General features: G+C 73.2%; 417 protein-coding genes, 3 tRNA genes, 1 pseudogene and 1 riboswitch (1 of these 422 only partly in view). Of the genes and pseudogenes, 199 read left to right on the plus strand and 222 right to left on the minus strand.

Annotated elements, in window-relative coordinates; genetic code table 11:
* Together KLI87_RS09405 and KLI87_RS09410 are read left to right on the plus strand one after the other, a co-directional pair.
* Positions 1-834, plus strand: an 834-nt coding sequence (locus tag KLI87_RS09405) for an alpha-glucosidase C-terminal domain-containing protein (RefSeq protein ID WP_214616682.1), incomplete at its 5' end; no start/stop codon positions are given.
* Between the two features lie 2 nt (positions 835-836).
* Positions 837-2,258 carry a phosphotransferase gene (locus KLI87_RS09410; RefSeq protein WP_214616683.1) on the plus strand — a complete coding sequence of 474 codons (1,422 nt, stop codon included), beginning with the start codon at positions 837-839 and terminating at the stop codon, positions 2,256-2,258.
* A 16-nt stretch (positions 2,259-2,274) separates the two neighbouring features.
* On the opposite strand, the gene KLI87_RS09415 is transcribed toward KLI87_RS09410, so the two are convergent.
* Entirely contained in the window at positions 2,275-3,033 is a 759-nt protein-coding gene (locus tag KLI87_RS09415) for a GntR family transcriptional regulator (protein WP_214616684.1), read from the minus strand.
* 178 nt (positions 3,034-3,211) lie between these two features.
* On the opposite strand from KLI87_RS09415, the gene KLI87_RS09420 reads away from it, so the two are divergent.
* The 3 genes from KLI87_RS09420 (at position 3,212) to KLI87_RS09430 (ending at position 6,519) form a co-directional block, all read left to right on the plus strand.
* On the plus strand, positions 3,212-3,421 hold the full coding sequence (locus KLI87_RS09420) for a hypothetical protein (RefSeq protein ID WP_156222041.1): 210 nt from the start codon (positions 3,212-3,214) through the stop codon (positions 3,419-3,421).
* A gap of 475 nt (positions 3,422-3,896) precedes the next feature.
* Positions 3,897-6,143: a 1,4-alpha-glucan branching protein GlgB gene (gene glgB / locus KLI87_RS09425; RefSeq protein ID WP_214616685.1), complete on the plus strand. Its 2,247-nt coding sequence runs from the start codon at positions 3,897-3,899 to the stop codon at positions 6,141-6,143.
* 10 nt (positions 6,144-6,153) lie between these two features.
* Positions 6,154-6,519, plus strand: a complete 366-nt coding sequence (locus KLI87_RS09430; protein ID WP_156222037.1) for an ACT domain-containing protein — start codon at positions 6,154-6,156, stop codon at positions 6,517-6,519.
* Here the strand turns inward: KLI87_RS09430 and KLI87_RS09435 are convergent.
* The gene (locus KLI87_RS09435) at positions 6,516-7,400 is read right to left on the minus strand and encodes an NUDIX domain-containing protein (RefSeq protein WP_214616686.1); all 885 of its coding nucleotides are present in this window, start codon (positions 7,398-7,400) and stop codon (positions 6,516-6,518) included. The two genes, KLI87_RS09430 and KLI87_RS09435, sit on opposite strands and share 4 nt — an antisense overlap.
* Before the next feature lie 66 nt (positions 7,401-7,466).
* Here KLI87_RS09435 and sppA point away from each other — a divergent pair, with 66 nt between their 5' ends.
* The gene (gene sppA, locus KLI87_RS09440) at positions 7,467-9,170 is read left to right on the plus strand and encodes a signal peptide peptidase SppA (protein ID WP_156222033.1); all 1,704 of its coding nucleotides are present in this window, start codon (positions 7,467-7,469) and stop codon (positions 9,168-9,170) included.
* A gap of 53 nt (positions 9,171-9,223) precedes the next feature.
* Positions 9,224-9,655 (plus strand): flavin reductase family protein, encoded by a 432-nt coding sequence (locus KLI87_RS09445; RefSeq protein WP_308165920.1) that lies wholly within the window; start codon positions 9,224-9,226, stop codon positions 9,653-9,655.
* Here KLI87_RS09445 and hutI read toward each other — a convergent pair.
* The 5 genes from hutI to hutH are packed head-to-tail and all read right to left on the minus strand — an operon-like array spanning position 9,643 to position 16,658.
* On the minus strand, positions 9,643-10,845 hold the full coding sequence (gene hutI / locus KLI87_RS09450) for an imidazolonepropionase (RefSeq protein ID WP_156222031.1): 1,203 nt from the start codon (positions 10,843-10,845) through the stop codon (positions 9,643-9,645). The genes KLI87_RS09445 and hutI overlap by 13 nt on opposite strands.
* 35 nt (positions 10,846-10,880) lie before the next feature.
* Complete coding sequence (locus KLI87_RS09455) at positions 10,881-12,224, minus strand: formimidoylglutamate deiminase (protein ID WP_214616687.1); 1,344 nt, start codon at positions 12,222-12,224, stop codon at positions 10,881-10,883.
* A gap of 1 nt (position 12,225) precedes the next feature.
* Positions 12,226-13,434 (minus strand): allantoate amidohydrolase, encoded by a 1,209-nt coding sequence (locus KLI87_RS09460; RefSeq protein WP_308165921.1) that lies wholly within the window; start codon positions 13,432-13,434, stop codon positions 12,226-12,228.
* Positions 13,435-13,447: 13 nt separating this feature from the next.
* Positions 13,448-15,100 (minus strand): urocanate hydratase, encoded by a 1,653-nt coding sequence (gene hutU, locus KLI87_RS09465; RefSeq protein ID WP_156222027.1) that lies wholly within the window; start codon positions 15,098-15,100, stop codon positions 13,448-13,450.
* Positions 15,101-15,113: 13 nt separating this feature from the next.
* Positions 15,114-16,658: a histidine ammonia-lyase gene (hutH, locus tag KLI87_RS09470; protein ID WP_156222025.1), complete on the minus strand. Its 1,545-nt coding sequence runs from the start codon at positions 16,656-16,658 to the stop codon at positions 15,114-15,116.
* Positions 16,659-16,840: 182 nt separating this feature from the next.
* Between hutH and KLI87_RS09475 the strand changes: the two genes are divergently transcribed.
* From KLI87_RS09475 to KLI87_RS09510, 8 genes are all read left to right on the plus strand, one after another.
* Positions 16,841-17,605, plus strand: a complete 765-nt coding sequence (locus KLI87_RS09475; protein WP_156222023.1) for an IclR family transcriptional regulator — start codon at positions 16,841-16,843, stop codon at positions 17,603-17,605.
* A gap of 431 nt (positions 17,606-18,036) precedes the next feature.
* Complete coding sequence (locus KLI87_RS09480; protein WP_214616688.1) at positions 18,037-19,065, plus strand: TauD/TfdA family dioxygenase; 1,029 nt, start codon at positions 18,037-18,039, stop codon at positions 19,063-19,065.
* 10 nt (positions 19,066-19,075) lie between these two features.
* The gene (locus tag KLI87_RS09485; protein WP_214616689.1) at positions 19,076-20,866 is read left to right on the plus strand and encodes a non-ribosomal peptide synthetase; all 1,791 of its coding nucleotides are present in this window, start codon (positions 19,076-19,078) and stop codon (positions 20,864-20,866) included.
* A gap of 2 nt (positions 20,867-20,868) precedes the next feature.
* Positions 20,869-21,423, plus strand: coding sequence for a GNAT family N-acetyltransferase (locus tag KLI87_RS09490; protein WP_156222017.1), 555 nt, complete (start codon positions 20,869-20,871; stop codon positions 21,421-21,423).
* On the plus strand, positions 21,416-22,222 hold the full coding sequence (locus KLI87_RS09495) for an alpha/beta fold hydrolase (RefSeq protein ID WP_156222015.1): 807 nt from the start codon (positions 21,416-21,418) through the stop codon (positions 22,220-22,222). Before KLI87_RS09490 ends, KLI87_RS09495 begins: the two co-directional genes overlap by 8 nt.
* Positions 22,223-22,300: 78 nt before the next feature.
* Positions 22,301-22,963: a LysE family translocator gene (locus KLI87_RS09500; protein ID WP_214616690.1), complete on the plus strand. Its 663-nt coding sequence runs from the start codon at positions 22,301-22,303 to the stop codon at positions 22,961-22,963.
* A gap of 13 nt (positions 22,964-22,976) precedes the next feature.
* Positions 22,977-23,924, plus strand: a complete 948-nt coding sequence (sbnA, locus tag KLI87_RS09505; protein WP_214616691.1) for a 2,3-diaminopropionate biosynthesis protein SbnA — start codon at positions 22,977-22,979, stop codon at positions 23,922-23,924.
* A gap of 25 nt (positions 23,925-23,949) precedes the next feature.
* Positions 23,950-25,311 carry a cation:proton antiporter gene (locus KLI87_RS09510; protein WP_214616692.1) on the plus strand — a complete coding sequence of 454 codons (1,362 nt, stop codon included), beginning with the start codon at positions 23,950-23,952 and terminating at the stop codon, positions 25,309-25,311.
* A 69-nt stretch (positions 25,312-25,380) separates the two neighbouring features.
* On the opposite strand, the gene KLI87_RS09515 is transcribed toward KLI87_RS09510, so the two are convergent.
* From KLI87_RS09515 to KLI87_RS09540, 7 genes are all read right to left on the minus strand, one after another.
* Positions 25,381-26,304 carry an ABC transporter substrate-binding protein gene (locus tag KLI87_RS09515; RefSeq protein WP_214616693.1) on the minus strand — a complete coding sequence of 308 codons (924 nt, stop codon included), beginning with the start codon at positions 26,302-26,304 and terminating at the stop codon, positions 25,381-25,383.
* Between the two features lie 27 nt (positions 26,305-26,331).
* Positions 26,332-27,018, minus strand: a complete 687-nt coding sequence (locus KLI87_RS39910; protein ID WP_242885121.1) for an ABC transporter permease — start codon at positions 27,016-27,018, stop codon at positions 26,332-26,334.
* A complete protein-coding gene (locus KLI87_RS39915) occupies positions 27,015-27,665 on the minus strand; it encodes an ABC transporter permease (protein WP_242885122.1) in 651 nt (216 codons plus the stop codon). Before KLI87_RS39915 ends, KLI87_RS39910 begins: the two co-directional genes overlap by 4 nt.
* Entirely contained in the window at positions 27,665-28,828 is a 1,164-nt protein-coding gene (locus tag KLI87_RS09525) for an ABC transporter ATP-binding protein (protein WP_156222103.1), read from the minus strand. The genes KLI87_RS39915 and KLI87_RS09525 overlap by 1 nt, the downstream gene beginning before the upstream one ends.
* A gap of 319 nt (positions 28,829-29,147) precedes the next feature.
* Positions 29,148-30,152, minus strand: coding sequence for a LacI family DNA-binding transcriptional regulator (locus tag KLI87_RS09530; protein WP_214616694.1), 1,005 nt, complete (start codon positions 30,150-30,152; stop codon positions 29,148-29,150).
* 699 nt (positions 30,153-30,851) lie between these two features.
* The gene (locus KLI87_RS09535; protein WP_214616695.1) at positions 30,852-31,751 is read right to left on the minus strand and encodes a hypothetical protein; all 900 of its coding nucleotides are present in this window, start codon (positions 31,749-31,751) and stop codon (positions 30,852-30,854) included.
* Positions 31,752-31,925: 174 nt separating this feature from the next.
* A complete protein-coding gene (locus KLI87_RS09540) occupies positions 31,926-33,047 on the minus strand; it encodes an acyltransferase (RefSeq protein ID WP_173391008.1) in 1,122 nt (373 codons plus the stop codon).
* Between the two features lie 188 nt (positions 33,048-33,235).
* On the opposite strand from KLI87_RS09540, the gene KLI87_RS09545 reads away from it, so the two are divergent.
* Positions 33,236-33,982, plus strand: coding sequence for an SGNH/GDSL hydrolase family protein (locus KLI87_RS09545; RefSeq protein WP_156222005.1), 747 nt, complete (start codon positions 33,236-33,238; stop codon positions 33,980-33,982).
* Between the two features lie 21 nt (positions 33,983-34,003).
* Here KLI87_RS09545 and egtD read toward each other — a convergent pair whose 3' ends face one another.
* The 4 genes from egtD to egtA all read right to left on the minus strand — a co-directional run bounded on the left by egtD (position 34,004) and on the right by egtA (position 38,359).
* A complete protein-coding gene (gene egtD, locus KLI87_RS09550; protein ID WP_214616696.1) occupies positions 34,004-34,960 on the minus strand; it encodes an L-histidine N(alpha)-methyltransferase in 957 nt (318 codons plus the stop codon).
* A gap of 80 nt (positions 34,961-35,040) precedes the next feature.
* Positions 35,041-35,781: an ergothioneine biosynthesis protein EgtC gene (gene egtC, locus KLI87_RS09555; RefSeq protein WP_214616697.1), complete on the minus strand. Its 741-nt coding sequence runs from the start codon at positions 35,779-35,781 to the stop codon at positions 35,041-35,043.
* On the minus strand, positions 35,781-37,130 hold the full coding sequence (gene egtB / locus KLI87_RS09560) for an ergothioneine biosynthesis protein EgtB (protein WP_246251202.1): 1,350 nt from the start codon (positions 37,128-37,130) through the stop codon (positions 35,781-35,783). Before egtB ends, egtC begins: the two co-directional genes overlap by 1 nt.
* On the minus strand, positions 37,118-38,359 hold the full coding sequence (gene egtA, locus KLI87_RS09565) for an ergothioneine biosynthesis glutamate--cysteine ligase EgtA (RefSeq protein ID WP_214616698.1): 1,242 nt from the start codon (positions 38,357-38,359) through the stop codon (positions 37,118-37,120). Before egtA ends, egtB begins: the two co-directional genes overlap by 13 nt.
* A 285-nt stretch (positions 38,360-38,644) precedes the next feature.
* Here egtA and KLI87_RS09570 point away from each other — a divergent pair, with 285 nt between their 5' ends.
* Positions 38,645-39,865 (plus strand): RNA polymerase sigma factor, encoded by a 1,221-nt coding sequence (locus tag KLI87_RS09570; protein ID WP_214616699.1) that lies wholly within the window; start codon positions 38,645-38,647, stop codon positions 39,863-39,865.
* A gap of 2 nt (positions 39,866-39,867) precedes the next feature.
* Here KLI87_RS09570 and KLI87_RS09575 read toward each other — a convergent pair whose 3' ends face one another.
* Positions 39,868-40,665, minus strand: coding sequence for a helix-turn-helix domain-containing protein (locus KLI87_RS09575; protein ID WP_214616700.1), 798 nt, complete (start codon positions 40,663-40,665; stop codon positions 39,868-39,870).
* Positions 40,666-40,717: 52 nt separating this feature from the next.
* On the opposite strand from KLI87_RS09575, the gene KLI87_RS09580 reads away from it, so the two are divergent.
* Positions 40,718-41,284: a class I SAM-dependent methyltransferase gene (locus KLI87_RS09580; RefSeq protein WP_214616701.1), complete on the plus strand. Its 567-nt coding sequence runs from the start codon at positions 40,718-40,720 to the stop codon at positions 41,282-41,284.
* Between the two features lie 80 nt (positions 41,285-41,364).
* Here the strand turns inward: KLI87_RS09580 and KLI87_RS09585 are convergent, their stop codons facing one another.
* Positions 41,365-42,975, minus strand: a complete 1,611-nt coding sequence (locus KLI87_RS09585) for an MFS transporter (RefSeq protein ID WP_214616702.1) — start codon at positions 42,973-42,975, stop codon at positions 41,365-41,367.
* Positions 42,976-43,232: 257 nt separating this feature from the next.
* Between KLI87_RS09585 and KLI87_RS09590 the strand changes: the two genes are divergently transcribed.
* The 3 genes from KLI87_RS09590 to KLI87_RS09600 all read left to right on the plus strand — a co-directional run bounded on the left by KLI87_RS09590 (position 43,233) and on the right by KLI87_RS09600 (position 46,229).
* On the plus strand, positions 43,233-43,946 hold the full coding sequence (locus KLI87_RS09590) for a TetR family transcriptional regulator (protein ID WP_214616703.1): 714 nt from the start codon (positions 43,233-43,235) through the stop codon (positions 43,944-43,946).
* Between the two features lie 473 nt (positions 43,947-44,419).
* Entirely contained in the window at positions 44,420-45,865 is a 1,446-nt protein-coding gene (locus KLI87_RS09595; protein WP_156221993.1) for a S1 family peptidase, read from the plus strand.
* Between the two features lie 127 nt (positions 45,866-45,992).
* A complete protein-coding gene (locus tag KLI87_RS09600; protein ID WP_084264940.1) occupies positions 45,993-46,229 on the plus strand; it encodes a DUF397 domain-containing protein in 237 nt (78 codons plus the stop codon).
* 74 nt (positions 46,230-46,303) lie between these two features.
* Here the strand turns inward: KLI87_RS09600 and KLI87_RS09605 are convergent, their stop codons facing one another.
* The 11 genes from KLI87_RS09605 to uraD form a co-directional block, all read right to left on the minus strand.
* Entirely contained in the window at positions 46,304-46,549 is a 246-nt protein-coding gene (locus KLI87_RS09605; protein ID WP_214616704.1) for a hypothetical protein, read from the minus strand.
* Positions 46,546-46,806 (minus strand): hypothetical protein, encoded by a 261-nt coding sequence (locus KLI87_RS09610; RefSeq protein WP_214616705.1) that lies wholly within the window; start codon positions 46,804-46,806, stop codon positions 46,546-46,548. The genes KLI87_RS09605 and KLI87_RS09610 overlap by 4 nt, the downstream gene beginning before the upstream one ends.
* Before the next feature lie 69 nt (positions 46,807-46,875).
* Positions 46,876-47,871 carry an allantoicase gene (alc, locus tag KLI87_RS09615; protein ID WP_214616706.1) on the minus strand — a complete coding sequence of 332 codons (996 nt, stop codon included), beginning with the start codon at positions 47,869-47,871 and terminating at the stop codon, positions 46,876-46,878.
* Entirely contained in the window at positions 47,868-49,181 is a 1,314-nt protein-coding gene (gene allB, locus KLI87_RS09620) for an allantoinase AllB (RefSeq protein ID WP_214616707.1), read from the minus strand. Before allB ends, alc begins: the two co-directional genes overlap by 4 nt.
* Complete coding sequence (gene pucD / locus KLI87_RS09625; protein WP_214616708.1) at positions 49,178-51,475, minus strand: xanthine dehydrogenase subunit D; 2,298 nt, start codon at positions 51,473-51,475, stop codon at positions 49,178-49,180. The genes allB and pucD overlap by 4 nt, the downstream gene beginning before the upstream one ends.
* A complete protein-coding gene (locus KLI87_RS09630; protein WP_214616709.1) occupies positions 51,475-52,836 on the minus strand; it encodes an 8-oxoguanine deaminase in 1,362 nt (453 codons plus the stop codon). The genes pucD and KLI87_RS09630 overlap by 1 nt, the downstream gene beginning before the upstream one ends.
* A complete protein-coding gene (locus tag KLI87_RS09635) occupies positions 52,833-53,345 on the minus strand; it encodes a (2Fe-2S)-binding protein (RefSeq protein ID WP_156221979.1) in 513 nt (170 codons plus the stop codon). The genes KLI87_RS09630 and KLI87_RS09635 overlap by 4 nt, the downstream gene beginning before the upstream one ends.
* On the minus strand, positions 53,345-54,223 hold the full coding sequence (locus KLI87_RS09640; RefSeq protein WP_214616710.1) for a xanthine dehydrogenase family protein subunit M: 879 nt from the start codon (positions 54,221-54,223) through the stop codon (positions 53,345-53,347). The genes KLI87_RS09635 and KLI87_RS09640 overlap by 1 nt, the downstream gene beginning before the upstream one ends.
* A gap of 17 nt (positions 54,224-54,240) precedes the next feature.
* A complete protein-coding gene (pucL, locus tag KLI87_RS09645) occupies positions 54,241-55,107 on the minus strand; it encodes a factor-independent urate hydroxylase (RefSeq protein WP_214616711.1) in 867 nt (288 codons plus the stop codon).
* 5 nt (positions 55,108-55,112) lie between these two features.
* A complete protein-coding gene (uraH, locus tag KLI87_RS09650) occupies positions 55,113-55,427 on the minus strand; it encodes a hydroxyisourate hydrolase (protein ID WP_214616712.1) in 315 nt (104 codons plus the stop codon).
* Entirely contained in the window at positions 55,424-56,020 is a 597-nt protein-coding gene (uraD, locus tag KLI87_RS09655) for a 2-oxo-4-hydroxy-4-carboxy-5-ureidoimidazoline decarboxylase (RefSeq protein WP_308165923.1), read from the minus strand. Before uraD ends, uraH begins: the two co-directional genes overlap by 4 nt.
* 128 nt (positions 56,021-56,148) lie before the next feature.
* On the opposite strand from uraD, the gene KLI87_RS09660 reads away from it, so the two are divergent.
* Entirely contained in the window at positions 56,149-57,675 is a 1,527-nt protein-coding gene (locus KLI87_RS09660) for a PucR family transcriptional regulator ligand-binding domain-containing protein (RefSeq protein ID WP_214616713.1), read from the plus strand.
* On the opposite strand, the gene KLI87_RS09665 is transcribed toward KLI87_RS09660, so the two are convergent.
* From KLI87_RS09665 to KLI87_RS09700, 8 genes are read right to left on the minus strand one after another with little or no spacing between them, the layout of a single operon-like run.
* Positions 57,608-58,720, minus strand: coding sequence for a DUF4037 domain-containing protein (locus KLI87_RS09665; RefSeq protein ID WP_214616714.1), 1,113 nt, complete (start codon positions 58,718-58,720; stop codon positions 57,608-57,610). The genes KLI87_RS09660 and KLI87_RS09665 overlap by 68 nt on opposite strands.
* A gap of 60 nt (positions 58,721-58,780) precedes the next feature.
* Positions 58,781-59,662: an alpha/beta fold hydrolase gene (locus tag KLI87_RS09670; RefSeq protein WP_214616715.1), complete on the minus strand. Its 882-nt coding sequence runs from the start codon at positions 59,660-59,662 to the stop codon at positions 58,781-58,783.
* A 41-nt stretch (positions 59,663-59,703) separates the two neighbouring features.
* Positions 59,704-60,444 carry a Clp protease N-terminal domain-containing protein gene (locus tag KLI87_RS09675; protein WP_214616716.1) on the minus strand — a complete coding sequence of 247 codons (741 nt, stop codon included), beginning with the start codon at positions 60,442-60,444 and terminating at the stop codon, positions 59,704-59,706.
* 31 nt (positions 60,445-60,475) lie between these two features.
* The gene (locus KLI87_RS09680) at positions 60,476-61,426 is read right to left on the minus strand and encodes an NAD(P)-dependent oxidoreductase (protein WP_214616717.1); all 951 of its coding nucleotides are present in this window, start codon (positions 61,424-61,426) and stop codon (positions 60,476-60,478) included.
* Positions 61,423-62,976, minus strand: coding sequence for a class I adenylate-forming enzyme family protein (locus KLI87_RS09685; protein ID WP_214616718.1), 1,554 nt, complete (start codon positions 62,974-62,976; stop codon positions 61,423-61,425). Before KLI87_RS09685 ends, KLI87_RS09680 begins: the two co-directional genes overlap by 4 nt.
* Entirely contained in the window at positions 62,973-64,133 is a 1,161-nt protein-coding gene (locus tag KLI87_RS09690) for a cytochrome P450 (protein WP_214616719.1), read from the minus strand. Before KLI87_RS09690 ends, KLI87_RS09685 begins: the two co-directional genes overlap by 4 nt.
* Positions 64,130-64,900 (minus strand): glycosyltransferase family 2 protein, encoded by a 771-nt coding sequence (locus KLI87_RS09695; RefSeq protein ID WP_308165924.1) that lies wholly within the window; start codon positions 64,898-64,900, stop codon positions 64,130-64,132. Before KLI87_RS09695 ends, KLI87_RS09690 begins: the two co-directional genes overlap by 4 nt.
* Entirely contained in the window at positions 64,897-65,910 is a 1,014-nt protein-coding gene (locus KLI87_RS09700; protein WP_156221965.1) for a 3-oxoacyl-ACP synthase III family protein, read from the minus strand. The genes KLI87_RS09695 and KLI87_RS09700 overlap by 4 nt, the downstream gene beginning before the upstream one ends.
* Positions 65,911-66,144: 234 nt before the next feature.
* Between KLI87_RS09700 and KLI87_RS09705 the strand changes: the two genes are divergently transcribed.
* A complete protein-coding gene (locus KLI87_RS09705) occupies positions 66,145-67,371 on the plus strand; it encodes a cytochrome P450 (RefSeq protein WP_308165925.1) in 1,227 nt (408 codons plus the stop codon).
* On the opposite strand, the gene KLI87_RS09710 is transcribed toward KLI87_RS09705, so the two are convergent.
* Positions 67,358-68,458, minus strand: a complete 1,101-nt coding sequence (locus KLI87_RS09710; protein ID WP_156221963.1) for a hypothetical protein — start codon at positions 68,456-68,458, stop codon at positions 67,358-67,360. The two genes, KLI87_RS09705 and KLI87_RS09710, sit on opposite strands and share 14 nt — an antisense overlap.
* Before the next feature lie 211 nt (positions 68,459-68,669).
* Between KLI87_RS09710 and KLI87_RS09715 the strand changes: the two genes are divergently transcribed.
* The 3 genes from KLI87_RS09715 (at position 68,670) to KLI87_RS09725 (ending at position 73,021) form a co-directional block, all read left to right on the plus strand.
* A complete protein-coding gene (locus tag KLI87_RS09715; protein ID WP_214616720.1) occupies positions 68,670-69,497 on the plus strand; it encodes a metalloregulator ArsR/SmtB family transcription factor in 828 nt (275 codons plus the stop codon).
* A 41-nt stretch (positions 69,498-69,538) separates the two neighbouring features.
* A complete protein-coding gene (locus KLI87_RS09720) occupies positions 69,539-70,105 on the plus strand; it encodes a dihydrofolate reductase family protein (protein ID WP_214616721.1) in 567 nt (188 codons plus the stop codon).
* 105 nt (positions 70,106-70,210) lie between these two features.
* Positions 70,211-73,021, plus strand: coding sequence for a hypothetical protein (locus tag KLI87_RS09725; protein WP_214616722.1), 2,811 nt, complete (start codon positions 70,211-70,213; stop codon positions 73,019-73,021).
* Positions 73,022-73,111: 90 nt separating this feature from the next.
* Here the strand turns inward: KLI87_RS09725 and KLI87_RS09730 are convergent, their stop codons facing one another.
* The 3 genes from KLI87_RS09730 to KLI87_RS09740 all read right to left on the minus strand — a co-directional run bounded on the left by KLI87_RS09730 (position 73,112) and on the right by KLI87_RS09740 (position 76,864).
* Positions 73,112-74,194, minus strand: coding sequence for a hypothetical protein (locus tag KLI87_RS09730; protein WP_156221956.1), 1,083 nt, complete (start codon positions 74,192-74,194; stop codon positions 73,112-73,114).
* 148 nt (positions 74,195-74,342) lie between these two features.
* Positions 74,343-75,785, minus strand: coding sequence for a sugar porter family MFS transporter (locus tag KLI87_RS09735; RefSeq protein WP_214616723.1), 1,443 nt, complete (start codon positions 75,783-75,785; stop codon positions 74,343-74,345).
* 29 nt (positions 75,786-75,814) lie between these two features.
* Positions 75,815-76,864 carry a glucose 1-dehydrogenase gene (locus tag KLI87_RS09740; protein ID WP_214616724.1) on the minus strand — a complete coding sequence of 350 codons (1,050 nt, stop codon included), beginning with the start codon at positions 76,862-76,864 and terminating at the stop codon, positions 75,815-75,817.
* 274 nt (positions 76,865-77,138) lie between these two features.
* On the opposite strand from KLI87_RS09740, the gene KLI87_RS09745 reads away from it, so the two are divergent.
* From KLI87_RS09745 to KLI87_RS09755, 3 genes are all read left to right on the plus strand, one after another.
* Entirely contained in the window at positions 77,139-78,425 is a 1,287-nt protein-coding gene (locus tag KLI87_RS09745) for a glycosyltransferase family 4 protein (RefSeq protein ID WP_308165926.1), read from the plus strand.
* A gap of 89 nt (positions 78,426-78,514) precedes the next feature.
* A complete protein-coding gene (locus KLI87_RS09750) occupies positions 78,515-79,279 on the plus strand; it encodes a class I SAM-dependent methyltransferase (RefSeq protein ID WP_214617363.1) in 765 nt (254 codons plus the stop codon).
* The gene (locus KLI87_RS09755; protein ID WP_214616725.1) at positions 79,269-80,372 is read left to right on the plus strand and encodes a prenyltransferase; all 1,104 of its coding nucleotides are present in this window, start codon (positions 79,269-79,271) and stop codon (positions 80,370-80,372) included. The genes KLI87_RS09750 and KLI87_RS09755 overlap by 11 nt, the downstream gene beginning before the upstream one ends.
* A 31-nt stretch (positions 80,373-80,403) precedes the next feature.
* Here KLI87_RS09755 and KLI87_RS09760 read toward each other — a convergent pair whose 3' ends face one another.
* Positions 80,404-81,051, minus strand: coding sequence for a class I SAM-dependent methyltransferase (locus KLI87_RS09760; RefSeq protein WP_214617365.1), 648 nt, complete (start codon positions 81,049-81,051; stop codon positions 80,404-80,406).
* Positions 81,052-81,227: 176 nt separating this feature from the next.
* Here KLI87_RS09760 and KLI87_RS09765 point away from each other — a divergent pair, with 176 nt between their 5' ends.
* Both KLI87_RS09765 and KLI87_RS09770 read left to right on the plus strand, forming a co-directional pair.
* On the plus strand, positions 81,228-83,144 hold the full coding sequence (locus KLI87_RS09765; protein WP_250903733.1) for an endonuclease/exonuclease/phosphatase: 1,917 nt from the start codon (positions 81,228-81,230) through the stop codon (positions 83,142-83,144).
* 115 nt (positions 83,145-83,259) lie between these two features.
* Positions 83,260-83,445: a hypothetical protein gene (locus KLI87_RS09770; RefSeq protein WP_156221950.1), complete on the plus strand. Its 186-nt coding sequence runs from the start codon at positions 83,260-83,262 to the stop codon at positions 83,443-83,445.
* Between the two features lie 261 nt (positions 83,446-83,706).
* Here KLI87_RS09770 and KLI87_RS09775 read toward each other — a convergent pair whose 3' ends face one another.
* Positions 83,707-86,235 carry a hypothetical protein gene (locus KLI87_RS09775; RefSeq protein WP_214616726.1) on the minus strand — a complete coding sequence of 843 codons (2,529 nt, stop codon included), beginning with the start codon at positions 86,233-86,235 and terminating at the stop codon, positions 83,707-83,709.
* Between the two features lie 127 nt (positions 86,236-86,362).
* Positions 86,363-86,926, minus strand: coding sequence for a DUF1707 domain-containing protein (locus tag KLI87_RS09780; protein ID WP_156221946.1), 564 nt, complete (start codon positions 86,924-86,926; stop codon positions 86,363-86,365).
* A gap of 244 nt (positions 86,927-87,170) precedes the next feature.
* On the opposite strand from KLI87_RS09780, the gene KLI87_RS09785 reads away from it, so the two are divergent.
* Positions 87,171-87,743 (plus strand): Uma2 family endonuclease, encoded by a 573-nt coding sequence (locus KLI87_RS09785; protein WP_156221944.1) that lies wholly within the window; start codon positions 87,171-87,173, stop codon positions 87,741-87,743.
* Between the two features lie 50 nt (positions 87,744-87,793).
* Here KLI87_RS09785 and KLI87_RS09790 read toward each other — a convergent pair whose 3' ends face one another.
* Complete coding sequence (locus KLI87_RS09790) at positions 87,794-89,719, minus strand: translation factor GTPase family protein (RefSeq protein WP_214616727.1); 1,926 nt, start codon at positions 89,717-89,719, stop codon at positions 87,794-87,796.
* A gap of 163 nt (positions 89,720-89,882) precedes the next feature.
* Here KLI87_RS09790 and KLI87_RS09795 point away from each other — a divergent pair, with 163 nt between their 5' ends.
* Positions 89,883-90,602, plus strand: coding sequence for a cupin domain-containing protein (locus tag KLI87_RS09795; RefSeq protein WP_308165927.1), 720 nt, complete (start codon positions 89,883-89,885; stop codon positions 90,600-90,602).
* 28 nt (positions 90,603-90,630) lie between these two features.
* Here KLI87_RS09795 and KLI87_RS09800 read toward each other — a convergent pair whose 3' ends face one another.
* The 6 genes from KLI87_RS09800 to KLI87_RS09825 form a co-directional block, all read right to left on the minus strand.
* Positions 90,631-91,236 carry an ATP/GTP-binding protein gene (locus KLI87_RS09800; RefSeq protein WP_156221940.1) on the minus strand — a complete coding sequence of 202 codons (606 nt, stop codon included), beginning with the start codon at positions 91,234-91,236 and terminating at the stop codon, positions 90,631-90,633.
* Complete coding sequence (locus KLI87_RS09805) at positions 91,217-91,636, minus strand: DUF742 domain-containing protein (protein ID WP_214617369.1); 420 nt, start codon at positions 91,634-91,636, stop codon at positions 91,217-91,219. Before KLI87_RS09805 ends, KLI87_RS09800 begins: the two co-directional genes overlap by 20 nt.
* A gap of 124 nt (positions 91,637-91,760) precedes the next feature.
* Positions 91,761-92,207, minus strand: coding sequence for a roadblock/LC7 domain-containing protein (locus KLI87_RS09810; RefSeq protein ID WP_156221938.1), 447 nt, complete (start codon positions 92,205-92,207; stop codon positions 91,761-91,763).
* Entirely contained in the window at positions 92,204-94,753 is a 2,550-nt protein-coding gene (locus tag KLI87_RS09815) for a nitrate- and nitrite sensing domain-containing protein (RefSeq protein WP_214616728.1), read from the minus strand. Before KLI87_RS09815 ends, KLI87_RS09810 begins: the two co-directional genes overlap by 4 nt.
* A gap of 140 nt (positions 94,754-94,893) precedes the next feature.
* Positions 94,894-95,550 (minus strand): ATP/GTP-binding protein, encoded by a 657-nt coding sequence (locus KLI87_RS09820; protein ID WP_156221936.1) that lies wholly within the window; start codon positions 95,548-95,550, stop codon positions 94,894-94,896.
* A gap of 33 nt (positions 95,551-95,583) precedes the next feature.
* Entirely contained in the window at positions 95,584-95,997 is a 414-nt protein-coding gene (locus KLI87_RS09825) for a roadblock/LC7 domain-containing protein (protein WP_156221935.1), read from the minus strand.
* 548 nt (positions 95,998-96,545) lie between these two features.
* Here KLI87_RS09825 and KLI87_RS09830 point away from each other — a divergent pair.
* Positions 96,546-97,391: a sirohydrochlorin chelatase gene (locus KLI87_RS09830; RefSeq protein WP_214616729.1), complete on the plus strand. Its 846-nt coding sequence runs from the start codon at positions 96,546-96,548 to the stop codon at positions 97,389-97,391.
* 106 nt (positions 97,392-97,497) lie between these two features.
* Here the strand turns inward: KLI87_RS09830 and KLI87_RS09835 are convergent, their stop codons facing one another.
* Positions 97,498-98,403: an SDR family oxidoreductase gene (locus tag KLI87_RS09835; protein ID WP_214616730.1), complete on the minus strand. Its 906-nt coding sequence runs from the start codon at positions 98,401-98,403 to the stop codon at positions 97,498-97,500.
* 251 nt (positions 98,404-98,654) lie between these two features.
* On the opposite strand from KLI87_RS09835, the gene KLI87_RS09840 reads away from it, so the two are divergent.
* Positions 98,655-99,728: a dihydrodipicolinate reductase gene (locus tag KLI87_RS09840; protein WP_156221931.1), complete on the plus strand. Its 1,074-nt coding sequence runs from the start codon at positions 98,655-98,657 to the stop codon at positions 99,726-99,728.
* Positions 99,729-99,780: 52 nt separating this feature from the next.
* Here the strand turns inward: KLI87_RS09840 and KLI87_RS09845 are convergent, their stop codons facing one another.
* On the minus strand, positions 99,781-100,449 hold the full coding sequence (locus tag KLI87_RS09845; RefSeq protein WP_156221929.1) for a DedA family protein: 669 nt from the start codon (positions 100,447-100,449) through the stop codon (positions 99,781-99,783).
* A 159-nt stretch (positions 100,450-100,608) separates the two neighbouring features.
* Here KLI87_RS09845 and KLI87_RS09850 point away from each other — a divergent pair, with 159 nt between their 5' ends.
* From KLI87_RS09850 to KLI87_RS09875, 6 genes are all read left to right on the plus strand, one after another.
* On the plus strand, positions 100,609-101,529 hold the full coding sequence (locus tag KLI87_RS09850) for a glutathione S-transferase family protein (RefSeq protein WP_214616731.1): 921 nt from the start codon (positions 100,609-100,611) through the stop codon (positions 101,527-101,529).
* Positions 101,530-101,663: 134 nt separating this feature from the next.
* Complete coding sequence (locus tag KLI87_RS09855; protein ID WP_156221925.1) at positions 101,664-102,335, plus strand: AIM24 family protein; 672 nt, start codon at positions 101,664-101,666, stop codon at positions 102,333-102,335.
* A gap of 263 nt (positions 102,336-102,598) precedes the next feature.
* A complete protein-coding gene (locus KLI87_RS09860) occupies positions 102,599-106,315 on the plus strand; it encodes a multifunctional oxoglutarate decarboxylase/oxoglutarate dehydrogenase thiamine pyrophosphate-binding subunit/dihydrolipoyllysine-residue succinyltransferase subunit (RefSeq protein WP_214616732.1) in 3,717 nt (1,238 codons plus the stop codon).
* Positions 106,316-106,433: 118 nt separating this feature from the next.
* On the plus strand, positions 106,434-106,625 hold the full coding sequence (locus KLI87_RS09865; RefSeq protein ID WP_214616733.1) for a DUF6104 family protein: 192 nt from the start codon (positions 106,434-106,436) through the stop codon (positions 106,623-106,625).
* Between the two features lie 110 nt (positions 106,626-106,735).
* Positions 106,736-107,560, plus strand: a complete 825-nt coding sequence (locus tag KLI87_RS09870; RefSeq protein ID WP_156221920.1) for a DUF4097 family beta strand repeat-containing protein — start codon at positions 106,736-106,738, stop codon at positions 107,558-107,560.
* Between the two features lies 1 nt (position 107,561).
* Positions 107,562-108,281 (plus strand): helix-turn-helix transcriptional regulator, encoded by a 720-nt coding sequence (locus KLI87_RS09875; RefSeq protein ID WP_214616734.1) that lies wholly within the window; start codon positions 107,562-107,564, stop codon positions 108,279-108,281.
* A gap of 42 nt (positions 108,282-108,323) precedes the next feature.
* Here KLI87_RS09875 and KLI87_RS09880 read toward each other — a convergent pair whose 3' ends face one another.
* The 4 genes from KLI87_RS09880 to KLI87_RS09895 form a co-directional block, all read right to left on the minus strand.
* Entirely contained in the window at positions 108,324-109,292 is a 969-nt protein-coding gene (locus KLI87_RS09880; RefSeq protein ID WP_214616735.1) for a zinc-binding dehydrogenase, read from the minus strand.
* Positions 109,293-109,375: 83 nt separating this feature from the next.
* Positions 109,376-110,158, minus strand: coding sequence for an amino acid ABC transporter ATP-binding protein (locus KLI87_RS09885; RefSeq protein WP_281378241.1), 783 nt, complete (start codon positions 110,156-110,158; stop codon positions 109,376-109,378).
* Positions 110,155-111,141 (minus strand): amino acid ABC transporter permease, encoded by a 987-nt coding sequence (locus KLI87_RS09890; protein WP_214616736.1) that lies wholly within the window; start codon positions 111,139-111,141, stop codon positions 110,155-110,157. Before KLI87_RS09890 ends, KLI87_RS09885 begins: the two co-directional genes overlap by 4 nt.
* A gap of 4 nt (positions 111,142-111,145) precedes the next feature.
* Complete coding sequence (locus KLI87_RS09895; protein ID WP_214616737.1) at positions 111,146-112,054, minus strand: ABC transporter substrate-binding protein; 909 nt, start codon at positions 112,052-112,054, stop codon at positions 111,146-111,148.
* Between the two features lie 394 nt (positions 112,055-112,448).
* Between KLI87_RS09895 and KLI87_RS09900 the strand changes: the two genes are divergently transcribed.
* On the plus strand, positions 112,449-113,669 hold the full coding sequence (locus tag KLI87_RS09900) for an NADP-dependent malic enzyme (RefSeq protein WP_372492368.1): 1,221 nt from the start codon (positions 112,449-112,451) through the stop codon (positions 113,667-113,669).
* A gap of 153 nt (positions 113,670-113,822) precedes the next feature.
* Positions 113,823-114,392 carry an ABATE domain-containing protein gene (locus KLI87_RS09905; RefSeq protein ID WP_214616738.1) on the plus strand — a complete coding sequence of 190 codons (570 nt, stop codon included), beginning with the start codon at positions 113,823-113,825 and terminating at the stop codon, positions 114,390-114,392.
* Here KLI87_RS09905 and sodX read toward each other — a convergent pair.
* Positions 114,287-114,751, minus strand: a complete 465-nt coding sequence (sodX, locus tag KLI87_RS09910) for a nickel-type superoxide dismutase maturation protease (protein WP_308165929.1) — start codon at positions 114,749-114,751, stop codon at positions 114,287-114,289. The two genes, KLI87_RS09905 and sodX, sit on opposite strands and share 106 nt — an antisense overlap.
* 183 nt (positions 114,752-114,934) lie before the next feature.
* Here sodX and sodN point away from each other — a divergent pair, with 183 nt between their 5' ends.
* On the plus strand, positions 114,935-115,336 hold the full coding sequence (gene sodN, locus KLI87_RS09915; protein WP_214616739.1) for a superoxide dismutase, Ni: 402 nt from the start codon (positions 114,935-114,937) through the stop codon (positions 115,334-115,336).
* Between the two features lie 126 nt (positions 115,337-115,462).
* Positions 115,463-116,878 carry a M1 family metallopeptidase gene (locus tag KLI87_RS09920; RefSeq protein WP_214616740.1) on the plus strand — a complete coding sequence of 472 codons (1,416 nt, stop codon included), beginning with the start codon at positions 115,463-115,465 and terminating at the stop codon, positions 116,876-116,878.
* 30 nt (positions 116,879-116,908) lie between these two features.
* On the opposite strand, the gene KLI87_RS09925 is transcribed toward KLI87_RS09920, so the two are convergent.
* Positions 116,909-117,379: a GNAT family N-acetyltransferase gene (locus KLI87_RS09925; RefSeq protein ID WP_214616741.1), complete on the minus strand. Its 471-nt coding sequence runs from the start codon at positions 117,377-117,379 to the stop codon at positions 116,909-116,911.
* A gap of 736 nt (positions 117,380-118,115) precedes the next feature.
* Between KLI87_RS09925 and KLI87_RS09930 the strand changes: the two genes are divergently transcribed.
* Both KLI87_RS09930 and KLI87_RS09935 read left to right on the plus strand, forming a co-directional pair.
* Complete coding sequence (locus KLI87_RS09930) at positions 118,116-118,544, plus strand: anti-sigma factor (RefSeq protein WP_214616742.1); 429 nt, start codon at positions 118,116-118,118, stop codon at positions 118,542-118,544.
* Complete coding sequence (locus tag KLI87_RS09935) at positions 118,541-119,353, plus strand: RNA polymerase sigma factor SigF (protein WP_214616743.1); 813 nt, start codon at positions 118,541-118,543, stop codon at positions 119,351-119,353. Before KLI87_RS09930 ends, KLI87_RS09935 begins: the two co-directional genes overlap by 4 nt.
* 32 nt (positions 119,354-119,385) lie before the next feature.
* Here the strand turns inward: KLI87_RS09935 and KLI87_RS09940 are convergent, their stop codons facing one another.
* A complete protein-coding gene (locus tag KLI87_RS09940; RefSeq protein WP_214616744.1) occupies positions 119,386-119,853 on the minus strand; it encodes a hypothetical protein in 468 nt (155 codons plus the stop codon).
* 89 nt (positions 119,854-119,942) lie between these two features.
* Here KLI87_RS09940 and KLI87_RS09945 point away from each other — a divergent pair, with 89 nt between their 5' ends.
* Together KLI87_RS09945 and KLI87_RS09950 are read left to right on the plus strand one after the other, a co-directional pair.
* Positions 119,943-120,884, plus strand: a complete 942-nt coding sequence (locus KLI87_RS09945; protein WP_214616745.1) for a diacylglycerol kinase family protein — start codon at positions 119,943-119,945, stop codon at positions 120,882-120,884.
* A gap of 294 nt (positions 120,885-121,178) precedes the next feature.
* A complete protein-coding gene (locus KLI87_RS09950) occupies positions 121,179-121,433 on the plus strand; it encodes a WhiB family transcriptional regulator (RefSeq protein ID WP_156221904.1) in 255 nt (84 codons plus the stop codon).
* 9 nt (positions 121,434-121,442) lie between these two features.
* On the opposite strand, the gene KLI87_RS09955 is transcribed toward KLI87_RS09950, so the two are convergent.
* Positions 121,443-123,110, minus strand: a complete 1,668-nt coding sequence (locus KLI87_RS09955) for a sensor histidine kinase (RefSeq protein ID WP_214616746.1) — start codon at positions 123,108-123,110, stop codon at positions 121,443-121,445.
* A gap of 75 nt (positions 123,111-123,185) precedes the next feature.
* Here KLI87_RS09955 and KLI87_RS09960 point away from each other — a divergent pair, with 75 nt between their 5' ends.
* The 3 genes from KLI87_RS09960 (at position 123,186) to KLI87_RS09970 (ending at position 125,932) form a co-directional block, all read left to right on the plus strand.
* Complete coding sequence (locus KLI87_RS09960; protein ID WP_156221900.1) at positions 123,186-124,358, plus strand: 8-amino-7-oxononanoate synthase; 1,173 nt, start codon at positions 123,186-123,188, stop codon at positions 124,356-124,358.
* 112 nt (positions 124,359-124,470) lie between these two features.
* The gene (locus KLI87_RS09965; protein WP_214617373.1) at positions 124,471-125,199 is read left to right on the plus strand and encodes a GntR family transcriptional regulator; all 729 of its coding nucleotides are present in this window, start codon (positions 124,471-124,473) and stop codon (positions 125,197-125,199) included.
* Positions 125,200-125,305: 106 nt separating this feature from the next.
* Entirely contained in the window at positions 125,306-125,932 is a 627-nt protein-coding gene (locus tag KLI87_RS09970) for a Uma2 family endonuclease (RefSeq protein ID WP_214616747.1), read from the plus strand.
* A gap of 25 nt (positions 125,933-125,957) precedes the next feature.
* On the opposite strand, the gene bioD is transcribed toward KLI87_RS09970, so the two are convergent.
* Positions 125,958-126,683: a dethiobiotin synthase gene (gene bioD / locus KLI87_RS09975; protein ID WP_308165930.1), complete on the minus strand. Its 726-nt coding sequence runs from the start codon at positions 126,681-126,683 to the stop codon at positions 125,958-125,960.
* A 297-nt stretch (positions 126,684-126,980) separates the two neighbouring features.
* Between bioD and KLI87_RS09980 the strand changes: the two genes are divergently transcribed.
* Positions 126,981-127,622: a hypothetical protein gene (locus KLI87_RS09980; RefSeq protein ID WP_214616749.1), complete on the plus strand. Its 642-nt coding sequence runs from the start codon at positions 126,981-126,983 to the stop codon at positions 127,620-127,622.
* Between the two features lie 92 nt (positions 127,623-127,714).
* The gene (locus KLI87_RS09985) at positions 127,715-128,218 is read left to right on the plus strand and encodes a GNAT family N-acetyltransferase (protein WP_214616750.1); all 504 of its coding nucleotides are present in this window, start codon (positions 127,715-127,717) and stop codon (positions 128,216-128,218) included.
* A 1-nt stretch (position 128,219) separates the two neighbouring features.
* Here KLI87_RS09985 and KLI87_RS09990 read toward each other — a convergent pair whose 3' ends face one another.
* From KLI87_RS09990 to KLI87_RS10020, 7 genes are all read right to left on the minus strand, one after another.
* Positions 128,220-129,560 (minus strand): acetyl/propionyl/methylcrotonyl-CoA carboxylase subunit alpha, encoded by a 1,341-nt coding sequence (locus KLI87_RS09990; RefSeq protein ID WP_214616751.1) that lies wholly within the window; start codon positions 129,558-129,560, stop codon positions 128,220-128,222.
* Between the two features lie 348 nt (positions 129,561-129,908).
* Positions 129,909-131,258: an HD-GYP domain-containing protein gene (locus tag KLI87_RS09995; protein WP_156221890.1), complete on the minus strand. Its 1,350-nt coding sequence runs from the start codon at positions 131,256-131,258 to the stop codon at positions 129,909-129,911.
* Positions 131,259-131,269: 11 nt separating this feature from the next.
* The gene (locus tag KLI87_RS10000; RefSeq protein WP_156221888.1) at positions 131,270-132,616 is read right to left on the minus strand and encodes an HD-GYP domain-containing protein; all 1,347 of its coding nucleotides are present in this window, start codon (positions 132,614-132,616) and stop codon (positions 131,270-131,272) included.
* 63 nt (positions 132,617-132,679) lie between these two features.
* The gene (locus tag KLI87_RS10005; protein ID WP_156221886.1) at positions 132,680-132,886 is read right to left on the minus strand and encodes a hypothetical protein; all 207 of its coding nucleotides are present in this window, start codon (positions 132,884-132,886) and stop codon (positions 132,680-132,682) included.
* A gap of 274 nt (positions 132,887-133,160) precedes the next feature.
* Positions 133,161-134,090, minus strand: a complete 930-nt coding sequence (locus KLI87_RS10010; protein ID WP_214616752.1) for an NAD-dependent epimerase/dehydratase family protein — start codon at positions 134,088-134,090, stop codon at positions 133,161-133,163.
* Between the two features lie 345 nt (positions 134,091-134,435).
* Entirely contained in the window at positions 134,436-134,732 is a 297-nt protein-coding gene (rsrA, locus tag KLI87_RS10015) for a mycothiol system anti-sigma-R factor (protein ID WP_214616753.1), read from the minus strand.
* A gap of 110 nt (positions 134,733-134,842) precedes the next feature.
* Complete coding sequence (locus tag KLI87_RS10020) at positions 134,843-135,448, minus strand: sigma-70 family RNA polymerase sigma factor (protein WP_214616754.1); 606 nt, start codon at positions 135,446-135,448, stop codon at positions 134,843-134,845.
* A gap of 361 nt (positions 135,449-135,809) precedes the next feature.
* Between KLI87_RS10020 and KLI87_RS10025 the strand changes: the two genes are divergently transcribed.
* Entirely contained in the window at positions 135,810-136,643 is an 834-nt protein-coding gene (locus KLI87_RS10025; RefSeq protein ID WP_214616755.1) for a methyltransferase domain-containing protein, read from the plus strand.
* 3 nt (positions 136,644-136,646) lie between these two features.
* Here KLI87_RS10025 and KLI87_RS10030 read toward each other — a convergent pair whose 3' ends face one another.
* From KLI87_RS10030 to KLI87_RS10045, 4 genes are all read right to left on the minus strand, one after another.
* Positions 136,647-136,958, minus strand: coding sequence for a TraR/DksA C4-type zinc finger protein (locus KLI87_RS10030; protein ID WP_214616756.1), 312 nt, complete (start codon positions 136,956-136,958; stop codon positions 136,647-136,649).
* A 70-nt stretch (positions 136,959-137,028) separates the two neighbouring features.
* Positions 137,029-137,811: an SOS response-associated peptidase gene (locus tag KLI87_RS10035; protein WP_156221877.1), complete on the minus strand. Its 783-nt coding sequence runs from the start codon at positions 137,809-137,811 to the stop codon at positions 137,029-137,031.
* 41 nt (positions 137,812-137,852) lie between these two features.
* Entirely contained in the window at positions 137,853-138,161 is a 309-nt protein-coding gene (locus KLI87_RS10040; RefSeq protein ID WP_156221875.1) for a hypothetical protein, read from the minus strand.
* 56 nt (positions 138,162-138,217) lie between these two features.
* Positions 138,218-138,610: an ATP-binding protein gene (locus KLI87_RS10045; protein ID WP_214616757.1), complete on the minus strand. Its 393-nt coding sequence runs from the start codon at positions 138,608-138,610 to the stop codon at positions 138,218-138,220.
* 160 nt (positions 138,611-138,770) lie between these two features.
* Between KLI87_RS10045 and KLI87_RS10050 the strand changes: the two genes are divergently transcribed.
* The 3 genes from KLI87_RS10050 to KLI87_RS10060 all read left to right on the plus strand — a co-directional run bounded on the left by KLI87_RS10050 (position 138,771) and on the right by KLI87_RS10060 (position 140,034).
* The gene (locus tag KLI87_RS10050; protein WP_214616758.1) at positions 138,771-139,586 is read left to right on the plus strand and encodes a helix-turn-helix transcriptional regulator; all 816 of its coding nucleotides are present in this window, start codon (positions 138,771-138,773) and stop codon (positions 139,584-139,586) included.
* Positions 139,577-139,759 carry a DUF397 domain-containing protein gene (locus KLI87_RS10055; protein WP_214616759.1) on the plus strand — a complete coding sequence of 61 codons (183 nt, stop codon included), beginning with the start codon at positions 139,577-139,579 and terminating at the stop codon, positions 139,757-139,759. Before KLI87_RS10050 ends, KLI87_RS10055 begins: the two co-directional genes overlap by 10 nt.
* An 80-nt stretch (positions 139,760-139,839) precedes the next feature.
* On the plus strand, positions 139,840-140,034 hold the full coding sequence (locus KLI87_RS10060; protein WP_214616760.1) for a DUF397 domain-containing protein: 195 nt from the start codon (positions 139,840-139,842) through the stop codon (positions 140,032-140,034).
* Positions 140,035-140,038: 4 nt separating this feature from the next.
* On the opposite strand, the gene KLI87_RS10065 is transcribed toward KLI87_RS10060, so the two are convergent.
* Genes KLI87_RS10065 through KLI87_RS10075 form a run of 3 tightly spaced genes read right to left on the minus strand, consistent with a single transcriptional unit; the run spans position 140,039 to position 141,883 of the window.
* Entirely contained in the window at positions 140,039-140,296 is a 258-nt protein-coding gene (locus tag KLI87_RS10065; protein ID WP_156218867.1) for a hypothetical protein, read from the minus strand.
* A gap of 10 nt (positions 140,297-140,306) precedes the next feature.
* Entirely contained in the window at positions 140,307-141,407 is a 1,101-nt protein-coding gene (locus KLI87_RS10070; RefSeq protein WP_214616761.1) for a hypothetical protein, read from the minus strand.
* Between the two features lie 38 nt (positions 141,408-141,445).
* Positions 141,446-141,883 carry a YbaB/EbfC family nucleoid-associated protein gene (locus KLI87_RS10075; RefSeq protein ID WP_214616762.1) on the minus strand — a complete coding sequence of 146 codons (438 nt, stop codon included), beginning with the start codon at positions 141,881-141,883 and terminating at the stop codon, positions 141,446-141,448.
* Between the two features lie 453 nt (positions 141,884-142,336).
* On the opposite strand from KLI87_RS10075, the gene KLI87_RS10080 reads away from it, so the two are divergent.
* From KLI87_RS10080 to KLI87_RS10115, 8 genes are all read left to right on the plus strand, one after another.
* A complete protein-coding gene (locus tag KLI87_RS10080) occupies positions 142,337-143,005 on the plus strand; it encodes a DoxX family membrane protein (protein WP_156218870.1) in 669 nt (222 codons plus the stop codon).
* 107 nt (positions 143,006-143,112) lie between these two features.
* On the plus strand, positions 143,113-143,697 hold the full coding sequence (locus tag KLI87_RS10085) for a sigma-70 family RNA polymerase sigma factor (RefSeq protein WP_214616763.1): 585 nt from the start codon (positions 143,113-143,115) through the stop codon (positions 143,695-143,697).
* Positions 143,694-144,398, plus strand: coding sequence for a zf-HC2 domain-containing protein (locus KLI87_RS10090; RefSeq protein WP_156218872.1), 705 nt, complete (start codon positions 143,694-143,696; stop codon positions 144,396-144,398). The genes KLI87_RS10085 and KLI87_RS10090 overlap by 4 nt, the downstream gene beginning before the upstream one ends.
* 166 nt (positions 144,399-144,564) lie before the next feature.
* The gene (locus KLI87_RS10095; protein ID WP_214616764.1) at positions 144,565-145,908 is read left to right on the plus strand and encodes a CHRD domain-containing protein; all 1,344 of its coding nucleotides are present in this window, start codon (positions 144,565-144,567) and stop codon (positions 145,906-145,908) included.
* A 75-nt stretch (positions 145,909-145,983) separates the two neighbouring features.
* Positions 145,984-147,255, plus strand: coding sequence for a 3-phosphoshikimate 1-carboxyvinyltransferase (gene aroA / locus KLI87_RS10100; protein WP_214616765.1), 1,272 nt, complete (start codon positions 145,984-145,986; stop codon positions 147,253-147,255).
* Between the two features lie 71 nt (positions 147,256-147,326).
* Complete coding sequence (rsgA, locus tag KLI87_RS10105) at positions 147,327-148,313, plus strand: ribosome small subunit-dependent GTPase A (protein WP_308165931.1); 987 nt, start codon at positions 147,327-147,329, stop codon at positions 148,311-148,313.
* A gap of 220 nt (positions 148,314-148,533) precedes the next feature.
* The gene (locus KLI87_RS10110) at positions 148,534-150,084 is read left to right on the plus strand and encodes a serine/threonine-protein kinase (protein WP_214616766.1); all 1,551 of its coding nucleotides are present in this window, start codon (positions 148,534-148,536) and stop codon (positions 150,082-150,084) included.
* A complete protein-coding gene (locus tag KLI87_RS10115; RefSeq protein ID WP_214616767.1) occupies positions 150,084-151,586 on the plus strand; it encodes an FAD-binding oxidoreductase in 1,503 nt (500 codons plus the stop codon). The genes KLI87_RS10110 and KLI87_RS10115 overlap by 1 nt, the downstream gene beginning before the upstream one ends.
* A gap of 6 nt (positions 151,587-151,592) precedes the next feature.
* On the opposite strand, the gene KLI87_RS10120 is transcribed toward KLI87_RS10115, so the two are convergent.
* Positions 151,593-152,444 (minus strand): hypothetical protein, encoded by an 852-nt coding sequence (locus KLI87_RS10120; RefSeq protein WP_156218877.1) that lies wholly within the window; start codon positions 152,442-152,444, stop codon positions 151,593-151,595.
* 126 nt (positions 152,445-152,570) lie between these two features.
* Here KLI87_RS10120 and hisN point away from each other — a divergent pair, with 126 nt between their 5' ends.
* The 3 genes from hisN to lhgO all read left to right on the plus strand — a co-directional run bounded on the left by hisN (position 152,571) and on the right by lhgO (position 154,931).
* Positions 152,571-153,374 (plus strand): histidinol-phosphatase, encoded by an 804-nt coding sequence (gene hisN / locus KLI87_RS10125; protein ID WP_214616768.1) that lies wholly within the window; start codon positions 152,571-152,573, stop codon positions 153,372-153,374.
* A 124-nt stretch (positions 153,375-153,498) separates the two neighbouring features.
* The gene (locus KLI87_RS10130; protein ID WP_156218879.1) at positions 153,499-153,690 is read left to right on the plus strand and encodes a hypothetical protein; all 192 of its coding nucleotides are present in this window, start codon (positions 153,499-153,501) and stop codon (positions 153,688-153,690) included.
* A 32-nt stretch (positions 153,691-153,722) separates the two neighbouring features.
* Entirely contained in the window at positions 153,723-154,931 is a 1,209-nt protein-coding gene (gene lhgO, locus KLI87_RS10135; RefSeq protein WP_308165932.1) for an L-2-hydroxyglutarate oxidase, read from the plus strand.
* A 1-nt stretch (position 154,932) separates the two neighbouring features.
* Here lhgO and KLI87_RS10140 read toward each other — a convergent pair whose 3' ends face one another.
* From KLI87_RS10140 to KLI87_RS10150, 3 genes are read right to left on the minus strand one after another with little or no spacing between them, the layout of a single operon-like run.
* Positions 154,933-156,288, minus strand: coding sequence for a cytochrome P450 (locus KLI87_RS10140; protein ID WP_214616769.1), 1,356 nt, complete (start codon positions 156,286-156,288; stop codon positions 154,933-154,935).
* A gap of 39 nt (positions 156,289-156,327) precedes the next feature.
* Positions 156,328-159,264: an AMP-binding protein gene (locus KLI87_RS10145; protein ID WP_156218881.1), complete on the minus strand. Its 2,937-nt coding sequence runs from the start codon at positions 159,262-159,264 to the stop codon at positions 156,328-156,330.
* Positions 159,265-159,285: 21 nt separating this feature from the next.
* Complete coding sequence (locus KLI87_RS10150) at positions 159,286-159,642, minus strand: DUF3054 domain-containing protein (RefSeq protein ID WP_214616770.1); 357 nt, start codon at positions 159,640-159,642, stop codon at positions 159,286-159,288.
* 733 nt (positions 159,643-160,375) lie between these two features.
* Between KLI87_RS10150 and KLI87_RS10155 the strand changes: the two genes are divergently transcribed.
* Genes KLI87_RS10155 through KLI87_RS10165 form a run of 3 tightly spaced genes read left to right on the plus strand, consistent with a single transcriptional unit; the run spans position 160,376 to position 180,696 of the window.
* The gene (locus tag KLI87_RS10155; RefSeq protein WP_214616771.1) at positions 160,376-162,022 is read left to right on the plus strand and encodes a phospholipase D family protein; all 1,647 of its coding nucleotides are present in this window, start codon (positions 160,376-160,378) and stop codon (positions 162,020-162,022) included.
* A gap of 8 nt (positions 162,023-162,030) precedes the next feature.
* Positions 162,031-172,071: a hypothetical protein gene (locus tag KLI87_RS10160; protein ID WP_214616772.1), complete on the plus strand. Its 10,041-nt coding sequence runs from the start codon at positions 162,031-162,033 to the stop codon at positions 172,069-172,071.
* 27 nt (positions 172,072-172,098) lie between these two features.
* Complete coding sequence (locus KLI87_RS10165; protein WP_214616773.1) at positions 172,099-180,696, plus strand: LamG domain-containing protein; 8,598 nt, start codon at positions 172,099-172,101, stop codon at positions 180,694-180,696.
* A gap of 212 nt (positions 180,697-180,908) precedes the next feature.
* Here the strand turns inward: KLI87_RS10165 and KLI87_RS10170 are convergent.
* The 3 genes from KLI87_RS10170 to KLI87_RS10180 all read right to left on the minus strand — a co-directional run bounded on the left by KLI87_RS10170 (position 180,909) and on the right by KLI87_RS10180 (position 183,740).
* A tRNA-Met gene (locus tag KLI87_RS10170) sits at positions 180,909-180,982 on the minus strand.
* 194 nt (positions 180,983-181,176) lie between these two features.
* Complete coding sequence (gene pruA / locus KLI87_RS10175; protein WP_156218885.1) at positions 181,177-182,808, minus strand: L-glutamate gamma-semialdehyde dehydrogenase; 1,632 nt, start codon at positions 182,806-182,808, stop codon at positions 181,177-181,179.
* Positions 182,809-182,825: 17 nt separating this feature from the next.
* Entirely contained in the window at positions 182,826-183,740 is a 915-nt protein-coding gene (locus KLI87_RS10180; RefSeq protein WP_214616774.1) for a proline dehydrogenase family protein, read from the minus strand.
* A 112-nt stretch (positions 183,741-183,852) separates the two neighbouring features.
* Here KLI87_RS10180 and KLI87_RS10185 point away from each other — a divergent pair, with 112 nt between their 5' ends.
* Positions 183,853-184,965 (plus strand): CdaR family transcriptional regulator, encoded by a 1,113-nt coding sequence (locus KLI87_RS10185; RefSeq protein WP_214616775.1) that lies wholly within the window; start codon positions 183,853-183,855, stop codon positions 184,963-184,965.
* A 312-nt stretch (positions 184,966-185,277) separates the two neighbouring features.
* On the opposite strand, the gene KLI87_RS10190 is transcribed toward KLI87_RS10185, so the two are convergent.
* From KLI87_RS10190 to KLI87_RS10205, 4 genes are all read right to left on the minus strand, one after another.
* Positions 185,278-185,351, minus strand: a tRNA-Met gene (locus KLI87_RS10190).
* 45 nt (positions 185,352-185,396) lie between these two features.
* Complete coding sequence (locus tag KLI87_RS10195; protein WP_156218887.1) at positions 185,397-186,446, minus strand: PDZ domain-containing protein; 1,050 nt, start codon at positions 186,444-186,446, stop codon at positions 185,397-185,399.
* 28 nt (positions 186,447-186,474) lie between these two features.
* Positions 186,475-186,939, minus strand: coding sequence for a molybdenum cofactor biosynthesis protein MoaE (locus KLI87_RS10200; protein WP_374225432.1), 465 nt, complete (start codon positions 186,937-186,939; stop codon positions 186,475-186,477).
* A gap of 76 nt (positions 186,940-187,015) precedes the next feature.
* Positions 187,016-187,540 (minus strand): PPA1309 family protein, encoded by a 525-nt coding sequence (locus tag KLI87_RS10205; RefSeq protein ID WP_214616776.1) that lies wholly within the window; start codon positions 187,538-187,540, stop codon positions 187,016-187,018.
* Between the two features lie 117 nt (positions 187,541-187,657).
* Between KLI87_RS10205 and KLI87_RS10210 the strand changes: the two genes are divergently transcribed.
* Complete coding sequence (locus KLI87_RS10210) at positions 187,658-190,585, plus strand: UPF0182 family protein (RefSeq protein WP_214616777.1); 2,928 nt, start codon at positions 187,658-187,660, stop codon at positions 190,583-190,585.
* 41 nt (positions 190,586-190,626) lie between these two features.
* Here the strand turns inward: KLI87_RS10210 and KLI87_RS10215 are convergent, their stop codons facing one another.
* On the minus strand, positions 190,627-191,709 hold the full coding sequence (locus KLI87_RS10215) for an NAD-dependent epimerase/dehydratase family protein (protein ID WP_214616778.1): 1,083 nt from the start codon (positions 191,707-191,709) through the stop codon (positions 190,627-190,629).
* An 89-nt stretch (positions 191,710-191,798) separates the two neighbouring features.
* On the opposite strand from KLI87_RS10215, the gene KLI87_RS10220 reads away from it, so the two are divergent.
* The 3 genes from KLI87_RS10220 to KLI87_RS10230 are packed head-to-tail and all read left to right on the plus strand — an operon-like array spanning position 191,799 to position 193,920.
* Complete coding sequence (locus KLI87_RS10220; protein ID WP_156218889.1) at positions 191,799-193,190, plus strand: zinc-dependent metalloprotease; 1,392 nt, start codon at positions 191,799-191,801, stop codon at positions 193,188-193,190.
* A complete protein-coding gene (locus tag KLI87_RS10225; RefSeq protein WP_156218890.1) occupies positions 193,187-193,363 on the plus strand; it encodes a hypothetical protein in 177 nt (58 codons plus the stop codon). The genes KLI87_RS10220 and KLI87_RS10225 overlap by 4 nt, the downstream gene beginning before the upstream one ends.
* Positions 193,360-193,920, plus strand: a complete 561-nt coding sequence (locus tag KLI87_RS10230; RefSeq protein ID WP_308165933.1) for an NUDIX hydrolase — start codon at positions 193,360-193,362, stop codon at positions 193,918-193,920. The genes KLI87_RS10225 and KLI87_RS10230 overlap by 4 nt, the downstream gene beginning before the upstream one ends.
* On the opposite strand, the gene KLI87_RS10235 is transcribed toward KLI87_RS10230, so the two are convergent.
* The 3 genes from KLI87_RS10235 to KLI87_RS10245 all read right to left on the minus strand — a co-directional run bounded on the left by KLI87_RS10235 (position 193,910) and on the right by KLI87_RS10245 (position 196,107).
* Positions 193,910-194,545, minus strand: a complete 636-nt coding sequence (locus KLI87_RS10235; protein ID WP_214616779.1) for a hypothetical protein — start codon at positions 194,543-194,545, stop codon at positions 193,910-193,912. The genes KLI87_RS10230 and KLI87_RS10235 overlap by 11 nt on opposite strands.
* The gene (locus tag KLI87_RS10240) at positions 194,542-195,120 is read right to left on the minus strand and encodes a M48 family metallopeptidase (RefSeq protein WP_214617382.1); all 579 of its coding nucleotides are present in this window, start codon (positions 195,118-195,120) and stop codon (positions 194,542-194,544) included. The genes KLI87_RS10235 and KLI87_RS10240 overlap by 4 nt, the downstream gene beginning before the upstream one ends.
* A 186-nt stretch (positions 195,121-195,306) precedes the next feature.
* Positions 195,307-196,107: an enoyl-CoA hydratase/isomerase family protein gene (locus tag KLI87_RS10245; RefSeq protein WP_214616780.1), complete on the minus strand. Its 801-nt coding sequence runs from the start codon at positions 196,105-196,107 to the stop codon at positions 195,307-195,309.
* Positions 196,108-196,249: 142 nt separating this feature from the next.
* On the opposite strand from KLI87_RS10245, the gene KLI87_RS10250 reads away from it, so the two are divergent.
* Positions 196,250-197,614 carry an AarF/ABC1/UbiB kinase family protein gene (locus KLI87_RS10250; RefSeq protein ID WP_308165934.1) on the plus strand — a complete coding sequence of 455 codons (1,365 nt, stop codon included), beginning with the start codon at positions 196,250-196,252 and terminating at the stop codon, positions 197,612-197,614.
* Between the two features lie 232 nt (positions 197,615-197,846).
* Here the strand turns inward: KLI87_RS10250 and KLI87_RS10255 are convergent, their stop codons facing one another.
* The 3 genes from KLI87_RS10255 to KLI87_RS10265 form a co-directional block, all read right to left on the minus strand.
* Positions 197,847-198,044, minus strand: a complete 198-nt coding sequence (locus KLI87_RS10255; protein WP_156218893.1) for a hypothetical protein — start codon at positions 198,042-198,044, stop codon at positions 197,847-197,849.
* A gap of 97 nt (positions 198,045-198,141) precedes the next feature.
* On the minus strand, positions 198,142-198,420 hold the full coding sequence (locus KLI87_RS10260; RefSeq protein ID WP_156218894.1) for a WhiB family transcriptional regulator: 279 nt from the start codon (positions 198,418-198,420) through the stop codon (positions 198,142-198,144).
* A 121-nt stretch (positions 198,421-198,541) separates the two neighbouring features.
* Positions 198,542-198,700 (minus strand): hypothetical protein, encoded by a 159-nt coding sequence (locus KLI87_RS10265; RefSeq protein ID WP_214616782.1) that lies wholly within the window; start codon positions 198,698-198,700, stop codon positions 198,542-198,544.
* On the opposite strand from KLI87_RS10265, the gene KLI87_RS10270 reads away from it, so the two are divergent.
* On the plus strand, positions 198,699-199,007 hold the full coding sequence (locus tag KLI87_RS10270; RefSeq protein ID WP_214616783.1) for a hypothetical protein: 309 nt from the start codon (positions 198,699-198,701) through the stop codon (positions 199,005-199,007). The genes KLI87_RS10265 and KLI87_RS10270 overlap by 2 nt on opposite strands.
* 136 nt (positions 199,008-199,143) lie before the next feature.
* Here the strand turns inward: KLI87_RS10270 and KLI87_RS10275 are convergent, their stop codons facing one another.
* Together KLI87_RS10275 and KLI87_RS10280 are read right to left on the minus strand one after the other, a co-directional pair.
* Positions 199,144-200,007: an acyl-CoA thioesterase II gene (locus KLI87_RS10275; RefSeq protein ID WP_214616784.1), complete on the minus strand. Its 864-nt coding sequence runs from the start codon at positions 200,005-200,007 to the stop codon at positions 199,144-199,146.
* A 55-nt stretch (positions 200,008-200,062) separates the two neighbouring features.
* Positions 200,063-202,132 carry an ATP-dependent DNA helicase UvrD2 gene (locus tag KLI87_RS10280; RefSeq protein ID WP_214616785.1) on the minus strand — a complete coding sequence of 690 codons (2,070 nt, stop codon included), beginning with the start codon at positions 202,130-202,132 and terminating at the stop codon, positions 200,063-200,065.
* A gap of 147 nt (positions 202,133-202,279) precedes the next feature.
* Here KLI87_RS10280 and KLI87_RS10285 point away from each other — a divergent pair, with 147 nt between their 5' ends.
* A complete protein-coding gene (locus KLI87_RS10285) occupies positions 202,280-202,570 on the plus strand; it encodes a mycoredoxin (RefSeq protein ID WP_156218899.1) in 291 nt (96 codons plus the stop codon).
* A gap of 57 nt (positions 202,571-202,627) precedes the next feature.
* Here KLI87_RS10285 and nudC read toward each other — a convergent pair whose 3' ends face one another.
* The 3 genes from nudC to KLI87_RS10300 all read right to left on the minus strand — a co-directional run bounded on the left by nudC (position 202,628) and on the right by KLI87_RS10300 (position 205,896).
* Positions 202,628-203,536 (minus strand): NAD(+) diphosphatase, encoded by a 909-nt coding sequence (gene nudC, locus KLI87_RS10290; RefSeq protein WP_214617384.1) that lies wholly within the window; start codon positions 203,534-203,536, stop codon positions 202,628-202,630.
* A 52-nt stretch (positions 203,537-203,588) separates the two neighbouring features.
* Positions 203,589-204,974 carry a dipeptidase gene (locus KLI87_RS10295; RefSeq protein WP_308165935.1) on the minus strand — a complete coding sequence of 462 codons (1,386 nt, stop codon included), beginning with the start codon at positions 204,972-204,974 and terminating at the stop codon, positions 203,589-203,591.
* A gap of 292 nt (positions 204,975-205,266) precedes the next feature.
* Positions 205,267-205,896 carry a metal-dependent phosphohydrolase gene (locus KLI87_RS10300; protein ID WP_250903735.1) on the minus strand — a complete coding sequence of 210 codons (630 nt, stop codon included), beginning with the start codon at positions 205,894-205,896 and terminating at the stop codon, positions 205,267-205,269.
* 139 nt (positions 205,897-206,035) lie between these two features.
* Between KLI87_RS10300 and KLI87_RS10305 the strand changes: the two genes are divergently transcribed.
* Genes KLI87_RS10305 through KLI87_RS10320 form a run of 4 tightly spaced genes read left to right on the plus strand, consistent with a single transcriptional unit; the run spans position 206,036 to position 211,408 of the window.
* The gene (locus KLI87_RS10305; protein ID WP_214616786.1) at positions 206,036-207,184 is read left to right on the plus strand and encodes an acetyl-CoA carboxylase biotin carboxylase subunit family protein; all 1,149 of its coding nucleotides are present in this window, start codon (positions 206,036-206,038) and stop codon (positions 207,182-207,184) included.
* A complete protein-coding gene (locus KLI87_RS10310) occupies positions 207,181-208,752 on the plus strand; it encodes an IucA/IucC family protein (protein ID WP_214616787.1) in 1,572 nt (523 codons plus the stop codon). The genes KLI87_RS10305 and KLI87_RS10310 overlap by 4 nt, the downstream gene beginning before the upstream one ends.
* On the plus strand, positions 208,743-210,326 hold the full coding sequence (locus tag KLI87_RS10315; protein WP_214616788.1) for an IucA/IucC family siderophore biosynthesis protein: 1,584 nt from the start codon (positions 208,743-208,745) through the stop codon (positions 210,324-210,326). The genes KLI87_RS10310 and KLI87_RS10315 overlap by 10 nt, the downstream gene beginning before the upstream one ends.
* An 11-nt stretch (positions 210,327-210,337) precedes the next feature.
* The gene (locus KLI87_RS10320) at positions 210,338-211,408 is read left to right on the plus strand and encodes a type III PLP-dependent enzyme (RefSeq protein WP_308165936.1); all 1,071 of its coding nucleotides are present in this window, start codon (positions 210,338-210,340) and stop codon (positions 211,406-211,408) included.
* On the opposite strand, the gene KLI87_RS10325 is transcribed toward KLI87_RS10320, so the two are convergent.
* On the minus strand, positions 211,396-212,022 hold the full coding sequence (locus KLI87_RS10325) for a maleylpyruvate isomerase N-terminal domain-containing protein (RefSeq protein ID WP_214616790.1): 627 nt from the start codon (positions 212,020-212,022) through the stop codon (positions 211,396-211,398). The two genes, KLI87_RS10320 and KLI87_RS10325, sit on opposite strands and share 13 nt — an antisense overlap.
* 57 nt (positions 212,023-212,079) lie before the next feature.
* Between KLI87_RS10325 and KLI87_RS10330 the strand changes: the two genes are divergently transcribed.
* On the plus strand, positions 212,080-213,666 hold the full coding sequence (locus tag KLI87_RS10330) for an AMP-binding protein (protein ID WP_214616791.1): 1,587 nt from the start codon (positions 212,080-212,082) through the stop codon (positions 213,664-213,666).
* A gap of 127 nt (positions 213,667-213,793) precedes the next feature.
* On the opposite strand, the gene KLI87_RS10335 is transcribed toward KLI87_RS10330, so the two are convergent.
* From KLI87_RS10335 to KLI87_RS10370, 8 genes are all read right to left on the minus strand, one after another.
* Positions 213,794-214,102, minus strand: coding sequence for a hypothetical protein (locus KLI87_RS10335; protein ID WP_156218905.1), 309 nt, complete (start codon positions 214,100-214,102; stop codon positions 213,794-213,796).
* A 158-nt stretch (positions 214,103-214,260) separates the two neighbouring features.
* Positions 214,261-214,695, minus strand: a complete 435-nt coding sequence (locus KLI87_RS10340; protein WP_173390880.1) for an enediyne antibiotic chromoprotein — start codon at positions 214,693-214,695, stop codon at positions 214,261-214,263.
* Between the two features lie 149 nt (positions 214,696-214,844).
* Positions 214,845-215,624: a methyltransferase domain-containing protein gene (locus KLI87_RS10345; protein ID WP_214616792.1), complete on the minus strand. Its 780-nt coding sequence runs from the start codon at positions 215,622-215,624 to the stop codon at positions 214,845-214,847.
* 157 nt (positions 215,625-215,781) lie between these two features.
* Complete coding sequence (locus tag KLI87_RS10350) at positions 215,782-219,153, minus strand: ATP-dependent DNA helicase (protein WP_214616793.1); 3,372 nt, start codon at positions 219,151-219,153, stop codon at positions 215,782-215,784.
* A gap of 66 nt (positions 219,154-219,219) precedes the next feature.
* Positions 219,220-222,420, minus strand: coding sequence for an ATP-dependent DNA helicase (locus tag KLI87_RS10355; RefSeq protein ID WP_308165937.1), 3,201 nt, complete (start codon positions 222,418-222,420; stop codon positions 219,220-219,222).
* Between the two features lie 153 nt (positions 222,421-222,573).
* Positions 222,574-222,915, minus strand: a complete 342-nt coding sequence (locus tag KLI87_RS10360) for an MGMT family protein (protein WP_214616794.1) — start codon at positions 222,913-222,915, stop codon at positions 222,574-222,576.
* The gene (locus tag KLI87_RS10365) at positions 222,881-224,455 is read right to left on the minus strand and encodes a S8 family serine peptidase (RefSeq protein ID WP_308165939.1); all 1,575 of its coding nucleotides are present in this window, start codon (positions 224,453-224,455) and stop codon (positions 222,881-222,883) included. The genes KLI87_RS10360 and KLI87_RS10365 overlap by 35 nt, the downstream gene beginning before the upstream one ends.
* Positions 224,449-225,339 carry a hypothetical protein gene (locus tag KLI87_RS10370; RefSeq protein WP_156218909.1) on the minus strand — a complete coding sequence of 297 codons (891 nt, stop codon included), beginning with the start codon at positions 225,337-225,339 and terminating at the stop codon, positions 224,449-224,451. Before KLI87_RS10370 ends, KLI87_RS10365 begins: the two co-directional genes overlap by 7 nt.
* A gap of 211 nt (positions 225,340-225,550) precedes the next feature.
* On the opposite strand from KLI87_RS10370, the gene moeZ reads away from it, so the two are divergent.
* Positions 225,551-226,732, plus strand: a complete 1,182-nt coding sequence (moeZ, locus tag KLI87_RS10375; protein WP_214616795.1) for an adenylyltransferase/sulfurtransferase MoeZ — start codon at positions 225,551-225,553, stop codon at positions 226,730-226,732.
* 95 nt (positions 226,733-226,827) lie between these two features.
* Here the strand turns inward: moeZ and KLI87_RS10380 are convergent, their stop codons facing one another.
* The 3 genes from KLI87_RS10380 to KLI87_RS10390 all read right to left on the minus strand — a co-directional run bounded on the left by KLI87_RS10380 (position 226,828) and on the right by KLI87_RS10390 (position 229,612).
* Positions 226,828-227,484: a response regulator transcription factor gene (locus tag KLI87_RS10380; protein WP_214616796.1), complete on the minus strand. Its 657-nt coding sequence runs from the start codon at positions 227,482-227,484 to the stop codon at positions 226,828-226,830.
* Positions 227,481-228,701 (minus strand): sensor histidine kinase, encoded by a 1,221-nt coding sequence (locus KLI87_RS10385; protein ID WP_250903791.1) that lies wholly within the window; start codon positions 228,699-228,701, stop codon positions 227,481-227,483. The genes KLI87_RS10380 and KLI87_RS10385 overlap by 4 nt, the downstream gene beginning before the upstream one ends.
* Positions 228,702-228,886: 185 nt before the next feature.
* Positions 228,887-229,612, minus strand: a complete 726-nt coding sequence (locus tag KLI87_RS10390; RefSeq protein WP_214616798.1) for a TetR/AcrR family transcriptional regulator — start codon at positions 229,610-229,612, stop codon at positions 228,887-228,889.
* A gap of 152 nt (positions 229,613-229,764) precedes the next feature.
* Here KLI87_RS10390 and KLI87_RS10395 point away from each other — a divergent pair, with 152 nt between their 5' ends.
* The 3 genes from KLI87_RS10395 (at position 229,765) to KLI87_RS10405 (ending at position 233,142) form a co-directional block, all read left to right on the plus strand.
* Complete coding sequence (locus KLI87_RS10395) at positions 229,765-231,960, plus strand: MMPL family transporter (protein WP_214616799.1); 2,196 nt, start codon at positions 229,765-229,767, stop codon at positions 231,958-231,960.
* Positions 231,961-232,115: 155 nt separating this feature from the next.
* Positions 232,116-232,418 carry a hypothetical protein gene (locus KLI87_RS10400; RefSeq protein ID WP_214616800.1) on the plus strand — a complete coding sequence of 101 codons (303 nt, stop codon included), beginning with the start codon at positions 232,116-232,118 and terminating at the stop codon, positions 232,416-232,418.
* Between the two features lie 178 nt (positions 232,419-232,596).
* Positions 232,597-233,142 carry a superoxide dismutase family protein gene (locus KLI87_RS10405; RefSeq protein WP_214616801.1) on the plus strand — a complete coding sequence of 182 codons (546 nt, stop codon included), beginning with the start codon at positions 232,597-232,599 and terminating at the stop codon, positions 233,140-233,142.
* A gap of 54 nt (positions 233,143-233,196) precedes the next feature.
* Here the strand turns inward: KLI87_RS10405 and KLI87_RS10410 are convergent, their stop codons facing one another.
* Entirely contained in the window at positions 233,197-234,084 is an 888-nt protein-coding gene (locus KLI87_RS10410) for a Ku protein (RefSeq protein WP_214616802.1), read from the minus strand.
* Positions 234,085-234,197: 113 nt separating this feature from the next.
* Here KLI87_RS10410 and ligD (KLI87_RS10415) point away from each other — a divergent pair, with 113 nt between their 5' ends.
* The 8 genes from ligD (KLI87_RS10415) (at position 234,198) to KLI87_RS10450 (ending at position 241,480) form a co-directional block, all read left to right on the plus strand.
* Positions 234,198-235,172 (plus strand): non-homologous end-joining DNA ligase, encoded by a 975-nt coding sequence (gene ligD / locus KLI87_RS10415; protein ID WP_214616803.1) that lies wholly within the window; start codon positions 234,198-234,200, stop codon positions 235,170-235,172.
* Positions 235,162-236,055 (plus strand): non-homologous end-joining DNA ligase, encoded by an 894-nt coding sequence (ligD, locus tag KLI87_RS10420; protein WP_156218917.1) that lies wholly within the window; start codon positions 235,162-235,164, stop codon positions 236,053-236,055. Before ligD (KLI87_RS10415) ends, ligD (KLI87_RS10420) begins: the two co-directional genes overlap by 11 nt.
* 48 nt (positions 236,056-236,103) lie before the next feature.
* The gene (locus KLI87_RS10425) at positions 236,104-237,471 is read left to right on the plus strand and encodes an NAD(P)/FAD-dependent oxidoreductase (protein ID WP_156218918.1); all 1,368 of its coding nucleotides are present in this window, start codon (positions 236,104-236,106) and stop codon (positions 237,469-237,471) included.
* Positions 237,472-237,527: 56 nt separating this feature from the next.
* Positions 237,528-237,728, plus strand: coding sequence for a hypothetical protein (locus KLI87_RS10430; RefSeq protein ID WP_156218919.1), 201 nt, complete (start codon positions 237,528-237,530; stop codon positions 237,726-237,728).
* Positions 237,729-237,975: 247 nt separating this feature from the next.
* On the plus strand, positions 237,976-238,596 hold the full coding sequence (locus tag KLI87_RS10435) for a TetR/AcrR family transcriptional regulator (protein ID WP_214616804.1): 621 nt from the start codon (positions 237,976-237,978) through the stop codon (positions 238,594-238,596).
* Between the two features lie 181 nt (positions 238,597-238,777).
* Complete coding sequence (locus KLI87_RS10440) at positions 238,778-239,011, plus strand: DUF3107 domain-containing protein (protein ID WP_214616805.1); 234 nt, start codon at positions 238,778-238,780, stop codon at positions 239,009-239,011.
* A 134-nt stretch (positions 239,012-239,145) separates the two neighbouring features.
* A complete protein-coding gene (locus tag KLI87_RS10445) occupies positions 239,146-239,451 on the plus strand; it encodes a GlsB/YeaQ/YmgE family stress response membrane protein (protein WP_156218920.1) in 306 nt (101 codons plus the stop codon).
* A gap of 484 nt (positions 239,452-239,935) precedes the next feature.
* A complete protein-coding gene (locus KLI87_RS10450) occupies positions 239,936-241,480 on the plus strand; it encodes a DEAD/DEAH box helicase (RefSeq protein ID WP_308166007.1) in 1,545 nt (514 codons plus the stop codon).
* A 24-nt stretch (positions 241,481-241,504) separates the two neighbouring features.
* On the opposite strand, the gene KLI87_RS10455 is transcribed toward KLI87_RS10450, so the two are convergent.
* Positions 241,505-242,197: a glycerophosphodiester phosphodiesterase gene (locus tag KLI87_RS10455; protein ID WP_214616806.1), complete on the minus strand. Its 693-nt coding sequence runs from the start codon at positions 242,195-242,197 to the stop codon at positions 241,505-241,507.
* A 69-nt stretch (positions 242,198-242,266) separates the two neighbouring features.
* Here KLI87_RS10455 and KLI87_RS10460 point away from each other — a divergent pair, with 69 nt between their 5' ends.
* From KLI87_RS10460 to KLI87_RS10470, 3 genes are all read left to right on the plus strand, one after another.
* The gene (locus KLI87_RS10460) at positions 242,267-243,151 is read left to right on the plus strand and encodes an alpha/beta fold hydrolase (RefSeq protein ID WP_214616807.1); all 885 of its coding nucleotides are present in this window, start codon (positions 242,267-242,269) and stop codon (positions 243,149-243,151) included.
* 70 nt (positions 243,152-243,221) lie between these two features.
* On the plus strand, positions 243,222-244,454 hold the full coding sequence (locus tag KLI87_RS10465; protein ID WP_214616808.1) for a serine hydrolase: 1,233 nt from the start codon (positions 243,222-243,224) through the stop codon (positions 244,452-244,454).
* A gap of 109 nt (positions 244,455-244,563) precedes the next feature.
* Complete coding sequence (locus KLI87_RS10470) at positions 244,564-245,391, plus strand: alpha/beta fold hydrolase (protein WP_156218923.1); 828 nt, start codon at positions 244,564-244,566, stop codon at positions 245,389-245,391.
* 30 nt (positions 245,392-245,421) lie between these two features.
* Here KLI87_RS10470 and KLI87_RS10475 read toward each other — a convergent pair whose 3' ends face one another.
* The 6 genes from KLI87_RS10475 to KLI87_RS10500 form a co-directional block, all read right to left on the minus strand.
* Entirely contained in the window at positions 245,422-246,315 is an 894-nt protein-coding gene (locus KLI87_RS10475; protein WP_308165941.1) for a PD-(D/E)XK nuclease family protein, read from the minus strand.
* Between the two features lie 71 nt (positions 246,316-246,386).
* Positions 246,387-247,094, minus strand: coding sequence for an MBL fold metallo-hydrolase (locus KLI87_RS10480; protein WP_214616809.1), 708 nt, complete (start codon positions 247,092-247,094; stop codon positions 246,387-246,389).
* Between the two features lie 9 nt (positions 247,095-247,103).
* Entirely contained in the window at positions 247,104-247,949 is an 846-nt protein-coding gene (locus KLI87_RS10485; RefSeq protein WP_214616810.1) for a PHP domain-containing protein, read from the minus strand.
* Between the two features lie 37 nt (positions 247,950-247,986).
* Entirely contained in the window at positions 247,987-248,634 is a 648-nt protein-coding gene (locus KLI87_RS10490; RefSeq protein ID WP_214616811.1) for a DUF6758 family protein, read from the minus strand.
* Positions 248,635-248,753: 119 nt separating this feature from the next.
* On the minus strand, positions 248,754-250,043 hold the full coding sequence (locus KLI87_RS41460; RefSeq protein WP_214616812.1) for a CPBP family intramembrane glutamic endopeptidase: 1,290 nt from the start codon (positions 250,041-250,043) through the stop codon (positions 248,754-248,756).
* A gap of 108 nt (positions 250,044-250,151) precedes the next feature.
* Positions 250,152-251,093 (minus strand): CoA ester lyase, encoded by a 942-nt coding sequence (locus KLI87_RS10500; protein ID WP_156218926.1) that lies wholly within the window; start codon positions 251,091-251,093, stop codon positions 250,152-250,154.
* A gap of 54 nt (positions 251,094-251,147) precedes the next feature.
* Here KLI87_RS10500 and KLI87_RS10505 point away from each other — a divergent pair, with 54 nt between their 5' ends.
* The gene (locus KLI87_RS10505; RefSeq protein ID WP_308165942.1) at positions 251,148-251,639 is read left to right on the plus strand and encodes a hypothetical protein; all 492 of its coding nucleotides are present in this window, start codon (positions 251,148-251,150) and stop codon (positions 251,637-251,639) included.
* A 28-nt stretch (positions 251,640-251,667) separates the two neighbouring features.
* On the opposite strand, the gene KLI87_RS10510 is transcribed toward KLI87_RS10505, so the two are convergent.
* The gene (locus KLI87_RS10510) at positions 251,668-252,567 is read right to left on the minus strand and encodes an RNA polymerase sigma-70 factor (RefSeq protein WP_308165943.1); all 900 of its coding nucleotides are present in this window, start codon (positions 252,565-252,567) and stop codon (positions 251,668-251,670) included.
* 252 nt (positions 252,568-252,819) lie between these two features.
* Here KLI87_RS10510 and KLI87_RS10515 point away from each other — a divergent pair, with 252 nt between their 5' ends.
* Both KLI87_RS10515 and KLI87_RS10520 read left to right on the plus strand, forming a co-directional pair.
* Positions 252,820-254,139, plus strand: a complete 1,320-nt coding sequence (locus KLI87_RS10515; protein WP_246250315.1) for a magnesium transporter MgtE N-terminal domain-containing protein — start codon at positions 252,820-252,822, stop codon at positions 254,137-254,139.
* Positions 254,140-254,150: 11 nt separating this feature from the next.
* Positions 254,151-254,618 (plus strand): DUF1003 domain-containing protein, encoded by a 468-nt coding sequence (locus tag KLI87_RS10520; protein WP_214617392.1) that lies wholly within the window; start codon positions 254,151-254,153, stop codon positions 254,616-254,618.
* Here KLI87_RS10520 and KLI87_RS10525 read toward each other — a convergent pair.
* Positions 254,596-255,237: a MarR family winged helix-turn-helix transcriptional regulator gene (locus KLI87_RS10525; protein WP_308165944.1), complete on the minus strand. Its 642-nt coding sequence runs from the start codon at positions 255,235-255,237 to the stop codon at positions 254,596-254,598. The genes KLI87_RS10520 and KLI87_RS10525 overlap by 23 nt on opposite strands.
* Before the next feature lie 87 nt (positions 255,238-255,324).
* Here KLI87_RS10525 and KLI87_RS10530 point away from each other — a divergent pair, with 87 nt between their 5' ends.
* A complete protein-coding gene (locus KLI87_RS10530; RefSeq protein WP_156218931.1) occupies positions 255,325-256,464 on the plus strand; it encodes an Mrp/NBP35 family ATP-binding protein in 1,140 nt (379 codons plus the stop codon).
* A gap of 49 nt (positions 256,465-256,513) precedes the next feature.
* On the opposite strand, the gene KLI87_RS10535 is transcribed toward KLI87_RS10530, so the two are convergent.
* The 5 genes and pseudogenes from KLI87_RS10535 to sigE form a co-directional block, all read right to left on the minus strand.
* Entirely contained in the window at positions 256,514-256,870 is a 357-nt protein-coding gene (locus KLI87_RS10535) for a sec-independent translocase (protein WP_156218932.1), read from the minus strand.
* 144 nt (positions 256,871-257,014) lie between these two features.
* The gene (locus KLI87_RS40960; RefSeq protein ID WP_214616814.1) at positions 257,015-258,922 is read right to left on the minus strand and encodes a S1C family serine protease; all 1,908 of its coding nucleotides are present in this window, start codon (positions 258,920-258,922) and stop codon (positions 257,015-257,017) included.
* A gap of 110 nt (positions 258,923-259,032) precedes the next feature.
* Positions 259,033-260,136 (minus strand): MucB/RseB C-terminal domain-containing protein, encoded by a 1,104-nt coding sequence (locus KLI87_RS41465; RefSeq protein ID WP_156218934.1) that lies wholly within the window; start codon positions 260,134-260,136, stop codon positions 259,033-259,035.
* A complete protein-coding gene (locus KLI87_RS10550) occupies positions 260,133-260,759 on the minus strand; it encodes an anti-sigma factor (RefSeq protein WP_214616815.1) in 627 nt (208 codons plus the stop codon). The genes KLI87_RS41465 and KLI87_RS10550 overlap by 4 nt, the downstream gene beginning before the upstream one ends.
* A gap of 341 nt (positions 260,760-261,100) precedes the next feature.
* Positions 261,101-261,712 (minus strand): annotated as a pseudogene (gene sigE, locus KLI87_RS10555) (RNA polymerase sigma factor SigE); the annotation flags it as partial.
* Positions 261,713-261,963: 251 nt separating this feature from the next.
* Here sigE and KLI87_RS10560 point away from each other — a divergent pair.
* The gene (locus KLI87_RS10560; protein ID WP_214616816.1) at positions 261,964-262,566 is read left to right on the plus strand and encodes an O-methyltransferase; all 603 of its coding nucleotides are present in this window, start codon (positions 261,964-261,966) and stop codon (positions 262,564-262,566) included.
* A 20-nt stretch (positions 262,567-262,586) separates the two neighbouring features.
* Positions 262,587-263,153 carry a hypothetical protein gene (locus tag KLI87_RS10565; protein ID WP_156218936.1) on the plus strand — a complete coding sequence of 189 codons (567 nt, stop codon included), beginning with the start codon at positions 262,587-262,589 and terminating at the stop codon, positions 263,151-263,153.
* A 4-nt stretch (positions 263,154-263,157) separates the two neighbouring features.
* Here the strand turns inward: KLI87_RS10565 and KLI87_RS10570 are convergent, their stop codons facing one another.
* Positions 263,158-264,678, minus strand: coding sequence for a leucyl aminopeptidase (locus tag KLI87_RS10570; protein ID WP_214616817.1), 1,521 nt, complete (start codon positions 264,676-264,678; stop codon positions 263,158-263,160).
* 120 nt (positions 264,679-264,798) lie between these two features.
* The gene (locus KLI87_RS10575) at positions 264,799-264,966 is read right to left on the minus strand and encodes a DUF3117 domain-containing protein (protein ID WP_075022250.1); all 168 of its coding nucleotides are present in this window, start codon (positions 264,964-264,966) and stop codon (positions 264,799-264,801) included.
* A gap of 207 nt (positions 264,967-265,173) precedes the next feature.
* Here KLI87_RS10575 and KLI87_RS10580 point away from each other — a divergent pair, with 207 nt between their 5' ends.
* The 3 genes from KLI87_RS10580 to KLI87_RS10590 all read left to right on the plus strand — a co-directional run bounded on the left by KLI87_RS10580 (position 265,174) and on the right by KLI87_RS10590 (position 269,461).
* Positions 265,174-265,959, plus strand: a complete 786-nt coding sequence (locus KLI87_RS10580) for an enoyl-CoA hydratase-related protein (RefSeq protein WP_214616818.1) — start codon at positions 265,174-265,176, stop codon at positions 265,957-265,959.
* A gap of 86 nt (positions 265,960-266,045) precedes the next feature.
* Positions 266,046-266,810 carry an ABC transporter ATP-binding protein gene (locus tag KLI87_RS10585; protein WP_156218939.1) on the plus strand — a complete coding sequence of 255 codons (765 nt, stop codon included), beginning with the start codon at positions 266,046-266,048 and terminating at the stop codon, positions 266,808-266,810.
* A 5-nt stretch (positions 266,811-266,815) separates the two neighbouring features.
* On the plus strand, positions 266,816-269,461 hold the full coding sequence (locus KLI87_RS10590) for an FtsX-like permease family protein (RefSeq protein WP_214616819.1): 2,646 nt from the start codon (positions 266,816-266,818) through the stop codon (positions 269,459-269,461).
* Between the two features lie 15 nt (positions 269,462-269,476).
* Here KLI87_RS10590 and KLI87_RS10595 read toward each other — a convergent pair whose 3' ends face one another.
* Genes KLI87_RS10595 through KLI87_RS41475 form a run of 3 tightly spaced genes read right to left on the minus strand, consistent with a single transcriptional unit; the run spans position 269,477 to position 270,954 of the window.
* Positions 269,477-270,052: a DNA-3-methyladenine glycosylase I gene (locus tag KLI87_RS10595; RefSeq protein ID WP_214616820.1), complete on the minus strand. Its 576-nt coding sequence runs from the start codon at positions 270,050-270,052 to the stop codon at positions 269,477-269,479.
* A 48-nt stretch (positions 270,053-270,100) separates the two neighbouring features.
* Positions 270,101-270,529 (minus strand): SRPBCC family protein, encoded by a 429-nt coding sequence (locus KLI87_RS41470; protein WP_308165945.1) that lies wholly within the window; start codon positions 270,527-270,529, stop codon positions 270,101-270,103.
* On the minus strand, positions 270,526-270,954 hold the full coding sequence (locus tag KLI87_RS41475; protein WP_308165947.1) for a hypothetical protein: 429 nt from the start codon (positions 270,952-270,954) through the stop codon (positions 270,526-270,528). The genes KLI87_RS41470 and KLI87_RS41475 overlap by 4 nt, the downstream gene beginning before the upstream one ends.
* Positions 270,955-271,021: 67 nt before the next feature.
* Between KLI87_RS41475 and KLI87_RS10605 the strand changes: the two genes are divergently transcribed.
* Complete coding sequence (locus KLI87_RS10605; protein WP_156218942.1) at positions 271,022-271,339, plus strand: hypothetical protein; 318 nt, start codon at positions 271,022-271,024, stop codon at positions 271,337-271,339.
* A 54-nt stretch (positions 271,340-271,393) separates the two neighbouring features.
* On the opposite strand, the gene KLI87_RS10610 is transcribed toward KLI87_RS10605, so the two are convergent.
* From KLI87_RS10610 to KLI87_RS10625, 4 genes are all read right to left on the minus strand, one after another.
* Entirely contained in the window at positions 271,394-272,710 is a 1,317-nt protein-coding gene (locus KLI87_RS10610) for an alkaline phosphatase PhoX (RefSeq protein ID WP_156218943.1), read from the minus strand.
* A gap of 235 nt (positions 272,711-272,945) precedes the next feature.
* Entirely contained in the window at positions 272,946-273,536 is a 591-nt protein-coding gene (locus KLI87_RS10615; protein ID WP_156218944.1) for a TIGR00730 family Rossman fold protein, read from the minus strand.
* Positions 273,536-274,342 carry a TIGR00730 family Rossman fold protein gene (locus KLI87_RS10620; protein ID WP_214616821.1) on the minus strand — a complete coding sequence of 269 codons (807 nt, stop codon included), beginning with the start codon at positions 274,340-274,342 and terminating at the stop codon, positions 273,536-273,538. Before KLI87_RS10620 ends, KLI87_RS10615 begins: the two co-directional genes overlap by 1 nt.
* Positions 274,343-274,384: 42 nt before the next feature.
* The gene (locus tag KLI87_RS10625) at positions 274,385-275,836 is read right to left on the minus strand and encodes an MFS transporter (RefSeq protein ID WP_214616822.1); all 1,452 of its coding nucleotides are present in this window, start codon (positions 275,834-275,836) and stop codon (positions 274,385-274,387) included.
* 102 nt (positions 275,837-275,938) lie between these two features.
* Between KLI87_RS10625 and KLI87_RS10630 the strand changes: the two genes are divergently transcribed.
* Positions 275,939-276,499 (plus strand): TetR/AcrR family transcriptional regulator, encoded by a 561-nt coding sequence (locus KLI87_RS10630; RefSeq protein WP_156218946.1) that lies wholly within the window; start codon positions 275,939-275,941, stop codon positions 276,497-276,499.
* A 1-nt stretch (position 276,500) separates the two neighbouring features.
* On the opposite strand, the gene KLI87_RS10635 is transcribed toward KLI87_RS10630, so the two are convergent.
* Complete coding sequence (locus KLI87_RS10635) at positions 276,501-277,178, minus strand: 4'-phosphopantetheinyl transferase superfamily protein (protein WP_250903797.1); 678 nt, start codon at positions 277,176-277,178, stop codon at positions 276,501-276,503.
* 29 nt (positions 277,179-277,207) lie between these two features.
* Here KLI87_RS10635 and dapE point away from each other — a divergent pair, with 29 nt between their 5' ends.
* The gene (dapE, locus tag KLI87_RS10640; RefSeq protein ID WP_214616823.1) at positions 277,208-278,266 is read left to right on the plus strand and encodes a succinyl-diaminopimelate desuccinylase; all 1,059 of its coding nucleotides are present in this window, start codon (positions 277,208-277,210) and stop codon (positions 278,264-278,266) included.
* Positions 278,267-278,274: 8 nt separating this feature from the next.
* Here dapE and KLI87_RS10645 read toward each other — a convergent pair whose 3' ends face one another.
* Entirely contained in the window at positions 278,275-279,111 is an 837-nt protein-coding gene (locus KLI87_RS10645; protein WP_156218948.1) for a 2,3,4,5-tetrahydropyridine-2,6-dicarboxylate N-succinyltransferase, read from the minus strand.
* Positions 279,112-279,155: 44 nt separating this feature from the next.
* Here KLI87_RS10645 and KLI87_RS10650 point away from each other — a divergent pair, with 44 nt between their 5' ends.
* Positions 279,156-280,049: a hypothetical protein gene (locus tag KLI87_RS10650; protein WP_308165948.1), complete on the plus strand. Its 894-nt coding sequence runs from the start codon at positions 279,156-279,158 to the stop codon at positions 280,047-280,049.
* Between the two features lie 24 nt (positions 280,050-280,073).
* Here KLI87_RS10650 and KLI87_RS10655 read toward each other — a convergent pair whose 3' ends face one another.
* On the minus strand, positions 280,074-281,537 hold the full coding sequence (locus KLI87_RS10655) for an MFS transporter (RefSeq protein ID WP_214616824.1): 1,464 nt from the start codon (positions 281,535-281,537) through the stop codon (positions 280,074-280,076).
* A gap of 13 nt (positions 281,538-281,550) precedes the next feature.
* On the minus strand, positions 281,551-282,159 hold the full coding sequence (locus KLI87_RS10660; protein ID WP_214616825.1) for a hemerythrin domain-containing protein: 609 nt from the start codon (positions 282,157-282,159) through the stop codon (positions 281,551-281,553).
* A gap of 164 nt (positions 282,160-282,323) precedes the next feature.
* Between KLI87_RS10660 and sigJ the strand changes: the two genes are divergently transcribed.
* Entirely contained in the window at positions 282,324-283,196 is an 873-nt protein-coding gene (sigJ, locus tag KLI87_RS10665) for an RNA polymerase sigma factor SigJ (RefSeq protein ID WP_214616826.1), read from the plus strand.
* On the opposite strand, the gene KLI87_RS10670 is transcribed toward sigJ, so the two are convergent.
* The 6 genes from KLI87_RS10670 to KLI87_RS10695 all read right to left on the minus strand — a co-directional run bounded on the left by KLI87_RS10670 (position 283,176) and on the right by KLI87_RS10695 (position 287,500).
* Positions 283,176-284,372 (minus strand): DUF1731 domain-containing protein, encoded by a 1,197-nt coding sequence (locus KLI87_RS10670; RefSeq protein WP_308165949.1) that lies wholly within the window; start codon positions 284,370-284,372, stop codon positions 283,176-283,178. The genes sigJ and KLI87_RS10670 overlap by 21 nt on opposite strands.
* Positions 284,373-284,388: 16 nt before the next feature.
* Positions 284,389-285,219 carry a phytanoyl-CoA dioxygenase family protein gene (locus KLI87_RS10675; RefSeq protein WP_214616828.1) on the minus strand — a complete coding sequence of 277 codons (831 nt, stop codon included), beginning with the start codon at positions 285,217-285,219 and terminating at the stop codon, positions 284,389-284,391.
* A 28-nt stretch (positions 285,220-285,247) separates the two neighbouring features.
* A complete protein-coding gene (locus KLI87_RS10680; protein WP_214616829.1) occupies positions 285,248-285,781 on the minus strand; it encodes a DUF6879 family protein in 534 nt (177 codons plus the stop codon).
* A gap of 57 nt (positions 285,782-285,838) precedes the next feature.
* Positions 285,839-285,979 (minus strand): hypothetical protein, encoded by a 141-nt coding sequence (locus KLI87_RS10685; RefSeq protein WP_250903737.1) that lies wholly within the window; start codon positions 285,977-285,979, stop codon positions 285,839-285,841.
* Positions 285,980-286,481: 502 nt separating this feature from the next.
* Positions 286,482-286,688, minus strand: coding sequence for a DUF397 domain-containing protein (locus KLI87_RS10690; RefSeq protein WP_214616831.1), 207 nt, complete (start codon positions 286,686-286,688; stop codon positions 286,482-286,484).
* The gene (locus KLI87_RS10695; protein ID WP_214616832.1) at positions 286,685-287,500 is read right to left on the minus strand and encodes a helix-turn-helix transcriptional regulator; all 816 of its coding nucleotides are present in this window, start codon (positions 287,498-287,500) and stop codon (positions 286,685-286,687) included. Before KLI87_RS10695 ends, KLI87_RS10690 begins: the two co-directional genes overlap by 4 nt.
* Before the next feature lie 134 nt (positions 287,501-287,634).
* On the opposite strand from KLI87_RS10695, the gene KLI87_RS10700 reads away from it, so the two are divergent.
* The 5 genes from KLI87_RS10700 (at position 287,635) to KLI87_RS10720 (ending at position 289,550) form a co-directional block, all read left to right on the plus strand.
* Entirely contained in the window at positions 287,635-287,850 is a 216-nt protein-coding gene (locus KLI87_RS10700; RefSeq protein WP_156218958.1) for a hypothetical protein, read from the plus strand.
* A complete protein-coding gene (locus tag KLI87_RS10705) occupies positions 287,847-288,098 on the plus strand; it encodes a hypothetical protein (RefSeq protein ID WP_214616833.1) in 252 nt (83 codons plus the stop codon). The genes KLI87_RS10700 and KLI87_RS10705 overlap by 4 nt, the downstream gene beginning before the upstream one ends.
* 168 nt (positions 288,099-288,266) lie before the next feature.
* The gene (locus KLI87_RS10710; RefSeq protein WP_214616834.1) at positions 288,267-288,770 is read left to right on the plus strand and encodes a DUF6232 family protein; all 504 of its coding nucleotides are present in this window, start codon (positions 288,267-288,269) and stop codon (positions 288,768-288,770) included.
* On the plus strand, positions 288,763-289,095 hold the full coding sequence (locus KLI87_RS10715) for a hypothetical protein (protein WP_156218961.1): 333 nt from the start codon (positions 288,763-288,765) through the stop codon (positions 289,093-289,095). Before KLI87_RS10710 ends, KLI87_RS10715 begins: the two co-directional genes overlap by 8 nt.
* Before the next feature lie 101 nt (positions 289,096-289,196).
* Complete coding sequence (locus KLI87_RS10720) at positions 289,197-289,550, plus strand: glyoxalase superfamily protein (RefSeq protein ID WP_374225434.1); 354 nt, start codon at positions 289,197-289,199, stop codon at positions 289,548-289,550.
* Positions 289,551-289,573: 23 nt separating this feature from the next.
* Here KLI87_RS10720 and KLI87_RS10725 read toward each other — a convergent pair whose 3' ends face one another.
* Positions 289,574-290,716, minus strand: a complete 1,143-nt coding sequence (locus KLI87_RS10725; protein ID WP_214616836.1) for an acyl-CoA dehydrogenase family protein — start codon at positions 290,714-290,716, stop codon at positions 289,574-289,576.
* 78 nt (positions 290,717-290,794) lie between these two features.
* Here KLI87_RS10725 and KLI87_RS10730 point away from each other — a divergent pair, with 78 nt between their 5' ends.
* The gene (locus KLI87_RS10730; RefSeq protein WP_214616837.1) at positions 290,795-291,499 is read left to right on the plus strand and encodes a MerR family transcriptional regulator; all 705 of its coding nucleotides are present in this window, start codon (positions 290,795-290,797) and stop codon (positions 291,497-291,499) included.
* Between the two features lies 1 nt (position 291,500).
* Here KLI87_RS10730 and KLI87_RS10735 read toward each other — a convergent pair whose 3' ends face one another.
* The 7 genes from KLI87_RS10735 to fdxA all read right to left on the minus strand — a co-directional run bounded on the left by KLI87_RS10735 (position 291,501) and on the right by fdxA (position 296,825).
* Entirely contained in the window at positions 291,501-293,072 is a 1,572-nt protein-coding gene (locus KLI87_RS10735) for a polyamine aminopropyltransferase (protein ID WP_214617403.1), read from the minus strand.
* Positions 293,069-293,494, minus strand: coding sequence for a DUF350 domain-containing protein (locus KLI87_RS10740; RefSeq protein ID WP_156218966.1), 426 nt, complete (start codon positions 293,492-293,494; stop codon positions 293,069-293,071). The genes KLI87_RS10735 and KLI87_RS10740 overlap by 4 nt, the downstream gene beginning before the upstream one ends.
* Before the next feature lie 28 nt (positions 293,495-293,522).
* On the minus strand, positions 293,523-293,969 hold the full coding sequence (locus tag KLI87_RS10745) for a DUF4247 domain-containing protein (RefSeq protein WP_308165952.1): 447 nt from the start codon (positions 293,967-293,969) through the stop codon (positions 293,523-293,525).
* A complete protein-coding gene (locus KLI87_RS10750) occupies positions 293,966-294,484 on the minus strand; it encodes a DUF2617 family protein (protein WP_156218967.1) in 519 nt (172 codons plus the stop codon). Before KLI87_RS10750 ends, KLI87_RS10745 begins: the two co-directional genes overlap by 4 nt.
* On the minus strand, positions 294,484-295,080 hold the full coding sequence (locus KLI87_RS10755; protein WP_308166008.1) for a DUF4178 domain-containing protein: 597 nt from the start codon (positions 295,078-295,080) through the stop codon (positions 294,484-294,486). Before KLI87_RS10755 ends, KLI87_RS10750 begins: the two co-directional genes overlap by 1 nt.
* A 188-nt stretch (positions 295,081-295,268) precedes the next feature.
* Positions 295,269-296,354, minus strand: coding sequence for a succinyldiaminopimelate transaminase (gene dapC / locus KLI87_RS10760; protein WP_214616839.1), 1,086 nt, complete (start codon positions 296,352-296,354; stop codon positions 295,269-295,271).
* Between the two features lie 144 nt (positions 296,355-296,498).
* Positions 296,499-296,825, minus strand: coding sequence for a ferredoxin (gene fdxA, locus KLI87_RS10765; protein WP_214616840.1), 327 nt, complete (start codon positions 296,823-296,825; stop codon positions 296,499-296,501).
* 113 nt (positions 296,826-296,938) lie between these two features.
* On the opposite strand from fdxA, the gene KLI87_RS10770 reads away from it, so the two are divergent.
* Entirely contained in the window at positions 296,939-297,202 is a 264-nt protein-coding gene (locus KLI87_RS10770) for a hypothetical protein (protein ID WP_214616841.1), read from the plus strand.
* Between the two features lie 229 nt (positions 297,203-297,431).
* Here KLI87_RS10770 and KLI87_RS10775 read toward each other — a convergent pair whose 3' ends face one another.
* Positions 297,432-298,427: a polysaccharide deacetylase family protein gene (locus KLI87_RS10775; protein ID WP_308165953.1), complete on the minus strand. Its 996-nt coding sequence runs from the start codon at positions 298,425-298,427 to the stop codon at positions 297,432-297,434.
* A 268-nt stretch (positions 298,428-298,695) separates the two neighbouring features.
* The gene (locus KLI87_RS10780) at positions 298,696-299,037 is read right to left on the minus strand and encodes a hypothetical protein (RefSeq protein ID WP_214616842.1); all 342 of its coding nucleotides are present in this window, start codon (positions 299,035-299,037) and stop codon (positions 298,696-298,698) included.
* Between the two features lie 46 nt (positions 299,038-299,083).
* Here KLI87_RS10780 and KLI87_RS10785 point away from each other — a divergent pair, with 46 nt between their 5' ends.
* Together KLI87_RS10785 and KLI87_RS10790 are read left to right on the plus strand one after the other, a co-directional pair.
* Positions 299,084-299,935 (plus strand): class I SAM-dependent methyltransferase, encoded by an 852-nt coding sequence (locus tag KLI87_RS10785; RefSeq protein WP_308165954.1) that lies wholly within the window; start codon positions 299,084-299,086, stop codon positions 299,933-299,935.
* 15 nt (positions 299,936-299,950) lie between these two features.
* Positions 299,951-300,607: a hypothetical protein gene (locus KLI87_RS10790; RefSeq protein ID WP_214616844.1), complete on the plus strand. Its 657-nt coding sequence runs from the start codon at positions 299,951-299,953 to the stop codon at positions 300,605-300,607.
* 25 nt (positions 300,608-300,632) lie between these two features.
* Here the strand turns inward: KLI87_RS10790 and KLI87_RS10795 are convergent, their stop codons facing one another.
* The gene (locus tag KLI87_RS10795) at positions 300,633-302,582 is read right to left on the minus strand and encodes a TNT domain-containing protein (protein WP_214616845.1); all 1,950 of its coding nucleotides are present in this window, start codon (positions 302,580-302,582) and stop codon (positions 300,633-300,635) included.
* Positions 302,583-302,686: 104 nt separating this feature from the next.
* On the opposite strand from KLI87_RS10795, the gene KLI87_RS41480 reads away from it, so the two are divergent.
* On the plus strand, positions 302,687-303,862 hold the full coding sequence (locus tag KLI87_RS41480) for a S9 family peptidase (protein ID WP_214616846.1): 1,176 nt from the start codon (positions 302,687-302,689) through the stop codon (positions 303,860-303,862).
* Here the strand turns inward: KLI87_RS41480 and KLI87_RS10805 are convergent.
* Positions 303,859-304,737: an LLM class flavin-dependent oxidoreductase gene (locus tag KLI87_RS10805; protein WP_214616847.1), complete on the minus strand. Its 879-nt coding sequence runs from the start codon at positions 304,735-304,737 to the stop codon at positions 303,859-303,861. The two genes, KLI87_RS41480 and KLI87_RS10805, sit on opposite strands and share 4 nt — an antisense overlap.
* Positions 304,734-305,681: a zinc-binding dehydrogenase gene (locus tag KLI87_RS10810; protein ID WP_214616848.1), complete on the minus strand. Its 948-nt coding sequence runs from the start codon at positions 305,679-305,681 to the stop codon at positions 304,734-304,736. Before KLI87_RS10810 ends, KLI87_RS10805 begins: the two co-directional genes overlap by 4 nt.
* Positions 305,682-305,828: 147 nt before the next feature.
* On the opposite strand from KLI87_RS10810, the gene KLI87_RS10815 reads away from it, so the two are divergent.
* The 5 genes from KLI87_RS10815 to KLI87_RS10835 all read left to right on the plus strand — a co-directional run bounded on the left by KLI87_RS10815 (position 305,829) and on the right by KLI87_RS10835 (position 311,080).
* Entirely contained in the window at positions 305,829-306,425 is a 597-nt protein-coding gene (locus tag KLI87_RS10815) for a hypothetical protein (RefSeq protein WP_156218976.1), read from the plus strand.
* A 23-nt stretch (positions 306,426-306,448) separates the two neighbouring features.
* Entirely contained in the window at positions 306,449-307,204 is a 756-nt protein-coding gene (locus KLI87_RS10820; protein ID WP_214616849.1) for a hypothetical protein, read from the plus strand.
* Entirely contained in the window at positions 307,205-308,902 is a 1,698-nt protein-coding gene (locus tag KLI87_RS10825) for a serine/threonine-protein kinase (protein WP_214616850.1), read from the plus strand.
* 245 nt (positions 308,903-309,147) lie between these two features.
* A complete protein-coding gene (locus tag KLI87_RS10830) occupies positions 309,148-310,638 on the plus strand; it encodes a hypothetical protein (protein WP_214616851.1) in 1,491 nt (496 codons plus the stop codon).
* A 61-nt stretch (positions 310,639-310,699) separates the two neighbouring features.
* Positions 310,700-311,080 (plus strand): hypothetical protein, encoded by a 381-nt coding sequence (locus tag KLI87_RS10835; RefSeq protein ID WP_214616852.1) that lies wholly within the window; start codon positions 310,700-310,702, stop codon positions 311,078-311,080.
* Here KLI87_RS10835 and KLI87_RS10840 read toward each other — a convergent pair.
* The gene (locus tag KLI87_RS10840) at positions 311,077-311,421 is read right to left on the minus strand and encodes an MmcQ/YjbR family DNA-binding protein (RefSeq protein ID WP_214616853.1); all 345 of its coding nucleotides are present in this window, start codon (positions 311,419-311,421) and stop codon (positions 311,077-311,079) included. The genes KLI87_RS10835 and KLI87_RS10840 overlap by 4 nt on opposite strands.
* An 88-nt stretch (positions 311,422-311,509) precedes the next feature.
* Here KLI87_RS10840 and KLI87_RS10845 point away from each other — a divergent pair, with 88 nt between their 5' ends.
* The 6 genes from KLI87_RS10845 (at position 311,510) to KLI87_RS10870 (ending at position 319,698) form a co-directional block, all read left to right on the plus strand.
* On the plus strand, positions 311,510-311,857 hold the full coding sequence (locus KLI87_RS10845) for a CU044_2847 family protein (protein ID WP_308165955.1): 348 nt from the start codon (positions 311,510-311,512) through the stop codon (positions 311,855-311,857).
* 7 nt (positions 311,858-311,864) lie between these two features.
* On the plus strand, positions 311,865-313,526 hold the full coding sequence (locus KLI87_RS10850) for a trypsin-like peptidase domain-containing protein (protein ID WP_214616854.1): 1,662 nt from the start codon (positions 311,865-311,867) through the stop codon (positions 313,524-313,526).
* Positions 313,527-314,492 (plus strand): MoxR family ATPase, encoded by a 966-nt coding sequence (locus KLI87_RS10855; RefSeq protein WP_214616855.1) that lies wholly within the window; start codon positions 313,527-313,529, stop codon positions 314,490-314,492.
* Positions 314,482-317,808, plus strand: a complete 3,327-nt coding sequence (locus KLI87_RS10860; RefSeq protein ID WP_214616856.1) for an SAV_2336 N-terminal domain-related protein — start codon at positions 314,482-314,484, stop codon at positions 317,806-317,808. Before KLI87_RS10855 ends, KLI87_RS10860 begins: the two co-directional genes overlap by 11 nt.
* A gap of 43 nt (positions 317,809-317,851) precedes the next feature.
* Positions 317,852-318,424, plus strand: a complete 573-nt coding sequence (locus tag KLI87_RS10865) for a TetR/AcrR family transcriptional regulator (protein WP_214616857.1) — start codon at positions 317,852-317,854, stop codon at positions 318,422-318,424.
* A gap of 80 nt (positions 318,425-318,504) precedes the next feature.
* Positions 318,505-319,698 (plus strand): Cmx/CmrA family chloramphenicol efflux MFS transporter, encoded by a 1,194-nt coding sequence (locus KLI87_RS10870; protein ID WP_214616858.1) that lies wholly within the window; start codon positions 318,505-318,507, stop codon positions 319,696-319,698.
* 70 nt (positions 319,699-319,768) lie between these two features.
* Here the strand turns inward: KLI87_RS10870 and KLI87_RS10875 are convergent, their stop codons facing one another.
* The 3 genes from KLI87_RS10875 to rraA all read right to left on the minus strand — a co-directional run bounded on the left by KLI87_RS10875 (position 319,769) and on the right by rraA (position 323,887).
* The gene (locus tag KLI87_RS10875) at positions 319,769-321,007 is read right to left on the minus strand and encodes a hypothetical protein (protein WP_214616859.1); all 1,239 of its coding nucleotides are present in this window, start codon (positions 321,005-321,007) and stop codon (positions 319,769-319,771) included.
* Positions 321,008-321,187: 180 nt separating this feature from the next.
* The gene (locus KLI87_RS10880; RefSeq protein WP_250903739.1) at positions 321,188-323,260 is read right to left on the minus strand and encodes a M6 family metalloprotease domain-containing protein; all 2,073 of its coding nucleotides are present in this window, start codon (positions 323,258-323,260) and stop codon (positions 321,188-321,190) included.
* Positions 323,261-323,407: 147 nt separating this feature from the next.
* The gene (gene rraA, locus KLI87_RS10885; RefSeq protein ID WP_156218989.1) at positions 323,408-323,887 is read right to left on the minus strand and encodes a ribonuclease E activity regulator RraA; all 480 of its coding nucleotides are present in this window, start codon (positions 323,885-323,887) and stop codon (positions 323,408-323,410) included.
* A 116-nt stretch (positions 323,888-324,003) separates the two neighbouring features.
* Here rraA and KLI87_RS10890 point away from each other — a divergent pair, with 116 nt between their 5' ends.
* Positions 324,004-324,909, plus strand: coding sequence for a hypothetical protein (locus KLI87_RS10890; RefSeq protein ID WP_214616860.1), 906 nt, complete (start codon positions 324,004-324,006; stop codon positions 324,907-324,909).
* A gap of 3 nt (positions 324,910-324,912) precedes the next feature.
* On the opposite strand, the gene KLI87_RS10895 is transcribed toward KLI87_RS10890, so the two are convergent.
* Positions 324,913-325,368 carry an Lrp/AsnC family transcriptional regulator gene (locus tag KLI87_RS10895; RefSeq protein WP_214616861.1) on the minus strand — a complete coding sequence of 152 codons (456 nt, stop codon included), beginning with the start codon at positions 325,366-325,368 and terminating at the stop codon, positions 324,913-324,915.
* A gap of 210 nt (positions 325,369-325,578) precedes the next feature.
* Here KLI87_RS10895 and rocD point away from each other — a divergent pair, with 210 nt between their 5' ends.
* The 4 genes from rocD (at position 325,579) to KLI87_RS10915 (ending at position 330,215) form a co-directional block, all read left to right on the plus strand.
* Positions 325,579-326,745, plus strand: a complete 1,167-nt coding sequence (gene rocD / locus KLI87_RS10900; protein ID WP_214617411.1) for an ornithine--oxo-acid transaminase — start codon at positions 325,579-325,581, stop codon at positions 326,743-326,745.
* A 143-nt stretch (positions 326,746-326,888) separates the two neighbouring features.
* Positions 326,889-327,854 carry an LCP family protein gene (locus tag KLI87_RS10905; RefSeq protein ID WP_214616862.1) on the plus strand — a complete coding sequence of 322 codons (966 nt, stop codon included), beginning with the start codon at positions 326,889-326,891 and terminating at the stop codon, positions 327,852-327,854.
* Positions 327,855-327,993: 139 nt separating this feature from the next.
* Entirely contained in the window at positions 327,994-328,605 is a 612-nt protein-coding gene (locus KLI87_RS10910; RefSeq protein ID WP_284734122.1) for a PadR family transcriptional regulator, read from the plus strand.
* Positions 328,602-330,215, plus strand: a complete 1,614-nt coding sequence (locus KLI87_RS10915; protein ID WP_214616864.1) for a DHA2 family efflux MFS transporter permease subunit — start codon at positions 328,602-328,604, stop codon at positions 330,213-330,215. Before KLI87_RS10910 ends, KLI87_RS10915 begins: the two co-directional genes overlap by 4 nt.
* Positions 330,216-330,289: 74 nt before the next feature.
* On the opposite strand, the gene KLI87_RS10920 is transcribed toward KLI87_RS10915, so the two are convergent.
* From KLI87_RS10920 to KLI87_RS10935, 4 genes are all read right to left on the minus strand, one after another.
* Positions 330,290-330,805: a flavin reductase family protein gene (locus KLI87_RS10920; protein ID WP_214616865.1), complete on the minus strand. Its 516-nt coding sequence runs from the start codon at positions 330,803-330,805 to the stop codon at positions 330,290-330,292.
* A 24-nt stretch (positions 330,806-330,829) separates the two neighbouring features.
* Positions 330,830-331,345 (minus strand): DUF6113 family protein, encoded by a 516-nt coding sequence (locus KLI87_RS39940; protein ID WP_156218995.1) that lies wholly within the window; start codon positions 331,343-331,345, stop codon positions 330,830-330,832.
* Between the two features lie 22 nt (positions 331,346-331,367).
* On the minus strand, positions 331,368-332,267 hold the full coding sequence (mshB, locus tag KLI87_RS10930; RefSeq protein ID WP_156218996.1) for an N-acetyl-1-D-myo-inositol-2-amino-2-deoxy-alpha-D-glucopyranoside deacetylase: 900 nt from the start codon (positions 332,265-332,267) through the stop codon (positions 331,368-331,370).
* A 70-nt stretch (positions 332,268-332,337) separates the two neighbouring features.
* Complete coding sequence (locus tag KLI87_RS10935) at positions 332,338-333,780, minus strand: serine/threonine-protein kinase (protein ID WP_214616866.1); 1,443 nt, start codon at positions 333,778-333,780, stop codon at positions 332,338-332,340.
* A gap of 182 nt (positions 333,781-333,962) precedes the next feature.
* Here KLI87_RS10935 and KLI87_RS10940 point away from each other — a divergent pair, with 182 nt between their 5' ends.
* Positions 333,963-336,044, plus strand: coding sequence for a prolyl oligopeptidase family serine peptidase (locus KLI87_RS10940; protein ID WP_156218998.1), 2,082 nt, complete (start codon positions 333,963-333,965; stop codon positions 336,042-336,044).
* A 36-nt stretch (positions 336,045-336,080) separates the two neighbouring features.
* Here KLI87_RS10940 and KLI87_RS10945 read toward each other — a convergent pair whose 3' ends face one another.
* Together KLI87_RS10945 and KLI87_RS10950 are read right to left on the minus strand one after the other, a co-directional pair.
* On the minus strand, positions 336,081-337,826 hold the full coding sequence (locus KLI87_RS10945; RefSeq protein WP_156218999.1) for an ABC transporter ATP-binding protein: 1,746 nt from the start codon (positions 337,824-337,826) through the stop codon (positions 336,081-336,083).
* A complete protein-coding gene (locus KLI87_RS10950) occupies positions 337,823-339,550 on the minus strand; it encodes an ABC transporter ATP-binding protein (protein ID WP_214616867.1) in 1,728 nt (575 codons plus the stop codon). The genes KLI87_RS10945 and KLI87_RS10950 overlap by 4 nt, the downstream gene beginning before the upstream one ends.
* A 352-nt stretch (positions 339,551-339,902) precedes the next feature.
* On the opposite strand from KLI87_RS10950, the gene KLI87_RS10955 reads away from it, so the two are divergent.
* The 4 genes from KLI87_RS10955 (at position 339,903) to KLI87_RS10970 (ending at position 344,709) form a co-directional block, all read left to right on the plus strand.
* Positions 339,903-341,120 carry a SpoIIE family protein phosphatase gene (locus KLI87_RS10955; RefSeq protein ID WP_308165956.1) on the plus strand — a complete coding sequence of 406 codons (1,218 nt, stop codon included), beginning with the start codon at positions 339,903-339,905 and terminating at the stop codon, positions 341,118-341,120.
* 204 nt (positions 341,121-341,324) lie between these two features.
* Positions 341,325-342,014 (plus strand): succinate dehydrogenase cytochrome b subunit, encoded by a 690-nt coding sequence (locus tag KLI87_RS10960; RefSeq protein WP_308165957.1) that lies wholly within the window; start codon positions 341,325-341,327, stop codon positions 342,012-342,014.
* 2 nt (positions 342,015-342,016) lie between these two features.
* Entirely contained in the window at positions 342,017-343,954 is a 1,938-nt protein-coding gene (locus KLI87_RS10965; RefSeq protein WP_156219156.1) for a fumarate reductase/succinate dehydrogenase flavoprotein subunit, read from the plus strand.
* A 2-nt stretch (positions 343,955-343,956) separates the two neighbouring features.
* Positions 343,957-344,709: a succinate dehydrogenase/fumarate reductase iron-sulfur subunit gene (locus tag KLI87_RS10970; protein WP_156219002.1), complete on the plus strand. Its 753-nt coding sequence runs from the start codon at positions 343,957-343,959 to the stop codon at positions 344,707-344,709.
* A 56-nt stretch (positions 344,710-344,765) separates the two neighbouring features.
* On the opposite strand, the gene secY is transcribed toward KLI87_RS10970, so the two are convergent.
* Entirely contained in the window at positions 344,766-346,052 is a 1,287-nt protein-coding gene (gene secY, locus KLI87_RS10975) for a preprotein translocase subunit SecY (RefSeq protein WP_214616869.1), read from the minus strand.
* A 138-nt stretch (positions 346,053-346,190) separates the two neighbouring features.
* Positions 346,191-346,646 (minus strand): hypothetical protein, encoded by a 456-nt coding sequence (locus tag KLI87_RS10980; protein WP_156219004.1) that lies wholly within the window; start codon positions 346,644-346,646, stop codon positions 346,191-346,193.
* Positions 346,647-346,815: 169 nt separating this feature from the next.
* On the opposite strand from KLI87_RS10980, the gene KLI87_RS10985 reads away from it, so the two are divergent.
* Positions 346,816-348,075 (plus strand): MFS transporter, encoded by a 1,260-nt coding sequence (locus KLI87_RS10985; protein WP_156219157.1) that lies wholly within the window; start codon positions 346,816-346,818, stop codon positions 348,073-348,075.
* A gap of 34 nt (positions 348,076-348,109) precedes the next feature.
* Here the strand turns inward: KLI87_RS10985 and KLI87_RS10990 are convergent, their stop codons facing one another.
* The 6 genes from KLI87_RS10990 to KLI87_RS11015 all read right to left on the minus strand — a co-directional run bounded on the left by KLI87_RS10990 (position 348,110) and on the right by KLI87_RS11015 (position 355,013).
* Complete coding sequence (locus KLI87_RS10990; RefSeq protein ID WP_156219005.1) at positions 348,110-349,111, minus strand: LysR family transcriptional regulator; 1,002 nt, start codon at positions 349,109-349,111, stop codon at positions 348,110-348,112.
* A 77-nt stretch (positions 349,112-349,188) separates the two neighbouring features.
* Positions 349,189-349,899, minus strand: coding sequence for a Crp/Fnr family transcriptional regulator (locus tag KLI87_RS10995; protein ID WP_156219006.1), 711 nt, complete (start codon positions 349,897-349,899; stop codon positions 349,189-349,191).
* Between the two features lie 365 nt (positions 349,900-350,264).
* Positions 350,265-351,185 carry a VOC family protein gene (locus KLI87_RS41485; RefSeq protein WP_308165959.1) on the minus strand — a complete coding sequence of 307 codons (921 nt, stop codon included), beginning with the start codon at positions 351,183-351,185 and terminating at the stop codon, positions 350,265-350,267.
* 125 nt (positions 351,186-351,310) lie between these two features.
* Complete coding sequence (locus KLI87_RS11005; protein ID WP_156219007.1) at positions 351,311-352,081, minus strand: succinate dehydrogenase/fumarate reductase iron-sulfur subunit; 771 nt, start codon at positions 352,079-352,081, stop codon at positions 351,311-351,313.
* Positions 352,078-354,171 carry a fumarate reductase/succinate dehydrogenase flavoprotein subunit gene (locus KLI87_RS11010; RefSeq protein WP_214616870.1) on the minus strand — a complete coding sequence of 698 codons (2,094 nt, stop codon included), beginning with the start codon at positions 354,169-354,171 and terminating at the stop codon, positions 352,078-352,080. The genes KLI87_RS11005 and KLI87_RS11010 overlap by 4 nt, the downstream gene beginning before the upstream one ends.
* 11 nt (positions 354,172-354,182) lie before the next feature.
* Positions 354,183-355,013, minus strand: a complete 831-nt coding sequence (locus tag KLI87_RS11015; protein WP_214616871.1) for a hypothetical protein — start codon at positions 355,011-355,013, stop codon at positions 354,183-354,185.
* A gap of 522 nt (positions 355,014-355,535) precedes the next feature.
* On the opposite strand from KLI87_RS11015, the gene KLI87_RS11020 reads away from it, so the two are divergent.
* The 7 genes from KLI87_RS11020 to KLI87_RS11050 all read left to right on the plus strand — a co-directional run bounded on the left by KLI87_RS11020 (position 355,536) and on the right by KLI87_RS11050 (position 365,447).
* Positions 355,536-357,029: an LCP family protein gene (locus KLI87_RS11020; RefSeq protein ID WP_214616872.1), complete on the plus strand. Its 1,494-nt coding sequence runs from the start codon at positions 355,536-355,538 to the stop codon at positions 357,027-357,029.
* A gap of 408 nt (positions 357,030-357,437) precedes the next feature.
* Positions 357,438-357,722 carry a DUF4282 domain-containing protein gene (locus KLI87_RS11025; protein WP_250903811.1) on the plus strand — a complete coding sequence of 95 codons (285 nt, stop codon included), beginning with the start codon at positions 357,438-357,440 and terminating at the stop codon, positions 357,720-357,722.
* 12 nt (positions 357,723-357,734) lie between these two features.
* The gene (locus KLI87_RS11030) at positions 357,735-360,221 is read left to right on the plus strand and encodes a protein kinase (protein WP_214616873.1); all 2,487 of its coding nucleotides are present in this window, start codon (positions 357,735-357,737) and stop codon (positions 360,219-360,221) included.
* Complete coding sequence (locus tag KLI87_RS11035; RefSeq protein ID WP_214616874.1) at positions 360,218-361,366, plus strand: response regulator receiver protein; 1,149 nt, start codon at positions 360,218-360,220, stop codon at positions 361,364-361,366. The genes KLI87_RS11030 and KLI87_RS11035 overlap by 4 nt, the downstream gene beginning before the upstream one ends.
* A gap of 51 nt (positions 361,367-361,417) precedes the next feature.
* On the plus strand, positions 361,418-363,334 hold the full coding sequence (locus tag KLI87_RS11040; RefSeq protein ID WP_214616875.1) for an AAA family ATPase: 1,917 nt from the start codon (positions 361,418-361,420) through the stop codon (positions 363,332-363,334).
* Complete coding sequence (locus tag KLI87_RS11045; RefSeq protein ID WP_308165960.1) at positions 363,331-364,077, plus strand: 4Fe-4S single cluster domain-containing protein; 747 nt, start codon at positions 363,331-363,333, stop codon at positions 364,075-364,077. Before KLI87_RS11040 ends, KLI87_RS11045 begins: the two co-directional genes overlap by 4 nt.
* The gene (locus KLI87_RS11050; RefSeq protein ID WP_214616876.1) at positions 364,065-365,447 is read left to right on the plus strand and encodes an FHA domain-containing protein; all 1,383 of its coding nucleotides are present in this window, start codon (positions 364,065-364,067) and stop codon (positions 365,445-365,447) included. The genes KLI87_RS11045 and KLI87_RS11050 overlap by 13 nt, the downstream gene beginning before the upstream one ends.
* Before the next feature lie 144 nt (positions 365,448-365,591).
* Here KLI87_RS11050 and ettA read toward each other — a convergent pair whose 3' ends face one another.
* From ettA to KLI87_RS11140, 18 genes are all read right to left on the minus strand, one after another.
* A complete protein-coding gene (gene ettA, locus KLI87_RS11055) occupies positions 365,592-367,256 on the minus strand; it encodes an energy-dependent translational throttle protein EttA (protein WP_156217917.1) in 1,665 nt (554 codons plus the stop codon).
* A gap of 312 nt (positions 367,257-367,568) precedes the next feature.
* On the minus strand, positions 367,569-368,222 hold the full coding sequence (locus KLI87_RS11060; RefSeq protein WP_214616877.1) for a maleylpyruvate isomerase N-terminal domain-containing protein: 654 nt from the start codon (positions 368,220-368,222) through the stop codon (positions 367,569-367,571).
* 1,505 nt (positions 368,223-369,727) lie between these two features.
* Entirely contained in the window at positions 369,728-370,924 is a 1,197-nt protein-coding gene (locus tag KLI87_RS11065; protein ID WP_246249974.1) for a GGDEF domain-containing protein, read from the minus strand.
* Between the two features lie 1,731 nt (positions 370,925-372,655).
* Positions 372,656-373,120 carry a single-stranded DNA-binding protein gene (locus tag KLI87_RS11070; RefSeq protein ID WP_214616878.1) on the minus strand — a complete coding sequence of 155 codons (465 nt, stop codon included), beginning with the start codon at positions 373,118-373,120 and terminating at the stop codon, positions 372,656-372,658.
* Positions 373,121-373,297: 177 nt separating this feature from the next.
* Positions 373,298-374,977 (minus strand): GTPase family protein, encoded by a 1,680-nt coding sequence (locus KLI87_RS11075; RefSeq protein ID WP_156217915.1) that lies wholly within the window; start codon positions 374,975-374,977, stop codon positions 373,298-373,300.
* Positions 374,974-377,121: an AAA family ATPase gene (locus KLI87_RS11080; protein WP_308165961.1), complete on the minus strand. Its 2,148-nt coding sequence runs from the start codon at positions 377,119-377,121 to the stop codon at positions 374,974-374,976. Before KLI87_RS11080 ends, KLI87_RS11075 begins: the two co-directional genes overlap by 4 nt.
* A complete protein-coding gene (cobA, locus tag KLI87_RS11085) occupies positions 377,118-378,356 on the minus strand; it encodes a uroporphyrinogen-III C-methyltransferase (protein ID WP_214616879.1) in 1,239 nt (412 codons plus the stop codon). Before cobA ends, KLI87_RS11080 begins: the two co-directional genes overlap by 4 nt.
* 138 nt (positions 378,357-378,494) lie before the next feature.
* The gene (gene cobT, locus KLI87_RS11090) at positions 378,495-380,294 is read right to left on the minus strand and encodes a nicotinate-nucleotide--dimethylbenzimidazole phosphoribosyltransferase (RefSeq protein WP_308165962.1); all 1,800 of its coding nucleotides are present in this window, start codon (positions 380,292-380,294) and stop codon (positions 378,495-378,497) included.
* Positions 380,278-381,330, minus strand: coding sequence for an Rv2231c family pyridoxal phosphate-dependent protein CobC (gene cobC / locus KLI87_RS11095; RefSeq protein WP_308165963.1), 1,053 nt, complete (start codon positions 381,328-381,330; stop codon positions 380,278-380,280). Before cobC ends, cobT begins: the two co-directional genes overlap by 17 nt.
* Before the next feature lie 74 nt (positions 381,331-381,404).
* Entirely contained in the window at positions 381,405-382,001 is a 597-nt protein-coding gene (locus KLI87_RS11100) for a precorrin-8X methylmutase (RefSeq protein WP_214616881.1), read from the minus strand.
* Between the two features lie 58 nt (positions 382,002-382,059).
* Entirely contained in the window at positions 382,060-382,536 is a 477-nt protein-coding gene (locus tag KLI87_RS11105) for a cobalamin biosynthesis protein (protein WP_214616882.1), read from the minus strand.
* Entirely contained in the window at positions 382,533-383,474 is a 942-nt protein-coding gene (locus tag KLI87_RS11110) for a cobalamin biosynthesis bifunctional protein CbiET (RefSeq protein ID WP_156217912.1), read from the minus strand. The genes KLI87_RS11105 and KLI87_RS11110 overlap by 4 nt, the downstream gene beginning before the upstream one ends.
* A complete protein-coding gene (locus KLI87_RS11115; protein WP_214616883.1) occupies positions 383,471-383,962 on the minus strand; it encodes a hypothetical protein in 492 nt (163 codons plus the stop codon). Before KLI87_RS11115 ends, KLI87_RS11110 begins: the two co-directional genes overlap by 4 nt.
* Positions 383,959-384,561, minus strand: a complete 603-nt coding sequence (locus KLI87_RS11120; protein WP_214616884.1) for a GNAT family N-acetyltransferase — start codon at positions 384,559-384,561, stop codon at positions 383,959-383,961. The genes KLI87_RS11115 and KLI87_RS11120 overlap by 4 nt, the downstream gene beginning before the upstream one ends.
* On the minus strand, positions 384,558-385,967 hold the full coding sequence (locus tag KLI87_RS11125; protein ID WP_308165964.1) for a cobyrinate a,c-diamide synthase: 1,410 nt from the start codon (positions 385,965-385,967) through the stop codon (positions 384,558-384,560). The genes KLI87_RS11120 and KLI87_RS11125 overlap by 4 nt, the downstream gene beginning before the upstream one ends.
* Positions 385,968-385,974: 7 nt before the next feature.
* Positions 385,975-386,589: a cob(I)yrinic acid a,c-diamide adenosyltransferase gene (gene cobO / locus KLI87_RS11130; protein ID WP_214616885.1), complete on the minus strand. Its 615-nt coding sequence runs from the start codon at positions 386,587-386,589 to the stop codon at positions 385,975-385,977.
* 47 nt (positions 386,590-386,636) lie between these two features.
* On the minus strand, positions 386,637-388,664 hold the full coding sequence (locus KLI87_RS11135; protein WP_214616886.1) for a putative cobaltochelatase: 2,028 nt from the start codon (positions 388,662-388,664) through the stop codon (positions 386,637-386,639).
* Positions 388,665-388,721: 57 nt separating this feature from the next.
* Positions 388,722-388,853: riboswitch (cobalamin riboswitch) on the minus strand.
* 69 nt (positions 388,854-388,922) lie between these two features.
* Positions 388,923-389,492 (minus strand): ATP-binding protein, encoded by a 570-nt coding sequence (locus tag KLI87_RS11140; RefSeq protein WP_308165965.1) that lies wholly within the window; start codon positions 389,490-389,492, stop codon positions 388,923-388,925.
* Positions 389,493-389,686: 194 nt separating this feature from the next.
* Between KLI87_RS11140 and KLI87_RS11145 the strand changes: the two genes are divergently transcribed.
* From KLI87_RS11145 to KLI87_RS11160, 4 genes are all read left to right on the plus strand, one after another.
* A complete protein-coding gene (locus KLI87_RS11145) occupies positions 389,687-390,532 on the plus strand; it encodes a helix-turn-helix transcriptional regulator (protein ID WP_156217908.1) in 846 nt (281 codons plus the stop codon).
* Entirely contained in the window at positions 390,529-390,729 is a 201-nt protein-coding gene (locus KLI87_RS11150; RefSeq protein ID WP_214616887.1) for a DUF397 domain-containing protein, read from the plus strand. Before KLI87_RS11145 ends, KLI87_RS11150 begins: the two co-directional genes overlap by 4 nt.
* A gap of 201 nt (positions 390,730-390,930) precedes the next feature.
* Positions 390,931-392,691, plus strand: coding sequence for an acetolactate synthase large subunit (locus tag KLI87_RS11155; protein ID WP_156217907.1), 1,761 nt, complete (start codon positions 390,931-390,933; stop codon positions 392,689-392,691).
* A gap of 70 nt (positions 392,692-392,761) precedes the next feature.
* Positions 392,762-393,562: an SDR family oxidoreductase gene (locus tag KLI87_RS11160; protein WP_156217906.1), complete on the plus strand. Its 801-nt coding sequence runs from the start codon at positions 392,762-392,764 to the stop codon at positions 393,560-393,562.
* Between the two features lie 22 nt (positions 393,563-393,584).
* On the opposite strand, the gene KLI87_RS11165 is transcribed toward KLI87_RS11160, so the two are convergent.
* The 4 genes from KLI87_RS11165 to KLI87_RS11180 all read right to left on the minus strand — a co-directional run bounded on the left by KLI87_RS11165 (position 393,585) and on the right by KLI87_RS11180 (position 397,697).
* The gene (locus KLI87_RS11165) at positions 393,585-394,385 is read right to left on the minus strand and encodes a methyltransferase domain-containing protein (protein WP_156217905.1); all 801 of its coding nucleotides are present in this window, start codon (positions 394,383-394,385) and stop codon (positions 393,585-393,587) included.
* A gap of 174 nt (positions 394,386-394,559) precedes the next feature.
* Positions 394,560-394,787 carry a hypothetical protein gene (locus KLI87_RS11170; protein WP_214616888.1) on the minus strand — a complete coding sequence of 76 codons (228 nt, stop codon included), beginning with the start codon at positions 394,785-394,787 and terminating at the stop codon, positions 394,560-394,562.
* Between the two features lie 220 nt (positions 394,788-395,007).
* Positions 395,008-397,017, minus strand: a complete 2,010-nt coding sequence (locus tag KLI87_RS11175; RefSeq protein WP_214616889.1) for an FtsX-like permease family protein — start codon at positions 397,015-397,017, stop codon at positions 395,008-395,010.
* Positions 397,017-397,697, minus strand: a complete 681-nt coding sequence (locus tag KLI87_RS11180) for an ABC transporter ATP-binding protein (protein WP_214617423.1) — start codon at positions 397,695-397,697, stop codon at positions 397,017-397,019. The genes KLI87_RS11175 and KLI87_RS11180 overlap by 1 nt, the downstream gene beginning before the upstream one ends.
* 235 nt (positions 397,698-397,932) lie before the next feature.
* Here KLI87_RS11180 and KLI87_RS11185 point away from each other — a divergent pair, with 235 nt between their 5' ends.
* The 4 genes from KLI87_RS11185 to KLI87_RS11200 all read left to right on the plus strand — a co-directional run bounded on the left by KLI87_RS11185 (position 397,933) and on the right by KLI87_RS11200 (position 401,105).
* Positions 397,933-399,207 carry a sensor histidine kinase gene (locus tag KLI87_RS11185; protein ID WP_214616890.1) on the plus strand — a complete coding sequence of 425 codons (1,275 nt, stop codon included), beginning with the start codon at positions 397,933-397,935 and terminating at the stop codon, positions 399,205-399,207.
* A 13-nt stretch (positions 399,208-399,220) separates the two neighbouring features.
* Positions 399,221-399,868, plus strand: a complete 648-nt coding sequence (locus tag KLI87_RS11190; protein ID WP_214616891.1) for a response regulator transcription factor — start codon at positions 399,221-399,223, stop codon at positions 399,866-399,868.
* 66 nt (positions 399,869-399,934) lie between these two features.
* A complete protein-coding gene (locus KLI87_RS11195) occupies positions 399,935-400,276 on the plus strand; it encodes a hypothetical protein (protein WP_250903740.1) in 342 nt (113 codons plus the stop codon).
* A gap of 148 nt (positions 400,277-400,424) precedes the next feature.
* A complete protein-coding gene (locus KLI87_RS11200) occupies positions 400,425-401,105 on the plus strand; it encodes a DUF4328 domain-containing protein (RefSeq protein WP_214616892.1) in 681 nt (226 codons plus the stop codon).
* A 30-nt stretch (positions 401,106-401,135) separates the two neighbouring features.
* On the opposite strand, the gene KLI87_RS11205 is transcribed toward KLI87_RS11200, so the two are convergent.
* The 3 genes from KLI87_RS11205 to KLI87_RS11215 all read right to left on the minus strand — a co-directional run bounded on the left by KLI87_RS11205 (position 401,136) and on the right by KLI87_RS11215 (position 405,146).
* Positions 401,136-404,474 (minus strand): DNA polymerase III subunit alpha, encoded by a 3,339-nt coding sequence (locus tag KLI87_RS11205; protein WP_214616893.1) that lies wholly within the window; start codon positions 404,472-404,474, stop codon positions 401,136-401,138.
* A complete protein-coding gene (locus KLI87_RS11210; RefSeq protein WP_156217898.1) occupies positions 404,465-404,737 on the minus strand; it encodes a DUF6504 family protein in 273 nt (90 codons plus the stop codon). The genes KLI87_RS11205 and KLI87_RS11210 overlap by 10 nt, the downstream gene beginning before the upstream one ends.
* Positions 404,738-404,873: 136 nt before the next feature.
* Entirely contained in the window at positions 404,874-405,146 is a 273-nt protein-coding gene (locus tag KLI87_RS11215) for a hypothetical protein (protein ID WP_308165967.1), read from the minus strand.
* Positions 405,147-405,565: 419 nt separating this feature from the next.
* Between KLI87_RS11215 and KLI87_RS11220 the strand changes: the two genes are divergently transcribed.
* The 4 genes from KLI87_RS11220 (at position 405,566) to KLI87_RS11235 (ending at position 410,610) form a co-directional block, all read left to right on the plus strand.
* Positions 405,566-406,267, plus strand: coding sequence for a TetR family transcriptional regulator (locus KLI87_RS11220; RefSeq protein ID WP_214616894.1), 702 nt, complete (start codon positions 405,566-405,568; stop codon positions 406,265-406,267).
* A 113-nt stretch (positions 406,268-406,380) separates the two neighbouring features.
* Positions 406,381-407,343, plus strand: coding sequence for a quinone oxidoreductase (locus KLI87_RS11225; protein WP_156217896.1), 963 nt, complete (start codon positions 406,381-406,383; stop codon positions 407,341-407,343).
* A gap of 121 nt (positions 407,344-407,464) precedes the next feature.
* Complete coding sequence (locus KLI87_RS11230) at positions 407,465-408,802, plus strand: DUF4389 domain-containing protein (protein ID WP_156217895.1); 1,338 nt, start codon at positions 407,465-407,467, stop codon at positions 408,800-408,802.
* 80 nt (positions 408,803-408,882) lie between these two features.
* Positions 408,883-410,610 (plus strand): serine/threonine-protein kinase, encoded by a 1,728-nt coding sequence (locus KLI87_RS11235; protein WP_214616895.1) that lies wholly within the window; start codon positions 408,883-408,885, stop codon positions 410,608-410,610.
* Positions 410,611-410,617: 7 nt separating this feature from the next.
* On the opposite strand, the gene KLI87_RS11240 is transcribed toward KLI87_RS11235, so the two are convergent.
* From KLI87_RS11240 to KLI87_RS11250, 3 genes are all read right to left on the minus strand, one after another.
* Entirely contained in the window at positions 410,618-411,580 is a 963-nt protein-coding gene (locus KLI87_RS11240) for an alpha/beta hydrolase (RefSeq protein ID WP_214616896.1), read from the minus strand.
* A 45-nt stretch (positions 411,581-411,625) separates the two neighbouring features.
* Positions 411,626-412,267, minus strand: a complete 642-nt coding sequence (locus tag KLI87_RS11245) for a LysE family translocator (RefSeq protein ID WP_156217893.1) — start codon at positions 412,265-412,267, stop codon at positions 411,626-411,628.
* Between the two features lie 72 nt (positions 412,268-412,339).
* Complete coding sequence (locus tag KLI87_RS11250; RefSeq protein ID WP_214616897.1) at positions 412,340-413,011, minus strand: DUF1444 domain-containing protein; 672 nt, start codon at positions 413,009-413,011, stop codon at positions 412,340-412,342.
* Positions 413,012-413,233: 222 nt separating this feature from the next.
* Here KLI87_RS11250 and KLI87_RS11255 point away from each other — a divergent pair, with 222 nt between their 5' ends.
* The 4 genes from KLI87_RS11255 to KLI87_RS11270 are packed head-to-tail and all read left to right on the plus strand — an operon-like array spanning position 413,234 to position 416,880.
* Complete coding sequence (locus KLI87_RS11255) at positions 413,234-413,881, plus strand: ABC transporter permease (RefSeq protein ID WP_214616898.1); 648 nt, start codon at positions 413,234-413,236, stop codon at positions 413,879-413,881.
* A complete protein-coding gene (locus tag KLI87_RS11260; RefSeq protein WP_308165968.1) occupies positions 413,874-415,094 on the plus strand; it encodes an ATP-binding cassette domain-containing protein in 1,221 nt (406 codons plus the stop codon). The genes KLI87_RS11255 and KLI87_RS11260 overlap by 8 nt, the downstream gene beginning before the upstream one ends.
* Positions 415,091-415,891 (plus strand): ABC transporter permease, encoded by an 801-nt coding sequence (locus KLI87_RS11265; RefSeq protein WP_308165969.1) that lies wholly within the window; start codon positions 415,091-415,093, stop codon positions 415,889-415,891. The genes KLI87_RS11260 and KLI87_RS11265 overlap by 4 nt, the downstream gene beginning before the upstream one ends.
* The gene (locus KLI87_RS11270) at positions 415,891-416,880 is read left to right on the plus strand and encodes a glycine betaine ABC transporter substrate-binding protein (protein WP_214616899.1); all 990 of its coding nucleotides are present in this window, start codon (positions 415,891-415,893) and stop codon (positions 416,878-416,880) included. The genes KLI87_RS11265 and KLI87_RS11270 overlap by 1 nt, the downstream gene beginning before the upstream one ends.
* Here KLI87_RS11270 and KLI87_RS11275 read toward each other — a convergent pair.
* Genes KLI87_RS11275 through KLI87_RS11285 form a run of 3 tightly spaced genes read right to left on the minus strand, consistent with a single transcriptional unit; the run spans position 416,873 to position 420,055 of the window.
* Entirely contained in the window at positions 416,873-418,375 is a 1,503-nt protein-coding gene (locus KLI87_RS11275; RefSeq protein ID WP_214616900.1) for a cobyric acid synthase, read from the minus strand. The genes KLI87_RS11270 and KLI87_RS11275 overlap by 8 nt on opposite strands.
* On the minus strand, positions 418,372-419,292 hold the full coding sequence (locus KLI87_RS11280; RefSeq protein ID WP_214616901.1) for a cobalamin biosynthesis protein: 921 nt from the start codon (positions 419,290-419,292) through the stop codon (positions 418,372-418,374). The genes KLI87_RS11275 and KLI87_RS11280 overlap by 4 nt, the downstream gene beginning before the upstream one ends.
* A complete protein-coding gene (locus KLI87_RS11285) occupies positions 419,267-420,055 on the minus strand; it encodes an aminoglycoside phosphotransferase family protein (RefSeq protein WP_308165971.1) in 789 nt (262 codons plus the stop codon). Before KLI87_RS11285 ends, KLI87_RS11280 begins: the two co-directional genes overlap by 26 nt.
* A 116-nt stretch (positions 420,056-420,171) precedes the next feature.
* On the opposite strand from KLI87_RS11285, the gene KLI87_RS11290 reads away from it, so the two are divergent.
* Positions 420,172-420,248: transfer RNA gene (locus KLI87_RS11290), tRNA-Arg, on the plus strand.
* A 1,106-nt stretch (positions 420,249-421,354) separates the two neighbouring features.
* Here KLI87_RS11290 and KLI87_RS11295 read toward each other — a convergent pair.
* Entirely contained in the window at positions 421,355-421,582 is a 228-nt protein-coding gene (locus tag KLI87_RS11295; RefSeq protein ID WP_214616902.1) for a hypothetical protein, read from the minus strand.
* Between the two features lie 648 nt (positions 421,583-422,230).
* Between KLI87_RS11295 and KLI87_RS11300 the strand changes: the two genes are divergently transcribed.
* Both KLI87_RS11300 and KLI87_RS11305 read left to right on the plus strand, forming a co-directional pair.
* Positions 422,231-423,073, plus strand: a complete 843-nt coding sequence (locus KLI87_RS11300; protein ID WP_214616903.1) for a serine/threonine-protein kinase — start codon at positions 422,231-422,233, stop codon at positions 423,071-423,073.
* Between the two features lie 179 nt (positions 423,074-423,252).
* On the plus strand, positions 423,253-424,248 hold the full coding sequence (locus tag KLI87_RS11305; protein WP_214616904.1) for a hypothetical protein: 996 nt from the start codon (positions 423,253-423,255) through the stop codon (positions 424,246-424,248).
* Between the two features lie 1,173 nt (positions 424,249-425,421).
* Here the strand turns inward: KLI87_RS11305 and KLI87_RS11310 are convergent.
* The 6 genes from KLI87_RS11310 to KLI87_RS11335 all read right to left on the minus strand — a co-directional run bounded on the left by KLI87_RS11310 (position 425,422) and on the right by KLI87_RS11335 (position 429,358).
* Positions 425,422-426,063 (minus strand): hypothetical protein, encoded by a 642-nt coding sequence (locus KLI87_RS11310; RefSeq protein ID WP_214616905.1) that lies wholly within the window; start codon positions 426,061-426,063, stop codon positions 425,422-425,424.
* Between the two features lie 107 nt (positions 426,064-426,170).
* A complete protein-coding gene (locus tag KLI87_RS11315; RefSeq protein ID WP_214616906.1) occupies positions 426,171-426,398 on the minus strand; it encodes a hypothetical protein in 228 nt (75 codons plus the stop codon).
* 2 nt (positions 426,399-426,400) lie between these two features.
* Complete coding sequence (locus tag KLI87_RS11320) at positions 426,401-427,237, minus strand: phosphoribosylaminoimidazolesuccinocarboxamide synthase (protein WP_214616907.1); 837 nt, start codon at positions 427,235-427,237, stop codon at positions 426,401-426,403.
* Between the two features lie 39 nt (positions 427,238-427,276).
* Positions 427,277-427,711, minus strand: coding sequence for an NUDIX hydrolase (locus KLI87_RS11325; RefSeq protein WP_214616908.1), 435 nt, complete (start codon positions 427,709-427,711; stop codon positions 427,277-427,279).
* Entirely contained in the window at positions 427,708-428,463 is a 756-nt protein-coding gene (locus KLI87_RS11330; protein ID WP_214616909.1) for a protein phosphatase 2C domain-containing protein, read from the minus strand. Before KLI87_RS11330 ends, KLI87_RS11325 begins: the two co-directional genes overlap by 4 nt.
* A 130-nt stretch (positions 428,464-428,593) precedes the next feature.
* Positions 428,594-429,358, minus strand: coding sequence for a GntR family transcriptional regulator (locus KLI87_RS11335; RefSeq protein ID WP_156217882.1), 765 nt, complete (start codon positions 429,356-429,358; stop codon positions 428,594-428,596).
* A 154-nt stretch (positions 429,359-429,512) separates the two neighbouring features.
* Here KLI87_RS11335 and KLI87_RS11340 point away from each other — a divergent pair, with 154 nt between their 5' ends.
* The 18 genes from KLI87_RS11340 to KLI87_RS11425 all read left to right on the plus strand — a co-directional run bounded on the left by KLI87_RS11340 (position 429,513) and on the right by KLI87_RS11425 (position 441,724).
* Positions 429,513-429,893: a hypothetical protein gene (locus tag KLI87_RS11340; protein ID WP_214616910.1), complete on the plus strand. Its 381-nt coding sequence runs from the start codon at positions 429,513-429,515 to the stop codon at positions 429,891-429,893.
* An 88-nt stretch (positions 429,894-429,981) separates the two neighbouring features.
* Positions 429,982-430,197, plus strand: a complete 216-nt coding sequence (locus tag KLI87_RS11345) for a BldC family transcriptional regulator (RefSeq protein WP_156217880.1) — start codon at positions 429,982-429,984, stop codon at positions 430,195-430,197.
* A complete protein-coding gene (locus tag KLI87_RS11350; protein WP_214616911.1) occupies positions 430,197-430,817 on the plus strand; it encodes a hypothetical protein in 621 nt (206 codons plus the stop codon). Before KLI87_RS11345 ends, KLI87_RS11350 begins: the two co-directional genes overlap by 1 nt.
* Positions 430,814-431,923, plus strand: coding sequence for a hypothetical protein (locus KLI87_RS11355; protein WP_214616912.1), 1,110 nt, complete (start codon positions 430,814-430,816; stop codon positions 431,921-431,923). The genes KLI87_RS11350 and KLI87_RS11355 overlap by 4 nt, the downstream gene beginning before the upstream one ends.
* Positions 431,923-432,192: a hypothetical protein gene (locus KLI87_RS11360; RefSeq protein ID WP_156217877.1), complete on the plus strand. Its 270-nt coding sequence runs from the start codon at positions 431,923-431,925 to the stop codon at positions 432,190-432,192. Before KLI87_RS11355 ends, KLI87_RS11360 begins: the two co-directional genes overlap by 1 nt.
* Positions 432,189-432,638: a hypothetical protein gene (locus KLI87_RS11365; protein WP_214616913.1), complete on the plus strand. Its 450-nt coding sequence runs from the start codon at positions 432,189-432,191 to the stop codon at positions 432,636-432,638. Before KLI87_RS11360 ends, KLI87_RS11365 begins: the two co-directional genes overlap by 4 nt.
* A complete protein-coding gene (locus tag KLI87_RS11370) occupies positions 432,635-433,081 on the plus strand; it encodes an ATP-binding protein (RefSeq protein ID WP_214616914.1) in 447 nt (148 codons plus the stop codon). The genes KLI87_RS11365 and KLI87_RS11370 overlap by 4 nt, the downstream gene beginning before the upstream one ends.
* Before the next feature lie 254 nt (positions 433,082-433,335).
* Positions 433,336-434,100 (plus strand): hypothetical protein, encoded by a 765-nt coding sequence (locus tag KLI87_RS11375; RefSeq protein WP_214616915.1) that lies wholly within the window; start codon positions 433,336-433,338, stop codon positions 434,098-434,100.
* Positions 434,097-434,300, plus strand: coding sequence for a hypothetical protein (locus KLI87_RS11380; RefSeq protein WP_214616916.1), 204 nt, complete (start codon positions 434,097-434,099; stop codon positions 434,298-434,300). The genes KLI87_RS11375 and KLI87_RS11380 overlap by 4 nt, the downstream gene beginning before the upstream one ends.
* Positions 434,297-434,623, plus strand: coding sequence for a hypothetical protein (locus KLI87_RS11385; protein ID WP_156217872.1), 327 nt, complete (start codon positions 434,297-434,299; stop codon positions 434,621-434,623). The genes KLI87_RS11380 and KLI87_RS11385 overlap by 4 nt, the downstream gene beginning before the upstream one ends.
* Complete coding sequence (locus KLI87_RS11390) at positions 434,623-435,003, plus strand: hypothetical protein (RefSeq protein WP_214616917.1); 381 nt, start codon at positions 434,623-434,625, stop codon at positions 435,001-435,003. Before KLI87_RS11385 ends, KLI87_RS11390 begins: the two co-directional genes overlap by 1 nt.
* A gap of 72 nt (positions 435,004-435,075) precedes the next feature.
* Positions 435,076-435,453 carry a hypothetical protein gene (locus KLI87_RS11395; RefSeq protein ID WP_214616918.1) on the plus strand — a complete coding sequence of 126 codons (378 nt, stop codon included), beginning with the start codon at positions 435,076-435,078 and terminating at the stop codon, positions 435,451-435,453.
* Positions 435,453-437,834 (plus strand): DNA translocase FtsK, encoded by a 2,382-nt coding sequence (locus KLI87_RS11400; protein WP_214616919.1) that lies wholly within the window; start codon positions 435,453-435,455, stop codon positions 437,832-437,834. Before KLI87_RS11395 ends, KLI87_RS11400 begins: the two co-directional genes overlap by 1 nt.
* A gap of 273 nt (positions 437,835-438,107) precedes the next feature.
* Complete coding sequence (locus tag KLI87_RS11405) at positions 438,108-439,292, plus strand: hypothetical protein (RefSeq protein WP_214616920.1); 1,185 nt, start codon at positions 438,108-438,110, stop codon at positions 439,290-439,292.
* The gene (locus KLI87_RS11410; protein ID WP_214616921.1) at positions 439,289-439,438 is read left to right on the plus strand and encodes a DUF3970 family protein; all 150 of its coding nucleotides are present in this window, start codon (positions 439,289-439,291) and stop codon (positions 439,436-439,438) included. Before KLI87_RS11405 ends, KLI87_RS11410 begins: the two co-directional genes overlap by 4 nt.
* A 76-nt stretch (positions 439,439-439,514) precedes the next feature.
* Positions 439,515-439,712 carry an AlpA family transcriptional regulator gene (locus KLI87_RS11415; RefSeq protein WP_214616922.1) on the plus strand — a complete coding sequence of 66 codons (198 nt, stop codon included), beginning with the start codon at positions 439,515-439,517 and terminating at the stop codon, positions 439,710-439,712.
* The gene (locus KLI87_RS11420) at positions 439,709-441,067 is read left to right on the plus strand and encodes a site-specific integrase (protein WP_214616923.1); all 1,359 of its coding nucleotides are present in this window, start codon (positions 439,709-439,711) and stop codon (positions 441,065-441,067) included. The genes KLI87_RS11415 and KLI87_RS11420 overlap by 4 nt, the downstream gene beginning before the upstream one ends.
* A gap of 417 nt (positions 441,068-441,484) precedes the next feature.
* The gene (locus KLI87_RS11425) at positions 441,485-441,724 is read left to right on the plus strand and encodes a hypothetical protein (RefSeq protein WP_156217866.1); all 240 of its coding nucleotides are present in this window, start codon (positions 441,485-441,487) and stop codon (positions 441,722-441,724) included.
* 192 nt (positions 441,725-441,916) lie between these two features.
* Here KLI87_RS11425 and KLI87_RS11430 read toward each other — a convergent pair whose 3' ends face one another.
* On the minus strand, positions 441,917-443,338 hold the full coding sequence (locus tag KLI87_RS11430) for an MFS transporter (RefSeq protein WP_214616924.1): 1,422 nt from the start codon (positions 443,336-443,338) through the stop codon (positions 441,917-441,919).
* Between the two features lie 111 nt (positions 443,339-443,449).
* On the minus strand, positions 443,450-444,403 hold the full coding sequence (locus tag KLI87_RS11435; protein ID WP_214616925.1) for a superoxide dismutase: 954 nt from the start codon (positions 444,401-444,403) through the stop codon (positions 443,450-443,452).
* A gap of 93 nt (positions 444,404-444,496) precedes the next feature.
* Here KLI87_RS11435 and KLI87_RS11440 point away from each other — a divergent pair, with 93 nt between their 5' ends.
* Positions 444,497-445,021, plus strand: a complete 525-nt coding sequence (locus tag KLI87_RS11440; protein WP_308165972.1) for a MarR family transcriptional regulator — start codon at positions 444,497-444,499, stop codon at positions 445,019-445,021.
* A 49-nt stretch (positions 445,022-445,070) separates the two neighbouring features.
* Here the strand turns inward: KLI87_RS11440 and KLI87_RS11445 are convergent, their stop codons facing one another.
* Together KLI87_RS11445 and KLI87_RS11450 are read right to left on the minus strand one after the other, a co-directional pair.
* Positions 445,071-445,577 (minus strand): DUF3558 domain-containing protein, encoded by a 507-nt coding sequence (locus KLI87_RS11445; protein ID WP_214616926.1) that lies wholly within the window; start codon positions 445,575-445,577, stop codon positions 445,071-445,073.
* 170 nt (positions 445,578-445,747) lie between these two features.
* Entirely contained in the window at positions 445,748-446,626 is an 879-nt protein-coding gene (locus KLI87_RS11450; protein WP_214616927.1) for a LysR family transcriptional regulator, read from the minus strand.
* 60 nt (positions 446,627-446,686) lie between these two features.
* On the opposite strand from KLI87_RS11450, the gene KLI87_RS11455 reads away from it, so the two are divergent.
* The 5 genes from KLI87_RS11455 (at position 446,687) to KLI87_RS11475 (ending at position 452,743) form a co-directional block, all read left to right on the plus strand.
* Entirely contained in the window at positions 446,687-447,142 is a 456-nt protein-coding gene (locus KLI87_RS11455) for a nuclear transport factor 2 family protein (RefSeq protein WP_156217860.1), read from the plus strand.
* On the plus strand, positions 447,139-447,819 hold the full coding sequence (locus KLI87_RS11460) for an SDR family NAD(P)-dependent oxidoreductase (protein WP_308165973.1): 681 nt from the start codon (positions 447,139-447,141) through the stop codon (positions 447,817-447,819). The genes KLI87_RS11455 and KLI87_RS11460 overlap by 4 nt, the downstream gene beginning before the upstream one ends.
* 19 nt (positions 447,820-447,838) lie before the next feature.
* The gene (locus KLI87_RS11465) at positions 447,839-448,669 is read left to right on the plus strand and encodes an NAD(P)H-binding protein (protein ID WP_214616928.1); all 831 of its coding nucleotides are present in this window, start codon (positions 447,839-447,841) and stop codon (positions 448,667-448,669) included.
* 815 nt (positions 448,670-449,484) lie between these two features.
* Positions 449,485-451,824: a helix-turn-helix domain-containing protein gene (locus KLI87_RS11470; RefSeq protein WP_214616929.1), complete on the plus strand. Its 2,340-nt coding sequence runs from the start codon at positions 449,485-449,487 to the stop codon at positions 451,822-451,824.
* Positions 451,808-452,743: a hypothetical protein gene (locus KLI87_RS11475; RefSeq protein ID WP_214616930.1), complete on the plus strand. Its 936-nt coding sequence runs from the start codon at positions 451,808-451,810 to the stop codon at positions 452,741-452,743. The genes KLI87_RS11470 and KLI87_RS11475 overlap by 17 nt, the downstream gene beginning before the upstream one ends.
* On the opposite strand, the gene KLI87_RS11480 is transcribed toward KLI87_RS11475, so the two are convergent.
* Complete coding sequence (locus KLI87_RS11480) at positions 452,740-455,838, minus strand: DEAD/DEAH box helicase (RefSeq protein ID WP_214616931.1); 3,099 nt, start codon at positions 455,836-455,838, stop codon at positions 452,740-452,742. The genes KLI87_RS11475 and KLI87_RS11480 overlap by 4 nt on opposite strands.
* Positions 455,839-455,997: 159 nt before the next feature.
* Here KLI87_RS11480 and KLI87_RS41490 point away from each other — a divergent pair, with 159 nt between their 5' ends.
* The 3 genes in view from KLI87_RS41490 to KLI87_RS11495 are tightly spaced (each overlapping or abutting the next) and all read left to right on the plus strand, a layout consistent with a single transcriptional unit that may run on beyond the window.
* Positions 455,998-457,596, plus strand: a complete 1,599-nt coding sequence (locus KLI87_RS41490) for a PD-(D/E)XK nuclease family protein (protein WP_214616932.1) — start codon at positions 455,998-456,000, stop codon at positions 457,594-457,596.
* Entirely contained in the window at positions 457,593-458,795 is a 1,203-nt protein-coding gene (locus KLI87_RS11490; protein ID WP_214616933.1) for a hypothetical protein, read from the plus strand. Before KLI87_RS41490 ends, KLI87_RS11490 begins: the two co-directional genes overlap by 4 nt.
* Positions 458,792-461,373 carry the 5' portion of a hypothetical protein gene (locus KLI87_RS11495; protein WP_214616934.1) on the plus strand. Its footprint extends 658 nt past the window's final position, so the window shows 2,582 of its 3,240 coding nt (coding positions 1-2,582); the start codon lies at positions 458,792-458,794; its stop codon lies beyond the right edge, outside the window. Before KLI87_RS11490 ends, KLI87_RS11495 begins: the two co-directional genes overlap by 4 nt.

Consider the following 461,373-nt stretch of genomic DNA (forward strand, 5'->3'; position numbering starts at 1 on the left):
ACCATCCCCACCAACTGCCAATGGGGCATCTTCCTCCGCAACCACGACGAACTCACCCTGGAGATGGTCACCGACGACGAACGCGACTACATGTACACCGAATACGCCAAAGACCCCCGCATGAAAGCCAACATCGGCATCCGCCGACGCCTGGCCCCCCTCCTGGACAACGACCGCAACCAACTCGAACTGTTCACCGCCCTCCTGCTCTCCCTCCCCGGCTCCCCCGTCCTGTACTACGGCGACGAGATCGGCATGGGCGACAACATCTGGCTCGGCGACCGCGACGCCGTCCGCACCCCCATGCAATGGACCCCCGACCGCAACGCCGGCTTCTCCCGCGCCGACCCCGCCCGCCTCTACCTCCCCGTCATCATGGACCCCATCTACGGCTACCAGGCCGTCAACGTCGAAGCCCAGGCCGACAACCCCGGATCCCTCCTGCACTGGACCCGCACCATGATCGAAATCCGCCAACGCCACCCCGTCTTCGGCGTCGGCACCTACAACGAACTCTCCGCCTCCAACCCCTCCGTCCTCGCCTTCACCCGCGAGATCGACGGCGGGGACAGCAACCAGTGGGGCGGCGCCGACACCGTCCTCTGCGTGAACAACCTCTCGCGTTTTCCGCAGCCGGTGGAACTGGATCTCCGACGCTTCCGGAACTCCACTCCGATCGAATGCATGGGCGGGGTGCAGTTCCCCGCGATCGGTGAGCTCCCGTATCTGCTGACCCTTCCGGGCCACGGCTTCTACTGGTTCGTCCTGCCCCCGCCGCCAGGCGACGCGGACGGCCCGGAATTCCCCTACTCCCCGAACGGAAAGGCGGTGTAGCCGTGCAGCCGCCCGGCCACTCCGTGGTACGGCTCCTGGAGGGATGGCTGCCCCGGCAGCGCTGGTTCGGTGGCAAGCACATCCCCATCGACGGCATCACGATCGGCACGGCCACCGAACTCCACCCCGGCGACCCGGCCCTGCACCACCTCGTGCTCGACGTCCGCCAGCAGACCTCCACCGACCACTACCAACTCCTCCTCGGCACCCGCCGGAACCTGCCCGACCGGCTGCGGCCCCACGCGATCGGACGGCTGCCCGGTCTCGGCCACCTCTACGACGCCGCGCACGACCCGGAGCTGACCCGTCCGCTGCTGGAGCACCTCGCCGGGCAGACCACGATCGGCCCGCTGCGGTTCCGCGCCGCGCCCGGCGTCGAGATCCAGGCGGACCTGGACGGCGTCCCGGTGTCGGCCGAGCAGAGCAACACCTCCCTCATCTACGGCGGTACCTACATCTGCAAGCTGTTCCGCCGCCTGTCCCCCGGCGTGAACCCCGACCTGGAGGTCAACCTCGCGCTGACGCGCGCGGGCTGCGTCCACGTCCCGGCGGTGCGCGGCTGGATCGAGCTGGAGCCCGACCACGGCGTGAACGCGGACGGCGAGCCGGCCACGCTCGCGCTGCTGTCGGAGTTCATGCCCACCGCGACCGACGGCTGGAGCCTCGCGCTCACCAGCGTCCGCGACTGGTACGCCCAGCCCGCCGGCGCGTCCGAGCCGGTGCCCGGCGCCGCCGGGGGCGACTTCGCCGGGGAGGCGGAGCGGCTCGGCGCCGCCACCGCGCAGGTGCACCGCGACCTGGCGGCGGCGTTCGGCGTGACGCCCGCGCCCGCCGGGCAGATGCGGGCGCTCGTCCAGGGGATGGCGGAGCAGCTCGACCAGGTCGGCGCCGCCGTCCCCGCGCTGCGCCCGCACGCCCCGGCGATCCGCGCGGCGTTCGAGCGGGCCGGTGCCGCCGCGACCGGTGCGGCGGACGCGCCGCCGCTGCCCCTCCAGCGCGTCCACGGCGACTACCACCTCGGCCAGGTGCTGCGCACCGGGGCGGGCTGGGTGGTGCTGGACTTCGAGGGCGAACCGGCCCGTCCCCCGGCCGAGCGGCGCGCCCTCGCCCACCCCCTCCGCGACGTCGCCGGGATGCTGCGCTCCTTCGACTACGCGGCGCGGTTCCTGCTCGCGGGCGAGGACGCGGGGCCTCCCGAGGCGGCGGACGCGCTGGAGCGGCGCGCTCAGGCGTGGGCGGAGCGCAACCGGGACGCGTTCTGCGCCGGCTACGTCGGGAACGGCGGCGCCGACCCCGCGGCCCACGCCGCGCTGCTGCGGGCGTTCGAGCTGGACAAGGCCGTCTACGAGGTCCGCTACGAGGCGCGCAACCGGCCGTCGTGGGTGAGCGTGCCGCTCCGGTCGCTGGCCTACCTCGCGGGCTGACCCGCCCCGGGTCCGGTCACAGGTCGATGGAGTAGTCGAGGACGACGCGGTCGGCGGGCAGCACGATGTCGCGGCACACCTCCATGACCGAGGCGCGCGACAGCATCCGCCGGGTGATCGCCAGGACCGGGACGCCGCCGGTCAGCCGCAGCGTCTCGGCCTCCTCCGGCGTCGGCATCCGGGACCGCACCGACTCCTCCACCCGCGTCGGCGGATGCCCCAGATACGCCAGCTGCGCCAGCGTCCCGCCCGGCCACGGCTCCCGCTCCGGATCACTGACCGGCGTGTCCCCCACCAGGTCCCACGGCAGGAAGTTCACCGAGATCTGCTGCGGCTCACCGCGGGCGTGGAACACGAACCGGCGCCGCAGCAGCTCGGTCCCCGGCGGCAGCTCGAACAGCGCGCCCAACTCCTCGTCCGCGCGCACCCGCGTGAACTCCTTGTCGAGCCGGTACTCCTCCCACGAGATCCGCTGATCCCGGGTGAACGTCGTCTCCGGCACCGCCAGCGGCCGGGTGAACGCCCGGTACCGGTCCATGGCCACCCGGCGCGCCGGCGGGACGACCCGCACGACGGTGCCGCCGCCGCGCCGGGTCTCGACGAGCCCCTCCTGGCGCAGCAGCGCGACGGCCTGCCGCACGACGATCTCCGAGACCCCGTGGGACGAGCACAGCTCCGCCATGGTCGGCAGCCGCGTTCCTTGCGGAAGGCTGCCGTCGCGGATGCCCTCGCGCAGCATGTCGGCGATGCGCAGGTAGGCGGGACGGTCCGACACCGGCGTCACCTCCCCTTCGTTCGACGCGGCGTTCGATCCTGACCGGCCTCCCACACTCATCCATACCTTCCTCGCGCTATCTCGGGGGAGACGGTCCGCTTACGGACAGCTTGACACCTCTTTAACCGAGTAAGACTTTTGTATACAGAAGAGCCACCTCGGGGAAAGGACGACCTTGATGGGCGACTTCGAGGATCGGAAGGCGGCCATCGAGAGCGACTTCCCCGGCTGGCAGGTCTGGCGCAGCGACGCCGGGCGCTGGTACGCCACCCGAAGCACCGACCTGACGGACGCCCAACTCCAGGCGGGATACGCGATGACCGTGGCCGCCGACGACGCGGCGGGGCTGCGCGAGCTCCTGCTCGACCAGAAGCGCGGGGAGGGATGAGTCCTCCGCGGACGACCGCGGCGACCGTGGAGGACCGGTCCGGCCCGGCCTGCGAGCGGGAGCGGGCCGGGCCGGGACGAACCGGCACGGAAGGTACCTATGGCGCTGAGGTGACACCGGAACCGATGACCGGGGCGGTGGGGTCGATGTCACCGCCGGGCCCGACAGACGTGGCCGCACGGACGGCACATTCGGCGCGACCCCAAAACAATGAGTGGTGGCGCCCGTGCGGCCGCAATATTCTCCGCTGAGATTCTCATCCGCCCGCAAGGGTTGCGCCCGCCGCCCCGGCCGGGCCGCTCCCGTCCCCGGCCGTGACCGGGGATGTTCCGTCCGTCATGCGGTGCCGGTGCTCCGCGCCCGCCGGCCGGACCGCAATCTCCTGGAAACAGGTCGCCGCGCCGCGTGAGAGAGGCCGATCTACGGGCACCCCCTACTGAGGACATCAGCATCAGTGACGGGAGGCCATGACGCCATGGCACGGGTGACGCGCGCGGAGATCGAGCGGCTCGTCGGAGGCGACCACCATGATCCGCACGGCGTCCTCGGGGCGCATCCCGGGCGCGACGGGGTCACCGTCCGGGCGCTGCGGCCGCTCGCCGAGCGCGTCGAGGCCGTGCTGCCGAACGGCGACCGGCATCCGCTCCGGCACGTCCACGAGGGCGTCTTCGCCGGGACGCTGCCGGAGAGCGCCTCGCTCGCGGGCGACGACCCCGGCCGCGCGCCGCTCGCGGTCCCCGACTACCGGCTCGCGGTCACCTACCGGGACGGCGCCGAGACCCTCCAGGACGACCCGTACCGGCACGCGCCCACGCTCGGCGAACTCGACCTGCACCTGATCGGCGAGGGACGGCACGAGGAGCTGTGGCGGGCGCTCGGCGCGCGGGTGCGCGGCTACGCCTCCGCGTTCGGGCCGGTCGAGGGCACCGGGTTCGCGGTGTGGGCGCCGACCGCGCGCGGTGTCCGCGTCGTCGGCGACTTCAACCACTGGGACGGCCGCGCGCACCCGATGCGCTCGCTCGGCGCCACCGGCGTCTGGGAGCTGTTCGTGCCCGGCGTCGGCGACGGTGACCGCTACAAGTTCGAGATCCTCGGCGCGGACGGCGTCTGGCGCGCCAAGGCCGACCCGATGGCGCGCTCCACCGAGCAGCCCCCGGCGACCGCGTCCCGCGTGTTCACCTCGTCCTACGAGTGGCGCGACGCGGAGTGGATGGACGCCCGCAAGGAGCGCGACTGGCTGCACGAGCCGATGAGCGTGTACGAGGTGCACCTGGGCTCGTGGCGGCCCGGCCTCGGCTACCGCGACCTCGCCGTGGAGCTGACCGCCTACGTGCGGGACATGGGCTTCACGCACGTGGAGCTGCTGCCCGTCGCGGAGCACCCCTACGGGCCGTCCTGGGGCTACCAGGTGACGTCCTACTACGCGCCGACCTCGCGGTTCGGCTCACCGGACGACTTCCGCCACCTGGTCGACGAGCTGCACCGCGCCGGCATCGGCGTCATCGTCGACTGGGTGCCCGCGCACTTCCCCAAGGACGAGTGGGCCCTGGCGCGCTTCGACGGCACCGCCCTGTACGAGCACGACGACCCGAAGCGGGGCGAACACCCCGACTGGGGCACGCTCGTGTTCAACTACGGCCGCGCCGAGGTCCGCAACTTCCTGGTGGCCAACGCCTCGTACTGGCTGGAGGAGTTCCACGTCGACGGCCTGCGCGTGGACGCCGTCGCCTCCATGCTCTACCTCGACTACTCGCGCGAGGACGGCCAGTGGACGCCGAACGTCTACGGCGGCCGCGAGAACCTGGAGGCCATCTCGTTCCTCCAGGAGATGAACGCGACGGTCTACAAGCGCGACCCGGGCGTGATGACGATCGCCGAGGAGTCGACGGCGTGGCCGGGCGTGACCCGCCCCACCCACCTGGGCGGGCTCGGGTTCGGGTTCAAGTGGAACATGGGCTGGATGCACGACACCCTCGAATACCTGCGGCGCGAGCCGGTGTTCCGCTCCTACCACCACAACGAGATCACGTTCTCGCTGGTGTACGCGTTCTCGGAGAACTACGTCCTGCCGCTGTCGCACGACGAGGTCGTCCACGGCAAGGGGTCGCTGCTGGGCAAGGCGCCGGGCGACACCTGGCAGCGGTTCGCCGGGCTGCGCGCCCTCCTCGCCTACATGTGGTCGCACCCCGGCAAGCAGTTGCTGTTCATGGGCCAGGAGTTCGGCCAGGGCTCGGAGTGGGCCGAGGAGCGCCCGCTGGACTGGTGGCTGCTCGACAACGCCGCCGAGGGCGCCCACCACCTCGGGCTGCAGCGGTTCGTCCGCGCGCTGAACAGCGTCTACCGGGCCGAGCCCGCGCTGTGGACGAGCGACAGCGACCACGAGGGCTTCCGCTGGATCGACGGCAACGACGCGGACGGCAACACCTTGTCCTTCCTGCGGTACGGGACGTCCGGGAGCGACGGGCCGCCGGTGCTCGCCTGCGTCGTCAACTTCGCGGGCAGCCCGCACGAGGGCTACCGGCTGGGCCTGCCCCGCGAGGGCGGCTGGCGCGAGGTCCTCAACACCGACGCCTACGAGTACGGCGGCAGCGGCGTCGGCAACCTCGGCCGCGTCGAGGCGGAGGCGGTGCCCTGGCACGGGCTGCCCGCCTCGGCCGTCCTGCGCGTCCCGCCGCTCGGCGCGGTCTGGCTCGCCCCGGAGGACGGCCCGACCGGCCGCTAGGGTGATCCGCATGACCCTCGCGCAGCGCCTCCATGCCGTCCCGTCCCAGTTCCTGGTGGAGCACCTGCCGAACGCGACGCTGCCCGAGGACGACGAGTGGATCGCGCTGGTGCGCGCCCCCGAGGGCCTCACCGTGATCCGGGACGCCTCGCCGTACGCGGAGGCGGAGCGCTGGGTCGGCTTCTACAGCGGCGCCGACCCGCACGGCGTCGACGTCCCGGGCATGCTGGCGGCGCTCGTCGGGCCGCTGGCCGAGGCGGGCGTCCCGGTCTTCGTCGCCTCCACCTTCCACGCCGACCTGGTGCTGGTGCCCGAGCACCGCCGGAAGGACGCCGTCGAGGCCCTCACCGCGGCCGGGCACCGCGTCGACCCCTAGCGCAGGCGGTCGAGGAGCCAGCGGGGGCCGACGACGGAGGCGCCCGCGGCCTCGCAGCGGGCGCGCAGCCCGCGGTCGGCGGTCACGACCAGATGCACGGTGTCCGGACGCGGGTCCGCGAGCAGCCCCACGATGTGGTCGTCGCCGCTGCCCGGCGCCGCCACCACCCGCACGCCGCCGGGCCCGGCCGGCTCGCCCGCGACCCCGCGCGCCGCGCCCTCGACCACCAGCACGACCTCCGGGAACGTCCGGTCGAACGGGACGCCCGGCACGCCCTCCACGCCCCGCTCCAGCACCGCCAGGTCGTCGCGGAGGCGGGCGTTGGCGCCCGCGCGGTCCTTCCACCAGCCGTCCGCGCGGGCGCCGACGACGTTCGCCGCGTCCACGATCAGGACGAGGCCCTTCATCGCGTCCCGCAGCCACGACCAGGAGCGCTCGAACGGGGCGAACAGCTCGCGGTCCCCGACCTCCTCGGCGCGCACCCACTCCGCGCCCTGCGTCTCCCGCGACGCGGGACGCACCTCCACCCGCTCCGGCACGGCGGCGATCACCGAGGTGAACGCCCACCCGCCGTGGTCCTCGACGCTGGTGCCCCGCACGACCACGTCGTCGGGCGAGAGCGTGCTCTCCTCGGACGTCTCGCGGAGCGCGCCGCCCACGGGGTCCTCGTGGCTGTGCAGGGCTCCGCCGAACATGCCCCACGTCCCGCCGCCGAGACCCCACAGGGCGCGGTGCTGCAACAGCACCCAGACCTGCCCGCCGGGGTCGCGGTGGTAGGCGAGCAGCCCGGAGGCGCCGAACCTGCCCCAGTGCGTATGCCCCTGCCCGCATTCCGCCCAGCCGTCCCCGTCGCCGCCGCCGACTTCCCTAGGGCCTCCCATACGGCGACGATAGCGGGGGCGCCGACCCGGACCGGGCCGCCGCCCCCCAGCGCATAGGCTGGTGCCATGGTGGATCCCGGTACGGTCGTCAACGTCATCAAGCAGGCCCGGGACCGGCGGACGGCCCCGCTGATCCTGGAGCTGGACCTCACCGAGGGGGTCGTGGAGCACGCGCCCGCGGACCCGATCTCGGCGATCATGTCCATGCGCCGCACCGGCCTGCGCGACGTCCTGGACGGGCTGCGCCGCGCCCGCTCCGACACCCGGGTGCGCGCGCTCGTCGTGAAGGTGACCGGCGGGGTCGGGCTGGCGCTCGCGCAGGAGCTGCGGGAGGCCGTCCAGGCGTTCCGCGAGGCGGGCAAGCTGACCGTGGCGTGGGCGGAGACGTTCGGCGAGAGCGGGCGCGGCACCGTCCCGTACTACCTGGCGACCGGGTTCGAGAAGGTGTACCTCCAGCCCACCGGCGAGGTCGGGCTGACCGGCGTCGCGCTGGAGGAGCCGTTCTTCGCGGGCGCGCTGGACAAGCTCGGCGTCCAGCCCCGGTTCGCCAAGCGGCACGAGTACAAGACGATGGCCAACACCTTCGTGGAGCGCGCCTACACGCCCGAGCACGAGGAGTCCTCCAGGCGGCTCGTCGCCTCGATCGGCGAGCAGATCACCGCGGGCGTCGCCGCCGCGCGGAACCTGCCCGAGGAGCGCGTCCGCGAGCTGACCGACCGGGGCCCGCTGCTGGCCGACGAGGCGCTGGAGGAGGGCCTGGTCGACCGGCTCGGCTACCGCGACGAGGTCTACGCCGACCTGCGCGAGGAGTTCGGCGAGTCGGCGCAGCTCCGCTACGTGGCGCGCTACGGCCGCTCGCACGGCCTCGCCCGCCGCATCCCGCAGCCGGGCAAGCAGGACGTCGTCGCGCTCATCAACGGGCACGGCCCGATCCGGCTCGGCCGCAGCGGGCGCGGCGGGCCGCTGCCGAACTCCGGCCCCGCGATGGGCTCGGACACGGTCGGCGCCGCGTTCCGCGCCGCCGCCAAGGACGACCGGGTCAAGGCGATCGTGTTCCGCGTCAACAGCCCCGGCGGCTCCGCCGTCGCCTCCGACGCGATCTGGCGCGAGGTGACGCTGGCCCGCCGCGCGGGCAAGCCGGTGGTCGTCTCGATGGGCGACGTCGCCGCGTCCGGCGGGTACTACGTCGCGATGGGCGCCGACGCGATCGTCGCGCAGCCCGGCACGATCACCGGCTCGATCGGCGTGGTCGTCGGCAAGGCGGTCGTGAACGACCTGCTCGGCCGGGTCGGCGTCGGGCTCGGCTCGGTCGCCGTCGGCGAGCACGCCCGGATCTTCAGCGCGACCAAGGACTTCAGCGAATCGGAGTGGGAGCGGATCAACGCCTCGCTCGACCGGATCTACGACGACTTCACCCGGAAGGTCGCCGAGGGGCGCGACCTGTCCCGCGAGCGCGTGCACGAGCTGGCGCGGGGCCGCGTCTGGACCGGCGCCGACGCCCGCGACCACGGCCTGGTGGACGAGCTCGGCGGCCTCGACCTCGCGCTCGGACTGGCCCGCAAGCGGGCGGGGCTGCCCGCCGACGCGCCCGTCCGCTCCTACCCGCACACCTCGCCGCTGGAGCGGCTCCGCCCTCCCGAGTCCAGCGAGGACCGCACCGCCGCGTCGGCGCGGCTGGACGGCTGGGGGTCGCTGGGCGGCCTCGCGGCGCGGCTCGGGCTGCCCTCGGCCGGCCCGCTGACGCTGCCGGGGTCCTGGGAGATCCGCTGAGCGGCGAGGCCGGCGCGGACTTCGTCGAGGCCGTCGCGGGGTTCGCGACGGGCGTGGTCGTGCTGACCGTCCGGGACGGCCGCGACGACCTCGGCACGACCGTCACCTCGTTCATGTCGGTGTCGCTGGAGCCGCCGATGGTGGTGGCGGGCGTCGCGTCCGCGTCCTACCTCGCCGAGGTGCTGCGCCGCCGCGACCGCTGGGCGGCGACCGTGCTGGCGGCGGGGCAGCGCGCGCTGGCGGGGCGGTTCGCCGCCGAGGGCCGCCCGAGCGCGCGGCTGCTGCTGGCCGCCGCCCCGCACCATCGCGGCCCGCGTTCGGACGCGCTGATCCCGGGCGGCGGCCTCGCCGCGCTCGAATGCGAGACCCGCCGGAGCGTCGAGGCGGGCGACCACACGCTGTTCGTCGCCGAGGTCCTCGCGGCCGACTACGTCGCGCGCGGCGAGCGTCCCCTGATCAGGGTCAACCGCCGCTACGCGACCTGAACACCCGCCACCTGGACACCGGCCTTCCAGACCGCGGCGACCTGCGGGACGCCGGGCCGGTAGGCGAGGTGGATGTGGGACGCGGCGTCCAGCGCGAGCACGTCGGCGCGCGCCCCGACCGCCAGGTGGCCGACGTCGGTGCGGCGCAGCGCGCGGGCGCCGCCCGCCGTCGCCGACCACACCGCCTCGGCCGGGGTCATGCCCATGTCGCGGACCGCCACCGCGATGCAGAACGCCATGCTGGAGCTGTAGCAGGAGCCCGGGTTGCAGTCGCAGGCGAGCGCGACGGTGGCGCCCGCGTCCAGGAGGCGGCGGGCGTCGGGGTAGGGCTGGCGGGTGGAGAACTCGACCCCGGGCAGCAGCGTCGCGACCGTCCGGGACGAGGCGAGCGCGTCCACGTCGGCGTCGCTGAGGAACGTGCAGTGGTCGGCGGACGCGGCGTCCAGCTCCACCGCGAGCCGCACCCCCGGCCCCTCGGTGAGCTGGTTGGCGTGCACGCGCGGCGCGAGCCCGGCCGCGATCCCGGCCTCCAGCACCTCGCGGGCCTGGTCGGCGTCGAACGCGCCCCGCTCGCAGAACACGTCGATCCAGCGGGCGTGCGGGGCGCAGGCGGCGAGCATGTCGGTCGCGACGTGGCGCGCGTAGCCGGAGGCGTCGCCGTCGTACTCGACGGGGACGACGTGGGCGCCGAGGAAGGTGACCTCGTCGGCCTGCTCGGCGGCGAGGCGCAGCGCGCGCTCCTCCTGCTCGACCGTGAGCCCGTACCCGGACTTGCACTCCACCGTCGTCGTGCCCTGCCGCGCCATCTCCCCCAGCAGGCGGCGCAGGTTCGCGCGCAGGTCGTCGTCGGAGGCCCCCCGCGTGCGCTCCACCGTGGTGCGGATGCCGCCGCCGGTGTACTTCTGGCCGCTCATGCGCGCGGCGAACTCCTCGGCCCGCTCCCCGGCGAACACCAGGTGCGCGTGCGAGTCGACGAAACCGGGCAGGACGGCGCGTCCGGCGGCGTCGAACGCCGCGTCGGCGGCGGGGGCCTCGGACGCGGGACCGGTCCACGCGACCACGCCGTCCTCGATCACCAGCGCGGCGCCGCGGCGGACGCCCAGCGGCCCCTCGCCCGCGCCGGGCTCGTTGGTGACCAGTTCCCCGATGTTGGTGATCACCGTGCTGGTACCGGTGGTGGAGGTGCTCATCCGCGAAAGCATGTCACGCGCCGATCCGTCGTCCTTCACCCGGTCACCGCCGCGATCGACTCGGCGAGCGCGGCGGGCACGTCGTCGACCAGCAGGTGCCGGCCGTCCTCCACGACCTGGCGGCCGGAGACCACCACGTGCCGGACGTCGGCGGCGGTCGCGGCGAACACGGCCGCCTCGGCGGCGTGCGCGGGCCCGGCGCCCGCCGTCCGGACCGAGCCGAGGTCCACGGTGACGAGGTCGGCGTAGGCGCCGGGCTCCAGCCGTCCCGCCTCGGGCCAGCCGAGCGCGGAGTGCCCGGCGGACGTGGCGGTGGTGATCAGCTCCCCCGCCGTCCAGTGGCCCCGGGCGCGGGTGCGCAGCCGCTCGTCCAGCTCGACGGCGCGTGCCTCCTCGAACAGGTCGATCACCGCGTGCTGGTCGGAGCCGAGGCAGATCGGGGACCCGGCGCCCGCGAGCGCGCGGGCCGGGCCGATGCCGTCGGCGAGGTCGCGCTCGGTGGTCGGGCACATGCACACGCCGGTCATCGTGGCGCCGAGCAGGCCGATGTCGTCCTCGGTGAGGTGGGTGGCGTGGACGGCGGTGGTCAGCGCGCCGAGCGCGCCCGCCTCGGCGAGGAGCCGGGTGGGCGTCATGCCGTAGGCGTCCAGGCACGCGCTGTTCTCGGCGGGCTGCTCGGACAGGTGGACGTGCAGCGGCGCCCGGCGCTCGGCGGCCCACGCCGCGACGGCGCGGAGCTGCTCGCGCGGCACCGCGCGGACCGAGTGGATCGCGGCGCCGACCCGGGCGTGCCGGCGGCCCTCCTTGCCGACCTGGTCGTGCAGGCTGCCGACCCGGCGCGCCCAGTTGCCCGCCGTGCCGTCGCCGAACCGCAGCTGCGGGCCCGTGAGCGGCTCCCCGATGCCGCCCGCCAGGTAGCAGGTGTCCAGCAGCGTGATGCGGACGCCCGCGTCGGCGGCGGCGGCGATCAGCGCCTCGCCCATCGCGTTGGGGTCGCCGTAGGGGGCGCCGCCCGGCCGGTGGTGCAGGTAGTGGAACTCGCCGACGCAGCTGATCCCCGCGAGCGCCATCTCGGCGAACGCGGCGGTGGCGAGCGCGCGGTAGGACTCGGGGGTCAGCCGGTCGGCGATCCGGTACATCTGGTCGCGCCACGTCCAGAACGTCCCCCGGTCCGCCTGGACGCGGGAGCGCAGCGCGCGGTGGAAGGCGTGGGAGTGGGCGTTCGCCAGGCCGGGCAGCGTGAGCCCCGGCAGGCGGCGGGCGCCCTCCGGCGGCGGGACGTCGCGGGTGACGCCGGTGATCCGCTCCCCGTCGGTCTCGATGAGCACGTCGGAGGCGACGCCGTCACCGAGCCAGGCGAGCTGCGCATGCCATCGCATATCAGGACCCATACCCGCCCGCCAGGTCGGCCAGTACGGTCGCGAGCGCCTCGACGCCCGCCAGGCAGTCGCCGGTCTCGGCGGACTCGGCCGGGGCGTGCGAGATCCCGGTCGGGTTCCGCACGAACAGCATCGCCGCCGGGATCCGCGCCGACAGGACGCCCGCGTCGTGCCCGGCCCCCGTCGGCAGGACGGGCACGCCGCCGAGCGCCTTGCCGAGCCGGTCGCGCAGCGCGTGGTCGAAGTCGACGACCGCGCTGTAGGACTCCTCGGCGAGGTCCACGCCCACCCGGTGCGCGACGGCGGCGGCGCGGGCGGCCGCGTCGATCTCGGCGACCGTCCGGCGGACGTCGGCGTCGGAGGGGCCGCGCGCGTCCAGCCACGCGGTGACCGCCGAGGCGATCGCGTTCACCCCGCCGGGCTCGACCCTGACCTTGCCGACCGTCGCGACCGTGCCGTTGCGCTGGGCGGCCTCGCGCGCGGCGAGGACCATGCCCGCGAACGGCAGCATCGGGTCGCGGCGGTCGGTGAGCAGCGTCGTCCCCGCGTGGTTGCCCTCGCCCGCGAAGTCGAACCGCCACCGCCCGTGCGGGACGATCGCGCTCGCCACCCCGACGGGCTCGTGGAGCGCGCGTCCCTGCTCGACGTGCAGCTCGACGTAGCAGCCGATGCGGGCGAGCAGGCCCTCGTCCGGGCCGATCGCCTGCGGGTCGAGCCCCGCCGCGTGCATGACCTCGGCGAACGTGCGCCCCTCCGCGTCGGTGAGGCCGCGCGCCCGCTCCGGGTCGATCGCCCCGGCCAGCAGCCGCGAGCCGAGGCAGGCCACCCCGAACCGGGCGCCCTCCTCCTCCACGAACACGCCGATCCCGATCGGCCGCGCGGGCGTGACGCCCCGCCGGCGCAGCAGGTCGACGGCCGCGAACGCCGACACGACGCCGAGCGGCCCGTCGAACGCGCCGCCGCCGGGCACCGAGTCGAGGTGGCTCCCGGTCAGCACGGCCTCGCGGCCCTCCGTGCCGTCCGGGCGCCACCAGGCGATCATGTTGCCGTTGGGGTCGTGCTCGACGGCGAGGGCGCGGCGGCGCGCCTCGTCCAGGAACCAGGCACGGCACTCCAGCTCGGGCGGCGTCCACGCGAACCGGTGGTAGCCGCCGGTCGCCGCGTCCCGCCCCACGGGCAGCAGGTCCGCCCACATCGACTCGAAGCTCACTGGCGCGCGTCCCCTATCGGTCCAGCATCGGGATGCGGACGCCACGCTCGGCGGCGACCTCGGCGGCGCGGTCGTAGCCCGCGTCGACGTGCCGCATGACGCCGGTGCCCGGGTCGTTGGTCAGGACGCGGCGGAGCTTCTCCCCCGCGAGCTCCGTCCCGTCGGCGACGCAGACCTGCCCGGCGTGGATCGAGCGCCCGATGCCGACGCCGCCGCCGTGGTGGATCGACACCCACGTCGCGCCGGAGGCGGTGTTGAGCATGGCGTTCAGCAGCGGCCAGTCGGCGATCGCGTCCGAGCCGTCGAGCATGCCCTCGGTCTCGCGGTAGGGGCTCGCGACCGAACCGCAGTCGAGGTGGTCGCGGCCGAGGACGAGCGGCGCGCTGATCTCACCGCGCGCCACGAGGTCGTTGAACAGCTCCCCGGCCCGGTCGCGCTCGCCGTAGCCGAGCCAGCAGATCCGGGACGGCAGCCCCTGGAAGTGGACGCGCTCGCCCGCCATCCTGATCCAGCGGTTCAGCGGCTCGTTGTCGGGGAACAGGTCGAGGATCGCCTGGTCGGTGCGGGCGATGTCCTTCGGGTCGCCCGACAGCGCCGCCCACCGGAACGGGCCCTTGCCCTCGGCGAACAGCGGACGGATGTAGGCGGGCACGAACCCCGGGAAGTCGAACGCCCGCTCGTACCCGTGGAGCTGCGCCTCGCCGCGGATCGAGTTGCCGTAGTCGAACACCTCGGCGCCCGCGTCCTGGAAGCCGACCATCGCCTCCACGTGCGCGGCCATCGACGCGCGCGCCCGGTCGGTGAACGCGGCGGGGTCCTTCTCGCGCTCGGCGGCCATGTCGTCGAACTCGACGCCGGTCGGCAGGTACATCAGCGGGTCGTGCGCGCTGGTCTGGTCGGTGACGATGTCGATCGGCGCGCCGCGCCGCAGCAGTTCGGGGACGATGTCGGCGGCGTTCCCGAGCAGCCCGATCGACAGCGGCCGCCGCGCCGCCTTGGCCTCCTCCGCCAGGCGGAGCGCCTCGTCCAGCGAGTCGGCCCGCACGTCGCAGTACCGGTGCTCGACGCGCCGGTCGATCCGGGACGGGTCGCACTCGACGCAGATCGCGACGCCGCCGTTCATCGTGACCGCGAGGGGCTGCGCGCCGCCCATCCCGCCGAGCCCGGCGGTCAGCGTGATCGTCCCGGCGAGCGAGCCGCCGAACCGCTTCTCGGCGACGGCCGCGAACGTCTCGTAGGTGCCCTGGAGGATGCCCTGCGTCCCGATGTAGATCCACGAGCCGGCGGTCATCTGCCCGAACATCGTCAGGCCGAGCGACTCCAGGCGGCGGAACTCCTCCCAGGTCGCCCACTGCGGAACCAGGTTGGAGTTGGCGATCAGGACGCGCGGCGCCCACTCGTGCGTCCGGAAGATCCCGACCGGCTTGCCCGACTGGACGAGCAGGGTCTCGTCCCCCTCAAGGTCGGTCAGGGAGCGGATGATGCCGTCGTAGGACTCCCAGTTCCGGGCGGCCTTCCCCGACCCGCCGTAGACGACCAGCTCCTCGGGGTGCTCGGCCACCTCCGGGTCGAGGTTGTTCTGGATCATGCGGAGCGCGGCCTCCTGCGGCCAGCCCTTCGCGGCGGTCAGCGACGTGCCGCGCGGCGCGCGGACGGTACGGGACATGTGCGGTGCTCCTTCAGGAGAGGGGGCCGGTGACGGCCTCGGCGGCGGCGACGAGCGAGCCGTCCCGGACGAGCCGGGTGGCGGCGGCGATCTCGGGCGCGAGGTAGCGGTCGGGGCCGGGCGGCGGGACGGCCTCGCGCAGCCGGGCCACGACCGCGCCGGTGGCGGGGCCGGGACGCAGCGGGCTGCGCAGGTCGAGGGCCCGCGCGGCGGTGAGGATCTCGATCGCGACGACCTGGGTGAGGCCGTCCACGGCCTTGCGCAGCTTGCGCGCCGCGCTCCAGCCCATCGAGACGTGGTCCTCCTGCATCGCCGAGCTCGGGATCGAGTCGGCGCTCGACGGCACGGCGAGCCGCTTGAGGTCCGAGACGATCGCGGCCTGGGTGTACTGGGCGATCATGTGGCCGGAGTCCACGCCCGGGTCGTCGGCGAGGAAGGCGGGCAGCCCGTCGGAGCGGGCCCGGTCGAGCATCCGGTCGGTGCGGCGCTCGGACATCGAGGCGACGTCGGCGGCGGGCACGGCGAGGAAGTCCAGCACGTACGCGACGGGCGCGCCGTGGAAGTTGCCGTTGGACTCGACCCGCCCGTCCGGCAGGACGACGGGGTTGTCGACGGCGGAGACCAGCTCCCGCCCGGCGACCATCTCGGCGTGGGCGAGGGTGTCGCGCGCGGCGCCGTTCACCTGGGGGGCGCAGCGCAGGGAGTAGGCGTCCTGGACGCGGGTGCAGTCGGGCCCCCGGTGCGACTCCATGATCTCCGACTCGGCCAGCAGCGCCCGCAGGTTCGCGGCGGACGTGGCCTGCCCCGGGTGCGGCCGCAGCTCCTGCAGGTCGGCGGCGAACACGCGGTCGGTGCCGAGCAGCGCCTCCACGCTCATCGCCGCCGCCACGTCGGCGGCGGTCAGCAGCCGGTGCAGGTCGCGGATGGCGAGGACGAGCATGCCGAGCATGCCGTCCGTCCCGTTCAGCAGGGCGAGGCCCTCCTTGGCGCCGAGCGTCACCGGCTCGATCCCGGCCTCGGCGAGCGCCTCGGCGGCCGGGCGCAGCTCGCCCCCGGCGTCGCGCACCGAGCCCTCGCCGATCAGCGCCAGCGCCACGTGCGCGAGCGGGGCGAGGTCGCCGGAGCAGCCGAGGCTGCCGTGCTCGAACACCTGCGGGGTGATGCCCGCGTTGAGCAGCGCGGCGAGCGTCCGCGCGGTCACCGGCTGGACGCCCGTCCGGCCGGTGGCGAGCGTCCGCAGCCGCAGCAGCATCAGTGCCCGCACGACCTCCCGCTCGACCTCGGGCCCCGACCCGGCCGCGTGCGACCGGACGATGTTGAGCTGGAGCCGCGCCCGCAGTTCGGGGGCGATGTGCCGGGTGGCGAGCGCCCCGAAGCCGGTCGAGACGCCGTAGACGGGCGTGGGCCTGGCCGACAGCTCCTCGATGTGCTCCCGGGCCGCCGCGACGAGCGCGAGCGACTCCTCGGTCAGCGCGACCCGCGCGCCGTCCCGGGCCACGGCCTCGACCTGCGCGAAGCTCAGCGGCTCCGGCCCGACCCGGACATCAACGTCCCCCATAGCGAATCCCTACCCGGCGGGCCCGCGCCCGCCTAATGCCGTGCCCGGCGGGCTCGCGCCCGCCGATCCAAACCGGGCGGGCAGACGCCCGCCGATCCCATGTCCACCATTGGAACGCCCCGACCGCCGCCACAGGCAGACCCGGACCGCCCCATCTGTCTCACATACGAGACTATGGGACGATGAGCCAGGTCCCCGCCGCCCGACGGGCCCTCGCCGTGCTGCGCCTGCTCGCGGGCGCGCCCGGCCCGCTGCCCGCCTCCGCGATCGCCCGCGCCCTCGAACTGCCGCGCTCCAGCGCCTACCACCTGCTGACCGCGATGGCCGAGGACGGCTTCGTCTCCTACCTGCCCGAGGAGCGCCGCTGGGGCCTCGGCGTCGGCGCGTTCGAGGTCGGCTCCGCCTACCTGCGCCACGAGCCCCTCGAACGCCTCGCCCGCCCCCTGCTGCGCCGCCTGGTGGACCGGCTCGGCGAGATCGCGCAGCTCGGCGTCCTGCACGGGGCCGAGACCCTCTACCTGCTCAAGGAGCAGCCGCCCCGGCACGCGACGCTGGTCACCGACGTCGGCGTCCGGATGCCCGCCCAGCTCACCGCGAGCGGCCTCTCGCTGCTCGCCCACCTCCCCCCGGCGCAGGTCAGGGCCCTGTTCCCGCACCCCTTCATCGACCGGACGGGACGCGGCCCGGCCACCCTGCGCGAGCTGCGCCAGGTCCTGGCGCGCGACGCCCAGCGCGGCTGGTCGGCCGAAGACGGCCACATCACCGAGGGCTTCGCCAGCATCGCCGCCTGCTCCTTCGACCACACCGGCCACCCCACCGCCGCGATCACGGTCACCTTCCGCCGGGAGGGGCACCCGCCGGAGACCTGGCCCGCGCTCGCGGGCGTCGTCCGGGCGACCGCGACGTCCCTCACCACGCGCCTTACCGGCCGTCCGCCCGGCCGCTGACCGCCCGGCCACCTTCCCGCGCCCGCTTTATTGGTCCGGCGATAACGGGGCATAAGCAGCGGGGAAAATCACCGCCCGCCCCGCCGCCGGTAAATCACACGAGCCCCACCGGCACCAATTCGAAGGTTTTCTATCCCCTTTCGGATAGCGCGCCGACCGTTGACACGCCTCCGGGGCGGTCTTACGCTCGATCCGTTCCCCTGATCTGCTTGAGAACGGCTGGCGATACGCGGGTCTTTTCGCCTTTAGGCGCCGAGACCGTACGCGATAGCTCCTTTTGCTCGCATCGTTCACAGCACTGCCCGCCACTCCGCCCGCCGGCGGAGAACCCGCGATTCCCGCGTCCCTTACGCATTTCCATGGCCGGTGCCCGGTAGGCCGACGGGTGCTCCGGCTGGACCGCTCCCGCGCCCACAACGGAAGGGAAAGCAATGACGACCGAACTGCCCGACGTCGACGTCGCCCGGGTCTTCGAGGACTCGGCGCTGCCCGCCCTGGTCACCCCCCGCGACCCCGGCACCGACCTCGTGGCCTGGGCCGCCGCGAACAACGAGGCGGTGCGCGACCTGGTCCTGAGCGCCGGCGGGGTGCTGTTCCGCGGCTTCGAGGGGACCGCCGACGTCGAGGTCTTCCGCAAGTTCTGCGCGAGCTTCCCGCACCCGCTGCTGGACTACACCGAGCAGTCCTCCCCGCGCGACCCGCTGGGCGACCAAGTCTACACCTCCACGACCTACCCCGCCGACCAGTACATCCCGTTCCACAACGCGAACTCCTTCGGGCACGAGTTCCCGCTCAACATCTGGTTCTCCTGCATCCGGACCGCGACCAAGGGCGGCCGCACCCCGATCGCCGACACCCGGCGCGTGCTGGCCGCGCTCAGCGACGACACCAGGGAGCAATTCGAGAGCAAGGGAATCCTGTACGTCCGCAACTACTACGACGGAATGGGGGTGCCCTGGCAGGAGACGTTCGACACCGACTCGCGCGAGGAGGCCGAGAAGTTCATGCGGGACGGGCGCATCGCGTTCCGCTGGCATTCGGAAGGCCCGCTGATCCTGGAGACCCGCCAGGTCAGGCACGCGATCCTGGAGCACCCGAAGACCGGGGACAAGGTGTGGTTCAACCAGGGCCACCTGTTCCACAAGGCGTCGCTCGACGAGCGCATCAGGCCGCTCACCCGCCAGTTCAACGACTGGCAGCTCCCCCGCAACGCCTTCTTCGGCGACGGCACCCCGATCCCGGACGAGACCGTCCAGGAGATCTTCGACGCCTACACCGAGGCCGAGCTCAGCTTCGACTGGCAGGCGGGCGACTACCTGATGCTGGACAACCTCCTGACCTCGCACGCCAGGACCCCCTTCGAGGGGAGCCAGCGGCTGATCTCGGTGGCGTTCTCGGAGATGTTCACCGACTACGAACCGCAGTTCGCCAAGTACGGCGTCGCCTCCCTGACCGCCTAGGCCGCCCCCGATGGCAGCAACCGCCACGGTCGCGGCCCTGGTCGAGGGCCGGTGCGCGGCCCGGCCCTCGGCCGTCGCGGTCGAGTCGCCGGACGGCGCCACCGCCACCTACGCCGACCTGCGCGACCGGATCGCCCGCATCGCCGCCGCGCTCGGGCCGCCGCCCGCCGCGTCCCCGGACGGGCCCTTCCCGCACGGGACGGTCGCGGTCGACCTTCCGAGCGGCCTGGACTTCTGCGCCGCCGTGATCGCGGTCCTCGCGCGCGGCGCCGCGCTGTTCGCCGTCGACCGGACCCAGCCGCGGGCCCGCCTCGCCGCCATGCTGGGCATCGTCGCGCCGGAGATCGTGATCACCGGCGGCCCCGGCGGGACGGCGGCGGACCTGGCGCCCGGCGCGCGGACGGTCGACGTCGCGGCGCTCCCCGACGCCCCGCCGGGGCCCGGTCCGTCCTTCGCAACGCCCGCCCCCGGCGGCGACGCCCCCGCTTACGTGGTCTTCACGTCCGGGAGCACCGGGGTGCCCAAGGCCACGGTCAACACCCACGCGGGCCTGCTGAACCACCTGGTCTTCATGGGGGTCGTCTGCCCCCTGCCGGAGGACGGCCGCGTCCTGCTGAAGTCGGCGCGCTCCTTCGACGCGTGGCTGCTGGAGTTCTTCTGGGCCCTCACCCAGGGGCGCACGCTGGTGCTGGCCGACGAGGAACGCGCCACCGACGCCCAATACCTCGCCGACGCGCTCGCCACGAGGTCGATCCACGGCTTCGTGTGCGTGCCGTCGCTGCTCCGGCGGGTGTTCTCGGTGCTGGAGCGGACGGCGGGGCGCACCGACCTGCGCGTGGTCGTCTCGGCGGGCGAGGCGCTGCGGGCCGACCTCGCCACCACGGTCCTGACGGCCACGAACGCGCGGCTGTTCAACTTCTACGGCCCGGCGGAGGCGGCGATCGACGTCGCCTTCCACGAGGTCACCGGCCCGCCGGTGGACGATCCCGTCCCGGTCGGGCGGCCGATCCCGGGCAACCGGCTGACGGTCCGGGACGCCGCCGGCGCCGACGTCACCGGCTCCGGGCGGACCGGCGAGCTGGTGGTGACCGGCGACCACGTCGGCCTCGGCTACGCCGGCGACGCGGCCGCCACGTCCGCCGCGTTCACCACGGGCCCGGACGGCGTCCGGAGCTACGCCACCGGCGACCTCGCCTTCCTGGGCCCCGACAGGAACTTCTACCTCGGAGGAAGAATGGACACCCAGGTCAAGATCAACGGAGTGCGGATCGAGACGGCCGAGATCGAGGCGTGCCTGCTGCGGCACAAGACCGTCGCGGACTGCACGGTCCAGGTCACCACGTCCGGCGACGTGCCGGTGCTGGTCGCGTTCATCAAGCCCGAAGGCGACGCCGAGCCGCTGAGCGAGTACATCAACTACCTGCGCGAGAAGCTGCCGCCGGTGATGGTGCCGCCCGCGTATGTGTTCCTGAACGAGTTCGAGTACCTGCCGAGCGGCAAGAAGGACACCTCCAAGCTGGTCTTCCCGCGCGGCCTGCCGACCGTCACCGCCGCCGACTTCGAGGAGCCGGCCGAGGGGACCGAGCGCGCGCTCGCGGACATCTGGGAGGCGGTGCTCGGCGTGGCGCCGGTCGGCGCCACCGACGAGTTCGCGCTGATCGGCGGCGACTCGCTGAAGCTCATCGACACGCTCGTGAAGGTGTCGGACTCCCTGTACCCCGACGTCTTCGCCCTCGGCATCACCCGGCTGTCGACGGTGCGCGACCTGGCGCGGAAGATCGAGCAGGCCCAGGGGCGCTAGCGGTGGCCGCCGTCTCCCTGCGCGCCCACGAGGACGTGGACGCGGCGCGCCTGGCCGACCTGCTGCGCGAGGCGGGCCGGGCCGAGCACGACCACCTGCCCGAGGAGCGGGTCGCCGGCTACCTGGCCCGGCTGCGCGGCGGCGAGCTGCGCTGCATCGCGGCCGTCGACGGCGAGGTGGTCGGCGCCGCGGTGCTCTACTCGCGGTTCGGGCCGCTCCATCCGATCCCCGGCGGGTTCCTCCGCCTGGAGGGACTGTACGTGGACGAGGTCGTGGTGACCGGGGCGTGGCGGCGGCACGGCTGGTCGCGGACGCTACTGGCCGGGATCCGGGAGGTCGAGGGGCATGGGCCCGACATCTACATCGACTGCGACGCGGCGAACCTCGCCTCGGTCGCCATGATGGGCTCCGCGGGGTTCGGGCACCTCGCCGACTACGACGACCCGGCCCGCGCCGCGTCGCCGTCCCGGCCCCGGACGACCAGCCTGTTCCGGCACCCCGGCCGCCCGGTGGGCGCGTCCGGGGCCCCGGCGAAGGGGGCGGTGGGCGTTGAGTAGCGCGCACCTGGACGTCCGGGCGGACGCGGCCCCCGGCCTGCCCTGGGTCGTGGTCTGCAACACCGTCGGCGTCCCGCACACCGTGTTCGACCGGCTGGCCGCGACGCTCGCGGGGCGGTTCTCGGTGCTGCGCTGGTCCACCGGCCTCACCGAGCGGGACGCGCCCCACGGGCGGCCCCTCGACCTGACGGTGGACGCCCATGCCGAGGAGGCCGCGCGGCTCCTGCGCAAGCACGGCGTGACGGAGTTCGTGGGGGTGTCGTGGTGTTCGGGGACGGAGATCCTGCATCGCCTGTCACGCGGCGGCGACGCCGCGGTGCGCGGGTTCTGCTGCGTCAACGGGGCGTTCGACCTCGGCCCGGACGGCCCGTCCTCGGGCTGGGAGGGCACCGTGGAGCCGCTGTTCCAGGTGATCCGCTCCCGGCCGGAGTCGGTCGAGGGCGTCTCGGCGCTGCTGCGGACCGCCGCCGACACCGCCGCCGAGGGCGGGGACCCGGCCCTGCGCTTCCCCTACTCCACCCCCGAACGGCTGATCGGATACGCGGGCCAATGCCTGGAGATGAAGCGCTCGCGCACCGCCATGGGATTCGTCCGGTCCCTCGCCCCCGGGCTGTACCTGTCCGGTTCGGCGGACGGCGTGCAGCCGCCCGCCGTCACCGAGGCGGCGGCGCGGCTGTCGGGGTCCCCGTTCGAGCTGGTGGAGGGCGGCGGGCATGCCATGATGGCCGGCAGCCAGGCGGTGTGCGACCGGATCCGCGCGTACTGCGAGACCGTGCCGCCCGGTCCGGGCGCGTCCTGAGTCCCCGGGAGGTGGACAGCGATCGCGGACGGGAACCCCTACCTGGTCTTCGCCGGGCTGGCCCTCACCGTCGTGCTGATGCCCGGCGCCGACACCATCCTCGTCTTCCGCACGAGCCGCGCCTACGGCGTCCGCACGGGCCTGACGACGGCGGTCGGCGTGGTGACCGGGCCCGTCATCTGGGGCGCGCTGTCGGGGATCGGCGTGGCGCTGCTGATCGCCCGCAACCACGCCGTGTACACGCTGCTGGCGCTGGCCGGGGCGGCCTACCTGCTGTACCTGGCGGCGGGCTGCTTCCGGGCGGCGGTGACGGGCTCCACCGCGCTGGCCGACGCGCAGCCGGCGGGCACGGACCCGGCCGGCACGGACCCGGTCGGCACGGACGGCGCGCCGCCGGAACGCGCCGGGGCGGGGCCGTCCAGCCCCTACGTCACCGGCCTGCTGACCAACCTGCTCAACCCGAAGATCGGCGTCTTCTACGTGTCGGTCATGCCGGGGCTGTTCCAGAAGCGGCCCGACCTCTGGGTGGGCGGCTCGCTCGGCCTGATCCAGTCGTCGATGGGTCTGCTGTTCCTCGGCGGCGTCGCGCTGGCGGCCGGCCGGGCCCGCCGCTACCTCGCCAGCCGCAGGGCGAGCCGGGTGGTGGAGGTCCTCGCCGGAGGATGCCTGCTGGTCTTCGCGCTCTACGTCGTCTGGTCGGTCCTGCACTCGACGCCCGCGGTGGACGCCACGGGGCCGTGACACACCCACGGGGGTGACCGTGATTTTCGAAAAGGGCTCCGAACTGATCCTCGACGACGTCTTCCTCACGCTGCCGGACCTGGCGCCGGGACGGGAGGTCCTGCTGAAGATCGAGTGCATGAACCCGGCCGGCTCCATCAAGATGAAGACGGCGCTGGCCCTGATCGAGGACGTGGAGGCCGCGGGCGCCCTCGGCCCCGGAAAGCGGGTCATCGAGTCCTCCTCGGGCAACCTCGGCATCGCGCTCGCCGCGGTCTGCACCGAGCGGGGCTACGACCTCACGATCGTGACCGACCCCAACGCCACCTCCGACGCCGTCGCGATGATGCGGGCGTTCGGCGCGGACGTGCGGACCGTGACCGCCACCGACGCCAACGGCGGCTACCTCGGCTCCCGCCTGGAGTACATCAGGGCGGCGCTGGCCGCCGACCCCGCCCTCGTCTGGCCGAACCAGTACGCCAACCCGGCGAACGCGCGGGCGCACGAGCGGACGACCGCGCCCGCCATCCTCAAGGAGCTGGGGCACCTCGACGCGCTGTTCGTCGGCGTCGGCACCGCGGGCACGCTGCGCGGCTGCCTCGACCACCTCCGGGCGATGAACGCCAGGACGCGGGTCTTCGCGGTCGACACCGTCGGCTCGGTCACCTTCGGCGGCGAGGCGCGGCCCCGGTTCGTCCCGGGGATCGGCTCCAGCCGCCGCCCCGAGCTGTTCGAGGACACCGGGGAATTCGACAAGGTGCTGGTGCACGAGCGGGACGCCGTCCGCGAGTGCCGCCTCATGGCCCGCCGGCACGGCCTGCTCGTCGGGGGCTCCACGGGCTCGGTGCTCGCCGCCGCGCGGCGGCTGTGCGGGGGCCTCGCGGAGGGCGCGCGGTGCGTCGTCATCTCCCCGGACTCGGGCGCGAAGTACCTGAAGAGCGTCTTCTCCGACCCGTGGGTGGCCGAGCGCCACCTCGGCTAGCGACCGTCCGGAACCCGGGGGAACCTTGACACCGCACGCCCAGTCCGCCGCGCCCGCCGTCGTACGGGCCACCGCAGAGGCCACCGCGGAGGGCATCGCGCGGGCCACCGCCGCGCACGCCGCCGAGAGCACCGTCGGAACCGTCCTCATCGACCTCGCGCTGATCCTGCTCGCCGCGTCCGTGTTCGCCGCGCTCGCCGGGCGGGTGCGGCAGCCCGCGGTGATGGGCGAGATCGTCGCGGGCGTCGCGCTCGGGCCGAGCGTCCTCGGGGCCTTCCCCGGCGACCCGGTCGGCGCGCTGTTCCCCGCCTCGGCCCGCCCCCACCTGAACGTCCTCGCCCAGTTGAGCCTCGTCCTGTTCATGTTCGGCGTCGGCTACCGGTTCAGCCCCTCGCACCTGCGGGGCGGCGCCGGGCGGCTGACGGCGGTGTCGCTGAGCTCGGTGGCCCTCCCGTTCGCGCTCGGCGCGGGGCTCGCGGTGCTGCTGCGCCCGTGGTTCGACACCTCCCAGTTACGGGACGGCGGGACGCTCGGGCCCGTGCTGTTCCTCGGCGCCGCCATGTCGATCACCGCCTTCCCCGTCCTCGCGCGGATCATCGACGAGCGGGACATGCGCCGCGACCCGCTCGGGACCATGGCGCTGGCCAGCGCGGCGCTCCAGGACTTCCTCGCGTGGTGCGTGCTCGCCGTGGTCGTCGCGGTGGTCACCTCGGGCGACCCCTGGGACGTCGGCCGGACGGTCGTCGGCGGCCTGGGGTTCGCCGCCGTCCTGGTCGGCGTCGTGCGTCCCCTGCTCTCCTGGCTGCTGGCGCCGGGCCGCCTCGCGGGCGACGGCGCCCGGGTCATCCACGCCGTGCTCGGCATCGGCCTGCTCGTCTCGGCGTGGACCACGCAGGAGATCGGCCTGCACGCGGTCTTCGGCGCGTTCCTGTTCGGCGCGGTGGTGCCCGGGGACCACATCGACGCGCGGGCCCCGGCCGTGCCCGAGCGCATCGAGCAGACGAGCCTGCTGCTGCTCCCGGTGTTCTTCACCGTGACCGGCCTGTCGGTGGACCTCGGCGGCCTCGGCCGGCAGGGGCTCGTGATGGTGCTCGCGGTCGTCGCGGTGGCCTGCGCCGGGAAGATCGGCGGCGGCGCGGGCGCGGCCCGGCTCACCGGCGCGAGCGGCCACGACTCGCTCGTCCTCGGGATCCTGCTCAACACCCGGGGGCTCACCGAGCTGGTGATCTTGAACGTGGGCCTCAGCCTCGGCGTCCTGGACTCGCGGCTGTTCACCGCGATGGTGGTGATGGCCCTGGTCAGCACGCTCATGACCGGCCCGCTGCTGGACCGCCTCCACGAGCGGACCCGAGCCGCCAGCCCCGCGCCCGACCCGCTGCACCAGTAGCACCCGCCCCCGACGGAACGGGCCCCGCTCCGGATGCGGAGCGGGGCCCGTGGACGTCCGGGACGCGGGTCAGGCCAGGCCGGCCTTCTTCAGCCAGTCCTTGGCGACCTTCTCCTGGTCCTCCTTGTCGATGGCGACGCGCTTCATCATGTCCAGGAGGTCCTGGGTGGTGAGCTTGGCCGAGACGGCGTTGAGCGCGGCCCTGGCCTCGGCGTTCACCGCGGACTTGTTCACCAGCGGCGTCACGTTCTGCGCGGTGAAGACGTGCTCGGGGTCCTCCAGGACCACCAGCTTCTTCTGCGGGATCGTGGGGTCGGTGGTGAACAGGTCGGCGGCCTGGATCTTGTCCTCGGTGAGCAGCTTGACCAGCGTGGCCTGGGCGCCCGCGTCGAACGGCTGGAACTTCTTGAACTCCAGGCCGTACTTGGCCTTGAGGCCGACGAGGCCCTGCTGGCGGGTCTTGAACTCCGACGGCCCCGCGATCACGAGCTGCTTCGCCACCGGCTTGAGGTCGGTGATGCTCTTCAGCTTGTACTTCGCGGCGGTCTGCGGGTTGACGGTGACCGAGTCCTTGTCCTCCGCCTTGGCCGAGTCGAGGATCTCCACGCTCGCCGGCAGCTTGGCCTTGAGCGCCGCGTTGACCTCCTCGGTGGTGGTCGCGGTGCTGGACTTGTCGACCGAGGTGGACAGCAGCGCGCCGTTGTACTCGGGCATCACGCTGATGCCGCCCTTGACGACCTGGTCGTAGTAGATCTCGCGGGCGCCGATGTTGAGCTTGCGCTCGACCTTGAGGCCCTTGGCCTCCAGCGCCTGCGCGTAGAGCTCGCCGATGAGGCCGCTCTCGGGGAAGTTGGCGCCGCCGACCGTGATCGTGCCCTTCTTGCCGCCCCCGGCCAGCGGGTTGCCGTCGTCGCCGTCGTCACCACCACCGCAGGCCGACAGCGCGAGTGCGGCCACCAGGCCGACGGCGGCGGCGCGGATCATATTCTTCATTGTCGGTTTTCCTTCTCTTCTGACCGTTCAGGAGGAACGGGCGGTGCCGAGCAGGCCCGGCGAGACGACGATGCGGCGCAGTGCCGCGAAGATCAGCTGGACGATCACCGCGAGCGCCACGACCAGCACGGTCCCGCCGACGACGAGCTGGTAGTCGTTGCGGGCCAGGCCGTCGATGATGTAGCGGCCGAGCCCGCCGAAGCCGGGGTAGGCGGCGATCGTCGCGGTCGCCACGACCTGGATCGCGGACGTGCGGAGCCCGAGCAGGATCAGCGGCAGCGCCATCGGCACCTCGGCCCGCCACAGTACGCCCCACTCCGACATGCCCATGCCGCGCGCCGCGTCCTTGGCCTCGGGATCGACGCCGCGCAGGCCCTCGTAGGTGTTCACCAGGATCGGCGGGACGGCGAGGGCGACGAGCGCGATCAGCACCGGGACGATGCTGTACTCGATGACGACGACGAACAGCACCAGGCCGAACGTCGGGATCGCGCGGGCGATGTTGGCGACGCTGATCGCGAGGAAGCCGCCGCGCCCGGTGTGCCCGACCAGCAGCCCGAGCGCCAGCCCGATCAGCGCCGCGAACAGCAGCGACACCCCGCTGTAGTACAGGTGCTGGACGAGCCGGTGCGGGATGCCGTCCTCACCGTGCCACTGCGCGGACGCGGTCAGCCACGACCAGGACAGGTCGATCTGGTTCCACAGGTCGTTCACGACGCCCTCCCGCGCGCTCGCGCCCACGGGGTGAGCAGCCGCTGGACGATCACCAGGACCGCGTCGGTGACCAGGGCCAGCACGATGATCAGCACCGAGGCGGCGATGATCTGGGTTTGGAACTGCAGCTGGTAGCCGCGGATGATGTCGTAGCCGAGCCCGCCCTGCCCGACGAGCTGGCCGATCGCGACGAGGCTGATCGAGGACACCGCCGCGACCCTGACCCCGGCGATCACGATGGGCACCGCGATCGGCAGCTCGACCCGCAGCAGGCGGCGCAGCGTCCCGAAGCCCATCGCGGTCGCCGCCTGCCGGACCGGCTCGGAGACCGAGGCGAGGCCGTCCACCACGTTCGGGACGAGCACCGACAGGCTGTAGAGGGTCAGCGGGATCATGACCGTCGCGGGCTCCAGCCCGGTGTACTGGATGAAGACCATGAACAGCGCGAGCGAGGGGATCGCGTAGAGGATGTTCGAGGCCGTCAGCACCGGCGGGTACAGCCAGCCCCAGCGGCGGCACAGCACGCCGAGCGGCAGCGAGATCAGCAGCCCGAACAGCACCGGCAGCAGCGCGAGGCGCAGGTGGATGAGGGCGTGATCGGTGAGCGTGTCGGTGTGGTCGCCGATCCAGCCCCAGTCGATGTCCATCAGTCGGAGGCACCGTCCCGCACGGCGGACGCGGAGTCGGCGCCGGCCGTGTCGACGGGATGCTCCTTGCCGGGGCGCCGGTGGTGTTCGCCATGGGTGGGGACGGCGAGCAGCTCCGCGCCGCCGGTCACGCCGACCACGGCGCCGCCGCCGTCGACGCCGACCGCGAGCCCGGCCGGGGACAGCACGGCCGCGTCCAGCGCGCCGCGCACCGAGTCGGCGCCGACCTGGAACGTCCCGCCGACCGGGGCGAGCGCCGCGTCGGCGAGCGGGCCGGTGACCTCCGGGCCGCGGACCCAGCCGAGCGGGTGCCGGGCCTCGTCGACCACCAGCACCCAGTCGAGCCCCGCGGTGTCGGCGGGCGCGGCGGTCACCGGGCGGACCAGGTCGTCGCGCAGGCTCAGCTCGGCGGTGTCGGCGAAGGACAGGCTGCGGATGCCGCGGTTCTGGCCGACGAAGCCCGCCACGAAGTCGTCGGCGGGGTGGGCCAGCAGGTCCTCGGGGGCGGCGACCTGGACCAGCTCGCCGCCGGTGCGGAACACCGCGATCCGGTCGCCGAGCTTGATCGCCTCGTCGATGTCGTGGGTGACGAACACGATGGTCTTGTGCAGCTCGTCCTGGAGGCGGAGGAACTCGTCCTGCAGTTCGGCGCGGACGACCGGGTCGACGGCGCTGAACGGCTCGTCCATCAGCATGATCGGCGGGTCGGCGGCCAGGGCGCGGGCGACGCCGACGCGCTGCTGCTGGCCGCCCGAGAGCTGGAAGGGGTAGCGCTTGGCCATCCCGGCGTCGAGCCCGACGCGCTCCATCAACTGGCGGGCGGTGTCGCGGGCCTTCTTCTTGTTCCAGCGCAGCAGGTAGGGGACGGTGGCGATGTTGTCCTCGATCGTGCGGTGCGGGAACAGCCCGGCGTGCTGGATGACGTAGCCGATGCCGCGCCGCAGCTCGGCGGGTTTGCGCTCGCGGACGTCCTGCCCGTCGATCAGCACCCGCCCGCCGGTCGGCTCCACCATCCGGTTGATGGTGCGCAGCGCCGTCGTCTTGCCCCCGCCGGACGTGCCGACGAACACCGTGATCTGCCCGGTGGGGCACTCCAGGCTCACATCGTCCAAGGCGACGGTGCCGTCGGGGTAGCGCTTGGTCACGCCCTCAAAGGTGATCAAACGGTTCACGTCCTCGTCGGGCGCCGCAACGCCGGTCATCGATTTCGGCCTTCTACCCAACCGTAGCCAATGGGTACCGTCGACCCCGTGCCCCGGTATGTCCGGAACCACGCATGTTAAGCGTATCTACCGGAAATCAGGGGAAAGTAGCGTAGCACCGTGGAACACCGCCGAATCGTTATCAACCCCTTCATCCCCGCCCGCTCCCGGCCGACACGGAAGGACGCGGAAGGGCGCATAAAGAAGTGACGATCGCCATACCGCCGCGAGGTCGCGAGAGCGCGGACACGCGAAGGCGCGGCACGGGCCGCGACGTGACCTAATCGACACGGCCGGTCGAGGCCCGCACCCGCAGCGACGGTTCGCGGACGACGCGGCGTTTGCGCGGCTTTCCGTCGATGACGTCGACGACCAGGCGGACGGCGGCGTGCACGATTCCCTCGATGTCCCAGTCGACGCTGGTGAGCGGCGGCGTCAGCAGCGCCGACATCGGGTGGTTGTCATAGCCGCAGACCGCGACGTCGCCGGGGACGTCCAGGCCCAGCTCGCGCGTCGCCGCGTACACGCCGTAGGCGATCGAGTCGGCGAAGCAGAAGACCGCCGAAGGACGGTTCGGGCCGCCGAGCACCCGGATGGCGACGTCGGTGGCCTCGGCGAGCGACTGCGGGACGACCACGACGTCCACGCGCAGGCCGAGCCGCTCGGCCTCGGCGTCGACGTGGACGTCGGCCGGCCGGTCGGGGGTGCTCGCCAGCGTCGAGGTGAACACGGTGAGCCGCTGGTGGCCGAGGTCGCGCAGGTGCTCCAGCGCGAGCGTGACGCCGCGCCGGTTGTCGAACACGACCTCGCCCTGCGCCCGGCCGCCGCGCAGCGCGTCGCCGATGGACACCACCGGGATCGTGTCGGCCAGTTCCGGCCAGAGCGCGGCGGACGGGTCGAGCGGCTGCACGATCAGCCCGTCGACCCGCTGGTCGCGCAGCCGCCGGGCGAGGGCGAGCTCGCGCTCGGGGTCGCCGCCCGCGTCCACGATGAGGGCGTAGCGGTCGCGGGCGAGCAGCGCCCGGCCGATGCCCACCGCCAGGGACTGCTGCCAGTAGTCCTCCAGGGAACCGCAGAGCAGGCCAACCTGGCCGGTGCGTCCGCTGGCCAGGGCGCGGGCGATCGGGTGCGCCTCGTAGCCGAGCGCCTCCGCCGCCGCGCGGACCCGCTCCTGGGTCTCCTCCGACGTCTGGATGCCCCGCAGCGCGTAGGACACGGCCGCAGGCGACAACCCCGTCGCCTGCGCCACCTCGCGTATGGTCGCGCGCTTGCGCCTGTCTGGCACGCCTCAACCCTAGATGCCCGCACCGACGAAAACCGCGACCGGAGTTGGCGACCGGTCTGCTGAATCGGTTCACTGAAACGGTTAACTGATGCGGTTCAGGGTGGCCGCGAGCAGGAGAATTCCACGGTGGCCGCCATTTCGGCACGTGACGAAACACACGTCGGCGCCCATATCAGCGGCCCTATCCAGGTGCGCGAACAGCTCTGGTCCGCCTCCCTGATCGGAGCGCTCCGGCGCCGGGACATGCCGCCTTACCCGAAGGGTTGGAAACTCCATCCGGTAGGAGAGCCGCCCTCCGGCGTCACCCGGCACGGGAACCAACAGGCGGGTTCCGAAGCGGCCTCGGCCACCGCGCGGGCGCGTAACTGAGCGGCGGGGCCGACGCCGGAGGCGAGGCCCCGCCGGGAAGATCGCGAAGCGATGCCGCGCCCGCCAAGGCGCGGTCACGCCCCGAGCCGCCAGGCGAGGGGCGTGGGCCGGGACTTCACGAGCACAGCCGCCAGGCGAGGGGCGTGGGCCGGGACTTCATGAACACAGCCGCCAGGCGAGGGGCGTGGGCCGGGTCTTATCAGACAGTCCTCCGGCGGGTCCGACCGGGGGAGGCGGACCCGCCGGAGGCGAGTGGCAGTCCGGCGCCCGCTCACACCGGTCGACCACCCTCACCTCGTTCAGCGCGCCCCCGCGCGAAAACGTCACACCTCAGGTGTCGATCCAGGTGCGCGCCCACTCGCGCAGCTCGGCGAACGCCTCGACGGGGTCGTCGCGGTAGGCGTCCCAGGGGCGCTCGGTGACGCGGTCGCCGATCACCTCGAACTGCTTGGCGGCCCAGCGGACCTCGCCCGCCATCACGAAGGCGAACGCGAACGCGTTGTGGATCGCGGGCCAGCCGGGGCGGGCCTCGTAGGCGGAGCTGCGGATCGAGTCCCCGGCGGCGGCGACCAGGTCGGCGCGGACGGCGTCACCCGACATGTAGGCGCCGCGCCGCGCCGTCGGCAGCGACCGCCAGCGCCCGATGTGGGCCTCGGCGACGAGGACGCCCAGCGGGCTCCCCTTGGGCGCCGTGGCCACGGCCTCGTGCGCGAACGCGAGCGCGTCGTCGTGGGCGTCCCGCGCCTGGAGGTAGGCGAGCATCTGGGTGTGCGCGTGCAGGTGCCCCGGGTGGACGCGGACCGCCTCGTCGAACCGCTCCCTCGCCTCCGCCTCGTCGAGATCCCCCGCGATCGCGGCGGCGACGAGTAGAGCCCGGGCGGGGGCGTCCTTCTCGTCGCGGGCGACGACCTCGGCCAGGCACTCCTCGGCCAGCGCCGCGGCGTCGCGGGTGAGCGCGTGCGCGGCGCGGATCGTCAGCGGCAGCGTCGCCTTCGGCTGCGTCCGGCACCACTCGGTGATCCAGTCCTGGACGCCGGGCGCGCCCGCGCAGACGCCGATGTAGAACGACCGGTCGTCGGGGTCCTCGATCCCGGCGAAGAAGCCCCGCACCGCCCTCCAGTCGTGGCGGCGCATGGACTCGCGCAACCGCCGCGCCCCGTCGTCGTCCATACAAGGGTCGACCGCCGACGGCGTGACCATCTCCGACCCGTGCCGGCTGAACGACCGCATCTGTCCCATCCTCGCCCCGAAACCCCCGGGACGGCAGAGCCCGGGTCATCAGAATCAACGACGATGATCGAGGAAGTGTTACCGGGTTCGCCCAGGTACCGGCCCCGGCGTCCCGATCCGGCCACCACCGTACCGTTCCGCCGGTGCCGAGATCGGCGCCGGATCAGTGCCGGATCAGTGCCGGATCAGCTCCGCGTCGGCCGGACGCGCCGCCGGCACGGCGGCCGCGCCGGCACCTCCCGGCGCCGCCTCCGCCGCCGGGCGCATCGGCGCCAGCGAGGCGAGCAGCTTCGCCCGCAGCCAGGCCGCGCCGGGCCGCTCGACCAGCCGGTGCACCGCGTAGGCCAGCACCAGCGACGCCGCGGTCACGGCCGCGAGCGCCGCCCACCGGTTCAGCTCGGGGTAGGCCGCGTCCAGCAGCGGCAGCGCGAGCTGCGAGTGGACGAGGTACAGCGGGTAGGTGAGCGCGCCGAGCAGGGTGAGGCCGCTCCAGCGGATCCGGCCGAGCCTCCCGGTCGCGACGAGGATCATCACCGCGAAGATCGCGGTCACGACCACGCCGACCACCGTGTCGTCGGCGCCCTTGAAGGCGGTCCCGGCGCGCCAGGTGCCCCAGTGCAGCGCCAGCAGCCACGACACCGCCACATAGCCCCACAGCAGCAGCGTCGGCCCGAACCGGTGGATCATGAACAGCGCCATGCCCGCGATGAAGTACGGGCTCCACGTCGGCACCAGCATGATCTGGAGCAGCTCGTTGCCCGCCTCGTCCGCGAAGACGCCGCCGAACATCCACGCCGCCATGAAGATCAGGCACGACCGGTAGGTGATGCCGACGGCCGCGAGGATCGCGGCGAGGACGTAGAAGTGCATCTCGACCCAGAGCGTCCAGTACACGGCGTCCACGTTGCGGATGCCGAGCCCGCCCTGGAGCATCGTCATGTTCGGGACGACCAGCCCGGGGACGCCGTTGCCCTCCCGGAACAGCGCGTAGACGACCGCGCCGAGCAGCACGCTCGCCCAGTACGCGGGCATCAGCCTGACCAGCCGCGAGATCCCGAACTCGCCGGGGCCGCGCCCCCACGCGCTCATCAGGATCACGAACCCGCTGATGACGAAGAACAGGTCGACGCCGAGGTAGCCGTACCTGGTGACCCCCGCCAGCTCGGGGAAGACCTCCCGCGCGGGTTCCGGCCACGCGCCGTCCCCGCCGAAGCCGGTGAAGTGGTACAGCACCACCGCCATGGCCGCCAGGAAGCGGAGCAGGTCGAGTTCGCGCAGCCGCGCACGCCGGGTCACCGCGGAACCCTCTCGGTGCCCGGTTGCGGGGGACGAGCCTGCGGGTGAGGACGCGGTAAACGGCGGGTGTAGGAAACGATGAGGTCTCGATCGGCGGTCGCCACGGCGAGTCGGCGCGGACCGGCCCGGCCGCGGTGCGGGGATCAGTAAGATGCGGTGCGATTCCCCGGAACATTTGGTGGTCCTCCATGACATCTCGCCGCGCCCGCCGCGGCGCGGCGATCCTCGCGCTGTGCCTCGGCCTGGGCCTGCCGTCGGTGGCGGGCTGCGGGGGGTCGGCGCACCGCTCCGCCGCGGCGGACGAGCCGTCCAAGCGCCCGGCGCCGCCCGTGGTGATGTTCCTCGGCGACAGCTACACGGTCGGCGAGCGGGGCGCGCTGCCCGAGACGACGTACGCGCCCGCGACCGCGCGGCTGCTGGGCTGGCAGGTCATCGTCGGCGGCCGGGCGGGCACCGGCTTCGTCGCGCACAGCGCGGTCGGCGACGCCTACCTCAACCTGTTCGAGGGCCAGCTCGGCTGGCGGCCCGCGCCCGACCTGCTCATCGTGTCCGGCGGGCACAACGACTGGCGGTTCCCGCCCGCGCAGGTCGCGGCCGCGGCGAACGCGGTGCTGGAGCGCGCCCGCCAGCGCTGGCCGGGCACCCGCGTCGTGCTGATGGGCCCGCTGTGGGGCAGCGCGCCGCCGCCGCAGAAGGCGGTCGACATCCGCGACGCGCTGAAGCCGCTCGCCGCGCGGCTCCAGATCCCGTTCATCGACCCGATCGCCGAGCAGTGGATCACCGGGAACCGGCGGAACGGCACCGGCAACGCCACCCTCTACATCCGCAAGGACGGCACGCACCCGAACCCGGCGGGCCACCGCTACGTGGCGGCCCGCCTGGCCGAGGACATCAAGCGCCTCGGCCTCGCGCACCCCGTACGAGGCCAGGGCTGATCCCGTCTCCTCCCGGGATGCTCAGTCGAGCGCGGGGCGGGCGAGGACCAGGCAGAAGTCGTCCGCCGCGTCCGTCCAGAACGCGGCGGTCTCCAGCCCGGCCGCGCCGAGTTCGGCCTCCATGCGCTCGCGGCGGAACTTCGAGGAGATCTCGGTGCGCATCTCCTCCCCCTCCGCGAACGACACCGCGAGGTCGAGGCCGGGGACGCTGACGTCCTGGTCGCGGGTCGAGCGCAGCCGCATCTCGATCCACTCCTCGGCCGCGTCCCAGCGCGCGACGTGCTCGAACGCGTCCGGGTCGAAGTCGGCGCCGAGCTCGCGGTTGATGACGCGCAGGACGTTGCGGTTGAAGTCGGCGGTCACGCCCGCCGCGTCGTCGTAGGCGCGGACGAGGCGCCCGGTGTCCTTGACGAGGTCGGCGCCGAGCAGCAGGAAGTCGCCCTCGCCCATGGTGGCGCGCAGGCCGCCGAGGAAGCCGACGCGGGTCGCGGGCGGCATGTTGCCGATCGTGCCGCCGAGGAAGGCGACCAGCCGACGCTCGCCGGTGGGCAGCAGGTGCAGGTGCTGCTCGTAGTCGGCGACGACGGCGTGGACGGTGAGGTCCGGGTGGTCGGCCGCGATCCCGGCGGCGGCCTCTTCGAGGAAGTCCCCGCTCACGTCCACCGGGACGTAGGAGCGGAGCGTGCCGTTCAGCGCGTCCAGCAGCACGCGGGTCTTCTCGCCGGAGCCCGCGCCGAGTTCGAGCAGCGTGCGGGCGCCGGTGGCGGCGGCGATGTCGGGCGCGCGGGTGACCAGGATCTCCCGCTCGCGCCGGGTCGGGTAGTACTCCTCCAGTTTCGTGATCTCCTCGAAGAGCGCGCTGCCGCGCTCGTCGTAGAACCACTTGGACGGCAGTGTCTTGGGGGTGCCGGCGAGCCCCTCCCTGACGTCCAGGCGGAGCGTCTTGGCGAGGTCGTCGGCGGTCAGGAACCTGTCCACGTGGTTCTCCTTCGGAAGGACCCGGCCCGGAGCTGGCCCGGGCTGGGAGCGGCACGGCTTGAACGTGTCGGAACGGGGAATCAGAGCGGGTCGACGCGGACGCCGGACGTGAGCCCGGCGGTGACGAGCGACCGGTCGGGGACGGGCCGCCAGGCGGGATCGCCGTCCAGCGGCTCGGAGGCGAGCTGGATCTCCTCCTCCCCCTCGCGGACGAACAGCGAGTCGCCCCAGGTGGTGGCGGCGAGGGACGTGCCGTCCGAGGCGAGCAGGTTGTAGCGGCCGTGGGCGAGCGCGGCGACGGCCTCGACGGCGCCGGCGAGGCCCGCGCCGAGCGGCGCGCCCTCCCGCCACAGCCGCGCGGCCAGCGCGAACAGCGGCGCGGAGTCGAGTGGCGCGCGGGCGTCGGGGACCTCCGCGATGTCCCCCGCCAGCTCGCGGAGCTTGCCCTCCACCCCCGCGTAGCCCTCGATCTTGCCGTTGTGGCTGAACAGCCGGGTCCCGGCGCGGAGCGGCTGGGCGCACGACTCGTCCACGGGGAACCCGGTGGTCGCCGAGCGGACCGCCGCGACCGCGCACGGCGTGCGGACGGCGCCGGCGATCTCGCGGAAGGAGGCGTCGGTCCAGATCGGCTGCGCGCGCCGGAACCGGACGGGCGCCGCGTCGCCCGGCCCGTACCAGCCGATGCCGTACCCGTCGGCGTTGAGCAGGTTGCCCTGCGTCATGCGCGGCGCGTACGCCTGGTGCTCCAGCGAGTGCTCGCCGTCGTAGACGAGCGAGTGCAGGGTCCGGCCGGGACCCAGGTATCCGAGGTGGCGGCACATCAGGCGGCCTCCCCTGCCGAGCGCGCGCAGCGGAACCCGGAGAAGATCTGGCGCCTGATGGGGTAGTCCCAGTTGCGGAACGATCCGCGGACCGCGAGCGGGTGCGTCGCCCACGAGCCGCCCCGCAGCACCTTGTACTCGGGGCCGAAGAACACCTCGGAGTACTCCTTGTAGGGGAAGGAGCGGAAGCCGGGGTAGCCGTGGAAGTCCGACGACGTCCACTCCCACACGTCGCCGATGAGCCTCCGCACGCCGTAGGCCGACGCGCCGGACGCGTAGTCCCCCGCCTCGGACGGGCGCAGCGAGCGCTGCCCGAGGTTCGCGCGGCCCTCCTCGTAGACCTCGCCCCAGGGGTAGCGGCGCGAGTGCTGGACGGCGGGGTCCCAGCGGGCGGCCTTCTCCCACTCGGCCTCGGTCGGCAGGCGCTTCCCCGCCCAGCGGGCGTAGGCGTCCGCCTCGTACCAGCACACGTGCTGGACGGCCTCGCCCGGCGGCACCGGCTCCGTCCGCCCGAACCGGCGCCGCAGCCACCGGCCGTCCTCGCGCGTCCAGAAGGCGGGGGCCCGCTTCCCGGACGAGTTGCGCCACTCCCACCCCGCCGGGGTCCACCAGCGCGGCTCGTCGTACCCGCCCGCCTCGATGAACGCGGTGTAGGCGGCGTTGGTCACGGGCTCGACGTCGATGTAGTACGCGGGGACGTCCACCAGGTGCACCGGGCGCTCGTTGTCGTAGGCCCAGGGGTCGTCGGACGTGCCCATCTGGAACGGGCCCGCCTCGATGAGCACCTCGTCCGCGCCGGAGGGACGGCTCGCGACGGGCTCGGGCGGCGGGTCGAGCAGGGCGGGCGCGCCCTTGCGGAGCTGGTGGGTGGCCAGCATCGTCTCGTCGTGCATGTGCTCGTGCTGGACGACCATCCCGTACACGAACCCGCCGGACGTGAGCGGGTTCCCCGGGTCGAACCGGACGGACGACAGCGAGTCGAGCACCTTGGCGCGGACGGTGGCGATGTAGGACCGCGCCTCGTCCGGCGGCAGCAGCGGCAGGGACGGGCGCTCCGCGCGCGGGTGCTCGAAGGCGTCGTACAGCCCGTCGATCTCCGGGCGCATCGGCTCGATCCCGGCCGCCCCGCGCAGCAGCCACAGCTCCTCGTAGTTGCCGATGTGGGCGAGGTCCCACACGAACGGCGACATCAGCGGCGAGACCTGCGCGGTGAGGTCGGCATCGGCGAGGGCGTCGGTGGTCAGGCCGAAGCTGCGGTTCCGGGCGGCGCCGAGCTCGCCGGCGATCAGCTCCTTCAGCGCCTCCTCGTCGTACTCGGCGGTCGAGCCCGGGGGGCTCATCGGTGCCATGTCTGATCCTCCAGGGACGGGAAGGCGGTCGGGGTCGGGGCCTGGGGCGGTGCGGCCGGCTCGTCGTCGGCGGGGCTGCGCCCCCGCTCGACGTAGCGCTCGGCGTACTCCGCCACCAGCGGGACGAGGCCGGATCCGCCGAGCCGGGGCAGCGCGTCCAGCGCCGCGCGGAAGCAGGCCCGCGCGGCGTCGGCGAGCGCTGCGTCGGCGAGGGCGCAGCGCGCGGCCCGCTCCCACCGGCCCGCGACCGGTTCGGTCGCGGCCTCGGCGGCGCGGGCGGCGGCCGGGTCGTCCAGCAGCGCGGCGGCGACGGCGACCGGCACCGGCCAGTACCGCTCGGGCAGCGCGTCGATCATCCGCAGCTCCAGCCAGCCGCGCGGGCGGACGGGCGGGAACAGCGTGGACAGGTGGTACTCCAGGTCCTCGGCGCACGGCTCGCCCTCGGCCAGCCACTCGCCGAACGACAGTCCGGGCGCGGACACCCACTCGCCCTTCGCGGTGTGGACGAGCATGACCCGCGCGTCGAGCGCGTACCGCGTCCACGCCTCGGCGGGGTCGGCGTCCGCGCCGTCGCGCAGGACGGGCCGGGTGCGGCACGGGTCGAGCCGCGTCCAGATGCCCTGCCGGGACGAGCGGAACCCGGTGCGGCGGCCGGCGTGCCGCGGCGAGTTCGCGAACGCGGCGACGAGCACCGGGCCGAGCGCGTGCGCGAGCCGCCAGCGCCGGGCCGCGTCGGCGGCGTCGGCGCCGATGTCCAGGCACACCTGGACGGACGCGGTCGAGCACATCATCGCGAGGCCCACGTCCGCGAACCCGCCCGAGTCGAAGTAGTCGCGCATGCACTGGTAGCGCGGATGGTCGGCCTGGAAGCGCGGGCGCCTGACCGGGTCGACGCCGTGCCCGGCGAGCGTGAGGCCCGCGGGCTCCAGCGCGTCCCGGATGTGCGCGATGTCACCGGTGAGCGCCGCGTGCAGTGGGGCGAGGCCGGGGAAGGGCGCCGAGCTGAGCTCCAGCTGGCCGCCGGGCTCGTAGGTGACGCTGCTCCCGCCGCCCGGCGCGCCCGCCGCCGAGACCAGCTCGCGCACCCGGGGGGCGGGGACGTGCGCGGCCGGATCGGCGGCGTCGACGACGAACCACTCGGTCTCGGCGCCGACCGTCCCGGGCGGGCCCGTCTTGAAACAGACACCGCGAATGTACTGGTAGACGTCGTCCACGGTCAGCCGGGTCACCCGGTCCCCCTCCGAAATTCGATAACGGGTTCGAATCCTTCCCTGCTGAACCGCATCAGGTATCCGGTGATTTTCGGGAACTTCCTTAAATCTCCATGAACGTCACTCTCCGCCGACCTCCCCGATACCTTGCGTGCCTTCCGGGCCGGCCCGTTCGCGTCGCGTTCCGTCCCTGGTTTCTCACGCGTCGGCAGGAGCCGCTAGAGTCCCGATACCCGCCGGTTTGTCCCTGTTGCTCCGACGTCGTGACGACCGGCACCGGCAGAGCCCCCACCGGGAGGTCACATGCGCGGGGACCTGGGTTCCCTCTACGACGCGCACGCCGCCCGCCTCTACGCCTACTGCTGGTCGCTGGTCGGCGACGAGCGGGCGGCGGCAGCGGTCCGCGACACCTTCGTCGCGGCGGTGCACCAGCCGCCGCGCGGCGACACCGTCCTCTGGCTGTACTCGCTCGCGCGCACCACGTGCACCGGCCCCGGCGCCGTGCCCGCCGGACGGGCCGCGCCCCTGTTCAGCGGGTCCGACCCGCTGCTGCGGGCCGCCGCCGGGCTGCGCTCGGACCACCGCGAGGTGCTGCTGCTGTGGGCGGGCGAGTGGCTCGAACCGCACGACATCGCGCGCGTGCTCGGCATCGCGCCCGACACGCTCGCGCAGCTGCTGGACGTCGCGCGGGCGCGGCTGGAGCGCGCCGTCCTCGACACGCTCATGCGCGGGACGGCCTATCTCGACCTCATCACCGCGTTCGAGAAGGGCAGGCTGCCGCGGCTGCTCGCGGGGCGCGCACCCGAACGGGCCCCGGCGTGGCTGCGCGAGCAGGTCCTCGCCGCGTGCGAGGACGAGGCCGTCCGCGCGCTGCCGACCGTCGCCGCGCCCACGCCGCTGGTCGTCATCGCCCCGGGCCGGACGGAGCGACCGCCGCGGCGCCGCGGCGTCTCCAGGGGCGCGGGCGCCGTCGCGGGCCTGGCGGCCTCGGCGGCCGCCGTCGTCGGGCTGCTGGCGTCCTGGCCGTCGGCGAAGGGCGGCGACGCCGCGTCGCTGGTGCCGACCTCCAGCACCGGGCACACCGAGCCCGCCTCCACCCTGACCGGTGACGGGCAGGGGCACCCGCCGGGCGTCACCGGCTCCGAGCGCGGCACGCACACCCCGGTCACGACCGCCTACGGCGACCCGCCGCGTCCCGTGGAGGCGAGCCCGGGAGGCGGCACCTCGCCGGGCTCTCCGGGCTCGCCTGGGGCCCACCGGGCGCCCGCCCGTTCGGCGCCCGCGCCGAGGGCCTCCCACGATCCGTCCACGGCGGCGCCGTCGAAGCCGGGCACCCCTCCGGCCACGCCGCCGAAGCCGCCGACCACTCCCCCGGGCGGCTCCCCGGACCCCACGACCCCGCCGGGCGGCGGCACGGACCCGACCACGCCGCCGCAGACCCCGACCGACCCGCCAGGCGAGGAACCGGGCACGCCCGGCCCGAGCCCCACGTCCAACCCGGCCCCGAGCCCCGGCCAAGGCTGAGGTCACCCCGCCGTGAAGTACCGGGCCGGCGACACCCCGAACGCGCGGCGGAAGACCGCGACGAACGCGCTCGGCGTCCCGTAGCCGACCCGTCCGGCGACGGCGGCCACCGGCAGGCCCTCGGCGAGCAGGCGCAGCGCCGCGCGCAGCCGCGCCTGCGTCCGCCACCGCCCGAAGCTCATCCCGGTCTCGGCGAGGAACAGGCGCGCCAGCGTGCGGCCGCTGGCCCCGGCGGCGCGTCCCCACGCGTCGAGCGTCCGGCCGTCGGAGGGGTCGGCCAGCAGCACCTCGGCGACGCGCCTGGCCCGCCCGTCGGACGGCAGCGGCAGCAGCACCGGCCCGGCGTCCACCGGCTCGACCAGGTCGCAGAGCACGGCCTCCGCGCGGACCCGGGCGTCCCCGGACGCGCGGGACCCGGCCAGATGCACGATCAGCTCGCGCAGCAGCGGCGGGACGTGCACGACCGTCGGCGCGCTCCAGCGCACCGGGCAGGCGTCCGGCCGCAGGTAGGGGCTGCGCATGACCGACGACCGGTGCGCGGCCGTCGCGTGCGGCACCCCCGCCGGGATCCACAGCGCGCGGACGGGCGGGAGCACCCACAGACCCTCGCCCGTCTCGACGGTCAGCACCCCCTCGGCCGCCCAGGCGAGCTGGTGCCAGGGATGGGTGTGCGTGCCGAACCGCCACCGCGACGGCATCGCGAAGCTCCCGACCATGAGCGAGGCGTCGGACGTGCTCGGGAAGCGCGGGCCGGCGTCCCGGCCGGGCGCGGCGGCCGCCTGTCCGGATCGCGACATCATCCGTCCTGCCACCTCGTTCCCGGCACGGGGACCCCGATCCTAGTGTCCTGCCATGCCGATGAATCGCTTCCATCAGTGGTGCTGCCGGTCCGCCTCCTGGGCGCGGAAGGTCGAGCGCGAACTGCTGCCCTGGGCCCTCGACGGCGTCGACCTCGGGCCGGACGTGCTGGAGATCGGCCCGGGGTACGGGGCCACGACGCGGGTGCTGCGGCGGCGCGTCCCCGGCCTGACCGCGCTGGAGATCGACCCCGCCCTCGCGGGACGGCTGCGCGGACTGGCCGGGTCCTCGGCCCGGATCGTCGACGGCGACGGAACCGCGATGCCGTTCGAGGAGGCGGGGTTCAGCGGGGCGGTCTGCTTCACGATGCTGCACCACGTCCCGTCCCCGCGGGAGCAGGACCGGCTGTTCGCCGAGGCGTGCCGGGTGCTGCGCCCCGGCGGCGTGTTCGCCGGGAGCGACGGCCTGGACGGCCGCGCGTTCCGCCTCATCCACCTCTTCGACACCTGCGTGATCGTCGACCCGGACACGCTGCCCGGCCGCCTGGAGGCGGCCGGGTTCACCGATGTGGCGATCGAGCTCGGCACGGGCTCGTTCCGCTTCTCCGCCCGCAAGCCCTGACCCTCACGGCGGCGGGCTCCGGGCCCGTCCCCCCTCTGGAGCGCGGGCCCGGAGCCCGCGCTCCGGGGGTCATGCGGGGCTCAGGCGACGGCGGCGCCCTCGACCGGGGACGCGCCGCGCCGGACCAGCAGCGCCGCGAGGATCGCGACCAGCGCGACGAACCCGGCGACGGTCAGCGACGTCTGGAAGCCGTCCATGAACGCGAGGTGGCTCCCGTCGGTGATGGCCTGGGCCGCCGGTGCCGGGGTGCCGGGCGGGACGGGCGCGACGCCCTGCGAGACCAGGCCCTCCTGCCCCGACAGCCGCTGCGCGGCGGCGCCGGGCACGCCCGCGCCCGTCAGCCGCTCGACCAGCACGTCCCCGACCTTGGTCGACATCAGCACACCGAGGACGGACGTGCCGAGCACGCCGCCGACCTGCGACGCGGTCTGCTGGAGCCCGCCCGCGACGCCCGCGAGGTGCGCGGGCGCGTTGCCGACGATCGCCTCGGTGCCCGCGACGATCACCATGCCGAACGCCAGGCCCACGAGCACGAACCACGGCCAGAGCTGGACGTAGGGCGCGTCCACCCCGATGCGCGAGAGGCCGAACATCGCGGCGGCGGTGAAGCCCATGCCGAGCGCGAGCGGCAGCCGCGGCCCGAACCGGTTGGTCAGCACGCCCGCGATCGGCGAGGCGACGATGAAGATCCCGGTCATCGGCAGCATCCGGACGCCCGCGTCCACCGGGCTCATCCCGTGCACCTGCTGGAGGTACAGGGTGATGAAGAAGATCGTCCCGAACATCCCGAAGAAGCCGAGGACGATCAGCCCGGTCGCGGCCGACAGCGACACCGACCGGAACAGCCCGAGCGGCAGCAGCGGCCGCTCGACCCGCAGCTCGTTCCACACGAACGCGGCGAACAGCGCGACCGAGGCGGCGAAGGACACCAGCGGGACCGCGTCCCCGAACCCGTGCTCACCGGCCTTGATCAGGCCCCAGACCAGCGCGAACAGCGCGCCGGTCAGCAACGCGACGCCGGGCAGGTCGAACGAGCCCGCCGACTCCTCGTCCTTGGACTCGCGGATCACCCACAGCCCCATGGCCAGCGCGATCACGCCGAGCGGCGCGTTCAGGAAGAAGACCGACTCCCAGTTGACGTTCTCGACCAGCAGCCCGGCGACGATCGGGCCCCCGGCGATCGAGATGCCGACCGTGGAGCCCCAGACGCCGATGGCCGCGTTGAGCTTGTCGGCGGGGAAGGTGTTGCGCAGGATGGCGAGGCTGGCGGGCTGCAGGAGCGCCCCCGCGAACCCCTGCACGACCCGCCAGAAGATGACCATGCCGAGGCCGCCGGACAACCCGATCAGCAGCGAGGAGACGGCGAAGCCGACCACCCCGGCGAGGAACGTGCGCTTGCGCCCGAACCGGTCGGCGATCTTCCCGGCGGGGATCAGCGTCACCGCCAGGGCGAGCAGGTAGGCGTTGGTGACCCACTGGAGGCCGGACAGGCTGGCCCCGAGGTCCTTGGCGATCGCGGGGTTGGCGATGGACACCACGGTGGCGTCCAGCCCGACCATCATCACGCCGAGCGCCACGGCGACGAGCGTGAGCCAGGGATGCCCGTGCCCGGCCCTCGCCCGCCGTTCGGGCGGAGCGGCGGATCTGGGGGCGCCCGGGTGGAGCACCTCGGCGCCCTGTGACTGAGTCATCTTCGGCCTCCATGCGAATATTTACTGGTCATGCGTGGTTTCAGGGATGTCGGCAAGCTGTGCGGCGCTCGCGGGCGGTGCCGCTCGGGCGGTGCGGGCCCGCTCGGGCGAGGGCCCGTGAACCCCGCGACGTAAAACTGTCATAGAGCGACACTTGTCGTCAAATGCCCGTCGTCTCAGCACGACATGATTCATATCACGACAAGCGTCAGCCCCTGCCGCTTGGCTGGACGTTCCCCGCTGGTTACACTTCGCCCATGACCGCGACCGCCCCCGAAGCCCGTCCCGAGGGTCCGGACCCCCAGCCCCCGGGCAGGCGCGAACGCAAGAAGCGGCTCACCCGGGAGGCGCTCGTCAACGCCGCGTTCACGCTCTTCGCCGAGAAGGGGTTCGACGCGACCACCGTCGAGGAGATCGCCGACGCGGTGGACGTCTCGTCCCGGACGTTCTTCCGCTACTTCGCCTCCAAGGAGGACGTCGCCCTGACGTTCCAGGAGGAGCAGACCCGCGCCATCATGGCGATGCTGGCCAGCCGTCCGGCCGAGGAACCGATCATGACCGCGCTGCGCAACACGGTGGTGGAGGTCGCGCGCGCCTGCGAGCGCGGCGAACTGGGGTTCGACCCCGAGCGGTTCAGCTGCCTGCTGACGATGATGGCCGAGAGCCCCACGCTGATGGCGGGCAGCCTGGAGCACGCGCAGAAGAAGCAGCTGCTGCTGACCCAGATCATCAGCGAGCGGATGCGGTCCGACCCCGAGACCGACCTGCGCCCGCACGTCATCGCCGCCGCCGCGACCTGCGGCTTCCAGGCGGCGGCCGACGTCGCGCGCCGGCACCCCGGCGCGTTCGGCTCGCTCTCGGAGATCGTCGACCAGGCGTTCGGGATCCTGGAGGGCGACCTCAACCGCCCCGCGGAACCGTCCATCTGCCTCGGCCGCGCCGGCGAGAGCGCCTGCGGAGGCGCCGGCTAGCGCCCGGCCGTACCCCTGGGCGTGACCGCGCCCCGGCGGGCGGCACCTCGCTTCGCGGTCTTCCCGGTGGGGCCGCCTCAGGCATCACCCCACCGGTCGGCGCCGCCGTCCACGCGTCCTAGGCGCGCGCCTTCACCGCGTGAATGCGCGCCTTACCCAGCTGACCCCGGTCGGGGCCGACGGAGAATATGCCGTCCAGCTCATGCCACCATCCCTGACGAAAGTCCACGGCCGCGCCCGCCGCGCGAGTTCGCGCCGCGGAACGAGGTGATCGTAGAGGATCGCGGCCCGGACGTCACCAGGTGGCGGACCGGACCACCCCCTGCCCCGCCGCGCCGCCCGGCGTTCGACCACAACGCAATCAACAGTGAAAAAACACTTCAATGCGATGAATTGTGGCCCTTTACGGATTCGCCCTACAGTCCGGGCAGGGCGCCCCTTTCTCTCCCCACCCCCACCACCTGGAGAGTGACATGTCCCGCAAACACCGTGTGCTGGGCATCGCGGTGGCGGCCGGACTCGTCGCGGCGCTGGCGACCCCAGCGCACGCGCAGGAACCGGCCTCCCCCGCCCCCCGTCCCCCCGCCGGCGCCGCGCCGCTCGCCCCGGCGCACTCCGGCGACCGTGCCGCCCACGTCCAGAAGCGGCTCCGGCTCGCCCTCGGCAAGAGGTTCGGCGGCGCCTGGGTCGCCCCGGGCTCGAAGGTCGTCGTCGCGACCACCGACGCCTCCGCCGCCAAGGCGATCGAGGCAGCCGGCGCCCAACCCAAGATCGTCAAGTTCGGCGCGGCCGCGCTGGACTCCGTCCAGACGAAGCTGAACCGGCACGCCGCGTCGGCCGCCAAGTCCGTGACCTCGTGGTACGTCGACAACCAGAGCAACCGGGTCGTCGTCGCCACCTCCTCCCCCGCAGCCGCGCAGAGGTTCGTCGCCGCGAGCGGCGTGGACGCGGGGGCCGTGCGGATCGTCCGCTCCACCGCCAGGCCCCACCTCGTCTACGACATCGTCGGCGGCGAGCGCTACTGGACGACCCAGTACGGCTGCTCCGTCGCCTTCGCCGTGACCGGCGGCTTCATCTCCGCGGGCCACTGCGGCGGCGTGGGCGAGGCCACCAAGGGCTCCAACCAGGTCGCCCAGGGGACCTTCGGAGGCTCCTCCTTCCCCGGTGACGACTACTCCTGGATCGACACCAACAGCCAGTGGACGCCGACGCCCAAGGTCACCAAGTGGAACGGCTCGTACGAGAGCGTCCTCGGCGCGACCGAGTCCCCCGTCGGCGCCCGCGCCTGCCGCTCCGGCGGCACCACGAACTCGCGGCTGTGGTGCGGCCCGATCCAGGCCCGCAACGTCACCGTCAACTACCAGGAGGGCTCGGTCAGCGGGCTCATCCAGGCCAACATCTGCGCCGACCCCGGTGACTCCGGCGGCGCGCTGATCTCCGAGACCGGCGGCCAGGCGCAGGGCATCACCTCCGGCACCTCGGGCTCCTGCAACAACGGCCAGGACTCCCAGGACACCACCTACTTCCAGCCGGTCAACGAGGTCCTGCAGATCCTCGCCCGCGACGGCCGCCAACTCGTCACCGAGGGCGGCGGCCCCGGCAACCCCGGCCCCTGCGACGGCTACCAGACCAAGGCCGAGGCGTCCGTGACCGCCGGCGCCAGCAACTACCAGCCGAGCGGCGACTACACGACCACCGCGTCCGGCGCGCACACCGCCTGCCTGGACGGCCCCGACGGCGTCGACTTCGACCTCTACCTCCAGAAGCTGAACGGAGGCACCTGGACCAACGTCGCCGCCTCCACCAGCCCCGACCCCGACGAGCGCGTCAGCTACGACGGCGGCCCCGGCACCTACCGGTACCGCGTGCACGCCTACAACGGCTCCGGCGACTTCACGCTGGGCTTCAACAAGCCCTGACCACCCCCCTGATCGTCCCCGGTCGTCCCTCCCCACACCGGACGGCCGGGGACTGCTTTTCCTGTGGCGGCGCCCCGGCCCCCACTAGCCTTGGACCCGACAGAGCCGGGACGAGGAAGGTGCGCCAGTGACCGAGCAGGAACCGATCCTCAGCGACGGGGTCATCATCGAGTTCGTCGATGGCAAGGACGTACCCGTCCAGCACAAGGACTTCGGTGAGAGGGCCGTCGTCATGCGCGACGCGAAGAACCCCGAGGGGCCGATCCTCTACTTCACCGAGGCCGAGTGGGACGCCTTCATCGCGGGCGTCAAGGACGGCGAGTTCGACGACCTCCTGGAGGAGGAACCGGCCGAGGGCGCCTGACCGCCCCCACCCCCAAGCCCACCCGAAAAGGCGCCCCGGAACCCCGGGGCGCCTTTCACGTCGTCAGAGCGACGTCACTTGAAGAGCGCTTCCGCCGAGTCGACCGTCATGGCGCGGTTCACCCAGACCTCCAGCGTGTCCAGGTCCTGGCAGGACATGATCCGCTCACGCGCCTCGTCCGACACCGTCACCTCCCGCGCGGCGAGGATCATCAGCACCGACTTCGCCTCGCCGATGGCGATTCCTTCGGCCCTGCCGCGCTCCTGGTTGCGGAGGGCGAAGTCGCTGGTGAACTTGTAGTCGGCTGTGCCTGTGGTCACGGCTTCTTCGGGTCGACGGCGCGCTGGGTCTCGGCGACGACGCCGATCCTGCGTTCGGGGGAGCCTCTCTCGCAGATCTCGACGACGTTGTCGGCGCGGTAGGCGGTGGGGGCGATCTGGGTGAAGTCCTCGGAGGCCGTCCGCACGTCGATGTCGTCGGAGATCTCGATGTCGAAGGCCGCGCGCAGTAACTGGGCGATGACGGCCGGGCTGTCGCGGATGATCTGGATGGGGGATTCGTGTTCGGTTGAGACCATGCACGGAACGTTACTGTGCGATCACTATTGGATAGTGGCACTATTGAATGACCGTCTGTGTGTACTGCGTCACATTCTGTTGCGAAGGGTTTGCCAGCGCGTGGTGAGGGCGTGGTCGGCCGCCGGGGTCAGGTCGCCGTAGAGGCGGAGGCGGGCCAGGCCGCCGTCCGGGTGGATGTCCACGCGGACATGGGTCACCTCGGGGGACGTCACGCGGAAGTGGTGGCGGGTGTCGGGCTGCACGCGGGTGCGCGGGAGGACGACGGCGGGGGTTCCGTGCTCGTCCAGGCCGGTGAGGGCGACCTCGGCGGGGGCGTTGAACTTGAGGTGTGTGGTGTCGATCTCGGCGAGCCGGACGACGCCGGGGGCGGCCAGGGCGATGAGGGCCCAGTCGTTGCCGTCGTCGCGGCGGCGGGCGGTCTCCCAGCCGTCGGCCTGGGTGCGGGCGAGGCCGGGGAACAGCATGTTGTCCGGGGAGGAGTAGAAGGCGTCGGAGCACTCGACCACGCGGGCGCCGTTCTCCAGGGCGGCCAGGTCGACGGTGAGGCCGGTGAGGCGGTCGGGGTCGGGGACGACCTCGCCGTGGACGCGCAGGCGGGCGATGCCGCCGTCGGGGAACATCCTCAGGCGGACGTGGGTGGCGAGACCTCCCGGGGCGACGGGGAAGGCGTGCGCGGTGTCGCCCTGGAGGGGGCTCCTCGGGACGAGTTCGGTCCAGTCGGCGGCGGCGAGTTCGGCGGGCGAGGGGTGGCCGTCCATGGCCGTGGCCTCCACGGACGCGTGCGGCGGGTAGTTACCCTTGAACCACGCCGTGTCGATGACGACGCCGTGGACGACGCCCGGGAGGCCGAGGCGGACGAGGGCCCAGTCGTGGCCGGGGGCGCGGCGGCGGGCGGTCTCCCAGCCGTCGTACCGCTGGCCTTTCGGGCCGAACGTCGCGGGCGCGAAGGCCGGCGCCCACGGGTTGAGCAGGTTCTCCTTCTCGGCGAAGGACTCGTCGCTGGCCGCGAGGACGGAGCCGCCGAGGGTCCGGACGGCGAGGTCCGGGAGCGCGGTGAAGGTCATCGGGTCTCCGTTCGGGCGAGCGGGCGTCCGGTGGGGGCGTCGCCGGCGCGGGTTCCGCGCAGCCAGGTCGCCTGGACGACGCCCGACAGCGTGCGTCCCTCATAGGGCGTGACGGGGTGGCGGTGGTGCAGGGACGCGGCGTCCACGGTGAAGTCCGCGTCGGGGTCGAAGGCGACGAGGTCGGCGTCGCGGCCGACGGCGATGCGGCCCTTGGGGAGGGCGGCGAGGGCGGCGGGCCCCTCGGCCATCCAGCGGACGACCGAGGCCAGCGAGCGGCCTCGGGACCGGGCCTCCGTCCAGACGGCGGGCAGCCCGAGCTGGAGGGACGAGACGCCTCCCCACGCGGTGGCGAAGTCGCCGCGTTTCAGTTCGGGGACGCAGGGCGAGTGGTCGGTGACGACGCAGGAGACGACGCCGGTTTCGAGGCCGCGCCACAGGGCGTCGCGGTTGGCGGCGTCGCGGATGGGCGGGCAGCACTTGTAGGACGTCGCGGACGGCCCCGGCACGTCGTCCGCGCAGAGCGTCAGGTAGTGCGGGCAGGTCTCGGCGCTGACGGGGAGCCCGTCGGCCTGGGCGCGGGCCAGCGGGTCCAGGCAGTCGGCGGCGGACAGGTGCAGGATGTGGGCGCGCACGCCGGTCTCCGCCGCGAGCGCGACGACCCGTTCGACCGCCCGCCGCTCGGCCGAGGGCGGACGGGACGCGAGGAACTCGCCGTAGGAGCCCCCGGACGGCGCGCGGAGATCGGCCGGATCCTCGGCGTGCACGATGACCAGGCCGCCGAACGAGGCGATCTCCTGGAACGCCTCCCGCATCCGCGCGGCGCCGAGCGGCGGGAACTCGGGGACGCCGGAGTCGGAGGTGAAGCACTTGAACCCGAACACGCCCGCGTCGTGGAGGGCGCGCAGGTAGAGGCGGTTGCCGGGGACCGCGCCGCCCCAGAACCCGACGTCCACGAAGAGCGCGCCCTCGGCGGCGGCGCGCTTGAGCGCGAGCGCGGACGGCGTGACCGTGGGCGGCAGCGAGTTCAGCGGCATGTCGACCAGCGTGGTGACGCCGCCGGACGCGGCGGCGCGGGTCGCGGTGGCGAAGCCCTCCCATTCGGTGCGGCCCGGTTCGTTGATGTGGACGTGGGTGTCCACGAGCCCCGGCAGCAGCGCCGTGTCGCCGAGGCGGGTCTCGGCGGACGCGGGAAGCGGGGCGTCGTACGGGGTGATCGCGGCGACGCGCCCGTCCCGGACGGCGACCGCGGCGGGGCGCTCGCCGTCCGGCAGCACGGCCCGCCGCGAGCGGATCACCAGGTCGTACCTCATATGACGTGCTCCGGTCGCACCGGCACCCGGGTGAGGGGCCGTCCGGTGGCGTCGCGGATGGCGGCGACGATCGCGGGCGTGGACGACAGCGTGGGCGGCTCCCCCGCGCCGCGCAGGCCGTAGGGGGCCTCGGGGTCGGGGTACTCCAGGATGTCGAGCCGCATCGGCGGCATGTCGAGGATCGTCGGGATGAGGTAGTCGGTGAAGGAGGGGTTGCGGACGCGGCCGTCCGTCACGAGGATCTCCTCCATCACGGCGAGCCCGAGGCCCTGCGCGGAGCCGCCGTGGATCTGGCCCTCCAGCGCCTGCCGGTTGAGGATCCTCCCGACGTCCTGGACGGCGGCCAGCTCGACGACCTTGACGAGCCCGAGGTCGACGTCCACGTCCACGACGGCGCGGTGGACGCAGAGCGCGAGCTGTGTGTGGCTGCGGCCCTGCCCGGTGACGGGGTCCATGCGCTCGGTGGCGCGGTGGTGGTACTCGCGGGTGTGCTCGATGACCGTGTCGCCGAGGACGTCCTCGACCGCGGCGAGGACGGCGCCCGACGCGGCGACGATCTTGCCTCCGGCGACGTGCGCGGCCTCGGGGAGCGAGCGCCGGGCGAGGTCGAGGAGGTCGGCGCGGACCGCCTCGCAGGCCGCCTTCACGGCGCCGCCCGACATGTAGGACTGGCGGGACGCGCTGGAGGACCCGGCGTCGCCGACGCCGGTGTCGGCCGGGGCGATCGTGACCCTCTGGACGCCCAGCTCGGTGCGGGCGATCTGCGCCTGGATCGTGACGAGCCCCTGCCCGACCTCCGCCGCCGCCGTGTGGACGAGCGCGGTCGCCTCCCCGCCGATGACCTCCAGCCGGACCCGCGCGGTGGCGAGGTCGTCGAAGCCCTCGGAGAAGCAGATGTTCTTGAGCCCGACGCCGTAGCCGACGCCGCGCACGACGCCCTCGCCGCGCGTGGCCTGGGAGACGCCGCCGGGCAGGTTGCGCGGGTCGGAGGCGTCCAGCTCCGGCGGCATCGGCATCGCCTCCAGCCGCGACAGCATCGGCGCGAGCGGCGCGGGCGACTCGATGACCTGCCCGGTCGCGAGCCGGGAGCCCTGCGAGACGGCGTTGCGGCGGCGGATCTCGACCGGGCCGAGGCCGCACGCCTCGCCGAGCCTGTCCATCATCGACTCGTAGGCGAAGCACGCCTGCACGGCGCCGAAGCCGCGCATCGCCCCGCACGGCGGGTTGTTGGTGTAGACGCCGTACGCGTCGATCCTGATGTTGGGGATCTCGTAGGGGCCGACGCCGAGCGAGGCGGCGTTCCCGACGACGTTCAGCGAGGACGAGGTGTAGGCGCCGCCGTCCAGCACGATCTCGACGTCGGCGTACAGCAGCCGCCCGTCGGACGCGGCGCCGTACTCGTAGCGCATCAGCGCGGGATGCCGGTGGACGTGCCCGAAGAACGACTCGTACCGGTTGTAGGACATCTTCACCGGCCTGCCGGTGCGCAGCGCGAGCATGGCGGCGTGGATCTGCATCGACAGGTCCTCGCGGCCGCCGAACGCGCCGCCGACGCCCGCGAGCGTCATGTGGATCTTCTCCTCGGGCAGGCCGAGGCAGGGCGCGATCTGCTTGAGGTCGTTGTGGATCCACTGCGTGGAGACGTACAGGTCGACGCCGCCGTCCTCGGACGGGATCGCGAGGCCCGCCTCGGGCCCGAGGAACGCCTGGTCCTGGATGCCGACCTCGAACTCCGAGGAGACGACGACGTCGGCGCGTTCGCGGGCGGCGTCCACGTCCCCGACCCGGACCGGCTGGTACCGGGTGACGCCGCCCCGGTCCTGCACCTTCAGCCGCTCGGGGTCGGCGATGACGGCGCGCGCGTCGGTGATCGGCTCCAGCACCTCGTACCGGACGCCGATCAGCTCCAGCGCGCGCCGCGCGGTCTCGGGGTGGTCGGCGGCGACGATCGCGACGGGCTCGCCCTGGTGCCGGACCTGGCCGGAGGCGAGGACGGGCTGGTCCTCGACGCCGTCCACGCCGAACGCGGCGCGGCCGGGCACGTCCTCGTGGGTGAGGACGGCGCGGACGCCGGGCAGCGCCAGCGCGGGCCCGACGTCGATCGCGCGGATGAGCGCGCGGGGGTGCGGGCTGCGGAGCGTCGCGCCCCACAGCATCCCGTCGATCCACAGGTCCGACGCGTAGGCGAACTCGCCCGCGACCTTGAGCGTCCCGTCGGGACGGGCCGCGCTCTCCCCCACCCCGCCGATGCCGGGGGCCGCCACATGGCCGGGGGACTTCACCGGGGCCACCATCAGAGGACCTCCTGCGCGAGCGTCATGAGACGGCGGTGGGCGGCGGCTCCGCGCCGTCCGACCTCGTCCTGGGGGACGGAGACGAGCGCGTCGTCGCGGACGATCGTCCGCCCGCCGACCAGCAGCCGCTCCAGCGGCGGCGTCTGCCCGAAGGCGAGGGCGACGACCGGGTCGTCGATCGCGGCGTGGAAGCCGTCGATCCGCCACAGCGCGATGTCGGCGAGCCTGCCGGGCTCCAGCGTGCCGAGGTCGGCCTCGCGGCCGAGGCAGCGGGCGCCGCCGAGCGTCGCCATCTCCAGGGCCTGCCGGGCGGTCAGCGCGGCGGGCCCGTACCGGGCGCGCTGCATGTAGATCGCCTGCCGCATCTCCCCGGCGAGCGGGACCATCTCGGCCGACGCCGGGCCGTCCACGCCGAGCCCGACCGGCGCGCCCGCCTCCAGCAGGTGCGAGACGCGGGCGATGCCGGAGCCGAGGCGGGCGTTGGAGCTCGGGCAGTGCGCGGTGCCGGTGCCGGTCTCGGCGAGCCGCTTCACGTCGGAGTCGTGCAGGTGGACGCAGTGCGCGAGCCACACGTCCGCGCCGAGCCAGCCGAGCGAGTCCATGTACTCGACCGGCGTCATGCCGAACCGCTCGGTCGTGTGCTCCTCCTCGTCGCGGGTCTCGGCGAGGTGGGTGTGCAGCCGGACGCCCCGGGAGCGCGCCAGCTCCGCCGACCTGACCAGCAGGTCGCGGGTGACGGAGAACGGCGAGCAGGGCGCGACCGCGACGCGGAGCATGGAGCCGGGCGAGGGGTCGTGGTAGCGGTCGAGCGCGGTCTCGGTCTCGGCCAGGATCGTGTCGATGTCCTCGACGGCCTCGTCGGGCGGGAGCCCGCCGTCGGACCGCCCCAGGTCCATCGACCCCCGGCACGGGTGGAAGCGCACGCCGAGTTCGCGCGCGGCCTCGATCCCGGCGGCGAACAGGTCGCCGCGCCCCTTCGGGAACAGGTAGTGGTGGTCGGTGGAGGTGGTGCAGCCCGACTTGGCGAGCCAGCCGAGCCCGGCGCTCGCGGCGCCGCCCGCGACCTCCGCGTCCATCTTCGACCAGGGCTCGTACAGGGTGGTCAGCCACTCGAACAGGGTGGCGCCGGTGGCGATGCCCTGGCTCGCCCACTGGTAGAGGTGGTGGTGGGCGTTGACCAGGCCGGGCGTGGCGAGGCAGCCGCGCCCCTCGATCCGCTCCACCGCCCCGCCTTCCGGGGCGGCCGGCGCCGGGCCCGCGCCGACCGAGGCGATCCTCTCGCCGTCGACGACGATGTGGCCGCCGGGGTACTCCTCGCCGGAGACGGTCACGATGTGGGCGTTCTCGATGACGGTCCTCATGACCGCACCGCCTTCCCCCCGGCCGTCCGCTTACGCGCGGCGGCGAGGCGGACCGCGTCCAGGATCTTCTCGTAGCCGGTGCAGCGGCACAGGTTCCCGGCGAGGGCCTCGCGGATCTCGGCGTCGGACGGCTCGGGGTTGCGCTCGACCAGGTCGTGGGACGCGACGATGAGCCCCGGCGTGCAGAACCCGCACTGCACGGCGCCCGCGTCCACGAACGCCTGCTGCACGGGATCGAGCCGCGCCTCCCCCGCGTCGCCGGGCGGCCCCTCGGTCAGCCCCTCGACGGTGCGGACGTCGCGCCCCTGCGCCTGGCCCACGGCGACCAGGCACGAGCAGACCGGCACGCCGTCCAGATAGACGGTGCAGGACCCGCATTCGCCCTGCTCGCAGGCGTTCTTGGAGCCGGGCAGGCCCATCCGCTCCCGCAGCGCGTAGAGCAGGCTCTCGCCCTCCCACACGTCGTCGACGGTCTCGGCCGAGCCGTTCACGGTGATGGTCACGCGCATCAGGACACCCTCCTTTCCGGGGTGGCGGCGCGGTGGTCGTTCCAGGCCCAGGCGAGGGTGCGGCGCGCCATCACCGCGAGGGCGTGCCTGCGGTACCCGGCGGTCCCCCGGACGTCGTCGATCGGCGCCGCCGCGTCCGCGACCAGCTCCCCGAACCGGCGGGACGCGGCGTCCGGCAGCGGGCCGCGCCCCTCCCAGTCCAGCTCGGCGGACGCGAACGCCTCGGCGGCGGGCGCGCGGCGCGGGGTCGGGGCGGCCGAGCCGACACCGGTGCCGACCCGGCGCTCCTCCGGGTGCAGCGCGAGCGCGAACGAGCACACCGCGATGACCATCGCGTTCCGGGTGCCGATCTTCGAGAAGTACTGCGGGCCGGACGCAGGGGCGCTCCAGAACGCGCGGATCAGCTCGTCCGGCTCCAGCGCGCTGCGCTTCACGCCGAGGTAGAACTCCGCCGCCGGGATCATCCGGACGCCGCGCGCCGCCGACTCGGCCTCGACCACCGCGTCCCCGGCGAGCAGCGGCGGATGGGAGTCCCCGGCGGGCGAGGCGGCGCCGAGGTTCCCGCCGACCGAGCCCCGGTTGCGGATCTGCGGGGAGCCGACGGTCCGGGCCGCCTGCGCGAGGCCGGGCAGCCGGTCCCCCAGCTCCCTGATCAGCCGCGCGTACGGGACGCCCGCGCCGACGCGCAGCCGCCCGCCGGAGGTGTCCCACTCGGTCAGCTCGGCGACGCGGTTCAGGTCCAGCAGCGCCTCGGGGCGCCGCACGTCGAAGTTGATCTCGACCATGACGTCGGTGCCGCCCTGGATGGGCAGCGCCCCGGGGTGCTCCGCCTTGGCCGCCAGCGCGTCCGCCCAGGTGGCCGGTCGCATGAACTCCATCTCTTCCCCCGTACCCGTCATACCCACGCGGATGGGGCGTCCGGGGCGTCGTCGATGAGCACCGAGCCCTCGATCAGCCCGTACGGACGGTCCGCCGCGAAGTAGACCTCGTTGTCGTTGTCCAGGCCGAACGGCTTCAGATCGACCAGGAAGTGGTGCTTGTTGGGCATCGCCATCCGCACCTCGCAGATCTCGGGCCGCTCGCCGAGCACGCGGCGCCCCATCTGGTACAGCGTCTGCTGGAGGGACAGGCTGTGCGTCCCGGCGAACGCGCCCAGCAGCGCCGCGCGGGCCGCGCGGTAGGACTCGCCCCAGGGAGCCCCGAGCGCGCGGTACCGCCACCGCGCGGTCACGGCCGTGGCGAGGATCCGGTCGCCGGTGGGCGCGAGCGTCGTGTAGGCGTCCTCGGCGAAGCCGTGGAACTCGCTGCCCGTGGACTTGAGGACGACCAGGTCGGTCAGCCCCGACACCACCGACTCGGCGCCGCCCGTCCCGTCGCTGTGGACGAGCGCGGTCCGCACCTCGCCGCCGTCGCGGACGAACGAGTGCGGCCCGGCGATCCGGTCCCAGCCGTACTCGTGGATCTCCACCCGGGCGTGGGCGACCGCGCGCTGGGAGTCGACGAAGTGCCGGGCGAGCAGCAGCGCGAAGTCCTCGATCTCCCCGATACCGTGCTGGCGGGCGAACGCGAACACCGTGTTCTTCTGCGAGTCGGTCGGCAGGACGGCGGAGTTGTCGCCGCTCAGGTGCACCTCGTCCATGTCGCCGGACAGCGACACGCTCACGCTCAGGTCCTTGATCCGGTGGGCGTCGCCGTCCCTGCTGACGCGTACGACGCGCGTCTCCGCCTTCCCGTAGCGGTTGGGGCCGAGCACGATGGCCATGGGGGCTAGCTCCCTCGGTAGGTGGAGTAGGCGAACGGGCTCAGCAGCAGCGGCACGTGCAGGTGCCGCTCCGGGTCGGTGACGGTGAACGCGACCGTGACCTCGGGATAGAACTCCGACAGCCCCCCTGTGTCGAAGGTCAGCCGGTGCACGCCCGGCCCGGGGAGCACGCCCCACTCGCCGATCCGGCCGTCGGCGTCGGTGCGGGCCTCGGCGAGCGTCGTCCAGCCCCCGTCCGGGTCCCGCCGGTCGAGCCGGACGGCCACGCCCCGCGCGGGCAGGCCGCGCGCCGCGTCCAGCACATGCGTCGAAAGGCTCACGCGTTCCTCCCGTTCGCCTCGCCGATCACGTCGAGGAGCTTCGCCAGCCGCAGGTCGACGATCCTGGTCAGCTCGTAGCGGACGACCGCCTGCTCGGTCCCGGTGTCGTTGCCCAGGCGGGCGCGCAGCGCGGCGAGCATCTCGGCCGCGCCCAGCCCGGTCGCGCAGAGCAGGAACACGTGCCCGAAGCGCTCCTCGTAGGCCCGGTTGCCCGCCGCGAGGGCCGCGCGGACCTCCGCCGCCGCGCCGTCCGCGCCCGACTGCTCGCCGCGCGACCACGCGGCCTCCCGGTCGCCGCCCTGAGGCCGTTCGCCTTGGGACCGCTCGCCTTGGGGCCGCTCGTGGTGGGGCCGGTCGCCGAGGCGGGGGTGGGCGGCGAGCGCCTCCCTGATCCCGGCCCAGTCCCGCGCGGCGAGCGCGACCGCCGAGGCGGAGCGCAGCGCGGGAAGGCCCGGGTAGGGGCGTCCGGCGGCGACCTCGTCCGCCCAGCGGCGGGACGCGCAGCAGGTCAGCAGCTCCGCGCGGGCGGCCCGCGCGGGCAGGGAGTTCAGCACCTCCAGCCCGGCCACCCCGACCGGTCGTTCGATGGTCACCCGCGCCTCCTCGATCCGCTCCCTGAAGTACACACAGGGGCCCCTACCGGGGTCGAGGGACAGGAGATCCGAACCGCGCCGCCCCGCCGAGGCGGGGTTTTGTACGTTCCTCCAGTTAACTAGGGCATATGAAGCTGCGCGCGCTGCTCGACCTGCCCGAGTCGCGGCTGGAGCTGGTCACCGGGCAGGACGAACTGGACCGGGCGGTCCGCTGGGTCGTCACCACCGACCTGCTGGAGCCCGGCCGGTACCTGCGGGGCGGGGAGCTGGTGCTGACGGGCCTGGTCTGGCGGTCGGGCCCCGCCGACTCGGAGACGTTCGTGCGGGCGCTGGCGGCGGCGGGCGCGTCCGCGCTCGCCGGGGGCCTGGCGCGCGGCGCGCTCCCCGACGATCTCGTGGCGGCCTGCCGCGCCCACCGGATGCCGCTGTTCGCGGTGGCGGAGGACGTGGCGTTCGCGACGATCACCGAGGAGGTCGTCCGGCACCTGTCGGGCGCCCGCGCCGCCGACCTGACCGCCGTGCTCGACCGGCACCGGCGGCTCGTCGCCGACGCGGGCGGGGGCGGCACCGGGCTGGGCGCCGTGCTGGAGCTGGTGTCCGGCGATCTCGGCATGCGGTGCTGGGTGCTGGCGCCCACCGGGCGGCTGGTCGCGGGCCCGGAGCCGGTGCCCGACGGCGCGGACCTGGCCCGCGCGTTCCTGACCGCGCGCCGGCTGCCGCGCCCGCACGCCGGCGTGTCGGTCTTCCCCGTCGCCGGGCAGGCGACGCCGCGGGTCGCGGACTGGTTCCTGGCCTGCGAGGGCGACGTGGACGACTGGTCCGCCGAGCGCCGCGCGCTCGCCACCGAGCTGGCCTCGATCGTCGCGCTGGAGCGGGCCCGGCTGGACGACCGGCTCAGCGTCGGGGGCCGTCTCGCGCAGGAGCTGGTGCGGCTGGTCGCCGCGGCGGCGAGCGCGGAGGAGATCGCGCCGCGGTTGGAGCTGTCTGGGCTGGACGCGGCCGCCCGGTTCGCCGCGGTCGCCGCGTCCGGGGGCGGGGCGCTGCGGCCGGGCGAGCTGCGGGCGGTGCTGGGCGAGGTGCTGGGCGAGGCGCCGGCCGCCCCGCGCCCGGTCCTCGGGCTGCTGGACGAGGAGGCCGTCGCGCTCGTCCAGGTGGAGGGCGCCGGACGCGACCTCGCCGGGGAGATCCAGCCGGCCCTGGACGCGCTCGCCCCCGGCCTCGCCGACGGCGGCGGCCTCGCCGTCGGGGTCAGCGACGTCGTCCCCGCCGGGGAGCTGCGCGGCGCCGTGGAGGAGGCCCGGTACGCGCGGCGGCTGGCGGCGGGGCGCGCCGCCCCGGTGTGCGTGGTGCGGCACGACGAGCTGGCGACGCACGTGCTGCTGCTGGCGAGCGTGCCCGACGACGTCCGGCACATGTTCAGGGTCAGGCTGCTGGACCCGCTGCGCACCTACGACGACGTCCACAAGGCCGATCTCGTCCGGACGCTGGAGACGTTCCTCCAGAACTCCGGGTCGTGGGCGCGGTGCGCCGAGCAGCTCCACCTGCACGTGAACTCGGTCCGCTACCGCATCCAGCGGATCGAGGACCTCACCGGTCGCGACCTGTCGCGTCTTGAGGACCGGGTCGACTTCTTCCTGGCGCTGCGGCTGGGCTGATCCACGCCCGGTACGCGGCGCGCAGGGCGGCCCTGCGGTCGCCGGAGGTCAGGACGTCCACGCCGTCGGCCCACTGCTCGACGGACCCGACGCCGGGCGGCAGCGCCGCCACCTCCGGGTCGCGGACGTCGGCGAGCAGACCCGCCCAGACGGCCTCGTCGATGGTGCGGAACGGCCGGTCCCAGAAGGGGGTCACGACCGAGTCCGGGGTGGGGAGGCCGCGCTCGCGTTGCAGGGCGCCGAGCAGCTCGGCGGCCTCCGCGAGCGCCGCCTCGCGGTCCTCCCAGCGCGCCGCCGAGACCGCCGCCGCGAGCGGGCCCTCCAGGGAGGGCGCGACGTCCAGCCGCGCGAACGCGGTGCCGCGCCACTTCGCGTAGGGGATCCACGCGCGGGAGAGCGCGAACGCCAGGCGGCACAGGTCCTCGGCGACGCGGGCGCCGAGCAGCCGCGAGCCGGTCTCATCGCCGCGCCGCGCGGTGCGTCCGACGACCGGCATCCACTGGGACACGCGCCGCCACCACGCGGCGAGCACGTACCGCTCGATGTCCGGCGGGTAGTGGCGCAGGGTCGCGCGGGCGGGCGCCAGCGTCGCGGTCGTGTCCTCGAAGACCGGCCCGGCCGTCACCTCCAGCACGGCCTGCCCGGTCAGGCAGAGCCAGTCCGCGACCGCCGGCGGGCGCGTCGGGTCGACGCCGAGGCGGGAGCGGCAGAAGTCCGCGACGGTCGCGACCTCCACGTTGTGGGTGTCGGCCGCGTCCCAGGTCACCGGGAACCGGACGGGATGCCCGCCGTAGCGGGCGGGCAGGTCGCGTTCGAGGAGCCGGTCGATGCCGGGCACCGCGTCCGGGTCGTCGACCAGCAGCGTGAGGCGGCAGCCCCAGTCGTGGTCGCGGCTCATCGCGTCGTCGAGCCCGAGCACGTCCGACCCGGAGCCGAGCCGCGCCGCCGCGTACCGCAGCCCCGGCATCGCCCGCGCCAGCAGCGGCCGGACGACGTCGGCGTGGAAGGCCCCGGCGAGCGCAGCGCCACCCTGTCGATCATTCACGGGCCCACTCCACCAGAGGACGCGCCGCTCGGGCGACCGGTTATCGGGCCGCTCGCGCGATCAGGTTCCGGAGGTGTGCCGGAGGATCGCGGGGACGATCACGTCCCAGGCCCGCCGGGGCAGCTCCTGGCCCATGCCCGGGACGGTGACCAGCCGCGCGTCCGGGATCTCGGCGGCCAGCGCGCGCCCGTTGCCGAGGGGGAAGAACGGGTCGTCCTCGCCGTGGACCACGAGGGTGGGCGCCGTGATCTCGCCGAGGCGCTCGCGCCAGCGGTCGCCGGAGTCGAGCGCGGCGAACGTGCTCCCCATCAGGTTCGCCCGGTACGCGCGGCCCTGCCCGTCGGCCGGGGCGGCGATCCGGTCGAGGACCGCCTCGACCGCGGCGCGGGCCTCCGCCTCGTCGAACCCGCCGCCGCCGAAACGGCGCGCGTTCTCGACCGCGGCCGCGGCGACGGACGCGCGGTCGGTCCAGTCGACGGGCGGCGGGTTCGTGAAATGGGCCATGATCTCCGGCGCGTGCTCGGGCAGGTCGGCGTCGGCCGGGCCGGGCGCGGTCGGCCGCGTCGCGATCAGCGTGAGCGTGGCGACGCGGTCCGGGTGGTCGAGCGCGAGGAGCTGCGCGATCCAGCCGCCGACCCCGAAGCCCGCGACGTGCGCGGCGGGCAGGCCGAGGGCCTCCAGCAGGGCGGCCGCGTCGGCGACCAGGTCGCGCAGCGTGTAGCCGGGGGCCTCGGGGGTGACGGTCGTCGAGCGTCCGGTGTCGCGCAGGTCGTAGCGGATCACGAACCCGGCCGGGCCGCCGCCCTTCCCGGCCAGCGCCTCGCACAGCCCACCGGGCCAGGTGAGCATCGTGTTGCCGATGAGCAGGAGCGGCGGCGCGTCCCGGTCCCCGAACGTCTCGGCGCACAGGTCCACGCCGTTGGCCTTGATGAGGGTCTCCATACCGGGTACGACCGCCGCCGCACCCGGAACTCATCGGCGTCTCACTCCTCTTCGTCCGGGACGTTGTCCATCAGCGGCTTGAGGGCGGCGAGGATGTTCGCCTCGGCCGTCCCCTTGTCGACGCCGAGGTCGCTGAGCAGGCCCGCCCCGTCCTCGAACTCCAGCAGGGCCAGCAGGATGTGCTCGGTCCCGATGTAGTTGTGGCCGAGGCGGAGCGCCTCGCGGAAGGTCAGCTCCAGGACCTTCTTCGCCTCCGCGTCGTAGGGGACCAGCGCGGGGACCTCCTCGGCGCGCGGCGGGAGCACCGCCGTGGCGGTCTCGCGGACCGTGTCCAGCGACACGCCCTGCGCCGTGATCGCCTTGCCCGCGAGCGCCTCGGGCTCGGCGAGCAGGCCGAGCACGACGTGCGCGACGCCGATCCCGGTGTTGCCCGCCGCCTTCGCCTCGTTCTGCGACGACACGACGACGTTGCGGGCGCGGGTCGTGTAGCGGGAGAAGCCCTGCGACATGTCGAGGTCGGGCGTCGCCCCCTTCGGCACGAACCGCTTCTGCGCGGCCTGCTTGCTGACGCCCATGCTCTTGCCGATCTCGGTCCAGGACGCGCCGGACCGGCGCGCCTGGTCCACGAAGTGGCCGATGAGGTGGTCGGCGACCTCGCCGAGGTGCTCGGCGGCGAGCACGGCGCTGGTGAGCTGTTCGAGGGCGTCGGGGTGCACCTTCTTGATCGTGCTGATGAGTTCGTCGAGGCGGACCTGGCCGCCCGCCGGAGTGGGTTCCGTCATGCGTCAACCATAGGTTGACGCTCCTTGGCCGTCAACCCGTGGTTGACGTTTCCCAGGAGGCGGCGCCCGCGAACGTCGTCGGGTGCGGCCGGTAGCCGAGGACGGCGCGGGCGGCGGTGATGTCGAGCGTCCGCTCGACCGCGAGATGGCCGACGGCGTAGCGGGTGAGGCGCGGCGGCTCGCGGCGGCGGGCCAGCAGGAACGCGCCCTCGACGGCGGCCGCGAGGGGCCCGGCGAGCCGCGCGGGCGCGTAGACCGGCCGCGCGCGGACGCCGCGCTCGCGCAGGATCTCCCGGAAGGCGTCGTCGATCGCGACCGGGAACGCGTCCGTGATGTTGAAGACGCCCGAGGCCACCGGGCCGGTCGCGGCCAGCACGCAGGCCCGCGCGAGGTTGCCGACCGAGGTGAGGCTGACACGCTGGCGGCCCGTCCCGACGGCGGGCAGCACCGGGCCGCGCACGGCGGACAGGACGCGCGGCAGCAGCGCCCGGTCCCCCGGGCCGTAGACGGCGTGCGGGCGCAGCACGACCGCGCCGTGGCCCCGGGCCAGGACGGCGCGCTCGGCGGCGGCCTTGGACGCGCCGTAGGCGTTGAGGTAGCGGGCCACCGGCGCCTCGTCCTCGGTGACCATGACGCTCGGCCGGAACGGGTCGTACACGCTGGCCGTGCTGACGTGCACGAACCGTGCCCCGGGGAAGGCGGCCATGGCGGCGCGCGTCCCGGTGAGGTTCCCGGCGAAGATCTCGGCGGCGGGTCCCCAGTCGGTGACGCTCCCCGCGCAGTGGACGACGGCGTCGACGGGCGGCGCGTCCCGGAGCGGGCCCCGGGTGAGGTCCCACGCGCGGTAGGAGGCGCCGCCGAGATGGGCGGCCGGGACGTCCCCGCGGCGGCCGAAGCCGTGGACGGTGGCGCCCTCCGCGGTCAGCGCCCGGCACACCGCGCCGCCCACGAACCCGGACGCGCCGGTCACCGCGACCCTCACCGCGCCGTACCCGCCGGGCCCGCCGTACCCGCCGTACCCGCGGTGACCAGGTCGCGCAGCCGGGCCCGGTCGAGCTTGCGCCCGCGCCCCGAGCGCGGCAGCTCGGCCAGGACGACGACGCGGTCGGGGAGGGCGTCGTGGTCGATGACGCCGGGGAGGACGCGGCGCAGCCGCCCCGGCAGGTCGCCGGGGCCGACGACGGCGAGCACGACCTCCTCGTCGCCGGTGCCCGGGTCGGGGACGCCGACGATCGCGGCGTCCGCCACGTCCGGGAGCGCGGCGATCGCCGGTTCGTACAGGCCGGGGTAGAGGTTGAACTTGCCGCGGATCAGCATGTCCTTCTTGCGGCCGGTCAGGACGAGCGACCCCCCGTCCAGCCGGACGAGGTCGCCGGTGGGGAGTTCGGTGAGCGGCTCCGCGCCGAGGTAGCCGCGGCACAGGTTGGGCCCGGACAGCAGCAGTTCGCCGTCGTCCGCCGGACGCGCGCCGACCCCGGGCAGCGGCGCGCCGAGCAGGTCTCCCCCGGCGCCGGAGGCGACGTGCGCGAGCTTCTCCTCCGCCGACGCGATCGCGACCGGCAGGATCTCCGTCATCGCGTACACCGACAGCACCTCGGCCGACGGCGCCGCGGCGACCGCGCGCCGCAGGATCCCGGCGGGCGCGGGGGCCGCGCCGAGCAGCACGTACCGCAGCGTGTCCGGCAGCGCGGGCGCCGCGTCGAGGACCTCGGCGAGGTGCGCGGGGACGCAGAACGTGTGCGTCGCGCCGCGCTCGCGCATCAGCCGCGCGAACTCGGCGGGCGCGCAGGGCGGCGGCGGCATCGACCAGCGCGCCCCCGAGACCAGCGTGGGCAGCCCGAGCATGAGCTGGTCGGTGTGGACGACATCGCCGGGCCCGAGCGGCATCCGCTCCCGGAACAGGTCGAGCGCCGCCGCGAGCGACCCCTGCGTGTGGACGACCGCGCGCGGGTCCTCGGTCGTCCCGGAGGTGAAGATCACGGCGGCGGGCGCGCCGGGGTCGCCGTCGCCGTCCGGCTCCGGGGCGTCGCCCCGGACGAGGTCCGCGAACGGCAGCGCGCCGCGCGGGACACCCGGCAGCCGCCGCCCCACATGGACATGCCGCATCGGCCCCTCGCCGGGGATCCGCAGGTCGGCGAGGTTCGGCAGGAGCAGCCCGCGACGCCGCGCATACGCCCGCACCGGCCGCAGCCTGCTCCCCGCATACAGCACCGACTCGGCCGCCGACCAGCGCGGGCGCGCCAGCCGGAGCCGCGCGGTGAACATCTCGGGACCGGCGCCCGGGTCGGCGAACACGACCACGCCGCCCGCCGCGACGACCCCGAGCGCGAGGACGAGCGACTCCGGCGAGGGCCGCACGGAGAACAGCACGCCGTCCCCCGCCGCGAGCCCGGCCGACAGCAGCCCGTGCCGCACGGCCAGCACCCGCCGCCGCAGCTCGCCGTAGGTGAGTTCCGCTCCGTCCCCGGCGACGAGGGCGACGGCCCCGGGTGTGCGGGCGGCCTGGTCGGCCAACCGGCGGATCAGCGTCATGCGGGAGCCCTCTCGGTGCGGACGGCCAGGCGGCGGTAGGTGGGGATGAGGACGCCGCGCGCCGCCGCCCGGCGGGTGATCCGCAGCGGCGCGGCGGCGAGGAGCGTCCGGGCGACCAGCCGGACCTCGGCCATCGCCAGCGGGTACCCGATGCAGAAGTGCGGGCCCGCGCCGAACCACAGCCTCCGCAGCTCCGGCGGATGGGAGCGGTCGAGATCGAACGCCCCATCGGCCTGGCAGCAGTTGTGGGTGGCGATCAGGATCCGGTCGCCGGGGCGGACCGCCACCCCGCCGACCTCGGCGGCGCGGTGGACGCTGCGCAGCATCACCGGCGTCGGCGTCGCCACCCGCATAGCCTCCTCGATCGCGCGGTCCAGCAGGCCGCCGGGGTCGGCGGCGACGCGGCCGAGGGTCCCGGAGTCGGCGAGCAGGGCGACCAGGCGGGGGATCAGCGTCGCGACCGTCTCGGTCCCGGTGAGGAAGAACGCGGCGGCCGCGCCGCGCGCCTCGTCCGGCGCGAGGCCGAGGGCGCGCATCCGGCCCATCACGGTCGACTCGTCCCCGGCGGCGTAGGAGCGGGCGGCGATGCCGCCGAGCGGGTCCAGCACCTCCCGGGCCCGCGCGACCTGGGACGGGGAGAGCCGCCGCGTCCGCAGCGACACCGTCGCCGCGATCCGCTCGCCGCGCTCGAACAGGGCGCGGACGTCCGCCTCGTCCCGCACGTCCAGGCCGATGACCTCGCCGATCACCGTGCCCGCGACGACGCGGGAGAAGGCGACCAGGTCCACGGTCGCGCCGCGCGCGAGCCGGTCGCGCAGCCGGGCGAGCGGCTCGGCCAGCACCCGCGCGCACAGCTCCTCGGTGGAGGACGGTGTGAACAGCTCGGTCAGGCGCCGGCGCAGCGCGCGGTGCGCCTCCCCCTCCATGTTCAGCAGGACGGACGGCCCGAGCACCGGCGTCCACAGGTCACCGGGCGAACCGGGGCCGTCCTTGCGGAACGTCTCGCCGTCCATGAGGACGGCGCGGGCCGCGGACGCGTCGTTCACCACCACGCCGACCCCGGGCACGCGCACGGCCGGGCCGCGCCGGGCGGCGCCGCGCAGCAGCGGGTAGGCCAGCGGGTGCGCCGCCAGGTAGAGGCGCCGTTCCCAGTTCACCGGATGTCCACGACGGGGGGCCGGTAGCGGTGGTCGGCGTACCAGCCGAGGGTTCTGAGCAGGCCGAACGCGCGCAGCCGCCGCACCGACCCGTACACGGCGACGTCCCGGCGCAGGCCGTAGGCGGCGGTCAGCCGGCGGACGCGGTTGACCAGCGCGCGGTCCTCGTGGACGTCCTCGATGCGGGTGCGCGGGAAGCCGCCCGCCCGCTCGTACAGGTCCGCGGTGATCGCGATGTTGCAGCCGGGCATCATCACGTAGGGGCCGAGGTAGCAGGGGTCCTGGTTGCCAGGACGGAACCGTCCGAACAGCGCGGCGGCACCGATGACGGCGGGCAGCAGCCGCCGCTCCCACAGTTTGAGCGGGAACTCGTCGGTGCGGGGTCGCAGCGGGCCCGACACCATCTCCAGCCCGTCGGCGAACGCCCGCTTCACCGCCGCGACCCACCCGGGGTCGGGCAGGCAGTCGGCGTCGGTGCGGGCGAGGTGCGTCGCCCCGGCGGCGATGGCGTGCCGGAAGCCGGTGTCGGCGGCGGCGCCGGTCCCCTTCTCCGGCTCCGGGACGATCCGGACGTCCAGCCCCGGGTGCCGTGCGGCGAACTCCCGCACCACGGCCGCCGTGCCGTCGGCGCTGCCGTTGTCGACGACCACGAGCGTGAAGCCGGTGTCGCTCTGCCCGGCGAGGCTCCGCAGCGTCGCGCCGATGGAGCGTTCCTCGTCGTAGGCGGGGACGACGACCCACACGTTCACCGTTCTGCCCCCGCTCACAGCTCGGCGAAGACGACGCCGAGGCTGATGCCGCCGGCGAGCCCGACCAGCGCGACCCGGTCGCCGGGGCGGCAGCGCCCCCGCTCCAGCGCCGTCGCGAGTTGGAGCGGCAGGCTCGCAGAGGCGAGGTTGCCGTGCTCGGGCAGCGTCACCACCAGCCGGTCGGCGGGGATGCCGAGCGCCGCCCGCGTCGCCTCCAGGTAGGGGACCGTGACCTGGTGGACGGCGACCACCGCGAAGTCGTCCCAGCCCAGCCCGGTCTTCTCCAGCGCCGTGTCGAACAGCTCGGGGCCGCCCGCGGCGAACGCGTCCTTCAGGCGCCGGCCGTCGCCGCTGAAGTAGGTGCGCTCGGGGTCGCGCGGGTGCATCGAGCCGCCGCCCGGCAGCGTCCCGACCCGCCACGCGCTGGAGACGGCCGCGAAGTCGCGGTAGAAGATCCCGCCGTCCGGGGCGGCCTCGACCAGCGCCGCCGCGCCGCCGTCCGACAGCGTGTAGCCGGCGAACGCGTCCGCGAACTGGGCCCGGTCGCGGACGCTCCAGCGGATGGCGCGCGAGGGGCTCTCCCCCGTGCACACGAGCACGCGCTCGTGCTGCCCGGTGCGGACCAGCGCGTCCGCCACCTGGAGGCCGTTGAGGAAGCTGTTGCAGGCGTTCTTCACATCGAACACCGGGCAGCGGGCGCCGAGCTTGGCGGCGACGATGTGCGCGGTCGCGGGCTCGACCAGGTCCTGCGACGCCGAGCCGAAGACCAGCAGGTCCACCGCCTCGGGGGCCAGGCCCCGCCCGGCGAGGACGCGGCGCGCCGCCGCCGCGGCCAGGTCGGACGCCTGCTCGTCGTCGCGCATGACGTGCCGGACGCGGATCCCGGTCATCCGCTCGACGATCGTCGGACGCGGCCGGTAGGGGTGTCCGGCGGCGCCGCTCTCGGCCGCGACGCGCTCCTCGACCTCGGCGCTGGTGACCGTGCGCGCGGGCAGATGCGCCGCGACGGCGGTGATACGGGCTCTCATGGGCAGGGTTCCTCGCGCTCTCCGTGGACGGCGAGCCCCGGGGTCCCCCACGGGCCGGCGCCGCTTCGTGCCTGGTCGGGCTCAGATTCTCGGACCAGGACCGGTCCCGGACACCGCGACCCTACGGAACATCGCCTGGGCGTTGTAACCCGGTTCGCCGTGAGTACTACCACTCATCCCGTTACGTGGGGATACGGATGCCGGCGCGCGGGCGGCACCCGGCACAATCACCGGGTGACCAGCACAAAGATCAGGAACACGGCGGGCGGCGGCGCGGCGGCCGCGAACGCCGCGCGGCACGAGGCGCGGCTGCTGTGGGAGGGCAACCGCGGCCTGTACGCGCTGCTCCAGGCGGCCCGCCACGCCGGGCCCCTCGTCCGCGTCCCCCGGCTCGGCTGGGTCGTGACCGACCCGGTGCTCGCGCGCCGCGTCCTGAACGACCACGGCTCGTTCGCGATGAACGGCGAGGGCGGCGTCGGGCACCTGTGGACGCAGCTGTTCGGCGAGGAGATGGGGCGGTTCTTCGGCGGCGCCCGGCACGCCGAGGTGCGCACCCGCGCCCGCGACCTGTTCACCGAGGACGCCGCCCGCGCGCTGGTCGAGCGCTCCCAGGGGGCGCACCACGCGGACCTCGCCCGGCGCCTGACCGCCGGCGCGGTCGTGGACGTCGCCGACACCGCCCGCGTCCTGTCCGGGCGGATGGTCGCCGACCTGCTCGGGCTCCCCGCGGACCGCCCGGACGCCGCCTACCGCGACCTGTTCGCGGCGGGCGAGCGGCTCGCCTCGCTGGCCGTCGGCACCACGTCCTCGACCGACCTCGACCCGGCGACGGTCGCGCGGGCCCGCGTGATCGTCGCGGAGATCACCGCCGCGGTCCCGGCCGCCTACGCGGGCGCGGGGCCGGGCACGCTCCTCGGCCGCTGCCGCGAGATGGGCTTCGGCCTGCCGCTGAGCCGGGGGCTCGCGACGCTGCTGGTCATCGCGGGCACCGAGACCGGGGCGTCCGGGACCGTCCGGACGGTGGCGCTGCTGCACGACACCGGGCAGCAGCGCGCCCTGCTCGCCGACCCCTCGCTGACCGGCAACGCCGTGCGCGAGGGCCTGCGCGTCGCCGCCCCCGCCCCGGTGATCGGACGGCACGTCGCCCGCGACGCCGTGGTCGCCGGACGGAGGCTGCGCGCCGGGGAGCGCGTCCTGGTGCTGACCTACCTCGCCACCAACGGCGCGGGGCCGTTCGACGTGCGCCGCCCCTATGTGCCCGAGACCCGGCAGCTGTGGTTCGGCGGCGGCCGCCACCTTTGCCTCGGCGCCGCCGTCGCCCGCGAGCAGGTCGCCCGCATGCTGGGGACGCTGCACGCCGCCGGGCACCCGTACCGGATCACCTCCCGCCGCGCCGCGCGCCGCGTCCTGGTGCCCTCCTACGCGAGCCTGGAGGTGTCCCTGGACCTCAGACGTGGGTGACCTGCTGGCAGGGCTGGGCGGCCTGGATCGGCGCGGACAGGTCGTAGGGGTCCACCGGCTTCCCGGGGGGCGCCGCGCCCGGCGTCCCCGGGAAGGTGGGGTGGACGAAGGCGTCCCCGAAGTCGCAGGCCATCGGCGCGGTGGAGCTGTCGGTGCGGACGATCCGCAGCCGCACCCTCCCGCCTTCGCGGTGGACGAAGACCTCCGTCGCGCGCCGCACGATGACGCGCATCGTCGTCGAGGGCGACCCGGGGCGCCGCACCGCGTACACGAACAGGTGGTCGGTCGTGACCTTCGCGCCGTCGGCGCCCTGGTCGCGCTGCTTCCGCGCGGTCACCGTGCCGCGCACCTTGACCACGTCGGCGGCCCGCTCGGCGCTGCCCGCCGCGAAACTCGTCACCCACGCCCGGCTGTTCTTCGGCCCCTTGCGGTCGAGGGAGCGCTCGAACTCGCGGCGCTGCCGCGGCTCCAGCAGCCTGGCGAAGGCGTCGGGCCTGCGCTCGAACACCACGGTGGGATCGAGGTTCGCCGCGACGAGCAGCTTGCGGACCTGGACGTAGGCGAGCGCCATGTCGGCCTCGGAGAGCCCGTTCACCGCCTTCGGGTCGGGCATCTGGAGCCCGGCCTCGCCGTCGGCGTAGTCCGCCGCCGGCGACCCCGCGAACGGGTCGGCCGGGCCGCCCCCCGGGCTCGGCGCGGGCAGCGGCAGCAGCGCCGCGCCGCCGGCGGCGCCGCCCGCGTCGCCGGGCCGGTTCCACCACCACAGCGCGGTGGAGATCAGCAGCAGCACCATCACGCCGCTGATCACCTGGACGACGGCCTTGCGGTGGCTCGGGTCCCGGTACCCCGCGTGCCGCGAGCCCCGGAAGAGCGCCCACCGGGGACGGCGTCCGCCCCACTCCCGGCCGAGTCCTCCCCCGAACGGCGCGGATCTTCGCTCCTCCCGCCGGGCGCGCCACCGCTCGCGCCTCCCGGGCACGTGGGCGCGCTCACGAGCGGACGGCTCGGTGAACGCCGCACTCCTGACGAAATCGTCGTCGAACACGGGTCCGTCGTCGAACGCGTGCTCGTCGGCATCTGCGGGCATCTGCGAACTCTCTCCGGCGCGGGCGAGGTGAGCCCAGGCTAACCGACCCCTCCCCCACTGGAATCCCCCGCACGGGCCGTCCCGCCCTCACCAGAAGGGGGAGCGGAACGGGCGGTGGCGCACGCACTCGACCACCGTGACCGGCGCCCGGTTCATCCGACCTCGAATTATTCCTTGACAAGAATATTCACTGTGGAGAATACTTCGGGCCATGGACACGACACTCCTCGCCGCGCTGGCGGATCCGGCCCGCTGGCGGCTGGTGAGCCTGCTGGCCGAGCGGCCCCGGCCGGTCGGCGTCCTGGCCCGGCTCGCCGACGCGCGCCAGCCGCAGACCACCAAGCACCTCCAGACGCTGGAGCGCGCCGGCGTGGTCTCCTCCCGGCGGGTCGGCCAGCGCCGCCTCTACGCCCTCCGGCCCGGCCCGCTGCGGGACCTGGCGACCGCCCTCAACCGGCTCGCCGACACCGCGGACCGGCCCGGCGGGCCGGGCGAGGTCCACGACCGCCACGCGGCCGGCCTCGACGCGGAGCGGCGGGCCGCCGAGGCGCCTGGGTGGGCCGACGGACGCTCGTTCGGGTTCCGCCGGTCGCTGGCGGGCAGCCCCGCGCGGGTCTGGCGGCACCTGACCGAGCCGTCGCTGCTGACCCGCTGGTGGACGCCCGACGACCTGCGCGTCTCCGAGCTCGTCTTCGAGGCGCGGCCCGGCGGGCGGATCGTCCTGGAATACCGCGACCTCGACGACACCGACGGCACGGACGTGGTCGCCGGACGCGCCGAGGGCGCCGTCGAGGAGGCGCGCCTCCGGGAGCGCCTCGCCTACCGGATGTCCTCGCTGCTGCCCGACGGCGGCCCGGCCTTCACCGCCCACGTCTCCCTCGACCTGGCCCCGGCCGGCACCGGCACACGGCTCGACGCGCACTGGCGGATCACCGGCAGCACCGTCGAGTCCGCCGACTTCGTCGCCGGGATCGAGATCGGCTTCGGCCAGAGCCTCGACAAGCTCGCCGCGGACCTCGCCGCCGGCGACGACCTGTAAGACACCGACCCCAGCACAGACACAGGAACCAGGAGCCTCTCATGGGACGACTGATCATCAATCTGGCCATGACCGTCAACGGCGCCTTCGAGGCCCCCTCCGCCGAACCGCAGGGCGGCTGGCTGGTCACCGACCCCGACAGCGTGCGGGACGGGCTGGAGATGTGGCAGGCGGCCGACGCCATGGTGCTCGGACGCAAGACCTACGAGGGCCTGGCGGCCGTGTGGCCGAGCCTGGCGGCCGTGCCCGGCTTCGAGGCGTACGCGGCCCGGATGAACGGGATGCCGAAGTACGTCGCGTCCCGGTCGCTGACCGGTCCGCTGGAGTGGAAGGCCACCCTGCTCGACGGCGACCTCGCCACCGCCGTGAGCCGCCTCAAGGAGGAGCACGACGGCAACCTGGTCTCCCCCTCCGGCGGGGAGTTCGCCCGCGCGCTCATCGCCCACGACCTCGTCGACGAGTACCGGTTCAACGTCAGCCCCTACCTGTGGGCGGCCGGGCCGCGCGTCTTCGACGACATCGGCCCCGGCCGGCTGGAGCTCATCAACACCACGACCTTCCCCTCGGGCGTGGTCCGGCTCTGCTACCGGCCCGCGCCGAAGGAGTAGGCGCGTCCGGCGGCTTCGCGGGGGTTTCGGTGGGTGTGCGGAAAGGGACGGCGAGTGTCGGTGGGGGTGGCTAGGCTCGCGGCGCGGTGATCGGGAGGGGTGAGGGTGGACGTTTCGGATGTTTCGGATGCGGTGGCGCTGGGGGCGGACGATCCGCGCGAGGCGCGGGCGCGCACGCTGCGGATCGCGGGTGGCCGGGCCGCGGCGGACGTGCCCGCGTTCCTCGACGGCGCGGCGCTCCGGTTCGCGGAGGCGGGGCAGGTCGAGCAGGCGGCGTTCCTGTTCGGCCGGGCCCGCGAGGTGGAGGACGCCCACCACCGCCTGTTCGACCTCGACATCGACACGGCCCGGGTGCAGCGGACGCTGGTGGAGTTCGTCCCGCACGGGGTGATCACCGCGACGCTGCTGCACGATCACCTGCGGCGGCTGGCGATGCACCCCGAGCCCGCGGTCGCGCACGAATGGGCGCGCGCCGCGCTGGGCGCGTTCCTCGACGCGGGCGTCGTCCCGTATCCGAACGTGGTCGCCGACCTGCTGCCGGTCGCGCGGGCCGCCGGGGTGGAGGAGGCCGAGGAGACCGGCCACATCGCCGCGCGGCTGCTGCGCGGCGGGCTGCTGGCCAGGGCGCCGCTGCCGGTGTGGGAGGCGGTCGAGGGGGCGCTGCGGCGGCTCGCCGGCGACCCCGAGTTCCTCGACCTGCTGATCGCGGCCCGGCCCGACCTCTACGACGACCCCGAGACCCGGGCCGAGCACCACCGGAGGTGGCTGCTGCTGCTCGGGCTGGTCGACGCGGGGCGGCGGCTGTCCAGGCGGTGGCTCGTCGAGCTGGGCGCGCAGCCCGCCGCCGAGCTGATGCGGCTGGCGGGGTCCGCCGGCGACCGGGTGTTCCCCTCGCTCGGGCGCTGGTTCGACCCGGACGCCGACCCCCTCACCGGACGGCGGAAGGCGCCCCTCAAGGCGGACGCGCCGCACTGGACGTCCGACGCCGCGGACTTCACCGCGTTCGCCGCGAAGGTGGAGACCGACCGCTCGGCGCGGGCCCAGCTCGCCGCCTACGCCGAGCAGGTGGGCAGGTACGACAATGTCGACTACCCCGCGGTGCTCACGGCGCTGTGGGCGCGGCCGCCGATCCGGCGCGTGCTGACCGAGCTGACCGACGGGTGGAAGGCCGAATGCGCGGCCGGCGACCTGCTCGGGCTGGAGCGGTCGCTGCCGTGGCTGACCCCGCTGGCCGCGACCGCGTCGCCGGTCAGGGACGCGCTCGCCGACGTGGAGGTCACCGACCCGGTCGACGCGCTGTGGCGGGCGCTGCGCGCCGGCGTCCCGGAGGAGCTGCGCTTCCCGAACGTCGGCGCGTCGCCGGTCACGGTCGTCCTGCACGAGGACCATCTGACGCTCGGCATCGCGGGCAAGCGCGTCGAGGTGCACGGCCCCGGCGGCACCGTGCGGCGCCGCGACGGGGAGTTCCCCGGCGCGACGTTCCCGTGGCACGACGGCGAGGAGTTCTGGCTGTCGCGGCTGAACGGGCGGCGCCCCGAGACCTACCGGCTGGTGGACGGCGGCCTGGAGGTGCCGGACGGCGCGGCGGCGGCCGAGACCCGGTGGCCGCGCAGCCCCGCCGCCGTCGAGGTCACGTTCCCCGGCGCCGACTCGCCCGTGCTGGTCACGCTCGACCGCGGACTCCTCAGCCTGGTCGCCGACGGGCGGCCGACCGTCCGGGTGCACTACGACCCGGTGCAGGGCGAAGAGGTCATGCCGCCGCCCGGCTTCTGGCCGCACCTCTCCCCCACCGACCCGGCCGGGTCGGCGGCACTGCGCCGCGTCGACCGCGCGGACGTCGCCCGGCTGGTCGACGCGGCGCTCGTCCACCCGAAGGAGCTGGAGGAGGAGCTGCCCCGCGTCCTCCCCGACGTCACCGACCCCCGGCTGCTGAACGGGGTGGCCGAGCTGGCGCGGCGCGCCGCCGCCTGCCTGTTCCGGGTGCTGCGCCTGCACGACGCCCTCGGCACCGACCATCCGGCCGTGCTGCCCGCGCGCCTGCGTACGCGGCCCGACCTGCGGCCGGGGCGGTCGGTCGGGCAGGTCGTGGCCGTCCGGTACCTCGCGGAGGTGCTGGAGGAGGCGGCCGGCACGGGCCCCGCCTACGACACCCCGCACCCGGTCGGGCGCGTCGAGCTGCCCGAGACCGCCCCCGGCGTGTACTTCCCGTTCGGGGCGCTCGGCGGCAAGGCGCTGCTCGCGGCCATGCCGTGGACGGCCGAGTACGCCCGTGCCAGGCTGCTCGACACGCTCGCCGCCTGGGGGAACACGCCCTGGGGCGACGGGAGCGGCCGGTGGCGGCGGCTGTGGTTCGCGGCCCAGGCCACCCAGGACCCGGTCGGCCGCGTCTGGCGGACCCCCGGCGGCGCGATGATCGTCCTGTCGTTCCAGAACCACCCGCACAAGGACTCCGTCGCCGTCGAGTACTCCCCGGACGGCACGTTCCGCGACTTCACCTTCCCCGGCTGGCACGAGAGGTACCGGCCCAAGCCGCAGGGGTGGGGCGGGGCCGACCGCATCGCCCGCCTCCTGCGGCTGATCGCCGAGCGGGGGCCCGCGCCCTACGACGTGGCGGCGATCCGGTCGCTGGCCGAGCGCACGGGGCTGCCGGTGCCCACCGCCGCGTCCGCCGCGTGCGGGTACCCGTTCACGGTGGGCCGCGACCACGAGCGCTCGCTGCTGCCGCCCGATGTCGAGGCGCTGTTCCAGGACCCGGAGACCGGCGGGCACGCGGCCAAGACCGGCTCCTGGCAGCTCGACGACGCGCTCCGCGAGGTGCTGATGCCCGACGACCCGGAGGACCTCTGGGTCACCGGCATCGCCGTCGACAAGGCCGTCGCGTGGTGGAACGGCGGAGGCCGCGACGAGGGCCACTGAACCGGCGGCCGGTATCCGGCCCGGACGAGCCCGCCCCGGCCGCGCTGGTCCCGGCGGTGCGCGTCCGGCCGCCGTCGTCCGAGGGGAGCGTCAGGGGTTGTTCGCGGGCGCGATCCTGGCCGTCCAGCCCGCGGCCTCGTCCGGCGTCAGCACGTGGTCGAGGGTGATCGTGGGCCGCATCAGCGGGTAGAGGCGGCCGGTGTCCCACGCGCGGGGGTAGGCCGGCGGGTCGAGGACGATCACGCGGTGGCCGTCCAGGAGGGGGATGTCGGCGGGTCGGCCCTCGTTCCAGATCCACTCGCCGTGGCCGTCGACGAGGTTGAAGCGGCCCTCGATGCCGCCCACCGGCCGCGGTTGGCCGTCGGTCGCGGCGGTCACCCACTCCGGGTCGGGCGGGGTGCCCTCGATGTGGCCGCCGCCGATCAGGGTCGCGGCGAGCAGCGTGTGGAGCTGGAAGTTGTCGCCGATGCCCCCGATCGTGAGCCGGTAGCCGCTGCCGGTCGGGCGGTGCAGGACGATCAGCGTCTCATCGTCCAGCACCCGGAGCAGGCCGTTCACCCAGGACGCGGCGGGCAGCAGCCCCGACGCCGTCTCGGCCGCCGCGGTGAGCCGCTCGCGGTTCGGCAGCGAGTCCCGCACCTCGCGGTGCTGCAGCGGGACGAGGAGGCTCTGCGCCCACGTCGCGGCGGTGAACCACGCCTCGGTGGCGTGCCCGGCCTCGACGGGTGGGAGCGCGAGGCCGTCGGGGTCGGCGTTCAGCCGGTCCAGCACCACCGGGACCTGCGCGTTGTCCTCGGGGGAGGGAAGCTCGGTGCCCCCCGCGCTGTCCCACAGCGCCGGGAAGCGCGCGGCCAGCTCCAGGCACTCGGCGACGCGGGCGGTCAACGCTTCGAGGGCCGCGCCGGGGTCGGCACCGAGGTCCATGAGGCCGCCGGCCAGGATCGCCAGGTCCGGCCCCTCGCCCAGCGCGACGTCGGCGAGCACCGGCGCGAGGACGGCCAGGGCCTGCGTCCGCTCGGCGGTGTCCGCCTCCTGCGCACGGAAGATCGCGGCGTCGTGCGCGAGCCCGGCCGCGTCCCAGTCGTGGCGCCGGGTGGTCTCGATGAAGTCGGCGCAAAGGTCTGGAAGCGTCCGTGAATTCTCTGCCGTATTCCCAACCATGTTGCTCAGCATCGGCGAATCGTAGCGACCGTTTCGGCGGGTATTCCGATATCGGTCACGGACTGCCGATGATCCGGCACTAATCAACAACCCGGCCGTCCGGTGCCGCCCCGGTGGCCGCGGGGCCGAAGGCCAGGTCAGCGCTTGTTTCCGGCGGGTATCAGCCGGCGATCCGGCGGCCGGGGCGTCCCGCGCCGAAGCGGGCCTGCAAATCCCGGTCCACCTCGGTGAAGTCGCGCGCCTTCGTCTCCGGGACGAACCGCGCGGTGAACAGCAGCCCGGCCAGCGAGATCACCGCGAAGATCCAGAAGGTCTCGCCCTCGCCGATCAGCGAGACCACCGGCAGGAAGACCAGGCTGACGGTGAAGTTGGACGCCCAGTTCGCCGCCGTGCACGCGCTGGAGCCCGTCGCGCTCGCCGAGGGCGGGAAGAGCTCGCCGATCAGCGTCCAGAACACCGGCCCGACCCCGCCCGCGTACGCGGCGATGTAGAGGACCATGAACAGCAGCGACACGCCGGACGTCCAGCCCGCGACGAACGCCAGGCCGAGCAGCCCCATCGTCGCCGCCATCGCCGCGAACGAGGCGAGCAGCAGGTCGCGGCGCCCGAGCCGGTCGATCAGCCGGATCGCGACCAGCGTCATCACGAGGTTGATGGCGCCGATCGCGATCGAGTAGACGATGGCGTTCGAGGCGGTCAGCCCGGACTCCTCGATGATCGTCGGCGCGTAGTAGATGATCGTGTTGATGCCGCCGAACTGCTGCCCGGCGGCCAGCGCGAGCCCGACGACGAGCGCGGGGCGCACCCGCCGCGCCCGCAGCGCGCGCCACCCGGTGGCGTCCCGGTCGGCGGGGTCGGCCTGCTCGCGGGCCCGCCGGAGCCGCTCCTCGCGCCGCCGGATCAGCCGGTCGGCGGTCTCGCCGTCGCTCACCGACGCGACCAGCGCCCGCGCCTGCGCCCGCCGCCCGTGGGCGAGCAGCCACTCCGGCGACTCCGGGAGCACCCGCACCGCCGACACGACCATGACCAGGGCGGGGACCGCGCCGACGCCGATCATCGCCCGCCACGTCCCGCCGCCGGAGAAGACCAGGTTGACCAGGTAGGCGATGAGGATCCCGATCGTGATCATGAGCTGGTTCAGGGTGAGCAGCCGGCCGCGGATCTCCTTCGGCGAGATCTCCGCCAGGTAGGGCGGGACCGTCGCCGACGCGGCGCCCACCGCGAGGCCGAGCACCAGCCGCCCCGCCACGAGCATCCCGTAGCCGGTCGACAGGACGGCGATCGCGGTCCCGACGAGGAACACGACGCCCTCCAGGCAGAAGATCCACCGGCGGCCGATCCGGTCGGCGATCCGGCCCGAGCCGAGCGCCCCCGCCATCGCGCCGAGGACCAGCACGCTCACGACGCTGCCCTGCTCGAACGAGTTCAGATGGAAGTCGGTCTTGATGAACAGCAGCGCCCCGGAGATGACGCCGGTGTCGAAGCCGAACAGGAAGCCGCCCACCGCGATCAGGACGGCGTGGAACCAGATCCGCCGCCGCCCCTCGGCCGAGATCCCCCCGACCGGCCCTTCCGCGACCGGCGCGCCGGAATATCCCTGCACGTCAGCCCCCCTCCCCCGGTACGCCGGTCTCAGGCCCGCAGGTCGACCACGACCTTGATGTCGTCCCCGTGCTCGCGCAGGCCCTCGGCGAAGCCCTCCATCGGGACGCGCCGGGTGATCAGCCGGTCCAGCCAGCCGGGATCGGCCTTGGCCAGCGCGTCCGCGCCCTGCCGGAAGTTGCGCCGCGCGGCGTTGACGGAGCCGACCAGCACGGTGTTCTCCAGCACCAGCTCCCGGTTGACCGCGTCCGCCGCGACGGGCACGGCGCGGGTGCCCGAGGAGATGCCGGTCAGGCAGATCACCGCGTCCGGCGCGACGACCTCGGTGAGCCGGAACACCAGCGGGCCGTTCCCGGTGCACTCGATCACCGCGTCCGGCGTCACGCCGAGGCCGCCGGCGTCGCCGGTGTGGAAGGCGGCGCCGAGGTCCTCGACCAGCGCGCGCTTGGCCGGGCTGTCCCGGATGTCGAGGACGTGCGTCTCCAGGCCGCGCCGGACGGCCAGGAGCGCCGCGAGCAGCCCGATGGGCCCCGCGCCCGTCACCAGCGCCACCCGGGGCCGCCACGACGAGCGGGTGAACATCAGGTCGGTCTGCTCCCACGCCTTGGCGAGCACCGCCGCGGGCTCCAGCAGGACGCCGCGGTCGCCGAGCGCGGGATCGAGCTTGACCGCGTAGTCCGCCTCCGTGGTCCAGCGCCGCGCGCCGAACCCGTCCAGCTCCTTGATGCCGCGCTCGGTGTAGCGGCCGTTGCGGCAGAAGTCCGGCTCGCCGTTCGCGCAGGGCGCGCAGGGGACGGGGTCGGGGCGCCGCACGAGGCCGACGACCAGGTCGCCCTCCGCGAACCCGCTGCCCGGCGGCGCCGACAGCACCGTCCCGAGCGACTCGTGCCCGATCACGAGGCGGTCGCGTCCGGGCGGCGGCCAGCCGTAGCCGTCGCCCTCGACGATGTCGCGGTCGGTGCCGCAGATCCCGAGCAGCCGCCCCTCGACCAGCAGCTCGCCCGGCCCCGGGACGGGGTCGGGCCGCTCCTCCACCCGCACCTGGTCGGGCCGGCCGGGAACCACCGTGATCGCCTTCATCCCGGTGTGACTGCCCGCTGTGACGCCCCCGACACACCGGGCGATCAGTCCGTGGGATCATCCGGGGCGAATGATGGACGTCCCGGCGGGCCCGACCCGCGCGGCGGCGGTCCGGCACTCTGCCGCTGATGTGCTCTTCGGAACACTTTTGGACGCCATGCCCAATATTGAACTCAGCCGTAACGTGCGGAGGCTAAGGTCTAGTTTCATCGGCGGTGTCCTGGGGACGCCGGTGCGTGTGCGACCGGGGTCCCGCGACTGACGGGAGTGGTGCGTGGGCGAGGACTGGCGTGGCGGCGACGCGGACGGGCCGTTGCGGGTGGCCCTGCTGTCGTACCGGAGCAAGCCGCACTGCGGCGGCCAGGGCGTCTACCTGCGGCACCTGAGCCGCGAGCTGGCCGGCCTCGGGCACGCCGTGGAGATCCTGTCCGGGCAGCCCTACCCCGAGCTCGACCGCGACGACATCGCGCTCACCAAGATCCCCAGCCTCGACCTGTACCGCGACGAGGACCCGTTCCGCACCCCCGCGCGCGCCGAGTTCCGCGACTGGGTCGACGTGCTGGAGTTCGCCCACATGCGCACCGGCGGCTTCCCCGAGCCGCTGACGTTCAGCATCCGCGTCCTGCGCGAGCTGAGGAGGCGCCGCCGCGACTTCGACGTCGCGCACGACAACCAGGTCCTCGGCCTCGGCAACCTCGGCATCGCCCGGCTCGGGCTGCCGCTGGTCACCAGCATCCACCACCCGATCAGCGTGGACCGGCGGATCGAGCTGGAGGCGGCGGGCGGCGTCCTGGAGCGGCTCGGCAAGCGCCGCTGGTACGGGTTCGTCGCGATGCAGTCGCAGGTCTCGCGGCGGATCGGCACGGTGCTGACGGTCTCGGAGTCCTCCAAGGTCGACATCGTCAAGGACTTCAAGGTCGACCCGCGCGACATCGAGATCCTGCCGCTCGGCGTCGACACCCGGATCTTCCACCCGCGCGGCGCGCGGGTCCCCGGCCGGATCGTCGCGATGGCCAGCGCGGACGCGCCGATCAAGGGCGTGGACGTGCTGCTGCGCGCGGTCGCCAAACTCGCCACCGAGCGCGACGTCCACGTGGTCGTCGTGAGCCGCCCGCAGAAGGACGGCCCGACCGAGCGGCTCGTCCGCGAACTCGCGCTCGGCGAGCGCGTGCGGTTCGTCCACGGGATCAGCGACGGCGAGCTGGGCGAGCTGACGGCCTCGGCGGAGATCGCGGTCGTCCCGTCCCGGTACGAGGGGTTCTCGCTGCCCGCCGTCGAGCACATGGCGTCCGGGACGCCGCTGGTCGCCAGCCGCGCCGGGGCGCTGCCCGAGGTCGTCGGCGACGCGGGCGTGCTGGTCGAGCCCGGCGACGCCGAGGAGCTGGCCGCCGCCCTGCGCCGCCTGCACGACTCCGCCGAGGAGCGCGAGCGCGCCGGCGCCGCCGGTCTCGCCCGCGTCCAGGAGCGCTTCGCCTGGCCCGCCGTGGCGCAGGCGACCGTCGGGCACTACCGGGCCGCCATCGAGCAGCAGCGCTACCGGCGGCTGGCCGCGCGCCGCTGACCCCGGCGGGCCGCGCCGGGCACCACGCCGGGCACCGCGCCGGCCACCAGGGGGCCGTTCGCGGCGCCCCGTACGGAAGGAGCACGACCCTGCTGACCGTGGATTTCGAGCGGTTCCGCGTCACCCCCGGCGAGCGCGTCCTCGACCTGGGCTGCGGCGCCGGACGGCACGCCTTCGAGCTGTACCGCCGCGGCGCGCGCGTCGTCGCCTTCGACCAGGACGCCGACGAGCTGGCGGGCGTGGAGGCGATGTTCGGGGCGATGCGCCTGGAAGGCGAGGTGCCCGACGGCGCGTCGGCCGAGACCGTGCGCGGCGACGCGCTCGACCTGCCCTTCCCCGACGACCACTTCGACGGGATCGTCGCGGCCGAGGTGCTGGAGCACATCCCGGACGACATGCGCGCGATGCGGGAGCTGCTGCGCGTCCTGCGGCCGGGCGGGAGGCTCGCGGTGACGGTGCCGAGCTGGCTGCCCGAGCGGGTCTGCTGGGCGCTGTCGGAGGACTACCACACCGCGCCCGGCGGGCACGTCCGGATCTACACCCGCGCCGAGCTGGAGGCCAAGCTGAAGGCGGTCGGCTTCCGGGTCGGCGGGCACCACCACGCGCACGGCCTGCACGCCCCGTACTGGTGGATCAAGTGCGCCGTCGGGGTGGACAACGACGCGAACCCCCTCGCGAAGGCCTACCACAGGGTCCTCGTCTGGGACATCATGAAGCGCCCGCTCGCGACCCGGCTGGCCGAGCGCGCCCTCAACCCCGTGATCGGCAAGAGCGTCGTCGTCTACCTCGGCAAGCCCGCCGCGCCGGGCGGCGCGCCGTCCGCCCCGGCCAGGGAGACGGCGGATGCCCTCTGACCTCCCGTCGGTCCCGGGCGTGGTCGGCGCGGACGACGTCCTCGCGACGGCTCGGAGCATCGCCGCGCAGCAGGAGGCGTCCGGCGCGATCCCCTGGTTCTCCCCCACCGGAGGCGTGCCCGGGCACGTGGACGCCTGGAACCACGTCGAGGCCGCGATGGCGCTCACCGTGGCGGGGCTGCGCGCGGAGTCGCGGCGCGCGTACGAGTGGCTGCGCGGCGTCCAGCGGCCGGACGGGTCGTGGCCCGCGAAGTGGATCCTCGGCGAGGTGACCGAGCCGGGCGGCGAGTCCAACCACGCCGCCTACGTCGCGGTGGGCGTCTGGCACGAGCTGCTGATGACCGGGGACGAGGGGTTCGCGCGGCGCATGTGGCCGGCGGTCCGCCGGGCGGTCGACTTCGCGCTCGGGCTCCAGACCCGGCGCGGCGAGATCATCTGGATCCGGGGCGAGGACGGCGCCGCCTCCGACCACGCGCTGCTGACCGGCTGCTCGTCCATCTACCAGTCGCTGCGCTGCGCGGTCGCGCTCGGCGAGCGGCTCGGCGAGCACCGGCCCGACTGGGAGCTGGCCGCCGACCAGCTCGGCCATGTGGTCGCCGCGCACCCCGAGGCGTTCGCCGACAAGAGCCGCTGGTCGATGGACTGGTACTACCCGGTGCTCGGCGGGCCCGTCCGGGGCACGGACGCGGCGCGGCGGCTCGCCGCCGGGTGGGACACCTTCGTCGTGCCGGGGCTCGGCTGCCGCTGCGTGTCCGACCAGCCGTGGGTGACGGCGGCCGAGAGCTGCGAGCTGGTCATGGCGCTGGACGCGGCGGGCGACCGAGACGGGGCGCTGGAGCTGTTCGCGAGCATCCAGCACCTCCGGCACGAGGACGGCTCCTACTGGACGGGCTGGCAGTTCGAGCACCGCCGCCACTTCCCCGGCGACCGCTCGACCTACACGGCGGCGGCGGTCGTGCTCGCGGCGGACGCGCTGGACGGCGCGTCCCCCGGCGCGCGCCTGTTCAAGGAGGTCGCTGGCCGCCCGCTGGGGCCCTGCGACGCCTCCGACCCGGCCGCCTGCGGCTGCGCCCTCCTGCCCGTCCCCCGCTGACCTCCGCTGACCTCCGCCGGCCTCCGCCGGCCTACAGGGCGAGCGGGGCGCCGGTCCGCTCCAGGATGCGGAGGGAGCCCTCGGCGCGGCGCTCCTCGAAGGCCCCGCCGGACAGGGCGCGGAGGTAGACGTCGTAGGGAGGGCGGCCGCCGTCCCTCGGGTCGGGGAAGACGTCGTGGATCACCAGGGCGCCGCCGGCCGCGATGTGCGGCGCCCACCCCTCGTAGTCGCCGTGCGCGTGCTCCGCGGCGTGGCCGCCGTCGATGAACAGCAGCGACAGCGGCGTCCGCCAGAGGGAGGCGACGGTCCGGGACCGGCCGACGACCGCGACGACGTGGTCCTCCAGCCCGGCGGCGGCGATGGTCCTGCGGAAGGTGGGGAGGGTGTCCATGCGCCCGGTGCTGGGGTCGACCAGGGACGGGTCGTGGTGCTCCCAGCCCGCCTGGTTCTCCTCCGAGCCGTGGTGGTGGTCGACGGTGACGACGACGGTCCCGGCCCGGCGCGCCGCCGTGCCGAGGTAGACGGCCGACTTGCCGCAGTAGCTGCCGACCTCCAGCATCGGGCCGGCCTCGGCCAGCCGCGCGCCGTAGCGCAGGGCCGTCTCGTACAGGGCGAGGCCCTCGGCGTCGGGCATGAAGCCCTTGGCGGCGCGGGCCGCGCGCAGCAGGGCGGCGGGCATCGGGGCGGGCGTCTCCGCCGGTGGGGTGCCGGTCGTCCCCGTCGCGGCGGACGCCTGTTCGTGGGTCATCGCTCTCCTTCGTCGCGCACCCTATCCGAGGGCGTTGGTCAGCGTTCGCCCGGCATGCGATCCTTCTGCCTGTCCGGTCGGGACACCTAGTCGATCATGGAGTGCGGGTGGCGGGCGCAGGTTCGGTGGGACGGCTCACGACGCGCGGGCGGCGCGCGGTCCTCGCGGGGGTCGTGGCGGCGGTGGTCGCGGTTCCGGCCCCGTTCGGCGTGGCCCCCTCGGCGGCGCGGGCGGCCGGGGCCGTGCGCATCCACGACATCCAGGGCGCCGCGCACCTGTCGCCGCTGAACCGCCATGTCGTGGCGGGCGTTCCGGGGGTCGTCACCGCGCTGACCGGCAACGGCTTCTGGATGCAGGACCCCCGTCCCGACAAGGACGACGCCACCTCCGAGGGCGTGTTCGTCTTCACCCGGACCCGGCCGCGCGCCGTGGTCGGGGACGGCGTCGAGGTGGACGGGAGGGTCAGCGAGTTCCGTCCGGGCGGCGCCGCGTCCAAGGGGCTGACGCGGACGGAGATCGACGCCACGGCCGCCGGCGTCGTCGCGCACGGCGTGCCGCTGCCCGCGCCGACCGCGCTCGGGCCCGGCGGGCGCACGGCCCCGACGAGCCGCGTCAAGGACGGGCCCGGCGACGTGGAGGGGCGCGGCGGCTTCGACCCTCGGGCGAACGGGCTCGATTTCTACGAGTCGCTGGAGGGCATGCGGGTCCGCGTCCAGGACGCCGTGGCGGTCGGCCCGTCCCGCGACGGCGAGTTGCCCGTGCTGCCCGCCGGGGGTGCCGGGGCGGGGACGCGGACGGCGCGCGGCGGGATCCTGCTGCGGGACGGCGACGCCAACCCCGAGCGGGTCCTCCTCGACGACGCGCTCGCGCCGCTGCCCGCGATGAACGTGGGCGACCGGCTGCCGGGGGCGTGCGACGGCGTCCTCGACTACGCCTACGGCGACTTCAAGCTGCTGCCCACCGCCACGCCCCGGCGGGCGGGCGGCGGGCTGGCGCCCGAGGCGACGCGTCCGGCCCTGGCGGGCGAGTTGGCCGTCGCGACCGCCGGGCTGGAGGGGCTCGACCCCGACTCGCCGCCCGAGCGATTCCAGGCGCTCGCCGGTGACATCGTGCGGGGGCTGCGGTCCCCCGACCTCATCGCGGTGAGCGGGATCGGGGACAACAGCGGCGAGGCCGACGACGGCACGGTCGCCGCCGACCAGACGGTCGCGGAGCTGATCACGGCGATCAGCGCGGCGGGCGGGCCCGGGTACGACTGGCGGTCGGTGAACCCGCGCGACAACGCCGACGGCGGCGAGCGCGGCGCCAACTCCCGGGTCGGGTTCCTGTTCCGCACCGACCGCGGGCTCGTGTTCGGCGACCGCCCGGCCCCGGCGGAGCCGATGCAGGACGAGCCGTCCCCCGGCCGCCTCGACCCGGCGGTCACGGCGGTCGCGGTCGTGCGGCGCGACGGGGCGGCCGGGCTGACGCTCAGCCCCGGCCGGATCGCCCCCGGCGACGCCGCCTGGGCCGACTCGCGCAAGCCGCTCGCCGCCGAGATCACCTGGCGGGGGCGGCGCGTCATCGTCGTCGCCGGGCAGTGGTTCGGCCGCTCCGGCGACGACCAGCCGCTGTTCGGGCGGTTCCAGCCGCCCACCCGCCCGAGCTCGTGGCGCCGGGACGCGCAGGCGAAGGTGGTCGCGGGGTTCGTCCGCTCCGTCCGGAAGGTGGACGGCGACGCCGCCGTGATCGTCGCGGGCGACCTCGGGGAGCGGGAGACCGGCGCGCCCGTGCGGCGGCTGGTCAGGGAGGGCGGGCTGGCCGACCTGCCCGAGCGGCTCCCGGCGCCCGAGCGCTACACCGCCGTGACCGGCGGGAACGCGCAGACGCTCGACCACATCCTGCTCAGCCCGGCGCTGCGGCGCCGCCGCCACGAGTTCGACGTGGTGCACCGGGCCGCCGAGTTCGCCGACCGGGCGGGCGACCGCGATCCGGCCGTGGTGCGGATCGACCTCGCGGAGAAGCGGGCCGGGCCGCCGCATTAACGGTCCGGGTCAAGGGTGGAATTAGCACTGTCCTTTTCGGGGGGCGAGGTTATCGGCGCGTCGAGCCGGGCACCGGAGGGTGCGTCCAGACCCCTCCGAGGAGGAGACCACCCCCATGGCATATCGATATCGGCCGCACATCGGCCTGTTCGGACTCCTCTACATCATCGTGGGCCTGTTCATCGCCTGGGACCACGATTACCTCACCGCGAGCCTGCTACGGCGCATCGTCAGCGCACTGCTGGCCATCTTCCTGTGGTTCCTCGTCCTGCTCGGCGTGGACCTCAACATCCATACCTGAGCCCAAGAGCGACACGGGCCGTTCCGCCGACCCCCGCCCCGGAACGGCCCGTGTCGAACCACCCCGGCGACAGCCCGACCTCCCGTCCAGGTCAGGGACGGTGGTGCGGTCAGGTCATAGACCGCGCGGCGCGCGGCGCATTACGTTCCGTTTCATGACGAAAAAGGGATGTAGTTGCGGACACAGCAGTGGATGTTCCTGCGCGAAGGGCTGCTCCTGCGGCTGCAACGGCTGAGGAGCCTCCGCCCCCCGCGCAAGCCCTCAGGGTGACGCGGCGCGCCACAGGAGGGTGGCCGTACCGCGGTAGTCCGCGCGGGTGCCAAGGGCCAGCAGGTCGCCGCCCAGGGACGCCATGACGGTGAGCCGCGCGTCGCCCGCGCCGTCCAGCCCGGCGGCGGGGACCCGGCGCCAGGCCGCGCCGTCCCGGGACGCCCAGATCCCGGCCGCCCGGCCGAGCGAGCCGGCGACGACCCAGCCCTTCGGCGTCGCCGCCACGGCGGTGGTCGCCGGTGCCGGCGCGGCGGGCGCGCCGGCGAGGGGCCGGGGCGCCCAGGTCGCCCCGGCGTCGGTGGACACCAGCGGCGTCGGGCCCGCGCCGATCGCGACCAGCGCGTCGCCGCGCGCCACCACCTTGGTGAGCGGGCCGGGCACGAGGGCGGCGGGGAGTCTGACCGGCGTCCAGGCCAGGCCGTCCGGCGAGGTCCAGACGGCGGGCGCCGTGTCGCGGGCGCCGACCGCGACGTACCCGCGCGCGGTCGCGGTGACGTCGGTGAGCCTGCCCTCGACGCCGGTGCGCCTCCAGACCTTGCGGTCGGTGGTCCGCCACGCCGCGCCCGTCCCGACGGCGACGTAGCCGGCGGGGCCGGTGGTCACGGCGGAGGGCCCCTCGCCCACCGCCGGGAACGGCACCTGCGTCCAGGACGCGCCGTCCGGTGAGACGAACGCGAGCGGGCCGGGGGACGCGCCGGACGCGCGGCCCACGGCGAGCCATCCGCCCGTCCCGTGGGCGACGTCGGACAGCCGGCCGCGGGTCGCGGGAAGCGGGGCGCGGGTCCACCGGCGGCCGTCCGGCGAACTCCAGACGGCGGCGGCGCCGTTCGTGCCGCCGACCGCGACGACCCGCCCGGGGCCCGGGGCGGCGGCTCTGATCGTCCGCTCGGTGTTGACGGCGCCGGGCACGGAGGCCAGGTCCACGCCGGACAGGTAGGCGTCCTCGCCCCGGTGCCCGGTGAGCGCGACCGTGCCGTCCGCGGCGACCGTCAGCCCGCTGACCTCGGTCGCGGGCCCGTCGCCCGCTCCGGCGACCGTGCCCGTCGGCTGCCAGGCGCGGCCGTCGGCGCTGCGCAGGACCGTGCGGCCGTCCCTGCCCTCGACACGGTCGGTGATGAGGGCGGCCAGGCCCGCCGCGCTCCCGCCGAAGCGCTCGACGCCGGTGTACGCGGCGCCGCCGAACGTTCCCGCCGCGCGCCAGCCCCGCCCGTCCCGCGAGGTGAACAGGACCGCGAAGCGCGTCGTCCTGCGGTGCTTCCCGCGCCCGGTCGTGCGGCGGCCCTCCCGAACGGTGGCGAACCCGCCCGGCCCCGCCGCCAGGCCCTTCGTCGCCCCGTAGGAGCCCTGGCCCTGCGGGACGTCGGCGGCCGTCCAGGTCCGCCCGCCGTCCGCCGAGCGCCAGACGCCCTCGCCGCGCACCGTCCGCGTGGCCTTCCGGCGGCCCTTCTTGCGGGTGACCTTCTTCTCGTACGTCCCGTGCGTGACCAGGACGTCCCCGGCCGCGGCGAGCCGGTCGAGCCGGGTGATCCCGGCGGCCCGCAGCCCGTCGAGGCGCTGCCAGGCGCGCCCGTCGGCCGAGCTCCACACCACGGCCCGGCCGGACGCGGCGCCCGCCGCCACGAACCCGCGCGGGGTGCGGGCCAGCGCGTTGACCTCGTCGGACGGCCGGAACGCGGGGCCGAGCGCGGGTTGGCGTGTCCAGGTCGCGGCGTCCCCGCCCGTCCAGGCGACGACGGCGCCCGCGGCGTCGCGGCCGAGCGCCACCCAGCTCCCCTGGCCGCCCGACACCAGGCGGGGGCGGTCGCCGAGCGGCGGCTCCGAGCCGTCGGCCGCGCGGACGCGGGCCGCCCGCCAGGCGCGCCCCGCACCGCCCGGGCCGCCGGAGTACAGGAACTCGGCGCGTTCGCGGCCCTGCGCGCCGGGCCCCTCCGTGCCCGCCGCGACGAGCGTCGCGCCGTCCGAGCCGAGGGCGGCGAGGTCCTGGACGAGGCCGTCCGCCATCGCCGCCGGGTCGGCCGCGAACAGCCGGTCGGCGGGGACGGCCGCCGGGACGCGCGGACGGTCGGGCCCGCCCCCGTCCCGGCCGAGGAGGACGATCGCCCCGCCCGCCACCAGCACGAGCCCGGCCGCGACCGCGACGCCCGCCCGCAGCCCGCGCGTCCGGCCGGGGACGCGGCGCGGCCGCGGCGGGGAGTAGACCTTCTCGTCGACCGGTGTCCTGGTCGGCTTCCGCGCGGGCGGCGCCTCGTCCGCCCGGACGGGCGCGAGCGCGGGCCCGGCGGGCCTGGGGGCGGTGACGAGCGGTTCGGACGGCACGCCCGGCGCGGGGCCGTGCCCCCACGGCAGGCCCGCGGACCGCCACGCCTCGTAGGCGCGCTGCCAGGGCGACAGCGACGCGGGCAGCCCGGCGAGGTCGCCGGCGACGCCGAAGGTCAGGCGCCGCCGGATCCGGCGGGAGTCGACCGGCTCGTCCTCGATCGCGAGCCGCGCCTCGTCCTGCCCGGGGGTCCTCGCCGTCACACGCGCTCCATTCACCGGCCGCAGCCCGAGTTCGCGATGGATCACCATCAAACCGCGCCACATCCGCCCGTGCCCGGACATCGACGTGAACGGCGGCCGATCCTAGCCGTGGGAGCGTTCTATCACCTCAGGCCCGGCGAAACCGATCTTTCGCCTCGATCTCCCCCTTGTACGCGAATCCCCGGACATGGATCACCGGCGCGTCCACCGGCGGCACGCCGCCGACCTCGGACGACACCCCCACGCCCTCCGCCTCGACCCGCACGCCCGCCGGGGCGACGATCTCGACCGTGGACTTGTAGGCGAGCACGCGGATCGTGGTGACCGGCCCCTCCAGCTCCACCTCGCGCAGGTCGAGCAGCGAGTGCCCCTTGTAGATGACGGTCGTGAACCGCTCCGGCAGCCGCCACCGGCCGCTGCGCCTGACCGCGCTCTTGTAGGCCATCTGGAACCGCCCGGCCGGGCGTCCGGCCGGGACGGCCGTCGGGGCCTTGGCGGCGGGCAGGTCGTCCGACACCCGGCCGAGCTCCGCGCGGGTGCGGGCGGCGAGCGCCAGGTCGATGCGCTCGTCCAGCTCGGTGTCGGTCAGGCGCCCCTCGGCGTAGGCGGTGTGCAACCGCACGAGGGTCTCGTCGCGGTCGCCGTCCGAGGCGCGCAGGGCGGCCCCGGCCTTCCGCTGCTCGGCGCTCATCGCATCTCTCCTCCACGCCGCCGCCTCCCGACGATGGGGCGCCGACTCGCGATGTATCGTAACTCACCATCGCTCGCCTTTCGAGAGATTCGCCCGGATCCGGCCGACGCGCGATCTTGGTTCCGGACCGCCGGACGTCCGTCCACTAGATTCGGGAACGGCCCGGTCTCTTGTGGGGGACGTCCCCCGCACCCCCCCGGAACGGCCCACGGCACGGCTCGGAAGACGAGGGGGGAGAAGGTCCATGGGCGCGACGTACGGCCCGTACACGCTCTACGACCTGGACGCGCTGCCCGAGGAGGGCCGCCGCTACGAGCTCGCCGACGGCTGGCTGCACGAGCTGCCGGGCGACCTGTGGCACGACCACGCCGCCCAGCAGCTGCGGGGCATCCTCAAGGAGGCCGCGCGGCAGGCCGACGCCGACGTCCACGTCGCGGGCGCCCCGCAGGACGTCACGACCCCCGCCGGGATCCGCAAGCCGGACGTGTTCGCCGTCAGCCGCGACGTCGCGCGCGCCGCCCTGGAGCGCCGCACCCGCACCTACTACGGCCCCGACCTGATCCTCGTCGCCGAGGTCGTCACCCCCCGCACGGTGAACGAGCAGATCGACCGCGTCCGCAAGGTCGAGGAGTACGCGGCCACCGGCATCCCGCACTACTGGCTCATCGACCTGGAGCCGCGCCCCACCGTCACGATGCTCGACCTCGCGGACGGCGGCTACCGGGTCGCCGGCCGGGCCCGCGCCGGCGAGACCCTGGCCCTGGAGCGCCCCTTCACTATCTCCTTCGACCCCGCCCGCCTCTCCGAGATGGACTGACCGGTGCGCCAAGGCCGCGGCCCAGGTTCGGAACGCGCCCCGGTCGCGCCTCACCGGGCCAGGTGCCGCAGGTAGGCCTCGCGGTCGAGGGGGTTGCCGTCGGTGCGGTCGCGCGCGGGCGGGCGGCCGGTGACCGGCCGGTCACCGGACGGCCGGGACCACCACGTCCCCTCGCCCCGGGTCAGCGCGGGCAGCGACCGCTCGGCGTCGCGGATCCGGGAGGCGGGGATGCCGCCCCGCACCGTCCATCCCCCGCCCGCGGACGGCTCGGGCTCCAGCCCGTCCGCGCCGAGGGCGCCGAGCCGGGCGAGGACGGGGCTCAGCGCGTCCGCCGGGATCTCCGCCTCGAACGCGTGGACCGGCTCGTACACGCGCGTCCCGGCGGCCGCCAGCGCCGCCATCAGCACCAGCGGCGTGAGGCCGCGGAAGTCGGCGGCGGTGCTGACCGGCGAGGCGTAGCCCGACCGGGTCAGCACGACGGCGCAGTCGGTCACCGGCCAGCCGTGCAGGCCCTGGTCGAGGGTCCGGCGGACGGTCTCCTCGATCGCCCGGTCGAGCGCGTGCGGCAGCGCGCCCAACTCGACCTCGCGGCGGAAGGTGACGCCGCGCCCCGGCTCGACGCGCAGCCCGACCGTGGCCCAGAAGTCGGGGGTGCGGCGCCGCCAGTCCATGTCCTCCTCGGCCTCGCCGACGCCCACCGGGCGCTCGGCGTAGACGGTGCGGCTCTCCTCGAACACCGCCTCGACCCCGGCGTCGGCGAGCAGCCGCGCGCCGATGATCTCCTTCTGCACCTCCCCGTACAGCAGGACGGACGTCGCGCCGCCCGGCGCCGGGCGCGCCCGGATCAGCGGGTCCTCGTCGGCGAGGGCGAGCAGCGCCGCGCGCAGCCGCGCCGACTCCGCGGGACGCCGCGCCGAGACGACCGTCTCCAGGGTCGGCGGCGGGAACGCGGGCACGGCGCGCTCCGGCTCCCCCAGGCGGTCGCCGACCCGCACCCTGGACAGGCCGCGGATCCGGGCGATGTTCCCGGCCGTGAGTCCGGCGCGCGTCCCGGACGCGCCGACGACGTCGAGGCCGGTGATCTGGCCGGTGTGCGCGCCGTCCCGCCCCTGGAGGGTGATCCGCTGCCGGGGCCGCAGCTCCCCCGCGAACAGCCGCAGGTAGGCGACCTTCTCGCCGGTCGGCCCCCGCTCGACGGCGAACACCGACCCGCGCGGCTCCCCCCGGCCGCCGGTGGGAGCCGGGGGCAGCAGGGCGGCGATCCCGTCCAGCAGGTCCGCGACGCCCGAGCCGGTCATCGCCGACCCGAAGTACAGCGGCTGGGCGGTCCCGGCGGCCGTCTGCGCGCGCAGCGCCGCCCGCACCGCGCCGGGCCCCGGGTCGCGCCCGTCCACGAGCGCTTCGAGGAGGACGTCGTCGGCCTCGGCCAGGATCTCGGGATCGGGCGGGCACGGCACCGTGCGCGCGGCGGGGGTGCCCACGTCGAGCACGTCGTTCAGCGGGACGGCGCGCCCCGGCAGCCCGCGCCGGATCGCGGCGAGCGTCCCGTCCCGCCGCGCCCCCATACGGTCGATCTTGTTGACGAACACGAGCGTGGGCAGCGACAGCTCGCGCAGCGTCCGCATCAGCACGCGGGTCTGCGCCTGCACGCCCTCGACGGCCGACAGCACGAGGACGGCGCCGTCCAGCACGCCGAGGGCGCGCTCGACCTCGGCGATGAAGTCGGCGTGGCCCGGTGTGTCGATCAGGTTGACCCGCAGCGCGCCCAACCCGAACGACGCGACGGCGGAGCGGATCGTGATGCCGCGGCTGCGCTCCAGCTCGCCGCGGTCGGTCTGGGTGTCGCCGGTGTCGACACCGCCGAGGCGCGCGATCGCGCCGGTGTCGAACAGCAGCCGCTCGGTCAGGCTGGTCTTGCCCGCGTCAACGTGCGCGAGGATGCCGAGGTTCAGGGTGGAACGGGTGGAGTCGGTCATGGGCGGTGAAGTCCTCGAAGGCTCTCGTCCTGGCAGGGAACGTGGAGTGTTCGAAGACCTGGCGCATCTCGCCCCCATCACTCGGCCGCATGACCCGCCCATGCTGCCAGCGGGGCCCTCCAAAGGGAAACGCTTATCGCCCGGCTCGCCTAGGCTCGGGGGCGTGCTGCTGATCACGACGCTGGAAGCGTGGAAGACCCGGCCCGGACCCCGGTTCGCCCTGGCGGACGCGGGCGCCGTCTGGGCCCCCGACGACACCGCCGCCCTCGCGATCGCCGACGACGCCTTCGCCGCGGGCCAGGTCGTCGCGGTGGGCCTCGACCCCGGCCTGTCCCCGCCGCCCGACGAGATCGACCTGTCGGCCGCGGCCGTGACCGGGATCCGGTACGCCAGGCGCGGGCCCGACGGCCGCCACGTGGCGTTCCTGGCGCGTCCCGCCACGGCGGAGGCCCTGGACCTGCTGCCGCACCCCGAGGGCGGCTGGTTCCGTGAGACATGGCGGACCGCCGCGCGCCTCACCCCGGACGGCTACCCGGGCGAGCGCAGTTCCGCGACCGGCATCTACTTCCTGCTGCCGCCCGGCGAGGAGTCGATGTGGCACGCCGTCCGCTCCGACGAGGTGTGGCTGTGGCACTCGGGCGGACCGCTGGCGCTCCTGCTCGGCGGCGACGGCGACACGCCCGGCGACACGCCGCGGACCATCACGCTCGGGCCCGACCTCGCGGCGGGCGAGATCCCGCAGGCGGTCATCCCCGGCGGGGTGTGGCAGGCCGCCCGTCCCGCGGGGGGGCGGGAGGTCCTCGTCAGCTGCGTGGTCTCCCCCGGCTTCGACTTCGCCGACTTCCGCCCCCCGCCGGGCCTCGCCCAGGGCCCGGTGGGGTGACGGGTCGGGTGACGGTACGGGCGGCCGGCTAGTACGTGACGGACTGCCGGCCGCTCATCGTGCGCATGATGTGCTCGACGAGCGTGATCAGCACCTGCTTGGCGTCCTCGCGGTCGCGGACGTCGCAGTCGACCACCGGCACGTCCGCGGGCAGGTCGAGCGCGTCGCGGACCTGGTCGGGCGAGTGCCGCCCGGCGCCGTCGAACCGGTTGACGCCGATGATGAACGGGACGCCGCGCCGCTCGAAGTAGTCGACCGAGGCGAAGCAGTCGGCCAGCCGCCGCGTGTCGACCAGCACGACCGCGCCGAGCGCGCCCTTGGCGAGCTCGTCCCACATGAACCAGAAGCGGTCCTGGCCGGGCGTGCCGAACACGAACAGCACGAGGCCGTTCGGCAGCGTGATCCGGCCGAAGTCCATCGCGACCGTCGTGGTCGTCTTGTTCGCGACCGCCGACGTGTCGTCGATGCCGACGCTCTTCTCGGTGAGGGCCTCCTCGGTCTGCAGCGGGCGGATCTCGCTCACCGCGCTCACCAGGGTGGTCTTGCCGACGCCGAAGCCGCCGGCCACAAGGATCTTGACGGTCAGCGCGGACTCGCCGGGTGCGGCGGCCGCGTCAGAGCGCACGGATTCCATCGATCACTTCCTTGAGTACGCGCTCGCTGGGGAACTGCGCCACCGGCGCGGGGGGACGGACCTGGATCAGCGAGTGATCGAGAAGATCGCCGAGCAGGACGCGGACCACCCCGAGGGGGAGTTCCAGATCCGACGCTATCTCGGCCACCGACAGCGGTGTGCGGCAAAGCTCCAAGATCAATTCATGTTCCGGCTCCCGCGCCCAGGGGGGCGCGGACGCCGGTGGCGGATCATCGGCGGGCTCCGCCGGGACGACGGTGGTGACCAGGGACACGAGGTCGAACTCGACGCCGTCGTAGTGCGTCCGGCCGCCGGTGAGCGCGTAGGGGCGCACGACCGGGCCGGCCGCGTCGTCGAACCACGCCGTCCCCGCCGCGCCGTGCCTGGCGCTGTGCCCCAGAGCACCGGGCCCCAGAGCGCCGGGCCCCAGAGCACCGGGCTCCGAAGCACCGGGTCCGGGGTCGCCGGGTCCGGTCTCGCCGTTCCCGGGGAGCGGCGGCCCGGGAGACTGTCCGCCGTCCACCTCACACGCCGCCCGGCTCGGACGCGGCGGACCGCGGGTTCGCCGACAGGTGCTGGCCGACCCGGGTCACCAGCATCGCCATCTCGTAGGCGATGATCCCGAGGTCGGCGTCCCCGGCGGCGAGGACGGCCAGGCACGCGCCCTGCCCGGCGGCGGTGACGAACAGGAACGACGACTCCATCTCGACGATCGTCTGCCGGACGGGCCCGCCGCCGAACGACTCCCCCGCGCTGCGCGCGAGGCTCTGGAAGCTCGCGGCGACCGCCGCCAGATGGTCGGACTCCTCGCGCGCGAGGCCGCGCGAGGCGGCGATGCGCAGGCCGTCACTCGACAGCACCACCGCGTTCCGCACCGGCGCGACCCGCTGCACGAGGCTGTCGAGCAGCCAGTTCAGCTCACCGCCGCCTCCGCCCGGAACCTCCGTGCCGGAGTGCTGGGCATCTGTCATCGGGTGTCGTCCTCCTGGTCGCCTCGGTTCCGCCCGGTGCCGGGCTCGTCCGCCGTCCCGGCGGACTCGTCCCGGCCGCGCCGCCACCCGTCCTGCATGGCGGACATCATCGAGCGCAGCGCCTCGGGCGAGCGGGGGTCGTCCGCCTCCGGCGCGTCCTGTGGGGCGGCCTCGCCTCCCGGCCCCGCGCCTCCCGGCCCCGCGCCGCCCGGCACCGGCCGGGCGTCCGCCGGTACGGGGGCGGAGAGCGGCATCGTGCCGGACGGCTCGGGCCGCCGCCGGTCCTGCTCGGCGAGATGCGCGTCCACCCGCTGCTTGAGCTGCGGGGCGAGATGCGACTGCCGCCGCCGCTTGGGCAGCTCGCCGTCCTTGAGGGGGGCCGCGGGCGGCTCGTCCGCGGCGGGCTCGGGCACGGGTTCGGGTTCGGGGCGCGCCGACGGCACCGGCGCGGCCGGCGCCGGGGCGGCCGAGTCGGTGCCCGCCACCAGCCGGACGACGCCGCTCTGGTCCGCCCTCGGCCGCGCCGACGCCGACAGCGCCGGGGCCGTGACGGCCTCGATCGGGCCGGTGGCGCGGCGGGCGACCTCGGGCTGGGCGGCCTCGACGACGAGCGAGGCGGGGATCAGCACGATCGCGGTGGTGCCGCCGTAGGGCGACTGGCGCAGCGTGACCTGGATGTCGTGCCGCTCGGCGAGCCGCCCGACGACGAACAGCCCGAGCTGCGCGCTGTCGGAGGGGTCGAACTCCGGCGGCTCGGCCAGCCGCGCGTTCGCGGCGCGCAGCGCCTCGTCGGTCATCCCGAGCCCGCGGTCCTCGACCTCGATCGCGAAGCCGCTCGCGACGGGGTGCCCGCTGACCCGCACCGGCGACTGCGGCGGCGAGAACGTCGTGGCGTTCTCCACGACCTCGGCGAGCAGGTGGATGGCGTCGGCGACCGCGGAGCCGAGCAGCGCGACCCGGGGCAGCGGCTGGACGCGGACGCGCGGGTAGTCCTCGACCTCGGCGACCGCGCCGCGCACCACGTCCACCAGCGGGACGGGGCGGCGCCAGCCGCGCCCGGCGGTCTTGCCCGCGAGGATGACCAGGCCCTCGGCGTGCCGGCGCATGCGGGTCGCGAGGTGGTCGAGGCGGAACAGGTCCGACAGCTCGGCGGGGTCCTCGGTGCGCCGCTCCATCGTGTCGAGCAGGCTGAGCTGGCGGTGCAGCAGCGCCTGGTTGCGGCGGGCGAGGTTGACGAACACCTCGCTGATCCCGCGCCGGGCCGCGACCTCGCCCGCGGCGGCGCGCAGCACGGCCTCGCGGGCGCGGTCGAAGGACTCGGCGATCTGCCGGATCTCGCCGATCCGGTACTCGACCTCGGGCTGCGGCTCGGGCTCGGCGGTCTTGCCCGCGCGCACCTGCGCCGCGATGAGCGGCAGCCGCTGCCGGGTGAAGTCGACGACGCCGCCCGCGAGCGTCCGGCACTCGCGCAGCAGCCGCCGCGCGACGCGCACCGCGATGTAGGTGGACAGCACCACCGCGAGCAGGCCGAGGCCCCCGGCGAGCGCCAGCCGCAGGACGAGGCCCACCGCGATACCGTGCGCGCGGTCGATGACGTCGTCCAGCGCCTGGTTCTCGAAGTCGTAGAGGCGGCCGTTGACGGTGTCGGCGACCGACCGCCACACCGGCGCGTCGACCGGCTGCGCCCGCTCGGCGCCCCGGTTCGGCTGCGCGCCCCGGCCGCCCGCGCGCGCCCCGCGCGTCTTCGCGGGGGCCGGTTCGTCGCCGCGGATGACCTGGTCCTCCAGCGTCCGCAGCCGGACGGCGAGCGGCGAGGTCGCGATGGCCTCGTAGCGGGCCCGGCCGGCGGCCGGGAGGTTCGGCGCCGTGTCGGCGTAGAGCATCCGCTGCGCGCCGACGAGCTGCGCGAACTCCCCGCGCTCGGCGGGCGTGAGGCTCCCGGCCGCGAGCGCGCCGGTGAGCAGCGCGTCCTCGCGCGCGAGGAACTCGCGGGCGCGGCCGATCGCGGTCAGCGTGCGCGCGTCGGCGGTGATGGCGCCGTTGCCCGCCGTCGTCGCGGAGTAGACGCCGAATCCCGCGTCGATGAGGTCGGAGTACTCGCGCAGCGCCCGGTCCCGGCCGACGACCCGCTCGTCCACCGCGCGGCGGGTCGCCTCCAGCGAGCCGATCCGCGCGACGAACGCGTCGATCCGCCGGACGATCGCGGGCTGGATCGCCCCGCGCATGCTCCCGTCCCGGCTGCCCCGCCGCACCTCTTCCCGCGCCTCGTCCGTCGACTGCCGCTGCATGCGCATCTGGCCCCGGTCGGAGGTCCGCGCGCCGCCGAGCTCGGCCAGCGACAGCCGCCGCTCCTTCTGCAGCGCGTCGATGAGCCGCTGCGTGGGCAGCACCGACTTGTTCTGGAACTCCCGGGCCTGCAGAAGCTCCCGCGCGTCCCCGTAGGTGATGCTCGTGACGAACACCCACAGCGAGGCCAGCGCGAGCAGCGGCACGAGGACCAGAAGCGTGATCCTCGACCGGATGGAGGAGAAGCGGAGCGCCCTCACGGCGCGTGGACCCTGCTCACGTGGACGGCCTTCGGCGTTGCCATGATTGGGACATACTGTGAAACCTCCCGATGCGGGGTGTACGGGGGTCTGCCGGAGCCTACTACGTCGAAGGTTCACGGGGACCGCACTGATGATCGTCAGCCCGCGGGCGCCACCCCGGCCCCGCCGGCCCCTCCACCGTCCTCCTGTTCCGCGCCCCCGCCCGCCCGCCCCGACTCCGCCCAGGTGAGCACGTGCTCCATCAGCGCGATGAGCACCCGCTTCGAGGACTCGCGGCGGCGGACGTCGCACAGCACCACCGGGACGCCGGGGTCGAGGTCCAGCGCGTCCGCGACGTCGGCGGGGCGGTGCCGCTCCGCGCCGTCGAAGCAGTTGACCGCGACGACGAACGGCAGCGACCGCCGCTCGAAGTAGTCGACGGCGGGGAAGCACGCGGGCAGCCGCCGGGTGTCGGCGAGCACGACGGCGCCGATCGCGCCGGTCGCCAACTCGTCCCACATGAACCAGAACCGGTCCTGGCCCGGCGTGCCGAACAGGTAGAGCAGCAGCCGCTCCGACAGCGTGATGCGGCCGAAGTCCATCGCGACCGTCGTGGTCGTCTTGCCGCCGACGCCGGTCGTGTCGTCCACGAGCACGCCGCGCTCGGTCAGCGGCTCCTCGGTGTGCAGCGGCCTGATCTCGCTGACCGAGCCCACCATCGTCGTCTTCCCCACGCCGAACCCGCCGGCGATGAGGATCTTCGTGCTGACCGGCCCGTCAGGCCGCTCGGGGTCCACCCGGACCGTGGAGACCATGGGGCACCTCCTCCGGCACGCCGCGGCGTCCGGTCAGTAGCGGTCGGCGGTGCCGAAGCGCGGGTTGGCCTGGAGGTGCTGGCCGACGCGCTTGACCAGCACCGCCATCTCGTAGGCGACCAGGCCCGCGTCGGCCTCGGCCTCGGCGAGCACGGCGAGGCAGGTGCCGTCGCCCGCGGCGGTCACGAACAGCAGCAGCGCGTCCATCTCGATGATGGTCTGGCGGACGTTGCCGCCCGCGAAGTGCCGCCCGGCGCCCCGCGCGAGGCTCTGCACGCCGGAGGCCAGCGCGGAAAGGTGCTCGGCGTCCTCGCGGCCCAACTCGCTGGACGCGGCGACCGCCAGCCCGTCGCGGGACAGGATCACCGCCTGCCGGACGGTCGTCACGCGGTCGGCGAAGTCGTTCAGCAGCCAGTTGAGCTCACCGGACACGGTGTTGTGCGTCATCGCGTTCCCTCATCCCCGTAGCCGGACGTCACCCCCGAGGCCGGACACCACCCCCGGAGCCTCCCGGAACCGGGCACCGTCCCCTGGCGGTCCCTCGGGCCGGCGCGCGGGGTGCTGCGATCATAAAGGCGCCCCTTGTCGGCACCGCAACCCCTTCGGTCCCATTCACGTGTATTGCCGCTATTGAGCGTTCGTGGGATGAACGCCGTACCACCGGAGGGACGCTCGCACCGGGCCGGCGGGGCGGTGTTCGGAATGAGATAACGGCAAATCCGAACAAGATAGTTCATTTCCCCCTGTCGCCGGGAGCGGAATGCGCCATACTCTGCTGCTTCGCTCAACGTTCGGCGGAGTCCCCGGAACGACCGCCGGCGACGACCGTCGGCACGGCCATCCAGCGAAGCGGGCGCGACGACACGGGAAGGAGATCGACGATCTATACAGGCAGTGACAGGGGCGGGAACGACGGCGCCCCGGACGCGCCACGAAGCAGGCCCGGCCAGGGCGGAAGGCCGACTCCCGGGCCCGGGGGCGTTACGATTCCCGCCGTGAGTCCCGAAAGCCAGGCATCCGAGGCACTCCCGTCGCGACGCCGCCGCACACCGCGCGGCGGGCGACATCGCGGCGACGAGTCCTTCCTGCTGCCCCCCGGATCCCCCACACTCGTCCTCGCCGTCCCCGGCGCCGCGCGGCGGGCCGGCACCGAGATCGCCGCGGAGCTGGCCCGGCTCGTCGAGATCGAGCACACCGGCCAGCCCGCCCACGTCGGCTACGTCGAAGGCGACGAGGCGGGCCTGCCCGCCGTGCTCGCCGGCCTGACCCAGGGCGACCCCGACGAGCCCGCCGCCGTCGTCGTCCCCATGTCCACCGGGCCCGACCCGGCGCTGGAGTCGGCCGTCCGCGCCGCCGTCGCCGCCGCGCCCGCGCCCGCGGTCGCCGCCGAGCCGCTCGGCCCGCACCCGCTCATCGCCGAGGCGCTGCACGACCGCCTCGCCGACGCCGGCCTCGCCCGCGCCGACCGGATCAGGATGATGACGATGGTGACCGGCGCGTCCGGCTTCGTCGTCGCCACCCCGGGCGGCCCCTCGGCCGTCCGGCAGGCCGAGGTCACCAGCGTCCTGCTGGCCTCCCGGCTCGCGGCGCCGGTCTTCACCGCCTCGCTCGGCGACGAGATGGCCGTCCGCGGCGCCGCCGACCAGCTCCGCGCGTCCGGCGCCGCCTCGGTGGCCCTCGCGCCCCACCTCATCGGCCTTGAGCCCGAGTGGGAGTACGTCGCGGCCGCGGCGGCCGCGATCGGCGCCGCCCACTCCGGCCCCCTCGGCGCGCACCCGGCGCTGGCCCGCCTCGCCGCCCTCCGCTACGTGGAGGCCCTGGCGACCGCGCTGGCCGGCTAGTCCCGCCGGTTCGGACCCCGGCCCGCGGGACGGGCGGCGTGGACCGGTCCGCCCCCGTCCCGCCCGGCCGGCGGGCCGCTCGGGCTCCCCTCCGGTCAGCCGCCGGTCAACCGCCGGTCAGCTGCCGGATCAGCGGCCCCATCTGCTCGCCCATGCTCCGGTGGGCGGTGCTGGGCTCGGCCGCGTTGATCGCGGCCCAGTTGTCGCGGACGTCCTCGGCCGACAGCGTGCCCGCCTGGGCGTAGCCGGGGCCCTCCGCCACGAAGACCTTCGCGACCCGTCCGCCGCCGACCGTGTAGACCTCGCCGGTCTCGGCGTTGTCCTCGTGGACGAGGTAGGCGACCAGCGGCGCGACCTGCTCGGCGCCGAGCCGGTCCGCGAACTCGGCGGGCAGCAGGTCCTCGGTCATCCGCGTCCAGGCGATCGGCGCGATCGCGTTGACCCTGATCCCGTACTTGGCGCCCTCCTGCGCGAGGGTCCTGGTGAACCCGACGAGGCCCATCTTGGCCGCCGCGTAGTTGGCCTGGCCGAAGTTGCCGAACAGGCCCGCCGGGGACGAGGTGTTGACGACCCGGCCGTAGCCCCGCTCGCGCAGGTGCGGCCACGCGGCGCTGGTGACCAGGAACGATCCGCGCAGGTGGACGGCGATGACCGCGTCGAACTCCGCCGCCGTCATGTTCTTGAACGAGCGGTCGCGCAGGATGCCCGCGTTGTTGACGACGATGTCGACCCGTCCGAAGGCGTCCAGCGCGGTCTGGACGATCGCCCCCGCGCCCTCGGGCGTCGCGACGTCGCCGGGGTCGGCGACGGCCTCGCCGCCGGCCGCGGTGACCTCGTCCGCGACCGCCTGCGCGGGCCCGGCGGACGCGCCCGCGCCGGACCGGTCGCCGCCGAGGTCGTTGACGACCACCCGGGCGCCGCGCGCGGCCAACTCCAGCGCGTGCCCGCGGCCGAGGCCCTGCCCCGCCCCCGTCACGACCGCGACCCGGCCGTCGAAGCGCAGTTCCGCCATCCCTGTCTCCTCACGCTCGCCCATCACCGCCACCCCGGTCGCACCGCCGGAAGCGGTGCGACCGGGGGGCACCAGCTAACCGAATCCGGCTCGGCCGCGCACCCCGCGCACGTGCGGGCGGCATCCCCGGCGCACGCTGCGGCTTCCCAGAAAGTTGCGACGATTGCCGCATTTCGCCGTCCTTTCCGCGTAGTCTCCACACCCATCGCGGTACCCCGCCGCCGCGACGGAGCACCGGAGGTCATTCCTCGATGAGTTCCGCCGACGCACGCCCCCGCCCGCTCCGCGTGGTGCAGTGGGCGACCGGAGCGCTCGGATGCCGGGTGCTGCGGGGGGTGCTGGACCATCACCGCCTGGAGCTGGCCGGGGTCTGGGTGCACAGCCCCGCCAAGGAGGGCGTGGACGCCGGGGTGCTCGCCGGGCGCGAGGCCACCGGGATCACCGCGACCCGCGAGCTGGCCGACATCCTCGACCTGGACGCCGACTGCGTCGTCTACGCGCCGGGCCCCACCGGGGACCCCTACGCCGACCTCGACACGGTGTGCGCGCTGCTGTCCTCCGGCAAGAACGTCATCTCGATGAACGGGCTCGTCTACCCGGCGGCGCACGGGCCGTTCCTGGTGAACGAGCTGGAGCAGGCGTGCAAGCGCGGCCGGACGTCGCTGCACGGCTGCGGGATCAACCGGGGCTTCATGGCGGACGTCCTGCCGCTGATGCTGTCGCGGATGTCGTGCGGGATCTCCCACGTGTACGCGCGCGAGTGCAACGACCTCGCCCGGCACCCGTCCTGGCCGATGGTCCACCACATGATCGGGTTCGGCCGGGACGAGGAGTCCTACCTGCGCGCGCTCCGGCCCGCCCGCACCGCGATGCGGTCGCTGTACTCCGAGAGCCTGCACCTGATGGCGGCCGGGCTGCACATCGACCTCGACGAGATCGACGTCGACGTGGACCACCGCCTCGCGGGCGCCGACCTGCGCGTCGCGTCCGGGCTGATCCCGCGCGGCACGGTCGCGGCGGCCCGCTGGACGTTCAACGGCATCGCGGCGGGGCGCCCCGTGCTCACGATCGAGGCGATCCACAAGGCGGACGCCGCGCGGCAGCCGCTCTGGGGACCGCCCGGTTACGCGGTGCGGGTGCACGGGCTGCCGTCGGTCACACTGACGACCGGCGACGACTGGATCACCGACCCGCTGTCGGCGGCCGCGTGCCACGCGCTCAACGCGATCCCGGTGGTGTGCGCCGCCCCGCCCGGCATCCGCACCTTCCTGGACTTACCGCACGTCGGCGGCCGGATGCGCCTCGACCCCTCGGGCGGCTTCTAGCCCGCCGGCCTCCCACCCGCCGGCCTTCCGCCCGCGCGGGCCTCAGCGGGCCTCAGGGGTGGGTCTGCTCCAGGGTGTGCTCCGACTCCTCCGCCTCGACCTCGGCCTCCTCGTGGGCCTCCCGGCGGTGCTTGCGGACGCTCCACACCACGATCGCGACGACGGCGGCGACCGCGAGCCCGATCGCCAGGCCGCGCCCGGCGAGCTTGGCGGCGTGGTCGAACGCCTCGCCCGCGAAGTAGCCGCCGAGCGTGAACGTCAGCACCCAGGTGACGCCGCCGATGAAGTTGAACAGCAGGAACTTCGGATACGGCAGCCGCGAGCTGCCGACCAGCGCGGGCATCAGCGCCCGCAGCAGCGCCGTGAACCGGCCGATGAACACCGCGAACGCGCCCCGGCGGCGGATCAGGTCCTGCGCCTTGGCGACCTTGGCGCGGTGCTTGCTCATCGCCCTGGTCTCCAGCAGCCGCGGCCCGAACTTGCGGCCGATCTCATAGCCCACCGAGTCGCCCGCGACGGCGGCGACCACCGCGACGACCAGCAGCACCGGCAGCGAGAGCTTGTCCTGGCTGGCGAGGACGCCGCCGACCACGATCGCGGTCTCGCCCGGGAAGACGAACCCGAAGAACAGGGCCGCCTCGGCGAACACCAGGCCCGCGATGAGCAGGAGCACCAGCCACGGGGGAAGCCCGTCGGCCAGAGCGTTGAAGTTCTCGAGCATGTGCTCCCCTGCCACCTGCTGGTTCCAGCCGCTCCGCGACCAGTCCGACTAGTTCGACAAAGCTACTGACGGTTATCGTAGCCGTGGGGTTCCCGGGCGCGGATCCCCCGCGGGGACGACCGTCCGGGGCCGTGACGTCGACCTGGGGAGGAGCCCGTCATGACCGCGCAGGAGGTCGAGGGCGGACGGTTCGTCCGGCAGCGCAACCGCTTCACCGAAACGATCACGGCGGACGGCGGGAGCGGGTACCCCGCCGAACCCGGCCGCTACCGGCTCTTCGTTTCCTACGCCTGCCCGTGGGCGCACCGGACGCTGATCGTCCGGCGGCTCCTCGGCCTGGAGGAGGTCATCGGCGTCGGCGTCGTCGACCCGATCCGCGACGAGCGGGGCTGGCGGTTCCCCGACCACGACCCCGTCACCGGGACGGTGTTCCTGTCCGAGCTGTACCTGTCGTCCGACCCCGGGTTCACGGGCCGGTACACGGTCCCCTGCGTCTGGGACACCGAGACGGGCCGTCTCGTCACCAACGACTTCCCCGACATCACCACGATGCTGGAGACCGAGTTCACCGCCTTCCACCGGCCCGGCGCGCCCGACCTGTACCCGGTGGAGCTGCGCCCGGAGATCGACGAGCTGAACGACCTCGTCTACCGGACCGTCAACAACGGCGTCTACCGGGCCGGTTTCGCCACCGCGCAGGACGCCTACGAGGAGGCGTTCGACGCGCTGTTCGCCACCCTCGACGGCCTTGAGGAGCGCCTGGCCGGCCGCCGGTACCTGCTCGGGGACGCCGTCACCGAGGCCGACGTCCGCCTCTACCCGACGCTCGCCCGCTTCGACGCCGTCTACTACTCGCACTTCAAGTGCAACCTGCGCCGCCTCGCCGACTACCCGAACCTGTGGGGCTACGCCCGCGACCTGTACTCGATCCCCGCGTTCGGCGAGACGACGGACTTCGACCACATCAAGCGCCACTACTACGTGACGCACCCCACAATCAACCCGACCCGCATCGTCCCCAAGGGCCCCCTCCTCGACTGGACGGCGCCGCACGGCCGCGAACGGCTCGCCTCCGGCTGACCGGCTCGGCCGGCCACGTCCGCCGCGGTCGGGGCGCCACCTGCCGGGAAAGTTCATGACCTGGCGCATCCCGTCGTTATGCTGACGGATCTCCAGATAGATCCCCACGACAGGACACGAGAGGCCAGCCGACCATGCGCAGCCAGTTCTTCGGCAACATCGACCAGGGCCAGCAGTTGCCCGGCCACTTCGCACTCCAGAACTCCAAGATGCTCCGGGTGCACCTGAACGGCGACGTCCTCGCCCGGCAGGGCTCCATGGTCGCCTTCCAGGGCCAGATGGAGTTCGACTACGAGGGCGCCGGCGGCATCGGCAAGTTCATGAAGAAGGCGCTGACCGGCGAGGGCGTGCCCCTCATGCGCGTCAAGGGCCAGGGGCTGCTGTTCGTCGCCAACGACGCCGACGACATCCACCTGTTCTACCTGGAGAACGAGGGGATCACGGTCAACGGCAAGAACATCCTCGCCTACGACTCCCACCTCCAGTCCGACATCCAGCGCGTCCAGGGCGCGGGCATCGCCGCCGGCGGCCTGTTCAACACCACCCTCCAGGGCACCGGCTGGGTCGCGCTCACGACCCACGGCACCCCGGTCATGCTGGACTGCGGCCGCGCCCCGACCTTCGCCGACGGCCAGTCCGCCGTGGCGTGGAGCACCAGCCTCCAGGTCGGCGTGAACCGCACGTTCAAGGCGTCCGCCCTGATCGGGCGCGGCAGCGGCGAGGCGATGCAGCTGGCCTACCAGGGCCAGGGCTTCGTGCTCATCCAGGCCAGCGAGGGCCCGACCGTCGCGCCGCACACGCACTGATCCTCCGTCTGATCCTCCGTCGGGGCCACCCCCGGCGGTCCCCTCGGCGCACGGCACGGGCCCCCTCGCACCCGTCGCCGGCATACCCCGCGCCGTGGGGGACGCGGCGCGCCGCACACGCCCGTCCGTTCACCGCGCGGCCCCCGGTGAACGGCCACGGGAGGTGGGCGGCACCCCGGGTGGACACCGCGAGGTGCAAGTGCGAGTAGCCTTATTGGGTCTTATAACTCACCTGCGAGCTGCGGAAGAGGGCGATCTCCGCCGTGTCGACAGAGTCGTCGCAAACTAGTGCCGACCCCAAGAACACAGACTTCGGTGCCAACGAGTGGCTGGTCGACGAGCTGTACCAGAAGTACCTCGAGGATCCGAACTCGGTTGACGAGGCCTGGTGGAACTTCTTCGCGGACTACCAGCCGGACACCCGGCCCGCGTCCGCGACCACCCCGGCCACCGATGGAGCGGCCCCCCGGGCCGCGAACGGCACAGCGGCCGCTCCGCCGACATCCAAGCAGCCGGTAGCCAAGCCCGCCTCGCCGCCGGCGCCGGCGGCCAAGCCCCAGGCCGAGGCCCAGGCCAAGGCGGCCCCCAAGGCCGCGCCGCCGCCGGTTCCCGCGGGCGCCGAGGAGGTCAGGCTGCGCGGCGTCGCCGCGCGGACGGCCGCCAACATGGAGTCCAGCCTCGGGGTGCCCACCGCGACGAGCGTCCGCGCCGTCCCGGCGAAGCTGCTGATCGACAACCGCATCGTCATCAACAACCACCTCAAGCGCGGCCGCGGCGGCAAGGTCTCCTTCACCCACCTGATCGGGTACGCGATCGTCAAGGCGCTCGCGGCGATGCCGGAGATGAACGCCGCCTTCACCGAGGTGGACGGCAAGCCGGTGCTGATCCGGCCCGAGCACGTCAACTTCGGCCTGGCGATCGACCTGCAGAAGCCCGACGGCCAGCGCCAGCTGGTGGTGCCGAGCGTGAAGGCCGCCGAGACGCTGGACTTCCGCCAGTTCTGGGCCGCCTACGAGGAGATCGTCCGCAAGGCGCGCGGCAACAAGCTGACGCTGGACGACTTCCAGGGCACGACGATCAGCCTGACCAACCCCGGGACGATCGGCACGGTGCACTCCGTCCCGCGGCTGATGCCGGGCCAGGGCACGATCATCGGCGTGGGCGCGATGGAGTACCCGGCCGAGTTCGCGGGCGCCTCCAGCGACACGCTGTCGCGCATGGGGATCAGCAAGGTCATGACGCTGACCTCCACCTACGACCACCGGATCATCCAGGGCGCGCAGTCCGGCGACTTCCTGCGCCGCATCCACCAGCTCCTCCTCGGCGAGGACGGCTTCTACGACGAGATCTTCGAGGCGCTGCGCATCCCGTACGAGCCGGTGCGCTGGGTCAAGGACATCTCCGCCTCCCACGAGGAGGACGTCGCCAAGGTCGCCCGCGTCCACGAGCTGATCCACGCCTACCGGGTCCGGGGCCACCTGATGGCCGACACCGACCCGCTGGAGTACAAGCAGCGCCGCCACCCCGACCTCGACATCCTCAAGCACGGCCTCACCCTGTGGGACCTGGAGCGCGAGTTCGCGACCGGCGGGTTCGGCGGCAAGCCGACGATGAAGCTGCGCGACATCCTCGGCGTGCTGCGGATGGCCTACTGCCGCACGGTCGGCATCGAGTACATGCACATCCAGGACCCGGAGGAGCGCGCCTGGATCCAGGAGCGCGTCGAGGTCCCGCACGACAAGCCCTCGCGCGAGGAGCAGCTGCACGTCCTGCGGCGGCTGAACAGCGCCGAGGCGTTCGAGACGTTCCTGCAGACCAAGTTCGTCGGGCAGAAGCGGTTCTCGCTGGAGGGCGGCGAGTCCGTCATCCCGCTGCTGGACTCGGTGATCTCCGCGGCGGCGGGCGCCAGCCTCGACGAGGTCGTCATCGGCATGGCGCACCGCGGGCGGCTGAACGTCCTGGCGAACATCGTCGGCAAGTCCTACGGGCAGATCTTCGGGGAGTTCGAGGGCAACCTCGACCCGCGCAGCGCCCAGGGCTCGGGCGATGTGAAGTACCACCTCGGCGCGTCCGGCGACTTCGTCGCCGCCGACGGCTCCAAGATCCACACCGAGCTGGTCGCGAACCCCTCCCACCTGGAGACGGTCGACCCGGTGCTGGAGGGCGTCGTCCGCGCCAAGCAGGACCTCCTGGACGTCGGCGAGGCCGGGTTCAGCGTGCTGCCCGTGCTGATCCACGGCGACGCCGCGTTCGCCGGGCAGGGCGTGGTCGCCGAGACGCTCAACCTGTCGCAGCTGCGCGGCTACCGCACCGGCGGCACCGTGCACGTGGTGATCAACAACCAGGTCGGCTTCACCACCGCGCCCGAGTACTCGCGCTCCAGCGTCTACTCCACCGACGTCGCGCGGATGATCCAGGCGCCGATCTTCCACGTCAACGGCGACGACCCGGAGGCGTGCGCGCGGGTCGCGCGGCTGGCCTTCGAGTACCGGCAGACGTTCAAGAAGGACGTCGTCATCGACATGGTCTGCTACCGGCGGCGGGGCCACAACGAGACCGACAACCCCTCGTTCACCCAGCCGCTGATGTACGACCTGATCGACGCCAAGCGGTCGGTGCGCAAGCTCTACACCGAGGCGCTGATCGGCCGCGGCGACATCACGGTCGAGGAGGCCGAGCAGGCGCTGCGCGACTACCAGGAGCAGCTGGAGCGGGCGTTCATCGAGACCCGCGAGGCCGTGAAGAAGCCGCTGGAGCCGGGCTCGGTCGTCAAGCCCGACGTCGAGGAGCGCATCCCGATCGACCACGGCAGGGCCGGGTCGGCGATCACGCAGGAGACCGTCAAGCGGATCATCGAGTCCCAGGTCAGCCTGCCGGAGGGCTTCAACGTCCACCCGCGCCTCCAGCCGATCCTGCAGCGCCGCGCCCAGATGATCGAGGACGACGCGATCGACTGGGCGACCGGCGAGCTGCTCGCGCTGGGCTCGCTGCTGATCGACGGCCACCCCGTGCGGCTCGTCGGCCAGGACACCCGGCGCGGGACGTTCGGCCAGCGGCACTCGGTGCTGTTCGACCGCAAGACCGGCGAGGAGTACGCGCCGCTCAAGCAGTTCGGCCAGGGCGTGTCGAAGTTCTACGTGCACGACTCGCTGCTGAGCGAGTACGCGGCGATGGGCTTCGAGTACGGCTACTCCATGACCCGTCCCGACGCGCTGGTCGCGTGGGAGGCGCAGTTCGGCGACTTCGCCAACGGCGCCCAGTCGATCATGGACGAGTACATCTCCTCGGGCGAGCAGAAGTGGGGCCAGCACTCCAGCGTCGTGCTGCTGCTGCCGCACGGCTACGAGGGGCAGGGGCCCGACCACTCCTCCGCGCGGATCGAGCGCTACCTGCAGCTGTGCGCGCAGGACAACATGACCGTGGTCTACCCGACCACCCCGGCGAACTACTTCCACCTGCTGCGCTGGCAGGTGCTGTCGGGGCGGGGCAAGCCGCTGATCGTATTCACGCCGAAGTACCTGCTGCGGCTGAAGGCGGCGACCTCGACGGTCGCGCAGATCACCGGCGGCGCGTTCCAGCCGGTCATCCCCGACGAGAACCCGGCGGTCGAGGCGGCGGGCGTGCGGCGGGTGCTGCTCACCACCGGCAAGATCTACTACGACGTGGTGAAGGCCAGGGACGCGGCGGGCGCCAACGACACCGCGGTGATCCGGGTCGAGCGGCTCTACCCGCCGCCGGTCGACGAGATCCGCGCCGAGCTGGCGAAGTACCCGGCGCACACCGAGGTGGTGTGGGTGCAGGACGAGCCCGCGAACATGGGCGCGTGGCCGTTCATGGCGCTGAAGCTGCCGCACCACATCGAGGGCCTGCGGCTGTCGCGGGTGTCGCGTCCGGCGTCCTCGTCCCCGGCGGTCGGCTCGGCGAAGCTGCACCAGGCCGAGCAGGAGGCCCTGCTGACCCGGTTGTTCGGCGAGAAGTAGGCACGCGGGAAGGACCGGGGGCTCCGGCGCGGCACGCCCGCGCCGGGGCCCTCGGCGTACGGGGGCCTCGGTGCGAGGCCCGGGAACGGCCCCGGAGGGGGCCTGGAGAGAGAACGCCATGTACTTCACCGATCGGGGGATCGAGGAGCTCACCGACCGCCGGGGGGCCGAGGAGGTCAGCCTGACCTGGCTCGCCGAGCGGCTCCGCGAGTTCGTCGACCTCAACCCCGAGTTCGAGACGCCGGTGGACCGGCTGGCGACCTGGCTGGCCCGCCTCGACGACGAGGACGAGGACGAGGACGGGGATTAGGGCGGCGAGGGCCGACGCCCGCCCGGCGGCGGAGACACGATACATCTTGACTTCCGAGGAACGCGACATATCGTGTCTACTGGCAGGGCGTCTGACGAAGGGCTACCGCGATGTCGCGCTGGACGATCGACGAACCGACCACCCTCGGCTTCGACGGGGTGGTGGCGCTGCGGACGACGCTGATCGCCGGAAGCGTGTCGGTGCTCGCCTCCGACGAGCGGCCCTCGGTCATCGTCGGCGAGGTGGCGGGCCCGCCGCTGCTGGTCGGGCACGAGGCGGGGATGCTCACGATCACGCACGAGCGGATCTGGGAGGGCGTGCTGTCGTGGCTGCGCACCCAGCGGGTGCACGCCTCGATCACCGTCACGGTCCCGCGCGACTGCCCCGTCTCCCTCACGCTGGTGTCGGCGGACGCGCTGATCACGGGCGTGGCGGCCCGCACGTCGATCAAGAGCGCCTCCGGCGGGGTGACGCTGGACGGGGTGCGCGGCGCGGTCGACGCGAACACCGTGTCCGGAGCGATCGAGGCGCAGGGGCTGGACGGTACGGTGTCGTTCACCTCGGTGTCCGGTGACCTGTCGCTGGCGGGCGGGTCGGTCGAGCGCCTCGCCGCCCGCACGGTCAGCGGCCGCGTCGCCGCCGACATGGACCTCGTCGGCGCGAGCCGGGTCGAGGTCAACACGGTCTCCGGCGAGGTCGCGCTGCGCGTCCCGGAGTCCGCCGGCGCCGAGGTCGCGCTGACCTCGGCCACCGGCCGCATCGAGACCTCGTTCGCCGGGCTCGGCGAGCGGGAGCGGGCCGTCATGCGCGGCGTCGCCGGCACCATCGGCGACGGCGCGGGACGGCTCACGGTCAACACGGTGTCGGGCCCCGTCACCCTCCTCGGCCGGGAGGACGACGAGCCGGAGATCGCCGAACCCCGAATGGAGAAGTGACGTGAGCCCCGTATTCGGCCACGGTCGCCTGCGGCTGTACCTGCTGAAGCTGCTGGAGGAGAGCCCGCGGCACGGCTACGAGGTGATCCGGCTGCTCCAGGACCGCTTCCTCGGGGTGTACTCGCCCTCGCCCGGAACGATCTACCCGAGGCTGGCCCGGCTGGAGTCCGAGGGCCTGGTCACCCACGAGGTGGTCAAGGGCAAGAAGGTGTACTCGCTGACCGACAAGGGCCGCGACGAGCTCGAACGGCGGATGGACGAGCTGGCCGAGCTGGAGGAGGAGATCACCGCCTCGGCGCAGGAGTTCGCGCGCGGCGTCCAGCAGGACGTCCGGCAGACGGTCCGGTCGCTGCGCGAGGAGCTGACCCAGGCGGCGCGCGACATGCGCGACCAGGGCAAGACCACCTCCAAGGACGCTTGGAAGGAGTCGACCGAGCGCCAGAAGGACGAGTGGAGGCGGCAGAGGGAGCACTGGCGCGAGCAGAGGCAGGCGTGGAAGGAGGAGTGGCGGCAGAACTGGGAGGACGCCTGGCGGACGGCGACCGGCACCAGCGAGGACGTCGCGCGCCTCAAGCTGGAGCGCCTGCTCCGCAAGTTCGTCGAGGACGTCCGCAAGGGCGCCAAGAGGTCCGGTCTGGACGAGGACGGCCTCGCCGCCTGCCAGCGGCTCCTGGAGGAGACCCGCGAGCGGATGCGGAACGAGGTCTTCCGCGACCGCTGACGCCCGCGGGCCGTGCCGCCGGCCCGCGGGCGCGGGCCGTACTCAGGTCGTGAAAACGATCTTGCCGAAGAGGTCGCCCTCCGCCATCGCGGCGAAGCCCTCCCGGGCCCGGTCGAGCGGCAGCGCCCGGTCGATCGGCGGGCGGACGCCCGACTTGACCAGGAAGCCCGCCAGCCGCTCCAGCTGCCCCCGGGTCCCCATCGTGGAGCCGACCACCTGGAGCTGGAGGAAGAACACCCGGTTCAGGTCGGCGGGCGGCACCGCGCCGCTGGTGGCGCCCGACACCACGACCCGTCCGCCGGGGCGCAGCGCCTTCAGCGAGTGCGACCAGGTCGCCTGGCCGACCGTCTCGATCACCGCGTCCACGCGCTCGGGCAGCCGCGCGCCGGACTCCAGCGCCGCGTCCGCGCCGAGTTCCAGCGCCCGCGCGCGCTTGGCCTCGCTGCGGCTGGTCGCGTAGACGCGCAGGCCCGCCGCCGACGCCAGCGCGATCGCGGCCGTGGCGACGCCGCCGCCCGCGCCCTGGACCAGCACGGACCCGCCCGGCTCCACCCCGGCCTTGTCGAACAGCATCCGGTAGGCGGTGAGCCACGCCGTGGGCAGGCAGGCCGCCTCCTCGAACGACAGCTCCGCGGGCTTGCGGACGAGGTTGCGGCGCGGCACCGCCACCTTCTCCGCGAGCGTGCCCGGGTGCGACTCCGACAGCAGCGACCGCTTCGGGTCGAGGGTCTCGTCCCCGCCGCCCCGGTCGGGGTCGCCGACCACCGCGTGCACGATGACCTCGTTGCCGTCCTCGTCCACCCCGGACGCGTCGCATCCGAGGATCATCGGGAGCCGCTCGGCGGGCAGCCCGACGCCCCGCAGCGACCAGAGGTCGTGGTGGTTGAGCGCGGCGGCCTTCACCGTGACGGTCGTCCAGCCGTCCGGTACCTCGGGGTCGGGCCGCTCGCCGAGCGTCAGCCCGTTCAGTGGATCGTCTGCGTCGATGCGCGTGGCTGTGACAGCGAACATGCACGGCACACTAACCCGCCGCGCGCACGCCGGACGGCCCGCCCCCGCTCCGGGCGGAGAGGGCGGGCCGTCCGCCGTCCGGGTCAGAGGACCCTGGAGAGGAAGTCCTGCGTGCGGCGGTTGCGGGGGTTGGAGATGACCTCCTCGGGCGTGCCCTTCTCCACCACGACACCTCCGTCCAGGAAGACGAGGGTGTCGCCGACCTCCCGCGCGAACCCGATCTCGTGCGTCACGACGATCATGGTCATGCCGTCCAGCGCGAGCTGCTTCATGACCTCCAGGACCTCGCCGACCAGCTCGGGGTCCAGTGCGGAGGTCGGCTCGTCGAACAGCATCAGCTTGGGTTCCATCGCGAGCGCGCGGGCGATCGCGACCCGCTGCTGCTGGCCGCCCGAGAGCTGCGAGGGGTAGCTGTCGGTCTTGTCGGAGAGCCCGACCCGCTCCAGCAGCGCCGCGCCGCGCTCGCGCGCCTCGGCCTTGCTCCTGCGCCGGACGTGGACCGGCGCCTCGCACACGTTCTCCATCGCGGTCATGTGCGGGAACAGGTTGAAGCGCTGGAACACCATGCCGATCTCGCGGCGCTGCTCGGAGACCTCGCGGTCGCGCAGCTCGTAGAGCCGGTCGCCCTTCTGCCGGTAGCCCATCAGGTGGCCGTTCACCCACAGCCGCCCGGCGTCGATCTTCTCCAGGTGGTTGACGCACCGCAGGAACGTCGACTTGCCCGACCCGGAGGGGCCGAGCACGCACATCACCTCGCCGGGCGCGACCTCCAGGTCGATGCCCTTGAGCACCTCCAGCCGGCCGAAGTGCTTGTGCACCGCCTCGGCCTTGACCATCAGGCCCTCCGCGCCGTCCGGCCCGCTCATGCCCCTCCTCCGCCGCTGCCGAAGCCGAGCGCGCGCAGCCCGGCGCGCCTGTTCTCGGGAATCCCGCTGCCGCGGGCGAAGTACCGCTCCAGGTAGTACTGCGCGACCAGCAGGAAGCTGGACAGGAGCAGATACCACATGCAGGCCGCCACCAGCATCGGGAAGACGTTGAACGACTTGTCGCCGACCGCCTTGAGCTGGAAGAACAGCTCGTTGTTGACGGGGACGAAGGCCACCAGCGCGGTGTCCTTGAGCATCGCGATCGTCTCGTTGCCGGTCGGCGGCACGATCACCCGCATGGCCTGCGGCAGGACGATCCGCCGCATCGCCAGCATCCGGGACATGCCGAGCGCGCCGGCCGCCTCGTTCTGCCCGGGGTCCACCGACAGCATGCCGGCCCGGACGATCTCGGCCATGTAGGCGCCCTCCGACAGCGCGAGCGCGAGGAGGCCGGCCATGAACCCGGTCAGGATCGTGTTGGCGTCGACGGTGAACAGGGTGGCGTCCATGTCCACGCCGAGCGCGTCGCCGAGCTGGCCCGCGAACGGGACGCCGCCGACGTGGTACTTGGCGTACAGGATCCCCATGTTGCCGAACATGACCGCGAGGACCAGCCGGGGCACGGCGCGGAAGAACCACGTGTAGACCCACGCGACCCCGCTGAGGACGGGGTTGCCCGACAGCCGCATGACCGCCAGCACGATGCCCAGCAGCACGCCGATGATCATCGAGAGCACCGTCAGCAGGACGGTGGTCCGCACGCCCTCGATGACGTTCGGGCGGAAGGCGTTGTCGATGATGAACGACCACTGGAACTGCTTGTTCGTGACCAGCATGTGCACGAACATCGCGGCCAGGACCGCGAGCACGGCCACCGCGATCCAGCGCCCGGGGTGCCGGACGGGCACGGCCTTGATGGCCTCGGGCCGCGCCCCGTCCGGCTTCACGAGGTCGGGCGCCTCGGGCTTCTCTTCGTCCGACATGCGGTCAGGAGACCTTCGGGTTCACGGCCGGGTCGGTGATCGCGCCCTTGCCGACCTTCCACTTGTCCAGGACGCGCTGGTAGGTCCCGTCGGTGATGATCGCCTTGTAGGCGCCCGCGATCGCCTGGGCGAACTGCGTCTGGCCCTTCTTCAGCGCGACGCCGTAGGGCGCCTGCCCGTAGGGGTCGCCGAGCAGTTCGAGCTGGCCCCTGGACTTGTCGACGGCGTCGACGAAGACCGGGTAGTCGGCGGTGCCCGCGTCGTCCTTGCCGGAGGCGACCGCGGCGGTCGCGGTGCTCTGGTCCTGGAACTGGTCGATCTTGATCTCGGGCTTGCCCGCGGCCTTGCAGTCCTTCGACCGCTTCTGGAGGTCGGGGACCTCGACGGTGCCGGTCTGCACCGCCACCTTCTTCCCGCACGGGTTCTCCACCTGGATGCCCAGCGGGTTGCCCTTCTTCACCACCCACTGGATGGGCGCGTTGAAGTAGCTCACCATCTCGGTGTCCTTGAGCCGCTCCGGGTTGATCGTGAGCGAGGAGATCCCCGCCTCGTACTTCCCGGACTTCACGCCGGTGATCACTCCCGTGAACGGCGTGGTGTTCCACTGGGTCTTCAGCCCGAGCTTGGCGGCGGCCGCGTCGAACAGGTCGACGTCGAAGCCGACCACCTTGTTGTTGTCGAGGAACTCGGCGGGGGCGTAGGTGGTGTCGGAGCCGATTTTGATGACCCCGTCGGCCTTGATCTCGGCCGGGACCAAAGCCGCGAGCTTGCTGTCCGGGCCGCCCTTCGGCGTGATCGACGCCGTCGGCTCGGTGGACTCCTTCTTCTCGCCGCACGCCGACAGCGCGAGGGCGCCCGTCAGCACGAGCGCGGACGCGGCGACGGCGCGGCGGCGCAGAGAACCGGTGGTCACGGGTCCCCCTCCAGTGGTGATTCCCCCGGATCCGGACGGGCCCGGGGGGCAGGTGCACATTTTTGCGTACAACATCCCTGATCTGGATAAAGGCTCCGAAACAATCACGCAACGACGAAGCCTGCCCGTACGTCACTCCCGTCCCTGCCCACTCACAGCGCCCGCGCAACTACTTCAAGCGACCATCGCGCCCCGACCTCGCAACGGCCGGGGCACGCGCTCCGGGTGACCTCCGCCACCGCGCATTCCCCGGAGAAGGCGGAGGGGGATATGACACAATCGGGCAACGGGTGACCCCCGTGCGTCGCGAGATGTCCACCAGGTGACCGGCCACCAGTCCGCCACCACCGCGGCGGCATCGCCCGAAAGCCAACATTCACAGACAGGGGTCGCTGTGGCTGCTGAGGCCATTCCCACGCAGAAAAATCACACGCGGAACCATTCCACCCAGGAACGAAATCTTGACGATGATCCGGCCTTCCCGCTGCACCGCGGCGGGAAGCTGGAGATGCGCTCGACCATACCCGTCCGCAACGCCGACGACCTCTCGCTCGCCTACACGCCGGGCGTCGCCCGGGTGTGCACGGCGATCGCCGACAACCCGGAACTGGCCTACGACTACACCTGGACCTCCAGGGTCGTCGCGGTCGTGACCGACGGCACCGCCGTGCTCGGGCTCGGCGACATCGGCCCGGCCGCCTCCATGCCGGTGATGGAGGGCAAGTCCCTGCTGTTCAAGGAGTTCGCCGGGCTCGACTCGGTGCCGATCGCGCTGAACTGCACGGACGTCGAGGAGATCGTCGACACCGTGGCCGCGATGGCGCCGAGCTTCGGCGGCATCAACCTGGAGGACATCAGCGCCCCCCGGTGCTTCGAGATCGAGGACCGGCTGCGCGCCGCCCTCGACATCCCGGTCTTCCACGACGACCAGCACGGCACCGCGATCGTGGCGCTCGCCGCGCTGACCAACGCGGCCCGGCTCGTCGGCAAGCCGCTCTCGGAGCTGCGCGCGGTCGTGGCCGGGGCGGGCGCGTCCGGCATCGCGGTGTCGCGGATCCTGGTCGAGGCCGGTATCGGCGACCTCGCGCTGTCGGACAGCAAGGGCCTGGTCTACCAGGGGCGGGACGGGCTGAACCCCGCCAAGGAGAAGATCGCCGCGATCACCAACAAGGCGGGGCTGACCGGCTCCACCGAGGAGGCGCTGCGCGGCGCCGACGTGTTCGTCGGGCTGTCGGGCAGCACCGTCCAGGAGTCGTGCGTCGCGACGATGGCGGAGGACGCGATCGTGTTCGCGCTGTCCAACCCGACGCCCGAGGTGCCGCCGGAGGTGGCGCGGCGGCACGCCAGGGTCGTGGCGACCGGCCGCAGCGACTTCCCGAACCAGATCAACAACGTGCTGGCCTTCCCCGGCATCTTCCGGGGCGCGCTGGACGTGCGGGCGCACTCGATCACCGAGGGCATGAAGCTGGCCGCCGCGACCGCGCTCGCCGGCATCGTCGGCGACGACCTGACGGCCGACTACGTGATCCCCGGCCCGTTCGACGCGCGGGTCGCCCCCGCCGTGGCGGACGCCGTCGCCGCCCAGGCCCGCGCGGAGGGGGTCAACCGGGTCTGATCCGCAGGACCAATTCCGCTGTCCTTTTCCGGACTGCCCGCGTCCCACCTGGGGCGCGGGTAGTCCGGCCTAAAAGTGACGGTGTAATTCTCACCACGGGGGAATGAATCCTGGGGATTCGACGATCAGGTTTGACCCCCGTCGGGAGCGAATGTGGACCTCGCCTCTTACGCGGACCTGGCGGTCGATCTCGTGAACACGTGCCGCCCCCACCGGGACGAGCTGCGTGATCTCGAAGGGCTGCGCGCCCTGCTGCTGCGCCGGCCGTACCTCGCGGGTCGGACGGCGCGCCGCGATCTGGACGCCATGCGCGAACTGCGCGCCGAACTGCGCGCCGTCTTCGTCTCCGCCGCGCGCGGCGACGAACTGGACGCGATCGAGCGCCTCAACACCCTGCTCATCCGCTACCCCGTGCATCCGATCGTGACCCGGCACGACGGCCAGGGCTGGCACCTGCACCTCAACGAGGACGGCTCGGTCCCCGACCGGTGCGCCGCCCGCGCCGCGATGGGCCTGGCCGCCCGGATCAGCTCGCGGGGCATCGACGCGCTCGGCGTGTGCCGCGCCGAGGGCTGCGAACGCGCCTACCTCACCCCCGCGACGGAGCGGGCGCCGCGCTACCGCTGCGAGCGCTGCGCGGGACGGCCGGGCATGCCCGCGGGCTGCCCGCCGAGCGTGCCGCTGGTGTCGATCCGCCGTCGGGCGCGGGACGGCGGCCAGTAGCGGGCGACGACGCGTCCGACGACCAGCGTGTCGGGGACGGCGCCGAAGTCCCAGCTGTCGCTGCGGCCTGGGGCGCGCTGGTTGTCGCTCTCCAGCCACCATCCGGTGTCCGCGCGGTACGCCGCCCGTTTCACCACGAGCAGGCCGGGACGCTCCGGATGCCGGGCGACGACGACGTCGCCGGCGGCGACGCGCCCCCCGACGCGCACGAGGAGCCAGTCGCCGGGCCGCAGCGCGGGCAGCATCGAGTCGCCCTCCACGGCGACCGCGCGCAGCCTCCCGCGCCCCCGGAGCAGCACGAACGGCACCGCGCCCAGCAGCGCCCAGAGCGCGGCGGAACGGCGCGTGAGGATCGGCACGGCTCCCCTCCCGTCCGCATACTCCGGCACTCTCCGGTGATGACGCTACCGGAAGGGTTCCGGACGGCTCCGGCGTCCGGGTCCTAGGCCGAATTACCGAGCGCCCTGCCCGGACGGGCTCTGGGCCGCGAGGGTAATGTCGGTGACCTGAGCATGATCCGAAACGAGGGAAGGGAATCGCAGGTGTTGCTCAAGCTTCTGCGCCCGAAGACCACGGTCTCCGCGCACTGCGACCTGCCGTGCGGCGTCTACGACCCGGCGCAGGCCAGGATCGAGGCCGAGTCGGTCAAGGCGATCGCCGAGAAGTACGCGGCCAACGAGGACCCGGAGTTCCGCGCCCGCGCGATCCTGATCAAGGAGCAGCGGTCGCAGCTGGTCAAGGAGCACCTGTGGGTGCTGTGGACCGACTACTTCAAGCCGCCGCACTTCGAGAAGTACCCGCAGCTCCACCAGCTGTTCAACGAGGCGACCAAGCTCGCCGGCGCGTCCGGCACCAAGGGGAGCATGGACGTCAAGGCGGCCGAGGAGCTGCTGGGCAAGATCGCGGAGATCGACAAGATCTTCTGGGAGACCAAGCAGGCGTGACGCGGTTCGCGTCGGGTCGTGGGGGCCGTCCGTTTCGGACGGCCCCCACGGCATATTCGGGATAAGACTGACATTTCACGACACGGCGTGATCTTCTATGGCGCACAGTCAGAGAGAGGACGAATCATGCCCATCAGACCCGTCCGATCGACGGTGGTGGTCACGCTCGCCATCGCCTGCCTCGTGGCGCCCACGACCCCCGCCACCGCCGCGTCCCACGGTCACCGCTTCACCCCCGGCGCCCCCGGAGCGGGCGACCCGTACTTCCCCCAGGAGGGGAACGGCGGGTACGACGTCGCCCACTACGACCTGTCGCTCGACTACACCCCCGCCTCCAACGCGCTGGTCGCGACCGCGCGCATCAAGGCCCGCGCGACCCAGGACCTGTCGCGCCTCGACCTCGACCTGAAGCAGCTCACCGTCAGCAGCGTGCAGGTGGACGGCAGGGACGCGCGGTTCACCCGTAAGGGCCAGGAACTCGTCGTCACCCCGCGCGCGGGCCTGCGGAAGGGCACCCGCTTCACGGTCACCGTCGCCTACGCGGGCACGCCGAAGTCGGTGAGGCGCCCCGACCTCGGCGAGTTCGGCTGGATCAGGACCCCCGACGGCGCGTACGTCGTGAGCGAGCCCGACGGCGCGTCCACCTGGTTCCCCAGCAACGACCACCCGACCGACAAGGCGACCTACACCTACCGCGTGACGGTCCCGAAGGGCACGCAGGTGCTGTCCAACGGCGAGCCCGGCGGCGAGTGGACGCGCGGCGGCAGGTCCACGTTCGTGTGGAACGAGCGCTCCCCCATGGCGAGCTACCTCGCGATGCTGGCCATCGGCAAGTTCACCGTGCGGAAGGGCCGCACCGAGGGCGGCATCCCGGTCATCACCGCCGTCGCGCCGAACCGCGCGGACGAGCTGAAGACGATCCACGAGGGCACGATCAAGGCGATCGACTGGGAGGAGAAGGTCCTCGGCCGCTACCCCTTCGCCTCGACCGGCGGCATCCGGGTCGGCGTGGACGTGGCGTTCTCGCTGGAGACGCAGAGCCGCCCGATCTACGGCTACCGGCCCGACACCCCGACGATCGTCCACGAGCTGGCCCACCAGTGGTTCGGCGACAGCGTCAGCGTCCGGCGGTGGAAGGACATCTGGCTGAACGAGGGCTTCGCGACCTACGCCGAGTGGCTGTGGGACGAGCAGCATGGCGGCCCGTCCGCGAAGCAGACTTTCGACAACCTCTACGGCAAGACCGAGGACTGGCCGTACTACAACGAGCTCTGGCGCGACCGCGAGGCGGGCGACCCCGGCACGGACGAGCTGTTCACCCTCACCCCCTACTGGCGCGGCGGCATGACGCTCCAGGCGCTGCGCGACCGCGTCGGCGACCGGGCCTTCTTCGCCCTCCTGAAGGCGTGGACGAGCGCGCACCGCGACGGCAACGTGACGACCGAGCAGTTCATCGACCTCGCCGAGCGGATCTCCCACAAGCGGTTGGACGGCCTGTTCGACGCCTGGCTCTACACCAAGGACAAGCCCACCACGTGGTGACACGCGCGAGGCCCGTCCCCGGGGCGGGCCTCAGGCGCGGGCGAGCTTGGCGAGCGCGTCCCCGGTGAGCCGGTACACGCTCCACTCGTCCTGCGGACGGGCGCCGAGCGACTCGTAGAAGCCGATGGCGGGGGTGTTCCACTTCAGCACGGCCCACTCGACCCGCGCGTACCCGTTCTCGTCGGCGACGCGCGCCAGCTCGGTGAGCAGCGCCTTCCCGTACCCGTGCCCCCGGACGCCGGGATCGACGTAGAGGTCCTCCAGGTAGATCCCGTGGACGCCCTCCCACGTCGAGAAGGTGAGGAACCACAGGGCGAACCCGACGACCCGCCCGTCATGCTCGGCGACGTGCGCGAACACGCGCGGCTCGTCCCCGAAGAGGCCGGCCCGCAACTGCTCCTCGGTGACCTTCACCTCATGCAGGGACCGCTCGTACTCCGCCAGGTCGCGGATCAGCCGCCGGATCGCGGGAACGTCATCGGCCGTCGCAGTTCGAATCACACGTTCCAGACTATTGGAGCAGCCCGGATGGCCGGGACGCCCGAAGGGCGCGCCCCCGGACGGGGGACATCCGGGGGCGCGCGAGGAGCGGCTCCGCCGTGGACGGAAGGGACGGGCCGCTGGCCGGAGCGTCCTAAACGATCACACCAACACAGACGAACCACCCCCACCAAAACGTGACATCCCCAGCCCCACCGCCGGTCACCGCAGCGGCCGGGCGAGCCAAGGCGTACCAGGGGCAGACAGCACCACGCGCCGACCCGTGGCAACCCCGCCTTCCACCCACCGGAAAGGTTGCGATCGCGTCCGAAGGCAGGCACGAGCGAAGCGAGGGCCTGATCGCGGAGCGAGCCGCTAGGCGAGTTCGGAGCGATGCCAGCGATCGCCGCGATGCCCGCCGAAGGAGGCGCCCCAGCGCCGACGCCAAGGGCAACGCAATGAACACCGCGAGGGCCTGATCGCGGAGCGAGCCGCAAGCCGAGTTCGGAGCGATGCCAGCGATCGCCGCGATACCCGCCGAAGGAGGCGCCCCAGCGCCGACGCCAAGGGCAACGCAATGAACACCGCGTTCGAAGCGATGCCGGCGATCGCCGCAGGGGCCGCCGGAGGAAGGCGTCCAGCGCCTGACGCCCAGGTCCCTGCAATAAAGACCTCAAACACGCGGACGCGGAGTCTCGCAGCACGGCCGGAAGGCGGTAGTTTCGGAAGCAGCAGGACCATCCTGCGAGGGAGTGACGTGACCGAGGAAACCGCTGCAATGCCCGCCAGTACACAGTTGTCCGTCCGCGATGTGGTGACGGTGAAGCTGCCCGCCGCGAGTGCCTACCTCTCGGTTCTGAGAACCGCGACGGCCGGTCTCGCGGCCAGGCTCGACTTCACGCTGGACGAGATCGAGGACCTGCGCATCGCGGTCGATGAGGCCTGTGCGATGTTGCTCGCGCAGGCCGTCCCCGGAACCGACCTGACCTGCGAGTTCGAGCTGACCGGCGATGCGGTGCGCATCTCGGTGGCGGTGCTGACGGTGGACGGCCAGGAACCGAGCCGCGACACCTTCGCCTGGACGGTCCTGTCGTCGCTGGCGGGCGAGGTCGACGCCCAGGTCGGCTCCGACGACCGGGTCACCGTGACGCTGCAGAAGCGCCGGGGTGCGGCGGGGGCCCCGTGACGGAGAAGACGACCATCGCGGGCTCCGGCAACGAGCGGTCCGAGAGCGCGGTCCCCGACCGCGCGCGGGCCCGCGCGTTGTTCGAGCGTCTGGCGGAGTTGCCGGAGGGCGACCCGGAGCGGCAGCGGATCCGTGACCAGCTCGTCGAGCTGCACCTTCCGCTGGTGGAGTATCTGGCCCGCCGCTTCCGCAACCGGGGCGAGTGGCTGGACGACCTGATCCAGGTCGCGACGATCGGGCTGATCAAGTCGATCGACCGGTTCGATCTCGGGCGCGGGGTGGAGTTCTCGACCTACGCGACGCCGACGATCGTCGGCGAGATCAAGCGGCACTTCCGCGACAAGGGCTGGGCGGTCCGCGTCCCGCGGCGGCTCCAGGAGCTGAAGCTGTCGCTGACGAAGGCGATCAGCGACCTGGCGCAGCGGGAGGGGCGTGCCCCGACCGTCAGCGAGCTGGCGGCGCACCTGCAGATGAGCGAGGAGGAGGTGCTGGAGGGCCTGGAGTCGGCGAACGCCTACTCCACGGTGTCCCTCGACGCCCCCGACTCCGGCGACGAGGACGCCCCCGCGGTCGCGGACTCGCTCGGCATGGTGGACGAGTCGCTGGAGGGCGTGGAGTACCGCGAGTCCCTCAAGCCGCTGCTGGAGAAGCTGCCCGCCCGCGAGAAGAAGATCCTGCTGCTGCGGTTCTTCGGCAACATGACGCAGTCGCAGATCGCGGCGGAGCTGGGGATCTCGCAGATGCACGTGTCGCGGCTGCTGGCCCGGACGCTCGCCCAGCTGCGGGAGGGCCTGACGGCCGACGAGTGACCAGTGGCCGGGGGCGGCGGCCGGACCGAGGATCAGCGGCCGGTACGCGGCGACCGGCCACCGGAACGCGGGGCGGCGTCCGCGCCGTCCGCGTCCTCCTCCTCGTCCGGGCCCTGCTCCTGCGGGTCCTCGACGAGCCAGGCGGTGCTCGGCGGGCTGAGCACCATGATCAGCGCGAGGACGGCGGCGGCGCCCATCGGGATCGCGATCTCGGGGCGCTCGCTCTGCCACAGCGACCACGCGACGGGCAGCGCGAACAGCTGGGTGAGCACCGTGGGGGCGCGGCTCCACTGGTCGGCGCGCAGCAGCCCGCGGGCGCAGCCGAGCATGGCGACGCCGCCGACGAGGGCGAGCACGGTGACCCCGACCGCGCTGACGGGGTCGACGGCGGAGCCGGCCACCGTCTCGATGCCGGTGAACACCCCGAAACCGACGGCGGCGAGGCCCTCCGCGGCCTCCAGGGCGGCGGCTGCCTGCACGGTGAACGGACGCTTCGTCACAACCTGAAACCCTACTCGCCCCCTCCCGGCGGCACGTCCCGGGACCGCCACGTGGAAAAGCGCGTCGGAACGGTCGATACGCTGGCGCCGTGCGCGCCATGCTGATCGCCAACCCCAAGGCGACCTCGACCTCCCGGCGGGCCCGCGACCTCCTCGTGCGGGCCTTCTCCGGGGACCTCGACCTCGTCATCGCCGACACGGCCCACCGCGGCCACGCGACGGAGATCGCGCGGCGGGCCGCGCTGGAGGGCTATGACGCGGTCATCGCGCTCGGCGGGGACGGGACCGTGAACGAGGCGGTGAACGGGCTGCTCGCGGAGGGCCCCTCGCCCGACCTCCCGGCGCTGGCCGTCCTGCCGATCGGCAGCGCCAACGTGTTCGCCCGCGCGCTGGGGCTTCCAGGCGACCCGATCGGCGCGACCCGGGTCGTCCTGGACGCGCTGCGCGCGGGCCGGTACCGCACGGTCGGGCTCGGGACGGCCTGCCACCCCGGCGGGACCGAGCGCTACTTCACCTTCTGCGGCGGCGTCGGGTTCGACGCGGAGGTCGTCCGGGAGGTGGAGCGGCGGCGCGGCGCGGGAGCGAAGGCCGACCCGTCGCTCTATGTGCGGACCGCCATCCGCCATTTCTTCTCCGGGACCGATCGGCGGCGTCCCGCCCTAACGATGGAAGTGCCGGGGCGCCCAACGAAATCGGGGGTCTTCATGGCGTTCATCTCCAATACCGCGCCGTGGACTTTCATGGGCCCGGTGCCGGTGAATCCGAGCCCCAAGGCGAACTTCTCGCGCGGCCTCGACGTGTTCGCGACGCGCACGCTGGACGCGGCGCCGACGCTGGCCGCGCTGGCCCGGATGATGACCCCCCGCACCCGTCCCGTCCAGGGACGTCACGTGGTGAACGTGCACGACGCGGCGGAGATCACACTGCGCGCGGAGCGGCCCGTGGCCTTTCAGCTCGACGGCGACTACCTTGGCGAGCAGGAGCTCATCACCTTCCGATCGGTACCGAAGGCCATCCGCATCGTCATATGAGGCCGTCCGGCCCATCTGTTAACGACAAAGCAACAGGGCCGACCCACCGATGTGACACATGCGACACCCATACTTTGAGAATCCTTTCTCAAGGGTCTTGCGTCTGCCCGCGCCCTGCTGACACGCTCAAAGTGCGCCGGCCGACAGGGGCCCAACGTCGTCAGCCACCTGCTCGCACCGCCGCCGAACAACGACCCCTGGACCTGGCCACCACCGCCGCTCCGGGTGTTCGCGACATGTGAAACCGTTCACAAAAGTGGAGTGATTCCACCACCTGACGAAGGAGTGGACCGCATGGACTGGCGCCACCGCGCAGCCTGCCGTGACGTGGACCCCGAGCTGTTCTTCCCGATCGGCAACACCGGGCCCGCGATCCTGCAGATCGAGGAGGCCAAGCAGGTGTGCAAGCGCTGCGACGTCACCGACGCCTGCCTGCGCTGGGCCCTGGAGTCCGGCCAGGACTCCGGCGTCTGGGGCGGCATGGGCGAAGACGAGCGCCGCGCCCTCAAGCGCCGTGTCAACAGGCGCGCCCTCGGCGCGGCACGCTAGGGCGCTGCTCTAAGAACGCGGGCCCGGCCTGTGGTGCTGTTCCACCGGGACGTCGACCACCACTTCCGTGCCGCCGCCCTGGCGGGGGCGGAAGTCCAGGCGGCCGCCCAGTTCGCCCACGATCAGGGTTCGGACGATCTGTAGGCCCAGGCTGTCGCTGCTCTCCACGTCGAAGTCGGGCGGCAGGCCCTTCCCGTCGTCGGCGACGACCACCACGAGGCGGCGTCCGTCGGCGGGGGTCTCCTTCTGCGGCGCGTGCTCGCCCGCGGTGGGCCACTCGCCCCAGAGGGAGACGTCGTTCGGGTCCGGGGCGGGGGACGGCCCCCCGGCGCCGTAGCGGCGGGCGGCCACCTCCAGGGTTCCGAACCGGTTCGCCAGGCCGTGCTCCAGGGCGTTCTGGAGGAGTTCGGTCAGCGCCATCGCGAGCGGCGTCGCGACCTCGGCGGGCAGGACGCCGAAGTTGCCGGTGCGCTTCGGGGTGACCTTGGTCTCGGGGGTGGAGACCTCCCCCGCCATCGTGATCACGCGGTCCGCGATGTCGTCGAAGTCGATCAGCTCGTCGGGGGTGTGCGAGAGGGTCTCGTGGACGATCGCGATCGACCCGACCCGGCGGACGGCCTCGTCCAGCGCGGCCCTGCCCTCGGGGATCTGGAGCCGCCGCGCCTGGAGCCGCAGCAGCGCCGCGACCGTCTGGAGGTTGTTCTTCACGCGGTGGTGGATCTCGCGGATCGTGGCGTCCTTGGTCATCAGCTCCCGGTCGCGCCAGCGCAGCTCGGTGACGTCCCGGCAGAGCACGATCGCGCCGATCCGCGTCCCGCCGACGACCAGCGGGATCGTCCGCAACTGCATGACCGACCCGTGCGCCTCGACCTCCACCTCGCGGGGCGCCCGGCCGCTGAGGACGACGCTCAGGGCCTCCTCCAGCGGCTCCCCCGTGTCGCACCGGTCGGCGGTGACCTGGCCGAGCGACTCCCCGACGAGGTCGGCGGGGAAGCCGAGGCGGCGGTAGGCCGACTGGGCGTTCGGGCTGGCGTAGCTGACCCTGCCCGAGCGGTCCAGCCGCATCAGGCCGTCGCCGACCCGGGGCGAGCGGACGAGGTTCGGCTCCTCGCCCGGCACCGGGAACCGGCCCTCGGAGATCATCTTGGCGAGGTCGCTGGCGCTCTGGAGGTAGGTCAGCTCCAGGCGGCTCGGGGTGCGCGCCGAGCTGAGGTTCGTGCTGCGCTGGATCACCCCGAGGATCTTCGCGCCGCGCCTTACCGGGATCGACTCCTCCCGGACGGGGATGCCGCTCCCCCACTCCGGATCGCCCTCCCGGACGATCCGCCGCTCCCGCCAGGCCACGTCGATCAGCCCGCGCCGCCCCGTCCGGACGACCTTGCCGACGAGGTCCTCGGGGTAGGCGGTCGGGCCGGTCGTCGGGCGCATCTGCGCGATCGCCACCCAGCCGGGGACGGCGGCGCCGGTGTCCAGCGCGACGGGCTGGCGGCGGGACGGGCCGCCGGACCCGGTCTCGGCGGGCAGCACGTCCGCCGACCGGAGCGGCACCCACAGCAGCAGGTCGGCGAACGACAGGTCCGCGAGCAGCTGCCAGTCCGACACCAGCGCGTGCAGCCACTCCACATCGGTCTCGGTGAGGTCGGTGTGGTCGCGCACCAGATCGGTCAAGGTAGGCACCCGACCATCATCGCCCATGGGTTTTTGGACGGGTACGGCGTCCCCCTCCGCGCGCGGCCTGGGAGGATTTCCGGTATGTCCGCAACGGGAGACCCGCTGGCCCGGCTCCGCGACGCCGCCGCGCGCCGCGCGGAGGCGGGGCTGCGCCGCGCGCTGCGCCCCCGCACACCTGATCACGACGGGCTGGTGGACCTCGCGTCCAACGACTACCTCGGGCTCGCCGGTGATCCGCGGCTGACCGCGGGCGCGGTCGCGGCGGCGCGCGAGTGGGGCACCGGATCGTCCGGGTCGCGCCTGGTCACCGGGACGACCGAGCTGCACGCCGAGCTCGACCGGCGGCTCGCCGCGTTCGGCGGCGCCCCCGCGGGGCTGGTGTTCTCCTCGGGCTTCCTCGCCAACCTCGGCGCCGTCACCGCCCTCGCCGGGCCCGGCACGCTGGTGGTGTCCGACCAGGTCAACCACGCCTCGATCGTGGACGCCTGCCGGCTCTCGCGGGCCCGCGTCGCGATCGCCCCGCACCGGGACGCCGCCGCCGTCGAACGCGCCCTCGCCGAGCGCGAGGAGGAGCACGCCGTCGTCGTCACCGACGCCGTGTTCTCCGTGGACGGCGACCTCGCGCCCCTCACCGGCCTGCACCGGGCCGTCCGCGCGCACGGCGCCCTCCTCGTGGTGGACGAGGCGCACGCGCTCGGCGTCGTCGGCGAGCACGGACGCGGCGCCGTCCACGCCGCCGGCCTCGCCGCCGAACCGGACGTGATCCGCACGCTGACGCTGTCGAAGTCCCTGGCGTCCCAGGGCGGCGCGGTCCTCGGCGCGCCCGAGGTGATCGACACGCTCGTCGACACCGCCCGCGCGTTCATCTTCGACACCGGCCTGAACCCGCCCGCCATCGGCGCCGCGCTCGCCGCGCTCGACGTCCTGGAGACCGAGCCCGACCTGCCCGCCCGCGCGCGCGACCGGGCCCGCGCGCTCGCAAACCTCGCGGCCGGTTCCGGCCTTGAGACCGCCGATCCGGCCGCCGCCGTCGTCCCGGTCTTCCTGGGCGAGCCGCACGCCGCGCTGCGGGCGGCCGAAACCTGCGCGGCGCACGGCGTCCGCGTAGGCTGCTTCCGGCCTCCCTCGGTCCCCAAGGGGCGCGCCTGCCTGCGGCTCACCGCCCGCGCCACGCTGAGCGAGCCGGACCTCACACGCCTCGCGGCGGCCCTGGCGGAGATCGCGGGCTCTACCGCCCGTAGTCTTCACGCATAACATCGGGGAAAACCGATGATGAACGTGAGGAGATGCCGTGACGGAGGTCAGGGGCGGGCCCCGGCACGGGGGCGGATTCGACCACGGATTCGACAGGGCCACGCTGGGGGACATCGCCAAGCACCACGCCAACCAGGCGCCGCGCATACCGAAGTACTACAAGCTGAAAGAGCTGCTCGTCGAGCTGATCCAGTCGCTGCCGCCGGGCAGCCCGCTGCCGCCTGAGCGGGCGCTCGCCGAGAAGTACGAGACGTCCCGGACGACCGTCCGGCAGGCCCTCGCCGAGCTGGTCGTCGAGGGCCGGCTCCAGCGGATCCAGGGCAAGGGCACCTTCGTCGCCAAGCCGAAGGTCTCCCAGGAGCTACAACTGGTCAGCTACACCGAGGACATGCGGCACCACGGGCTGCGGCCCGAGACCCGCATCCTGGAGGCCGGCTACGTCAGCGCCGACGAGCGCCTCGCCTCGCTGCTCCGCATCCGTCCGGGGGGACGGGTGCTGCGCGTCCACCGGCTCCGCCTCGCCGACGGCGAGCCGATGTCCATCGACACCTCCCACCTCCCGGCCCGCCGCTTCCCCGGCCTGCGCCGCGAGCTGTCCCGGCACCACTCCCTCTACGAGACCCTCGCCACCGCCTACGAGGTCCACCTGACCGAGGCCGATGAGACCATCGAGACCGTCCTCGCCACCCCCCACGACGCGCAGCTCCTCGGCGTGGACGTGGGCCTGCCCATGCTCCTGCTCTCCCGGCACGCCTTCGACACGACCGGGCAGCCCGTCGAGTGGGCCCAGTCCCTCTACCGGGGAGACCGGTACAAGTTCGTCACCAGACTCCGCCGCTGACCTGTGACGTTCCGCATACACTCCGAGCACGCGTTCCCTACGATGACCGGAGCAGAACGTGAGGAAGGAGTCGCCCAAAGTGACGATGGTCGATCATGTGGGTCGTATGTCCCTCCCGGACACGGCCTACAACATGTGGACCCGCGGTGAACTCGACGACTTCGTCCACGCCCCCGAGGGGCATCGCGTCGAGGTCATCGAAGGAAGGGTCGTCGTGTCACCGCCACCGGCGTTCGAGCACAACGCCATCATCGGCGATATCTCATATGCCATGGCCCACGCCCATGGGGCCCGCGCCGGCTTCCCGTGGCGGACCGATCAGGGGACCGGCCTGTCGCTCGTCGGCATCGGCGCGGGATTCGTTCCGGACCTGGTCGTCCTGGACGAAGCCGTATACCTGGCCGCCCGGCGCTCCCGGGTGCGCACCCTGGTGCCCGACCAGGTCGAACTCGTCGTGGAGGTCACCTCCCCCGGGAACGCCGGCAACGACCGGCGGCCCGGCGAGCGGGGGCGGAACAACAAGTGGAACGGCTACGCGACGGCGGAGGTCCCCTACTACCTGCTGATCGACCGCTCCCCGAAAATCGCCCGCTCCGTCCTGTTCTCCATCCCCGACCAGGGCTCCGCCGCGTACCTGCACGAGGACTCGTGGGACTTCGGCGAGACCATCCGGCTCCCCGAACCGTTCGACGTGGACATCGACACCGCCGAATGGAAGCCCTGGAGCGACTGACCGGTCGCGACGTCGTTCCCGCCGGTCAGCCGCCTTCGGGCTGGACGGAGGCGCGGAAGGCGGCGGGGTCGAAGGAGCCGCCGAGGGACGGTGCCAGGCCGCGGTGGGCGGTGACGAGGAACTCGGCCGGGTCCAGGGCGGCGGCGCCGGAGGGCAGGACGCCGGCCAGCGGGCGGGCGGCGATGGTCTCCAGGTCGCGGACGTTGCTGCGCATGGCGAGGTCGGGCTCGTCCGGCCAGGCGCCGATGACGACGCCCGCGAGCTGGACGCCGCGGTGCGCCATCGCCTCCAGGGTGAGCGCGGTGTGGTTGAGCGTGCCGAGGTCCGGGCGGGCGACGACGACGACGGCCGCGCCGAGCCAGCGGGCGAGGTCGGCGATCGTGGTGCCCTCCTCGTCGTAGCGGACGAGGAGCCCGCCCGCCCCCTCGACCAGCACGAGCCGGCTCCCGCTCGACAGCTCCTGGACGCGCTTGGCCACATCCGGCAACCGGACGGGCGGGACGCCCGCGCGCCGCGCGGCGGCGGCGGGTGACAGCGGGTCGGGGAACCGGGCGAACTCGTGCAGGTCGCAGACGCGGGCGAGCCGCGCCACCTCGTCGAGGTCGCCGGTCTCACCGTCCACGACGCCGGTCTGCCCCGGCTTCACGACGGCGACCGGCGCGCCCCGGGCGGCCGCCACGGCGGCCAGCGCGGCGGTGACGACGGTCTTGCCGACCCCCGTACAGGTACCGGAAACCACGATGACGCTCACGAGCCGCACACTAGCGGGCATGCGCGGCCGAGGTCCCGCACTGGAATCCACAGTCTTCGGGCCCTGTTTTTGTCACGGGCCTCTCGGCGCGGGGAACCCGGGGACGGCTTCGCTCGTCCAACGCTCATGGCTGGCCCGTACGCACGTTATAGCTGGGTGCTGACGCTCGCCTGCGCGAGCGCGCTCACCGCCTGTGACGGGGACTCCGGCAAGCCCCCGCATTCACTCGGTTCTCCCGGCTCGCCTTCCGGCTCGTCCGCGAGCACTCCGGCGGTGCCCGCGCCGTCGCCCACGAGCGTGTCCCCCGCCACGGACCCCGCCGCCGAACGCCTCGTGCTCCGCTGGCGCGAGACCGGGGGCTTCGCCGGCAAGGGCGGCCCCGGGACGCTCCCCGAATTCTCGCTGTACTCGACGGGTCGCGCCGTGGTCGCGTCCGAGGGGAAGGCGACGGAGTACCGCCTGAAACCCGAGGCGCTCCAGCGCCTGCTGGACGGGGCGCGCGCGGCGGGGCTCGCCCGCTCCCACACGAGCGGCCCCGGCCGCGTCATGGACGCCATCGTGCTGGAGTTCACGATGGGGCGGGCCACCACCAAGATCATCCAACCGGAGGCGCAGTCGGACCCGGCGGTGCGGTTCCGCGAGCGGCTCGACCCGCGGCGCTGGCCGCCGGGCGACCTCGTTTCCCCCGGCCGGCCGTACGCGCCCGCGAAGGTCGCGGTCCTCTCGGTCGAGAACCCCGGCGCCGGGACGGTCAAGAAGTGGCCCCTGGCCCCGCTCGGCGAGGGCGAGCGGGTGCCGGGCGGCGTCTGCACGCTGGCCCCCGCGAGCAGGGTGCCCGCCGCGCGTCCGGACGTCGGCTGGCGCAGCCAGGGCAGGACCTACACGGTCCGCGTGCGCCCGCTTCTCCCCGGCGAGTCCTCCTGCCGCGACATCCCCTGACCGGTTGCCCGCCGGGCCCCCGCGCGTTTCGGACGGACACCCGGGCTATCGTGACGCCGTGGACCGTGAGGAACAGCAGCGTGGATCGAGGGATGTCGCGGGTGGGTGAGCGGGTGACCGTGCGGGCGGCGCGGGCGGAGGAGTACGGGCGGATCGGTGAGCTGATCGTCGAGGTGTACGTGGGCAGCGGGCTCATGGCGGCGGAGTCGCCGTATGTGAGCAGGCTCCGCGACACCGCCGACTGGGCCGCGAAGACGGAGCTGCTGGTCGCCGAGGTCGACGGGGAGCTGGCGGGGTCGGTCGCCTACTGCCCGCCCGGCAGCCCCTACGCCGAGCTGGCCGGGCCGGACGAGGGGGAGTTCCGGATCCTCGCCGTCCAGGAGTGGGCGCGCGGCAGGGGCGTGGGCGCGGCGCTGGTGCGCGCCTGCGCCGACCGGGCGCGCGCGGCCGGGCTCGTGGGCATGCGGTTGTCGACGCAGTCGAACATGCGCGACGCGCACCGCATGTACGAGCGGATGGGGTTCGTCCGGACGCCCGACCGCGACTGGGCGCCGAAGCCGGGCCTCGACCTGGTGACCTACGCCCTGGCGTTCTGAGCTAGCGGGCGCGCATGCGCGGCACGATCCCGGTGTCGTACACGCCGCCGGTGAACTCGGCGTGGTCGAGCAGCTCGGCCAGGAACGGCAGGTTGGTCCGGACGCCCTCGATGTGGAAGGCGGCCACGGCCGCGCGTGCGCGGCGCAGCGCGTGGTCGCGGTCGTCGCCGTGGACGCACAGCTTGGCGAGCAGCGGGCCGTAGTAGGGGGTGACGGTGTTGCCCTCGGCGTAGCCCGCGTCGATGCGGATGCCGTCGCCGACCGGCTCCTCCCACACCTTGATCTCGCCGCCGCCCGGCTGGAAGTGCAGCGGGTCCTCGGCCTGGACGCGGAGTTCGACCGCGTGGCCGCGCGGGGCGGCGGCGGTGAACGAGACGGGCTCGCCCGCCGCGATCCGCAGCTGCTGCTCGACGAGGTCGATGCCGGTCACCAGCTCGGTGACGGGATGCTCGACCTGGAGGCGGGTGTGCATCTCCAGGAAGTAGAACTCCTGGGCGACGGGGTCCACGAGGCATTCGACGGTGCCCGCGCCGCGGTACCCGACCGCCTCCCCCGCGCGGACGGCGGCGGCCAGCATCCGCTCGCGCAGCGCGGGTGAGACGCCCGGCGACGGCGTCTCCTCGACGACCTTCTGGTACCGGCGCTGGACGGAGCAGTCCCGCTCGCCGAGCGCGAGCACGGTGCCGTCGGCCAGCCCGAGGATCTGCACCTCGACGTGCCGGGCGCCCTCCACGTAGCGCTCCAGCAGGACGTCGGCGTCGCCGAACACGCGCGCCGCGTGGGCGCGCACCGCCTCGTAGGCGTCGCGGAGCGCGGCCTCGTCGTAGGCGGCGGCGAGCCCGACGCCGCCGGCGCCCGCGGCGGGCTTGACCATGACGGGGTAGCCGATGCGCTCGGCCTCCTCCACCGCCGTCGCCGCGTCCGGGACGGGCTCCCACACGCCGGGCGCGACGGGGACCCCCGCCTCCTTCATCAGGTTCCGGGCGTTGATCTTGTCGGCCATCCGGGCGATGACGAGCGGCGGCGGACCGATCCAGCCGAGGTCGCGCTCGGCGACCCGGCGCGCGAACGCGGCGCTCTCGGACAGGAACCCGTACCCGGGGTGGACGGCGCGCGCGTTGGTCCGGCGGGCGGCCTCCAGCACGGCCTCCGCGTCGAGGTAGCCGCGGGACGGGTCGGCGGGGCCGCCGATGAGGATCGCCTCGTCCGCCTCGGCGACGAACGGGAGCTGCGCGTCGGCCTCGGAGTACACGGCGATGGCCTTGAGCCCCATCGAGCGGACGGTGTGGATGATCCGGCTGGCGATCTCACCGCGGTTCGCCACGAGGACGGACTCATACACCCGCTGGCCTCCTTCGGCGGGTCGGGGGCGGGCCGATCCGCCGACCCTAGCGTCCGCCGCGCCTCCGCGTCCGGTCACACGCCCGACAAATACCCGACCGAAGATTTGTGCGCCCCGGTTCGGAGGGCCCGAGGGCTTTTTCGAATTGCTCTCAGCCGTCGGTCGAGGACGTCCGCGCCGGGGTGGGCACAGCGTCCGCACAAGGCGCCCGCACTTGCACAAGCACGTTCGGTATGCACGGCACGGGCAGTCGGTATACGTAGGCCGCCGTGGGCACCGTATGCGCAGGCGAGCGCCTTGGGCCCGGCTTGAATGGAACGCACCACGGAATTGGCGCCGCCCCGCCCGCTACAAGCGGGTGCGGCGGTCCACGACGCGGCTCAACGCCTCGACGACGGTCGGGTCGTACTCGGCGGCGGAGTCGAGCCGGAGCCGCTCCAGCACGGCGACGCCCCGGTCGCGGTCGGCGGAGTCGCCGACGAGGTCGTCGTAGGCGTTGGCGACCTTGATGATCCGGCCCGCGAGCGGCGGCGGGACGGGGCGCGGCACCAGCGCGTCGGCCTCGCCCCCGGGGGCGGCGGCCTCGTGCCCCGTCCGGTAGGGGTGGGAGGAGAGCTGGACGATGTGGGCGACGCGGTCCAGCACGCCGGTCTGCTTGATCACCTCGGCGCCCAGCTCGGCGATGCGGCGCTGCTCGGCGGGTGAGGCGAGCACGGTCGCGCCGCCGGGGATCGGGTCGCCGAGGGAGAGCTGCCCGATGTCGTGCATGAGCGCCGCGTACTCCAGTTCGAGCAGCTCCTCCTCGGACATGCCGAGCTCGCGGCCCATCGACACCGCGAGCTTGGACACCCGGTGCGAGTGCCCGGCCTCCACGTACCCGCCGACCTCGGTGACCCGCGACAGCGCGCGGACGGTCTGGAGGTAGGTCGCGCGGATCCCGGCGTAGCGGCGGAACGCGAACTGGGTGACGAGGATCGGCACCGTGAAGATCAGCAGCGCGGCCTCGCCCATCGCGGTGGTCGCGACCGCGATGAGCATCGCGGTGGCGCTGGTGGCCGCGCACAGCGCCATCTTCGCGTCGACCTCGTCGCGCAGCGCGATGCCGAACCTGACCCGGACGGCCTCCGCCCGGATCATCGCGGCGATCACCACGTCCGTGCAGCAGGAGAGCACGACGACGACGCCCATGAGCAGCAGCAGGAGCTGCCACGGCAGGTGCAGGGAGACCAGCGGGCGGAAGCACAGCGCGACCACGGCGACGGTGAACAGCCGCCGTGCCATCGCGTCCGGCCGCGGCGAGCGCCCGACCGCGATGTGCGGCAGCGAGCCGACGACCATGCCGGCGGCGGTCACCGCGACGACCTGGAGCGGCGAGTGCGTCGCGGCCTCGACGCCGAGCGGCGCGTGCGGCGGGGCGTTCTCCGGCCCGACGCCGACCAGCATCGCGTAGCCGATCGCGCCCGCGCTGGCGATGGGCGCGACCTCCCGGTTGCCGGGCATCACCATCCGGAACAGCTCGCCGAGCGCGATCAGCACCCCGAAGATGATCGCGATGTCGGGCTGGACGAGCCGGACGGCGGCCACCTGCGTGATCGCCACGATCACGAACAGGCCGGCGGTGGCGATCAGCAGCAGCTGACCGGAGTCGATGGTCTGCCACGCCGCCCGCTCGCGGGGGCGCATCTCGGTGCCGCTCATGGGGGGCCGGGTCACCGCCGTGCTTCGTCGCCGGCGACCTTGAGCGGCGCGCTCGGGTCGTCGTGGTCCTGCTGGGTGGTCTCGACGACGTCGTCGTCGGGCAGGACGACCGGGTCGGGCGGCTCCCAGCCGTCCCGGTCCAGCGCCCGCAGGAACGCCTCGACCATCGCCGGGTCGAAGTGGTCGCCCATGCCCCGGCGCAGCTCCTGCACGGCCGCCTCGACGCTGCGGGCCGGACGGTAGGAGCGGGTCGAGGTCATGGAGTCGAACGCGTCGGCGACGGAGATGACCCGGGCGAACTCGGGGATCTCGTCCCCGGCCAGGCCCATCGGGTAGCCGCGGCCGTTCATCTTCTCGTGGTGGTGCATGATCCCGGCGAGCGCCTCGTCCAGGAACCCGATCTCGCGGACGATCTCCAGCCCGCGCATCGGGTGCAGCTGGATCGCGGCGAACTCCTCCTCGGTCATCGGGCCGTTCTTCTGGAGCACCTTCGTGGGGACGCCGAGCTTGCCGACGTCGTGCAGCATCCCGGCGTAGCGGATGGCCTCGACCCGGTCGGCGCGCATGCCGATCTCCTGCGCGATCATCACCGAGCCCCGGGACACGCGCTCGGAGTGGCCGCGGGTGTAGAAGTCCTTGGTCTCGACGGCCTGGCACAGCGCGGCGAGGGTCGCGGCGTGCGCCTGCTGCTGCGCGTGCGCCTGCTCCAGCGCCCAGCGGGCGATGAACAGCGGCAGCAGCACCAGGACGGCGGCGAGCGGGCCGACGCGCGGCCACAGCCCGGCGATCAGCAGCCCGACCATGCCGTAGCCGAGGCAGCCGATGGCGAGCTGGCCGCTCTCGTGCAGCAGCTCGCGCGGCGCGGCCTGCCGGCTGAGCAGCAGCACCCCGGCCATCAGCGACAGGTTGACCAGGACGAAGGTGACGAGCGCGCCGAGGAACGGCCCGGTGACGTGCTCGACCCAGCGCGCCTCGCCCCGCCGGAACTCGTGCCCGCCGAGCAGCTCGAACACCGTCCCGGCGATGTAGCCGCTCAGCGCGAACTGCGCGCCGTTGAAGATCCGCTTGACCGGGGCGAAGAACCGCTGCCCGGTGACCAGGGCGCAGAGCCCGAGGAGGGCGGCCCCGGCGGGGCCGAGCAGCACCACCGAGGCCAGGCTGGCGGCGAAGCTCAGCGACACCCTCGCGCGCTCGACGTTCAGGCGCGCGGGCGCCGAGTCACAGATCAGGAAGAGCAAGGCCAGCACGGCCAGCTTGGTCCAGTCCAGCCTCGCGAAGGACGACGTCCCGATGAGGCCGGCCGCGAGGGCGGCCACACCGCAGACGTACGCCCAGGCAGCAGGAGGAAGTCCACGCATTGCCGCCCCCTCGGGAGTGACGAATGAGCGGGCCGCCGCCGGGATCGGTCGTGCCAGACGGCACTAGACCCAGGACACGCCCTTGGGCATCATCAGCGACGACGACGCCGAGGCGCTCGGGTACCGGCCGTGGCCGACCGGCGTTGAACGCTTGAGCATGGTTGCTTGCCTCCCCCCGTGGTCATCGGGCAGGCCGGCCGCGCGGCCGACCTCCGGGACCGTCCGGTCCCGGTGCTCCCGGGCGAGCACATACCCCGATTTCACGAGCATGCACGTGCTCCCGTCGCTGATTTCCGCCCAAGCGTAACGCGCCCGACCCGGCCCACACAGGCATGCGGAGAATCGTGAGCAAAGCGTGAACCAATCGTCACCTGACGTGATCAATTGTCCATCCCGAAAGGTAGCACTCGTTTGCAGGCGAACGTTTTTGCGAGCACCGAATGCACGTGCATCGTCACGGGCAGTCACAATCGCAGTCAGAATCCGCGGGAGAGGCCGGGGAAAGCGCGCGCGGAAGCGGTCGGCGAGCGGTGGAGGGGAGCCGTCAGGCGCGTGCGGCGGCGGAACGTTCCCGCGCCCACGCCACCGTGTCGGCGAGGCCGTCGCGCAGGGCGGTCGCCGGCGTCCAGCCGAGGACCTCGCGCGTGCGGCCCGGGTCCACCGCCATCGCGGGCAGGTCACCGGGGCGCGGCGGCGCGAACGCGGGGTCGTCGGGGGCGCCGACGGCGGCGGCGACGAGCGTGTGCAGGTCCCGGTCGGTGGTCTGCCGCCCGGTGCCGACGTTGAGGCGCTCGCCGCCGCCGACGTCGCCGGTGGCGCGGGCGAAGGCGTCCACCACGTCCAGGACGTGGACGTAGTCGCGGGTCTGCTTGCCGTCCCCGAACACCCTCGTCGGACGCCCGGCCAGTAGCGCGTCGGTGAAGATCGAGACGACGCCCGCCTCGCCCTCGGGCGTCTGCCGGGGCCCGTAGACGTTGGCGAGCGTCAGCGTGGTGACGTCGAGGCCGTGCAGCACCCGGTAGGTCCGCGCGTAGATCTCCCCGGACACCTTGGACGCCGCGTAGGGCGAGGCCGGCCGCAGCTCGGCATGGGGCGGCACCGGCAGCGCGTCCGGCACCCCGTACACCGCGCAGCTGGAGGTGAACACGGCCTTGCGCGCCCCGCCCGCCCGCGCCGCCTCCAGGACGTTGGCGGTGCCGACCACGTTCACCCGGGCGTCGTTGAGCGGGTCCGCGACGCTGTGCCGCACGCTGACCTGCGCCGCCAGATGGCACACGACCTCGGGACGGCGCGCGGCGGCCCGCTCGGGCAGCGCCGGGTCGGCCACGTCCATCCGCCACAGCTCCATACCGGGGTTGGCGTTGGAGCCCGAGGACAGGTCGTCCACCCCGATGACCTCGTGACCGTCGGCCAGGAGCCGGTCGACGAGATGGGACCCGATGAATCCGGCCGCGCCGGTGACGAGTGCGAGCACCCCAGCCACGATACCGATCAGCACCCGGCCCGCCGCACGCCCGCGGCGGCGCCCCGTCCCACACCTGCCACGCCGCTCTCAGAAGCCCTCAGACGGCCCTGCCCGGACGCGGTCGACACGTTGCAGGGCCCAGGATTCGGATGCGTTCAGGGGTCTTCTGGGCACGCTCAGGCATCACGTGTGTGGTTCGTGGGAGTGCTGGACGGCCCACGGTCGGCGGGACCCACAGCGCATGATCCGAGAAGTGCGGGCGGGCCGGGTGGCCCAAGATGGATGTGCGGCCGGAACACGCGTCCGGGCCGGGACGCGCGCACGGGGCCTCAGGACGCGCGCGGGCGGGCGCGGTCAGGCGGTGCCGGACGTGCCCGCTTCGGACGCGGTCTTGATCTCGCCGCAGATCTCCTCGATGCGGCCGAGGACCTTGGTGCGCAGGTCGTCGGGGGCCTGCTCGCAGGCGCACGACTTGTTCACCAGCTTCTTGACGGCCTCTTCCAACCCGTACTCGCGCAGGCAGGGCCCGCACTCGTCGAGGTGCTCGCGGACCTCGCCGCAGCCACCCTGGTCGAGTTCGCCGTCAAGATAGGTGTACACCCGCGCGAGTACCTCGTCGCACGGGGTCTCGTGGTGGTTGCCACAGCTCATGGCTCACTCACCCTCCTCATGCACCGCGCGGGCGGCCGCGGTGTCGAGCGTGTCGCTGGAGCCGGTCTGGCGGCCGGCGGGGTGCCCGGCGCGGCGGGCGGCGGGCGGGGTCATGCCGACCCCCCGCTCGTGCGCGTGAGGCCGCGGTCCCGGGCGTAGTCCTCAAGCATGCCGCGCAGCTGCCGGCGTCCCCGGTGCAGCCGCGACATCACGGTGCCGATGGGCGTGCCCATTATGTCGGCGATCTCCTTGTAGGCGAAGCCCTCGACGTCGGCGAGGTAGACCGCGATGCGGAACTCCTCGGGCAACTCCTGCAGCGCCCGCTTGACGTCGGAGTCGGGCAGGTGCTCAAGCGCCTCGGCCTCGGCGGACTTCAGCCCGCTGGAGGTGTGCGACTCGGCGCGCGCGAGCTGCCAGTCCTCGATCTCCTCGGTGGCGGCCTGCTGGGGCTGGCGCTGCCTCTTGCGGTAGGAGTTGATGAAGGTGTTGGTCAGGATGCGGTAGAGCCACGCCTTGAGGTTGGTGCCTTCCTTGAACTGGTGGAAGGACGCGAACGCCTTCGCGAAGGTCTCCTGGACGAGATCCTCGGCGTCCGCCGGGTTGCGCGTCATGCGCAGCGCGGCCGAATACAGCTGGTCCAAGAACGGGAGCACGTCGCGCTGGAACCGCTCCTGGCGCTGCTCCACGGTCTCCGTGGTGCCCGGTACCTGACCCACCCCCTTGGCTGTGGCGACGCCGGCGGCGTCGTACCCCACAGACGATATCGGTCCGCGGGGCCTGCTCACGCGGACGGGGGCCCTCGCGTCGCCGGGCGGCGCCGCGGCCCCGGCTCTCCGCCTGTGCTCGGCAACGGCTGTGGTCATGAGTTGCACCTCCGCTGTACTGGGTTGTGAGACGGTGCAACGCCGGAGGGTGCCCGCCGATTCCCCGACCCGGGGTGAGGCACGGAACAGATTCCGGAAGTTCTCCCAGCAGGATGGGATCACCTACCCCGTCCTGTACGGAGGGTGATGCCGGGGCCGGGACGGGGAAAGAAGTGACATACACGGCGAGAACAGGAGCAAACCGTTGCTACCGGTGCCGGCGCGACCTCCCGAGCCCACCATCGCGAGCCTGCGCGACGCCCCCGCCGAGGGGGCGGGGGACTCATTGGCGCGCTACTGGACGTTCTACTGGGCGGTCGCGGACGCCCAGCTCACGCGGTGGTTGCCCCGCCGCGCGTCCCGCGTGCTCGACCTGTCGGGCGGCGGCGGGCGCAGCGCGGGGCGGGCCGCGGCGGCGGGCCACTCCGTCCTGGAGGTGCACGACCCCCTCCTGGACCGCCGGCCACCCGCCCGACCTGCCGCACCGGGTAACGGGCGACATGATCGGAATAACGGGCGGTCCGCAACCAGGGGCGCCACGGCCGTCCCGGTGATCGGCGACTCCGGCGGCCTCCGCTTCGTCGGCGACGCCTCCATGGACGCGGTCATCGCCGAGAACCGCGTCCTGTCCCGCCATCTCGCCACCGAGACGACGGTCGCGGAGATCGCGCGGGTCCTGCGTCCCGGGGGCCGCGTCCTGCTGTGCGTGGACTCGCTGACGCTCGGCATGGCGCTGCTGGCCGAGCAGAACTACTGGGCGCACCTGTCGGACGTCCCGTCCGCCGAGGTCGTCCTCGTCCCCTGGCCGGACGGGACGATCACCCGCTGCTTCTGGGCCGACCAGCTCCGCGAGCTGCTCACCGAGGTCGGCCTGGAGGTCGAGTGGATCAGGCCGCGCACCGCGCTGTCGCCCTCGACCGTCGAGCACGTCCTGAGCGCCTCCCCCGACGCGCTCCCCCGCCTCGTCCGCTCGGAGCTGAACGCGCCGCCGCCCGACGACTCCCTCGGCATCCACCTCCTGGCCAGCGCGAGGAGGCGCTCCGGGTAGCCGTCACGAGGCGCAGGCGATGCACCGGGTGGCGTCCGGACGCGCCTCCAGGCGCCCCTCGGCTATCGGACGCCCGCACCCGGCGCAACGGCCGTAGGTGCCGGACGCGACCCGCTCCAGCGCCGCGACCACCGCGCCCCGGTGGGCCTCCAGCGACTCCAGCGCGGCCTCGACCCGGTCGCCGTCGGTCAGCCCGGCCCCCGCGTCGGCCGGGCAGTTCTCGCGGGCGGAGTGCTCGCCGCGCAGGATCGCGATCGAGCGGTCGAGGTCGTCCAGCATGGATTCCAGGCGGGACCGGGCGGTGGCGGTGTCCACGGTGCTCCGAACTCCTCCCGGGATTCCCGGGCGGGGGGATTCTCGCTTCCGGCCGCCGCCTGCGCGGCGGTCAGAACAGGGCGTCGGAATGGTCGTCGGAACTATCCCCGTTCGCCGCCGGTTCTATGAGTTGCGGTCCGTTGTTTCTCACGTTGTTGACCATCTTGGACACGGGATAGGCGTCCATCGTCCCGGCCATCGCGGGGACCAGCAGGCCGCGCACCTCCTCGACGTCGGTGAGCTCCGGGTCGAGCCACGCCTCCCAGCGGCCCGGCTCGACCACCATCGGCATCCGGTCGTGGATTCGGCCGAGGTCGTCGGGCGCGTTGGTGGTGATCACCGTGCACGTCCAGATCCACTCGTCCTCGGGGCTTTTCCACAGTTCATAGAGCCCGGCGATCGCCATCACCGCCTCGTCCTTGGGACGGATGAAGAACGGCTGCTTCTGCGGCTTCTTGCTCTTCTTCTCCCCCTCCGCCGGGTCGTCCTTACCCTGGAGCGTGTACCACTCGAAGTAGCCGTCGGCGGGCAGCAGGCACCGCCGCTTGGCGAACGCGCGCCGGTAGGACGGCTTCTCGTGCGCCGTCTCCACCCGCGCGTTGATCATGCGGGACCCGATCGCGAGGTCCTTCGCCCACGAGGGCACGAGGCCCCAGCGCAGCGTCCGCAGCGTCCGGACGGCGTCCTCCTCCTCGGGCGCGTCCTTGGGCCGCCGGGTGAGGATCGCGGGCACCTGCTTGGTGGGCGCGACGTTGTAGTCGGGCTCGATCTCCCCGTCCACGGCGTCGAACTGGACCTGGAACTCGTCCAGCAACTCCTGCCGCGCCCGGCTGGTGGCATACCGACCGCACATAACCCTGGGCCTCCTCGCGTCGATGCCGGAACACTCGCAGATTAGGCCCTCTGCTCGGCACACCGCCCGCGAAGGAACCGGTCGATCCCCTTCGCCGCGTCCTTGATGTCGCCCTCGCAGGGGAACAGGAACCCGCTCCACCCGTACGCCGCCTCGTGGAATCCCCACCGCCCGCCGGGAACGGCCATCACGTTCACCATCGTGACCGCCCCGTGCTCGCCGTAGACGCGCAACAACGGCTGCCGCACCAGGATCACCTCCGGCCGATACGTCGGCACGCACCGCCATCCGTACACCTCAAGTTCCGGCGCCAACGCGTCCAGGTACCCGATCACAAGTTCTCGGTGCATTTCCGTCCGCCACTTCAGATAGCGAACACGGAGCCTGCGCCGCACCTCATAACCGGTCAGCGAAGCTTGACCCATACGATCTTTCCTCCCTCGTTCAGCGGACGCACTCCCCACGTCCACGCCATCTCGACCACCAGCGCCAAGCCACGCCCCGAGGTAGCGGTGAGATTCTCAGAAACAACCTCCGGACGCCCCTCACCGCCGTCCCACACCTCGATGACCAGGCGCCCATCCCGCTCGTCCCGCAGAACGCGCACCACGATCGGCCCCTCACCATGCAGATAGGAATTGGTAACCAACTCACACACCACAAGCCGCCCCACGTAGTCATCGGCGACCCCCCACTCCGCGAACACATCCGCCACAAACCCCCGCGCAACACCCGCCGCCCTATCGGCGGATTCAAGGACGAGCGTGGGAATTTCGGGCGCCTTGACCGGAGCGGACATAAGGGATCACCTCGGAGAAATTCGCGTTCTTCCTGTGCCCGAGCCTGACGCACGAAAGAGCGGCGGCGTCACGAAGCGGAGATGGGTGCCTGACAATTAACCTCGACCAAATTCGCCGACTTGGTGGCCGGTTGGCTCAGGCTTGGGCGACCATGCCCCCATGGCACCACGACGGTCGAAAGCGAAGATCAGCCCGAGCCTGGTCGCGTTCGGGCGCAGGTTCCGCAGATATCGCGACGCGAAAGGATGGAGTCAGGAGAACGTCGCCCGCAGAGCCCATGACGGCGGAGGCGTCACCCCGCAGTACATCGGCCAGATCGAGACCGGCCGCACGCGCTGCACCCGTGAGTTCGCAGAGGAGATGGACCGCGAGCTTGAGGCCGGCGGCGAACTCATCGAACTGTGGGAGGACTTCGTCAAGGGCGCCACGTTCCCGACCTGGTACGAGTGGCTGCCGGTCGAGGAGACGGCGGCCGAGCTCACGTGCTACAGCCTCTCGCTGGTGCACGGCCTGCTCCAGACCCCCGCCTACGCCGAGGTCCTGCTCTACGGCGACAAGGAGAAGACGGACGAGCGCATGGCGCGCCAGGGCATCCTGACCCGGCAGAACCCCGCACCCCCGGGCTGCACGTTCCTGATCGACGAGGGAGTGCTCCTGCGCGAGGTCGGCAACCCGGAGATCGTGCAGGAACAGTTCCGCCACCTCATCGAAGCGCCACGCGCGCTCGGGGTGGCCGTGCACGTCGTGCGAATGCGCGGCGACCATCTCGGCAACGCGAGTTCGTTTACGATCGCCACCATGGAGGACATGGCGGAGGTGGCATACATCGAAAGCCCGGCGCGCGGGTACACACTGGAGGAGTACAACGAGATCACCGCTCTCCACCGCGCGCTCCGAGAGGTTCGGGCGCTGGCCCTCCCGGTAGACCAATCGCTCGACTTCATCCGAAAGGTGCAGGCAGAACGATGGAGCTGAACACGGCCACCTGGCGCAAGAGCACCCACAGCGCTGGCACCGGAGGCGAGTGCGTCGAGATGGCGTCCGTCCCCGGCCTCGTCGCCATCCGCGACTCCAAGGACCCCCACGGACCGAAGCTGGTCATCCCCCGCGACACCTTCGCCTCCCTGGTCACCGTCCTCAAGCGATAGCCCTCCAACAACACGAGCCCCGACCCTGACAGGGCCGGGGCTCACGCTTGATACGCGGCGGCCTCGGGCATCTACCGGACATGCAATCCATCACAAGCACGGAACGACCCGCCTGGCGCAAGAGCACCCACAGCGGCGGCACCGGAGGCGAGTGCGTCGAGATGGCATCCGCCCCCGGTCTCGTCGCCATCCGCGACTCCAAGGATCCGGACGGGCCGACGTTGGTCGTCAGTCGTGACGACTTCGCCTCACTGGTGTCCAGCCTGAAGCAGTAGCCCATCAGGTCCGCCAGGGGGACTTTCGCCAACGCCACCAGGCCCGGCCGACCGCAAACGCGCTCACCGGCAGGAGAACCGGCACCACGAGCACTGTCATCATGCGGTTGATAAAACCGAACTTCGTGGAAGTGTCAAAGAAAACGCTGAGCACGACCATTGCGAGGCACAGCGCGAACACCAGTACAAAAGTGATCGATTCTCGTCGGAGTTCTTTTCGCAACACCTCTGGTTCTTTATATACCTTGCGATAGTGCCCCACGTCGCACCACCTACCCTTGAGGGAGTTCGCTCGGTTCGTCCCAGGTAATCTGCTTCGTGTCGACGAAAACGCCGCCCTGCGGGCTGACTTTGAGACTGGCCCAGTCAAGCGAGCCCGAGATCATCAGGGCAGACCCTCCGGCCGCGACAGAAGCCAGGATGGCGAGCGTCCGAGCCACCGTAGCCCCTGTTCCGACTCCCAGAATAATGCCTTGAATCATGGTGAGTACTTTGAAGATGGGCCCTACGAACGGAAGGAACGAGGCGACATAGTAGGCGATGATCATGGCGAGGTTCGCGATCGCGAATCCGAAGGCGACGAGCTGCATGGTCAGCACCGCCTTGGTGAGCGTGTCGAGCGTCTCCTTATTCTTCGCCGCAGCGTCCTGGAGCTTCTTCGCGGCGGATTCGAACTTCGTCACCCATGCGTCGAATGCATCTTTCGAGCTTCCGCTCCAGCTCTTCTCTTCCTTGAAGGTGTCTTTGGTGTCCTCGCCGATACTGACCTTCTCCAGATGTCCGTGGGCAGCGTCCCACGCGTTGACCGACTTGATGAGCGCTTCGTCATCAGCCTCGGTCAGCAGCCAGATCACAATGGCGAGGATGGCCGTGGGCGCCATCGCCCTCGCGGAGGTCAGCGCGGTGAGCGTAGCGTAATGCCTGGGCTTCAGGGCCGGCAGCACAGGGAGGCTCCGGCTGAGAGGGACCGCCGCACCGATGCCGCCGACCGCCATCGCCTTGGCCTGAAGGCCGGAAAGCCCGGAGAGGGAGCCGGAAGGAGTCTGATAGGAGAGCGCGGAGCTGGGAAACTTCGTGACCGAGCTCTTGTCGTCCGCACCGGCGAAGTTCTTGGCGACTGCGAGAAGGCCGTCGGAAGCGGCCTGTACGATGCTCGCCGCCTGCTTGGTATTGCTCGACACCGCGCTGCGCGAAGATTCGTAGGGGCCCGAGACCACGGCACCGAATGCCAGACCGAAGGCGTGGAACGGAAGCGGACAGTCCTGGTCGATATACTTCAACGCGGCATCCACGTTGGGCTTTGATCCGGCAAGAATCCTTCCACCTCCTTCCAGAATCTTGTCGCGATCCCCTTTGAACTGCCCTTCGCCCATTTACTCGTTCACCTTCCTGATCGACTCTAGGGGACCACCTAGAAGCGGTAGTTCGACTTCAGGTATTTGAGAGCGTCCTGGAGCGGGTCTCCGGACTGGCTGAGGTCGGGGACGGCGGATTGCATATCCGCGGAGACGCCCGGGAGGTTGCCGGTCATCATCTGGGCCAGATCCTCCCCGGCCAGAAGCGGCTCGGTCAGCTCATTGATCTTTTCCACGGCGTTCGCGGTCGCCGACCGCGTGGCATCGAGAATGGCTTCCGTCAGGGCCTCGGCCCCCAGCCGCATGGCCTTCGGCTCAATGGCCAGTGACATCAGGTTGCCGGTCGGCCCCACGGTGGCCCTGACCTGTTCATCAGCCGCCGCCCCCTCCCCGGTGAGCTCCGCGAGCTGAGACTGGACATCCGTCGCATGCTGCAACTGCTCCTGCATGACCTTCATGTAGCGGTCGATTTCGGGGTTGCCCGTAGGTTCCATCGGAGCTCCAGAACATGACATCGCCGGAGGGTTCCAGCTCCGGTGGCGGCGGCAATTTCAGAGAAGGAGTACTCTCACAGGCCGTTCCGAGTCGGAATCCCGACCTGCGCCGGCCCGCCTATCGAATAGTGAGCCGGATTGGGAATCAAGTTAGCATATTGGTTTGGGTCAAGTGGGCGTCAACCGATCTGAGGAGCGACGCATGTACCGTCCCACCTGGGGCGACGGACCGGAGGACGATATCTGAGGTCGATTTCGGTCTTTAGGAAGACCGATAGAGGGCCGCAGGTCGGAGGATATAAACCATGGCACACCGCGCCATTCTTGGATTTTGGCCGTTATGTCGGAATGATCCATGGCGCGGGACGCCCACGGGGGCTGCCGGGGCGGTGGTCTTGGACGGGGTGGGGGTTGGTTTGCTTGAGGTGCGGTGCGGTGGGCATGTAGCGGAGCATGCGACCCATCACGACGTTGGCCCGTCCGTTCGTGGCGGCGCCCTTCATCATGTCCGGGCTGGACGCGCTGCGGGATCCGCGGGAGCGGGCCGAGCGGGTGGGCCCGGCGGTGAAGCCGCTCGCCGACCGGATCGAGTGGCTCCCGAAGGACCCCGAGGCGCTCGTCCGGCTGGAGGGGGCGGTGAGCCTCGGGACCGGCGCGCTGCTCGTGACCGGCAGGTTCCGGCGGCTGACGACGCTGCTGCTCGCCGCGCAGCTGCTGCCCGCGCTGGCGACCGAGCACCGGTACTGGACCGAGGACGACCCGGAGCGCCGCGCGAACGAGCGGTCCCACCTGCTGAAGAACGCGGGGCTGTTCGGGGCGCTGCTGATGGTGGCGGGCGAGCCGCGCCGGGCGCCCCGGCTCGCCGAGCTGCGGCGGCACGCGAGGGAGACCCAGATCAAGAGCAGCGCGGAGGCGAAGGCGCTGCGGCGGGAGGCCGCCGCGACGCTGAAGGACGCGCGGCGGGAGGCGGCGCGGCAGGTGCGGCAGGCCCGCGTGGAGGGGGCGCGCAAGGCGTCGAGGTCGGGCACCAAGGTGGCGAAGGGCGCGAAGGCGGCGCGGGCGGGCGCCACGGGGAGGGCCGCCAAGGCCGCCGCCAAGGGCAAGGCACTGGCGGGGCGCTGACTTCCCGAAGAAAACCTTAAAAGAACCTCAAATCCGTTGAACCGCGCGTCGGTGTGGTCCCGTACTGCCCCCTGACCACACCATCGACGCGACGGAGACGCCCGGCCATGGCAGCACCCGGATCGACCGGACGCCGGATTGGCGGCCTGCGGAGCCTGATCCGCGGGCCCGTGACACCGGTGGACGACCACGACGCGGTCGTCGGCGCCTTGTACCGCGAGTACCAGCGGCCGCTGCTCACGTTCGTCTTACGGCTGACCGGCGACCGCCAGTGGGCCGAGGACGTCGTCCAGGAGACGATGATCCGCGCGTGGCGGAGCGCCGACCAGCTGGACGAGCGGGTGTCCCTGATGCCCTGGCTCGCCACGGTCGCGCGGCGCATCGTCATCGACAACCGGCGGCACCGGGAGGCCCGGCCGGTCGAGGTCGGCGACGGCCCGCTGGAGAACCTCCCCACGACGAGCGGGACGGACGGCATGGACGGTCTCCTGCGCAAGGTCGTCATCGCGGAGGCGCTCGCCTCGCTCTCGGACGCGCACCGCGAGGCGCTGACGGAGACGGTCCTGCGCGACCGGACGGTGAACCAGGCCGCCGAGGCGCTCGGAATCCCGGTGGGGACGGTCAAGTCCCGGGTGTACTACGCGCTGCGCGCCTTGCGCGTCGCAATGGAGGAAAGGGGCGTGACGGCATGAGCTCTCAGGTCGAGCACACCGATGTCGGCGCCTATGCGCTGGGCCTTCTGGAGGAGGCCGATCGCCGGGCCTTCGAGGAGCATCTCGGGGAATGCGAGGCGTGCGCGGCGGAACTCGGGCAGATGACGGGAATGGCCGACGCGCTGACCGGGATCGGTCCTTTCGTCGAGGCGGCCGAGGAGGGGCCGCCGGCGCCGGTCGTCGATCTGCGCCGGCGGCGGGCGGAGCGCCGGTTCCGGCGGGGGACCTACCTCATCGGCGTCGCGGCGGCGGGCGTGCTGCTGGCGACCGGGGTGACCATCGGGTCGGCGCTCGGGGGCGAGAGCCCGGGGGGCGATCAGCATTCCGCCCATTCTCCGGCGAGGGCCCTGGTCATCTGGGGTGAGCGCCATCAGGCGGCGAACCCGGGGACGGGCGCGTCGGGTGTCGTCGGGCTGGAGAGCAAGGGGTGGGGCACGCACGTCGGGCTGGAGTTGAAGGGCGTGAAGGGGCCGCTGAACTGCCACCTGGAGGCGGTGTCGCGCACCGGTGCGCGGAGCGTGGTCACCGGCTGGCGCGTTCCCGTCAAGGGGTACGGGGTGCCCGGTGCGCCCGATCCGCTGATCACCCACGGCGGCACCGGCATCGTGCGGGGCGATCTCAGCCGGTTCGAGGTGGTGGTGGACGGCGGTGGCCCGACTCTTCTCACCATTCCCGTATGACCTTTCAAGCGACCCGTTTCCCGGCATGGCGCCCGCCATGCCGGGTCCTTTTTTGCTGCGCTCCAGGAAATGCGCGAAAAATGTTCTGGATCGGCTGAACCGTGCAGGGGCCCGCCGTCGTGCGACTGGGTGAAAGCACGATAAGAGCCGAGAATCGGAGCAGGACATGACCATTCGCAGAATCGCGATCCCGGCGGTCTCCGCCACCGCTCTCGTCGCCGCGGGGGCGACCGTGGCCGCCGCGGCGATGACCGGGGGCGCCCACGCGAAGGCGCCCGCGAAGCAGACGATCTTCCTGGCCGCGAGCCTGAACGGCGCCAACGAGGTGCCGGTCAACGGCGGGCCCGCCGCGGGCGACCGGGACGGGCGGGCCGTGGCGGTGCTGCGCGTCCAGGGCGACCGGCTCTGGTACGCGCTGCGCTGGCAGGACGTCGCGGCGCCGACCGCCGGGCACCTCCACCTGGGCGCCGCCGGGACGAACGGCGCCGTCAAGGTGCCGCTCTTCGCCGGGACGCTGCCCGGAACGGCGAGGGCCGTGACGGGCACCGTCCGGATCACCGACAGGGCCACGCTGGACCGGCTCCGCGACGACCCGGGCGGCCTCTACGCCAACCTGCACACCGGTGAGTTCCCCGGAGGAGCCGTCCGGGGGCAGTTGCACAGGCTGAGCCGCCCCGTGGACCTGAACGGGGTGCTGAACGGGTCGGCGTCCCCGGAGCTGCGGTCGCTCGCGGACGGCGCGCAGGAGGTCCCGGCGGCGGACGGCAAGGCGACCGGCGACCCCGACGGCCAGGCGACCGGGTTCGCCCGCACCCGCGACGGGCTGCTGGCGTGGGGGTTCACGTGGTCGTCGATCGCGCCGCCGACGCTCGGTCACATCCACGAGGGCGCGCGGGGAAGCAACGGCGCGGTGGTCGCGGACCTGTTCGCGGCGCCGTCCGGGCTCCCCGCGCCGGTCACCGGCCTCGCCGGGGTGTCGCATGTCGAGCCCGGCGTCGCGGAGCGGATCGCGCGGCGGCCCGGCGGCTTCTACACCAACCTGCACACCGGCGAGTTCCCCGGAGGCGCGGTGCGCGGGCAGCTCGCCCCGGCCTCGGACCGTCCGGCCCGCGCGTTCGTCCGGCGGGTCGTCGCGGGCGCGCAGGTCTACCGCTGCACACCGCAGCCGTCCGGCGGCTACGCGTTCACCCAGGAGAACGTGGACGCGGTGCTGGAGGGCGGCATCCGGCACACGTTCGCGCGGCCGGGACCGGCCGGGCCGCCGCGCTGGGCCGCGGGCGACGGCAGCGCCGTGACCGGCACGGCCGTGGCGAAGACGCCGAACGGCGCGGGCAACATCCCCGAACTCGTCCTGGACGCGACCCCGACCGGCGACGGGCTGCTGTCGGGCACCACGCAGATCCTCCGGCTGAACACCGCCGGCGGGGTCGCGCCGTCCGGGGCGTGCGACCCGTCCGCCACGCCTCTGGCCAAGGTTCCTTACAGGGCCGACTACGTGTTCCTGGGGTAGGCGTCACCGGGCCGGCGCGCCACGGGGTCACGCGCCGGCCCCGGCGTCCGGGGCGGGCCCGATAACCTTGTGAGCATGTCCTCACCGCACTGGCCGGCCCCGGTCGCGCACGGCCCCGTCGACGCCACGGTGCCGCTGCCCGGATCCAAGTCGATGACCAACCGGGCACTGATCCTGGCCGCGCTGGCCGAGGCGCCCGCGACCATCACGCGCCCGCTGCGCAGCCGCGACACCGAGCTGATGGCGGGCGCGTTGCGCGCGCTCGGCACCGGCGTCGGCGGGGACTCCGGAGACTGGCAGGTCGCCCCGGGCGAGCTGCGGGGCCCGGCGCGGGTGGACGTGGGGCTCGCCGGGACCGTCATGCGGTTCCTGCCGCCGGTCGCGGCCCTCGCGTCCGGCGAGATCGCGATCGACGGCGACCCGCGCGCCCGCGAACGGCCGATGGGCCCGATCGTCACCGCGCTGCGGGCGCTGGGCGCCGAGGTCGAGGACGCCGGACGCGGCGCGCTTCCCTTCACGGTGCGCGGGACGGGCGCGGTGCCGGGCGGGGTGGTGACGGTCGACGCGTCCGGGTCGTCCCAGTTCGTCTCGGGACTGCTGCTGGCCGCGCCGCGCTTCGAGAAGGGCGTGGAGGTCCGGCACGAGGGGGCGCCGGTGCCCTCCGCGCCGCACCTGGCGATGACGGTCCGGATGCTGCGGGACGCGGGCGCCACGGTCGAGACCGGCGAGAACGTGTGGCATGTCGCGCCCGGCGCCGTCCGGGCGCGGGAGTGGCCGATCGAACCGGACCTGTCGAACGCGGCGCAGTTCCTCGGCGCGGCGCTGGTGACCGGCGGCCGGGTGACCGTGCCGGGCTGGCCGCCCGAGACGACGCAGCCGGGCGACGCGCTGCGCGGGCTGCTCGGCGCGATGGGCGCCGAGGTGGCGCTCGGCCCGGACGGGCTGACCCTGCGCGGCCCCGGCGGGTTCGCCGGGCTGGAGGCCGACCTGCACGAGGTCGGCGAGCTGACCCCGGTGCTGGCGGCGCTGGCCGCGCTGGCGGACTCCCCGTCCCGGCTGACCGGCATCGCGCACCTGCGCGGCCACGAGACCGACCGGCTCGCGGCGCTGGTCACCGAGATCAACGGGCTCGGCGGGGACGTGCGGGAGCTGCCGGACGGCCTGGAGATCCGCCCGCGCCCGCTGCACGGCGGCGTGTTCCACACCTACGACGACCACCGCATGGTCATGGCCGCGGCCGTGCTGGGCCTCGCCGTGGACGGCGTCGAGGTGGAGAACCCGGCCACGGTGGGCAAGACTCTTCCGGGTTTCACCGATCTCTGGACGTCGATGCTGGCGAGCGGCTGACGCTCCACGACACAGACGGGACTGGACCACTGGCACGACGAACGCGCGACTACGACGAGGACGACGTCCGGGTGCGGCCCGGCCGCCGGGGGACCCGGCCGCGGACCCGGCGGCGCCCCGCGCACGAGGACGCCTCCACCGGGTTCGTCACCGCCGTGGACCGGGGCCGCTACCGCTGCCTGGTCGGCGCCGGGACGTCCGGCGAGCGCGCCGTCACCGCCATGCGGGCCCGGGAGCTCGGCCGCAAGGGCGTCGTCGTCGGGGACCGGGTCGCGCTGGTCGGGGACGTCTCGGGCGACGCCGACACGCTCGCGCGGATCGTCCGGGTCGAGCCGCGGACCTCCTCGCTGCGCCGCACCGCCGACGACACCGACCCGTTCGAGCGGATCATCGTCGCGAACGCCGACCGGCTGGTCATCGTGACCGCGCTCGCCGACCCCGAGCCGCGCCCCCGCATGATCGACCGGCAGCTCGTCGCCGCCTACGACGCGGGGATGGAGCCGCTGCTCTGCCTCACCAAGGCCGACCTCGCCGACCCCGCCGCGCTGGTCGCCGAGTACGCGCCGATCGGCGTCCCGTGGGTGGTGACGCGGCGCGGCGACGACCCGGCCGAGCTGCGCGAGCGCCTCGCCGGACGCACGAGCGTACTGGTCGGCCACTCCGGCGTCGGGAAGTCGACGCTGGTGAACGCGCTGGTCCCGGACGCCGAGCGCGCGGTCAGCCACGTCAACGCGGTCACCGGGCGGGGGCGGCACACCTCCTCGTCGGCGATCGCGCTGGAGCTGCCCGGCGGGGACGGCTGGATCATCGACACCCCGGGCGTGCGGAGCTTCGGCCTCGCGCACGTCGAGCCGGAGCACGTGGTCAACGCGTTCGACGACCTCGCCGAGGGCGCCGCCGAGCGCTGCCCGCCGCACTGCGACCACCGGCAGGACGACTGCGGCCTGGACGGCTGGGTCGAGGACGGCCACGCCAGCCGCGCCCGCCTGGACTCCCTGCGGCGCCTGCTCGCCAGCCGCGACCCCGAGCAGCCCGGCACCCGCGCCGAGGGCGGCTAGCCGGCGCGTCAAGGCCCCGGCCCACCGCCCTCGCCTGGCGGCTTGTGCGGTGGAGGTGCCCAGGCGGGCGCGGCATTGTTTCGCGATCTTCCCGCCGCGGCCCGCCCCGCCGGTCGGCCACGCGCCCGCGTGACCGGTGAGGCCACTTCGACACACGCTTTGAGCCGCCGAACCGCCGGTACGCCCCGATCGCAGGCGGGACGTCGGTATCGTCCCTTGCATGGCCCAGGTGATCGCGACGCGTTACGAGCTGGTGGAGGTGCTCGGCCGCGGCGGGATGGGCGCGGTGTGGCGGGCCCATGACCGCACGCTCGACCGCGAGGTGGCGATCAAGGAGGTGGCGCTGCCGTCCGGGCTGGACGAGGCGCAGGTCGAGCGGTCCCATGCGCGCACGCTCCGCGAGGCGAGGTCGGCGGCGCGGCTCGACCATCCCGGGATCGTCACGGTCTACGACGTCGTGGAGGAGGACGGGCGGCCCTGGATCGTCATGCAGCTCGTCCGGGCGGAGGCGCTGGACGCCGTCATCGCGCGGGAGGGCCCGCTGCCTCCCCGGCGGGTCGCGGCGATCGGCCTGGACCTGCTGGACGCGTTGCGCGCCGCGCACGCCGCCGGGGTCGTGCACCGCGACGTCAAGCCGGGGAACGTGCTGCTGCCGCGCGGCCGGGCCGTCCTCACCGACTTCGGCATCGCGACGCTCGCGGGCGACGAGACGCTCACCCAGGCCGGGGCGATCGTCGGCTCCCCCGCCTATCTCGCGCCCGAGCAGGCCCGCCACCAGAAGGCGACCCCGGCGTCGGACCTGTGGTCGCTGGGCGGCACGCTCTACGCCGCCGTCGAGGGGCGCCCTCCCTACCGGCGCCCGGACATGTGGGGCCTGATGGCGGCGCTGCTGTCGGACGACCCCGACCCGCTGGAGCGTGCCGGGCCGCTCACGCCCGTCCTGCACGGCCTGCTCCACCGGAACCCGGACGAGCGGCTGCGGCCGGACGAGGCCGAGCGGCTGCTCCGCCAGGTCATCGACGCGCCCCCGGCTCCCCTCCCTTATGCGCCGCACGTTCCGCGTGATGTGACGCTCCCTCGGCCCGTCCCGCAGCCGACCCCACCGCCCGGTCCGGGCCCGCGGGGGGCGCCGCCGCCGAGGCCCGCGCGCTGGGCGCTGATCATCCCGGCCGGGGTGTTCTCGGTGGCGCTGCTCGCCGCCGTCGTCGCGATCGTGGTCTTCGTCAACGGCGGGGGTGAGAGCGGGGACGGTCCGGGCGGGAGCCGCGCGTCCGGCGGTCCGCGAACCGGCTCGGCGGCGAGCGGAAACGGCGTGCCCACCGGATACGAGCGGTTCCGCGGCTCGGAGTTCGTCGTCGCCAAGCCCAAGGGCTGGACGACCGACGGGTCCGGCGACGACGTCACCTTCAAGGACCCCTCACCCTCGGTGATCCGCGGCATCGCGATCCAGCGCCCGTCACTGGGCCTCGGCCAGAACAGCGACCCCGGGGACGCGCTGGCGACGACGGCGACCCAGTTCAAGAACGACTCCAGCAGCTACCCCGAGTACAGGCAGGAGAGCTTCACCCGGCACATCCCCTACCTGGGCGACCGGGCCGCCGAACTCCAGTTCGCCTTCACCAGGAACGGGAAGCCGGCACGCGCCCGGGTGCGGCTGTTCCGCCTCGACGGCGCGCTCTACCTGGCGCTGCTGGTGACCGAGCAGAAGAACTGGGACGCGAGCCTGCCCTATTTCGAGACGTTCCTGAGCACGCTGCGAAAGGCGTCCTGATGCGGAGGCGGACGGTCCTCAAGGCGGCGGTCCTGGCCCCCCTCGCCGCGTCGGGATGCGCGGACGGAGACAAGCCCGAGCCGAGAAGAAGGCCCACGCGGGCGGCCCGCCCCGCCGCCACGGCGACCCCCGCCGACTGGAACGCGCTGCCCAAGGACCTGGAGGGACGGCTCGTCCGCCCCTCCGACGACGACTACGACGAGGCGCGCCGCCTCTACATCCCCCGCTACGACTCCCGGCGGCCCCAGGGGATCGCCTACTGCGAGACGCCCGCCGACGTGAGCACCTGCCTGGCGTTCGCCGCCGCGCGGAGGGTCCCGGTCGCGCTGCGGTGCGGCGGCCACAGCTACGCGGGCTGGTCCACGGGCCCGGGGCTGGTCGTCGACGTCTCGCCGATGAACGCGGTGACGGTCGGCGGCGGGCGCGCGACCGTCGGCGCGGGCACCCGGCTGATCGACCTCTACGACCGGCTCGCCGCGCGGGGCGCGGGCGTCCCGGCGGGGAGCTGCCCGACGGTGGGGGTGGCGGGGCTGACGCTGGGCGGCGGCATCGGGTCGATGTCGCGCGCGTACGGGCTGACCTGCGACGTGCTGGAGTCGGTCGGCATCGTCACCGCGGACGGCCGCGTCCGGACCTGCGACGCGCACCGCGACCCCGACCTGTTCTGGGCGTGCCGGGGCGGGGGCGGCGGGAACTTCGGCGCGGCGGTCTCGTTCACGTTCCGCACGCACGAGGTGCACGAGGTCACGCCGTTCTTCCTGAGCTGGCCGTGGTCGCGCGCCGCCGAGGTGGTCCGGGGCTGGCAGGGGTGGACGCGGACCGCGCCCGACGAGGTCTGGACCTCGCTCCAGCTCCAGAGCGAGCCGGACGGGCCGGCCCCGACCGTCGAGATCGCGGGGCTCGCGCTGGCGGACGCCGAACGCCACATCGGACGGCTGACCGCCGCGATCGGCGCCGACCCCGTCTCCTCCACCGCGCGGACCCGCCCCTACATGGACGCGGTGCGGCTCTTGGGCGGCTGCTCCGGGCAGAGCATCGAGCAGTGCCACGGCCAGGGCACGCTCCCGGGGCTGCGCCCCGGCGGCGCCTTCCCCCGGACGGACTACGGCGGCAGGTCGCACGTGGCGTACCGGCCGCTACCGGACACGGCGGTCGCCGTCCTGCTGCGGCGGATGGAACTGGGCAACGGCGTCGCCGACCGGTCGGTGCTGATGGACGCGCTGGGCGGGGCGGCCGGGCGGGTCCGTCCGGGCGACACCGCGTTCCCGCACCGGGCCGCGCTGTTCTGCGTGCAGTACCTCGCGCCCGACCCCGCCTGGCTGGACGGGACGCACGGCGCGATGGAGCCCCACCTCGGCGGCACCGCCTACGTGAACTACATCGACAGCGGCCTGAAGGGCTGGGCGCGCGCCTACTACGGGCCCAACCTCGAACGGCTCGCCAAGGTGAAGGCGGCCTACGACCCGGACCGGCTGTTCGGTTTCCCGCAGGCGGTCGGCTGAGGCGGGCTAGTCCGAGGACGGCTCGCCGAACAGGGTCCGCGCCCTGGCCTCGGCCTCGTTCAGCGCCTTCACGTGCTCGGGCGCCAGCTCCTCGACGCAGCGGGTCATCTCCTCGGTGACCTGGCTGAACGCGCTCTCCTCCGCGCCGCGCAGCGCGGCCCGGACGCTGGCCGAGCGGGCGCCGAGCGCGGCCCACTCCAGCTCCAGCCGGGCGACGGCCTCGTCGAAGGCCCGCGCGGTCTCGGCGCCCGCGCCCTTCAGCTCGTCCGGAATCGGCCCCCGGCCCGCCTTGCGCGCGTGGCTGGACAGCGTCGAGATGCGGCTGGCCAGCGACAGCCCCTCGCGGGCCAGCGGCAGCACCTCGTGGATCAGGTCGGTCACCGCCTTGGCCAGCTCCTCGACCCGGGTCAGCAGCGTCTGCGTGGCCTCCTCCAGCGCCCCGGAGGTGCGCGCCGCGACCCGCTCGGCCACGTCCCGCTGCTGCTTGGACAGCACCGGCACGATGTCGTGGTCGAGGCGCCGCCGCAGCTCGCGCTCGCGTTCGGCGCGGTCGCCGGGGCCCGCGCGCTCGGTCCAGTCGGCCCAGACCCGCTCCATGCGCTCCTCCCCGGAGGCGGCGATCTCCGCCGTGATCTCCTCCAGGGCCTCCCCGGCGCGGGCCTTCAGCCGCTCCACCCGCCCGTACAGGGCCTCCCGTTTGAACGGGTCGTTCAGCTCGTTGAGCTGCGCCTGCAACCGGCGGGACACGTCGATGGCGTGCTCGGCGAGGGGGACGAGGCGGTCGGCGAGCTCGTCGAGCGTCTGGGCCCGGCGTGGGTCGGTCAGCTCGGCCACCCACCCGGGAAGGTCGTGCGCCATGGCCCCATGCTCCCATCCCGGCGCCCGCCGGACCGGTCGCGGCGCGCCCACCGGGACGACCGAAAAGCCGGAACCGCATGGGTACGTGTGTCGGCGCGCGGCGCGCTCAGGGTAGCGTTGCACGCCGTGGCGGGCTATTCCGATGACCTGCGTCTCGCGCATGTGCTGGCGGACGGGGCCGACGACATCACGACCAAGCGCTTCCGGGCGCTCGATCTGGAGATCGAGACCAAGCCCGACCTGACGCCGGTCAGCGACGCCGACCGCAGCGTCGAGGAGCAGATCCGCGGCACGCTGAAGCGCGCCCGCCCCCGGGACGCGGTGGTCGGCGAGGAGTTCGGCAGCACCGGCTACGGCAACCGCTGCTGGATCGTCGACCCGATCGACGCCACGAAGAACTTCGTCCGCGGCGTCCCGGTGTGGGCGACGCTGATCGCGCTGCGCGAGAACGACGAGATCGTCGTCGGGGTCGTGTCGGCGCCCGCGCTGAACCGGCGCTGGTGGGCGGCCCGGGGCGGCGGCGCCTGGACGGGCCGCAGCCTCACCCGCGCCACCCGCATGAACGTCTCGGCGGTGACCGAGCTGTCGGACGCGTCGCTGTCGTTCTCCAGCCTGAGCGGCTGGGAGGACCAGGGCCGCCTCGACCGGTTCCTCGACCTGACCCGCGAGGTGTGGCGGACGCGCGCGTTCGGCGACTTCTGGTCGCACATGATGGTCGCCGAGGGCTCGGCCGACATCTCCGCCGAACCCGAGGTGTCGCTGTGGGACCTCGCGGCGCTCCAGGTCATCGTGGAGGAGGCGGGCGGCATGTTCACCGACCTGTCCGGCGTCCCGGGGTGCGACGGCGGCAGCGTCGTGTGCACCAACGGCAAGCTCCACGCGGACGTCCTGCGCACCCTGGGCGGCGGCCAGCTCTCCCTCCGTATCTGAGAACCCCCTGCTCCCAGCGCTGTCATCCGCTTGCATACGAGATATATCGTGGATTGACGGCCGGACGCGGAACGACCGCGGAGCGGTGGCCGTTTCCTCGTTGAGAGCCCTCGGAGGTGCAGGGATGGGAAAGAAAGTCGTCTACGTCATCGGCGGAGTGGTGGTCTCGCTCATCGCCCTCAAGATCCTCGGCCCGCTGATCGCGCTGCTGATCGTGCTGGGCGTGGTCGCGCTGCCGGTCGTCGCGTACATGATGCTCGACCCGTCCCAGCGCAGGCGGGTGCGCGCCCAGGGCCGCAAGCGGCTCGGGAGCTGACCTCCGCGCACCGCCCCGCATAGGGTGCGGGTGTGGCGGAGACAGGAGCGGCGGCGGGGACGCGGACGGTCGGCGTGGTGGGCGCGGGGATCCTCGGGCTCGCCGTCGCGCGCCGGATCATCGAGACGCGCCCGGACGTGAAGGTGACGGTCCTGGAGAAGGAGGACCGGGTCGCCGCGCACCAGACCGGCCACAACAGCGGCGTCGCGCACGCGGGCCTGTACTACGCGCCGGGGTCGCTCAAGGCGACGCTGTGCCGGCGCGGGGCCCTGCTCCTCCGCGACTACTGCGCCGACCGCGACCTGCCCTACGAGGAGTGCGGCAAGGTCGTCGTCGCCCGCGACACCCGCGAGCTGGCCGCGCTGGAGGAGATCGAGCGCCGCGCGACGGCCAACGGCGTCCCGGGCCTGCGCAGGCTCAGCGGCGCCGGGCTGCGCGATGTCGAGCCGCACGCGGCGGGCGTCGCCGCGCTGCACTCCCCCACCACGGCGATCGTCGACTTCACCGCCGTCGCCCGCGCGTTCGCCGACGACGTGCGCAAGGGCGGCGGCGAGATCAGGCTCGGCTTCGAGGTCGTCCGGCTCCGCCCCGCGGGCGAGCGGGTCAGGGTCCTCTCCCGCGCCGGCGACCTGGTCGTCGACCGGCTGGTGGTCTGCGCCGGGCTCCAGTCCGACCGGGTGGCGCGGCTGGCGGGCGACTCCCCCGCGCCCGCGATCATCCCGTTCCGCGGCGAGTACCTCCGGCTCGTCCCGTCCAGGACGGACCTGGTCCGCGGCCTCATCTACCCGGTGCCCGACCCCCGCTACCCGTTCCTCGGCGTGCACTTCACACGCCGCGTGGACGGCGGCGTGGACGTGGGCCCGAACGCCGTCCTGGCGCTGGCCCGGGAGGGGTACCGGCGCCGCGACGTCCGCCCGGCGGACGTGTGGGAGACGCTCCGCTGGCCGGGTTTCCGCCGCCTGGCCCGCGCGCACTGGCGCACCGGCGTCCGGGAGATGTACGGGTCGGCGGTGCGGCGCGCGTTCGTGGCGGAGGCGCGGGCGTTCGTCCCTGAGCTGGCGGTGGAGGACGTGGTCCCCGCTCCCGCCGGGGTCCGCGCGCAGGCCGTGGACGCCGACGGCTCCCTGGTCGACGACTTCCGCATCGGCCGCCGCGGCCCGGTCACGACGATCCGCAACGCCCCGTCCCCGGCGGCGACGTCCTCGCTGGCGATCGCCGAGCACATCGTCGAGCGGCTTTGAGTCAGCGGTCTTCCAGCCGGTGCAGCCGGACGGGCAGGCCGTCCCTCGGCGAGGGCAGCGACGAGGTGTCCAGCGGCCATTCGTAGCGGCCTGGCACGCTCCAGCGGTAGCGCAGCAGAACCTGGTGCAGGATCGTCTTGACCTGCATGCCCGCGAAGTACAGGCCGATGCACTTGTGCGCGCCGCCGCCGAACGGCGACCAGGCGTACTTGTGGATCCGGTCCTCCCGCCGGTCGGGCGCGAACCGCTCGGGGTCGAACCGCTCGGGGTCGGGCCACCAGTCGGCCATGTGGTGGTTGGTCAGCATCGGCACGACCACGGTCGTGCCCGCCGGGATGTGGAAGCCGAGGATCGAGGTGTCCTTGACGACCCTGCGCGGCAGCGCCGGGACGGGCGCCACCATCCGCAGCGACTCCCGCATGACCATGTCGATGCCGGTCAGCGCGTCCAGATCCCCGTGACCGGGACGGGACGTGCCGAGGGCGAACGACTCCTCGCGCAGGCGCTCCTGCCACTCCGGGAACTTCGCCAGGTGGTAGGCCATCGTCGACAGCGTGATCGTGGTGGTGTCGTGCGCCGCCATCAGCACGAAGATCATGTGGTTCACGACGTCGTCGTCGGTGAACCGGTGGCCGTCGTCGGTCTCGGCGGCGCACAGCGCGGCGAACAGGTCGTCGCCGCCGTCGCGGCGCTTGGCGGGCAGGTGGCGGCGGAAGAAATCCTCCAGCACACGGCGGGCCTGGAGGCCCCGGTGCCAGCGCAGCCCCGGGACGGGGAAGCGCACGTAGGCCGTCCCGGCCCGGACGGCGGCGATGAACGCGCCGTTGACCCGCGCGCGCTCGGCCGGGTCCAGTTCGACGCCCATGAAGGTGTCCACCGCGAGGTCGAGGGTGAGGCGCTTGACGTGGTCGTAGACCTTGAACGCGGGGTCGGGCTCCCAGGCGTCCACGCCCCGGGCGATGCCGGGGGCCATCACGTCCATATAGCTGCGGAGCCGCTCCGGGGTGAACGCCTGCTGCATGATCCGGCGGTGGTGCAGGTGCTCCTCGAAGTCCAGCAGCATCATGCCGCGCGCGAAGAACGGGCCGATGAAGTAGCTCCAGGCGGGGCCGTTCGCGAACGCCTTGTCCCGGTTGACCAGCACGACCTCGGCGGCCTCCGGGCCCTGCACCGTGACCGTCCGCTGGCCGAGCAGCCACCCCCACGCGACGGGCCCGAACTCCTCGTACCGGCGGCGCGCGTGGTGGAAGGGGCGGCGCATCACCTGGAACGTGTTGCCGATGTAGGGGATGCCCGGCACGCCGGGGACCGCCTTCAGGCCGCTGCCCTCCGGCGGCGGCGCGAGCACGCTCGTCATGGACCCTCCGGGGGGCGGCGTCGCTGAGTAAGTCCTAATTTACCGGGTGCCCCCCGGTCGAAGATCACCGGTCGGCGGACGGTACGCGCCGCCCCGCTCCCGGACGAAGGTGCGGCCGTCCCCGCCCGCGGGAACGCCCTGATCGCGGAGCGGCGCCGTGCGCGGCCTTCCCTCGGCGGTGACGGGGATCTCCTCCACCACGCGGACGATCGCGGGCCGCGCCGCCGGCTCCACCCGCAGCAGCGCCTCCGCCAGGTCGGTCGCCTTCAGCTCGGCGCCCTCGCGCAGCGTCACGGCGGCCGCGACCAGCTCGACCCCGCCGTCCGGGACGCCGTAGACCGCGACCGCGTCGATGGCGGGCAGGTCGCCGAGCGCGTCCCTGACCGGGCCGGGCGGGACGATGCCGTCCGCCGTGCGGATCAGTTCGGCGTCGCGTCCGGCGAGCCAGAAGTCGCCGTCGGCGTCGCGGCGGAACAGGTCGCCGGTGGCGGTCCAGGCGTCGTCGGGCGCGAACACGCCGCGCAGGACGCCGCGCGCAGCGCCCAGCGCCGACAGCCGGACGCGCGCCAGCAGCATCCCGGTCTCGCCGGGCCCGCACTCGACCGCGAACCCGTCCGGGCCCTCGGCGAGGCGGCCGCGCTCCAGGTCGTAGCGGGCCAGCCGGACGGCGCCGCCGCCCGGCATCGGGCGGCCCACCGAGCCCGGCTTGCGCCCGCTGAGGTTCACCAGGATCGTCTCGCCCTCGGTGGCGGCGTAGAACTCCAGGACCCGCGCCGGGGCGAACCGCTCCTCCACCCGCCGCCACAGCCCGCGCGGCATGCCCGACCCGATGAACAGCCGGACGGCGTGGTGCCGCTCCCCCGGGTGCGGGGGCGCGTTCACGAGGTCGCCCAGCAGCGTCCAGGTGTAGGACGCGACGGTCACCCCGTAGCGGCGCGCCTCGTCCCAGAACGTCTCGGGGTCGTAGGCGCTCGCGAGCGCGAGCCGGGCGCCGCCCGCGACCGCGCCGCCGAGGCTCATCAGCAGCGCGGACGGATGCTGGATCGGGGTGATGCTGAACACCGTGTCCGCCGGGGACAGCGCGGCGGAGGAGGCGGTCCCGAACGCCGACAGCGCCCACCGCCGGTTGGTGATCCGGTTCGCGCGCAGCGTGTCGCCCTCGCCGCCGAACACCACGAACGCGAGGTCACCCGCGCACCCCGGATTGGGCCGGTACCACCCCGGCACCTCGACCTCGCCGGGGTCGATCAGCTCCATGTCGGGCAGGCCGCACTCCGCGCGCCCCTCGGAGCCGCGCCCGCCCAGCAGATGCGCCTGGACGCCCTCCAGGCGCGCGGCCTCCGCGGCGTGCTCGGGGTCGGCGATCACCCGGGCGACCCCGGCGAGCCGCGCCTCCGCCGCCGGGTCGCCGCCCGGACGCAGCAGCACCGCGACCGCGCCGAGCCTGCTGAGCGCGGCGACCAGCGCGAGCGCGGTCGGGCGGGTGCCCATCAGCACCCCGACGGCCTCGCCGGGCCGGACACCGATGTGGATCAGCCCGCGGACGACCGCGTCGATGCGGGACCTGGCCGCCTCGTGCCGGTGGGCGCGCCCCCGGTACAGGAAGAACACCTCGCCGGGCATGCGCTCGGCCTGCTCGTCCAGCAGGAGGCCGAGGGACATGCGGGTGTCGGCGTGGATGCGCTCCAGCCTCGCGAGCCGGGGCATGTTCCGCGCCGCCTCGTCCGCGAACCGGCGGGTGCCGCGCACCGCCCGCGCCGCCGCCCCGGCCACCGACCGGGCGGCGCCTGTCCCGACGCCCATCGCGAGCTGGAGGCCGTAGCCCGCCGGCCCCCCGGGCAGGCCCGCGGGCGGGGCCTCCTCGTCGCCGGTGACGGGCCGGACGATCTCGGGGAGGTCGCCCTCGCCCTCCCGCCAGCGCGCCCAGGCGGCGACGGCGGGCCACGTCCGGCCGACCGCGAGGCTCCCGACGACCAGCCCGAAGTGCCCGGCGCGCAGCGACGCCTCGTACACCGGCGCGCGCGGCGCGGCCCGCCGGATGCCCCGGACCATCGGCGGCGCCGCGATCTCGTCCACCTCGCCGACGAACGCGAGCACCGGGCAGGTGATGTCGGCGAGCGTCACGAGCCGGTCGCCGATCACGAACCCGCCCGTGAGCATCCGGTTGTGCTGGACGAACTGCCGGACGAACTCCGCGAGCGCCGGACCCGGCCACGACACCCAGCCCTCCCGTTCGAGGAAGCGCCGCTGCCGCTCGCGCTGGGCGAGCCGCTCCCGGTCGTGCAGTTGCAGGACGAACTCGACCCGCGACCGCACCGACTTCACCGGGCTGAGCATCTGGAACCCGATCCGGGTCACCCACCCGGGCACCGCGAACGCGCCGAGGAGCCGGTCGGGGATCCGCCCGGCGCCCTCGGTCGCGATCCAGCCCGGCAGCCCGAACGGCAGGCCCACGCTGGTGTCGGCGGGGCTGCCGAACGTCACGACCGACCCGATGCCCTCCCCGCGCCGGTACGCGGCGGCCTGGTAGACGAACATGCCGCCCTGGGAGTATCCGGCGAGGTGGACGTCCCGTCCGGTGATCGCGCGGATCCGGTCGACCGCGTCGCTGATCGCGAGGACGTGGTCGGTGATCGTCCGCTCCAGCCCGCCGGGCTCGCGCTCGGGCGCGCCGAAGTCCACCACCCAGGGGTCGGTGCCGAGCCGCCGCAGCACCGCGACCGCGCTGACCCGCGAGGAGATGTCGTAGACCTCCGCGGTGATCATCAGCGGCGGCACGAGCAGCACGACGGGCCCGGCGGCCGACTCGGGGAAGTAGTGCCGCAGCCGGTACACCCGCTGCTCGGTCACGACCTCGCTGGGCGAGGCGTCCTCGTCGGTGTCGAGCCCGCCGAACCGGGCGACCTCCAGGGCGTTCTGGGCGGTGGAGCCCAACCGGGCCCCCAGCCGGATCAGCGAGCGGGCAGGAGACGGCATCCTCGACCTCTCAGGGGGGCGTCACGTCCGTTGCGGTGCGAGCCGGGTGCCCACGGCCCGCCAGCCGAGCAGCACCAGCGCGAGGAAGGCCAGCGCGACCAGGACGAACGCGAACGCCGTCCCCTGCCCGGACACCACCCGCAGCACCATGCCCACCACGACCGTCGTCATCCACACCCCGACGCCGACGGGCGCCAGCCCGCCCGGCCGCCGCCAGGCGCGGACGATCCCCCACCCCGCCGCGAGCCCCACCAGGAACGGCCACGCGGTACCGGCGAACCCCGCCACGCTCCCGGCCTCCTCGTGGGAGGCGCGTCCGATGGCGACGAAGACGAGGACGCCGCACACGTCCAGCAGCCCGGCCACAAGATTCCGCACACGACAACAGTAGGCCCGCCCCGCGCCGGGACGCCCACCGGGCCGAGACCAGAGCGTTCGATGGCGGAAGCGGAATTCAACGAACGCGCGACCATCGGCATTCGGCCGCGATCACCGGTGAAGGGACCCGTGCGAGTCGACGATCACCCGGCGCACGGCGCCACATCGCTCGCCCGCGACCGCCTGGGCTCGGCCGCGCTGGTGTTCGTCGTCGGGCCACGGCGACGAGCCCCCATGCCACTTCGGCGGGTGCGATCTACACCTCCGTGTCCCGAGGTTTCGGAGGAGAATGACGATGCCTGACTCCCCCGGCCCTGAGCGAGGCGAAACCCCAAAAGCCCGGGGTGTTGACGCTCCCCCCAAGAACACCAAACAGGATAAATCATCACTAACTAGCCCAAGAAAGTAAAAAGTAGATCATCAACCGGCGACATCCGAGGCGTCCCCGATGATCAACAGAGCTCGGCGGATCCGCGAAACCGGCAACCGCCGGAGCCCGCCGCCGGTCAGAAAATCACGGCGGCCCAGCACCGGAAGCCGCGCTGACCGGATTGGGCCTCGCAGTTGTCGGCGCGGCCTTCCCGGTGAGAGCATCGCTATGCCACACTCTTCAATGACGAGCCATTCACTCCTGAGCCCGATCGTCGTTCACAACCGGCGCTCGCCCGCTGTTCCACCAAGCGGAACGCTGAATTCCGTCATTTAGGTATATTTACCTTACGGGGGCCGACTGTTGGCCGATATCGACGCTCTGATAAAGAAGTACTTCGTCCAGCCCGACGACACCGTGCCCCCATCGGAGCCGATGCCGGCGACCTTCTCCGGCTGCCAGATCACCCCGCTGATCGACGGCACCACCTACTTCGACGAGCTCAAGACGCAGTTCGCCGGCGTGGGCACGGGGATGCCGAGCGAGAACGCCAACCAGTTCATCTACATCGCCGGCTGGCACCTGCACCTGATGGGCGGCAAGATCCTCCCCGCGCCCGGTTCGTCCGGCACGTACCTGCCGACGGTCGACCTGGAGAAACCGTTCTCACTCGACGGGCCGGGGGCCGCGGCCACGCTGATCGACCTGCTCAAGAAGAAGGCGAAGGCCGGAGTCGATGTCCGGGTACTGGGCTGGGCCTCGTTCGCCGTGATGGCCGACAATTTCGTCCAGACCAAGGCGGTGCAGAACGGGCTGGGCTCGATCCGCGATGTCAACCTCGCCACCTTGGCGTCCATCCTGGAGTTGCGCACCGAACCCGCGCTCGCCGAGAAGGCCTGGGTGAACATCCTGACCCACTCCGCGGGCGCCGCGCATACCAAGCTGGTGATCGTCGGTAAGGGCGACAGCGCCGTCGGCTATACCGGCGGGCTCGACTTCGCGGGCGACCGCCACGGCTCCCAGCCGCACCCCGCCGGGCAGTGGCACGACGTGCAGGCGAAGGTCGAGGGCCCGGTGGTGCAGGCGATGCACGACTTCTTCCGCGACATGTGGAACGAGGTCAGGGGCCGCAACGTGCGGACGCTGCGCATGGGCTTCACGAACATCGCCAGTCACACGCCCGGCTCCCCCGCCCTGGGCCCGCGCCCCCTGTCGACCACGACGGTGGCCAAACATCGCGTCCAGTCGCTGCGCACCCTGCCCCAGTTCAACTACACGAGCACCAACCGGTTGCCCGAGAACGACAAGATCTCGTTCGCCCCGGCCGGCCTGTTCGAGATACGCACCGCCTGGATCAACGCGATCAAGGCCGCCGAGCGCTACATCTACATCGAGGACCAGCAATTCTGGTCGATCGAGCTGATGAAGGCACTGCGGGAAGGCGTCACGACCAAGCCCGAACTCAAGGTGCTCCTCGTCACCGGGCTCCGCGACCCGGCCGATCCGAAGTATCCGCCGTACACGTTGGTCGCGCTGACCCAGGGGCTGCTGAAGGGGCTGACTCCCCCGCAGCGCGCCCAGGTGGCGATGTTCTCCCGCAACGTGGTGGTCCACTCGAAGACCACCATCGTGGACGACCACTGGGCGATCATCGGGTCGGCCAATTTCGCCCGGCGGAGTCTCTACACCGACATCGAGCACTCGGTGGCCTTCCTCGACGAGGACGACGAGAAGGACACGGCGCTGGTGCGGCAGTACCGGGTGAAGCTCTGGAGCGACGCCTTCCGCCTCGACCCGGCCGACCAGCAGAAGATCATCGACATCAACAAGGCGCTCAACGTCTGGAACACCTCCTGGGGCACGCCGGGCAGCGGTGTCACCCTCCCGTCCAGCGTCACCCCCGTGGCCCTGCCCACCGCGGAGAAGAAGCTCTCTGACAAGGAGCAGGAGACGTACGACCTCTTCTCAGACGTCGACTCGAAAACGCCGTGGGGGGCTTGCTCGGTATGACGATATTCGTGTCCCTGAAGGACTACCTCGGCGAGAAGTGGCCGCCCTTCCTGCCCAGGCCGGCCGACCCCGCGGTCCTCGCGCACATCTGGATCGAGCCGCCGCAGACGACGGTCCAGCCCGACAAGGTCAATCTGGTGAGCCGCCTGCTCCTGGAGGAGGATCTCGTCCTGCCGCTGCCCGGGCTGGACGCGGTGAGCGTGGTGCTGAAGCGCGACAGCGGCGGAACCGACGATCCCCAGGGGCTGGGCCTGGAGATCGATTTCGTCCCGCACACGGTGCTGCGCGTGTCCGACGCTCCCGTGGCGCTGCGGTTCGGCCCGAAGCTGCTGCGCGCCATGCGCAAGGTGAGCGGCGGCGGCGACGCCCGCTACGAGCCCGACCCCGGACGCCCGTTCGTCGAGCTCGCGGTGCCGAAGCTCAGCGGGAGCGCCAGCAAGGACGGCATCGTCTCCGACACGCCGTTCAGCGCCCAGCTCCCCTACCCGGTGATGATCGGCGACACCGGGGTCGTGATCGACGGCGCCGCGGTCGGCTTCCACCAGTCGGGCGGCAAGGCGTGCCTGGTCCTGCAATGGAAGGAGGGCGCGCTCAACCGGCTGCTCGGCCGGTTCGTCCCGAACCTGGGCGACCGCAGCCCGGCGGGCGAGCAGCAGGTCACGCTGCGCATGATCGTCGGCGCCGGGATCGAGGAGGTGCGGCTCGACTGGCAGGCGGCCGCGCCCGGCGCCGCGTTCGCGCTCCCCGGGCTCAGCGTGAACCTGCCGGCGAACAGCCGCTTCTCGCTGCTGCTGATGCGCCAGGGCGCGGGGCTCGGCCGCGCCGCGTTCGTCGTCACGCTGCCGGGCACCGATCCGGTGACGGCGGGTAGCACGTTCGCCTGGGGCCGCGACGGCGACCGCGAGCTGCACAACGACGAACCGCCGCAGCCTCCCGGCAAGCCGCTGTTCGCCGTCACGCTCAAGCCGGCGGACGGCCCGCGCAGCCTCGTCCTGCTGGACGTCGCGCTCGGCGCGCCCAAGCTGCCCGGCTTCTTCCGCCAGCTCACCACCCCGATCCCCCCGCTCGACCTGAACGACCCCGCCGCGCTCTGCAAGCCCGTCGTCTTCGACCCGGCCGACCTCCACGACGGCTGGACCGCCACGCTGAGCGTCAACCTCGACGCGGGGGGCGGCGCGTTCACGCTGCCCTTCCTCAAGCAGGGCCAGGGCGCGGACTCCCAGTTCCTCCAGCTCTACCTCCGCACGCCGCTCGACGGGCTGCCGATCACGCTGCCGCAGGGCGAGGTCGGTTTCGACATCGGGATGCGGCTGCGCGTCCTCAGCCTCAGCTTCGACCTGCTGTGCCGCCTGACCTTCAGCCTCAGCACCTTCGCCCTGAAGGTCGACCACGACCAGGGGATCGAGCTGCGCTCCCCGGAGGCCGAGCGCGAGTTCCCCGACCTGTTCGGGATGCGCTGGCGGTTCAAGGGCAGGCCGCTGGAGGACAGGACCTTCCACTACTTCACGATCGCGACGAAGGACTACCACTACCAGATCCAGCAGCCCGAGGGCGCCGTGCTGGAACTGGACTTCACGCGGGCCAGCGAGGAGCCGATCACCTTCAGCGTGCGGGACTTCGCCCTCACGCCCAAGGGCGTCAACCTCGCCGCGACCGTCACCGACCGCCCGGCCCGGCTCAACGGGCTGCGCACCCGCTTCCGCTTCACCGACAGCGGCTTCACGATCCGCGAGAACCGCATCGCCGACTTCACGATCGCGGGCTCGGGCCCGCTGCCGCCCGACCTCGTGGGCGACGCGACGGCCGACATCGCGCTGCAGTTCGCCCAGCGCGACGGCGGCAACCTGACGCTCGTGCAGGGCGCCGCGAACCTGCGCGGCGTCAAGCTGCTCGACTGCAAGGGCACGCGCTTCCAGTTCTCGGTGGACGCCCTCGGCCTGCGGTTCGTCGACGACGGCGCCTTCCACCTGTACTTCACCGTCACCGGCTCGGCCCAGTTCGTCCTCGCGCCCGGCGACGACGCCGACGGGCCGCTGGCGCTGCTCGGCAGGACCCGCATCGACCTCGTCCAGTGCCCGCTCACCGGCGACGCCCGGGTGATCGGCAAGCACGTCAAGTTCCTGATCGAGCTGCCCAAGCCCAAGTCGTTCAACTTCCTCGGCTGCTTCGAGATGGAGCTGCGCGCGATCGGCTTCGTCCCGCAGTGCGAGTTCTTCGACGGCGACGGCGCCATGCAGGTGACCGGCCAGCTCAAGTTCGCGCAGGGCCCCGGCGACACCCCGGACTCGCGTCCCGACTACCACGAGCTGTTCATCGGCCTGCCCGCGCCGGGCGAGTTCGTGCCGCGCATCCACTTCACGCGCCTGGCGGTGAACCTGGCCATCGGCTCGGCGTTCCGGCTCCACGGCGCCGTCGACTTCGTCGACGAGCCCGACCAGACCGGGCTGATCGGCGAGGGCCTGGTCGAGATCCACGGCCTGCCCACCCTCGCGGCCAGCTTCGGCTTCCTGCGCGTGCGGCGCGGCGCGGGCTCGCCCTGGCTGCGGGCCTGGTTCCTGTACCTGGAGATCCGCCAGGTCAGCTTCATGATCCCGGTCATCCAGATCTACCTGCGCGAGATCGGGATGGGCTTCGGCTACCGCTTCACGATCGCCTCCATCAAGGCCGCCGACGCCGAGCACGACGTCAAGAAGCTCCTCAAGACGCTGGAGGGGCTCTCGCGCACCCAGGGCGACCTGTCCAAGCGCGACCGCTGGGCGGTGGACCTGGAGGAGGCCGGCCAGGACCCGCGCTGGACGATCGTGCTGCGCGCGATGATCTCGCAGACCTCCGCCTCGGCCTCGCCGCTGCGCTACGAGGCCGCCGCCGAGGCCGACCTCGCCTGCATCTTCCTGGTCGACGCGATCATCGCGTTCCGCAGCGACCTGACGTTCTTCATGGCGGTGCGCGGCTGGTTCAACACCAACTACGCCGACTACGTCAACAATGTCGACGGCGCCCGCGAGAACCCGATCCTGAGCGGCTTCGTGCTGCTCTCGCCACGCCAGAAGCGCTTCCTCGCGCACATCTCCAAGCCCGAGGGCGGCAAGCCGGGCAAGCACCCGCCGCTGCCCGACTTCGTCCGCGACGCGATCGGCAACAGCCGCTTCTCGGCGACGCTGCTGATCGAGCCGGGCCTGTTCCACTACGAGCTGGGCTGGCCCAACATGCTGCGCTGGCACACAAAGCTCGGCCCGCTGGCGGTGGAGATCGAGGGCGGGTTCATCTTCCGCGTCTCGACCACGGAGATGGTGCTCGGCACGAGCTTCCTCGCCCGCGGCCGGCTCGAACTGAGCGCCGGTGTCGACCTCGGGCTGGTCGGCATGCGGATCAGCGCCACCGCGCGGGTCGCGTTCGGGGCGCGCTACATCGGTGTGATCGACTTCCGCGACCCCACGGGCGAATCGGCCGTCTACGGCGCGATCGGGCTGGAGGTGCAGGTCACCTTCGCGATCGAGTTCTGGATCAAGATCCCGCTGGTCTTCACCACGATCAGGCTCACGTTCCGCTTCAGCCTGGAGATCAGCTTCAGCGCCGGGCTGGAGATCGGGGTCAAGGGGCTGAGCATCCCCGGCGTACGCGGCCACGGCACCGTCGGGATCTCCTGCTGCGGCCACAGCCTCCAGGCCAACGTCAAGGTCGCCTTCCAGGAGGACAACGTCCAGGCGGCCCTCGACCGGACCAAGCAGTTCCTGTCGCTGGGGCTGGAGGCCACCGAGGTCGATCCGGTGCCGGGCACCGAGGGCGCCCTGGGCGCCGCGCCGGACATCGCGCGCATGCTGCCCACGCCCCAGCACGTCCTGCCGCCGCGCGCGCTCGCGCCGCTGCTCGGCATGGCGCCCTCCGCCGAAGCCGATGTGTTCCACGTGCCCGGCTACGTCGTCTTCGTACTTCGGGACGCACCGGCCTGGGACACCGAGCACAAGACCTACTTCGCGCTGCTGCCGCAGGGCGAGCGGCTGCACCGGGACGCGCAGGGACGGCTCGTCCTCGACGAGGAGGGCTTCCCGGTGGCCGAGCCCGAGCCGGGCTTCCTGCCGCCGCCCCCGGCCCAGAACACCGTGCCGACGAAGGACTTCGCGCTGCGCGTGCCGAGGCCGGCGGCGGGCGAGACCTACACGCTCCTGCACTACGAGCCCCTGCCCACCCCGCAGTTCGTGGACGTGAGCGGCGCGGTCACCGCCGGCCAGCCGATCAGCTGGGCGGTGGACTGGGCCGCGCGCCTGTACGCCGGCTCCACCGAGCGGCGCGTCGTGAACCCGGCCACGGGCGAACCGGGCGCCCCCGATCCGCTGGGGGACGGGCTCAGCCTGGCGCAGCACGTCGCCAACGCCTTCAAGCAGCGCTACACCGGCAGCGGGGACACCGCGGTCGGCCATCCGGTCGGCGACCCCGGCGCGCTGCCCGGCTACCGGCCGCCGGTCAGCGACCCGAGGGTGCGCACCCCCTCCGACAGCTCGTTCGAGGCGGCCGTGCGCGGGGCGTTCGAGCAGTTCAGCGGCTCGCCCTTCCTCAAGCACGACACCCAGGAACTCTACGAGCAACTGCTGGAGTCGGCCTTCAGCACGGGCACGACGATCTACGCTCCGAACGGCACCGCGCAGGACGACGGCGACCCCGGCACGGTCGGCACGGCCCAGGCCGACCAGCAGGCCCACCAGATGCGCGGCGTGATCATCCACGACATCATCTCCGACCTGCGCGCCTTCCACGCCGAGAGCAGCCAGGCCGAGCGCGACAAGATCGCCGCCGGTTCGGCGGCCTTCAGGATGGGGCTGGTGTTCGCGGTGAGGTCCGCCGACGGCCGCCGCCCCTCCTGGCTCGACCAGGTCGCGACCGGGCCGGACGCCCAGCCGACGATCAGCCAGCGCGAGCGGCCCGAGGCGACCGACGTCGGCCCGAACAGCGAGGGCGTCCGCGCCTTCAACGTCGCCCAGGCCCAGTTCAGCCTGTTCCCGCCCGAGTTCGAGCAGGTGCGCCAGTACAGCGACGCGAGCACGATCGCCCTGTCCTGGGAGCTGGGCTGGCGGCGTCCGGCCGCGCCGGGGATGACCCGCGCGCAGAACGACCCCGACCACCACCTCGCCCACTACCTCGTGCGCAGGCGTGCCCTCGACGGCGGCGAGGCCGAGCGCACCACCACGGTCAAGCCGGTGAAGGTGCTGCACCGGCACACGACCGACGTCCCCGGTGTCGCGGGGCCGGACGAGGCGGCGGGCGCCGCCACGCCGACCGACACGCTCTCGCTGCTCCAGCCGCGCTTCCAGGTCGTCGACCACTTCCCCGACACGGCGGAGGACCGCGCCGCGCTGCCCCGCGAGGGACGCGGCTACGTCTACACGATCACCCCGGTCGACTTCGCGGGCGGCTCCGGGCGCCCGCTGACCCTCATCGCGACGCGCTACCCGAACACGCCGCCGGCGGTGCCGGTGGACGGCGACCTCACGGTGAGCTACAGCATCGCCCCGACCGACCTGGAACCGGCGGGGAGCGCGGCGGCCCCCCAGGTGCTGCCGCCCCGCCAGGTCTACGTCGAGTGGAGCGAGCCCGCCGTCCAGAACGGGCCGCCGGTGCCGGTCCGCACGTACCGGCTGGTCTTCCGCCGCGAGAGCACCGTGCCGATCGGCTCCTACGGCCTGGACAGCACGACCCAGCGCGGGCGCACCACCGGCCTGCCGACCTCCAACGCCCGCCCGCTGCCCACCGACATCAAGGTCGACCTCGACCACGTCTTCGGGCCGCCCGGGGCGCGCGCGGCGGTGATCCCGGTCGCCACCCTGCGCGAGCGGGGCGTGCTGCCGGACGGCGCGTGGCGCCCCGAGGCGTGGCGGGTGTTCTTCCAGACGGTCTCCGACCGCGACGTGCCCTCGGCGCTGGCACCGGTGCAGCTCCTGCTCGCCGCCGAGGCGGTGGCCGCGCCGCCCGCCTCCCCCGCGCCGACCGACCGGATCGAGCACACGGGCGCCCCGCGCGAGGAGCGCCGCCCGGCCGAGCTGGAGTGGCTGCCGCGGCCGACCTCGTTCGCCGTGGTGCGGCCCGAGGACGAGCGGGCCGAGCCCGGCCTCGCCCACACCCCGATGCCGCTCGCGACCACCGGCGGGCCCGGCGCGGACGCGGCCGGACCGGCCCCGTTCGTCTTCACCGGCGCGATCGGCGCGATCGTCGGGTTCCGGCCGCATCCCCTGGGGATCCGGGCGATCCGCTTCCGCTGGAACCAGGGCCCGAGCGGCGACGCGGGCTTCCCGCTCGAACTGAACGCGGGCTACCGGCTGTACGAGCTGAACATCGACGCGGCCACCACCGACACCTTCGCCAGCGCCGCCCGGCTCGCCGAGGAGCTGCGGCTCCGGCAGGAAGTCCAGATGCTCCCGGCCGACGACCTGCCGCTCGTGCCCGGCGACACGCTGAACACCAGCCAGTGGGAGGCGTGGTATCCGGGCGCGATCCAGCGCCGCCGCCGTCCCGATCCCACCGTCCAGGGCGTCCGGGACGAGCGCGGCCCCTGGTACTCCTGGCAGGACTCCTACCTGGAGTGGCCCGCGTGGGAGGGCGTCACCCAGCCCGGCGGGCGGCGGAAGGCGGCGCTGCACCCGCTGCTCGAACGGCTGGTGGAGCGGCTGCGCGCGCTGCGTCCCGGCAGCGTCACCGACCCGCAGGGCCGGATCTCCGACGGTTACGCCGCCGCGATCCAGGTCAGCCCGCCGACGCTGCCGAACGACCTGGCCGCCTTCCTGGCGAGCTGCCCGCCCGGCGCCGACCGCTACGGCTGGGGCGTGCTCCAGCGCCTCGGCCTGGCGGTGACCTTCAGCCTCCACGACCCCGGCACGGGCGCCCTGCGCGGCCCGAAGCTGCTGGAGCTGCTCCAGAAGCTGTTCGCGCTGCTCGGGACCGGCGGGGCCGCCGACCCCGACGCGGCGGCCTTCGCCGCCTTCCGCCGCCACCTCCACGTCGAGCTGCTGTTCCAGCCGGGGCGCAGCGTCCGGCTCGGCGAGCGGGCGGCCGAGGGCGACGACCTGCTGGCGCTGGTGCAGCTCAGCCTGCGGCCCACCGTCCGGCAGCGGCTCCGCTACCGCGCCGTCACGATCACCGGACGCTCGAACGCCGACGTCGAGGTGCGCTTCACGCTCACCGCGCCGTGCAGCCTGGTCGAGCGGCCCGACGGCGGCAGCGGCCAGAGCGAGCTCGAACCGCAGCCCGCCCCGATCACCCGCGCGCTCAGGCTGCCGCTCGACGGCGCGGCGGCGCTGCTGCTGCGCGGCGCGGCGCTCCCGGCGACGGTCGAGGTGCGCCCCTCGGTGCGGCTGACCGGGGACCCGGGGCCCTTCGACCCGGCGATCGCGGCGCTGCTGACCTACGACCAGATCCGCAAGCTGCTCACCGCCCGCACCATGCTCAGCGCCGACCAGATGAGGCTGCTGCGCCCCGCCCTCGCCCCGGCCGACCTCCAGGCCGCCGAGAACCTGGCCGGGACGGTGCGGACCGAGGACTTCGGCCCGACCGACGAGCGCACCCACCACTTCACGGTCGCGACCGGCGCGCTCGCCGCGCTGTTCGCCGCCCCCGACGACACCGTGCCCGAGCACGTCCAGTGGCTGCGGCTCAAGTACTACCTGGAGACGCTGAACAGCAACGACCCCAAGGTGCCCGACACCGGCAGGGTCACGCTGCCCACCGGGGAATCCGAGATCGCCAAGGTGCTGCCCGACGTGCTGGCCTGGACGGTGCGCTTCTTCGACGCGAGCGGCGCGGTGTCCGCCGGGCCGGACGGGCTGGGCGCGACGGGCACCGGCCCCTGGGCCGCCACGGCCTACCCCCGCGCGGGATCGCCGACGGTCGCCACGCCCGACGACGCCGGCCGCCTGACCTACACCCACCTGCTCGACGACCGCTGGGCCCACACACTGCGGTACTACTTCCAGCCCTACGGCCGCTACGACCTGCTGTGGCAGAGCCTGCGCCGCTCGCCGACGCTGTTCCCGGGCCGCGCCGCCGCCGAGGCCGGCGCCCCGGCCGTGAAGGTGGACCCCGCCGCCGGGGGCCTCGACGTGGTGATCGAGCGCACGCAGGCCGTGGACGCCCCGCTCATCCTCGGCTCGCGGCGGCTCGACGAGGCGGCCACCCCGGCGCGGCCGCCCGCGCCGGGCGCGATCTGGGAGGTGATCGTCGCCCGGCACCACGAGGAGGCCCTGGCCGAGCGCAACCAGACGCTCGCCCGCCAGCTCGCCTTCCGCCGGCTCGCCTTCACGCTGCTGCGCCGCTTCGGCTACACCGACTGGTACGACTGGGTGCTCGGCTTCGCCCACGACCACCAGCACGAGCTGCCCGTGCGCCTCGTCGAGGACGAGTACCCGGCGATCCCGAGCCACCTGCCGGACCGGCCCGACCACCTCGTCCTGGACGCCGCGGCCGACCGGGACGAGCTGCGCGGCCTCGACCTGCCCGAGCGCGTCGGCGACTTCTCGCGGGGCGTCCTCGCCCTCCAGTGGCGGGCGCTGCCGTTCTACTACGAGCACCGGCTGCTGCTGATCGCCCAGACCGACGGCACCGTCTCCCCGATCAACAGCGTCACCCAGCGGGACCTGACCTACCGCTCGCCCCTGCCGAACGCCACCGTGACCGGAGCGGACATCGTGTGGCACCGGCTGCCGCCCTTCCCCGCCGACGTCCCCGGCGGCGCCCAGCTCCAGGCCGACACGCGCGTGCGCAGCGTCACGATCCCGCTGCGCACGTTCTGGGACAGCCTGCCGGACGACGCCCAGGCGCGGTGGCCCGGCGAGAAGCCCGACCCCGCGACCGGCGCGGTGGGCGGCGCGGTGGGCGGTGCGGTGGGCGGTGCGGTGGCCGCGCGCAAGCTCGCCGCCCTGCCCGACCCCGAGGTCGTCTACCAGATCGTCGAGCTGTTCAGCGGCAACATCGAGGTGCAGGCCGAGTGCTTCTTCGACCCGGTCGCGGGCGCGTTCGCCCACCGCCAGCTCGGCAAGCGCTTCCTGGTGGCGCGGACGGCGCTGGCGCCCCCCGCGACCGCGCTCGGCGACTTCCCGCTGACGGTCGACCTCGTCCAGGTGAGCGAGGAGCAGCTCGGCCATGGCTACTCCACGGCGAACCTGCCGCCGGACACGCGCAACCGGGTCGCGATCGACGACCACGGCCGCCTGCTGTTCGCCGGGGTGATGACGCGGCAGGACCGCGCCGCCCTGCTCCAGCTGGTGAGCGACCAGGACGGGGAGAAGATCCGGCAACTGTTCGAAAGCTGGTACGTCACCGAGCCGGTGAGCACCCCGGCCGCGACCCTGCCCGCCAGGCTCGAACCGCTGATCGACTTCCTGGCCACCCAGACCCTGACCCTGGTCTGGCAGGGCCCCTCGGACGCCGCGGCGGCAGAGCTCCAGCGGCTCCCCGGCGACAGCGCCTTCACCGGGGCGATCGCGCGGATCGTCGCCCAGGCGGCGGGCGCGGGGCCGGACGCCGTCACCCGCGTGGAGATCCCCGTCGGGCCTGAGCAGATCCCCGAGGAGCTCCGGGGCAAGGTGGAGTTCGCGCGCAACGCGCCGGGCACGCGCTACACCACGATCGGGTGGACCGGCGCGATGACCGACGCGGACGCCGCCGCCCTCCGGCGCTGGGCCACGTTCCCCGAGTTCACCCAGGCCGTGGAGGCGCTGATCGCCGCGGTGCGCGGCGCGGGCGGCCCCGGCGCCGCGCCGGTCACGGTCCCCTTCGACGTGCCGGTGCGGCCCGTCCAGTCGGGGCTCACCGGTGCCGTCGCCGAGAAGCTGCTGCTCGGCGCCGTGCTGCTGCGCTACCACGGCATGATGCGCGCGGACGATCCGGTCGCGCTGCTGCCCTCCTACCCCGGACGGCCCGACCAGCTCGCGCTCAGGCGGTTGCACCGCACGAGCCAGGGCAGCGGCATGGCAGGACGGTCCCTGGTGGTCCGCGCCCGCCGCGGCAGTGCCACCCCGAGCGAGCAGCGGCCGATCGACCCCGCGGACGTGCGGGCGGACGCGTAGGACCCACGAGCGGACCAGGAGGAGCAGATGGCGGATCTCCCCGAGCTACCGAAGCTGAGGGTCGCGGGTCCCTTCTGGGCCGCCGAGACCGAGGTGATCCGGCTGGCCGACCCGGGCACCAACCTCGCGTTCCGCACACTGTTCGCGGACACGACACCGCGCGAGGCGGTCGGCGAGGACGACGTCCTGCTGCCGGGGACCCTGCTCGCGCTGGTCTACGTCACCAGCGTCACGATCAGCCCGACCAACGGCGGCACGCCGCAGTACGTGTGGAAGCGCGGCGGCGACAAGCCCGACGGCAGGCTCTCCCCGGCGGCGATCCGGGCGGCGATCAGCGCCGGGACCGTCAGCCTGCTCCTGCTCCAGGCCCCGGCCGACGGCTGGCCCGAGAACCCGGCGGGCAAGCTGCCCACCCTCACCTGCCTCGGCGGGGAGATCATCCTCGACCCGATGGCCGCCCAGCTCGGCGCGACCCAGAAGCTGTACACGGCGCTGGGGATCGAACCGGCGGCGATCACCCAGCGCACCGGCGCGGCCCGCCTGCTCGGCGCCCTCGCCGTCCACGCGGCCGGGCTGTCGGCCTTCGGCCAGGTCCGGCTGCTCTGGGACACCGCGCCGGTCAAGGCCGTGTTCCAGCTCGCCCGGGTCGTCCCCGACCCCCAACCGGCGCCGGGCGCGGGGGTGCGCGGCTTCCGGATGTCGATCGAGGCCGAGCGGCTGACGGACGCCGAGCGGGCGGCGCTCATCGCCTCCTGGCGCCGCCTCGGCCGCTATCTGAACCCGAACAGCCCGCTGAACGGCCTGGTCCAGCCGGTGCCCGCACCGGAGTGGGCCACGCTGGAGCCGGCCGATCCGCTGGCCGTCCCGCGCCTGTTCTGGGAGATCGCGCCTTGGCAGGAGCAGCCCGGCACGCGCCCGATCAGCTTCGCGGGCGACGACTTCGGCGTGCTGCTCAGCGACCGCCGGCCCTACGACCGGTCGGCCCAGCCGGACACGCTCGCCCGGATCACGCCCGCGTCCGCGCGGCTGACCGCCGACGGCACGAAACTGCGCGTGGACGTGCGGGCGGGCACCACGCCCACGGGCTCCCCGGGCACGCTCGGCTACCAGGCCGTCCGCGACGGCACCGGGTGGAGCGAGCGGATCACGCTCGCCGCCACCACGCTCGCGTTCGACCCGAACGAGGCCGCGCGCCGGCTCCGCGCGACGGCGGGAGAGCCCGAGCCGACCTGGAGCCCGGCCGCGGCGGGTGCCGCCGCCGAACCCGTCGCCCCGGCCGTGCTGTGGGGGTTCGCACCGCTGGACGACGGCTGGGCCCAGCTCCCGCTGCCCAACCTGTCCGAGCAGATCTACCTCGACGCGGGCGCGGCCCGGGCGGAGCCCGTCCCCGCTCCCCCCAACCTGCTCCAGGGCGCGGTCAGCTTCGGCAACGACGACCCGGCCGTGGCCGCCCAGGTCCCCGGCGAGCAGCCGTGGAGCCTCACGCTCGCGGCGACCCAGCGCATGACCGGCGCCTGGACGCTCGCGCCGAGCGGCCAGGAGTTCCAGCTCCAGTCGGCCGCGCTGACGCTGGAGGCGCCCGAGGTGTCGCTGGGCGGTATGTTCTGGCTGAGCACCGAGTCGCCGACCACGGCCGACGCCCTGCCCGGCCTGGACGACTGGATCGGCGGCCTGCGAACCCTGCCGCTGCACACCGTCACCGGCCGCGAACTGTTCCCGCCCCTCGTGCGGCTCGCGTTCGAGGCGATCAGCTTCGCGTGGCGGAGCAAGCCGGCGCCCTCGGCGGCACTCGGTGCCTGGGCCTTCCAGTACGGCGTCGACCCGGTGCTGCTGCGGGCCCTGGTGCAGCGCGGCGCCCTGCCGCCCGACCTGCTCGGCTTCGCGCTGCCGCTCGTCTGGCGCCGCCACCCGACGCTGCCGATGGTGCAGGCGCTCGCGCTCACCCAGAGCCTCACCCCGCCCAACGTGCCGATCGGCGGACGGCAGCTCGTCCCCTTCGAACTGCCGGTCACCCGCCAGGACGGCGTCGACCTGCCGGTGGGCTGGCGCTTCGCGGCGGACGGCGCCGCGGGCTGGCCGCGCTACGGCGGCGGTGCCCTCGCGCCCGCCCGCGAATGGCTCGGCGCGGACACCGCGAAGCTGTTCGACCTGCCCCTGCTGGCGCTCTCGCTGCCCGGCCTGGTGCTCGACCCGCGTCCCGACGGCGACCCGCCGCAGAGCGACGCCTCGCTCGGGCTGCCCGTCCAGTACCGCTACGACCTGCCCTACACCGACGAGGTCCAGGCACTGGCCCAGCTCCCGAGGATCCCCACGGACCCGCGCGAGAGCTCGCCGCTGCCCGACACGGCGGCGCCCGAGCCGCCGCGTCCGCTCACCCGCGTGGACTACGCCGCGCACTGGCGGCGCCTCGCCGAGCGCGCCAACCTCGCCGCCGCCGACGACGTGGCCGCCTTCGGCCGGCGGGACGGCCAGCCCGTGTTGGGCGACCTGGCGTCTGTCCACCCGTGGCCGGTCAAGACCGCCTTCGCCCTGGACGGCTACCCCGGCGAGCTTCGCCTGGACAACGCCGACCCCGCCGCCCCCGGCGCCCCGCTGGTGTTGAAGGGCGAGACCGCCCTCCAGGGGGTCGACGGCGACTTCGCCGACGGGACGAACGCCCTGCGCCGCCTGCCCGCGGGATCGCCCCCGGACGCGGCCCGGTACCGGGTGACGGCCGGGAGCATGGCCGCGGCGGCCGGGACCGGCGGCTACACCGACCAGCGCGGCCTGGTCCGCGGCGCGAGCGTGCCCGCGGCCAACCTGATCAGGACCCCGCTGAGCCACCCCACCGCGGGCGATGTCCAGCTGACGACCACCCGCCTGCCGCTCACGCTCGCCCACGGCACGGCGTCCTGGCGGCTCTGGTTCCGCGACCTGCCCGCCCAGGGCACGGCGTTCGGCAAGGCGTCCGCCCGCTCGCCCAAGGCCGTCGAACTCGACCTCGACGCCAACGACCCCGAAGCGCGCAGCAGCGACTACGAGCACCGCACCGGATACGAGTGGCGGCTGCGCCCGCTCGACGACGATCCCGACAAGCCCGTGCCCGGCCTCGACCTGTTCGGCCTGCGCTTCTTCCCGCTGGTGCTCGACCGCGTGGTCTTCGCGGGCGACGGCGTCGCCACGGTCGAGGTGATCGGGCGGCTGCAACTCCCGGTGGCGGGCGCGGGGAGCGAGCAGGCCGAGCTGAGCAACTGCGCGCGGCTGACCTTCACCGGGACCGGCACCGAACTGCGCCTCAGCGCCGTCGCCCTCGACGGCCCCCCGCTGGAGTGGCCGCTGGCCACCACCGCCGGTGAGGCGGGCGACGCGCCGCGCCTGCGGGTCGGCGGGATCGCGCTGGCCGCCGGCGGCACCGGCCTGACCGTCCAGCAGGTGCGGCTGTACTTCCACCTGTTCCAGGTGGAGTGGGCGGTCGGGCTGCCGCCGATCGGGTTCCCCAACCCCGCCACGCCGCCCTTGACGCTGCCCGGCGCGAACGGCCCGGCCCCGATCGTCCCGCAGCGGGTCGCCCTCGGCCTCGACACGGCCGGCGGCGAGCACACGCTGAAGCTCACCCTCGCCGTGCGGGTCGGCAGACCGCCCTCGGGGCTCCAGGCCCTCTACCGGTTCGACGAGGGCAGCGGCGCCACCGTCCACGACACCTCCGGGACGGGTGAGCCGCTGGACCTGAAGGCCGCCTCGTCGCAGGGCATGAGCTGGGGCGCCGACGGCCTGACCCTCACCCAGGCGCGGCTCATCCGCTCGGGCGCGCCGGCCAGGAAGCTGATCTCGGCGGTGAAGGCGAGCGACGAGATCAGCATCGAGGCGTGGGTGAAGCCCGTCAGCGGCGGCCTGCTGAACGCGCAGTACAACATCGTCACCGTCTCCGCCGACGTCCAGCACCGGAACGTGACCCTCCAGCAGCGCAAGGGGCTGCTGACCTCGTCCGCCGCGGACGCGTGGCTGCGCACCAGCACCACGACCGAGGAGGGCGTCCCCGACCTCGCCACCCCGACCGGCTCGCTCAGCACCGCCCTGACCCATCTGGCCTACACCCGCTCCGCCGACGGCCGTACCCGGATCTACATCAACGGGCGGCTCGCGGCCGAGCAGACCGTCGCCGGAAGCCTCGACACCTGGGACGACCGCTACGAGCTGGCCCTCGGCGACGAGATCACCGGCGGCCGGGCGTGGCTCGGCACCTACCGCATGCTCGCCCTCTACGACCGCGCGCTCAGCCCCGAGGAGGTGGCCGCGCGCTCCGCCGCCGGTCCGGCGACGGCACCGACCACGGCCCGGGGGCAGGCGATCTCGGCCGCGCTGACCTTCGACCTGATGGCGGCGGGGGCGGACCGCTTCACGCTCGACTCCGCGAACCTCTTCGGCGACCTCACGCTCGCGGTCACGCTGCCCGACGGATCGCCCGCCGCCCTGGCCGGCGACACGGCGCTCCAGTTCGGCTGGAACGGCTACGGCGCCCCGCAGCCCGACGGCCTCCAGTTCCTGCCCGGCATGCGCCTGGCCGACGCCCGGACGCCCGGCCTGGGCGAACGCGCCGCGCCGGGCTTCGCCACCGTCACCTTCCGCGCGACCGCCCGTCCGGACGACCTCCCCGAACTGCCGCTGACCGGCGCCTTCGTGGAGGCGCTGCTCATCGCGCACTGGGGCCGCTCGTTGCAGGACCCCCGTCCGGCCCGGAGCGCCGAGGCGGCGGAGCTGTACGGCTCCTCGTCCGGCGACGTCGTGATCGGCTACACCTCGCGCCTCCAGGGCAAGGACTGGCAGGAGGGCTTCCTGCTCAACGGGATGCTGACCGCGACCAACCTGGTCTCCTGGCCGCAGCGGCTCAGCTACGACGCGGCCAACGCGCGCATCACGCTCCCGGCGGCCCGCGTCGCCGGGCCCCCGCCGCTGACGCATCTGCGCCACACGATCCGCGTGCTGCTGAACCAGCACGAACTGCCCGGCTCCATGCTGACCGCCGCCGACGGGCCGCTGCTGTTCACGTTCGCGCAGGGCCAGAGCTGGCAGACGCCGGCCGTGGTCGAGCACCAGCTCGTCGAGGTGACCCCGGCGGCCAACGGCGGCGGAACCCTCGGCGAGGAGGCCCGCTGGACGACGCTCCAGGAGGTGCGCCTGCTCACGCCCCGGCGCGCCGCGCGGTTCCTGCGCTCCCTGGCCGCTCTGAAGGCCATCGACCCGGCCGACGACGTCGGCCCGCTCGGCACCGTGGGCGGCGGCTACCTGGGCGCCGGCCTGTCCGCCCTGCTGGCCGACCCGGGCGCGGCGCTGGACGCCCTCCCGCAGGACACGCTGCTCGTCGAGGCGAGCGCCCACCACATGATCGGGCTCACGCCCGTCGCGGAGGGCACGGCCACCACGCTCCAGTTCCTCCCGACCGGCAGCCAGGGCGCCCTGCTCGGCAGCCCGGCGGACTACGCGCCCACCGACCCGACCGACCCGCGCTGGCTGCTGCTGACCATGCCCTTCCTCGGCAGGCTCCAGGACACGGCCCGCGACCTGGCCACCCCGGCCGGGCAGCCCAGCCCGCTGCAAACGGACCCGGTGCTGCTGATCGGCCGGCTGCGCGCGTCGGCCCCCACCGCCGCCCTGCCCGCCCTGGCCCTCGCGCTCTGCGGCTGGGCCGACGGCGCCCCGCTGAACATCACCCTCGCCAGCCTCGACACCGTGGTCGGCCGCGCCTTCGCCCGGCTCGACCCGCTCGCGCTGGAGGAGAGCTGGTTCCGCGCCCAGAATCCGGCGCCCGAACCGGAGGGCGCGTCGCCGCAGAGCGTCCTCGCGTCCCTCCCCGAGACACCGGCGCGGCTCAGCCGCCCGACCGCGCTGCGCCAGGCCCTCGACCCGCGCCGCCCCTTCTACCCGCCGCGAACCGACGGCCTGCCCGCGCTACCCGAACCCTCGCCCTACGCCGACCCCGTCTGGCGCGAGGACGGCCTGCTGCTCACCCCGTCCGTGAGCACGCTGACCCCCGCCACCAAGCCGCCCTACGGCTGGACGCTCGCCGCCGCGCTCATCGCGAGCAGCGGCCTGCTCACCCGGCCGCCCACCGGCCAGGGCCCCCGCCGCTATCCCGCGGCCACCCTCATCCCCGCGCCGCTGACGCTCGACGGAGCCGCCAACCCGCGCCCGCTCAGCCTCGTCGTCAGCCCGTACCAGGGCCTCCAGTGGCGACCGGCCCCGGCGGTCCCGCAGGGCGCCCCCTCACCACTGCGAACCCGACTGCTGCTGGCCGAGCTGCTCTGCCTCTCCCCCAGCACCATGGAGCTCCAGCCGGTGGCGAGCCGCATGTGGAGCGTGCGCCCCGACACCCCCGACCTGGCCGACGAGGGCAGGCTGCGCGCCCAGGCCCAGGGGTGGGCCGTCCAGTCCCAGCGCCTGCTGGCCCCGGAGTCGCCGATCGCGGTGCTGCGCTACCGGATCATCAGCGACAACACCCGTCCCGACAACCTGGGCGAGGCGGCCCTGACCACCGGCTACGCCTTCGCCCTCGTCCGCGTCACGGTCGCGTCACCGCTCGCGAAGCGGCTGTTCCGCATCCGCCCGGAACTCACCGGCCTGCGCTACCGCGAGGGCCAGTGCAACATCGCGGCGATCCCCGCGAGCCCCCACGACTTCGAACTCGCGCCGCCGCAGACCGTCGGCGTCCAGCCGCTCCACCTCACCCGGCGCCCGGTGCGCACGGACCTGCCCGCGTGGCCCTGGGGCCTCAGCGCACTGCGCGTCAGCGTGCACTACACCGAGGGCCAGCAGGGCGCCGTCGGCGCGGCCTCCCCCGGCGCGGCGGGCCAGACGCTGTGGTGGCAGACCGTCCAGCGGACGGTGCAGTTCCGCTCGGCGCTGCACACCGACCGGCCGACCGGCGGCCTGCCCCGCCGCTTCCGCGCACCGGCGGTGAGCACGCTCCTCCCCGCGCCGCCCGACCCGCCGCTCCCCGTGCTGACGGGCGCGGTGTTCGACCAGCCCGCCCTCCCCGTGGCGGACGGACCGGCCCTGGAACGCTGGCAGCCGGTCCTGCCCGGCGGCCTGCGCTACCTGGTGACCGGCGCGCGTCCGGGAGTGTTCGTCACCGTGCGCCACCAGGTCCTGCGCCAGAGCGGCATCACGCTGACGGGCGAGCACGCGCGCCCGCGCGGCCTGGCGATGCTCTCCGGCGGGCTCCCGGTGGAGCACCGCACCCCGCGCCCGGTACCGCTGCCGCCCAACGACGACGGCCGGCAGGACGTCGCCCTGCGCACCTGGGCGAGCCACTTCGACCCGGAGGCCCTGGCCCTGGTCACGGCGTCCCCGACCGACGAAGCCTTCCGCGCCGCCCTCGACGACCCGAAGTACCGCCAGACGGCCCTGCGCCTACGGCTGCGGCTCGCCGCCGTCGAACGCTCCACCCTGGACGTGAGCTGGGACGGAGTCCTGACCTTCGTCTACCGCACGGACGGCAGCATCACGCTGGTCAACGGCCAGAAGCCGGAGACACCGGAGACCGGCATACGCGACTGGTCCCTGACCATGGACCTGGTGGACGCGGAACACGTCACCCCCCTGGAGGACATCACCACCCCCACCCTGGCGCTGACCCCGGCCCTCCGGGCCCAGCTGACCGCGGCCGGACTGACCCTGCCGGACGTCGACACGATCGACACGGCCGAGTTCGCGATCCGCCGCTTCGGACTCACCGGCGACCCGAAGACCCGCGCCGACCGGGCCCGCGTACTGATCGCCGCCCTGCCCCCCGGCGCGTCCCTCGACGCACGCGTGAAGGCGCGGTTCGTCCCGCACCAGCCCGGCGCGGAGCCCTACCACGACGGCTACGGCCACGTGCTGCGCTTCCCGCTGCGCGTGGCCGACCCGAACGCGTCCTACCTGCCGCTCGTCCCGCGCTACGTCCACTTCGAGGACCCCGAGTACAACCGGCGGCTGGCCTCCCCCTCCGCCCACGCCGGCGTCTCGGTGCAGTTCCCCAAGCAACCGTCGGACACCACGAGCCCGCAGCGCGCCGTCACCCTCTCCGCCGAGCGCCGCGAGTGCGACCCGACCAGCACGCTCGCCATCCGCTACGACTGGGACGAGCCGCCGCCCGGCGCCCCGGTGGCCACGCTGGCCCTCCAGAAGATCGACCTGGACCAGACCCCGCGCGACCTCCTGGACCCCGCCGGCGGCCCGCCGAGACTGGACCCGGGCAAGCTGCACGAACTCTCGCTGGCGTCGATCCAGAAACTGAACGGCCCCTTCGCCCCGGGCGAACGCCTACGCCTGACCCTGCACATCGACGGCGGCCCGGTGAAACCGACCGCGGTGCGCCTGGACATCACGATCGTCGAGAACCCGGTGATCCCCGCGACCGAAGCGGCCTACGCCCTGCTGCGCGAACGGACGGCAGGCGGCCACACCCAGGTCGAGTGCCGCCGCTTCGCCTGGGGCCCGCAAGCACAACGCGTAGAGCTGGTGAACCCCGCCGACCTGCGCACCGAGGTGGTCCGCCGCCGCGCGGTCTTCCAGTTCACGGATTCGACCCGTCCCGCCCAGCAAGAGACCTACACGATCCAGAAACTGGGCCAGACAGGCTCAACCCACATCCCCCTGACCGACTGACCCCACCCCAAACCACCACAGAAACCAAAGGGGGCCAAGGGGCGAAGCCCGGGGGGCAAGGGGCGAAGCCCCAAAAGCGCGCGCAGCGCGCGTCCGGGGGTGTGGGGGCGCAGCCCCCACACCGGGGGGTCCGGGGGGTCGCCCCCCGGGAATGGCGAAGGGGCCCGCGGGAAGTGCGCCAAAGGCGCACGACCAGCGGACCCCAGGATCCGTAGCGGGGGCAGGATTTGAACCTGCGACCTCTGGGTTATGAGCCCAGCGAGCTACCGAACTGCTCCACCCCGCGGTGATGTCTTAACTCTATGGGGATGGAGTTGCTTGCGCAAACCGATGAAGAACCAGGCGTGAACTCGCCCCCGGACGCGCCTCAGCCGTCGCGCGGGCGCGTGGCCGAGCGGTGGGGCCGACGCCGGAGGCGAGGCCCCACCGCGAAGATCGCGAAGCGATGCCGCGCCCGCCTAGGGACGTGGGCCGGGACTCTTAAGCCATGTGCGGGTAGTGGTAGTCGGTCGGGGGGACGAAGGTCTCCTTGATGGAGCGGGGCGACGTCCAACGCAGGAGGTTGAGGATCGAGCCGGCCTTGTCGTTGGTGCCGGACGCGCGGGCTCCGCCGAAGGGCTGCTGGCCGACGACGGCGCCGGTCGGCTTGTCGTTGATGTAGAAGTTCCCGGCGGCGTAGCGGAGGACCTCGGCGGTGCGCGCGACGGCCGCGCGGTCGTTGGCGACGATCGCGCCGGTGAGCGCGTAGGCCGAGACCGACTCCATCTGGGCGAGCATCTCCTCGTACCGATCGTCGTCGTAGACGTGGACGCCGAGGACGGGCCCGAAGTACTCGGTGCGGAAGATCTCGTTCTCCGGGTCGTCGGAGACCAGGACGGTGGGCCGGACGAAGTAGCCGACGGAGTCGTCGTAGGCGCCGCCGACGACGATCTCGACGGACGGGTCGTCCTGCGCCCGGTCGATGGCGGCCTTGTTCTTGGCGAACGCGCGCTCGTCGATGACCGCGCCCATGAAGTTGGACAGGTCGGTGACGTCGCCCACGGTCAGCCCGGAGACCTCGGCGACGAGGGCGTCGCGGAGCCCGCCGTCCCAGATCGAGCGGGGGATGTAGGCGCGGGACGCCGCCGAGCACTTCTGGCCCTGGTACTCGAACGCGCCGCGGACGAGGACGGTCTTCAGGATCGCGGGGTCGGCCGAGGGGTGCGCGACGACGAAGTCCTTGCCGCCGGTCTCGCCGACGAGCCGCGGGTAGCTCCGGAACTTCTCGATGTTGGCGCCGACGGTCTTCCACAGGTGCTGGAAGGTGGCGGTGGACCCGGTGAAGTGGATCCCGGCCAGGTCGGGGTGCGAGAGCGCGACGTCGGAGACCGCGAGCCCGTCACCGGTGACCAGGTTGATCACGCCCGGCGGCAGCCCGGCCTCCTCCAGCAGGCGCATGAGCAGGACGGCCGAGTAGGTCTGCGTCGGGGACGGCTTCCACACGACGACGTTGCCCATGAGCGCGGGCGCGGTCGGCAGGTTCGCGGCGATGGCCGTGAAGTTGAACGGGGTGATCGCGTAGACGAACCCCTCCAGCGGCCGGTGGTCGGACCGGTTCCACACACCCGGGCTGCTGATCGGCTGCTCGGCGACGATCCGCCGCGCGTAGTGGACGTTGAAGCGCCAGAAGTCGACCAGCTCGCAGGGGCTGTCGATCTCGGCCTGCTGGACGGTCTTGGACTGCCCCAGCATCGTGGCGGCCAGCAGCCTCTCCCGCCACGGCCCGGCCAGCAGGTCGGCGGCGCGCAGGAAGATCGCGGCGCGGTCGTCCAGCGACAGCGCGCGCCACGCGGGGGCGGCCTTCAGCGCGGCGGCGATGGCGTCGCGGGCGTCGTCCTCGGTGGCGGTCCCGAACGTCCCGAGCACGGAGGCGTGCCGGTGCGGCTGCACCACGGCGACCTTGGCCCCGGCGCCGAGCCGCCGTTCCCCGCCGATCGTCATCGGCAGGTCGACGGGCGCCTGCGCGGTCAGCTCGGCGAGTTCGGCCTCCAGCCGGGCCCGCTCGGCGCTGCCCGGGGCATAGCCGCGCACCGGCTCGTTCACCGGCGTCGGAACGTTGGTCACGGCGTCCATGAAAGGGACCCTCCTGGTCAGCGAGAGACGAACGAACGGAGAAAGAAGACGAGGTTGGCGGGGCGCTCGGCCAGTCGCCGCATGAAGTAGCCGTACCAGTCGACGCCGTAGGGGACGTACACACGCATACCATGCCGCTCCGCGAGGCGCCGCTGCTCGCCGGCGCGGATCCCGTAGAGCATCTGGAACTCATACGACCCGACCGGGCGCCCGGCGCGCACGGCCAGCGCCTTGGCGATCTCGATCATCCTCGGGTCGTGGGTGGCGACCATGGGGTGGCCGTCCCCGTCCATGAGGACGCGCAGGGCCCGCACGTAGGCGCGGTCCACCTCCGACTTCCCCTGGAACGCGACCGAGGCGGGCTCGGCGTAGGCGCCCTTGACCAGCCTGACCCGCGACCCCTCGTGGGCGAGGTCGCGCAGGTCGTCCTCGCTGCGCCGCAGCATCGCCTGGACGGCGACGCCGACCCACGGGAAGTCGGCGCGGAGCTTGCCGAGGATGTCGAGCGTGGAGTCGACCGTCGTGTGGTCCTCCATGTCGAGGGTGACGGTCATCCCGAGCCGCGCCGCCTCGGCGCAGACCGCGCGCGCGTTGTCGAGCGCCAGCCCACCGTCGAGCGCCTGCCCGAGGGCCGACAGCTTGAGCGACGCCTCGGACCCGCCGGTGAGGCCCTCCTCGTCCAGCGCGGCGAACAGCGCCAGGTAGGCGTCGCGGGTGGCGTCGGCCTGGCGGCGGTCGGTGGTGTCCTCGCCCAGGTGGTCGAGCGTGACCTTGAGTCCGGACTCCCGCAGCTCCCGGACGGCGCGGATCGCCTCCTCCAGCCGCTCCCCGGCCACGAACCGGTCGACGACGTTCCTGGTCAGGGGCACGGACGTCACCACACCGCGCATGCGGGCGCTGCGCCCGGCCGCGAGCAGAAGGGGATTGGGCATCGAGACCTCCAACCAGGGACGACACCCCGACGGTAGGAGCGACCGGCCACGCTCACGTATAGTCAAATGCCACTTTCAGGCAGCCAATCCTTCATACAAACGTAGGACGGTCATGGCACTCGACCTTCAGGAGATCGCCGAGCTCGCGGCCGACCTCCTGGGCGCCCCGGCGACCCTGGAGGACCGCGACTTCCACCTCGTCGCCTACGCGGCCCACGGCGACACGATCGACCCCGTCCGGATGGAGTCGATCCTGCACCGCCGCGCGACCGAGGCAGTCCGCACGCGCTTCGAACGCCACGGCATCGCCCGCGCGACGGGCCCGGTCCGCATCCCGGCCGACACCTCGGTCGGCCAGCTCGGGCGTCTGTGCCTCCCGGCCCGCTGGAACAACGTCACCTACGGCTACCTCTGGCTGCTGGACGACCAGGAGCGCATCACCCCCGCCCAGGCCGCGCAGGCCATGCCCCTCTGCGAACGCGCCGGCCTCGTCATGGCCCGCCAGGCCCGCGAGCGCGACGACCTCGGCTACAAGGTCGCCGACCTGCTCTCGGCCCAGCCCGACGTCCGCGCCCAGGCGGCCAACGAGCTGGCCGAGGCCGACCTGGGCACGCCCCTGGCGGTCGCCGTCCTGCGCACGCAGACCCCGGAGCCGCTCAACCCGTGGCTGCTCCCCCACTCCGTCCTGTCGACGGTCTGGCAGGGCGACCACGTCCTCGTGCTGCCCGCCGCGTCCCCCCGTCCCGCCGTGGACCGCGCCCGCCGCCTGCTGGAGGAGCGCAACACCCCCGTCCAGGCGGGCCTGCACACCCCGTGCCCGACCCTCGACCACGTCCACGAGGGCTGGCTGCGCGCCCGCGTCGCCGCCCGCACCGCCGCCCCCGGCGAGATCCGCGACTGGACGTCCCTGGGCGTCCTCCGCCTCCTGCGCTACGCGGGCGACGCGTCCCTGACCCAGGCCACGAGAACCCCCGGCATCGACCGCCTCCTGGAAAACCAGGCCCTCACAGAGACGGCCCGCACGTACCTAGACCATGCGGGCAACATCCAGCGGACCGCCAAATCCCTCAACATCCACCGCCAAACCCTCTACCACCGCCTACGAAGAATCGAAGAACTGACCGACCTCGCCCTGACCGACGGCCAATCCCGCCTGACCCTCCACCTGGCCCTGACCCTCACCCCCCACCTGGACCAGGACGCCCGCCAAGCGACCCCCACCTGAACGCCCGATTCTCGACCCCCGCCCCATCTCAAATAAGAAGCCGTTCAGCGAAGCTCAACGCGCAGAGGCCGGGAAGCGCGAAGCCCCGGGGGGCACAAGGGGCGAGGCCCCGGGGGGCAAGGGGCGAAGCCCCAAAACCGGGCGAAGCCCGGGGGGCAAGGGGCGAAGCCCCAAAAAGCGCGCGCAGCGCGCGCCCGGGGGCGTGGGGGCGCAGCCCCCACACCGGGGGGTCCGGGGGGTCGCCCCCCCGGGAATGGCGAAGGGGCCCACCGGAAGTGCGCAAAGCGCACGACCAGCGGACCCCAGAACCCGTAGCGGGGGCAGGATTTGAACCTGCGACCTCTGGGTTATGAGCCCAGCGAGCTACCGAACTGCTCCACCCCGCGGTGATGTCTTAACTGTATTGCATGCCGGGGGGTGGATCGAACGGTTTACTTCGTGCACGCGGGAACGGCGCCGTTTCCGCTGGTGAGGGCGTTGATGGATTCGACGGCGCCGTGCAGGGTGTCGGCGCGGACGAGGCGGAGGCCGTCGGGGCGGGCGGAGAGGGCGTCGGAGCAGTTGTCCTTGGGGGTGAGGAAGACGGTGGCGCCTGCGCGGCGGGCGGCGATCATCTTCTGCTGGATGCCGCCGATGGGGCCGACCTCACCCTCGGGGGTGATGGTGCCGGTGCCGGCGATGAACTTGCCGCCGGTGAGGGCGCCGGGGGTGAGCTTGTCGACGATGGCGAGGGAGAACATGAGGCCGGCGCTGGGGCCGCCGATGTCGCCGACGCTGATGTCGATCTTGAAGGGGAACTTGTAGCGGTCGCCGAGGACGATGCCGACGACGGGACGCTTGCCGGTGGGGTCGGCGACGGTGGTGAGCGTCTGCTTGCTCTCCTTGCCGCCGCGGACGATCGTGAGCGTGACGGGGTCGCCGATCCTGCGCTTGGCCATCGTGCCGGTGATCTGCGCGACGCTGGTGATCTTGGCGCCGTCCAGGGCGGTGACCTCGTCGCCGGGGCTGAGCTTGCCGTCGGCGGGCCTGCCCTTCTGGACGCCGTCGACGACGACCTGGGTGGTGATCGGGATCTTCAGCTCGTGCAGGGCGGCGGCCTCGGCGCTCTCCTGGGAGTCCTGCATCTGGCGGGTGTTCTCCTCGTCCACCTGCTTCTGCGACTCGTCCTTGGGGAAGACGGTCTCCTCGGGGACGATCGCGGTGTCGCCGTCGAGCCAGCCGCGCAGGGCGGTGAACAGGTCGATGCGCCCGCCGGGGCCGCCCCGGTAGGTGACGGTGGTGAAGTTCAGGTGGCCGGTGTCGTCGTAGGTCTGCCGGCCGTCGATCCTGATCAGCGGCTGGCCCTTGTCGTTGACACCGAGGGTGTTGCTCGTCGGGCCGGGCATCAGCGCGACGTACGGCACGGGCATGAGGGAGCCGACGAGGGCCAGCGCGAGGACGAGCACGCTCGCGACGGTGAGCGTGGCGGCACGACGAGACATGGCGGAAACTCTATGCGGCGCGGGGCCCTCAGCAGGCCCCGACCCACTCGTCGCCGCCGTCGGCGAAGGTCTGGTGCTTCCAGATCGGGACGGTCGCCTTGAGGTCGTCGATGAGCCTGCGGCAGGCGTCGAACGCCTCGCCCCGGTGCGGGCAGGACGCGGCGACGACGACGGCGATGTCGCCGATCTCCAGGTCACCGACGCGGTGGAGCGCGGCCAGGGCGCGGACGGGCAGGTCGGCGGCGACCGCCTCCATGACGGCGCGCAGCTCGCGTTCGACGGTGGGGTGGGCGCTGTAGGACAGCCGGCGGACGGCCCGCGCGTGGTCGTGGTCGCGGACGGTCCCGACGAAGACGGCGATGCCGCCGGCGGCGGGGTCGCCGACGGCGGCGTACACCTCGTCCACCGACAGGGGCGTCTCGCGGACGCCGATCAGGCGGATCACGTCCGGGGTTCCGGAGGCGACGCCGGTGGATGCGCTGACTTCGGTCACGTCCCGCAGGCTACCTCCGTTCACCCGGGGCCCCTTATGGGGGATCCCCCCGGAATCGGCACTCCGCAGGATGCCGCTAGTGGCCGGGTTCGTCCGGTTCGAACGTGGCGGCGAGGGCCTCGGCGAGGGCGGGGACGAGGTCGGGGCCGGTGAGCACCTCGTCGTCGGCCTCGTGGCGGCGCAGCCGGACCGCGGCGTGGCGGGCGCCGTCGCGCAGGACGCCGACGACCATGCGCACGTCCTCGCGTCCGGGATGGGAGGCGGCGTAGGCGGCGGCCTCGTCCTCGTCCTCGGGGATCTCCGCCTCGGCCTCGGGCGGCAGCACGACCCGCTCGATGACGAGCGCGCAGCCCTCGACCGCCTCCGGCCAGGCGATGGAGGCGAGGGCGTCCTCGACGGCGTCCTGGTCGGGCAGCTCGGGCTGTTCGAGCGCGGCGAGGGTCTCGGCGCCGGGCTGGAGGCCGAGTTGGTCGGCGAGGTCGGGTTCGGCCTTGCGCAGTTCCGTGCTGCGCACGAGCGCGTAAAGGCAGGGGGGCGCGTCCCACTCCTTTCCGGCCCAGTGACGTTCGAGGTCCAGTACGACTTCTTCCAGAAGACTCACGGGGCCATCTTTCCCTCAATCAGCTCGGGGAAGTGCGGGAACCCCCGTCCCAGTCGGTAAGTTGCTTAGACAGCACCGGCGGGCGGCCGGTGGGCACGATCTCGATCGGAGGGGCCCTTGACCTTCCGGACTCCCGGCTTCGGGCGCAGGCTCGGAAGCGGGCGGACCCGGCTGGTGCTACCGGTGCTGGTGGCGCTCGCCGCGCTGCTGGTCGCGTACCTGGTGTTCACCTCGGTCTACACCAACTGGCTGTGGTACGACTCGGTCGGCTTCGAGACCGTGTACACGACGCAGATGCGGGCCAAGCTCGAACTGTTCTTCGGCGCGGGGCTGTTCATGGCCCTGGTCGTCGGCGCGAACGTGTGGACGGCGTACCGGCTGCGGCCCGCCTACCGCCCGCTGTCGGTGGAGCAGCAGGGGCTGGAGCGGTACCGGACGGTGATCGACCCGCGCCGCCGGCTGATCTCGCTGACGCTGCTGACCCTGCTCGGGGTGCTGACGGGCTCGTCGGTGGCCGGGCGGTGGGCGGTGTGGCTGGCGTTCCTCAACCGCACGCCGTTCGATATCGAGGACCCCCAATTCCACAAGGACGTGTCGTTTTACGTCTTCACCTACCCGTTCCTGCGGCTGGTGCTGGGCGTGGTGTTCGCGGCCGTGATCCTGTCGATCCTCGCCGCGGTGATGGTGCACTACCTGTACGGCGGGCTGCGGTTGCAGGGGCCGGGCGACAAGGCGAGCCCGCCCGCCCGCGCGCACCTGTCGGTGCTGGTGGGGCTGTTCGTCCTGCTGAAGGCGTTCGCGTACTGGTTCGACCGGTACGGCCTGGTGCACTCGGAGCGGGGCGTGACGACCGGCGCGTCCTACACGGACGTGAACGCGCTGCTGCCCGCCAAGACAATCCTGGCGATCATCGCGCTGATCTGCGCGGTGATGTTCGTCAGCAACCTGCTGCGGCGCGGGATGATGCTGCCGGGCGTGGGCTTCACGCTGCTGGTGCTGTCGGCGATCCTGCTCGGCGGCGTGTACCCGCTGCTGATCCAGCAGTTCCAGGTGAAGCCCGACGAACTGGCCAAGGAGCGCGCGTTCATCCAGCGCAACATCGAGTTCACCCGCAGGGCCTACGGGGTGGACGGCGCGCGGGTCGTCCCGTACGGGTCGCAGCCGGTGACCGACCCCGCCAAGCTCAAGACCGAGCGGGAGAAGCTGGACGGGGTGCGGCTGCTCGACCCGAACGTCCTCGGCGACACGTTCCTGCGGCTCCAGCAGATCCGCCCGTTCTACCGCTTCCCCGACACCCTCGACGTGGACCGCTACACGATCGACGGCAAGACCATCGACACGGTCGTGGCGCTGCGCGAGACGACGGGGGCGCCGCCCGGCGAGCACAGCTGGGTCAAGGACCGCCTCTTCTACACGCACGGCTACGGGTTCGTGTCGGCCTACGGCGACCGGTTCACCCCGGCCAAGGTCCCGGAGTTCATCACCGGCTCGATGCCGGTCTCCGGGCAGCAGAAGATCAGGGTGGACCGGCCGGAGATCTACTTCGGCGAGCGGTCCTCGCGCTACTCGGTGGTCGGCGGGCGGGGCCAGCAGGAGCTGGACTACCCCGACGGGTCGGTGCAGAGCGGGCAGCGCACCAACACCTACGGCGGCCGGGGCGGCGTCAAGATCGACTCGCTGTTCCACAAGCTGCTGTTCTCGACGCGGTTCCAGGACAAGAACCTCCTGCTGTCGGGCGCGATCAAGAAGGACGCCCGGATCCTCTACAACCGCCAACCGCGCGAGATGGTGCACCGCGCCGCGCCCTGGCTGCGGCTGGACGGCGACCCCTACCCGGCGGTGGTGAACAACCGGATCGTGTGGATCGTGGACGGCTACACCTCCTCCAGCGGCTACCCGTACTCGGAGGAGATGAGCCTCGGCGAGGCCACCCGCGACACGATCACCGACACGCGGTCGGCGGTGGCGCGGCAGGCCAACGACCACATCAACTACATCCGCAACTCGGTGAAGGCGACGGTGGACGCCTACGACGGCACCGTCCACCTCTACCAGTGGGACGAGGACGACCCGATCACGAAGACGTGGATGAAGGTGTTCAAGGGCACCGTCCAGCCGCGCTCGTCGATCCCGCCGGAGCTGGAGGCCCACTTCCGCTACCCGCAGGACCTGTTCAAGGTGCAGCGCAAGATCCTGTCGAAGTACCACGTCACCGACCCGGCGGCGTTCTTCAGCGGCGAGGGCTTCTGGGAGGTGCCGGAGGACCCGGGCGCCAAGGGCAAGCGGCAGCCGCCCTACTACCAGAGCCTGCGCATGCCGGACGACCCGTCCCGCAACTTCGCGCTGACCACGGTGTTCAACCCGCGCGGGAACCAGCAGCTCGCCTCGTTCATGTCGATCGGGTCCACGCCGGGCAGCACCTACGGGCAGATCAAGATCCTGGAGATGCCGCGCAACGCGCAGCCGGACGGCCCGAGCCTCGTGCAGGGCTCGTTCGAGGCCGACGCCCAGGTGAAGGGCGAGCTGTACACGCTGAGACAGGGCGGCACCAAGACGGTGCCGGGCAACCTGCTGACGATCCCGTTCGCGGGCGGGCTGCTGTACGTCGAGCCGATGTACGCCGCCAAGGCGACGAACAGCGACAAGGAGCAGCAGTACTCCTTCCTCGGGAAGGTGCTGGTCCGCTACGGCGGGACGATCGCGGCGGCCGACACGCTCGACGAGGCGCTGCGGCAGGTCCTCGGCGGCGCGGCGGCGCCGGTCCCGGGCGGGGCGGGCGGCGCGCTGACCCCCGAGGCGCAGAAGGCGATCACCGAGCTGCGGCAGGCGGTGGACGCCTACGAGAAGGCGCAGAAGGCGGGCGACTACCCGGCGATGGGCCGCGCGTGGGAGGAGATCAAGAAGGCGCGGGACGCCCTGGAGGGGGCGCAGGCCAAGCCGAAGGGCGCGCCGGCCGCGACGCCGTCGCCGGGGACGGCTCCGGTGCCGGCGCCCGGGTCGTCATCGCCGCCGGCGCCGTCGGCCACGCCCACCTCGTCGGGCTGAGCCCCGGCGGGCCCGGGGGCGGGCCTCAGCGGCGGCGGGCCTCAGCGGCGGCGCTTGCGGGCGCGGCGGATCGCGGCCGCCGCGCCGATCGCGGCGACGGTGGCACCGGCGGCGGTCGCCATCGTGGCCTCCTTGCCGCCGACGCGGCGCCCGACGACGGCGTGCCGCCCGGCGGTCTCCTCCATCACCGTGCGCAGCGCGGAGGCGTTGTCGTGCAGCGGCTTCCATCCGGCGGCGCGCAGCCGCGCGCAGTCGACGACCCACGGGTAGGCGACGTAGTGCAGGTCGGTGGCGGGCGCCGGGGTCATCCCGAGCCGGTGCAGCCGCTGCGCCATCCCGAACGTGAGCGCGGCGGGCAGCTCGAAGCCGCGCTTGCCGGTGATCTCGCTCACCTCCTCGGGGCCGAGCCAGCCGTCGCCGCCGACCGCGAGGGGCCCGGCGACGTTCTGGACGACCACGACCTCCAGCGCGGACGCGAGGTCCTCGATGTGGCAGAACTGCCAGCCGGGGGTGCTGCCCTTGACCGACAGCAGCCGGGGCGCCTCGAAGTGCCGGGTGACGACGGTGTCGACGCCGGGCCCGACGAGCGCGGCCGGGCGGACGACGGTGACCTCCAGGCCGGGGTGGGTGAGCGGCGCGTTGGCGGCCAGCTCCTCCATCTCCAGGAAGTCGCCCGCGATCGAGGCGTTGGCCTCGGCGCCGAGCGGCGCGTCCTCGTGCAGGGGGACCTCGTTGCCGGGCTCCGCCCCGTACACCATGGCGCTGGTGACCAGGACGACGCGGCGGACGCGGGCCGCGGCGGCGGCGGTCACCACCGTCTGCGCGCCCCGGACGTTGTGGGTGCGGCGCTCCTTGGCGTCCGCCTCCGGGGAGTGCTCGACGTCGAGGTTGACGATCACGTCCACGTCCGAGAGCCGGTTGGACAGCAGCGGATCCCTGATGTCGACCACGCGCCAGGTGACGCCGGGGACGTCGCCCCGGTGCCCGTCGATGGCGACGACCTTGCGGATCTCTTCCCGTTCGGCGAGCCGGGCGGCCAGCAGCCGCCCCGCGCCGGAGGCCGCGCCGGTGACGGCGACGACCGGGCCCTTGCTACGCCGAGGGCGAACCTTGCCCGTTGCCACGGGGGTGCCCCCTTCCTTGTGTACGCGACCTGGCCTGGACCGGCTAACGTTGCGGATATGAGCCCATCATGCATCCCAGGGGCAAACCGATGAACGACACTCCGTTCGGCTTCAACCGTCCGGGCGACGGCGACGACGACCGGCCCCAGGATCCATTCAAGGGCATGGGCGGCGACATGGCGCAGTTCGCCGACATGCTGCACCGGTTCGCCGACATGATCGGCGCGCAGGGCGCGGGCGGCGCGGCCGGCGGTCCGCTGAACTGGGATCTGGCCAAGAACATCGCCCGGCACGCGGTGGTCGAGCAGGGCGACCCCTCGGTCGTGGACGCCGAGCGCCGCCAGGTCGAGGAGGCGCTCCGGCTGGCCGACCTGTGGCTCGACGAGGGCACGACGCTGCCCGCCGGCATCCGGACGCCGAAGGCGTGGAGCCGGTCGGAGTGGATCGAGCAGACGCTCCCCGTGTGGTCCACGGTGTGCGACCCGATCGCCGAGCGCATGGTGGAGTCGATGGGCGGCGCGCTCGGCGGGCCCGGGGAGATCCCCGCCGACATGCAGGCGATGGCGGGCCCGCTGATCGGGATGGTCAAGCAGATGGCCGGGGCGATGGTCGGCGGCCAGGCCGGGCAGGCGCTCGGCGCGCTGGCCCGCGAGGTGACCGGCTCCGCCGACGTGGGCCTGCCACTCGCGCCCGACGGCGTGGGCGCGCTGCTGCCCGCGGGGGTCGAGGCGTTCGGGGCCGGGCTTGAGGTCTCCGAGGACGAGGTCCGGCTGTACCTGGCACTGCGCGAGGCCGCCCACCAGCGGCTGTTCGCGCACGTCCCGTGGCTTCGGTCGCACCTGCTGGGCGCGGTCGAGGAGTACGCGCGCGGCATCACCGTCGACCTGTCGGGCATCGAGCAGGCCGTCCAGGGGCTCGACCTGAGCAACCCCGAGGCGCTCCAGGAGGCGCTCGGCGGCGAGATCGCGCTCCAGCCCGAGGAGACCCCCCGGCAGAAGGCGGCGCTGGCCCGGCTGGAGACCACGCTCGCGCTGGTCGAGGGCTGGGTCGACACGGTCGTCAACCAGGTCGCCGAGGGGCGGCTGCCCGGCTCGGTGAAGCTGGCCGAGGCGGTGCGGCGGCGCCGCGCCACCGGCGGCCCGGCCGAGCGGACGTTCGCGACGCTGGTCGGCCTGGAGCTGCGGCCCCGGCGGCTGCGCGAGGCGGCGGCACTGTGGCGGACGCTCACGCGGGAGCGCGGCAACGACGGCCGCGACGCGGTCTGGGGGCACCCCGACCTGCTGCCGAGCGCGTCCGACCTCGACGACCCCGAGGGCTTCGTCCACGGCCGCGACGAGATCGAGGGCCTGACCGACCTCGACATCTCCAAGCTGACCAGGGGCCACGACGACGAGAAGCCGGACGAGCCGCCCACCGGCGAGAACGGCGGCGAGAACGGTGGCGAGGGGCCGGGGGACGGCGGCGAGGGACCGCGCCCGTGAGCCGGACGCACCGGACGTGGGCGAGCGGCTGCCGGTACGAGCCCGGCTCGTCCACCAACGTGATCAGGCGGCGGATCGCGCGGGCCACGCTGTGCTGGCACCGCCCCCTCGACCAGGAGCGGCGGCGCCGCCACCCGGCCAACTCCCGCTACCCGCGCGTCGGCCGCGCGTGAGCCCCGGCTCCCCGGGCCGGAGCGCCCTGTACGGCGACGCCGTGCGCGTCCTGGAGTCGTGGCGGGCGCCCGACTCGGAGCAGGAGCGGGTGCGGGGCGATTTCCTGCGGCATCTGGAGCGGCATCCGGCGGACGGGATGTGGCGGGAGTGCGCGGCGGGACACATCACCGCGAGCACCGCCGTCCTGGACGCCGCGCGGTCGCGCGTCCTGCTGACCCTGCACGCCAAGATCAAGGCGTGGCTCCAGCTCGGCGGGCACTGCGAGCCGGGCGACGCGACGCTCGCGGCGGCCGCGCTGCGGGAGGCGGGCGAGGAGTCGGGCATCGCGGGGCTGCGGCTGCTGCCGGGCCCCGTCCGGCTCGACCGGCACGCGGTGCGCTGCCATCCCGGGGGAAGCTGGCACCTGGACGTCCAGTACGTCGCGATCGCCCCGGACGGCGCGCGCCACGCGGTCAGCGAGGAGTCCGACGACCTCCGCTGGTTCCCGGTGGACGCGCTGCCCGAGCCGACCGACGACGTCGTCCGCCGCCTGGTCGCCCGCGCGCTCAGAAGCTGAGCGGGTGCCCCTCCAGCAGCGCGCGGGTGTTCTCCCAGCCCTCCAGGCCGGGGTCGAGACGGCGCAGGTCGGCGGGGGTGCGCAGGCGGTGCCAGCCGGGTCCCTGCGGGACGAGGCCGGGGCGCGGGGCGGCGGCGCGCAGCCGGGCCAGCGCGTCCGGGGCGTCGAGGCCGGTCTCGGCCAGCGCGGCGGCGAGCCAGCCGGGCAGCGGGAGCCGGGCGGCGAGCGCGACCAGCCCGTTCCCGTCGGCGGCCTGGCAGGCGGCGGCGGGCGCGTCGCCGAGCGCGCGGAACAGCTTGCCGATCAGCAGCGGCGGCAGGTCGGGGGCGTCCGCCGCGACCAGCGCGGCCTCCGCGGAGCCGAGCCGGTGCAGGGCCGCGAACGCGCCGGGCAGGGTCGCCTCCCTGATGATCTCCGTCCCGGGCCAGGTCACGGCCTCGGCGTCCGGCTGCGCGGGCGGGTCCAGGACGAGCGCGGGCGTGACCAGTCGCAGCCCTGCGACCACCTCGTAGGTGTCCTCCAGCAGGGCGAGGCGGAACTCGCCCGGGTCGGTGCCCGGCGGGCCGTGCGGCGCGGAGGCGGGGAGCGACAGGACCGCGGCGTGGCGCGCCGCGGCCGGGCTCACCCTGCGGCCTCGCGGGCGAAGCCGCCCGGAACGTCGTTCCCCGGATGCATGCCGTCGATGCGGTGCAGGTCGTCGCCTCGGTGCAGGTCGTCGGCGGGCTCGACGCCCGGCGCGTCCGCCTCGATGGGCAGGTGCGCGGCGGCGGCGACGCCCTCCAGGTAGCCGCGGGCCCGGTCGGCCTTGGGGTAGTTGCCCACCAGCTGCCAGAAGTCGGCGCCGTGCCCGGGGATGAGGAGGTGCGCCAACTCGTGCACGAGGACGTAGTCGACGACCCAGCCGGGCATGCCGCGCAGCCGGGTCGACAGCCGGATCGTCCCGTCGTCGGGTGTGCACGATCCCCAGCGGCTGCGCTGGTTGGCGACCCAGCGGACACTGACCGGGTCGGCGCGTCCGGCCAGGTAGCGGCGGGACAGCTCGCGGGCGCGGGTCTGGAGGTCGGCGTCGGAGGGGCGCCGGCGCCGCTCCCGCTCCGCGAGCCGTTCCAGGATGGTGGCGATCCACTGCTCCTCTTCGGCCTTGCTGAGCCTGGACGGAACCATCACCACCACCTTGTCCCCGTCGCGGTAGGCGGACACGGTTCGCCGCCGTCGGCTGCTGCGGCGGACCTCAACGTTAGGGGGCACGCCAGAACCGTACCCAAAATTTTGCGTCCTCCACAGGGGGTGTTTGACGTTATCCCAGGTCAACCCGCGTGTTTTTCGCCGTCCCAGCGGGGTTTCCACAATCTTTGGACGCTCGCCCCCGGCCCCTGTGAGGCTGGTTCACTCCCCGGTGAATCGAGGGGCTCGGCCCTCCCGCCGCGCCGCGATGCCCTCGGCCATGTCCCGGGTGGTCATCGTGACCGGTTGGGCGAGCGACTCCCAGCGCAGCGCCGCGTCCATGTCGGGGTGGCCGCCGCCCGCCAGCGCGACCTTGGTGAGGCGGGTCGCGACGGGGGCCTGCGCGGCGACCCGCTCGGCCGCCGCGAGCGCCTCGGCGAGCAGCCGGTCGGCCGGGAACGCCTGGTTGACCAGGCCGTACGTCGCCGCCTCGGCGCCGGTGAGGACGCGTCCGGTCAGCAGCATCTCGCGGGCCAGCGGCAGCCCGGCCACCTCGGGCAGCAGCCAGGTCGCGGCCATGCCCGGGTGCAGGCCGAGCGCGGTGAAGGGGGCGAGGAGCTTCGCGCGCTCCGCCGCGTAGCGCAGGTCGCAGGCGAGGGCGAGGCACAGCCCGGCGCCGACGGCGGGCCCGTTGACGGCGGCGATCGTGGGCACTTCGAGATCGCGGATGGACAGCCACGTCCGGTAGAAGTCCAGCATCCGGTCGCGCAGCGCGGGCACGGTGTCGGCGTTGCCGCCCGCGAGCCAGGACAGGTCGCCGCCCGAGGTGAACGCGCTCCCGGCCCCGGTGACCACGACGCAGCGCAGGTCCCGGTCGGCGCGCAGGCCCGCGACGGCCGCCTTCCAGGCGGCGGTCATCTCACCGGACATCGCGTTGCGGCGCCCCGGGTCGTTCAGGGTCAGGACGGCGATCCCGGCGGCGCGGCGCTCGACCAGCAACGGCTCGGAGGGCTCCTCAGGCATGGCCCGCAACCTACCGCGTGGCGTGAGAAAGCGCACACTTACTCCATTATCGCAGGTCAACGAGACGCATCTCATCCGCTGTCCGGGATCGGCTCAGGGCGGTCGTAGCGCGAACGAGAGCCGATCACCGACAATGGACGTCGTGAGCGATCTTCCCCGCCGCGCGGTGACGCGGTCAGCAAAGCTGGCGTCCCTCCCCATCGGCTTCGCGGGGCGCACCGCGCTCGGGCTCGGCAAGCGCACGTTCGGCCGGCCCGCCGAGGCGGTCGCGATGGAGATCCAGGCCCGCACCGCCGAGCAGCTGTTCAAGGTGCTCGGCGAGCTCAAGGGCGGCGCGATGAAGCTCGGCCAGATGCTGTCGATCTTCGAGGCGGCGCTGCCGCCGGAGATCGCGGGCCCCTACCGCGCCACGCTCACCCGCTTGCAGGAGGCCGCTCCCCCGCTGCCCGCCGCCACCGTCCACACGGTGCTGGCCGAGGCGCTCGGCCCGGACTGGCGCGACCGCTTCGAGTCCTTCGACGACCGCCCCGCCGCGGCGGCCTCGATCGGCCAGGTGCACCGCGCGGTCTGGGCGGACGGCCGCGCCGTCGCCGTCAAGGTCCAGTACCCGGGCGCCGGGAAGGCCCTGGTCAGCGACTTCAACCAGCTCTCCCGCCTCGGCCGGCTGTTCGGCGTCCTGATGCCGGGGCTGGACGTGAAGTCGATGCTGGCCGAACTGCGCCAGCGGGTCGTCGAGGAGCTGGACTACACGATCGAGGCCGAGTCCCAGACGATCTTCCACGACGCCTACGCGGACGATCCCGACTTCGCGATCCCCGCGGTCATCGCCCAGTCGGGCGACGTCCTGGTCACCGAGTGGATGGACGGCACACCGCTCTCGCAGATCATCGGCTCCGGCGACCAGGAGACCCGCGACCACGCGGCGCTGCTGTACTGCCGGTTCCTGCTGTCGGGCCCCAAGCGCTCGGGCATGCTGCACGGCGACCCGCACCCCGGCAACTTCCGCCTCCTGGAGGACGGGCGGCTCGGCGTGCTGGACTTCGGCGCCGTCGACCGCATCCCCGGCGGCTTCCAGAAGCGGCTCGGCCTGCTCCTGCGCATCGGCACGATGGCCGACATCGGCGAGATCGAGGAGGCGCTGCGCCGGGAGGACTTCATCCGCGAGGGCGTCGAGATCGACGCCGAGTCCCTCCAGGGGTTCCTCGCCCCGATCACCGAGCCGTTCGTCACCGAGACCTTCGCGTTCAACCGCGAGTGGCTGCGCGACATGGCCGCCCGCGTCACCGACCTGCGGCCGACCAACGTCGTCCGGCAGCTGAACCTGCCGCCCGAGTACGTGATCATCCACCGCGTCCTGTCGGCGGGCACCGGCGTGCTGTGCCAGCTCGAATGCGAGATCCCCGCCCGCGCGGAGTCGCTGAGGTGGGTGCCGGGCTTCGCCGAGGCGGAGCCCGCCGCGGACACCGCGGACAGCGAGGACGAGGGCACCGAACTCGTCACCGGCTGACCGCGGCGGGCCGCGTTCCGGCGGAAGGCCGACGGGCCCCGCGCGTCCTGATGAGGGACGCGCGGGGCCCGTGAAGGCGCGGCCGGTGAAGTGGGCCACCGGCGCGCCGGGGCGCCCGTCGCGGGAGGCGGTGCCGGGCCCGCCAAACCATCCAAGAAGGACGGGCGGCGGCCTCGACCGGACGGGCCGGGATGGTCTTCAGGTCGGGAAGGTCCTCAGGTCGGGAAGGTCCTCAGTTTCTGTGGTCGTCGGGCAGGCGCGGGTGGAGGTCACCGCTCGCGGTCGGGGCGAGCAGGACGCGGCGCACGCGGGACGCCCTGGTCCTCGCGTCCCGGCGGGCGCGCCGCAGCGCGACCACCCGGGCGGCGAGCCCGTCCGGGACCGTGCCGGGTATTCGCTCCCGGGACAGGTCCTGGCTGAGCAAGGTCATCTCGTTCTCCCTGGCCGCCCGGAGGCGCGGTCCCCTCGCGGGGGCCGCGCCTCCGGGGTCGACTCGGCCGGATGCGGACATCGTCGGCATCAGGCGCTCACACGGTCACTTCGTCCGGGAGCGGGTGCTTCCGGGGACGGCCGCGCGGCCGCTTGCGCGGAACGATCACGCCGCGGACGAACAGCTCGCCGCCCCAGACGCCCCAGGGCTCCTTGCGCTCAAGCGCTCCGGCGAGGCACTCCTTGCGAAGCGGGCACTCCAGGCACAGGGCCTTGGCGAGCTCGACGTCGGCGGGAGCCTCGGCGAAGAACAGCTCCGGGTCGGTCCGGCACGGAAGCGTGAGGTCCTCTTCGCTCACTGCGAGAGCCCCCTGCATCACAGTCACCCTTGTTCCTCTCGTTGGATCTCAACGGGCGTGTCGGTGGGTTGTCTGGGCAAACAAGAAGGCCGCGGATCCAGTGTCTGGATCCGCGGCCTGGGGGCTTGCCGGTGTGGTGCTAGACCGGTCGCCTCCAGGGGTACGGACCCGACACGCCACCCTTGGTGGTGGCGGCCATGTGGGCCGGAGCCTGGGACTCGTCGTCGAGCAGTTCGAAGACGTCGCGCCCCAGCTCTTCCTGGACTCGCTGCTCGATGCGCAGATCACGCAGTCGCATGCCGAGCACACTGGTGCCGAGGACACCGGTGCCCGAGACGTCGACCCGCGCGCTCGCCGGGGTCGGCTCGCCGAACCGCGCATTCAGTCCGTCAGAGGCCGGCGGGCCACCGGGCTTGGCACCCGGCTCGGACCACACGGGCATGGCGGAATACGCGACGGCGCCACCAGGGCAGGTGGGAGTCCAGTTCGGCGTCGATTTGATCAACATTCTCATCACCGGACGTCACACCACCTTCCTGGCTGATCGGGCCGCGCCCGGCGGATTCAAGATCCACCCGGACCGGCCGGCTGATTGCTCGCAATGAGCGTACGGGGACTTCGGTAAATCAATCAAGGTATTTTTGACCTGCGAGTTTGTGGGTCACTTCACTCGCTGATCAAGGAACCGGGCCCACCCCGGACGCGTCTCGCGCCCCCGGCGGCCCGGCCGGAACGATCATCTCACGCGTCCGAGACGCGGATGAGCCCTTCCTGCATCACCGACACGACGAGTTCGCCCGCCCGGGTGAACACCTGGCCGCGCGCGAGGCCCCGCGCGCCGCCCGCGAACGGCGTGTCCTGCGCGTACAGCAGCCAGTCGTCGGCGCGGAACGGCCGGTGGAACCACATGGCGTGGTCGAGGCTGGCGCCCATCGTCCGCTTGTCGCCCCAGGCGAGGCCGTGGTTGAGCAGGACGGTGTCGAGCAGCGTCATGTCGGACGCGTAGGTCATCAGGCAGACGTGCAGCAGCGGGTCGTCGGGCAGTTCGCCGTCCACTTTCAGCCAGACCCTTGACTCGGGGGTGGCGAGCGAGGTGTCCTTCGCGGCCTCCCACGTGAGAGGCGTCGCGTGCCGCAGATCGAACGGGCGGCCCTCGGTGAACTCGCGGGCGCGGTCCTCCCCGAACAGGGGGGTGAGGCGCTCGCGGCCGGTCGGCAGCGTCTCGGGGTCGGGGGCGTCCGGCATCGGCGCGTGGTGCTCGGGGCCGCCCTCGACGATCTGGAACGACGCCGACAGCGTGAAGATGGCCTTGCCGTGCTGGATCGCGGTGACCCTGCGGGTGGTGAAGGACCGGCCGTCGCGGACGCGGTCGACCGTGTAGACGAGCGGGACCAGCGGGTCGCCCGGCCGGATGAAGTAGGCGTGCAGCGAGTGGACGGGGCGGTTCACCGGGACGGTGCGCCCGGCGGCGACCAGCGCCTGCCCGGCGACCTGGCCGCCGAAGACCCGCTGCTGGCGGTCCTCGGGGCTGCGCCCCCGGAAGATGTCGTTCTCGATCTGTTCGAGGTCGAGCAGGTCCAGCAGTGCCTTCAGTGACTCCTTCACACGGGCCAGTGTTCCGCATCGCCGCATGTGATCGGGGTCTCACCCCCCGGAAGGGTCACGCGCCGCACAGGGACAGGACGGTCTCCCCGTAGCGGTCGAGCTTGACCTTGCCGACGCCGGGGATGCGGGCCAGCTCCTCCATCGACTCGGGCGCGTGCTCGGCGATCGCCTGGAGCGTCGCGTCGGTGAACACGACGTAGGCGGGGATCTTCTGGTCGGCGGCGACCCCGGCGCGCCACTCACGCAGCGCGAGCAGCAGCTCCTCGTTGATCTCCGACGGGCAGTCCTCGCAGCGGCCGAGCTTGCGCTCGACGGCGGCGGTCAGCGGGCGCCCGCAGACCCGGCACGGCTGCGGGCCCTTGGCGGCGCGGCGCCTGGCGCGGTCGAGGGGGGCGGGGGTGTGGGTGGCGGTCTTGCCGGTGAGGCCGTCCAGGAACCGCGACGGGCGGCGGCGCCGCGCCCCGCCGGGCGAGCGCGACAGCGCCCACGACAGCGTCAGGTGGACGCGCGCCCGCGTGACGCCCACGTACAGCAGCCGGCGCTCCTCCTCGACCTGCTCGGGCGTCTCGGCGTAGACGATCGGCAGCGTGCCCTCGGCGAGCCCGACGAGGAACACCGCGTCCCACTCCAGGCCCTTGGCGGCGTGCAGCGAGGCCAGCGTGACGCCCTCCAGCGGCGGCGCGTGCTGGGCGGCGGCGCGCTCCTCCAGCTCCGCGACGAACTCGGCCAGGCCGGCCTTCGGATCGTCGGCCGCCATGTCCTCGGCGAGCTGGGCGAGCGCGGCGAGCGACTCCCAGCGGGCGCGCGCCGCGCCCGCGCCCTCGGGCGGCCGGTCGGAGAAGCCGGCCCCGGACAGGACGTGCCGGACGGTCAGTATCAACCCCGTGCCGTCGGTCTCCGCGTCGGCGCCCGCGCGCGCCGCGCCGCGCAGCCGCACCACCGCCTCGCGCACCTCGGGCCGCTCGAAGAACCGCTCCGCGCCGCGCAGGACGTAGGGGACGCCCGCCGCCGCGAGCGCCGCCTCGTAGGTCTGCGACTGGGCGTTGATCCGGAACAGGATCGCGATCTCCCGCGCGGGGACGCCCTCGTCGACGAGCTTGCGGGCCCGGCGCGCGGCGTCGTCGGCCTCGGCGACCTCGTCGTCGTACTCGTTGAACACCGGGTCGGGGCCGTCGGGCCGCTGCGCCACCAGCTCCAGCTTGTGCCGGGTACTTCCGCGCGCCGCGCCGATGACGCCGTTGGCGAGCCGCACGACCTGCGGCGTCGAGCGGTAGTCGCGGACGAGCCGCACCACCGTCGCGTCCGGGTGCTCGCGGGTGAAGTCGAGCAGGTGGGACGGGCTGGCGCCGGTGAAGGAGTAGATCGTCTGGTTGGGGTCGCCGACGACGCACAGGTCGTCGCGGTCGCCGAGCCAGGTGTCCAGAAGCATCTTCTGCAGCGGGTTGACGTCCTGGAACTCGTCCACGACGAAGTACCGGTACTGCTCGCGGACCTGGTTCGCGACCTCCCGGTGCTCGGTGAGCACGGCCGCCGTCAGCTCCAGCATGCCCTCGAAGTCGAGCAGGTTGCGCTCGCGCCTGAGCTGCTCGTACATCGCGTAGACGCGGGCGATGTCGACGACGTCGGCGGGCGCCCTGCGCCCGGCCCGCGCGAGCGCGGCGGCGTAGTCCTCGGGCCGGTGCTGGGTGACCTTCGCCCACTCGATCTCGCCCGCGACGTCGCGCAGCTCGGTGCGGCCGAACGACAACCGGCAGGCGCGCGCCGCGTCCGCGACCAGGCCGATCTTCGAGTCGATGATCTTCGGTGGCTCGCCGCCGACGACGCGCGGCCAGAAGTAGGTGAGCTGGCGCAGCGCCGCCGCGTGGAACGTGCGCGCCTGGACGCCGGGCGCGCCGAGCGCGCGCAGGCGGCCGCGCAGCTCCCCCGCCGCGCGCGTGGTGAACGTCACCGCGAGCACGCGCTGCGGCGTCACGACCCCGGTGAGCGTGGCGTAGGCGATGCGGTGCGTGATGGCGCGCGTCTTGCCCGTGCCCGCGCCCGCGAGCACGCAGACCGGGCCCTGCACCGCCTCGGCGACCGCCCGCTGCTCGGGGTCGAGCCCCGCCAGCACCGACTCAGCAGACATCCCCCCATCCTTGCAGCCCCGGCGCCGGCCGGGGCACCTCCCGGCACGCGGGCAGGAACGGGCAGGAATGGGAAGCGGTTCTCCGCTGTTCTCTGATAGGCGTGATCGAAACGGAACGTCCTGACGAGTGAGGGAGAAGACGCGCCGATGGCGACGCCCACCACCGAGCGGGCCAAGGGCCCGACCGGGCAGCTCACCATGTACACCACGTCCTGGTGCGGCTTCTGCCGCAGGCTCAAGAGCCAGCTCGCCCGCGAGGGCATCGAGATGGTCGAGGTCGACATCGAGCGCGACCCCGCCGCGGCCGACTTCGTGATGAGCGTCAACGGCGGGAACCAGACGGTCCCGACCGTCACGATCGGCGACAGGGTCGTCCTGACCAACCCCAGCGCCAAAGAGGTCAAGCGCCACCTCGCGGAACTCGCCGCCGAGGCGTAGCCTCCAGCGACCGACCCGGCGCCGGCCCCCGGAGGGATCTCCGGGGGCCGGCGCGCGTCAGAAGTGCGGCATCGAGGGCAGTTCGCCGCCGTACCAGCGCATGATGAGCTGCGCGGCGATGGACAGCGGGCCCGGCGCGACGATGTCGCCCGCGTCGATCGCGGCGCGCAGCTCCTCGCGGGTGTACCAGGCGGCGTCCAGGATCTCCTCCGGGTCGGGACGCAGCGGAACGGTCCCGTCGGCGGTGGCGGTGAAGCCCAGCATCAGGCTGCGCGGCAGCGGCCACGGCTGGCTTCCGGCGTACCGGACGTCGCGGACGGCGAGCCCGACCTCCTCCTCCACCTCGCGCGCGACGGCCTGCTCCAGCGACTCGCCCGGCTCGACGAACCCGGCGAGGATGGAGCGCCGGTCGGCGGCCCAGCGGGTGCCGCGCGCCAGCAGGATCCGGTCGGACGCGTCGGTCACCAGCATGATCACGGCGGGGTCGACGCGGGGGAAGTGCTGCGAGCCGTCCGCCGGGCAGACCCGGACGTGCCCGGCCGAGGCGACCCTCGTCCCGGTGCCGCAGCGCGGGCAGAACCGGTGCGTGGCGTGCCAGTGCTCCAGCGCGACGGCGTGCGTGAGCAGCCCGGAGTCGCGGTCGGCGAGGAGCGCGCCGACCTGGCGCAGGCCGGCGGGCTCGGCGCCCTCGACGGCGGGCAGCGGCGCGGTCACGCCGAAGTAGACGGTGCCCTCGGCGTCCTCCCCGAGGAGCCAGCGGTCGCCGTCCGGCGCCTGCGCCGGCGGGAGCAGGACGAGGGCCGGGTCGGGGTCGCCGGTGACCAGCGACCGCCCGTCCCGCACGACGAGCACGCGGGTGCGCGGGTCGGCCCACGCGGCCGCGAGCCAGTCGTCGTCGCGGCGCCTGAGCGCGGCCCTGTCCAGGGTGCCGCGCGCGAGCGCCAGCCATTCGAGCCCGCCCGTCACCGTCACGTCATGCCTCCCCGCGGAACCCGCCGAAGCGTCGGTCGTGTGGGGTTCAGCGTAGGGCCGTGGCGAGTTCTTCCCACAGGTAGGCCGCGGCCTCGGCGCCCTTGAGCAGCAGCGGGATCTCCACCTTCTCGTTCGGGGCGTGGATGTGGTCGTCGTTCAGGCCGACCGCGACGAAGATCAGCGGCGCGTCCAGGACGTCGGCGAGGTCGGCCTCGGGCCCGCTGCCGCCCTCGCGGGTGAACAGCACCTCGCCGCCGAACGCCCGCTCCATGGCGCGGCGCGCGGCGCGGACGCCCGCCGAGTCGATCGGCGAGAAGCACGGCCGGACGCCGCCGCCCGGGATCGCGACCTCCGCGACGACGCCGGGCGGGGTGTTCGCGGCGACCCAGGCGCGGAAGGCGTCCTGCACGGCGGCCGGGTCCTGCCCGGCGACGAGCCGGAAGGAGATCTTGGCGTGCGCCTCGCGCGGGACGATCGTCTTGCCGCCGGGCCCGGTGTGCCCGCCCCACATGCCGTTGATCTCGGCGGTCGGGCGCGCCCAGATCCGTTCGAGCGTGCTGTAGCCGGCCTCGCCGTGGGCGGCGCGGCTCTCGCCCGCCGTCCGCAGCCACGCCTCCTCGTCGAAGGGCAGCCGCGCGAACGCGTCCCGCTCCTCGGCGGTGAGCGGCACGACGCCGTCGTAGAAGCCGGGGATGTCCACCCTGCCCTCGGCGTCGTGCAGGCCCGCCAGCAGCGCGGCCATGGCGTGCAGCGGGTTCGGGACGGCGCCGCCGAACGACCCCGAGTGCAGGTCGGAGGCGGGCCCGCGCAGCGTCACCTCGGCCTCGGTGAGGCCGCGCATGCCGGTGCACATCGACGGGACGTCCGCCGCCCACATGGTCGTGTCGCTGATGACGACGGCGTCGCAGCCGAGCCGGTCGCGGCGCTCGCGCAGCAGCCCGGCGAAGTGCACCGAGCCGGACTCCTCCTCGCCCTCGACCAGGAACTTGATCGTGACGGGCGGGGCGGCGGCGCCGGACGCGGCGAGCAGCGCGCGGATCCCGAGCGTGTGGAAGAAGACCTGGCCCTTGTCGTCGGACGAGCCGCGCCCGATGAGCCGGTCGCCCTTCTCCACGGGCTTGAACGGATCGGTCGCCCACTCCGACAGCGGCTCCACGGGTTGGACGTCGTGGTGGCCGTAGATGAGCACGGTGGGCGCGTCCGGGTCGGCGGCGGGCCACTCCGCGAACACGGCGGGCAGCCCCGGGGTCTCCCAGATCTCCACCGTCGGGAAGCCCTCACCGGTCAGGTGCGCGGCCAGCCACTCGGCGGAGCGTCGTACGTCACCGGCGTGCGCGGGGTCCCCGGAGATGGAGGGGATCGCGAGCCAGTCCTTGAGATCGGTGATGAACCGCTCTCTGTTCGCCTGGATGTAGGCGACTACGTCGTTCACGTGCATGCCCCTTTGCATGTCGTACTGGAAGGCACTGTATGGGATTCTCAGTGAGATTCTCGCCGCACGTTTCCCGGCAGGTTCCTTGATCCACTTCCGTCCACCCCTCTGGCCTGCGCGGGAACGGGTTCGCCCGCGCGTGTGAACGGTGTGTCGGATGGGGAACAAGACGCGTTCGAGCCGGAATTGGGTAGGCTCTCGCGCGCATTTGAGCGCGACCGTATGACCGTACGCCCGAACGGCGACTGCCCGGTTCACCGGGAAATCCGGCGAGCGCCCCGGTTTGCACCTCTCAGGCGTTCAGGAGCATCAGTTCGGTCCGGACGTTGAGGCGGGCGCGGTCCTCGAAGCGCTCGCGCGCGGGCGGGGTGTGGAACAGCGCGGGCAGCGCGAGGAGCCCGGTGAGGATCTGGGCGCGCCCGGCGCGGTAGAGGTCCTCGGGGACGAACGCGTACTCCTCCCGGACGGACGCGGCGTAGGCGGCGTATCGTTCCGGGTCGGCGCCGAGGATCGCGAGGTCGGCGTCGCACAGCACCTGCCCGTCGCGGTCGCCGCCGTCGGGGGCGTGGGTGGCGGTCAGCTCGACCAGCCGGACGACCCGGTCGAGCGTCCCGGGGGCGAGGTCGGTGTCGGCGAGCATGCGGGCGGCGAGGCGGGCGCTGCGGTCCTCGTTGTCGGCGCGCTCGGGGTCGTAGACCGCGTCGTGGAACCAGGCCGCGAGCCGGACCGCGTCGGGGTCGGCGGCGTGCCCGGCCAGCTCGTCCACGAGGTCGAGGACGGCGGTGAGGTGCGCGCGGGTGTGGTAGCGGCGGTGCGGCTCGCCGTAGCGGGCGTCCAGCTCGGCGCCGATGTGCCGGGTGTGCGGCCCGGCCAGCGCGACCCACCGCTCGACGAGATCCATGCCCTCATCCTGGCGGATCATGGGGCGGGAGGGAACGGCGCGCGGGGACACGCGATGCCGCCGTTCTTGCCCCCGGCGCGCACCCCGGCCAGTATGGTGAGGGCCTCCAGTTAGGCAAGGCTAACCTCACTCCTGACCTCACGCACTGGAAAGGCCGACGTTGGCCTCCACTCTCTACCTGGTCGCCGGGAAGGCGACCACCTCGGTGACGCACGGCTTCCTGCCCGCCGCCGCCCGGCTGGGCCTGGACGTGGTCCTGCTCACCGACCGGCCGTCCGCCCACGGGCACCACGGCGCGGTCGCCGAGTGCGACGTCTCGGACTTCCGCGAGATCATCGCCCATGTCGGCGCGGCCGCACCGCCCGCCGCGATCTTCTCCAACAGCGACTTCCTCCAGGCGCAGACGGCGCTGGCCGCCGCCTACTTCGGGCTCCCGGGCAAGGACTGGCGGGCGGCGACGCGGGCGAAGAACAAGGCCCTGATGCGCCGCCACCTCGCCGCGCTCGACCCGGTGTTCTCGGCCGCGGCGGACGCGGTGCCGCCGGACGCGCCGTTCCCGCTCGTCCTCAAGCCGCGGGACGGCGTGGCCAGCGAGGACGTGTTCCTCGTCCGGGACGCGCGGGAGCTGGCGCTGCGCCGCGCCGAGATCGCGGCGCGGCGGCCGGACCCGCTGGTGGCCGAGGAGTACCTGCCGGGCGAGGTGCACACGCTGGAGACGCTGGGCGACGGGCACGGGCTGCGGGTGCTCGGCTCGTTCCGGACCCGGATGTCGCCGCCGCCGTTCTTCGTGGAGGAGCGCCTCGAATGGGCGCCGCCTCCCCCGCAGACCCCGGAGATCCTGGGGCGGCTCGCGGCGCTCGGCGTCGGCTTCGGCGCCTGCCACACCGAGTTCGTCGTCCACGAGGACCGCGCGCGGATCATCGAGGTGAACTACCGGCTGATCGGCGACCACTGCGACCTGCTGCTCGCCGACCTGCTGGGCGTCCCGCTGCACGAGCGGATCCTGCGCGTCCACCTGGGCGAGCGCCTGCCCGCCGACGCGGGCGCGGCGACCGGCGGGCACGCGGTCGCCGAGCCGGTCATCGCCGACCGCGCCGGGATGCTGACCGCCGCGCCCGAGCCCTGCGACATCGACGACGGCGCGGTGCGGCTCACCTACCGGCCGCAGCGGAAGATCGGCGACACCATCGCCCTCACCCGGACCAACCGGGACTACCTCGGCACCGTGCGCGCGATCGGCCCGGCGCCGGACGCGGTGGAGGCCGCGCTCGCCCGCTTCCGCGCGTCCCGCAGGTGGGTCATCACGTGACGGACATCGAGGGCCCGCTGGCGGCCCGGGTCCTGGACGCCCTGCTGCGCGAGGACTACGCGGGGCTGCGCCGCCGCGTCGACCCGGAGACCCGCACGCTGCGGCTGCCGGGCCGCGCCGTCGGGCTGGTGCGGGCGGACCCGCCGTTCCTGTCCGCGCTCGTCGTGGACGCCGCGCAGGACCTCCGCCTGCGGGACGTGTTCGCGGCCGTCCGCGCGCTGGCCGATCCGGAGGACGACGTCACGGCCTTCGAGCGCGAATGCAGGGACGCCCTCACCGCGATCCGCCTGCACGAGGAGGCGCGCCCGGCCGTCCACCGGCGCCTGGCGCGCCTACCGGACGAGCTGAGGACCGGCCCCGGCACGTTCTACGAGACGCTCGCCGCCTACAACGACCATCCCGTATACCCGACCGGCAAAGGGCGGACGGGACTCCGCACAGCCGATCTCAGCCGCTACGCCCCCGAGTTCGGCCCGTCGTTCGCGCTGCACTGGGCCGCCGTGCCCGGCGCGACGCTCGCGGGCGAGCGGCCGCCCTGGTGGCCCACCGCCGCGGACGTGGGGTTGCGGACGTCGGCCGAGCTCTTCCCCGTCCATCCCCTGGCGGTGCCCCGCGTGCGGCGCGAGCCCGGGGTGACGGTCGCTCCGGACCGCTACCTCCAGGTCGCCCCGACGCTGTCCATGCGGACGGTGGCGGCCGCCCCGCTCGACCACCTGAAGATGCCGCTGCCGACGAGCACGCTGGGGCTGCGCAACCGCCGCACCATCGTCCCCGGCACGCTGCCGGACGGCGCGCTCGTGGAGCGGATCCTGCGCCGCGTCCTGGAGCGGGAGGAGCTGCCCGTCCTGCTGGCCGACGAGCAGACCTACGGCCACGCGGTCTCGCCGCATCTCGGCTACCTCGTCCGGCGCTTCCCGGTGGAGACGGCACGCGCGCACGTCGTCCCCGTCGCGGCCTTACTCGCCGACGCCCCGGACGGCGGCCAGGTCATCGAACGCTGGGACGTCGCGTCCCTGTTCGGCGCCTACCTGTCGGCGCTGTTCTGCTGGAACGTCACCCTGTTCCGCTACGGGATCGCCCTGGAGGCGCACCAGCAGAACGTGGCGCTCGTCCTGGACGACGGCCCACCCCGCCTCCTGGTCAAGGACAACGACGGCGCGCTCGTCGACCCGGACGTGCTGCGCGGCCGCCTCGGCGTCGACCCGTCCGCCGACCCGCGCGACCTCGTGGACCGGCGGATGCGGACCCGCGACCCCGAGGCGCTCGCGCGCGTCTTCACCACGATCACCCTGCACCTGTGCGCCGCCGCGCCCGCCCTGGGCCTCGCCGCGCGGGGGCTGCTCCCCTGGCGCGCGGGCCGCGCGCTGATCCGCGACCGGCTCGACGCCGCGCTCGGGCCGGACGCGGCGTTCCTGCGCTCCCGCACGCTGGACGCGGCGTCGCTGCCGGGCAAGGCCATGGTCACCGCCGGGACCCTCGTCGACAAGGCCAGGACCGGCGCCGCCGACATCAACAAGCACTACGGCCCGCCGGGGCCGAACTACCTACGGGACGACACGTGCTGCTGACAGAACCGGTCCTGACGGCCGACGACGCGACCGCCACCGCGCTGCTGAACTGCCTCGTCCGCGAGGTGTGCGGGCCCGAGCAGCAGGTGTGGCCGGACGGGGGGCGGCTCGTCCTGCGGCTGCCCCGGGCGGGCGTCGTCCTGCGCACGGGCCTCGCCCGCCCCCCGGCCGGCCCCACCTACCGCCTCGCGGCGCCCTACGAGGAGCAGCGCGAGGACGCGTGGATCCCCGCCTCCTGGGACCGCCTGGCCGACCTGGTGGCGGGAGAGCTGGAGCTGGCGACGGGCCGCCCCAACCCCGAGTTCCTCACCCAGGTCGGCGACAGCCACGGCGCGCTGACCGCCATCCTCGGCGCGCGCGGGGAGCCCGCCGAGGACCCCTACATCGCCTCGGAGCAGTCCCTGGTGGCGGGCCACCGTTTTCATCCCTCGCCCAAATCCCGGCAGGGCGCACCTGATGAGTGGCTCAGGTACGCGCCGGAGACGCGCTCCCGGTTTCGTCCGCATTGGCTGGCGGTTCCGGACGAGCTGGTGGCCGAGGAGGGCGACCCGAACGCGTTCACCGCCCTTCAGGGCTACGGTCCGCCGCCTCCTGCGGGGCACAAGACGCTGCCCGTCCACCCTTGGCAGCTCTCGTTGCTCTCGCACCGCCCCGTCCTGCGGCGCGCCCTGGCCGAGGGCGTCGTCAGGGATCTCGGGCCGTCCGGAGCGGAGGCCGTGCCCACGTCATCGGTGCGCACGGTGTACCTCCCCGAGGCGGACGTGTTCTGCAAGTTCAGCCTGGACGTCCGCATCACCAACTGCGTCCGGAAGAACGCCTGGTACGAGCTTTCGGGGGCGATGGCGCTCAACCGCCTGCTTCCGCGTCCGTTCCTGGACGCCACGTTCCTCTCCGAACCCGCCTACCGCACCCTCGCCCTCGCCGACCTCCACCTCTACGAGGGCCTGGGCGTGATCCTCCGCGAGGGCGTGAGATCCCTTCCCGGCACTCCGCTTCTGGCCGGGGCCCTGGCGGACCCCTACAGCACCCTCCTGGCGGGCCTGCCCGCGATGGCCACCCCGGAAGGGGCCCACGCGTGGTGGAACGCCTATGTCGCCCACGTCGCGCCGCCCGTCCTGCACGCCTTCCTCGACCACGGCATCGTGCTGGAGCCGCATCTCCAGAACGTCCTGATCTGCGTCGACGCGGACGGGATGCCCGTCCACGCCGCGTTCCGCGACCTCGAAGGCACCAAGCTGACCGCCGGGCGCTGGGACCTCGCCCACCTCCCGCCCCGCGTCGCCGAGGCACTCACCTACGCCCCCGACCAGGGCTGGAACCGCGTCGTCTACTGCCTGCTCGTCAACCACCTCACCGAGACGGCGGCGGCGGTCGCCGACCTGCACCCGTCCCTGGAGCTGTGGCGGACGGCCCGCGATCACTTCGCCGCCCACGACGCGCACCCGCAGGTCAGGGCGCTGCTGGCCGGGGTCCCGCTGCCCGCGAAGGCCAACCTCCGCACCCGCTGGGCCCGCACCGCCGACCGCGCCGCCTCCTACGTGCCCGTCCCGAACCCGCTGGCGACGCCCCGGTGAAGAACGGCGCCGTGAACCTCGTCGACCTGCCCTTCCCGTCCTACGTGTACGACCTGGCCGGGCTGGCCGACCACGCCCGGGCGATCCGCTCCGCGCTGCGCGGCACCGAACTCCTCTACGCCGCCAAGGCGAACCCCGATCCGGAGGTCCTGCGCACGCTCGCCCCCCACCTCGACGGGGTCGAGGTCTCCTCGGGCGGCGAGCTGGCCCACGTCCGCAAAGCGCTCCCGGACATTCCGATCGCGTTCGGCGGTCCCGGAAAGACCGACGAGGAACTGGCGCGGGCCGTGGCCTTCAACGTCGAGCGCATCCATATCGAAAGCCCGCGCGAGCTGATCCGGCTTCAGCGACTGGGCCGGGCCGAGGTTCTCCTCAGGGCCAATCTCCCATTCGCGGTGCCCGGCGCCGTCCTGACGATGAGCGGGCCTTTCGGCATGGACGTGGACGCCCTGAACGAATGCGCCCGCCGCATAGCCGATTCCCCCGGCATCACGCTGAAAGGGATTCACGCGCACCTCGCGTCCGGCCTGGACGCCCCGGCGCTCCTCGACCTCGCGAAGCGGATGACCGCGTGGGCGGTCCCCTGGCTGCGCGGGCACGGGGTCGCCGAACCCGAGATCAATCTGGGCGGCGGAATGGCCGTCGACTACACCGACCCGGAGTCGCGGTTCGACTGGGACGCCTACGGCGCCGGGCTCCCCCGGGGGAGGCTCCGCGTCGAGCCGGGCCGCGCCGTGACCGCCTATCACGGCCGCTACGTCACCGACGTCCTGGATGTGAAGACGACCCGGGGCGAGACCTACGTGGTCCTGCGCGGCGGAACCCACCATCTGCGGACCCCGGCGGCCAAGGGCCACGACCAGCCCTTCGAGGTCCTCACCCGGAGGTCCGCGCCGACCGGGAGGGCGACGCTCGTGGGCCAACTCTGCACCCCGAAGGACGTCTTCGCCCGCGACGTCGCCGTGCCGCCCCTCGCACCGGGCGACGTCATCGCCTTCGCCATGGCGGGCGCCTACGCGTGGAACATCTCCCACCACGACTTCCTGATGCACCCGCACCCGGGCTTCCACTACATCCGCTGATCCCGCACGCTGCTGTCCCAGCGCCACGCGGTGACACGCGTGCGGCCCGGCAGGTCGCCGCGTCCCGTGGACCACAGCAGCACCTGCCAGGGGTCGCCCTCCGGCGCGCCCGGGAAGAGGCGCGTGAGGACGCCCGCGCACAGGTTGCCGGGCGGTTCCCAGGTCAGGCCGAGGCCCGCCGCCAGGTCATGGGTGTGGACGAGGACCTCCACGGCCCCCATGGCGGCGAACCCCGCCGGGTCCGACAGGCCGAAGCCGTGGTGCGACCGGACGTCCGGCGGCGTGCACCGGGCCATGGCGACCAGCAGCGCGCCGCACGACTCCAGCACGTCGAGCAGCCCCTCCGGGCCCGCGGAACGGTCGGCGTAGATGACGTTGGCGGGCCCGCCCGGACGGCGGCGCTCCCACAGGAACGGCACCTCGCGGTCCTGGGGCGGCCGGCGCGGGCCGAGCTGCGCGGCGTAGGCGAACAGGTCGTCGGCCAGGTGCTCGACGGTCTCCCAGCAGGTCCACTCCAGCGTGCCCGCCTTGCTGTCCCAGCCGTCCGGGGGTGCCGCGTCGAGCACCTCCAGCGACAGCCGGAGGGCCCGGTCGAGGTCGTCCGCAGTGATCATGGGAAGACGGTATCCGGAAGTGGGTACGTCCAGGAGCCCCCGAGAGAGGTGCACGTGATGGTGTTGGACAGGGTCCGCTCGTTCGCGAGCCTCGGAGCGCGGGCGGCGCACGCCGTCCGCGACACCGGGATGCTGGCGCCGGTGCGTCCGGACCGCGCGGCGCGGCTGCCGCTCCCCTACCTGCGGTTCGGCGCCGTCCCCGCCACGATCGGCGCGATGGCGGCGCTGCGGTTCCCCGGCCGGACGGCGCTGATCGACGAGCACGGCGCGCTCACCCACGAGGAGCTGGAGCACGCGGCCGCCGCGCTGGCGCGGGCCTTCCACGACCGCCTCGCCGACCCGGACGGCGGCAGGGTCGGGATCCTGTGCCGCAACCACCGGGGCTTCGTCGCGGCCCTGCTGGCGGCGTCCCGGCTCGGCAACGACGTCGTGCTCCTCAACACCGACTTCTCCGCCGCCCAGCTCGGACGGGTCGCCGAACGCGAGGGCATCGGGCTGCTCGTCCATGACCAGGAATTCGGCGCGCTGGTGGAGGAGTCCGCGTACGCCGGTGGGCGGGCGGCGGCCTGGACCGGCGGGCGCGTCGAGGCGGGCGGGTCCCGGCCGCACCGGGCGGGCCGGACCAGCCGCGTGATCGTCATGACCTCCGGCACCACCGGCACGCCGAAGGGCGCCCGGCACGAGGTGTCGCTGACCGCGCTGCTGCCGGTGGCGCTGAGCCATCTGATGCGCGTCCCGGTCCGCTCCGGGGCGCCGATCGTGATCGGGCCGCCGCTGTTCCACATCCTGGGGCTCGCCTACATGTCGGTGGGGCTGGGGATGGGGATGCCGCTCGTGCTGTCGCGGCGGTTCGACGCGTCCGAAACGCTGCGGGCGATCCGCGACCACCGCGCGGAGACGCTGGTCGCGGTGCCCGTCATGCTCCAGCGGCTCCTGGACGCCGGGCCCGACCCGGCCCCGCGCCTGCGGGCGGTCGTCTGCGGCGGGTCCGCGCTGCACCCGCACCTGTCGGAGGCGTTCATGGACGCGTTCGGCGACGTGCTCGTCAACGTCTACGGGGCGACCGAGACGGGCTGGGCCACGATCGCCACGCCCGCCGACCTGCGCGAGGCCCCGGGCACCGTCGGGCGGCCCTCGTTCCGCCTCACCGTCAAGATCCTCGGCGAGGACGGGCGGGAGCTGCCCCCGGGCGAGACCGGCGAGATCCACGTCGGCGGCGGGCTGCGGTTCGCGGGCTACACCGGGGGCGGCGGCAGGCGGGTGCGGGACGGGCTGACCGCCTCGGGCGACCTCGGGCACTTCGACGGCGCCGGACGCCTGTTCGTGGACGGCCGCACCGACGACATGATCGTCTCGGGGGGCGAGAACGTCTTCCCCGGCGAGGTCGAGCGGCTCCTGGACGGCCACCCGGGCGTCGCCGAGGTCGCGGTGACCGGCGTGGACGACGAGCGGTTCGGGCAGCGGCTCGCCGCCCACGTCGTCCGCGCCCCCGGGTCGGATCTCGGCGAGGACGATCTCAGGGCGTATGTGAGGAAGCACCTGGCCCGCTACAAGGTGCCCAGGGACGTGCGCTTCGTCGACCGGCTCCCGCGCACCAGCACGGGCAAGGTCAAGCCGAAGGACCTGCGCGAACAGGGCGGATAGCCGGACGGGACAGGGCTGGGCGGTGAAGGGCCGGACGGTGAAGGGCCGCGCGAGGAACGGCGCCCGGACCCGGGCCGCGGGGAGCTCGGGCGCCGTCCCGGCGGGGGCGGTCCGTCAGCACGGACGCTCAGGCGGCGCCGGCGCGCTCCTTGGCCGCCATGCAGATGCGGGCCAGGTCGTTGAGGGCGTCGGCGCGGCGCTCGTCCACCGACCGGCCATCGCCCGGGGCGGCCTCCGCGAGGGTGTCGATGACCAGGGAGAACACGGGCCATTCGGCGGGCCCGATGGCACCCTGGAAGTCGACGCCGTCCGCGAGGTCGTCCAGGTCGAGGTTGCGGGCGAAGGTGGCGAGGGCGGCCTCGGCCGCCACGACGCCGATGCGCATCGCCAGCGCGGCCGGCTCGCGGTCGAGGGAGCGCACGTTGCTGGAACCCATGGCGGACAACCTAGAACATACGAGCGAGCCACGTCGAACGTTTGCTCGAAAAACAGCCGTCCGAAAAAGCGGCCCCGGCGGAGTGCCCGCGCCGGAGTCGCCGATGAGGGCGGCCCGGCGCGGGCGGAGGGCGCGGAGGCGACGGGCGGCGCGCGGCGTCAGCGGAACGAGACGGGGACGCTTCCGGCGTCCTCGCCGTCCTCGTCGCCGACCCCGACCGTGCACCCGACCTGCGCGCAGTCGACCGCGACGCGCGGCCGGTCGCCGCTCGCCGCCTCGAACCTCCGGTGGACGGTCAGCGCCACCCTGAACGCGCCGTTCCCGTCCGGGGTGATCCGGACGCGGTTCCCCTGGTCGCAGGACGGCTCGCCCTCCTCGACGGCGCCGCACTGCTGGGCGTAGTAGGTGTCCTCGGGGTCCAGGCCGTCGCCCGACACCTCGACCCTCGCGGTCTCCGCCAGGGAGGTGGAGGGACGCACCGTGACGGCGACCTCCCGGCCGCGCGCGGCGGCGAGCGACGGGTACGGGGCGGCGAGGGCCACCGCGAGGCCGGCGGCGGTCGCCGCGCCCGTCCTGACCAGCAGAGAGTTCACGATATTGGGCTCCATTCCGGCCGACTTCAGATAATCACCAACCGTAATGAAGTAAATACGTGAAGCGACATAACCGGACAGTGAGCGCACCATGCCCACCAGGGACACCTTCCGTCCCGGTGGCCACGTTCGCGCCGCGCCGGCGGGCGTCAGCCCACGACGGCGTGCAGGTGGAGGTAGGAGTGCGTGAAGTGCAGCTCCCCGTCGACCAGGCTGGGGCGCATGCCGGTCGCGGGGCCGCCGGCCAGCTCGTCCTCCAGCTCCTGGCGGATCTGGGCGGCCACGTCGTCCGGCGTCCGGGACAGCTCCAGCCACGGGCGCAGCGGGCGGGTGAAGGTGAACTCCTCGCGCCGCTTCACCTCGGCGCCCGCCGCCGTGACGAGGTCGGTGATCTGGGCGGTGGTCAGCGCGGTGCCGTGGGACGGGTCGCGCAGCCGCTCGATGCGGTCCGGGTCGCCGGCGGCGCCCTCGGGCCGGACGAGGTCGGCGATGATCAGCGCGGCGCCGGGGCGGCTCACCCGGACCATCTCCCGCACGAGCGCCTCCGGCCCCGCGACCTGGTGGAGGGAGAACCGCGTCACCACGAGCGTGAACGACCGGTCGACGTAGGGGAGGTCGGTGGCGTCGCCGTGGGTGAAGGTGAGGTTGGTGAGGCCGTCGCGGTCGGCCTCGCGCTTGCCCTCGGCGAGCATCGCGGGCGTGAGGTCGAGCGCGGTGGCGTGCCGGACGCGGCGGGCGACGGCGCGGGAGACGAGCGCGGTTCCGGCGGCGACCTCCAGCACCACGTCCTCCGGGTCGAGTTCGGGCTCCATGAACCGGACGAGCCGGTCCAGGTGGCGGGTGAACGCGACGTTCAGCCGGGGATCGGCGAACCCCGCCGCCTGCTTTGAGAACTCCCGTACGACTTTGTCGTCATGCGTCACCGTCACGTCGCCTCCCTGAGGTAGTGCCCGGATCATCCCCGAAACCACGCACGGTGAACAGGGGGAAGTGAGAGTCATCACCCGGCGGCGTGACACGTCCCACGTCACGGCGAAAGGCGAGCTCACAACGCCGGAACCGGCCGGATCCAAACCCGAGCGGGGGTCAGGCCGACGGGACGGACTCCAGCAGCGCCGCCAGCCCGTCCGCGTCGAGGAGGTCGGCGGGCCGGACGGTGCGGTTCGCGCTGACGTAGTGGAAGGCCGCGCTGACCCGCCCGACCTCGACGCCCGCGAGCTCCGCCCAGGCCAGCCGGTACGCGGCGAGCTGCACGGAGGCGAACCCCGCCTCGTCGCCGGACGGCGGCGACCCGGTCTTCCAGTCGACGACCTCGTAGCCGCCGCCGCGCGAGCGGAACACGGCGTCCATGCGGCCCCTGACCAGCCGGTCGCCGATGATGGTCTCGAACGGGACCTCGATGTCGAGCGGCTCCCGCGCCGCCCACTCCGACTCCTCGAACCGCTCCCGCAGCCGCGCGAGGTGCGCGTCGTCGACGGCGCCCTCGTCGGCGGCGCCGGGCAGCTCGTCGGGGTCCAGGAGGCGCTGCTGGCCCCAGCGGCTCTCCAGCCAGGCGTGGAACGCGGTGCCGCGCCGCGCGTAGGGGGCGGGCGGCCGGGGCATCGGTCGGCGGATCTGCCGGGCCAGCGCCGCCGGGTCGCGCGCGAGCGACACCAGCGACGACACCGACAGGTTCTGGGGCAGCTCGACGAGCGTGCCGTCGCCGCCGCGCCCGCGGTCGCGCTCGGCGAGCAGCAGCTCGACGTCGCGCGCCCACGCGGTCATGCGGCCCCGGTCGGCCTCCGACAGGCCGTCGTTGCCGACCCAGTGGCGGGTGCGGCCCGAGATCGCGTCCTCGACCATGCGGGCGGCCTGCACGACGGCCTCGTACCGCTCGCGGGCGCCGGCGTCGGCGCGGCCCCGCTCGCCGGGCGCGAGCGGCCACTGCGCCTCGTCGGGGTCGGCGAGCAGCGGGTTGGCGGCGCCCTCCTCCGGCGGGTCGGCCCACAGCGCGACCGTCCCGGCGCCCGCCAGGCACACCGCGCGCACCTCCTCCAGGAACGGCGAGGGGCCGAGCGGGCGCCCGGAGGACCCCCACCAGTACCCGGTCGTGATGAGCAGGCTGGACGCGCGGGTCACCGCGACGTAGGCGAGCCGCCGCTCCTCCCGCAGGTCGCGCTCGGAGCACGCCTGGTCGAAGGCGGCGAGGTCGTCCTTGTCGAGGCCGCGCAGCGCGGGCAGGTCGGCGCGGTCGCCGCGCAGCATGAACGGCAGCACGCGCGGGTTCGCCGTCCAGCGGGTGGCGTTCTGCGGCGGCGAGGGGAAGATCGACCCCTTGGCGGGCCCGCCGTTCTTCTGCGGCACGTACGACAGCCCCGGGACGACGACGACCGGCCACTCCAGCCCCTTGGACGCGTGGACGGTGAGCAGCTTCACGCTGTCGGTCTCGCCGACCCGCCCGGCCTCCAGCCCGAACTCCTCGGTCTCGGCGGCCTTGAGGTAGGCGAGGAACGCGCCGAGCGTCGGGTCCTCGGCGTCGCCGGCGAAGGTGGCGGCGGCGTCGACGAACGCGTCCAGGTCGGCGCGGGCGGTCACCGGGTCCAGGCCCGACCGCGCGGCGACCTCGATGTCGAGCCCGAGCGTCCGCTCCACCTCGGTCACGAGGTCGGGCAGCGGGAGCCCGACCTGGCCGCGCAGCGCGCGCATCTCGTCGCGGAGCCGCCGCAGCCGCCCGTAGCCCTCCGGGGAGTAGGCGGCGGGGTCGCCGAGGTCGTCGAGCGCGTCCACGAGGCTGCCGGTCTCCTGGTTCAGCTCGCTGACGAGCTGCCGCAGCGGGTCCTCCGGCTCCCCCGCGGCCGCCTCCCCGGGCCCCGCCTCCTCGGCGGCCGGGCCCTCGGCGGAGGCCGGCGGGGTGACGTCGCGGGCGGAGTCCTGGGCGAGCGCGCGGGCGCGGCGGCCGAGCGCGACGAGGTCGCGCGGGCCGAGCCGCCAGCGGGGCCCGGTGAGCAGGCGGGCGAGCGACGCGCCGGCGGTCGGGTCGTGCACGGCGCGCAGGGTGGCGACGACGTCCTGCACCTCGGGGACGGTCAGCAGCCCGCCGAGCCCGACGACCTCGACGGGGACGCCGCGCGCCTCCAGCGCCCGCCGGATCAGCGGGAACTGCGACCGCTTCCGCGCGAGGACGGCGATGCCCGAGTAGCGGAGCGGCTCGCCGAGCGCGCCGCCGTCGGGCGCGGTCTCGACGCCCTCGGCCATCAGCCGGACGACCCGCGCGGCGATCCTGTCGGCCTCGTCCTCGACGGTCGCGAACAGCGCGCACTCGACGCGGCCGCGGTCCTCGCGCCCGGCGCCGGGGACGAGCCGGGGCACGGCGGCGGTCTCGGCGCGCAGCTCCTCCTGGATCGTGGCGGCGGCCTCCAGGACGCGCTCGCCGTTGCGGAAGGACCGGCTGAGCTGGACGACCGGCGCCGGCACCGGACGCCGCCCGGCGACGGCGGGCTGGGCGGGGAAGTCGTGGGCGAACCGCAGCAGGTTCCCGGCGCTGGCGCCGCGCCACCCGTAGATCGACTGGCACGGGTCGCCGACGGCCGTCACCGGGTGCCCGCCGGAGAACAGCGAGGTGAGCAGCACGAGCTGCGCCTGGCTCGTGTCCTGGTACTCGTCCAGCAGGACGACCGAGAACCGGGACCGCTCGATCATCCCGACCTCGGGGTGCCGGTAGGCGATCCGCGCCGACAGCGCCATCTGGTCGCCGTGGTCGATGACCTCCCGGTCGGCCTTGGCCCGCCCGTACGCCTCGACCAGCGGCATGAGCTGCTCGCGGACGGCGTGCTTGGCGAGGATGTCGCGCTGCGGCTTGAGCGGCTTGCGCAGCGCCGCGAACCGCTCGTCCAGCCAGGAGCCGACCTTGCGGACGTCCTCGGGGGTGCGCAGGTGCTCCGACAGGTCGCCCGCCAGCTCCATCACGGCCTTGGTGACGGTGTCGGGCTGCCACTCGACGCGGTCCATCGGGCCGTTGTAGGTGTCGACGACGCGGGAGCAGATCTGCCACGCGACGGCGGGCGAGATCAGCCGCATCGTCGGCTCCAGCGCCTCGCGCAGGGCGTGGTCGCCGAACAGCCGCGCGGCGTAGGAGTGATAGGTCGAGACCATCGGCTCGCCGTCGAACAGCGCCTCGCCGCCGAGCCGCTCCAGCTCGTCGGCGGGCAGCGCCTCGCGCAGCGTGTCGAGCCGCTTGCGGACGCGGACGCCCAGCTCGGCGGCGGCCTTGCGGGTGAAGGTCAGCCCGAGCACGCGCTCGGGCCGCACGAACCCGTTGGCGACCAGCCACACCACCCGCGCGGCCATCGTCTCGCTCTTGCCCGACCCGGCGCCCGCGATCACCGCCATCGGCGCGAGCGGCGCCTCGATCACCCGCGCCTGCTCGTCGGTCGGCGGCGGGATCTCCAGCAGCCGGGCCAGCTCCCCCGGCGTGATCACCTCGCCGCCCCCTCCACCGCCCCGACGACCGCACCGACCACCGCGCCGACCAGCGGGCGGGCCGGGTCAGTCGCCAACCTGACCGCCCTCGTCGTGCACCGGACAGCAGGACCGTACGGGACACGTCCGACACTTGTCGTTGGCCCGCGCCTGGAACACCTCGCCCGCCATCCCGGTCGCGACGATCTCGACGAGCTTCTTCGGCCACTCGGGGTCATCGTCCTGCGAGGGCGGCGGCTGCTCCTGCTCGCGGGCCCGCGCGGCGAAGGCGGCCTTGCCGACCTGGACGAGCTTGGCGCCGCCGGGCTCGATCAGGCCGTGCCGCTCGAACGCGCCGAGCATCACCGCGTACTGGTAGACGCCGAGCTGCGGGTGCCGCGCGAGGTCCTCCTTCGGGACGGCGCCGCTGGAGGTCTTGATGTCGATGATGACGGCGCGGCCCTGCTCGTCGCGTTCGGCGCGGTCGATACGGCCCTTGATGACGACGCGGCCGAGGTCGACCTTGAACGACTCCTCCAGCGCGACGACCTCGTTGGGGTTGTCGCGGTGCCAGGCGAGGAACCTGTCGACCATCGTCGCCGCCTGGTCGCGCTGCTTCTCCGAGTACCAGCCGCTGCGGAAGTCGAGGTCCTTCCAGATCTCGTCGAGCCGCTCCGCGACGTGGACCTCGCTGATCCCGTCGTCGGCGCCCGCCATCTCCGCGACCGCGTGGATGACCTTGCCCATCGTGCTGAACTCGTTGGGCCCGCCCTCCTGCGCGCCGACGGCGGAGGCGAGCAGCCAGCGCAGCCCGCAGGTGGTGAACGCCTCGACCTGGGACGGGGAGATCGTGATCCCCTCGTCCTCGGCGAACGCGGGCCCGGCGTCCGACAGCGCGGTGATCGCATACCAGTTCTCCGGCCTGGCGCCGCGCACCCCGGCGCGGGCGAGCCGCGCGAGGTGCCCGGCGGCGGCGCGGCGCAGCGGCTCGGGACGGGACGGGTCGGCGACCGCCGAGCGCAGGTCGGCGACCAGCGCCGACAGCGACAGCCAGCGGGTCTTCTCATCGAGCTGCGACTGCTCGATGGCGCCGGGCAGCAGCTCGTTCAGGAACCGGGACGGGCGCTCCTCGGTGTCGTCGCCGCCGACCGCCGTCACCACCAGCCGTCGGCGGGCGCGGGTGACGGCGACGTAGAACAGGCGGCGCTCCTCGTCCAGCATCTTGGCGGCCATCGACGCGCCCGCCGCGTCCTTCCCGTCGGGCTCGGCCCCGGCGGCGTGCTCGACCAGCTCCTCGACGCCGAGCAGCGACCCGCGCAGCCGGACGTCGGGCCACACGCCCTCCTGCACGCCCGCGACCACGACGACGTCCCACTCCAGGCCCTTGGCGCGGTGCGCGGTGAGGATCCGGACGGCCTCGCCCTCGGGCGCGTGCTCGGCGAGGGTGTCCCCGGCGATCTCCTGCGCGGCGATCGTGTCGACGAACAGCTCGGGGCCCGCCTGCGGGAGCCGGTCGACGAACCGCGCCGCGTGGTCGAACAGCGCGACGACGGCGTCGAGGTCGCGGTCGGCGGCGGCGCCGCGCGTCCCGCCCTTGGCGCTCTGCTCCAGCAGCACGTCGGCCCGGCCGCTCTCCCGCCACACCTCCCACAGCACGTCCTCGGCGGTGCCGCCGTCGTGGACGGTGCGCCGCGCCACCTCCACCAGGTGCGCGACGCGCTCGGCGGGCGCCCGCACCCTCTCGTGCACGGCGACCAGCTCGCGCGGATCGTTCACCGCGGCGATCAGCAGGTCGCCCAGCGGCCGCTGCCCGCCCGACAGCTCCTCCAGGTCGCGCAGCGCGCGCTTGAGGCGCCGCATGGCGAGGGCGTCGGCGCCGCCGAGCGGGCCGGTGAGCAGGTCCTCGGCGACGACCTCGTCCAGGAAGCCCTTCTGCAGCGCCGCGCGCAGCAGCAGCAGGAACGGGCGGACGGCGGGCTCGGCGACCAGCGGCACCTCGTCGCCCGCGACCACCACCGGCACCCCGGCCTGGGCGAGCGCGCGGCGCAGCACCGGGACCTGCCGGATCGCGCTGCGGACCAGCACCGCCATCCGCGACCACGGCACGCCGTCGAGCAGGTGCGCACGGCGCAGCTCGTCGGCGACGAGCGCGGACTCCTGGCTCTCGGAGTCGGCGATCACAGCACGCACTTCATCGGGGGGTCCAGGGGGGGCGCCCCCCCTGACAGACGCTGGGCGGACCTGGCCGTCTTCGAGGCCGTCCGGAAGGCGGAGCGCGCGGTGCTCGGCGGCGCCCGCCGACCCGGCGGGGAGCCGCCGCGCGATCCGGCGGGACGCCTCCAGGATCTCCGGGCCCATCCGGCGGCACGTCCGCAGCGCGACCACCGGCGCGGGCCGCCCGTCCAGCGTCGGGAAGCGGGTCGGGAACTCCTGGATGCCGCGCACGTCGGCGCCCCGGAACCCGTAGATCGACTGGTCGGGGTCGCCGACGACGACGAGGTCGCGGCCCTCCCCCGCCAGGTGCCGCAGCAGCGCCTCCTGCGCGGGGTCGGTGTCCTGGTACTCGTCGACGAACACCGCGTCGTAGGCGTCCTGCTCGCGGATCCGCGCGTCCTCGTCGACGAGCGTCCCGGCGGCGCGCTGGATCAGCTCGCCGTAGTCGTAGGTCTGGACGGGGTCGAGCGCGAAGCGCTGCTCGTACCGGTCCATGAACGAGCCGATGGCGGGCCAGTCGTCGCGCCCCCGGATCCGTCCGAGCGCGGCGAGGCCGTCGGAATAGTACTGGCGCTCCACCGCCCGCAGCGTGAAGTCGCGCAGCTCCTCGGCGAAGCCGCGGGTGGCCAGCGCGGCGCGCAGCCGCTCCGGCCAGTCGCGGGCGCCGTCGGCCAGCTCGCCCTCCAGCAGCCGCCGCACCTCCAGGAGCTGCTCGGGCCCCGACAGCAGCCTCGGCGCGTCCTCCCCGTTCAGGACGGCGTCGCGGCGCAGCAGCGCGAACGCGTAGCCGTGGAAGGTCAGCGCGAGCGGCGTCCGCGTCGTGCGGTGCAGCCGCCCGGTGATCCGCTGCCGCAGCTCGCCCGCCGCCTTGCGGCTGAACGTCAGGACGAGGACCCGCTCGGGGTCGGTGCCGCGGTTCTCGATCCGGTCGACGACCGCCTCGACGATCGTCGTCGTCTTGCCGGTGCCGGGCCCGGCGAGCACCAGCATCGGCCCGCCGGCGTGCTCGACCACCCGCCGCTGCTGCTCGTCGAGCAGGGGCGGGACGGCGCGCGCGGGACCCGCGCGACGCACGAGGCGATAGGAAGCTTGCGGCACAACATTTCATTGGAGCAGATCACCGGGGCCGCTCGGACCACATCGCACGCATGTCGCGCATGTGGCGAGGTCGCACGGCGGTGATGAACGGTGGGCGAGGCGGTCAGGGCGTGAGAAGCGTCACGGGGGTCAGGGCGCCTCTTCGACTTCGACGTCCATCCAGCGGGCGCGGGACATGTCGACGCGGCTCCCGTCCGGGCGCAGCGGCGTGCCCTCGGCGCGGTAGTGCTCGTGGGCGACGATCTCGTGGCCGCTCGGGGGTCTGCCGTCCGACCGGGTCACCCGCCACCACGGGACGGCGCCCCCGTACAGCGACATCACGCGCCCGACCTGCCGGGGCCCGCCCTTCCCGACGAGTTCGGCGAGGTCCCCGTAGGACATGACGCGACCGGGCGGGATCCGCTCGACCGCGTCCAGGACGGCCTCGGCGTACTCGTCAGGTTCCGACCACACCGTCCGATCCTCCCGCATCACCGGAGTCCTCGGGCTCGCCGGGCGGCCGCGCGCCGTTCGGCGGGGGCCCCGGCGGCGCGAACGACGGCGCGCCCGGCGGCGTGTTCGGTGGCGTGTTCGGTGGCGTGTTCGGTGGCGGCGGATACGCGGGGCCGGGCTGCCGCATGTACGAGGGCGGACGGTGCGGAGGGGCGCCGGGCGAGCGGCCCCCGAAGGACGGGGGCTGCCCGGGGCGTCCGCCGAACGGAGGCCCGGTCGGCCCGCCGAAGAAGCCGGCCGGGGCGGGCGCCAGGGCGGGGCGGGGGTGGCGGCGGTGGAAGGCCACCGAGATCGCCACGGCGGCCAGCGTCCCGCCGGCCCCCACGACGAGGATCGCCAGGATCAGCGGGTTGACCCAGCCGGGCCGGTCGATGATCGCCACCGGGCCCGGCTCGGCGTCGCCGAACCGGTCGCGGGCGGGCTTGCCCGCGGCGGCGCCGGGGCGGGCGGAGGTCAGCGTGTCCGCCGCCGCGAGCGCGCGCTGGGCGTTGACCTGGCCGAACCCGATCTCCGGGCCGTATTTGCCGCTCGGCCCGTAGCGGGTGCCGGCGATGAGCGCCTGGGAGACCAGCGCGGGCGGCAGCTTCGGATGCCGGGCGCGGATCAGCGCGGCGATGCCCGACACGAGCGCGCAGGCGTCGCTCGTGCCGCCGCTGCGGTAGTAGGCGCCGTCGGATCCGGCCACGGGGATGTCGATGCCGGGCGCCCCCAGCAGCACCGAGTAGTTGCGGTTGGAGAAGGGGACGCGGGCGTGCGCGCTGTCGGTGGCGGCGACCGCGATCACGCCCGGGTAGGACGCGGGGTAGGAGTAGGGCGCGAAGCCGTCCCCGTCGAGGAGGCCCCGCTTGTCGCCCTCGTTCCCGGCCGCCGCGACGACCACGATGCCCTTGCCGATGGCGTAGCCGACGGCCTCCCGCTCCTCCGCCGACTCCCGGCTCTCGCCGAGCGAGAGGTTGATCACGTCGGCGCCGTGGTCGGCGGCGTGGCGGATGCCGCGCGCGACCGCGCTCTCGGACCGCTCGTCGGTGCGGAACCGCCGGTAGCTGGGGTCGCCCTTCTGGCCGATGACGCGGATCGACAGCACCCTCGACTCGGGCGCGACCCCGATGACGCCGTCCTTCCCGCCGGGCCCGTGGCCGTGCCCGGCGATCAGCGAGGCCATGTTGGTGCCGTGCATCTGGAGCGGCTTGGTCCCCGCGTCGATCGGGGCGAGCATGTTCGGGCCGGTGGTCACCGACCCGGCGAGGTCGGGATGGCTCCCCACGACACCGGTGTCGACCACGGCGACGGTCACGCCCCGGCCCCGTGTGATCTTCCACGCGGCCGGGACGTCGAGGTCGTCCAGGATCGGCTGCTGCGCCGCGCGGATCTCGTCGGCGCGCGCGGCCGCGGCGGGCACGACCGGGACCCACGCCCCGCAGACCGGCGCGGCGACGGCCGCCGCCGCGAGCACCGCCGCGGCCCCGCGCACCCGGGCGCGGGTCCGGGCGCGCACCGGGGCGCGCATCCGGGTCAGCACCGCCACTCGCTGCGGTCGCAGTCCGGCAGGGACCGGACCGACAGCGACCGCGCCACCGCGCGGCCGAGCTGCGGCGCCACGATGAACGGCTCGCCGGGGCGCGGCTTCTTGACGGCGGCGGCGGGGCGCCCGTCGGTCTGGCCGGACGTGGTCAGCACGACATAGGGGCCGCCGCGGTCGAACGTCCGGTCCTGCCGGGCGGCGTCGGTGAAGCGGGCGGCGGCCGTCCCGGGGAACGCGGCGGCCTTCAGCGCGGGGGCGACGGTGCCGGTCCCGTCCGGGCCGTGCGAGTCGGGAAGCTCCTTGAACGCCCTGTCGGCCTGCCAGGGGTCGGGGAAGACCGCGACGCCGACGGTGACGACGACCCCTTCGAGCTGGTCGGTGTAGGTGGCGCGCAGCACCGCCTTGCAGCCGTGCTTGCGCAGCGTCGTCATCAGGCCGGGGTCCACGCCCTGCTCGCAGCCGGTGTCGGGGACGATGCCCATCCGCGTCGCGTACTCGCTGCGGCCCTCGTCGGGGGCGTAGCTGAGCCGCGCGGGGAAGACCCGGTCGGCGGGCCACGCCTCCCAGCGCCGCGCGACCTCGGCGTTGGCGGCGCGCTGCAGCTCGGCGTTGGTGGGGTCGCGGTGCAGGGTCGTCCAGGCCCCGGCGGCGCCGATGACGGTCATCGCGAGGTAGCAGCAGCCGACGACGGCGGCCACGAGCATCCACTGCCGGGCGCGCAGGCCGAGCACGGTCGGCGGACGGATCGCCGGCGGGCCCGCGAGGGGGACGGGCGGCGGGCCGGCGAGGCGGCCCGGGGGCGCGGCGCCGTGGTGGTGACCGGCGTCGGGCGGCCCGGGCGGTCTGGGCGGCTGCTGGGGGGAGGGGGGCAGGAATGCCACAACAGCCAAGATTAACTGGGCTTCACGACATTCCGCCCTGACATCGCGGTAAGGGCGCTTCACCCAGGCACGACATCACCACCTGACAGCCGGGTCAGGGCGCGCCGGAGGCGGACACCGCGCTCGGGGAATTCCGCTGGACATGGCAAGGTTGTGCCGTAAGGACATGACGTCCCCCGTACCAGCCGAGCGTCAGCACAGGAGCATCACCGTGTCGTTGCCACCTCTGGTCGAGCCCGCAGCCGAGCTCACCCGCGACGAGGTCAACCGCTACTCGCGGCACCTCATCATTCCCGACGTGGGGATGGCCGGGCAGAAGCGCCTCAAGAACGCCAAGGTCCTGGTCGTCGGCGCGGGCGGCCTCGGCTCCCCGGCCCTGATGTACCTGGCCGCCGCCGGCGTCGGGACGCTCGGCGTCGTCGACTTCGACATCGTGGACGAGTCGAACCTCCAGCGCCAGGTCATCCACCGGCAGTCCTCGCTCGGCAAGCCGAAGGTCGAGTCGGCCGCCGCGACCGTCTGTGAGATCAACCCGCTGATCGAGGTCGTGGTGCACAACACCGCGCTCGACCGCGACAACATCATGGACATCTTCGCCGAGTACGACCTGATCCTGGACGGCACCGACAACTTCGCCACCCGGTACATGGTCAACGACGCGGCCGTGCTGCTCGGCAAGCCGTACGTGTGGGGCTCGATCTACCGCTTCGACGGCCAGGCGTCGGTGTTCTGGGCCGAGCACGGCCCCTGCTACCGCTGCCTCTACCCCGAGCCGCCGCCGCCCGGCATGGTCCCCTCCTGCGCGGAGGGCGGGGTGCTCGGCGTGCTGTGCGCCTCGATCGGCTCGATCCAGGTGAACGAGGCCATCAAGCTCCTCGCGGGCATCGGCGAGCCGCTGGTCGGCCGCCTCATGATCTACGACGCCCTGGAGATGACCTACCGCTCGGTCAAGGTCCGCAAGGACCCGGAGTGCCCGCTGTGCGGGAAGAACCCGACGCAGACCGAGCTGATGGAGGACTACGAGGCGTTCTGCGGCGCGGTCTCCGAGGAGGCCGCCGAGGCCGCCGCGCAGTCCACGATCTCCGTCCACGACCTCAAGGGCATGCAGGACCGCGGCGAGGACATCTTCCTCGTGGACGTCCGCGAGCAGAACGAGTACGAGATCGTCTCGATCCCGGGCGCGACGCTGATCCCGAAGGGCGAGTTCCTGAACGGCTCGGCGCTGGAGCGCCTCCCGCAGGACCGCAAGATCGTCCTGCACTGCAAGTCGGGCGCGCGGTCGGCCGAGGCGCTGGCCGTGGTCAAGAACGCGGGCTTCGCGGACGCCGTGCACGTCGGCGGCGGCGTGCTGGCCTGGGTGAAGCAGATCGACCCGAGCCAGCCGTCCTACTGATCCGATACTGAGCCAACCCGCTGCCAGGCGGGTGTGCGGGACCCCCGGGACCGGTCACGGTTCCGGGGGTCTCTTGTGTCCGGTGCGGCTCGGTCTCAGTGCGGCGTGACGCCGGTCCGGACGGCGAGGACGGCGAGCCTGATCCGGTTGGGGCAGCCCGTCTTGCGCATCAGGTTCGCGACGTGGGTCTTCACGGTGGTGACGCCGAGGTGCAGCCGGTCGCCGATCTCCCGGTTCGACAGGCCCGCGCCGACCAGCGCCAGCACCTCCGCCTCGCGCGCGGTCAGCCCCGCCGGGGGCCGCGGCTCGTCCTCCTCCCGCGGCTCCGAACGGGCCCGCACCGCCCGGTCGACGAGCCGCCGCAGCACGTCGCCGCTGTAGGGGGACTCGCCGCCCGCCGCCATCCGCACGGCGCGCAGCAGCTCGGGCGGCGGCGCGTCCTTCACCATGAACCCGAACGCCCCGGCGGCGAGCGCGGGGTAGAGGTGGTCGTCGTCGTCGAAGGTGGTCAGCACCACGACCCGCACCGACGGCCAGGCCGCCGTGATCCGGCGGGTCGCGGCGATCCCGTCCACGCCGGGCATGCGCAGGTCCATCAGCACGACGTCCGGGCTCAGCTCCCCGACCAGGCGCGGCGCGTCGCGGCCGTCCCCGGCCTCGCCGACGACCTCCATGTCGGGCGCGGAGTCGCAGAGCATCCGCAGCCCCATCCGGACGAGGTGCTGGTCGTCCACCAGCAGGACGCGGATCACGCCGCCCTCCCCGACGGCTCGGCCCCCACGGGCGGGCCCTCGCCCGGGGGGAGGTCCGGGGCGGGGAACTCGGCGAGCAGCCGCCAGCCGCCGTGCTCGCGCGGCCCGGCGGCGAGCGTGCCGCCGAGCAGCTCGACGCGCTCGGTCATCCCGACGAGCCCGTGCCCCGAGGTCCCCGGCTCGCCCGCCGCGCGCGGCGCCCTGGCGGCGCGGGCGCCGTCGTCGGTGATCTCCAGCCGGACGGCCTGCCCGCCGACCCGCACCGACAGCGCGGCCGACGCGCCGGGGCCCGCGTGCCGGGCGACGTTCGCGAGCCCCTCCTGGACGATCCGCAGCACGGTCAGCCGCCGGACGGCGTCCAGCCCCGCGACGCCGGGGTCGATGTCGGCGGCAATCTCCAGCCCGTCGCCCCGGCCGCGCTCCAGCGCCGCCTCCAGCGCGGCGGGGAGCCCGGCGCGCTCGACCAGCGGCACGCCCGGCTCGGCGAGGCCCGGGTCGCGCAGCACGGCCACGAGGTGGCGCAGGTCGGCGAGCGCCGCCGCGCCGGAGGCGTGCAGGTCGTCCAGCACCTCGGTGACGCGCGGGTCGGCGGAGGGCAGGACGTGCCGGGCCACCCCCACCCGCAGCACCATCGAGGACACGTGGTGCGCGACGAGGTCGTGCAGCTCGCGGGCGATGGCGGCGCGCTCGCCCGCCCGCGCGGCGACCGTCTGCGAGCGGCGCGAGCGCTCCTGCTCCTCCATCCGCTCGCGGGTGAGCCGGATGTAGGCGCCGAGCAGCATCGGCAGCCCGACCAGGACCGCGACCCGGAACAGCGTCGGCGGGACGTCCTGGGCGGTGCCGACCGCGTGCACGCACACCAGCGCGGCGACCAGGCCCGCGACGGCGGCGAGCGCCCGGGCCCGGCACGGCCGCAGCGCCAGCTCGAACAGCGTGATCGCGATCATCCCCTTGAGCGTGACCGCGGCGTGCGCGTGCAGCATGTCGCCGAGCACCAGCAGCGCCGCGGCGGTGACCGGCGCCACCTGGGCGGCCCGGCTGGCGGAGGGCAGCAGGACGCCCGCGAAGGCGGCGGCGAACCCGGCGGACACGATCGCGCCGTCGGTGACGTCCTGCGGACGGTGCAGCAGCAGCAGGTCGCCGAGGCCGAGCACGGCCAGCACGACGAGCCGGGCGGGGCCCGAGCCTCCGTCGAACGCCCGCTCCATCCATCGCATCAGCACGTCCCGATCGTACGAGCCGGGCCCGCCGGCGCGGCTCCTGCGACCGGAGGAGGCGCCTCCTCCGGGAGGCCGCGGCGCCGTCCTCGCGGCGGACGCGCCGTCCCGCCCGCGGCGCCGAGAGTGGGGCGCGTCCCCTCCCGGAAGGACGCACCGTGGACCACCTGGCAGCCGCGCCGCCGCTACCCCTCGCCCTTCGGCGGGGTGTAGGTGAGGCCGAGGACGCCGGCGATCTCCGAGAGCATCAGCTCGAACATGGGCGCGGCGTCGTCCAGGGCGAAGTCCAGGTGCCCGAAGACCTCCAGGCTGACGCTCCCCTGGAGCCGGATCCAGCAGGCGAGGAACTGCTGGATCACCCCGATCGGCAGCTCGACGCGGAGGTCCTCCTCGCGGTACCGGACGAGCTGCGCGTACAGGGCCGGGTCGATCTCGTCGTCGGAGGGGACGGGGAAGGGCCGCTTGCGCCACAGCTCCATGAACAGCGCCATGAACGTCCAGCCGAACTTGCGGGCGCACTCCTCGGCGAAGTCGGAGTCCTCCTCCTCGTAGAGGGTGCCGCGCACGGGGGTGCCGAACAGCAGCGCGTACTCGCGCGGATGGGCGAAGGCCCACAGCCGGAACCGCCGGGACACCGCGAGGAACTTGCCGCTCAGGTCGCCGCCCTCGACGCCGTGCATCGCCTCGCGCAGGTCCTCGGTCAGCTCGGTGAAGATGTCGCCGACCAGGTGCCGGAGCAGCTCGCCGTGGCTGCCGAAGTACCGGTACAGCGCGGGCGCGGTCATCCCCATCGCGCGGGCGATCGCGCGCAGCGTGACCGCGTCGGCGCCCTCCTCGACGAGGATCCGCCGCGCGGTCTCGGAGATCTCCTTGACCGTCGCCGCGCGCAGCCGGTCCCGCCGTGTCGTCACCTTCCGCCGCCCCTCTGTTCCTCCGTGTCCCGGTCGCATGATCCCTCAAGAAACACCCTTGACGATAGTGAAGCTCGTATGCGAAGTTAACACCATTCACTCTAAACAGCGTTAACTCTCGTGATTGTTGATTACCCGCAGGAAGGACGACCATGTTCGATCAATGGGGCCGGTGGGTCCACCGGCGCCGCCGCGCGGTCCTCGCGGTCGCGGGTGCGCTGCTCGTCGTCGCCGCCGTCTGGGGCACGGGCGTCTTCGGCGCGCTGTCCTCGGGGGGCGGCTTCAACACCCCCGACAGCGAGAGCGCCCGCGCGGCGGCGACCGCCGAGCGCGACCTCGGCCGCGACCAGGCCGACGTCGTGATCCTCTACCGGGGCCGCCCCGGGATGACGGTCGACGACCCGGCCTACCGCGCCTCGGTCGAGCGGGCGCTCGCCGCGCTGCCGCGCGCCGAGGTCACCGCCGCCGTCACGTACTGGACGGCGAGATCGCCGCAGTTCGTCAGCAAGGACAGGACGGCCACCTACGCCGTGCTGCGCCTGGCCGGGTCCGACGACGGCGCCCGCGACGACTCCTACGACGCGGTCAAGGACCGGCTCACCGAGGTCGACGGCGGCCTCACCGCCAAGGTCGGCGGGCTCGTCGGCACCGGCACCGCGATCAACTCGCGGGTGGCCTCCGACATCGGCCGGGCCGAGGGCATGGCGATGCCGATCCTGCTGGTGCTGCTCGTGCTGATCTTCGGCGGGCTGGTGGCGGCGAGCCTGCCGCTGGCCGTCGGCGGCGTCGCGATCCTCGGCTCGTTCACCGCGCTGCACCTGCTCACCTACGTCACGGACGTGTCGATCTTCGCGGTGAACATCACCACGTTCCTCGGGCTCGGCCTCGCCATCGACTACGGGCTGTTCATGGTGAGCCGGTTCCGCGAGGAGATCGCCCGCGACCCGGACCGCGTCTCGATCGAGGACGCGCTCGCCACCACGATGGCCACCGCCGGGCGCACCGTCGCGGTGTCGGGGGTCACGGTCGCGGTGTCGCTGTCGGGGCTGCTGCTGTTCGACCAGAACTTCCTGCGCTCGATGGGCTACGGCGGCATCGCGACCGTGTTCGTCTGCATGGTCGGCGCGCTGACCGTCCTGCCCGCGCTGCTGGCCGTGCTCGGAACCCGGGTGAACGCGCTGTCGATCCGGCGGCGCAGGAAGGCGGCCGCCGCGCACGGCGCCGAGAGCCGGGCGAACGGCTGGTGGGGACGCCTCGCGCACAGCGTGATGCGCCGTCCCGTCGTCTACGTCGCGGCCACGGTCGTGCTGCTCGGCGTCCTCGGCGCGCCCGCCCTGCGGATCAACTGGGGCGGCGTCGACGCCAAGGCCCTGCCCGAGGGCGCCGACGCCCGCGTCGTCGCCGAGACGATGGAGACGCAGTTCCTGCGCAACGTGACCGACCCCATCGAGGCGGTCGTGACCGGCACGTCCGACCGGGCGGCGATCCAGGCGTACGGGGACCGCCTGGACGCGCTGGACGGCGTGACCGGCGCGGCCGTCACCGGCACCAACACCGCGAACGGCGGGACGACCACCCGTATCGCGCTGCGCTATGACGCCGACCCGAACTCCAGCGAGGCGCGGGCGCTGGTGGACAGGGTCCGGGACGTCCCGGCCCCGCCCGGCGCGAAGGTCGAGGTCGGCGGCTCGACCGCCGAGATCGTCGACCAGCTCTCCAGCATCGGCGCGACGCTGCCCTGGCTCGCGCTGCTCATCGGCGGCGCCACGTTCGTGCTGCTGTTCCTCGCGTTCGGCTCGGTGATCCTGCCGCTGAAGGCGATCGTGATGAACGTGCTGACGCTCGGGGCGACGTTCGGCGCGCTCGTGCTGGTCTTCCAGGAGGGCCACCTGTCCGGCCCGCTGGACTTCACCGCGACCGGCTCGGTGTCCCCCGCGATGCCGATCCTGATGCTGGCGATCCTGTTCGGGATCTCGATGGACTACGAGGTGTTCCTGCTGTCGCGGGTGCGCGAGCAGTACGACCTGACCGGCTCCACCACCGCCGCCGTCGGCGCCGGCGTGCAGCGCACCGGCGGGATCATCACGAGCGCGGCGCTGCTGTTCATCGTCGTGATCGGCGCGTTCGCGACGTCCGGGGTCACGTTCATCAAGATGGTCGGGGTCGGGATGGCGCTGGCGATCGTGCTGGACGCGACCGTCGTGCGGGCGCTGCTCGTGCCCGCCACGATGCGGCTGCTCGGGCGCGCGAACTGGTGGGCCCCCGGCCCGCTGGGCCGCCTGTACGCGCGGTACGGGATCCGGGAGGACGACCACCCGTCCCCGGCCGCGCTGGAGCCCGTGTCCTGACCGGTACCGGCCGGACGTGATACGACGAGGTGGGGCGACGGTGATCCTTCGCCCCACCTCGCCGTTTCCCGCCCCGGCCACATCGCCCGAACCGCTTGTGATCTCCCTCTCGGCGGCGCCAGACTGAACGGGATTCTTGTTGGGGGGAGAGCACGATGTCCGTGCAAGCCATCAGCGAGGCCGAGGCGGCGCTCGCGCACCTGGAACGGCTCACCGGGGTCCTGCGGTCCGGCGGCTGGATCGTCGAGGTCGCCGCGCACGCCGACCGGTGGCCGTCCGCCCTGGTCGCCAACCCCGAGATGCGGGGGCTGAACGAGAACGTCATCGCCGTCCTGGAGCAGCCCGGCGGCACATGGTCCTACTTCTACGGCTGGGGCGAGCGGATCTGCCCGTGCGCCGAGCCGGAGGCCGCCGCGTCCGCGCTCGCCCGCGTGCTGTCGGCGCGCCGCGACGGCTGACCCCGCCCCCGCCCCCGCCCGCGTTTCCGTCCCCGCCCCCCGGCCACAGGCGGACTTCCTCCCCGCCCGGCCTTCTTCTTGACCCGACACGGGAACTCCGCGCGCCCGTCCGACGACGGCGCGTAGGCATGATCGTGAGCCACCGGTCGCCGGCACCGGTCCCACGGAGAGGAAGATCATGCCATTGACCGTCCGCGCCGCCCTCACGCTGGCCACCGCCGGCGTCGCGCTGGCCTCGCTCCCGGTCCCCGCGATGGCCCGCGACGCGTCCGCGCGCGGCGAGCCGCCCCGGGAGGACCCGCACATCATCTCGGTGGGCCCGACCTACGTCTACGACCCCGCCTACTCGGGCGTCCGGACGGAGATCCTCGTCGCCGAGCAGGGGCGCCGCACGATCGTGAACCTCAAGGCCACCGGGTTCCCCGCCAAGACCGCGGGCCGCACGTTCGGCGCCCACGTCCACCGGAAGGCGTGCGGCAAGAACCCCGCCGACGCCGGCGAGCACTACCGCGACCCGAGGATCTCGTCGAAGGCCCCGCTCCGCGACAAGGAGATCTGGCTCGACCTCAAGGTCAGGAGGGACGGCACCGCCAAGGCGCGGACCGTCCACCGCGGGCTCGTCGCCCACCGGGCCGCGGGCTCGATCGTCATCCACGCCGAGCCGACCGACCCCAGGAGCGGGGGCGCCGGGACGCGGCTCCTGTGCACCAACGTGCCGTTCTGAATCCGCCGGTCTGAACACCACGGGCCGCCCGCCGCCGTCCCGTCGGCGGCGGGCTCAGGCCGACTTGCGGCTCCGGCTCCGCCCCTTGGCCGGCTCCTTCTTCGCCGGCTCCTTCTTCCCGCCCGACTTGGCCGAGGCCCCCTTGCCCCCGGCGGGCTTCCGCTCGCCGCGCCCCTTCTTCGCCGCCTCGACGCTCGCGCGCAGCGCGCTGAGCAGGTCCGCGGCGGGCTCCGCCGCCTCCTCCTCCGCCGGGCGGGTGACCTCCCGCCCCTCCACCTTCGCGTCGATCACCTGCTGGAGGGCCTCCCGGTAGGCGTCCTTGTACTCCCCGGGGTCGAACTCCCCCTCCATCGACTCGATCAGCGACGTCGCCATCGTCAACTCCTGCTTGCGGACCTCGACGTCCTCCTCCAGGAAGGGGAAGTCGGCCGCGCGGACCTCGTCGGGCCACAGCATGGTCTCCAGCACGAACACCCCGCCGCGCACCCGCAGCGTCGCCAGCGACTCGCGCTGCCGCAGCGCCACCTTGACGATCGCGACCTGCCCCGACTCCTCCAGCGCGTCGCGCAGCAGGACGTAGGGCTTGGCGCCCTGCGCGTCCGGCTCCAGGTAGTAGGACTTCGCGAAGTAGATCGGGTCGACCTCGTCGCGCTCCACGAACTGGAGGACGTCGATCCTGCGGCTGGAGGACAGCGGCAGGTCGGCGAAGTCCTCGTCGGTCAGGATCACCATCTCGCCGCTCGGCAGCTCGTACCCCTTGGCGATGTCGGAGTAGGACACCTCCTCGCCGTCGACCGTGCAGACCCGCTTGTACTTGATCCGGCCCCCGTCCTCGCGGTGTACCTGGTGGAAGGCGACGTCCCGCTGCTCGGTCGCCGAATAGAGCTTCACCGGTATCGTCACCAGCCCGAACGAGATCGCGCCCTTCCAGATACTGCGCATGATCTCTCCTTACCCAGCGCGTTCCTCCCCCTAGCGTCGCAACCTCGTTCGATTTGCTCCACAACGAGCCGTTGATCCTTTTCTCCGGCGCGGGCAACGGGTAGGACGCGGGTATGACCACGCCTTGGCCCGTCGAACCGATGATGGCCGTCACCGGGGACCTCCCGGGCGACGGCGACCGCTGGGGCCTGGAGCTCAAATGGGACGGCGTCCGCGTGCTGGCCCACGTCTCCGCCGCCGGAGTCCGCGCCTGCGGGCGGCGCGGCGGCGACGTGGCCGGACGCTACCCCGAGCTGTCCGGCCTGGCCGACCTCCTCCCCGACCGGGACGTGGTCCTGGACGGCGAGGTCGTCGCCTTCGAGGAGGGGCGCCCGAGCTTCGAGCGCCTCCAGCGCCGCATGCACGTGGGGCGCCCCGACCCGCGGCTGATCCGCGAGGTCCCCGTCCGGTACGTGGCGTTCGACCTGCTGCGCGTGGACGGCCGCGGGCTGTACGACGTCCCCTACGCCGAGCGCCGCGCGCTGCTCGCCGAGCTGGACCTCGCCGGCACCGGCCCCGTGGAGGTCCCCCCGTACCTGCACGGCGGCGACACCGGCCAGGTCAAGGAGCTGCTCGACTTCACCGTGGAGCAGCACTTGGAGGGGGTGCTCGCCAAGCGGCTCGACTCCCCCTACCGGCCCGGCCGCCGCGTCGACTTCTGGCGCAAGGTCAAGAACTTCATGACCCGCGAGGTCGTCGTCTGCGGCTGGAAGCCCGGCAAGGGGCGGCGCGAGGGCGGGGTCGGCTCGCTGCTGCTCGGCGAGTACGACGGGAAGGGCCGGCTGTGCTTCGTCGGGCATGTCGGCACCGGCTTCACCGATCGGGCGCTGGACGAGCTGTACGGCACGCTGTGGCCGCTGCGCCGCGCCGGGAGCCCCTACGACGAGGCCGTGCCGCGCGAGTTCACCCGCGACGCCCAGTGGGTTGAGCCCCGCCTCGTCGGGGAGGTCGCCTACGGCTCGCGCACCAGGGACGGGCGGCTGCGGCACCCGTCCTGGCGCGGGCTGCGCGACGACAAGGACCCCCTGGAGGTCAGCCTTGAGCAGTGAGCACGTGGAGGTCGAGGGGCGGCGGCTGAAGCTGTCCAACCTGGACAAGGAGCTCTACCCCGAGTTCACCAAGGGCGAGGTGATCGACTACTACGCGCGCGTCGCACCGGTCATGCTGCCGCACCTGAAGGACCGCGCCGCGACCCGCATCCGCTGGCCGGACGGGGTGCGCGCGGACAGGTTCTTCGAGAAGAACGCCCCGTCCCACACGCCCGACTGGGTGCGGACGGCGACGATCCCGACCCCCGGCAGCTCCACGGGCCGCGACACCCTCGACTTCGTCGTCGTCGACGACCTGCCCACGCTCGTGTGGTGCGCCAACCTCGCCGCGCTGGAGCTGCACGTGCCGCAGTGGAAGGTGGGGCCGCGCGGCGCCGTCCACGACGCGGACCTGGTCGTGTTCGACCTCGACCCGGGGCCGCCCGCCACGGTCGTGGAGGCGTGCGAGGTGGCCCACCTGCTGCGCGACCTGCTCGCCGAGGACGGCCTGGACTCCTACCCCAAGACCAGCGGCAAGAAGGGCCTGCACCTCTACGTCCCGATCAAGGAGTCGGCGCGGACGTCCGACTACGCCAGGGCGGCGGCGCGGCGGCTCGCGGAGGAGCATCCCGGGCTCGTGGTGGCGAAGATGGACAAGCGGCTCCGCAAGGGGAAGATCTTCGTCGACTGGAGCCAGAACAACCCCGCCAAGACCACCGTCGCGCCCTACTCGCTGCGCGCCGCCGACGAGCCCGCGGTGTCCACGCCCGTGACCTGGGACGAGCTCGGCGCCTGCGACGACGCCGCCGACCTGCGCTTCTCCCCCGCCGACGCGCTGGCGCGCGTCGACGAGCACGGCGACCTCCTCCAGCCGCTGCTGAGCGACCGGCAGCCGCTGCCCTGACGCCGTTTGTGTCCGAACCGGCACGCTCCGGCACCGGGATCCGCCACCATGGGGAACCACGGGGACATCCTGCGGGTGCTGGAGGATGAACAGTTGTCGAAGAACGAACACGGGGCCGTCGTGCTCGGCGGGGGGACGGCCGGGGAGCTGGTCGCGGCGGGTCTCGCCCGCGCCGGCCGCGACGTCGCACTCGTCGAGGACCACCTGGTCGGGGGGCTGTCGCCGTATCTGGCGTGCGTGCCGTCCACCTCGCTGCTGCTGTCGGCGCGGCGCGGCGAGACCTGGGAGCTGGCCGTCGCCCGCCGCGACGAGCTGGCCGCCCACCGCCACGACGACCGCGCGGTCGCCCGCCTCGCGCGGGACGGCGTCACGGTCCTGCGCGGCCGCGGGCGCGTCGTGCGCCCCGGCGCCGTCGAGGTCGGCGGCGTCGAGCACGCCTACGGCGACCTCGTCGTCTGCACCGGCAGCGAACCCGTCCTGCCCCCGGTGGACGGCCTCGCCGACGTGCCCGTCTGGACCAGCGACGAGGCGCTGTCGGTGCCCGACCTGCCGCGCCGGCTCGTCGTGCTCGGCGGCGGGCCCGTCGGCTGCGAGATGGCGCAGGTGTACGCGGCGTTCGGCTCGCAGGTGAGCGTGGTCGAGGCGGCCGGGCGGCTGCTGGACGCCGAGGCGCCCTTCGCCGGGGAGGCGCTGGCCGACGCGCTGCGCCGGATGGGCGTCGACCTGCGGCTCGGCGTCGCGCTCGGGCAGGTCGAGCGGAAGGAGTCGGGCGTGCGGCTGTGGCTGTCGGACGGCGGGACGCTGGACGCCGACCGCGTCCTCGTCGCCGCCGGGCGCCGCCCGCGCGTGGCGGGCCTCGGGCTGGAGTCCCTCGGCGTTGAGATCGTTCCGGGGCGGGGCGTCCCGGTGGAGGCGACGTGCGCCGTCCCGTCCGAGGCGGGGCGGGTCTGGGCCGCCGGGGACGTCACCGGCGTCGCCCGCACCACCCACGCCGCCCGCTACCAGGCCCGCGTGGTGCTCTCCAACCTGCTCGGGCGGCGCCGGGAGGCCGACTACCGGGCGATCCCCCGGGTCGTGCACACCACGCCGACCGTCTACGCCGTGGGGCTCTCCCCGGCGCGGGCGGGCGAACTCGGCATAGACCTGGTCGCCTCCGGGTACGACCTCGCGGCGACGGCGCGGGCGGCGGTGGACACCGACGACCGCGGCCGTGTCGAACTGTACGCCGACCGCTCACGGGGACTGCTGATCGGCGCCGCCGCGGCCGGGCTCTACGCTGAGGAGTGGATGAGCGAGATCGCGCTGGCCATCCGCGCGGAGACACCGCTGAGCCTGCTCACCGACGTCGTGCACGCGTTCCCGACGTACGGCGAGTCGCTGGAGCCGCCGCTGCGCGACCTGGCCGGACGCCTGTGACGCATGCGTCGAGGAGGAACGCCGCCACCCACCCGCGTACGAAGGCAGGACGTGTGATGAGCCAGACCGACGACCGTGAACAGCCCGTGCCCGACGAGGCGCCCGAGGCCGACACCGCCGAGCAGCGCGCCGACCTCGCCCCTGGCGAGGAGGAGCAGCCCCGCGAGTGGACGGCGCAGCTGCCCTTCGACGCCGACGAGGCCGACGCCGCCGACCAGCGCCGCGAGATCAGCCTGGACGAGGACGACTACCGCTGACCCGACACCCAACCCGACACCGACCCGGCGACGGCGCCGGACCGGGGCCGGGAGGGCCGCCGGGGGCGCCCGGCCGCGTTCCCGCGTTCGTCCCTGCGGGCGCTCCGTCGGAAATACACTGACCTGCGTGAAGGAGCCTCTCCCGGGACCGTTGGTGTCGCATGAGGTTACCCGCACGTAGGATGAAGAGATCGTATATAACGCGCCGGGCGATCGTCCCGCCGCGAATCGGTGATCGGAGACTGTGGTGACCGCGACCCCGGATGCCCGCCCCCGCGGCACGCGGCTGCCGCGGCTGGCGCGCCGCAGGCAACTGCTCGGCGCCGCGCAGGAGGTGTTCGTCGCGCAGGGCTACCACGCCGCCGCGATGGACGAGATCGCCGAGCGCGCGGGCGTCAGCAAGCCCGTGCTCTACCAGCACTTCCCGGGCAAGCTTGAGCTGTACCTGGCGCTGCTCGACGAGCACGCCGAGGCGCTGGTGAAGATCGTCCGCGAGGCGCTGGAGTCCACCACCGACAACAAGCTGCGCGTCCAGGCGTGCATGCAGGCGTTCTACGACTTCGTGGCTGGCGACGGCGAGGCGTACCGGCTCGTCTTCGAGTCCGACCTGCGCAACGTGGCGCCCGTCCGCGCCCGCGTCGACCGCGCCAACCAGCAGTGCGCCGAGATGATCGCCCAGGTCATCGCCGAGGACACCGACGCCCCGAGCGACGAGGCGCACCTGCTCGGCATGGGCCTGGTCGGCATGGCCGAGGTCAGCGCCCGCTACTGGCTGTCCCAGCACCGGGCGATCCCCAAGGACACCGCCGAGAAGATCATCGCCCGGCTGGCCTGGCGCGGGATCTCCGGCTTCCCCCGCACCGGCTGACCCCGCAGACCGCCGCCCGCAGACCGCCGACCGGCCGGTCGCGACTCGTTCGCGGCGGGGTGTGTTCCCGTCCGGTTTCACTCGGGGCGAAGCGGCGCGGCGGCGCGTCCGGCGGTCCGCGTGCCACCATCGAAGGCGTGTCCGCCGGTGGTCGGCGGGACGGGACGGACGGGAGCATCGAGTGCAGGTACGCATCGGCGTGCGGAACGTGCCCAGGGAACTCGTGGTCGACACCGCGCAGTCGGCCGACGACGTCCAGCATGCGCTGGCCGACGCGCTGGCCGCCGAGCGCGGGGTCTTCGTCCTGCAGGACCGCCGGGCCGGACGGATCGTCATCCCCGCCGCCCAGGTCGGCTACCTGGAGATCACCGAGGACGAGCAGCGCAACGTCGGCTTCGGCACACAGTACACCTGACCTGCCAAAACGCCGCGCCAGGGGCTCCGGCTTGACGGTCACCTGACCATCGCTTTGTTTGAACCGGACAGGACGGGCATATCGATCTCCGACCACGGGCCACCGGCCCCACGGAAACGGAATGGATGATCGACATGCTCACGACGATCCTCTGGTTCATCGTCGTCGGTGCCGTCATCGGAGCCCTGGCCCGGCTGCTGGTCCCGGGGCGCAACCCGATCGGCATCCTGGCGACCGTCCTCGTCGGCGTCGTCGGCGCCATCCTCGGCGGGGTGATCGCGAACGCGCTCGGCGCCGGCACGCTCATCGCGATCGTCTTCGCCGTCGTGATCGCCGCGCTCGGCGTGGCGGCGCTCACCTCGACGAACGGGCGGCGCGGGAGCGGCCGCGGGCGCGGCCGCGGCTGGCACGGCGGCCGGGCGAAGCGCGGCATCTTCTGACCCACCCCCGGGCGGGCCGTCCAGGCCCGCCCATCGAGACCTCCGGCCTCTCCGCCGGCGGCCCCGGCGGAAGCCCCGCTCCTCGCGAGCGGGGCTTCCCCATGTCCGGAAGTGGCCGTCCGGGACCGGTCCCGCCCACGCTCTCCACGGGACGAATCCGCCCTGATGGAATACAAGAAACCGGGCGAACGTTGGGACCTGTGATCGGCTATTGGTGTATGCAACTGACGGTCGGTACACTGCGTGGCGGAGTGTGACCGCACGCAGCCACAGTGAGTGACTGCTTTCAACCCCTGACTGCGGTCGCCGAGACATTTGATTGACGGCTGGTCCCTTCCGCGCGAGCGCGCGGCCACGAGGACGGCGGGCACGCCAGGACGGCGAGACCCCCGCCGACGGCCGCGCCGCACCCGGGAGCGAGGATCCCGCATATTGGAGGCTGAAAGCCCTGACTACCTTTCGTGAACTCGGGGTCGTCCCCGAGATAGCCGACGCCCTGCAAGCCGAGGGCATCGTCGAAGCGTTCCCCATCCAGGAGCTCGCCCTGCCGATCGCGCTGGGCGGCCACGACATCATCGGCCAGGCCCGCACGGGCACCGGCAAGACACTCGCGTTCGGCGCCGCGCTGCTGCAGCGCATCGAGCACGGCGGCCGCAAGCCGCAGGCGCTCGTCGTCGCGCCGACCCGCGAGCTGGCCCTCCAGGTCACCGACGACCTCCTGGTCGCCGGCGGCAAGCTCGGCACCCGCGTCCTGTCGGTATACGGGGGCCGGGCCTACGAGCCGCAGATCAGCGCGCTGCGCGAGGGCGTCGACGTCGTCGTCGGCACCCCGGGCCGCCTGCTCGACCTGGTCAAGCAGAAGCACCTGGACCTCTCGCAGGTCGGCGTGCTGGTGCTGGACGAGGCCGACCGCATGCTCGACCTCGGGTTCCTGCCCGACATCGAGCGGATCATCGACCGGATCCCGGCGCAGCGGCAGACGATGCTGTTCTCGGCGACGATGCCGGGCGAGATCGTCTCGCTGTCGCGCCGCTACCTGACCCGGCCCACCAACGTCCGCGCCGAGTCGCACGCCGAGTCCGACGCGACGCCGCAGGTCGTCCAGCACGTCTTCCAGGCCCACCAGATGGACAAGCCGGAGATGGTGGCCCGGCTGCTACAGGCGGAGGGCCGCGGCCTGACCATGGTCTTCTGCCAGACCAAGCGGGCCTGCGACCGGGTGGCCGCCGACCTCGCGCAGCGGGGCTTCGACGCCGCCGCCGTGCACGGCGACCTCGGCCAGAGCCAGCGCGAGCGCGCGCTCCGCGCGTTCCGCAACGGCAAGATCGACGTCCTGGTGGCCACCGACGTGGCGGCCCGCGGGCTCGACGTCGACGACGTCACCCACGTCGTCAACTTCGAGTGCCCCGACAGCGCCGAGACCTACGTGCACCGCATCGGCCGGACCGGCCGCGCGGGCAAGGAGGGCGTCGCCGTCACGCTGGTCGACTGGGCCGACCTCACCCGCTGGAAGCTGATCAACGGCACGCTCGACCTGCCGTTCGCGGCGCCGGAGGAGACCTACTCCACCTCGCCGCACTTCTTCGAGTCCCTCTCGATCCCCGCCGGCACCAAGGGCAAGCTCCCCAAGGAGCACCGCCACGAGCGCGCCGGCCTGGACGCCGAGGAGCTGGAGGACATCGGCGAGACCGGCAAGACCCGCAGCCAGTCCGGCGGACGCGACCGCGACCGTGACCGCGACCGGGAACGTCCCCGTCCGCGCCGCCGCAAGCGCGCCCGCACCCGTGCGGGCCAGCCGGTGGAGGGCCAGCAGGCCAAGGCCCGGTCCGTGCAGGGCCGGTCCGCGACGTCCCAGCCGGTCGCCGCCGAGCCGGGCACGGCCGAGCCGGGCGACAACGTCGTCGACGCGGTGGCCACCGAGCGCAAGCGCAGCCGGAGCCGCCGCCGCACCCGCGCCGGCAAGCCCGCCTCCGGGGTCGGCAACGGCGCCGGCAAGGCGAGCACGGACGAGGCGTCCCAGAGCGCCTGATCATCGCGGCCGCGAGACTTCCGCTCAGTCTCGCGGTTGCGCGTCCCTCAGCGTCAGAGCGGTCCCGGGGTGGTCGGTGATCAGCACGGCCACCCGCGGGTCGCGCAGGAAGCGGCGCATCAGCGGCACGGCGTTCACCGTCCAGATCATGGCGGGGACGCCCGCCCGCGCGCACTGCGCGAGCACCCCGACACGCGCGAACCGGTGGTTGAGCGCCACCATGTCGGCGCCCGCCCGGCGGACGAGCCGCAGCGGCGCGAAGTCGCGCGCGGCGCCCCGCTCCAGCAGCCCCCGCCCCACCGACAGCGCGGTCGGGACGCCGGGGAAGCGCGACTTGATCTCCGCGAGCGAGGCGACCTCCCGCGTCGTGACGACGAATCCCCCCGGCCCGAACGCCTCCAGCGCCAGCTCGACCACCTCGTGCTCGCAGCCGCGTTCCTTGAGGTCGAGATGCCCCCGGGCGCGTCCGGCGATGATCTGCATGGCGTCGGCGACGAGCGGCACGGGCCGCGCCGCGAGCTCCTCGATCCGCGCGTAGGGGAGCCGGTTCAGCGGCAGCCCCGCCAGGCGCGCGTCGTGGTGGACGACGAGCCTGCCGTCGCCCGTCCTGCGGATGTCGATCTCGACGTACTCGGCGCCGGACTCCACCGCGTCCTTGAGCCCGGTCAGGCCCGCCTCGTCGCGCCGGTGGGCCGAAACGGCCGGCTTGCGCTCCACCGTCGCGACGTTACCACCGCGTTTTCGCGGGCCCGGCCGGCGCACGCCCATTTAGTATGGTGGCCCTCTGTGAGCACGCCCCGGTTCCTGACCCTGCCCCCCGGTGTTAACCGGACGACCGTCGAGACCTCCCGCGGCGCCTTCGCCGCCCTGGAGGCCCTCCCGGGGTCGGGTGTGACCGAGCGGTACCCCGCCCTCCTGGTGCCCGGCTACACCGGCAGCAAGGAGGACTTCCTCGCCGTCCTGCAGACGCTCGCCGCGTCCGGCCGCCGCGTGCTGGCGATCGACCTGCGCGGCCAGTACGAGTCGGACGGGCCGGAGGACCCCTCCGCCTACGCCCGTGCCGCGCTCGGCGGCGACGTCGCCGCCATCGCCGCCACCCTCGGGCCCGACCCCGTCCACCTGGTCGGGCACTCCTTCGGCGGCCTGGTGGTGCGCGAGGCGATCCTGTCGGAGGAGGTCAGGCCCGCCTCGTCCACGCTGATGAGCTCCGGGCCCGCCGGGGTCACCGGGCAGGCCGCCGCCAAGGCCCGCGCGCTGCGCGACGCGCTCCCCGACCTCGGCATGCCGGCCATCTGGACGATCAGCCTGGAGCCGGAGTACCTGCGCCGCGGCGTCGCCCCCGAGGTCCTCGCGTTCCTCAAGGCCCGCACGCTCGGCAACTCCGAGACGGGCCTGGTCAGGATGGCCCACGAGATCCTCACCGCGCCCGACCGGGTCGACGAGCTCGCCAAGCACGCCGAGGACTCCGGCCTGCGCACGCTCGTCCTGTACGGGGAGGACGACGACGTCTGGGACCCCCGCGCCCAGGCCGCCATGGCCGAGCGGCTGGGCGCCGCGCGGGTCGTGATCCCGAGCGCCGCCCACTCCCCCGCCGTCGAGGCGCCCGAGACGACCGCCGGCGCGCTCCTGGCCTTCTGGGCCGAGGCCGAGCGCAACCACCGCGGCTCCTGACCCCGCGCGGCGGGCCGCCGGAGGGGCGCGAAACGGTGGGGAAACGGCGGGTGCCGTTGCATGCCGTCCCATGGATCACGACATCTCAGCAACACGGCCGGACGGGCCGTCCCGGCGGGGCGCGCTCCGGGTTCTGGGCGGTGCCGTCGCCGCCGGGAGCGCGGCCCTGCCGTTCACCGGTGCGGCGGCCCCGGCGAGCGCGGCGGGCGAGCCGGCGGAACAGGTCCCGAAGGGCCTGCGCCCCGGAGGCGAGCTGGACCGGTTCGTCGCCGGCATGGCGGCGAAGGACCAGTTCTCGGGATCGCTGCTGCTGACCCACCGGAGGCGGACGGTGCTGAGCCGCTCCCACGGGATGGCCGACAGGCGGGCCGGGGTCCGCAACGGGCCGGGCACGCGCTTCGCGCTCGCCTCGGTGAGCAAGCTGTTCACCGCGACCGCGATCCACCGGCTCGCGCAGCGGGGCGCACTGAACTACCACGACACGGTCGGCGCGCACCTCGACGGCTTCCCGGCCGAGATCGCCGACGCGGTGACCGTGCACCACCTGCTCACGCACTCCTCCGGTCTCGGCGACGTCTTCCAGATCCCCGGATTCCCCGAGGAGTCCAGGAAGTGGAACAGCACCGAAGAGGTGCTGGAGGGCGCCGTCGAATTCGTCCGGCGGACCAGGCCCACCTTCCCGCCCGGGGCCGGGGACCGGTACAGCAACGCCGCCTTCTGCCTGCTCGGGGCGATCGTCGCGGCGGCGTCGGGCCGGCCGTTCTACGACTACATGGCCGAGCACGTCTTCCGGGCGGCGGGCATGCGCGACAGCGCGTTCTTCACCAAGCCCGAATGGCGCGCCGACTCGCGCATGGCGCATCCCTACGCCAAGAAGCCGGGTGGTTCCGAGCGCACCGACAACCTTGAGGACCAGCTCTTCGTCGGGCTCCCGGCCGGTGACTCCTTCGCGACCTGCGCCGACATGGAGCGCTTCGCGCACGCCCTGCTGGACGGCGTCCTCCTGGACGCCGCCCACACCGAGCTGATGCTGGGCCCGAAGCTCCCCCGGCCGCCCCAGCCGAACCCGCCGCGCGGCGCGGCGCCGTCCTCCTCCAGCGTGTTCGCGGGATACGGGCCGGTCACGGCGCTGACGCAGGGGCAGTGGGTGCACGGGCACGGCGGCGGCAGCATGCTCGGCGCGTCCACGTCCCTTGAGTTCTTCCCCGGCAGCGGGTGGGTGGTCGTCGTCCTCAGCAACTACGACGCCGGGACGGTCGAGCCCATCGCCAGGCTCGCCCGGCGGCTCGTCCTCGCCGGGTAGCCGCCCTCCGGCGCGCGGCACCGGGGAACCCGGGCCGGCCCCGCCGATGATTTTCGGCGGGGCCGCTGGTCCACCTGGTCGAACACCCATTGACCGGGAGGAACCCGAGATGACGCTCGACTCGTCCGCGACCACCGTCCAGACCCTCCGCGTGGACGGCGCGCGCCTGCACTACGAGGTGCGGGGGCAGGGGCCGCTCGTGGCGCTCGTCGGCGCGCCCATGGCGGCCGCCGGCTTCGCGGCGCTGGCCGACCTGCTCGCCACCGACCACACCGTCCTGACCACGGACCCGCGCGGCATCGGCCGCAGCCCGGTGGACGACCCGGAGCAGGACTCGACGCCGCCGCTGCGGGCCGCCGACCTCTCCCGGCTGATCGCCGAACTGGACGCCGGGCCCGCCATCGTCCTCGGGTCCAGCGGCGGCGCCTGCACCGCGCTGGCGCTCGCGCAGACGCGTCCCGAGCAGGTCCGCCTGACCATCGCGCACGAGCCGCCGCTGGACGGGCTGCTCGACGACCGGGACGAGCTGCACCGGGCGACGGAGGAGATGATCGCCCGCTACCTGGCGGGGGACGTGATCGGCGCCTGGCGGCTGTTCATGGCCACCGCGGGCATCCGACTGCCCGAGGGGGCGCTGGAGCAGATGTTCGGCGGGGAGCGGGACCCGCAGGCGGTCGCCGACGAGCTGCGCTGGTTCGGGCACGAGCTGCGCGAGACCGTGCACTGGCGGCCCGACGTGGCCGCGCTGCGCGGCACCGAGGTCGTGGTCGGCATCGGCGAGGCCTCGGCGGGGCAGCTGTGCGACCGGACGTCCAGGGCGCTGGCGGAGGCGCTGGACGTCGAGCCCGTGGCGTTCCCCGGCGGCCACACCGGCTTCGCCGAGGATCCCGAGCCGTTCGCGATCCGGCTGCGCGCCGTTCTGGCCGGGATCCGCTGAGGTCCGCCGAGGTCGCCGAGGCCCGGCGGGTCAGTCGCCGCGGGCCGCCGCGTCCACGGCGGCCCAGGGCTCCTTCCGGGGCGCGGCCTCCCGGCCCTCCGGGCAGTGGCGGGCGAAGTCGCACCAGGAGCACAGCGTGCCCGGACGCGGCGGGAACAGCTCGTCGTGCGGCGCGTGGTCGACCGGGAGGGCCTCGCCCCGGCGGGGCTCGGGGACGCGCGCCCGGTACGCCTCGTCGGCGGCCGCGGCCTCCGCGGCGATCTGCTCGGCGCGGCGGATGTGGCGCTGGAGCGACTCGTCGGTGTGCTCCCAGACCGCGACCTCGCCGGAGGGGAGGTGGTGCAGCTCGACCCGGCGGCAGGGGCGGCGCAGCACCCGCGCCGCGGCGACCGCGTAGACGGCGAGGGCGAGCGAGCCGCGCGCGTCGTCGGAGGTGAGGACGTGGCGCCCGGTCTTGTAGTCGACGACGACGAGTTCGGCGCCGCGCGCGTCCAGCCGGTCGATGCGGCCCGACACGGCGATGCGGTCGGTGCGGGTCGCGACCGTGCGCTCGACGCCGAGCGGCTCGTCGGCCGGGTCGAGGGTCGCGGTGTAGCGCTCGGTCATCTCGCGGGCGCGCTCACGCCAGTAGGCGGACTGCTCCTCGTCCCGGAACCCCTCGGTCAGCCAGCCGCGCGCGAGCAGGGTGCCGGCGGCCTCGGGGGTCCGCTGGTGCTCGGGGAGCCGCCACCAGGCCGCCAGGGCGTTGTGGACGCTGGAGCCGAGGCTGTTGTGCGCCCACGGCGGGCCCTTCGGCGGCATCGGGCGGTCGAGGTAGGCCATCCGGTAGCGGCGCGGGCAGTCCAGCCAGGTGTTCAGCCGGGACGGCGTGCAGGAGTACAGGCGCCGGGGCATGCCCTCGAAACCCAGCTGCTCGGCCCCCACGCTCGACTTCCCTCAAGATCGGTTCGGAGACGGTCTCGTCGCGGCCCGTCCGCCGCCTCGCGGGCGGACCGTCAGTCGTCGTTCTCCTGCGCCAGCGCGCCCCAGGTCTCCCAGCGGGAGTCCTCCTCGCCGACCGTGGTCTCCTCGCCCTGGCCGGGCAGGACGCGCAGGTCCTTGGGGAGCGGGGTCAGCAGGGCGCCGATGGAGTTGAGCTGCTTGCGCAGGTCGTCGTACACGCCGCCGACCGAGCCCGGACGGCCGCGGTGCAGGGTGTCGCCCGCGAACAGCACGCCGAGCTGCTCGCTCATCACGCTGACGCTGCCCGGCGTGTGACCGGGGGTGTGCACGATCTCCAGCTGGGCGTCGCCGATCTCGAAGACGCCGCCGTCCTCCAGCCAGATGTCGGGTTCGAGGGCCCGCAGCGCCTTGGCGTCGTCCTCGTCCTCCTCGGCCTTGGCGAGGCGGCCGAAGTAGTCGCGCCACAGCAGCCGGTCGGCGCGGTGCAGGGCGATCGGGGCCCAGTTCTCCTCGTCCTCCTCGCCCGCGGCGGCGACCTCCAGCACCACTTCGAGGCGGTGCTCGTTGCCGTCGGTCAGCAGGACCGCCATGACCTCGCGCTCGCCGACCTCCTTGAGGATGGCCTCGGCGTCGAAGGCGGGGTCGATGACGATGACCTCGTCATCGTCGCCGACGAGGTAGGTGTTGCTTTCGACGTCGTACTCGGTGTCGTCCAGGGTCAGTTTGCCCGACGTCACCACCTGTTCGATGCGTGCGTCCACGCACGCACCCTACCGCGACTGGCGGACCCGGTCGGGCCCCACGGAGATCAGCTTTTCGTACTCCCCCGGCGCGGTCGTCTCGGCGCCGAGCCGGTCGCCGGTCGGCGCGCCGTGGTCGTCGCTGGAGCCGGTGGCGGCGAGCCCGAGGGACGCCGCGACCTCCCGCAGGTGGGCGCGGTCCTCGGGGGCCTGGTCGGGGTGGTCGACCTCGACGCCGCGCAGCCCGGCGGCGGCCAGCCGCTCGATCACCGCGTCGGCGAAGACGTAGCCGCCGCGTCCCGCGCGGGGGTGGGCGAGGACGCAGGCGCCGCCCGCCGCGCCGACGAGCCGGATCGCGCGCTCGGGGTCGAGCGCGTACCGCTCGGCGTAGGCGCGGCCGCCCTGGGCGATCCAGCGGGGGCCGAACGCCTCGTCGGCGGTCTTGATCGCGCCCGCGTCGAGCATGGCGCGGGCGATGTGGGGGCGCCCGACCGCCTCGCCGCGGGCGAGGGCGCGGACCTGCTCCCAGGTGACGTCCACGCCGAGCTCCTGGAGGCGGGCGACCATCGCCTTGGCCCTGACCACTCGGTCATCACGGATGCGGGCGAGTTCGGCGGCCAGTTCCGGCTCGGCCGGGTCGAACAGGTAGCCGAGCATGTGCAGGCTGCGCCCGCCCTCCTGGCAGGACAGCTCCACGCCGGGAACGAGGGCGAGACCGTCCGGCAGGGCGGCGGCGGCCTCGTCCCAGCCGCCGGTGGTGTCGTGGTCGGTCAGCGCGAGGACGTCCAGCCCCTTCGCGCGCGCCCGCCGGACGACCTCGGCGGGCGGGCGGGTGCCGTCGGACACGTCGCTGTGGCTGTGGAGATCGATGCGCATGCGCCCCTTTGTACTCGCCCGGGACGGGCGAGGGGGGCTATTCGTCCAGGCGGGGGGTGTGGGCGCCGTAGGGGAGGTCGATCTCCATGCCCGGCTCGCGGAGGTCGAGGAGGTGCTGGCGCTCCACCAGCAGGACGCCCGCCTCGGCCGGCCACAGGACGACCCACAGCCAGTCGCCCATCGCCTCGCCGACGAAGACGGCGCGGTCGGGCAGGTCCCCGACCGCCCACATGGGGACCACCCGCCCCGAGGTGGCCGTCGGGCCGCTGACGTCGAGTTTCACATGCGGGGGGTCGGCGTCGAACCCCTCGCCGGGGTCGCCGCCCTCCAGCCCCGCGTAGTGGGCGCCGAGCCCGATGCCCGGCTCCTCGGCGATCACGACCATGTCGGCCGGGCCGCTGAGCAGCCCGGGACCCGACACGGCGAGGGCGACGGCCCGCGCGCCGCTGCGCTCGTCCCCCACGGTGGTGAACCCGGTGACGAGCCATCCCAGCGGAAGAGGCCAGGGCGTCCAGACGGGGACCCGCGCGTCGCGGACGACGGCGGCGAGCCCGTCGGGGCCCGGACGTTTGGACGGCTGCCTGGGCAGCACCGCGCCGTCCGCGCCGCAGCTCCAGTCGCTCGACCAGAGGCCCGGCGCGTGCAGTGGGCCCGCGCACCGCGGACATGTGGGCTCCGCCCTCACGGTTACCCACCCTGCGCGGCTCTCCCCCGTTCCGTCAAGTTCCGCCGGGTACCCGTCCGGGAAAGGGGCGACAAAGCGGGCCGCACGAACCGGCAACGCGCCGCTTCGGCGCGGACGGGCTAGGCGGCGAACTCCGGGCCCGGCGAGCCGCCGACCCGCGCGGGCGCGGGCGGCGCGTCCGGGCCGGGCTCCTCCCGGGTCTCGGCGGTGAGCGTCTGGATCCGCATGCGCCGCGCCAGCCACACCACGGCCAGCGCGTACAGGACCATCGGGACGATGTCGGCCAGGACGTACTCCCAGCGCACGCCCCCCTGCTCGATGTCGAGCTTCCCGACCGCCGCCGGAAAGAGGAACGCCATCAGGTTGTTGAAGACGTGCAGCGCGATGCCCGACTCCAGCCCGCCCGTGCGCACCGCGAGCCAGGCCGCGAGCGCGCCGAAGAAGAAGATGTCGAGGACGCCCCAGCCGGTGTAGCCGTGCCCGGCGGTGAACAGGGCCGACCCGACGACGATCCCCGGCCAGGGGGTGCGCAGGACGGCGCTGCACGCCCGCCCGACGCGTCCGCGCAGGGTCTCCAGCGTGCAGGCGCCGACGGCCTGGAGCAGCCAGCCCCGGAAGACGTACTCCTCGGCCGCCGACTGGAACGGCACCAGCAGGATGATCACGATCGCGGGCGCGAGGAAGTCCCCCCAGCCGACCCAGTGCTCGTCGGAGCCCGAGTCGTCGCCCACCAGCGTGCTCGCGATCATCGACGACCCGTAGGACACCACGCAGAACAGCGCGGCCAGGCCGCAGCAGGCGAGCAGCCAGCGCCAGCGCAGCCGGCCGGCGACCGAGGACAGCGTGCCCGGCCGCCGCCGCTGCACCACCCACGCCGCGAGGAAACCCACCGGCAGGAACACCGCGAGCATGCCCAGGTCGAACGCGAGGTCCGCGGTCGCGTCCCCGAAGATCGAGTCGGACGCGGAGTCGTCCATGGCGTCGCCGGTCGCCGCCAGCCGGACGATCATGCCGATGATCATCAGGCCGATGGCCAGGCCGAAGCCGAGCCCGAGGATGCCGAGCGTGCCGGCCAGCGGCCGCCACCAGCGATGCGCCGCCGTCCGCGCCATCCGGTGGAAGGGGGTGCCGGGCGGCGGGTCCACCGCCCAGGGCGGCTTCGGCGCCGGAGCCGCCCCGTAGCCGGGATAGGCGTATCCGGGCTGCGGGTATCCAGGCTGTGGATACCCGGGCTGCGGGTATCCGGGGTGGCCGTACTGGCCCTGGTACTGGCCGGGCTGCGGCCACCCCTGGGGCGGCGGTGCTTGGGGCGGAGGCGGCGCGGGGGACGTGGCGGGTGGCAGGGGCCGCTCGCCCGTCGGTTCCGGGTCGAGCGGGGCCCAGCCGTGCGCGTCCCCGGATTCCGCCACGTGTAGTCCCCCTCCACGGTGTGTGGGACGAATCGTACGTGCCCGCGCGCCGTCCCCGTCCGTGACCGAGCCCGTGCTCAGGCCCGTGTCAGCAGGTGGCGGCCCGCGTCAGTCGGCGGGCGGCTCGAAGCGCTTGGTGCGGGGCAGCCCGGCCGCGCGCCCCTTCGCCGCGATGACCAGCGCCATCTTCCGGGACGCCTCGTCGATCATCTCGTCGCCGAGGGTGGCGGCGCCGCGTCCCTCGACCTTGGTGGCGTGCTCGTAGGCGTCCAGGATCAGCTCGGCGTGGTCGTAGTCGTCCTGGGACGGGGAGAACACCGCGTTCCCGGCCTCGATCTGGGACGGGTGCAGCACCCACTTCCCGTCGAAGCCGAGGGCGGCGGCGCGCTCGGCGACGCGGGTGAAGGCGTCCACGTCCCGGATGTTGAAGTACGGCCCGTCGATGGCCTGGAGGTCGTGCGCGCGGGCCGCCATCAGGATCCGCATGAAGATGTAGTGGTAGGCGTCGCCCTCGGTGTAGCCGGGGGGCTGCTCCCCGACCACCAGCGTCTTCATGTTGATCGAGGCCATCAGGTCGCCGGGGCCGAGCACCAGCGACTCCAGCCGGGGCGAGGCCGCGGCGATCGCGTCGATCCCGACCATGGCGCGCGCGTCCTCGATCTGCGCCTCGATGCCGATCCGGCCGACCTCGTAGCCCATCGCCCGCTCGATCTGGGTGAGCAGCCGGTCGAGCCACTGGACGTGGGACGCGTCGCTCGCCTTCGGCAGCATGATGGCGTCCAGCTCGGCGCCCGCGCCCTCGACGACCTCGATCACGTCCCGGTACGCCCAGGGCGTCTCCAGGTCGTTGATCCGCACCACGCGGACCTTGCCGCCCCAGCCGCCCTCGTTGAGCGCCGCGACGACCTGGGCGCGGGCCCCCTCCTTGGCGGACGCCGCCACCGCGTCCTCCAGATCGAGGAGGACCTCGTCCGCAGGGAGGTCGCGTGCCTTCTCGATGAATCGGGGGTTGCTGCTGGGTACGGCCAGGGTGGTTCGTCGCGAGCGCATGCGCCGGATGGTATCGACCGGGTGTGAGACGCTTTTCGCATGGGTGACCTCAACGTGGCTCTGGTAGAGGAGGCGGCCAAGAAATCGGGGCTGCTGTGGCTGGACCTTCCCGGCCTGCCGCAGCCCCGGGCCGCCTGGCACGTGTGGCACGAGGGCTCGGCCTACGTGCTGACGGGCGGGGACGGCGAGCAGCCCCTCCCCGGCCTCCCGGACGCGGGCCGGGTGACCGTGATCGTGCGCAGCAAGGACAAGGGCGGCCGGCTGGTCTCCTTCGTCGCCGCGTGCGCGCCGGTCGAGCCCGGGACGCCGCTGTGGGACGCCGTCGCCCCGCTGCTGGCCAAGGACCGGCTCAACGCGCCGAGCCACGAGGGCCAGGTGGAGCGCTGGGCGACCGAGTCGTGGATCGTCCGGCTGACCCCGGTCGAGGACGCGGCGGCCGAGGCGCCGGAGGCGTACGCGAGCGTCCGCCCGGTGCCGACGCCGGCGACGACGGCGGGCGCGCCGCCGCGCATGGTCGGCGGCAAGCGCCGCCGCGTCGACCGCTGAACCCCGCCTGGATCGGCCCTGGATCGCCCTAGATCGGCAGTTCGCGGCCCGCCGCGACCGCCTGGAGCTTGTCGGGGTTGGAGACGATGTGGATCGCCTCCACCCGGCCGTCCGCGCCGAGCGCGACGACGAACGCGGTGATCGGGCCGTCCGGGCCGTCGACGACGAGGCCGGGCTCGCCGTTGAGCCGGACGCGCCGCGGCCGCATGTCGTCCCACTCGACGCCCGCGTAGGGCACGCCCGAGACCGCCGTGAGCCAGCGCCCGACCTTGTCGGCGCCGTGGATGACGCGCCGCGCGGCCTGGACCTTGCCGCCGCCGTCCGTCCACAGCGCCACGTCGGGCGCGAGGACCTCCATCAGCCGGTTGATGTCGCCGCCGAGCACCGCGTCGAAGAACCGGTCGGTCGCGGCGCGCCGCTCGGCGCCGCCCGCCTCGAAGCGGGGGCGGCGCGCCTCGACGTGCTTGCGGGCGCGGGTGCCGAGTTGGCGCACCGAGGACTCCGACCGGTCGATCGCCTTCCCGATCTCGGCGTAGGGGTAGCCGAAGACCTCCTTGAGCACGAACACCGCCCGCTCCAGCGGGCTCAGCGTCTCCAGGACGACGAGCATCGCCATCGACACCGACTCCGACATCTCGGTGGCCTCGGCGATGTCCGGGGAGGTCAGGATCGGCTCGGGCAGCCACGGCCCGACGTAGGTCTCGCGCTGCGCCCGCGCCGAGCGCAGCCGGTCCAGCGCGATGTTGGTGGTGATCCGGACGAGGTAGGCCTTGGGGTCGGCGACGTCCCCGCGGTCCCCGGCCGACCAGCGCAGCCACGCGTCCTGGACGGCGTCCTCGGCGTCGGCCGCGGTGCCGAGCATCCGGTAGGCCACGGCGAACAGCAGGTTCCGGTGCTCCTCGAAAGGGTCCTGCGCCGACTCGCTCACAAAGCACGAGTCTGCCCGAGCGTCCGCGCCGTGCTCGAAGGGGGTGCGCGCCATGGGTGCCTCCGTCCGCACGGGGTCGCCCGCCCCGCGGCCCGTCCCGCCGCCGGCCCCGGGGCGCCCCCGCCCTGTCTCCGCCCGTCACCATGAGGACGAGGCGCGCCGCCGCGATGTGACACCGGCCCCGGCGAGGGGCCGCGCGCGGCGCGTCCGCCGCCTCGGATGAGCTGCAAGATCACGGGTAGTGTCCTGCCCATGAGCGGATCTCCGGGCCGGGTGTTCATCGCCCGCCTCGCCGGGATAGCGGTGTTCGACCCCGCCGGCGACCAGGTCGGCCGGGTCCGCGACGTGGTGGTCGCGCTGCGCCTCGCGCCCCGCCCGCCCCGCGTGCTCGGGCTGGTCGTGGAGGTGGGGCCGCGCCGCCCGGTGTTCCTGCCGATCACCCGGGTCACGGTGGTCGAGGCCGACGCGATCGTCTTCGACGGCAGGCTGAACATGCGCCGCTTCCACAAGCGCGAGTCCGAGACGCTCGTGATCGCCGAGATGCTGGACCGCACGGTCCGCTTCCGCGCCTCCGGCGAGCCCGTCTCCGTCGTGGACGTGGCGATGGAGCCGACCCGCACCCGGGACTGGCTGATCGGCAAGGTCGCCGTCAACCGGGGCCGCAGGGGCGGGCGCGGGCGCGGCCTGCGGCGCCGGGGCGAGAGCCTGGTCGTGGACTTCGACGCCGTCGAGGGCTTCTCCGCCGTCGAGCACGGCCAGGGCGCGGCCGGGCTGATCGCCGCGTTCGAGCGGATGAAGCCCGCCGACCTCGCGGGCATCGTCCACGAGCTGCCGGAGAAGCGCCGCACCGAGGTCGCGGTCGCGCTGGACGACGAGCGCCTCGCCGACGTCCTGGAGGAGCTGCCCGAGGACGACCAGGTCGAGATCCTCGGCAAGCTGGAGGACGACCGGGCCGCCGACGTCCTGGAGGCGATGGGCCCCGACGACGCCGCCGACCTGCTCGGCGAGCTGCCGACCGAGCAGCGCGAGCGGCTGCTGACGCTGATGGAGCCGCGCGACGCGGCGCCCGTCCGGCGGCTGCTGACCTACGCCGACGACTCGGCGGGCGGGCTGATGACCACCGACCCGGTGATCGTCGCGCCGGACGCGACCGTCGCCGAGGCGCTCGCGCAGATCCGCAACCCCGACCTGAACCCGGCGCTGGCCGCGCAGGTGTATGTGTGCCGGCCGCCGACCGCGACGCCGACCGGCCGCTACCTCGGCACCGTGCACTTCCAGCGGCTGCTGCGCGAGCCGCCGCCGACGCTGGTCAGCGGCATCGTCGACGCCGAGCTGGACCCGCTGCGCCCGACGATGTCGCTGGCGGCGGTCGCGATGTTCCTGGCCACCTACAACCTGGTCGCGGGCGCGGTCGTGGACGAGGACGGGCACCTGCTCGGCTCGGTGACGATCGACGACGTCCTCGACCACCTCCTGCCCGAGGACTGGCGGGAGACCGTGATGGACGCGAGCGCCGAGGCGCCCTCCGATCCGGAGGAGGAGGCCCTGCGGGGCGGCGAGGGGACGAGATGACCACACGCGAGATGAGCACCCGGCTGGACCAGCCCCGCGAGATCCGGCGGACGCTGCTGCCGCGGCCCCACTACGACCCGGAGTCGTTCGGGCGGCTGTCGGAGCGGATCGCCCGGTTCCTCGGCACCGCCCGGTTCCTGGTCTACATGACGGTGTTCGTGGCCGTGTGGATCGTCTGGAACCTGGTGGTGCCGCCCGCGCTGCGGTTCGACCCGTACCCGTTCATCTTCCTGACGCTGATGCTGTCGCTCCAGGCGTCCTACGCGGCGCCGCTGATCCTGCTGGCCCAGAACCGGCAGGACGACCGCGACCGCGTCCAGTACGAGCAGGACCGCGCCCGCAACGAGCGGACGATCGCCGACACCGAGTACCTCACCCGGGAGATCGCCGGGCTGCGGGTGGCGCTGAACGAGGTCGTGACCCGCGACTTCCTCCGGTCGGAGTTGCAGCAGATGCTCAAGGAGCGGGACGCGCGCTGACCCCCTCCCGGGGGAAGGAGGCCGCCGCGTCAACGGACTCGTCAACGGACTCGGCGGCGGACTCGGCGGCGGACCCGTCGACGGGCTCGTCGGCGAGCTTGCCGAGCAGGTGGCCGAACAGGCGCAGGTCGTCGTCGTCCAGGCGGCTGAGGACGTGGTCGCGGACGCCGCGCCGGTAGGTGGGGGCGGCCTCCTCCAGCCGCGCCCGGCCCGTCGGGGTCAGGGCCGCGTACAGGCCGCGCGCGTCGCTCGGGCACGTCTGCCGGGCGACCAGGCCCTCCCGCTCCAGCCGGTCGACCAGCCGGGTCAGCCCGCTGCGCGACAGCAGCACCCGGTCGGCGAGGTCGTTCATGCGCAGCCGCCCGCACGGCGCCTCACCGAGGTGGGTGAGCACGTCGTAGAAGGCCAGCGGCAGGTCGTGCTCGGCCAGCAGGTCGGCCTGGAGGCGGCGGGAGATCCGCACCTGGGCGCGCAGCATCGTCCGCCAGACCGCCGGCTCGGCGGCCGGGGCCGGGGCGGCGGCGTCGCCGGCCGCGTGCCCGGACGGACGGCCGGGGGCGGGCGCCCGTTCCTCGGCCTGGACGGGGATGTCCGCGACGGGGCTGTGCTGGGTGGTCACCCGACGATCGTACGGCGGGCGGGCGCGGGGTGAGAGACCCGGCACCCGGATTGGCGGGCACGGCCACCGAGTTCATACCATGGGGACATGGCCTCCCAGTTGACGACCGAGCGGGTGACCGAGGCTCTCGCCACGGTGAACGACCCCGAGATCCGCAAGCCGATCACCGAGCTCGACATGGTCAGGAACATCGACATCGACGCGGGCGGCGGCGTCCGCGTCGGGATCTACCTGACCGTGGCCGGATGTCCCATGCGGGACACCATCACCAAGAACGTCACCGAGGCCGTCTCCCGGCTGGAGGGCGTCGCCTCCGTCCAGGTGGAGCTGGACGTGATGAGCGAGGAGCAGCGCAAGGACCTCCAGACCAAGCTGCGCGGCGGGCAGCCCGCCAAGGAGATCCCCTTCGCCAAGCCGAACTCGCTGACCAAGGTGTACGCGGTCGCGAGCGGCAAGGGCGGCGTGGGCAAGTCGTCGGTCACCGTGAACCTGGCCGCGGCCCTCGCCGCGCAGGGCCGCAAGGTCGGCGTCGTGGACGCCGACATCTACGGCCACTCGGTGCCGCGCATGCTCGGCGTCGAGCACCCGCCGACCAAGGTCGAGGACATGATCATGCCGCCGACCGCGCATGACGTGAAGGTGATCTCGGTGGGCATGTTCACCGCCGGGAACCAGCCGGTGGTGTGGCGGGGCCCGATGCTGCACCGCGCGCTCCAGCAGTTCCTCACCGACGTCTACTGGGGCGACCTCGACATCCTGCTGATGGACCTGCCGCCCGGCACCGGCGACATCGCGATCTCGGTGGCGCAGCTGCTGCCCTCGGCCGAGATCCTGGTCGTCACCACCCCGCAGCAGGCCGCCGCCGAGGTCGCCGAGCGGGCCGGGGCGATCGCCGCGCAGACGCACCAGCAGGTCGTCGGTGTGATCGAGAACATGTCCTACCTGGCGTGCCCGCACTGCGGCGAGCGGCAGGACATCTTCGGCGTCGGCGGCGGCCAGACCGTCGCGGACGCGCTGACGGCGACGCTCGGCACCCGCGTCCCGCTGCTCGGCCAGGTCCAGATCGACCCGAGGCTGCGCGAGGGCGGCGACAGCGGTGTGCCGCTGGTGCTCGCCGACCCCGACGCGGGCGCCGCCAAGGAGCTGCGCACGATCGCCGAGCAGCTCTCCGGGCGCAGCCGGGGGCTGGCCGGCATGTCGCTGGGCATCTCCCCGAAGGGCCGCTGACCCCGGGCCCTCTACCCGGGCCGTCCACCCGGGGCCACCGGGGCCGCGGTCAGGTGGCCTCGGGGTCGAAGGGCGGCCGTTCGTCGTAGGCGAGGCCGCCCGCGGTCGCGTAGGACGGGTCCTCGCCGTTGACCAGGCCGCCGTTCGCGCTGGCGTAGGCGTCGTCGTCCTCGTCCTCCAGCAGGTGCTTGCGGACGAACGTCTTCGGGTTCAGGTCGTTGAGGTCGAAGTCCTTGAACTCCGGCCCGAGGCCCTCCTGGAGGTCCGCCTTCGCGGAGTTGGCCATCTGGCGGAACTGCCGCAGCATCCGTCCCGCCTGCCCGGCGGCCTGGGGCAGCTTGTCGCCGAAGATGACCAGCGCGAGCACGACGAGCACCGCCATCTCGCCGATACCGACGTCGAACAACCCGTCCTCCAGCAGCCAAAGGGACCGGCCCTGCGCGGACCGGTCCCCCCAGCGTATCCCGTATCGGATGAACCGGATCTGAACATCCGTGCCGCCTTCTGGGCGGCGCGTGCCCTGATCGACGCGGCCCGATCGGAGCGTGCCTCAGTCGGAACCGAGGGTGATCTCCACGGTGCTCTCCTTGCCCGTCCGCTGGAAGGTCACCTTCACCCGGTCGCCCGGCGCGCGGCTGCGGATCTGGGCGATCAGGTCGGTGGCGTCCTCGATGGGCTTGCCGTCCAGCGCGGTGATCACGTCGCCGGGCTTCAGGCCCGCCTTGTCGGCCGGGCCGTTCTTGGTGACCGGGGCCTGGCCGTTGACCGGCTGCGGCAGGATCCTGGCGCCGCCCTGCTGGTAGCGCGGGTCGGGCAGCACGCCCAGCTTGGCCTGCTTGACGGTGCCGGTCCGGATGATCTCCTCGGCGACCCGCTTGCCCTGGTTGATCGGGATCGCGAAGCCGAGGCCGATGCTGCCGCCCTGGCCCTCGCCGCCCATCGACTGGCCGCCGACGGTCGCGATCGCGGTGTTGATGCCGATCACGCGGCCCTTGGCGTCCACCAGCGGGCCGCCGGAGTTGCCGGGGTTGATCGCCGCGTCGGTCTGGATGGCGTTGAGGTAGGACGCGTCGGCGCCGCCCTCGCCCTGCGTGGGCACCGCGCGGTTCAGGGAGCTGACGATGCCGGTGGTGACCGAGCCCTGGAGGCCGAGCGGCGAGCCGATCGCGATCACCGGGTCGCCGACCGCGATCGCGGCGGAGTCGCCGACCTGGAGCGCGGGCAGCGAGTGCTGGCCCTCGGGCTTGAGCACCGCGACGTCCGAGCTCGGGTCGGCGCCCTTGACGGTCGCCGACAGCGTCTTCTTGTCGTTGAAGACGATCTGGATCTGGCCGCCGTTGCCGCCGCCCGCGACCACGTGGTTGTTGGTGACGACGTAGCCGCCGTTGACGATGAACCCGGTGCCGCCGACCTCGCCCTGCGAGGACTGCACGCGGATCATGACCACGCTCGGCAGCACCCGCTGCGCGACCCCGGCCACCGAGTCCGGCGGGCGGTTCTGCACCTTGGTGTCGCCACCGCCGCTGCCGCCGCCGAGGCTCACCGAGCCGCCGTCGTCGCCGTCGTCGGTCGCCATGACCCCGATCCCGGCGCCGACGGCACCGGCCACCAGGGCCACGATCAGCGCGACGACGGCCAGCAGCCCGAGGCCGGGGCCCCGCCCCGACGAGGACGGCATCGCCGGCACCGGCGCCCAGTTCGGGCCGGTGCCGGGCGGGCCGCCGAAGCCGCCCATCGGGCGCGGGCCGCCCGGAGGCGGCGGGCCCATCGGCGCGGGCGGCGGGCCCATCGGCGGGCCGCCCGGGGGCGGGCCGCCGACCGGCGGCGGGGGCCCCTGGTGGGACTGCCATCCCCCGTACGGCGGCGGGCCGCCCTGGGCGCGGGGGTCGTGGGCGCGCGGGTCCTGGTGGTGCGGGACGAACCCGGGCCGCGGACGGGACTCGGGGCCCTCCATCAGCGGCTTGTCGAGCGGGACGGGCGGCGGCTGCGGCATGTCGCGCGGCGGCGCGTCCTGGACCGGGACCTCTTGGAGGCCCAGCTCGCGCGGAGGCGTGTCGTGCAGCTCCCGCATCGGCATGTCCATCGGGGTGTCGCGCGCGGGCGAGGTCTCCCGCCCGCCGCCGAGCGGGGCGTCGGGCGGCACGAAGCCGCCCGCCACCAGCCGGTCGCCGTTGTCGTCCTGCGGACGGTCGTCCTGCGGGAGGTCGTCCTGCGGACGGTCGTCGTGGAGCCGGCCGCCCTCGGGCCGGTCGTCCTCGGGACCGGTGCTCCAGCGGCGGCCCTCGCCCGGCCCGGCGCCCTGCGGTGCGGCCCCGGCCGCCGACTGCCCCAGGGGGAGCTCCTGGTCGGCGACCGTCTCGGGGGGAGCGGGCGCCTCCTGCCGTTCAGGCTCGTCGCCGGGGACGGTGTCCTCGTCCTCCGGCCGCGCCTCGCCCGGCCCGCGGTTGTCTTCCGTCATCCCCATCTCCTACCGAGCATGGTTCTCTTCATCCGCGCTCATCGTGCCCCGCCGCGCATGTGGCGAGCATAAGACCTTCCGTGACCGCCGGGCGAACCGCGGCACCCCCCTCAGCCGAAGGGATTGGCGGCCGAACCGAGGCGCCGGGCGCCGCGCGCGAGCCGCGTCCAGAACGGGACGCCGCCGCGCGGCAGGTCGAGGGCGACGGCCTCGGCGGTGCTCTGCGGCACGTCCGTCAGCACCGTCGAGACATACCCGTTCCCCGAGGAGATCGCCCAGCGGCGCAGCGCCTCGCGGCGGTACACCGTCCGGCCCCGGCGCACGGTCTTCTGCCAGCCGGGCAGGCGCGCCTCGTCCAGGCTGCCGCGCTGGACGAAGACGGAGACGGCGGCGAGCCCGTCGGAGTAGCTGAGGTGGACGGTCGCGCCGTCGCTGCGCGCGTCGTAGAGCGTGAGCCTGCCCGGCAGGTCCTTCGGGATGGGCCAGCCCTCCGAGCGGAGCCGGGCGAGGCGCGCCCCGTCCAGCCGCTCCCCCCACGGGGCGAGCGCGGCCGCCTGGGCGTCCACCATGTCCGGGTCGGGGCGGTCGGCGCCCCGGGCGGGCGGCGCGGGGCGCAGCGTGATCCTCGGGCCCGCGGCGGGGACGTCCAGATCGATCTCGGTGAACCCGGTCGCGACGACGCGCCGCCCGGTGGCGTCGATCAGCTCCCGGTACAGCATCAGCCCGGTCTCGGAGTCGATCCAGAACCGCCCGGCGGTGCCGCCGCCGGGCCGGCGGGCCTCGACGACGTGGGCGGCGCGTCCGCAGGCGCGTGCGTCCGCCACGCGGGACACCGAGTAGTTGCGGGCCAGCAGCCCGAGCGTCGCGGCGACGATCCCGGCACTCTCGTCGGCGGCCGAGTCGGGGCGGTAGCCCTCCGCGCCCGAGGAGGCCCGGTACCGGACGCCCTCGCCCGGCCGGTGCGTCACCGCGACCTCCGCCGTCGCGGAGCGGCCGCGGTTCCAGGTGGTGAGGAAGCGCCGCCCCTCGTAGGGGACGCGGCGCGCGGCGTCGGCGGCGGCGCGCAGCAGGCCGACCGCGCCGGGGTCGCTGCGGACGCCGCGGGCGGGCCCGGCGTCACCGGTCACCGTGCCGGCGAACGCGAGCGCCCCCGCCAGCCCACCGGCCACCAGGGCGCGGCGTCGCGCCCGGCCGGTGCCGGTGTAGCGGGTCACGGCCCAGGCGAGGTCTGGATCTGGTTGACCGGGTCGGTGAGCGGGTCGGTCATCGGCGTGTCACCGGAGGTCAGCGCGTGCTCGACGGCGAACCGGTCGAAGGCGGGGGTGACGGCGGGCGCCTCCTGGCGTCCGCCGGCGGCGTAGGACGCGGCGCCGAGCCCGAGGAACAGGGTGGCGGCGCCCACGACCAGGTAGCGGCGCTGATGGCGGCGCAGGGCGCCGGAGCCCGCCGAGGCGACGGCGCGGCCCGCCGGGCGGTTGTCGCGCGGACGGCCCGGCCCGGCCCCGCGCACGGGCTGCCGCATCGGCCGCGTGGACTGGCCGCCGAGCGTCCCGGGGTGGCCGGGGCGCGTGCCGGACGCGTCGTCCGGCGCGGCGGGCGCGGCGGGTTCGGCCAGCGAGCGCAGCCGGGTCAGGAAGTCATCGGTGGGAAGGTCGTCGGCGCCGTCGGAGGCGGGCAGCCGGGACAGTCCCCGCAGGCGGCCCTTGATCTGCCGCAGTTCGTCGGCCTCGGCGCGGCACCGCGCGCAGCCCGCGAGGTGGGCGAGCGCCCTGTCGCGCTCCTCGTGCCCGAGCTCTCCGTCGACCAGAGCGGTCAGTCGCTCCCCCAGGCAGCTCACACGGCCTCCCCGCGTGAGGACGGCCCCCGCCCCCCGGCAAAGGCCGCGCTGATGCCCTCGCTCCGCTCCGTCATGACGCCTCTCGTGGTTTTCCGTGGATGCGCGCGCGGTTCCCCGCCCGCGCGCGGGTCGCCTGCTTACACGCCCTCCGGCCGCGGCAGGGCTTGCGCGCCCTCCGCCGCGAGCACCTGGTAGCCGCCCGCGTGTATCCCCGCGGCAGCGGCCTCCTCAGCCTTTCCCGCCTGGAACTCGTTCCTCGTCCCAGGGCTGTGCACCCCGGCCGCTACCGCAGCCTCCCCGGCCTTACCGGCCTGGAACTCGTTCCTCGTCCCAGGCCGGCGGCGCGTCGGGGCCCTGTGCTCCAGGGCGGCGCGCAGCTGGGCGCGGCCGCGGTGGATCCGGCTGCGGACGGTGCCGAGCTTGACGCCGAGCGTCGCCGAGATCTCCTCATACGAGAGGCCCTCGATGTCGCACAGCACCACGGCCGCCCGGTACTCGGGGGCCAGGGCGTCGAGCGCGGCCTGGACGTCGGCGTCGAAGTTGGTGTCGTCGAACGCCTGCGCCGGGGTTGGCTCGCGGCCCTGGAGGCGCTCGGCGGCGTCGTCGGCGAGTCCCTCGAAGCGGATGCGCTGGCGGCGCCGCGCCATGTCGAGGAAGAGGTTCGTGGTGATCCGGTGCAGCCACCCCTCGAACGTGCCCGGGGTGTAGTTCGACAAAGAGCGGAACACGCGGACGAAGACCTCCTGGGTGAGGTCCTCGGCGTCGTGCTGGTTTCCGGTGAGGCGGTAGGCGAGCCGGTAGACGCGCGCGGAATGCTCGCGCACGACCTCGTCCCAGGACGGCGGCGCCCATTCGGCCTCGGGGGCGTTCTCCCGTGTGCGCGCGGCGCTTCCCAACCCCTGCCTGGGGCCGACCCCCACAGCGCCTCTAAAACTCAGTGCTGCGACTCCCATGGTGCCGGGCTGTTCCTCTCTCGTGAGCCAAGGTCTCGCCTTGGAACGGCACGGTCTCGCCTGGGCTGGGGCGGTTCTGAACCGACTCGGTACTACGACTCGGCTCATCGGGGTGATGTGCTCCGTCGCTGGTTAGAACGCGCTGACACTCCAGATGGTTCCCTGTCAGCGATATGGTCTTTCCAGCATGAGCCAGGCGGGGGTCCCGCGAGGAGGCAGCCATCGACGCCATTCAGGCCACCCTGGCCTACGTGGAGGAATTCCTCCCCGAAGACGAGCCGCTCGTGGCCGCCCGGCGCCGCGGCGAGGAGATCGGCGCGACGCCGATCAGCCCGGCGGGCGGCGCCGCGCTGCGCTTCGTGGCGACCCTCATCGGCGCCCGGACGGTCGTGGAGGTCGGCTCCGGCTGCGGCGTCTCCGGCGTCTGGCTCCTGCGCGGCATGGCCAAGGACGCGGTGCTGACGAGCGTGGACGTCGAGCCCGAGCACCAGCGCCTGGCCAAGCTCGCCTACCGGGAGGCCGGGCTCGGCTCGTCCCGCACCCGGATGATCATCGGACGGGCGCTGGAGGTGCTGCCGAGGCTCACCGACGGCGCCTACGACATGGTGTTCTGCGACGCGGTGAAGCAGGAGTACCCCGAGTACCTGACGGCGGCGCTGCGGCTGCTGCGTCCCGGCGGCGTCGTCGCGTTCGACAACGCGCTGTGGGAGAACCAGGTCGCCGACCCCTCCCGCCGCGACCCCGAGACCGAGGCGATCCGCGAGGTGCACCGCTCGATCCGCGAGGACGAGCGGCTCGTCCCGCTGCTGATCCCGGTGGGCGACGGCCTGCTGTGCGCGGTGAAGACGGACTAGCGCCCCGCGAGGTGTTCGCGGTGCGGAACCGGGTCACCTGGGCGGGGGCGCGGCTGGCCATCGCATTGGTGATCTTGTTCCTGGCCTCGGCGGGGTTCGTGGCGGGCGCGGTGATGCGCGGCCTGACGGTGGGCAGCGCGGTGTTCCTGCTGCTCGGAGTGGCCGGGATCACGCTGTTCGGCGCGGGTCTGGCGGTGTCGGCCGGCGGGATGCTGGCGCGGCGCCCCGTCCTGGAGATGGACGCGGACGGGCTGCGGCGGCCGGCGCGGTGGCCGCTGCCCCGGCGCGGTGAGCGCGTACTGCCCTGGGCGGACGTGGCGGCGATCGCGGCGGTGCGGCGGGTGACCTCGCGGGGGCGCGAGCTGGACTACCTGGTGTTCCTGCCGACGGCGGAGCTGGCCGAGCTGGCGCGCACGGCGGAGCGGCCACGGCTGGTCGCGCTGACGCTGCGGGACGTCCCGGCGACGGCGGAGGCCGCCGCGTGGTGCTTCGCGGTCGAGCCGGGCTGGGACGTGCCGCTCCCGGGCGTCGTCGAGGAGGCGGGGCGGCGCCGTCCCGTGCCGCTGATCGACCGCAGGACCCGCTGACCCGTCAGGCCGCGGTCAGCCAGTCCAGCAGGAGGCGGGCGCCGAAGCCGGTGGCGCCCCGGGTGAGCTCGGCGTCCTCGGAGGTGGACCGGCCGGGGCCCGCGATGTCCAGGTGCGCCCAGGCGCGGTCGCCGACGAACTCGCGCAGGAACAGCGCCGCGGTGATCGCTCCCGCGCCGTAGCCGCCGCGCCCGATGTTGTTGATGTCGGCGACGTCGGAGTCGATCGCGACCCGGTAGTCCTCGACGAGCGGGAGCCGCCACAGCGGCTCGCCCGCCGCGGCGCCGGCCCCGGTGAGGGCGGCGGCCAGGGCGTCGTCGGCGGTGAACAGGGCGGCGGTGCGCAGGCCGAGGGCGACCTTGGCCGCGCCGGTGAGCGTCGCCACGTCGACGATGACGTCGGGGTCGAGTTCGGCGTCGGCGTAGGCGAGCGCGTCGGCGAGGACGAGGCGCCCCTCGGCGTCGGTGTTGAGCACCTCGGAGGTCTTCCCGCCGAAGTGGGTGATGACGTCGCTCGGCCGCATCGACGACCCGGAGGGCATGTTCTCGGCCGCCGCGACCAGCCCGGTGACCCGCGCGCGGACGCCGAGGCCGCGCAGGGCGGCCATGACGGCGATGACCACGCCGCCGCCCGCCATGTCGGTCTTCATCGTCTTCATGTTGTCGTTCGGCTTCAGCGACAGGCCGCCGCTGTCGAACGTGATGCCCTTGCCGACGAGGACGACGTGCCGCTCGGGGGTCCCGGCCGGCTCGTAGGACAGCTCGATCAGCCGGGGCGGCCGGACCGATCCGGAGCCGACGGCCAGCAGCCCGCCGAAGCCGCCCTCGACCAGCTCCTTCTCGCCGCGCACGCGGACGGTGAGCCCGGCGCCGGCGGCGACCCGCTCGGCCTGCGCGGCGAGCCAGGAGGGGTCCTTCTCGCCGGCCGGGGTGTTGGTGAGGTCGCGGGCGAGGGCGGTGGCGCCGGCGCGGGCGGACCCGCGCTCGACGGCGGCCTCGACGTCGGCGTCGGTGTCGGCGTCTGCGTCGGCGTCTGCGTCGGTGAGGACGGCCAGCGTGCCGAGGGGCGCCTTGGGCGGCGGCGCGCCGATCTTGAACTGGTAGCCGGCGAGCAGCGCGCCCTCGACGAAGGGGGCGGGGTCCGCGGCGGAGTCCCCGCCGGGGAGGGCGGCGACCAGCGCGCTCCGGCCCCTGCCGCGGCGGGCCAGCGCGGCGCCGGCCCGGCGCAGGTCGGCCGGGGTAGCGGCGCCCACCCCGTAGAGCAGCAGCTCACGGACCTGGCCGCCCACCCGCACGGGAGCGGAGACGATCTCGCCGGGCTCGCCCTTGCCGCCGTGCAGCGCGAGCAGCTCCTCCAGCGTGCAGGGCAGCGCGGCGGTGATCTCGGCTGCGGGCGCGGAGGCGGCGGAGGGGCCCTCGGAGCCTGGACGGACGGGCAGCGCCACCACCTCGGCCCCGAGCTCGACCGCCGTCTGGACGAGGGTGCCGCCGGCACCCCCGCGGTGGACGCGGGTCTCGATGGGCATGGGTGGGTCCTCCCCCTTCTGAAAACGCTGCCGAAACTCCGTGATCTTCACCCCCGGGAACGGCAAGGGCCCCGGCGGATCCGCCGGGACCGTCACCAAAGGACCGGGAGCGCCGGGCCGTCAGCCCACGACTTCCTTGAGGGCCTCGCCGAGCTCCTTGGCCTCGTCGGCGGAGAGCTCGACCACAAGGCGGCCGCCGCCCTCTAGCGGGACCCGCATGACGATTCCGCGCCCCTCCTTGGTCACTTCGAGCGGACCGTCTCCCGTCCGCGGCTTCATCGCCGCCATGCGTGCATCCCCTTCCTGCCTAGGGCCGCTGGGGGCCTCGGGCACCGTTGGCCGCGGGGCCGCCGGTCGCATTCGCGTCATCAGTAGTGGTCCATTATCTCGTCTTCCGGGCGCGAAGTGGTAACGATCAGCCTCCAGATCGGCAGAGCGACCCCCGGGGCGCCCGCGACGGCTGTGAAAGGATCCGCATCGGATGGGAGGGCGACGATGCCAGAGACCGTGCTGTACGACGTCACCGAGGGTGTGGCGACTATCACACTCAACCGTCCGGACGGGATGAACTCGCTGACGGAGGAGATGAAGGAGGCGCTGCTGGCGACCGCGCGCCGCGCCGCCGCCGACGAGGCCGCCCGCGCGGTGGTCATCACCGGCGCGGGGCGCGCCTTCTGCGCAGGTCAGGACCTGCGCGAGCACGCCGGCAACCTGGCCGCGGGCAAGGGCCTGGACGACACCGTCCGCCGCCACTACAACCCCATCGTGCTGACGCTCACCCGCATGCCCAAGCCGGTCGTCGCGGCGGTGAACGGCGTCGCGGCGGGCGCGGGCGCCTCGCTGGCGTTCGCCTCCGACCTGGTCGTCGCGTCGGAGACCGCCCGGTTCGCGACCGCGTTCACCGGGATCGGGCTGGCGCCCGACAGCGGCATGTCGTGGACGCTGCAGCGCCTCGTCGGCCGCGCCAAGGCGGCCGAGCTGCTGCTGCTCGGCGAGCCCGTGAAGGCCGCCGAGGCGCTGGAGATCGGGCTGGTCCACCGGGTCGTCCCGGCGGACGAGCTGGCCCCGGCGTCGGTGGAGCTGGCGCGGCGCCTGGCGGCCGGGCCGACCGCGTCCTACGCGGCGGTGAAGGAGGCGCTCGACCACGCGGCCTCCGCCGACCTCGCGTCCGCGCTGGAGCTGGAGGCCGACCTCCAGGACCGGTGCGAGCGGACCGCCGACCACCACAACGCGACCGAGGCGTTCCTGAACAAGCGGCGGCCGACCTTCGAAGGCCGCTGACCGGCCCCGGGGTGGGGTTGTCCCCACCCCGGACTCTGGAGTGCGCGCCAATGTGGCCGGGGGTGTCCGCGCGGTTGCCTTGAGGCATGACACAGACAACCGCCGCTCCCCACGCGGCGCAGCTCGGCGGTCCCGTGGCCGTCGCGACCGACCTCGTGAAGTCCTACGGGACGGGCGACGGCGCCGTGACCGCGCTGCGCGGCGTCTCGGCGGTGTTCGCCCGCGGCCAGTTCACCGCGATCATGGGCCCGTCCGGGTCGGGCAAGTCGACGTTCCTGCACTGCCTGGCCGGGCTCGACACGGTGACCTCCGGGTCGGTCCGGATCGGCGACGTGGAGATCACCGGGCTGTCCCGGACGCGGCTGACCAAGCTGCGCCGCGACCGGCTCGGGTTCGTGTTCCAGTCGTTCAACCTGCTGCCGATGCTGACGGCGGAGGAGAACATCCGGCTCACCGGGCGGCTCGGCAACCGCCGCGCGGACCGCCGGTGGTTCGACACGATCGTGGACGCGCTCGGGCTGCGGGGGCGGCTGTCGCACCGGCCGAGCGAGCTGTCGGGCGGCCAGCAGCAGCGGGTCGCGGTGGCGCGGGCGCTGCTCACCCGTCCCGAGGTGCTGTTCGCCGACGAGCCGACCGGCAACCTCGACTCCCGCTCGGGCGCGGAGGTGCTGGGCTTCCTGCGCACGGCCGTCGACGACTACCGGCAGACCGTGATCATGGTCACGCACGACCCGGGCGCCGCCGCGCACGCCGACCGGGTGCTGTTCCTCGCGGACGGGATGATCGTCCACGAGCTGGCCGCGCCCACCATCGACGGCGTGCACGCCGTGATGCGCCGGATGGAGGGCTGAGCGGCATGTGGCTCATCGCGCGGCGCTCCTTCGCCGACGGCTGGATGCGCCTGATCGCCACGCTGCTGGCGGCGATGTTCTCCGTCGGGCTGATCGCGGGCTCGCTCCAGTTCACGCTGCGCGCGCAGGAGGCGGTCGCGGGCAGCGACGCCAGCGAGTACGCGCGGGCGGACGTCCTGGTGCAGGGCGGCTCGGCCGACCCCGACGACGCCTACTCGGCCCCGGACGGCCGCGTCGACCTGGCGCGCGTCGCCGGGGTGCCGGGCGTCGCCGCGGTCTCCGGCGACGCGATGGTCGAGGCGCAGGCCGCGGGCCGGAGCGGCAGGCCGGTGGTCGCGCCCGCGGGCGGCCGGACACGGCTGCGGCCCTGGCCGTCCGACGGCCGGCTCAGCGCCTACCACCTGGAGTCGGGCCGGGCGCCCGCCGCGCCGGGTGAGGTCGTCGTCACCCGGCACATCGCCCGCGCGGGCAAGGTCGGCGCGGGCGACCCGGTCACGCTGGCGCTGCCGCGCGAGACGCGCCGGATGACGGTCGTCGGGGTGGCGACCGTCCAGGGGCACAGCGCCGTCGCGAGCGGCGACCTGGTGCTGGCCACGCCCGAGACCGTCCGGCAGGCGGCGGGGCTGCCCGCCGGCGCCTGGCAGAGCGTGTGGGTGAAGGCGGCGCCGGGCGTCGCGCCCGCCAAGCTGCGGGACGACCTGAACCGCGCCCTCACCGCCCACGGCCGGAGGGAGGCGCCTCCCTGTGGGGGGACGACCCCCCACACCCCCCGAGACTGCCCTGTCACCGTCCAGACTGCCGCGTCGGTCAGGCACGGGGAGTCGGCGAGCAACAAGTCCAGCGGCGTCTCGATCGGCGGCGCGATCGGCATGCTGTCGTCGGTCGCGGTGTTCGTCGGGCTGTTCGTGGTGGCGAACACCTTCGGCACGCTCGTCCGGCAGCGGACCCGGCGGCTCGCGCTGCTCGGCGCGATCGGCGCGACGCCGCGCCAGATCAAGCGGCTGATCAGGTTCGAGGCGCTGGTGCTCGGCGCGGTCGCCTCGGCGTTCGGGGTGCTGCTCGGCTACCCGGTGTCGGGCCTGCTCACCCACCTGTTCGCGCAGGACGGCTTCGACATCAGCGCCGCCGACGCCCAGTTCGGCTGGGTCGCGCTCGCCGTCCCGGCCGCCGCCGGGATCCTCGTCACGCAACTCGCCGCCTGGCGGGCCGCGCGCCGCGCCGCCGGGATCTCGCCGATGCAGGCGCTGCGCGCCACCGCCGCCGAGACCGGCGGCCGCCGCTGGCCCCGGCTCGTCGGCGCCTCCGTGATCCTCGCGCACGCCGCGATGTTCTACGGGCTGACGTTCGCGGTCAGGGCCGAGGAGCCGCCGGGCCCCGACCGCGCCGTCGGCGTCGCGATGATGATCCTGATGGGCTCGATGACCATGGTGATCGGGCTGGCCGTCCTCGCGCCGTTCTTCGTCGGCCCGCTCGGCGGGCTGGTCGGACGGCTCGGCCAGGCGGTCAGCGGCGAGTCCGGACGGCTCGCCCGCGCCACCATCACCCGCAGCCCGCGCCGCGTCTCCTCGGCCGCCTCCTCGCTCATGCTGGGCGTCGCGCTGGTCACCACGACCGCGCTCATGGTGCTGTCGGCCGACGCCCGCTTCGAGGAGGCGGGCAAGCAGGTCATGGTCGCCGGGCACGCGGTCGCCGCGACCGGCACGACCTCCGACGGCCCCGCCCCGCTCCCCCGGGACGTGGCGGCCCGCGCGGCCCGCGCCCCCGGCGTCACGCACGCCGTGCCGCTGACCGTGACCGACGCCAAGCTCGTCAGCCCGCCGCCCCGGCCGCCCTCCCCCGAGGAGGCGCCGGAGCCGGTCTACCTGACCGTGACCGGCGCGGACCAGGCGGCGCTGCCGTCCGTCCTCGACCTCGGCGGGCACCTGCGGGCGCTCGGCACCGGCGAGATCGGGGTGACCTCGGCCGTGCTGAAGGCGAACCAGCTCAGGAAGGGGCAGAGCATCACCGTGCGCGGCGCGCGGGGACGGGTGCGGCTGACGGTCGCGGGCGCCTACCACGACCCGTCCCACCTGTTCGCCGACCAGGCGCTGGTGTCCCCCGCGACCATGGACCGGCTCGACCCGGACGCGGCGACCCAGGCCGTCCTCGTCAGGGGCGGGACGGCCGCCTCCATCGGGCAGGCGGTCGCGGCCGTCCCCGGCGTGCAGGTCATGGACGAGGCCGGATACGTCAGGACCGCGTCGAAGTCCATGACCAAGGGCATGCGGGTGATCTACGGCTTCATCGGGATGGCGCTCGTCCTCGCCCTGTTCGGGATGGCGACGACGGTGTCGATGAGCGTGGCCGAGCGCACCCGCGAGTTCGGGCTGCTCGGCGCGGTCGGCGCGACGATGGCGCAGGTCCGCTCGATCGTCCGGTGGGAGGCCGCGACCGTCGTGCTGCTGGGCGGCCTGCTCGGCATCGGCACCGCGTTCGGGACCGTCGCGCTCATGCACGTGGCGACCCAGAGCTCGTTCCTGACGCCGTCCGCGCCGTGGTGGCTGTACCTGCTGATCATCGGCGCGGCCGCCGCGATCACGCTCGGCACCTCCGCGCTGCCCGCGCGCCGGGCCGCCGGGATCCCCGTCCTGGAGGCGACCAAGGCGGACTAGCGGGGACCGACCTCGCTAGGCGTAGGCCCCGCGCCGGTGGCAGCCGGCGAGGTGGTCGTCGACCAGCCCGCACGCCTCCATCAGGGCGTAGACGGTCGTGGGGCCGAGGAACCGGAAGCCGTGCCGCTTGAGCTCCTTGGCGAGGGCCTTGGAGCCCTCGGTGGAGGCGGGCACGTCGCCCATGTCGGCGTAGGCGGGCGCGCCGGGGTCGGCGTAGCGCCACACGGTCGCGGCGAGGCCGCCGGGCAGGTCGAGGGCGGCGCGGGCGTTGCCGATCGCCGCGTCGATCTTCGCGCGGTTGCGGACGATGCCGGCGTCGCCCATCAGGCGGGCGACGTCGGCGTCGTCGAACGCGGCGACCTTCTCCATGTCGAAACCGTGGAAGGCGGCGCGGAACGCCTCGCGCTTGCGCAGGATCGTCAGCCAGGACAGGCCCGACTGGAACGCCTCCAGGCACAGCCTCTCGTACAGGCCGGCGTCGTCGCGGACGGGGCGGCCCCACTCCTCGTCGTGGTAGGCGATGTAGTCGGGCGCCGACAGCCCCCACGGGCAGCGCGCCAGCCCGTCCTCGCCACGGATCGCTGTGCTCATCCGGACCGTTCTACCTCATTCCACCGACATCCGACCGGCCGGGCGGGGTCAGGAGGCCGCCAGCGCGGCCAGGCGGCGCAGCCCGAGCCCCATGAACGCGCGGACGACGGGCCCGGCCAGCAGCCAGCCCGCGCGCCCGGCGGGCCCGAGCGGCAGGTCGACGCGCTCGGCCCACACGACACGGCTGCCCGACCCGTAGGGGGTGACCTCGAACCACGCCTCGCCGCGCACGACCCGCCCGGTGTGCCGGACGGCCACCCGCCGCCCCGGCCGCCAGTCGGTGACCACCATCGTGTCGAGGAACCCGGCCCGGCCGACTCCCGTGAAGGCGCGCAGGTCGGCGCCGACCTCATGGCCCCCCTCGGCGCTGGTGAACGGCATCCACTCGGCGTGCCTCGGCCAGTCGGTGAGGACCTCGAAGAGGCGCTCGGGCGAGGCGTCCGAGACCGCCTCGGCGTGGACGGCGACGGCGCTCACGCGCCCTCCTCGCCGGCGGGCTCGTCGGCCGCGCCGTCCTCGGAGCCGCGCAGCGCGCCGTTGTTCGCGACGACCTGCTCCTGGATGCCGTGCAGCGCGCCGATCCGCTCCGGCCGCTCCTGCTCGCCGAGGCGGCGGCGCAGGTCGTCGAGCTGCCGCTCCAGGACGGCCAGCCGCAGGTCGCGCTCGGTCAGCGCGCCCCGCAGGCGGCGCAGCGCCTCGTCGGTGACGGTGACCTGGTAGCCCCAGGCGGCGTGCGGAAGCCGCAGGTGGGCCGCCTCCGACGCGGTGAGCTGGCGCCCCTCCGGCAGCGGGAGCGGCGGATGGTCGGCATGGGTCTCGGCCAGCTCGCCGCCCCGGCCCATGGCGAGGACGACGACGGCGCCCAGCACGGCGACGCCGACCAGGACGAAGACCACAACCACGTTCGCGCTCCGATCTGTCACCGTCTCCCAACGTCCACGCATGACCGATCGTGCCACGCTTGGGGGCATGGGGTTGCATGAGCGATGGGTTCTGACGTCCGGAGCGGACGTTCCGGAGGGCGCGGTCGACGCGGGAGCCGCGCCTCCGGCGGCGCGTGTGGCGGAACTGGCGGAGGCGGGCGGTGTGGTCCTGGTCACGCTGGAGTCGGACGAGCCGGAACCCGACCCGGGCCTCCTCGCGGCCGCGTCGGTCTACGCGTGGCTCGGGGCGCGGGCCTTCCTCGTCCCCGGGCCTCAGGCGGACGCCGTGCGCCAGGTCGTCGACATGGTCGCCTCCATCCAGGGCGTCCGCCCCCCGGCCGCCGCCCGCCGCGGCCTGGCCTGACGGAACCCCGGTTCTCCTGGGGAGCGGGCCCAGGAAACCGGGGTCACGGGCGACTCAGCCGCGCAGCTTGTGCCAGGGGCCCGTGATGGCGAAGGTGGCGCCCGGGTCGGACTGGCGGTTGGCGAACAGGACGCGGCCGTCGGGCGAGAACGTGACGCCGGTGAACTCGCTGCCGTTGAGGGCGTTGCGGGCCATCGCGAACGGCTTGTTCTTCTTGGTGGTGCCGACGAGGTACTGCTCGCCGTCGCCGTCCTCGGCGAGGATCACGCCGCCGCCGTAGGGCGAGACCGTGATGTTGTCCGGGCCGTCGAACCGGCCGCCCGGCTTGAAGATGAGCTGGAGCTCGATCTGGTTGCTCTTCGGGTCGTAGGTCCAGACCTGGCCGGCGTGCTCGGCGGCGGCGCCGTCGGACTTGTGCGAGAAGCTGCACACGAAGTACACCTTCCCGTGGCCCCACCACGCGCCCTCCAGCTTCTGGCTCCGCGTGATCGTGTCGAACTGCTTGCGGACGGAGGTCTCCTTCGCCGACGGGTCGGGGACCTTCACCCAGCGGGCGTGCAGCTTGGTGCCGGGCTCCTGCACGATCGACAGGTCCGGGACGCCCCGGACGTTCAGCGCCTCAAGCCGGCCGCCCTGCGCGTAGGCGTGGTAGTCGCCCCGGTGCGCGCGGGGGCGGAACCGGTAGAACAGGCCGAACGGGCCCGCCGCGTCCTCGGTGAGGTAGGCGGTGAGCGTGTGCGGGTCGACGGCGACGGCCTCGTGGGCGAACCGGCCGAGGCCGGTCAGCGGGACGGGCTTGGTGCGCTTGCCGTGCGGGTCGACCTCGAAGACCCAGCCGTGGGTCTTGGTCTGGGCCGAGAAGCCCTCGGTCTCCTCGCACGTGAGCCAGGTGCCCCAGGGGGTGCGGCCGCCGGCGCAGTTGGTGGAGGTGCCGGCGAGGCTCACGTACTGGGAGAGCAGCGTCCCCTCGCGGTCGACCTCCAGCGTGGTCGTGCCGCCCCAGGCCGCCGGGTCGTAGGTCCACTCGGGACGGGCGACGGCGCGGGTGCCGTTGGTGCTCTGCTCGTGGTTGCGGACGAGGCGGGTGCGGTCCGGCTTGCTGCCCGGGAAGGTCGCCGTCCCGTCGTGGTGGCCGGGGACGACGCCGCCGCCGGAGATGGACTCGCCCTCCACCGACAGCGTCTTGTACGAGAAGCCCTCGGGCAGGTCCAGGACGCCCTTCGGGTCGGGGATCAGCGGGCCGTAGCCGTAGGCCTCGCCGACATCGGCGCCCGCGGAGGTCTGGAAGATCGAGTCGAGGCTTCCGGCCAGGGCGATGGACAGCGCGCCGGCGGCGCCGCCCTTCACCACACCGCGACGGGACACGGACATGGGCACTCCTTCGGAACACGTGGTGGGATCACGCGGGAGCCTGGTCCGCGCCCCTGAACCGAAGGTGAACGAGTGCCCGACGAACGGCAAACCCCCAGGGCAATCTTGCATCGGGCCTGCTTTGGGCCTGCTTTCGGATGTCCCGAAGGCGGCTGCGGCGCCGTCCGGCGCGCACTCGCGCACGGACGGTCGCCGCGGGCGCACGGTCAGGATCCGCCCCGCCGGAGCGCCCCGGTCAGAGCTCGGCCTCGGCGTAGTCCTCGGGGGTGGCCTCGATGCGCGGCTGGGACCGCTCCAGCAGGTCGAACGCCTCGTCCACCGAGGCCGTCCAGCCGACGGCGTCGAAGACCTTCGCGCGCGCGAGGCCCTGGTCGACCAGACCGGTCATCAGCGCGCGCAGCGGCTCGTAGACGCCGGTCGGGTCGAGGATCACCAGGGGCTTGTCGTGCATGCCGAGGGTGCGGGCCGTCCAGATCTCGAACAGCTCCTCCAGCGTGCCGATCCCGCCGGGCAGGACGAGGAAGGCGTCGCTGCGGCGGTCCATCTCGCCCTTGCGGGAGCGCATGTCGGGGGTGACGACCAGCTCGTGGTTGTCCCCGTCGGAGATCTCCACGTCGACCAGGCCCTCGGGGATGACCCCGACGGTCGTGGCGCCGCCCGCCCGCGCGGCGCGGGCGACGGCGCCCATGCACGACACCTGGGCGCCGCCGCTGACCAGGCTGTGCCCGCGCCGGGCCAGCTCGGCGCCGACCCGCTCGGCCAGCTCCACGTGGATCTTGTCGATCTTGCTGCTGGACGCGCAGAACACGCAGACGGCGAGGGCCATCAGGTGCCGCTCACGCCCGTGGCGGCGGCCTCGGCCACCGCCGCCTCCTCCTGGATGCGCCGCTCGGCCTCCAGGTGCGCGTCGACGATGACCCGGACGACCTCGTCGGGGTCGTCGGTGAGGTGGATCAGGTCCATGTCCTCGGGGGAGATCTTCGCCGACGGCAGCATGGTCTGCTTGACCCAGTCGATCAGGCCGCCCCAGAACTCGGTGCCGACGAGCACGATCGGGAACCGGGTGATCTTCTTGGTCTGGACGAGCGTGATCGCCTCGAACAGCTCGTCCAGCGTCCCGAACCCGCCCGGGAGCACCACGAACGCCTGGCTGTACTTGACGAACATGGTCTTGCGGACGAAGAAGTAGCGGAATTCGAGCCCGATGTCGATGTGGTCGTTCAGCTTCTGCTCGAACGGCAGCTCGATCCCGAGCCCGACCGACAGCCCGCCGTTCTCGTCGCAGCCCTTGTTGGCGGCCTCCATGATCCCCGGCCCGCCGCCGGTGATCACCGCGTAGCCGGCCTCGTGCAGCCTGGCGCCGATGTCCACGGCCAGCTCGTACTCGGGCGTGCCGGGCTTGGTGCGGGCGCTGCCGAAGACGCTGACCGCCTTCGGCAGCTCCGCGAGCAGGCCGAACCCCTCGACGAACTCCGCCTGGATGCGCAGCACGCGCCAGGGGTCGGCGTGCACCCAGTCGGACTTGCCGCGGTCGTCGAGCAGCCGCTGGTCGGTGGTCGTCTGCGGGACGGCGCGTCCGCGCAGCATCGCCGGCCCCTGCCGGCGCGCTGGGGGGTTCACTTCGGATGTCATGCGCCTAACGGTAGCCAAGTGCCGGTTCCCCCAACCGCCGAATTACCTCAGCCCGGCCGCGTCCGGCTGCGGCGCGTCCGGCTCCGGCTCCACCGCGGCTCGGACCCGGCGTTCGGGCGGCAGGACCAGCGCGATGAGCACCGCGACCAGGGCGAGCGCGGCGCTGGTGAGCATGCCGTCCTGGAAGCCCTCGTTGAGCGCCGCGGCCTGGACCCGCTCCCCGGCGGCGAACGCGTCCTCGGTGGCGGCGGTGGACACCGCGACGGTGATCGCGAGGCCGAGCGCGCCGCCGACCTGCTGGGTGGTGTTGATGAGCCCGGAGGCGAGGCCCGACTCCCGCGCGGAGGCCCCGGCGGTGGCCGCGATCGTGACGGCGACGAACGCCGTCCCGCCGCCGAGCCCCATCACCAGGGACGGGCCGAGGACGTCCTGCCAGTAGTCGCCGGGCGCCGACAGCCGCGAGAACCACGCGAGGCCCGCCGCGGCGACCGCCAGCCCGGCGGCCGACGCGGCACGCGGGCCGAACCGCGTGACGAGCCCGGACCCCGCGCCCGCGCCCGCGGCCATCGCCACCGCGACCGGGAGCTGCCCGAGCCCCGCCCTGACCGGCCCGTAGTCCATGACCTGCTGGAGGTAGAGGGTCATCACGTAGAACATCGGGAAGACGGCCATCGTCATCAGGACGGCGGCGAGGTTGCCGCCGCTCAGCTCCCGGCTCCGGAAGGTCGACAGCGGCATGAGCGGGTTCCGGACGCGGGCCTCCACCAGCACGAACGCCGCGAGCAGCAGCAGCGCGGCCCCGCCGAGCCCGTAGGTCCGGGCGGAGGTCCAGCCGGCGTCGCCCGCGTCCACGAGCGTGTAGACGAGCAGCGCGAGGCCGCCGGTGACCGTCGCGGCGCCGAGCAGGTCGAAGCCGCGGACGGCGGTGTCGCGCGCCTCGGGCAGCAGGAGCGGCGCGAGCGCGAGCGCGGCGGCGCCGATCGGCACGTTGACGAACAGCACCGCCTCCCAGCCGAACCGGTCGGTGAGCAGCCCGCCGAGGATCGACCCGGTCGCGCCGCCCGCGCCCGCGACGGCGCCGAACAGCCCGAGCGCGCGGTTGCGCTCGGGCCCCGGCGCGTACAGCGTCATGATCAGCGACAGCGCGGCCGGGGCGGCCAGCGCGGCGCCGAGCCCCTGGACGGCGCGGGCGGCGACGAGCAGCCCCGCGCCGCCCGCGAGGCCGCCGCCGAGCGAGGCGAGCGTGAACAGGGCGAGCCCGGCGACGAACATCCGGCGGCGCCCGGCGAGGTCGGCGACCCGCCCGCCGAACAGCAGGAAACCGCCGAAGGCGAGCGTGTAGGCGTTGCCGACCCAGGACAGGTCGGCCTGGTCGAAGCGCAGCTCGCGGCCGATGGACGGCAGGGCGACGTTGACGATCGAGGCGTCCAGCACAAGGACGAACTGGACGGTGACGAGCAGGGCGAGGGCGAGCCCCCGGCGCCGTCCCGGCATGGGCGTCAACTCCTGAGTAGAAGAGGAATTCCGGTTCCGCTTGTGCTCGGGCACGATACGGAATCAGGATTCCGGTTGTCAATTCATGATTGACTGGAGGTGATGTCCGCCACCGACGAGCGCCCCATGCGCGCCGACGCCCGCCGCAACCGGCGCCGCGTCCTGGACGCCGCGCGCGCGGTCTTCGAGGAGCACGGCGACGCCGCCCAGATGGAGGACATCGCCCGGCGCGCGGGTGTCGGCATCGGAACGATCTACCGGCACTTCCCCACCAAGAAGGCGCTGATCGACGAGCTGACCTACCAGTGGATGGAGGACGGCGCGGTCAACGCGGCCAAGGCGCTCCTGCTGGAGGACCCGTGGGACGCGCTCGCCGCGTTCGTCCGGAGCAGCTCCGAGGTGATGGTCCGCAACCGGGGGCTGCGCAGGGTCTACGGCGACATGGTCAACGTGCTGGACTCGCCCGACAACGTCCACCACGAACTGCGCGCCAACGTCGGCGAGCTGATCGACCGCGCGCACGCGGCGGGCACGCTGCGCCCGGACGTCGGGTTCACCGAGTTCCAGTCGCTCATGTGCGGCCTGGCCATGGCCACCGCCCGCTCCGGCCCCGGCGGGCACCACATCTACGCCGAGGTGATCCTCAAGGGCATGCGCGCCTGAGTCAGGGCCCCAGCTCGGTGATCTTGAGCGGGCGGCCGGTCAGCGCGGCCAGCGACGCGGCGTAGCCGGGCCCGGCCGACAGGTCCGCGAGCCGGACGGGCGACACGGCGGCCTCGCCGTCCCAGGCCACCACCTCGGCGGGGGCGTCCGGGGGCGAGAGGCGGATCGCGCTCATCGACGCGGCGAGCCCGTGGCCGGTGGCCTTCAGGATCGCCTCCTTGCGGCTCCAGTAGGCGTGGAAGGCGCTCCGGCGCCGCTCGGGCGGCAGCGCGGCGAGGGCCTCGCGCTCGGCGGCGGCCAGCACCATCTCCGCGAGCCGCTCGATGTCGCGGTCGCTCTCCTGCTCCACGTCCACGCCGATGTCGGCGCCCTCGGTGACGGCGAGCACGACGCGGTCGCCGGAGTGGGACAGGGAGAAGTCCACCCCGTGGCCGGGCAGCCGGGGCTTGCCGTGGGACGCGCCGCAGTGCGGGCAGTGGGTGCTGAACCGGATGTCGCCCTCGGCGAGCCCGGTGACCTCGGCGAGGACGGTGCGCGCGAGGAACCGCCCGGTGACGAAGCGGGCCCGGTCGGCCGGGCGGCGGAACCGGTCGTAGCGCTCGCGCTCCGCCGCGTCCAGCAGGTCGCGCATCGCCGGATCGTCGCTGGGCGCCGCCCAGTGCACGGCGCATTCGAGCATCTCCACGACGGCGATGATAGGACTTGGGCATGGGGCTCGATCTGTACTCGGACGTGGCGGACCTGACGGCGGCGATCGTCGACATCGAATCGGTGAGCGGTGCGGAGAAGGCCCTCGCCGGCGCCGTCGAGGACGCGCTGCGCGCCCTCCCCCACCTCACGGTGCTGCGCGAGGGCAACAATGTTGTGGCGCGCACGGAACTCGGGCATGGCGAGCGGGTCGTTCTCGCAGGTCACCTCGACACCGTCCCGCTGAACGGCAACCTGCCCTCGCGCGTGGAGGGCGACCGGCTCTACGGCTGCGGGACCAGCGACATGAAGAGCGGCGTCGCGGTCGCGCTGAAGCTGGCCGCCGCGCTCACCGCGCCGACCCGCGACATCACCTACGTCTTCTACGAGTGCGAGGAGATCGAGGCCGAGCGCAACGGGCTGACGCGGCTGTCGGCGACGCGTCCCGAACTGCTCCGCGGCGACTTCGCGGTGCTGATGGAGCCGACCGGCGGGCTGATCGAGGGCGGCTGCCAGGGGACGCTGCGCGCCGAGGTCACCGCGCGCGGCGAGCGGGCGCACAGCGCGCGGCCCTGGATGGGCTCGAACGCGATCCACGCCGCCGGGGGGGTCCTCGACGTGCTGCGGGCCTACGAGCCGTCGCGTCCGGTGGTGGACGGGCTGGAGTACCGCGAGGCCATGAACGCGGTGTTCGTGCGCGGCGGCGTCGCCGGGAACGTCGTCCCGGACGAGTGCGTCGTCACCGTCAACTACCGGTTCGCGCCCGACAAGTCGCTCGCGGAGGCCGAGGAGGTCACGCGCGCGCTGTTCACCGGCTTCGAGGTGAAGATCATCGACGGCGCGGCGGCGGCGCGGCCGGGGCTGACCCACCCGGCGGCGGAGGCGTTCGTCGCGGCCACCGGGGCGCGGGTCCGCGCCAAGCTCGGCTGGACGGACGTGGCGCGCTTCTCCGAGCTCGGCGTCCCCGCGGTCAACTTCGGGCCGGGAGAGCCCACCCTCGCCCACACCAAGGACGAATACGTGGAGCTCCCCCTGATCACCGACTGCGAGACCCGCATGCGCGCCTGGCTGACCGCCTGAGGCGGGCGTCAGGCGTTGACGCCGTGGTCCCTCAGGATCTGGTTGAGGGCCGACTTGTCGTGCCGCCGGCCCTCTTCGAGCCGCTTGAGGATCAGGACGGCGGGCAGCCCGAACGTCCCGCCGGCGAACTCCTTGGTGCGGGTGCCGCCGACCGCGACGCACCAGTCGGGGATGCGGCCCCGGCTGATCTCCTCGCCCGTCTCCACGTCGATGACCGGCATGGACGCCGACAGGTTCGTGCCGGATCCGACCATCGCGCCGCGCCCGACCCGGGCCCCCTCGACGATCATCGAGCGGCTGCCGATCATCGCCTCGTCCTCGATGATCACGGGCTTGGCGTTCGGCGGCTCCAGCACGCCGCCGATGCCGACGCCGCCGGACAGGTGGACGTTCTTGCCGATCTGCGCGCACGACCCCACGGTCGCCCACGTGTCGACCATCGTGCCCGAGTCGACGTAGGCGCCGATGTTGGTGAACGAGGGCATCAGCACCACGCCGGGCGCCAGGTGGGAGCCCCAGCGGGCGATCGCGCCCGGGACGACGCGGACGCCGTCCAGCCGGCTCTTCAGCGGGATGCGGTCGTGGTAGCGGAAGTCGCCGACCTGGGAACGCACCATGCCGAGGACTTTGAAGCTCAGCAGGATCGCGCGCTTGGCCCGCTCGTCGACGACCACCTCGTCGGAGGCGGGGTCGACGACGGCGACGCGGGCCTCGCCGAGGTCGAGCTGGTCGACGGCGGCCACGATGGCCGCGCGCGCGTCGGCGTCATCGGGCGTCAGGTCGGCGCGCCGCTCCCACAGCTCGTCGATGACGCCGGAGATCGGGCTGGTGAACGTTTCGGTCATGGCCCTTGAGCTTACTGCCGCCCATCTCCCGGTACCGTCGTCGCGTGGCTGTTTGGGCGAGGTTGAAGGCGCGTTCCGCGGAGGGGCGGGGCCGTGGGGGCGGCCCCCCGTGGCGGTGGACGGTCGTCTCCGCGATCGCCGTGGTCGCCGTGGTCGTCGGCGGCTACGCGGCGTTCCAGCGCGCCCGCCCCTACCTGCACGGATCCGGCTGCGAGGTGCGCGCCGCCGCGGGCAAGATGCCGCTGGACCTCGACCAGGCCGCCAACGCCGCCACGATCGCGGCGGTGGCGTTCCGCAAACAGCTCCCCGAGCGCGCCACGGTGATCGCCTACGCGACCGCGATCCAGGAGTCGCACATCCGCAACCTGCCGGGCGGCGACCGCGATTCGGTCGGCATGTTCCAGCAGCGCCCCTCGCAGGGCTGGGGCAAGCCGGCGCAGCTCCGCGACCCCGTCCAGGCCACGAGCAAGTTCTTCGACGCCCTCGTGAAGGTCAAGGACTACCTCGACCGCGACCTGCACGACTCCGCGCAGCGGGTGCAGCGCAGCGCCGACGGCCGCGCCTACGCCCAGCACGAGCCCGACGGCAAGCTGCTCGCCCGCGTGTTCACCGGCCGCGAGCCCGGCTCGGCGCGCTGCTGGTACCCGCCGGACAAGAAGACCGCGCCGCGCCGCGCGGAGGCGATCCGCGAGATGCGCCGCGCGTTCGGCGGGCGCCTCCAGGTGGACGCGCCCAGGAGCGCCGCGCCCGAGTGGGACGGGGTCCGGGTGACCAACACCCGCGCGGGCTGGGCGGTCGCCGCGTGGACCGTGACGCACGCGCAGGTCTACGGGCTGGCCGAGGTCCGCTACGCGGGCAGGCACTGGCAGGCGGACGCGGGCCACGACGGCTGGACCAAGGACGAGGACGCCCCCACCGACCACGTCATCATCCAGTGATCGCCGGGGGCGCCCCGTACGCGCTCACTTGCTCGGGACCGCCTCGGGTACGGCGGCCGCGACCGGCGCGTCGTGCGCCTCGCCGCGCGAGTTGGCGGCGCGCAGGCCGACGAGCGCGGCGGCCACCAGGAAGATGCTGCTGGTCAGCAGCGCCCGGGAGAAGCCGCCGGTCAGCGCCTCCGGTGCCGGGCGGTGGTCGGCGAGCAGGTCGTTCGTCCGGCCCGTGGCGACCGCGGAGAAGATCGCCAGCCCGATCGCCCCGCCGATCTGCTGCGAGGCGTTGAGCAGCGCGGCGGCGAGGCCCGCCCGGTCCGGCGGGACGTTGGCGTTGGCGGCCGTGGTGAGCCCCACGAACACCAGGCCGAGCCCGATCGAGGCGATCAGCAGGCCGGGCAGCAGGTCCTTGACGTAGGACCCGTCCACCGGGATGCGCGACAGCAGGTAGACGCCCGCGCCGGAGACCAGCATCCCGCCGATGATCAGCGGCCGGGACCCGACCCTCGGGATCAGCTGCGACGCCGCCCCGGCGGCGACCGCCACCCCCGCGCACAGCGGCAGGTACGCCGAGCCGGTCTTCAGCGGCGAGTACCCGAGCACGTTCTCCATGTAGAGGCTCAGGTAGAAGAACATCGACGCGATGCCCGCCACCGCGACCAGCATCGCGACGTCGGCGGCGCCGAGCCCCCGGATCCGGAAGATCGACAGCGGCAGCAGCGGGTTGCTTCCCCGGTGCTCGTTGAACAGGAACGCCACCAGCATCACGGCCGTCCCGCCGAGCCCGCCGATGGTGCGCGTCTCGCCCCACCCGACATCGGGCGCCTTGACCAGCGTGAACACCAGCAGCAGCATCGCGCCCGTCACCAGGACGGTGCCCAGGAAGTCGAAGTTCGCGAGCCGCGCCTTCCGCCGGTCGCCCTCCACGAGCAGGAGCAGCCCGACGACCACCACCGCGCAGACGGGCACGTTGACGAGCATCACCCAGCGCCAGCCGGGGCCGTCGGTCAGCAGCCCGCCGAGCAGCACGCCCGCCGCCGACGCGCCGCCCGCGACGCCGCCCCACACGCCGAGCGCCGTGTTGCGGTCCTTGCCCTCCTTGAACATCGTCGTGAGGATCGACAGCGTCCCGGGCAGCATCAGCGCGGCGCCGACGCCCTGCGCGAGCCGCGAGCCGATCAGCATCGCCGGGTCCTGCGCGAACCCGCCGGACACCGACGACAGCGAGAACACCACGGTGCCGGTGAGCACGATCCGGCGGCGTCCGAGCAGGTCGGCGAGCCGCCCGCCGAGCAGCATGAACCCGCCGTAGGTGAGCAGGTACCCCGACGGCACCCATTGCAGGTCCTGGACGCTGAAGTCCAGATCGCTCCTGATCGCGGGCAGCGCCACGTTGACGATCGAGGCGTCGATGAAGTCGAGGAACGCGACCGCGCACAGCAAGGTCAGCGTGAGCTTGCCGCGGCCGGTCGCGAGGAAGGACGGTTCTGCCATCGTCGTTCTCCGATCAGGCGCTCAGGGGCGCGTGCCAGCGCGGCGCGCGACGGTAACGGGGGCTCCACACGAACCGGTGCAGCACGCGCACGGGCGGCGGCACCGCGTCGAAGACCTTGCGGCGCATGCCCGGGTCCGCGCCGTCCAGCAGCCAGGGGAAGAACATGGCGGCGCTCCCCACCTGGTGGCGCTGCTCGGCGCCGAACGCCTTCCACTCCTGCACCGTGAGCAGCTCCTTGACCAGCGGCAGCGCGTCCTGCTCCTCGTGCTCGCAGTGGTCGCCGAGCTCGTCGGCCAGCAGCCGCGCCGCATCGGCGAGCTGTTCCGCCGACCCGGCCGCGACCGCGCCGCCGACGGCGTCCAGCAGCGCCTCAAGCCCGGCGTGCTCGTCCTCCATCCGGTCCAGAACCGCCGGACTCGCCCCCTTCGCCCGCAGGACGGGCCACAGGTGCGTGTCCTCCGCCGTGTGATGGACGTGCAGGAACGCCTTGAAGCGCTCCCACCCCGCCTCGACCGCCGCGCCTGAGGCGTCCCCGCCCTCGGCCATCGCGGCGAGCCGCTCCAGATCGCGTTGGAACGCGTCATGGACGGCGTACATGAACGTGACGTCGATTTCGCTCATTCAGACCCCCTCCTCATGCCGTTTCGCACCTATGAGGGTCCGGACACCGCACATGTGACAGCGCGCCGGAGAATGAGTTTCACGTCACACGGCGCCGCCCCATGTCACACTCCCGGGCTCCCGGCCCCTCAGAAGGGGGAACAACGCACAGGAGGTCAACGCCCATGGAAGCCACCGCGACAGAGGTGTTCGCCGACCACCGCGAACTGCTGTTCTCGGTCGTCTACAACCTGCTCGGCAGCGTCGCCGACACCGAGGACGTCCTCCAGGACGCCTGGCTCGCATGGACGGCCCGCGACCGGCCCGAGGTCGAGAACCCGCGCGCCTACCTCGTCCGGATCGCCGTCAACACCGCCCTCGCCCGCCAGTCGGCCATCAGCCGCCGCCGCGAGACCTACGTCGGCCCCTGGCTCCCCGAACCCCTCGTCGCCGAACCGGGCGCCGAGGAGAGCGCCGAGCGCACCGAGGCCGTCTCGATGGCCCTGCTGGTCGTCCTGGAGACGCTGACGCCCCTCGAACGCGCCGTCTTCGTCCTGCACGAGGTCTTCGGCTACGCGCACACCGAGATCGCGGGCATCCTCGACCGCAGCCCGTCCGCGATCCGCCAACTCGCCCACCGCGCCCGCGAGCACGTCCACGCCCGCCGCCCCCGCTACCAGGCCGACCCGGACGTCCAGCGCCGCGTCACCGAGCAGTTCCTCCACGCCGCCCTCGGCGGCGACATGGAGGCCCTCCTCAAGCTCCTCGCCCCCGACGTCACCCTCTGGACCGACGGCGGCGGCAAGTCCAGGGCCGCCGCCCTCCGCCCGATGACCGGCCGCGAACGCGTCGCCCGCATCATCACCGGCACCGCCGTCCAGGCCCCCGGCGACCTGGAGATCCGCTACCGCACCGTCAACGGCGACCCGTCCGCCGTCCTCTTCGAGCACGACGCCCCCTTCGCCGTCATGGTCCTGGACCTGAGCCCCGAGGGCGACAAGGTCGCCGGCATCTACGCGGTGGCCAACCCCGAGAAGCTAACCCGCGTAGAGCCGTGACCTGCGGCGGGTGCGCACGCGCCGCACGAGGTCGTCCGCCGCGTCCGGCCACCGGGGGTGCTCGAAGGCGAAACCCGCCTCGACCAGGCGCCCCGGGACGACGCGGCGGCTCTTCAGCAGCAGCTCGGTGTCCGAGCGCAGCGCCAGCGCCCCGATCTCCGCCATGCCCCTCGTCGCGGGAAGGCCCAGCGGGACGCCCCACGCGGCCCGCAGCGCGCGCATGAACGCGCGCTGCGGCAGCGGCCCGGGAGCGGCGAGGTTCACCGGCCCCTCAAAAGCATCTCGACCGACCAGGAACTCCACGGCACGGACGAAATCACGATCGTGGATCCACGACACGTACTGCGCACCACCCGCGACCGGCCCGCCGAGCCCGAGCCGCGCGAGCCACAGCAGCACGTCGAAGACACCGCCGCGGTCGGGGCTCATCACCATGGCCGAGCGCAGGGCGACCTTGCGGGTGGAGGGCGTGTCGGCCAGCTCCTGCTCCCGCTCCCACGCCTTAGCGATCTCGACGCTGTAGGCCCAGTAGCGTGGGACGCCGGGCTCCGCACCCCCGATCACGCCGGTCCCCTCGTCGTTGGGCGCGTCGAACCGGTGGGCGTAGACGGTGGCGGTGCTCATCTGCAACCAGACCCGGGGAGGCCGCGCCGCCGCCGCGATCGCCTCCCCCACCACCCGCGTGGACCGGACACGCGAATCCATCATCTCCCGCAGGGTGACCGGCGAATAACGACAACTAACGCTCCGCCCGGCCAGGTTGACGACGACATCGGCCCCATCGACCTCCCCGGCCCACGCACCCAACGTCTCCCCGTCCCACCGCACCTCACCCTCACGCGCAGGACGCCGCGTAAGCACCACGACCTCGTGACCAGCGGCGGAGAGGGCCCGGTTCAAGACCCCGCCCACCTGCCCGGTCCCTCCAGGGATCACAACCTTCATAGGCCACCTCCCGGCATCCCCCGAGAGCCTAACCGAACTATTGAACACGTTCAAAAAATCGACACCGGGCAACACCGGCCCGGGAGGGTCGTCTCCACTCGGCGCTCCGCCGTGATCTTCCGCTGGGAGGGCGAACCGAGCCGCCAGGCCATGGCGACGGAACCGGGCGCGCCCGCGGTGCTCTCGCCTCGCCGAAGCGCTCCGAAGATCCGAAGCGCTGCGCGGCGGCATCAGCGACGGCTGAAGGTCACCATTCGAACTCGCCGAGGAGCTCCCTGGTCTCGGCGTCCGCGTCGCGCGCGAGTTCGGCCTTCAGGGGGCGTTCCGCGACCACCCCGCGGCCGATGTCCGACCGCACCCAGGACGGGACATAGCCGAGAAGCAGCAGGCGTCGATATCCGGCGTCAACGCTGGACGGGACCGTCCGATGCCAGAGATTGGCATGGATGAGCACCGCGTCGCCCGGCTCGAAGAACAATTCGACCTGTCCGGGACGCTCGTTCTGGTCACCGAGCGGAATCCGCAGATCGCGTGCAAGGTGCGAGCCCGGAAGGAGGCAGAGAGCCCCCTCCTTCTCGGTGATCCGGTCCAGGTAGACGAGGCAGTGGATCTGGTGCGGGTAGCTGAAGAGAACGGGAAGAGGGTCGGGAACCACTGGGAGGTGGGCGTGCCACGGCACCGCGACGCCCGGACGGCCCGCGTGGTTCAGCCGGGCCTCCAGGTCGACCCAGACCTGCGGGCCGAGCAGCGTCCGCGCGATCGACAGCGGCGGTTCGAGCCGGAGCAGGGGGTGGAACACCTCGTCCTTGTCCAGCAGGGCCCGCAGGTAGATGCTGTCGCCCGGCAGGCTCTCGGCCTCGGGACGGTCGGCCTCGGCTTCCGCCAGCCGGAGCACGGCCTGCGCGAGGACACCCGATATCGCACCGTCCAGCAGCCCCCTGAGGACCAGGTAACCCGACCGGACGAGGGTGTTGAGATCTTCCTGGCTCGCCGAGGTCTCGACCGTGCGGCGGGGGTAGCCGGCCCCCTGGTCGTTGATCACGAACTCGGTGCTGAGGCGCGTCCCGTCGGCGCGCATTCGTCCACCTCCACCCGTGAGGCACCGGTCAGCGGCGCGGCACCGCCAGCTCGTTGCCGCGGATCCTCGCCAGGAGGTCGGCGAGCGGGAACGACCGGTCGTAGAACTCCCGCCAAGCCGTCCGCGCCTGCTTCAGCCGCTCCGGGTCGTCGTTCTGGTTGACGTACAGCAGCTTTCCCGCGTCGTCATAGCTGAGGTCGACCACGATCTCGTCGTCGAACAGCCAGGTGTCGGTGTAGACGACGTCGGGAACCTCCTCGCGGAAGATGAAACGGATGTCCTCACCGGCGGCGCCGTTGACCGCGTAATACCAGTCGATCTCGAACTGGAGGTACGGCGTCAGCGTGTGCTCGATGATGTGCACACGACCCATGTACTTGCCCGCGGCGACGCTGTCACGGATGTTGCGCGCCCACTCCTCGTTCCGCCCAGGCGGGAGTAGCGAGCCGGAGAGGTAATGAGCGAAGTTGTCGCGCTCTTCCTGGACGGAGTAGGCAGCGAGGGTCTCGATGCGGGTCGCCGACGACTTGAACTCCGCGAAGAACCGCCCGAACTGCTCCATGTTCAGAATAATGAGAGATCTCCTGACCTGGATGAACGGGTACGTCGAACTCGGCGATCACTCGGCGGCGAGCGCGCGCTCCAGGATGTAGCGCGGGATCTCCACGGCGCTCTCACCTGGCGGAAGAGAAAGGTCCACCTTCTCCGGGTCGACCACGAAGCCCTGCACGACGATCGTGTTGTTCTCTGTCTCGTACACCGCGGGACACGGTCCGTTGCCGCAGCCGGACCCACCGATCAACCTGAGCGCCATGACGCGAGCCCCTCGCCTCGTGGATGCTTTCGCATGTTTTATATCCCGCATAATTCAATGGGTCAAGCAATCGCCCGATACGGACGCTAGGCACACTTGACCTCAAATCGGATTTTATGCATCCTTAATAAGTATCTTCCGGATCACCTGACTCGGCGCTGGTAAAGTGGATCCGATCTGCAAGATCAACCCCCATTACCTGGGCCTTCGCATCACCCCACCGGCCGGCACTCATGATCGGATGTTCCACTCACCCTGTCGCCTTCGTGAGGCGACAATTACCAAGCGCCACAGTTCGATCATTCATCAGCCACAGAGCACTCCACGACACCCCCACGACACCCCCGCAAGACCCGCCCCACTCACCGGACGCCCCGGGCCCGCCCGAACGCCGAGGGCCCCGCGACCGGACGTGGTCGCGGGGCCCTCGCTTGCCTCTGGGCTTTGCCTACCGGTCGTAGTGCCCGGCGCGGATCTCGCTCACCAGCACCCCGAAGGCCCGCCGCCCGAACTCCAACCTGGGCCCCTCGGGGTCTTTCGAGTCCCGCAGCGCGATGACGGACTCGCCCGTGGCCACCTCGACGCAGTTGCCGCCCTCAGGGTCACTGCGAGAACTTTTGCGCCAGAATACGGGTGAGAGATAGGCCGTGCTCAATTATCCTCCTGCATGATTCTGCGGATCAGGGAGGCCGACTCTCCGCCGGGCAGCGCCTCAGCCCTCGCCATGTTGAACAATGTGGAGAGCTTCCTGATGACGACCGGGTCCGTGAGCATCTGGCCGTTGCCTCCCGTTCCCTCCATGTAGGCGACAGCCGCCCCCTTGTCGAACCCGAGCACCTGGTAGCCCGCCGGGTGAAACACGAGCGCGTCCACCGGAAGCACCTGAATACAGATCGTAGGTTGGCTCATCAAATCCAACAAGTGCTTGCACTGCCCTGAGCGGACCTCCGAGGGAAGATCGCGGAGGACTGCTTCACGGATCAGGGAGAACACCACGGGACACTCGGAGCCCGCGAGGACCTTCTGACGCTCCATGCGGATCGCGACGAGCTCATCCACCTTGTCCGGCCGCAGACCCACGCTGAACAAGAGCCGTGCGTATTCGTCGGTCTGGAACAATCCGGGGATGAGTACCGGTTCGTAGACACTGATCTCGTCCGCGCGCTTCTCGGCGGCGATCAGCGGCTGAAAACCGCTGGGAATCAGCCCCAGCTTACGCGCCTCCTGGTGCTTCTCCCACAGGCGGCGGAACAGGCCGCCTGTCTGGAAGTAGGTGTCGAGGTCGTCGGCCAGGCCCTCGGACGGAGGCTTCTCGAAGGTCTCCACCTTGGCGAGCCACTGCGGAGTGCATCCGAGCGCCGCCGCGAGCCTGTTGCGGGAGAGGCCCGCCATGTCACGCCGTGCCCGCAACTCGGTGACGAACACTTCCTGGTAGGCGGAGGGGCTGGTGTCACGTTGGGGTGGCATCGGGTGTCTCCCGGGTGTCGGGCCGTCTGCTCGGGTGCTCGGTGGGGGGTGAGCGGTTCGTAGCTCAGGGTAACCGCGTGCTGTGAGGCTCGTCCGTGAAATGCCGGACACCGATCTCACAGGGAATCCCGTCCATGGACGATCAAGAACGCCTGCGGCTTCAGCAGGAGTACCCCATGTGGCACATCCGCCGGATCCCGGCGATGGACTGCTTCATGGCGACGCGGCTCGGCCGTCCGCTGACGCGGCGGGAGCTGTTCTGCGGCCTGCACACCACGATCATGAAAGACACCTACGAGGAGTTCGAGGAGGCCCTCGCCGATCAGCGGAGGATCGAGGAGGATTTGTGATCCTCTTTCTCGTCGTCATCGGTGTCACGCTCGCCGGCGCCATGCTGTTCACCCTGGCCGTCAGCTTGATCGGCCCTGACATCGGCTATGTGGGACGGCACCGGGTAACGCCTTTGCGTCCTGCGGAAGAGCGCGCGATTGGCTTCCCTCGTTCGTACCATCGAACACTTGGCGGGCGAGGTTCCAAAGGGAATGGTGGTCCAAGAAGCAGGTCCGGCGGAGCGCCGCTCGCGGCTTCTTCCAAATGATGACCATTACAGATCTTCGGGGCGGGTTCCGGATCCGGCCATCGGGCCACTTTCCGGGAAAGCACGGGGCCGCCCGACGCCGGAGGTGGCTACGATTTCCACCGGCATCAGTCCTTCAGCGGACGGGGGCGTCCTATGGCGAAGAAGCCGGACCCTAAGGTCATCGAGGTGCACAGGCACACCCTGTCCATAGGCCCCGATTACCAGGTCTACCAACTGAGGAACGTCGCGCGCGTGCAGGTGCTGGACTGGAAACCGGATCTTGGATACGGGTCCATTTCGTCCGTGCTCTGGAAGATGATCCTCGCGGTCATCGCGGTGGTCGTGGCCGGGGTGGCGGCGAACACCGCGACGTCCGATGCGGGGTGGGTGAACTGGGCCGGGCTGGCCGCGGCGGTGCTCGCCGTCCGGTACCTCTACCAGGCGATCCGCATCGCCCTGAGGCGGACCCAGTGGGCGCTGGTGTTGGAGACGACGGGGATTCCGATAGCCGTCATCACCGGCAAGCAGCGCGAGCCGGTCGTGGAACTGCACCGGTTCATCGTGAACTCGATCGAGAATCCGCCCGCGCACGTCCAGACATGGCACATCGGCCACCTGAACATGGTCGGCGGCGATCAGATCAACCAGTCGGGCGAGGGCAACAAGTGGGGAAAGGTGCTCAATGGGTGACTACAACTTCGTCGGGGGCGACCAGATCAACCAGTCGGGGTCGGGTGACAAGCAGGGCAAGATCGTCTATTCCGAGCACGCGCGCAACGACGCCGCGCGGGACCTGGCCGAACTGATCGCGCTTCTGCGGGAGGCGGGGCTCGTGGACGCGGGCGGCGACCCGACCGACATGCCGCGCCTGCGCGCCGAGGTCGAGCGCCAGCGGAGCAGGTTCGCCTGGCTGGCGGAGTTCGTCCGGCGGGGAGGCGAACCGGTGGCGGTCACGGCAACCGGCGGCACGATCGCGGGCGTGGTGGTCGACGTCCTGCGGCAGCTCGGTTCCTGACCCCGGGGGCGATGCGCGTCCAGGTGATCGGCGGTGGGAGACTCGGGCGAGGATCACGACGCGCTGAACAGGGGGGACCTGTGGATTTCAGGCTTGAGTTGGTGACGGTGCCCGTCTCCGACGTCGATCGCGCGAAGGCGTTCTACGTCGAGAAGGTCGGATTCAACGCCGACCACGACCACCGGGTGAACGAGCAGATCCGGTTCGTGCAGCTCACGCCGCCCGGGTCGCCGTGCTCGATCGCGATCGGCACGGGCCTGGAGGACGGCATGGCGCCCGGCTCCGTCCAGGGGCTCCAGCTCGTCGTCGCCGACGCCGACGCCGCGCGGGCGGAGCTGGCGGGACGGGGCGTCGAGGTCAGCGAGGTCAACGAGTTCCCCTGGGGCCGCTTCGTCTTCTTCAAGGACCCCGACGGCAACGGGTGGAACGTCCAGGAACTCCCGCCCCGCGACTGATCCATCGCCCGGGACCCAAGCCGTCAGAGGCCCAGGCCGCGGCCGATGATCTCTTTCATGATCTCCGTGGTGCCGCCGTAGATGGTCTGGACGCGCACGTCCTGGTACGCCTTGGCCACGGGATACTCGGTCATGTAGCCGTAGCCCCCGTGGAGTTGCAGGCAGCGGTCGACGACCGTCTTGCAGAGTTCGGTGTTCCAGTACTTGAGCATGGCGGCCTCGTCGGCTTCGAGTTCGCCCTTGCCTTCTTTGGCTATGCACTGGTCGGTGAAGGCTCGGGTGACGGCGAGTTCGGTCTTCATCTCGGCGAGGGTGAAGCGGTTGTGCTGGAACCTGCCGATCGGACGGCCGAACGCCTCGCGGGTCCTGCTGTAGTCGAGGGTCTGCTCGAAGATCTCCTCTGCGGCGGCCTGCGCGCTCACGCCGATGGCCAGGCGTTCGCGGACGAGGTTCTGCATCAGGTAGACGAAGCCCTTGCCCTCTTCGCCTAGGAGATTACGGCTGGGTACGCGGACGTTGTCGAAGAACAGTTCGGCCGTGTCCTGGGCGTGGAGGCCGATCTTGTCGAGGTTGCGGCCGCGCTGGAAGCCGTCCATGCCGCGTTCCACCACGAGGAGGCTCACGCCTTTCGCGCCGGCGGACGGGTCGGTCTTCGCCGCGACGATCACCAGGTCGGCCAGGACGCCGTTGGAGATGAACGTCTTGGAGCCGTGCAGGACGTAGTCGTCGCCGTCCCTGGTCGCGGTCGTCCTGATGCCCTGGAGGTCGGATCCGGCGGCGGGCTCGGTCATCGCGATGCCGGTGATGATCTCGCCGGAGCAGTAGCCGGGCAGCCAGCGCGCCCGCTGCTCGGGGGTGCAGAGGCGGCGCAGGTAGCCGCCGTTGACGTCGTTGTGGACGGAGAACCCCGGCCCGTGCGCCCCGGCCCGCGCCAGTTCCTCGTTGAGGACCACGTAGAAGCGGTAGTCGGTGTTGCCGCCGCCCCCGTGCTCCTCGGGCATCTCGATGCCGAGGAGGCCCTGGCGGCCGGCGGCGAGCCACACGTCGCGGGAGACGATGCCCTCCTTCTCCCATTGGGCGTGGTGCGGCGTCACCTCCTTGGCGAGGAAGGCGCGGACCATCGCGCGGAACGCCTCGTGCTCCTCGGTGAAGATCTCCCGTGCCATCCGGTCGGCTCCCTCGGTAAGCGCGTCCTGATACGAGTTTAATGTAACACTGGCACTGTCATATGCAGGGGAGGCGGGATGGAGCTGACCGTCGACGAGCTGGCCACGCGCGCCGGGGTCACCGTCCGCACCGTGCGCTTCTACGCGGGGCGCGGCCTGCTGCCCCCGCCCAGGCTGCGCGGACGGACGGGCCTGTACGGCGCCGACCATCTCGCGCGGCTGGAGCTGGTCCGGGAGCTCCAGTCGCTCGGGCTGACGCTCGCGGCGATCGAGCGCCATCTGGAGAAGATCCCGCCGGACGCGTCGCCCGAGGATCTGGCGTTGCAGCGGGCGCTGCTGTCGCCGTGGGCGCCGGAGCGGCCCGAGGAGCTCGACCGGCACGAGCTGGACCGGCGGGCCGGGCGGCATCTCGGTGAGGAGACGCTCGTCCGGTTGGAGGCGCTCGGCGTTGCGGAGCGGCTTCCGGGTGGGGCGAAGGTGCGGGTGATCAGTCCCGCGTTGCTCGGTGTGGGGGTTGAGATGGCCGCTCTGCCGCTCCCCCTGGACACGCTCGTCGCCTCTCATGAGGCTGTGGAGCGGCACACGACGGCCTTGGCCGCGGAGTTGCAGGAAGTGTTCCAGGAGACCGTCGTCCGGCCCTACAGGGAGAGCGGGCGCGCTCCTGGGGAACGCGAACGGCTGATGGAACTGGCCGGGCGGCTCAAACCGCTGCTGATCCAGTCGCTGGTGACCTCGTTCCAGCGGTCGGTGGACAAGGCGATCCGCCGTTCCGCCGACCGGTGACTCAGGAGTTCTTCCACTCCTGCGACTCGTATTCGACCAGGCGCGGGTGGACGAGCGTGTTGACGTCCACGTCGCGGGCGCGGCGGTCCTTGGGGAAGACGGTCGCGGCGCGCAGGACGTCGGCGTCGAGGAAGCGCAGGTCGGGGACGTCCGGCGGCAGGGCGAGCGTCGGCGCCCGCGGGGTCGGCGACGCGAGGACGAAGCCCCAGTCCCCGAAGCTCGGCACGTCCACGTGATAGGGGGCCGTCGCCAGGCCCGCGGCGGCGATCGATTTCTGGATGCTCCAGAACGACTTGGGCGCGAAGTACGGGGAGCCCGATTGGACGACGATGCGGCCGCCCGGCGCCAGCGCCCTTCTCACCAGGCCGTAGAACTCGACCGAGTACAGCTTCGCGGTGGAGACGTCGTCGGGGTCGGGCATGTCCACGACGACCGCGTCGAACCGCTCACCCAGGCGGCGCAGCCAGGAGAAGGCGTCCGCGTTGACGATGCGGGCGCGCGGGTCGTCCAGCGAATGGCGGTTGAGGGACGAGATCGGCCCGTAGGTGCGCGCGAGGCGGATCATCTCCGGGTCCAGCTCGACCAGCGTCGCGGTGCGGACGTCCCGGTAGCGGAGCACCTCGCGCAGCGCGAGGCCGTCGCCGCCGCCGAGGATGAGCACGCGCCCGCGCGGCCCCGACATCAGCGGGTGGACGAGCGACTCGTGGTACCGGTACTCGTCCACCGAGGAGAACTGGAGGTCGCCGTTCAGGAAGAGGCGCGTGTCGGACGGACCGGTCAGCTTCCGGGTGATGACGATCTCCTGGTACGGAGTGCGTTCGGAAAGCGCGATCGGGTCGGAGTAGAGCGCCTGGCGGGCCGACACCTCGAAACCGTCCGCCAGCGCATACGTTCCGGACAGGGCGGCCAGGACCGCGGCCATTCCGCCCCACAGGGCGGTGCGGGCGACGCGTCCGAGCTGGGCGCGGAACAGCCACAGCACGACGGCGATCCCGGCGACCGCGTTCACGACGCCGACCAGCAGCGCGCCCTTGATGTGCCCGAACGTCGGCAGGAGGAGGAACGGGAACGCGAGCCCGCCGACGAGCGCGCCCACGTAGTCGGCGGCGAACAGGTCGGCGACCGCGCTGCCCGCGTCCTGCCGCCGGATCCGCTGGAGCAGCGTCATCAGCAGCGGGATCTCCGCGCCGATCAGCGCGCCGACCGCGAACGCGACCACGACCAGGGCGGGGACGTACAGGTCGAGCCACGCGAACGCCGCGTACAGCGCCAGCACCGACAGGCCGCCGACCAGCGCGAGCGCGCCCTCGATGATCGCGAACGCCGCCACCGGGCGGGTCTGGAGCGGCTTGGCCAGCAGCGACCCGACGCCCATCGCGAACACCATCACCGACAGGACGATCGACGCCTGCGTCACCGAGTTGCCGACCAGGTAGCTGCCGAGCGCGACCAGCGCCAGCTCGTACACCAGGCCGCAGGCCGCGCAGGTGAACACGGCGGCCAGCACGAGCGCCCGCGCCGCCCGCGCGGGCACGCTCAGCCCCGCCTCGCCCGCCGCGTCGGAGGCGGTCAGGAGACCGCCCCGGCGACGATCGCGGCGACGGCGAGGTCGGCGGCGGCGACCACCCAGCCCGCCGGGTGCACGGCCGCGCCGTCCACGAGCGTCGCGCCCAGCCTGCCGGGGGTGATGAGGTCGAGGAGGTAGAACGCGACGATCATGAGCACGATGCCGAGCAGCCCGTACACGGCGGTGTCGACCAGGCCCTCGGACAGGTCGGAGTCGCTGGTCACGATCGCCGTCGTCACGATCGCGCCGGTGCCGAGCAGCTTGACCGAGAGCAGCAGCGCGGCGCCGCGGTTGCCCTCGGTCCAGATCTGGTGGCCGAGCCGCCCCGGCGTGGTCACCTCGACGACGAGGTAGCCGAGCGCCATCAGCGCGATGCCGAGCGCGCCGTAGGCGAGCGTGGCGCCGCCCTCGTGCAGGACGTCGTTCATTCGGTGCTCCTCACTTGCCCGACGCTGCTCATTTGCCGGACCCCGGGCCGCCGCCGCGGAAGGACCCGACGCCCCTGCTGTTCCAGCCGTTCGTCCCGGGGCTCGCCCAGTACCCGCCGACGTGGGAGTGGTAGCGGCCGTATCCGCTGGACGGGGTGTCGACGGTGATGCGGCTGCCGGTCCCGTCGGGCAGGACGCCCACCACGAGCTTCGGGTAGCGCATGAAGATCCCGCCCTGCGGGCCCAGCCTCGCGAGGTCGTCCACCCGGTCGATCGCCTTGTGCTTCTTGTTGATCTCCGCGGCGACGGCCGGCGGCGGCTTCGGCGACCGGTAGGTGCCGACCCCCGTCCGCGAGTACTTCTTGGCGATCCACTTCTGCGGGGAGCCGCCGCCGTGGCGGAGCGTGGCCACCAGCACGATCGCGGCGACCACGGCGGCGGAGATCCCGCCGATCACCCAGTACTTCCGGTTCACCGCTGCCTCACCAGCCGGCTCCGCGTCATCACGATCTCCCGCGTCTGGGGGTAGGCGTGCCAGGTCCGCCAGCCGATGCCCGCGCCGGCACCGTCGCCGGCACCGCCGGCGTCGTCGAGCGCCAGGGCGGTGACGGCGTGCCGGGAGCCGGGGAAGGCCCCGGTCAGCGCGTCGTCGCGGCCCAGCAGCCGGGCGCACACCGCCTCGACGGCGCGGCCGAACTCCGGCTCGCCTCCGTGGGCGGACGTCGTGGCGGTGAACTCATAGCCCCAGCCGGGGACCGTCGTGGCGGCGCGTCCGGGCAGCGGCTCGGCGCCGCCGGGCAGGCACGCGACGGTCTCGCTCAGCGGCCCGGCGATGACCTGGTGGGACGCGCCGAGCAGGCGCAGGTGCACGGTCAGGCCCGCGCGCTCCACCGGCAGGACGGCGAGGGCGTCCAGCGGCGGCAGGCCGAGCGCGAACGACAGCGCGTCGGCGCGCGCGTCGGCGAAGGGGGTGTCGAGCGCGGCGAGCATCAGCCGCCGCCCGGGTAGATCGTGAGGGCGCCGGTCGGGACGCGGTCGCCGAGGCCCGCCTCCCACTGCCCGGCGCCGTACTGCTCGAACGACAGGTAGCTGCCGCGCGGGCCCTCGTAGTCGACGTACTCGACGCGGCCCTGGACGCCGACGCCGGTCGTCCCCTCGCTGGTGTAGTCGGCGGTGCCGTGCTCGTCACGGCGGTACTCGACGCCGTCGACGACGAGCGTCCGCTCGCCCGGGGACAGGCCCGCCGGGTCGTGCTCGGTCCACCAGACGACTTCGAGGTCGGGGTCCTCCTCGACGGAGATCCACACCTTGCCGCCCTCGCGGGTGTCGGCGTCCAGCAGGTGCTCGCTCCAGGTGAAGCCGCCCTCGCGCAGCCGCAGCGAGCCGCGCACGAAGTAGCGGGTGCCGAGGTACTCGACCATGTCGCCGGCCTTCAGCGTGCGCGGGTCGCCGCCGACCTGGTCCTCGGCGGCGAACGGGTCGCGCGGCGCGGGCGCGGGCGGCGGCGCCGGCGCGCGGCGGCGCAGCAACAGCACCACGATGAGCGCGACCAGGGCGGCCAGGATCAGCGCCAGCAGAATCACGATCGCGGTTCCACCCACGGGCACCTCCGGCTTTCGCCTCAGATCGCATCAGATCGCATTGCCTGTTTCACGGCACGGACCTGCGGGATCATACCGATAGTCACCCGTCAAGCCCATACCGCTCTCAGACGTCACGAACGCACCATCCGTTCCGTCCGGGATAGCCCGAAATGTCGTGAGTCGAGACCGGGTCAGAGGCGCTCGACGGCGGCGGCGACGCGCTCGTCGGTGGCGGTGAAGGCGATCCGGACGTGCCGGGCGCCCGCCGGGCCGTAGAACTCGCCCGGGGCGGCGAGGACGCCGAGGGAGGCCAGGTGGGCGACGGTGTCCCAGCACGGCTCGTCCCGGGTCGTCCACAGGTACAGGGACGCCTCGGAGTGGTCGACGCGGAACCCGTGGCCCTCGAACGCGGCGCGCAGCGCGGCGCGGCGGCGCGCGTACCGGGCCCGCTGCTCGTCCACGTGCGCGTCGTCGTCGAAGGCGACCGCCATCGCCGCCTGCACCGGCGCCGGGACGATCATCCCCGCGTGCTTGCGGACCTCCAGCAGCCGCTTGACCAGCGCCGGGTCGCCGGTGAGGAACCCGGCGCGGTAGCCCGCCATGTTGGACCGCTTGGACAGCGAGTTGATCGCCAGCAGGCCCTCGTGGGAGCCCTCGCACACGTCCGGATGCAGGACGGAGACGGGCGGGTTCGCCTCGTCCCAGCCGAACTCCAGGTAGCACTCGTCGCTGACGACGACGGCGCCGCGGCCGCGCGCCCATGCCACGACCTTGCGCAAGTGCTCGGCGGGCAGCACCTTCCCGGTCGGGTTGGACGGCGAGTTCACCCAGACGATCTTGGGGTTGACCGGGCCGAGCGACAGCAGGCCGTCGGTGCGGACCGGCCGCGCCCCGGCGAGCCGGGCGCCCACGTCATAGGTCGGGTAGGCCAGCTCGGGGAACACGACGTGGTCGTCCGGGCCCGCGCCGAGCAGGGTCGGCAGCCACGCCACGAGCTCCTTGGTGCCGATCACGGGGAGGATCGCGGCCGGGTCGGCGCCGGACACGCCCGCGCGGCGGCGCAGCCAGCCCGCCGCCGCCTCGCGCAGCCGGGGCGTCCCGTAGGTGGCCGGGTAGCCGGGCGCGTCGGCGGCCGCGCGCAGGGCCGCGCGGACCGGCTCGGGCGTCGGGTCGACGGGCGTCCCCACCGAGAGGTCGACGATGCCGCCGGGGTGTTCGGTGGCCTGCCGCTTGTAGGGCTCCAGCCGATCCCACGGGAAGTCCGGCAGCGTGAACACGAATCCACTCTCCTCAGGGAAACCGCGGGCCGTGGCGCCACCCTCGTGGACGGCCACGGCCCGACCCTTACACGACCGGCTTACGACACCGGCACAGAACGCTCCCGGGACCGTGACGCTTCATGGTCCCGCGTGCGCGACCCGTCAGTCGTCCTGGCTCTGCGGAGGCAGCGCCGCGACGATCGGGTGGTCCTTGTCGATCTTGCCTATCTTGGACGCGCCGCCCGGCGAGCCGAGGTCGTCGAAGAACTCCACGTTCGCCTTGTAGAAGTCCTTCCACTGCTCAGGAGTGTCGTCCTCGTAGTAGATCGCCTCCACAGGGCAAACCGGCTCGCACGCACCACAGTCGACGCACTCGTCCGGGTGGATGTAGAGCATGCGCTTGCCCTCGTAGATGCAGTCGACCGGGCACTCCTCGATGCATGCCTTGTCGAGCAGGTCCACGCAGGGCTGCGCAATGACGTAGGTCACGTCAGTGACTCCTCTCGGGTTACCGGCCCCGCCGCACGTCACGGCTCACCGCAAGCTCGCTGTGAATAGTATGGCCACCGAAGCGCAGTCGATTCGACACGGGGGTCCCTCACATGCCGGGCCGCTTCGCCGCGCGGCTGGTGGTTTCCATCAGTGGCGCGGACGTGGGTCAGCGGGTCTCGCTGCGCCGCCGCCTGCCAACGGGAGAGTACAGCGACGTGGTGGGCGTCCTCGAATCGTGGGCGGACGGCCTGCTCACCGTGCGCCGCCGCACCGGGGAACTGGTCGAGGTGCCCGAGGCGACCGTGGTCGCGGGCAAGGTCGTCCCGCCCCAGCCGCCGCCCCGGCGCAGGCCGCGCCGCGACGAACCGTCCTGACGCGGGCCGCCGCACGCGAGGTCGCCACGGCCGGTCGCCACGGCGCCGTCCGGCGGCGGAAGACTGTCCTGCGGGCGCTGCCCGACTCCCTTGCCGACGTGCTGACCCGGCGATGAAAGCCGTTTTGACCTGCGGTGCGGGCGCCCCCGCCGACGGGCCGTCACGGCGGTGAGAAGTCGTTCTGACGTGCGATGCCGGGCCGCTCGGTGGAGCGGCCCGGCGGTGTCGGCTACCTGCCCGGAGGCGTGGGTGTGCCCGGCGGTACGCCCGGCACGCCGGGGACCCCGGGGGTGCCCGGGACGCCCGGCACGGTCGGCGTGCCCGGCACGGTCGGGGTGCCGGGCAGCGGCACGCCCGGCGTGGGGCTCACAGGCCCTGGCGTGGGCGTTCCCGGCGTGGCCGGGGCCGTCGGCGTCCCCGAGGGCGGAGCGCTCGGCGTGGGCGCCTTCACGGGCTTCGGCGGGGCCAGGTCGGTGTAGGTCTTGCCGGGCTTGAGCGTCTGGCCCCTGAACAGCTCCGACACCGTCACGAACGTGAACCCGCGCCGCTTCAGCCCCTCCAGCACCTTGGGGATGGAGTCGACGCTCGGCTTGTGGATGTCGTGGTAGAGGACGATCCCGCCCGCCTTGGGCTCGTTGATGCCGACCCGGGTGTCGCGGGCGACGCTGCGGTAGCGCCAGTCCTCCGTGTCGACGCTCCAGAGGATCTCCGGGAGCGCGGCGGCGCGTCCGACCTGGGCGTTCGTCGCGCCGTAGGGCGGGCGCAGCAGCGTGGGCCGCACGCCGCCGGACGCCTTGGCGATCGCGTCCTGCGTCCGCTGGACCTGCGAGCGCACCCCCGCCGCCGACAGCCCCGTGAGGCTCGGGTGGGACCAGCTGTGGTTCGCGAGCTCGTGTCCCTCCAGCGCCATGCGCCGCACGGTGCCCTCGTGACTGCGCACGTTCTCGCCAAGCATGAAAAAGGTGGCGCGGGCGCCCGCCGCGTGCAGGGTGTTCAGCAGGCGGTCGGTGTAGGGGCCGGGGCCGTCGTCGAACGTGAGCGCGACGCACTTCAGCTTGACGCAGTCGATGGTGCGCGGAGGCGGCGGCTTCGGCGGCTCGGGCTTGCGCGTCGGCGGCGCCGCCGCGGCGGTGCGGCCGACCGTCCCGCCGTGCTTGTCGCCCGCGGTCCGCGCCTTCTTCTCCGGCGTCTGGCCGCAACCCGCGGCGAGCATCAGCCCGGCCACGGTGAGTGCACCGTATTTAATGATCCGCACCACGCACCCCCGAACGCGTTGCCTCGGGCGGTTTTCCTACCCTCCGCCACAGTGGTAACACACGTCACCAAGGTCTGGGAAACGCCATGATCGTTTCCCTGCACGGCGGCGCCGGGGCGGTTCCTTCATAATGCCCTCTCGCGGCCACTGGTTGATCACCGATCCCCGTTTTCGGGGCCCGCGGATCCCTCCGACCGGGGGCGGTTCAGGCGCGGGTCAGCACTGGTTCAGCAACAGTTCAGACACGTGCCTCGGGGAAAAGGCGCAGGACGACGTCGCGGTACCACCCCTGGCGGTCGCGGCCGGGCGGCGGGCCGGGGACCAACGTGCCGTCCGGGGCGGAAGTGAGGTAGATCACGACATCTGCGCCGATGGCCAGTTCGGACGGGGCGTCCCCGGCGGCGGCGAGGCGCTCCGCGCCGGCGGCCAGCACGCGCGCCCAGCCCTGGCCGAGATACGGCGGCAGGCCGTCGACGCGCAGTTCGGGCAGGCCGCCGGCCGACAGCCCGGCGGTGCGCAGCGTCAGCCCGTCCGGGCCCCGCGCGCCCATGATCTGGACCTCGCCCGTGCCGCCCGGCATCGGCAACGCCGCCTCCAATCCCGACTTTGTCCGATAAATTATGACAGTGAATTGGGCCGTGACGACGTACGACTCCGCCTTCGGGTACGTCTCCGCGCACGGCGCGCCCCTGGTCGACCTGCTCGACCCGCAGCCCGGCGAACGGGTCATCGACCTCGGGTGCGGCACCGGGACGTTCAGCGCGGAGATCGCCGAGCGGGGCGCCGAGGTGCTCGGCATCGACGGCAACCCCGACATGGTCGCGCAGGCGACCGCGCTGCACCCGGGGCTGTCGTTCATCCTGGGCGACGCGCACGACTTCACCACCAGCGAGTCGTTCGACGCGGTCGCCTCCAACGCCGCGCTGCACTGGATGACCCGCGACCCCGACCAGGTGATCGGCCAGGTGCACGCGGCGCTGCGTCCCGGCGGACGGTTCGTCGGGGAGCTCGGCGGCGCCGGGAACTGCGCCGAGCTGATCGCCGCGATGCAGACGGCCTGGCGCGTGTTCGGGCTCGGCGAGCCCGAGCTGCCCTGGTACTTCCCGAGCCCCGCCGAGTACGCGACGAAGCTTGAGGAGGGCGGGTTCACGCTCCGGCTGCTGGAGCACGCCGACCGCCCCACCCGCATGACCGAGGGCCCCGGCGGCGCCGCCGACTGGGTGCGCGCCTACGCGGGCCGCGCGCTCGCCGACGTCCCGCCCGAGCTGGTCGAGCCGCTGCTGGAGCGCGTCAACGACCTGGCAGCGCCCGCGCTGCGCCGCGAGTCGGGGTGGGTCGCCGACTACGTGCGGCTGCGGTTCGCCGCCGTCCGCAAGCCGGACGGCGGCGCGTCGCTGCTCACCGGTCCCACGCCGACGCCCGCTTCCGCGCCCGCTTCCGCGCCCACAGGGCCGCCGCCGCCGGGTGCGCCGCTCTGACCTAGGGTGGGGCCCATGCTGCGGCTGCACGACCGTCGGACGGGGCGCCCCGAGGGGCTGCCTGGCGGACGCGTCCTGCGCCTCCACGTGCTGGACGGCGCCGGGCTCCGCACGCTGGTGGTCGCCGACCTGCTGAGGCGGGTCGCGAGCCGGGCGGGGCGGCACGTCCTGGCCACGGGCGCAGCCGGGGGCGACTGGACGGCCTACAACGTCCAGCCGCTCGAACCGGGCGGCGGGGCGGACGCCGACGTCCGCGTCTCCGGCGACGGCTCCGTGGTCGACGGGTTCTGCGTCTCCGCGCCCGCGGAGACCGGCGACTGGCGCTCGGTCGGGGGCCTCGACCCGCTCGCCGTACGGCTCGCGCTGCTCGACGCCCCCTACGGGGAGCCGCTGGAGCTGTCCGCCGCGCGGGCCCGCGCGGCCGGTGCCCGGCTGGACGGGTGGCGGGACGCGGTCGCCGGATGGGCGCGCGGCGCGGGCCGTCCCCTGGACCGCGCGTACGCGGCGAAGGCCGAGGCGGCGCTGGCGGCCGACCTGGACGCACCGTCCGCGCTCGCGGTGCTGGACGAGCTGTCCGGCGCGGACATCGCCCCGGGCGCGAAGCTGGAAACGGTCGTCCACCTCGACCTGCTCCTGGGGCTCGACCTGGTCTCCGCCATCGGACGCGCCTGAGCCCTACCCCAGCCCTGCCTCAGCCCTACCGCGTGTCGCCGACCTCGGTGAGGGTGCCGTCGGCGAGCAGTTCGGAGATCCGGCGCCGGAACACATACGCCGTGCCGCCGCCGGGCTGGTCGAACCACGGGACCGCCGTCCCCGTCAGCGCGCCCACCGGCCTCTGGAGCCGGTAGGCGTGATAGGGGCGGTCCCTCCAGTCGGGCGGCAGCGACCTCTGCTCGAAGGGCGTGTGCGCGGCGTAGACGACGTTGCCGCCGGGGGCGCCGTAGCGGTCCACCGTCGTGCCCCGCGCGAGCTCCATCATGTGGCGGTCGCGCAGGAGGCTGAGCGGGGGCTCGCCCTCCACCGGCTCGATCGGACCGCCCTTCGCGGGCGCTTGCAGGAGGACGCTGCCGAGAAGGTGGGCGGCGGCCTGTTCGTGGTCGTCGAACGTGACGGCCCGGCGGGGTTCGCCGTCGCGCGTCTGGAACACCGTCCACCGCGCGCCCTCCGGCAGAAGCGACCAAGCACCTTCGGCGGTTCCGCCGATCCGGTATGCGGACGGGTCGGCGTCCAGGTCGTCCAGGCGGCTGCGGAGCGCGGCGAACCGGTCGGGTTCGCGAGGCGCCGGGGGCCGCTCGACGCGGGTCAGGTCGGGATCGCGGGTGGGGGGCTCCCGGCGGACGCGGTCGGGCGCGTCCCGTCCGGTGACGGCGGCGGTCGCGGCGTCCATCAGGTCGTCGCCGACCTCGGGGACCTCGAAGCCCCGGGCGCGCATGTGCGCGACGAGGTCGGCCTCCGGCGGCACCCCGTGCTCGCGCAGGTAGTAGCCGACCGCGCCCGACCACACCCACGTCCCGTCGGTGTGGAAGGTCAGCGGGACGGCCGCGCCGCGCGCCGGGTCGAGCCGGTCGGGGGCGTGCGAGCGCGCCGCCATCACCACGGGCGCCCGCCGCAGGTAGTCGGCCACGCGCTCGGCCTCCTCCGGCGGGACGGGCGGGCGCGACACGGCCGGGCGGGAGCCGTCGGGGCCCGCGTGGTCGAAGACGCGGGCCCGGCGCAGGCCGCCGTCCGGGGCGGGCGGAGCCGCCGGGGCCGGCGGCGGCGCCGAGGCCAGCCGCTCCGTCATCCATCCGGGGACGCGGTCGCGCGGGAACCGCTCCAGCTCGCGCCGGACGTCCTCGGCGGACGGCTCGCGGTTCCACTTCGGCTCGTCGTCGTGGGTGAAGCCCGCCCGGCAGCGGACGCCGCCGTTGTCGTAGACGACCTCGAAGTCCGTGCGGCACCAGGTGGAGCCCTGGAAGCCGTGCGTCCCGGCGCGGAGGCGGTCCAGGAGGGCGGCGGCCCCGGCGGGCGGCGTCCACACCGTCATCGTCCCGTCGGCCCGGTAGAGCATCATCGGCGGGAACTCCACGTGCCCGCCCACGGCCTGGTAGTACCCGAAGATCTTCAGCCACAGCGGCGGGGCGTGCCCGGCGACCAGGACGGCGAGGTCGTTCGACAGCAGCTCCATCTGCTCGATGGGGTCCATCGCGCCCACGGCCTCGTGGGTCGGCGGCGGCGCGGGCTCGCGGCCCTCCAGCCGGTCGCGCAGCCACCCGGGCTGGTTGGCGCCGTCGCGCGGCAGCACGATCTGGTCGCGCCGCCACGCCTCCACCGGGGCGGGCGGGTCCCAGCCCGGGTCGAAGTCGTAGTTGTAGAGGGGGCGCGCGGAGCCCGGCTCCACGAAGAACGACATCGAGAACCACGTGCCCTGCTCGGACAGGTAGTGGACGCGGCGCAACTCCATGAGCAGGTCGGTCACCGTGTCGGGGACCCGCTCGCACTCCTCGACCGTCCCGTCGGCGGTGAGGACGGTGAGCGCGGTGTCGGCCGCCGCCACCGTGGCCTTGCAGCGCAGGTCGGCGCGGCGCCACCCGGGCGGCAGCGCCTGCCGGACGGCCTGGACGACCCGTCCCTCGATCTCCGCGATCCGCTCGTTCGGCCCGGCCATACCTGCCCCCCTCGTGCGGCGACTGCCCGGAAGGGTACCGAGCCTCCCACGGCCCGGCGGAACGCTCCGGCCTCGCGGGGCGGGGCGTCCGCTACCGTTCCAACGTGACGACCCACGCGCCCGAGTCCCCGGCGCCCGCGACCCCCGAGCCGGCCCGCCCGGCGCGCCGGCGCCGCGTCCGGAGGCTGGTCGCCGCGCTCACCGGCCTCGTCCTCCTCGTCTGCGCGGCGCTCGGCGGCGTCGGCTGGTACTTCGCGGGCGTGGCGACGCAGGTCGACCACAGCGCGGAGTACCCCTTCAGGATCACCGACGCGGGGAACGGCACGGTGACGCTCCCCCGCGACCCCGACACCGAGCGCCCCGGCACGTGGGCGCTGGCCTGGCCGGACGGGCGGGCGCTGCTCGGCCCGGTCGTCGGGGGCGACCGGGCGACGGTCGTGCGGCGCGTGGCGTCCGTGCTGAAGGGGACGCCGGCGAAGGGCGCCCGCGCCACCATCGACCACTGGCTCTACGAGGGCGACCCGAAGACCGCGCTCGGCCTGGCCTTCGAGGACGTGGCGTATCCGACGCGGGTCGGTCGGATGCCCGCGTGGCTGCTGCCCGGCACGTCCCCCAAGGGCACGTGGGTCATCGCCGTGCACGGGCGGAACGCCGGCATGGCCGAGACGTTCCGCGCGATGAAGCCGGTGCACGCGACCGGGATGACGATGCTGTCCATCGCCTACCGCAACGACGTGGACGCGCCCCGGTCCGCCGACCACCGGAACCACATGGGCGCCACCGAATGGCGCGACGTCGCCTCGGCCGTCGCCTACGCGCGGGCGAACGGCGCCACCGGCGTCGTCCTGTACGGGTGGTCGATGGGCGGCGCGATGGCGATGAAGACCCTCCGCGCCGACCCGTCGTTCGTGCGGGGCGTCGTCCTGGACTCGCCCGTCATGGACTGGAGCGCCACCCTCGACAAGCAGGGCGACGCCCGCCATCTGCCGCGCCTTGTGACGGACGTGGCCAAACGCACCATGCGCTACCGGTTCGGCATCGACCTGGACGATCTCGACCAGACCCGGTTCGCGCCCCGGCTCAGAACGCCCGTGCTGATGTTCACGACCGCCGGCGACCGCACCGTCGCCAACCGTCCGGCGTTCGCGTTCGCGAAGGCCGCCCCGCCCGGCATGGTCACCCATGTCACCGCGCAGGGCGACCACACGGAGGCGTGGAACACCGACCCGGCCGCCTACGAGCGGGCCCTCGCGTCCTTCCTGGCGAGGGTCGGCCGCTAACCCGCCGCGGCGAGGCGCGCGGCCTCGGCGAACAGCTCCGCCTGGCGGCGCCGCGCGGACGGGAACGGCATCCCGATCACCCGGTGCGCGCCCGCCTCGGCCAACGCCGCGAGCCGCTCGGCCGCCCGCTCGGGCGGCCCGGTCAGCATGCCCTCCCGCGCCGCCTCCTCGGTCAGGCCGTAGTCGGTGAGCGACTTCACCTGCGCGTCGATCTCCGCCTCGGGCACGTCGCCGAGCCCGAAGCTCAGGCTGACGGTCACCTTCGGCGCCGGACGCCCGTACTCGGCGGCCAGCCCCGCGATGCGCCCGGCCCCCGCGGCGACCTCCTCGGGGGTGGAGAACGCCGGATACCACTCGTCGCCGAACCGGGCCGCGCGCCGCTCGGGCCCGGCGGCGACCAGCACCGGCGGCATCGGCGCGCCCGGGGTCAGCGTGATCTCCGCGCCGTCCACCGAGACGGCCCTCCCCTCGACCAGGGCGGGCAGCAGTTCCAGCGCCGCGTTGGTCCGGGCGCCGCGCTCGGCGAACGGCACGCCGACCGCGCGGAACGCCGCGTCGCCGTGGAGGGACCCGCCGCTGCCGACGCCGAGCAGCACCCGGTCTCCCGACAGGTGCTGGAGGCTCGCGATCTGCTTGGCCGCCCACACGGTCTGCCGCAGCGGCAGCACCATCACCCCGAACCCGAGCTTGAGCCGCTCGGTCACCGCGGCGGCCGTGGCGAGCACGAGCGTCGCGTCCAGGAACGGCCGGACGGGGCGGAGGTGGTCGCCCACCCACACCGACTCGTACCCGGCGTCCTCGGCGTGCCGGGCGTGCTCGGCGACCGTCGCCGACGCGTCCACCCCGAACGAGGGGAGATACAGCCCGATCCTCATCGCCCGACCTCCAGCAGCGTCTTGCCGACGCTCGCGCGCGACTCGATCGCCGCGTGCGCCTCGGACGCGCCCTCCAGCGAGAAGCGCTGCCCGATCACCGGACGCAGCCGTCCCGCCGCCGCCTCGGCGAGCGCGCTGAGCGTGAACCCGCGCATCTCCTCGGGCGACGCGACCGGACGGACGAGCGTCACGCCGCGGCCGTCCGCCGCGTCCTGCGGGATGTCGGCCCACTCGCCGCTCGCCAGCCCGAAGCTGACCATCCGGCCACCCCTTCTGACCAACGTGAACGCCTCCCGCGCCACGTCACCGCCGACACCGTCGAACACCACGTCCACCTCGCCGGCGTGCTCGCTCCACCCCGGCTCGCGGTAGTCGACGACCTCGTCGGCACCGACCCGGCGCGCCACGTCCGCCTTGGGGCCGCCGCCCACCGCCGCGACCACCGTCGCGCCCGCGGCCTTCGCCAACTGGACCAGCAGCGTCCCGACACCGCCCGCCGCCGCCTCGACCAGCACCCGCTCCCCCGGGCGCGGCGCCGCCGCCCGCAGCATCATCGTCGCCGTCCGCCCGTCGGCGAGCAGCGCGACCGCCTCGTCGAGGGCGAGGCCGTCCGGCACCTCGAACAGCGCCGCCGCGTCCACCGCCGCGCGCTCGGCGTAGCCGCCGGACCCGCCGGTCGAGCTGACGACCCGCCTCCCCACCAGCGCCGGATCGGCCCCCGCGCCGACCTCCACGACCACGCCGCCCACCCCGTTCCCCGGGATCACCGGCGGCTCCACCGTGAACGGCGCCGGACTGCCCGACCTGAACTGCGTCTCGACGAACGTGATGTTGACGAACTCCACGTCCACCAGCGCCTGCCCGTCCCCGGCCACCGGGTCGGGCGCCTCCCCCGGCACCAGGACGCCGGGCCCACCGAACTCCCTCAACCACACCGCTCGCATGACGGCCTCCCTTCGTAGGCCGCCAGCGTGCAACCTCAAGCGGGGTCGAGGTCAATCCGGGCGCAACGAATCCCTTTTCCCGCCCGACCTGTCTCTGTAAGCTACGCGCGTACTCGACCCGCTGTCGGCCGACGCCCAGGGAAGACGATGCGCGCCCGGACGGTACGTCCCTCCCCACGGAGGCTCCGCCGCGCCGCCCCGCTGCTGGCGACGCTGCTGCCGGTCACGCTGCCCCTCGCCGGCTGCGGCACGTCCCATCCCTCGTCCGGCGCCCTGCGCCCCGAGGGCTCGGTCAGCACCGGCGCCGACTCCGCCGGGCCCGGCGCCGCCGCGCCGTCCGCGCAGCCGACCGGCCGGCTCTACAAGCAGGTACTGAAGCGCTACCGCGACTACCAGGCCGTCTACAAGCGCGTCTACGAGCGGAACGACGCCGCCGAACTCGCCACCGTCGCCGTGGACCCGCTCCTCGCCCAGGTCACCGCCGACGTCGAGAAGACCAAGGCCAAGGGCGAGATCTGGCGCTTCGCCAACACCCACAACCCGCGCGTGTACGCCCGCTCCACCGACGGCACCAAGGTCTACGTCATCGACTGCGTGCACACCCTCAGCGGCTACCGCTTCTCCGCCAGAACGGGCGAACGCCTGAGCGGCGGGCCCGGCGGATCCCGCCTCTACCGGTCCACCGTCCAGTACGACTCCGGCACCTGGAAGGTCGCCGACATCGTCCAGGACCGCCCATGCTGACGGCCCTCAGCAAAGGACACAGGATGTCTCCCCACTCCCCCGCACGCCGCCGTGCCCTCACCACGGCCCTCACCACGGCGGCCGTGACCGTCCCCCTCCTCACCACCCTCCCCGCCGACGCGGCCCCCTGCTCTGTGGGCAGGGACGGCAAAGTGCACTGCAACGCCGACAGCCACCAGAGCGGCGGCACGTCCGGTGGTGGCGCGGGCGGGGGTTCAGGCGGGGGCGGCGGCCCCGTGGCCCCGCCCGACCCCGACGGCCTCACCCCCGACCAGGGCGTCGGATACGTCCCCGTGGACGGCGGCGGCGCCGCACCTCCGGCCGCCGCGCCGCCCACCACCTGGGAGCTTGTGGAGTCGGCCATGGCCTCGGCCAACCTGACCATCCCCAAGGTGCATATCGCGCCGGCCGGCAAGACCTACGTCCGCCTCCGGACCGCGCTGTGGATCGACGGCGTGCAGGATGTGAAGACCGAGCCGATCGGGGCGCCCCGGCTCCAGGCGACCGCGACCGCCGACCGCGTCGAGTGGAACGTGGGCGAGAAGACGTTCGAGTGCGACGGGACGAAGGGCCAGCGGTGCCACTACACCTACCGGCGGTCCTCGACCGGGCAGCCGGGCGGCTCCTACCAGATCACGGCGACGATCAAGTGGCACGTCACCTGGCGGTGCGAGCTGGCCGGATGCACGCCCCCGAGCGGCGACCTGGGCGAGCGGACGACGACGTCGCTGCCCGTCCCGCTGACCGTGAGCGAGATCCAGACCAACACGGGCCAGTAGATGCCGCGTAGCTGGAGCGTTCCCGGGTTCGTCGAACTCGGGGAGCTGGGGGCGGGGGCGCAGGGCGAGGTCGTGCTGGCGCGCCACCAGTCCGGCGGCTTACCCGTCGCGATCAAGTATCTGGCCCCCGGTCTGCTGACCGACGCCGCCGCCCGCGCCACCTTTCGCGGCGAGGCCGAGTTGCTGAAGCGGGTGGTCGACCCGCATGTCGCCCGTCTCCTGCACTACCAGGAGTCGCCGTGGGGCGCGGCGATCGTCCTGGAGGCCGTACGCGGCCGCTCGCTGCGCCGCGTCCTCGACACCCGTGCGGAGCCGCTCACGCCCGAGGCGGCGCTGACGACGCTCAAAGGGTCGCTGCTCGGCCTGGCCGCCGCGCACGCGGCCGGGGTCGTGCACCGGGACTACAAGCCCGCGAACGTCCTCGTCCAGGACGACGGGCTGAGCAAGCTCATCGACTTCGGCGTCGCGGTGCTCGCCGGACAGGGCGGCGTGGGCGGCACGCCCACGTACATGGCGCCCGAGCAGTGGGCGGGCGCCGCCGCGTCCCCCGCCACCGACCTCTACGCCGCCACCTGCGTGTTCGTGGAGTGCGTCAGCGGCGCCCGGCCGTTTGAGGCCCCGACCCTGGAGGGGCTGCGGGCGGCGCACTCCGGGGCCCCGATCCCGCTGGAGCGGGTGCCCGAGCCGCTGCGTCCGCTCGTCCGGCGCGGCATGGCCAAGAACCCGGCGGACCGGTTCTGGAACGCGCACGCGTTCCTCGGCGAACTGGAGACCGCCGCCATCGGCGCCTACGGGCCCGACTGGGAGCGGCGCGGCGCCCTCGCCCTCGCCGCTCTGGCCGCGGCGGTCGCGACGGCCGCGCCGCTGGCGATGCTCGGCGGCGCGCTCGTCGGCCCCGGCTCTGCGGTCACCGACCTCGCCGCCAAGGCGGGCGGATCTGTCGGGAAAGGCGTCCTCGGCAAGCTCGGCGGCACCAAGGGCGTCACCGCCGCGAGCATCGGCGGCGTGGGCGCGGCCGTGGTCGTCGGCTGGCTGCTCTGGCCCACGGGCCCGCAGGTCGGTGGGCAGAGCCAGGGTGAGATCCACGCGTCCTTCACCCGCCCCGGAGTCCTGCTCAGGCAGCCGAACATGCCGGCTTCGGAGACCCCCTCGATGGATCTGAAGCTGTCGGTGGCCCCGGCCCGCGTCAAACCTGGGACGGACGTGCGCCTCGTCATCGAGTTCAGGGCGCGCACCCTGGGCTCCGTGGAGTACGGCCCCGGAGGACGGCGCCGCTGCCTCGGCGAGGAGGGGCCTCGGACGGGCCCCTCCAGGAGCTACAGTTTCGGCCTCGGTGCCGACGCGCGGGATCTGGGAATCAAGGACGAGGGCATCCTCGCGTTCTATCCCACTCCCCCGGCGGCCTCGAGGGAGCTCCCGAACGGCAGGAAGGCCGTGATGCTTCCCGCGACGTCCACGACCACGGGGGTGACGGAGCCCTGGATCCAGGCGGAGTGCGCCTACCGGAGCCGGTGGACCGAGACGCGTACGCTCGTCCTGCCGGGGGCAGAGCTTCTGGAGCCGGGAAAGTATCTTGTCAGCCCGTCGGTCCCGCCGCGGTTCTGGAGGACGACGCGGAACGGCGTCGAGTTCCCGCCAGAAGAAGCGGGGGCGGTGGCGCGGGGGGCGTTGCCGGTGATCGAGGTTCTGCGGGGTTGAGGGGTGGGGGTGAGCGAGGCCGGGGCACGGGGGGCGCTGCTATGATCGCCGCCATCGCGTGGGCGGACGCGGTGACAACCCTTTGACGCGAACCGGGCGGACGGGCGGCCCGCGCCTCCCCGGTTCACCGCGCCGTCGCCGCAGCCGACGACCGCCGAGGTAGCCGACAACCGCATAGGAGGCCGACCGCCCGCGGTGGCTTCCGGTTCAGCATCCGTCAGCCGCACGTCCACAGTTAGGGTCCCGTGTCGCCAACCCCTCCGAAGGCCAGGTGGCCGAAGGTCGCGCCCGTCCGGGCGGCCGTCGGGGGCAACCGGCTGTTCTCGGGGCTGCTCCTCGCGGGCGTGCTGCTCCGGGTGGTCGCGATGCTCGGGTATCCGCCGACGCTGTGGTTCAACGACAGCTACGACTACGTGCGTATCGCGAACGCGCCGTTCCCGCACCCGCTGCGGTCGGAGGGGTACGGGCTCGCGCTGTGGCTGCTGCGGCCCTTCCACAGCCTGTACCTGGTGACGGGGTTGCAGCACGCGGCGGTCGTGGTGATGGCGGTGTTCGGGTACCGGGCGCTCGTCCGCGACTTCCGGTTGCGGCGGCATTGGGCGGCGCTGGCGCTCGCGCCGGTGCTGCTGGACGGCTACCAGATCGAGCTTGAGCACCTGCTGCTGTCGGACACGCTGTTCACCGTGCTGGTGTTCGGGGCGGTGCTGCTGCTGGCGCGGCCGGGCACGACCGGGTGGCGGCGGGCGGCGCTCGCGGGGACGCTGCTCGGGGCGGCGGCGGTCACCCGGACGGTCGGGCTGCCGCTGATCGCGATCGCGCTGCTGTACCTGCTCGTCCGGCGGACGCGGTGGCCGGTGCACGCGGCGCTCGCGGTGACGTTCGCGCTGCCGCTCTGCGGATACGCGGCCTGGTTCCACCACGACCACGGACGGTTCGCGCTGACCGGCACGGACGGCGTCTTCCTCTGGGGCCGGACCTCCGCGTTCGCCGACTGCGACACGTTCCGGCCGCCGCCCGACCTGGCCTCGCTGTGCCCCTACGGGGCGCCGGGCGACCGGCCCGCCTCGTCCCACCAGGTGTGGGAGGCGAACTCGCCGACGGGCTGGCGGGACGGCCATCCGTTCGAACCGGAGGTCAACGCGCGGGCCCAGCGGTTCGCGGTGTGGGCGATCAGGAACCAGCCGCTGGACTACGCGCGGGTCGTGACCTACGACTTCTTCGGCCGGACGTTCACCTGGCACCGCAGCCCGTATCCGCAGCCGGGCACCGAGAACAAGTACCGCTTCCCCGTCCGGCCCGACCGGATGCGCCCGCTGCCGGTGATCGGCGGCGGGGACCGGCTGTCGGTGGTGGCGGACTACGAGCACGGGTCCGGGCGGACGCGGGTCGTGAGCCCGTTCGCCGACATCATCCGGGGTTACCAGTCGGTGGTGCACGTGCGCGGCCTGATGCTCGGCGTGATGCTGCTGGCGGGCCTCGCCGGGATGGCGCTGCGGCGGGCGCGGCGCGGCGCCGGGCTGCTGTGGCTGACGGGGACGGCGCTGCTCGCCGTCCCGCCGCTCACCGCCGACTTCGACTACCGGTACCTGATGCCCGCGCTGCCGTTCGTGTGCCTCGCCGCCGCGACCGCGTGGGCGCGGCCGCGGCCGGACGCGCCGCCCGCCCCGGAGCCGGACGGGTCGGCGGGGACGGCGCCCGCCGAGCGGGAGGCCGAGGTCCAGCCCGCCGGGGCCTAGCCGAGGATCCGGGTACCGGTGCGGATGTCCGCGTGGGCGGGGCCGCTGTCATGATGAACGTGTGCGCCGACGTATGGGCATCGCGGTCGTCCTGCTCCTCATCGCGGGATGCGGCCTCATGCCGTCCCCCGAACGGCAGGCGACCGACCAGGCGCGTGAGAACGCGCGCGCCGCGGCCGCGCGGGTGGCGGGCCGCCCCCCGGCGGACGCGGGGCGCCTCGCGGCGGAGGTCCGGGGCGTCCAGGTGCTGCGGGAGACGCCCGTCGCGGGCGGGACGCGGCTGGTCATCCGGACGTCCGGCCGGGCCCACGAGGACGCCTGGAGCACCGAGCACATCACGATGCGGCGCTGCTACGCGCTGACGGTCGCCCCGTCGGCCGGTCCGCCGAGGCCGCACCGCGTGGACTGCCCGCGCGGGGCGCCGCTGACGTTCAGGCCCTAGGGGGGGCCGAGGCGCGCGGCGGCGACCTTCTTCGGGACGACCATGCGCCACGCCTCGGTGACGAGCTCGTACATCTCCTCCTCGTCGAGCGCGGACGTCCACGCGTGCACCCAGTTGAAGCGCAGCGACGACTCCTCGGGCAGGTGGAACCTGTCAGGCTCGGAGGCGATGAGCGCGTCGCGCTCCTCCTTCGGGAACGCGAAGCCCATCACGGTCTCGTCCCGGGAGAAGGCCACGTAGACGATGGAGCCGACGCGGAACTTCACCCGGTCCCGGATCAGGTGCTCCGACGTGCGGGGCAGCGTCAGCGCGAGCCGCCGGACATCGTCGACCGTGATCATCGTGACCTCCTGTGGCCGTGGTTCACCGACGCACCGTATCCGCTGCGGCTGATCTTGTTACATTGGCCACCGGACGGAGAGGGTGGGCGTGAGCGAACTGGTGCGCTGGCGGACCGAGCACGGCGTCGTCGTCGTCGAGAGCGACCCGGACGAGCCCGGGTTCGATCCGGTGTCGGTGGGCGCCGGGGTGATCCATGACGCCAGGGAGCGGTTCGAGGACGCGCTGCGGAGCGTCCGGGACGCGGCGGAGTCGGCGCTCGCGACCCTGCGCGGCGGCGACCTGCGGCCGGACGCCCTGGAGCTGGAGTTCGGCGTGAAGCTCAACGCCGCGGCCGGGGCCGTCATCGCCAAGACCTCGGTCGAGGGGCAGCTCAAGGTCAAGATGACCTGGGGCGATCCGGCGGCGCCGGGGGCCGGGGCCGCGGAGGAGGGCTAGCCCCGTCGTGGACGGCTTGGAGTGGCGCGGGTGGGTCGGCCGGCCGGAGGGCGGCAGGCTCGGCGCCGCGTTCCTGATCTCCCCGACCCGGCTGCTGACCTGCGCGCACAGCGTCCGGGGCCTGGCGGAGGCGCGGGTCGGGTTCTCCGGGGCGGCGGGCGCGGGCGAACGCGCCAAGGTGATCGCGTGCGGGGACTGGAACGCGCCCGGCGACCTCGGCGACGTCGCGGTGCTCGAACTGGAGGCGCCCGTCCAGCGCCGTCCCGCGCGGCTGGCCGCGCCGGACGACCTGCGCGGAGCGTCCAGGCGGGAGTTCGGCGTCTGGGGGTTCCCGGCGCGGCCCGACGGCGGCGAGCGGCACGCGACCGTGACGACCCGCGCGCAGCGCAGCATGCGGGACGAGTGGTGGGAGCTGAAGCCCGGCCCCGGCGACTGGCTGGAGCGCGGATACAGCGGGTCGGCGGTCTACGACCTCGACACCCACGAGGTCATAGGGATGGTGACCAACGCCGAGATCCGCGACGGCCGCGCCGCGCTCGGCTGGATGCTGCCGGTCACCCGGATCCGGCACTACTTCGAGGAGCTGGACGACCTCCTGCCGCTGACCTGGCTCACCCCCGAGGCGCGCCGCGACCTGCGCGGGCTGCTGGAGGGCGTCCGCTTCACCGACCCGCTCGCCGCCGACCTCGCGCGGGTCGTGGGCCGTCCGCCGCTGGAGGGGTTCCGGTCGGCGTGGGGCGCGGTGCGGCACGTCGCCGAGGGCTGGTCGGCCGAGCACCTCGCCCGCTACCTGGCGGCGCTCGGCCCGCGCCTGCCCGAGGACCGCGCGCGGCGGCTGGCGTCCTGGTCGGGGCGGCACCTGGGCGCCGCGCCGCCGCGGCCGGGCGACGAGCCGGCGTCGGTGATCGTCCGGCTGGAGCGGCTGACGCACGGCGACGCGTTCGACCTCACCCTGCACACCTGGGCGGACGGACGGGAGGGCCCGTCCCTCTCGACCGAGCGGGTCACGAAGGACCGGGTGCGCGGCGCCGTCGAGAAGGGCGTCGCCGACCTCGCGCCCACCCTGTTCGGACGCGACTGGATGATCGAGTTCGCCGTCCCCGAGACCTGGCTCGGCCGGCCGTTCGAGGAGTGGTACGTCGACCGCGACCACGGCATCCAGATGCGCAAGTACCCGGTCGTCGTCCGGGACGTGGAGCGCCTGCGCCCCCGCTCGTTCCGGCTCGACCAGGCCCACCGGCGCTGGCGGCTGCTCACCGAGCGGGGCCGCAGCGAGCCCCGTCCGATCCACTGCGACGCGCCGCGCAAGGGCAGGGCCTTCCAGGACCTGCTGGAGGCCAACACCGACTACTGCGTGCTCGTCTACGGGTCGCGGCCGGTCAAGTCGTGGCTGACCGCCGCGCTCAACAACGGCGTCCCCGTCATGCTGTGGACGCGGACGCCCTGCGACGCCGCCACGCACGAGGACTGCCGGGGCCACCGCGTCCTGGACGAGCTGACCGCCGCGGTCGAGCACGCGCACCCCGGCGACCTGCCGCGCCTCGCGCTGACGCTCCGCAAGAAGGCGCTCACCGCGCCCCGGGACAGCCCGCACTGCGGCCGCGACCTCACCCTGCTGTGGGACGACCCGTCCCGCTTCCCCGACCCCCCGCTCGCGATGGAGGACTAGGTGCCCGACTGGCTGCTCTACACCGGGAGCCGTCACCCCCACGACGCCGTCGAGCGGCTGCCGCCGCCCCCGCCGTGGCGGGCGTTCGACGGCGGGCCCGTGCTGCCGCCGCCGTCCGGGCCGTCGGGGAACGCGCACCAGGCGCGGACGTACCGGCCGTCCGACGACGCCGTCCAGCAGGTCAACGCCGCGCTGTACCTGCGCCGCCCGCTGCTGGTGACCGGCCCGCCCGGCACCGGCAAGTCGACCCTCGCCTACGCGGTCGCCCACGAGCTGGGGCTCGGGCCCGTCCTGCACTGGCCCATCACCAGCCGGACGACCCTCCGCGACGGCCTCTACCAGTACGACCCGCTGACCCGGCTGTACGCGGCGGGCCGCGACGACGCACCCGCGGACGAGGACATCGGCCGCTACATCCGGCTGGGCCCCCTCGGCACCGCCCTGCTCCCCTACGCGCGGCCCCGCGTCCTGCTCGTCGACGAGATCGACAAGAGCGACATCGACCTGCCCAACGACCTGCTGACGATCTTCGAGAAGGGCGAGTACGAGATCCCGGAGCTGACGCGCCGCGCCGACCCGTCCGCCGAGGTGATGACGGCCGACGGGCCGCGCGTCGCGGTCACCGGCGGGGCGGTCCGCTGCCGCGCGTTCCCGCTGGTCGTGCTGACCAGCAACGGCGAGCGCGAGTTCCCCCCGGCGTTCCTGCGCCGCTGCGTCAGCGTGGAGCTGCGGCAGCCGTCGGGGGAGGCGGAGCTGGCGGCGATCGTCCGCGAGCACCTCGGCGCGCTCGCCGACGACAGCGACGACCTCGTCCGCCGGTTCTTCGAGCGCTCCTCGGCGGGGACGCTCGCCACCGACCAGCTCCTCAACGCCGTCTACCTGTGCCGCCACGCCGGCGCCGCCGACCGCCGCGCCCTCGCCGACCGCGTCATGCCCTACCTGACGGGCCCGGCGGATGACGAGTGACCTCGACCGGTTCCGGGACGTGCTGGCGGCGGTGGGTCCGGCGCCGGACGCGCGGGAGCTGAGCGAGATCCTGTGGCTCGCCTGCCACGTCCCGGTACCGGACGAGACACCGAAGCCCGCGTCGCCGGTGCCGTCCGAGCCTCCCGCCGAACCCGTCGAGGACCGGCCCGCGTCCCCGCCGCCCGTGCCGGACGTCCCGTCGCCGCTCACCGCGCTGCATCCGCGTCCGGTCGCCGGGACCGGGCCCGGGGGCACGGCGGCCGCGGAGGTCCTCGTCCCGACGGCGCCGATGCTCGCGGACCCTCGGGGTGTGCAGCGCGCGCTGCGGCCGCTGAAGCGGCGCGTCCCGTCCCGGCACCGGCTCGAACTGGACGAGGAGGCGACCGCCGCCCGCGTCGCCGACACCGGCCGCTGGACGCCCGTCCTCGTGCCCGCGCCCGAACGCTGGCTGACGCTGGGCCTCGTCGTGGACGGCGGCCCCTCGATGCGGCTCTGGCGCCCCCTCGCCCGCGAACTCACCGAGGTCCTCGTCCGCCAGGGCTCCTTCCAGGACGTGCACGTCAGCCACCTCGACACCACTGGCCGCGTCTCCTCGGCCCCCGGCGCCCCCCGCCGCGATCCCGGCACGCTCGTGGACCCGTCGGGCCGCCGCGCCGTCCTCGTCCTCAGCGACTGCTCGGGCCCGCACTGGTGGGACGGACGGGCCGCGCGCGCCGTCCGCCGCTGGGCCCAGGCCGGGCCGACCGCGGTCCTCCAGCCGCTGCCCGAGCGCCTGTGGCGGCGCACCGCCGCGCCCGTGACGCCGGGCCTCGCCGTCCTGCCGCGGCCCGGCGCGCCCAACACCGACCTGCTGTTCACCCCCTACGACGGCGCCACGGCTCCGGGCGTCCCTGTCCCGGTGCTGGAGATCGCGCCGCACTGGTTCGCCGCCTGGGCCCGCCTGGTCTCCGGCGCGGGCCCGCAGCCCGCCGCCGTCGCGACGCTGCCGGCCCGGCCGCCCGGCGGCGCGCCGGTCCGGCGCGAGCGCGACCTGCCGGTGGAGGAACGCGTCCGGCGCTTCCTGGCCGCCGCGTCCCCGGCGGCCGCCGAACTCGCCGCGCACGTCGCCGTGTCCGTCCCGTCCCTGCCGGTGATGCGGCTGATCCAGCACCGCGTCCTCGGCGGCCCGGGCCCCGGGCAACTGGCGGAGGTCCTGCTCAGCGGACTGCTGCGGCCGGTGGGAGGCGTCCACTACGAGTTCGTCCCCGGCGCGCGCGAGGCGCTGCTCGACACGCTGCCGCGCCCCGAGGCGCTGCACACCCGCGACGTCCTCGAAGCGGTCTCGGCCGAGATCGAGCGCCTGGCCGGCACGTCCGCCGAGACGTTCCGCGCCCTTCTCCCCCGCGACGGCGGCCCGGTCGTGCTCACCGCCGGCACCGACCACTTCGCCCTGGTCACCCCGCGGACCCGCGCCGTCCTGACCCAGGACGAGCCGGCCCCCCGGAGCCCCGCGCTCTTCGGCCACGACTTCGACCCGCTCGCCGCGTCCGCGCGGATGCCCCACGGCCTCGTCGTCGGCGAGACCGGGGCGCGGCAGCGGGTGGTGCGCGAGATCGTCACCGAGCTCGCGGCCCACCACTCCCCCGCCGGCCTCGACATGATCTTCGCGGGGTTCGGCGAACATCCCCTCGGCGGGGCCATCGGCCTCCCGCACCACACGCACGACTACGAGGAACTCCTCGGCCGTCCCGCCCTGCTCGACGAGTTCCTCGACTTCCTTGCGGAGGAGATGAGGGAGCGCGACCTCGGCCGCCCGTCCGGGCGCCTCCTGGTGGTCGCCGACATCTCGCTGACCTTCCCCTCCAGCAGGCGGGACGCGGCCGAGGCGCTCCTCTCCCTCGCCCAGCGGGGCGAGCCGCTCGGCGTCCACCTGCTGCTGTCGTCCACGACGGTCGAGCGGACCACGATCTGGCGCCGCTTCCTCCCCCTCCTGAAATGGCGCGTCGCGGCCACCCGCCTCCCACCGGCGGAACTCCAACAGGTCATGGGCCGCGCCACCCTCCCCTTCCCGACCGAGCACACCGCCTACCTCCTCACCCCCGGCTCCCCTCCACGCCCCTTCGAAGCCCAGGGCATCCCCACCCGGATCCTGCGGCCGCCTCAGTTCGATCAGCCCGCCTACCAGGGCGTACCGCCGCCGTTCAGGTCGGCGCTGAGGTCCATCGAGACGAGGCTCAGAGCGCGCGAGGGCCGGCTGTCGAGCCCGCCGCACGCGATCTTCGAGGGCCCCTTCGCGCCGGACCGCGAGGCGGCGGCGACGGCCTACGGAAGGATGCTCGCCCGCCTCGGCGTGACATCCGCCGACAGGGTGATGCTGACATCGTGGACGGTTCTCAAGGGGTGGCTGAGCGGCGCTCCGGCCACTGCTCCGTCCCGCTGGCCGGGCACGATGCTGATCAGCGACGCGGACCTGATGCCGTCGGCCGCCGACTCCTCCTCCGTCGACGCGCTGGGGGCGCAGATGGACGAGAACGAGGGCCTCGTGGTCGTGCTGTGCGGAGAACGGGGGTTGCTACGGGCGCTGTCGGAGCGCCATCCCCGGTTCACAAGTCGCTTCGCGGGCATCACCGCCGAGAGGACGTTCGCCCTGGCCCCGGGAGCCCCCGCCGATCTCACCGAGGTGCCGCAGGTCAGCGGGCGGCGCCTGCCGCTCGGAATCGAGCACGGAGACGCGGACGAGCCGGTGGTGCTCGACCTGGACGTCCACCCGCATCTGCTGGTCACCGGGCCGCCCGGCACCGGCGCGGCGGACGTGATGCGGCTGGTTCTCGGTGAGCTGCTGAAGCGACTCCCGGCGGATGACAAACCGGTGTACTTCATCGACCGGGTGGCCGGTCCGGGCGTTCCCCCCGACGTATCCGAACGGTACCTTCGCTACGCCCGGACCCAGAGCGAGGTGGCCGCGCTACTGGACGAGGTCGGGACAAGGGTGCGCGGCGGCGGCCCGTCGCGCAACGCCGAGACCTATCTGGTGATCGAGGGCCTCTTGGAACGGGGTCACGAAGATCTCACACGTGCCGTCATGCCGCTGCTGGAGAGCAGTCACCAGACGGGCTTCCACCTCGTGATGTCGCATCCGCAGACGGTGCGGGCGGATCCCGGACCGCTGCTGAGCAAGCTCCGCGAACTCGCGGCCCCGGCGGTCATCACCGGACCCTGCACCGGCCCGGAGGCGGAGACCTGGGCGGTCACGCCCCCCTCGGAGCCGCTGCCCCGGGGGTGGGTGGTGGTGGCGCGGCCGGGCGACCGGCCCAAGATCGTCCAGTTGGTGACCTGACGAGTTTTGTACTGATCGGTTTTTTATTGTTACGGTGGGGCGCATGGCCAGGCCGCGGAGGTTCGAGGAGGGGCGGGCCGTCGACGCCGCGATGCGGGCGTTCTGGACGGCCGGGTACGAGGGGACGTCCACGCGCGACCTGTGCGAGGCGACGGGCCTCGGGCGCAGCAGCGTCTACAACACCTTCAGCAGCAAGCACGACCTGTTCGTAAGGGCGCTGGCCCACTACATGGACGAGCGGACGGGCAGGCTCCTCGACCTGCTGGAGGGCGACGGTTCCCCGAAGGAGAAACTGCGGACGCTGCTGCTGCAAACGGCCGACCTTGAGACCGGTGACCCGGTCGGATGCCTGGTCGTGAACACGATGGTGGAGATGGTGCAGCGCGATCCGGAGATCGCCGCGATGGTCGAGCGGGACCAGCGGCGCCGGGTGGAGGCGCTGCGGGCGGCGATCGAGGCCGGGATGCGGGCCGGGGAGATCGACGCGGCCCGGGACCCGGCGGCGCTCACGCACTACATCGTCGCGATCGTCAGCGGAATGCGGGTCGCCGCCAGCGGCGGCGCGGACCACGAGACCCTCGTCTCGATCGCGGAGACCGCGATGACCGCGCTCTGAGGAGAACGAAGGCGGCACCGGCCGCCTTTTTTCACGTCCGAATTTTGAACTGAACGATCTAAAACAGGAGGTGGGACCGGATGCCACGGGCCGTCTACGTGCTGGGGCTCGCGATCTTCGCGCAGGGGACCTCGGAGCTGATGCTCGCGGGGCTGCTGCCGGAGATGGCCGGGGACCTCGGCGTGTCCGTTCCGCGCGCGGGACTGCTGATCTCGGCGTTCGCGCTCGGGATGCTCGCCGGGGCGCCGGTGCTGGCGGTGCTGACGCTGCGCTGGCCGCACCGGCGGTCGCTGCTGGTGTTCCTCGCGCTGTTCGCGGTGAGCCATGTCGCGGGCGCGCTGACGCCCGGGTACTGGGTGCTGTTCGCGACGCGGGTCGCGGGGGCGTTCGTGTACGCGGGGTTCTGGGCGGTCGCCGCGGTGGTGGCGGTCGGGCTGGTGCCGGAGGGCGCACGCGGGAAGGCGATGGGGATCGTCGCGGGCGGGCTCACGCTGGCGACCATCGTCGGGCTTCCGGCGGGGACGGTGATCGGCCAGCACCTCGGCTGGCGCGCGGCGTTCTGGACGGTCGCGGTCATGTCGGCGGCGGCGATGGCGGCGGTCGCCGTGACGGTCCCGGCGGGGCGGCCGGAGGGGCGGGCGCCGCGCCTCCGGGACGAGGTGCGGGCGCTGGCGACGCCGAGGGTGTGGCTCGCGTACGCGACGACGGCGCTGTCCACCGGGGCGCTGCTGGTCACCTTCAGCTATCTCGGCGCGCTGCTGACGCACACGACCGGCCTCGCCGAGCGGTGGGTGCCCGCCGTGCTCGCCGTGTACGGGGTGGGCGCGCTGATCGGCATCACCCTCGGCGGACGGACGGCCGACACCCGCGCCGTCCCGACCCTGTACGTGGGGATCGGCAGCCTCGCCGCCGTGTCCGCCCTGCTCGCGCTGACGATGGGGTCGCCGGTGCCGGTGATCGGGCTGGTGTTCCTGCTGGGCGCGTTCGGGTTCGCGACGAACCCGACGCTGAACACGCGGGTGTTCACGCTGGCCGCCGGCGCCCCGACGCTCGCGGCGGCGGTGAACGTGTCGTCGTTCAACATCGGCATCACCGCGGGGCCCTGGCTCGGCGGCCTGGCCCTGGACGCGGGCGCCGGGTACGAGGCGACGGCCTGGATCGGCGTCGCCCTCGCCGTCGCCGCGCTCGGCGCGGTCGCCCTGGGGCGGACGCTCGAACGCCGTCCCGCCGGTGAGCGGGAGAAGGGGGCCGAGCTCCCCGCGATGAACGTCTGAGCAAGCGCGGAAGGCCGGTACGCGGAAACCGCGTACCGGCCTTTCCCATGCCGCCTTCTCGCCGAGGCCGTCAGTGGCAGGGCCGCGCCGTCAGGCCCCACAGCGCGCGTCTGCCCGGATGCTCGGCGACCGTCCAGATGCGGTGCTGGCCCCGGTAACAGGTGAGGGCCTCCGGGCCGTGGGAGATGGTGCGGTGCGTCACGCGGCCCCAGCCGGACCCGTCGCGGCGCGTGCTGAGGAGCAGCCCGCGCTGCTCCCCCCGGTTCTGGGTGAACCACCAGTGGCCGTGCGTCCTGAGCGCGCCCTGGATCCGGTCGGCGGGCAGGGTACCGGCCCAGTCGGGGCGGACGCGGTCGCCGTCGCCGGTCAGCCCGCGCAGCGGCCAGGTGACCACCCGGCCCCGCGGGGCGGACGGGCGGCAGTACTCCCCCGCGATCAGCACCGGGCGCGCGGCCGTCCGGTCGAGGGAGAGCCAGGACGTCCGCATCGGGCCCGTGCCCCGGCACCTCGGCCCGGCGCTGCCCCCGGTGTAGCGCCAGCTCCCCACCTGCGCCATGACGTAGCGGAAGCCGTGGCCGTGGTACCTGCCGCCGTGCAGCCCGACCATGTCGTCGTGCTCGGTCGAGCCCGCCGCGCTCCTGGCCAGGTCGAAGATCTGCCTCATGTCGAACACGCGGAGCCCGTGCCGGGTGTCGGCGACGTACAGTTCGTCGCCGTACCAGGCGATGCCGCCGGCGTGGACGTCGATGTCGCGGTAGGTGACGCGGCCGTCCGCCAGGGCGGGCTCCACGAGCAGGACGTGCCGGTAGGTGCGCCGGTCGGGGTTGACGAAGGTGACCCGGGTGCTGCCCTGGTCGTGCCAGGACACCAGCAGCGGCCGGCCGCCGCCGCGCCACCGCTCGCCGCGCACCGCGTCGGAGACGCTCGTGACGCCCTGCGGCACCCACACGCCGGTCGTGGCGTCCTGGTGGTCCCAGCAGTACACGCGGGAGCCGGACGGGACGCCCGCCGCCCCGCCGCAGCCGCTCCCGAGCCTCCGCTGGCCGGAGGAGTTGATCAGCGCGTTCACACTGCTCCGGCGGAGCGCGCCGTCGAGTACGCGCAGCGGGAACCCCAGCCCGGGGCCGCGCCCGAGTTCCATGTCGCTCCGGCGGGGGGCGGCGGCGCCGTCCGCGCGCGCCGGGACCGCGGCGGCGGCGCTCGCGACCAGGGCGGCGAGGGGGACGCCCGCCACGAGGACCACGGCGGCCGGACGCCTGAGCGCCGCGCCACGGCGGCGGCCCACCACTCTACGCTGCATGATCATCACAAGCCGCAACGTATCCCAGATGGGAGCCGGGTGACGGCGGCGACATCACCCGGGGAGTGCAACTTTAGTTTCGCTGACCATTACGTCAGCCGCGCCAACCCGTCCCGTCGCCCGCACGTCCCCGGCATGCCGACGGGGCGGCCCCCGCGATAGGAGGCCGCCCCGTCAGGGATGGAGGGGTCAGGGCAGGCGGCAGGTCCCCGAGTCGGTCTTGGTCGGGTCGCTCTCGGAGGTGCCCGTGAGCGTGATCTTCGCCTTGCGGTCGGCGTTCGGGCCGGGCTTGGCCCAGACCTCGACCGAGGTGGCGCCCTGCGCCGGCGCGCTGGCGAGCGCGTTCGGCAGCCACGTCGTCCAGCCGTTGCCGCTCACGGCGGCCTTGAGCCGGAACACGTCGGAACCGTAGTAGCCGGTTCCGCCCTTGCCCTTGTTGTTGAGCTGCATCGTGCACTTCTCCCAGCCGGAGCCGGCCGGGGTCGAGTCACCGGAGTCGACCTTCACGCCGCGGCGCTGCGAGCCCGCGCCGTCCAGCGAGCGGATCGCGACCGTGTACGACAGGACGCCCTTGTCGTCGCGCTTCAGGTCCAGGACGTAGAAGTGCAGCCGGTTCTCCTGGTCGACGTACTCGTACTGGCTGCCGGAGTTCGTGCCCGCGTGGTAGAGGGCGTCCGAGAGCTGGCGGTAGTCGCCGATCGTCATCTTCTGGGGCGTGCCGTCCGGGCGGACGAAGTCGACCTTGTCGATGTCCTGCGGGTTGGCGTCCTTGACCCAGATGAACGGGGCGTCGTCGCGGTTCTTGGTCTTGGACAGCAGCACGCCGGAGTCCGGGGTGAAGGAGTCGAAGCCCATCCGGTCGACGACCTCGACCGTGTAGTTGTCGTACTTGTGCTTGGCGTCGCCGTCGCACAGCGGGTCGGTCGAGGGGTTGCAGCCGGGGCTCTTGTCGCCGCCGGTGCCGAACTTCAGGTTGATGCCGGCCAGCCCGCCCTTGCCCGGCTCGACGGCGCGCGCCGTGACCTTCGCGACGACCGTCCCGTCCTGGGCGAGCGTGTCGCGGTTGAGCTGGAGCACCTTCTCCGGGTCGACGATGCCGAGCTTCAGCTTGTTGCGGAGCGTGTGCTGCGCGCCCATCGACCCGCCGCTCGTGGCCGGGATCGTCCAGCGGCTGTGCGGGCCGCCCGGGCCGTTGAAGCTGCCGCGGCTCAGCATCTCCCACGGGCCGGTGTAGGCGCGCCGCGGCGGCACGCCGTACGGGTTGTTGTAGTTGTCGCCGATGCCGAGGATGTGGCTGAACTCGTGGGCGAACACGCCCATGCCGGAGCTCTCCGCCTGCGTGGAGCTGCCGGTGACGGCGTTCGGCCAGATCGTGGAGCCCGCCTGCCAGGACGTCCACGGGACGTACCGGGTCTGCACCCAGTTCGGCAGCGCCGGGTCGCCCGAGCCCCACTCCGGCGGCACGTCCTCCTTGGTGTTGAACTTCATCTGGCCGAACTCCTGCCAGGTGGACGACTCGTCCTGCCCGGCGCTGAGGAAGAAGACGAAGTCGAACTTCTTGGCCTCCTCCTCGCCGACGTCGGCGATCCACGCGGCGCGCGCGTCCTTGCGGATGTCGCGGCGGCAGGTGTCACCGGCCGGGCAGCCCGTGCCGCCCTGCATGTCGTCCACGCCGTACTCGTGGTCCTTGGCCGGCATCTTGTAGGCGCCGAAACCGGTGAGGTCGACCCCGTACCGACCGCCGGAGTCCTCCATCCAGTACTCGTGGAGGGTGTGGCCGTTGTTCAGCTTCTGCGGCTTGTTGAGGAACTCCTCGTAGAACTTCGCGACCTTGGCGCGCGGCACGTCGCCGACGACGGTCGGGTTGCCGAAGATGGTGGAGTTCTTCGGCTGCGTCACCACGAACGGCTGGTTGGCGTAGTCGACCAGCACGACCGCGCCCTTGAAGTTCTTGATCGAGCCCTTGCGGGAGGAGTCGGACCACGAGGTGTCCGGGACCGGCTTGTAGTCGTCCCACGTCATCGTGTCCGGCAGTTCGTAGTTCTGCGGGTCGATGGGGCGCGGGTCCCCCTTCTTCGCGAACGCCCGCGTCTCCTGGCCGCGCTGCCACGGCTGCGTCTGCGGCCAGTGCCGCATCTGCCACGGGTTCGCGGTGGGCTCCGGGATCGGAGGTCTCGCCTGCGCGGCGGCCGGTGCGGCCGCGAGTCCCGCCAGCAGCGTCAACGCCGCCGCCGGAACCAACAGAGTCTTCTTGGCGCGCATGTCTCCCCTGTCTCAGTCGTTGCCTGAAGGTAAAGACAGGGCCATCCCCTGTTCAATGGCCGACTTGTACGAGCTTGCGGGGAGAGTACTGGCATGAACCGCCCAGACGGGGAGGCTCCATCCGTTTTCGGGCAGCGGACAGCGACGTCAGCGCAACTGTCGGTTCGCGACGACGACGCCGTCCTCGTCGCTGTAGAGCCAGTCGCCGGGACGGAACTCCACGCCCCCGAAGGACACCGGGACGTCCTCCTCGCCGGCCCCGTCCTTGACGCTCTTGCGCGGGTTCGAGCCGAGCGCCTTCACCCCGAGGTCGAGCGTGCGCAGCTCCGCCACGTCGCGGACGGCGCCGTTGATGAGCACCCCCGCCCAGCCGTGCGCCACGGCCGCCGCCCCGATCATGTCGCCCAGCAGCGCGGCCGCCAGCGAGCCCGCGCCGTCCACGACGAGGACGCCGCCGTTCCCCGGCGTGCTCAGCCGCCGCTTCACCAGCCCGTTGTCGTGGCGGCAGCGGACGGTCGAGACCGGCCCGGCGAAGGCGGGCCGCGCCCCGTACTGCCGGAACTGCGTCTCGCAACTGCGCAGCTCGTCGCCGAAGTCGTCGATGAGGTCGGCGGTTTTGACGTCCATCAGTGCGAGACCTGCCGTTCGGTGATCGGCGGCGGGCGGCCCCCTCCGCGCGTCCCGGAGGTTAACATCGGGCGATCAGGCCGCCGGCACCCGGCCAGTCTCCCAGGAGGGCCCCGATGCAGTCCCCCGCTCCGCCGCCCGCGTGCGAGCCGCTCCGTCCGGGCGATCCCGCGCTGGTCGGCGGCTACCGCGTGCTCGCCAGGCTCCGCGACGGCGCGGGAACGGTCTATCTGGCGACGACGCAGAGCGGGGTGCGGCTGGCGGTCCGGCGCCTCCCGGCGCGGCTCGCCGACGACGCCGGGTTCCGGAGCCGCCTCAAGGCGCGGATCACCACCGTCCAGCGGGCCCGGAGCCCGTATCTGGCCGCCGTGTTCGACGGCCACGCCGACGAGACCGGCGCCTGGGTCGCGACCGAGCACGCGCCCGGACCCTCGCTCGCGTGGGCGGTCGCCGAGGCGGGCGCGCTGCCCGTCACCGCCGTGCGGACGCTGGCGCGTGCCCTCGCGGAGGCGCTCCAGGCCCTCCACGACGCCGGGGCCGCGCACGGCGACCTGACCGCCTCGGCCGTGCGCCTGACCGAGGCCGGGCCGCGCCTGGACGCCTTCGGAGCGCCCGACCCCGCGGGCCCGCCGGCCGACGACGTGCCGCACCTCGGACGCGTCGCGCTCCACGCCGCCACCGGACGCGCCGTCCACGACGACGGGGCGGGCCTCGACGCCTGCCCGGACGAGCTGCGCGGCCCCCTCGCGCGGATCCTCGCCGGCGACCACCCCGAACCGCTCGCCGAACTCGGCGGGGACGCGCCCCGGCCGGGCTGGCTGCCCTCCGGCGTCGCCGCGCTCCTGCCCGCCTACCTCGCCGAGCCGCCGGGACGCGACGACGCCGCCGCGGCCGGTCCGGTCCCGGCGCCGAGATGGGGGCGCTCCACCCGGCCCGTCATGCTGCCCCCGGCCGCGCCGCCCCCGCCCGGGGTGTTCGCCGGGCCGCCCGCCACCCGCCCCGACCTGCGGCGCGGGCGCTGAGCCTCACGCGGACGGCGCGTCGATCGGGCGTCCGATCAGCCGGGACAGCACGATCGCGGTCTTGGTCGCCGTGATGTTGTCCTCCCGGCGCAGCCGCTCCAGCGCCTGCTCCAGGTGCTGGATGTCGCGGGCCCGGACGTGCACGAGCGCGCTCGCGTCGCCGCTGACCGTGTACGCCGCGACGACCTCGGGATGGCCGCGCACGCTGGAGTAGATCTGCTCCGGCGACGTCGCGCCGGTGCAGAAGATCTCGATGAACGCCTCCGTCGTCCAGCCGAGCGCGGCCGGCTCCACGACGGCGGCGAAGCCGTTGATCACGCCGTCGGAGCGGAGCCGGTCCACGCGGCGTTTGACCGCCGGGGCCGACAGCCCCACGGCCGCGCCGATCTGCGCGTAGGAGGCGCGACCGTCCTCCAGGAGCCGCGCAACGATCCGACGGTCCAGGTCGTCAAGACGCAACAAATAACACCCCCGAAGTCGGTTTTCATCATTGGTCGGCGATTGATGCCGAACATACGCTGGGAAGTGGACCGGCGGCCACCCCCTCCCCGCCGGCCACCCCCTTCCAGGCACCGGGCCGCCGCCCGGTGTCCCAGGCATGCCCCCGGCCGGGCCGGCCGGGGCCGAGCGCGAAGGAGCGTCGTGACGACCACCGACGAGCTGCGGGCGATGTCCGAGGAGCACAGCGCGCACAACTACCACCCCCTGCCGATCGTGGTCGCCAGTGCCGACGGGGCGTGGCTGACCGACGTCGAGGGGAACCGCTACCTGGACATGCTGGCCGCCTACTCGGCGGTCAACTTCGGGCACGGCAACCCCCGGCTCACCGAGGCCGCCCGCCGCCAGCTCGACCGGGTCACGCTGGTGAGCCGCGCGTTCGAGCACGACCAGTTCGGCCCGTTCGTGACCGAGCTGGCCGACCTGTGCGGCAAGGACATGGTGCTGCCGATGAACAGCGGCGCCGAGGCCGTCGAGACCGCGCTGAAGACCGCCCGCAAGTGGGGCTACGAGGTGCGGGGCGTCCCCGCCGACCAGGCCAACATCATCACCTTCGAGGGCAACTTCCACGGCCGCACGACCACGATCATCAGCTTCTCCACCGACCCGGACGCCAAGGACTCCTACGGCCCGTACACGCCCGGGTTCCGGACGGTCCCCTACGGCGACGTCGACGCGCTCAAGGCGGCGATGGACGACCTCACCGTCGGTGTGCTGATCGAGCCGATCCAGGGCGAGGCGGGCGTGAACGTCCCGCCGAGCGGGTTCCTGCGCGCGGTGCGGGAGCTGTGCGCGGAGAACGGCGCGCTGATGATCGCCGACGAGATCCAGTCGGGCCTCGGACGCACCGGCACGACGTTCGCGGTCGAGCACGAGGACGTCGTCCCCGACGTCTACATCCTCGGCAAGGCCCTCGGCGGCGGCATCATGCCGGTGTCGGCGGTGGTCGCGGACCGCGACGTCCTCGGGGTGTTCAAGCCGGGCCAGCACGGCTCGACGTTCGGCGGGAACCCGCTCGCCTGCGCGATCGGGCGCGAGGTCATCGCGATGCTGCGGACCGGCGAGTACCAGGAACGCTCCAGGACGCTGGGCGCGCACATGCACGAGCGGCTCGGCGCGCTGCCCGGCGACGTCGTCCGCGAGGTGCGCGGGCGCGGGCTGTGGGCGGGGGTGGAGCTGGCCGGCCCCGCGCGTCCCGTCAGCGAGCGGCTGATGGGGCTCGGCGTGCTGGCCAAGGAGACGCACGAGACCACGATCCGGCTCGCGCCGCCGCTGGTGATCGGCCGCGAGGACCTCGACTGGGCGCTCGACCGGCTGGAGATCGCCCTCAAGGACTGACACCGCCTCACGCGGCGGACCGGCCCGACCAGCGAAAGCCGCGCCCCACAGCGGGCTCAGGGAAGCCCCAGGTTCGTCAAAGTCTTGCCCGCCGCCTGCCCGTCGCACCGCCGGGACGGGCGGGCGCGGGCAGGGTGGGGCGCATGCTGGAGAGCGGGAGAAGGCGCCGGGTCCTGATCGGCTGCGGCGCGCTGGCGGTGGGCGCCCTGCTGCTGCTGGGCGGCGGCGCCTACCTGCTGCAGCGCGCCTACGACGGGCAGGTGCGGCGCATCGCGGGCGCGCTGCCCGAGGGGAAGGGGCGGCCCGCCTCCGGACGCGGCGAGAACTGGCTGCTGATCGGGTCGGACCGGCGCGCCGACCAGCCCTCGATGGGCGCCCGCGCCGACACGATCATGCTCGTCCACCTGGCCGGACGCGGCGACCGGCTGTCGGTGGTCGCGCTCCCCCGGGACGCCTACGCGGCCGTCCCCGTGCACGGCACCACCAAGATCAACGCGGCCTTCGCCTACGGCGGCCCGCCGCTGCTGATCCGCACCGTCGAGCAGCTCACCGGCGTGCGCGTCGACCACTACGCCGCGCTCGACTTCGGCGGCTTCGTGAAGATGACGGACGCGCTCGGCGGCGTGGACGTGAACGTCGCCCAGAAGACCCACGACCCCATGCACGACCGCACCTGGCCCGCCGGGCGCCAGCACCTGAACGGCGTGCAGGCGCTGGACTTCGTCCGGCAGCGCTGGAACCTGCCCGGCGGCGACCTCGACCGGATCAAGCGCCAGCAGGCGTTCCTGCACGCGCTGGCCGACAAGGCGATGGACACCCGCAACCCGATCAGGATCGACCGGTTCGTCCGCGCGACGACCCGGTCGGTGAGCGTGGACGACTCGGTGTCGTCCGGGACGCTGCGCGGCCTCGCCCGGCGGCTGACCCGCATCTCGCTGATGGAGTACCTCACCGCGCCGGTCGCCGGGACGGGCACCCGCGCCGGGCAGAGCGTCGTGCTGCTGGACGACGGGCGGGCTCGGGAGCTGTTCCGCGCCGTCCGGGAGGACCGGATCGGCGACTACGTCACCCGCAACGGCGCGGCGAACGCGGTGGACTCCGTGCGCTGACCTGGCACGACATGTCGGACATGAATAATATGTAGTGACTGCGGTCTAGATGGATTAGTCTGGTTGGACTAATCGACCTCGACCACAAGGCACCGCCATGTCCCGACCCCTCACGCCGCTAGCGCTGGCCGTTTTGCGCATGCTCTGTGACGGGCCCATGCACCCGTACGAGATGCAGCAGCGCATCCGCGACCACGCCTACGACAGCGCCGTGAAGATCACGCACGGCTCGCTCTACCACACGGTGGAGCGGCTCACCGGCGCCGGACTCATCGAGCCGCTGGAGACCAGCCGCGAGGGGCGCCGTCCCGAGCGCACCGTCTACGCGGTCACGGTCGCGGGGCGCGACGCCGCCTGCGACCGGCTGGCCGAGCTGCTCGCCAAGCCCGCCCAGGAGTTCCCGCTGCTCGGCGCGGGTCTCGCCTTCCTCAACCTGCTGTCCGAGCGCGAGGTCGAGCAGCAGCTGCGGTTCAGGGCCCTCGCCCTTGAGGCCGAGCTGGCCGGCCACCAGACCGTCAACGACTCGCTGCTCAAACGCGGGCTGGAGCGCTACAAGCTGATCGACCACGAGTGGACGATCGCGCGCGTGCGGGCCGAGCTGGACTTCGTCAGGGGGCTCGCCGACGACCTGGAGGCCGGGCGGCTCACCTGGGAGGAGGGCGCCGGCCCCACCTGCTGCGCCCCGCCCGGCGACCACGGGGGCCGCCACGACGACGACAACGCGCGCTACACCGAAAAGGGGACCTCATGAGTAGATGGCGCGGCAACCCGTGGGCGATCCTGCTCACGCTCTCCCTCGGGTTCTTCATGACGCTGCTGGACCTCACGATCGTGAACATCGCGATCCCCAGCATGATCGACAAACTCGACGCCTCGCTGGACCAGGTCCTGTGGGTCGTCAACGCCTACGTCCTGGTGCTGGCGGTGCTGCTGATCACCGCCGGCCGGCTCGGCGACCTGCTGGGCAAGAAGAACCTGTTCATCGCCGGTGTGGCGGTGTTCACGGTGTCCAGCCTGGCCTGCGGGATCTCCCAGGACCCGACCCAGCTCATCATCGCCCGCGCCGTCCAGGGGCTCGGCGCGGCGCTGCTGATGCCGCAGACCATGTCGATCATCATCAACGTGTTCCCCGCCGAGCGGCGCGGGGCCGCGCTCGGCGTCTGGGGCGCGGTCGCGGGCGTGTCCACGATCGCGGGCCCGACGGTCGGCGGCCTGCTGGTCACGAGCCTCGACTGGCGGTGGATCTTCTTCGTGAACCTGCCGATCGGCATCCTGGTGCTGGCGATGGCGGTGCCGATCCTGCCCGCGCACACGCCGTCGGTCCGGCACCGCTTCGACGTCGCCGGGGTGCTGCTGGCCTCGGCCGCGCTGTTCTGCCTGACGTTCGCGCTCACCGAGGGCCAGAAGTACGAGTGGAACGAGGGCATCTGGGGGCTGATCGCGGCCGGCCTCGCGCTGTTCGTGATCTTCGGGATCTACCAGCGCTCCCAGCAGGACGGGGAGCCGCTCGTCCCGTTCTCGCTGTTCCGCGACCGCAACTTCACGATCCTGAACTTCGTCGGCGCGGCCGTGTCCGTCGGCATGATCGGCATGTTCCTGCCGATGACGATCTACATGCAGTCGGTGCTCGGCTACAGCGCGCTGAAGGCCGGGCTCGTGATGGCGCCGTCCTCGGTCGTCTCGATGTTCCTCGCGCCGGTCGCGGGCAAGATGTCCGACCGCATCGGCGGCAAGTTCATCCTGATGGCGGGCCTGCTGCTCTACGCGGCGGGCATGCTGTGGCTCGTCGCGATCGTGGACGTCGGCATGGGCTGGCCGTCGTTCATCGCCCCGTTCGTGCTGTGCGGGCTCGGCGTCGGCGGCGTGTTCGCGCCGATGGCGACCGAGGCGACCCGGAACGTTCCGCCCCGGCTCGCGGGCGCCGCGTCCGGCGTCAACAACACGACCCGGCAGATCGGGTCGGTGCTCGGCAGCGCGGCGGTCGGCGCCATCCTGCAGAACCAGCTCGCCTCCTCGCTCAAGGACGAGGCGGCCACCCGCTCCACCGCCCTCCCGCCGGACGTGCGGGGCGGCTTCGTGGACGGCTTCGCCAGGGCGGCCAAGGGCGGCCTGGAGGTCGGCGCCGGGCAGAGCGGCGCGGAGCAGAAGCTCCCGCCCGGCGTCCCGCCGGCGGTGGCGCACCGCGTCCAGGAGCTGGCCGGGCAGGTGTTCACGCACGGCTTCGTCCACGCGATGCGGCCGACGATGGCGCTGCCGATCGTGGTGATCGTGATGGCCGCCGCCGCGTGCCTGGGCGTCAAGGGCTACCGGTCGGGCGCGCCGTCCGACGCCGCGGCCGAAGCCGCGTCCGTCGCGCGCTGACGCGGACCGGCGCGGACCCGGCGCGGACCGATCAGTGGGCCCCTGCCGCCCCCGCGGCGGGGGCCCGCGCGCCCTCAGAGCGCGTGGTAGGCGCCGCCGTAGTAGATGAGGGGGCGGCCGTCCGGGTCGGGGACCTGGAGGGTGAGCACCTCGCCGACCACGATGCTGTGGTCGCCGCCGTCGTGGACGGCGTGGGTGCGGCACTCCAGGACGCCGAGCGCGCCGTCCAGGACCGCGGCGCCGGTGGCGGGGCCGCGCGTGTGCGGCCAGCGGCGCAGGCCGCCGTCCAGGGCGCGGCCGCGGGTCGCGAACCACTCGGAGGCGTCCCGCATGTCCGCGGCGAGCACCGACACCGCCCACCGGCCCGCCGCGAGCACGACGTCGTGGAAGCGGGCGACCCGCTCGACGCAGACGAGAACGAGCAGCGGCTCCAGCGACACCGAGGTGAAGGCGTTCACGGTCATCGCGTGGTCGGCGCCGTCCGCGACGGTCGTGACGATCGCCACGCCGGTCGCGAACCTGCCGGCGACCTCGCGGAACAGCGCGCGATCGAGGTCGGGCGCGGGGGGCCCGGGGGAATCATCGGTCACAAGGCGGCCACCCTACCCGCGCGCCTAACCGCGGCTCCGCGCCGCCCTTCCCAGCAGCCACTGCCCGGGCGGCCCGGCCGCGGGGACGCGCGCCACACCGAGGACGGCGGCCAGCATGCCGCCGATGATGTAGACGTACCCCGGCAGGGTCGCCGGGACGACGAGGTCGCCCTCGGGGCGCCGCGTCGACATGACGAACACCACGATGCCCCACACGACCGCCGGGACCGTCGCGCCGATCCGTCCGCCCATGCCCCAGCCCGACAGCCGCACCGTCGCGAACACCACCGCGATGAGCAGGATCGAGGCGACCGGGACGTCACCGGCCGTCCAGCCCTGGGCGTAGGAGCCGAGCAGCCCGACGACCCCGCCGAGCAGGCCCACCAGCGCGTAGGCGGCGCCGGACACCAGCGCCTCCAGCGGCCCGCCGCCCGCGCGCGGCTCCGCCTCCGCCGGGGTGGCGCCCGCCACCGGTGCCGTGAGCGCCCGGCCCGGGGGGCTGCCGGGGGCGCTGTCGCGGGCCTCGTCGTCCTCGTCCACGCCCGCCAGCGTATCCAGCCGTTCAGTCACGCGCTTCCGGGAGCCCGGCGAACAGGTCGCGCTCGCGGCGGCCGGGGCCGAGCGGGCCGAGTTCGCCGTCCTCCAGGACGAAGTACTCGGTGCCGAACGCCTGCTGGCCGAGGTTGTTCGACAGCGCGAAGTACGGGCCGACCTGCTCGGGCGCGACGACGATCTGGGTGTGGTGGGCGCGCAGCGCGGCGAGCTTGGCGGGCAGGTGGGCGCGGGCGTCCACGACCGTGGTGACCGTGTCGTCGCGGACGCCGGAGCCCAGCTCGTCGAGCCCGGCGACGCGCGCGAACGGCAGCTTGGCCTCGCGCATCACCGCGATCGCGCGGGCCAGGACGGTGCGCGGCGTCGCGTAGGCGTAGAACTTCGCGGCCCGCCACGGCTCGGCGCCGTCCTCGTGGGACGGGTCGGCGGCCATCTCGTAGGCCCGCCGCGTGACGCGGTGCGCCTGGATGTGGTCGGGGTGCCCGTAGTTGCCCCGGTCGTCATAGGTGACGATCACCTGCGGCCGGACCTCGCGGATCACGGCGGCGAGGTCGGGGGCGGCCTCCTCGGGGTCCGCGCGCCAGAAGCAGCGCGGGTCGTCGTTGGTGGGGGCGCCCATCATGCCCGAGTCGCGCCAGCGCCCGGCGCCGCCCAGGAAGCGGTGGTCCCGGACGCCGAGGGCCGCGCAGGCCGCCGCCAGCTCCCCGATCCGGTACTCGCCGAGGGCGTCCTCCTTGTCGGAGGCGAGATGGCGCAGATCGTCGGGGATGACCTCGCCCTCCTCGCCCAGCGTGCAGGTGACGAGACAGACGTGGGCGCCCTCGGCGGCGTACTTGGCCATGGTCGCCCCGGTCCCGATGGACTCGTCGTCCGGATGGGCGTGGACGAACAGGATCCGCGGCTCCTTCATAGTCACCGAGCCTACTCAGGACGCGGCGCCCCGGCGATGACCGCCCTCCCCCGGGGGGAGGGCGGCCGGGTCACCCGTCGGTCTTCGGCTTGCCGCCGCCACCGGCGCCGCCACCGCCGCCGGCACCGCCCTCTCCGCCGTCCGGCGGCTCGCTGGTCGGCTTCTCACTCGTCGGCGGCTTCTCGCTCGTCGGCGGCTTCTCGCTGGTCGGCGGGGTGTCGCTGGAGGGCGGCTCGGTCGTCGGCTCGCGGGTCGGCTCCCGCGTCGGGCGGCGGGTCGGTATGCGGGTCTGCGTCGGCTCCTCCGACTCCTCGTCGGTCGGGCTCGGGGACTCCGACTCCGACTCCGAGACCGACGGGGTGACGGGCGTGCTCGGATCGTCGCCCCCGCGCTTGGCCATGGCCACGCCCACCACCAGCGCGAGGATGAGGATCGCGAGCACGGCCGCGACGATCGGCAGCTTGGACTTGCGGCGCGGCTCGAAGTCGTCGTACCCGGCGCCACGGGTGCCGCCCGCGTAGGGGGGACCCGCGGCGGGCGGGAGCGTCCCGGTGTAGTCGGCGGGCGACACGCGCTGCGTCCGGCCGCCGGGCGGGCCCCCGGCGTGCGGCAGCGCGGCGGCGGCGCCCGCGCCGGCGGCGAGCGTCGAGCCCTCCGCGAGCAGCGTGGTCGCCTGAGCCGGGTCGTCCAGGCGGGTCTGCCCGGCGCCGCCGGGGCCGCTGCCGATCAGCGCCATCATGAGCTGCTGCGCGGTGGGCCGCCGCTCGGGCTCCTTGACCAGGCACGCCGCGATCAGCCGGTGCAGGTCGGCGGGGACGCCCTCCAGCGACGGCGGCTCGTGCATCACCCGGTTGATCACCGCGACGACCGTGTCGTCGCCGAAGGGCGGGTGGCCGGTCGCGGCGAACACCAGCGTGGTCGCCCACGCCCACACGTCCACCGCCTCGGTCAGGGTCGCGCCCGCGACCTGCTCGGGCGCCATGTAGGACGGGGTGCCGATCGCCTTGGTCGCGGCGGTCTGCCCGGTGTCCAGGGCCCGCGCGATACCGAAGTCGATCACCCGGGGGCCGTCCGGCGCCATGATCACGTTGTGCGGCTTGAAGTCGCGGTGCACGATGCCGGCCTGGTGGATCGCCACCAGCGCGGTCACGGTGCCGATCGCGAGCCGGTCCAGCGGGGCGCCGGTGATCGGCCCCTGCTCGGTGACCTGCTTGTACAGCGACGGGCCCGGGACGTACTCGCTGGCGATGTAGGGCTGGTCGCCCGCGACGTCGGCCTCCAGCACCTGCGCGGTGCAGAACCGCGCGACCTGCTTGGCGGCCTGCGCCTCGCGGACGAACCGGTTGCGCGCGGCGGCGTCACCGGCCAGGTCGGCGCGCAGCAGCTTGATCGCGGCCCGGTTCCCGGAGGCGTCGACGCCCGCGTAGACGACGCCCTGGCCGCCCTCTCCGAGCCGGTCGACGATCTCGTACGAGCCAAGCCGCCGGGGATCTCCCGGCTGCAGCTCCGGCATGGACCACTCCTTCTAGCGCCCGCGACGACGAACGTGGTTGGGGAAGCTCCGAGCTTACGCGAGCGCGGACCCGGCCACGGAAGGTTCGATGTCCGCACGGCGACGACCCGTGATCATAGGGCCAGCGGGCCCGCCGTGCGCCCTACTTCGGGTTCGGCGCCGGGCTGGCAGACTCTGGTGCCATGAGCATCAGCTATCCGCGGCAGAGCGCCCGCACCCGGCGCTTCACCCTCGGCGTCCCGCGCGCCTTCCAGATCGCGCCGGACGGTGCGCGCGTGGCCTTCCTGCGCACCAGGGCCGGCGACGACCCTGTCACCTGCCTGTGGACGCTGGACACCGCCACCGGTGAGGAGCGGCTCGTCGCCGACCCTGCCGCCCTGGACGTGCCGGGCGAGGAGAACCTGCCCGCCGAGGAGCGGGCCCGCCGCGAGCGCGCCCGCGAGCAGGCGGGCGGCGTCGTCGGCTACGCGACCGACCGCGCCATGCGGCAGGCCGTCTTCGCCCTCGGCGGACGCCTCCATGTGGCCGATCTTGAGTCCGGGCGGGTGCGGGAGCTGCCCGCGCAGGCGCCGGTGTTCGACCCGCGCCCCGACCCGGCCGGGCGCCGCGTCGCCTACGTCTCGGGCCGGACGCTGCGGATCATCGAGATGGACGGCACCGAGGACCGGGCGCTCGTCCAGCCCGAGTCCGACCAGGTGTCCTACGGCCTCGCCGAGTTCGTGGCGGCCGAGGAGATGAACCGGATGCGCGGCTACTGGTGGGCGCCGGACGGCGGCACGCTGCTGGTCGCCCGGGTGGACGAGACGCCCGTGCAGCGCTGGCACGTCGCCGACCCCGCCAACCCCGAGCGGCCGCCCGGCGAGATCGCCTACCCGGCCGCCGGGACGCCGAACGCGCTGGTCTCGCTCGTGCTGCTGAAGGTGGACGGCCGCCGCGTCGCGGTCGCCTGGGACCGCGGCGAGTTCCCCTACCTGGTGACGGCCGCGTGGGACCGGCACGGCCTGCTGATCGTCGTGCAGCCGCGCGACCAGCGGTCCCAGCGGGTGCTGCGGGTGGACCCGTCCAACGGCGAGACGGCGCTGCTGCACAACGAGCACGACCCGGTGTGGACCGACATCGTGCCGGGCATCCCCGCCCGGACGGGCGGCGGCGACCTCGTCTGGATCACCGAGGACCACGACACCGCCACGCGCCGGATCACGGTCGGCGGCAAGCCGGTCACGCCGCCCGGCCTCCAGGTGCGGTCGGTGCTCGGGGTGGAGGACGGCTCGATCCTGTTCACCGCCTCCGAGGACCCGACGGAGATCCACCTCTACTCCCTCGACGCCGGTGAGGTGTCACGGATCAGTGAGGGGCGGGGCGTGTTCAGCGGTGCCCGCTCGGGCGAGGTCACCGTGGTCACGGGGGCGCGGCTCGACGCCCCCGGTACGGAGGTGGAGGTGCGCGGGCCGTCCGGGACGCACGCCGTCGCCTCGCTCGCCGAGACCCCGGTGATCACGCCGAGGGTGGAGCTGCTGCGCGCGGGCGACCGGGAGATCCGCACCGCCGTGCTGCTGCCCACCGGCTGGGAGCCGGGCGACGGGCGGCTGCCCGTGCTGCTCGACCCCTACGGCGGGCCGCACGCGCAGCGCGTCCTCGCGGTCCAGCGGGCGTACTGCGAGGCGCAGTGGCTGGCCGACCAGGGCTTCGCCGTCGTCATCGCCGACGGGCGCGGGACCCCCGGGCGCGGTCCGGGGTGGGAGCGCGAGGTGCGCGGCGACTTCGTCGGGCCCGTGCTGGACGACCAGATCACCGCGCTGGTCGAGGCGGCGAGGCAGCACCCCGACGCGCTCGACCTCGACCGGGTCGGCATCCGGGGCTGGTCGTTCGGCGGCTGGCTCGCGGGCCTCGCCGTGCTGCGCCGCCCGGACGTGTTCCACGTGGGCATCGCCGGGGCGCCCGTCACCGACTGGCGCCTGTACGACACCCACTACACCGAGCGCTACCTCGGCCACCCCGACGAGGAGCCCGAGGGCTACGCCGCGAACTCGCTGGTCGAGATGGCCGGCGACCTGGAGCGGCCGCTGATGATCATCCATGGGCTGGCGGACGACAACGTGGTCGCGGCGCACACGCTGCGGCTGTCGTCGGCGCTGGTGGCGGCGGGCCGCCCGCACACCGTGCTGCCCCTGTCGGGCGTCACGCACATGACGCCGCAGGAGGTCGTGGCCGAGAACCTCCTGCTGATCCAGGTCGACTACCTGAAGGCGGCCCTGGCCCGCTGACGCGCCCCCGGCCCGCGGGCGCGTGGAGCCCGCGGGTCAGGGGGTGCCGTGCCAGGACGCCCACAGCGCCGCGTAGGAGCCCTCGCGCGCGATCAGCTCGTCGTGGGTGCCGAGCTCGGTGACGCGGCCGTCCTCGACCACCGCGACGCGGTCGGCGTCGTGGGCGGTGTGCAGGCGGTGCGCGATCGCCACGACGGTCCGGCCGTCCAGGACGGCGGCGAGCGAGCGCTCCAGGCGGCGCGCGGCGCGCGGGTCGAGCAGCGAGGTCGCCTCGTCCAGCACCAGCGTGTGCGGGTCGGCGAGGACGAGCCGCGCGAGCGCGAGCTGCTGCGCCTGCGCGGGCGACAGCGTCGCGGCGTCCGCGCCGGTGGCGCCCGCGCCGACCCGGGCGTCCAGGCCGGGGCCGTCCCAGTCGACGGCCTCCAGCACCTGCGCGATCTCGGCGTCGGACGCCCCCGGCCGCGCCATCACGAGGTTCTCGCGGAGCGTGCCCTGGAACACGTGGTGCTCCTGGGTGACCAGCGCGACATGGCCGCGCAGGTCGTCCAGCGGCAGCTCGACGAGCGGGACGCCGCCGTCCGCGCCGACCGTGACCGCGCCGGCGCGCGGGCCGTCCACCCCGGCGAGCAGGCGGCCGAGCGTGGACTTGCCCGCGCCGCTCGGCCCGACCATGGCCAGCCGCTCCCCCGGTCTCAGGTCGAGGTCGACGCCGTGCAGGACGTCCTGCCCCGGCCGGTAGGAGTAGCGGACGCCGCGCGCCGTCAGCCGCTCCCCCTCGGGCACGCGGCCGCCCGCCGCGCGGTCGGGCGGCACGTGGCCGACACCGAGCAGCCGGGCCAGCGACGCGCCGCCGAGCTGGAGCTCGTCCAGCCGGAACAGCACGATGTCGACCGGCTCGATGAGCTGCTGCGCGTACAGGGTCGCCGCGGTCACCTGCGCGAGCGAGGCGTGGCCGTGGATGTAGAGGAACCCGCCGGTCACCAGCGTCGCGACGACCGGCAGCACGAGGCCGAGCTCGGCGGCGGGCAGCAGCACCATCCGCAGCCGCAGCGTGTAGCGCTCGGCGCGGTAGGACTCGGCGATGTCGGCGTCGCCGCGCGCGTGCCGGCGGCCCGCGAGGCCGAGCGCCTCGACCGTCCGCGCGCCCTGGACGGTCTCGGTCAGCCCGGCCGCGATCCGCGACCACGCCGCGTTCTCGCGCAGGTAGCCGCCCCGGGCGCGGGGCAGGTACCAGCGCATCACCGCCCACAGCAGCGGCGCGGTGACCAGCGCGGGCAGCGCGACCAGCGGGCCGGTCAGCAGCAGCGCCCCGGCGGTGAACCCGCCGACGACGACCGCGACGAGCGTCTCGGGCAGCGCGTAGCGGACGGACGAGGCGAGCGTGTCCACGTCGCGGGACGCGCGGGTCACGAGGTCGCCGGTGCCCGCGCGCTCGACCCGCGACAGCGGCAGCGCCAGGACGCGGTCGACGAACTCCTCCCGCAGCTCGGCCAGCACCCGCTCGCCGAGCCTGGCCGAGGCGAAGTAGGCGTACCGGGTCAGCACCGCCTGGACGGTCACGAACCCGGCGATGGCGAGGCCGACGGCGTCGATCGCCGCGTGCCCGTCGCGAACGCCCTCGACCAGCTCGCCGAGCAGCCGGGGCGTCACCAGGCCCGTCGCGGCGGCCAGCGCGTGCAGCGCCAGCACCCCGGCGAGCGCGCGCGGGTGCCGCACGATGAGCCGCCGCGCGTAGGTCCGCACCTGCGCGGGCGTCGCGACCGGCAGCGCCTCGGCGCTCATCTCCTCGCCCCTTCCGTCGCCGTGTCGGTGCCGCTGGTCTCGCCCCTGGTGACGACGCCCGCGTAGCGGGGTTCGGTGTCGAGCAGGTGGCGGTGGGTGCCCTCGGCGACGACCTTTCCGTCCTGGACGAAGACGACGTGGTCGGCGCGGTCCAGCACCAGCGGGCTCGTCGTGCACACGAGGGTGGTGCGCCCGGCGCGGGCCGGGCCGAGCCTGCCCGCGATGCGCGCCTCGGTGTGCGCGTCCACCGCGCTCGTCGGCTCCACCAGGACGAGGACCTCCGGGTCGGCCACGAGCGCCCGCGCGAGGCGGAGGCGCTGCTGCTGGCCGCCGGAGAACTCCCGGCCCGCCTCGGCGACGTGGGCGTCCAGGCCGGTGGAGTCGACGACGTCCTCGACGCACGCGGCGCGGATCGCGGCCCGGAGCGCCGCGCCGCCGTCGTCCGGCGCGGACGGCGGCGTCAGGGTCTCGGCGAGCGGCCCGGAGAACAGCCGGTCCTCGTTCACCGCGACGAGGACCCGCCGCCTGAGGTCCGCGACCGCGTGGAGCGGGACGCCGCCGAAGTCGACCTCGCCCTCCTCGTAGCGGCCGAGCCGGTCGGCGATGGCCTGCGCGTCACGCGGGTCTGCCGCCGCGACCGCCGTCACCCGTCCGGGCCGCACGACCAGCCCGGAGGTGATGTCGGTCAGCTCGGCGGGCGCCGCCGGACGCCGCGTCCCCGCCTCGGGCAGCTCGGGCTCGACGTCCAGCAGGGCCTTCACCCGGCCCGCCGCGACCAGCCCCTTGGTGACCTTGCCCGCCGCCTCCCCGAGGGTCTTCAGCGGGACGATCAGGAACACCGCGTAGCCGTAGAAGGCGACCAGCTCGCCGACGCCGATCGCCCCGTCGGCGGCGAACCGGGCGCCGACCCACGTCACCAGCGCGATCAGCAGGCCGGGCAGCAGCACCTCGGCGCCGTTCATCCGGGTCTCCGCCCGCGCGGCCGCCACCCCGGCGACGCGCACCCGCTGCGACTCCGCGCGGTAGCGGCCGGAGAACAGCGGCTCGCCGCCGATGCCGCGCAGCACCCGCAGGCCCGCGACGAGGTCGGTGGCGTGGCCGCTCAGCTCGCCGACCATCTCCCGGTGCGCCGCCTCGCGGTCGCGGTAGGGGCGCAGCAGCGGCGCCGCGGCCAGCAGGATCAGCGGCACGCCCACCAGCACGATCAGCCCGAGCTGCGGCGAGGTCGACAGCAGGATGCCCGCGACCACGACGATCGCGACGACCGCGCCGGTGCCGCGCGCGACGATGTCCATGGCCTCGCCGAGGTGCGCCACGTCCGACAGGCCGATGCTCACGACCTCGCCCGCGCTCGTCCGCTTCGGCAGCGTCGCGCCGAGCCGGGTGGACTGCCGGGTGACGACCTGGACCGTCCGGTAGGCGGCCGACAGCCAGTTGAACACCGCGAACCGGTGCCGGGTGACGCCGGTCACCGCCTGCGTGACGCCGAGCCCGGTGAGCACGGCCGCCCACAGCAGCAGCGCGCTCCCGTCGCGGGCGAGGATGCCGTCGCCGATGGCGCGGCCGATGGCGGCGGGCATCAGGGCCTGGCTCAGCATCCAGACCACGCCGAGGGAGGCGCCCGCGACACTGCTGCGCCACTGATGCCGCAGCAGCCACAACAGGTAGCGGGCGGGGGAGCTGTGGTCGGGGCTGCCAGGGTCGGTTTCCGGCAACGATCTCACCGGACGAACATAGACACGGCCGCCCGGCGGGTCGACCGATTTTCCCGGCGGCGGCCGCGCCCGTAAGAGGCGCGGTCAAGTCCCCTCCCCTGTGTGGGCGGGGTGTCGGCGCGTCCGCGCGGCGGCGGCGCCGGGGGATGCGTCAGGGCGGAGGGAGGCGCTAAAGTCGACATGTACGGAGTGAAAATCTCACCGCACCATGAGCCAGACCGCACCACGAGCCGGGATCCCTGCGGCCACGAAGACGCCGTCGGCCCGGCGCGGCCCGGTCCCGCCCGCCCGCGCGCAGGAATAAACCGGAACGGTCCGGCCGTTGCCAGTGCCGTCGCCAGCCCCGACTTCCGGAAGCCTTGTGAGCACAACGAGTCACCAGACGTCCGCCCTGGCACCAGGGGCCGAGGACAGGATCGACCTGCTCCTCATCGACGACGACCCCGCCGACGTCCTCATGGTCGAGAAGATGCTCGCCGACAGCGGCCTGGACATCCAGATCACCGTCGCGGGCGACCTGTCTGCGGCGCGGCGCCGGCTCACCCGCCGCACCCAGTGCATCATCGTCGACCTGTCCGCCCCCGGCATCGACCGGCTGGACGGGCTGCGCCGCGTCCTCGCGATGGCGGGCGACGCCGCCGTCGTCGTGCTGACCGGCCTGAACGACTCCCACCTCGGTGTTCGCGCGGTCGCCGCCGGGGCCGGGGACTACCTCGTCAAGCAGGAGGTCGACGGGCCGCTGCTGGCCCGCGCGATCCGCTACTCGATCGAGCGCAAGCGCGCCGAGGAGACCGAGCGGCGGCTGGTCGAGGCGCGGATCCTCGGCCGCGAGAACGCCCGGCTGGAGCGCGGGCTGCTGCCCGTCCCGCTGATCGACGACCCCTCGCTGCGGCACCACACCCGCTACCGCCCCGGCCGCCGCCGCGCGCTGCTCGGCGGCGACTTCTACGACACCGTGCAGACCGAGGGCGGCGCGGTGCACCTGATGATCGGCGACGTGTGCGGGCACGGCCCCGACGAGGCGGCGCTCGGCGTCCAGCTCCGGATGGCCTGGCGGACGCTCGTGCTGGCCGGGCACACCGGCGAGCAGCTCCTCGGCACCCTCGACAGCGTCCTCGGGCACGAGCGGCGCAGCGAGGAGATCTTCACCACGCTCTGCATGATCACCATCGCGCCGTCCCGGCGGACCGCCCGGATGCACCTGGCGGGGCACCCCGCGCCGCTGCTGTTCCGCGAGCGTCCCGGCGGCGCCGAGGTCGCGGCGCTGCCGGAGTACGCGCACGGCCCCGCGCTCGGCCTGCTGCCCGGCGCCGAGTGGCCGACCACCGAGATCGACCTCGGCGAGAGCTGGGGGCTGATGCTCTACACCGACGGCCTCATCGAGGGACGCGTCGGCCGGGGCTCCGAGCGGCTCGGCACCGACGGGCTGGTGGAGCTCGCGCGGGTCGCGAGCGGCCGCGGCGCGAAGGGGCGCTCGCTCATCGACGAGCTGGTCACCGAGGTGGAGCGGCTCAACGGCGACTCCCTCACCGACGACCTGGCGGTGCTGCTGCTGTCACGGCGGAGCGCGCTCATCTGAGCCCGCCCGATCCCCCGCGTGTCCGTCAATGTCGGCTGCGTCACCGCGCCGCCGAGTTCCCGGCCCCGCTATGAGGTCACTCACCTTCGCGCCCGCTCCCGAACGCCCCAGGTGGCCCCGCCGCTCGGTTCATAGCCTGCGGCTATCGCCACGAGTTCCCTGATGACTTGGAACTCTTTCCCCAGGCAGACGTACCGTCGCGAGGTGGCTATAGCGATACCTGCGATCTACCGATCGACCGTCGGCAAGAAGGCCGTCATGGCCGTGACCGGCGGCATCCTGGTGCTGTACCTGATCGCGCACATGGTGGGGAACCTGAAGATCTTCCTCGGCGCGGAGGAGTTCAACCACTACGCGCACTGGCTGCGGACGATCGGCGAGCCCGCGGTACCGCGCCGCACCGTGCTGACGCTGATCGAGGTCGTGCTCGGCGTCTCCGTCGTCCTGCACATGTGGTCGGCGGTGTCGCTCGGCAAGCGCGCCGCGCACGCGCGCCCGGTGAAGTACCAGTCGAAGAAGAAGTCGCACGCGCAGGGCTACGCCGTCCACACGATGCGGTACGGCGGGATCATCATCGCGTTCTACATCGTCTGGCACCTGCTGGACCTCACCTTCTTCGTCGTGAACCCCAAGGGCTCCGACGCGACCCCCTACGAGCGGATGGTCGCCGACTTCGACGCCTCCCGCTGGTACGTGACCGTCTGGTACGTCGCCGCGCTGCTGCTCGTCGGCCTGCACCTGCGGCACGGCATCTGGAGCGCGTTCCAGACGCTCGGCCTGCGCACGCCCCGGAAGGAGCGGGCCCTGCGGGCTCTCGCCAACACCGTCGCCGGGCTCGTGACGCTCGGCTTCGTCTCCGTCCCGCTGTCCATCACGTTCGGGTGGGTGAGCTGACCATGACCGACGGCTTCTACAAGTCCGGCGAGCCGATCGCCGACACCAAGGCCCCCGGCGGCCCGATCGAGGACCGCTGGACGACCCGCAAGTTCGAGGCCAAGCAGATCAACCCGGCCAACAAGCGCAAGAAGAAGATCATCATCATCGGCACCGGGCTCGCCGGCGGCTCGGCCGGGGCGACGCTCGGCGAGGCGGGCTACCACGTCCAGCAGTTCTGCTTCCAGGACAGCCCGCGCCGCGCCCACTCGATCGCCGCGCAGGGCGGCATCAACGCCGCGAAGAACTACCGCAACGACGGCGACAGCGTCCACCGGCTGTTCTACGAGACGGTCAAGGGCGGCGACTTCCGCTCCCGCGAGTCCAACGTCCGCCGCCTCGCCGAGATCTCCACGCAGATCATCGACCAGTGCGTCGCGCAGGGCGTCCCGTTCGCGCGCGAGTACGGCGGCCTGCTCGACAACCGCTCCTTCGGCGGGACGCAGGTCTCGCGCACCTTCTACGCCCGCGGCCAGACCGGCCAGCAGCTCCTGCTCGGCGCCTACCAGGCGCTGATGCGGCAGGTGGACGCCGGGAACGTCGAGCTGTACCCGCGGCACGAGATGCTCGACCTGATCATGGAGGACGGGCGGGCGCGCGGCGTCGTCGTCCGGAACCTGATCACCGGGGAGATCAAGCACTACACCGCGGACGCGGTCGTGCTGGCGTCCGGCGGCTACGGCAACGTGTACTTCCTGTCCACGAACGCGATGGGCTCGAACGTCACCGCGTCCTGGCGCGCGCACCGGCACGGCGCGCTGTTCGCCAACCCCTGCTACACCCAGATCCACCCGACGTGCATCCCGGTCAGCGGCGACCACCAGTCCAAGCTGACGCTGATGTCGGAGTCGCTGCGCAACGACGGCCGCGTGTGGGTGCCGAAGAAGGGCGGCGACACCCGCCGCCCCGCCGACATCCCCGAGAGCGAGCGCGACTACTACCTGGAGCGCATCTACCCCTCGTTCGGCAACCTCGTGCCGCGCGACATCGCCTCCCGCGCCGCCAAGAACGTCTGCGACGAGGGACGCGGCGTCGGCCCCGGCGGCCTCGGCGTGTACCTGGACTTCGCCGACGCGATCGAGCGCCTCGGCCGCGACAAGGTCGAGGCCAAGTACGGCAACCTCTTCCAGATGTACGAGCGCATCACCGGCGAGAACCCCTACGACACGCCGATGCGCATCTACCCCGCCGTCCACTACACGATGGGCGGGCTGTGGGTCGACTACGACCTCCAGTCCAACGTGCCCGGCCTGTTCGTGATCGGCGAGGCGAACTTCTCCGACCACGGCGCGAACCGGCTCGGCGCGTCCGCGCTGATGCAGGGCCTCGCCGACGGCTACTTCGTGCTGCCGAACACGGTCAACGACTACATCGCCCGCAACGCGCTCCCGCCGGTCGACCCGGAGGCCGTCGCGGCGGCGGAGGAGCGCGTCACGTCCCGGATCGAGCGGCTGCTCGCCGTCGACGGCGACCGCACCGTCGACTCCTTCCACCGCGAGCTCGGCCACATCATGTGGGAGTACTGCGGCATGGAGCGCACCGAGGAGGGCCTGCGCAAGGCGCTGGAGCTGATCCCGGCGCTGCGCGCCGAGTTCTGGGAGCGCGTCAAGGTGACGGGCAAGGGCGAGGAGCTGAACCAGCAGCTGGAGAAGGCGGGGCGCGTCGCCGACTTCCTGGAGCTGGGCGAGCTGATGGTCGTGGACGCGCTGCACCGCTCCGAGTCCTGCGGCGGCCACTTCCGCGCCGAGAGCCAGGACGAGGACGGCGAGGCCAAGCGCGACGACGCCAACTTCGCCTACGTCGCCGCATGGGAGTGGGCCGGGGAGGGCGGGCAGCCCGTCCTCCACAAGGAGGCCCTGGACTTCGAATACGTCAAGCCGACTCAGAGGTCTTACAAGTAATCATGAAGCTCACACTGCGCGTCTGGCGCCAGAGCGGACCAGAGGACAAGGGCACGATGGTCGAGTACAAGCTCGACGACATCTCCCCCGACGCCTCGTTCCTGGAGATGCTGGACGTCCTCAACGAGAAGCTCATCGCGGAGGGCGCGGAGCCCGTCGCCTTCGACCACGACTGCCGCGAGGGCATCTGCGGCATGTGCTCGCTGGTCATCAACGGCACCCCGCACGGCCCCGAGCGCGCGACCACCACCTGCCAGCTGCACATGCGCAAGTTCCGGGACGGCGAGGTCATCGACGTCGAGCCGTGGCGGGCCAGGGCGTTCCCGGTCGTGAAGGACCTGGTCGTCGACCGGTCCGCGTTCGACCGCATCATCGCCTCGGGCGGGTTCATCACCGCGCCGACCGGCACCGCGCCCGAGGCGCACGCCGTGCCCGTCCCGAAGCCGGACGCCGACGCGGCCTTCGAGGCCGCCGAGTGCATCGGCTGCGGCGCCTGCGTGGCCGCCTGCCCGAACGGCTCGGCCGCGCTGTTCCTCGGCGCCAAGGTCACCCACCTCGGCCTGATGCCGCAGGGGCAGCCCGAGCGCTGGGACCGGGTCGTGTCGATGCTCGACACCCACGACGGCGAGGGCTTCGGCGGCTGCACCAACACCGGCGAGTGCACGGTCGCGTGCCCGAAGGGCATCCCGCTGGACGTCATCGGCCGCCTCAACCGCGACTACCTGGGCGCCACCGCGGGCGGCAAGAAGAAGTAGCACGCCCCGTCGACCGCCCCGCCGCGTTCTGGGCGGGGCGGTCGCCTCGGGCCCGGTCAGCGGAGGAAGCCCTCGTAGTTGTGCTGCTGGAGGCGGCTCTCGATCTGCTTGACCGTGTCCAGGCCGACGCCGACGACGATGAGGATCGCCGTCCCGCCGAACGGGAAGTCGTCGCCGACGTCCAGCAGCGCCAGCGACACCATCGGGACGAGGGCCACGAGCCCCAGGTAGAGGGCGCCCGGCGTGGTCACGCGGGTGAGGACGTGGTCCAGGTACTCCGCCGTGGGACGTCCCGGACGGATGCCCGGCACGAACCCGCCGTACTTGCGCATGTTGTCGGAGACCTCGACCGGGTTGAACGTGATCGCCACGTAGAAGTACGTGAAGAACACGATGAGCACGAAGAACGAGGCCATGTGCCAGGGGTCGGCCTGCTGGAGGTAGGGCTGCGCCCGTTGCAGCCATCGGGCGTTCGGCCACAGCTGCGTCGCCAGGACGGGTATGTACAGCAGCGACGACGCGAAGATCACCGGGATGATGCCCGCCTGGTTCACCTTCAGCGGGATGTAGGTGGCGGCTCCCCCGTACAGGCGGCGCCCCACCATCCGCTTGGCGTACTGGACGGGGATGCGCCGCTGCGCCTGCTCGACGAACACGACCCCGGCCATGATCGCCAGGCCCACGAGGACCACGAGCGTGAACACGAAGCCGTGCCGGGACTGGTAGATCGCCCAGAGCTGGCCGGGGAAGACGGCGACGACCTGGGTGAAGATGAGGATCGACATGCCGTTGCCCACGCCGCGCTCGGTGACCAGTTCGCCGAGCCACATGGTGACGGCCGTCCCGGCGACCATGCAGACCACCATGGTCGCGATCGGGAGGATCCCGTCGTCGTGCAGGACGTCGCCGGACGAGCGGAACAGCCGGCCGCTCGACGCCATCGCGACGACGCTCGTCGCCTGGAGCACGGCGAGCGCGACGGTCAGGTAGCGGGTGTACTGGGTGATCTTCGTGGTGCCCGACTGCCCCTCCTGCTTGAGCGACTCCAGGCGCGGGACCACGACCGTCAGCAGTTGCAGGATGATGCTGGCGGTGATGTAGGGGTAGACGCCGAGCGCGAACACCGACAGCTTCAGCAGCGCGCCGCCGCTGAACAGGTCGAGCATCCCGTAGAGCTCGCTGCCCTTCTTGGCGGCGTCCGAGGCGTCCTTGAGCGCCCTGACGTCGACGTTCGGCGCGGGCAGGTTCTGCCCCACCCGGAACACCACGACGATGAACAGCGTGAACAGCAGTCTTCCGCGCAGCTCCGGGGTGCGGAACGCGCGCGCGAACGCGGTCAGCACGCCGCGTCCGGGTTCTGGGCAGGGGTCTTCCGGGCGGGCGCCGAGAGCGCCCGCCCCATGGCGGTGCGGTTGATGACAAGCCTCCGTACGGGTACGCCGCAGTGCCCGCGGGGACACCGCGGCAGATGACTGTGAGCGTCAGGAACCCGTGCGGGGCGGAGGCCCCCGTACCTTGACCGGGCCGAGGTGGAGCGACTTCGGCGCCGCCGCGCGCGTGGGCGTGGCCTCGGCCCGATGTGTGCCGAGGTCGGGGGCGGTGGCGTCGGGCGGCAGGACGGCGTGCTGCGCCGTGTCCGGGGACGAGCCGAAGCGGAGATGGTGGGAGAACGCGTCCGCCTGGCGCCAGAAATGCGCCGCGTCGACCGCGACGAGCCGCTGCCAGACCGCCGCCGGACGCCGGTCGCGGCTCAGGGCGGCCGATCTGGCCGCCGTCTCCCGGTTCCCGGCGCTGTTCGCGGCGGCCGCCGCGCCCGCGCGGATGACCTCGGCGACACCGGAGCCTGGGACGATCGAGAGCGTGGCGGTGACGGCGAAGCCGAAGAAGCCCGCCAGGAGCGCCAGCAGGCGCCGCTGCCGAGCGGTGCGGTCGCGCACGCCCGCCTCCCCCCGCCCGTCCCGTTTCGGAAACCGTACCTCGCGGAGCCGATCACCGGGGACCGCACGGGGTCGCGGTTGGCCGGATCCTTCCGGACGTTGGCGATCCCGCCCCTGTCGCCCGCGCGGGAGCGGAGCGCACAGTAGTGCGGTGTCCAGAATCACCCGTATGCACCGCGCCTGGCCGGTGGCGGCCGTCGCGTTCGTGGCGCTCGTCGGCGCGGCCGGCTTCCGGGCCACGCCGGGCGTCCTCATGGTCCCGCTCCAGGACGAGTTCGGCTGGTCGCGCGCCACGACCTCGGCGGCCGTGTCGGTCAACCTCGTCCTGTACGGGCTGACCGCGCCGTTCGCGGCGGCCCTGATGGACCGCTTCGGCGTCCGCCGGGTCACCGCCCTCGCGCTCACGCTCGTCGCGCTGGGCAGCGGGCTGACCGTGTTCATGTCCGCGAGCTGGCAGCTCGTCCTGTGCTGGGGCGTGCTGGTCGGGCTCGGCACCGGGTCGATGGCGATGGTGTTCGCGGCGACGGTCGTGAACCGCTGGTTCACCCGGCACCGCGGCCTCGTCGTCGGCGTCCTGACCGCCGGGGGCGCCGCCGGGCAGCTGGTCTTCCTGCCGCTGCTGGCGTGGCTGGTGGACGAGTCCGGCTGGCGGTCGGCGTCCCTCACGGTGGCGGGCGCCGCGCTGGTCGTGGTGCCGCTGGTCGTGTTCGTCCTGCGCGAGCGCCCCTCGGACGTGGGCCTGCTGCCCTACGGCGCCACCGCCGAGGAACCCGCCCCGCCGCCGAGCGGGGACGCGGCGCGCCGCGCCCTGCGCGCACTCTCCGGCGCGTGGCGGACGAAGGCGTTCTGGCTGCTCGCGGGCGGGTTCTTCATCTGCGGCGCCTCCACGAACGGGCTCGTCGGCACCCACTTCATCCCCGCCGCGCACGACCACGGCATGCACGAGACGACGGCCGCGAGCCTGCTCGCCCTCGTCGGCGTGTTCGACATCGTCGGGACGGTCGCGTCCGGCTGGCTCACCGACCGGCTCGACAGCCGCGTGCTGCTCGCCTGGTACTACGCCCTGCGCGGGCTGTCGCTGCTCACGCTGCCGGTGCTGTTCGCCGACTCGCCGCACCCGAGCATGCTGGTGTTCGTCATCTTCTACGGCCTGGACTGGGTCGCGACCGTCCCGCCCACGATCGCGCTGGCCCGGGAGGTGTTCGGGCCGTCCGCCGGGACGATCGTGTTCGGCTGGGTGTTCACCGCGCACCAGCTCGGCGCCGCCGCCGCGGCCGCGCTCGCGGGCCTGGTCCGCACCTCGCTCGGCTCGTACACGCTGGCGTGGTGGGGCGCGGGGGTGCTGTGCCTGTTCGCCGCCGGGATGTCGATGTCGATCGGACGTCCCTCGGCGGAGCGCCCCAGGGTGCCCGAGCCGAGCAGCGCCTGACCCCCGGCCTCCGGGCGCCCGGCCTCTAGACTAGCTAGGCGTCCACGAGGTTCTCGACCCCGGCCGGGAGGCTGCCCTCCAGGCCCGCCTCGACGAGGAACGCCTCCAGGGTGTCCTGGAACGCGCGTGCGGCGTGGGTCAGGTCGACGTCCTTGCGGTGGGCCAGGGCGACCGTCCGCAGCAGGCCGGGGGCGTGGTGGCCGCGGCGCGGGGGGTCCTCCGCCTCGTCCAGGACGAGCGGCGTCCCGCGCAGGCCGGGACGCCCAGCCAGGACCATGCTGGGGACCACCGCGATGCCGAGCCCCGCCTCCACGAACCGCAGGACGGCGTCCATCTCGCCGCCCTCCACGGCGAACTTGGGCTCGAACCCGGCCGTCCTGCACGCGCTGATCGTCGCCTCGCGCAGGTCGTAGCCCGGACGGAACATCACCAGCGGGCGGTTCCGGAGGTCCTCGATGCGCAGGTGCGACCGCCGCGGCATGTGCGCCGCCCGGGACGGCCGCTCGGACGGCCCCTGACCGGCCGGGGACGCCACCACCAGGTACTCGCGCAGTATCGGGGTCGTGTCCAGCGGCGGATCGCCGTGCAGGGGCAGGATCACCAGGGCCAGGTCCAGCGAGCCCCGGGTCAGCTCCCGGACGAGGTCGCGCGAGCCGCCCTCCTCGACCATCAGCTGGATGCCGGGGTAGGCGTCGTGGAAGCGGCGCAGGACGTCCGCCAGCAGCCCCGCGCACAGGGACGGCGTCGCGCCGAGCCGCACCCGGCCGCGCCTCAGCCCGGCGAGCTCCTGCACCTCCACGCGCGCGGTGTCGACGTCGGCGAGTATGCGCTTGGCCAGCGGAAGCAGCGTCTCACCGGCGGGCGTCAGCGTGATGTTCCCCCGGGCGCGGCTGAACAGCGAGACGTTCAGCTCGGCCTCCAGCGCGCGGATCTGCTTGGACAGCGACGGCTGGGCGACGCGCAGCAACTCGGCGGCCTGGGTGAAGTGGCGTACGTCCGCGACCGCGACGAAGTAGGCGAGCTGCTGCAACTGCATCCTGCACAGGGTACGGGTCGCCCCCGCGCGGGTTCGCGGGCGCCCACCCGTCCAGCCAGTTCAGCGGGGTGCGGCGCTCATCTCGCGTGCCGCTTGAGGGCCTGGAGGTCGTGCACGATGACGCGCCGCCGCCCCGTCTCGATCCAGCCGCGCCGGCGCAGCGTGCGCAGCGCCTTGCTGACCGCCTCCCGCGACGCGCCGACCCAGCCCGCCAGCTCCTCCTGCGACAGGTTGAGCGTGATGCGCACGCTCTGCGGCGCGCCGCCCGCGTTCGCCGCCGCCGACGGGACGCGGTCGTAGGGCACGCCGAACCGCTCGGCCAGCTCCACGAGCCGCTGCGCGACGCGTCCGGTCGCGTCGAACATGCCGAACTCCACCCGCTTGCGGTCGGCGTCGCGCCAGCGCTGGCACAGCATCCGCATGATGAGGATCGAGACGCGGCCGTGCGCCTGCAGGAACGCCCTGAACTCCTCGGCCGTCAGCGCGAGCACCTGTGCCGGTTCCATCGCCGCGACCGTCGCCGAGCGGGGCAGCCCGTCGATCGCGGCGACCTCGCCCAGCAGCGCCCCCGGCCCGCGCACCGCGAGCAGCGCCTCGCCGCCGTGCTCGCGGTAGGAGAACGCCTTGGCCCGCCCCTTGAGCAGGACGGCCACCCAGCTGGAGCGCTCCCCCTCGATGAACAGGGCCTCCCCCCGGTCGAACTCGCGGACGCGGCCACGCGCTTCAAGGTCGGCGCGTTCGGCCGGGGTGAGTTCGGCCAGGAACGAGCCCGGTTCGAGGGCGGTCATGCCACCACGCTAAACGGAACGGATGTTCAGGTGGCACCCGAAGGCGAATCACGAATGGATTACGCGTTGTGTGCATTTCTCCCTATACGCCGTGCCGGAGGTGCACCAGTGTTGGGCCGGGCCTGAGCGGCCACACGGCGGCACAGCGGCCACGGCGTTCATGGGGAACGGCGGTACGGCAGTATGGCGGGCGGCGGTCCGGGGGCACGCCGCCCGTACATATTGCGAGCTCGGCTGCGTTCGTTGCGACCTCGGCCCAGCGTGCTCGCCGGGCGGCTCGCACGCCGACCGTGGTCGTGCGGGTGCGGCATCGCTTCGCGATCTTCCCGGTGGGGCTCGCCTCCGGCGTCGCCCCACCGGTCAGGTCACGCACTCGCGTGACGGCCGGGGTCGCCGTTCTGGCCGTGGTCGCCGTTCTGGCCGGCACCGTGGATCGCCTGGCCCACGCCGTGCAGGTTGCCCTCGGAGTCGCGGAACCAGGCGGCGCGTTCGCCGCGCCCGCCCGCGGAGGGGTAGTTGCCCTCGACCTCGGTGATCCCGTTCACGGTGCGCAGGCCGGGGACGTCCACCTTCTCGAACACCACCCCGCGCCGCCGCAGCTCGGCCACGACCGCGTCGATGTCGTCGACCTCCCACGCGATCTGCGTGTGGTCGCCGGACGGGCGTCCCGCCGACTGGAACAGCGAGAACCCGCCGTCGCGCGTCTCGTAGCGCAGCCCGCCCGGACGGGACTCCACCGGCTCCAGGCCGAGCTTGTCCGCGTAGAAGCGCCGCGCGCGGTCCAGGTCCCGCGCCGGGAGCCGTCCGGAGGCGGACGCGTCGGCGAGCGTCCACACCGTCTCCTCGCGCTCGGCGCCCCGCAGGACCCTGGCGCGCTGGGCGCGTTCCCTGCGGCCGGTCCAGTACGCCTCGGTCAGCTCGATGATCTGGACGTGGTTGCCGTCCGGGTCGACCGCGGTGGCGAACCACAAGCCCACCTCGCGGTACTCCAGCGGGGCCAGCCAGGTCACGTCCATGGAGTCGAGGTGGGCCACGACCGCCCGCGCGTCGGGCACGTGCATGTTCAGGATCACCCGCGCGGGCTCGACCGCCCGGTCGGCGACGTCGTCGCGGCCGTCCACCAGCACGCCCACGCCGCCGAAGTCGAGGAAGCCGTCCATGTCGGCGGTCAGCCCGAACGCCTTCTCATACCAGGCGCGCAGCCGGTCGGGATCGGTGCTGGCCAGCAGCATGCTCCCGAGCCGGGGCACCGCACGCGCCGCCGTCTCCGCCTCTGCCCCTGCCACAGGTCCCCCCTGAGATTGAGTCGTTTCCTATTGAGACTCCCCGCCCCTCCAAAACTCACCGCGCCCGGAGACACGAACGCCTCCCGCCGGTGGACGGCGGGAGGCGTTTCGCCATGTCGGCCAGATCAGGCGGACGGGGTGTCCTGGCCCTTCCTGACGACGCCGAGCTTGCTGCCGAGCCACACCAGCGGGTCGTACCGGCGGCCCACCACCCGCTCCTTCATCGGGATCAGGGCGTTGTCGGTGATCTTGATGTGCTCGGGGCAGACCTCGGTGCAGCACTTGGTGATGTTGCAGAAGCCGAGGCCGTGGTCCTGCTGGGCGATCTCGCGCCGGTCGGCGGCGTCGGCCGGGTGCATCTCCAGCTCCGCGATCCGCATGAGGAAGCGGGGGCCCGCGAACCCGGGCTTGTTCTCCTCGTGGTCACGGATGACGTGGCAGACGTTGTTGCAGAGGAAGCACTCGATGCACTTGCGGAACTCCTGCGAGCGCTCGACGTCCACCTGCTGCATGCGGAACTCGCCCGGCTTGACGTCCCCGGGGTCGAACGAGGGGATCTGCTGGGCCTTCTCGTAGTTGAACGAGACGTCCGTGACGAGGTCGCGGATGACGGGGAACGTGCGGACGGGGGTGACCGTGATGGTCTCGTCCGGCTCGAACGTCGACATCCGCGTCATGCACATCAGCCGCGGCATGCCGTTGACCTCCGCCGAGCACGACCCGCACTTGCCCGCCTTGCAGTTCCAGCGGACGGCGAGGTCGGGCGCCTGCGTGGCCTGGAGCCGGTGGATGATGTCGAGGACGACCTCGCCCTCGTTCACCTCGACCTTGTAGTCCTTGAGCTCCCCGGCGCCGTCGTCCCCGCGCCAGACCCGGAAACTGGCCTCGTAGCTCATCGGTCGCCCTCCTCGTTGTCCTCGCCGCCGCCCTCGACCGCGCCGGCGGCGGTCGCGCCGCCCTTCGGAGCGGCCGCCTGCCCGCCGTCCCCGGCCTCGCCCGCGTCCGGTCGCGCACCGGCGTCCCCGGCGGCCTCCTCGGCCGTCTCAGCGCCTCCGGCGGCCTCCTCCGCCACGGGCCCGCCGGCGCCGGGCAGCTCACCGTCGGTGAGGTACTTCTTCAGCTCGTCGGTCTCGAACAGCCCGATCAGGTCGTCCCGCATGGGCTCCATCGGCTGCCGCCTCAGCTCGACCCTCGGCGCGGACCCGTCACCTGTCAGGCGGCAGACGAGGTTCACTTTGCGCCACTCCGGCGACATCACCGGGTAGTCGTCGCGGGTGTGGCCGCCGCGGCTCTCCTGCCGCTCCAGCGCCGCCTTGGCGATCGCCTCCGACACCAGCAGCATGTTGCGCAGGTCGAGCGCGAGGTGCCAGCCGGGGTGGTAGCCGCGCCCGTCGTTCACCGCGACGGGCTCGACGCTGACGTTGGCGACCCGCTCGCGGAACTTCTCCAGCCCCTCTATGGCCTGCGCCAGCTCCTCTTCCTTGCGGATGATGCCGACGAGGTCGTTCATCATCTGCTGGAGCTCGGCGTGGACGGTGTAGGGGTTCTCCCCGCCCTTGCGCTCGAACGGGGCCATCGCCTCCCGCTCGGCGGCCTCGACCACCTCGGCGGAGACCGGCGGGCGCTCCGCGAGCGCGTCGACGTACTCCGACGCGCCGAGCCCGGCGCGCCGTCCGAACACCAGCAGGTCGGTCAGCGAGTTGCCGCCGAGCCGGTTGGAGCCGTGCATGCCGCCCGCGACCTCGCCCGCCGCGAACAGACCGGGCACGAGCGCCGCCGCCGTGTCGGGGTCGACCTCGACGCCGCCCATCACGTAGTGGCAGGTCGGGCCGACCTCCATGGCCTCCTTGGTGATGTCGACGTCCGCCAGCTCCTTGAACTGGTGGTGCATCGAGGGCAGCCGTTTGACGATCTCGGCCGCGCCGCCCGGCATCCGGTCGACGACGGTGAGGAACACGCCGCCGTGCGGGGACCCGCGGCCGGCCTTGACCTCGGAGTTGATCGCGCGGGCGACCTCGTCGCGGGGCAGCAGCTCGGGGGGCCGCTTGTTGTTGTCGGGGTCGTCGTACCAGCGGTCGCCCTCCTCCTCGGAGGTCGCGTACTGGGACTTGAACACCTCCGGGATGTACTCGAACATGAAGCGCTTGCCGTCGGAGTTCTTCAGCACGCCCCGGTCGCCGCGCACCGACTCGGTGACCAGCAGGCCCTTGACCGACGGCGGCCACACCATCCCGGTGGGGTGGAACTGCACGAACTCCATGTTGAGCAGCGTCGCGCCCGCGAGCATCGCGAGCGAGTGCCCGTCCCCGGTGTACTCCCAGGAGTTCGACGTCACCTTGAACGCCTTGCCGATGCCGCCCGTGGCGAGCACCACGGCGGGCGCCTCGAACACCACGAACCTGCCGGTCTCGCGGACGTAGGCGAACGCGCCGCAGATGCGGTCGCCGTCCTTCAGCAGCCGCGTGACGGTCGTCTCGGCCCACACCTTGAGGCGGGCGTCGTAGTCGCCGTGCTCGCGGTGGTCCTCCTGCTGGAGCGCCACGATCTTCTGCTGGGCGGTGCGGATCAGCTCCAGGCCGGTCCGGTCGCCGACGTGCGCCAGCCGCGGGTACTCGTGCCCGCCGAAGTTCCGCTGGCTGATCTTGCCGTCCTTGGTGCGGTCGAACAGCGCGCCCCAGTGCTCCAGCTCCCAGACGCGGTCGGGCGCCTCCTTGGCGTGCAGCTCGGCCATCCGCCAGTTGTTGAGGAACTTGCCGCCGCGCATGGTGTCGCGGAAGTGCACCTGCCAGTTGTCGTTGGGGTTGACGTTCCCCATCGCCGCGGCGGCGCCGCCCTCGGCCATCACCGTGTGCGCCTTGCCGAACAGCGACTTGGAGATGATCGCCGTCTTCTTGCCCTGGAGGCGGGCCTCGATCGCCGCCCGCAGCCCGGCGCCGCCGGCGCCGATCACCACGACGTCGTAGGCGTGCCTCTCGATCTCAGTCATGATCCTCGGCCTCAGTTGAAGATGCGCGGGTCGGAGATGGTGCCGCCGGCCACCAGCGCGACGTACAGGTCGGCCACCACCAGCGAGCCCAGCGTGATCAGGGCGTAGGTGCCGTGCCGCTGGTTGATCTTGGACACCCAGCCCCACATCCGGTAGCGGAAGGGGTGCTTGGAGAAGTTCTTCAACCGCCCGCCGACGATGTGCCGGCACGAGTGGCACGACAGGGTGTACAGCCACAGCAGCACCACGTTGGCGACCAGGATGACCGTGCCGAGCCCGATGCCGAACCCGCCGTCCTCGCCGTGGAAGGCGCGGACCGCGTCCCAGGTGTTGACGAGGGAGATGAGGACGGCGGCCAGCCAGAAGTAGCGGTGCAGGTTCTGCCCGACCAGCGGGAAGCGCCGCTCACCGGTGTACTTGCTGTGCGGCTCCCGCACGGCGCACGCCGACGGCGCCGCCCAGAACGACCGGTAGTAGGCCTTGCGGTAGTAGTAGCAGGTCAGCCGGAACAGCAGCAGGAACGGCAGCGAGATCGCCGCGAACGGGATGAAGCCCCGCGTCCCGGACGGGAGGAACGTCCCGAACTCCGCCGCGTCGCCCGTGTGGCCGTCCACGGTGACGCCGTTGCAGATCTCGTTGAAGCAGGGCGAGTAGAACGGCGTCAGGTAGTGGTACTGCGGGACGTAGAAGGCGGACCCCCAGAACGCCCGGACGGTCGCGTACACCACCCACGCCGTGAAGATCACGAACGTGGTGACGGGATAGAGGCGCCAGTTGTCCTTCCGGAGCGTGCGGTCCTTGATCTGGGCGCGCGACTTGACCGGCGCCTCCACTGTGCTCATCGATCGCTCTCCTGAGCTCGGGTCGTCGTGTACCCGTACCTCGGTCCGAGCGCACTCATGCGGTCGTCGCGTGCGGCCGTCGCGCCTAGGCCGGAGGCCCTGCCGCATGCGGGCGGTGACGCCTCGTGTGCGCTTCCAGCGAAGCGACCCTACGCCAACGGCGCGGCACTGTGACACACATAACAGCCACACCCCTCTGTGACCCTGACCACAGACTTTAGGCCCGAAAACCCCCTGCGGCACGGCCGGGCTTCCATAACCAGTTGTTATGGCGCAGGGGAATCGAGACGAGCACACGAAAGCATGGCCCGCCTCGTCCGCCGGAGGCGCTAGGCCGGACGCGGGGCCGGCTACGCAGGGGCATCATCGGCTCGGACGGGAACCACGATTTCCGGACGTGTGTCAACACTTCGGGCCGAGCACGCATCCAACGGATGGGGATCCCGTCCGCACGGCCCCCGGGGGACCTCCCCAGCCGACGACCGCACGCCCTCGACAGGGCCCTGCCCGAGACGGGACCGGATGAGCGACGAAGACACCGGCCGCGACGACCTCGCAGGGGACGGCCAGGCGGCCGAAGAGTCCGCGGGCGGCGACGAGGCGACCGACGACGAGGCGACCGCCCCCGTGTCCGAGGACGCGGCGCCGAAGCGCGGCCGGACGCGCAGGCGGAGGATCCTGCGGTGGACCGCGGTCGGCACGGCCGTGGCGGTGCTCGCCGCCGGCGCGGGCGCGGTCGTCCTGTACCGGGACCTGGTCGGCGGCATCGAGCAGAAGCACGTGGGCGGGCAGCTCGGGGCGAACCGTCCGAAGAAGCTCAACAAGAGCCTCAACATCCTGCTGCTCGGGTCGGACACGCGCGAGGGCGACAACGCCCGCTACGGCGCGGCCGCCGGGCTGACCGGGGCGCGCTCGGACACGGCGATCCTGCTGCACCTGTCGCCGAACCGCGACCAGGCGGTCGGGATCAGCTTCCCGCGCGACTCGATGGTGAGGATCCCCGAGTGCGAGAAGGAGAAGGGCGGCAGGGTCCCGTCGCAGTTCGGGATGCTGAACGCCGCGTTCGCCTACGCGGGGCCGTCCTGCACCTGGAAGACGCTGGAGTCGCTGACCGGCATCCACATCGACCACTTCGTCCAGATCGACTTCTCCGGGTTCAAGCGGATGGTGGACGCGCTGGGCGGCGTGGAGATCTGCGTCGACCGCCCGGTCGACGACCCGCGCGCCGAACTGCACCTGAACGCGGGCAAGCAGACGGTCAAGGGCGAGGCCGCGCTCGGGTACGTCCGGGCCCGCTACTCGCTCGGCGACGGCTCCGACCTGGAACGCATCGAGCGGCAGCAGCGGTTCATGGCGGCGGTGGTCGACAAGGCCACCAGCGGGTCGGTGCTCACCGACCCCGCCAAGACCTACAAGTTCCTCAAGGCCGCCACGAAGTCGATGACCACCGACGACGAGCTGGACCTGTCCGCGATGCGCAGGCTCGCGGACGGCCTCAAGGGCATGAGCGCCGGGCAGGTCCGGTTCGTGACGGTGCCGGTCGAGGGGTACGCGCCCGACCCCAACCGCGTCCAGTGGGACATGGAACGGGCCAGGCCCCTGTTCTCCGCGATCCAGCACGACGACGACCTGCCCGCCGAACCGGCCGCCCCGGCCAGGCCCGAGCGCAGGCCGCCCGCGCCGCGCGAGGTCAAGGTGTCCGTGGTGGACGCGGGCGGCGACGCCAAGCTCATCGCGGACCTCGTCCAGCGCCTCGGCGAGCGCGGCTTCGACGTGGGGAAGAAGGTGGAGAAGGGCCCGGCGTCCGCCGAGAGCAGGATCGTCTACGCCCCGTCCGAGGAACTGCGGGCCTCGACGCTGGCCAGGGCCTTGCCCGACGCGCTCCTCTCCCCCAACGGCGCCGCTCCCAAGGACGGAGTGCGGCTCGTCATCGGGCGCGGCGGCGCCCGCCTCGCCCCGCCCGCCCTGAAGGTCACCGGAGGCGTCAAGGCGGGGCGCCCGAACCCCTGCGCGTAAGGGCGGGCGACCCGGTCCCCGGCCGGCCCCGCTAGGCGCGTTCCAGGCTCTAGAGTCTTCCTGTAGGCGGAGAGTCTTCCTGTAGGCGGCCCCACCCTGGAGACGACGGCGATGACACATCCTTCGGACCCCGGTTACCCACCGCGCCCACCCGGGCCCGGCCCCCAGGGAGACCCCTACGCACCGCCCCCGCGCCAGGGCCCCGCCCCCGACCCCCGAGCCTCCGGCCCCCACCCCACAGGCCCTCACAACACGGGCCCTCACAACACGGGTCCTTGGCCGCAGGGGCCCCCACCGGGTCCGCACGGCGCCCCTCCGGGTCCGCCCGGGCCGGCGGGGCCGATGGGCCCGCCGAACCAGCCACCGCAGGGCTGGGCGCCGCCTCCGGGCGGCCCCCGCGGGAAGGGGTTGTTCGGAGCGCTCTTCGACACCAACTTCGACCACATGGTCACCGCCCAGATGATCAAGATCATCTATCGGCTGGCGCTGGCCCTGATCACCCTGTTCGCCCTGGTGATGGCGTGGTACGGGGTCGCGTTCCTCGAATGGAACCAGGCGCTCGGGATCGGCACGCTCCTCGCCACCCCCATCGTGTGGATGTTCCAGCTGCTCACGGTGCGGATGGCGCTGGAGTTCCTGATCAACCAGTTCAAGATCAGCGAATATCTGCGGATCATCAAGGACAAGAGCTAGACGGGCGGGCCGGTGACAGACGACGTCGGCGGGACGGGGAACGGCGGGGGGCTTCCCCCGCGCGAGACGCGGCGCGACGCGGGGGTGACGCGGCGCGACCAGTGGGTTCCGGCGCCGCGCGGCGAGACGCCCCCGACCGGCGGGACGCGGCGGGAGGGCGGCCCTCCCGGCGAGTCGCTGCTGCGGTTGCCGGCGGCACTGGCCGAGCGGTACACGGCGGTCGCGGAGCTGCCCGTCCAGGGCGCGGAGTCCGACCTGCTCCTGGTCAGGGAGGCGCACGCGCCGGAGGACTCCGCCGAGTACGTCGTGAAGATCTTCCGGCGCGGCTACCGCGCCGACCGCGAGGTGTGGGCGAAGCTGCCCGCGCTCGACTCCCCCAACGTCCTGCGGATCCTGGAGACCGGCCACGCGGACGGGCGGGACTACGAGGTCACCGCGTACGCGCCGGACGGGAACCTGCGCGGGCTGATGGAGGGGGCGCGGCCGCCCGCGGAGGCGGCCGAGATCGCGGCGCAGCTCGCGGCCGGGCTGTCGGCGCTGCACCGGGCGGGCATCGTGCACCGCGACCTGAAGCCGGAGAACGTCCTGGTCCTCGGCACGGCCCCGCTGCGGCTGGCGATCGCCGACTTCGGGCTGAGCAAGGTGCTCGACCAGAGCGTGGTGTTCGCCTCGTCCTCGCGGACGCTGGCCTACGCGGCGCCGGAGTCGCTGTCGGGGCAGGTGTCGCCCGCCCGCGACTGGTGGTCGCTCGGCATGATCGTCCGGGAGCTGGCGACGGGGCGGGCGCCGTTCCTCGGGCTCAGCGAGACCGTGGTGGTCGACCATCTCGCGACGCGGCCGGTGACGGCCGACGACGTCGCCGACCCGCGGCTGCGGCTGCTGTGCCGGGGCCTGCTCGCGCGCGATCCGCGCCGCCGCTGGACGGGCGCCCAGGTCACCGAGTGGCTCGACGGCGGTTCGCCGCCGGTGGCCGAGGAGACCTCGGCCGCCTCCGCTCCCCCCGGCACCGGCCTGCCGTTCAGGGGTCGCCGCTACTCCGACCGCGCCGAGCTGGCGCGCGCGCTCGTCGACGAGTGGGAGCACGCCGCGCCCTACTTCTTCGGACGCGGCGAGTCCGGTGAGGCGTGGCGCGCGCTGCGCGACTGGCTCGCCGGCCTCCCCGACGACGACGGGCGCATCGACCTCGTCGACGGCCATCTGGCCACCCGCCTGCCGCCGGACGTGAAGCTGCTGCACCTGGTCCGGTGGCTGGATCCGGGTCTCCCGCCGCACTTCCTCGGACGGCGGGTGACGGCGGACGACCTGCCCGCGCTCGCCGCGCTGGCCACCGACCACCGGCACCCCGACCACCGCACGGCCTGCCTGCTCGGCCGGGAGCTGTGGGAGCAGGACCTGCTGCCCGTCCTGGCCGGGTTCGAGGGGGGCGGCGACCTGGCGCGCATCGACGGCCAGTGGCGCGCGCACGTGGCGGCGTGGAACGACCTGGCCCGCTGGCTGCGCGCCCAGGACGCGGCGCCGCCCGGCCTCGCGCCCCGCCTCCCCGACGCGGGCACCCGCCGGGACGAGGCCGTGCGGGTCGCGGGCGGGCGCCCTCCGGGCCCGTCCGACGACCCGCCGGTGGTGCTGCTCACCCTGCTCGCGCTCGCGGCGCGCCCGGCCGAGACGCACCGGCTGCTGGCCGAGGCGGCGGCCCACGCCCGCGAGGCCGTTTCCGAGCCGGTGCCGTGGTTCGACTGGCTGGCCGACGGCGCGGGCGACGACCCGCTGCGCCTGTTCGCGGTGACGCGGGCGGTGCCGGAGGCGGTCCTGGAGACCGAGAACCGGGCCCGGCGGCAGGACGCGGACCGGCGGCGCGACGAGGCGCTGCGCGCGCGGTGGGCGGAGCGGGAGCGCGAGCGCCTCGCCGGACGCGGCGCGGCGATGGTCCGGGCCGCGCTCTGGACGGTCCCCCTGCTCGTGTTCTGGCTGCTCGGCGGCGCGGTCGTCAACGCCCTGTTCGGCGGCGGGGGCGAGGACAGGGGGACCTCGTCCGTCGGCGTCCACGTCCAGCGGTCGTCGTGGCTGTCGTTCGGGCTCCTCGCCGTGCTGTCCGTCCTCGCGTGGGCGGTGCACTGCGGCGCCGAGGTGCTGCTGGCGCGCGCGCAGGGCAAGGACTACCTCCCCTACGGGCCGTGGTCGTCGATCTCCAAGGCGCTCGGCGCGTCCGGCCGGGGGCTGTCCAAGGCGTCCCGGACGATGTCGGGCGCCGCGCAGCGCGGCGGGCGGCGCGGCTGCGGCATGACGCTCCTCGCCGTGACGGTCCCGCTGCTGATCCTGCTGCTGCTGTTCGGGGCGCTGTCCTCCATCGCGGGCGTGCTGTGGGTGCTGGTGCTCGTCGCGGTCCCCGCCGCGCACGCCGCCGCGGCCGGGCTGCGCCTGCACCGCTGGCGCGAGTCCCGCGCCCCCTCCGCCGGCCCGGCGCACCGGCACGACCCCACGTACCCCGGAGGAGCAGCATGAGCAGCGGCGTCGAGGCCGACATCGCGCTGGACGCGGCCGTGATCCTCACGCTCGGCATGAACCGCGTCCTCGGACGCGGCGCGGGCCTGGCCGGGCGCGGCGCGGAGGCCCTCGCCGCGCTCGCCACCGGGCGGGCCGAGGCGCGCGCCGCCGCGCTCGCCGAGGTCGAGACCCACGAGCGCGCCCTGCGCGAGGTCGTCGAGCGCAACGCCCGGATCGCCGCGCTCGCCGAGACCCGCGCCAAGATCGGCGCGGACGCGGCGCTGCCCGAGCCGCTCCGGCCGGAGGAGCACCAGACCCCCGAGGAGCTGGCCGCCTGGTGCGCCGCGCTCGACCCCGTCCTGGACGAGGCGGAGCGCGCCCTCTCCGAGCACCTCGCCGCCCAGGTCACGGCGCAGATCTTCACGGTCCCCGCGGCCGGGTTGCAGGCCGACACCGGTCAGCGCGGCCCCGAGCGGGGCGCGTCACCCGTCCCGCGCGTCCAAGACGACGTGCAGGGGACACTCGAACGGATCATGACGCGGCTGCTGCCCGACGCGGCCGAGGGCGAGCGGCGCGCGGTCGCCGACGCGGCGCGGTTGCTCGCCGGGACCGGCACCGCCGAGGAGGCCGAGGCGGTCCTCCAGGAGGTGCGGCTGCGCATCCGGGACGCCAACCGCCGCACCGAGGAGCGGCGCGAGCGGGAGCGGCGGCGCGCGGCCGAGCGGGACGCCGCCGAGCAGGCCGAGGCCGAGCGCCGCTACGTCCTCGACTCGATCACCACGGCGTTCGAGGACATGGGGTATGAGGTGGCGCCCGGGTTCGAGACGCTGACCGCCGACGGCGGCGCGCTGGTCCTGACCAAGGGCGGCTGGCCCGAGCACAGCGTGAAGATGCGGGTCGACGACGCGGCGCACGTACGCGCCGCGATGGTCCGCGAGACGCCCGCCGAGAGCGAGGACGACCGGCGTGTCGACGCCGAGCGCGAGCGCGAGTGGTGCGAGGCGTTCGAGGCCGCGCGGACCCGTCTCGCCGCGGCCGGGATACGGTCGCAGGTGGCCTGGCGGCTGGAGCCGGGCGTGCGTGAGCTGCCGGTTTCCGAGCGGCCACGGCAGACTGGGGGGCGTGCCGAGCGGCGCGAACGCCGCCGGGAGCGGGGCCGGTGACGGGTCCCGCGGCCGGTGTGGGAAAGGCGGGAACGGAGTGGAGCGAGCCTGATGAGCATTGATTCGCCGACCCTCGGCGGGCGGTTGCAGGGCTGGCCGCCGTTCATCCGCGAGCTGGACGCGACGCTCTCGGTCCACTCCCAGTACGTGCTGTCGGGCAACCTCTACGACAGCTTCCTCGCGCCGCCGCAGGAGGTCGTCGGGCCCGCCCGGCTGCTGCCGCTGCGCGGGCTGCTGTGGGAGACGCTGCGCTCCAGCGGCGCGTCCTGCATGATCGTGTACGACCCGGTGGACGGCGTGCAGGTCTACCCCGACACCGGCGACGAGATCGCCGAGGAGGCGGAGCGGTCGGCCGACCGGCTGCTCGGCAAGCGCGGCCGGGACGAGAAGCCCTCGCTGGAGGCGCTGACCCGCCAGCTGGAGGCGGTGGCGCGGCCCACGGAGAACATCCGCGCCGCGTTCGTGATCGACTCGGCGTCGCGGATCGCCCGCACCCCGACCGACCTGGAGCCCGCCGAGCGCGACTTCTTCCGGTTCTGCGCGAAGCTGTCGCGGACGGCGCGCCCGGTCCGGGTGCCGGGGGCGCGGCCGAAGCCGCTCTACAACCCGGTGCTGTGGCTGGTGGAGCGGCCGGGCGACCTGCCGCCGTGGCTCACCACCGACAACGAGAACATCCGCGAGATCACGATCCCGCGCCCGCACCTCGGCGACCGGCAGGAGACCGCGCGGCTGCTGGCCCGCGCGTTCGGGGTCACCGACGTCGGCACCGACGAGGCCGCCGCGGCGGCCTGCGACGCGTTCGCCGAGCAGGCCGACGGCCTGACGCTCCAGTCGATGATCGAGGTGACCCGGCTGGCGAAGGAGCGCAACGTCGACCTCGCCGACCTGCCCGACGCCGTCCGGACCTACAAGCTCGGCGTCCTGGACAACCCGTGGAGCCGGGGGCACCTGCGGCGGCGCGTGCTGGAGGGCGAGAAGCGCGTCCCCGAGCGGGTGATCGGGCAGCCGCAGGCCGTCACCAAGACCCTCGACATCCTCAAGCGGGCCGTGCTCGGGCTGTCGGGCGCGCAGGCGACCCGGTCGGGCAGCCGCCCGCGCGGCGTGCTGTTCTTCGCCGGGCCGACCGGCACCGGCAAGACCGAGCTGGCCAAGGCGATCACCGAGCTGGTGTTCGGCGACGAGTCGGCCTACCTGCGCTTCGACATGAGCGAGTTCTCCGCCGAGGGCTCCGGCGACCGGCTGATCGGGTCGCCGCCCGGATACGTCGGGCACGAGGCGGGCGGGGAGCTGACCAACGCCGTCCGCGAGGACCCGTTCCGCGTCATGCTGTTCGACGAGATCGAGAAGGCGCACCCCCGGATCCTCGACAAGTTCCTCCAGATCCTGGAGGACGGGCGGCTCACCGACGGGCGCGGCAACACCGTCCACTTCTCCGAGTCGATCCTGATCTTCACCTCGAACCTCGGGATGTACGTCCCCGGGCGCGACCTCACGACCCGTGACGGCGCCTTCTCCCCCGGTGCCGGCCGTGTGCAGAACATCACGCCCGGGATGACCTACGACGAGGTCGAGCAGCGGATCAAGGACGCCGTCGCCGACCACTTCACCGAGGTCCTGAACCGGCCGGAGCTGCTCAACCGGTTCGGCGACAACATCGTCGTGTTCGACTTCATCTCCGCCGACGCCGCGCACAAGATCTTCGACCTCCAGTTCGCGAACATCTGCAAGCGGGTCGCCGAGGAGCACCGGCTGGTGCTGGCGGTGAAGGGCGACGCGCTCCAGACGCTCCGCGGGTGGTGCACCGACGAGCTGGACAAGGGCGGCCGCGGCATCGGCATGGCCCTGGAGTCGCACTTCGTCAACCCGCTGGCGCGCGCGCTGTTCGACCGCGAACTCGTCCCGGACGAGCGGGTCACCGTGTACGGGATCCGGCGCGAGGGCAGCATCGTCCATCTGGAAATCCAGTGAGCGACATCACGTCCCGCGATGCCGCGTCCGGGGAGCGGCTGCGGCTCGCCAAGGCGCATTATCCGGTGACCACGCTCGGTCCCGGGACGCGCGCCGGCATCTGGGTGCAGGGCTGCACGCTGCACTGCCACGGGTGCCTCTCCCGCGACACCTGGGACGCCGATCCCGGCAAGGAGGTGCCGGTCGAGGCCGTCCTCGGATGGCTGAGATCACTGCCCGGACCGGTCGACGGCGTGACGATCTCGGGGGGCGAGCCGTTCCAGCAGCCGTCCGCGCTGGCGGCGCTGCTGCGCGGCGTCCGCGCGTGGCGGGACGACCATCATCATGAGACGATTGGGTTGGACATATTGGTCTACAGCGGATATGTCTACTCTCGGCTCTCGCGGAGCGCGGCGACGCGGGAGATCCTCGGCATGTGTGACGCCGTGATCACGGGGCCGTACGTCGACCGGCTCAACCCGGGAGGACGACACTCCGAGAGTGGCTCTCTACTCTGGAGGGGGTCGGCGAACCAGCGCGTCGTGCCGTTGTCCCCGCTGGGACGCGAGCGGTACGGGGCACTGGCCGGTATCGGAGAGACTAGGGACGAGGCAGGGCCCCGGGTTCAGGTGTCCGTGGACGAGGGGCCGGAGGGAAGGCGGGTGTACTACATCGGGATCCCGCGAAGGGGTGACATGGAGCACCTCACGTCGAGGCTCGAACGCGCCGGGGTGCGCGCGGGGGAAGTGTCATGGCGACCTTGAACTGTCCTATCTGTGACGAACCGTTCCAGCCGGGCGATCTGCTCTGCCTGAGCTGCGGGGCCAACCTGGCGCGCGCCGGGGCCGGCCAGCAGCACGGGCAGCACGCCCAGGGCGGGTACGGCCAGCACGGCGGCCCTCAGCACGGCGCCCCCCAGCACGGGGCTCCCCAGCACGGCGCTCCCCAGCACGGCGCCCCGCAGTACGGCGCGCCTCAGCAGGGGGCCCCGCAGTACGGCGGCCCCCAGGGCGCGCCCCAGCACGGGGCTCCCCAGCACGGCGCCCCGCAGCATGGGGCGCCGCAGCACGGGCAGCCGTACCAGCCTCCCCAGCACTCGCACGACCCCTACCAGCAGCAGGCGCCCCAGCAGCAGGCACCGCCCGACTACGGGCAGCCGCAGCAGAGCCAGCCGATGTCCCAGCCCGACCCGTGGGCCCAGCAAGGGCAGCAGCAACAGCAGCAGGACCCGTGGGGTTCGCCCATGCAGCAGGGTCCTCCGCAGCAGCAGGGCCCGCCCGACTACGGCCAGCCGCAGCAGCAGGCCCAACCGGACTACGGCCAGCCCGACTACGGGCAACCCGACTACGGGCAACCTGACTACGGCCAGCACGCGGGCCAGCAGGGCGGCCAGTACGGGGGGCCGCAGGGCGGGCAGCCCGCGCAGCACCAGCAGCAGCCCTCGGCGGACCCGTGGTCCTCGCCGCCCCCCGGCCAGCAGGCCCCGGGGCAGCAGCAGCCCGACCAGTGGGGCATGCCGCAGCAGCAGGCGCCCGACCAGTACCAGCAGCAGCCCGAGCAGCACCAGTACGCGCCGCCGGACCAGTACGGCCAGCCGCAGCCCGGCCCCGGCGGGCCCGGTGGTCCGGGCGGGCCCGGGGGTCCCGGCGACCACCAGTTCGGGGCCCCGCCGTCGCACCAGCACGAGCCGCAGGCACCGATGCAGTCGCGGCCGCAGCCGCCGAGCGACAGCACGGCGTTCATGTGCCCGTACTGCGAGGCCGTCCTGACCAACCCGGGCGCCGCGCAGTGCGACACGTGCCTGCGCCCGCTGCCGCAGAAGGGGACGCCGGTCCTGCGGGTCCAGTTCCCGACGGGCGAGCTGAAGGTCTCGGTGGGGCAGCACCTCGTGCTCGGCCGGGACGCGGGCCAGTCGCCCGTGGCGGCCACGTTCACGCAGTACGACAACGTGTCGCGGCGCCACTCGACGGTCTGGCTCGACCCGTCCGGCACCGCCTGGGTCCGCGACGAGGGCTCCACCAACGGGACGTTCGTCAACGGCGAGCGCCTCCCCCGCGGCGTGGAGGCGCCCCTGCGCGACGGCGACCAGCTCCGGCTGGCGGCCGACGTGACCGGAACCGTCCAGCTCAACTGAGGCCGGAACGAACCACGACGGCGGCGGGCCCGGGGGGGACCCCCGCCCCCCCCCGTTACCCCCCGCGAAAACCCCCCCCCCCCCACCACCACCACCCCGGCGGGGTCACCCCCGGGGGGTGGACCCACGGCCGTCCGAGGCGGACTAGTCGCGGGTGAGCTTGCGGTGCGTGACCCGGTGCGGACGGGCGGCGTCGGCGCCGAGACGCTCGATCTTGTTCTTCTCGTAGTCGGCGAAGTTGCCCTCGAACCAGAACCAGTTCGAGCCCTCCTCCCACGCGAGGATGTGCGTGGCGATCCGGTCGAGGAACCACCGGTCGTGCGAGGTGATCACGGCGCAGCCGGGGAACTCCAGCAGGGCGTTCTCCAGGCTCGACAGGGTCTCGGTGTCGAGGTCGTTGGTGGGCTCGTCCAGCAGCAGGACATTGCCGCCCTGCTTGAGCGTCATCGCCAGGTTGAGCCGGTTGCGCTCGCCGCCCGACAGCACCCCGGACGGCTTCTGCTGGTCGGGCCCCTTGAACCCGAACGCCGCGACATAGGCGCGGGAGGGCATCTCGACCTGGCCCACGTTGATGTGGTCGAGCCCGTCCGACACGACCTGCCAGACCGTCTTCTTCGGGTCGATGCCGCCGCGTCCCTGGTCGACGTAGGAGACCTGCACGGTCTCGCCGAGCCGCAGCTCACCGCCGTCCGGCTGCTCCTCGCCGACGATCATCCGGAACAGCGTGGTCTTGCCGACGCCGTTCGGACCGATCACGCCGACGATGCCGTTCGGCGGCAGGTTGAAGGACAGGTCGTCCATCAGAAGGCGGTCGTCGAAGCCCTTGGTCAGCTTGTCGGCCACGATCACCGTGTTGCCCAGGCGCGGGCCCGGCGGGATCTGGATCTCCTCGAAGTCCAGCTTGCGGGTCTTGGCGGCCTCCGCCGCCATCTCCTCGTACCGCTCCAGGCGGGCCTTGGACTTGGTCTGCCGCGCCTTGGGGTTCGACCGGACCCACTCCAGCTCGTCCTGGAGGCGCTTCTTGCGCTTGGCGTCCTTGTTGCCCTCGACCTTCAGCCGGTCGGCCTTCTTCTCTAGGTAGGTGGAGTAGTTACCCTCGTAAGGAAAGCAGCGGCCCCGGTCCAGCTCCAGGATCCAGGTGGCCACGTTGTCGAGGAAGTACCGGTCGTGGGTGACGGCCAGGACGGTCCCCTCGTACTTGGCGAGGAACTGCTCCAGCCACTGCACGCTCTCGGCGTCCAGGTGGTTGGTGGGCTCGTCCAGCAGCAGCAGGTCGGGCGCCTCCAGCAGCAGCTTGCACAGCGCGACCCGCCGGCGCTCACCCCCCGACAGCTTGGTCACCTCGGCGTCGCCCGGAGGGCAGCGCAGCGCGTCCATCGCCTGTTCGAGCTGGCTCTGGAGGTCCCAGGCGTTGCGATGGTCGAGCTGCTCCTGCAGCTTGCCCATCTCCTCCATCAGCTCGTCGGAGTAGTCCGTCGCCATCTTCTCGGCGATCTCGTTGAACCGGTCGACCATCGCCTTGGTCTCGGCGACGCCCTCCTCCACGTTCCCGAGGACGGTCTTCTCCTCGTTCAGCGGCGGCTCCTGCTGCAGCATCCCGACGGTGAAGCCCGGCATCAGCCGCGCGTCGCCGTTGGACGGCTGCTCCAGACCGGCCATCATCCGCAGCAGCGTCGACTTACCGGTGCCGTTCGGCCCCAGGACGCCGATCTTGGCGCCCGGCAGAAAGTGCAGGGTGACGTCGTCCAGGACGACCTTGTCTCCATGTGCCTTGCGCACGCGCTGCATCGTGTAGATGTACTCGGCCATATTCACAAGGGTAGGGGGTCCACGGCACCGTTTCGCCGCAGTTCCCCTCCCCACCCGCCACGACGTCCCCTCAGCCGACCACCCCGCAAATCCCACCCCCACCACAGGCCCCCGCCCCCACCCAGGCGCAGCGGAGGACCCTCGGCGGCAACTCGCTGGCGGCTCACCCCGCACCGCATCGAACAGCGGCGCGGGGCGAAGGAACGGCCGCCCGCGAACCGGACCCAGCGCCGTCGTCCCGGCCCGGAACATCGTTGGGGCACCCACACAGCGGCACCGAACTCCCGGACGGGACGAGCGCGGCCGGGCACGTCAGCCCAGCACGAAGGGAATCCGCGCGGCCAGCTCGCCGAGCGCGGCCTTCTCCTCCTCCGTCGGCGGACGGCGCCCGGTCCCGATCCGCAGGGCGTCGGTGTCGGAGAACGTCGCCGGAATGGACACTCCGGCGATCTTCTCCAGGGACGCGCGAGCGGCGGCGAGGGTCTCGGCGGGCGGTTCGGCTGCCGAGGGAAGGTTCACGATCAGGTCGAGGTGGTGCAGCGTCCATTCCATGACGTAGGCGGACAGGTAGTCCCCGGTCGTCAGCACCTTGTCCTGGGTGCTGACGCGGACTTCTGGATCGGCGAGGTCGGCGGCACGTCCGGCGGCGGAGCCGATGTCGTCGAAGTGGAACTTGAGCCACCTCGGCTCGCCGTAGGCGGCGGCCAGCCGGGGGATCAGCGCGTCCAGCGGGTCCTCACCGGTCGGAGGATCGACGAGGTCCCAGTAGGTGGCCGCGTCCACGGTCGGCTCGGCGTCGGTGGGGGTGACCAGCGTGATCAGGACGTCCTGCGCGTCGATGATCAGGTGGCACACCAGGTCCCGCACAAGCCACCCGGAACAGCCGGACGGCCGCTCCCAGTCCTCCCCGGAAAGGTCGTCGACCGCCGCGCGCAATGCCGTCCAAGAACGTGAGAAGAGGTCCACTTCGGCAACGTAATGCCGCACCAGAACACCGAACAACCGAATTAGCCCACCCCACACACCCCCTCCCGGCGAGTCGCGACGCCAACCAGCTAAAACCACAGAACGTGGCAGGCAACCGAGCCCGACACACTCATAACGCCCCCACAGCCCCACCTGCACCGAGCCGCTCTCAGGTGACGCGGGTCGAAGACCCGGCACCCGCACCCGCTCCGCCAGTCCGGGGCCGTCCCCGGCGGTAAACGGGGTGCGGCGCGCGGCGGATGTGGTGCCCGGGGCCGGGGCCCCAGCGCAGGGGCGCCAGCAAGTGCCGCCGCGAGAACCGCCCGGAGCGGACGACTGCGACGTCCAGCAAACGCGTCCCACATCACGCAGCGAGGACCGCACCTCGGACTATCCAAGCTCGACAGCTCCGACGTCCAGCAACGCCCCACCCGCGCGGCAAGTGCCGCAGCTCAGCGAGGGGCACCCGGCCGCCCAGGCCATTCGCCGTCTCTTTCCCTGCCGGGCTACTCAACCCGCGCAGACCAGGCGCAGCCCGTCCAGCGCCCCGGCATGCGCCCCGTGAGCCCCGTGAGCCGCGTGACCTGCGTGAGCTGCGCGGTGCCGCCGTTCACCCGGCGCCCAGCGAAGGGACCGGCCGCGCCCTTCAGGCGGCTGCGAATCACCTCAAGGGCACCGTGGGGGCACACCGACTACGAGGGCACCTACCCACCATGGAAGCGCTCTGTCATGGGGAGCGCCCCGCCATAGAAGCGCCCACTGTGGGAGCGCCCGCCGTGAGAGCGCCCACCGTGGAGAGGACCCGCCGTGAGAGCACCCGCCATGGAGAGGACCCGCCATGGAGAGGACCCGCCGCGAGACCCGGCCGTGGGGCACCCGCCACAGGCGCCCGTCGGGGGGGACCCGCCGTGGAGGCCCGCCGTGAGAGCGCCCACCGTGGGAGCACCCGCCGTGAAGAGGACCCGCCGTGGCAGCGCCCACCGTGGAGGGGACCCGCCGCGAGGCCCGGCCATGGGGCACCCGCCACAGGCGCCCGTCGGTGGGGGGACCCGCCATAGGCCCCCGCCGGTGGGGGGACCCGCTGTGGGGGACCCGCCGTGGGGACCCGCGTGGGCGCTCGGGTCGTGGGGCTGCTTGCAGCCTGTGTCGCGTCTGTGCCCAGGGCGCGATTGTCTGGTCAGGGTGCGGGGTGGGCTGAGCGCAGCTGCTTGGGGGCCGGCCAACTTCGGGTTGTCCCTCGGTGATGGCCGGGCCGCGGCGTTCAGTGGCCACAGCCACGGCCATCTCCCTGGGGACTGGGGTCGTACGGGTCGTACGGCAGTCGCTAGGACCGCCAGGGTGGAGTGCCTTAGCTCGCAGAAGCCGAGGAGAGTAGTTGGTTATCGGATAGCAGTTGTGGTCGGGGGCGTAATGGTTGTCGGGGGTCGAGTTGTGGAGGGGGGCGGGTGGGGTTGGGTTGCGCTGCTTGGTCGTTGCGGCTGATGCCGGGGGTGGTTATCGGGGGGTTACTTGCCGGGTGCCTTGGGGCCCTCCAGGGCGGGGAGACAGACGCGGTCGCGGCCGGACGCCTTCGCTCGGTAGAGCGCCAGGTCGGCGGCGGCCATGAGTTCTATGAGGTCTTCTCCGTGCGTCCGGTACAGGGAGACGCCGATGGACACCGTGACGACGACCGTTCCATCCTCGGTGGGCACGGCCAGCCTGCGCACCCGGCCACGGAGGCGTTCGGCCACCCGGCATGCCTCGACGGTGTCGGTGCCCGGTAGCAGGGCGACGAACTCCTCTCCTCCGAACCGTCCGACCAGGTCGTAGTCGCGTAGCTGGTGGTCCAGTGTGTTGGCCACGCCGACCAGCACCTCGTCGCCGATCAGGTGTCCGTGGGTGTCGTTCACGCGCTTGAAGTGGTCGATGTCGATCAGCAGCACCGCGAGGGGGTCGTGGGTGCGCAGCGCTCGGGCCAGTTCCGTGGCGGCCTCCCGTTGCCAGGCCGCCGCGTTGAGCAGGCCGGTCTTGGCGTCCGTCCTCGCGGCGGCCTGGAGTTGCTGGTGCATCAGGCTGCGTTGCAGCAGCATCACGGGCGGCAGCGCCAGGAGGAGAAGGCCCAGTGTCAGCGAACTCGTGATCGCCACGAGGATGCCGACGCACAGGTCCACCACGTCCAGCAGCAGGCTCTCGCGTGTCCACAGGACGTCCCGCCAGCGGCTCTCCGGGTTGGCGGCATGTGCGGCAACCGCCACCAGCACCGTGTTCACCACCGTGAACAGGGCCGCGCAGCCGACCGCCGCCGGCACTCCGGGGTAGACGTCCACGACCCAGCCCGGCGCCGCGTCCAGCGGATCCTTCACGACGAGGTGGAACACCACCGACGCACACGCCCCCGCGATGCCGAGCGCCGAGGCGACGAGCACCCGGCGGTGGACGAGCGTCCGGAGCACGCGGAACTGCAACAGCGCCTGGAGCGGAATCGGCATCAGCAGCGCGTACAACGGGGGCAGCAGCAGCGCCACCGGCAGCCACCAGGCCGACAGCAGGTCACGGCCGACACCAGCCGGAATGCCCAGCCGCCGCGTCGCCTCGATGCACACCGCACCGCAGGCCAGCAGCGCAACGAACGTCAGTAAGTCATCGACCTCCGGAGAAGTGGTGACGAGCCCAGCGATGATCAGCCCCGCGTGGACGGCGACCACGGCCGGCACGTAGATCATGAGCAGGGACCTGCGCCCTGGGAACGTACGGCGCCGGGGCCTGTGGGCCAGTTCCCCACCACGGTCCTCGGCGGACGACTGCACTGCCGTCATCCTTCCCCCTTACGCGCATCACGTTGTGTAACACAATAGTTGCGACGTGTGCGGAGTGGGCAGGAAACCAGTACGTTCGAGAGCGCACATGAGGGTGACCGTTCAGGCAACCTCCTCCAGGCCAAGGGGCTTGTTAGGACCGGGCTTCGACGGCTTGGCGCGCAGTAAGGGGTTGCCTTCATGCGCGGATTTCGCCGGATTCGTACCTGTCATGGCCACTCGGGGCCCATGATCCAGTCGAGGCGGATTCGGGCAGCTCGTTCTTGTTCTGGGCGTCCGGACGGTAGAACTTCGGCACCTGGGCGAGGCCCTGTTGTCACCGAGCCGCCGCATCGCCAGCGCCGGCATCCCGGGACCAGCGTCGCGACGCGGCACTCGCGGCGCCGGTGCTTCGACGCCGCCGGGCGGGGCCGCGCGGTCGGCGGGCGAGCTGGTCGCCGCCGCCGCGGGCAGCGCCTTCGCCAGCCCGCCGACCGTGGCGGACGTGCCGGTGACGGTCGCCACTGGGCGCCATGGCGGGTGCCTAGTGCAGGTGTCTAGGGCAGGTGCACGGGGTGTCGCATGCCCAGCCCCTGTCCGCGCGAGCCGCCGCCTCAGGGCCCGCTGGTACCGCCTCCCCTCCCTTCGCCGATCGATCTATGGGAATGCTTCGGAGCCCACCTGGCGGCCCCCGTCAGGTGGGGCCCACCTGACGGGCCCCACCTGACGGACCCCACCTGACCGTCCCCGCCTAACGTCCCCGACGGCCCTGGCCTCAGGGCCCCGCCTGATGGGCTTGCCCAGGCGGGCCCGACCTGACTTCCCTGAAGGCCTGGCCTCTCCAGCCCTGGCCTCACATGTCTGACGGCCTGGCCTCACGAGCCCGTCAGGCGATGAGAACCTGACGGCCCGGACGGGTCTCATGCGCCTGACGGGCCTCATCGGCCCGACGGACCTGGCCTCACGGCCTCACAAACCCGACCTTATGGGCCTAGAAGACCGCGAGAACCTGACCGCCCCGACGAGTCCCATACGCCTGACGGGCCTATTCGGCCCGAGGGACCTGGCCTCACAGCCTCCTACGCCCCGGCCTCCTGGGCCCAGAAGGCCGTGAGGACCTGACCGCCCCGACCGGCCTCACCAACCCGACGGGCCCGAACTCACAGCCTCACAAGCCCAGCCTCATGGACCCAGAAGACCGCGAGAACCTGACCACCCCGACAGGCCTCATACGCCTGACGGGCCTATTCGGCCCGAAGAGACCTGGCCTCACAGCCTCCTACGCCCCGGCCTCCTGGGCCCGGAAGGCCGTGAGGACCTTGACGACCCCCCGACTGGCCCCATCAGCCCGACGGACCCGGACTCACGGCCTCACAAATCCGACCTCATGGGCCTAGAAGACCGCGAGAACCTGACCGCCCCGATGGGTCTCATGCGCCTGACGGGCCTGGCCTCACGGCCTTACGAACCCGACCTTGGGGGCCGGAGGGCCGTGAGAATCTGACGGCTTCGATGGGGCTCGTGGGCCTTACTGGCTCGTTGGACCTGGCCTAACGGGCCCGGTCCAAGGGGGGCCTGAACCATGGTCGTGGCGAGGCTGGGTTTTGGGTGCTGGGTTGGTTCGGGTGGCTTTCTTGTGTGGGGGTTGTGGGCGGGGGTTCAGGCCGCTTTCTCTGTTTCGCTTTCGGTGACGGGTGTCAAGGCCCACTGGTCGGCCACTTCTCGGGCCTGCTGGCGGTCTTCCTCGGTCAGCGCTCCGCCGCGCTGGACGGGACGGAAGTCGGCGGTGCCCCGGCTCAGGTCGTGGCCGACGGTGGTGGCCTCGATCTCTGCGGAGAAGCGCCACTGGCCGTCGCGTTCGTACTGGCGGATGCGGAGGCGGCCGGTGACCAGGACGGGGTGCCCGCGCTGGAACTCGGAGGCGTTGACGTTGTCCGCCAGGCCGCGCCAGCAGTTGACGGTGACGAACAGGGTGTCGACGTCCTGCCACTGGCCGGTCTCGCGGTCGTAGCGGCGCGGCGTGCAGCCCACCCTGATCGACAGGAACGAAGTGCCGTTGGTCGTCACGGTGTAGTAGGGCTCGGCGGCGATCCAGCCGATGATCGTGATGTGCGCTTCGTTCATGGGTTCCTCCGTTGTTGCTCTGAGTGATGAGTACAACGGTGGCTGAGGAGTGGGAGGGGGCGGAAGGGGTGGTGGCGATTGTGGATAACCGGGCGGGCGGGAGGCTCTGAGCTTCGGGGTCTGGTGGGCGTGGTCTTTGGCCTGGGTGGGGGGCTCGGGGAGATCGCGCGTTTGGTGTCAGTCGCCTAGCGCCTTGGTCACGTCTTCGCGGTAGCGGGCGTAGCGCTCCAGTTCCGCGGTGATGGGGGTGATGACCTTCTCGTCGGCCACGCGTTCGATGCCCTCGCGCATGTGCTCCTCCATCTTGTCGCCGTGTTTGGCGGACGAGAGGGCCACCAGGTTCCGGCAGGCGGACGCGGTGAGCAGGCCCATGCCGAGGGTGCAGACGGCCAGGACGGCGACGTAGGGGATGAGGCCCGCCTCGCCGACGAGGTCGGGCGGGTTCTGGCCCGCGTCCAGGAGCCCGTAGGCGACGAGGAGGCCGATCCAGGCGACGCTCAGGACGGCGACCAGGATGAGGAAGTACTGCCAGGTCTTGATCAGCCACCACCAGCGGGGCACCTGGTTGAAGCTGGGCAGGGCGTCCTTGAGGGACTCGCCGAGGGCCTCGGGGATCTCGACGGCGTGGGTGCGGGCGGCGGCGCGGACGGAGCGGGCCCAGGGGGGCGGGAGTTCGGCGGCCACGCCCGCGGTGACGGTGTGCAGGGCGTTGTCGACGTCGCCCTGCTGGGCGCCGATGGGGCCGGTGAAGGCGTCGCGGAGCTCCTCGCGCAGTTCGGTGAGGCGCATGCGGCGGAGCGGGTCGGAGCGGAGGCGGGTGATGAGGGCGGTGACCGGCCAGCCGACGAAGTCGGCGGCGCGCAGTTCGTAGGCGCTCTCCATGGCGTCGGCGACGGCGGTGGCGCCGGCGGCGTCGGTGAGGGCCTGGACGAGGTCCTGGCGGCGGTCGTCCTCGACGGTGGTGGGCGGGTCGGCGGTGTAGCGGTGGACGGCGAAGCGCTCGGCGACCTTGTCGATGTCGGCGGACAGGCGCTCGCCGCGGGCGCGGCGGGCGGCGACGGTGTCGACGAGGATGTCGCGGAAGCCGGTGACGCCCTCGTCGCTGACCGCGGACGTGGTGACGATGCGCGGGTGGGCGAGGCCCTCGGCCTCCAGCAGGCGGCGCAGGTCGGCGACGCAGTCGTCGATCTCGTCGGGGCCGAGGCGGTCGACCTGGTTGAGGACGATCAGCGTGACGCCCGCGTGCCGGGCGAACGGGACGATGTAGTTGCGGTGCAGGGCGGCGTCGGCGTACTTCTGCGGGTCCACGACCCAGACGAGGAGGTCGGCGATGGTGACGAACCGGTCGACCTCGGCGCGGTGCAGGGCCTGGATGGAGTCGTGGTCGGGTAGGTCGAGCAGGACGAGGCCCTGGAGGGAGGTGTCGGGGCGTTCGAGGTCGAGCGCGCTGGCGCGGGCGTAGCGGTGGCGCTTGTCGACGTCGAGCCAGTCCAGGAGCGGCCCGGCGCCGTCCAGCCCCCAGACGCAGGCGTGGGCCTGCGAGGTCATCGGGCGGCGGATGCCGGTGGGCGAGAGTTCGAGGCCGCAGATGGCGTTGAACAGCGAGGACTTGCCGCTGCCCGTCCCGCCCGCGAGCGTCACGACCGTGTGGTCGCCCGACAGCCGCAGCCGCTGCCCGGCGCGGTCGAGCAGGGCGCCGGCGTCGTCGAGGAGCGGCTGGTCGAGGCGTCCCGTCCCGGCCTGGACGAGCCGGTCGAGGCCGTCGAGCCGCTCGGGCAGCGGGGTGGGCTCGGGCGGGGCCGGCGGCGGGTAGACCGGGGTGCCGAGCGAGCTCGCGGGGATGGCCGAGGTGGTCATCGGGCAACCTCAAGATTGTAGGTGGCCTGGTACAGCTGGACGGGGACGGTCTCGTCGGGGATTCCGGCGGCGTCGAGCGCCTGCCCGTATCTGATCGCCTCCTCGTCGAACAGCATTCCGATGCGGCTGCGCAGGTCGGCGCGGGCCTTGGCGCCCATGCCGCGCAGCGACTCGGCGCCGAACAGGGCCTTCAGGAGCCGCTGCGGGACGGCGCTGTTGCCGCCCTCGACCGCGACCTCGGAGGTGCCGTAGCCGAGCAGGCCGATCATCAGGACGAGCGAGACCGCCTCGGTGTCGAAGGAGACCAGCTTGGCGACCGAGCGCTTGGTCACGCCCTCGGTGCGGATCAGCTCCTGGACGTGGTCCTGCCAGGAGCTGACGGCGCGGGTGGCGCGGCGCGACAGCTCCGGGGAGACGCCGCCGAGCGTCGCGGCCGGGCCGGACATGACGTGGCCGCCCGCCGGGTGCGCCCGCCAGCGGGCGAGGACCTCCTCGGCGCCGTGCTCGGCGGACGACATGATCAGCGATTCGAGGGCGTCGCGCAGCGCGGACTTCAGCGCGCGGACGCGGGCGGGGCTGCGGTGGCGGCGACCGGCCGAGCGTCCCCGGCGCGGCCGCTGGACGTGCAGGGCGCGCAGCAGGTCGCCGGTCCCGGCGAACTCCTGCCAGCGGGCGAGGACCTCGCCGCGCAGGAGGGAGCCGTTGCGGGTGGCCTCGTCGAGTTCGGCGAGGACGGTGGCGTAGGCGCCCTCGACCTGCTGGGCCAGCTCGGCCCGCTGGGCGACCTGCGCCTCGACGTGCCGCGCCAGTTCGGGGACGCGGGTGCGGAAGCTGTCCAGGACGGCGGCGAGGGTGTCGCTGACGACGATCTCGCGCCCGTCGGTGTCCTCGGCGACGCCGACGAGCCAGGCGCGGATGTCCGCGACGACGTCCTCGGGGAGGCGGCTCTCCTCGATCCGGGTCTCGGGGACGGTGAAGCGCCGCGCGTCGCCGACCTCGTGCTCGTCCAGCATCTCGCCGAAGTGCTCGGCGACCTCGGCGCCGCCCCAGCCGGTCTCGCCGGAGCGGTCGCCGCGCCCCTCGCTCTGCGGGATGCGGGAGAGCACGACGCCGATCGTGGCGCCGTTCTCCTTGGCGCGCTGGAGCATCTGCCATACCTGGGCGTCGGCGTACCGGGCGGCGGTGGTGACGCACAGCCACAGGTCGGCGGCGGCCATCAGCTTGGTCGCGAACTCGTAGTGGTCCTCGAAGACCGAGTCGAAGTCGGGGCTGTCGAGCAGCGCGAGGCCGGGCGGCAGCGCCTCGCTCGCGATGATGACGAGCTGGTCGCCGGCGATGGCGTCGGGCGCGGGTCCGCGCACCCGGCCCATGCCGGGCAGCATCGGCCCCTCCATGAACCAGGCGACGTGGTCGGGGTGGCAGACGAGGATCGGGCTGCTGGTGGTCGGGCGCAGCACGCCGGTGGCGCTGACGCGGGCGCCGACGAGGGTGTTGACCAGCGTCGACTTGCCCGCGCCGGTGGATCCGCCGAGGACCACGAGCAGCGGGGTGCCCGCCGCCTGGACGCGCGGCAGGACGTAGTCGTCGAGCTGGTTGCGCAGCTCGGTGCGGGCCTCGCGGGCCTCCTCGACGTCCGGGACGTCCAGGACGAAATCGAACGTGCCGAGCTGGTCGCGGAGCAGGGTGAGCGCGCGGATCAGCTCGCCCTGGCGCGCGGTCCCGCCGCCGGTGCGGGGCGCGGTGCGGGTGCCGCCGGACGCCCTGGAGGCGTCACCGCGCAGGCCCTTGGGCTGGGGCGCGGCCTCGGCGGGCTCGGCCGCGGGGGCCTCCACGACCTCCACGACCTCCACGACCTCCGCGGGCTGCTCCGCCTGCGGTTCCTCGGGAGCGGGTGTCGCCTTCTTGGACGGTGCGGGCGCGCCCTTCGTGGAGCGGCGGCGGCCTCTGCGCGACCGTCCCTTGCCCGAAGCGGGCTTGGCGGGTTCGGGCGTCTCGGTCTCGGCCGGGGACGCCGCGTCCTCGGCGGGCACGGCGGGTGCGGGCGCCGACGCGCCGCCGGACGTGCCCGGGGTCTCGCCCGCGCGTCCGGGGCCGGTGCCCGCCTCCTCGTCGTGAACCGCGCTCTGCTCTGCCGGGGGTGTCACGGATCCCGTCCCATGTCGGCTCGAATCAGTTCGATCTCTCGTGCCACGCCGACCACGTCGCCGACGACCACGATCGCCGGGGGCCGGACTCCCGCGGCGGCCATCTCCCCGGCCACCGAGCCCAGCGTCGCCGTCAGCGTCCGCTGGCCGGGGAGGGTGCCGTCCTGGATCACGGCGACCGGGGTGTCGGACGACCGACCATAGCGCATGAGGGCGGCCGCGATGAGCGCCATCCGCTCGACCGCCATGAGCAGGACGAGGGTGCCGTTCGCGCGGCCGAGCGCCTCCCAGTCGACGGTGGACTCGGCGTGGCCGGGCGGGACGTGCGCGGAGACGACGTGGAACTCCTGCGCGACGCCGCGGTGGGTGACCGGGATGCCGGCGGCGGACGGCACGGCGACCGCGCTGGTGATGCCGGGGACGACGATGACCGGGATGCCGTGCCGGGCGCAGTGCAGGGCCTCCTCGCCGCCGCGGCCGAACACGAAGGGGTCGCCGCCCTTGAGCCGCACGACGAACTTGCCCTGCCCGGCCTGCTCGACCAGGTGGTCGTTGATGCGCTCCTGGGTGACGGTGCGGCCGTAGGGGATCTTGGCGGCGTCGATGACCTCGACGTCGTCGGCCAGCTCGTCCAGCAGCGAGCCCGGGGCGAGCCGGTCGGTGACGACGACGTCGGCCATCGCCAGCAGCTGCCGCCCGCGCACGGTGATCAGCCCGGGGTCGCCCGGTCCGCCGCCGACGAGCGCGACCCCGGCGGGCTTGCGCCGGGAGTGCCGGGACTCCAGGCCGCCCGAGCGCAGGCCGTCGACCACGGCGTCGCGGATGCCCGCGGCGCGCCGGGGGTCGCCGCCGAGCAGGACGCCGACGGTCGCGTCGCCCGCCTGGCCGCTCGCGGGCGTCCAGGCCGGGGAGGACTCGGCGTCGTCGGCCCGCACCGCCCAGATCCGGGCGGCCTCGGCCTCGGCGACCACGGCGGCGTTGACCTTGGCGTCGTCGGTGACGGCCTGGACGAGCCACGCGCCCGCGCAGTCGCCGCGCTCGTAGCGGCGGGGCCGCCACTCCAGGCGCCCGGCCTCGATCAGCCCTTCGAGGGAGGCGGTGACCTGCGGGGAGACGAGCACCACGGCCGCCCCGGCGGCCAGCAGGGCCGGCACGCGGCGCTGGGCGACCCGCCCCCCGCCGACGACGAGGACGCGTCGCCCGCCGAGTCGCAGGCCTAGCAGGTACGGGGGCACGTGGTGAATCTCTCGATCGGGTGTCCGGAGTCGTTTCTCGCGGGCGCCGGTGACCGGCGCCTGTCTTTGTGGAACAACGGTACTCGGGTTGGCGAGCTCATGGAGAGGTCCGCGGGCGAGTCGATAGCCGAGCGTGACTCATTCCGTGATCGCGTCGTTACGCCGCCCGGCGTCCTTGCCGCTGACCCCGGCCGAGTCGAACGTGGCGACCTCGTGCAGGACCCGCACGGCGCCCTGGACCAGCGGCAACGCCAGCAGGGCGCCGGTCCCCTCGCCGAGCCGCAGCTCCAGGTCGACCAGGGGGCGCAGGCCCAGCGCGGCGATCGCGGCGGTGTGGCCCGGCTCGGCGGAGCGGTGCCCGGCGACGCAGGCGCCGAGCGCGTCGGGGCACAGCGCGGCGGCGGCGAGCGCGGCGGATCCGGCGATCACCCCGTCCAGGACGACGGGGACCCGCAGCGCCGCCCCGCCGAGGACGAACCCGGCGATGGCGGCGTGCTCCAGCCCGCCGACCGCCGCGAGCACCTCCAGCGGGTCCGCGCGGCCCGGGAGGCCGTGCCGGTCCAGCGCCGCCCGGACGATCTCGATCTTGTGGGCGTGGGTGGCGTCGTCGATGCCGGTGCCGCGCCCGGTGACCTGCTCGGGCGGCAGTCCGGTGAACGCGGCGACGAGCGCGGCGGACGCGGTGGTGTTGGCGATGCCCATGTCGCCGGTGACCAGGCAGCGGGCCCCGGAGGAGACCAGGTCGCGGGCGACCTCGATGCCGGTCTCGACGGCGCGGCGGGCCTCGTCCATGGTCATCGCGGGCCCGCGGGTCATGTCGGCGGTGCCGGGGGCGATCTTGCGGGGCAGCAGGCCGGGCGCGGGGTCGAGGGCGGCGGCGACGCCGACGTCCACGACGCTGACCTCGGCGCCGACCTGCGCGGCGAACGCGTTGACGACCGCTCCCCCGGCCAGGAAGTTGGCCACCATCTGCGCGGTGACCTCCTGCGGCCAGGGGGTCACGCCCTGCGCGTGGACGCCGTGGTCGGCGGCGAAGACCGCGACCGACGCGGGTTCGGGGAGCGGCGGCGGGCACCGCCCGGCCAGTCCGCAGAGCCGGACCGACAGCTCCTCCAGCACGCCGAGCGACCCCGGCGGCTTGGTGAGGCGGGCCTGGTGGTCGCGGGCGTCGCGCATCGCGGCCTCGTCCAGCGGGCGGATCGCGGCGACGGTCTGCTCGATCGGGTTCACGATGTCCTCTCCGGGCAGCGCGCGCCGCCCGTACTCCTCGTCGTGCACCGCCCACGCGAGGGGGCGGCGCCGCGCCCAGCCGGTGAGCGCGAGCAGGGGGGCGGGCGGGAACGCGGCGACGCGTCCCACGCACAGGTAGGCGATGATCTCGATATGGGCGGGGAGGCCCAGCTCGGCGGCCAGTTCGCGTTCGTCGAAGAAGCTCACCCAGCCGGCGCCGAGCCCCTCGGCGCGGGCCGCGAGCCACAGGTTCTCGACGGCGCAGGCGACCGAGTAGTGGGCCGTCCTCGGCTGGACGTGGCGTCCGAGCGGGTTCCGGCCGCCCCGGGTGGGGTCGCAGGTCACGACGATGTTGACGGGCGCCTCGCGGATGGCCTCCACCTTGAGTCGGTCGAGGCCGGCGGCGCGCGCGGGCGGCAGGCTCGCCGCGTAGACGGCGCGCTGCCGCTCGGCGAGGTCGCGGATGCGGCGCCGCTTGGCCTCGTCCCGGACGATGAGGAAGTCCCAGGGCTGGGTCAGCCCGACCGAGGGGGCCCTGTGGGCGGCCTCCAGGACGCGCGTGAGGACGGCGTCGTCCACGGGGTCCGGGAGGAAGCCCTCGCGCATGTCGCGTCGTTCGGTGATGACCCGGTAGACGGCCTCGCGGTCGGCCTCGTCCCAGGGCGCACTGGAAACGTCGCCGGACATGTCGTCAGATGCCCAGTTCACCGAGCACCTCCAGGAGCGCGTCGTTGGACGCGCGGTCGCGGACCGCTATCCGGAGCCAGTCCGGGCCGAGCCCTGGGAACGTGTCGCCCCGGCGGACGGCGTAGCCGCGCTGGCGCAGGAGCGCCCTGATACCGAGGGCGTCCGGTACGCGCAGGCACAGGAACGACGCCCGCGCCTCCGGGACGACGTAGAGCCCGCGCGCGGCGAACTCCGCCGCGAGCCGGTCCCGTTCCGCCGCGAGCAGGACGGCCCACCGCTCCGCCTCGGCGACCGCGTCCGGCGCGGAGCACGCCTCGATCGCCACGAGCGCGGGCGTGGAGACGGCCCAGAGCGGCTGCGCCTCGGCCAGCCGCGCGACCAGCCCGGGGGCGGCCAGGACGTACCCGGCGCGCAGCCCGGCGAGCCCCCACGTCTTGGTGAGGCTGCGGATCACGGCGACGCCGGGCGGCAGGCGCGTGGCGAGCGTCTCCGGCTCGCCCGGGACGCAGTCCATGAACGCCTCGTCGACGACGACCGTCCGGCCTGGCCTGGCCAGCGCCGCGACCGCGCCGGCCGGGTGCAGGACGGACGTCGGGTTGGTCGGGTTCCCGACCACGACGAGGTCGGCGTCGTCCGGGACGGCGGCGGGGTCGAGGGTGAAGTCCTTGCCGAGGACGACCCGCCCCACCGGGTGCCCGGCCGCCCGCAGAGCGGCCTCCGGCTCGGTGAACTGCGGGTGCACCACGATCGCCCGGCGCGGGGCGAGGACCCGCGCGAGCAGCACGAACGCCTCGGCGGCGCCCGAGGTGAGCAGCACCTCCTCCGCCGCCCTGGCGTGCCGCCGCGCGACCGCCCGGCGCGCGGGGCGCGGGTCGGGGTAGGCGGCCAGGCCCGCGACGGACGCGCGCAGCCGCTCGGCCAGCCACGGCGGAGGCGTCCCGGTGCGCACGTTGACGGCGAAGTCGGCGAGCCCGTCGCCGACCTCCGTGTCGCCGTGGTGCCGCAGATCCACCTCGTCCGGCGCCGCCGCCTCGGCGTGCCCCGTGGTCCCGTTCACCACTGAACCCCCTGCTCGGTCGTCCGCCCGCGTCCGTCGTTCTCGTCGTTCTCGCATGCCGTGCTCCGCGGCCGTCAGGAGGCGGCCGGCTCGTGGTAGAGCAGCGCGTTGACCGCCGCCGCCGCGACCACCGAGCCGCCCTTCTCCGAGACGTTGCTGAGCTGCGGCAGCCCGCTGGCGCGCAGCGCCTCCTTGGCCTCGGACGCGCCGACGAAGCCCGCCGGGACGCCCACCACCAGCGCGGGCCGCACCCGCCGCTCGATGATCTCGGTGATCGCCTCGTGCGCCGACCCGATCGCCCACACCGCGCCCGGCCCGACCTCGGAGTAGGACAGCCGGACGGCGGCGGCCGAGCGCGTGACGCCGGCGGCGCGCGCCATCCGGGCGGCGGCGGGGTCGGTGGCGTGGCAGAGCGTCTCGCGGGCGCTGATCCCGGCCGCGACCATGCCCTCGTCGGTGACGATCGGCGCCCCGGTGCGCAGCGCGGCCCAGCCCTGCCGGAGCGACTCCTCCTCGGTGACCAGGTCGTCGGCGTACGCCAGATCGCCGGTGGCGTGGATCACGCGCTCGGCGACGGCCCGCGACAGCGGGGGCAGCGCGGACAGGTCCACGCGGGAGCGCAGGATCTCATACGACCGGAGCTCGATCGGATGGGGCTGGCGTACGCTCACTGAGCCTCCAGGCTGATCATGGTGTTCCTCGCTGTCGCCGGGGATGCGGGGCCGGACATCACGCCCCTGTACAGTCTCCGCCTGACTTGTCTAGAAATAGTCGAGCCTGACCGCCTATTTCGGCTATCGATGCGGTCCTGGCGACCGCCGCGGTGGCGCGGGCCGATCTGCGCTTGCGCACCACGAGCCGGACGCCCCCGCCCGAACCGGGCGCCTTCAGGGCGGCGTGCAGGGCGGCGTGCAGGGCGGCGGCCTCCGCGACGCTCGCGGTGCCCGTCCGCGCCCGCACCGCGCCGGACGGGGAAGGCACCTCCACCCGCGCCAGCACCTCCACGGGGTAGGCGACGAGGGGCAGCCCGCGCCGTGCGGCGGCGGCGCGCAGGACGGGCTCGGCGGCCCGGCCCTCGGCGGTCGCCACGCACCAGACCGCGCCCGGCTCCAGGCCCGCCTCGTCCAGCACGCCGCCGATCAGCTCGGCGACCTCGGCGGCGCCGGCTCCGCTGGACGCGCCGACCCCCACCACCGCGCACGTCATGGCCCGAGGTCCCCGATCGGGATCGTCTCGACCCGCCGGACGTCCCTGGACGGGCGCGGCCGCGCGGCGGGCCCGCCGCGCCGCCCCCAGACGACCGTCACCGGCGCGGGCATCGGGGTCGCCTGGAGCGCGACCGCCCCGGCGGTGAACCCCTGCCCGGTCAGGACCTCCAGCATCGCGGGGGCCTCCTCGTCCGACGCGACGGCGGCGACCCGGCTCAGCGCCCGCCCGGCGCAGGCCGCGAGGGTCTCGGGGCCGCCGTGCCCGCCGAACACGGCGTCCGGCTCCGGCAGATGGTCGAGGACGGACGGCACCTCTCCCCGCGACACCGCCACCCTCACCCCGTGCGCGCGGACGTTCTCCCGCACGCGCTCGTAGCCGGCCTTGTCGCGTTCGACGGCGACCACGGCGGCGCCGAAGCGCGCGCACTCGATTCCCACGGAACCGTCGCCGGAACCCACGTCCCAGACCATGTCGCCCAGGCGCGGACCCAGTTTCGCCAGGACGAACGCGCGAATCCCCGGTTCCAGGGCCGCCGCGTCACCGAACGCCTCCCGCGGCAGGGCCCACTCGGACGGCCCCAGAGCCGCACCGGAGATCCAGCCCGCTTCCTCCGGCGGACGCCGGTCGTCCAGGACGAGGACCACGTCCGGGTTCGTCCACGGCCGCGTCGTCGCCTCGGCCGGACGGACGTGCACGATGCGCTCCTCCGGCCCGTCCAGGCCCTCGCAGACGACGAACGCGCGCGGGGTCTGCGGGAACAGCGCGCGCCCGAGTTCCGCCGGGCCCGCGCCGGGGCCCGTCAGCACCGCGACCTTCGGGTGGGCGCGGCACACGTTCACCGCCCGCCGCAGCTCGTGCGCCGACACGACGAGCGCGCCGTCCGGCGACAGCCCGGCCCGCGCGAACGCCAGGCCCGCCAAGGCGGCGCGGGTCATCGCGCCATCCGCCCGAACATGCCGACCATGCGCTGCCCGGTGGAGTCGACCAGCACGACCTGCGCCGCGATCGGGCTCTCGGCCGAGCCCGCCGCCCGCGCGGCGCGCCGCTCCAGCTCACCGGCGGTGCGGCGGCACAGCTCGCGGCCGCAGGGGCCGAGCTTCCCGGCCGCCTCCCACAGCTCGTAGGCGCGCCGGGGGGCACCGGCGACCTCGGCGGACAGCGCGGGCCCGCCGTCCATGTCCCGTGTGATCGAGCCGAGGACGTCGGAGCCGGCGGGCGCGAGCGCGGCCTGCTCGTCCAGGCCCGCGATCAGCACGACCTGGGCGAGGCCGTGCTCGACGGCGGCGGTCAGCTCGTCCAGGTCCACCGGGGTGAAGCAGGCGTCCGGAAGCGCCGGGAGCATCCGCCGGGCGGCCTCGCCCGCGCCCTCCCCGTACAGCACCAGGGTCGTCTCGCCGCGCGACGCCGCGTCCGCCGCCGTCATGTCCGCCGCTCCCCCTGGTCGACGAGGTTTCCGAGGTGGCCCGGGAGCAGGTCGGTGGCGAGCATGCTGAAGACGACCATGTCCTCGTTCACGCCGTCGGGGCGGCGCTCGGCGCCCCGCGCTATCCCCTCGCGCCGGTAGCCGCCCTTCTCCGCGACACGGATCGAGGCGTGGTTGCTGACCAATGCACGCAACTCCACCCGGAACAGGCCGCATTCGCGCAGCGCCCACCGGGAGACGAGCGACAGCGCCTCCGTGGCGTAGCCGTTCCCGCGTGCGCCCGGCCGGACGCCGTAGCCGACCTCGCAGGTGAGGTGGTTCCAGTCGACGCGGAAGAGCCCGATCGTCCCGAGCAGGCGGCCCGACTCCCGGTCGGCCACGGCGAGGTGCAGGGCGAGCCCGAGGCGCTGCACGTTGTGGACGCCCTCCTGGAGGAACCAGGCGATCGGCTCGGCCTCCAGCACGGTCGGGAAGTTGGGTGGGAGGAAGTCCTCACCGTCGCGGATCACCTCGATCACGTCGGCGGCGTCGTCGAGCCCGAACGGGCGTAGGACGAGCCGCCCGCCCTCCAGGCGCTCGATCTCCTTGAAGGCCCTCACTGACGGTCCCCTCCGCCGGCCCTCACCATCCTGCTCGCGAGCCGCGGCGACCCGGCCCAGTGCAGATGCAGGTAGGACGCGACACACTCGCCCTTCACGAAACCCTCCGGACCGGACGTGGACCACTGCCACGCCGCCCGCCACTCCCCCGCGGCGCCGTCCCGCGCCGCCCCGTGGCCCGGTTCCGTGACCGTGCGGTGGAACTCGTGGCCGCGCAGCCGCTCCCCCGTCCGGGCGACGACCGAGTCGGCCACCGCCACCGCGGCACGATAGCCCAGTGTCAGGCGCGGGGCCATGGTCGCCCTGACCCCGTCCAGGACGCCGCACATCGGCGCGCCGTCCAGTTCCTGGGCGAGGTAGAGGAGTCCCGCGCATTCCGCGTAGAGGGGACGCGACGATTTCGCGAACGCGGCCAGGTCCCTGCGCAGCGGCTCGTTCGCGGACAGCTCCGCCGCGTACACCTCGGGGAACCCGCCGCCGATGACGACACCGCGCGTCCCCTCGGGGAGCGCCTCGTCCCGCAGCGGATCGAACCGGACGACGTCGGCGCCCGCCGCGTCCAGCAGCTCCTCGTTCTCCGCGTAGCCGAAGGTGAACGCGGGCCCACCGGCGACGGCGATCCGCGGCCTCTCGCTCGGCGGCGGGTCCACCTCCGCGGCCGGGTCCCAGGGCTCGGCGTTCAGCGCGGGGACGTCGCGGGCCAGCGCCAGCACCGCGTCCAGGTCGCAGGACGAGGCGACCATCTCGCCCATCCGGCGGACGCTCTCCACCGCGTCCGGCCTCCGCTCGGCGGCCGGGACGAGCCCCAGGTGCCGGGACGGCGTCGCCGCGTCCCCGTGCCGCCGCAGCGCGCCCAGCACCGGCAGCCCGAGCTCCTCGACGGCGTCGCGGCACATCCGCTCGTGCCCGTCCGAGCCGAGCCGGTTGAGGATCACGCCGCCGACCCGGGCCGTCCCGAACGAGCGGAACCCGTGCACGAGCGCCGCGACCGAGCGCCCGGCCGCCGCCGAGGCGTCCACGACCAGCACGACCGGGGCGTCCAGCAGCGTCGCGACGTGCGCGGTGGACGCGTAGTCCCCGCCGCCCGGCGAGCCCGACGTCGCCGGCCCGGCGGCGCCGTCGTACAGGCCCATCACGCCCTCGACGACCGCGAGGCCAGCGCCCGCCGCGCCGTGCAGGAACAGCGGGACGACCAGCTCCTCGGACGTCAGCCACGGATCGAGGTTGCGCCCGGGGCGGCCCGTGGCGAGCGCGTGGTACCCGGGGTCGATGTAGTCCGGGCCCACCTTGTGCGGGGACACCGCGAGGCCGCGCGCGGTGAACGCGGCCATCAGCCCGGTCGCCACGGTCGTCTTGCCGCTCCCCGACGAGGGCGCGGCGACGACGATGCGCGGGACCGCGCTCACCACCCGATCACCACTCGATGCCCTTCTGGCCCTTCTGGCCCCGGTCCATCGGGTGCCGGACCTTGCCCATCTCGGTGACGAGGTCGGCGAACTCCACCAGCCTCGGGTCGGCGTCCCGGCCGGTGATCACGACGTGCTGGTTGCCGGGCCGGTCGCGGAGCGCGGCGACGACGTCCTCGACATCGACCCAGCCCCACTTCATCGGGTAGGTGAACTCGTCCAGGACGTAGAGGCGGTAGGTCTCGGCGGCGAGGTCGCGCTTGATCTGCTCCCAGCCCTCGCGCGCGTCGGCCTCGTGGTCGGCCTCGGCGCCGGGCCGCTGGATCCACGACCAGCCCTCGCCCATCTTCGTCCAGAACACCGGCCCGCCCTCGCCGGTCTCGGCGTGCAGGCGGCCCAGCGCGAGCAGCGCGTTCTCCTCGCCGATGCGCCACTTCGCCGACTTGACGAACTGGAACACCCCGATCGGCCAGCCCTGGTTCCACGCCCGCAGCGCGAGCCCGAACGCGGCGGTCGACTTGCCCTTGCCCGGCCCCGTGTGGACCATCACCAGCGGACGGTTGCGGCGCTCCCGCGTCGTCATCCCGTCCTTCGGCACGTACTCCGGCTTGCCCTGCGGCATCTCAGTCCCCGCCCTTCATCCGGTGGCCCATGACAATCACGCGACACTCACGCGACGCTCCGCGCGTCCCGGACGACCCCGGCGAGCGCGTCCGCGCCCAGCCGGTCGAGGTGCACGACCTCCGCGCCGAGCCGCGCGCCGAGCGCGCCCGCGAGCCCGAGCCGCACCGGCCCCGACTCGCAGTCGACGACGACCGACGCCCCGCCGCCGAGCGCGCCCGCGAGCAGGCCCGCGGTCCTGGCCGGGTCCGGTCCGTGCGTGGCGCGCCCGTCGGTGACCACGACCAGCAGCGGACGGCGGGCCGGGTCGCGCAGCCGCTCCACCCGCAGCACCTCGGCGGCGCGCAGCAGGCCGGCCGACAGCGGCGTCCGGCCGCCGGTCGGCAGCCGCTCCAGCCGCCGCGCCCCGGCCTCGACCGAGGACGTCGGCGGCAGCGCCAGCTCCGCGTCCGCGCCCCGGAACGTGATGAGCCCGACCTTGTCGCGCCGCTGGTAGGCGTCCAGGAGCAGGCTGAGCACCGCGCCCTTGACCGCGCGCATCCGCTTGCGCGCCGCCATCGACCCGCTCGCGTCCACGACGAACAGCACGAGGTTGCCCTCGCGGCCGTCCCGGACCGCCTCCCTCAGGTCGTCCGGGGTCACGACCAGCCCCCGGCCGGCGCGCCCGCGCGCGACCTGGTGCGGTGCGGCGGCCCGGAGCGTCGCGGTGAGGTGCAGCCCGCGCGCTCCCGGACGGGCACCGGACACGCGTCCGTACGGGCTGCGCGCCTTGGAGCGGCGTCCCGGAGCGCCCGCGCCCACGCCGGGCACGGTGAACAGGCGGGGTCTGTATGCGGCGTCGGCCGGGGCGGGCTCGGTGTCCGACGACCGTCCCTGGCCGCTCCCCACGGACGGCTCCGACGGCTCCGACGGCTCCCCGCCTTCCTGGGGGAGGTCGTCCCCGGGCGCGCCCCCGCCCGGCCCGTCAGGCCCACCCGATCCGTCGGGACCGTCGGGGCCGTCGTCAGGCGGCTCGGGGTCGGGGTCGGGGTCGCCGTGCTCGTCCAGGACCTCGTCGAGCTTCTGCCGGTCGAGGCCGGGCGCGTCGAACGGGTCGCGGCGGCGGCGGTGCGGCAAGGCGAGGCGCGCGGCGGTGCGCACGTCGTCGGCGTCGACCGCGGCCCGGCCGTGCCAGGCGGCCAGCGCGATCGCCGCCCGCGCCGTGACCAGGTCGGCGCGCAGCCCGTCCACCTCGAACGAGGCGCACACCGCCGTGATCTGGCGGAGCGCCGTGTCGGTCAGCTCGACGCCGGGCAGCCGGTCGCGGGCGGCGGCGATCCGCCCGGCCAGCGCGGCCTCCTCCCCGGCCCAGCCCGCGGCGAAGCCCTCCGGGTCGTCCTCGAAGCGCAGCCGCCGCCGGACGACCTCCGCGCGCTCGGCGGGATCGCGGGTCGCGGCCACCTCGACCGTCAGCCCGAACCGATCGAGGAGCTGCGGGCGCAGCTCGCCCTCCTCCGGGTTCATGGTCCCGACCAGCAGGAACCGCGCCGCGTGCCGCACCGACACGCCCTCGCGCTCCACATGGGACTCGCCCATCGCCGCCGCGTCCAGCAGCAGGTCGACCAGGTGGTCGTGCAGCAGGTTGACCTCGTCCACGTACAGGACGCCCCGGTGCGCCGCCGCGAGCAGGCCCGGCTCGAACGCCTTCACGCCCTCGGTCAGCGCGCGCTCGATGTCCAGCGACCCGGTGAGCCGGTCCTCCGAGGCGCCCACCGGCAGCTCGACCAGCCGCGCCGCCCGCTCCCGCCCGGCGCCGCCGTGCGGGGCGTCGGGGCAGCCCGGATCGGACGCCCGCGGGTCGCAGGAGAACCGGCAGCCGTCGGCGACCGCGACCGGCGGCAGCAGCGCGGCCAGCGCGCGGACGATCGTCGACTTGGCGGTGCCCTTCTCACCGCGCACCAGCACGCCGCCGACGCCCGGGGACACGGCGTTGATCAGCAGCGCGAGCTTGAGGTCGGCCATTCCGACCACGGCGGAGAAGGGGTAGCGCGCGGCGCGGCCGCGCTCGCGGGGCGGCGTCGCTTCGGCAGGGGGCATGCCTGGTCGTCCTTTCCTCGGGTGTCCACGCCCGTGGCGGTTCCTGTCCGACGGCCGGAGTCTCCTGGCTCCCGGATCACGGCTCCCCCTCGGCCTTCCAGCCGTCCCGGAGGGCGGCCGTGGCGCGAGCGAGGGGGAACTCCCCTGGTCACAGTTGCGGGACAGCCCCGGATTCGCACCGGGTTCCTCCGCTTCCGTCGCAAGGCACAGGATCGCACACCCGAGCGGATCGCGCCCGCCGGGCGCCCCCCGCGCGGGTCAGGTGCCGAGGAGGGACGGGCCGCCGGGGCCGCGCGCGGGCACCGCGAACCAGACGGCCTTGCCCCGGACGGGCGGCCCGAGCCGCGACAGCGCCCGCTGCATGCCCCAGCGGCCCTCCGACAGCTCCCGGACGATGCTGAGCCCCCGCCCGCAGTCGCCGGACGTCCAGGAGTAGCCGGGCAGCCGCGTGTCGGAGAGCGGGTCGGTGAGGGGATCGGCGAACGCGTCGGCGGGGGCGGCGGAGAACGCCTCGGCGTAGGCGTCGAAGACCGCGCAGCGGGCCTCCCCCAGGCCGTCGTGGTCGAGCCATAGCTCGTGCGGGCCGTGGTCGCCGGCGTGCTGGTAGGCGTTGGTGGCCAGCTCGCTGACCATGAGCCGGGCGTCGGCGACCACGTCGCGGGTCGCGCCCACCGCGGCGAGCGCGCCGGCGAGGACGCGGCGCGCGTGCCCGGCGCAGCCGGGGCCGCGGGGCAGCGCCCACGCCCGGCCGGGTCTCGCGCCGGCGGGCGTCCGGGACGGCGGCGCCGCGGGGATGGTGCCGCCGGTGATGTCGGGCGAGGTCTTCACGGGTCCTCCCGTGGTCTACGCGCTCGGGAACGCGCGACCTTCGTCGGTTACTTTAAGTCCCCGGTTGGTCACAGCGTCCAGACTCCCGTGAGAATCTCACGTTCGCAACCGCCTTGAGGAGATTGCTCTGCCCGGGGCTCCGGGTTCGCCATTCGCGTTGTGGGGCGGCGCCAGAGTGGGGAGACTCCACTCTCATGACCTACCGACCAACGGTTCGTGGCCGCCGGCTGGCCCGGGAACTGCGAAAGCTGCGCGAGGAGCAGCGGCTGACCCTGCAGGAGGTCGCGGACCGGCTCGACTGGTCGCGGGCCACCGTGTCCCGGCTGGAGACGAGCCAGACCCGGCCGCGTCCCGGCGACATCGCCGACATCCTCGACCTGTACGGGGTCCCGAGCCCGGCCAGGGACGCGCTCATCACGCTCGCCCGGCAGGCGGGCCAGCGCGGCTGGTGGACCGCGTACCAGGACGTCTTCACCGGCAGCTACGTCGCGCTGGAGGACGAGGCGTCGCACATCCGCACCTGGGATCCGCAGCTCATCCACGGGCTGCTCCAGATCGAGCAGTACTCCCGCGCCGTCATCACCGCCGGGCGGCTGCTGCCCGCGCAGGAGGAGATCGAGCGGCGGATCTCCGCGCGCACGATCCGGCAGGCGCTGCTGGACCGCGAGAACGCGCCGAAGCTGCACGTGATCTTCGATGAGTCGGTGCTGCACCGGCAGATCGGCGGGCCCGAGGTCATGCGCGCCCAGTTGGAGGCGCTCAACCTGGCCGCGGAAACTCGCCCATCCGTGTGCGTTCAGGTACTTCCTTATACAGCGCAGGAGCATGCGGGCCTTGACGGACGTTTCACCATATTGTCGTATCCGAACGCCGCGGACCCCGATATCGCCTACGTCGAGGGCACCATGGGCGACGTTTACCTTGAGAGCGCCGAGGAAATAGCAAAACATAGGGACCGCTTCGATCGGATCGAGGCGGAGGCCCTGTCCCCCGAGGATTCCGCGCACCTCATCGCCGAGGCAGCAAGGAGCAGCCCGTGACCAACCTGCAGCGCGAACTCACCGGAGCGTGCTGGCGCAAGTCGTCCCACAGCGGCAGCGGAGACCAGTGCGTCGAGGTGGCCACCCTGGCCAGTGACCTGCGCGCGGTCCGCGACTCCAAGGACCCCGCCGGGCCCGCGCTGGTGCTGACGCAGGCCGCCTGGCGGACCCTGCTCACCTCGCTCCGGGAGGCATAGCAGCAGCGAGCACGACCCGAGGGGCCGCGGCGTACGCCGCGGCCCCTCGGCCTGCCCGCCCCTTTTCGGCCCGCTCGAAATGGCACGTGAGGGATCGCACAGTGCGGAGAGGAATGGGAGGGACGGGCCGGGGGCTGACCCTTTGGGGAGCGGGAAACCCGGCTTCCCGGATAGCGATCAGAGAGTGGAGATGGGCACACGATGTCCGCTGAGCAAGCCGCGTCCGTACGGGAGACCACGCCCGTAGGGGAAGCCGGATCCGCAGGGGAAGGGGTTTCCGCGTCCGGAGCGGACGGCCCGGAGGGCGCGCCGGAGCAGCAGGACGCGGCCCGGCTGCTCGTCAGGACCCTGGAGGCGGAGGGGGTCGAGTACGTCTTCGGCATCCCGGGTGAGGAGAACATCCACTTCGTCCACGCGCTGAACGAGTCCTCCATCCGGTACGTGCTCGTCCGGCACGAGCAGGGCGCGGCGTTCATGGCCGAGATCTACGGGCGGCTGACCGGCCGGGCGGGGGTCGCCTCGGCCACGCTCGGGCCCGGCGCGATCAACCTGCAACTCGGCGTCGCGGACGCGACCACCAACAGCACCCCGGTCGTCGCGATCTCCGCGCAGGTGGGGCTGGACCGGATCTACAAGGAGTCGCACCAGATCGTCGACCTCGTGTCCCTGTTCCGCCCGATCACCAAGTGGTCGGAGCTGGCGCCGACGGCCGAGGCGCTGCCCGAGATGGTGCGCAAGGCGTTCAAGACGGCGCAGACCGAGCGTCCCGGCGCGGTGTACCTGGCGATCCCCGAGGACGTGGAGTCCGCGAAGGTCGCCGCCGACCTCAAGCCGCTGAAGGTCAACGTCGTCCGCCCGCAGGAGCCGTCGGCGTCCCAGATCGCGCGGGCGGCGGACGTGATCGCGCTCGCCCGGCAGCCGATCATCCTCGCCGGGCACGGCGCGGCCCGCGCGGGCGCGGGCGAGGCGCTCGTGCACTTCTCCGAGCTGCTCGGGCTGCCGGTCGCGACCACGTTCAACGGCAAGGGCGTGTTCCCCGACGACCACCGGCACGCGCTCGGCGCCGTCGGGTTCATGCGGCACGACTACGTGAACTTCGGCTTCGACGAGGCGGACGTGCTGATCGCCGTGGGCTACGAACTCCAGGAGTTCGACCCGGTCAAGATCAACCCGGCCGCCGACAAGAAGATCATCCACATCCACCAGTTCCCCGCCGAGGTCGACGACCACTACCCGGTCGAGGTCGGCATCCAGGGCGACCTCTCGCGCTCGCTGCACGCGCTCGCCGAGGCCGTCCACCGCCGCTTCGACGTCAACGGGACGGGCCGCGAGATCCGCCGGCTGATGAGCGAGGAGCTGGCCGAGGGCGCGGTCGAGGACGGGTTCCCGCTCTCGCCGCGCCGCATCGTCGCCGACGTCCGCGCCGCCATGGGACGCGACGACATCGTGCTCGCCGACACCGGCGCGGTGAAGATGTGGATGGCGCGCATGTACCCGACCTACGAGCCGAACACGCTGCTGGTGTCGAACGGGCTGTCGTCCATGGGGTTCGCGGTGCCGGGCGCGATCGCCGCCAAGCTCGCCCGCCCCGACCGGCGGGTGCTCGCGGCGACCGGCGACGGCGCGTTCCTGATGAACTCGCAGGAGCTGGAGACCGCCGTCCGCGAGAACATCCCGATCACCGTCCTGATCTGGGACGACTCCGCCTACGGGCTGATCGAGTGGAAGATGGACCTCGACATGGGGACGAGCTCGCACGTGAAGTTCGGCAACCCCGACTTCGTGAAGTACGCCGAGAGCTTCGGCGCGCGCGGCTACCGGGTCGGCTCGGCGGGCGAACTGCTGCCGACGCTGCGCAAGGCGCTCGCCGACGACGCGGTCTCGGTCATCACCGTGCCGGTCGACTACTCGCACAACCTCCGCCTCACCGACAAGCTGGGGGAGCTCACGGATCCGTTCTGACACGGGCACGCCGCGCGCGCCATGGCCGCTGACACAAATGTCCGGTGGGTCCTGGCCCTAACCTGGCGGCATGGGGAGCAACGGTGACGGGCCCCTCGCCGGGCGCGTGGCGGTGGTGACGGGGGCGGGACGGCGGGCGGGGATCGGGTTCGCGATCGCCCGGGACCTGCTCGCGGCGGGCGCGAGCGTGCTGGTGCAGTCGTGGACGCCGCACGACGACGAGCAGCCGTGGGGCTCCGATCCCGCCGGGATCGACGGGGTGCTGGAGGCGCTCGGCGGGACCGGCCCCCGGCTGGCCTACCTCGCGGCCGACTTCGCCGCGCCCGAGACGCCCGGACGCGTCGTCCAGTACGCGGTGGAGACGTTCGGCGCGATCGACGTCCTCGTCGCGAACCACGCGCGCAGCTCGCTGCAGGGGCTCGGCGAGCTGACGGCCGCCGAGCTGGACATGTGCTGGGCGGTGAACGCGCGGGCCAGCGCGCTGCTCGCGCAGGAGTTCGCGGCCGTGCACGACGACGCGCGGCCGGGCGGGCGGATCGTGCTGTTCACCTCGGGCCAGCATCTCGGGCCGATGCGGCGGGAGATCCCGTACGCGATCAGCAAGGGCGCGATCCAGCAGATGACGCTGACGCTCGCCGACGCGCTCGCCGACCGGGGCATCACGGTCAACACCGTCAACCCGGGGCCGGTGGACACCGGCTGGGCCGACGAGGAGCTGACCGCCAAGGTCGTCGGGGCGCTGCCGTTCGGCCGGTGGGGCGCGCCGGACGACGTCGCGCGGCTGGTGCGGTGGCTGGTCTCCGACGAGGGCCGCTGGATCACCGGTCAGGTCATCAACTCCGAGGGCGGCTTCCGCCGGTGGGCCATGTGAGCCCCGGGTGTGAGCCCCGGGGTCAGGCGCGGCAGATGATCTCGCCGTGGGTGACGGAGTACCAGCCGTCCTCGGCGGCGGCCCACGCCTTCCAGCCCTCGTAGAAGCGCCGCAGCTCCTCGCGGGTGGCGTGGCCTCCGGCGACGGCCTTGTCGGCGACCGAGGAGTCGCGCAGCCGCCCGCCCCAGGACTCGCTCCACCACTCGCGCTCCCGCGGGGTGGAGAAGCACCAGCTCGACGCGGAGGCGGTGACGTCGGTGAACCCCGCCGCGCGCGCCCAGGACACCAGGCGGCGCCCGCCGTCGGGCTCGCCGCCGTTGCCGCGCGCCACCTTGTAGTAGACGGGCAGCCAGGAGTCCATTCCGGGCGGGTCGGGGTACCAGACCATGCTGCCGAAGTCGGCGTCGCGGGCGGCGACGATCCCGCCGGGCTTCGCGACCCGCCGCATCTCGCGCAGGGCGAGCACGGGGTCGGCGACGTGCTGCAGCACCTGGTGCGCGTGGACGATGTCGAAGGTGTCGTCGGCGAAGCGCAGCGCGTGGACGTCGGCGACGGTGAAGGCGACGTTGCCGAGGCCCTCGGTGCTCCGGCGCGCCTCGTCCAGGACGGCCTCGGCCGCGTCGGCGCCGGTGACCGGGCCGGGGGCGACGCGGCGGGCGAACCCGGCGGTGATCGTGCCGGGGCCGCAGCCGACGTCCAGCACCGAGAGGCCGGGACGCAGGTGGTCGATCAGGTAGGCGGCGGAGTTCTCGACCGTCCGCCACTGGTGCGAGCTGAGCACGCTGCCGTGGTGGCCGTGGGTGTAGGACGCGTCGGCGGTCATCGGACATCACCTCTCCGTGCGGGTCCGCCAAACCCTACGCCGGTTCTCAATAAATGAGAATCGTGTCTCATAATGCAAGACGGCCGGACAGGGAACGAGGCCGGGGCGTCACGCCCCGGCCTCGCCTTCGGTCTCGCTGCCGGTCTCGCTGCCGGTCTTGTTGGGGGCCGGGTGTCAGGCGGCCAGCGCGATCCGGCGCTCCGGCATCGGAGCGCGGACGGGAGCGGGGACGGGGGTATGGACGGGAAGCGCCTCGACCACGGCCAGCGCGGGTGCGGTCTCGGCGTAGGCGTTCAGCGTCGCGTGGGTGAGTTCGGTGAGCCACGGCTGCACGACGGTCCGCTCGGCGGGCCCGCCCAGCCGCGGGTGGGAGAGATGGAATGTGCCGGTCGTCTCGCTCACTGCCAACACCCCTTCCTTGAAGCCCGGTGGCCCCATCACCTGCGGGTACCACCGGTTGTCACATACCCGTTAGTACGCGTGTACAAGCCACTTGGTTCGTCGCCTGTTCCCGGATGTCTCCGAGATCACAGCGCTCACGCTACGCACCACCACTGACATTTTCGAACAGGTTTTCGCCCCGGCCGGAGTCCCCGGCCGGACCCCCCGGCCGGCCCCTCCGTCAGTCCGGACGCGGCGCCGGGTCCGTCGTGACCGAGCGCAGCAGCGGGCGGCTGAGCGCGCTCGCTCCGAGCACGCCTCCGAACCCCGCGACGACGAACACGACGAGCGTGAGGAGGCCGGGCGTCCCGAAGCCGGTGGCGAACGGCGCGGCGAAGAACAGGCCGGTCAGCAGCGAGCCGCCGCCCATGACGGCGAGCGGGATCAGCGTCTCCTGCCGCCGCGCGCGGTCGAGCACCCCCAGCGGCGTACCGGCCAGGCGCAGCATCGCATACGTCTGCCTGCGGTCGAGGACGGCGGACGCGCCCGTGATCCCCGCGCTGGTCACGGCGATGAGGAAGGACACGAACAGGACGGTGAGCGCGCCCGTCCGCAGGTCGCCGAGCAGCCGGTTGCCATAGACGTCCTCGTCGGCCCGGCTGGTGGCGACCTTGCCGGGGACGAGGCCGGCCAGCGCCGTCCGGGCGCGGTCGGTGGGTGCGGCGCCCCCCGGAACCGTGATCGTGACGACGCCCTTCCGTGTCACCGTGCCGTGCTCCGCCAGCGGGTCGTCCTCCGCCTTGATTTCCTTGACCGCGACCGTGGCGCCCGTCCCGGCGAGCCGGTGCCGCGCCTGCTCGGCGACCTCGGCCGCCCGCGTCGGCGGGAGGTTCAGCCGCAGCGCGTGCGGGTCGCGCGTGCCGTCCACCGACAGCGACGGCGGCGCGTTCAGCAGCGCGAGGAAGCCCGCGACGAAGCCGGTGAGCGCGACGCCAGCGACCGTCCGCCAGGCGGCGCGCGGGTCGTCCAGCAGGCGGCGCCCGGCGAGCAGCCGCGCCGGGCCCCGCGCGGTCAGCACGGTCACGCGGCCGATCAGCGCGACCACCCACGGCCCCGCGAGGTTGATCGTGAGGAAGGCCAGCGCGAGGAAGACCAGCAGGACGACCAGCGCCGCCCGGCCGAGGCTCATCAGCGAGCCGCTCACGGCGCCGAAGGAGACCAGCACGGCGACGAGCGCGCCGAGCCGGACCGCGCGCAGCCGCGGCGGGGTCTCGCGGCGCGCCACGCCCAGCGGGCTGACGACGACGCGGCGGAGCCCGACGACCGCGCTGACGCCGACGAGCACGGGCACCGCCGCGAGCACGCCGAGGACCGTGAGCGGACCGGGCCACAGGTGGGCGGCGAACCAGCCGCCGCCCGCGATCTGGATGTGGACGAGCGCCGGGGTCGCCGCCGCGTACAGCAGCAGGCCCGCGACCGCGCCCGCGGCGGCGGTCAGCACCGCCTCGGCGACGGTGATCGCGACGACCTGCCCCGGGGTCGCGCCGACCAGCCGCAGCGCGGCGAGCCGCCGGTCGCGGCGCGCGACCGTGAGCCGGGCCGCCGCGCCGCCGAACACCAGCAGCGGCGCGACCATCAGCACCGACGCGATCGCCATCAGCACCCGGTAGGCGCCCGAGAGCGAGGACCCGGCCGTCGGGAACCGGTCGATCCGGACGGGCCCGGCGGTGGTCTCCAGCGACTCGGAGGCGTTCCGGTCCACCGTCATGGCGGGATCGGCGGGAGCGCGCCCGATCACGATGACGAGTTCGCCCGGGTACACGAGCGCGTCCCGCCCGAGCGTCCCGGCGGACGCGGGGAACCGCGCGGCGAGCCGGTCGGCGGGCAGGTCCTTCATCAGGCGGCCGAGGGCGGGCGAGGTCCACGCCTCGCCGGGCTTCGGGAAGTGCGGCATGCCCGGCGGGACCGGCGCGGAGCCGTTCAGCGCCGCGAGGTCGACCACCGAGATCGGCCTGCCCCGGACGTAGTCGGTCGACAGCGCCTCGATCGCCGCCGGCGCCGCGGCGGCCTTCTCCGGGTGCCGCCAGGCGTCGGCCTGCGAGCGCTGCTGGAACGCGTGGTTCGCGCCGATCGCGAACAGCAGCAGCCCGGTCGAGACGGCGACGGCGGCGAGCGTGAGCGCGGAGCCGAGCAGCCCGCGGCCGCCTCCGCCGCGCAGCAGCCGCCAGGCGAGCGCGAGTGTCGCGGGCATCACCGGATCCTCTGCACGCGGCCGTCGCGCACCTCGGCCACCCGGTCGCACCAGGCCGCCACCGAGGGGTCGTGGGTGACGACGACCAGCGAGGCGTCGTTGTGCTTGGTCGCCTCCACGAGCAGCCGCATCGTGTCGTGGCCGGTCGCCTGGTCGAGGGCGCCGGTCGGCTCGTCGGCGAACACCACGGCCGGGCGCGGCACGAGCGCGCGGGCGATCGCGACCCGCTGCGCCTGCCCGCCCGACAGCTCGCCGGGGCGGCGGTGCCCCATCCCGTCGAGGCCGAGCGGGCCGAGCCACGACCGGGCCGCCTGCACGGCCTCGCGCCGGGACGTGCCGCCCAGCATGAGCGGCAGCGCCACGTTCTCCTCGGCGGGCAGTTCGGGCAGCAGCTCCCCGAACTGGAACACGAACCCGAAGCGGGACCGGCGCAGCGCGCTGCGGCGCCGCTCGCCGAGGGTGTCGACGCGCTGGCCGAGCAGCCGCACCTCCCCCGCGTCCGGACGGGTGATCCCGGCGAGGCAGTGCAGCAGCGTGGACTTCCCGGACCCGCTCGGGCCCATGATCGCGACGGCCTCGGCGCGGCCGACCGCGAGGTCCACGCCGTCCAGCGCGACGGTCGTGCCGAAGCGCTTCACGAGGCCGTGCCCCGAGAGCACGGCCTCCGGCGGGGCGGGCAGGCTCACGGGCGGGGCTTCCGGACGGAGTCGACGATCTCCCGGGCGGGCAGCACGACCCCGCCGTAGACGACGAACACGACGAACGCGATGAACAGCGGCACATAGATGAGTTCCATGGCTCCAGCGTGCGCCGGGGCCGCGTCCGGCGGCATCGGGCGCGGGGCCAGGCCCTGGGCGGCGGCATCGGCCGAACGGTCGATCCCGGGGTCGGCTGCGGGTCGTAGCCTCGTGTTCCATGAGCGACCTGGCCCGCCGGACACCCCGGAACGACCCGGGCGCGCGGCTGGACCGCATCCACTCCGTGGGCGGCTGCCTGGTGCGCGGCGCCTACGGCGGCTTCGCGGCCCTGTACCTGCTGGCCTGCCTGCTCGGCACCCCGAAGACCGGGACGAGCATGTGGCTGATCGCGGTGGCGGCGGTCGTCAACGTCGCCGCCGTGACGATCCGGTTGCCGCTGGCGTGGGCGGTGGCGGCGGCGCTGGCCTCGGCGCTCAGCACGCTGCTGATCGCGCCGGTGATCGGGCCGGATCTCGGCAACCCGAGCATGTTCGCCGAGATCGGCGGCCTGCTCATCGTCATCGCCCGGGTGGTCTGGCGGGCCCCGCGCCGGCTGCTCGTCTGGATCACGGTCACCCTCGCCGTCGCGGTGCTGATCGTCCCGCTGCGCTGGTCGGTGGTCGGCGCCGTGCTGTTCACCGCGCCGCTCGGCATCTGCGTGGCGATCGCGCTCGGCGCCGGGCTCTACCTGCGCGCGGTGGACGCCCGCCGGTCCAGGTCGCTGGCCGCCGCGCGCCGCGACGAGCGGCTGGAGCTGGCCCGCGACCTGCACGACTTCGTCGCCCACCACGTGACCGGCATCGTCGTCCAGGCGCAGGCGGCGCGGTTCGCGACGCGGTCGGGCGCGGGGCAGTCGCCCGAGCAGCTCGACACGATGTTCGAGGGCATCGAGCAGGCGGGCACCGAGGCGCTCACGTCCATGCGCCGGATGGTCGGGCTGCTGCGGGACGCGCAGCACGGCGGCGCGGCGGACGGCGAGGCGTTCGGCGGCGCGGCCCCGGGATCCGGCGGCGGGTCCGGCGGCCTGTCGGACGATCGGGGCTCGGCCACCCGGCCCGTCGGCGACCTCGCGCAGTTGGAGCGGCTCGTCGAGGGGTTCACGCATCCGCGGGCCGTCCTCGCGCGGGCGCCCGACCTCGGCTCGCTGCCGCCCGAGGTCGCGACGTCGGTGCACCGCGTCGTGCAGGAGGCGCTGACCAACGTCCGCAAGCACGCCGCCGACGCGACGTCCGTCCAGGTGAGCGTCGCGCGGCTCGGGGACGGGTCGGTCGAGGTCTGCGTCCGCGACGACGGCCAGGGGCGCGGCCGCCGGCTGCCCTCCAGCGGGTTCGGGCTGTCGGGGCTCGGCGAGCGGGTGGACGCCCTCGGCGGGCGGCTGAGCGCGGGCCCGCGCCCCGAGGGCGGCTGGGAGGTCGTCGCCGTCCTCCCCGTCCACGGCGCCCGGCGGGCCTGAGAGAATCGGCGACGTGACCATCCGCGTACTGATCGCCGACGACCAGCAGATGGTCCGGACCGGGTTCCGGATGATCGTCGACTCGCAGCCCGACATGGAGGTGGTCGGCGAGGCCGCCGACGGCGCCGAGGCCGTCGCGCTCGCCCGGCGGCTGCGTCCCGACGTGTGCCTGTTCGACATCCGGATGCCCCGCATGGACGGCCTGGAGGCGACCCGGCTGCTGGCCGGCCCCTCGGTCGCCGACCCGCTGCACGTGGTGATCGTCACGACGTTCGACATGGACGAGTACGTGTACGGGGCCCTGCGCGGCGGCGCGGCCGGTTTCCTGCTCAAGGACAGCGGACCCGCGCTGCTGGTCGAGGCGGTGCGCGCCGCCGCGAACGGGGAGGCGCTGGTGTCGCCGTCGATCACCGTCCGGCTGCTGGAGCACCTGGCGACGCCGCCGCCCGCGCCGACGCTGCCCCGCGAGGCGCTCACCGACCGCGAGCTGGAGGTCGTCCGGCTCGTCGCGCGCGGCCGGACGAACGAGGAGATCGCGGGCGAGCTGTTCGTGTCGCTGTCCACGGTCAAGACGCACCTCGGCAGCATCCACCGCAAGCTCGGCACCCGGAACCGGGTCGAGTCGGCCGCCTGGGCGTGGGAGTCGGGCCTCATGGCCTGACCCCGCCGGGCGGCGCACGGGCACGATGGAGGAAGCGACGGGGGGACGGCACTGGCACCGGAGTCGATGAACGGGCTGCCCACGGCCGTCCTGATCGTGTGGGTGATGTGCGCCCTCGGGTGGGGCGCGGTCTACCTCGCGCTGCGGCGCGGCCTGCGCGGGCCGTCGCGGGGGCCCGCGCTGTTCACCCACACGCTGACCCCGGCGTCCACGATCCTGCTGTGCTCGCTCGTCGGGTTCGGCTCGCTCCAGTCGGTGATCGTGCTGACCGCCGAGTGGTGGGCACTGCTGCTGGTCACCGGGCTGCGGCCGGAGCGGCTGGTCGCCGCGGGCGGGCTCGGGAGGCTCGCGGCGTGGGCCGCCGCGGCCGCCTCCGGGACGCTCCTCGCGGGCCACCTGGTCCTGTGAGAAACCCGGCTTGGCGCACGAACCCGCGTTGCGCGACGTCGGTCAAACGTACGTAGTATCCGAAGCGACGGATGGCCGATGCGGGCCGGTCCCGTGTGGGGGCGGCCCCACGTCCCCCCGGAACGGCTCGAACCCTCGGAGGTGGAGCATGCCGTGTGCGCTGTGCGGCGACATCATCCCGACCGAGGTGGCCCGCTGCCCGGCCTGCGGCGCCTGGGCCCGGCGCCGCGACTTCCGGGCCGTCGGCGTCGCGGTGTTCATGCTGCTCGGCTTCAACGCGTTCATCGCGCTGGGCTCGGGGATCAGCCTGCTCAGGATGGCGCGGCCGCTGCGCGGCGCGACCCACGACACCTACGACCCGGGCGCCACCGACCGGGCGCTCGCCCCCTACAGCGACGTGTTCCTGATCTGCTCGATCATGGCCGCGGTCACCGGGCTGCTGTACCTCGGCTGGCTGTGGCGCGCCTACCGGCAGTCGCCCGGCCCGCACCGGCACCACCGCGCGTGGGTGGTCCTCGGCTGGCTCTGCCCGATCGTCAACCTGTGGCTGCCGCCCCGCCTGGTCTACGAGGTGTGGGTGAACAGTGGCCGGTACCGGACGGCCGAGCGGCAGGCGGCGGGCTTCGTGGTCGCCGCCTGGTGGACGTGCGTCCTGCTCGGCGTCCTGCTCGCCCGCGTGTTCACCGCGGGCAGTGTCGAGACGCTCGCCGAGGCCCGCTTCGACGTCCACGTCGGCGTCGCCGCCGCCGCGTTCCAGGCCCTCGCCGCCGCGCTGTGCATGGCCAGCGTCTTCCAGATCACCCGCCTCCAGGTCGCCCGCGGTACGTAGCGGTGTTCCGAGGTCGCTTCGGAACGCGCGTCAGCCCGAACTGCCCCGGCTGGCGTGCCAGAGGCGTGCCGGGGGCGGGCGCCTGACGGCGGGCCCCGCCGGGCCGATGTCGGAGTAGCGGGACATGGCGAAGCCCGTCGGCTGGACGATCCGGCGCCCCACCGGGCGGGCGACCGGTCCCGGGCGGGCCATCACGGCGCGGACCTCGTCCAGGCCGTCCCGCCGCCAGACCTCGTGCAGGGCGGCGAGGTCCCAGCAGGCGGTGGCGGTGATCGAGAAGGCGCGCTCGCCCGCCCGCCGCAGCCGGCCCCGGGCGACCAGCAGCCACGACCCGAACACGGTCGCGGCGCACCGCTCCTGCACCGACTCGAAGAACGTGAGGTCGACCGGGCCCGACCCGTCGTCCAGCGTCGCGAAGATGACGCGCTGCCCCGACCTGACCGCCGGCGTCTGCGTCGCGACCTTGACCCCGGCGACCAGCACCTCGCTCCTGTCGGGACGGCCCGGCAGCGCGCCCGCGCGGACGACGCCGAGGTCGCCGAGCAGTCCGTCGTAGAAGGTGAGGACGTGGCGGCTGACGTCCATGCCGAGGACGTCCAGCTCCGCCTCGACGATCTCGGCGGCCGTCATCGGCGGCAGCTCGCCCAGCGGGACGTCCTCGGCGAGGTCCAGGCCCTCGGGGCTCCCGAGCGGGAGCTGCCCCTCGGGGACGGCGCGGTCGGCGCGGCCGGTGCGGTGCAGCGCGCCGACCCGGCAGAGCAGGTCGCGGCGCGGCACCGGCGGATCCCGGTACAGCGCGTCGAACCCCCCGGCCAGGACGAGCCGCTCCGCGACCGGCCGCGACACCCGGGCGCGGCGCCAGAAGTCGGTCAGCGACGCGTACGGGCGCCCCTCCACGATGCGGCCGACCTCCGCGTCGCTGATCCCCCTGACCTCGCTCAGCGCGACGCGGATGCCGGACGGCCCGCCCCGCGACACCGGCTCGGCGTGCCAGGCCGCCGCCGACCGGTTGACGTCCAGCGGCAGGATCGGGACGCCGAAGTGGCGGGCGTCGTCGAGGATGACGCGCTTGGGGTACATGCCGGGGTCGTGGGTGAGGACCCCGGCGTAGAAGGCGGCGGTGTGGTGCCGTTTCAGCCACGCCGACTGGTAGGTGGGCAGCGCGAACGAGGCGGCGTGGGCCTTGCAGAAGCCGAACGCGCCGAACGCGGTCAGCGTCCGCCAGACCCGCTCGACCGACGGCCCGTCGTAGCCGCGCGCGAGGGCCCGCTCCCGGAACCACGCGCCCACCACGGCCTGGCCCTGCTCGTGGTTCAGGTTCCGCCGCGCCGCCTCGGCCTTGGAGAGGCCGCAGCCCGTCATCACGTCGAAGATCCGCAGCACCTGCTCGTGGAAGACGACCACGCCGAGGCTCTCGCGCAGCACGGGCTCCAGGTCGGGGTGCGGGTACTCGGGCTCGCGCGTCCCGGCGCGGGCGGCGAGGAACGGCGACACCATGTCGGAGTTCACCGGGCCCGGCCGGAACAGCGAGATGTCGATGACGAGGTCGCCGAGGTCGCGGGGCTGGAGCCGGCCGATCAGCTCGCGCTGGCCGGGCGACTCGATCTGGAAGCAGCCGAGCGTCCGGGACGTGCGGATCAGCTCGAACGTCGCCGGGTCGTCGCGCGGGACCGCCTCCAGGTCGATCTCCGCGCCGGACGCGCGGGCGGCCTCGGCGACGGCGTGCGCCATCGCCGACTGCATCCGCACCCCGATGACGTCGAGCTTCAGCAGGCCCATCGCCTCGACGTCGTCCTTGTCGAACTGGCTCATGGGGAAGCCGACCGCGCTGGTCTCGACCGGCGTGCGGTCGCGGAGGGTCGCGTCCGACAGCAGGACGCCGCACGGGTGCATCGCGATGTGGCGGGGCAGGCCGTCCAGCCGCTCGGCGATCCGGAACAGCACCTCCAGCCGCGCGGTCGCGAGGCCGCTCTGCCGCAGCTCGGGCAGCTCCTCCAGCGCGGCGCCGATCTGGCTCGCCCGGATCTGCGGGAACGCCTTGGCGACCACGTCGATCTCGTGCGGCGGCAGCCCGAGAGCGGCGCCGACATCGCGCAGCGCGCTGCGCGCCCGGTAGGTCTCCATCATCGACACGCACGCCGTGCCGTCCGCGCCGAACCGGGCGAACAGCGCCTCGTAGGCCTCCAGGCGGCGCGCCGACTCCACGTCGAGGTCGATGTCGGGCAGGCCCTCGCGGCTGTCGGCGAGGAACCGCTCCATGAGCAGGTCGTGGCGGAGCGGGTCGAGGTCGCCGATGCCGAGCAGGTGGTTGACCAGGCTGCCCGCGCCCGAGCCGCGGATCGCGCACCGGATGCCGCGCTCGCGGATCAGCGCGGCGGCGTCCGCGACCGTGAGGAAGTAGGCGGCCAGGCCCTTGCGGGCGATCACGCCGAGCTCGGTCGCGAGCCGGTCGGCCGCCGCGCGCGACCCCTCCAGGCCCCGGCGGGCCAGGCCGTCCGCGCAGCGCGCCACGAGCCCGGCGTGCGGGTCGCCCTCGACGGCGGGCAGGTGCACGCCGTCCATGCCGAGGTCGGCCGGGTCGAGGACGCAGCGCTCCGACAGCCGCCGCGTCGCGTCGAGCAGCCCGCCCGCCCCGGGGCCGGCGACCCCCTCGGCGACGCGGCGCATCTCGGGCGGCGACTTCAGGTAGGACTGGCCGGTCCGGTCGTCCAGGTGCCGCCGGTCCAGCGGAGCGAGGCGGCGCGCCGCGTCCAGCACCTGCGCGACCGGGTGGTCGGCGGCCTCCAGGTAGCGGACGGCGTTGCCGAGCACCGCGGTCACCCCCGCCTCGCGGGCCAGGGCGAGCATCCGCGCGGCGCGGTGCCCGTCGCCCCGGTCGTGGTGGTCGACGATCTCGATCACGGTCTCGGCGGCGGCGCGCCAGGCGGCCAGGCGCGCGGCCGCCAGGTCGGGACGGCGCGCCGCGACGGCCCGTCCCACGTCGGACGCGGGGCCGAGCAGCACCACCAGGCCCTCCGCGTGATCGGCGATCACCTCCCGGGTGACGAACGGGTGCCCCCGCTCCCCCGCCGCGTGCGCCGCCGTCACCAGCCGGCACAGCGACCGCCATCCGGCCCGGCCCTCCGCCAGGACGACCACCCGGTCCCCGCCCTCGGGGCCGAGGCGCAGGTCGGCGCCGAGGACGGCGCCGAGGCCCGCGTCCCGGCAGGCCCGGACGTGCCGGACCGCGCCGTACAGGCCGTCGCGGTCGGTCAGCGCCAGCGTCTCCATGCCGAGGGCCGCGGCGCGCCCGGCCAGCGCGGCGGGCGACGCCGCGCCGTACCTGAGCGAATACCCCGAAGCGACATGAAGGTGCACAATCAGTCCCATACCCGGGAAAGCAGCCAGGTTTCGGACGCGCCGTCATAGCGCAGCTCGTACACCCCGACCTCCCGGTCGGGGGTCGCCTCGACCCGCCAGAACTCCCGCTCCCCGGTGGCCTCGCCGTCAGGTCGCTCCTGCCACCAGTCGCGGGTCGTGACCCAGTGCTCCAGCACCCGCCGCACGGTGTGGAGCCGGCCACGCCAGACGAACCGGACCGGACGCCCGTCACTCACCCAGACGTCCACCGGATCGCCGAACACGCGCGTCATCTGCCTCCCCCTCATGTTCACCGCACGGGGGAAGACATGCGGAAGATTCGAACATACGTTCGCGGGGGAGTCTAGGGAAGCACGAGACCCGGAGGCAAGGCGGGCCCCCGCTCCGGCCCAAGGTTCCCGCCCGGGGCTACCTCAGCAGGCGAAAGAGCTGGTCAGCGACGTGGGCGACCTCGGCCACGTCGGCCATCCCGCCGCCCGGCCACAGGTAGGACCAGCCCGCCGCGACCGGCGTCGCGACCACCATGACCTGGCGCCGCGTCCGCGGGCCGAGCACGCTCAGCACCGACTCCGCGGGCCCGGCGAACCGCCAGGACAGGCCGCGCGCCTCGACCTCGTACGCGAGCGCCGCGAGGTGCCGCCGCCGCACCTCCGGGATCTCCCGCCCATCGACTACAGACACTTGATCAGCCGCCTCAGCACCGGGTCGGGCCGCCATGCCGGCACCGCGCCATGGTGGTGGCATGCCCGTTCCATGACCATGGGCGATCGCGTGGCGACAACTGGTGACCGGGTTCAAGCATGACCCGAGAACCGCTGCTGTGCAGGGGAAACCCGGAGAGTATGGCGGGGATTTCGCGGTCCTCCAGGGATGGACCCGGACGGCGCCGCGGACGCGCCCCGCCCGGCCGCGCCAATCAGGTCCCCGCCCGGCCTCCGGAAGGGCCCCGGGCGCCTCCGCGCGGGCTTTCTCACACGCTGGAACCCGGTTCCGGTAGCCGGATCGGCGTCATGATAGAAGCCAGGGGAAGAACCTCAGGGAAACAGCCCAGGGACGCCGGGCCCGCGCCCGGCGTCCGCGAGAGGTCGAAGGAGCCAGCGATGACCGCCGCCCCCGACGGCGACGTCCACGGTCCGGTGGACGGCGCCCGCTGCACGGCGCACCCCTGCGCGGCGGAGGAGCGGCGCGAGATCGCCGGGCTGCGCGAGCGCAAGAAGCGGCGCACGCGGCTGGCGCTCATCGACGCGGCCCTGGACCTGTTCCTTGAGAAGGGCTACGACGCGACGACGATCGACGAGATCGTCGCCGCGGTGGAGGTGTCGCAGCGGACGTTCTTCCGCTACTTCGCCACCAAGGAGGACGTGGTCACCGCCTTCCTCGGCGAGTACGACAAGCTGATGGCCGAGGCGCTGGCCGCGCGTCCGGCGCACGAGCGGCCCTTCACCGCGCTGCTGGAGTCGCTGCGCGTGATGCTGCGGACGAGCGCGGCCACCGGCGGCGGCGACAGCGACAGGTTCCGCCGCATCCGGCAGGTGCTGAAGTCGACGCCGGCGCTGGAGGCCGCGCAGACGGCCCGGTACTCGGCGGCGGAGAAGACCCTCGCCGCCGAGATCGCCCGCCGCGAGGGCGTCGACGCCGCCGACGACCTGCGGCCCCATTTCATCGTCGCGTTCCACACGGCGGCGGCGCGGGTGGCCTTCGAGGACTGCGCGCGGAACGATATCTGGGACCCGGAGACGGTCGCGGCGCGCGTCGAGGAGTCCCTCGCGCTCGCCGTGGCGACCATGCGCGAATGGGTCTGACCGGGGGCGACGCCGGTGAACGACGCGAACTCGACCTGGGCGGCGGGACCTGGCCGGAATAGGACGCCGGGGGGCCGGGTTGCCGCTGAGAAATCAGACCTGAGGAGTTGCGTATGCGTGCGATCGTCGTGACCGAGACGGGCGGACCCGAGGTCCTGCGCGAGGCGGAACGGCCGGACCCGGTGCCCGGTCCCGGCGAGGCGCTGGTGGACGTCGCGGCGAGCGGGGTCAACTTCGTCGACGTGTACTTCCGGACGGGCACCTATCCGCTCGACCTGCCCGCCGTCCCGGGCGTGGAGGCGGCGGGCACGGTGGCGGCGCTCGGCGACGGCGTCACCGGCCTCGCCGTGGGCGACCGCGTGGCCTGGGCGAACGTGCAGGGCGCCTACGCGGCGCGGGCGGCGGTCCCGGCCGAGCGGCTCGTCCCCGTCCCGGACGCGGTGAGCCTGGAGGACGCGGCGGCCACCCTCCTCCAGGGCATGACCGCGCATTACCTGACGCACTCGACGTATGAGGTCCGGCAGGGCGACACCGTCCTCGTGCACGCGGCGGCGGGCGGGATGGGCCTGCTGCTCACCCAGGTCGCCAAGGCGCGCGGCGCCCGCGTGATCGGGACGGCGTCCACGGCGGAGAAGGAGAAGCTCGCGCGGGACGCGGGCGCCGACGAGGTGCTCGGCTACGACGGCTTCGCCGACCGGGTGCGGGAGCTGACCGGCGGCGAGGGCGTCGCGGCGGTCTACGACGGCGTCGGCGCGCCCACCTTCGACGGGAGCCTCGCGAGCCTGCGGCGGCGCGGCGTCCTCGCGCTGTACGGGGGGGCGGGCGGGCAGGTGCCGCCGTTCGACCCGCAGCGGCTCAACTCGGCCGGGTCGGTGTACCTGGCCCGCCCGAACCTCACGGACTACACGGTCGGCCGCGCCGAGCTGCTCGAACGCGCGTCCGACGTGTACCGGTGGGTGGCCTCGGGCGAGCTGGACGTGCACGTCGGGCACCGCTACGACCTGGGCGAGGCGGGCACCGCGCACGCCGACCTGGAGGCGCGCCGGACCACCGGCAAGCTCCTGCTGATCCCCTGATCGCTCCTTACACCATGGTCCGTCCGCCCCCGGCCCCCGATCCTTCGTTCGGGGGACCGGGGGCCCCGGCTCCCTTAGGCTGTGCGCGGGAGAGACAGATCATCAAGGAGCCCGAGCACCCATGACGACGTACGCCGCCGGACCGCTCCAGCATGACGAACCCCGCGTCCTCGGCCCCTACCGGCTGCTCGGCCGCCTTGGGCGGGGCGGGATGGGAACGGTCTACCTCGGAGCCGAGTCCACCGGCCGCAGGGTCGCGGTGAAGGTGGTGAACCGGGAGCTGGCCGGCGAGCCGGAGTTCCTCGCCCGGTTCCGCCGCGAGGTCACCGCGGCGCGCCGCGTCCACCGGTTCTGCACCGCGCCCGTGCTGGACGCCGAGCTCGACCAGGACCCGCCCTACATCGTCACCGAGTACATCGACGGGCCGAGCCTGGAGAAGGCCGTCCTGGAGCGCGGCCCGCTGCCCGGCTCCGACCTGGAGGGCCTCGCGGTCGGCGTCGCGACCGCGCTCACCGCCATCCACGGCGCCGGGATCGTGCACCGCGACCTCAAGCCGTCCAACGTGCTGCTGTCCTCCACCGGCCCGCGCGTCATCGACTTCGGCATCGCCCGCGCGCTGGACGCCCCGGACGGCCCGACCCGCACCGGCCAGTTCGTCGGCACGCCCGCCTACATCGCGCCCGAGGTGCTGCGCGGCGCGCCGGTCGAGCAGGCGTCCGACGTGTTCTCCTGGGCCTGCGTCGTCGCCTACGCCGGGACGGGGCGCCCCCCGTTCCTGGGCAGGACGGTCGCGGAGACGTTCGAGCGGATCGGGGCCGCCGAGCCGGTGCTGGACGGGCTCGACCCCCGGCTGCGCGCGATCGTCGCGGCGGCGCTCGCGAAGGACCCGGCCGCCCGTCCGACGGCGCGGGCGCTGCTCGCGCGGCTCGTCGGGCAGGAGGAGGCCGACCCGGAGCGGATCGCGGAGTCGGTCTCGGCGACCTGGCACCGCGCGGACCGCGACCGCACGAGCGCGAACGGCGCGGCCCCGGCGCCCGCCGCGACCGTCCCGCCGCCGCCGGCGACGGCCGAGGCCCCCGGGGACGAGCGCGCCGCCGCGCCGCCCCCCGCCGCCGAGGCCAAGCCCCCGGCGCTGCCGACCGACGAGCAGACCGTGCTCGTCGACCTGCCCTACCCGGAGGCGTGGCGCGGACCGAAGCGCTGGTTCAGCCTGCTGCGCGGCGTGCTCGTGATCCCGCACCTGATCGTGATGCTCGTCATGTACACGCTGCTGGTGCTCGTGATGGTGCCGAGCGCCCTGCTCATCCCGTTCACCGGCGCCTACCCGCGCTCGCTCTACCGGCTCGTCGTCGGCTGCCAGCGCTGGTCGAGCCGGGTGGTGGCGTACGCGTTCGGGCTCACCGCCGAGACGCTGCCGCCGTTCCGGACGCTCCCGCGGGCGCGGCGCGCGCGCCGCTGACCTCCTCGTCCCGAACATCTCGTTTCCTGGGGCCCGCTAGGGTTTCATCGGAGAGAACCCCCCGATTTCCCAGGATCACCATGACCACGCGCGCAGGAGACAACGGCGAGGCGCTGAGCCCCGAGGACCCCGGGGAGCTCGGCCCCTACCGGCTGCTCGGGCGGCTCGGACGCGGCGGCATGGGCACGGTCTACCTGGGCGAGGACCGGACGGGACGCCGCGTCGCCGTCAAGGTGATCAACCGGGAGCTGGCCGGGGAGGGCGCGTTCCGGGAGCGGTTCCGGCGCGAGGTGACCGCCGCCGGGCGGGTCCGGCGGTTCTGCACGGCGCCGGTGCTGGACGCCGAGCTCGACCGCGACCCGCTCTACGTCGTCACCGAGTACATCGAGGGCCCGAGCCTGGAGCGCGCGGTCGCCGAGCGCGGCCCGCTGCCCGGCTCCGACCTGGAGGGCCTCGCGGTCGGTGTCGCGACCGCGCTCGCCGCCGTCCACGGCGCCGGGATCGTGCACCGCGACCTCAAGCCCGCGAACGTGCTGCTGTCGGCCACCGGCCCGCGCGTCATCGACTTCGGCATCGCCCGCGCGCTGGACGCGGCCGACGGCCCGACCCGCACCGGCCAGTTCGTCGGCACCCCGAGCTACCTGCCGCCGGAGCTGCTGCGCGGCGAGCCGGTGACGCCCGCCTCCGACGTGTTCTCCTGGGGCTGCGTGGTCGCCTACGCCGGGACGGGCAGCGCGCCGTTCGCCGGCGCGACCGTCCCGGAGATCTTCTACCGCGTCGCGCACGGCGAGCCGACGCTGGACGGCCTCGACCCGGCCCTGCGCGACGTCGTCGCCGCCGCGCTCGACAAGGACCCGCGCCGCCGTCCGAGCGTGCAGGACCTCCTCGAACGGCTCGTCGGCCACCGGCGGGCCGACCCGGCCGAGCTGGCCGAGACCGTCCAGGCGGGCTGGCACGGCGCCGCGGACCGGGAGGGCGCCTCGTCGGCGGTCGCGGCACAGGGTGCGCCCGCGCGGGCCACCGCGACCGCGCTGCTCGGCCCCGACGCGACGCGCGGCGACACTCCCCCGCCCCCCGAGACCGGGGGGCCGCGGGGGCGGAGGCCCCCGCGCGTCCCGCTGATCATCGGTGCCGCGGTCGTCGTCGCGGTGGCCGCCCTCGCGGCGGTCGGGTTCACCATGCGCGGCTCGGACGGCCCGCCCGGCAAGGTCGCCACCGTCTTCGGCGACGACTTCTCCCGCACCGACTCCGGCTGGAGCGGCGGCAACTTCACCAGCCAGAACGGCTACAAGGACGGCAAGTACCGGATGGAGACCGACGCCGGCAGCGACGCCCGCGAGCAGTGGGTGCCGCTGGAGAAGGCGGAGGACAACCCCGACCCGGTGTTCGCCACCGTGACGGTCGGCGTCCGGCAGGGGGCGCCCGAGAGCCGGTTCGGGATGGTGTGCCGCGCGAACGACAACGGCGAGCGCGGTTACGCCTTCCTCGTCCGCAACGACGGCAAGGGCGCGCAGCTCCGCAAGGCCAACGGCAACCAGGGCAGCAAGGAGCTGGCGGCCCCCGACTCCGTCCCGGGGTTCGAGCGCACGGGGCCGAACCGGGTCCAGATCGCCTGCGAGAGCCGGGACGGCGGCAAGCGGGTGCGGCTGCGGCTCTGGGTGAACGGCGCGCGGGTCATCGACGCGACCGACGCCGACCGGCCGCTCGGCGCGGGCTGGGTCGGGCTCGGGGTCGAGCGGGGCGGCAACCCGGCGCAGCAGATCGTCGCCGACTTCGACGACTTCGACATGTCGAAGATCCTGCGCTAGGACGCGGTCAGGGCGCGGGGAGGTAGCCGCCGGTCCAGCGGGCCAGCTCCTCGAACACCCGCCCCCGCACGGGCTCGGCGGACAGCACCAGGTCGTGCAGGCCCCCGTCGATCCTTACGAGCGTGACGGTCCGGCCGAGCCGGGGCGCCCAGCGGGCCATGTGCTCGACGTCCAGGACGGCGTCGGCGCCCGTCACGTCCGGCGCCCGGCGCGTCGGGCGGACGCTGCGCGCCGAGGCCATCACCAGCACCGGCACGTCGATGTCGAGGCCCCGGTGCAGGCGGAGCTGCCCGCGCCGGACCGCCGCGAGCCACGCCGCCCGCACCGGGAACCCGAGCAGCGGCTTCCACTCCAGGTCGAACTCCCATTCGCCGTCGTGGTCGCGGTGGAGGCTGCGCGGATACAGGTCGGACACCTTGGCGGGCAGCGGCGCCTTCGGGAACCGGGAGCGCAGCACCCGCGCCAGGCCCGCGCCGAGCTTGCGCGTGACGAGCGGCTCGGGGAGGTCCAGGAACGGGCTGTTGAGGAACAGGCCGTCCACGCGCCCCCGGCCGCGCACGCGGTCGGCCCACAGCGCGGCGATCAGGCCGCCGGTCGAGTGGCCGTTGAGCAGCAGCGTGCCGTGCCCGTCCACGTCCCGGACGATCCGGACGGCCTCGTCGATCTCCGGGAAGTACTCCGACAGGCTGCCGATGAGGTTCGGGGTCTGGTGCGGGCGCAGCGACCGCCCGTATTTGCGCAGGTCGAGCGCGTAGAAGTCGAAGCCGAGCTCGACGTAGAAGTCGGCGAGGTGCCGCTGGAAGAAGTAGTCGACGAACCCGTGCAGGTAGAGCACCGCGCGGTCCCGGGACGCCCCGGCGCCGCGCCGCCGGACGAGCGTCGCGACGACCTCGCCCTCCTCGTCGCGGCCCATCGGCAGCTCGATCGCCTCGTAGCCGTCGCCGAGCACGTCCGGCGTCGCGTCTGGCATCACGTTGGTGGCCCCTCCTCCGTCCGGGACCCCAGCGTAGAGGGCTCAGTCCTTGCGGCCGGTCGTGGCGATCGCGAAGCCGAGCCCGATCATCATGAGCCCGCCGGTGCCGCCGACCGCCGCGAGCCGGCGGGGCGAGCGGGCGAACCACGCCCGCGCCGTGCCCGCCGCGAGGCCCCAGACGCTGTCGCACAGCAGCGCGATCACGGCGAAGACCAGCCCGAACACCATCATCTGCAACGGCACGTGCCCGAGGTCGCGGTCGACGAACTGGGGCAGCACGGCGGCGAAGAACACCGTGGTCTTGGGGTTGGTCACGCCGACCACGAAGCCCTGCCACAGCTCCCTGGCGCGTCCCGGGTCGGCCTCGGCGGGCCGCCCCATCGCCTCGTGCAGGGCGTGCCGGTGCCGGAACGCCTGCGCCCCGAGGTAGACGATGTAGGCGGCGCCCGCGAGCTTCAGCGCGGTGAACACGACGACGGAGCGCTCGACGATCGAGCCGACCCCGAACGCGACCGCCGCCGTCAGCACGACGACGCCCAGCTCGTTGCCGACCACGCTGGTCAGCGCGGTGGCGCGGCCGTGCGCGAGCGCGCGTCCCACCACGAACAGCACCGTGGGGCCGGGTATCACGATGATGGCCAGCGCCATCGCGGCGAAGCCCAGGAGTTGTTGCGTCGACACCATGGCCCGCACGCTATGCGGGGGTCGCGCCGGTTACCTACCGATTTTTCCGTACGGTCGGGCGTCCGGGCCGTGTCAGCCGGCCAGCGTCTCCCAGGTCGCGCCGCGCCGCACCATCAACTCGTGCGTGAGCAGGCTCCCCGCGGGGACGTCCCACGCGGGGTCGGCGCCGTCGCCGCGGTCCTGCGCCCACACCTGCGCGACGGCCCAGCGGAGCTTGTCGACGCCGTCGGGGTGTCCGGTACCGGACGCGACGAACACGTCCCGCGCGGGCGCCGCGACGACGAGGTCGCCCTCCACGTCCTGCGCGAGCTTCTCCAGGAAACCCTCGTCCAGCAGGAGGGCCGCCTCCAGGCCGCCCTGCCGCGCCCGCCGCCCGCCCTGCGGGCCCGCGGGCGCCGCGGTGGGGCCGCCGTCGCCGAGCGTCACGGTCACCGCGCGGACGTCGGGGTACCAGCTCAGGCTCAGGTCGGGACGCCGGTTCCGCAGGTTGATCGTCGCGAGGCGGCGCAGCTCGCCCGCCACCACGCCCAGCTCCGCGCAGTGCCGCCGCGCGACATGCTCGTAGCGGCGGCCGAGCGGGGCGGCCTCGTCCGCGACCTCCAGCGCGTAGGTGACATAGAGGTCACCGGCGAACGGGTCGCGGACCGGCTCCTCCTCCGGCGGCAGCGGGAACTCAAGTTGGACCTCGGCGGGCACCCGGGCCTTCATCAGCGGGACGATGAGACTGGACCGCGGCTCGGTCACGGGGCGTTCCTCCTGATGGCTTCCGCACGATGTTCCACACGGCTCGCGCACGATGTTCCACGGGGCTCGCGCGCGGCGTCCGACACGGCCGCCGGCACGGGCCCCCGTGCGCCTTCCAGAGTGGATCACACTACCGCCGCCGCGGGTCCGGACGCCGAATCCGTGACCCGTACATGTGTGTTCCGTGGTGGGGAGGGGGTAATGATCTCCCCGGAGGGAACCGTGAGTTTCTGGGAGTATCTGGGCAGCAGGCGTGAGCGTCTCGTCTTCGAGACCTGGCAGCACGCCAGCATGGTGTTCCAGACCGTCCTGGTCGCCCTGGTGCTCGGGGTCCTGATCGGCGTCGCCGTCTACCGCAGCGCGCGGCTGTCGGCGTTCGCGACCAGCGCGGCCGGCGTGTTCTTCACCGTCCCCTCCCTCGCGCTGCTCGGCCTGCTCATCACCCCGCTCGGGCTCGGGGTGGCGCCGAGCGTCGTCGCGCTGACGCTGTACTCGCTGCTGCCGATCGTCCGGAACACGGTCGTCGGGCTGGCCGGGGTCGACCGCACGCTGGTGGACGCGGCGCGCGGCATCGGCATGACCCGCGCCGCGATCCTGCTGCGGATCGAGCTGCCGCTCGCCTGGCCGGTGATCCTGACCGGCGCGCGGGTCAGCACCCAGCTCGCCATGGGCATCGGCGCCATCGCCGCCTACGTCAACGGCCCCGGGCTGGGCGAGCAGATCTTCTCCGGGCTCGCCCGGCTCGGCGGCGCCAACGCGATCAACATGACGCTCGCCGGGACCCTCGGCATCGTCCTGCTCGCCCTGCTGTTCGACGGCTGCTTCGTGCTGATCGGCCGCCTGACCACCCCGAGAGGCATCCGTGTCTGAGGCCCGCTCCGACCCTCCGCCCGGCGGCGCCACCGCGGCCGGGCCGCCCGCCGCCGACGACTCCCGCGGCATCGAGCTGATCAATGTCACCAAGCGCTACCCCGGCCAGCGGACGCCCGCCGTGGACGACGTCACGATGACGATCCCCGGCGGCGAGATCGTCGTGCTGCTCGGCCCGTCCGGCAGCGGCAAGACCACGATGATGCGGCTGATCAACCGGCTGATCGAGCCGACCTCCGGCAAGATCATCGTGGCCGGGCGGGACACGCTCGGCCTGAACCCCACCGAACTGCGCCGCCACATCGGCTACGTCATCCAGAACGCCGGATTATTTCCGCACATGACGGTCGCGACGAACGTCGGGCTCGTCCCGCAGATGCTGAAGTGGGACCGCGACCGCATCGCCGCCCGCGTCGACGAGCTGCTCGAACTCGTCGACATGGACCCGGCGACGTTCCGCGGCCGCTACCCGAGGGAGCTGTCGGGCGGCCAGCAGCAGCGCGTCGGCGTCGCCCGCGCGCTCGCCGCCGACCCGCCCGCCATGCTGATGGACGAGCCGTTCGGCGCGCTCGACCCGATCACCCGCGAGCACCTCCAGGACTCCCTCCTCCGGCTCCAGGAGGAGCTGGGCAAGACGATCGTCTTCGTCACCCACGACATCGACGAGGCGCTCAAGCTCGGCGACCGGATCGCGATCCTCGACGAGGGCTCGCGCATCGCGCAGTACGCGACGCCGAAGGAGATCCTGCTCGATCCCGCCGACGCGTACGTGGAGCAGTTCGTCAGCGGCGGGCAGATGATGCGCCTGCTCCAGGTCAGCCGGGTCGCGGACGTGCCGCTGCAATCGGTCCCCGAGGCCGCGCCGCGGGACGACGCGGCCGACGTCCTGGCGCGGATCCGGGCCGGGGAGACCGGCTTCGGGATCGTCCTGGACGAGCGGCGGCGCCCCGTCCGCTGGATCCACCCGGAGGACCTCGACGGCGTCACCGGCCCGATCGGCACCCGCGGCATGGCGACGGCCACCCCGATCCGCGCCCGCTCCACGCTCCAGCAGGCCCTCGAACGGCTGATCCAGATCGAGCACGACTGGGTCCCGGTCGTCGGCCCGCGCGACGTCTACCAGGGCACCGTCACGCTCGGCACCCTGCAGAACGCGCTCAGGGAGATGAAGGAGCGCGGCCGCGTCCGGCGCCGGGGAACGGCGGACGCGTGAGCGCGCCGTCCCCGGAGATCCGGGCCGCCTCGCGCGCGGACGCGGCGGAGCCGGCCGCCGCCCTGCACGCGCCGACCGGCCGGTCATGGCGGATGCTCCTCGAACCGGTCGTGATCCTCGTCGTCGGCGCCGCGTGGATGCTGTACGTGGAGACCTCCGACCTCGACAGCATCGAGGAGCGCAGCCTCAAGCCCCGCTACGTGTGGCAGAAGACCTGGGAGCACATCGAGCTGACGCTGGTGTCCACGCTGATCGTGCTGCTGATCGCCGTCCCGCTCGGGATCGTGCTGAGCCGCGAGTGGGCGCGCCCGGCGACGCCGTTCGTGCTCGCCGTCGCCAACATCGGGCAGTCCGCGCCCGCGATCGGCGTCGTGGTGCTGCTCGCCGTCCTGCTCGGCATCGGGTTCTGGACGACGATCGTCGCGCTCGTCGCCTACGGGGTGCTGCCCGCGCTCCGCAACACCATGGTCGGCCTCCAGCAGGTCGACCCGGACCTGACCGACGCGGGCCGGGGCATCGGGATGTCGCCCGCGCGGGTCCTCGGACGCGTCGAACTGCCGCTCGCCGCCCCGGTCATCCTCGCCGGGATCCGCACCACGCTCGTGCTGATGGTCGGCACGGCCAGCATCGCCTCCTTCATCAGCGGCGGCGGCCTCGGCGACATGATCACCACCGGCGTCACCACCCAGCGGACACCGGTGCTGCTGACCGGCTGCGTCCTCATCGGCCTGCTCGCCCTGCTGATCGACTGGCTGGGCGGCGTGGCGACCCGCCTCCTCGCGCCGAAGGGGCTGTGATGGCACGCGGCGGTCGGACGGGGCGCCGGGCGCTCGCGGCGCTGCTGTGCCCGGTGCTGCTCGCCCTCGGCGCGTGCGGCCTGAAGCCCGCCTCGGCGTTCATCCCCGCCGTCGAGCCGGGCTCGATCCGGCCGATCCCGGGCCTGCGGGACGCCCGCGTCCGCGTCTCCTCCAAGGAGTTCACCGAGCAGCTCATCCTCGGCAAGATCGCGGTGCTGGCGCTGAAGGCCGCCGGGGCCGACGTCGTCGACCACACCGGCGCGCAGGGCAGCGTCACCTTCCGCAAGTCCATCACCAGCGGCGACAACGACCTCGGCTGGGAGTACACCGGCACCGCCTGGATCACCTACCTCGGCCGCGAGGACCCGCTGACCGACCCCCGCGCGCAGTTCGACGCCGTCCGCGACCTCGACCTGCGCGAGAACCGGATCGCCTGGCTCGCGCCGCCCGCGCCCTACAACAACACCTACGCGCTGGCCGTCAAAGTGCAGACGCAGCGGAAATACGGGCTGCGCGACCTCGGCGACATCGCCAAACTGCCCGTCGGACAGCGGACGTTCTGCATCGCGCCCGAATTCCTCGCCCGCAACGACGGGATACGCGGAATGCTGAAGGCGTATGGAATTCCCTACGGCTCGGGGGTGCCCGCGAAGAACTTCCGGGTGATGACCGAGGGCGTCATCTACCAGGGCGTCACCGAGAACCGGTGCGTGCTCGGCGAGGTCACCTCCACCGACGCCCGGATCGAGGCGAACGGCCTGACCGTCCTGTCGGACTCGCGGCACTTCTTCCCGAACTACAACCCGGCGATCATGGTCCGGGAGCAGGTACTGCGGGAGCACCCCGAACTGACCGCCCTGTTCGCCAGGATCAGCCCCAGGCTCACCACCGCCACGATGCGCGACCTGAACAGCAAGGTCGACATGGACGGCGAGGACCCGGCGTTCGTCGCCCGCGACTGGATGCGCGCCCAGGGCCTGGTCAGGTAGCGGACGGCGGCCCGGCCGGAGGGACCACGGGCAGCCCCTGCGGCGCCCCGCCCTCGATGAGCCGCCACAAGGCTCCGGTGTCGAGGTGCTCCTCGACGAGATCGCCGAGGACGTCCAGGGTGGCCTCCCGCAGCGCCGCGAACGACACGTCGGGTGCGGGGGTGAAATCACGCCCCGCGACCTCGGCGACCTCCCTCAGGAAGGCGCGGCGGAAACCGTCGTTCTCCCATGCCCCGTGCCAGGTCGTCCCCCACACGGCGCTCTGCCGGCACCCGTCGAGGAAGGGTTCCCCGCCCTCCCTTTCCGCGATCCCGTGGTGGATCTCATAGGCCAGGACGTCCTCGCCGTAGGCGCGCCCTTCCGGCCGTCCGAGCGTCTTCTCCTTCCCGAAGACGACCCGAGCCGGAAGAACCCCCAGGCCCTCGACCCGTCCGGCACCGGATTCCACGGAGTCCTCGATCTCCTGCGCGAGCATCTGGTAACCGCCGCAGATCCCGAGGACGGGCCGTCCCTCGTTCACGCGGCGCAGCACCTCGTCGGCCATTCCCCTTTCCCGCAGCCACGCCAGATCGCTCACGGTCGCGCGGCTCCCCGGCAGGATCACCAGGTCCGCCTCCGCCAGGTCCCCGGCGGAGGCGGCATAGCGCACCACCACTCCGGGCTCGCACGCGAGCGCGTCCAGATCGGTGAAATTGGAGATCCTCGGGAACCGCACCACCGCGATCCGCAGCGTCTCCCGCCCGTGGGGGCCCCTCGCCTGCGGGCGCGGCGCGTCCAGCGAAAGCGTGTCCTCCGAATCCAGGTACAACCCCAACCGCCAAGGCAGAACACCGAGCGTCGGCCGTCCCGTCAACGCCCGCAACTGCTCCAGGCCGGGCTCCAGCAACTCCCGCGCGCCCCGGAACTTGTTGATGACGAAACCCGCCACGAGCGCCTGGTCCTTCTCCTCCAGAAGGGCGACCGTCCCGAAAAGGGAGGCGAAGACACCACCCCGGTCGATGTCCGCCACCACCACGACGGGAATGTCGGCGGCCCGCGCGAGCCCCATGTTGACGATGTCACCGGCCCGCAGGTTGATCTCCGCCGGGCTCCCCGCGCCCTCGCAGACGACCACGTCGAACTCGTCCCGCAGTTCGGCGAGGCTCTCCTGAACGACCCCCCGGAGCCGTTCCTTGTGAGCGCCGTATCCCAGCGCGTCCACCTCCGCGACGGGACGCCCCAGGACCACGACCTGACTGCGCCGGTCGCTCCCCGGCTTGAGCAGCACGGGGTTCATCACGGCCCGCGCCTCGACCCCCGCCGCCTGCGCCTGCATGTATTGCGCGCGCCCGATCTCCGCGCCGTCCACCGTCACCATCGAGTTCAGCGACATGTTCTGCGCCTTGAACGGCGCGACCCGCACCCCCCGCCGCGCCAGCCACCGGCAGATCCCCGCCGTGACCACGCTCTTTCCCGCGTCGGACGTCGTCCCCGCCACCAGCAGGGCCCCGCTCATCGCAACCTCCACGCAACCAGGGCCGCCGTTCCCGCGGCGGCGAGCCCGACCCTTTTCGACAACCGCACGGCGCGCCGCACGTCCCGCACCTCGGGGGCCCGCCCGTCCCCCATCTCGGGCCGGCGCTCGACCTCTCCCCCGTACGAGTTGGCGCCGCCCAACCGCACCCCGAGCGCCCCGGCGAACGCGGCCTCGCACCGCCCCGCATTCGGACTCGGATGGTTCGCCCCGTCCCTCCGCAGAACCCGCCAGGCGTCCGCGCTCCCCGAACACGCCACCGTCAGCAACCCCGTCACCCTCGCCGGAATCCAGTTGGCCACATCGTCAAGCTTCGCCGCCGCCCACCCGAACCGCTCATAACGCGCGTTCCGATACCCCACCATCGCGTCGAGCGTATTGACGGCCCGATAGACGACGAGCCCGGGAACCCCCGCGACGGCCCCCCAGAACAATGGCGCGATAGCAGCGTCAGAGGTGTTCTCCGCCACCGACTCGACGGTCGCCCGCGCCAACTCCGCGCTCTCCAGCCCCTTGGGATCCCGAGCACACAAATGGGACAACCGTCCCCGAGCGGCCTCCAGATCCCCGCGCTCCAAGGCCGAGGCCATGAAAAGCCCCTCGCGCCCCAACGACGTCCCACCGAGCACGGACCAGGTGACAACACCGGTCACAACCGCACGCGAAACCGCACCCTTCCCCACCCGATCCAAAACCACCCCGACACCAAGGGCCCCACCGACCACAATCCCAACAAAGACAACGCCCCGCGCACGCGAGTCCTTATAGACCCGCCGTTCCACCCACGAGGCGGCGCGGCCGAATCCGGCCACCGGATGCCCCCGCCTCGGATCGCCCAGCAAATGGTCCAATCCCGCCCCGAGAAGCAATCCCTCAGGAGAGACGCGCGTCAAGTTCATCCCAGTGCCGCTCCAGCCAATCCTGGGCCCGCCTGATCCGCGGCCCCGCCCCACCCTGCCAGATCCGTGCCCACCCGCCGCCGCGCCGGGCCTTCGACTCCATCGCCAGATACGACCGCTCGAACCTCACCCGGGCCGCCGGAAGCACCTGTCTCCGCTCCTCCCGGTCCAAGCCGTAGGCGTCGCAGAACACCCGGAGCCGCCGACCCACGTCCGCCCGGTAGAGCAGCGCGTCCCGATCCGCCGGATCCGCGATCGGCGCCCAGTGCCGCAGCGCCGTCACCACGTCGTACAGCCGCGTCGTGGGCCGCGCCAGATCGAAGTCGATCAAAGCGACCGGCACCCCGTCCCGGAAGACCACGTTCTCCGGCGTCACGTCGCAGTGCCCGATGATCTCCGGCGCCCCGTCCAGGTTGGACGCCTCCGACTCCCACGGCGCCCCGTCCGGCGCGACATAGCCCGCGACCGCCTCGTGGTACCCCCGCAGCAGCCGCGCCACCCCCTCCAGCGCGCCTTCCGTCACCACATGCGGCGCCAACGGCCGCAGCGCCGCCTCACCGGGGACCCAGCTGAGGATCTCCCGCCCCCGCTCGTCCACCCCGAGCACCCTCGGCGCCTCGAACCCGACCGACTCCAGGTGCCGGAGCAACCCGTGCACCGCCGGACTGTGCGCCCGCAGGGGCCTCCGCACCGTGTCCCCGACCCGCACCACGCCCTCCGTCACGTCCCCGCCGGAGAGCGGCATCTCCCTGTCCACCGCCACAGCACCCCAAGATATGACCCCCCGGCCACCACCTCCGCCCGTAACGACCGTTTTAGAGGTGGAGCCCAGCGACCACCCCCCTTACACTGTCACCCGGCGCCCTCCCGGGCCGCCGAGCGCCCGTAGCTCAGCTGGATAGAGCATCGGTCTTCTAAACCGACGGTCGCGGGTTCGAATCCTGCCGGGCGCGCCACCCCCACCACCCCGATCACCACCCCCACCTGCCCAAACACCCCGCAAGCCGCCCATCACCGTGTGCCACGGCAGGCCAGCACCCGCCACCGAACGCCACCGCCCACGGAATATCCGCGGAATGATCAAGGGCACCCCCACCACAGGCGAACGATGACCGCAGCACCCCGCGGCCACGTCCAGATCCCGCGCTCCCTGATCTACTCCCCCACCCACAGCGCCCTGGCCGTGTGGACGTGGGCGATGTACGAGACCCTCATGCCCCACGCCCTAAACGGCACCCGCGCCCCCGCAATGGCCCGCCGCAGCTTCCTAGCCGACCGCGCGAACACCTCCACCACAGCCCTGGACGACGCCCGCCGCCAACTCCTAGCCCACACCGAGCACGGCCCCTACCTCTCCCGCTCCACCCCCCGGGGCGCCAAACGCAGCGTCCTGCACACCGCCCTGCGCCGCCCCCGCGAAACCGGCGAACGCTACGCCCCCGTCCCCGCCTGGACCCTCGACCTGGTCTGGGCCGGACGCCACCGCCCCACCGGCACCATCTCCACCGATGCCTGGCGCCTCTACACAGCCGCCGTCGACCGAGCCCACCGCAACGGCAAACCAACCCCCTTCGACACCACCACAGCCCGCCTAGCAGCCGCCCTGAACACCTCCCAACCCACCGCCAGACGCCGCCTAGCCGAGCTGGAAACGACCGGCCTCATCGAAGCAACCGCACGCCCAGGCGGCTGGCTCTCCCTCCGCGTCGTCCTAGACGAAGACGACGCCACCCAAACCGCCGAACACCACGCGAACCACGGCCGACGCCACACCAACCCGCACCGAAACCCCTCCCATATAGCGGCACTCACCCCATGCAAGAACCGGCACACACCCCTCGCAACAACCGGCACTCCACAGGAGACACCCCCCACCTATTCACCCCCTGAGGAGCCACCGCCACTTCCCGCCGCAGGCGCCTACAGCAACCAGAGCCCGCGAACGCAACCAGCCGGCAAAGCCGGGAAGCCCACACACCACCGTCAAAACCGCCCAAGCCGCCGACCACCGACGCGCATCCCCAGAGCTGCCACCGACCTCTACCGGGCCCTGCCGCCCGACCTAACCCATCAGATCCCCGAGCACGGCTCCCAACGCGTCCTGAAGGCCATCGCCGCCGAGCTGCAGCACCGCACTCCAGCCGAACTGACCGACCGCATCGCCCGCAACTGGGATCAGTGGCGCTACCGCATCACCGACACCGACCCCCTCCGCGACGCCGTAGCAGTAGCAACCCGCCTCATCCGCCGGGGCCGCCACTGCCCCGACGTCCGCTGCGAAGACGGCCACCAACTCGACCTCAACGCGCCCTGCAAGGCCTGTTGGAAGACCGTTGGCCGCCCCACACCTCGCGAAAGCGAGCCCACGGCTCCCCACCGAACGATTCAGTCCACCGAGGACATGGAGGTTAGCGCCGGGCGAATTCTCCGGACCGCAGGAGTCTCAGGGAGACCAGAAGTCGAATCTGGCACTGGAAAAGTGAAATCCGTCAGCGCGGTTGCTCGCGCTGGAATGTCAGAACGTGTCGACGGACGATTCTACGCAGCGCTCGCGCGCCGACTACTCAGAGCCACAACCACCGCAGAACGCGATGCAATCTTCTCCCAAATGCCACAGACCCGCGCCATGTGACCACCCCCCTCCACTCAGGTGCGGTACCCCTCTCTCAACTGACACTCACCAATCGCAGCGCTCAGGCGCCGGTCAGCCGCCTGCCTCGCATCGCTATGCGTCCTATTACTCATAGCCTCCGTCTGCACACTTGATCAAATAGCTTCCTGCCCCGATCCCTGACACGACAATAAGGCACATACGTGGAGCAATGCCCCCACCTACATCAAGTCTGGTTCGAGCGGTCTAGAGTGCCGCAAGCACGCCTCAAGATCGACTTGCCCGAAGGGTCGCGTGTGCCTCAAGAGGTCAGGTACTCTGCAGCAGATGACTGGCGTAAGCAAAGAATTGATCAAGTCGGCGCTCTCGGCGCTGGGCGTGGAGGACGAAGGAGAGATCGCCCGTGGTGGACAGAAGGTCGTCCACCGTGTGCGAACGAACCATCTACCGTTGGTACTCAAGGTCATCATGGTCACCTCAACCGGCGCAGCGGAACTACGACGTGCCGAAAGAGAAGTGGAACTTCTTGCATCGCTTGATAGCCCGCATGTCGTACGGGTCGCCTCTGGTCTTGTTGAACTTGGTGACCCTATCTCAGGCGCAGCCTGGCTAGAAGAGTTTCTAGACGGCGAGGACCTGACTGGCCTCCTATACCGCAGACAATGGACTTGGGAAGAAACTGCGCGACTCGGCCTAGAAATAGCTAAAGGACTGGGAGTCGGCCACGCCAAGGGTGTCGTGCATCGCGATCTAAGTTCGAATAACATACGCCGAGTAAGTGACGGCACTTACAAGGTGATGGACTTCGGATTTGCAAGGCACACCCTTCGTTCAGGTCTCACTGTCGCCGGCCAGCCAGGGACAGCCGGCTTCTTGAGCCCAGAGCATCTTCAGAGTTACTCGGGTTCTCCTACGGCAGCATCCGATGTATTTTGCGTAGGCATACTGATGTATGCAGCACTAACGAAACGACTCCCTATACCCTACAGTGGCGACGATACCGATTACCTTCATAGGCTTTCAGCTATCGATATCATCGACATCGGAAAACTAAGGCCCGACTTGAAGCCCCAGCATCAAGCCTTGATAAAGCGCTGTCTCCATCACCAGCCCGCACGGCGCTATCTCAACGGCGTCCGTCTGGCGGCAGCCCTAGAGGAGGTTTCATGAGTACTCTCATCGAAGACAGTCCTCGCCTAAACCTTAACGGCCGGGTAATCGAGGCAGTCGAAGGAGATTTAAGCGTCGGCGCTGTGCTTACTCCGTGGGCGACCCCATGGATCAACAGAGTTGGTCGCGGGCAACCGAAGGGGCTACGGGAGAAGAGTGACGGCCTACGAGAAGGGGGCGTGGACCTTTGGTTTGATCCGATGACCCATGCACTGCAAATGGGAGGAGTGGGTGACTTTAGGTTCTACGACGAGTACGACCTTTGGGACGCCGATCGAGGTGATTTGACAACCTCCGCAACGCGGCGTACTCACATCGACAAGGTTTTTGGCATACAGGACCGAATCGGCGCACCCCACCTTGCACCTACCGTACTTCTACATCATGGATTAAGCGACACCAGCCTTCAGGCACTCAACCTATCCCGGGAGGCCGTGGAACGCGACCCCGGTTGCTGGCTCTCCATTGCGGGTACATCGCCGTTCTGGGCCAGCGAATCTGCTCTTGACGCTCACGTTGGGGCCCTCGCACAACTAAACCCTAAAGGCTGGTTCGTCACCGTAGTGCGACCGGTGAATTCGCTGCCCGTAGAGGCGATACCGGAAGAGACACACGGACTTTGCCGCACAGTTCGCGCGCTTTCCGAGTATGCCCCCGTGCACGTATCGCATGGTGACATCGCTGCACTACCTGCAGTCGCTGCGGGAGCTTCTACAATCGGCACCGGCTGGGATAAACGTCAGCGCGTCTGCTCTTTTGCCGACTATGCCGCTCGCCCCGATCACACTGAGGGAGGAAGTGGCGGAACCTGGTATATGCGTCCCACGCTGACGATGCTACTCGGGTCACTTAGCCAAAATGAAGCTGCTCTCCTGAGGCGCCTCGATGCAGAACGGGCGACAAAGCTAGGTGGCATCCCTGCCCCCGGAGCGAAGGAATCATTTTTCCACCACCTACAGGTGCTTAACACTGTGATTAGCGAGATCACGGTAGGCGCCGACAATGAGCAACGCTATCGACGCTTGGTAGAACGATACTCAATCGCGAGCAGGGAATGGCCAGCCGTGCAGCGGCTGACCAATTCACCCCAAGGCGCAGCCGAGTGGATTCACAACCTTCAGAAAGGACTGATTTTCTACGGAGAAACGGAGGGATGGTCACCAACTGGCGACTGAAGAGCTTCGATTAGATGCTCTGAGGCCCATAGCCGCTGAGCCTCGCTTAGCGGATGAATTCTTGGCCGCTTCACCCACTTGCCGTCGACTACCAATCCACCCCTATCTTTTTCGACTTCGGCAACCAACTGTTCCATCACTCGTGGAGTCAACCGCCCCATGACAAGCATGTAGGCGTCTGCCCAAACACTGTATGAACGTGCTTGATAAAGGGCACCAACCCAGTCACGAACCTTTGTCTCTACCGCATACAAGCGCCCGACAGGTGCAAGCCCTCGCGGCTTTACGAATTTTCCTTCTTTAACTTCCTTAAGAGCTCCCTTCCTAACGAGATAAGGAAGGCGCCTGGAAATCGTTCCGGTCGGCCACCCAAGCACCTGCGCGATGCCAGACACGGATAGTGGCCTGCACGGGTGGCACACCGCTGCCACGGCAGCATCGACCTCATTAAGCAACGGTGGGACCTTTAGCGCCAACCGATCAGTGAGACAGCTAGACGAACCGACCAACACTGTCATATCCGGGATCCCGATGGGGCCAGTCATTTCCCGCATTATCAGCAAGCCACTTCTAGCGTTAGGAAGCTTGCGACAAGCCGCGAGCGCTGGTTCGAAGAGTGCAAGTTCATGGGTTGGTTCAAAGCGCCTTCCAGCTCGCGGGCGGCTGGTTTCAAGTATCAACTCGACTGTCATAACTAATATCCCTCGCTCAAGGCTCGTTGCGTCAAATCGTCAACAGCCAGCGCGCCAAAAGAACTTGTCCATGAGACTAGCGAGCGATCGCGCCTTTTGTGTGTGACTTACCTCACTTCCTCATAGAGTGTAGAGCCTTTGCTTACCGATGGCCATAGCGCCGGACTTTTGTGTAGGTATGTCGGTGTTCTCGGTGCTCCGTCAGATAGGTCAGGCAAGCACGAAGCACGGAGGCTGTGCCAACCCGCGCAAGGAGTAGGCGGCTCGTTCGCGCGGACTGTCCGTCGCGCCTGCAAACGTCCGAAGGGGTTGAGTCAATCAAGCAGGCAGCAGTTGAGCACTTTCACTGAACTTCGGGGAAGCGACAGGTGTCGAAGGACAGTGTGGCGGCTGGGGTCTGGGACGTGAGAGCTTCGAGGTCCACTTCGGCATGCTCCTCTGGAAGCAAAGCCGCAGCGTCAGCCCGCTTGGCCTGTTCTGCCTACTTCTCCAAGGCCGCAATCCTTTGGCGGAGAGCAGTCATCGTCGCTGCGAGAGTCCGACCAGCGTCCGCGACGGTGCCCTGGCGGAGCTCGGGGTAGCGGCACCTCAGCTTCGAGATCCCGCGCAGTGACCAGGCGATCTCCCATTCCATGCGCGGAAGCACGACCTCGTTACGGATGTGGTCCAGAGTTCCATCGGCGCGCACCTGGGAGCAGAGCACTGTGGTAATCGCCCAGTGTGTGCGGGCCAGCAACATGCGGGACTCTTCGTCCAGGTCCGCGGCCAGTACGTATCGCCCGTGTGCTTGACGAAGGGTCAGGTTCTGGTCGCGCCAGTACCGCGGCGTCAGGCCCCACAGGACCATGCCTGCCCCCACCAGCATTGGAAGGATGAGCAGAACCAAGAAGCCGGAGGGCTCCCAGCCAATGGCGACGGTCAGGAGTGCATCTAGTGCCACTCCGCCGGCCACGGTGGCCATAGTCTTCCCGCTGACGAGCGGAAGGCGCTGGTCCTCACCCTCAGATAGCGGGCGAAGAGATTGCAAGCTGTAGGGCTTGCCCTCGCCGTTCTCCCACTCCGTAAGCAGGGAGCGCACATCCTCGGGGAGATCAGGATCGACGACTATCCGGGGAGCGTCCACGTCGGGAGGTGTACCGGTCGCGGAGAGAGAAACCGCGCGGTGGCCGGACTAGGTCTCGACGACGACGGCCCGGCCGCGTGGCCGGGCCGTCGTGGGGTGGAGTTGCGTTATCTTGAGCGGTCGTCGCGATCGACCCACGGGTCGTCCATCGTGCGCTGCAGCGTTGCCACCGGGTCGGCGACAGGCCTGATGCCTAGGGAGCGCAGCAGCAGGGCGGCTGCTACCTGTGGGTTCGGATGATCGGGCCCTAGTGGCTTCGAGGTCTCGACATCTGCGATGCGCAGCAGTTCCTTGACCTCGCGTAGGAAGCGGTCGACGTCGTACCTGGGTTCCATAGTCACCCCTCCCAGCGCTGGCCGGTGATGCGCTCGTAGACCTCGACGTAGCGGGCTCGGGTGGCCTCGACGATGTCCTGGGGGATCTCCGGGCCGGGCGGGGTGCGGTCCCAGTCGGTGATGGTGGACGACCAGTCGCGGACGAACTGCTTGTCCATCGCGTACTGAGGGCCTCCAGGCTTCCACTGGTCGGCCGGCCAGAAGCGAGACGAGTCTGACGTCAGGATCTCGTCCGCCAGGACCAGCTCGCCGTCGGGCGCGCGGCCGAACTCCAGTTTGGTGTCGGCGATGATGACGCCGCGCTCGGCCGCCAGGTCGGCACCGCGTTGATAGACCTCCAGGGTGACCTTGCGCAGCCGTTCGGCGGTATCGGCTCCGATCTCGTTCACCACGTCGTCGTAGGTCATGAACTCGTCATGGCCTTCGGTCGCTTTGGTGGTCGGCGTGAAGATGGGCTCGGGCAGCTTGGAGCCCTCGACGAGCCCGACCGGTAGCTCGATGCCGGAGACCGCGCCGTCCCGCTCGTACTCCTTCAAGCCCAACCCGGCCAGATAGCCGCGGGCGATCCATTCCACCGGCAACATTTCGAGGCGCTGGCACCGCACCGCCCGGCCTGCCCATTCTTCCGGAACGTCAGTCGCCGAGATGACGTGGTTGGGCACCACGTCCGCGAGTTGGTCGAACCACCACAGTGATAGCTGAGTGAGGATCTTCCCCTTGTCGGGGATCTTCGTGGGGAGCACGACGTCGTAGACGCTGACCCGGTCCGACGCCACTAGAATCAGGTCGTCGCCGTCGGCGTAGACGTCTCTGACCTTGCCGCTGTGCACGAGTTCCATGGTCGGCCCTTCGATTAGTGATCTCGAATTTGCGTTGATCTATGACCTGGCCAGATTGACACCGTCGTGCTCTCGGAGGGCTGGCCGCGGATTGTCGCGGTATGCGTCGAGGATGCGGTAGGTGAAGACCTCGTTCGTCAGGTAGGCGACTTCGTCTGCAGTAGCCCAACGGAACGCGTCTGCCTCAGGGTTTGTCATCAGCGTGCCGCCGAGTACGTGGCAGCGGAAGGCCAAGGTCACGATGCCATGGGCCATGTTTTTATAGACCCCGGTGAGCGCTCCTGGTTCCACGTCAAGACCGGTCTCTTCTTTGACCTCGCGGCGCACGCCCTCGGCGAAGATCTCTCCGAGTTCGAGGACTCCGCCTGGCGGCTCCCAGCGGCCGTTCTCCAGACGTCGGATGAGGAGGGCCCGGTCTTGGTCGTCGATGACGACGCCGGCGACCGCCACTGAATGCCGTGGAAGAGCGGTCATTGCTCGTCATTCCGGGTCATGTCTGCTTGTGGGAAGACTACGAGTGCGGCTGCCTTGTCATCGTGTGTCTTTGGGCGTGGCCAGCGTTGGCGGTCCTTGTCAGTCGCCTCGGCCTCGTGGATGACGGCTAGGAGAGCCTGCAATCCGTCGTTCAGGGCGAGCGTGAGGGCGGCTGGCCACGACGGAGGAAGGCCGTAGTCGTCCACACCACAGCTGACGCCGTCGGTCATGGCTGCCACGGCGTGAACGCTGTTGATCGGCCATCGGCGGAGGATGGCGTGATGGCCGGCCTCAGGCATCGCCTCTGCTATCCAGTAGCCGCCATCGTGGTTCATGCGGGCCAGCTTCGCGGGCCGGGTCGCTCGGATGAGGTCGTCGAGCGTGTCGAAGCCCTCGGTGGTCTGGCGAGCTGCGCGCCGCAGCTCGGCGACGACGGCCTCATGGCGGCCGTCGCGTAGGACGTCCACGCCACCGTCTTGGCCGAAGACGACGATCGGACTGTCCCCGAGGACGAGGCCGTCGATGTGCTGGTCATCCCACCTGAGGATCGCCACTGTGCTGGCTGGTGATTCGCCGGGCACGAGCGAGTGCTTTGCTGAGACGTGATCGATAGCCGTAGCGAGTACATCGGGCAGGTCTGCGGAGGGATCACTGTCCAGGAGGTCGAGGATGCGCTGGCCGAGGGCATCCGGGTACCAGCCGTCTCGGGGGCCTTCTGGCCGTAGGGGGCTGACGCCGTCAAGGACGACCACCGCGTTAGACCGCGCGAAGACACGATCCTCCGAGCAGCCGTCATCGCCAGGGCGCTGCGCAGTGCAAACGCGTACCGGCACCATCACGCCTCAGCGCCCATCCAGGCGTGACGCACCATGCGCTCCCCCGTCAGTCGTTAACCGGCATGTCATAGCAGAAGACGTATCGATCACCGGCGAGGATGCCTTGCAGCACCTCAATCGGCTTGTCTCCCGAGAATGAGACCCTATGCAGTTCAGCGACTGGTGTCCCAGGCTCAAGCCGAAGCGCGCGAACTTCGTCGGGCGTCGGCATCCTGATCGCGACCTCCTCGCGTACACGCGTCAGCGGGTAGCCGAGCTCCTCAAGGACTCGGTAGCCGCCGCCTGGCCCGGTGTTCTCCTCCGTGATGCGCGTGCCCTTCACCAGGTCCAAGAGGTAGTAGCTGTCTGCTAGCTGTGACGGGTTGCCGTCGATCCAGAACCGTCGGCGCCTCACGAACAAGGGGGTGTCAGGTTCGACCTCGTACCAGCTGGCGACCCAATCTGGCGAGGGGACTTCGGCGAGCTCCAGGACCTCTTGACGCCACTTGAGTCCGAGCTCTTCGACCTCGGCCTGTAGCGGCGCCTTGCCCTGAACGCGGCGCCAACGCGCGTAGCGATCCGAGCCGACTCGGAGCACTGGCGGACGTTCGCGAACGAACACCCCGCGGCCTGGCATACCAACGACCAAGCCCTCGCCTTTTAGGTGAGATACAGCTTGCCGCGCGGTCTGTGGCGACGTGCCGTAACGCTCGACGAGCTCGCGTTCCGACGGCAGCCGAGCGCCTGGGGCCAAGACCCCGTCTCGGATCTCTTTGCGCAGGTCATCCGCAATCTGCCGTGAAGGTGACCGAGGGTCCGTCGGGTCGATCATCTCCCCATCCTACGCAACCTCACTAGCGAGGTTGTTGACCCGGATGCCGAGGGCGGGTTACGGTGCCGCCATGCTCCCCACCTCACTAGTGAGGTACCGCTCTGGTGTGGCTACTCCACCTTGGGGCGTATGGGGCGTTCGTCTGGTTTCTGCCTTGGAGGTCATCGTGAAGGGCAAGGACATCGAGGCTGGCGAGCTGTACGCCCTCAAGCCATGGCACCGGCCGGACGAGCCGCTTCGCGCGGTGCGGGCTATCCGAGCCGAGGGCGGGTCGCTCGTCTACGAGGGACGTGGCAGCGAGGAGTGGAACGGCGCGCTCTCGCGGGTCGTCGGGCTTTGGCGTCCACACGCTGAGGCACGCGACGCCGCTCGTCGAGCGGTCGAGCGGCTTACCAAGGCTCTGGAGCTTCGTTGGCCTGGCCCGCAGGGCTACAACGCGTATGCCGTCGAGTACGGCTACATGGATTTCCACGTCCAGGTGGAGTGCACAGCTCAGCAGGCCGACTGCCTCGCTGACGCGGTCAGCGCACCCTAATCACCGCAGATGAGAGCGGCTCCGGTGCTGGCACACCGGAGCCGCCGATCGGGTCGAACTGAGCCCCCTAGCGAGAGGAGATCGACCCATGCCAACCGTAGCCAAACCGTTCGAGCCGGAGCGACTGCTGACGTCCGCCGAGGTCGCGGCAGCGTTCCGCGTCGACCCGAAGACGGTCACTCGTTGGGCCCAGGCCGGCAAGCTGCCTTCCTTCAAGACCCTGGGCGGACACCGGCGCTTCCGCGAGTCGGAGGTCCGGGCGCTCCTGGCCGAGGAGTCGGCCGCGGCGGGCGGTGGTCTCTGATGGCCGCCTCTTCTAGGCCGTTCTGGGTCGATGACGTGTACGACCGTGAGTACGCCAGCGATGGTGTGTCTCGGTTCGGGGCGTACGTCCGTGACCGGCTGAGCAGCTCGTTCGCCGAGTGCTGGGAGGACTTCGGGGACTCTCCGGGTGTCCGGCTGGCCGAGTTCGCTTCGGCCTCTTGGCGGACGGCGTCGGGGCCGGTGATGGCGCCCGGGTACGTCCGCTCGCACACGCGCGTCCTTTATGCCCAGGTGCATCGCAGCGCCTGGGACGGGTCGCTGATCGGCTCGGTCAGCCTGGTCGCTCCCTGGCCGGAGCGGCTCCTGCGCTCCTACCAGTGGCAGGGGGACCTGTCCTGGCGGGACTGGCCCACCGAGCTGCGCGGGGAGGGCTATGAGTTCGTCCACCCGACCGAGGAGGACGTGACTCGGCGGCCGTTCCTGCAGGCCAGTGTCTCGCTGAGTTTTCCGGTGCCGATGCATCGGCTGCCCGCGGTTCCCGGCGGGCCGCGCGATGGCGTCGAGTGGGCCGCTCGCGCGATGGTCTCGGCGCTGGTCGCGGAGCTGAACGCTCTGGTCGGGCCGGTGCTGGAGGAGCTGGACGGGGGGCGGCTGCGATGACGAGCAAGGCCGCCAAGCTCAAGGCCGCTGCGGACGCGGCTGCGCAGGTGCGGGCCTACCAGACCGATCCGGACGTGGTGGCGCTGCGTGTGGAGCGGGTGCGGGGCTGGGTGGACCGGCTGATCTGGACCGGGATGGTTCTGGGGCTGCTGTTCACCATGGCCAACGTCGCGCGCTTCGCTGCGGACGGGGCGCCGCTGGGGTCGCTGGTGTGGGTCACGGCGTGGCTGCTGGATCCGATGGTGTCGCTGGTCCTGATCGGGGTGTTGATGGGTGAGCAGCTCATCAACCGGCATGGTCTGGACGCTGGCCGTTGGGTCCGGACGACCAAGTGGGTCGCGTTGGGCTGCACGTATGCGATGAACACCTGGTCGGCGTGGGCCGCGCTGGATCCGGCGGCGATCCTGCTGCACTCGGTACCGCCGGCGATGGTGTTCTGCGCGGCCGAGGCCGTGGTGACGATCCGGCAGCGGATCACCGAGGCGGTCACCGTCGCGCACCGCCAGGCCGCCGAGCGCGCGGCCGCGTTGCGGGCGATGGCGCCTGAGCCGCCCGCCCGGACTCTGGCCGCGGTCCCGTCCGCACGCACGGGTGGAGATGGTGTGGAGGGTTCCGCGAACGGTGTTCCGCACGGTGGCGTGCGGGGCCCGCATCGGCCGGTCGCACCGGTCCGCACGGCGCGGGGTGCGGACGCGGGTTCGTCCGTTCCGCGTCTGGTTCGTGGGATGCGCGGGGCCGCGCCGGGCGCCGGTGAGCCGGTCGACCGGGAGGCGGTCGTGGCGGAGCTGACCAGCGAGATCCTCGCTGCCGTCGAGGCCGGTGGGAAGTGGTCTCCGGACTATCGGGCGCTGATGGCCCGGACCGGTCGCAAGCGCCGGTGGTGTGAGGGCGTGGTGTCGCAGGCCCGCAACACCGCGCTCCGCACGGGTTCCGGTGGTGATGAGGCGCCCGCACGGTCTGACGGGTTCGTCTCGGCGCACATGGACGGGCCGGGGCGGACCGAGGCCGATTCTGCGGATGAGGATGCCGCCTCGCAGAGCGCGGGCCGCGCGGAGCGCGTGGAGGCGGAACCGGCGCTGGCCGGTGCGGGCGGGGGTGAGTGGTGATGGCGACGACCCTGCACACCTCTCAGACGGAGGCCTCGCTTCGGCAGGAATTGGCGCTGGTGAACGTCGAGTACGCCGAGCTGCTGGCGCACGTGCGCGCGGCGGTGGCCGCCGCCCGTGATGGCGAACTGGACCCGCTCGTGCACCTGGCCGGGTTCCTGGAGGAGCGCGGGCAGCTTCCGCCCGACGGGGTGTCGGCCTCGCGGCTGGTCGCCGAGGCGTTCGCTCGCACGGCCGAGGTCGACCGGCAGTTCGGAGGTGCGCTGTGACGCACGACAGCGAGTTCTTCGACTGGCAGGCCGCTCTGTCGGACGACCTGGCGCACGCGCTCGCGCACGGTGCCGAGTGTGCGCTGACCGATGCCGCCTCCGATGTCGGGGCGATGAGCCCGGGTGAGCATGCGCTGGTCGGGATCGGGTTCGCCGTGCTGGCCGTCCGCGCGCAACTGGCGCAGACCGGTTCGGAGGTGGCCGACCAGCTCAGCGCTATGGCGGACGACATGCGCGAGCTGACCGACACCATCACCGCAGTCCGGCGGCCTTGGTGGCGGCGGCTGACCAGCAGGTTCCGCCCGCGCATACGACTGTCCGCGCCGCGGAGCGAGGTGAGTGGCAACGAGGGCCAGGCCGCCGCGCCGGGCAGTGTCGAGCCCGGTACTGCCGCGCCGAGGTTGGCGTCGGTGACGCCTCTGCATCGGGACGGGGGCCGGTCATGATGCCGGAGCGTTTCGTGGCCGCGTTCGCCGGTGACGACGTGCGGACGGTGGCCGAGGCGCGGCGCTGGGCCCGGCGGACTCTGACCGCCTCTGGGCTGGCCGAGGACACGGTGTGCGATGCGCTGACGTGCGTGTCGGAGCTGGCCACCAATGCCGCCCGGCACACCCGCTCGGGCGACCAGGGCGGCACGTACCAGGTCGTCCTTCAGGTGCACAGCGACCATGCGCACGTCGAGGTGGTCGACCAGGGCGCCGCGCACGCTCCTGACGTCCGGCTCGGCGGAGGCGAGTCCGGGCGAGGGCTGTGGATCTGCGCCCAACTCGGCGCGCTGAGCCTTGTCTGCACCGGCGGCGGCCGCCGCATCTGGGTCGATCTTCCCCGCCCGGTCGGAGCTGCCGTGTCGAGCCCGTCGGCGCACATCACTGATGGGAGCGCGGACTGATGGCGTCCCGCGAGCACGGCGGCTGGCATCGGTGTGCGGGCTCTGGCCCGCGGATACCGGCACGTGCCGGAACGCGCAAAAGGTGCACCCGTACTCGCCGGGCTCGCGCTGCCGCCGCCACCCGTCCGCCGTGCTCGCGGGGCTCCTGGAGCCGAACCACCTGCCGCTGCGTCCTGCGCGGCCCGGGTCTGCTCAGCGCCCCCACCCCACCACGACTTGATCTTTCTCCCTCTCCCTTTGAGGAGGTCACCCCCATGCTCTTCCTTCCCACGATCATCACGAGCCGTCTGGCGCGCAGAGCGGCCCGGCGCAGCTACATTGACTGGTCCGGCGCGCTGAGCGAGACGCTCGGCGACCTCTCGCGCACCAGCGACCGGGATCGCCGCGCGATCTTGATCGAGTTCGCCGCCGACGCCACTGGCGAGCTGAGCCGACTGCACACCGAGTGCTGGGGCCGCGAGGAGGACGCCGACGGCCGCCCGATGGCGGTGTCCCTGTCCACCGCGGCGTCGCTGCTGCGGATGGCCGCCGCGACCGAACGCGCGGTGATCGGCGCGTTCCCGGAGTGGATCGGCTGGGACCACGCCACCATCGACCGGGCGCCGGAGTTGCGCGAGTGGACGCTGCTGACTGCGACCGCCGAGCCCGCGCAGCGCGCCATCCACCTGCGGAACCTGGCCGCCTTGGTCGCCGAGCACATCGACCCGACTGCGGCCGAGGCCCTGACTCGACTCGCTGTCAGCGAAGAGCGCCTGGCGGCCGCGGACGGCGGCTGGCGTGAGCCGTGGTTCCTGCCGCCGCGGCTGGCGGTGTTGACCGTGTTCTGCCTGCTCGCCGCCACGGTGGGGGTCCCTGGGCTGGCCGGTGGGGAGCGGCTCGGGCTGGGGGTGGCCGTCCTGGTCGGCGCGTATGCCGCGCTGTGGCTGGCCGACCGCCGCACCGACAATCCGAACGGCTCCTCGGCCGGGCGCCGCTGCGACAGCGCTCCGGTCGCCGACCACGAGGAGCCGGGCCAGTGAGCGCGCGGACCAAATACCCGACGCGACGCTCACTCAGCGCGGCTGTGCTGCTGTTCATGGTGGTGTTCCCGGCCGTGTGGACGGCGTTGACGGTGTGGACGGGCATGTACGGCGACGCCAAGTGCCTGGTCTCAGCCCTGGCGGCGGGATGGGCCGCACACCGCTTCCGGCGCCCTTTCACCGACCGGGGGCGGCTATGAGCGGCACCGTCCCCGGCCGGGGCACCGAAGGCCGCGCTGACCTGTCGACCCATTTCCGGCTCCTGCCACCGCCCGAGCCGGGGATATGGGAGCGCTTCGGCCCCTTCCTGCGCGGCGCGTGGGCGGTGCTGGTTCTGCTGGCGACCGCACTCGACGCGCTGATCACCGCGTTCGTCGGCACCGGGCCGCTGGCGCCCCGGATGCGCAGGGTCGGCCAGGTCCTCGGCGATGAGTTCCGGGCGGGCCGGGCCGGAGCGGTCGAGGCCGAGGTCATCGAGGACGACGTCCGGGACGACCGGACGTCCCGCCGAAGGAGCGCCTGATGGCACACCGCAAGATCACCGAACTGGCGAACGTCGAGTTCGAGGGCCGCTTGGGGGAGGCGTTCCAGAGCTACGGCAAGCAACTGGAGTCGCTGGCCAACCGGTGGAAGTTCGAGCTGGGAGCCGCCACGACCGACTCGCGGGCGGCGATGGAGGGGCTGCGCGGACATCTCCTGCTGTTCGGGCTGGACTCACGCGTCCGGGCTCGGCGCGTGGCCAAGCGGCTGCAGCGGGCCCAGGACCTGGCCGCCGGGCTGGCCGAGCAGGGCGAGAAATTCCACCGCGCCTACCGCCGCCAATTCTCCGATGCCGCGCACCGCGAGGACGTCGAGAAGGCCATCGAGGACGCCGAGAAGGACGCCGAGGCGGCCGAAGAGTGATCACACGCCGCGGGGAGTCGTCCACCCGGCCGACTCCCCGGGCTGTCACACCGCTATCTGAGGAGGTCAGTCATGGGAACCGGTGAACAGATGATCGACCGGATCGGCGACATCGAGTTCCGCGGCAAGGTCGGCAAGCATGTCGCCGAGTACGCGAGGGCGACCCAGCGGTTCGGCCATGACCTGGCCTACGAGCTGGACAACGCCGCCGCTGCCGCCGAAGCCGCGATGAAGCAGTTGGAGGGACATCCGCTGCTGTTCGGCCTCGACGTCAAGCTGCAGGCCGCTCGGGTCGCCGGGAAGTTGCGCAAGGCCAGCGAGTTGGCGCTGGCCATCAGCGCCGAGTCGGTGAAGTTCCACGTCCAGTACCGCCAGGAGTTCCTCGCCGTCGGCCCCGCAGACGTGCGCGGCCGACGCGGCGGCCGCTACACCGGAAGGGTCGATCTGTGATGGCGCGCAAGACCCCGACTCTGCAGATCGCGCAGGACGCGACCATGGAGCGCATCGCCGTCTCAGCGGTGTCGAAGGTGGGCGTCCTCGTCCCGCCGTGGATCCTGCTGGGCCTGCTGACCATCGCCGCGACGATCGCGCACGCCGCCTGGGGCGCACCGCCGGCGGTGACATGGGCGACCATGGCCGGAACCCTGTCCACCGTCACCCTCACGGGCCTGACCTGGGCCGTCTCCCACCAGCGCGGCCTGCTGGGCCGCACCCATTCGACGCTGACGACCTTCGGCGCGGGGCTGTGGTTCACCATCGCCACCATCACCGGCATCACCCAGCAGGTCACGCTCATGCTGCTGGCCTTCGGCGGTGCCACGCTGGCCATCGGGTGGAACATCCGCGCCGTCATCCGGCAGACGCCATCGGACGCCGCGCACAGCGGTGACCCGCTGGCGACGCTGTTCGACCAGGCCAAAGCCTCGTTCGGGCTCAAGGGCGCCAAGGTCCGCACCACCGAGGTCACCGAGCACAAGGTCAAGGGCAAGATGGCGCTGCCCGCCGGTGAGAAGACCGCAGAGGACGCGATCAAGAACACCGACCACATGGAGTCGGGCATGAAGCTGCCGCCCGGCAGCGTGATCGTCGCCCAAGACGAGGACGACGCCTCCCAGGCGCACATCACCTTCTCCGACCCCCGCCGGATCAAGCAGCCGATCGCCTGGCCCGGGCCGTCCCGCCCAGGCGCATCGGTGGGCGAACCGCTGCGGATCGCCGTCTACCAGGACGGCGACTACGTCGAGCACCGCTTCACCGGCCACCACCTGCAGGTCATGGGCCGGACAGGGTCCGGCAAGTCGATCGGTGGGGCGTGGAACTACGTCGCCGAGATCATCACTCGCCGCGACGCCGCGGTGTTCTGCATCGACGTCTCCAAAGACGACCAGACCATGGGGCCGCTCCGTCCAGCGCTGCACCGGTTCGAGACCACCAAGGCCGGCGCCGTCGACCTGATCCGCAAGATGCACGCCGAGATCCCCGAGCGGACCAAGTGGCTGGCCGCCCGCGGCTACCAGGCGTGGGAGCCCGGTTGCGGGTTGACCTACTGGTATCTGCACATCGAAGAGGTCGCCAAGCTGTTCAGCGAGCTGTCCGGCGAGGACGCCGAGAAGCTGGAGGAGATCGTCAAGGAGATCCGCTCGGCGGGCGGGTCGCTGTTCCTGAGCCTGCAGCGCGCCGACTACACCCAGATCCCCACCCTGATCCGCTCCCAGATGGCCAAGATGTGCTTCGGCCTCTCCGACCCCGAGGACGTCAAGTACGGCGTCTCGGCACGTCAGCGCAAGGCCGGAGTGCACCCGCACGAGTGGGAGGACTTCTACCCCGGCATGGCCTACCTGGACGCCAAGTCCATCCGGCCCACCCACTACGCCATGCCACTGCGCACCTTCTCCTGGGGCAAGACCAACAACGCCGCCAACACCGCGATGCGCGCACACGCCGCCGCCTACCCCGCCAGCGACCGCCCCGGAGACGAGTTCACCCAGCGCTTGGCCGCCCCCTCCGGCGCCACAGCGTCCGGCCCGGCAGACGGCAAGGCAATCCCGATGCCCGCTGCCGCCACTGCGGCCGCCGCCCCCTCCGGCCGTTGGGCTGATGCCCAGTGGGAGGACGACAACGAGGGCCAGGCCGCCACCGTCGACGGCCACAACGACGAACCGAGCGACCGTCCTACCGAGGCACGCGACGACTTCGGCGAGCTCCTCGGCGACGCAGCCGAGCTGGTCATTAGCACACAGTTCGCCTCGGCGGCGATGCTGCAGCGCAAGCTCCGTCTGTCCCACGTCCAGAGCCTGCGCGTCCTGGAAGCCCTGGAGCGCAAGGGCATCATCGGCCCCCGCAAAGGCACCGACGACAGCAGGCGAGTACTGGTACCGGCCGACGACGCCCAGGCGGCCCAGGCCGTAGTCGAGAGGCTCCGCCGCGAAGGCGACGCGGTCAGCGAGTACCTGCGCACCGACGACCCGGACCCGAGCGTGACCGCCGGGCCCAAGGACCCGATCCACCTCACCGACGAGGAGGCCGAGCGCTTCCAGACCTCCGAGGACGGCCGACCGCAGCGACAGATGCCGCCGGACGAAGCGTTCGGCCTGGTCTGCGACTGGCTCCGCCATCGCCACGCCATCGGGCAACCGACCTTCACCGCCGGTGAGGACGAACTGCACACCATCCGCACCAAGGCCGGACGCAAGCGACCCTGGATCTACAAGGCCCTCAAGCGGCTGGTCGACGACGGCGTCCTCACCAAGAACGAAACAGGATCAGCCACCACGTTCACCATCGCCGACTTGACTCCCTTGGACGACCCCGGCCTCGGCCGCGCCGCGTGAACGCCCACACGCGGGTCCGCGGCGCGGCCATCCTGCGCCCTCGCGCACATACGGCTGCGCGTGGGAGCGTCCGCGCCCGCCCGGATGATCTTGTCACGCGGGCGTCACGCCCACCTGTCACGCAGGTGTCACGGGCGCGGTGTCACGGGTGTTACGCGCCCTCTGACCTGTAACTCCCTCCCCCAGCCCCCGCCCGTGACACCGGCGCTGTCACGGCGAGCAGGACCCCGCCGGACTTGACCACAACGCCACCAGCGAAAGACGCAGCGACCGATGACCTACTTGGCACCACGCACGACAAAGACGTACGACCGCGTCGCCCCCGCTGCCGGGCACACGCCGCACATCAACGCCACGACCGGCGAACTGCGCCACCGCGATCTTCCCCCGCTCGTCATGCTGGCCCCGCGCGCCGCCAAGCTCGGGGACGTCCTGATCGGGGACGAGAGCCGCAACCTCGTGACCGTCGACGACGCACGCCGGGTCCTGATCAGTGACGCCTACACCACGATCACCGACCAGGTGTACGAGATCCCCATCAGGGTCACCATTGACCAGCTCACCGCCGACCAGAAGGCGACGCTGGCCCAGGTCGCCCCGCGCACCCCGGCCGTGCGCGAGAACGCAGGACGGTACTCCTGCGCGGACGGGTGGGTGGTGACAGGGCACCGGCCGGTCGCCGAGATCCTGGGCCCGCAAGCGGAGCAGCTCATCACCCTGGCAGCGGCGATGAAGGCCGCCCCAACGCACGATCCGACGGCCCTCCGCTACGACCACTACCGCGCCGCGATGAAGACGGCCTACCTGGACGCCGCCTTGGCCGCGCTGGTGGCCGTCGGCGCCGATGTCCAGTGGTGGCGCTCTCAAGCCACCTGCGCAGATGGCGGCGAATTGGTGGCGCTGGCCGCAAGAGACCTGATCGGCACCGTCCCAGGCTGGAGCACCACCGCCTACCGCGCCCTCATGACCCCGTGGGTCACCACCCACGGGGCCGGGCTCTGGCCCCACCCCGACGACCCACCGGACGAAGGCGGCAAGCCCCGGCCCGTGACGACCGACCGCCGTCACCGCACCGGACACCAGAAGGGAACACCTCTCATGCCCCACCCTGACGCTCAGCCCGCCGATGAAACGACGCCGCACACCCTCACCGAGCCCGGCGCTGTAGTCGCCGAGCACATCCGGAAGCACTTCCCGGTCGAGGAGGAACGGCACCGCCAGGTCCTCGCGCTCGCCGAGGAGGTCGGCGAGTTCGTCGGCGCCTACCGCCGCTGGGCCGGCATGGCCCGCCGCACCGGCGACTTTACCGACGTCCAGGACGAGCTGGCCGACGTCGTCATCACGGCCTACGTCACCGCCCACGTCCTGAACATCGACCTCGACGCCGCCTGGCGCGCCAAGGCCAGGCACATCCTCACTCGCGGCTGGCGAGACCGCCCGGACGGAGACATGCCATGAAGGTCCGCCTGATGGGCCTGCCGGACGAGGTCGACCAGGCCACCGAACGCCTCAAGCAGCTCTTCGACGTCATCGACATCTCGGCCCACCGGCCGCTGCGTGGCCAGAGCCGTCAGGTCTTCGTCTACATCGAGATCCACCTCTAACAGGCGGTCCCGGCGCCAACACCGCCAAGCATCCGCGCCGGGACCGCGTGCCCCTACCGAAAGGAGCACCCCCACCATGGCACGTCGCACGGGTCCGGGGTGGCTCACCGTCCCGGAAATCCTCGAAGAGCTGGCGATTCCCCGCCGCACGTGGCAGCGCTGGCACGCCCTCGGCCGAACGCCCAAGCCCATGGTCAGGCTCCCCAATGGGGAGTACCGGGTCCGCAGGTCCGTCTTCGACGCGTGGCTCGCCGACCACGAGGTCGGCGCGTGAAGTCCTACGACGTCAAGTTCTGGAAGATCAAGCGGAACGCGTCCAGCAAGCTGCCCTCATACGTCGTGCGGTGGGTCGTCGGTGGCGAGAAGCAGTCCACCACGATCCGCGGCTCGGAACTGGCGAAGAACTACTTGTCCGATCTTCGGCAGGCCGCCAAGCGGGGCGAGTGGTTCGACACGGTGACCGGGCTGCCGGAATCCATGCTCAAGGCCAAGAACGCGCGCACTTGGCTGGAGTTCGCGACCGCCTACGTCCGTATCAGGTGGCCGCATCAGGCTGCCACGTCCCGACAAGCCACCACCGAGTCACTGACCGCGGTCACACCCGTGCTGGTGACCGACCGCAGAGGCCGTCCCAGTGTCGACGTCCTGCGCCGGACGCTCCGCGATCACGTGTTCCTCCCAGAGGATCGCTGCGCCGAGCCGGACCCTGAAGGCGCCGCAGCGCTGCGATGGCTTGAGGAAGCCTCGCTGCCGATGAGAGACCTGGAAGAGCCGCGCCACGCTCGTGCCGCAGTGGAGGCGCTCGCAGTCCTTCTCGACGGAAAGGCGGCCGCGACGTCGACCTTCCGGCGTAAGCGGGCAGTCTTCCACCACGCTCTCGAATACGCCGTCGAACTCGGTGAGCTGACGGCCAATCCCCTGGATCGGATCAAGTGGAAGCCGACCAGGCAGAGCAACGCCGTCGATCGACGAGTCGTGGTCAATCCCCGTCAAGCCCGCGAGCTCCTGACGGCCGTGAGCTACGTCGGTCGCACTCGCGGCCCCAAGCTGGTCGCGATGTTCGCGTGCATGTACTTCGCCGCCCTGCGTCCAGCAGAGGCGGCGGGCCTGCGTGAACGAGACTGCCTCCTGCCGGAGGAGGGCTGGGGCCAGGTCACCGTCACCAAGACCAGACCCCAAGCCAACAAGCGGTACACCGACTCGCGCCGGACCTTCGACGAACGGGGCCTGAAGCACCGCGAGGAGGACGAGGACCGGCCCGTCCCGATCCCGCCCGAGCTGGTCGCGATCCTGCGGGCCCACATCGAGACCTTCGGCACGGCCCCCGACGGTCGGCTGTTCTACACGCGAGGTGGCGGTACGTTCTCGGGATCGGCGTACGCCACCGTGTGGAGGGAAGCGCGCACGTACGCGCTCCTTCCCGCCCAGGTCGAGTCCCCGCTGGCAGGACGGCCGTACGACCTCCGGCACGCGAGCGTGTCGACCTGGCTCAACGCCGGCGTCCATGCCCCCGAGGTCGCCGAGCGCGCCGGACACAGCGTCGAGGTGCTGCTGCGCGTCTACGCCAAGTGCATCGACGGCCAGCGCGACGTCGCCAACCAACGCATCGAAAAGGCCCTCTCCGAGTGAACGACAACAGGACGCCACGGAATGAGCGCGGAATGATCATCGCGACTGGCCACCACCGGCGGGATTCCGACGCAGGTCAGAGGAGGTATAGAAGCGTGGATCAGGACCGGTCTTCTAAACCGACGGTCGCGGGTTCGAATCCTGCCGGGCGCGCCACCCCCACCTGCATAGACTCCTCATCGCATCCGGCGACAAAGGGCGACCACGCCGCCACGAACCTGCGTCCACGCGGCCCCGGAGGATGCTCGACCAAGTTCTCCCGTTCCACCGCCTCGGCCGCGCGCCGGACATGGGTGTACCGGTCCGTGGCGTGCCCGAGGTGGACCGCGACCTTCTTGATGGCGATGTCCGCCTCCACATGTGGCGGGCGTGTTGTGGCATTGAGTGACGCTACCTCGTGCCGGTACTCTGTGTCGCATGACGCCTGAGGAAGCCGACGCCCGAGTGGAACTCGCCGAGACCAGGTACCTCCAAGCCAAAGAGGAAGCCGACACCCGCCTGAACGACCTCTTCTCCGCCTACGTGGACGCCGCCAACGCCGGCCGTACCGCCGACCAACTCGCCAAACCCGAGACCTTCACCGCCGGCTACATCCGCAAGAAGCTCCGCGAACGCGGCGTGGAGCGCCGCAAGGGCGGGCCCAAGCCGAGGCCGTGAGGCGCTCCACTCTCGTTCGGACTGCTGCGCCGCTGGTAGCTGACGCTCCCGCCCGTCTCGCGGTTCGCTTGTGCGGCACGGATCTGTCTCGGCGTCTGCTTCTTCCGGCCCTTCGAGGACGGCAACTCCCTGGACAGGTTGTGCCGCCCAGGCTGGTGGCCTGGGCGGCGGGTCCGGTACAGCCGATCATGCCTAGACGCTCTCCTTCACGGGCTCGTCCGCGTCCGCCGGGGCGGTGGGGGTTCGCAGGGTGACCAGGGCCAGGACGGCGCCCGCCAGGGCGACGGCGGCGGCGCCGACGAAGGCGGCCTGGAAGCCGTCGGTCAGGCTGGGCAGGTCGCCGAGCCTGTCCGCGCCCTGCGAGGTGGCGACGGCGGTCATCGCCGCCAGCCCGATCGCCGAGCCGACCTGGTAGGTGGTGTTGACGATGCCGGACGCCAGTCCGGCCTGCTCGGGTGCGACGCCGCCCAGCGCCGCCATCGTGGCGGGGATGAACACCAGCGACATGCCGACCGCCGAGATCAGCGACCCGGGCAGCACGTCGGTGACGAAGCCTCCGCCCGCGTCGATCGTCGACAGGACGGCCAGGCCGCCCGCGAGGACCACGAGGCCGGTGACGATGAGCGGCTTGGTGCCGAACCGGGCGATGAGCCGTCCGGTGACGCCGACCATCAGCACCATCATCAGCGCCGTCATCGGAAGCAGGGCCGCGCCGCTCGGGAACGCTCCGTAGCCCAGGACCTGCTGGAGGTAGAGGTTGAGGAAGTACCACATCGGGATCCAGGCGGCGCCCAGGAGTGTCATCGCCACGTTGGCGCCGGCCAGGTTCGGGGTGCGCCACACCGACAGCGGCATCAGCGGGCTGCGGGTGATCCGCTGGACGCCGACGAACGCGGCCAGCAGCAGGACGGCGCCGCCGAGTTGAAGGGCGGTCGCCGGGGCGTCCCAGCCCCGCCCGGGCGCCTGGACGATCGCGTAGACGGCGAGGGCCAGCCCGGCCGTGACGGCGAGCGCGCCCAGCACGTCCAGGCCGGTGCGGCGGCCGGGGACGTTCGGCAGGACGGCCGGAACCGCGGCCAGCGTGGCCAGGCCGATCGGGATGTAGATGATGAACACCCAGGGCCAGCTCAGCCACTCGGTGATGACGCCGCCGAGGAACACGCCGGCGGTGCCGCCCGCCGGGGCCGCGGCGCCGTAGAAGGCCATCGCCTTGGCCAGTTCCCTGGGCCGCGCCGAGAACAGGACCATCAGCAGCGTCAGCGCCGACGGCGCGATCAGCGCGGAGCCGACGCCCTGGACCGCGCGGCCGATGATCTCGGCCTCGGCGCCCGTGGCGGCCGCCGCGACCACCGAGCCGCCGATCAGCACCGTCCACCCCGCCGCGAAGACGCGCCGCGCCCCGAACAGGTCCGACAGCTTGCCGCCGAGCAGCAGCAGACCCCCGAGCGCGACGACGTAGGCGTTGAACACCCACTGGAGGCCGCCCTGGGAGAAGCCGAGGTCGCGCTGCATGTCGGGAAGCGCGACCCCGATGATCGAGGTGTCCATGATGACCATGAACTGGGCGGTGGCGAGCACGGCGAGCGCCCACCAGCGCCTCGGATCTGCGGACATGAGGGTTCACCCTTCCTGAGACTTACCCGTAGGGGGTATGTGCGAGACCGTAACATACCCCCTAGGGGTAAATAATCCCGGTGACGGGTGGAACCTCGGACGGCGCAGCGCTCAGGGACGAGGGATCGCGACGGCGTTGTAGGAGATGTGCGGGGTCGGTCCGCTGGCGAAGAACCGGATGTTGGGGAGGTAGAGCCGGGAGCCGAAGGCGGCCACGGTCGTCGGCAGGTCGAGCCGTGCGTCCTTCACCCGCCGCAGGACGCGGCCTTCGGTCCCCGCCGCGTTCAGTCGCAGGACGGCCACGGTGTCGAAGCGGTTCTGCACCGCGAACAGCGTCCGGCCGCGCAGCAGCAGGCCGTCGCCTTCCGGCAGCGACTCGCCGTGCAGGTCGACGCGGCGGGTCGCGCCGGTCGCCGGGTCGACGCGGAACAGTCCGCCGGTGTTCGACTGGACGACGACCAGGCCGCGGCCGTCCGGCGTCGGGGTGATGCCGTTGGCGTTGAAGGCGGCGCTGCCCTCGCCGCCCTGGTAAACGAGGTCGCCGGTGAGCGGGATCGGGACGGCGGCGGAGGGCAGCCGCCCACCGTGTAGCGGCAGTTTGTAGAGCACCGGGTTGGTGGAGTCGGTGAACCATGCGGCGTCCTGGGTGAGGACGACGTCGTTCACGAAGGCGGGGCCGGCGGCCAGCCGGTAGGAGGCCAGCACCCGGCCGGTGCGGGTGTCGAGGACCCGGGCGTCGCCGCCCGTCCCGCCCGCCACGAAGAGCCGTCCGCTCGGGTCGGACTTGAGACCGAGGGCCTGCGTGCCCGTTCCTCGGCTGAGGATCGCGCCGCCGCCGGTGCGCAGGTCCGCGCGGTAGACGGAGCCGTCGGCCATGGAGCCGATGTAGGCGACCGGGCCGGGTCCGGTCGCGATGCCTTCGGGCTGGAACCCGTTCGGCAGCCGGATCGTGGTCGGGAACACCGCCGTACCGGGGCGGGGAGCGTCGGCGGACGCCCGTGCCGGGGCTCCCATTCCGGCGGCGAGCCCGAACACCAGCATGGCGGAGAGTGCGGGACGGTACATGAGCAACCTTTCAACGCTGAAATGTTCAACGCTGAGGACGGTAGGTCCGGTGCTAACTTGATGTCAAACAGTTCAGCGTTGAAAGGTGCGGCCGTGGCGCGCGACGCCGTCGACCTCGTGTTGGAGCAGTGGGCCCGCGCCCGTCCCGACCTCGATCCGTCGCCCATGAGCGTTCTCGGACGCCTCTCCCGGGCGACGCGGCTGGCCGAGCGCGAACTCAAATCGCTCTTCAGCGAGTTCGGTCTCGAACGGGGCGAGTTCGACGTCCTCGCCACCCTGCGACGCAGCGGCTCCCCGGACGGTCTGACGGCGGGCATGCTGGCCCGTTCGTCGATGGTGACGTCGGGGGCCGTCACCAACCGGCTCGACCGCCTCGTCGCCAAGGGCTATGTCACGCGCGACCTCGACCCCGCCAACCGGCGCACGGTCATCGTCGCGCTCACACCCGCCGGCCGCGACCTCATCGACCGCGCCGTCGCCGCCCACCTCGACAACGAACGCCGCATCCTCGCGGCACTCGACCCGCACCAGCAGGACGAACTCGCCGCGATCCTGCGGTCTCTCCTGCTCAGCCTCGGCGACGAGGCGGACGCCCCCCGCTCACCAGGCGACCCCTGACCTCCGCGCGTGGACGGATCGACCACCCGGGGCGCCGAAGCCCGCGGGCTTACAGAACCGAGAATGCCCTGGCGGCCAGTTGGTCGGCGATCGCGGCCTGGCGAGCTGGATCGTGCTGAGGGGTTTTGGGTCCCCTATAGGCGATGCGCGCGACGGTTCCGTGATGGCTGAGGACGATGCCGCTGTTCAGTTCGGCTTGGTAGCGACAGGCCGATGACCCGGCGGCCTTCTGGACGGTGACGGCGGCGGTGCATTTCCAGGTCGTGGAGAAGTAGCGGTAATCCCGGGAAGCGGCCTCGCCGTCGTCTCGGTCGTAGGTGGCGGCGTCGACGGTGAGTCTGTCGGAATCGAGTTCGTCGCCGCCTTCCCACATGCACGCGGAGTAGGCGCGGCGGCTGGACTCGACGGGCTCACCGGTGCGGTCGCCGACGAGGGATGCGGCGAGGTCGGGGTCGACGAGTGCGCAGGCGTCCACGGCCCGTCCGTCCGGATCGGCGCCGCAGGCACCGGCGCTCAGGGCGACCCCCGCCAATAAGACCACCGCTACCTTGCGCATGACGCTCTCCTCTGCCCGGCTATCGCATGCTTGGACGATCGCAAATTCTAATCCGCCAGGAAGACGATCCGGGAAGGGTTGCGCTGGCCGGAAAGATTATGGACGCGCGAGGCAGGCGCCCGGCCTGGAGCCGGAAACCGAGCGATTCGCATTGGCAATTCTCCGGGGGGCTAAAGGCCAGGGGGAAGTGATTCGAGGAGGGCCCGGATGGTGCTCCGGTGGTCGCCGGGGCGCCAGGCCAGGGCCAGTTCGGTCGGCGAGAGGTCCGTGACCGGAATGGTCCTGATGCCCGGCCGCCGGTAGATCTCGGCGTTTCCGGCCGCGAGCAGGACGACGCCGATGCCGCTTTCGAGCGCCGCGAAGGTCTCCTCGGCGTTCGTCACGGTGGCGCAGACCAGCGGTGGGCGTCCGCCGCGCTCGTCGGTGGCGAGCCAGTGGTCGCGGAGCGGGCCGGCGCTTTCGGGGAGCGCCAGGAACTTCTCGTCCAGGAGTTCGGCGAATTCGACCTCGTCCCGCCCGGACAGCCGGTGGTCGTCCCGGAAGGCGACCCAGCGCGGTTCGCGGGCCACCACGTGGACGTTGAGGTCGTCCTGCCCGGGGAAGGGCAGCCAGACGAACGCCACGTCGACCTCGCCGTCGGCCAGGCCCGCCGTGGGGTCGGTCCAGTTGACCTGGCGCAGCCGCAGTTCACAGGCCGGACGGCGCGCGGCGAACCGGTCCCGCAGCGTTCGGAGGAGGCCGCGTCCGACGCTGGTCGACATGCCCACGGTCAGCCGCGAGGCCCCGGCGGCGTCGCCGACCGCGCGCTGGGCCTCGTCCCACCGCTGGAGCAGGTCGCGGGCCGCGGGCAGCAGCGCCTCGCCCGCCGCGGTGAGCCGCACCGCGCGCCGGTCGCGGTCGAGCAGCCGCACCCGCAGCTGCGTTTCGAGCTGCCGCACCTGCTTGCTGAGCGCCGGTTGGGAGATGAACAGGCGCTCGGCCGCGCGGGTGAAGCTCAGCTCCTCCGCCACGGCGGCGAAGTACCTGAGGTCGCGCAGATGAGCATCCATAACCATTGGTTATCACAGCGGATATTGGACGCGCCCGCCGATCGACACAATGATCGCGGGATGAGCACCACGGAGGATCGCCTGGCGATCATCGAGACCTGCACCCGGATGGCGTGGCACGCCGACCAGCGCGAGTGGGACCGCCTGCGCGAGGTCTTCGCGGACGCGGTGACCCTCGACTACACGAGCCTGAACGGCGGCGAGCCCGCCGTGCTGGCCCCGGCGCAGATCGTCGACGCGTGGGCGGGCGCGCTCGGCGCGTTCGAGGCCACGCAGCATCTGATCACGAACCACCTGGTGACCGTCGAGGGCGACACCGCGGTCTGCACGGCGGCGTTCCAGGCCACGCACCGCCTCGCCGACCCCTTCGGCTCGCCGCTGTGGACGCTGGGCGGGAACTACCGCTTCGACCTCGTCCGGACGGACGGCGCGTGGCGGATCCGCGGCCTGGTCATGACCGCCACCTGGGCCGACGGCAACCGGAACCCGCCGGCGCCCGCGGCCGGCGACCGGTGATCGCGCTCGTCACCGGCGGCAACCGCGGAATCGGCCGGGAGGTCTGCCGCGGGCTGGCGGAACGCGGGCACACGGTCCTGCTGACCGCCCGGTCGCTGGAGGCGGCCACGGCGGCGGCCGAGGAGATCGGCGGCGACGTCGTCCCGGTGCGGCTGGACGTCACCTCCGAGCGGGACGTGGTGGACGCGGCGGCCCTGGTGACCGAGCGCCACGGGCACCTGGACGTCCTGGTCAACAACGCCGCCATCACCTACGACACCTGGCAGGGCGCCGCGTCCGCCGACCTGGAGGTCGTCCGCGCGGCCGCCGAGACGAACCTGTACGGCCCCTGGCGGCTGGTCCAGGAGCTGCTGCCGCTGCTGCGCGAGAGCGCGCACCCCCGGATCGTCAACGTGTCCAGCGAGGCCGCGTCGCTGACCAACATGGGCGGCGGCACCCCGGCGTACGGCACGACCAAGGTGGCCCTGAACGCGTTGACCCGCATGTTGGCGGCCGAGCTCCGCAACGACGGCGTCCTCGTGAACGCGATCTGCCCGGGCTGGGTCGCGACGGACATGGGAGGCCCCGGCGGGCGTCCTGTCGCCGAGGGCGCGGCCGGCATCCTCTGGGCGGCCACGCTGCCCGACGACGGCCCGACCGGCGGGTTCTTCCGCGACGGCCGCCCCCTCCCCTGGTGAAGCACGTGAGGACGATGAAATGATCTTGGTGACGGGCGCGACGGGCAACGTCGGCGCCGAGGTGGTCCGGGCCCTGGTCGCGGCGGGCGAACCCGTCCGGGCGGTGGTGCGGAACCCGGACACCGCGCGGCTGCCGGACGGCGTCGAGCCGGCCGCGGGCGACCTCGACCGGCCGGAGACCATGACCGCCGCCCTGAAGGGGACACGCGCGGCCTTCCTCCTCCCCGGATACGCGGACATGCCGGGCCTGGCGGCCGAGGCGCGGCGCGCCGGAGTGGAAAGGGTCGTGCTGCTGTCCGGCGGCTCGGCCGCGAGCGGCGACATGTCCAACGCGGTGACCCGTTTCATGGCCGCGTCCGAGGCGGCCGTGCGCGACTCGGGGCTGCCGTGGACGTTCCTGCGTCCGAGCGCGTTCATGTCCAACGCGCTGCGCTGGCTGCCGCAACTCCGGTCCGGCGACCGGGTGCGGGTCCCGTTCCCGGACGTCCGGGTGGCGAGCGTCGACCCGCACGACATCGGCGCCGTCGCCGCCCGCGCGCTGCTGTCCGACGACCACCGGGGCGAGATCCTCCAGCCGACCGGCCCGGTCGCGATGCTGCCCGCCGAGCAGGTCGCCGTGCTGGCCGAGGCCCTCGGCCGCGACCTGGAGTTCGTCGGCCTCACCGACGAGGAGGCGCGCGCCGACCTGCTCGCCACCACACCCCCCGAGTACGTGGACGCCTTCTTCGACTTCTACGTGAAAGGCACGCTGGACGAGTCGATCGTCCGCTCCACCGTCCGCGACGTCACCGGCCGCGCCCCCCGGACCTTCGAACAATGGGCCCAGGCCCACACGAACGACTTCCGCTGACACCCCAAAGGTTCCACTGAACCGACTGCACCCTTTCGCCTTGCGACTTCTAGCGCCTCGTCCTCGTACAGCGTGGCAACATATCCGGATATGCCTAAAATCGACCAGTCCCTCCCCCGCCGCGGGGGACAATCCTGACGTTGGCGCACTGGCGGAACAGCATCGCCGAGATGGAAGTGTCCGCCAACATGATGTTGGCGGACACCTGGCCCTCCGGAGGGCGCCGCCCTGATGAGCGAGGGCACTGGGGACAGGCACCAAAGAGCTAGCGAGTGAGCGGTTCGCCCGCCGGAGATGCGACTCCCTGCTGATCGAAAGACCCAATCTCGCTGGAGTCTCAAGCGACTTCGTGATAACGCCATGACGGTGTGGCTAAGTCTGCGCCTCACTCCCGTACCGCCGCCCCGCGCATCCTCTCCGCGCTCCACAAGCACACCATGAACGCCTCGCCCGCACAGAGCTTGGCAGGGTGGTGCGCGAGCGCAAGATCCAAGGGAAGCGGCTCCATCGGCACCCACCCAGCCTTACACCCGAACCAGGTTTGGGTGCCCGACAGGGGAAGCCGACGATCCGAGCCGCCCGAGCGGCCGCCCCGAGATCCGGGCACGCAGGCACCCCGGCTCCTCCGGCGGTTCCACCCCACAAGAGCGTTGATCTGAGACCGCTGGTGGTGGGGGGTTTCCAGGTTCCCCTGTGAACAGTCAACCGGAAACGCCTTCCGCTCAAGGTGGCGGCCGCGCGAGTGTGTTCGGCGTCCGGTCGTACCTGGAAAGGGGCGCGTCGTGCACTCCCATCGTCTGGTCGGCTGAGCGCCCGTGACGGTTCCGAACACCGCGTTCCGGTTGGCCGTTGCGACCTCCGTGGACCGGAACGCGGTTTTATCGACGATCAAGGAATGGTATTGGCATCATGGCCTCATGGCGGACACAACCCCAGAATTCGGCACCGAGTTGCGGCGCAGGCGGAAGGAAGCAGGTCTCTCACAGCAGCAACTGGCACGGCTCATCCCCTGCTCCAAGAGTTGGATCAGCAAAGTCGAGACAGGGACGAGCGCAGCCACATTCGAACTCGCCCAAGGGTTCGATGACGCACTCGGAGCGAATGGGGAGCTGATGGTACTCGCACGCAGAAAAAGCCGGCAGAGCGCCGTCAACGGATTGCCACCGGTCACCGACCGCCTTGTGGGGCGATCGGAAGAACTGGCGAAGCTCGAAGTGTTCGTACGGGGCGAAGGACGCTCGAACGTGTCCGTGCTGACCGGGCCGGCTGGAGCAGGGAAGACCACGCTCGCGATTCGCGCGGGATGGGACGCATCCGACCAGTTCCCCGACGGCTGCCTGTACCTCGATTTCGGTTCTCACACCCCCAGAGCGGCTCAGCTGACCTGCCAGACCGCCCTGCGAAGCCTGCTGACGGCGCTCAAGGTACCGGAGGAGGAGGTCCCGGCCGGCGACGTGGGACTCGCGGGCGTCTACCAGGATGCTCTGCGGGGACGTCGGGCACTGCTCGTCCTCGACAACGTCGCATCGTCCGATCAGATCAGGACGCTCCTGCCCGCAGAACGGAGATGCCGAGTTCTGGTCACCAGCCGGAACCGGCTCAACTCCCTCGATGATCCCGTCATCCTCCACGTGGGTGCACTGCCCGAATCCGACGCCGCAGCGCTCTTCCGCACGGCGGTCGGCGAACACGTCGAGTGCACCGACGCGACGATCGAGCGGATCGCCGGGCATTGCGGACGGCTGCCACTGGCGATCACGATCGCGGCGGCGCGGTTCCGGGCCGATCCGGTGTGGAGTGTCGAGGACTTCGCGACCGAACTGGCCGACGAGAGGGCGCGACTGGAACTCCTCGACGATGGAGAGCGCAGCATCGAGGCGGCGTTCACGCTGTCCTGCGACGCCCTGGGCGACGCCGAGCGACAGCTGTTCGGCCTGCTCGCATTGCATCCCGCCCGCCGGATCCAGGTCAGCGGCGCCGCTGCCCTCGCGGACGTCGCCCCGGCACGGGCACGCCGCCTGCTCGGCCGACTCGCGGACGCCCACCTGGTGACCTACGAGACCGCGGACGGAGTCGCCATGCACGACCTGTTGCGATGGTTCGCTCAGAAGCATGTGCTGTCAGCGACACCTGCCTGGCAGCAGAACGCGGCGATGCTGCGGTTACTCGACCACGGGGTGCGGCTGGCCGAGTCGTGCGGGCGGCTTATCGACCCTCGGCGGCACCGGGTGTCCATGCCCACAGACGTTCCCGAGGATGGATCCGCGGACCGAGACACCGCCCTTGAAGTGATCCAGTCCGAATGGCCCGTCCTGGTGGATCTGTGTCATGAGGCGGCCGCACGCGGACTGCACCGGCAATGCTGGCAGTTGTCATTCGCCCTGCGTGACTACTTCTTCCTCGCGAAGCTGTGGGACCCGTGGATCAGCACCCATCAGGCGGCGGCGAACTGCGCCCGCACGGCCGGCGCCGAACGGGAAGCAGCGATCGCCCTCAACAGCCTGGGGATTGCGCACGCCGACCGGGGCAGCCTGTCGACAGCGGTCGCCCAGTACCAGCAGGCCCTGAAGCTGTTCCGGACGATCGGCGACGAACACGGAGTGACCAGCGCGCTGTCCAACATCGCCTGGACGTCGCTCTACCTTGGACGATTCGAACAGGCGCTGCGGGATCTACGCACCGTGCGGCAGACCTACCAGCAACTTGGGAACCGCCGGAATGCGGCCATCACACTGCGCGGCATCGCGCTGACGGAGACGGAGCTCGGTCTCTACAAGGATGCCGTGGATCACGCGTTGGAGACCCGGCGCGAGTTCGAGGCGCTGAACCTCCCGCTCGATGTCGCAATGTCGGTGAATTGCGCGGCGTGGGCGCATTTCCAGGCCGGGGAGCTCGACGCCGCAATGACCGGATACGCGTGGGCCTCGGATCTCGCCGACCGCTGCGGAAGCAGATACGAAGCCGCACGGGCTGCCACCGGCATGGGGAACGTCCTAGCGGTCACCGGGCGGGGAGCCGAGGCGGCCAGGCACTGGGAGCACGCCGACGCGCTCCACCGGCCGCTGGAACCCGCCATGCTCGGCGAAGCGCGCATCCGCTCCACGATATGGCTGGGAGACGAGGCTCCTGGAATGCTCGATGGATTTCGTGACTGACCTACTCTGCGAATTGAAGAAGTTGCGTAAGGGGTTCGGACTTGATGACCCGAGTGCCCTGACACGAATCGGGCCAGGACTGCGCCTAGTAGCCGGGGTGGCCGACGGCGACACTGATGGCACGACACGCACGAAGGTCAAAACCTTCCTTCGGCAGAGCGCAACGACGCTGTCGGCGCAGGAGGCGAGGGCCATCACGCTGGGGTTCGCCCTTGACGGCAGCGATGGAAAACGGCTGGAGTCCCGCCTCATGAGGTTGGCCCTGGAAACCGGCCGCGATCTTCGCACTGTGAGGCGCCGTTTGGACGCGACGCTCCAGAAGGTGGCGGAACAGTCCTGCGCCTCCATGTCCCCCGATGTTCTGGACCGCGCGGCGGAGCCCTGGCACCTCGAACGCCTGGGCACCCATGTCCGGCTCGGCTCGCCGTCATCCGAGATTCGGGAGGTACGGCGCGTCGTCAGTCACCGAAATGGCCTGCACGAGGTCGTCTTCTCATACTCGGCCGGCGGGCAAAGCGCCGACTCGGCTGAAATGTCCATCGACGTGCTGCGGGGCGGTGTCCGAGCGGCACACGAACGTTGCTCCGCCACTCGGACACGTGTCCACGTGGAACTACCGCGCCCAGTCAAGCGATCTGAGGCGCACGAGGTGACACTCAAGATCGTCGCTCGGATGTCCGTTCCCTACTACGTCTGCACGCCGCGCTACAGATGTGGACGGTTCGATCTCACGATCGATTTCAGCGAGACATCCCTCCCAGATCGCCTCTGGCTCGTTGAGGACGAGTTGCCCTTGGAGGCGGGCGACCCCGAACGTGCCCGCATCCCCGTCCATCTCGATGGCACCGGCCGAGCCACCGTGTCCTTCACCCACCTCTCCGCCAACCGCTCCTACGGCCTGGCCTGGTCAGCTGACTAGTCGATCAGTCCGCCGAGGTCGTCTTCCGCCTCCGCTTCCACAGCTCTACCGGCCGCCTTCCGAACGGCGGCGAACACCGTGGCGTCATTGCCGGCGCACCTGAGCAGGATCTCGTCCTCCGCGTCGAGGATCTTGGAAGCGTTCATGAGGCCCATGTCGGCCAAGCCGAGGAACACATGCCGTTCCACTGCCCCGTTCGCGTACCGGGCGACGGGCGCCAACCCGGCCTGGACCCCGAATTCCAGTTGCGTCGGTAGCTCCCACAGCTCGCCTAGTTCACCAGCATCCGGCTGAACCTCCAAAGTGATCTGGAGCGCCGTGTCCACGACCTCGGCCGCGCGCCGCGCCGCCTGGCGCACGGGACCAGGATCAGCGAACTCTGTCGGCAACCGGAAGGAGATCGCTTTTTCGATCTTCACCAGCCGGTTTCCCCTGCTCCACATGTAACAGGCCACGGCCCGCCGGGCCCTGCAAAGGAAGGTCTTCGGTGCGTCTTCCCCAGTTGACATCCGAGCCAGGACGGAGCGAGGAGCGCCTCGTTTTTGTAGTTCTCGGTCGAAAACCCTTACCACTTCGGTCCCCTTGCTGGAACCGCCGGAGAAACGAACGTCACCAAGCTCCGCGGTGAGCTGGGCCGCACAGATGAGCGTCATCGGGTTCATGGCGTCCAGAGGAACTTCCGACAAGGCCCGGACGAGGGTGAGGATGGACTCCACAGACAGCCCGCTGCGCACGGCCACGGCGCCGAGCCCGGTCAGCCTGTAGCCCGACTCCTCACTTTGCAGCAGCCGCGTGTCGCACAGCGAACGGAGCGCGGAGTCGACCTCAGCTGGCGGAAAGGGCCGGGAATCCACAGATTCGTACCGATGCTGATAGGACGCGAACGTCAGGTCCAGGATCTGCCGAACGTCGACACGCTTGGAGCCACCAGCATCGTCTCCGCAGTCCGCGTAGAGAGAAAGGATCGTGGTACGCAGGTCATCTGCCTCGCCAGGGAACGCGGTTCGCAGCGGTTGCGGCTCGGCCTGGACGTAGTCGCGCCATTTCTGCTTCGCGTCGATCTCGCTGTTCGCGATGATGAACGCCCGGCCCTCCCCCACCTGCCCCGTCCGTCCCGCACGCCCGGCCATGTTCTTGTACTCGGAGACCGTGTACTGCGGGCTGCTCGCCAAGGGGCGCTCAAGTCCGTGAACGACCACGCAGTCCGCAGGCAGGTTGACGCCCTGCGCCAATGTCGCCGTAGCGACGATCACCCGTATCTCGCTCGTGGCTCGCCCGAAGGAACACTCCACGACCCTGCGCTCGGCGTCGCTCAGATCGGAGATGTGGAAGGCGACGCCCCCGCGCAGGCATGAGCGCAACCTCTCGGTGACACGTCCGTCGTCGCCTCTCGGAAGCGCACCGAGTGCGGCCTCAGCGGATGGTAGGCCGAGGGTGGCCGCGAGCTCCCCCGCGAGCGTCCACGCCTCGTGCCGCCGGGGCCGGAACACGATGACTTGCCGCCCCTCCCGGACAAGTCGCCTGACCATGCTGAGGGCGGCCGCCTCGGCGTCGATCCCATGCTGGAAACCGGGTAGGATCTCGCTCCGCTCAGCGCCGCCGTGCTCACGGATACGGTGCCACCCGCCAGGCGACACAACGCCTTCCTGGAGCGGTGTCGGCCGCTCGGTTCCCAACATCGGCGTCATGCCGGCCCACTCGGCGAGCGCCCGGCCGGCACCCGGTGCGCTGGACAGCCCGATGACCTGCGGCACCGGCAACCCTCCCCGCCTGCGGGCACGGATCCGGGTGAGCAGTAACTCCAGCTTCGGCCCTCGGACCGGCACTCCGATCGTCTGGATCTCGTCGACCACGAGGACACCGATCTTGGGCAACAGTCCTGGCCTCAGGCGCAGCAGCCCGATGAACTTCTCATACGTGCAGACTGCCAGCTGGAATCGCCCCGCCAGCAGCTCGGGCACCTTCTCCCGTCGACCGCCGACCGCGCGGACGACCGTGATGCCGAGCTCGGCATAGTCGCTGACGAAGCGTTCGTAGACTTCGTCAGCGAGCGCACGCGTCGGCACCAGGAACACCGCGGAGCGACCAGCCGCGATCGACTTCAGTGCCGCGACTTCGCCGAGCAGCGTCTTCCCGCTCGATGTGGGCGCACCGACAAGTAGGCTGTCGCCGGCCAGTAGCCCTCCCCGGTCGATCACATCGACCTGGAAATCAGTCAGCTTCCCGACCCGCCGTTTCCATGTTTCGCACACCTCTTCCGGAAGCCCGTGGGGTACCAGGCTTGAGAAGGCCGGCGTGGCATCCGGCGGCCGAAGACCCCCCATGATCTTCCGGTACTGCTCGCCCGCCTTGAACACCTTGATGCTCACCAAACCGGTCGATGCGCGAAGCACGGGTTCCTGCCGGCCCTTCCGGACCGTTCCGGGATTGCGTGGAACCTGCCTCATGATGTTCTCGGCGAGTGCCAGAAGCGAGATCCGGCCGTCCCGGACGTCGAGACCACGACCAAGGAGTCCCTGGATGAGGTAGTGGGTGAGGACTCCGTGCCGCAGTCGCGGGTCCTCGTAGGCCACCTGCCCTTTGCCGGAGGCGGCGATCACGACTCGGCCATCACCCTCGAACTTGCCGATCGTGTGCTCCAGAGAGCGCGGGTCGCCGTATCGGGCGTGCTCGCTCGTGCGTGGACCGGCCGTCTTGGCCACATAAGAACGCGGGCCCGCCCCCACCTCTCCGCCGACAAAACAGCAGTCCAGCACGACTATGAGCCGACCGGCGGGAATCCGCTCCACAGCCGCCAGCAACTCTCCCAGCGGCAGGCCAGTTATGTGCAAATTGTCCGGGTCGGTGTCATACATCACCAGGTCGCCATCCAAAGTACCGTGACCCGAGAAAGAGATCACCGCAAGATCGCCGGGCGCACACCGATCCGCCACGTGGCCGATTTCTGTCAGGAAATTTCTCTTGGTCGCATCGCGATCAACCGATAGGTTCGTCTCACCATCGACGTTGTCCTCGAACAACGCCTGGAGCACCTTCGCGTCCCTGGCAGCGAAGCTCAGTTCCCTGAAATCGCTTCCATGCTCGTAAACGTCCACGCCCGCGAAGACACCATGGAGCCTTACCATGCTTAGTTCCCCCTACTCGCCCTTACGACGTGAACAGCAACGGAAGGGGAAGATAGCACAGCCGAATGGCGCAGGCGCAAGCCGATCAATTATCCGCCTCACCTGGCCGGGCCAGAAAGGATCAAGTTGGTGATCGCCACACCCCTGCGTTTCTCTCCGTCGTCGGTGAAACGATCCGATGACGGCTGCCCTCGCTACCGAGCACGAAAAGCACGGCCCGGCCAGACCAGAGTGAACAGCGCCCCTTCCAAGCGCACGTCCCGGGAGACTTACGGCCTCGGGCCGCTCGAAAAGGTGCTTGATCTGGTCGAGTTTGACGACCTCGACGTTCATACCGCGCTGCGACGATGGAGCGGAGGCAGGGGCCGCGACGCGCACCCTGCCCTGGTCCGCTGGACGGAGCACGCCGCCCGGCAGTACCTCGGTGCCTCCGCCGAACTGGCCGATGGCCTCTTTCTCCGGCCGGTGTCGCGCAGGTGGGCTAGGCGCCTGGATCAGCCGCTCGATGGCCTGGTCGCGCCGCATGAGGAGATCGTGTACGGCCGGCGGTACGCGGGTGACGGTGTGCGCGAACTGCGGCTACTCCGCTTCCGCGGGGTCAATGACCGTCGCCGGGACGATGCCGAGGTCGCGCTGGCAGCCGCCGTGCTGTCTGCCGGCGGCCCGGTTCTCAGCGACCCGTGGCGGCCCGGGCCGCTGGTGATCAAGCAGTACGAGCCGCCGCGACGTGTCCGGATCGTGGAGGTCGGCTGCCTGGACGGCTCCAGCAATGTCCTTTTCGACGGCGCCCCCGAAGAAGCGATGACCGCATACGAACGGCATGCACGAACGCGGGTGCATGAGGTGGCGGTCGGCGAAGCCCTGCGACCAGGGACCGATTGCGTACGCTGCCCGATGGTCGCCGACTGCCCGGCGGTGCCCTCCGTGCCCGGGCTGCTGGGAATCCGGGACGACACGCGGCCCCGCCGGACGTGGTCGGTCAGCACCGCACGCCGGTACGGCAAGTGTCCTCCGATCCCCTACTTCCACGACCTCAACCTCCCGTTGGACACCGGCAGAGAGGAGAACGAGAGCACCGCGCGAGGGCGGGTCGTCCACTACGAGATCGAGACCCGGCACCGTCGGGTCCCACCGCGGGCGTGCGCGGCCGACGACGCCATGCCCGGGTCCAGCGGATCAGCGAAGAAGGTCGGCGAGGACGGCCTTGAGATGAGGCTGCGTCAACAGATGGTCGGGGACCACTCCCTCGTCTGCCCCATGCGGAACGCCGGAGGCGATGCGGACGCGGAGTTCCTTCCGGAGCATCAGGTCGTCGTCCACGACCCAGCCGCCGACGTCGTGGTTATCGCCAAGATCGATCTGCTCTACCGGATCGGCGGGGTCTGGCGGTTCCGCGAGACCAAGACGTGCCGGAGGCTGTACGAGGGCGATCTGCTCAAGAAATACCGGCAGGTCGCGCTGGCGGTGCTGTTGTCGGCCGAGGGCGCCCTGCCCGGTGGGCCGGGAGGCTGCCGGGTGGAGCTGGAGCGGCTGACCGCGACCGGTCCCGTGTTGACCGAGTTCGACGTGAACGACCCGGAACTGGTCCGCGAGGCACGCGAGATCGCCCAGTCCTCGCTGGCCGGATGGCACTCCGACGACACCCTCGCCACGAGTCCCGGCAGAGCATGCCAGACCTGCGGTTTCGCCCGCTGGTGTCCGGACGCCGCGACGGGGGCGGGGACGTGAGCGAGCTGGTCGCGCCGTCGTCCGACACCATGGGCGAGCGCCGCCGCCGGGTGGTGACCGCCATGCTGCGGGCGGCGTACGCGTGGTCGATGCGGCAGGAGCAGCCGGAGGCGATGCGCGAGGTCGCGCGGATGACCGGTTTTGTGATGGAGGCGCACGGACCGGGGAGCGGACCGGACACGCCCCTCGCCCTCGTGGACGCGCTGCGCCGGCCGCTCGGCACGCTGCCGATCTTCGCCGAAGCGGGCGGGAGCGGCGACGAAGGGCTCCGCAGGGTCGTCCTGATCGAGGCCGGCGAGGGGGGCGACCAGCTGTCCGCCACCGCCCACGATCTGGTGTGCGAGCACGTCATCCCGCTGGACGCCGAGGCGGACGCGCACAGCTGGCTGCCGTCATGGACGCGGATGGACGCCGATCGGATCAGGGCACGTGCGTTCGCCGCGATGGCCGGCCCGAGTGACCAGCACATCTATGTGGCATCCCGCAGGCTTCTGATCGAGCACCCGGCCGGTCTCGAACGAACCCTTCAGGAGAGGGTCGGTGAGTCCGGTGCCCGCATCGTGCCCGGCGGATACCGGCCGATTCCCGACAGCGCGCTGTTCCGAACGCGGAACGGTGACGGATGGTGGTGGCCATGCCCCGACTGCCGCTGGCCGATGGGGGTGGCGGGAAGACGGGTGAGGTGCCGCTACCAGCCGCATTCCGCCATGTTCGAAGTCGCCAAGCGGCGCGGTTCGGAGAAGCCGAAGCTTACCCGAATCGACGAGGGGCCGACGGTGAAGCAGCCGGAGGCTCGACCCGCCAGGGGGTCCGTGTGCGTCGACCAGGGCGTGTGGCGCTTCATCGTCGTCCCCGGGTCGAGCGAGCTGCGAATCGCCGCGCGTCTCGAAAAGCTGGGCGCGAAGGTCGAGCTGTGGCCGCAGATGGACTCCTACGACCTGCATGTGGCCATCGGCGGCACGGAGCTCCAGTTGGACGTCAAGGAATACCGCTCACCACAGCGACTGATCGCCGATCTACGGGGCCGCACGCCGCGCGCGCAGGTCCGCGTGGTCCTGCCCCAGACGCACGAGATGCAGGCCGAAACGGTGCGGGCCGCCTTGCCGGAGATCACCCTTCTCACCGAGCGGGGCCTCGTCCAGCAGATACGGCGGATCGGAAAAGGGATCGAGGAACGGAAGGACGCGGGCGGGAAATGAAGGTCACGCCTCGGCTGCTCGGCGCGGCGATCGGATTGGCGGCGCTGCACTTCGCCATCGACAGGGAGGACGACGGCGCCTCTACGACATCCCGGGAGGATGTGCTTTTCGTCCTAGATGGTCACATCGCTGACTGGTCCGGTTGGCCGGACCTCGACGAGGAGGACGCCCGACGCTATATGCGTCTCCTGCGCCATCGCCCCAACTCGATGGCGAACAGGCAGGCGGCGGGGCCCTTGCTGGACCGGTGCCTCACCGAGAGCGAGATCGCTGGTTGCGTCACGGACGACTCCTACAAGGACGACGGCAGGATTCTCGTCGACCCCGGCATGACCCTGCGCCTGTTCATCGACGGGCTGCTGGGGGAACTGGACAAGCTGCATGTCGAACGGAGGCGCGAGCTCCCGGTGGCGGAGCATGGCCCGCATACCGCCATGGCTCGGTCCCGATCCTTAGGGAAGGGAGAGTCCGGTTTTACCGAACTGCGATTCGACATCCGCCCGCATCACGCGGAACCGCCCCGGACGTTGCCGCGTATCGAGGACGCGCCGCCGGAGTCCGACCTGTTCGTGACGTTCTCCGAACTGGAGGAGATCGCGGGTCGGCTGGACGAGGGCCTCGGCGGGACCCACCGGCAAGAGTGCGTCCAGCGATTTGCGCGGGAGATCCGCGATGCGAATGGTGCTACGGTCAGCGGGCTCCTGCTTACCGCCGGGCCCCTTCGCGAACTGCTGGCCTACACGGGGTTCGGAAAGTCTGTGGTGCTCGTCGAGAGTTTCGCCTGCTGGGCGGCGCGGCACGGGGTGTGCGTGGCGTTCGCCCTGCCGACCAACGCCAATGTCGTGCAGGCCGCTTACCAGATCGAGCGCGCGCTGGACGTCGATCGGCCCGGCAGGAGGCCCGGGGTCGTGCCGCTGGTTTCCCCGCGTGCGATGTTCGAGGTCGCGGAAGCGGCAGCGGCGGCACACGCCGCGTCACCCGACAAGGGTGGCCCCGACACGAGATGGATCTGGGATCGGTTCGGCTACGGCTGCGCTCTCGCCGCGGTGGCCACGGCCGAGGACGGCTCCGAGACATGGTTTCCGGGTAAGGAGCCATGCGCGGGCCTGCGGCCACCCCATCAGCGTGGGCGTCGGGACGAGCGGGTCGCGTGCCCATGGCGAACGACCTGCGGCCGGTTCCGGGCCGTCCGCGACGCCTGCTCAGCCGGCATCATCGTGACCTCTCACAAGAACCTGATGGCGGGTGTGCTGCAGGCGCCGGTGGAGAACGGATCCGGCGCCGACGACCGGATCGCCGTCGAGGAACTCGTACTGCGGCGCTGCCAGGTCGTCGTCATTGATGAGGTCGATCTGTTCCAGCGGTCCGCGATCGAGGAGGCGGGTCGCGGGCTGGTGCTCGACCACGCCGGTCGGACGAACACCCCGTTGCGCCGGTTCGACTCCGAGTTCGGCGAGGTGTCGGGGCGGCTCCACGGCAGCGTCGACGCGAATGTACGCGACGCCTACTTCGGGCTGCGCTACCTGTCCGAGTCGTACGTCAGCCATCTCACCCATCGACGGATCGGCGCCGCGCCTCCGGGGAAGGGACGGCGGCCACGTGGGCCAGGACGGCAGTGGATCATCCCGCGCCGCTGGGATCACTGGTTGACAGTCCGCCTGTTCAGCCTCGCCCCGCAAGCCAGGGCCACCACGTCGCAGATGAAGATGTTCCGCTCGCTGTTCCAGGGCGAAGGCCCCCCGATGCCTGGCGAACCGCCCGGTTTCGCCGCGGCGCGCGGTCAACTCGCCGCCGTGGTCACGAACGGGATCGGCGGCGCGGCCCTCGGGGAGGCGCGACCGGCGATCGAAGCGCTGTTCTCCACGCTTCCGGCGGATGAGCGGACCAAGGCCGTCAACCGGATGCTCCGCCGCGCCATACTGGAGCCAGTCGCCGGGAACCTGTACCGGCTGATGGCGAACAACGCGCAGCTTGTGGAGATCGGTGTAGAGGCGGCGCAGGAGATCGCGGACGCCCTCGGCGCCTACGGCCGCTGGCGGGCGACTCCGACCGGCCCCCTCGGCTCGCTCTCGTTCGCGTTCACCGAATACCACGACGATACGGGCGACGAGCCCGCTCGGCTGAGTACCGCCGCGTTCGGCGGCGACCCGCACGCCTATGTCGTCGGGCTGGGTGACACGACCGCGCTCGCCCACGCGGACACCCGAAGGATCGTGCTCGGCCTGTCCGCCACCGCCTTCTTCCCTGGCGCTCCACACCACCACGTCCACTCGGATCCGGCGTGGTACGTGCGCGATGACAATCCGGAGACGGTGAAGGTCGTCCCCGTCCCGATCCACGACGACCTGGACAACCTGCTGCGCGTATCCGGCCTGGACGGTGCCGTGCGCGTCGAGGCGACCATGCGCATCGCAGAGCGACTATGGAGCGCCGCTTTGAAGGGCGAACTGGAGCGGCTGCGGAGGGAGGACCGAAACCGGGCGCGGGTACTGCTCGCCACCACGTCCTACGCCGGTGCCCGGCATGTGGCGCAGGGACTGATCCGCGCCGGCGTGGTCCCAGCGCACGTCTGCCTCGC

This window comes from Actinomadura sp. NEAU-AAG7, from assembly GCF_018603865.1.
Taxonomy (GTDB): domain Bacteria; phylum Actinomycetota; class Actinomycetes; order Streptosporangiales; family Streptosporangiaceae; genus Spirillospora; species Spirillospora litoris.

Coding starts and splice junctions, on each gene's coding strand:
- KLI87_RS11400 (WP_214616919.1), top strand. CDS start 435,453: ATGGCGCGCAAGACCCCGACTCTGCAGATCGCGCAGGACGCGACCATG.
- KLI87_RS10840 (WP_214616853.1), bottom strand. CDS start 311,421: ATGATCACGGTCGACGATGTCCGGCGGCTCGCGCTGACGCTGCCCCGC.
- ettA (WP_156217917.1), bottom strand. CDS start 367,256: ATGGCCGAGTACATCTACACGATGCAGCGCGTGCGCAAGGCACATGGA.
- KLI87_RS10635 (WP_250903797.1), bottom strand. CDS start 277,178: ATGCTCGAATGCGCCGTGCACTGGGCGGCGCCCAGCGACGATCCGGCG.
- KLI87_RS10570 (WP_214616817.1), bottom strand. CDS start 264,678: ATGCCCATCGAGACCCGCGTCCACCGCGGGGGTGCCGGCGGCACCCTC.
- KLI87_RS11005 (WP_156219007.1), bottom strand. CDS start 352,081: ATGAGCTACGAGGCCAGTTTCCGGGTCTGGCGCGGGGACGACGGCGCC.
- KLI87_RS11410 (WP_214616921.1), top strand. CDS start 439,289: ATGAAGGTCCGCCTGATGGGCCTGCCGGACGAGGTCGACCAGGCCACC.
- KLI87_RS11145 (WP_156217908.1), top strand. CDS start 389,687: ATGACCTACCGACCAACGGTTCGTGGCCGCCGGCTGGCCCGGGAACTG.
- KLI87_RS10405 (WP_214616801.1), top strand. CDS start 232,597: ATGCCATTGACCGTCCGCGCCGCCCTCACGCTGGCCACCGCCGGCGTC.
- KLI87_RS11430 (WP_214616924.1), bottom strand. CDS start 443,338: ATGTCCGCAGATCCGAGGCGCTGGTGGGCGCTCGCCGTGCTCGCCACC.
- KLI87_RS11050 (WP_214616876.1), top strand. CDS start 364,065: ATGGCGACCTTGAACTGTCCTATCTGTGACGAACCGTTCCAGCCGGGC.
- KLI87_RS10070 (WP_214616761.1), bottom strand. CDS start 141,407: ATGGGCGAAGGGCAGTTCAAAGGGGATCGCGACAAGATTCTGGAAGGA.
- KLI87_RS11275 (WP_214616900.1), bottom strand. CDS start 418,375: ATGAGCGGGGCCCTGCTGGTGGCGGGGACGACGTCCGACGCGGGAAAG.
- KLI87_RS39915 (WP_242885122.1), bottom strand. CDS start 27,665: ATGGACATCGACTGGGGCTGGATCGGCGACCACACCGACACGCTCACC.
- KLI87_RS10725 (WP_214616836.1), bottom strand. CDS start 290,716: ATGGCACGGGAGATCTTCACCGAGGAGCACGAGGCGTTCCGCGCGATG.
- KLI87_RS09780 (WP_156221946.1), bottom strand. CDS start 86,926: ATGAGCGCCGAGCAGCGGAAGGCCGGGGCCGCCCTGCGCGCCTCGGAC.
- KLI87_RS11465 (WP_214616928.1), top strand. CDS start 447,839: ATGATCTTGGTGACGGGCGCGACGGGCAACGTCGGCGCCGAGGTGGTC.
- KLI87_RS10945 (WP_156218999.1), bottom strand. CDS start 337,826: ATGAGCGCCGAGGCGCTGCCGGTCGCGACGCCCGCGCAGGTGCGGACC.
- KLI87_RS09985 (WP_214616750.1), top strand. CDS start 127,715: ATGTCGCGGGTGGGTGAGCGGGTGACCGTGCGGGCGGCGCGGGCGGAG.
- dapE (WP_214616823.1), top strand. CDS start 277,208: ATGGGGCTCGATCTGTACTCGGACGTGGCGGACCTGACGGCGGCGATC.
- rsrA (WP_214616753.1), bottom strand. CDS start 134,732: ATGAGCTGTGGCAACCACCACGAGACCCCGTGCGACGAGGTACTCGCG.
- KLI87_RS11175 (WP_214616889.1), bottom strand. CDS start 397,017: ATGCCCGCGACACTCGCGCTCGCCTGGCGGCTGCTGCGCGGCGGAGGC.
- KLI87_RS10040 (WP_156221875.1), bottom strand. CDS start 138,161: ATGCACCGAGAACTTGTGATCGGGTACCTGGACGCGTTGGCGCCGGAA.
- KLI87_RS10050 (WP_214616758.1), top strand. CDS start 138,771: ATGGCACCACGACGGTCGAAAGCGAAGATCAGCCCGAGCCTGGTCGCG.
- KLI87_RS10515 (WP_246250315.1), top strand. CDS start 252,820: ATGAGCGGATCTCCGGGCCGGGTGTTCATCGCCCGCCTCGCCGGGATA.
- KLI87_RS10820 (WP_214616849.1), top strand. CDS start 306,449: ATGTCTCCCCACTCCCCCGCACGCCGCCGTGCCCTCACCACGGCCCTC.
- KLI87_RS10185 (WP_214616775.1), top strand. CDS start 183,853: ATGGCACTCGACCTTCAGGAGATCGCCGAGCTCGCGGCCGACCTCCTG.
- KLI87_RS09740 (WP_214616724.1), bottom strand. CDS start 76,864: ATGAAGGCGATCACGGTGGTTCCCGGCCGGCCCGACCAGGTGCGGGTG.
- KLI87_RS10915 (WP_214616864.1), top strand. CDS start 328,602: ATGAGTAGATGGCGCGGCAACCCGTGGGCGATCCTGCTCACGCTCTCC.
- KLI87_RS09755 (WP_214616725.1), top strand. CDS start 79,269: ATGCCCTCTGACCTCCCGTCGGTCCCGGGCGTGGTCGGCGCGGACGAC.
- KLI87_RS11040 (WP_214616875.1), top strand. CDS start 361,418: ATGAGCATTGATTCGCCGACCCTCGGCGGGCGGTTGCAGGGCTGGCCG.
- rraA (WP_156218989.1), bottom strand. CDS start 323,887: ATGGACGTCAAAACCGCCGACCTCATCGACGACTTCGGCGACGAGCTG.
- KLI87_RS40960 (WP_214616814.1), bottom strand. CDS start 258,922: ATGACGGAAGACAACCGCGGGCCGGGCGAGGCGCGGCCGGAGGACGAG.
- KLI87_RS10130 (WP_156218879.1), top strand. CDS start 153,499: ATGGGAAAGAAAGTCGTCTACGTCATCGGCGGAGTGGTGGTCTCGCTC.
- hutH (WP_156222025.1), bottom strand. CDS start 16,658: ATGGGGGACGTTGATGTCCGGGTCGGGCCGGAGCCGCTGAGCTTCGCG.
- KLI87_RS10770 (WP_214616841.1), top strand. CDS start 296,939: ATGCCGGGCCGCTTCGCCGCGCGGCTGGTGGTTTCCATCAGTGGCGCG.
- KLI87_RS11165 (WP_156217905.1), bottom strand. CDS start 394,385: ATGACCGCCGACGCGTCCTACACCCACGGCCACCACGGCAGCGTGCTC.
- KLI87_RS10575 (WP_075022250.1), bottom strand. CDS start 264,966: ATGGCGGCGATGAAGCCGCGGACGGGAGACGGTCCGCTCGAAGTGACC.
- KLI87_RS10670 (WP_308165949.1), bottom strand. CDS start 284,372: ATGCCGCCGCGCAGCGCTTCGGATCTTCGGAGCGCTTCGGCGAGGCGA.
- KLI87_RS10620 (WP_214616821.1), bottom strand. CDS start 274,342: ATGACATCCGAAGTGAACCCCCCAGCGCGCCGGCAGGGGCCGGCGATG.
- KLI87_RS10260 (WP_156218894.1), bottom strand. CDS start 198,420: ATGCAGGGGGCTCTCGCAGTGAGCGAAGAGGACCTCACGCTTCCGTGC.
- KLI87_RS11195 (WP_250903740.1), top strand. CDS start 399,935: ATGAACGGGCTGCCCACGGCCGTCCTGATCGTGTGGGTGATGTGCGCC.
- KLI87_RS10265 (WP_214616782.1), bottom strand. CDS start 198,700: ATGCGACTGCGTGATCTGCGCATCGAGCAGCGAGTCCAGGAAGAGCTG.
- KLI87_RS10810 (WP_214616848.1), bottom strand. CDS start 305,681: ATGCGAGCGGTGTGGTTGAGGGAGTTCGGTGGGCCCGGCGTCCTGGTG.
- KLI87_RS10095 (WP_214616764.1), top strand. CDS start 144,565: ATGACCATTCGCAGAATCGCGATCCCGGCGGTCTCCGCCACCGCTCTC.
- KLI87_RS11320 (WP_214616907.1), bottom strand. CDS start 427,237: ATGGAACTCGTGCACAGCGGCAAGGTCAGAGACGTCTACGCCGACGGC.
- KLI87_RS11385 (WP_156217872.1), top strand. CDS start 434,297: ATGAGCGGCACCGTCCCCGGCCGGGGCACCGAAGGCCGCGCTGACCTG.
- KLI87_RS11445 (WP_214616926.1), bottom strand. CDS start 445,577: ATGCGCAAGGTAGCGGTGGTCTTATTGGCGGGGGTCGCCCTGAGCGCC.
- KLI87_RS09640 (WP_214616710.1), bottom strand. CDS start 54,223: ATGGAGTTCATGCGACCGGCCACCTGGGCGGACGCGCTGGCGGCCAAG.
- KLI87_RS10330 (WP_214616791.1), top strand. CDS start 212,080: ATGGTGTTGGACAGGGTCCGCTCGTTCGCGAGCCTCGGAGCGCGGGCG.
- cobO (WP_214616885.1), bottom strand. CDS start 386,589: ATGCCGCAGGGCAAGCCGGAGTACGTGCCGAAGGACGGGATGACGACG.
- KLI87_RS10965 (WP_156219156.1), top strand. CDS start 342,017: ATGACCGACGGCTTCTACAAGTCCGGCGAGCCGATCGCCGACACCAAG.
- KLI87_RS10085 (WP_214616763.1), top strand. CDS start 143,113: ATGGCAGCACCCGGATCGACCGGACGCCGGATTGGCGGCCTGCGGAGC.
- KLI87_RS10300 (WP_250903735.1), bottom strand. CDS start 205,896: ATGATCCGCCAGGATGAGGGCATGGATCTCGTCGAGCGGTGGGTCGCG.
- KLI87_RS10395 (WP_214616799.1), top strand. CDS start 229,765: ATGTTCGATCAATGGGGCCGGTGGGTCCACCGGCGCCGCCGCGCGGTC.
- KLI87_RS10645 (WP_156218948.1), bottom strand. CDS start 279,111: ATGACCGAAACGTTCACCAGCCCGATCTCCGGCGTCATCGACGAGCTG.
- KLI87_RS10630 (WP_156218946.1), top strand. CDS start 275,939: ATGTCCGCCACCGACGAGCGCCCCATGCGCGCCGACGCCCGCCGCAAC.
- KLI87_RS10140 (WP_214616769.1), bottom strand. CDS start 156,288: ATGACGAGCGTGCTCGCGCCGCCGCCGGAGGGCAGCGGCCTGAAGGCG.
- KLI87_RS10045 (WP_214616757.1), bottom strand. CDS start 138,610: ATGTCCGCTCCGGTCAAGGCGCCCGAAATTCCCACGCTCGTCCTTGAA.
- KLI87_RS10910 (WP_284734122.1), top strand. CDS start 327,994: ATGCTCTGTGACGGGCCCATGCACCCGTACGAGATGCAGCAGCGCATC.
- KLI87_RS11395 (WP_214616918.1), top strand. CDS start 435,076: ATGGGAACCGGTGAACAGATGATCGACCGGATCGGCGACATCGAGTTC.
- KLI87_RS10360 (WP_214616794.1), bottom strand. CDS start 222,915: ATGCGGGAGGATCGGACGGTGTGGTCGGAACCTGACGAGTACGCCGAG.
- KLI87_RS10220 (WP_156218889.1), top strand. CDS start 191,799: ATGAACGACACTCCGTTCGGCTTCAACCGTCCGGGCGACGGCGACGAC.
- KLI87_RS10425 (WP_156218918.1), top strand. CDS start 236,104: ATGGGGAACCACGGGGACATCCTGCGGGTGCTGGAGGATGAACAGTTG.
- KLI87_RS10445 (WP_156218920.1), top strand. CDS start 239,146: ATGCTCACGACGATCCTCTGGTTCATCGTCGTCGGTGCCGTCATCGGA.
- KLI87_RS09770 (WP_156221950.1), top strand. CDS start 83,260: ATGGCATATCGATATCGGCCGCACATCGGCCTGTTCGGACTCCTCTAC.
- KLI87_RS11360 (WP_156217877.1), top strand. CDS start 431,923: ATGGCGACGACCCTGCACACCTCTCAGACGGAGGCCTCGCTTCGGCAG.
- KLI87_RS09455 (WP_214616687.1), bottom strand. CDS start 12,224: ATGCGATGGCATGCGCAGCTCGCCTGGCTCGGTGACGGCGTCGCCTCC.
- KLI87_RS10730 (WP_214616837.1), top strand. CDS start 290,795: ATGGAGCTGACCGTCGACGAGCTGGCCACGCGCGCCGGGGTCACCGTC.
- KLI87_RS11270 (WP_214616899.1), top strand. CDS start 415,891: ATGGCACGCGGCGGTCGGACGGGGCGCCGGGCGCTCGCGGCGCTGCTG.
- KLI87_RS10715 (WP_156218961.1), top strand. CDS start 288,763: ATGGGTGACTACAACTTCGTCGGGGGCGACCAGATCAACCAGTCGGGG.
- KLI87_RS10120 (WP_156218877.1), bottom strand. CDS start 152,444: ATGGCGCACGACCTTCCCGGGTGGGTGGCCGAGCTGACCGACCCACGC.
- KLI87_RS09845 (WP_156221929.1), bottom strand. CDS start 100,449: ATGCTCGAGAACTTCAACGCTCTGGCCGACGGGCTTCCCCCGTGGCTG.
- KLI87_RS10625 (WP_214616822.1), bottom strand. CDS start 275,836: ATGCCGGGACGGCGCCGGGGGCTCGCCCTCGCCCTGCTCGTCACCGTC.
- KLI87_RS11375 (WP_214616915.1), top strand. CDS start 433,336: ATGCTCTTCCTTCCCACGATCATCACGAGCCGTCTGGCGCGCAGAGCG.
- glgB (WP_214616685.1), top strand. CDS start 3,897: ATGGCACGGGTGACGCGCGCGGAGATCGAGCGGCTCGTCGGAGGCGAC.
- KLI87_RS11160 (WP_156217906.1), top strand. CDS start 392,762: ATGGGGAGCAACGGTGACGGGCCCCTCGCCGGGCGCGTGGCGGTGGTG.
- KLI87_RS09960 (WP_156221900.1), top strand. CDS start 123,186: ATGTCCGCAACGGGAGACCCGCTGGCCCGGCTCCGCGACGCCGCCGCG.
- KLI87_RS10865 (WP_214616857.1), top strand. CDS start 317,852: ATGGCCAGGCCGCGGAGGTTCGAGGAGGGGCGGGCCGTCGACGCCGCG.
- KLI87_RS09870 (WP_156221920.1), top strand. CDS start 106,736: ATGTCGCGCTGGACGATCGACGAACCGACCACCCTCGGCTTCGACGGG.
- KLI87_RS10075 (WP_214616762.1), bottom strand. CDS start 141,883: ATGGAACCTACGGGCAACCCCGAAATCGACCGCTACATGAAGGTCATG.
- KLI87_RS09840 (WP_156221931.1), top strand. CDS start 98,655: ATGAGTTCCGCCGACGCACGCCCCCGCCCGCTCCGCGTGGTGCAGTGG.
- egtB (WP_246251202.1), bottom strand. CDS start 37,130: ATGGCACCGATGAGCCCCCCGGGCTCGACCGCCGAGTACGACGAGGAG.
- KLI87_RS10695 (WP_214616832.1), bottom strand. CDS start 287,500: ATGCCACCCCAACGTGACACCAGCCCCTCCGCCTACCAGGAAGTGTTC.
- KLI87_RS09675 (WP_214616716.1), bottom strand. CDS start 60,444: ATGACGGAACCCACTCCGGCGGGCGGCCAGGTCCGCCTCGACGAACTC.
- KLI87_RS11235 (WP_214616895.1), top strand. CDS start 408,883: ATGACCACGCGCGCAGGAGACAACGGCGAGGCGCTGAGCCCCGAGGAC.
- KLI87_RS09670 (WP_214616715.1), bottom strand. CDS start 59,662: ATGGAGACCCTCATCAAGGCCAACGGCGTGGACCTGTGCGCCGAGACG.
- KLI87_RS09660 (WP_214616713.1), top strand. CDS start 56,149: ATGAAGCTGCGCGCGCTGCTCGACCTGCCCGAGTCGCGGCTGGAGCTG.
- KLI87_RS09995 (WP_156221890.1), bottom strand. CDS start 131,258: ATGAGCGGCACCGAGATGCGCCCCCGCGAGCGGGCGGCGTGGCAGACC.
- KLI87_RS09720 (WP_214616721.1), top strand. CDS start 69,539: ATGGGACGACTGATCATCAATCTGGCCATGACCGTCAACGGCGCCTTC.
- KLI87_RS10750 (WP_156218967.1), bottom strand. CDS start 294,484: ATGCTCGCCGCGCTCGACACCCCCTTCGCCGACGCGCGCGCCGACGCG.
- KLI87_RS10605 (WP_156218942.1), top strand. CDS start 271,022: ATGGGGTTGCATGAGCGATGGGTTCTGACGTCCGGAGCGGACGTTCCG.
- KLI87_RS10090 (WP_156218872.1), top strand. CDS start 143,694: ATGAGCTCTCAGGTCGAGCACACCGATGTCGGCGCCTATGCGCTGGGC.
- KLI87_RS10675 (WP_214616828.1), bottom strand. CDS start 285,219: ATGCGCGCCGACGGGACGCGCCTCAGCACCGAGTTCGTGATCAACGAC.
- KLI87_RS11415 (WP_214616922.1), top strand. CDS start 439,515: ATGGCACGTCGCACGGGTCCGGGGTGGCTCACCGTCCCGGAAATCCTC.
- KLI87_RS10655 (WP_214616824.1), bottom strand. CDS start 281,537: ATGGCAGAACCGTCCTTCCTCGCGACCGGCCGCGGCAAGCTCACGCTG.
- KLI87_RS10790 (WP_214616844.1), top strand. CDS start 299,951: ATGCTGCGGCTGCACGACCGTCGGACGGGGCGCCCCGAGGGGCTGCCT.
- KLI87_RS10145 (WP_156218881.1), bottom strand. CDS start 159,264: ATGCCGTCTCCTGCCCGCTCGCTGATCCGGCTGGGGGCCCGGTTGGGC.
- KLI87_RS10815 (WP_156218976.1), top strand. CDS start 305,829: ATGCGCGCCCGGACGGTACGTCCCTCCCCACGGAGGCTCCGCCGCGCC.
- KLI87_RS09685 (WP_214616718.1), bottom strand. CDS start 62,976: ATGACGCTGATCCGCCGGTTGGCCGACCAGGCCGCCCGCACACCCGGG.
- KLI87_RS10985 (WP_156219157.1), top strand. CDS start 346,816: ATGCACCGCGCCTGGCCGGTGGCGGCCGTCGCGTTCGTGGCGCTCGTC.
- allB (WP_214616707.1), bottom strand. CDS start 49,181: ATGAGGTACGACCTGGTGATCCGCTCGCGGCGGGCCGTGCTGCCGGAC.
- rocD (WP_214617411.1), top strand. CDS start 325,579: ATGTCCGAGGAGCACAGCGCGCACAACTACCACCCCCTGCCGATCGTG.
- KLI87_RS09515 (WP_214616693.1), bottom strand. CDS start 26,304: ATGAAGAATATGATCCGCGCCGCCGCCGTCGGCCTGGTGGCCGCACTC.
- alc (WP_214616706.1), bottom strand. CDS start 47,871: ATGACCTTCACCGCGCTCCCGGACCTCGCCGTCCGGACCCTCGGCGGC.
- KLI87_RS10970 (WP_156219002.1), top strand. CDS start 343,957: ATGAAGCTCACACTGCGCGTCTGGCGCCAGAGCGGACCAGAGGACAAG.
- KLI87_RS09885 (WP_281378241.1), bottom strand. CDS start 110,158: ATGAGCGGGCCGGACGGCGCGGAGGGCCTGATGGTCAAGGCCGAGGCG.
- KLI87_RS09595 (WP_156221993.1), top strand. CDS start 44,420: ATGTCCCGCAAACACCGTGTGCTGGGCATCGCGGTGGCGGCCGGACTC.
- KLI87_RS11065 (WP_246249974.1), bottom strand. CDS start 370,924: ATGATCTACGTGCCGGCCGTGGTCGCCGTCCACGCGGGGCTGATCATC.
- KLI87_RS10580 (WP_214616818.1), top strand. CDS start 265,174: ATGCCAGAGACCGTGCTGTACGACGTCACCGAGGGTGTGGCGACTATC.
- KLI87_RS09500 (WP_214616690.1), top strand. CDS start 22,301: ATGCCCGGCGCCGACACCATCCTCGTCTTCCGCACGAGCCGCGCCTAC.
- KLI87_RS09920 (WP_214616740.1), top strand. CDS start 115,463: ATGCCCATCAGACCCGTCCGATCGACGGTGGTGGTCACGCTCGCCATC.
- mshB (WP_156218996.1), bottom strand. CDS start 332,267: ATGAAGGAGCCGCGGATCCTGTTCGTCCACGCCCATCCGGACGACGAG.
- KLI87_RS11010 (WP_214616870.1), bottom strand. CDS start 354,171: ATGACTGAGATCGAGAGGCACGCCTACGACGTCGTGGTGATCGGCGCC.
- KLI87_RS11110 (WP_156217912.1), bottom strand. CDS start 383,474: ATGACCCGCGCCGCCTTGGCGGGCCTGGCGTTCGCGCGGGCCGGGCTG.
- KLI87_RS11020 (WP_214616872.1), top strand. CDS start 355,536: ATGAGCGACGAAGACACCGGCCGCGACGACCTCGCAGGGGACGGCCAG.
- KLI87_RS10870 (WP_214616858.1), top strand. CDS start 318,505: ATGCCACGGGCCGTCTACGTGCTGGGGCTCGCGATCTTCGCGCAGGGG.
- KLI87_RS11245 (WP_156217893.1), bottom strand. CDS start 412,267: ATGGTGTCGACGCAACAACTCCTGGGCTTCGCCGCGATGGCGCTGGCC.
- KLI87_RS09715 (WP_214616720.1), top strand. CDS start 68,670: ATGGACACGACACTCCTCGCCGCGCTGGCGGATCCGGCCCGCTGGCGG.
- KLI87_RS11155 (WP_156217907.1), top strand. CDS start 390,931: ATGTCCGCTGAGCAAGCCGCGTCCGTACGGGAGACCACGCCCGTAGGG.
- KLI87_RS10485 (WP_214616810.1), bottom strand. CDS start 247,949: ATGCGCATCGATCTCCACAGCCACAGCGACGTGTCCGACGGCACCCGC.
- sppA (WP_156222033.1), top strand. CDS start 7,467: ATGGTGGATCCCGGTACGGTCGTCAACGTCATCAAGCAGGCCCGGGAC.
- KLI87_RS11240 (WP_214616896.1), bottom strand. CDS start 411,580: ATGCCAGACGCGACGCCGGACGTGCTCGGCGACGGCTACGAGGCGATC.
- KLI87_RS09580 (WP_214616701.1), top strand. CDS start 40,718: ATGCCGATGAATCGCTTCCATCAGTGGTGCTGCCGGTCCGCCTCCTGG.
- KLI87_RS10080 (WP_156218870.1), top strand. CDS start 142,337: ATGCGACCCATCACGACGTTGGCCCGTCCGTTCGTGGCGGCGCCCTTC.
- KLI87_RS11185 (WP_214616890.1), top strand. CDS start 397,933: ATGAGCGACCTGGCCCGCCGGACACCCCGGAACGACCCGGGCGCGCGG.
- KLI87_RS10880 (WP_250903739.1), bottom strand. CDS start 323,260: ATGCGCGCCAAGAAGACTCTGTTGGTTCCGGCGGCGGCGTTGACGCTG.
- KLI87_RS09485 (WP_214616689.1), top strand. CDS start 19,076: ATGGCAGCAACCGCCACGGTCGCGGCCCTGGTCGAGGGCCGGTGCGCG.
- KLI87_RS09835 (WP_214616730.1), bottom strand. CDS start 98,403: ATGGCGGAACTGCGCTTCGACGGCCGGGTCGCGGTCGTGACGGGGGCG.
- KLI87_RS10940 (WP_156218998.1), top strand. CDS start 333,963: ATGAGCATCAGCTATCCGCGGCAGAGCGCCCGCACCCGGCGCTTCACC.
- KLI87_RS09865 (WP_214616733.1), top strand. CDS start 106,434: ATGTACTTCACCGATCGGGGGATCGAGGAGCTCACCGACCGCCGGGGG.
- KLI87_RS09970 (WP_214616747.1), top strand. CDS start 125,306: ATGTCCCTCCCGGACACGGCCTACAACATGTGGACCCGCGGTGAACTC.
- KLI87_RS10280 (WP_214616785.1), bottom strand. CDS start 202,132: ATGTCTGCTGAGTCGGTGCTGGCGGGGCTCGACCCCGAGCAGCGGGCG.
- KLI87_RS11225 (WP_156217896.1), top strand. CDS start 406,381: ATGCGTGCGATCGTCGTGACCGAGACGGGCGGACCCGAGGTCCTGCGC.
- KLI87_RS10385 (WP_250903791.1), bottom strand. CDS start 228,701: ATGCGATGGATGGAGCGGGCGTTCGACGGAGGCTCGGGCCCCGCCCGG.
- KLI87_RS09535 (WP_214616695.1), bottom strand. CDS start 31,751: ATGCGGTCGTTCAGCCGGCACGGGTCGGAGATGGTCACGCCGTCGGCG.
- KLI87_RS09480 (WP_214616688.1), top strand. CDS start 18,037: ATGACGACCGAACTGCCCGACGTCGACGTCGCCCGGGTCTTCGAGGAC.
- KLI87_RS09610 (WP_214616705.1), bottom strand. CDS start 46,806: ATGGTCTCAACCGAACACGAATCCCCCATCCAGATCATCCGCGACAGC.
- KLI87_RS10935 (WP_214616866.1), bottom strand. CDS start 333,780: ATGCCGGAGCTGCAGCCGGGAGATCCCCGGCGGCTTGGCTCGTACGAG.
- KLI87_RS10500 (WP_156218926.1), bottom strand. CDS start 251,093: ATGCGCTCGCGACGAACCACCCTGGCCGTACCCAGCAGCAACCCCCGA.
- hutI (WP_156222031.1), bottom strand. CDS start 10,845: ATGAGCACCTCCACCACCGGTACCAGCACGGTGATCACCAACATCGGG.
- KLI87_RS10700 (WP_156218958.1), top strand. CDS start 287,635: ATGGACGATCAAGAACGCCTGCGGCTTCAGCAGGAGTACCCCATGTGG.
- KLI87_RS09810 (WP_156221938.1), bottom strand. CDS start 92,207: ATGACAGATGCCCAGCACTCCGGCACGGAGGTTCCGGGCGGAGGCGGC.
- KLI87_RS11035 (WP_214616874.1), top strand. CDS start 360,218: ATGAGCAGCGGCGTCGAGGCCGACATCGCGCTGGACGCGGCCGTGATC.
- KLI87_RS11325 (WP_214616908.1), bottom strand. CDS start 427,711: ATGACCGCTCTTCCACGGCATTCAGTGGCGGTCGCCGGCGTCGTCATC.
- KLI87_RS10520 (WP_214617392.1), top strand. CDS start 254,151: ATGAGCACCCGGCTGGACCAGCCCCGCGAGATCCGGCGGACGCTGCTG.
- KLI87_RS09700 (WP_156221965.1), bottom strand. CDS start 65,910: ATGAGAGCCCGTATCACCGCCGTCGCGGCGCATCTGCCCGCGCGCACG.
- KLI87_RS10335 (WP_156218905.1), bottom strand. CDS start 214,102: ATGGGTTCCAGCAACGTGCGCTCCCTCGACCGCGAGCCGGCCGCGCTG.
- KLI87_RS11355 (WP_214616912.1), top strand. CDS start 430,814: ATGACGAGCAAGGCCGCCAAGCTCAAGGCCGCTGCGGACGCGGCTGCG.
- KLI87_RS09850 (WP_214616731.1), top strand. CDS start 100,609: ATGACCGCGCAGGAGGTCGAGGGCGGACGGTTCGTCCGGCAGCGCAAC.
- KLI87_RS10285 (WP_156218899.1), top strand. CDS start 202,280: ATGGCGACGCCCACCACCGAGCGGGCCAAGGGCCCGACCGGGCAGCTC.
- KLI87_RS09880 (WP_214616735.1), bottom strand. CDS start 109,292: ATGTTCGCTGTCACAGCCACGCGCATCGACGCAGACGATCCACTGAAC.
- KLI87_RS11210 (WP_156217898.1), bottom strand. CDS start 404,737: ATGACGCGCGTGTTCGGCGATCCGGTGGACGTCTGGGTGAGTGACGGG.
- KLI87_RS09950 (WP_156221904.1), top strand. CDS start 121,179: ATGGACTGGCGCCACCGCGCAGCCTGCCGTGACGTGGACCCCGAGCTG.
- KLI87_RS10430 (WP_156218919.1), top strand. CDS start 237,528: ATGAGCCAGACCGACGACCGTGAACAGCCCGTGCCCGACGAGGCGCCC.
- KLI87_RS11220 (WP_214616894.1), top strand. CDS start 405,566: ATGACCGCCGCCCCCGACGGCGACGTCCACGGTCCGGTGGACGGCGCC.
- KLI87_RS09710 (WP_156221963.1), bottom strand. CDS start 68,458: ATGCCCGCAGATGCCGACGAGCACGCGTTCGACGACGGACCCGTGTTC.
- KLI87_RS09570 (WP_214616699.1), top strand. CDS start 38,645: ATGCGCGGGGACCTGGGTTCCCTCTACGACGCGCACGCCGCCCGCCTC.
- KLI87_RS11405 (WP_214616920.1), top strand. CDS start 438,108: ATGACCTACTTGGCACCACGCACGACAAAGACGTACGACCGCGTCGCC.
- KLI87_RS10110 (WP_214616766.1), top strand. CDS start 148,534: ATGGCCCAGGTGATCGCGACGCGTTACGAGCTGGTGGAGGTGCTCGGC.
- KLI87_RS10680 (WP_214616829.1), bottom strand. CDS start 285,781: ATGGAGCAGTTCGGGCGGTTCTTCGCGGAGTTCAAGTCGTCGGCGACC.
- KLI87_RS10115 (WP_214616767.1), top strand. CDS start 150,084: ATGCGGAGGCGGACGGTCCTCAAGGCGGCGGTCCTGGCCCCCCTCGCC.
- KLI87_RS09890 (WP_214616736.1), bottom strand. CDS start 111,141: ATGTCGGACGAAGAGAAGCCCGAGGCGCCCGACCTCGTGAAGCCGGAC.
- KLI87_RS10595 (WP_214616820.1), bottom strand. CDS start 270,052: ATGAGCACAGCGATCCGTGGCGAGGACGGGCTGGCGCGCTGCCCGTGG.
- KLI87_RS09545 (WP_156222005.1), top strand. CDS start 33,236: ATGACATCTCGCCGCGCCCGCCGCGGCGCGGCGATCCTCGCGCTGTGC.
- KLI87_RS10245 (WP_214616780.1), bottom strand. CDS start 196,107: ATGCCTGAGGAGCCCTCCGAGCCGTTGCTGGTCGAGCGCCGCGCCGCC.
- KLI87_RS11370 (WP_214616914.1), top strand. CDS start 432,635: ATGATGCCGGAGCGTTTCGTGGCCGCGTTCGCCGGTGACGACGTGCGG.
- KLI87_RS10325 (WP_214616790.1), bottom strand. CDS start 212,022: ATGATCACTGCGGACGACCTCGACCGGGCCCTCCGGCTGTCGCTGGAG.
- KLI87_RS11205 (WP_214616893.1), bottom strand. CDS start 404,474: ATGGGACTGATTGTGCACCTTCATGTCGCTTCGGGGTATTCGCTCAGG.
- KLI87_RS09430 (WP_156222037.1), top strand. CDS start 6,154: ATGACCCTCGCGCAGCGCCTCCATGCCGTCCCGTCCCAGTTCCTGGTG.
- KLI87_RS10740 (WP_156218966.1), bottom strand. CDS start 293,494: ATGAACGACGTCCTGCACGAGGGCGGCGCCACGCTCGCCTACGGCGCG.
- KLI87_RS09820 (WP_156221936.1), bottom strand. CDS start 95,550: ATGGTCTCCACGGTCCGGGTGGACCCCGAGCGGCCTGACGGGCCGGTC.
- KLI87_RS10400 (WP_214616800.1), top strand. CDS start 232,116: ATGTCCGTGCAAGCCATCAGCGAGGCCGAGGCGGCGCTCGCGCACCTG.
- pruA (WP_156218885.1), bottom strand. CDS start 182,808: ATGGACGCCGTGACCAACGTTCCGACGCCGGTGAACGAGCCGGTGCGC.
- KLI87_RS11135 (WP_214616886.1), bottom strand. CDS start 388,664: ATGCCCCCTGCCGAAGCGACGCCGCCCCGCGAGCGCGGCCGCGCCGCG.
- KLI87_RS11315 (WP_214616906.1), bottom strand. CDS start 426,398: ATGGAACCCAGGTACGACGTCGACCGCTTCCTACGCGAGGTCAAGGAA.
- KLI87_RS11230 (WP_156217895.1), top strand. CDS start 407,465: ATGACGACGTACGCCGCCGGACCGCTCCAGCATGACGAACCCCGCGTC.
- KLI87_RS10470 (WP_156218923.1), top strand. CDS start 244,564: ATGACGCTCGACTCGTCCGCGACCACCGTCCAGACCCTCCGCGTGGAC.
- KLI87_RS10000 (WP_156221888.1), bottom strand. CDS start 132,616: ATGCGTGGACTTCCTCCTGCTGCCTGGGCGTACGTCTGCGGTGTGGCC.
- KLI87_RS11475 (WP_214616930.1), top strand. CDS start 451,808: ATGGATTTCGTGACTGACCTACTCTGCGAATTGAAGAAGTTGCGTAAG.
- KLI87_RS11335 (WP_156217882.1), bottom strand. CDS start 429,358: ATGATCGACCCGACGGACCCTCGGTCACCTTCACGGCAGATTGCGGAT.
- KLI87_RS09730 (WP_156221956.1), bottom strand. CDS start 74,194: ATGCTGAGCAACATGGTTGGGAATACGGCAGAGAATTCACGGACGCTT.
- KLI87_RS09575 (WP_214616700.1), bottom strand. CDS start 40,665: ATGATGTCGCGATCCGGACAGGCGGCCGCCGCGCCCGGCCGGGACGCC.
- KLI87_RS09590 (WP_214616703.1), top strand. CDS start 43,233: ATGACCGCGACCGCCCCCGAAGCCCGTCCCGAGGGTCCGGACCCCCAG.
- KLI87_RS10780 (WP_214616842.1), bottom strand. CDS start 299,037: ATGCCGGGCGGCACGGGCGAGGTCCAGATCATGGGCGCGCGGGGCCCG.
- KLI87_RS11350 (WP_214616911.1), top strand. CDS start 430,197: ATGGCCGCCTCTTCTAGGCCGTTCTGGGTCGATGACGTGTACGACCGT.
- KLI87_RS09825 (WP_156221935.1), bottom strand. CDS start 95,997: ATGACGCACAACACCGTGTCCGGTGAGCTCAACTGGCTGCTGAACGAC.
- KLI87_RS10995 (WP_156219006.1), bottom strand. CDS start 349,899: ATGACCGCCCTCGAACCGGGCTCGTTCCTGGCCGAACTCACCCCGGCC.
- KLI87_RS11435 (WP_214616925.1), bottom strand. CDS start 444,403: ATGTACCGTCCCGCACTCTCCGCCATGCTGGTGTTCGGGCTCGCCGCC.
- ligD (WP_214616803.1), top strand. CDS start 234,198: ATGACCACGCCTTGGCCCGTCGAACCGATGATGGCCGTCACCGGGGAC.
- KLI87_RS09855 (WP_156221925.1), top strand. CDS start 101,664: ATGCGCAGCCAGTTCTTCGGCAACATCGACCAGGGCCAGCAGTTGCCC.
- KLI87_RS10660 (WP_214616825.1), bottom strand. CDS start 282,159: ATGAGCGAAATCGACGTCACGTTCATGTACGCCGTCCATGACGCGTTC.
- KLI87_RS10610 (WP_156218943.1), bottom strand. CDS start 272,710: ATGTCCGTGTCCCGTCGCGGTGTGGTGAAGGGCGGCGCCGCCGGCGCG.
- KLI87_RS10805 (WP_214616847.1), bottom strand. CDS start 304,737: ATGAGGATCGGGCTGTATCTCCCCTCGTTCGGGGTGGACGCGTCGGCG.
- KLI87_RS11345 (WP_156217880.1), top strand. CDS start 429,982: ATGCCAACCGTAGCCAAACCGTTCGAGCCGGAGCGACTGCTGACGTCC.
- KLI87_RS10255 (WP_156218893.1), bottom strand. CDS start 198,044: ATGACCTTGCTCAGCCAGGACCTGTCCCGGGAGCGAATACCCGGCACG.
- KLI87_RS10890 (WP_214616860.1), top strand. CDS start 324,004: ATGCAGTCCCCCGCTCCGCCGCCCGCGTGCGAGCCGCTCCGTCCGGGC.
- KLI87_RS10590 (WP_214616819.1), top strand. CDS start 266,816: ATGTGGCTCATCGCGCGGCGCTCCTTCGCCGACGGCTGGATGCGCCTG.
- egtC (WP_214616697.1), bottom strand. CDS start 35,781: ATGTGCCGCCACCTCGGATACCTGGGTCCCGGCCGGACCCTGCACTCG.
- KLI87_RS10060 (WP_214616760.1), top strand. CDS start 139,840: ATGCAATCCATCACAAGCACGGAACGACCCGCCTGGCGCAAGAGCACC.
- KLI87_RS10055 (WP_214616759.1), top strand. CDS start 139,577: ATGGAGCTGAACACGGCCACCTGGCGCAAGAGCACCCACAGCGCTGGC.
- KLI87_RS09585 (WP_214616702.1), bottom strand. CDS start 42,975: ATGACTCAGTCACAGGGCGCCGAGGTGCTCCACCCGGGCGCCCCCAGA.
- hutU (WP_156222027.1), bottom strand. CDS start 15,100: ATGTCCCGTACCGTCCGCGCGCCGCGCGGCACGTCGCTGACCGCCGCG.
- KLI87_RS10905 (WP_214616862.1), top strand. CDS start 326,889: ATGCTGGAGAGCGGGAGAAGGCGCCGGGTCCTGATCGGCTGCGGCGCG.
- KLI87_RS09435 (WP_214616686.1), bottom strand. CDS start 7,400: ATGGGAGGCCCTAGGGAAGTCGGCGGCGGCGACGGGGACGGCTGGGCG.
- KLI87_RS11015 (WP_214616871.1), bottom strand. CDS start 355,013: ATGAGCACAGTGGAGGCGCCGGTCAAGTCGCGCGCCCAGATCAAGGAC.
- KLI87_RS09475 (WP_156222023.1), top strand. CDS start 16,841: ATGAGCCAGGTCCCCGCCGCCCGACGGGCCCTCGCCGTGCTGCGCCTG.
- KLI87_RS11390 (WP_214616917.1), top strand. CDS start 434,623: ATGGCACACCGCAAGATCACCGAACTGGCGAACGTCGAGTTCGAGGGC.
- aroA (WP_214616765.1), top strand. CDS start 145,984: ATGTCCTCACCGCACTGGCCGGCCCCGGTCGCGCACGGCCCCGTCGAC.
- KLI87_RS10410 (WP_214616802.1), bottom strand. CDS start 234,084: ATGCGCAGTATCTGGAAGGGCGCGATCTCGTTCGGGCTGGTGACGATA.
- KLI87_RS09800 (WP_156221940.1), bottom strand. CDS start 91,236: ATGGAATCCGTGCGCTCTGACGCGGCCGCCGCACCCGGCGAGTCCGCG.
- KLI87_RS10585 (WP_156218939.1), top strand. CDS start 266,046: ATGACACAGACAACCGCCGCTCCCCACGCGGCGCAGCTCGGCGGTCCC.
- KLI87_RS10465 (WP_214616808.1), top strand. CDS start 243,222: ATGGATCACGACATCTCAGCAACACGGCCGGACGGGCCGTCCCGGCGG.
- sigJ (WP_214616826.1), top strand. CDS start 282,324: ATGGAAGCCACCGCGACAGAGGTGTTCGCCGACCACCGCGAACTGCTG.
- KLI87_RS10035 (WP_156221877.1), bottom strand. CDS start 137,811: ATGTGCGGTCGGTATGCCACCAGCCGGGCGCGGCAGGAGTTGCTGGAC.
- KLI87_RS11455 (WP_156217860.1), top strand. CDS start 446,687: ATGAGCACCACGGAGGATCGCCTGGCGATCATCGAGACCTGCACCCGG.
- KLI87_RS11105 (WP_214616882.1), bottom strand. CDS start 382,536: ATGACGTGCGCGGTGGTGGGGGTCGGCGCGTCCAGCGGAGCCGGCGCC.
- KLI87_RS09785 (WP_156221944.1), top strand. CDS start 87,171: ATGGGCGCGACGTACGGCCCGTACACGCTCTACGACCTGGACGCGCTG.
- KLI87_RS09790 (WP_214616727.1), bottom strand. CDS start 89,719: ATGACCGACTCCACCCGTTCCACCCTGAACCTCGGCATCCTCGCGCAC.
- KLI87_RS10860 (WP_214616856.1), top strand. CDS start 314,482: ATGACGAGTGACCTCGACCGGTTCCGGGACGTGCTGGCGGCGGTGGGT.
- KLI87_RS10795 (WP_214616845.1), bottom strand. CDS start 302,582: ATGGCCGGGCCGAACGAGCGGATCGCGGAGATCGAGGGACGGGTCGTC.
- KLI87_RS10005 (WP_156221886.1), bottom strand. CDS start 132,886: ATGCTCGTGAAATCGGGGTATGTGCTCGCCCGGGAGCACCGGGACCGG.
- KLI87_RS10270 (WP_214616783.1), top strand. CDS start 198,699: ATGCCGAGCACACTGGTGCCGAGGACACCGGTGCCCGAGACGTCGACC.
- KLI87_RS09635 (WP_156221979.1), bottom strand. CDS start 53,345: ATGCGCGTGACCATCACCGTGAACGGCTCGGCCGAGACCGTCGACGAC.
- pucD (WP_214616708.1), bottom strand. CDS start 51,475: ATGGTGGCCCCGGTGAAGTCCCCCGGCCATGTGGCGGCCCCCGGCATC.
- KLI87_RS11200 (WP_214616892.1), top strand. CDS start 400,425: ATGCCGTGTGCGCTGTGCGGCGACATCATCCCGACCGAGGTGGCCCGC.
- KLI87_RS09760 (WP_214617365.1), bottom strand. CDS start 81,051: ATGCCCGCCGCCCTGCTGCGCGCGGCCCGCGCCGCCAAGGGCTTCATG.
- KLI87_RS11075 (WP_156217915.1), bottom strand. CDS start 374,977: ATGACCACCTCGGCCATCCCCGCGAGCTCGCTCGGCACCCCGGTCTAC.
- KLI87_RS11450 (WP_214616927.1), bottom strand. CDS start 446,626: ATGGATGCTCATCTGCGCGACCTCAGGTACTTCGCCGCCGTGGCGGAG.
- KLI87_RS10530 (WP_156218931.1), top strand. CDS start 255,325: ATGGCCTCCCAGTTGACGACCGAGCGGGTGACCGAGGCTCTCGCCACG.
- KLI87_RS11280 (WP_214616901.1), bottom strand. CDS start 419,292: ATGAACTTGACGCGCGTCTCTCCTGAGGGATTGCTTCTCGGGGCGGGA.
- KLI87_RS10825 (WP_214616850.1), top strand. CDS start 307,205: ATGCCGCGTAGCTGGAGCGTTCCCGGGTTCGTCGAACTCGGGGAGCTG.
- KLI87_RS09420 (WP_156222041.1), top strand. CDS start 3,212: ATGGGCGACTTCGAGGATCGGAAGGCGGCCATCGAGAGCGACTTCCCC.
- KLI87_RS11300 (WP_214616903.1), top strand. CDS start 422,231: ATGACTGGCGTAAGCAAAGAATTGATCAAGTCGGCGCTCTCGGCGCTG.
- KLI87_RS09630 (WP_214616709.1), bottom strand. CDS start 52,836: ATGAGGACCGTCATCGAGAACGCCCACATCGTGACCGTCTCCGGCGAG.
- KLI87_RS10165 (WP_214616773.1), top strand. CDS start 172,099: ATGGCGGATCTCCCCGAGCTACCGAAGCTGAGGGTCGCGGGTCCCTTC.
- KLI87_RS10195 (WP_156218887.1), bottom strand. CDS start 186,446: ATGTCTCGTCGTGCCGCCACGCTCACCGTCGCGAGCGTGCTCGTCCTC.
- KLI87_RS10615 (WP_156218944.1), bottom strand. CDS start 273,536: ATGGCCCTCGCCGTCTGCGTGTTCTGCGCGTCCAGCAGCAAGATCGAC.
- KLI87_RS11115 (WP_214616883.1), bottom strand. CDS start 383,962: ATGACGGCGGCGGACGCGGCGTCGCGCGGCGAGACGACCCTGGTGCTG.
- KLI87_RS11425 (WP_156217866.1), top strand. CDS start 441,485: ATGACGCCTGAGGAAGCCGACGCCCGAGTGGAACTCGCCGAGACCAGG.
- KLI87_RS11070 (WP_214616878.1), bottom strand. CDS start 373,120: ATGAACGAAGCGCACATCACGATCATCGGCTGGATCGCCGCCGAGCCC.
- KLI87_RS10990 (WP_156219005.1), bottom strand. CDS start 349,111: ATGCAGTTGCAGCAGCTCGCCTACTTCGTCGCGGTCGCGGACGTACGC.
- KLI87_RS10180 (WP_214616774.1), bottom strand. CDS start 183,740: ATGCCCAATCCCCTTCTGCTCGCGGCCGGGCGCAGCGCCCGCATGCGC.
- pucL (WP_214616711.1), bottom strand. CDS start 55,107: ATGGCCATCGTGCTCGGCCCCAACCGCTACGGGAAGGCGGAGACGCGC.